This window comes from Noviherbaspirillum phoenicis (assembly GCF_047237965.1).
In the GTDB taxonomy this organism is placed as follows: domain Bacteria; phylum Pseudomonadota; class Gammaproteobacteria; order Burkholderiales; family Burkholderiaceae_D; genus Noviherbaspirillum_A.
Map to the genome: position 1 here is coordinate 2791805 of NZ_JBDFLX010000001.1, position 461373 is coordinate 3253177.

General features: G+C 62.9%; 393 protein-coding genes, 5 tRNA genes, 3 rRNA genes and 1 pseudogene (2 of these 402 only partly in view). 175 read left to right on the top strand and 227 right to left on the bottom strand.

From position 1 onward, the window contains the following. A protein-coding gene (locus tag ABC383_RS12605; protein WP_413014404.1) for a host attachment protein crosses the window boundary here: on the bottom strand, positions 1-74 show its 5' portion. 397 nt of this gene lie to the left of the window's left edge; the window shows 74 of its 471 coding nt (coding positions 1-74); it begins with the start codon at positions 72-74; the stop codon falls past the left edge of the window. 39 nt (positions 75-113) lie between these two features. On the opposite strand from ABC383_RS12605, the gene ABC383_RS12610 reads away from it, so the two are divergent. Then, a complete protein-coding gene (locus ABC383_RS12610; protein WP_413014406.1) occupies positions 114-1349 on the top strand; it encodes a DUF418 domain-containing protein in 1236 nt (411 codons plus the stop codon). Positions 1350-1362: 13 nt separating this feature from the next. Here the strand turns inward: ABC383_RS12610 and ABC383_RS12615 are convergent, their stop codons facing one another. Then, positions 1363-1965 carry a DedA family protein gene (locus ABC383_RS12615; protein ID WP_413014408.1) on the bottom strand — a complete coding sequence of 201 codons (603 nt, stop codon included), beginning with the start codon at positions 1963-1965 and terminating at the stop codon, positions 1363-1365. Positions 1966-2060: 95 nt separating this feature from the next. Continuing rightward, a complete protein-coding gene (locus tag ABC383_RS12620) occupies positions 2061-2354 on the bottom strand; it encodes a DUF378 domain-containing protein (RefSeq protein WP_413014409.1) in 294 nt (97 codons plus the stop codon). Between the two features lie 327 nt (positions 2355-2681). Between ABC383_RS12620 and ABC383_RS12625 the strand changes: the two genes are divergently transcribed. Next, entirely contained in the window at positions 2682-5375 is a 2694-nt protein-coding gene (locus ABC383_RS12625; RefSeq protein ID WP_413014411.1) for an ATP-binding protein, read from the top strand. 100 nt (positions 5376-5475) lie between these two features. Here the strand turns inward: ABC383_RS12625 and ABC383_RS12630 are convergent, their stop codons facing one another. After that, positions 5476-6225 (bottom strand): Crp/Fnr family transcriptional regulator, encoded by a 750-nt coding sequence (locus tag ABC383_RS12630; RefSeq protein WP_413014413.1) that lies wholly within the window; start codon positions 6223-6225, stop codon positions 5476-5478. A gap of 170 nt (positions 6226-6395) precedes the next feature. On the opposite strand from ABC383_RS12630, the gene gshA (ABC383_RS12635) reads away from it, so the two are divergent. From gshA (ABC383_RS12635) to ABC383_RS12645, 3 genes are all read left to right on the top strand, one after another. Continuing rightward, on the top strand, positions 6396-7994 hold the full coding sequence (gshA, locus tag ABC383_RS12635) for a glutamate--cysteine ligase (protein WP_413014415.1): 1599 nt from the start codon (positions 6396-6398) through the stop codon (positions 7992-7994). Positions 7995-8159: 165 nt separating this feature from the next. Beyond that, entirely contained in the window at positions 8160-9224 is a 1065-nt protein-coding gene (locus tag ABC383_RS12640) for an AI-2E family transporter (RefSeq protein ID WP_413014417.1), read from the top strand. A 115-nt stretch (positions 9225-9339) separates the two neighbouring features. Further along, positions 9340-9972 carry a CDP-alcohol phosphatidyltransferase family protein gene (locus ABC383_RS12645; RefSeq protein WP_413014419.1) on the top strand — a complete coding sequence of 211 codons (633 nt, stop codon included), beginning with the start codon at positions 9340-9342 and terminating at the stop codon, positions 9970-9972. Positions 9973-10027: 55 nt separating this feature from the next. Here the strand turns inward: ABC383_RS12645 and ABC383_RS12650 are convergent, their stop codons facing one another. The 10 genes from ABC383_RS12650 to ABC383_RS12695 all read right to left on the bottom strand — a co-directional run bounded on the left by ABC383_RS12650 (position 10028) and on the right by ABC383_RS12695 (position 39411). After that, positions 10028-18745, bottom strand: coding sequence for a hemagglutinin repeat-containing protein (locus ABC383_RS12650; protein WP_413014421.1), 8718 nt, complete (start codon positions 18743-18745; stop codon positions 10028-10030). 150 nt (positions 18746-18895) lie between these two features. After that, positions 18896-20587, bottom strand: coding sequence for a ShlB/FhaC/HecB family hemolysin secretion/activation protein (locus tag ABC383_RS12655; RefSeq protein WP_413014422.1), 1692 nt, complete (start codon positions 20585-20587; stop codon positions 18896-18898). 291 nt (positions 20588-20878) lie between these two features. Next, entirely contained in the window at positions 20879-29254 is an 8376-nt protein-coding gene (locus ABC383_RS12660) for a two-partner secretion domain-containing protein (RefSeq protein ID WP_413014423.1), read from the bottom strand. A 20-nt stretch (positions 29255-29274) separates the two neighbouring features. Further along, positions 29275-31008 carry a ShlB/FhaC/HecB family hemolysin secretion/activation protein gene (locus ABC383_RS12665; RefSeq protein WP_413014425.1) on the bottom strand — a complete coding sequence of 578 codons (1734 nt, stop codon included), beginning with the start codon at positions 31006-31008 and terminating at the stop codon, positions 29275-29277. A 235-nt stretch (positions 31009-31243) separates the two neighbouring features. Beyond that, positions 31244-34219, bottom strand: a complete 2976-nt coding sequence (locus ABC383_RS12670) for a putative bifunctional diguanylate cyclase/phosphodiesterase (RefSeq protein WP_413014427.1) — start codon at positions 34217-34219, stop codon at positions 31244-31246. Positions 34220-34315: 96 nt separating this feature from the next. Then, positions 34316-35086 (bottom strand): hypothetical protein, encoded by a 771-nt coding sequence (locus tag ABC383_RS12675; protein WP_413014429.1) that lies wholly within the window; start codon positions 35084-35086, stop codon positions 34316-34318. Positions 35087-35273: 187 nt separating this feature from the next. Continuing rightward, a complete protein-coding gene (locus ABC383_RS12680; RefSeq protein WP_413014430.1) occupies positions 35274-35513 on the bottom strand; it encodes a hypothetical protein in 240 nt (79 codons plus the stop codon). Positions 35514-35593: 80 nt separating this feature from the next. Further along, a complete protein-coding gene (locus ABC383_RS12685; protein WP_413014432.1) occupies positions 35594-36925 on the bottom strand; it encodes a dicarboxylate/amino acid:cation symporter in 1332 nt (443 codons plus the stop codon). Between the two features lie 182 nt (positions 36926-37107). Continuing rightward, complete coding sequence (locus ABC383_RS12690; RefSeq protein WP_413014434.1) at positions 37108-38442, bottom strand: Nramp family divalent metal transporter; 1335 nt, start codon at positions 38440-38442, stop codon at positions 37108-37110. A 42-nt stretch (positions 38443-38484) separates the two neighbouring features. After that, positions 38485-39411, bottom strand: a complete 927-nt coding sequence (locus ABC383_RS12695; RefSeq protein WP_413014436.1) for a manganese catalase family protein — start codon at positions 39409-39411, stop codon at positions 38485-38487. A gap of 384 nt (positions 39412-39795) precedes the next feature. On the opposite strand from ABC383_RS12695, the gene ABC383_RS12700 reads away from it, so the two are divergent. The 3 genes from ABC383_RS12700 (at position 39796) to ABC383_RS12710 (ending at position 42664) form a co-directional block, all read left to right on the top strand. Beyond that, positions 39796-41028 (top strand): hypothetical protein, encoded by a 1233-nt coding sequence (locus ABC383_RS12700; RefSeq protein WP_413014438.1) that lies wholly within the window; start codon positions 39796-39798, stop codon positions 41026-41028. Between the two features lie 172 nt (positions 41029-41200). Continuing rightward, positions 41201-42154 carry a GGDEF domain-containing response regulator gene (locus ABC383_RS12705; RefSeq protein WP_413014440.1) on the top strand — a complete coding sequence of 318 codons (954 nt, stop codon included), beginning with the start codon at positions 41201-41203 and terminating at the stop codon, positions 42152-42154. Between the two features lie 201 nt (positions 42155-42355). Then, positions 42356-42664 carry a hypothetical protein gene (locus ABC383_RS12710; protein WP_413014442.1) on the top strand — a complete coding sequence of 103 codons (309 nt, stop codon included), beginning with the start codon at positions 42356-42358 and terminating at the stop codon, positions 42662-42664. Between the two features lie 30 nt (positions 42665-42694). Here the strand turns inward: ABC383_RS12710 and ABC383_RS12715 are convergent, their stop codons facing one another. Beyond that, a complete protein-coding gene (locus tag ABC383_RS12715; protein ID WP_413014444.1) occupies positions 42695-43270 on the bottom strand; it encodes a hypothetical protein in 576 nt (191 codons plus the stop codon). A 178-nt stretch (positions 43271-43448) separates the two neighbouring features. Here ABC383_RS12715 and ABC383_RS12720 point away from each other — a divergent pair, with 178 nt between their 5' ends. Together ABC383_RS12720 and ABC383_RS12725 are read left to right on the top strand one after the other, a co-directional pair. Beyond that, on the top strand, positions 43449-44285 hold the full coding sequence (locus tag ABC383_RS12720; RefSeq protein WP_413014445.1) for an alpha/beta fold hydrolase: 837 nt from the start codon (positions 43449-43451) through the stop codon (positions 44283-44285). A gap of 11 nt (positions 44286-44296) precedes the next feature. Continuing rightward, the gene (locus ABC383_RS12725; protein WP_413014447.1) at positions 44297-44935 is read left to right on the top strand and encodes a YbhB/YbcL family Raf kinase inhibitor-like protein; all 639 of its coding nucleotides are present in this window, start codon (positions 44297-44299) and stop codon (positions 44933-44935) included. A gap of 19 nt (positions 44936-44954) precedes the next feature. Here the strand turns inward: ABC383_RS12725 and ABC383_RS12730 are convergent, their stop codons facing one another. Beyond that, positions 44955-45611, bottom strand: a complete 657-nt coding sequence (locus ABC383_RS12730; protein ID WP_413014449.1) for a DsbA family oxidoreductase — start codon at positions 45609-45611, stop codon at positions 44955-44957. A gap of 144 nt (positions 45612-45755) precedes the next feature. Here ABC383_RS12730 and ABC383_RS12735 point away from each other — a divergent pair, with 144 nt between their 5' ends. The 4 genes from ABC383_RS12735 (at position 45756) to ABC383_RS12750 (ending at position 49774) form a co-directional block, all read left to right on the top strand. Next, entirely contained in the window at positions 45756-47492 is a 1737-nt protein-coding gene (locus ABC383_RS12735) for a RecQ family ATP-dependent DNA helicase (protein WP_413014451.1), read from the top strand. Continuing rightward, positions 47489-47728 (top strand): hypothetical protein, encoded by a 240-nt coding sequence (locus ABC383_RS12740; protein ID WP_194712432.1) that lies wholly within the window; start codon positions 47489-47491, stop codon positions 47726-47728. Before ABC383_RS12735 ends, ABC383_RS12740 begins: the two co-directional genes overlap by 4 nt. Positions 47729-48703: 975 nt before the next feature. Continuing rightward, positions 48704-49234 carry a DUF6328 family protein gene (locus tag ABC383_RS12745; protein ID WP_413014453.1) on the top strand — a complete coding sequence of 177 codons (531 nt, stop codon included), beginning with the start codon at positions 48704-48706 and terminating at the stop codon, positions 49232-49234. An 18-nt stretch (positions 49235-49252) separates the two neighbouring features. After that, positions 49253-49774: a CinA family protein gene (locus tag ABC383_RS12750; RefSeq protein WP_413014455.1), complete on the top strand. Its 522-nt coding sequence runs from the start codon at positions 49253-49255 to the stop codon at positions 49772-49774. 6 nt (positions 49775-49780) lie between these two features. On the opposite strand, the gene ABC383_RS12755 is transcribed toward ABC383_RS12750, so the two are convergent. Then, positions 49781-49969 carry a hypothetical protein gene (locus ABC383_RS12755; protein ID WP_413014457.1) on the bottom strand — a complete coding sequence of 63 codons (189 nt, stop codon included), beginning with the start codon at positions 49967-49969 and terminating at the stop codon, positions 49781-49783. A 226-nt stretch (positions 49970-50195) separates the two neighbouring features. Between ABC383_RS12755 and ABC383_RS12760 the strand changes: the two genes are divergently transcribed. Then, positions 50196-50588 (top strand): PAS domain-containing protein, encoded by a 393-nt coding sequence (locus ABC383_RS12760; protein ID WP_413014458.1) that lies wholly within the window; start codon positions 50196-50198, stop codon positions 50586-50588. A 12-nt stretch (positions 50589-50600) separates the two neighbouring features. Then, positions 50601-51920, top strand: coding sequence for a sensor domain-containing diguanylate cyclase (locus tag ABC383_RS12765; RefSeq protein ID WP_413014460.1), 1320 nt, complete (start codon positions 50601-50603; stop codon positions 51918-51920). A gap of 126 nt (positions 51921-52046) precedes the next feature. Here the strand turns inward: ABC383_RS12765 and ABC383_RS12770 are convergent, their stop codons facing one another. After that, positions 52047-52475 carry a pilin gene (locus ABC383_RS12770; protein WP_413014461.1) on the bottom strand — a complete coding sequence of 143 codons (429 nt, stop codon included), beginning with the start codon at positions 52473-52475 and terminating at the stop codon, positions 52047-52049. A gap of 315 nt (positions 52476-52790) precedes the next feature. Here ABC383_RS12770 and ABC383_RS12775 point away from each other — a divergent pair, with 315 nt between their 5' ends. Beyond that, a complete protein-coding gene (locus tag ABC383_RS12775; protein ID WP_413014463.1) occupies positions 52791-53330 on the top strand; it encodes a tetratricopeptide repeat protein in 540 nt (179 codons plus the stop codon). Between the two features lie 45 nt (positions 53331-53375). On the opposite strand, the gene ABC383_RS12780 is transcribed toward ABC383_RS12775, so the two are convergent. The 14 genes from ABC383_RS12780 to gspG form a co-directional block, all read right to left on the bottom strand. Continuing rightward, a complete protein-coding gene (locus tag ABC383_RS12780; RefSeq protein ID WP_413014465.1) occupies positions 53376-53648 on the bottom strand; it encodes a hypothetical protein in 273 nt (90 codons plus the stop codon). A gap of 132 nt (positions 53649-53780) precedes the next feature. Then, positions 53781-54098 (bottom strand): hypothetical protein, encoded by a 318-nt coding sequence (locus tag ABC383_RS12785; RefSeq protein WP_413014467.1) that lies wholly within the window; start codon positions 54096-54098, stop codon positions 53781-53783. 158 nt (positions 54099-54256) lie between these two features. Further along, positions 54257-56776, bottom strand: a complete 2520-nt coding sequence (locus ABC383_RS12790) for a penicillin-binding protein 1A (RefSeq protein ID WP_413014468.1) — start codon at positions 56774-56776, stop codon at positions 54257-54259. A 327-nt stretch (positions 56777-57103) separates the two neighbouring features. Further along, entirely contained in the window at positions 57104-57745 is a 642-nt protein-coding gene (locus tag ABC383_RS12795) for a type II secretion system protein N (protein ID WP_413014469.1), read from the bottom strand. 31 nt (positions 57746-57776) lie between these two features. Then, positions 57777-58997: a type II secretion system inner membrane protein GspF gene (gene gspF, locus ABC383_RS12800; RefSeq protein WP_413014470.1), complete on the bottom strand. Its 1221-nt coding sequence runs from the start codon at positions 58995-58997 to the stop codon at positions 57777-57779. Between the two features lie 12 nt (positions 58998-59009). Then, positions 59010-60434, bottom strand: a complete 1425-nt coding sequence (gene gspE, locus ABC383_RS12805) for a type II secretion system ATPase GspE (protein WP_413014472.1) — start codon at positions 60432-60434, stop codon at positions 59010-59012. A gap of 22 nt (positions 60435-60456) precedes the next feature. Further along, a complete protein-coding gene (gspD, locus tag ABC383_RS12810) occupies positions 60457-62826 on the bottom strand; it encodes a type II secretion system secretin GspD (RefSeq protein WP_413014474.1) in 2370 nt (789 codons plus the stop codon). Next, entirely contained in the window at positions 62823-63542 is a 720-nt protein-coding gene (locus ABC383_RS12815) for a type II secretion system protein N (RefSeq protein ID WP_413016338.1), read from the bottom strand. The genes gspD and ABC383_RS12815 overlap by 4 nt, the downstream gene beginning before the upstream one ends. 117 nt (positions 63543-63659) lie before the next feature. Then, the gene (gspM, locus tag ABC383_RS12820) at positions 63660-64181 is read right to left on the bottom strand and encodes a type II secretion system protein M (RefSeq protein WP_413014476.1); all 522 of its coding nucleotides are present in this window, start codon (positions 64179-64181) and stop codon (positions 63660-63662) included. A 10-nt stretch (positions 64182-64191) separates the two neighbouring features. After that, positions 64192-65466, bottom strand: coding sequence for a type II secretion system protein GspL (gspL, locus tag ABC383_RS12825; RefSeq protein WP_413014478.1), 1275 nt, complete (start codon positions 65464-65466; stop codon positions 64192-64194). A 10-nt stretch (positions 65467-65476) separates the two neighbouring features. Further along, positions 65477-66565: a type II secretion system minor pseudopilin GspK gene (gene gspK / locus ABC383_RS12830; RefSeq protein ID WP_413014479.1), complete on the bottom strand. Its 1089-nt coding sequence runs from the start codon at positions 66563-66565 to the stop codon at positions 65477-65479. Beyond that, a complete protein-coding gene (gspI, locus tag ABC383_RS12835) occupies positions 66555-66944 on the bottom strand; it encodes a type II secretion system minor pseudopilin GspI (protein ID WP_413014481.1) in 390 nt (129 codons plus the stop codon). The genes gspK and gspI overlap by 11 nt, the downstream gene beginning before the upstream one ends. 1 nt (position 66945) lies before the next feature. Beyond that, a complete protein-coding gene (gene gspH, locus ABC383_RS12840; RefSeq protein ID WP_413014483.1) occupies positions 66946-67434 on the bottom strand; it encodes a type II secretion system minor pseudopilin GspH in 489 nt (162 codons plus the stop codon). After that, the gene (gspG, locus tag ABC383_RS12845; protein WP_413014485.1) at positions 67422-67874 is read right to left on the bottom strand and encodes a type II secretion system major pseudopilin GspG; all 453 of its coding nucleotides are present in this window, start codon (positions 67872-67874) and stop codon (positions 67422-67424) included. Before gspG ends, gspH begins: the two co-directional genes overlap by 13 nt. 261 nt (positions 67875-68135) lie before the next feature. Between gspG and ABC383_RS12850 the strand changes: the two genes are divergently transcribed. Further along, positions 68136-68501, top strand: a complete 366-nt coding sequence (locus tag ABC383_RS12850; RefSeq protein ID WP_413014487.1) for a cupin domain-containing protein — start codon at positions 68136-68138, stop codon at positions 68499-68501. 30 nt (positions 68502-68531) lie between these two features. Here ABC383_RS12850 and ABC383_RS12855 read toward each other — a convergent pair whose 3' ends face one another. Genes ABC383_RS12855 through ABC383_RS12875 form a run of 5 tightly spaced genes read right to left on the bottom strand, consistent with a single transcriptional unit; the run spans position 68532 to position 71212 of the window. Next, a complete protein-coding gene (locus ABC383_RS12855; RefSeq protein ID WP_413014489.1) occupies positions 68532-69530 on the bottom strand; it encodes an NAD(P)H-dependent glycerol-3-phosphate dehydrogenase in 999 nt (332 codons plus the stop codon). A 6-nt stretch (positions 69531-69536) separates the two neighbouring features. Beyond that, positions 69537-69992: an SH3 domain-containing protein gene (locus ABC383_RS12860; protein WP_413014491.1), complete on the bottom strand. Its 456-nt coding sequence runs from the start codon at positions 69990-69992 to the stop codon at positions 69537-69539. Positions 69993-70000: 8 nt separating this feature from the next. Then, entirely contained in the window at positions 70001-70501 is a 501-nt protein-coding gene (gene secB / locus ABC383_RS12865; protein ID WP_217346045.1) for a protein-export chaperone SecB, read from the bottom strand. Between the two features lie 30 nt (positions 70502-70531). Next, positions 70532-70795 (bottom strand): glutaredoxin 3, encoded by a 264-nt coding sequence (grxC, locus tag ABC383_RS12870; protein ID WP_194712408.1) that lies wholly within the window; start codon positions 70793-70795, stop codon positions 70532-70534. 15 nt (positions 70796-70810) lie between these two features. Next, positions 70811-71212, bottom strand: a complete 402-nt coding sequence (locus ABC383_RS12875; RefSeq protein ID WP_413014494.1) for a rhodanese-like domain-containing protein — start codon at positions 71210-71212, stop codon at positions 70811-70813. Positions 71213-71369: 157 nt separating this feature from the next. Between ABC383_RS12875 and gpmA the strand changes: the two genes are divergently transcribed. The 11 genes from gpmA (at position 71370) to ABC383_RS12930 (ending at position 82738) form a co-directional block, all read left to right on the top strand. Next, positions 71370-72116 carry a 2,3-diphosphoglycerate-dependent phosphoglycerate mutase gene (gene gpmA, locus ABC383_RS12880; protein WP_413014496.1) on the top strand — a complete coding sequence of 249 codons (747 nt, stop codon included), beginning with the start codon at positions 71370-71372 and terminating at the stop codon, positions 72114-72116. A gap of 18 nt (positions 72117-72134) precedes the next feature. After that, positions 72135-73562, top strand: a complete 1428-nt coding sequence (locus ABC383_RS12885; protein WP_413014498.1) for a murein hydrolase activator EnvC family protein — start codon at positions 72135-72137, stop codon at positions 73560-73562. 3 nt (positions 73563-73565) lie between these two features. Next, positions 73566-75029, top strand: coding sequence for a S41 family peptidase (locus ABC383_RS12890; protein ID WP_413014500.1), 1464 nt, complete (start codon positions 73566-73568; stop codon positions 75027-75029). A 62-nt stretch (positions 75030-75091) separates the two neighbouring features. Continuing rightward, a complete protein-coding gene (locus ABC383_RS12895; protein ID WP_413014502.1) occupies positions 75092-75859 on the top strand; it encodes a HesA/MoeB/ThiF family protein in 768 nt (255 codons plus the stop codon). Positions 75860-76054: 195 nt separating this feature from the next. Beyond that, positions 76055-76912 (top strand): STAS domain-containing protein, encoded by an 858-nt coding sequence (locus tag ABC383_RS12900; protein ID WP_413014504.1) that lies wholly within the window; start codon positions 76055-76057, stop codon positions 76910-76912. Positions 76913-76919: 7 nt separating this feature from the next. Beyond that, complete coding sequence (locus ABC383_RS12905) at positions 76920-77279, top strand: STAS domain-containing protein (protein WP_413014506.1); 360 nt, start codon at positions 76920-76922, stop codon at positions 77277-77279. A 114-nt stretch (positions 77280-77393) separates the two neighbouring features. Beyond that, positions 77394-77747 carry an anti-sigma regulatory factor gene (locus ABC383_RS12910; protein WP_413016340.1) on the top strand — a complete coding sequence of 118 codons (354 nt, stop codon included), beginning with the start codon at positions 77394-77396 and terminating at the stop codon, positions 77745-77747. Then, positions 77744-78751, top strand: coding sequence for a SpoIIE family protein phosphatase (locus tag ABC383_RS12915; protein WP_413014508.1), 1008 nt, complete (start codon positions 77744-77746; stop codon positions 78749-78751). Before ABC383_RS12910 ends, ABC383_RS12915 begins: the two co-directional genes overlap by 4 nt. Positions 78752-78757: 6 nt before the next feature. Further along, on the top strand, positions 78758-80548 hold the full coding sequence (locus ABC383_RS12920; protein ID WP_413014510.1) for an ATP-binding protein: 1791 nt from the start codon (positions 78758-78760) through the stop codon (positions 80546-80548). Between the two features lie 25 nt (positions 80549-80573). Then, positions 80574-82082, top strand: a complete 1509-nt coding sequence (locus tag ABC383_RS12925; RefSeq protein WP_413014512.1) for an ATP-binding response regulator — start codon at positions 80574-80576, stop codon at positions 82080-82082. 89 nt (positions 82083-82171) lie between these two features. Continuing rightward, positions 82172-82738 (top strand): M23 family metallopeptidase, encoded by a 567-nt coding sequence (locus tag ABC383_RS12930; RefSeq protein ID WP_413014514.1) that lies wholly within the window; start codon positions 82172-82174, stop codon positions 82736-82738. Here ABC383_RS12930 and ABC383_RS12935 read toward each other — a convergent pair. After that, the gene (locus ABC383_RS12935; protein ID WP_413014515.1) at positions 82727-84154 is read right to left on the bottom strand and encodes a diguanylate cyclase; all 1428 of its coding nucleotides are present in this window, start codon (positions 84152-84154) and stop codon (positions 82727-82729) included. The two genes, ABC383_RS12930 and ABC383_RS12935, sit on opposite strands and share 12 nt — an antisense overlap. A gap of 85 nt (positions 84155-84239) precedes the next feature. On the opposite strand from ABC383_RS12935, the gene ABC383_RS12940 reads away from it, so the two are divergent. Further along, positions 84240-86027, top strand: a complete 1788-nt coding sequence (locus tag ABC383_RS12940; protein WP_413014517.1) for a putative bifunctional diguanylate cyclase/phosphodiesterase — start codon at positions 84240-84242, stop codon at positions 86025-86027. 40 nt (positions 86028-86067) lie between these two features. On the opposite strand, the gene ABC383_RS12945 is transcribed toward ABC383_RS12940, so the two are convergent. Continuing rightward, the gene (locus ABC383_RS12945; RefSeq protein WP_413014518.1) at positions 86068-87219 is read right to left on the bottom strand and encodes a GGDEF domain-containing protein; all 1152 of its coding nucleotides are present in this window, start codon (positions 87217-87219) and stop codon (positions 86068-86070) included. A 397-nt stretch (positions 87220-87616) separates the two neighbouring features. Here ABC383_RS12945 and ABC383_RS12950 point away from each other — a divergent pair, with 397 nt between their 5' ends. The 3 genes from ABC383_RS12950 to ABC383_RS12960 are packed head-to-tail and all read left to right on the top strand — an operon-like array spanning position 87617 to position 90069. Beyond that, positions 87617-87889: a FeoA family protein gene (locus ABC383_RS12950; protein WP_413014519.1), complete on the top strand. Its 273-nt coding sequence runs from the start codon at positions 87617-87619 to the stop codon at positions 87887-87889. Between the two features lie 9 nt (positions 87890-87898). Continuing rightward, the gene (gene feoB / locus ABC383_RS12955) at positions 87899-89779 is read left to right on the top strand and encodes a ferrous iron transporter B (RefSeq protein WP_413014521.1); all 1881 of its coding nucleotides are present in this window, start codon (positions 87899-87901) and stop codon (positions 89777-89779) included. Positions 89780-89781: 2 nt separating this feature from the next. Continuing rightward, positions 89782-90069: a DUF6587 family protein gene (locus ABC383_RS12960; RefSeq protein ID WP_413014523.1), complete on the top strand. Its 288-nt coding sequence runs from the start codon at positions 89782-89784 to the stop codon at positions 90067-90069. Positions 90070-90285: 216 nt separating this feature from the next. Here the strand turns inward: ABC383_RS12960 and ABC383_RS12965 are convergent, their stop codons facing one another. Both ABC383_RS12965 and ABC383_RS12970 read right to left on the bottom strand, forming a co-directional pair. Then, positions 90286-92973: an ankyrin repeat domain-containing protein gene (locus ABC383_RS12965; RefSeq protein ID WP_413014525.1), complete on the bottom strand. Its 2688-nt coding sequence runs from the start codon at positions 92971-92973 to the stop codon at positions 90286-90288. A 557-nt stretch (positions 92974-93530) separates the two neighbouring features. Further along, complete coding sequence (locus ABC383_RS12970; RefSeq protein ID WP_413014527.1) at positions 93531-95462, bottom strand: leucine-rich repeat domain-containing protein; 1932 nt, start codon at positions 95460-95462, stop codon at positions 93531-93533. Between the two features lie 19 nt (positions 95463-95481). Here ABC383_RS12970 and ABC383_RS12975 point away from each other — a divergent pair, with 19 nt between their 5' ends. Then, a complete protein-coding gene (locus tag ABC383_RS12975) occupies positions 95482-95721 on the top strand; it encodes a hypothetical protein (protein WP_413014529.1) in 240 nt (79 codons plus the stop codon). A 456-nt stretch (positions 95722-96177) separates the two neighbouring features. On the opposite strand, the gene ABC383_RS12980 is transcribed toward ABC383_RS12975, so the two are convergent. The 4 genes from ABC383_RS12980 to ABC383_RS12995 form a co-directional block, all read right to left on the bottom strand. Continuing rightward, positions 96178-98895: an ankyrin repeat domain-containing protein gene (locus tag ABC383_RS12980; protein ID WP_413014531.1), complete on the bottom strand. Its 2718-nt coding sequence runs from the start codon at positions 98893-98895 to the stop codon at positions 96178-96180. Between the two features lie 215 nt (positions 98896-99110). Further along, positions 99111-101702 carry an ankyrin repeat domain-containing protein gene (locus ABC383_RS12985; protein ID WP_413014533.1) on the bottom strand — a complete coding sequence of 864 codons (2592 nt, stop codon included), beginning with the start codon at positions 101700-101702 and terminating at the stop codon, positions 99111-99113. A 161-nt stretch (positions 101703-101863) separates the two neighbouring features. Beyond that, on the bottom strand, positions 101864-104527 hold the full coding sequence (locus ABC383_RS12990; RefSeq protein WP_413014535.1) for an ankyrin repeat domain-containing protein: 2664 nt from the start codon (positions 104525-104527) through the stop codon (positions 101864-101866). Positions 104528-104775: 248 nt separating this feature from the next. Continuing rightward, positions 104776-106623: a potassium transporter Kup gene (locus ABC383_RS12995; RefSeq protein WP_413016342.1), complete on the bottom strand. Its 1848-nt coding sequence runs from the start codon at positions 106621-106623 to the stop codon at positions 104776-104778. 326 nt (positions 106624-106949) lie between these two features. Here ABC383_RS12995 and rarD point away from each other — a divergent pair, with 326 nt between their 5' ends. Both rarD and ettA read left to right on the top strand, forming a co-directional pair. After that, on the top strand, positions 106950-107834 hold the full coding sequence (gene rarD / locus ABC383_RS13000; RefSeq protein ID WP_413014537.1) for an EamA family transporter RarD: 885 nt from the start codon (positions 106950-106952) through the stop codon (positions 107832-107834). 115 nt (positions 107835-107949) lie between these two features. Further along, a complete protein-coding gene (gene ettA, locus ABC383_RS13005) occupies positions 107950-109617 on the top strand; it encodes an energy-dependent translational throttle protein EttA (RefSeq protein ID WP_413014539.1) in 1668 nt (555 codons plus the stop codon). Positions 109618-109701: 84 nt separating this feature from the next. On the opposite strand, the gene ABC383_RS13010 is transcribed toward ettA, so the two are convergent. Next, entirely contained in the window at positions 109702-113388 is a 3687-nt protein-coding gene (locus ABC383_RS13010; protein WP_413014541.1) for an ankyrin repeat domain-containing protein, read from the bottom strand. A gap of 447 nt (positions 113389-113835) precedes the next feature. Between ABC383_RS13010 and ABC383_RS13015 the strand changes: the two genes are divergently transcribed. From ABC383_RS13015 to ABC383_RS13025, 3 genes are all read left to right on the top strand, one after another. Beyond that, positions 113836-114198 (top strand): CidA/LrgA family protein, encoded by a 363-nt coding sequence (locus tag ABC383_RS13015; protein WP_413014542.1) that lies wholly within the window; start codon positions 113836-113838, stop codon positions 114196-114198. Continuing rightward, positions 114191-114916: an LrgB family protein gene (locus ABC383_RS13020; protein ID WP_413014544.1), complete on the top strand. Its 726-nt coding sequence runs from the start codon at positions 114191-114193 to the stop codon at positions 114914-114916. Before ABC383_RS13015 ends, ABC383_RS13020 begins: the two co-directional genes overlap by 8 nt. A 71-nt stretch (positions 114917-114987) precedes the next feature. Then, entirely contained in the window at positions 114988-115590 is a 603-nt protein-coding gene (locus tag ABC383_RS13025) for a tRNA-uridine aminocarboxypropyltransferase (protein ID WP_413014546.1), read from the top strand. Here the strand turns inward: ABC383_RS13025 and ABC383_RS13030 are convergent. After that, positions 115587-116246 carry an HD domain-containing protein gene (locus tag ABC383_RS13030; RefSeq protein ID WP_413014548.1) on the bottom strand — a complete coding sequence of 220 codons (660 nt, stop codon included), beginning with the start codon at positions 116244-116246 and terminating at the stop codon, positions 115587-115589. The genes ABC383_RS13025 and ABC383_RS13030 overlap by 4 nt on opposite strands. 195 nt (positions 116247-116441) lie before the next feature. Between ABC383_RS13030 and ABC383_RS13035 the strand changes: the two genes are divergently transcribed. Next, a complete protein-coding gene (locus ABC383_RS13035) occupies positions 116442-117596 on the top strand; it encodes a hypothetical protein (RefSeq protein WP_413014550.1) in 1155 nt (384 codons plus the stop codon). 134 nt (positions 117597-117730) lie between these two features. Here the strand turns inward: ABC383_RS13035 and ABC383_RS13040 are convergent, their stop codons facing one another. The 3 genes from ABC383_RS13040 to argB all read right to left on the bottom strand — a co-directional run bounded on the left by ABC383_RS13040 (position 117731) and on the right by argB (position 122120). Continuing rightward, positions 117731-119317, bottom strand: coding sequence for an OpgD/OpgG family glucan biosynthesis protein (locus ABC383_RS13040; protein ID WP_413014552.1), 1587 nt, complete (start codon positions 119315-119317; stop codon positions 117731-117733). A 237-nt stretch (positions 119318-119554) separates the two neighbouring features. Next, on the bottom strand, positions 119555-120286 hold the full coding sequence (locus tag ABC383_RS13045) for a pyrimidine 5'-nucleotidase (protein WP_413014553.1): 732 nt from the start codon (positions 120284-120286) through the stop codon (positions 119555-119557). 934 nt (positions 120287-121220) lie between these two features. Next, positions 121221-122120, bottom strand: a complete 900-nt coding sequence (gene argB, locus ABC383_RS13050) for an acetylglutamate kinase (RefSeq protein ID WP_194715605.1) — start codon at positions 122118-122120, stop codon at positions 121221-121223. A gap of 157 nt (positions 122121-122277) precedes the next feature. Between argB and ABC383_RS13055 the strand changes: the two genes are divergently transcribed. The 3 genes from ABC383_RS13055 to ABC383_RS13065 all read left to right on the top strand — a co-directional run bounded on the left by ABC383_RS13055 (position 122278) and on the right by ABC383_RS13065 (position 131480). After that, positions 122278-122499, top strand: a complete 222-nt coding sequence (locus tag ABC383_RS13055; RefSeq protein WP_413014555.1) for a cysteine-rich CWC family protein — start codon at positions 122278-122280, stop codon at positions 122497-122499. 353 nt (positions 122500-122852) lie between these two features. Beyond that, complete coding sequence (locus ABC383_RS13060; protein WP_413014557.1) at positions 122853-124355, top strand: ankyrin repeat domain-containing protein; 1503 nt, start codon at positions 122853-122855, stop codon at positions 124353-124355. 564 nt (positions 124356-124919) lie between these two features. Then, the gene (locus tag ABC383_RS13065; protein WP_413014559.1) at positions 124920-131480 is read left to right on the top strand and encodes a tetratricopeptide repeat protein; all 6561 of its coding nucleotides are present in this window, start codon (positions 124920-124922) and stop codon (positions 131478-131480) included. Positions 131481-131713: 233 nt separating this feature from the next. Here the strand turns inward: ABC383_RS13065 and ABC383_RS13070 are convergent, their stop codons facing one another. From ABC383_RS13070 to ABC383_RS13080, 3 genes are read right to left on the bottom strand one after another with little or no spacing between them, the layout of a single operon-like run. Further along, the gene (locus ABC383_RS13070; RefSeq protein WP_413014560.1) at positions 131714-132415 is read right to left on the bottom strand and encodes an SPOR domain-containing protein; all 702 of its coding nucleotides are present in this window, start codon (positions 132413-132415) and stop codon (positions 131714-131716) included. Next, a complete protein-coding gene (locus tag ABC383_RS13075; protein WP_413014562.1) occupies positions 132409-133203 on the bottom strand; it encodes a type III pantothenate kinase in 795 nt (264 codons plus the stop codon). Before ABC383_RS13075 ends, ABC383_RS13070 begins: the two co-directional genes overlap by 7 nt. Then, complete coding sequence (locus ABC383_RS13080; RefSeq protein ID WP_413014564.1) at positions 133204-133992, bottom strand: biotin--[acetyl-CoA-carboxylase] ligase; 789 nt, start codon at positions 133990-133992, stop codon at positions 133204-133206. A gap of 207 nt (positions 133993-134199) precedes the next feature. On the opposite strand from ABC383_RS13080, the gene ABC383_RS13085 reads away from it, so the two are divergent. Genes ABC383_RS13085 through ABC383_RS13105 form a run of 5 tightly spaced genes read left to right on the top strand, consistent with a single transcriptional unit; the run spans position 134200 to position 138839 of the window. Then, a complete protein-coding gene (locus ABC383_RS13085; RefSeq protein WP_413014566.1) occupies positions 134200-135312 on the top strand; it encodes an MlaE family ABC transporter permease in 1113 nt (370 codons plus the stop codon). Continuing rightward, on the top strand, positions 135312-136133 hold the full coding sequence (locus ABC383_RS13090; RefSeq protein WP_413014568.1) for an ABC transporter ATP-binding protein: 822 nt from the start codon (positions 135312-135314) through the stop codon (positions 136131-136133). The genes ABC383_RS13085 and ABC383_RS13090 overlap by 1 nt, the downstream gene beginning before the upstream one ends. After that, positions 136123-137037, top strand: coding sequence for an MlaD family protein (locus ABC383_RS13095; protein WP_413014570.1), 915 nt, complete (start codon positions 136123-136125; stop codon positions 137035-137037). The genes ABC383_RS13090 and ABC383_RS13095 overlap by 11 nt, the downstream gene beginning before the upstream one ends. Positions 137038-137042: 5 nt before the next feature. Continuing rightward, a complete protein-coding gene (locus ABC383_RS13100) occupies positions 137043-137666 on the top strand; it encodes an ABC-type transport auxiliary lipoprotein family protein (protein ID WP_413014572.1) in 624 nt (207 codons plus the stop codon). Positions 137667-137678: 12 nt separating this feature from the next. After that, the gene (locus tag ABC383_RS13105; protein ID WP_413014574.1) at positions 137679-138839 is read left to right on the top strand and encodes a VanZ family protein; all 1161 of its coding nucleotides are present in this window, start codon (positions 137679-137681) and stop codon (positions 138837-138839) included. On the opposite strand, the gene ABC383_RS13110 is transcribed toward ABC383_RS13105, so the two are convergent. After that, complete coding sequence (locus tag ABC383_RS13110) at positions 138836-139063, bottom strand: glycine zipper 2TM domain-containing protein (RefSeq protein ID WP_413014576.1); 228 nt, start codon at positions 139061-139063, stop codon at positions 138836-138838. The two genes, ABC383_RS13105 and ABC383_RS13110, sit on opposite strands and share 4 nt — an antisense overlap. 250 nt (positions 139064-139313) lie before the next feature. Continuing rightward, positions 139314-140984: an AMP-binding protein gene (locus ABC383_RS13115; RefSeq protein WP_413014578.1), complete on the bottom strand. Its 1671-nt coding sequence runs from the start codon at positions 140982-140984 to the stop codon at positions 139314-139316. Between the two features lie 205 nt (positions 140985-141189). Here ABC383_RS13115 and ABC383_RS13120 point away from each other — a divergent pair, with 205 nt between their 5' ends. From ABC383_RS13120 to ABC383_RS13130, 3 genes are all read left to right on the top strand, one after another. Next, entirely contained in the window at positions 141190-141516 is a 327-nt protein-coding gene (locus ABC383_RS13120) for a (2Fe-2S) ferredoxin domain-containing protein (protein ID WP_413014580.1), read from the top strand. A gap of 7 nt (positions 141517-141523) precedes the next feature. Then, positions 141524-142159: an alpha/beta hydrolase gene (locus tag ABC383_RS13125; RefSeq protein ID WP_413014581.1), complete on the top strand. Its 636-nt coding sequence runs from the start codon at positions 141524-141526 to the stop codon at positions 142157-142159. Positions 142160-142312: 153 nt separating this feature from the next. Further along, positions 142313-143461, top strand: a complete 1149-nt coding sequence (locus tag ABC383_RS13130; protein ID WP_413014582.1) for a D-alanyl-D-alanine carboxypeptidase family protein — start codon at positions 142313-142315, stop codon at positions 143459-143461. A 212-nt stretch (positions 143462-143673) separates the two neighbouring features. On the opposite strand, the gene ABC383_RS13135 is transcribed toward ABC383_RS13130, so the two are convergent. Further along, the gene (locus tag ABC383_RS13135; protein ID WP_413014584.1) at positions 143674-144453 is read right to left on the bottom strand and encodes a hypothetical protein; all 780 of its coding nucleotides are present in this window, start codon (positions 144451-144453) and stop codon (positions 143674-143676) included. 60 nt (positions 144454-144513) lie between these two features. Then, positions 144514-145551, bottom strand: coding sequence for a hypothetical protein (locus ABC383_RS13140; RefSeq protein WP_413014586.1), 1038 nt, complete (start codon positions 145549-145551; stop codon positions 144514-144516). A gap of 354 nt (positions 145552-145905) precedes the next feature. On the opposite strand from ABC383_RS13140, the gene ABC383_RS13145 reads away from it, so the two are divergent. Genes ABC383_RS13145 through lipA form a run of 4 tightly spaced genes read left to right on the top strand, consistent with a single transcriptional unit; the run spans position 145906 to position 148737 of the window. Then, positions 145906-146754 (top strand): D-amino acid aminotransferase, encoded by an 849-nt coding sequence (locus tag ABC383_RS13145; RefSeq protein ID WP_413014588.1) that lies wholly within the window; start codon positions 145906-145908, stop codon positions 146752-146754. 15 nt (positions 146755-146769) lie between these two features. Further along, positions 146770-147084, top strand: coding sequence for an HP0495 family protein (locus tag ABC383_RS13150; RefSeq protein ID WP_413014590.1), 315 nt, complete (start codon positions 146770-146772; stop codon positions 147082-147084). A gap of 7 nt (positions 147085-147091) precedes the next feature. Then, entirely contained in the window at positions 147092-147736 is a 645-nt protein-coding gene (gene lipB, locus ABC383_RS13155) for a lipoyl(octanoyl) transferase LipB (protein ID WP_413014592.1), read from the top strand. Positions 147737-147762: 26 nt separating this feature from the next. Beyond that, positions 147763-148737: a lipoyl synthase gene (gene lipA, locus ABC383_RS13160; protein WP_413014594.1), complete on the top strand. Its 975-nt coding sequence runs from the start codon at positions 147763-147765 to the stop codon at positions 148735-148737. Here lipA and ABC383_RS13165 read toward each other — a convergent pair whose 3' ends face one another. From ABC383_RS13165 to ABC383_RS13200, 8 genes are all read right to left on the bottom strand, one after another. Next, the gene (locus tag ABC383_RS13165) at positions 148738-149964 is read right to left on the bottom strand and encodes a sensor histidine kinase (RefSeq protein ID WP_413014596.1); all 1227 of its coding nucleotides are present in this window, start codon (positions 149962-149964) and stop codon (positions 148738-148740) included. Further along, positions 149961-151532 carry an ATPase domain-containing protein gene (locus tag ABC383_RS13170; protein WP_413014598.1) on the bottom strand — a complete coding sequence of 524 codons (1572 nt, stop codon included), beginning with the start codon at positions 151530-151532 and terminating at the stop codon, positions 149961-149963. Before ABC383_RS13170 ends, ABC383_RS13165 begins: the two co-directional genes overlap by 4 nt. A gap of 230 nt (positions 151533-151762) precedes the next feature. Further along, a complete protein-coding gene (locus tag ABC383_RS13175; protein WP_413014600.1) occupies positions 151763-152272 on the bottom strand; it encodes a TlpA disulfide reductase family protein in 510 nt (169 codons plus the stop codon). A gap of 91 nt (positions 152273-152363) precedes the next feature. Then, positions 152364-152792: a DsrE family protein gene (locus tag ABC383_RS13180; RefSeq protein ID WP_413014602.1), complete on the bottom strand. Its 429-nt coding sequence runs from the start codon at positions 152790-152792 to the stop codon at positions 152364-152366. A 16-nt stretch (positions 152793-152808) separates the two neighbouring features. Then, the gene (locus tag ABC383_RS13185; protein ID WP_413014604.1) at positions 152809-153468 is read right to left on the bottom strand and encodes a BON domain-containing protein; all 660 of its coding nucleotides are present in this window, start codon (positions 153466-153468) and stop codon (positions 152809-152811) included. Next, the gene (locus ABC383_RS13190) at positions 153461-154057 is read right to left on the bottom strand and encodes a phosphoheptose isomerase (protein WP_413014606.1); all 597 of its coding nucleotides are present in this window, start codon (positions 154055-154057) and stop codon (positions 153461-153463) included. The genes ABC383_RS13185 and ABC383_RS13190 overlap by 8 nt, the downstream gene beginning before the upstream one ends. Positions 154058-154097: 40 nt before the next feature. Next, on the bottom strand, positions 154098-154460 hold the full coding sequence (locus ABC383_RS13195) for a YraN family protein (RefSeq protein ID WP_413014608.1): 363 nt from the start codon (positions 154458-154460) through the stop codon (positions 154098-154100). Then, on the bottom strand, positions 154457-155695 hold the full coding sequence (locus tag ABC383_RS13200) for a penicillin-binding protein activator (RefSeq protein WP_413014610.1): 1239 nt from the start codon (positions 155693-155695) through the stop codon (positions 154457-154459). Before ABC383_RS13200 ends, ABC383_RS13195 begins: the two co-directional genes overlap by 4 nt. Positions 155696-155706: 11 nt before the next feature. Here ABC383_RS13200 and rsmI point away from each other — a divergent pair, with 11 nt between their 5' ends. Next, positions 155707-156633: a 16S rRNA (cytidine(1402)-2'-O)-methyltransferase gene (rsmI, locus tag ABC383_RS13205; protein ID WP_413014612.1), complete on the top strand. Its 927-nt coding sequence runs from the start codon at positions 155707-155709 to the stop codon at positions 156631-156633. On the opposite strand, the gene ABC383_RS13210 is transcribed toward rsmI, so the two are convergent. The 6 genes from ABC383_RS13210 to ABC383_RS13235 all read right to left on the bottom strand — a co-directional run bounded on the left by ABC383_RS13210 (position 156624) and on the right by ABC383_RS13235 (position 163642). Beyond that, complete coding sequence (locus ABC383_RS13210) at positions 156624-157745, bottom strand: septal ring lytic transglycosylase RlpA family protein (protein WP_413014614.1); 1122 nt, start codon at positions 157743-157745, stop codon at positions 156624-156626. The genes rsmI and ABC383_RS13210 overlap by 10 nt on opposite strands. A 60-nt stretch (positions 157746-157805) precedes the next feature. Continuing rightward, a complete protein-coding gene (gene rodA, locus ABC383_RS13215; protein WP_413014616.1) occupies positions 157806-158918 on the bottom strand; it encodes a rod shape-determining protein RodA in 1113 nt (370 codons plus the stop codon). A 6-nt stretch (positions 158919-158924) separates the two neighbouring features. Beyond that, complete coding sequence (mrdA, locus tag ABC383_RS13220; protein WP_413014618.1) at positions 158925-160910, bottom strand: penicillin-binding protein 2; 1986 nt, start codon at positions 160908-160910, stop codon at positions 158925-158927. A gap of 27 nt (positions 160911-160937) precedes the next feature. Beyond that, positions 160938-161450, bottom strand: a complete 513-nt coding sequence (mreD, locus tag ABC383_RS13225) for a rod shape-determining protein MreD (RefSeq protein WP_413014620.1) — start codon at positions 161448-161450, stop codon at positions 160938-160940. Continuing rightward, positions 161447-162484: a rod shape-determining protein MreC gene (mreC, locus tag ABC383_RS13230; protein WP_413014622.1), complete on the bottom strand. Its 1038-nt coding sequence runs from the start codon at positions 162482-162484 to the stop codon at positions 161447-161449. Before mreC ends, mreD begins: the two co-directional genes overlap by 4 nt. A gap of 114 nt (positions 162485-162598) precedes the next feature. Then, positions 162599-163642 carry a rod shape-determining protein gene (locus ABC383_RS13235; protein ID WP_194713925.1) on the bottom strand — a complete coding sequence of 348 codons (1044 nt, stop codon included), beginning with the start codon at positions 163640-163642 and terminating at the stop codon, positions 162599-162601. A gap of 246 nt (positions 163643-163888) precedes the next feature. Between ABC383_RS13235 and gatC the strand changes: the two genes are divergently transcribed. The 3 genes from gatC to gatB are packed head-to-tail and all read left to right on the top strand — an operon-like array spanning position 163889 to position 167162. Further along, positions 163889-164191 carry an Asp-tRNA(Asn)/Glu-tRNA(Gln) amidotransferase subunit GatC gene (gene gatC, locus ABC383_RS13240; RefSeq protein WP_217346108.1) on the top strand — a complete coding sequence of 101 codons (303 nt, stop codon included), beginning with the start codon at positions 163889-163891 and terminating at the stop codon, positions 164189-164191. Positions 164192-164225: 34 nt separating this feature from the next. Beyond that, the gene (gatA, locus tag ABC383_RS13245; protein WP_413014624.1) at positions 164226-165686 is read left to right on the top strand and encodes an Asp-tRNA(Asn)/Glu-tRNA(Gln) amidotransferase subunit GatA; all 1461 of its coding nucleotides are present in this window, start codon (positions 164226-164228) and stop codon (positions 165684-165686) included. A 15-nt stretch (positions 165687-165701) separates the two neighbouring features. Beyond that, on the top strand, positions 165702-167162 hold the full coding sequence (gene gatB / locus ABC383_RS13250) for an Asp-tRNA(Asn)/Glu-tRNA(Gln) amidotransferase subunit GatB (protein WP_413014626.1): 1461 nt from the start codon (positions 165702-165704) through the stop codon (positions 167160-167162). Positions 167163-167220: 58 nt separating this feature from the next. On the opposite strand, the gene ABC383_RS13255 is transcribed toward gatB, so the two are convergent. Continuing rightward, positions 167221-167847, bottom strand: a complete 627-nt coding sequence (locus ABC383_RS13255; RefSeq protein ID WP_413014628.1) for a DUF4124 domain-containing protein — start codon at positions 167845-167847, stop codon at positions 167221-167223. Between the two features lie 7 nt (positions 167848-167854). Continuing rightward, positions 167855-168523 (bottom strand): orotate phosphoribosyltransferase, encoded by a 669-nt coding sequence (gene pyrE, locus ABC383_RS13260; protein ID WP_413014629.1) that lies wholly within the window; start codon positions 168521-168523, stop codon positions 167855-167857. Positions 168524-168706: 183 nt separating this feature from the next. Between pyrE and ABC383_RS13265 the strand changes: the two genes are divergently transcribed. Beyond that, positions 168707-169498, top strand: a complete 792-nt coding sequence (locus tag ABC383_RS13265; protein WP_413014630.1) for an exodeoxyribonuclease III — start codon at positions 168707-168709, stop codon at positions 169496-169498. Between the two features lie 76 nt (positions 169499-169574). Here the strand turns inward: ABC383_RS13265 and ABC383_RS13270 are convergent, their stop codons facing one another. The 14 genes from ABC383_RS13270 to ABC383_RS13335 all read right to left on the bottom strand — a co-directional run bounded on the left by ABC383_RS13270 (position 169575) and on the right by ABC383_RS13335 (position 185124). After that, the gene (locus tag ABC383_RS13270; protein WP_413014632.1) at positions 169575-170369 is read right to left on the bottom strand and encodes an ankyrin repeat domain-containing protein; all 795 of its coding nucleotides are present in this window, start codon (positions 170367-170369) and stop codon (positions 169575-169577) included. A gap of 4 nt (positions 170370-170373) precedes the next feature. Beyond that, positions 170374-173160: an ankyrin repeat domain-containing protein gene (locus ABC383_RS13275; protein WP_413014634.1), complete on the bottom strand. Its 2787-nt coding sequence runs from the start codon at positions 173158-173160 to the stop codon at positions 170374-170376. A gap of 198 nt (positions 173161-173358) precedes the next feature. After that, positions 173359-174231 (bottom strand): M48 family metallopeptidase, encoded by an 873-nt coding sequence (locus ABC383_RS13280; RefSeq protein WP_413014635.1) that lies wholly within the window; start codon positions 174229-174231, stop codon positions 173359-173361. Then, positions 174231-175463 carry an AmpG family muropeptide MFS transporter gene (locus ABC383_RS13285; RefSeq protein ID WP_413014637.1) on the bottom strand — a complete coding sequence of 411 codons (1233 nt, stop codon included), beginning with the start codon at positions 175461-175463 and terminating at the stop codon, positions 174231-174233. The genes ABC383_RS13280 and ABC383_RS13285 overlap by 1 nt, the downstream gene beginning before the upstream one ends. Further along, positions 175460-176074 (bottom strand): methionine biosynthesis protein MetW, encoded by a 615-nt coding sequence (metW, locus tag ABC383_RS13290; protein WP_413014639.1) that lies wholly within the window; start codon positions 176072-176074, stop codon positions 175460-175462. The genes ABC383_RS13285 and metW overlap by 4 nt, the downstream gene beginning before the upstream one ends. Further along, the gene (gene metX, locus ABC383_RS13295) at positions 176071-177243 is read right to left on the bottom strand and encodes a homoserine O-succinyltransferase MetX (RefSeq protein ID WP_413014641.1); all 1173 of its coding nucleotides are present in this window, start codon (positions 177241-177243) and stop codon (positions 176071-176073) included. The genes metW and metX overlap by 4 nt, the downstream gene beginning before the upstream one ends. Before the next feature lie 245 nt (positions 177244-177488). Further along, a complete protein-coding gene (ptsP, locus tag ABC383_RS13300) occupies positions 177489-179240 on the bottom strand; it encodes a phosphoenolpyruvate--protein phosphotransferase (RefSeq protein ID WP_413014643.1) in 1752 nt (583 codons plus the stop codon). A gap of 37 nt (positions 179241-179277) precedes the next feature. After that, positions 179278-179547 (bottom strand): HPr family phosphocarrier protein, encoded by a 270-nt coding sequence (locus tag ABC383_RS13305; protein ID WP_194713937.1) that lies wholly within the window; start codon positions 179545-179547, stop codon positions 179278-179280. A gap of 22 nt (positions 179548-179569) precedes the next feature. Then, positions 179570-179977: a PTS sugar transporter subunit IIA gene (locus tag ABC383_RS13310; protein ID WP_413014645.1), complete on the bottom strand. Its 408-nt coding sequence runs from the start codon at positions 179975-179977 to the stop codon at positions 179570-179572. 30 nt (positions 179978-180007) lie between these two features. Further along, positions 180008-180955 (bottom strand): glutathione synthase, encoded by a 948-nt coding sequence (gene gshB, locus ABC383_RS13315; protein ID WP_413014647.1) that lies wholly within the window; start codon positions 180953-180955, stop codon positions 180008-180010. Between the two features lie 4 nt (positions 180956-180959). Then, a complete protein-coding gene (gene gshA / locus ABC383_RS13320) occupies positions 180960-182258 on the bottom strand; it encodes a glutamate--cysteine ligase (protein ID WP_194713940.1) in 1299 nt (432 codons plus the stop codon). A 200-nt stretch (positions 182259-182458) separates the two neighbouring features. Then, on the bottom strand, positions 182459-183982 hold the full coding sequence (locus ABC383_RS13325) for an ammonium transporter (protein ID WP_413014650.1): 1524 nt from the start codon (positions 183980-183982) through the stop codon (positions 182459-182461). A 10-nt stretch (positions 183983-183992) separates the two neighbouring features. After that, entirely contained in the window at positions 183993-184331 is a 339-nt protein-coding gene (locus ABC383_RS13330) for a P-II family nitrogen regulator (RefSeq protein ID WP_413014652.1), read from the bottom strand. A gap of 16 nt (positions 184332-184347) precedes the next feature. Continuing rightward, entirely contained in the window at positions 184348-185124 is a 777-nt protein-coding gene (locus ABC383_RS13335; protein ID WP_413014654.1) for a TorF family putative porin, read from the bottom strand. 233 nt (positions 185125-185357) lie between these two features. On the opposite strand from ABC383_RS13335, the gene ABC383_RS13340 reads away from it, so the two are divergent. Beyond that, positions 185358-185612: an accessory factor UbiK family protein gene (locus tag ABC383_RS13340; protein WP_217346123.1), complete on the top strand. Its 255-nt coding sequence runs from the start codon at positions 185358-185360 to the stop codon at positions 185610-185612. 23 nt (positions 185613-185635) lie between these two features. Here ABC383_RS13340 and ABC383_RS13345 read toward each other — a convergent pair whose 3' ends face one another. After that, positions 185636-186775, bottom strand: coding sequence for a GGDEF domain-containing protein (locus ABC383_RS13345; protein ID WP_413014656.1), 1140 nt, complete (start codon positions 186773-186775; stop codon positions 185636-185638). A gap of 218 nt (positions 186776-186993) precedes the next feature. Here ABC383_RS13345 and ABC383_RS13350 point away from each other — a divergent pair, with 218 nt between their 5' ends. From ABC383_RS13350 to ABC383_RS13410, 13 genes are all read left to right on the top strand, one after another. Next, positions 186994-188508 carry a YifB family Mg chelatase-like AAA ATPase gene (locus ABC383_RS13350; protein WP_413014657.1) on the top strand — a complete coding sequence of 505 codons (1515 nt, stop codon included), beginning with the start codon at positions 186994-186996 and terminating at the stop codon, positions 188506-188508. A 158-nt stretch (positions 188509-188666) separates the two neighbouring features. Further along, positions 188667-189458, top strand: coding sequence for a fumarylacetoacetate hydrolase family protein (locus ABC383_RS13355; protein ID WP_413014658.1), 792 nt, complete (start codon positions 188667-188669; stop codon positions 189456-189458). A gap of 178 nt (positions 189459-189636) precedes the next feature. Then, positions 189637-190152 (top strand): hypothetical protein, encoded by a 516-nt coding sequence (locus tag ABC383_RS13360; protein ID WP_413014660.1) that lies wholly within the window; start codon positions 189637-189639, stop codon positions 190150-190152. Between the two features lie 94 nt (positions 190153-190246). Beyond that, positions 190247-190591, top strand: a complete 345-nt coding sequence (locus ABC383_RS13365) for a DUF1840 domain-containing protein (RefSeq protein ID WP_413014662.1) — start codon at positions 190247-190249, stop codon at positions 190589-190591. 94 nt (positions 190592-190685) lie between these two features. After that, positions 190686-191996 (top strand): 16S rRNA (cytosine(967)-C(5))-methyltransferase RsmB, encoded by a 1311-nt coding sequence (gene rsmB / locus ABC383_RS13370; RefSeq protein WP_413014664.1) that lies wholly within the window; start codon positions 190686-190688, stop codon positions 191994-191996. A 46-nt stretch (positions 191997-192042) separates the two neighbouring features. Beyond that, on the top strand, positions 192043-192624 hold the full coding sequence (locus ABC383_RS13375) for a DUF4390 domain-containing protein (protein ID WP_413014666.1): 582 nt from the start codon (positions 192043-192045) through the stop codon (positions 192622-192624). Beyond that, the gene (locus ABC383_RS13380; RefSeq protein ID WP_413014668.1) at positions 192621-194921 is read left to right on the top strand and encodes a sensor histidine kinase; all 2301 of its coding nucleotides are present in this window, start codon (positions 192621-192623) and stop codon (positions 194919-194921) included. Before ABC383_RS13375 ends, ABC383_RS13380 begins: the two co-directional genes overlap by 4 nt. Positions 194922-195001: 80 nt before the next feature. Further along, complete coding sequence (locus tag ABC383_RS13385) at positions 195002-195721, top strand: response regulator (RefSeq protein ID WP_413014670.1); 720 nt, start codon at positions 195002-195004, stop codon at positions 195719-195721. Next, complete coding sequence (locus tag ABC383_RS13390) at positions 195718-196083, top strand: GTPase (protein WP_413014672.1); 366 nt, start codon at positions 195718-195720, stop codon at positions 196081-196083. The genes ABC383_RS13385 and ABC383_RS13390 overlap by 4 nt, the downstream gene beginning before the upstream one ends. Positions 196084-196163: 80 nt before the next feature. Then, positions 196164-196421 carry a BTH_I0359 family protein gene (locus ABC383_RS13395; protein WP_413014673.1) on the top strand — a complete coding sequence of 86 codons (258 nt, stop codon included), beginning with the start codon at positions 196164-196166 and terminating at the stop codon, positions 196419-196421. A 119-nt stretch (positions 196422-196540) separates the two neighbouring features. Continuing rightward, positions 196541-197185, top strand: a complete 645-nt coding sequence (gene trmB, locus ABC383_RS13400) for a tRNA (guanine(46)-N(7))-methyltransferase TrmB (protein WP_413014675.1) — start codon at positions 196541-196543, stop codon at positions 197183-197185. A gap of 11 nt (positions 197186-197196) precedes the next feature. After that, positions 197197-198114, top strand: a complete 918-nt coding sequence (locus ABC383_RS13405; RefSeq protein ID WP_413014677.1) for a LysR family transcriptional regulator — start codon at positions 197197-197199, stop codon at positions 198112-198114. A 66-nt stretch (positions 198115-198180) separates the two neighbouring features. Continuing rightward, entirely contained in the window at positions 198181-198954 is a 774-nt protein-coding gene (locus ABC383_RS13410; protein WP_413014679.1) for a class II glutamine amidotransferase, read from the top strand. Positions 198955-198972: 18 nt separating this feature from the next. Here the strand turns inward: ABC383_RS13410 and ABC383_RS13415 are convergent, their stop codons facing one another. From ABC383_RS13415 to rocD, 4 genes are all read right to left on the bottom strand, one after another. Further along, positions 198973-200268 (bottom strand): phospholipase D-like domain-containing protein, encoded by a 1296-nt coding sequence (locus ABC383_RS13415; protein WP_413014680.1) that lies wholly within the window; start codon positions 200266-200268, stop codon positions 198973-198975. Between the two features lie 163 nt (positions 200269-200431). Beyond that, a complete protein-coding gene (metH, locus tag ABC383_RS13420) occupies positions 200432-204175 on the bottom strand; it encodes a methionine synthase (RefSeq protein ID WP_413014681.1) in 3744 nt (1247 codons plus the stop codon). Positions 204176-204394: 219 nt separating this feature from the next. Then, positions 204395-205231, bottom strand: a complete 837-nt coding sequence (locus tag ABC383_RS13425; protein WP_413014682.1) for a dimethylarginine dimethylaminohydrolase family protein — start codon at positions 205229-205231, stop codon at positions 204395-204397. A 50-nt stretch (positions 205232-205281) separates the two neighbouring features. Then, on the bottom strand, positions 205282-206490 hold the full coding sequence (gene rocD, locus ABC383_RS13430) for an ornithine--oxo-acid transaminase (RefSeq protein ID WP_413014683.1): 1209 nt from the start codon (positions 206488-206490) through the stop codon (positions 205282-205284). Between the two features lie 140 nt (positions 206491-206630). Here rocD and ABC383_RS13435 point away from each other — a divergent pair, with 140 nt between their 5' ends. Further along, positions 206631-207107, top strand: a complete 477-nt coding sequence (locus ABC383_RS13435) for an Lrp/AsnC family transcriptional regulator (protein WP_217346140.1) — start codon at positions 206631-206633, stop codon at positions 207105-207107. Between the two features lie 11 nt (positions 207108-207118). On the opposite strand, the gene fmt is transcribed toward ABC383_RS13435, so the two are convergent. Together fmt and def are read right to left on the bottom strand one after the other, a co-directional pair. Further along, positions 207119-208093, bottom strand: coding sequence for a methionyl-tRNA formyltransferase (gene fmt, locus ABC383_RS13440; protein ID WP_413014684.1), 975 nt, complete (start codon positions 208091-208093; stop codon positions 207119-207121). 25 nt (positions 208094-208118) lie between these two features. Continuing rightward, positions 208119-208655: a peptide deformylase gene (gene def, locus ABC383_RS13445; protein ID WP_413014685.1), complete on the bottom strand. Its 537-nt coding sequence runs from the start codon at positions 208653-208655 to the stop codon at positions 208119-208121. 176 nt (positions 208656-208831) lie between these two features. Between def and ABC383_RS13450 the strand changes: the two genes are divergently transcribed. The 7 genes from ABC383_RS13450 to ABC383_RS13480 all read left to right on the top strand — a co-directional run bounded on the left by ABC383_RS13450 (position 208832) and on the right by ABC383_RS13480 (position 217708). Further along, complete coding sequence (locus ABC383_RS13450; protein WP_413014686.1) at positions 208832-209911, top strand: LysM peptidoglycan-binding domain-containing protein; 1080 nt, start codon at positions 208832-208834, stop codon at positions 209909-209911. Positions 209912-209919: 8 nt separating this feature from the next. Next, positions 209920-211020, top strand: coding sequence for a DNA-processing protein DprA (gene dprA, locus ABC383_RS13455; RefSeq protein WP_413014687.1), 1101 nt, complete (start codon positions 209920-209922; stop codon positions 211018-211020). A gap of 199 nt (positions 211021-211219) precedes the next feature. Continuing rightward, entirely contained in the window at positions 211220-211696 is a 477-nt protein-coding gene (locus ABC383_RS13460; RefSeq protein ID WP_413014688.1) for a Smg family protein, read from the top strand. A gap of 257 nt (positions 211697-211953) precedes the next feature. Continuing rightward, the gene (locus ABC383_RS13465; protein WP_413014689.1) at positions 211954-214596 is read left to right on the top strand and encodes a DNA topoisomerase III; all 2643 of its coding nucleotides are present in this window, start codon (positions 211954-211956) and stop codon (positions 214594-214596) included. A gap of 286 nt (positions 214597-214882) precedes the next feature. Further along, positions 214883-215848, top strand: a complete 966-nt coding sequence (locus tag ABC383_RS13470) for a TRAP transporter substrate-binding protein (RefSeq protein ID WP_413016344.1) — start codon at positions 214883-214885, stop codon at positions 215846-215848. 65 nt (positions 215849-215913) lie between these two features. Continuing rightward, the gene (locus tag ABC383_RS13475) at positions 215914-216408 is read left to right on the top strand and encodes a TRAP transporter small permease (RefSeq protein ID WP_413014690.1); all 495 of its coding nucleotides are present in this window, start codon (positions 215914-215916) and stop codon (positions 216406-216408) included. Between the two features lie 22 nt (positions 216409-216430). Next, positions 216431-217708: a TRAP transporter large permease gene (locus ABC383_RS13480; RefSeq protein WP_413014691.1), complete on the top strand. Its 1278-nt coding sequence runs from the start codon at positions 216431-216433 to the stop codon at positions 217706-217708. A gap of 69 nt (positions 217709-217777) precedes the next feature. Here the strand turns inward: ABC383_RS13480 and ABC383_RS13485 are convergent, their stop codons facing one another. Both ABC383_RS13485 and ABC383_RS13490 read right to left on the bottom strand, forming a co-directional pair. Continuing rightward, a complete protein-coding gene (locus tag ABC383_RS13485) occupies positions 217778-218539 on the bottom strand; it encodes an SDR family oxidoreductase (RefSeq protein WP_413014692.1) in 762 nt (253 codons plus the stop codon). Between the two features lie 40 nt (positions 218540-218579). Continuing rightward, positions 218580-220016 (bottom strand): aldehyde dehydrogenase family protein, encoded by a 1437-nt coding sequence (locus tag ABC383_RS13490; RefSeq protein ID WP_413014693.1) that lies wholly within the window; start codon positions 220014-220016, stop codon positions 218580-218582. 248 nt (positions 220017-220264) lie between these two features. On the opposite strand from ABC383_RS13490, the gene ABC383_RS13495 reads away from it, so the two are divergent. The 3 genes from ABC383_RS13495 to ABC383_RS13505 all read left to right on the top strand — a co-directional run bounded on the left by ABC383_RS13495 (position 220265) and on the right by ABC383_RS13505 (position 223899). After that, positions 220265-221005, top strand: coding sequence for a FadR/GntR family transcriptional regulator (locus ABC383_RS13495; protein WP_413014694.1), 741 nt, complete (start codon positions 220265-220267; stop codon positions 221003-221005). Between the two features lie 87 nt (positions 221006-221092). Beyond that, on the top strand, positions 221093-222304 hold the full coding sequence (locus tag ABC383_RS13500; protein WP_413014695.1) for a serine hydrolase domain-containing protein: 1212 nt from the start codon (positions 221093-221095) through the stop codon (positions 222302-222304). Between the two features lie 35 nt (positions 222305-222339). After that, a complete protein-coding gene (locus tag ABC383_RS13505) occupies positions 222340-223899 on the top strand; it encodes a class I adenylate-forming enzyme family protein (protein ID WP_413016346.1) in 1560 nt (519 codons plus the stop codon). 237 nt (positions 223900-224136) lie between these two features. Here the strand turns inward: ABC383_RS13505 and ABC383_RS13510 are convergent, their stop codons facing one another. The 8 genes from ABC383_RS13510 to ABC383_RS13545 all read right to left on the bottom strand — a co-directional run bounded on the left by ABC383_RS13510 (position 224137) and on the right by ABC383_RS13545 (position 230466). Next, complete coding sequence (locus ABC383_RS13510) at positions 224137-225684, bottom strand: tripartite tricarboxylate transporter permease (RefSeq protein WP_413014696.1); 1548 nt, start codon at positions 225682-225684, stop codon at positions 224137-224139. 9 nt (positions 225685-225693) lie between these two features. Next, positions 225694-226155, bottom strand: a complete 462-nt coding sequence (locus tag ABC383_RS13515; RefSeq protein ID WP_413014697.1) for a tripartite tricarboxylate transporter TctB family protein — start codon at positions 226153-226155, stop codon at positions 225694-225696. 104 nt (positions 226156-226259) lie between these two features. Beyond that, a complete protein-coding gene (locus tag ABC383_RS13520) occupies positions 226260-226748 on the bottom strand; it encodes a DUF2846 domain-containing protein (protein ID WP_413014698.1) in 489 nt (162 codons plus the stop codon). A 109-nt stretch (positions 226749-226857) separates the two neighbouring features. Continuing rightward, positions 226858-227397 carry a hypothetical protein gene (locus ABC383_RS13525; protein WP_413014699.1) on the bottom strand — a complete coding sequence of 180 codons (540 nt, stop codon included), beginning with the start codon at positions 227395-227397 and terminating at the stop codon, positions 226858-226860. 26 nt (positions 227398-227423) lie between these two features. Beyond that, positions 227424-228605 carry a zinc-dependent alcohol dehydrogenase gene (locus tag ABC383_RS13530; RefSeq protein WP_413014700.1) on the bottom strand — a complete coding sequence of 394 codons (1182 nt, stop codon included), beginning with the start codon at positions 228603-228605 and terminating at the stop codon, positions 227424-227426. A 209-nt stretch (positions 228606-228814) separates the two neighbouring features. After that, positions 228815-229777, bottom strand: a complete 963-nt coding sequence (locus ABC383_RS13535) for a TerC family protein (protein ID WP_413014701.1) — start codon at positions 229775-229777, stop codon at positions 228815-228817. A gap of 99 nt (positions 229778-229876) precedes the next feature. After that, positions 229877-230128, bottom strand: a complete 252-nt coding sequence (locus ABC383_RS13540) for a TFIIB-type zinc ribbon-containing protein (RefSeq protein ID WP_413014702.1) — start codon at positions 230126-230128, stop codon at positions 229877-229879. Further along, on the bottom strand, positions 230125-230466 hold the full coding sequence (locus ABC383_RS13545; RefSeq protein ID WP_413014703.1) for an HPF/RaiA family ribosome-associated protein: 342 nt from the start codon (positions 230464-230466) through the stop codon (positions 230125-230127). Before ABC383_RS13545 ends, ABC383_RS13540 begins: the two co-directional genes overlap by 4 nt. Before the next feature lie 106 nt (positions 230467-230572). Between ABC383_RS13545 and nhaR the strand changes: the two genes are divergently transcribed. Then, the gene (gene nhaR, locus ABC383_RS13550) at positions 230573-231490 is read left to right on the top strand and encodes a transcriptional activator NhaR (RefSeq protein ID WP_413016348.1); all 918 of its coding nucleotides are present in this window, start codon (positions 230573-230575) and stop codon (positions 231488-231490) included. A 25-nt stretch (positions 231491-231515) separates the two neighbouring features. On the opposite strand, the gene ABC383_RS13555 is transcribed toward nhaR, so the two are convergent. The 10 genes from ABC383_RS13555 to mltA form a co-directional block, all read right to left on the bottom strand. Further along, positions 231516-232673 (bottom strand): SEL1-like repeat protein, encoded by a 1158-nt coding sequence (locus ABC383_RS13555; protein ID WP_413014704.1) that lies wholly within the window; start codon positions 232671-232673, stop codon positions 231516-231518. A gap of 22 nt (positions 232674-232695) precedes the next feature. Beyond that, positions 232696-234855 (bottom strand): putative bifunctional diguanylate cyclase/phosphodiesterase, encoded by a 2160-nt coding sequence (locus ABC383_RS13560; protein ID WP_413016350.1) that lies wholly within the window; start codon positions 234853-234855, stop codon positions 232696-232698. 53 nt (positions 234856-234908) lie between these two features. Continuing rightward, positions 234909-237080, bottom strand: a complete 2172-nt coding sequence (locus tag ABC383_RS13565) for an HDOD domain-containing protein (RefSeq protein ID WP_413014705.1) — start codon at positions 237078-237080, stop codon at positions 234909-234911. A 1204-nt stretch (positions 237081-238284) separates the two neighbouring features. Beyond that, positions 238285-238397: ribosomal RNA gene (gene rrf, locus ABC383_RS13570) — 5S ribosomal RNA — on the bottom strand. Positions 238398-238589: 192 nt separating this feature from the next. Further along, a 23S ribosomal RNA gene (locus ABC383_RS13575) occupies positions 238590-241476 on the bottom strand. A 287-nt stretch (positions 241477-241763) separates the two neighbouring features. Then, positions 241764-241839: transfer RNA gene (locus tag ABC383_RS13580), tRNA-Ala, on the bottom strand. Between the two features lie 35 nt (positions 241840-241874). Continuing rightward, positions 241875-241951, bottom strand: a tRNA-Ile gene (locus ABC383_RS13585). A 123-nt stretch (positions 241952-242074) separates the two neighbouring features. After that, positions 242075-243605, bottom strand: a 16S ribosomal RNA gene (locus tag ABC383_RS13590). The 16S, 23S and 5S rRNA genes sit together here with 2 tRNA genes alongside, the layout of an rRNA operon. 398 nt (positions 243606-244003) lie before the next feature. Continuing rightward, on the bottom strand, positions 244004-244780 hold the full coding sequence (locus tag ABC383_RS13595; protein WP_413016352.1) for an enoyl-CoA hydratase: 777 nt from the start codon (positions 244778-244780) through the stop codon (positions 244004-244006). 109 nt (positions 244781-244889) lie between these two features. Then, positions 244890-246083 (bottom strand): murein transglycosylase A, encoded by a 1194-nt coding sequence (gene mltA, locus ABC383_RS13600; RefSeq protein WP_413014706.1) that lies wholly within the window; start codon positions 246081-246083, stop codon positions 244890-244892. A gap of 14 nt (positions 246084-246097) precedes the next feature. Between mltA and ABC383_RS13605 the strand changes: the two genes are divergently transcribed. Beyond that, positions 246098-246232: a hypothetical protein gene (locus tag ABC383_RS13605; protein WP_413014707.1), complete on the top strand. Its 135-nt coding sequence runs from the start codon at positions 246098-246100 to the stop codon at positions 246230-246232. A gap of 11 nt (positions 246233-246243) precedes the next feature. On the opposite strand, the gene apaG is transcribed toward ABC383_RS13605, so the two are convergent. Further along, complete coding sequence (gene apaG, locus ABC383_RS13610) at positions 246244-246618, bottom strand: Co2+/Mg2+ efflux protein ApaG (protein WP_194715032.1); 375 nt, start codon at positions 246616-246618, stop codon at positions 246244-246246. Between the two features lie 121 nt (positions 246619-246739). Here apaG and rpe point away from each other — a divergent pair, with 121 nt between their 5' ends. From rpe to trpC, 6 genes are all read left to right on the top strand, one after another. After that, positions 246740-247405 (top strand): ribulose-phosphate 3-epimerase, encoded by a 666-nt coding sequence (gene rpe / locus ABC383_RS13615; protein WP_413014708.1) that lies wholly within the window; start codon positions 246740-246742, stop codon positions 247403-247405. Continuing rightward, complete coding sequence (locus ABC383_RS13620; protein ID WP_413014709.1) at positions 247402-248118, top strand: phosphoglycolate phosphatase; 717 nt, start codon at positions 247402-247404, stop codon at positions 248116-248118. The genes rpe and ABC383_RS13620 overlap by 4 nt, the downstream gene beginning before the upstream one ends. Before the next feature lie 169 nt (positions 248119-248287). After that, entirely contained in the window at positions 248288-249784 is a 1497-nt protein-coding gene (trpE, locus tag ABC383_RS13625) for an anthranilate synthase component I (RefSeq protein WP_413014710.1), read from the top strand. A 1-nt stretch (position 249785) separates the two neighbouring features. Beyond that, positions 249786-250349: an aminodeoxychorismate/anthranilate synthase component II gene (locus tag ABC383_RS13630; protein WP_413014711.1), complete on the top strand. Its 564-nt coding sequence runs from the start codon at positions 249786-249788 to the stop codon at positions 250347-250349. Between the two features lie 11 nt (positions 250350-250360). Then, complete coding sequence (gene trpD, locus ABC383_RS13635) at positions 250361-251395, top strand: anthranilate phosphoribosyltransferase (RefSeq protein ID WP_413014712.1); 1035 nt, start codon at positions 250361-250363, stop codon at positions 251393-251395. A gap of 38 nt (positions 251396-251433) precedes the next feature. Continuing rightward, complete coding sequence (gene trpC, locus ABC383_RS13640) at positions 251434-252234, top strand: indole-3-glycerol phosphate synthase TrpC (protein WP_413014713.1); 801 nt, start codon at positions 251434-251436, stop codon at positions 252232-252234. Positions 252235-252294: 60 nt separating this feature from the next. Here trpC and ABC383_RS13645 read toward each other — a convergent pair whose 3' ends face one another. Beyond that, a complete protein-coding gene (locus ABC383_RS13645) occupies positions 252295-254091 on the bottom strand; it encodes a M61 family metallopeptidase (RefSeq protein ID WP_413014714.1) in 1797 nt (598 codons plus the stop codon). A 12-nt stretch (positions 254092-254103) separates the two neighbouring features. Continuing rightward, complete coding sequence (acuI, locus tag ABC383_RS13650) at positions 254104-255093, bottom strand: acrylyl-CoA reductase (NADPH) (protein WP_413014715.1); 990 nt, start codon at positions 255091-255093, stop codon at positions 254104-254106. A 104-nt stretch (positions 255094-255197) separates the two neighbouring features. On the opposite strand from acuI, the gene ABC383_RS13655 reads away from it, so the two are divergent. Beyond that, positions 255198-255866: a carbonic anhydrase gene (locus tag ABC383_RS13655; protein ID WP_413014716.1), complete on the top strand. Its 669-nt coding sequence runs from the start codon at positions 255198-255200 to the stop codon at positions 255864-255866. A gap of 18 nt (positions 255867-255884) precedes the next feature. On the opposite strand, the gene ABC383_RS13660 is transcribed toward ABC383_RS13655, so the two are convergent. Both ABC383_RS13660 and ABC383_RS13665 read right to left on the bottom strand, forming a co-directional pair. Beyond that, positions 255885-256604, bottom strand: coding sequence for a DsbC family protein (locus ABC383_RS13660; RefSeq protein WP_413016354.1), 720 nt, complete (start codon positions 256602-256604; stop codon positions 255885-255887). A 7-nt stretch (positions 256605-256611) separates the two neighbouring features. Further along, positions 256612-257823 (bottom strand): FAD-dependent monooxygenase, encoded by a 1212-nt coding sequence (locus ABC383_RS13665; RefSeq protein WP_413014717.1) that lies wholly within the window; start codon positions 257821-257823, stop codon positions 256612-256614. 115 nt (positions 257824-257938) lie between these two features. On the opposite strand from ABC383_RS13665, the gene ABC383_RS13670 reads away from it, so the two are divergent. Beyond that, positions 257939-258014: transfer RNA gene (locus ABC383_RS13670), tRNA-Phe, on the top strand. Positions 258015-258323: 309 nt separating this feature from the next. After that, positions 258324-260528 (top strand): OsmC domain/YcaO domain-containing protein, encoded by a 2205-nt coding sequence (locus tag ABC383_RS13675; RefSeq protein ID WP_413014718.1) that lies wholly within the window; start codon positions 258324-258326, stop codon positions 260526-260528. Positions 260529-260603: 75 nt separating this feature from the next. Here ABC383_RS13675 and erpA read toward each other — a convergent pair whose 3' ends face one another. From erpA to rplM, 6 genes are all read right to left on the bottom strand, one after another. Beyond that, positions 260604-260954 carry an iron-sulfur cluster insertion protein ErpA gene (erpA, locus tag ABC383_RS13680; protein ID WP_194715044.1) on the bottom strand — a complete coding sequence of 117 codons (351 nt, stop codon included), beginning with the start codon at positions 260952-260954 and terminating at the stop codon, positions 260604-260606. Positions 260955-261009: 55 nt separating this feature from the next. Then, a complete protein-coding gene (locus ABC383_RS13685) occupies positions 261010-261411 on the bottom strand; it encodes a bactofilin family protein (RefSeq protein WP_413016356.1) in 402 nt (133 codons plus the stop codon). A gap of 12 nt (positions 261412-261423) precedes the next feature. Next, a complete protein-coding gene (locus tag ABC383_RS13690) occupies positions 261424-262065 on the bottom strand; it encodes a DUF6776 family protein (protein WP_413014719.1) in 642 nt (213 codons plus the stop codon). A gap of 107 nt (positions 262066-262172) precedes the next feature. Next, the gene (gene argC, locus ABC383_RS13695; protein WP_413014720.1) at positions 262173-263216 is read right to left on the bottom strand and encodes an N-acetyl-gamma-glutamyl-phosphate reductase; all 1044 of its coding nucleotides are present in this window, start codon (positions 263214-263216) and stop codon (positions 262173-262175) included. A 135-nt stretch (positions 263217-263351) separates the two neighbouring features. Continuing rightward, the gene (rpsI, locus tag ABC383_RS13700; protein ID WP_194715047.1) at positions 263352-263744 is read right to left on the bottom strand and encodes a 30S ribosomal protein S9; all 393 of its coding nucleotides are present in this window, start codon (positions 263742-263744) and stop codon (positions 263352-263354) included. Between the two features lie 9 nt (positions 263745-263753). Then, a complete protein-coding gene (rplM, locus tag ABC383_RS13705; protein WP_194715048.1) occupies positions 263754-264182 on the bottom strand; it encodes a 50S ribosomal protein L13 in 429 nt (142 codons plus the stop codon). Between the two features lie 203 nt (positions 264183-264385). Here rplM and ABC383_RS13710 point away from each other — a divergent pair, with 203 nt between their 5' ends. Continuing rightward, positions 264386-264829, top strand: a complete 444-nt coding sequence (locus ABC383_RS13710) for an OsmC family protein (protein ID WP_413014721.1) — start codon at positions 264386-264388, stop codon at positions 264827-264829. A gap of 32 nt (positions 264830-264861) precedes the next feature. Here the strand turns inward: ABC383_RS13710 and coq7 are convergent, their stop codons facing one another. Next, positions 264862-265479, bottom strand: a complete 618-nt coding sequence (gene coq7 / locus ABC383_RS13715; RefSeq protein ID WP_413016358.1) for a 2-polyprenyl-3-methyl-6-methoxy-1,4-benzoquinone monooxygenase — start codon at positions 265477-265479, stop codon at positions 264862-264864. 243 nt (positions 265480-265722) lie between these two features. On the opposite strand from coq7, the gene ABC383_RS13720 reads away from it, so the two are divergent. Beyond that, complete coding sequence (locus tag ABC383_RS13720) at positions 265723-266817, top strand: porin (RefSeq protein WP_413014722.1); 1095 nt, start codon at positions 265723-265725, stop codon at positions 266815-266817. A 232-nt stretch (positions 266818-267049) separates the two neighbouring features. Here ABC383_RS13720 and ABC383_RS13725 read toward each other — a convergent pair whose 3' ends face one another. The 8 genes from ABC383_RS13725 to ABC383_RS13760 form a co-directional block, all read right to left on the bottom strand. Next, the gene (locus tag ABC383_RS13725) at positions 267050-267856 is read right to left on the bottom strand and encodes a DUF3025 domain-containing protein (protein WP_413014723.1); all 807 of its coding nucleotides are present in this window, start codon (positions 267854-267856) and stop codon (positions 267050-267052) included. A 49-nt stretch (positions 267857-267905) separates the two neighbouring features. Further along, positions 267906-268949 carry a dihydroorotase gene (gene pyrC, locus ABC383_RS13730; RefSeq protein ID WP_413014724.1) on the bottom strand — a complete coding sequence of 348 codons (1044 nt, stop codon included), beginning with the start codon at positions 268947-268949 and terminating at the stop codon, positions 267906-267908. Between the two features lie 28 nt (positions 268950-268977). Then, positions 268978-270249 carry a glycerate kinase type-2 family protein gene (locus ABC383_RS13735; RefSeq protein ID WP_413014725.1) on the bottom strand — a complete coding sequence of 424 codons (1272 nt, stop codon included), beginning with the start codon at positions 270247-270249 and terminating at the stop codon, positions 268978-268980. A 90-nt stretch (positions 270250-270339) separates the two neighbouring features. Beyond that, entirely contained in the window at positions 270340-271065 is a 726-nt protein-coding gene (locus ABC383_RS13740; protein ID WP_194715054.1) for an amino acid ABC transporter ATP-binding protein, read from the bottom strand. A gap of 29 nt (positions 271066-271094) precedes the next feature. Further along, entirely contained in the window at positions 271095-271787 is a 693-nt protein-coding gene (locus ABC383_RS13745; RefSeq protein ID WP_194715055.1) for an amino acid ABC transporter permease, read from the bottom strand. 1 nt (position 271788) lies between these two features. Further along, positions 271789-272538 carry an amino acid ABC transporter permease gene (locus tag ABC383_RS13750; protein WP_413014726.1) on the bottom strand — a complete coding sequence of 250 codons (750 nt, stop codon included), beginning with the start codon at positions 272536-272538 and terminating at the stop codon, positions 271789-271791. Between the two features lie 176 nt (positions 272539-272714). After that, positions 272715-273662, bottom strand: a complete 948-nt coding sequence (locus ABC383_RS13755) for an amino acid ABC transporter substrate-binding protein (protein WP_413014727.1) — start codon at positions 273660-273662, stop codon at positions 272715-272717. A 608-nt stretch (positions 273663-274270) separates the two neighbouring features. Further along, complete coding sequence (locus ABC383_RS13760) at positions 274271-274573, bottom strand: DUF4148 domain-containing protein (RefSeq protein WP_413014728.1); 303 nt, start codon at positions 274571-274573, stop codon at positions 274271-274273. A gap of 289 nt (positions 274574-274862) precedes the next feature. Between ABC383_RS13760 and ABC383_RS13765 the strand changes: the two genes are divergently transcribed. Continuing rightward, positions 274863-275195, top strand: coding sequence for an ArsR/SmtB family transcription factor (locus tag ABC383_RS13765; RefSeq protein ID WP_413014729.1), 333 nt, complete (start codon positions 274863-274865; stop codon positions 275193-275195). Positions 275196-275283: 88 nt separating this feature from the next. Then, on the top strand, positions 275284-276339 hold the full coding sequence (locus tag ABC383_RS13770) for an alkene reductase (RefSeq protein WP_413014730.1): 1056 nt from the start codon (positions 275284-275286) through the stop codon (positions 276337-276339). A gap of 10 nt (positions 276340-276349) precedes the next feature. Here the strand turns inward: ABC383_RS13770 and ABC383_RS13775 are convergent, their stop codons facing one another. Next, complete coding sequence (locus ABC383_RS13775; protein ID WP_413014731.1) at positions 276350-276946, bottom strand: IMPACT family protein; 597 nt, start codon at positions 276944-276946, stop codon at positions 276350-276352. Positions 276947-277028: 82 nt separating this feature from the next. Here ABC383_RS13775 and ABC383_RS13780 point away from each other — a divergent pair, with 82 nt between their 5' ends. The 3 genes from ABC383_RS13780 to ABC383_RS13790 all read left to right on the top strand — a co-directional run bounded on the left by ABC383_RS13780 (position 277029) and on the right by ABC383_RS13790 (position 278485). Next, a complete protein-coding gene (locus tag ABC383_RS13780) occupies positions 277029-277256 on the top strand; it encodes a DUF3820 family protein (RefSeq protein WP_413014732.1) in 228 nt (75 codons plus the stop codon). After that, complete coding sequence (locus ABC383_RS13785) at positions 277253-277876, top strand: LysE family translocator (RefSeq protein ID WP_413014733.1); 624 nt, start codon at positions 277253-277255, stop codon at positions 277874-277876. The genes ABC383_RS13780 and ABC383_RS13785 overlap by 4 nt, the downstream gene beginning before the upstream one ends. Before the next feature lie 183 nt (positions 277877-278059). Next, positions 278060-278485: a DUF1810 domain-containing protein gene (locus tag ABC383_RS13790; RefSeq protein ID WP_413014734.1), complete on the top strand. Its 426-nt coding sequence runs from the start codon at positions 278060-278062 to the stop codon at positions 278483-278485. On the opposite strand, the gene ABC383_RS13795 is transcribed toward ABC383_RS13790, so the two are convergent. The 5 genes from ABC383_RS13795 to ABC383_RS13815 form a co-directional block, all read right to left on the bottom strand. Then, positions 278463-279011, bottom strand: a complete 549-nt coding sequence (locus tag ABC383_RS13795) for a GNAT family N-acetyltransferase (protein ID WP_413014735.1) — start codon at positions 279009-279011, stop codon at positions 278463-278465. The genes ABC383_RS13790 and ABC383_RS13795 overlap by 23 nt on opposite strands. A gap of 30 nt (positions 279012-279041) precedes the next feature. Next, a complete protein-coding gene (locus ABC383_RS13800; protein ID WP_413014736.1) occupies positions 279042-281819 on the bottom strand; it encodes a PAS domain S-box protein in 2778 nt (925 codons plus the stop codon). A 128-nt stretch (positions 281820-281947) separates the two neighbouring features. Then, complete coding sequence (locus ABC383_RS13805) at positions 281948-282391, bottom strand: thioesterase family protein (protein ID WP_413014737.1); 444 nt, start codon at positions 282389-282391, stop codon at positions 281948-281950. A gap of 66 nt (positions 282392-282457) precedes the next feature. Continuing rightward, positions 282458-283363 carry a DMT family transporter gene (locus ABC383_RS13810; RefSeq protein ID WP_413014738.1) on the bottom strand — a complete coding sequence of 302 codons (906 nt, stop codon included), beginning with the start codon at positions 283361-283363 and terminating at the stop codon, positions 282458-282460. A gap of 233 nt (positions 283364-283596) precedes the next feature. Further along, complete coding sequence (locus ABC383_RS13815) at positions 283597-284118, bottom strand: ankyrin repeat domain-containing protein (RefSeq protein WP_413014739.1); 522 nt, start codon at positions 284116-284118, stop codon at positions 283597-283599. Positions 284119-284208: 90 nt separating this feature from the next. Here ABC383_RS13815 and ABC383_RS13820 point away from each other — a divergent pair, with 90 nt between their 5' ends. From ABC383_RS13820 to ABC383_RS13830, 3 genes are read left to right on the top strand one after another with little or no spacing between them, the layout of a single operon-like run. Then, the gene (locus ABC383_RS13820; protein ID WP_413014740.1) at positions 284209-284709 is read left to right on the top strand and encodes a hypothetical protein; all 501 of its coding nucleotides are present in this window, start codon (positions 284209-284211) and stop codon (positions 284707-284709) included. A gap of 30 nt (positions 284710-284739) precedes the next feature. Continuing rightward, the gene (locus tag ABC383_RS13825) at positions 284740-287037 is read left to right on the top strand and encodes an ATP-dependent DNA helicase (RefSeq protein WP_413014741.1); all 2298 of its coding nucleotides are present in this window, start codon (positions 284740-284742) and stop codon (positions 287035-287037) included. A gap of 9 nt (positions 287038-287046) precedes the next feature. Continuing rightward, on the top strand, positions 287047-287982 hold the full coding sequence (locus ABC383_RS13830) for an EamA family transporter (RefSeq protein WP_413014742.1): 936 nt from the start codon (positions 287047-287049) through the stop codon (positions 287980-287982). Positions 287983-288013: 31 nt separating this feature from the next. Here ABC383_RS13830 and ABC383_RS13835 read toward each other — a convergent pair whose 3' ends face one another. Continuing rightward, positions 288014-288487 (bottom strand): tetratricopeptide repeat protein, encoded by a 474-nt coding sequence (locus ABC383_RS13835; protein ID WP_413014743.1) that lies wholly within the window; start codon positions 288485-288487, stop codon positions 288014-288016. A 1-nt stretch (position 288488) separates the two neighbouring features. On the opposite strand from ABC383_RS13835, the gene ABC383_RS13840 reads away from it, so the two are divergent. Beyond that, positions 288489-289250, top strand: coding sequence for a pilin (locus ABC383_RS13840; protein ID WP_413014744.1), 762 nt, complete (start codon positions 288489-288491; stop codon positions 289248-289250). A gap of 373 nt (positions 289251-289623) precedes the next feature. Here the strand turns inward: ABC383_RS13840 and ABC383_RS13845 are convergent, their stop codons facing one another. From ABC383_RS13845 to ABC383_RS13860, 4 genes are all read right to left on the bottom strand, one after another. Next, on the bottom strand, positions 289624-289926 hold the full coding sequence (locus tag ABC383_RS13845; protein ID WP_217346280.1) for an ElaB/YgaM/YqjD family protein: 303 nt from the start codon (positions 289924-289926) through the stop codon (positions 289624-289626). Positions 289927-290199: 273 nt separating this feature from the next. Further along, complete coding sequence (locus ABC383_RS13850) at positions 290200-291330, bottom strand: ABC transporter substrate-binding protein (RefSeq protein WP_413014745.1); 1131 nt, start codon at positions 291328-291330, stop codon at positions 290200-290202. Positions 291331-291416: 86 nt separating this feature from the next. Next, a complete protein-coding gene (locus tag ABC383_RS13855; RefSeq protein WP_413014746.1) occupies positions 291417-292208 on the bottom strand; it encodes a YdcF family protein in 792 nt (263 codons plus the stop codon). Continuing rightward, the gene (locus ABC383_RS13860) at positions 292205-292687 is read right to left on the bottom strand and encodes an energy transducer TonB (RefSeq protein WP_413014747.1); all 483 of its coding nucleotides are present in this window, start codon (positions 292685-292687) and stop codon (positions 292205-292207) included. The genes ABC383_RS13855 and ABC383_RS13860 overlap by 4 nt, the downstream gene beginning before the upstream one ends. 211 nt (positions 292688-292898) lie before the next feature. Here ABC383_RS13860 and ABC383_RS13865 point away from each other — a divergent pair. Together ABC383_RS13865 and ABC383_RS13870 are read left to right on the top strand one after the other, a co-directional pair. Further along, positions 292899-292974: transfer RNA gene (locus ABC383_RS13865), tRNA-Val, on the top strand. A 37-nt stretch (positions 292975-293011) separates the two neighbouring features. Further along, a tRNA-Asp gene (locus tag ABC383_RS13870) sits at positions 293012-293088 on the top strand. A gap of 244 nt (positions 293089-293332) precedes the next feature. Here ABC383_RS13870 and ABC383_RS13875 read toward each other — a convergent pair. After that, entirely contained in the window at positions 293333-298456 is a 5124-nt protein-coding gene (locus ABC383_RS13875; protein ID WP_413014748.1) for a YDG domain-containing protein, read from the bottom strand. Positions 298457-298622: 166 nt separating this feature from the next. Continuing rightward, a complete protein-coding gene (locus ABC383_RS13880; RefSeq protein ID WP_413014749.1) occupies positions 298623-299549 on the bottom strand; it encodes a recombination-associated protein RdgC in 927 nt (308 codons plus the stop codon). Between the two features lie 165 nt (positions 299550-299714). Between ABC383_RS13880 and ABC383_RS13885 the strand changes: the two genes are divergently transcribed. Next, complete coding sequence (locus tag ABC383_RS13885; RefSeq protein ID WP_413014750.1) at positions 299715-300722, top strand: aldo/keto reductase; 1008 nt, start codon at positions 299715-299717, stop codon at positions 300720-300722. Positions 300723-300753: 31 nt separating this feature from the next. Here ABC383_RS13885 and dinB read toward each other — a convergent pair whose 3' ends face one another. Genes dinB through ABC383_RS13920 form a run of 7 tightly spaced genes read right to left on the bottom strand, consistent with a single transcriptional unit; the run spans position 300754 to position 305402 of the window. Beyond that, positions 300754-301908 carry a DNA polymerase IV gene (dinB, locus tag ABC383_RS13890; RefSeq protein WP_413014751.1) on the bottom strand — a complete coding sequence of 385 codons (1155 nt, stop codon included), beginning with the start codon at positions 301906-301908 and terminating at the stop codon, positions 300754-300756. 9 nt (positions 301909-301917) lie between these two features. Beyond that, on the bottom strand, positions 301918-302400 hold the full coding sequence (locus tag ABC383_RS13895; protein WP_413014752.1) for a type II toxin-antitoxin system VapC family toxin: 483 nt from the start codon (positions 302398-302400) through the stop codon (positions 301918-301920). Then, positions 302345-302581, bottom strand: a complete 237-nt coding sequence (locus ABC383_RS13900; protein ID WP_413014753.1) for a FitA-like ribbon-helix-helix domain-containing protein — start codon at positions 302579-302581, stop codon at positions 302345-302347. Before ABC383_RS13900 ends, ABC383_RS13895 begins: the two co-directional genes overlap by 56 nt. A 56-nt stretch (positions 302582-302637) precedes the next feature. After that, positions 302638-302958, bottom strand: coding sequence for a DUF2288 domain-containing protein (locus tag ABC383_RS13905; protein ID WP_413014754.1), 321 nt, complete (start codon positions 302956-302958; stop codon positions 302638-302640). 17 nt (positions 302959-302975) lie between these two features. Beyond that, positions 302976-303188, bottom strand: coding sequence for a SlyX family protein (locus ABC383_RS13910; RefSeq protein ID WP_413014755.1), 213 nt, complete (start codon positions 303186-303188; stop codon positions 302976-302978). Further along, entirely contained in the window at positions 303178-303357 is a 180-nt protein-coding gene (locus tag ABC383_RS13915) for a DUF2256 domain-containing protein (protein ID WP_413014756.1), read from the bottom strand. Before ABC383_RS13915 ends, ABC383_RS13910 begins: the two co-directional genes overlap by 11 nt. After that, positions 303354-305402: a UvrD-helicase domain-containing protein gene (locus ABC383_RS13920; protein ID WP_413014757.1), complete on the bottom strand. Its 2049-nt coding sequence runs from the start codon at positions 305400-305402 to the stop codon at positions 303354-303356. The genes ABC383_RS13915 and ABC383_RS13920 overlap by 4 nt, the downstream gene beginning before the upstream one ends. 165 nt (positions 305403-305567) lie before the next feature. Here ABC383_RS13920 and vapB point away from each other — a divergent pair, with 165 nt between their 5' ends. The 3 genes from vapB (at position 305568) to ABC383_RS13935 (ending at position 307040) form a co-directional block, all read left to right on the top strand. Next, positions 305568-305804, top strand: a complete 237-nt coding sequence (vapB, locus tag ABC383_RS13925; protein WP_413016360.1) for a type II toxin-antitoxin system VapB family antitoxin — start codon at positions 305568-305570, stop codon at positions 305802-305804. Then, positions 305804-306205, top strand: a complete 402-nt coding sequence (locus tag ABC383_RS13930) for a type II toxin-antitoxin system VapC family toxin (protein WP_413014758.1) — start codon at positions 305804-305806, stop codon at positions 306203-306205. The genes vapB and ABC383_RS13930 overlap by 1 nt, the downstream gene beginning before the upstream one ends. Before the next feature lie 367 nt (positions 306206-306572). Further along, a complete protein-coding gene (locus ABC383_RS13935) occupies positions 306573-307040 on the top strand; it encodes an SRPBCC family protein (RefSeq protein ID WP_413014759.1) in 468 nt (155 codons plus the stop codon). 80 nt (positions 307041-307120) lie between these two features. Here the strand turns inward: ABC383_RS13935 and ABC383_RS13940 are convergent, their stop codons facing one another. The 6 genes from ABC383_RS13940 to ABC383_RS13965 all read right to left on the bottom strand — a co-directional run bounded on the left by ABC383_RS13940 (position 307121) and on the right by ABC383_RS13965 (position 314894). After that, entirely contained in the window at positions 307121-309391 is a 2271-nt protein-coding gene (locus ABC383_RS13940) for a DbpA RNA binding domain-containing protein (protein WP_413014760.1), read from the bottom strand. A 145-nt stretch (positions 309392-309536) separates the two neighbouring features. Further along, the gene (locus ABC383_RS13945; protein WP_413016362.1) at positions 309537-310463 is read right to left on the bottom strand and encodes an ATP-binding cassette domain-containing protein; all 927 of its coding nucleotides are present in this window, start codon (positions 310461-310463) and stop codon (positions 309537-309539) included. 8 nt (positions 310464-310471) lie between these two features. Then, positions 310472-311449, bottom strand: a complete 978-nt coding sequence (locus tag ABC383_RS13950; RefSeq protein ID WP_413014761.1) for an ABC transporter ATP-binding protein — start codon at positions 311447-311449, stop codon at positions 310472-310474. Positions 311450-311451: 2 nt separating this feature from the next. Next, on the bottom strand, positions 311452-312354 hold the full coding sequence (locus ABC383_RS13955; RefSeq protein WP_413014762.1) for an ABC transporter permease: 903 nt from the start codon (positions 312352-312354) through the stop codon (positions 311452-311454). Beyond that, positions 312351-313325: an ABC transporter permease gene (locus tag ABC383_RS13960; RefSeq protein ID WP_413014763.1), complete on the bottom strand. Its 975-nt coding sequence runs from the start codon at positions 313323-313325 to the stop codon at positions 312351-312353. The genes ABC383_RS13955 and ABC383_RS13960 overlap by 4 nt, the downstream gene beginning before the upstream one ends. 3 nt (positions 313326-313328) lie before the next feature. Next, entirely contained in the window at positions 313329-314894 is a 1566-nt protein-coding gene (locus ABC383_RS13965) for an ABC transporter substrate-binding protein (protein WP_413014764.1), read from the bottom strand. A 178-nt stretch (positions 314895-315072) separates the two neighbouring features. Between ABC383_RS13965 and ABC383_RS13970 the strand changes: the two genes are divergently transcribed. After that, positions 315073-315696, top strand: a complete 624-nt coding sequence (locus tag ABC383_RS13970) for a hypothetical protein (protein ID WP_413014765.1) — start codon at positions 315073-315075, stop codon at positions 315694-315696. Positions 315697-315760: 64 nt separating this feature from the next. On the opposite strand, the gene ABC383_RS13975 is transcribed toward ABC383_RS13970, so the two are convergent. The 3 genes from ABC383_RS13975 to hemE form a co-directional block, all read right to left on the bottom strand. Beyond that, positions 315761-317788, bottom strand: a complete 2028-nt coding sequence (locus ABC383_RS13975; RefSeq protein ID WP_413014766.1) for a primosomal protein N' — start codon at positions 317786-317788, stop codon at positions 315761-315763. Between the two features lie 180 nt (positions 317789-317968). After that, the gene (locus ABC383_RS13980; protein ID WP_413014767.1) at positions 317969-318175 is read right to left on the bottom strand and encodes a hypothetical protein; all 207 of its coding nucleotides are present in this window, start codon (positions 318173-318175) and stop codon (positions 317969-317971) included. Positions 318176-318572: 397 nt separating this feature from the next. Continuing rightward, the gene (hemE, locus tag ABC383_RS13985) at positions 318573-319661 is read right to left on the bottom strand and encodes a uroporphyrinogen decarboxylase (RefSeq protein WP_413014768.1); all 1089 of its coding nucleotides are present in this window, start codon (positions 319659-319661) and stop codon (positions 318573-318575) included. 247 nt (positions 319662-319908) lie between these two features. On the opposite strand from hemE, the gene ABC383_RS13990 reads away from it, so the two are divergent. Further along, the gene (locus tag ABC383_RS13990; RefSeq protein WP_413014769.1) at positions 319909-321459 is read left to right on the top strand and encodes a glycerol-3-phosphate dehydrogenase; all 1551 of its coding nucleotides are present in this window, start codon (positions 319909-319911) and stop codon (positions 321457-321459) included. Positions 321460-321469: 10 nt separating this feature from the next. On the opposite strand, the gene ABC383_RS13995 is transcribed toward ABC383_RS13990, so the two are convergent. The 3 genes from ABC383_RS13995 to ABC383_RS14005 are packed head-to-tail and all read right to left on the bottom strand — an operon-like array spanning position 321470 to position 323470. Continuing rightward, the gene (locus ABC383_RS13995; RefSeq protein ID WP_413014770.1) at positions 321470-322216 is read right to left on the bottom strand and encodes an SGNH/GDSL hydrolase family protein; all 747 of its coding nucleotides are present in this window, start codon (positions 322214-322216) and stop codon (positions 321470-321472) included. A gap of 10 nt (positions 322217-322226) precedes the next feature. After that, positions 322227-323033 carry a PPK2 family polyphosphate kinase gene (locus tag ABC383_RS14000; RefSeq protein ID WP_413016364.1) on the bottom strand — a complete coding sequence of 269 codons (807 nt, stop codon included), beginning with the start codon at positions 323031-323033 and terminating at the stop codon, positions 322227-322229. After that, a complete protein-coding gene (locus ABC383_RS14005; protein ID WP_413014771.1) occupies positions 323033-323470 on the bottom strand; it encodes a CoA-binding protein in 438 nt (145 codons plus the stop codon). The genes ABC383_RS14000 and ABC383_RS14005 overlap by 1 nt, the downstream gene beginning before the upstream one ends. 295 nt (positions 323471-323765) lie before the next feature. Here ABC383_RS14005 and ABC383_RS14010 point away from each other — a divergent pair, with 295 nt between their 5' ends. The 3 genes from ABC383_RS14010 to ABC383_RS14020 all read left to right on the top strand — a co-directional run bounded on the left by ABC383_RS14010 (position 323766) and on the right by ABC383_RS14020 (position 326843). Then, on the top strand, positions 323766-323888 hold the full coding sequence (locus ABC383_RS14010; RefSeq protein ID WP_413014772.1) for a hypothetical protein: 123 nt from the start codon (positions 323766-323768) through the stop codon (positions 323886-323888). A 1110-nt stretch (positions 323889-324998) separates the two neighbouring features. Beyond that, complete coding sequence (locus ABC383_RS14015) at positions 324999-325289, top strand: hypothetical protein (protein ID WP_413014773.1); 291 nt, start codon at positions 324999-325001, stop codon at positions 325287-325289. Between the two features lie 9 nt (positions 325290-325298). Beyond that, a complete protein-coding gene (locus tag ABC383_RS14020; RefSeq protein WP_413014774.1) occupies positions 325299-326843 on the top strand; it encodes a hypothetical protein in 1545 nt (514 codons plus the stop codon). Between the two features lie 248 nt (positions 326844-327091). On the opposite strand, the gene ABC383_RS14025 is transcribed toward ABC383_RS14020, so the two are convergent. The 16 genes from ABC383_RS14025 to ABC383_RS14100 form a co-directional block, all read right to left on the bottom strand. Next, positions 327092-327646, bottom strand: coding sequence for a hypothetical protein (locus ABC383_RS14025; protein WP_413014775.1), 555 nt, complete (start codon positions 327644-327646; stop codon positions 327092-327094). Between the two features lie 425 nt (positions 327647-328071). Further along, a complete protein-coding gene (locus ABC383_RS14030) occupies positions 328072-328494 on the bottom strand; it encodes a F0F1 ATP synthase subunit epsilon (protein ID WP_194714463.1) in 423 nt (140 codons plus the stop codon). An 86-nt stretch (positions 328495-328580) separates the two neighbouring features. Beyond that, positions 328581-329981 carry a F0F1 ATP synthase subunit beta gene (gene atpD / locus ABC383_RS14035; protein ID WP_413014776.1) on the bottom strand — a complete coding sequence of 467 codons (1401 nt, stop codon included), beginning with the start codon at positions 329979-329981 and terminating at the stop codon, positions 328581-328583. Positions 329982-330033: 52 nt separating this feature from the next. Beyond that, positions 330034-330903 (bottom strand): F0F1 ATP synthase subunit gamma, encoded by an 870-nt coding sequence (gene atpG, locus ABC383_RS14040; protein WP_194714461.1) that lies wholly within the window; start codon positions 330901-330903, stop codon positions 330034-330036. A gap of 30 nt (positions 330904-330933) precedes the next feature. After that, on the bottom strand, positions 330934-332475 hold the full coding sequence (gene atpA / locus ABC383_RS14045) for a F0F1 ATP synthase subunit alpha (protein ID WP_194714460.1): 1542 nt from the start codon (positions 332473-332475) through the stop codon (positions 330934-330936). 48 nt (positions 332476-332523) lie between these two features. Next, the gene (locus ABC383_RS14050) at positions 332524-333057 is read right to left on the bottom strand and encodes a F0F1 ATP synthase subunit delta (RefSeq protein WP_413014777.1); all 534 of its coding nucleotides are present in this window, start codon (positions 333055-333057) and stop codon (positions 332524-332526) included. A 2-nt stretch (positions 333058-333059) separates the two neighbouring features. Then, entirely contained in the window at positions 333060-333530 is a 471-nt protein-coding gene (locus ABC383_RS14055) for a F0F1 ATP synthase subunit B (protein WP_194714458.1), read from the bottom strand. Between the two features lie 72 nt (positions 333531-333602). Continuing rightward, positions 333603-333848, bottom strand: coding sequence for a F0F1 ATP synthase subunit C (gene atpE / locus ABC383_RS14060; protein ID WP_194714457.1), 246 nt, complete (start codon positions 333846-333848; stop codon positions 333603-333605). A gap of 81 nt (positions 333849-333929) precedes the next feature. Continuing rightward, positions 333930-334775, bottom strand: a complete 846-nt coding sequence (atpB, locus tag ABC383_RS14065; protein WP_413014778.1) for a F0F1 ATP synthase subunit A — start codon at positions 334773-334775, stop codon at positions 333930-333932. Between the two features lies 1 nt (position 334776). Next, positions 334777-335115, bottom strand: coding sequence for an ATP synthase subunit I (locus tag ABC383_RS14070; protein ID WP_217346249.1), 339 nt, complete (start codon positions 335113-335115; stop codon positions 334777-334779). Positions 335116-335420: 305 nt separating this feature from the next. After that, positions 335421-336299, bottom strand: a complete 879-nt coding sequence (locus ABC383_RS14075; RefSeq protein WP_413014779.1) for a ParB/RepB/Spo0J family partition protein — start codon at positions 336297-336299, stop codon at positions 335421-335423. Positions 336300-336339: 40 nt separating this feature from the next. Next, positions 336340-337110, bottom strand: coding sequence for a ParA family protein (locus tag ABC383_RS14080; protein WP_413014780.1), 771 nt, complete (start codon positions 337108-337110; stop codon positions 336340-336342). A 7-nt stretch (positions 337111-337117) separates the two neighbouring features. Continuing rightward, on the bottom strand, positions 337118-337747 hold the full coding sequence (gene leuE, locus ABC383_RS14085) for a leucine efflux protein LeuE (protein ID WP_413014781.1): 630 nt from the start codon (positions 337745-337747) through the stop codon (positions 337118-337120). A 7-nt stretch (positions 337748-337754) separates the two neighbouring features. Continuing rightward, positions 337755-338417, bottom strand: coding sequence for a 16S rRNA (guanine(527)-N(7))-methyltransferase RsmG (gene rsmG / locus ABC383_RS14090; RefSeq protein WP_413016366.1), 663 nt, complete (start codon positions 338415-338417; stop codon positions 337755-337757). A gap of 2 nt (positions 338418-338419) precedes the next feature. Next, a complete protein-coding gene (gene mnmG, locus ABC383_RS14095) occupies positions 338420-340354 on the bottom strand; it encodes a tRNA uridine-5-carboxymethylaminomethyl(34) synthesis enzyme MnmG (RefSeq protein ID WP_413014782.1) in 1935 nt (644 codons plus the stop codon). A 141-nt stretch (positions 340355-340495) separates the two neighbouring features. Next, positions 340496-341260: a TSUP family transporter gene (locus ABC383_RS14100; RefSeq protein WP_413014783.1), complete on the bottom strand. Its 765-nt coding sequence runs from the start codon at positions 341258-341260 to the stop codon at positions 340496-340498. Between the two features lie 112 nt (positions 341261-341372). Between ABC383_RS14100 and ABC383_RS14105 the strand changes: the two genes are divergently transcribed. Together ABC383_RS14105 and ABC383_RS14110 are read left to right on the top strand one after the other, a co-directional pair. Then, positions 341373-342539, top strand: coding sequence for an iron-containing alcohol dehydrogenase (locus ABC383_RS14105; protein ID WP_413014784.1), 1167 nt, complete (start codon positions 341373-341375; stop codon positions 342537-342539). A 527-nt stretch (positions 342540-343066) separates the two neighbouring features. After that, positions 343067-347296: an SEL1-like repeat protein gene (locus ABC383_RS14110; RefSeq protein ID WP_413014785.1), complete on the top strand. Its 4230-nt coding sequence runs from the start codon at positions 343067-343069 to the stop codon at positions 347294-347296. Positions 347297-347476: 180 nt separating this feature from the next. Here the strand turns inward: ABC383_RS14110 and ABC383_RS14115 are convergent, their stop codons facing one another. The 7 genes from ABC383_RS14115 to ABC383_RS14145 all read right to left on the bottom strand — a co-directional run bounded on the left by ABC383_RS14115 (position 347477) and on the right by ABC383_RS14145 (position 355616). Next, complete coding sequence (locus ABC383_RS14115; RefSeq protein ID WP_413014786.1) at positions 347477-348448, bottom strand: branched-chain amino acid ABC transporter permease; 972 nt, start codon at positions 348446-348448, stop codon at positions 347477-347479. 12 nt (positions 348449-348460) lie between these two features. Further along, complete coding sequence (locus ABC383_RS14120; RefSeq protein WP_194714446.1) at positions 348461-349345, bottom strand: branched-chain amino acid ABC transporter permease; 885 nt, start codon at positions 349343-349345, stop codon at positions 348461-348463. Between the two features lie 90 nt (positions 349346-349435). After that, positions 349436-350644 (bottom strand): ABC transporter substrate-binding protein, encoded by a 1209-nt coding sequence (locus tag ABC383_RS14125; RefSeq protein WP_413016368.1) that lies wholly within the window; start codon positions 350642-350644, stop codon positions 349436-349438. Between the two features lie 58 nt (positions 350645-350702). After that, positions 350703-351410, bottom strand: a complete 708-nt coding sequence (locus tag ABC383_RS14130) for an ABC transporter ATP-binding protein (protein ID WP_413014787.1) — start codon at positions 351408-351410, stop codon at positions 350703-350705. A 48-nt stretch (positions 351411-351458) separates the two neighbouring features. Beyond that, positions 351459-352229, bottom strand: coding sequence for an ABC transporter ATP-binding protein (locus ABC383_RS14135; protein WP_413014788.1), 771 nt, complete (start codon positions 352227-352229; stop codon positions 351459-351461). A gap of 222 nt (positions 352230-352451) precedes the next feature. Continuing rightward, positions 352452-354077: a GMC family oxidoreductase gene (locus ABC383_RS14140; protein WP_413014789.1), complete on the bottom strand. Its 1626-nt coding sequence runs from the start codon at positions 354075-354077 to the stop codon at positions 352452-352454. A 24-nt stretch (positions 354078-354101) separates the two neighbouring features. Then, the gene (locus ABC383_RS14145; RefSeq protein ID WP_413014790.1) at positions 354102-355616 is read right to left on the bottom strand and encodes a CoA-acylating methylmalonate-semialdehyde dehydrogenase; all 1515 of its coding nucleotides are present in this window, start codon (positions 355614-355616) and stop codon (positions 354102-354104) included. A gap of 116 nt (positions 355617-355732) precedes the next feature. Here ABC383_RS14145 and ABC383_RS14150 point away from each other — a divergent pair, with 116 nt between their 5' ends. The 3 genes from ABC383_RS14150 (at position 355733) to ABC383_RS14160 (ending at position 359134) form a co-directional block, all read left to right on the top strand. After that, positions 355733-356608 (top strand): LysR family transcriptional regulator, encoded by an 876-nt coding sequence (locus ABC383_RS14150; RefSeq protein ID WP_413014791.1) that lies wholly within the window; start codon positions 355733-355735, stop codon positions 356606-356608. A gap of 296 nt (positions 356609-356904) precedes the next feature. Continuing rightward, positions 356905-357675, top strand: a complete 771-nt coding sequence (locus tag ABC383_RS14155; protein ID WP_413014792.1) for a 5'-methylthioadenosine/adenosylhomocysteine nucleosidase — start codon at positions 356905-356907, stop codon at positions 357673-357675. 274 nt (positions 357676-357949) lie between these two features. Continuing rightward, the gene (locus tag ABC383_RS14160) at positions 357950-359134 is read left to right on the top strand and encodes an MFS transporter (RefSeq protein ID WP_413014793.1); all 1185 of its coding nucleotides are present in this window, start codon (positions 357950-357952) and stop codon (positions 359132-359134) included. Here the strand turns inward: ABC383_RS14160 and ABC383_RS14165 are convergent. Further along, a complete protein-coding gene (locus ABC383_RS14165; protein WP_413014794.1) occupies positions 359115-360056 on the bottom strand; it encodes a LysR family transcriptional regulator in 942 nt (313 codons plus the stop codon). The genes ABC383_RS14160 and ABC383_RS14165 overlap by 20 nt on opposite strands. Positions 360057-360215: 159 nt before the next feature. On the opposite strand from ABC383_RS14165, the gene ABC383_RS14170 reads away from it, so the two are divergent. Next, positions 360216-360521 carry a hypothetical protein gene (locus ABC383_RS14170; RefSeq protein WP_413014795.1) on the top strand — a complete coding sequence of 102 codons (306 nt, stop codon included), beginning with the start codon at positions 360216-360218 and terminating at the stop codon, positions 360519-360521. A 156-nt stretch (positions 360522-360677) separates the two neighbouring features. On the opposite strand, the gene ABC383_RS14175 is transcribed toward ABC383_RS14170, so the two are convergent. Genes ABC383_RS14175 through ABC383_RS14185 form a run of 3 tightly spaced genes read right to left on the bottom strand, consistent with a single transcriptional unit; the run spans position 360678 to position 363934 of the window. Next, positions 360678-361868, bottom strand: a complete 1191-nt coding sequence (locus tag ABC383_RS14175; protein WP_413014796.1) for an MFS transporter — start codon at positions 361866-361868, stop codon at positions 360678-360680. Positions 361869-361896: 28 nt separating this feature from the next. Beyond that, positions 361897-362775 carry a pseudouridine synthase gene (locus ABC383_RS14180; protein ID WP_413014797.1) on the bottom strand — a complete coding sequence of 293 codons (879 nt, stop codon included), beginning with the start codon at positions 362773-362775 and terminating at the stop codon, positions 361897-361899. 52 nt (positions 362776-362827) lie between these two features. Then, positions 362828-363934, bottom strand: a complete 1107-nt coding sequence (locus tag ABC383_RS14185) for an S-(hydroxymethyl)glutathione dehydrogenase/class III alcohol dehydrogenase (RefSeq protein WP_413014798.1) — start codon at positions 363932-363934, stop codon at positions 362828-362830. Positions 363935-364155: 221 nt separating this feature from the next. Between ABC383_RS14185 and ABC383_RS14190 the strand changes: the two genes are divergently transcribed. Continuing rightward, the gene (locus ABC383_RS14190; RefSeq protein WP_413014799.1) at positions 364156-367617 is read left to right on the top strand and encodes a two-partner secretion domain-containing protein; all 3462 of its coding nucleotides are present in this window, start codon (positions 364156-364158) and stop codon (positions 367615-367617) included. 51 nt (positions 367618-367668) lie between these two features. Here ABC383_RS14190 and ABC383_RS14195 read toward each other — a convergent pair whose 3' ends face one another. From ABC383_RS14195 to ABC383_RS14205, 3 genes are all read right to left on the bottom strand, one after another. Next, entirely contained in the window at positions 367669-367908 is a 240-nt protein-coding gene (locus ABC383_RS14195) for a hypothetical protein (RefSeq protein WP_413014800.1), read from the bottom strand. Between the two features lie 249 nt (positions 367909-368157). After that, positions 368158-368418, bottom strand: coding sequence for a hypothetical protein (locus tag ABC383_RS14200; RefSeq protein WP_413014801.1), 261 nt, complete (start codon positions 368416-368418; stop codon positions 368158-368160). Positions 368419-368602: 184 nt separating this feature from the next. Beyond that, positions 368603-370462: a phosphoenolpyruvate carboxykinase (GTP) gene (locus ABC383_RS14205; protein WP_413014802.1), complete on the bottom strand. Its 1860-nt coding sequence runs from the start codon at positions 370460-370462 to the stop codon at positions 368603-368605. Between the two features lie 428 nt (positions 370463-370890). On the opposite strand from ABC383_RS14205, the gene ABC383_RS14210 reads away from it, so the two are divergent. Next, positions 370891-371901, top strand: a complete 1011-nt coding sequence (locus ABC383_RS14210) for a D-2-hydroxyacid dehydrogenase family protein (RefSeq protein ID WP_413014803.1) — start codon at positions 370891-370893, stop codon at positions 371899-371901. Here ABC383_RS14210 and cynS read toward each other — a convergent pair. After that, a complete protein-coding gene (gene cynS, locus ABC383_RS14215) occupies positions 371895-372338 on the bottom strand; it encodes a cyanase (RefSeq protein WP_413014804.1) in 444 nt (147 codons plus the stop codon). The genes ABC383_RS14210 and cynS overlap by 7 nt on opposite strands. Positions 372339-372600: 262 nt before the next feature. Between cynS and ABC383_RS14220 the strand changes: the two genes are divergently transcribed. Then, positions 372601-373101: an MOSC domain-containing protein gene (locus ABC383_RS14220; protein ID WP_413014805.1), complete on the top strand. Its 501-nt coding sequence runs from the start codon at positions 372601-372603 to the stop codon at positions 373099-373101. Positions 373102-373147: 46 nt separating this feature from the next. Here ABC383_RS14220 and ABC383_RS14225 read toward each other — a convergent pair whose 3' ends face one another. Further along, positions 373148-373897 (bottom strand): L-asparaginase, encoded by a 750-nt coding sequence (locus ABC383_RS14225; protein WP_413016370.1) that lies wholly within the window; start codon positions 373895-373897, stop codon positions 373148-373150. A gap of 368 nt (positions 373898-374265) precedes the next feature. Between ABC383_RS14225 and ABC383_RS14230 the strand changes: the two genes are divergently transcribed. Beyond that, positions 374266-374757: an asparaginase domain-containing protein gene (locus ABC383_RS14230; protein WP_413014806.1), complete on the top strand. Its 492-nt coding sequence runs from the start codon at positions 374266-374268 to the stop codon at positions 374755-374757. Positions 374758-374874: 117 nt separating this feature from the next. On the opposite strand, the gene ABC383_RS14235 is transcribed toward ABC383_RS14230, so the two are convergent. Beyond that, a complete protein-coding gene (locus tag ABC383_RS14235) occupies positions 374875-375933 on the bottom strand; it encodes an AbrB family transcriptional regulator (RefSeq protein WP_413014807.1) in 1059 nt (352 codons plus the stop codon). 312 nt (positions 375934-376245) lie between these two features. Between ABC383_RS14235 and ABC383_RS14240 the strand changes: the two genes are divergently transcribed. After that, complete coding sequence (locus ABC383_RS14240; RefSeq protein WP_413014808.1) at positions 376246-377250, top strand: CAP domain-containing protein; 1005 nt, start codon at positions 376246-376248, stop codon at positions 377248-377250. Positions 377251-377262: 12 nt separating this feature from the next. Here ABC383_RS14240 and ABC383_RS14245 read toward each other — a convergent pair whose 3' ends face one another. Together ABC383_RS14245 and ABC383_RS14250 are read right to left on the bottom strand one after the other, a co-directional pair. After that, positions 377263-378831, bottom strand: coding sequence for a methyl-accepting chemotaxis protein (locus tag ABC383_RS14245; protein WP_413014809.1), 1569 nt, complete (start codon positions 378829-378831; stop codon positions 377263-377265). Positions 378832-378974: 143 nt separating this feature from the next. Further along, a complete protein-coding gene (locus ABC383_RS14250) occupies positions 378975-379562 on the bottom strand; it encodes a DNA-3-methyladenine glycosylase (protein WP_413014810.1) in 588 nt (195 codons plus the stop codon). Positions 379563-379707: 145 nt separating this feature from the next. Between ABC383_RS14250 and ABC383_RS14255 the strand changes: the two genes are divergently transcribed. The 3 genes from ABC383_RS14255 to ABC383_RS14265 are packed head-to-tail and all read left to right on the top strand — an operon-like array spanning position 379708 to position 384032. After that, positions 379708-381843: a TonB-dependent receptor family protein gene (locus tag ABC383_RS14255; RefSeq protein ID WP_413014811.1), complete on the top strand. Its 2136-nt coding sequence runs from the start codon at positions 379708-379710 to the stop codon at positions 381841-381843. After that, a complete protein-coding gene (locus ABC383_RS14260) occupies positions 381843-382637 on the top strand; it encodes a sulfite exporter TauE/SafE family protein (protein ID WP_413014812.1) in 795 nt (264 codons plus the stop codon). The genes ABC383_RS14255 and ABC383_RS14260 overlap by 1 nt, the downstream gene beginning before the upstream one ends. A gap of 45 nt (positions 382638-382682) precedes the next feature. Next, entirely contained in the window at positions 382683-384032 is a 1350-nt protein-coding gene (locus tag ABC383_RS14265; RefSeq protein WP_413016372.1) for an amidase, read from the top strand. Between the two features lie 156 nt (positions 384033-384188). Here the strand turns inward: ABC383_RS14265 and ABC383_RS14270 are convergent, their stop codons facing one another. The 9 genes from ABC383_RS14270 to rpmH all read right to left on the bottom strand — a co-directional run bounded on the left by ABC383_RS14270 (position 384189) and on the right by rpmH (position 391497). After that, a complete protein-coding gene (locus ABC383_RS14270; protein ID WP_413014813.1) occupies positions 384189-386072 on the bottom strand; it encodes an ankyrin repeat domain-containing protein in 1884 nt (627 codons plus the stop codon). A gap of 393 nt (positions 386073-386465) precedes the next feature. After that, a complete protein-coding gene (locus ABC383_RS14275) occupies positions 386466-386765 on the bottom strand; it encodes a hypothetical protein (RefSeq protein ID WP_413014814.1) in 300 nt (99 codons plus the stop codon). Positions 386766-386881: 116 nt separating this feature from the next. Beyond that, the gene (locus ABC383_RS14280; protein WP_194714416.1) at positions 386882-387049 is read right to left on the bottom strand and encodes a hypothetical protein; all 168 of its coding nucleotides are present in this window, start codon (positions 387047-387049) and stop codon (positions 386882-386884) included. A gap of 135 nt (positions 387050-387184) precedes the next feature. Continuing rightward, complete coding sequence (locus ABC383_RS14285; protein ID WP_413014815.1) at positions 387185-387361, bottom strand: DUF3606 domain-containing protein; 177 nt, start codon at positions 387359-387361, stop codon at positions 387185-387187. Between the two features lie 154 nt (positions 387362-387515). Then, positions 387516-388904, bottom strand: a complete 1389-nt coding sequence (gene mnmE / locus ABC383_RS14290) for a tRNA uridine-5-carboxymethylaminomethyl(34) synthesis GTPase MnmE (RefSeq protein WP_413014816.1) — start codon at positions 388902-388904, stop codon at positions 387516-387518. Between the two features lie 96 nt (positions 388905-389000). Beyond that, positions 389001-390692 (bottom strand): membrane protein insertase YidC, encoded by a 1692-nt coding sequence (gene yidC / locus ABC383_RS14295; RefSeq protein ID WP_413014817.1) that lies wholly within the window; start codon positions 390690-390692, stop codon positions 389001-389003. Positions 390693-390718: 26 nt separating this feature from the next. After that, positions 390719-390949 (bottom strand): membrane protein insertion efficiency factor YidD, encoded by a 231-nt coding sequence (gene yidD, locus ABC383_RS14300; RefSeq protein WP_413014818.1) that lies wholly within the window; start codon positions 390947-390949, stop codon positions 390719-390721. Then, the gene (rnpA, locus tag ABC383_RS14305; RefSeq protein ID WP_194714411.1) at positions 390946-391335 is read right to left on the bottom strand and encodes a ribonuclease P protein component; all 390 of its coding nucleotides are present in this window, start codon (positions 391333-391335) and stop codon (positions 390946-390948) included. Before rnpA ends, yidD begins: the two co-directional genes overlap by 4 nt. 27 nt (positions 391336-391362) lie before the next feature. Further along, a complete protein-coding gene (gene rpmH / locus ABC383_RS14310; RefSeq protein WP_011872825.1) occupies positions 391363-391497 on the bottom strand; it encodes a 50S ribosomal protein L34 in 135 nt (44 codons plus the stop codon). Between the two features lie 371 nt (positions 391498-391868). Between rpmH and dnaA the strand changes: the two genes are divergently transcribed. The 3 genes from dnaA (at position 391869) to gyrB (ending at position 397256) form a co-directional block, all read left to right on the top strand. Continuing rightward, entirely contained in the window at positions 391869-393269 is a 1401-nt protein-coding gene (gene dnaA, locus ABC383_RS14315) for a chromosomal replication initiator protein DnaA (RefSeq protein ID WP_413014819.1), read from the top strand. A 209-nt stretch (positions 393270-393478) separates the two neighbouring features. Continuing rightward, complete coding sequence (gene dnaN / locus ABC383_RS14320) at positions 393479-394585, top strand: DNA polymerase III subunit beta (RefSeq protein ID WP_413014820.1); 1107 nt, start codon at positions 393479-393481, stop codon at positions 394583-394585. Positions 394586-394757: 172 nt separating this feature from the next. Further along, positions 394758-397256 carry a DNA topoisomerase (ATP-hydrolyzing) subunit B gene (gyrB, locus tag ABC383_RS14325; RefSeq protein WP_413014821.1) on the top strand — a complete coding sequence of 833 codons (2499 nt, stop codon included), beginning with the start codon at positions 394758-394760 and terminating at the stop codon, positions 397254-397256. Positions 397257-397886: 630 nt separating this feature from the next. Here the strand turns inward: gyrB and ABC383_RS14330 are convergent. The 7 genes and pseudogenes from ABC383_RS14330 to qatA form a co-directional block, all read right to left on the bottom strand. Further along, on the bottom strand, positions 397887-398930 hold the full coding sequence (locus ABC383_RS14330; protein ID WP_163967546.1) for an HNH endonuclease: 1044 nt from the start codon (positions 398928-398930) through the stop codon (positions 397887-397889). 2 nt (positions 398931-398932) lie between these two features. Then, positions 398933-399313, bottom strand: a complete 381-nt coding sequence (locus ABC383_RS14335) for an HIT family protein (protein WP_205609866.1) — start codon at positions 399311-399313, stop codon at positions 398933-398935. A 432-nt stretch (positions 399314-399745) separates the two neighbouring features. Continuing rightward, positions 399746-399991, bottom strand: a pseudogene (locus ABC383_RS14340) (DNA/RNA non-specific endonuclease); the annotation flags it as partial. Between the two features lie 112 nt (positions 399992-400103). Further along, positions 400104-400868: a Qat anti-phage system TatD family nuclease QatD gene (gene qatD, locus ABC383_RS14345; RefSeq protein WP_163967549.1), complete on the bottom strand. Its 765-nt coding sequence runs from the start codon at positions 400866-400868 to the stop codon at positions 400104-400106. Continuing rightward, a complete protein-coding gene (qatC, locus tag ABC383_RS14350; protein WP_163967550.1) occupies positions 400865-402238 on the bottom strand; it encodes a Qat anti-phage system QueC-like protein QatC in 1374 nt (457 codons plus the stop codon). The genes qatD and qatC overlap by 4 nt, the downstream gene beginning before the upstream one ends. Then, the gene (gene qatB / locus ABC383_RS14355; RefSeq protein ID WP_205609867.1) at positions 402235-402954 is read right to left on the bottom strand and encodes a Qat anti-phage system associated protein QatB; all 720 of its coding nucleotides are present in this window, start codon (positions 402952-402954) and stop codon (positions 402235-402237) included. The genes qatC and qatB overlap by 4 nt, the downstream gene beginning before the upstream one ends. Before the next feature lie 160 nt (positions 402955-403114). After that, positions 403115-405085: a Qat anti-phage system ATPase QatA gene (qatA, locus tag ABC383_RS14360; protein ID WP_163967551.1), complete on the bottom strand. Its 1971-nt coding sequence runs from the start codon at positions 405083-405085 to the stop codon at positions 403115-403117. A 631-nt stretch (positions 405086-405716) separates the two neighbouring features. Between qatA and ABC383_RS14365 the strand changes: the two genes are divergently transcribed. The 12 genes from ABC383_RS14365 to ABC383_RS14420 all read left to right on the top strand — a co-directional run bounded on the left by ABC383_RS14365 (position 405717) and on the right by ABC383_RS14420 (position 419902). Then, the gene (locus ABC383_RS14365; protein WP_235953546.1) at positions 405717-406778 is read left to right on the top strand and encodes a toll/interleukin-1 receptor domain-containing protein; all 1062 of its coding nucleotides are present in this window, start codon (positions 405717-405719) and stop codon (positions 406776-406778) included. A 111-nt stretch (positions 406779-406889) separates the two neighbouring features. Beyond that, positions 406890-407231: a YciI family protein gene (locus ABC383_RS14370; RefSeq protein WP_163967553.1), complete on the top strand. Its 342-nt coding sequence runs from the start codon at positions 406890-406892 to the stop codon at positions 407229-407231. Positions 407232-407339: 108 nt separating this feature from the next. Beyond that, positions 407340-407708, top strand: a complete 369-nt coding sequence (locus ABC383_RS14375; protein WP_163967554.1) for a hypothetical protein — start codon at positions 407340-407342, stop codon at positions 407706-407708. Positions 407709-407804: 96 nt separating this feature from the next. Continuing rightward, positions 407805-408590 (top strand): DUF5677 domain-containing protein, encoded by a 786-nt coding sequence (locus ABC383_RS14380; RefSeq protein ID WP_163967555.1) that lies wholly within the window; start codon positions 407805-407807, stop codon positions 408588-408590. A gap of 101 nt (positions 408591-408691) precedes the next feature. Next, positions 408692-409330: a hypothetical protein gene (locus ABC383_RS14385; protein WP_163967556.1), complete on the top strand. Its 639-nt coding sequence runs from the start codon at positions 408692-408694 to the stop codon at positions 409328-409330. Positions 409331-409648: 318 nt separating this feature from the next. After that, a complete protein-coding gene (locus ABC383_RS14390; protein ID WP_163967557.1) occupies positions 409649-411733 on the top strand; it encodes a DUF262 domain-containing protein in 2085 nt (694 codons plus the stop codon). A 353-nt stretch (positions 411734-412086) separates the two neighbouring features. Then, a complete protein-coding gene (locus ABC383_RS14395; RefSeq protein WP_163967558.1) occupies positions 412087-412782 on the top strand; it encodes an SOS response-associated peptidase in 696 nt (231 codons plus the stop codon). A gap of 227 nt (positions 412783-413009) precedes the next feature. Beyond that, positions 413010-413798 carry a translesion DNA synthesis-associated protein ImuA gene (gene imuA, locus ABC383_RS14400; RefSeq protein ID WP_235953547.1) on the top strand — a complete coding sequence of 263 codons (789 nt, stop codon included), beginning with the start codon at positions 413010-413012 and terminating at the stop codon, positions 413796-413798. Beyond that, on the top strand, positions 413731-415197 hold the full coding sequence (locus ABC383_RS14405; RefSeq protein ID WP_163967559.1) for a Y-family DNA polymerase: 1467 nt from the start codon (positions 413731-413733) through the stop codon (positions 415195-415197). Before imuA ends, ABC383_RS14405 begins: the two co-directional genes overlap by 68 nt. Before the next feature lie 3 nt (positions 415198-415200). After that, the gene (locus ABC383_RS14410; protein ID WP_163967560.1) at positions 415201-418350 is read left to right on the top strand and encodes an error-prone DNA polymerase; all 3150 of its coding nucleotides are present in this window, start codon (positions 415201-415203) and stop codon (positions 418348-418350) included. A 110-nt stretch (positions 418351-418460) separates the two neighbouring features. After that, a complete protein-coding gene (locus ABC383_RS14415; protein ID WP_163967561.1) occupies positions 418461-418874 on the top strand; it encodes a DNA/RNA non-specific endonuclease in 414 nt (137 codons plus the stop codon). 413 nt (positions 418875-419287) lie between these two features. Next, positions 419288-419902 (top strand): ABC transporter ATP-binding protein, encoded by a 615-nt coding sequence (locus ABC383_RS14420; protein WP_163967562.1) that lies wholly within the window; start codon positions 419288-419290, stop codon positions 419900-419902. 93 nt (positions 419903-419995) lie between these two features. Here the strand turns inward: ABC383_RS14420 and ABC383_RS14425 are convergent, their stop codons facing one another. Then, a complete protein-coding gene (locus tag ABC383_RS14425; protein ID WP_163967563.1) occupies positions 419996-420754 on the bottom strand; it encodes a DNA/RNA non-specific endonuclease in 759 nt (252 codons plus the stop codon). Between the two features lie 240 nt (positions 420755-420994). On the opposite strand from ABC383_RS14425, the gene ABC383_RS14430 reads away from it, so the two are divergent. The 4 genes from ABC383_RS14430 to ABC383_RS14445 all read left to right on the top strand — a co-directional run bounded on the left by ABC383_RS14430 (position 420995) and on the right by ABC383_RS14445 (position 424145). Next, entirely contained in the window at positions 420995-421924 is a 930-nt protein-coding gene (locus ABC383_RS14430; protein WP_163967595.1) for a restriction endonuclease, read from the top strand. Positions 421925-422125: 201 nt separating this feature from the next. Next, on the top strand, positions 422126-422755 hold the full coding sequence (locus ABC383_RS14435) for a hypothetical protein (protein ID WP_163967565.1): 630 nt from the start codon (positions 422126-422128) through the stop codon (positions 422753-422755). 476 nt (positions 422756-423231) lie between these two features. Next, positions 423232-423723 (top strand): hypothetical protein, encoded by a 492-nt coding sequence (locus ABC383_RS14440; RefSeq protein ID WP_163967566.1) that lies wholly within the window; start codon positions 423232-423234, stop codon positions 423721-423723. 236 nt (positions 423724-423959) lie between these two features. After that, positions 423960-424145 (top strand): AbrB/MazE/SpoVT family DNA-binding domain-containing protein, encoded by a 186-nt coding sequence (locus tag ABC383_RS14445; RefSeq protein WP_407941692.1) that lies wholly within the window; start codon positions 423960-423962, stop codon positions 424143-424145. A 70-nt stretch (positions 424146-424215) separates the two neighbouring features. Here the strand turns inward: ABC383_RS14445 and ABC383_RS14450 are convergent, their stop codons facing one another. Both ABC383_RS14450 and ABC383_RS14455 read right to left on the bottom strand, forming a co-directional pair. Continuing rightward, entirely contained in the window at positions 424216-424611 is a 396-nt protein-coding gene (locus ABC383_RS14450) for a hypothetical protein (RefSeq protein ID WP_413014822.1), read from the bottom strand. 241 nt (positions 424612-424852) lie between these two features. Then, a complete protein-coding gene (locus ABC383_RS14455) occupies positions 424853-425110 on the bottom strand; it encodes a DUF6471 domain-containing protein (protein WP_163967568.1) in 258 nt (85 codons plus the stop codon). Positions 425111-425352: 242 nt separating this feature from the next. Here ABC383_RS14455 and ABC383_RS14460 point away from each other — a divergent pair, with 242 nt between their 5' ends. From ABC383_RS14460 to ABC383_RS14490, 7 genes are all read left to right on the top strand, one after another. Next, a complete protein-coding gene (locus ABC383_RS14460) occupies positions 425353-426123 on the top strand; it encodes a hypothetical protein (RefSeq protein ID WP_163967569.1) in 771 nt (256 codons plus the stop codon). Continuing rightward, complete coding sequence (locus tag ABC383_RS14465) at positions 426120-428147, top strand: transposase family protein (RefSeq protein ID WP_163967570.1); 2028 nt, start codon at positions 426120-426122, stop codon at positions 428145-428147. The genes ABC383_RS14460 and ABC383_RS14465 overlap by 4 nt, the downstream gene beginning before the upstream one ends. Further along, complete coding sequence (locus ABC383_RS14470) at positions 428144-429130, top strand: TniB family NTP-binding protein (protein WP_328804825.1); 987 nt, start codon at positions 428144-428146, stop codon at positions 429128-429130. Before ABC383_RS14465 ends, ABC383_RS14470 begins: the two co-directional genes overlap by 4 nt. Next, positions 429127-430971, top strand: coding sequence for a TniQ family protein (locus tag ABC383_RS14475; RefSeq protein ID WP_163967571.1), 1845 nt, complete (start codon positions 429127-429129; stop codon positions 430969-430971). Before ABC383_RS14470 ends, ABC383_RS14475 begins: the two co-directional genes overlap by 4 nt. Before the next feature lie 162 nt (positions 430972-431133). Then, positions 431134-431637, top strand: a complete 504-nt coding sequence (locus ABC383_RS14480) for a hypothetical protein (RefSeq protein WP_163967572.1) — start codon at positions 431134-431136, stop codon at positions 431635-431637. A 1192-nt stretch (positions 431638-432829) separates the two neighbouring features. Beyond that, entirely contained in the window at positions 432830-433975 is a 1146-nt protein-coding gene (locus ABC383_RS14485; protein ID WP_041863569.1) for an acyl-CoA dehydrogenase family protein, read from the top strand. A gap of 51 nt (positions 433976-434026) precedes the next feature. Further along, positions 434027-435094: an MBL fold metallo-hydrolase gene (locus tag ABC383_RS14490; protein ID WP_105793868.1), complete on the top strand. Its 1068-nt coding sequence runs from the start codon at positions 434027-434029 to the stop codon at positions 435092-435094. Positions 435095-435104: 10 nt separating this feature from the next. On the opposite strand, the gene ABC383_RS14495 is transcribed toward ABC383_RS14490, so the two are convergent. Together ABC383_RS14495 and ABC383_RS14500 are read right to left on the bottom strand one after the other, a co-directional pair. Further along, the gene (locus ABC383_RS14495; RefSeq protein ID WP_163967573.1) at positions 435105-436325 is read right to left on the bottom strand and encodes a phenylacetate--CoA ligase family protein; all 1221 of its coding nucleotides are present in this window, start codon (positions 436323-436325) and stop codon (positions 435105-435107) included. A gap of 27 nt (positions 436326-436352) precedes the next feature. Further along, complete coding sequence (locus ABC383_RS14500) at positions 436353-437141, bottom strand: enoyl-CoA hydratase/isomerase family protein (RefSeq protein WP_012248115.1); 789 nt, start codon at positions 437139-437141, stop codon at positions 436353-436355. A 185-nt stretch (positions 437142-437326) separates the two neighbouring features. On the opposite strand from ABC383_RS14500, the gene ABC383_RS14505 reads away from it, so the two are divergent. From ABC383_RS14505 to ABC383_RS14560, 12 genes are all read left to right on the top strand, one after another. After that, complete coding sequence (locus ABC383_RS14505) at positions 437327-438424, top strand: CaiB/BaiF CoA transferase family protein (protein ID WP_163967574.1); 1098 nt, start codon at positions 437327-437329, stop codon at positions 438422-438424. 123 nt (positions 438425-438547) lie between these two features. Next, the gene (locus ABC383_RS14510; RefSeq protein ID WP_163967575.1) at positions 438548-439786 is read left to right on the top strand and encodes a thiolase family protein; all 1239 of its coding nucleotides are present in this window, start codon (positions 438548-438550) and stop codon (positions 439784-439786) included. 64 nt (positions 439787-439850) lie between these two features. Beyond that, positions 439851-441404 (top strand): class I adenylate-forming enzyme family protein, encoded by a 1554-nt coding sequence (locus tag ABC383_RS14515; RefSeq protein WP_163967576.1) that lies wholly within the window; start codon positions 439851-439853, stop codon positions 441402-441404. Between the two features lie 90 nt (positions 441405-441494). Beyond that, positions 441495-442256: an SDR family NAD(P)-dependent oxidoreductase gene (locus ABC383_RS14520; RefSeq protein ID WP_163967577.1), complete on the top strand. Its 762-nt coding sequence runs from the start codon at positions 441495-441497 to the stop codon at positions 442254-442256. A 134-nt stretch (positions 442257-442390) separates the two neighbouring features. Continuing rightward, positions 442391-443191: an ABC transporter ATP-binding protein gene (locus tag ABC383_RS14525; protein WP_012248120.1), complete on the top strand. Its 801-nt coding sequence runs from the start codon at positions 442391-442393 to the stop codon at positions 443189-443191. Between the two features lie 8 nt (positions 443192-443199). Next, entirely contained in the window at positions 443200-445155 is a 1956-nt protein-coding gene (locus ABC383_RS14530; RefSeq protein WP_205609868.1) for an AMP-dependent synthetase/ligase, read from the top strand. After that, positions 445152-446036, top strand: coding sequence for a branched-chain amino acid ABC transporter permease (locus ABC383_RS14535; RefSeq protein ID WP_163967578.1), 885 nt, complete (start codon positions 445152-445154; stop codon positions 446034-446036). Before ABC383_RS14530 ends, ABC383_RS14535 begins: the two co-directional genes overlap by 4 nt. Before the next feature lie 3 nt (positions 446037-446039). Beyond that, positions 446040-447092: a branched-chain amino acid ABC transporter permease gene (locus ABC383_RS14540; RefSeq protein WP_163967579.1), complete on the top strand. Its 1053-nt coding sequence runs from the start codon at positions 446040-446042 to the stop codon at positions 447090-447092. A 74-nt stretch (positions 447093-447166) separates the two neighbouring features. Then, entirely contained in the window at positions 447167-448429 is a 1263-nt protein-coding gene (locus ABC383_RS14545; RefSeq protein WP_012248125.1) for an ABC transporter substrate-binding protein, read from the top strand. 57 nt (positions 448430-448486) lie between these two features. Then, a complete protein-coding gene (locus ABC383_RS14550) occupies positions 448487-449275 on the top strand; it encodes an ABC transporter ATP-binding protein (RefSeq protein ID WP_163967580.1) in 789 nt (262 codons plus the stop codon). An 11-nt stretch (positions 449276-449286) separates the two neighbouring features. Further along, positions 449287-450099 carry an enoyl-CoA hydratase gene (locus ABC383_RS14555; RefSeq protein WP_205609869.1) on the top strand — a complete coding sequence of 271 codons (813 nt, stop codon included), beginning with the start codon at positions 449287-449289 and terminating at the stop codon, positions 450097-450099. A gap of 56 nt (positions 450100-450155) precedes the next feature. Then, positions 450156-450917 (top strand): SDR family NAD(P)-dependent oxidoreductase, encoded by a 762-nt coding sequence (locus ABC383_RS14560; RefSeq protein WP_163967582.1) that lies wholly within the window; start codon positions 450156-450158, stop codon positions 450915-450917. 15 nt (positions 450918-450932) lie between these two features. Here ABC383_RS14560 and ABC383_RS14565 read toward each other — a convergent pair whose 3' ends face one another. Then, a complete protein-coding gene (locus ABC383_RS14565; RefSeq protein WP_413014823.1) occupies positions 450933-451991 on the bottom strand; it encodes an NAD(P)H-dependent flavin oxidoreductase in 1059 nt (352 codons plus the stop codon). A gap of 261 nt (positions 451992-452252) precedes the next feature. Between ABC383_RS14565 and ABC383_RS14570 the strand changes: the two genes are divergently transcribed. The 4 genes from ABC383_RS14570 to ABC383_RS14585 all read left to right on the top strand — a co-directional run bounded on the left by ABC383_RS14570 (position 452253) and on the right by ABC383_RS14585 (position 454745). Next, the gene (locus tag ABC383_RS14570) at positions 452253-452963 is read left to right on the top strand and encodes a TetR/AcrR family transcriptional regulator (RefSeq protein WP_163967584.1); all 711 of its coding nucleotides are present in this window, start codon (positions 452253-452255) and stop codon (positions 452961-452963) included. Between the two features lie 51 nt (positions 452964-453014). Continuing rightward, entirely contained in the window at positions 453015-453692 is a 678-nt protein-coding gene (locus tag ABC383_RS14575) for a hypothetical protein (RefSeq protein ID WP_235953549.1), read from the top strand. A gap of 41 nt (positions 453693-453733) precedes the next feature. Beyond that, a complete protein-coding gene (locus ABC383_RS14580; protein ID WP_163967585.1) occupies positions 453734-454108 on the top strand; it encodes a hypothetical protein in 375 nt (124 codons plus the stop codon). A gap of 430 nt (positions 454109-454538) precedes the next feature. Next, positions 454539-454745, top strand: coding sequence for a DUF6494 family protein (locus ABC383_RS14585; RefSeq protein WP_041862738.1), 207 nt, complete (start codon positions 454539-454541; stop codon positions 454743-454745). Positions 454746-455512: 767 nt separating this feature from the next. Here the strand turns inward: ABC383_RS14585 and ABC383_RS14590 are convergent. Together ABC383_RS14590 and ABC383_RS14595 are read right to left on the bottom strand one after the other, a co-directional pair. Next, positions 455513-456022 carry a universal stress protein gene (locus ABC383_RS14590; protein WP_413014824.1) on the bottom strand — a complete coding sequence of 170 codons (510 nt, stop codon included), beginning with the start codon at positions 456020-456022 and terminating at the stop codon, positions 455513-455515. 152 nt (positions 456023-456174) lie between these two features. After that, positions 456175-457128, bottom strand: coding sequence for a TerC family protein (locus ABC383_RS14595; RefSeq protein WP_413016375.1), 954 nt, complete (start codon positions 457126-457128; stop codon positions 456175-456177). Positions 457129-457472: 344 nt separating this feature from the next. Here ABC383_RS14595 and ABC383_RS14600 point away from each other — a divergent pair, with 344 nt between their 5' ends. After that, the gene (locus ABC383_RS14600) at positions 457473-457976 is read left to right on the top strand and encodes a C40 family peptidase (protein WP_413014825.1); all 504 of its coding nucleotides are present in this window, start codon (positions 457473-457475) and stop codon (positions 457974-457976) included. 18 nt (positions 457977-457994) lie between these two features. On the opposite strand, the gene ABC383_RS14605 is transcribed toward ABC383_RS14600, so the two are convergent. Together ABC383_RS14605 and ABC383_RS14610 are read right to left on the bottom strand one after the other, a co-directional pair. Beyond that, on the bottom strand, positions 457995-459278 hold the full coding sequence (locus ABC383_RS14605) for a phospholipase D-like domain-containing protein (protein WP_413014826.1): 1284 nt from the start codon (positions 459276-459278) through the stop codon (positions 457995-457997). Positions 459279-459485: 207 nt separating this feature from the next. Then, on the bottom strand, positions 459486-461373 hold the 3' portion of the coding sequence (locus ABC383_RS14610; RefSeq protein ID WP_413014827.1) for a bifunctional diguanylate cyclase/phosphodiesterase. The gene runs 899 nt beyond the window's last position; only the last 1888 of its 2787 coding nucleotides appear in the window; the start codon falls outside the window, past its right edge — the gene reads right to left on this strand; the stop codon is at positions 459486-459488.

Below are 461373 nucleotides of genomic sequence, written 5' to 3' on the forward strand. Positions count from 1 at the left end.
GGCGCGGCCGCGTTGGCCTGGGAAAAAAACCTTGCCCGGCTTGCATTTGCTGAGACGATCCACGTAGCGTTCATGTTGTCCTTGTCCTGGCTGTCTGTTGAGAGAAAAGTTCGATGCCTGTGCCAACCGAAATGTTCCGCGCCGGCGGCCCCGATGCCGCCGCCAGCCCGCGCCGGCTTGCGCATATCGATGTCCTGCGCGGCATGGCGGTGTTTGGCATTCTGCTGGTCAATGTCTGGTCGTTTGTCTGGGGCTTCGGCGCGCTGCGTTATGGCGCCATTGCCGAGCCGTCCTGGCCGGACCGCGTTGCGGTCTTTGCGGTGGCCCTGCTGGCGGAGCAGAAGTTCTATCCCATCTTCGCTTTCCTGTTCGGCGCCGGTTTCGCGCTGCAGGCCCGTTCGCTGCGGCGCCGCCTGCGGGACCCGAGCCAGGTACGTGCCGCGCTGCGCCATCGTTTCCGCTGGCTGCTGGGCTGCGGCATGCTGCACGGCATGCTGCTCTGGGCCGGCGATATCCTCACGGTCTATGGCGCGGCCGGCTTGCTGCTGCTGGGCCTTTTCGACGCCCGGCTGCGGGTGGTGCGCGCCAGGCTGCGCGGCTGGGGCCTGCTGTGGCTGGTCGTGGTGGCGGCCAGCGTGGCGCTGTCGCTGCCGTCGAGCGGCCCGGACGCCGACGATGCGCGGCAGGAACAGGCCATTGCCTATATCGAGGATGCGCAGGAAGCGCGCGCCATCTATACAGAAGGCACGGCCGGCGAGGTCGCCGCGCAGAGACTCTCGGACTATCTGGCGGTCACGTCCGGATCGCTGCTGCTCGTGCCGCATCTGATGGTGCTGTTCCTGCTGGGGATCTGTTCGGTGCGGCTGGGATGGCTGACCGCGCCGCAGCGTCATGCGCTGCTGTGGCGGCGGGTGCGCGCCATGGGCCTGCTGGTCGGGCTGCCGCTGAATCTGGCCTGGGCCGCTGCCGCGGCGACCGAAGCAGCCAACCCGCTGGCCGCAACGGGCCATGGCGAACTGGCCTATGCGCTGCTGCCTTTGAGCGGTTCCCTGCTGGCCGCCGCCTATGTCGCCACGCTGCTGCTGGCGCGCGGTTCGCTGGCGCGGCGGGCAAGCGCCTGGCTGGCGCCGGTGGGCCGCATGTCGCTGACCAATTACCTGATGCAATCCCTGCTGGGCGTATGCCTGCTGCAGGGCACGGCGCTGGGCGCGCAGGCATCGCCGGCGGCGCTGATGCTGGTCGCGCTGGCCATCATGCTGCTGCAGTCGCTGGCCTGCCGCTGGTGGCTGGCGCGCTATCCGCAGGGACCGATGGAATGGCTGGCGGCGCGCGGCAGGCTGCGAGCGTGAGGCGGGCGCCGCGTCAGGCGCTTTCCTTCTTGTAGGTTGCCAGGCGATAGAGATAGGTCGCGGTCAGGAAGCCGACGATGGCCTTGGATACCGGATCGAGATAGCGGGCGACGGTATCGTACTGCGCTTCCAGCAGGTAGCCGGCGCCTGCCAGCAGGCAGGACCAGATCAGCGAGCCGATCGCGGAATAGGCCAGGTAACGCGGCAGGCTCATCGCCGCGATGCCGGCCGGCACCGAGATCAGGGTGCGCACCGCCGGCACCAGCCGGCCGAACAGCACCGCCTTGCGGCCATGCCGTTCGAACGCCTGCAATGCCTTGTCGATGTCGTCAGGCCCGACCGTGAGCCAGCGGCCGTGCTTGCCTGCAAGCGCGCGCAATCTTTTCCGGCCATAGAGACGCCCGGCGTAGTACCAGGGCGCGCTGCCCGCCACCGAGCCGGCGGTGCCGGCAAGCAGCACCGCAAACAGGCTCAGCTTGCCGCTGGCGGCAGTAAAGCCGGCCAGCGGCATGATCAGTTCCGACGGAATCGGCGGGAAGATGTTCTCGGCGGCCATCAGCGCGAAGACGGCGAGATAGCCGTGTTCGGTGATGAACCGGACGATGAAATCAAACATGGCGCCTTGCCGGCAGTGTCATGTCGCGGGCGAACGGCGGCGCGGCGGCGGGCGCAGGCGCCGCGACAGCGGTGCGGCCCAGCCGGCGCGACGCGTCAATAGCGATGGGCCTCACCCGCCATCTTGCTCAGGGTATAGATGGAATACAGCGCCGACAGGCCCACCAGGCCATACACCGCGCGCGATGCGGTGGTCATGTCGCCGAAGATCGTGGCGACCAGGTCGATATTCATCAGGCCGACCAGTCCCCAGTTGATGCCGCCGATGATCATCAGCACCATGGCCAGCCAGTCGATGGCGCCCATGCGGCGCGCCATGCTGCTGCCGGCAGGCGAGCGGCGCTCGGGCGTGTGGCGCCTCTCGGTAAGATGCGGATTCATTGTTGCCATACGAAACTCCTTGCTTGTGGCGTTGGATAAAGGGCGGGGGCGTGGAAAGACGCGGCAATGCGCTGGTAGGGCATGGCCGCGATGTCAGGCGTTTAGAGAAGGCGGCTTTGGCCCAGTTCCGGGCGGCTACCCCCCATTGTTTGCGCTTGCACAATGCGGCGGAGGAAGAACGGCGCGACAGACTGGAAATGCGCAAACCGCCAGCGGCAAAACCAACGAATAATTCTTATGGGAAATAAATTTGTCACATATCTTGACCCACCTTGTAGATTCAGTGACGATACGGCTCCAGTTCCCCCGCCTCGTCGAAACCTCTGCCCGCCAATAATGATGTTCCGAAAACACATCAGCCTCCATGTCTGCCTGAGCGCTGCCTCCTGCGCGGTGATCCTCATCCTGGCCGTCGCGCTGGCCGGCGTGCTGGGCGAACTGGCCAAGCACGAGATCGCCCGCCTGGCCAGCGCCAATATCGAGGGCCTGTCCCAGCAGATGGCGCGCGAGCTGTCGGCCGGCATGGACGACTTCGCGCGCGACGTCGAAGTGCAGGCAAGCCGCGACGTCTTCCGCGGCGCAGGCACCGCACCGGCGGAGACGCGCGCCGCCCTGGAGCAGTTCGTCGCCACCCGTCCCGAATACGCCTACCTGGCGCTGATCGATGCCGCTTCCGGCAAGGTGCTGGCCGCCACCGGCGGCGTGTTCGAAGGCGGCAGCCTGACCGGCCGCCCGGTGTACGAGGAAGGCCGCAAGGGCGCCTTCGTCGGCGACGTGCATGAAGCGGTGCGGCTGGCCGAACTGCTGCCACGATCATCCAGCGGCGAACCTCTGCGCTTTCTCGATGCGGCCGCGCCGGTGCGCGACCACAGCGGGAAAATCGTTCGCGTGCTGGCCGCGCATATCAGCTGGCAATGGACCGAAGGCGTGCGTGCCAGCGTGCTGGGTCCGTTGAAGGAAAAGCGCGGCATCGAGATGCTGATACTCGACACCCGCGGCAAGGTCGTTCTGGGGCCCGACAAGAGCACGCCGGTCGGCAGCGCGCTGAGCCAGCTGACCAGGCGACTGCCCGACGCCAGCGCCAGCGTGATCGGCTGGTCCGGCGGCGCCGACTATCTGACGGTCATGACCCCCACCGAGCCGAGCGGCCAGTTCCCCGGTTTTGGCTGGAAGGTGGTGGCGCGCCAGCCGGTTTCCGTGGCATTCGCGCCGGTGGCCATGCTGCAGCGCGGATTTTTCGCCGGCGCGCTGGCGCTGGGCCTGCTCGCCGCCGGCATTGCCTGGTTCGTCACCGGCCGGCTTCTGAGGCCGGTGCGCAAGCTGGCCGATTCCGCACTGGCGCTGGCGCCCCCCTTTCCCGCGCCGCAGAAGGCGGGACGGCGCTTCGGCGAGATCGCCCAGGTCGAGGATGTGCTGCACCAGCTGGCCAATGACAGCCGCGCGATGTCGCACACGGCGCTGATGCGGGAACTGGAATTCGTCACACTGGCCGAGTCGCTGCCGCATATCGTCTGGCAGGCCGACCCGCAGGGCGCGCTGGAATACCGCAACGAGCAGTGGCATACGACCTTTGGCCCCGGCCCGGTCACGCGCCTGGAGCACCTGGCGGCGCTGACGCACCAGAGCGACGTGCCGGTCCTGAGGCATGCCTGGGACATCAGCCGCGCCAGCGGCGCCGACCTGCACTGCACGGTGCGCCTGCGCAGCCATGACGACAGCGGCCATGTCTGGTTCCGCATCCATGGCCGCGCGCTGCGCGCCGAGGACCAGCGCATCATACGGTGGGTGGGCACCATCACCAATGTGCATGACGCCATCCTGGCGACCGAGCGCACCGAGCAGGCGCTGGAGATGGAGCGCCATGCCCGCACGGAAGCGGAGCGCGTGGCCTTGATGGCCGACGAATTCCTGGCCACGCTGTCGCATGAACTGCGCACGCCGCTCAATGCCATTGCCGGCTGGGCCGAACTGCTGGCGCGGCGCGCATCCGGAGACGAGACCGTGACCCGCGCCGCCGAAGTCATCAACCGCAACGTGCACCTGCAGGCGGCGCTGATCAACGACCTGCTCGACACCAGCGCCATCATCGCCGGCAAGGTGGTCCTGGCGAAACGGCCGTTCGATGCCGCCGCGCTGGTCAACAGCGTGGCGCTGTCGCAAAAGCCCATGGCCGAGCAGAAAGGCATCGTGCTCGAATGCCGCGCGCCGGCGCCAGTGCTGATCGACGGCGACGAACATCGCATCAACCAGGTCGTCACCAACCTGGTGTCGAACGCGATCAAGTTCACCGACAGCGGCGGCCGCGTGACGCTGCAGGCGGGCTTCGACGGCGAATCGCTGCTGGTCTCGGTGACCGACACCGGCTGCGGCATCGCGCCCCAGTTCCTGCCGCATGCCTTCGAACGCTTCCGCCAGGAGGATGCCTCCGCCACCCGGCGCAAGGGCGGACTGGGCCTCGGGCTGGCCATTGCCGCCAGCCTGGTCAAGCTGCACGGCGGCACGATCGAGGCCGACAGCGCCGGACTGAATCAGGGATCGCGCTTCACAGTGCGGCTGCCGGCGCTGACCGAGGCGACGGAAAACATCGTCAGCGACCGCACCGAGCGGCTGCTGCAGCAGTTTCCGATGACGCCGCTGACGGGGCTGCGCATCCTGGTGACCGACGACGAGGAAGATGCGCGCCTGGCCACGCAGTCGCTGCTGGGCAGCTTCGGCGCCGAGGTCGCGGTGTCGGCGTCGGCCGCCGGCACCCTGCAACTGCTGGACCGGCAGGTCTTCGACCTGCTGATCTGCGATATCGGCATGCCGGGCATGGACGGCCACGAACTGATCCGCACCATCCGCAAGCGCAGCCGCGACAAGGGCGCGCTGGTCCCCGCGATCGCCCTGACCGCCTTCGCCATGACGCGCGACGAGCGCGCCGCCTCGTTCGCCGGCTTCGATGCCCATGTCGCCAAGCCGCTGTCGGCCCAGACCCTGATCGAAACCATCTGCAGCGTCTGCGAAGTAGGCAACACCCGCAGCGCCTGACAGCACCGTCAAATAATCAGGTGGAAAGGTAGCCTGGTAAGCGCAGCGCAACCCAGGTCCTGCCGGCGCGCTTGCTGCTGCCGTCGTTCGCCGGCACCGCCTACTGCCAGGACCGCACTTCCTTCCCAATGCACCGGCTGCCAGCCTGCGGCAGCAGGCGCGAGAATTCGGCCCGCACGGCGCGGTAGCAGTCGCAGGCCATGGACTCCAGCAGGCCGCGGTCAAGCATCCGCAGGTGGCCGCGCCGGCAGCCGATGGCGCCGGCCTGCTGCAGCCGCGCCGCCGCCTCCGACACCCCTTCCCGCCGCACGCCCAGGATGGCGGCCAACATGCTGTGGGTAATCGCCAGTTCGGCGCTGCCCACCCGGTCGAAATTCTGCAGCAGCCAGCGGCACAACTGCTGGTCGATCTTGTGATAACGGTTGCAGATGGTGTTCTGCGCCATCTGCACCATGAAGGCCTGGGTATAGCGCAGCAGCAGCGGCATTGCCGATCCGCCGCGCGGCAAGGCCTGGGGCATCAGGTCGGCGCGCAGCCTGTGGCTGTGGCCGGCCGCCTGCACCACGGTGCGCGCGCCGGTCGCTTCGCCGCCCATCAGGAGCGAAATGCCGACCATGCCCTCGTTGCCCACCGCCACCAGCTCCGAGGAAGCGCCGTTTTCCATCAGATGCAGGATGGAGAGCACCGCGCTGGTGGGGAAATACAGATGGGTTGGCACCGTGCCGGCTTCGCACAGGATGTCGCCGCTGCGCAGCACGACCGGTTCGAGATAGTGCGCCAGATGATCGCGCTCAAGGGCCGGCAGGGCCGACAGCAGGCGGTTCTGGTCCGCGGTGGCAAGCAGGAGCATGGGCGTCTGGCGGGCGGCCGGATGAAAACCGCCATCTGTGCGATGATGCGGCCCAATATACCGTGGTAAAAAATGCATTCAATGGTTGATGCATCTGCTTACATCTGACACATCCGTGGCCATGCTTGTAACAGAAAGCGAAAATCAATAACGACAGGAAGAGGAGCCTTATGACCAATCTGCTCAAGCGCCGTCTCGCGCTGCTTGCCAGCGAACAGGCGCGTCCCCTGCTGCTGCAGGGCCTGCGCGGCATCGAGCGCGAGACGCTGCGGGTGACGGCCGGCGGCCACCTGGCAACCACGCCGCATCCGCCGGCGCTGGGATCGGCCCTGACCCACCCTCAGATCACCACCGACTATTCCGAAGCCTTGCTGGAATTCATCACGCCGGCCGAGCACGACATCGCCACCGCGCTGACGCAGCTCGACGCCATCCACCGTTACGCCACCGACATGCTCGGGCAGGAACTGCTCTGGAGCCAGTCGATGCCGGTGCCGCTGCCGCCCGAGGAAGAGATACCGATCGCCTGGTACGGCACTTCCCATATCGGCATGATCAAGCATGTGTACCGTCGCGGCCTGGCGCTGCGCTATGGCCGCGCCATGCAGTGCATCGCCGGCATCCATTACAACTACTCGCTGGCCGAATCGCTCTGGCCGCTGCTGCAGCACGAGGAAGGCGCCTCGGGTTGCCTGCGCGACTACCAGTCCGAGAGCTATATCGCGCTGGTGCGCAATTTCTACCGGACCAACTGGCTGCTGATGCTGCTGTTCGGCGCTGCGCCGGCGCTGGACGCCGGTTTCATGCGCGGCCACGAGCATCAGCTTCAGCGCCTGTCCGACGACACCCTGTACCTGCCCCATGCCACCAGCCTGCGCATGAGCGACCTTGGCTACCAGAACAATGTGCAGGCCGGCCTGGTGCCGCCCTACAACACCCTGCCGGAATACATGCGCAGCCTGGCGCGCGCGGTGCGCCAGCCGCATGCGCCGTATGTGGCGATGGGCACCCGCCGCGACGGCGAATGGGTGCAGATCAACACCAACGTGCTGCAGATCGAGAACGAGTTCTACGCCAGCATACGGCCCAAGCGGGTGATCGCTTCCGGCGAACGTCCGCTGGAAGCATTGTGCGCGCGCGGCGTGCAGTACATCGAGGTGCGCTGCATGGACGTGGACCCGTTCTCGCCGGTCGGCATCAGCCTGCAGACGGCCCGCTTCCTGGATGTGTACCTGCTGTACTGCACGCTGCAGCAAAGCGCGCCGACCAGCCATGCGGAAGGCATCGAGAATGCCACGAACTTCTCGCTGGCTGTGAAGGAAGGCCGCCGTCCGGGGCTGGCGCTGCGGCGCCATGGCATCGCGGTCCCGGTGCAAGCCTGGGGCCGGGAACTGCTCGACGAGATGGAGGCCGTGGCCGCGCTGCTGGATGCGCAGCATGGCGGCACCGAGCATGCCGACGCGCTGCGCGCGCAGCGCGGCAAGCTGGCCGACCTCGACACCACGCCCTCGGCGCAGGCGCTGGAAGCCATCCGCCGGCACGGCTCGTTTGCCGCCTTCGGCCTGGCGCAGAGCCGGCTGCATGCCGAGAACTTCCGCTCGCGGCCGCTCACCCCGGCGCAGCGGCAGGCCTTCGCCGCCATGGCCGAGGCATCGCTGGCCGAGCAGGCCACGATGGAAGCCACCCAGTCGGGCAGTTTCGACGACTTCATCCTGCATTACCAGGCCAGGACGCCGGCCCAGCTTTGCGAGCAGCCCTGCACCCAGTAGGCGCCGCAGGCCGCCCCGATTGCTTGCGCACAAATCGGGGCCATTGCCGCGGGGGCGGAATCGGGCGTTAAGGTTAGCATTGCGGTAACTTCACGCTTGTAACCTCCATTACGCGATGCAGCGGAGGTTTCCTTTCCATTTGCCGATCTTTTGATTAAACCTCCGATGAACCATCCCGAACTTCAGCAAAAAACCTTTCTGATCCTGTTGATCCTCGTCTCCATCGCCTTTGGCTGGATATTGCTGCCCTTCTACGGCGCGGTATTCTGGGGCGCGGTGCTGGCGATCCTGTTTGCGCCGTTCTACCGGCGCCTGCTGGCGCGCATGCACCAGCGGCCCAACTGGGCGGCGCTGGCCACGCTGGCGATCTGCCTGGTCGGCGTGATCCTGCCGCTGACCCTGATCACGATGGCCATGCTGCAGGAAGGCATGCTGATCTTCGAAAAGATCCGTTCCGGGCAGATCAACTTCGGTGACTATTTCCAGCAGGTGGTCGCGGCCCTGCCGCAATGGCTGACCCGGCTGCTGGAGCGCCTGGACCTGCTGGACATCAACTCCATCCAGCAGCGGCTGTCATCCGGCGCGATGCAGGGCAGCCAGTACGTGGCTACCCAGGCCATCAGCATCACGCAGAACACCTTCGATTTCATGGTGAGCTTCTTCATCATGCTGTACCTGCTGTTCTTCCTGCTGCGCGACGGCTCGTCGCTGGCCGCCCGCATCCGCGACGCCATTCCGCTGAGCGCCAGCCACAAGCGCCATCTGTTCAAGAAATTCACCACCGTCATCCGCGCCACGGTGAAGGGCAATGTGGCGGTGGCGGCGGCACAGGGGGCGCTGGGGGGACTCATCTTCTGGTTTCTGGGCATCCAGGGCGCGCTGCTGTGGGCGGTGCTGATGGCGTTCCTGTCCCTGCTGCCCGCCATCGGCGCGGCCGTGGTATGGCTGCCGGTGGCGATCTATTTCCTGGTGACAGGCGCGATCTGGCAGGGCGTGACGCTGATTGCCTTCGGCGTTCTGGTGATCGGCCTGGTGGACAACCTGCTGCGCCCCATCCTGGTCGGCAAGGACACCCAGATGCCGGACTACGTGGTGCTGATCTCCACGCTGGGCGGCATGGCGCTGTTCGGCCTGAACGGCTTCGTGATCGGACCGGCGGTCGCGGCGCTGTTCATCGCCTGCTGGGACCTGTTCTCGTCGTCGCCGGAAGTGCATCCGTCGGTCAACTGATACACGGAGGTCATTGCGGCGCGGCTTGATGGCGTCGTCATTGGCCATGTGGCTGCGCTGATACACTCGGGTGACGGTTTTCCTGCAGTTTCTTCTTTTGAACAGGCCTGCATTCATGCGTACACCCGGCACTCCACCCAAGCACTTTTCCATGCTGCGCGGCTTTCACCTGGCGGATTTCTTCACGCTGGGCAATGCCGCCTGCGGCGTGGCGGCGGTGCTGCTGTCCATGCTCTACATGGGCAGCCAGTCCCTGGACCATTTCTATGCCGCCGCGGCCATGGCGCCGGCGGCGCTGATCTTCGACGTGCTGGACGGCCGCATCGCCCGCTGGCGGCGCCAGCATTCGCCGCTGGGACGCGAGCTCGACTCGCTGGCCGACGTGATCTCCTTCGGCGTGGCGCCCGCGGCCCTGGCCTTTGCCGCCGGCATGCGCGGCGGCTGGGATGCCGCGGCGCTGGCCTATTTCGTCTGCTGCGGCGTGAGCCGGCTGGCGCGTTATAACGTCACCGCCGAAAGCCTGGCCGAGGGCGCCGACAAGGTCGCCTATTTCGAAGGCACCCCGATCCCGACCAGCGTGCTGCTCTCCGCGGTGCTGGCCTTCGCCGCCTGGCAGGGCCGCATCGGCGACGCGCTGTACTGGGGGGAAATGGCGATTGGTCCCTGGCATTTCCATCCGCTGGCATTGCTGTTCGTGCTCTCCGGCACCCTGATGATCAGCAAGACGCTGCGCATACCCAAGCTATAGGGGCTTGCGGCGGCGCCTATCCAGAGCCAGGGCGCCGCTCAATGCGGCTTTTTACCTACTTGCCTGAAGCACCGTCCTGTTGCCGCGGCGCGGCCTGCGCGTCCGACCGTGGCCGGGTAGCTGCCGCATTCGCGGTGGCCGCCCCGGCGGGACTGGCCCGCCGCTCGCCTATTTTGGCGACGGATGGCTGCGCAGTCTTGGCCGGCGTCGCCTTTTGGAACACCTGCGCAGCCTTCGGGTCGGTCTTTTTCTTGCTGGCGCCGCTGCGCGCTCCGGAGGCCGAAGCACCCGCGTTGATCGTGGAGCTGCTGTTGCCGACAGTGCGCTTTTCCACTGCTTTCGCCCTGATGCCCGTGCCGGTATCGCCCTTGACCTGCGCATTGACCAGGCTGGCCTTGCCACCCGAACCGAGCGCTACGGCGCCTTTGGCGTCCAGCCTGGCGGCGCCATGGGTTTCCTTGTTGCTGGCATGCGCCGCCAGATCGACGGACTGGGTGCTGGCGTTCTTGTCGGTCCTGACCGTGTTGCTCTTGCCGCTGCCGGCCAGTCCGAGCGACGCGCCGGCCGACCTGGTCGTGCTGCGGGCGGTGCCTATGGTCAGATCGCCGCCGGCTGCCACGGCCAGGTCGCCGCCGGACTTGACCGCGGTGCCTTCCAGGCTGGCATTGCCGCCTGCGTCGAGCGCCACGCCAGCCGTGCCGGCGGCAATGCTGCCGGCACGGCTCGTGGTCTTGTCGACATGGTTGGCAGCCGCCTCCAGGCTGGCTTTTCCTCCCCGGCTCTGGTTGGTGACGGGCGTACTGGTCTTCTTGTCGGGCGCAGTCTGGCTGCCCGTGTCGCCGCCCAGCTTCAGGCTGCCGTCGATTGCGGTGGAGGTATGGCGGTCCCGCGCTGCATCGATTGCCAGATTGCCGCCTGCCTTCATCTCCGCCCTGCCGCCGGCTGCCAGTGCGGCTCCCTCGAATGTGCTGTCGCCACCGCTGCGGCTTGCAAGCGAACCACCCGCGGCAATCGAAGCCGTTTTCGCTGTTTCGGCATGGTTTTTTTCGTACGCGCCTGCAGCCGCAATGCCCATGCTGGAAGACTGCTCACTGGACTTCTTTTCCGGGTCTTCCGCCCGCTTGTTGCCGAGTTCAATTTCGCCGCTGATCACGCGCTTGACGGTGTCGGACACATCGCGTGCCGCGGCTACCGTGACCTTGCCCTGAGAAGCAATATCGACATCGCCTTTGGCGCTGAACTGGGTGCCTTCCAGCGTGGCGGCCTGCGTGCCTTCGACGCGGATGTTGCCGCCGGCATCGAGCTTGCCCACAACCGCCTTGCTTTCAGTGCTGGTTGTCCGATCGTCACCGCCCTTGAGCTTCACGCTTGCCTTGCTGTCGTTCTCATTGTTGCCAGTCGCCAGCGCAAGCTCTCCCACTGTCCTGGCAACGGTTGACGATGTGGTGTCCGTCGCGGCGCCATAGGTGAGCTTGCCGCCTGCTTTCAGTTCGGCGTCACCGCCCGCCTTCAGGCTGCTCCCTTCCAGGATGAGATCCCCGCCGGCGCGCACGCTGAGCCCCTCGCCGGCATTGATGCTGACCACCCTGGCCTTGGCGCTGTCGCTGATGCTTTCTTTCCTTTCCATCTTGCCTGCCAGTTCACCCTCGACCGCGCTGCTGGTGCCTACGCCGGCGCCGGCGGCAAGCTTGCCGCTGGCCGATGTTGTTTTGTCGGTGCTCGCCTTCGTATCGGCGGCGGCCTTCAGTTCCATGCGCCGTGCGGCAAGATCGACGCCCCGGGCGGCACTGATCTGCGTTCCTTCGAACACAGTGGCTTCAGCGCTGTCGCTCAACACCTTGCCGCCAGCCTTGATGGAACCGGCCACGGCCGTGCTGCTGGCAGACTGCTTGTCCGTGCCGGCAAATTCATAGCTCAGCTGCCCGCCGATGCCGGCGCCGGCGCGCGTGCCCTTGACCGTATCCGAGGTCGATTCGCCACCGAGCGTGTTGCCGCCAAGGTAGCCAGCGCCCGCGCCGCCTTTCGCAGTCGCGGTGGCCGCCACCGCCGCGCCGGCCCTGGCATAGGCAGTCAACCGACCCTGGTGATCGTCGCTGACGGTCTTTTCACTCGTCGTATTGCGCGCGGCCAGGCTGCTGATTGAACCGGCCCGCTGGGTGACATCATGGGCCGCCTCGATCGCGGTGCCGACGTCGCGGATCTCGCCGGTGGCTGTGCGCGTCACATCGCCGCCCCCGGACACGATGCGCGACACCTTCGCCGTCGTGCTCCTGGTCTCCTCGCTGGCATGCCGGTACTGCGCCTGCAGGCCCGCCTCGCCACGCGCATCGGCCGATACCGAAGCCGCCGCGGCCGCGGCGCCGGCAATGTTGGCCTGCGCCGAATCCCGGTCGAGCAGGCCGCGGTCGGCCAGTTTGCCGCCGGCCTCCACGCTCACGCTGGCCTTGCCACTAGCCTGCGCATTGCCGTCGGCCAGCAGCGCCAGGCCCGCGCCGATATCGGTGGACGATGTCGAGCGGGTGACGGAATCCTCCGCGGCGGCAAAGTTCATGCGCGCCGCATCCAGATCGACAGCCGCCCTGCCCTTCAAGGCGGAGCCTTCCACCAGCATGTCGTTTCCGGCCGCGACGGCCAACCGCCCGCCCGCTTCGATGTCGCTGCCGGCCTGACTGATCGTCGTCACAGCCTCTGTGGTTTCATTGCTGCGGAACAGGTCCACCTTGTTGTCGCTTTTCGCCGCCACCTTGACACTGGCTTCCACGCTGGCGCTCGCGTTGGCGTCGCCGTCATGGCCGTGCGGCCTGGCCAGATGACTGACCTTGGCATCCGCCTTCGCCGAACCACTGGCTTCTGCGCTGGCGGTATTGGTGGAATTGACCAGCACGCCGGCGGCTGTCACCTGCCTGGTCCTGCTGGCAACCGTTTTATCCTGTTTGCTTTCAATACGCACATTCCTGCCCTGCAGCGTCAGATCCCGTGCCGCACGCACCGTGGCCGCTTCCAGCAGCGCATCCTGTTTGGCGAGCAGGTTCACATCGCTGCCGGTGAGAGTTGACCGGGCCAGACGTTCGGAGGACTGCTCCTCCTTCTCGACAAAATTTTCAACGAACTTGACGCCCGCCCTTCCGGAAGCGCTTGCCGCAGCAGAGGCATTGCCGGATGCACTGGCCTGTGCAGTCGATCTGCTGCTGGCTTCGCCGCTGGCAATGACGGCGCCTGCCTTGCCGCTGCCGGCAGCGCCGCCTGTGGCCTTGGCTGGCCTGACCGAGACTGGTGGTCGCTCGCCTTCCTCACTCTTTTCCTTCGAGGCGACCTTCTCGTCCGTCCTTTCGCTCTTGCTTTCGGTCCCGGACTTTCCCTTTTCATCCATCGTGCGGCTGGTCGTGAGCGAGCGCTTCCCAGACAAGCTGTTTTCATTTTTGCTGCCGGCGCCGCCGCGTGCATCCTGCACGCGTTCGCCATCGACCATCTTCAGCGCTTCCACCCGCTGCTGATCGATGACGCTGGCCCGGCCGTCGGCGCTGGCAGACGCGCTGGCCTTGCCGGAGGCGTCGGCCTTGAGGAGGCTGACGGTGCTGACTGTGGTGCTGCTGCGATCACTATCCCGTGCCGCCGCCACTGTGACCGCATCGCCTGCAATGACGAGCTTGTCCCTGGCCGCAACAGAGGAACCCTTGATGATTACGTCCCTGTCTGCGACCACGACTGCCTTGCCGTCCGCACTGATGGTCGACGCCACATTGCGGCTGCGGTCTTTTTCCACGATGACTGTCCGCGTGCCGCTTAGCCCGCCGCCGATGCCGGCCCCCGATGTGGTGGCCGATCTCCTGATATTGGTCGTGTCATCGCGTCCGGTGACTGTCAGATCACCGCCCGCCTTGAGGGCCAGATCGCCACCGGCATGCACCTTCGAGCCGGCAATGTGCATGTCGCCGGCGGCCGAGGCGTCCAGCGCGCCGGCTGCCTTGATGCTGGCGCCCTGATGCATTGTGGTGGCGACGCTGCTGGACCAGCCCTGGCGGTCCAGCCCGGTGATCATGCCCATGCTGGCCGAAGTGGCATCCGCCCGCCGGTCTGCCACTGTATCCGCCTCCAGGCTGCCGCCGGCGCGCACGGTGGCATCGCCGCCCGACTGCACCTGCGCCCCCCTGACCGCGACATTCCTGCCGGCATCGAGGCGCATGTCGCCGGTGCTCTCGATACCGGCGGTCTTGCCGATCACGGTGCGGGTCTGGTATGGATCGCCGCTGGTCTCGGCCAGGGTGGCGTTGACGATGTCGCCAGCAGCCGACTGAAGATCCACCTTGCCGCCCTTGATGGTTCCACTGGTATTGCGCACATCATCCGTGGCGCGCACCGTCAGCCTGCCACTCCCGGCGATCACGCCGCCACGGTTATTCAGGGAAGAGACCTGCATCATGATGTCGTCGGCTGCAATCACGGTACCGCGCTCCACGCCTTCCCTGCTGGCGCGCGAGAGATAGACGACCGGCGCCAGCACCTTCTCGCCGCGCACCTCCTGCTCCACCATCCAGACGATGTCGCGATCAAGCGCATTGATCTGCTCCTCGCCAAGCGCAACGCCAAAGCGCAGGCCCAGCGCGCCGGCCTGGCCTGCCGCGCTTTCGAACAGCGCCTGCATTTGCGCCGCTTCTTCGCGTTTTCCCGCCAGCAAATGACGGCCGGTCTGCGCGATGAGTTGCTGCTGAATCAGCCGCTGCTCGTAGCCGGCGTCACCCAGGCGCTTTTGCATGCGCTCCGGATCGAAGCCAAGTTCCATGGCCAGATAATCGGAACCGCTGATGATGCCGCCAGCAACGCTGCCGCCCTCTCCGGTTCGGCTGTCAATACCGCCAGCCATCAGGAAGCGCGGATTCCTTTCCACCAGATAGCGTGTGCCAGGATCGCGGCTGATCACGAAATAGCCGTTGGGATTGCCAGGCAGGCTCAGGTCAAGCCCGGCAAAGGGCGCTGGCCTGGCAGCGCCCTGGCTAGCGGCCGGCAGCACCACGGCTGCCTGGCCTGCCCCCCGGGTCACATCCTCGGCGGCCGCGCCGCCGGCGGATATCGCTTGCGGCTGGGCTGGCAGGGGATTGCCCGCGTTGATGAGATTGCCGCCCTCGAAGGCCAGGGTTCTGGCGCGGATGGAAGCATCGTAGGACGGGCCCTGCGGGTTCTCGATGAAAGTTCTGGTGCTGTATTCCCTGGCAACGTTGAAGTCTGTGGCGTATCCGCTATAGGCACTCGGACCAGCGGCGATTTCGGCCGCGCTCTTGGGGTAATAATATTCAACCCTGCCCGTATTTATATGACCGACCGCCTTGATGGTGCTCACGGCATCAACCCTGCTCATCTGCAGGTTGCCGTTGTCGAAAGCTTGAGCGCCAGGTTCGGCAACAATGACCAGACTATCGGCCGACAATACCGATGCCCTGTTTTCGGCACGCCCGCCGTAATTGAGCCTGAGTTCCTTGCCCGCGACAATCTGGCCTGGCAGGACCGTCGTGCCGTCAGGCAGGCTGCTGGTGATGGTGTCGGTGTACTTGCTGATGCTGATCAGGGTCGGGTCCAGTAAAGACCCGCCGGTCGTCGGCGGCAACTGCTCCAACGAACTTGTCGTCCTGTAGACAAGGTGTGGCATGCCTCCCACCGGGAGATTGCGAAATTCCTGCGATGCCCGGATCGTGATGTTATTCGCCGCCACGATGCTGCGGGTATTGATGATGCTGGCCGCGGTGGCGGCGATATCGGTCGCGTCCATGGTGCCGCTGTTGTCGATTGACTGACGGGCGCCCAGCGTGAGCAGGCCGCCGCTGTAAAGCGCGCCGGCATTGGCAATGCCGTTATCGCTCGCGCTCAGCCACAGCGGCCCGGATGCCGAGATGCCACCAGTCTGGCCATTACGGATAGCGCCGGCGCGTACCATCACTTCGCCATTGCCATGCATCGCCCCACGGTTTTCCAGCAGACCGGCGACGATGAAGGCGGCGCCGCCCTTGCCCGTCACGATGCTCGCGCTCGCATTCCTGTTCAGCAGGCTTGCCACCCTGACCGTTGCCTTGTCGGCAGACATGGCGCCGGCGTTTTCCAGGCGCTCAGCCGCGATGACCAGTTCTTGCCCCAGCACGGTGCCGCTGATGGCATTATCGAGCTTGCCGGCCTGCTGCTGTCCATCGCCTATCGCAAGCATGCCAGCGGCTTGTATCCGGCCATGATTGATGACATTGGTCCTGCCGCTCCTGCTGCCGATGAGCACTTCGCCTTCACCCAGGATGCGGCTGTTGGCGCTACTGTTGTAGATTGCCACTGCGGAATCCAGTTCCAGATCACCCTGGGCCTGAATCAGGTTGCTGTTGGCAATGGCTGCATCCGGCCCGTCGCCGGTGGCTCGGATCAGCGCCTTGTTGGCAGCCTCCACCGTGCCCTGGTTGCTCACGGAGCGCCCTTCCAGCCGGAGCGTGCCGCCGCCATCCATCGTCTGCAGACGCCCCTTGTTGTCCAGATTGTCGACAACCACCGCATCGAGGTTGCGTGCCGCCTGCATTACGCCAGGGTTGTCGAGGAAATAGGCGCGCAGCATGAGGCTGCCGCGATCCGCAAGCATCCGGCCATCGGCATTGTTGACCATGCCGCCAAGCAGCTTTACGTCCAGGTCGTCGCCAGCCTGGATCAGGCCGTTGTTTTGCAGGGTGCTGCCATCGATGGACAGCTTGCCATTGGCGACGATCTGGCCGCCGGCGTGGTTCCTGATGTCCAGCTGTTTGCCCGGCCCTGCGTCGAGGTCGGCGCGCGAATACAGGGTGCCACGGTTATCGAGTTCAAATGCAGAAAGCGAGATGCCGCGGGCCCGGACCTCGCCGGCATTGGCCATGCTGTAGCCGGCATCGAAGCGGCCGACGCCTGCGGCATCGATGACGCCGCTGTTATCGATACGGTGCGCATTGATCGTGATATCGCCATCGGCGCCGCCATGGGCGCTGTCCGTGGCAATGATCTTGCCGGCATTTCTGGCCAGGGCCTGCGTGGCAATGTCGATCCTGCCGGCGGACTGCGCCACGCCGTCATTGTTCAGCGTGGCGCCAGACAGGCGCAGGGCATGCCCCTTGCCTGCGCCCAGCAGCACGCCGTCCCGCTCGTTGTCGATCGTGTCAGCCTGCACGCTCAGCATGTCGCTGTCGGACTGTATCCAGCCGCGATTGGCCAGCCGATCGCCGTACAGGCTGATGCCGCCGCCCAGCAGGCGAGCGCTGTTGTCGATGGCGAGGGCGCTTCCCGGCGCGCCGATGGCCAGCATGCCGGCGGAAGCCTGCAGCAAGCCGCTATTGACCAGCAACGGCGTGACGCCCCCGCCTTGCGCCTGGCCGACTGTGGCCGTCATGCCGCTGGCGGCGATGAGCGAGCCATGGTTGCTCAGTCTGCCTTGCGCGCTCAGGGCGATATCGCCGGCAGCCTGCACATTGGCGTCCTGCCCGAATTGCAGTTCGCCACCCGCGGCGAGTCCCATGGCGCCTTCACTGACCACCCTGGCATTGGCAAACGTCATGGCGCCGCCGGTGCGCAAGCGCATGGCGCGGCTGGCTGCGGCTGGATCGGTACCGCTGTAAAACTGTGCTCCGCCGACGGCGCTGAGCATGCCGGCCTCAATGCCAAGCATGCCGCCTGCCAGCCAGGAACCGCCGTCGAACGCGGCGCCGCCGACGGCATTGATGTCGATGTTGCGCCTTGCAAACCGGGTGGCCGGCTGCCCGGATCCTGCTTCCAGTTGTGCGGCCCGCACCACCAGGTCGCGCCCGGCTGACATGGCGCCGCGCAGCACCACTTGACCCGACGCGTCAACCCGAAGGTCGTCTGTCCTGGCGGCCGCCTCGCCCAGCATGCGCACGCCAACGCCGGCTTCGGTCGCAATCAGTTGAATGCGATTGGCATACATGCCGCCCAGCGCGGTGGTGTCAATCGCATATTCCTGCTTTCCTCCGGAAGGCGCCATGCTGCCAGTGATTTCCCGCGTTGCATAATTCCAGGCATGGGCGCCGGTGGCCAGGACAATGTCATTGCCATTGACCTGGCCGTCCACCTTTACTGTCCTGGTCACGATATCGAGCAGCGCCTGGCCGCTTGCATTGAGTCCGCCGCCATTGATCAGCACGTCGCCGCCGGCCACATTGAAGCCGGCGACACGGCCATCGGCTTTCCATACCGGCGTGCCGGTAGTCAGGGTAGCGCGATCAGTGTTGATGAAGCCGCAGCCGGTGCAGGTAATGCCATACGGATTGGCGACGATGACATCGGCTTTTTTCCCCAGCACTTCGGTGAAGCCGGCAAGGAGGCTGCGGTTGGGCGAGACCACCTCGTTGAGTATCACGCCGGCTTCCCTGCCCAGCCGGGTGTTGGTATAGACCTGGCCGGCAAGCTGCGACTCCATTGCGGCGACATTGGGATTGCCGTTGTTGTTCAGGACCAGCCCGCGCGCATCGACGTCATAGCGGTGAAACCTGTTATGCGACATGCCGGCGGCGTTGGCGGCGCCGATGTTGACCACGGTGACGCCGTTAGGCGCCACATAGGCTTCGGTGGCTGCGGACGCAGGTACCACGTTGGGCGCGGCGGGCGGCTGCTGCGCCTGCACAAGACCGTGCAAGACCAGGCCAAATAGCGCAGCCAGCGCGCCGGCCGTGACGGTCGCACCCGACTTGCCGCGGCCGCGCGCGGTTTCCGGCGCGATCAGATAGGCGCCGCGCGCGGCGCTCCAGACGAGTCGATAAGCATGGTTCATGGAAGTGCTCCTTACATGGGTATGGCCTGATGCCACTCACCGATGCATCACGTGCCAGATGGCGCCGATGGTTTTTCCTGCCTGGCAAGGCGGGAGGCGCCGGGCAGGGAACGGCGCGGTTTCGCGCCACGGTATGGCTTGTGACTGGCATCAGATTGCATAGCTGATTTGCAGCCAGGTCCGGGCCGGTTCTCGCCTGAAGCTGTCTGGCCGGGATAGGGGCCGGGCATGGGACAGGTCGACCGTCATGCCGTTCCAGCTGACGGAGACGCCCAGCGCGGCGCCCGCCAGCCGGCCTTGCGGCAGTCCGGAATGACGGTCGCTGACGCCGCCCGCATCAATGGCTGCGTACATCCGCAAGGGCAATGTCATCGTGCCGGGCGGCAGCGCCGGATAGACCGACATCTCGTTGCGGCTGACCCAGCCGTGGTCGCCAGAGAGCGTGTTGTCCGCAAAGCCGCGCACGCTGTAGATGCCGCCTATCAGGATCTGCTCGGAGCCATACAGCACATGCAGGGCGCGCTGTGCGGAAAACTGGGTCGAGAATTGCGCGTTGAGGCCATGTATCCGGAACGGCTTCAGATAGGAAAACCCGAGCTTGATCTTGCCGAACTGGGCATGCGGCGCCGCATCGGGCAGGTCCGCCGGGTCGTGCAGGGCGCCGCCCAGCTTCAGTCCACGGGCATAGCCCAGGCTGGCCGACAGCACGCCCCCGCGGACGGCGGCATTGACGCCCGCATCGATGTCCAGCACCGTCAGCTTGCGGCTGCTCACCGCAAGGAATTCATCGGCCAGGTAATTGTTCGTGTCCTTCGATGTGAGCGACCCGGCCAGCGTCCAGCGGCTGTCGCGGTCGCGGTAGAGCACCCGCTCGATGCGCAGGCTGTCGCTGCGGCCAGTGCCATTGAAGCGCAGCGTCGCGCCGCCGGGCGTTGTCACACCGGACACATAATGGGAACGGCTGGTCGAGAAGCTGGCGGTGGCATAGCCGAAGGGAACCACCATGGACAGGCTGTCGGCAACGCTGGCCCTGCGCGATTCATCGTTGGGCTGCGAGCGGCGATGGGTAATCAGCAGCAGTTCATTCAGGCCCAGCAGCCGGTCGGCGGTGAAGGCAAAGGCAAGCTGATTGCGGCCGGTGCTGCGGGCGCCGTGATTGTCGGCGGACAGCCATGCGTGATAGGGCCGCGAGGCCGTATTCCGTATCACCACCTCGGTATCGCCTGGCACGCTGCCTGGACGCAGCTCCAGACGCGCGTTGTTGGAAGCGAGCCGATTCACCTGGTCTATGCCCTGTTCAAAATCGCGCAGATTCAGCAACGCGCCTGCTGGCGGAAACACACCCGGCGCATGAATGCTCTGGCGTGCACCGTCATCCAGCACGATGCTTCCAACCCGCCCCTCGATCACCAGTACGTCAAGTCGTCCGGCCGTCAGATTCTGCGTGGGAAGATAGGCGCGTGTCGTGACATAACCGCGGTCAATATAGCTCTTCGTGATGTCGGCAAGGATCTGCTCCATCTCCCGCACACCGAGGCAACGACCGTTGTATGCCGCTGCGATGCCGTCCTGCACCGCCGGCGGCAGGTTGGGCGCATTGCGAATCACGACCTGTTCAATCGTGTGGCAGGCAAGGCCATCGGCAAACGCATTGACCGGCGTCGCCGGAACAGCCGTCTCGGCGCCACCGGGCGCAGGTTCGGCAGGCAATGCCGACTCGATATCGCGCTGTATCCGCTCCTGGCTCTGGCGCTGCAGGATATCGGCCTGTCGTGCCGCGGCGGCGCCAGGCGCCGTCTGGGCCTGGGCAATGGCCGCGACGCACAACATTGTGATGGGCACTATTTGCCGCCAAGGGACTGGTCGGTGTGGCATGAGAATGTTTCCAGACGAGAGAATGAAGGGCCGCGGGGATAAGGCGGCAACACGCATTACGCGGCCTTTTTGGCGTTGCTTCCCTGATCCGTAACCACGCGCAAAATTACAGTTCCGGGCAATGCCATCACCTTCAGGCCGCCTGGTTCTCTCAGGATGTCGCAGCTACGCCCTGTTGCGCACCAGGGGCCGTGATTCTTTGGCGATGCTGCAAATGGCTTGCCCTTGTACTGGCCAGGCACGCGCCGTTGCAGGCTTTCATCTGGCCACCGCTTCCTTGTTCTTTGCAGCCTCTGCCGCATCCGGCCTTGGGCCCGTGCTTCTTTTCACGCCACTGATGCCGGTATTGACCACGTTCTGCCTGTTCTTCTTCCTGCGCTGCTCCACGCTTTGCGCCCGGATCATCTGGCCCTGCGACTTGATCTCGGTGTTGACCAGCACTGCCTTGCCGCCGGCTTCCACCACCACGGCGCCGTCGGACTTCAGGATGCTGCCCTGAAAATTCTCGTTCTTCTCGGAACGCATTCCCGACTCGGCGCGACGGCTGTCGACGTTCTTGCTGCTGTCCGGCAGCTCGGCCTTTTTCCCCGCCAGCGAAGCGCTCACCTTCAGGGCCTCGTCGGTGCTGCGCGCGGCCTCCATCGTCACATTGCCGCCCGCAGCGACGGCGATGCCGCCACGGGCATCGATGGCCGTGCCTTCGAACAGCGTGTCGTCCCGGCTGCGCGTGCTCACGCTGCCGCCCGCGGTGATGGCAACCGCGGTGGCCTGGCTGGATTCCTGTTTTTCCACGGTGCCGGAAGCATTGACGGCATCCACTTTTGCTTTCATCACCTTGCCGTCATCGTCCGTGGCCTTGACGCGGGCGGTATTGATGCCGCCCTTGAATGCCTGTGCATTCGAGAACGCGTTGTCGCGGGCGGCCTGCAGGATCAATGCGCCGCCTGCCTCGATCGAAGCATCGCCTTTCGCCTCCAATGCCGCTCCCTCCAAGACAACTGCCTGTCCGCCCCTGATGGAGAGGTCGCCCCCGGCGCGGATAGCGCCGACGACAGCCTTGTTATCGGCGTCGTTTGACCGCTCGTAGCCGCCGCTGACGGCCAGGATGGCCTCTCGGTTGTCCTTGTCATTCCGGCCAGCTGCCAGATCCAGGCTACCGGTCACCTTGTCGGTGCCCGACTGGCTCCTGTCACGCGCCGCCCGGTAATCGATGTTGCCCGCGGCGCTGACGTCGGCATTGCCGCCCGCCGTCAGTTTCGTGCCTACCATCAGCAGGTCGCCCTGGCTGCGTATCGTCAGATCGCCGCCGGCGTCCAGGCCCGCCACCCGGGCGCTCGACCGGGTGGCATTGTCCGTGCTGTTTTTCAGTTGCCCTTTCAAGGCACCTTCCACAGCATAGTTGCTGCCCACGCCCGTGCCGGCGGAAAGCGTGCCGCTGGCGCTGGTGTCGGCGCTGCTGCTGGAAGCGCTGTTGCCCGCCGCCAGGATATCGATGCGGCGCCCGCTCAAGTCCAGCTTGCCGCCGCTTTTGATTTGCGTGCCCTCCATGCGCATTGCATCGGACGTGGATATGGCGATATTGCCTCCGGCCCTGATGCTCGACACGACAGCCGTCGCACTGCCGGCATCCTTCCGGGCCGACTTGTAGCTGTACTCGATCTGCGCGCCCACGCTGGCGCCGGCGCGCGTGTCGGTCTTGCTGTCCTGTTCCTTGTCGAGGGCATTGCCGCCCAGGTAGCCCAGGCCGGCGCTGGCGCTGGCGCTGGCATCGGCCGACGCGCCGGCGCCCGCCTTCGCGTACGACACCAGTCGTCCTGCATGGGCGCTGCTCTCGTCATGCCGGCTGGCGGTATTGCTGCCCGCCCTGCTTTCGAATGCGTCGGATTGCTGCACGACGTCGCCACCCGCCTCGATGGATGTGCCGACGTCGGTGATCCTGCCGGAAGCAATGCGGCTGACGTTGCCCTCCGCGGACACGATGCGGGTGGCTTTCGCCTGCGTGGACCCGGTGCTCTTGCCGGCGGTGCCATGCTTGAACTGCAAGCCCCCCTGCGCACCCGCATCGGCATTGGCGCTGGCCGACGCGGTGGCCGAAGCGCTGACGCTGGCACGTCCGGCATCGCGGTCGGCCAGCCCGTAAGCACCCGTATCATTGCCTTGCCTGGTCGCGGCGCTCATGCTGGTCTCGGCCTTCACGCTGGCCTTGGCCGATGCATCGGCCGAGGCCTCGGCCTTCAGCGCCAGGCCGAAACTGGTCTTGCTTTCGGTGCTGCCGGCTTCCCGGGAATCGGCGGCCACGCCAAACGCCATCTTGCGCGCCTTCAGGTCCACGCCCTCACGGCCGGAGAGCGTGCCGCCCTCGGTGCTCAAGCTGTCCACTGCGGTGATCTGCAGGTTGCCGCCGGCTGCGATGCTGGTTTCCAGGCTTTTCCCGGCGGCGCTGTTTTCCGTTGTCTGTTCGGTGCGAACCAGATCGACAATGTTGTCGCTCTTGGCCTTGACTGCGGCTTCTGCGCTGGCCTCCAGCGCGGCCTTTGCATCCAGCCCCTTGCCCCGGTCGCTTCCCATCGTTGTGGCCTTGGCCTCGGCACTGGCATTGGCCGAAGCACTGGCGCTGGCGGTATTGTTCGACTCGGCCAGCAAGCCGACATCGGTCACCTTCGACGTCTTGCTGCTGGCGCTGGTTTCCGCGGCCGACGTGATGCGCACGCTCCTGCCGGACATGCGGATGTCACGCTCGGCCCGCACGGCAGCGCTTTGAATGTCCAGTGCGTCCGCGGCCTTGATCTCCACTTCCCTGCCCGACAGACTGGACCGCGCCAGGCTGGCTTCTTCCTCGCGCTCGGTATCGACCTGGCTGCGCATCAGGTTCAGTTCGCCCTTGCCTGTTGCGCTGGCCTCCGCCTTTGCCCCGGCTTTTGCCGATGCGGCTTTGGTGGCGACCTGCGTGGCAGGCTTGTTGTCTGCCGTGACAGGCTTTTCCCTCGTCTGCGTGCCGGTCAGTGACTGGCTGGCAGCCTTGCCGCTGCGCTTGCTGGTTTCGTCGACCTTGCCCTTCTTGTCGACCGAACGGCTGGTGCTCACCGAGGTTTCGGCCATGGCGATGGCGCGATTGGACGTGGTGTCGCCCTTGCTGCCATCCACCGTGGACACGCCATCCACATCCTTGTAAGCCTGCTTCTGCAGCTTGTCGGATGCGCTGGCCTGGGCGGAAGCGCTTGCCGCTTTCTCCACCTTGCTGGAGGTCGACGTGGCCAGAAAGCTGGTGGTTTCGGTTACCTTCTCACTGGTGGCGGCGGTCTTCCCGGACTGCAGCGTGACCTGGTCACCAGTAAGCAGCAGCTTGTCCTTCGCCGAAATGTCGGAGCCGCTCACCACCAGGTCCTTGCCTGCCAGCAGACTGCCCTTTCCGCCCGCAGCCAGGGCGGATTGTCGATTCTGCTGCTCGGTCTTCTTCTCCGTCGTGGTCTGGATGCCATACAAGCCGCCGCCCACGCCGAAGCCGCTCTTGCCGGACTGCTTGCTGCTCGATTCCGTGTCGGTACGGGCGATGACGTCGAGATGTTCCCCGGCATCCAGGACCATGTCCTTGCCGCTGTCGAGCCGGGAGCCGGCGATCAGCATATCCGTGCCGGCGGATGCGTCCAGGTTTCCGCCCGCGCTCAGCACAGAGGCATGGCCCTTGACGCTGCCCACGCCCGAGCGCGCCTGATGCTCGTCTTGCGTATCGATCTGCACTGTCCGCCTCGCCTCAATGGCCAGATCTTTCTTTGCTGCTGCCTTTGCGCCCTTGAAATTGACGTTTTCGGCGGAGATCAACAGGTCGGCGCCACTGTCCACGGTGGCAGTCCTGCCCATGTCGGTATGGGCGAACAGATCCCCGCCGCCCTTGACCACTGCCACGGTTTCATTGATGAAGTCCCCCCCTGCCGCGATCACTGCGTCGCCGGCCTTCATGCTGCCGCTCAGATTGCGCACGTCGCCGGCGCTCCTGACCGCGAGCTTGCCGTCGGCCTTGATCGCGCCGCCATGGTTGGTCAGCGACGCCACATTGGCGTCGATACTGCCGGCGGCAATCACAGGGCCGCTGGCGTACCCCTTCCTGGTGGCTTGCGACAGATAAACGACGGGCATCAGCACCTTCCTGCCCTTGATTTCCACTTCCACCATCCACACCATGTCGCTTTCCACCGCCGCCGCCTGCTCGTCGGACAAGGCGCGGCCAAACACCAGGCCCAGCGCTTCGAGCTGGTCGACGCTGCTTTCCATCAGCGACTGCATTTGCGCAGCCTCGCCGACGCCGGTCTGCAGCAGGTTGCGACCGACCTGCGCGATCAGCTGCTGCCGCACGATCTGGTTCTCGTACGCGGCGTCGCCGAGCCGCCGCTGCACCTTGTCCGGGTCAAGCTGCAGCAGCTTGACCAGGTAATCCGAGCCGACCACGGCCGGCGCCTGGGATGGGGACTGCGGCTGGAAATTGACCGTGGCGGCAGGCGGCGAAACGAACAGGGGATTGGTTTCCACCAGGTAGCGGGCCTGCGGGTCCCTGGAAGGAACGAAATAGCCGTTGGGATTGGTGGGCAGGCGCAGGTTGGCAACGTCAAATGGCAGCGCGCCAACCTGGCTCCCGGAGTTACTGTCGGCAACGATCGCCATGGCGGCGTCGCCAGCCAGCCATGTATTGTCGTCCGGCACCGGCAGCCTGCTGGCCGATCGCGCCTGCACCGTCGGCGAAAAGGGCGACCCCAGGTTCAGCAGGCTGGCGCCCTGGACGTTCAGCTTTCCGGCATAAATACCCGCATCATAGGTCTTGATCGTCTTGCGGCCGACCTCGTTCACATAACTGGCCGCCCTGGCCGCCTCCGCGCTGGCGGCCTGGCTGGTAAAACACGTTCCCCCATTGCAGGAGAACCTGGCTGCACTTTCCGGATACCAGTAAGTGACTGTGTCCGGATGGAACAGGCTCTGCAGCTCGACCTTGGTCCAGCGCCGTTCGCGGTCATAGGCGTCAAGATGCAGGTCGGCATTGACGAAGCCCGCGCCGTCGGGCTTGCTGCTGTAGAGGTTGACAGTGGGAGCGGACAACAGCGACGCCCGGTTTTCTCCCTGCGCGCCGTAATCGATCGACAAGGTTCTGCCGGCAATGATGCGCCCCCGCACTTCCGGCAGCGGGCTGACCAGTTCCTGGGCGACGCTTTCCTTTTCCTCGTACAAGGTCGTGACATAGCGCGTGAAGAGGTCGATATCCTCGACGCGCGACGTGGCGCTGACGGGCGAGCTCGTCACCTTCTCGATCACGGCAGGCACGCCGCCCGCGGGCAGATTGCGAAAGGCATTGGTAACGGCAATGTCGATATCGCGGGTCGCACTGACGGCGTTGTAGTTATCGAAGACGCCTGCCCTGATCACGACATCCCCGCCGTCCATCGTGCCGCTGCTGCGGTTGACGATGGCCTGGTCGGGCGCGGACAGGGTCAGCAGGCCGGCTGCATACAGCGTGCCGCTGTTGTCCAGCCCATGGGCGTTGAGATGCAGCGACAGGTTGGCAAGGGAAGACATGCCGCCGGTATCGCCGTTCATCACGCTGCCCGCCTGGATGCGCATGCGGCCGCCGCTGTGGATGGCGCCGCGGTTTTGCAGGGCAGCATCGATCGACATGCTGCTGGCGCTGCCGTCCAGGCCGGCAAGGATCACGGCGGCGCCGTTGTCATTGTCGAGGCTGCCGGCACGCAGGTCGGCAGCGCCATCCGACTGGATGCGCGCGCTGTTGGTCAGCTCCCTTGCATTGATCGCCAGGCGCCCTGCCTGGAGCATGGCGCCTGGCGTGTTGTGCAGCAAATCGAGCATGGCGCCATCGGCGCCCAGCGCGAGCAGCCCGTCGGCGCGAATGGTCCCGAGGTTGGTCACGGCGAGCTGCATGTCGGGACCGGCGATGCGCACAAGGTTCTCGCCCAGGATGCGCCCGGCCTTCTCGTTGACCAGGTAGCCGCGCGAGAACAGATCGATATCGGCCGCGGCCTGGATCAGGCCGCGATTGAGCAGGATATTGTCCACGTTCAGCAAGGCTGCGCCTGCGCTCTGCAGCGTGCCGGCGTTCTCGATGGCGGTGGCGGTCAATGCCAGCGACCGGGCGCCGTCCTGGTTGAGCATGGCGCCGCTGTTGCGCAACTGGCCGCCGACGACGGCATCCAGGCCGGCATCCGCCTGCACCTTCCCGTCGTTATCCAGCCGGGCGGCAGACAGCTTGAGCGGTCCGCCCCGTGCATGGATCGTGCCGCCCGCTTCGTTCACAGCCTCCGCTGCAAGGCCAAGCGTCATCGCGGCGCCCGACTGCATGACACCGCTGTTGCGCAGCGTGCCGCCATTCAGGTTCATGTGCCCGTCGCTGGCGATCATGCCTTCGTCATGGTTATGCAGGCTGGAGCCGGCCGGCGCCTGCAGGACCAGGTCCTTTCCCGAAGCCAGCAGGCCGCGATTGTCGAACGTGAATCCGGCGCCGCCAAGCATCAGCACACCGTTGGCGCCGCGCAGGATGCTGCCGGCATCGCGATTGCGCAGCGCCGCCGCGCCCAGGACCAGGGTATCGCCGCGGATGCGTCCGCTATTGTCGATGGCGCCGTCGGCCATGACCCGGCTTGCGCCGGACGCGTCGATCCAGCCGCTGTTGTCGATGCTGCCGGCGCGCAGCAGCATGGCGCCGTCGGCGCCGCCGTCGATGCCGCGCAGCGTCAGCATCGTGCCCCGATTGACCAGGGCGCCGCCTGCAATGACATCCAGCGCGCCGGCCGATTGCACGGCGCCCTGGTTGTCCACTGTCGCCCCGGAAAGTGCGACCTGGCTGCCGGCCGCCGTATTGGCCAGGCTGGCGCCGGCGCGGTTGAGCATGCCGCCGCTGACGGACACGGCGAGACGCTCGCTGGCCTGGATGCGGCCTGCGTTGTCCAGGCTGTCGCCGGCGATATCGACCGATGCGCCGACCAGGCTGCCGCTGTTGCCCAACGCCAGTCGCTCACCGGCGGCGCCGATGGCAAGCGCGTTGCCCTGCATCCTGCCGCTGTTCTCCACGGCGAGCGTGGCGTCGGGTGCGGCGGCGCGCACGCTCAACGCCCGCGACGCCAGCAGTTCGCCGGCATTGCGCAATGTGCCCCGTGCAGTCAGCGCCATGTCGCGGCGGGCTTCGATATCGGTGCCGGCGCCCACGGCAAGCTGGCCGCCGGCGGCCAGCCGCACGTCGGTGCCGCTGACCAGTCGGGTGGCATCGAGCGCCATGCCGGCGCCGGTGGCGATGCGCAGCTCGCTTTCCGCGGCATTGGCATCGGCGCCGCTATAGAACAGCGCGCCATCACTGAGGAAGGTGCCGGCGGCCAGTCCGAAGCGGGAGCCGGCGCCCCAGCGTGCGCCCTGAATGCTTGCAGCGCCGCTGAAGATTGCATCGACCCGGCCATTGGCGGCGCGGCTGGCCTGGCTGACGGACCGGTCCGTCAGGTCGCGTGCGCGCAGCACCAGGTCGGCGCCGGCCTTGAGCTCCGCGCCCGACAGCATGAGCTCGCCCGGCGTGCTGGCATGCAGCGCGGCGCCGGCGGTGACCGATGCCCTGCTTGCCTGGCCAGCGTCGTCGAGGGTACCGGGATCGGCGATCTCGATGCCGGCCGCATCGCCGGTCTGCGCCAGCGCCACGTTGCGCGCTGCCGACAACCGGCCGTGCAGCTGGATGCGGCCAGCGGCATCGAGCGTGAAGTCGTCGGCCCTGGCGGCGGCTTCGCCCCGCATGCGCACACCCACGCCGGCTTCGGTCGCCACCAGCCTGATGCGGTCGGCATAGATGCCGCCCAGCCTGCTGCTGTCGATCGCATAGGCCGGCGCCGGGCCGACGCCGGTGGCGCCGCCGCTGACGGTACGGCCGGCGTAATCCCACTGCGCCAGGCCGGTGGTGACATGCAGGTCCCTGGCGTTGAGCGGGCCATCGAGCCTGAGCGAACGGGTCACGATGTCCAATAGCTGCTGATCGCTGGCATTCATGCCCTGGCCCTGCACCAGCACGTCGCCTGTCCTGACATGCAATGCGTTGAGGCTGCCATTGGCGCCGAATACCGGCGTACCGGTGCTGAGCGTCACGCGGTCGGCATTGATGAAGCCGCAGCCGCTGCAGGTGATGCCGTACGGGTTGGCCACGATCACATCGGCGCGTCCGCCGAGCACTTCGGTGAAGCCAGCCAGCACGCTGCGCTGCGGCGCCACGACCTCGTTGAGAATCAGCCTGGCTTCGGCGCCCAGCGCGGCATTGGCATCGACCTGCCCGGCCAGGACCGACTGGCGCCTGGCCATGCTGTTGTTGAGCACCAGGCCACGGCTGTCGACGTCATAGCGCTGATACTGGTTATAGGACAGGCCCGCGCCGTTGGCGGCATTGATGTTGACCACCGGGATGCCGTTGGCCGACACGGTGGCCCTGGTGGCGCTGCCCGGCGCCGATGCCGGGACGACGGTAGCGGCGGGCACTTGCGCATGCGCCAGGCCGGCAGCGGCCAGGCAGCAGGCGGCCAGAACGGCGCGCCCCCCGCGCCGCGCCGTTTCCGGCGCGACCAGATAGGCGCCGTGCGACGCACTCCATACAAGACAGTAAGCGTGGTTCATGAGGTTTTCCCATCGGGAGATCAGAGCGTCAACGACAGCCTGAGCCAGGTCTGGCTGGCTTCGCGCGGCAGGAAATCCGGCTGCGACAGCCGGCGGGCGTTGAACAGGTCGACCGAGATGCCGGCCCAGGTCGCCGACAGGCCGACCGCGATGCCGGCCAGCCGGCCGCCGGGCACGTCGGGAGCGCGGTTGCTCACGCCGCCGATGTCCACGCCGAGATAAAAGCGCACCGGCACGGCCACGCTGCCCAGCGCAAGCGCAGGCTGCACGGACACTTCGTTGCGGCTGGTCCAGCCATGGTCTCCGGACAGGGTGTTGTTGCGAAAGCCGCGAATGCTGTAGATGCCGCCGATTAGCACCTGCTCCGAGCCGTACAGCACCTGCTGCGCCCTCTGTGCATTGAACTGCGTGGAAAACTGCAGGTCGGCATTGGCGACGGAAAACGGCAACAGGTAGCCCAGTCCCAGCTTGAACTTGCCGAATTGCGCATGCGGCGCACTGTCGGGCAGACCGTCGGCGTCGCGCAGCGCGCCGCCCAGCTTGACGCCGCGCGCATAGCCCAGGCTGGCGGTGGCAACGCCGCCCAGCATCAGGCTGCTGCCAGTGGTGTCGAGATCCAGCACACTGAGCGAGCGGCTGCTCAGGCGCAGATACTGGTCCGCCAGGTAATTGCTGGACTCCTTGGCGGTGAGCATGGCGGCGACAGTCCAGCGGCTGACCCGGTCGCGGTGCAGTACCTGTTCCAGCCGGATGTTGCCGGCCTGGCTATGCCCGCGAAACTGCAACGCGGCGCCGGAAGGCGCCTCGACGGTGGAGACGAACTGGGAGCGCAGGGCCGACAGGCTGAGCGTGGCATAGCCGAACGGGACGATCAGGTTCAGGCTGCTGCTCTGGCTGGACTTGCTCCCGGCATCGCTTGGCTGGGAACGGCGATGGGTCAGCAGCAGCAGTTCATTCAGGCCGAGCAGCCGGTCCGCCGAAAGCGATACGCTCACCTGGTTTCTGCCGGTGCTGTCGGAGCCCTGGTTGTCCGCGCCCAGCGTCGCGCGGTAGCGGCTGGACGGCGCGTTCCGGATGAGCACGTCGCTGGCGCCCGGCCAGCTGCCGGGCAGGATGTCGAGCTGGGCCCGGTTCGATTCCAGGCGGTTGAGCTGGTCGATGCCCTGTTCGAAATCGCGCAGATTGAACAGCGTGCCGGGCGCCGGAAAGACATTCGCCGGATTGATGCTCCCGCGCGCGCCCTCGTCGAGCAAAATATTTTCCACCACGCCTTCGACCACCTGGATTTCCAGTACGCCGCCCGACAGGTCCTGGCTGGGCAAATAGGCGCGGGTCGTTATCAGGCCCTGCTCCAGGTAGTGCCTGGTGATCGCCGCCAGCATGCGCTCGATGTCGGCCACGCCCAGGCAACGTCCGGCATGGCCTTCCACGATCTGCCGCCGCGCGGACGCGCTCAAGCTGCTGGCGCCGCTGATGACGATGCGCCGGATGTCGCGGCAGGCGGCCTCCGCGGGGCCAGCCGCGGCGCCGGCGGCAGGCGCCATCGCGCCGGTATCGGCGCCGCCGGGCCCGGGCTCCGGCAACCTTGCGCCGTCGATGTCGCGCTGGATGCGCTGCTGGTTCTGGCGCTGCAGGATCTCGGCTTGCCGCGCAGCCGCCGCCTCGGCGGCGTTTTGCGCGTGGGACGGCACGCCGGTCAGCGCAAGCGACAGGACAAGACACAGCAGCAGCGGCGCGAAAGCAGCAGTCGGCATGGTTGGCTTCGACCGGGAAATGGGCGGCAGGCGCGATGATGACTGCCGGAGGCGGTATTGGCTTACATAGTCGGTTACTGCCTGAAACGCTTAGTTCCATCCGCAATCGACCGGCAAATGGAAGCAAGCTGCAGGCGGTGCGGGGCGATAAATGCTGGGTTTCGCACGGAAATACGCCAGCGGCGGAAAGGTGCAGCAAGGGCGGGCAGGCGCTTGCTGCCGGTGCCGCGCGCCGTTATTCGCCCTGGCGCGGACGCACCAGGGCGATCAGGTCGGGCGCGGCGGCGGCGCCCAGGGTCAGCACATAGGTGCGCATGGCTTCGTCCTCGATGAAGCCGGCGGCGGAGGTGAAGCGCAGCAGGGTATCCGGCGCCTGCGACCTGGCCACCGCATAGCCCTGCACATAATCCACGCCCAGTTCGGCCAGCGCCTGCACGGTGGCCTGGTCTTCCGCCCATTCCGCAATGGTGCGCATGCCCAGGCTGGCGGCCAGCGTGACGATGGCCTCGACGATGGTGATGTTGGCCGGATCGTCGTTCATGTCGACGATGAAGCTGCCGTCGATCTTCACCACGTCGGCCGGCAGGTCCCTGAGATAGGAGAAGGAGGTGTAGCCGGCGCCAAAGTCGTCCAGCGCGATCTTCACGCCATGGCTGCGCACCTGGTCGATGAAGCGGCGGGTGTTGTCGAGGTCGTGCAGCGCCACGCTTTCGGTGATTTCCATGCACAGGCAGCGGGCCGCGTCCGGGTTGGCGGCCAGCATCGCGAAGGTGTCCTGCACGAAGCGCTCGTCGTTGAGCGAGGCGCCGGACAGGTTCATGCAGACGAACTGGGTGCGGCCGAGGCGCTCCCTGCTGGCCGACAGCCAGTCCAGCGTGGTTTTCAGCACCCAGCGGTCAATCATGCCGATGCGGCCGCAGCTTTCCGCCGCCGGGATGATGCGCCCGGCGGTAATGACGTTGCCGTCGCGTTCGCGCATGCGCAGCAGCACCTCGAAATTGAGCGAGCCATGCGGCGCCGACAGCGACATGATGGGCTGCATTTCCAGGAACAGGAAATCGCCGATGTCCGGCGCCGACAATTGCTCGACCAGACGCAGTTCGGCCTGGCGCTCCCGGAACACCGCCGAGCCGCGCTCGTAGACCACCAGGCCGTCGCTGGCGGTGCTCTTGGCGGCGCGGCAGGCGCGGTCGGCGTTGGCCATCAGGTCGCGGATCGCGGCGCCGGGCTCGACTTCGATCAGGCCGATCGAGCCGCGCACCTGGAAAGCCTTGTCGCCCAGCCGGTAGGGCTCGGTGCCGATGCAGTCGATGATGCCGCGGCAGGTCCATGCGGCCGGGCCGATGGCGGTGTCGGGCATGACGATCACGAATTCATCGCCGCCCACCCGGCCGATCTGCTGCCCGCCCTGCAGCATGGAGCGGATGCGCTGGCACACCAGTTTCAGGATCTCGTCGCCGGCGGCATGGCCGTACAGGTCATTGATCAGCTTGAAGCGGTCCAGGTCGAGATAGGCCAGCGTCAGCGGCCTGCCCTGCGCCAGCTGGGCGATCGCCTCGGTCAGCACGGCTTCGATGCCGCGCCGGTTGCAGACCTTGGTCAGCGGATCGTTCAGCGCCAGGAAACGCAGTTCCTCGGTGGCCATGCGCTGCGCCGTCACATCCTGCAGCGAACCTTCGATCTTGCCGTTGGCCAGGGTGGCCTTGACCAGGAAATGGCGCTGCGGCGTCTCCGGCGCCAGCGCCGGGGCGCTGGAGAGTTCCAGTTCGACATGATGCTGGAGGCGCGCCATCTGCTGCAGGCTGCTCCAGGCATGGCCGCTGAAATGCCGGCTCCACTGGTTGCGGCCCGGCGCCAGCACATCGTCGCCCAGCATCCGCTTCAGCGCCGGATTGGCCGACAGCAGCTGGCCCTGCAGGTCCAGCGTGAACAGGCCGATCGGCATCGCATCGAAGGCATTGCGCAGCGCGGCCTGCGCCGCCAGCCGCTGCTGCTGCTCTTGGCGCATCTGCTCGGCAATCGCCAGCGCCGCCAGCAGGCTCGACGACAGCGCGGCGGTGACGCTGTTGACGGTGCCGATCAGCGCATGCATGCCGAGCGCCGCGGCGAATACTTCATAGAGGCTGGCCAGCAGCGTCACCGCGATCGAGGCGCTGTACCAGACCGCGCTGCGCGACGGCACGATGAACAGGATGCGGGCCAGGAAGAACACCAGCACGCCGGTGCAGATGCCGGTGGCGGCCCAGATGAAGGGCAGGAAGTCATGAAACGGCAGCAAGACCGACAGCAGCAGCAGCGGCAGGCAGGTCCATTGCGCCAGCCGCAGCAGCCAGCCATAGCCGACCCTGGCGAGGTCGCTGCGGAACAGGGTGCAGAACAGCATGATGGTCAGGGTGTAGTACAGCGCCGTGGTCAGCAGCCTGATCTTGGGCAGCCACTCGGTGGGCAGGTTGCGGCCCAGCCACTGGATGTCCCAGCCGCCCGACAGCGCCGCCATGCGCAGGTTGATCACCAGCCAGGCGGCGAACAGCACATAGGTGCCGGAGCGCAGGATCAGCGCCGTGATCAGCACGAAGGCGGCCAGCACCAGCAGGCCGCCGTCGAGCAGGCCGGCGTTGCGATGGAACTCGTAGGCGGAGAGCTGCAGGCGGTCGGCCGGCCACTGCATGACCGACAGCGCCGCCGGACCGATGAAGCGCATCCGGCACAGCACCTCGGTGGACGTGCCCGGCGCCAGCGCGAACCCGGCCTTGATGCGGGTGACGCCGCCCTCGGTGCCGGCGCGGCTGCCGCTGCCCAGCGGCGCCAGGCTGCGCGCATCCCAGCAGCGCAGGTCCAGCGTATGGCGCGACGGAAACTCCAGCATCACGGGCGCGCCCTGTGCCGGCGCTGCGGTGGAAAAGGCGATCCAGAAAGGGGTTTCGGCAAGCTTGGTATGAAAGCGCTCAAAGGCCGGCTGGCCGTTGAGCCGGGCCAGCGCCGCTGCCGGATCTTCCGCGCCCTGCCCGACCGGCGCCTCGGGCGCGACGCGGAACATCAGCGTCTCGCCCTTGCCTGAGGGGTAATGGCCGCTCCAGGCAGTCAGCGCCAGCAGGGTTGCCAGGCCGATCAGGGCCGGCGCCAGATACACCGACAGCAGGTACAGGGCATTCTCGAGACGCGTGCGTCCGTGGAAGGGATTGCTGTCAGGCTGCAGGAGAGTGCCGTGCATAGTGCGTCATTTCCGTGCGGCGCCCGCATCGGTCACGGGCTGCCGGCTAACGTAATGACGTTACGTTAGCTGAAATGGCGCTGCGCAATGGCCGGCTTACGCAGCCAGCTTGTCCATGCGCATGGAATTCACGTAATTCCCCGCTACCGGCAGGGCCAGGCGACCGGGTGCGTCGCCGGCCGCATCGAGCAGGATGTCCGGGTGGACGGTGCGGAAGATGAAGTCGTACAGCGGGTGGCCGGCCGCGGCCCAGCGCCGCTCGGCGCTGTCCACCTCGAACGACATCACCCGGTGCGGCAGGTTGCCGGCATGGCGCAGCGGGATGTAACCGGCGTCGGGATAGACATCGTCGAACAGCAGCCGCTCGTACTGGCGGTCGATCGGCGCGCGCCCGGCAATCACCATCCACTCGATGCCGGCCTGCTGGCAATACTGGAAGAATGCCTTGAACAGCACGGTCTTGACCATGCGCCCGACACGCTGCTCGGTGACGCCGAGCCGGGCCGCCTCGGCCAGCGGCCGGCCGGCAAGGCTGGCCGGCAGCGTGATCGACTGCTCCAGCGCCAGCGGCTGGAAGCGGTTGGTCTGAATGCGCATCGTGCCCAGCGCCGCGCCGTCGAGCTTGGATTCGGCCAGCAGAACGGCGACACCGGGCCGCAGGTCGAGCGCCTCGGGCGCGCCCAGTGTCTGCGCGAATTCCGGAAGATGACGGCCATAGGCGGCCTGGCGTATCTGCACCGCCTTCATCAGCGCGCTTCTGCCGCTGACCACGCGCACGGTAAAAGGCAGGGCCTGCTCGGCGCGGCCGGAAAGCGGCATGGCCGGGCGGCTGGAATGGGCGACGGCGTCGAGGTAGCTCTGGCTCATGGTGTCTCCTTTGTTATTGGAGACGTCATCTTATTTCTTTATGGAAATAATTCAATAGAGAAATTTTAACTTTCCGCTAAAAATTTTCTTTTTTTATCAAATACTTATGTCATTTCTGCAAGAGCATGACGGGATGACATCACCAGCAGGGCACCGCTTCAGCGTTTTCCCGACCGGCGCCGCGGCATCAGAACCCCAGGCACTGCAGATAAGTCGGCAGGCTGGCGGTACAGGCGGGCAATTGCTCGGGCAGATGGCGATACAGCAGCCATGCCAGCAGCACGCCGCTGGCCAGCACGGCCAGCGCCAGCGGCCCGCGCGGCGCGCCGCCGCGCCGTGCCGCATTCGACATCAGCCATGTCAGCAGCAGCTGCGCGCCCAGGGCAAGCAGCGCCATCAGCAGGAACCGGATGCTGTGATTGGCCATCGGGAGGGAAAAGGGAAAATTGCGGAGGGGAAGGAAAACCAAAAGGGGCGGCAGGCGCCGCCCCCGGGTGCGCCAGGCGGTCAATGCCTGGTGTCTGCGGCCATGTGGGCCTCGCTGCGGTCCAGCACCGCTTCCGGCTCCTCGGCCTCCTCATCGGTTTCATTGTTGAGCTGGCGCTGCATGCGCGCCGCATCGAGGTCGCCGGTCATGCGGCCGACCACCACGGTGGCCACGCCGTTGCCGATCAGGTTGGTCAGGGCGCGCGCTTCCGACATGAAGCGGTCGATGCCGAGGATCAGCGCCAGGCCGGCGACCGGCACGCCGCCCACCGCCGACAGCGTGGCCGCCAGCACGATGAAGCCGCTGCCGGTCACGCCGGCCGCGCCCTTGGAGGTCAGCAGCAGCACCGCCAGCAGCGTGATCTGCTGGGTCAGCGTCATCGGCGTGTTGGTGGCCTGGGCGATGAACACCGCCGCCATGGTCAGGTAGATCGAGGTGCCGTCCAGGTTGAAGGAATAGCCGGTCGGGATCACCAGGCCGACCACGGACTTCTTCACGCCCAGGTTTTCCATCTTGGCCATCATGCGCGGCAGCACCGACTCCGACGACGAGGTGCCCAGCACGATCAGCAGCTCTTCCTTGATGTACTTGATGAATTTCCAGATCGAGAAGCCATTGAGGCGGGCAATGGTGCCCAGCACCACGAAGATGAAGATCAGGCAGGTGGCGTAGAAGGTGCCCATCAGCTTGCCCAGCGACAGCAGCGAACCCACGCCGTACTTGCCGATGGTGAAGGCCATGGCGCCGAAGGCGCCGATCGGGGCCACCTTCATGATGTAGCCGACGATGACGAACAGCACATGCGACAGCTTTTCAATGAAGTCGAACACCAGCGTGCCGCGGCCGCCGAAGCGGTGCAGCGCGAAGCCGAACAGCACCGCAAACAGCAGCACCTGCAGGATCTCGCCCTTGGCGAAGGCGTCCACCACGGTGCTCGGGATCACGTTGAGCAGGAATTCGGTGGTGTTCTGCATCTTGCCCGGGCCGGTATAGGCGGCGATGCCCTTGGTGTCGAGCGAAGCAGGGTCGATGTTCATGCCCACGCCCGGCTGCACCAGGTTGACGATCACCAGGCCCACCACCAGCGCGATCGAGCTGACGATTTCAAAGTACAGCAGCGCCAGGCCGCCGGTCTTGCCGACCTTCTTCATGTCTTCCATGCCGGCGATGCCGACCACCACGGTGCAGAAGATGATGGGCGCGATGATCATCTTGATGAGCTTGATGAAGCCGTCGCCGAGCGGCTTCATCGCCGTGCCGGATTCCGGATAGAAGTGGCCAAGCAGCACGCCGATCACGATGGCAAAGAGCACTTGCACATACAGGGACCGGTAGAAAGGTTTTCGGGTCATGGATTGCCTACTAAAAAGAGTCTGGTACGGACAGTAAGGCGCGGATTTTGACCATCGGGCGTTTGCCTCACAACTGTGGATATCCACAAGCGGGCCGGACGAGTCGATGTTTTACCGCCGCCGCGCCGGGCTGAAGTTGCGCCGCGCCAAAGGATGCTGTGCTGCCCTTTTGCACTACCGGTTCAGGAGGCCAGAAGCTCGCGGCCCAGGTTGAACAGCATCGTCATGTTGAGCGCAATGATCAGCAGCGCTACCGCCGACGCCAGCAGGGTCAGCCAGCGCGGGTTGACGAATCCGCCCATCCGGCTGCTGCTGGTGAACCGGATCAGTGGCACGATGGCAAACGGAAGTTGCAAGCTGAGAATGACTTGCGACAGCACCAGCAGCCGCGCCACGCCCGACTCGCCATACCAGGCCGCCACCAGCAGGGCCGGGACGATGGCGGCGGAGCGGGTTACCAGGCGGCGCACCCAGGGCTTCAGGCGCCATTGCAGAAAGCCTTCCATCACGATCTGGCCCGCCATGGTGGCGGTGATGGTCGAACTCTGGCCGGACGCCAGCAGCGCCAGCGCGAACAGGGTGCTGGCGACGGCGCTGCCCAGCATCGGCGAAAGCAGCCGGTGCGCATCCTGGATCTCGGCGACCTGGGTCTGGCCGCGCGCATGGAACACTTCGCCCGACACGATCAGGATGGCGGCATTGACCAGGAAGGCGAGGAACAGCGCGATGACGATGTCGATGGTGGCGAATTTGATCGCCTCGCGCTTGCCGGCGTCTCCCGGCGCGTGGGCGCGATGCTGCACGATCGAGGAATGCAGGTAGAGGTTATGCGGCATCACGGTGGCGCCGATGATGCCGATGGCGAGATAAAGCATGTCCGGATTGGCCAGCGCCTGCGGCGCCGGCACCATGCCGCCGGCGACGTCGGCCCAGTCCGGCTGGGCCATGGCCAGCGTGATGGCGAAGCAGCAGAAGATCAGCGTCAGAAGCGCAATGATCATGGCCTCCAGGTAGCGCATGCCGCGCGCCTGCAGCCAGAACACCAGCAGCACGTCGAGCGCGGTCAGCGCCACGCCCCACGGCAGCGGAATATGGAACAGCAGATTGAGCGCAATGGCGCTGCCGATCACCTCGGCCAGGTCGCAGGCGCAGATGGCGATTTCACAGAGGATCCATTGCAGCAGGCCGGACAGGCGGGAAGAATTGGCGCGGCAGGCCTGGGCCAGGTCCAGCCCGGTCACCACGCCCAGCCGGATCGCCAGCACCTGCAGCAGGATGGCCATCAGGTTCGACAGCATGATCACCCACAGCAGCGCATAGCCGAAGCCGGAGCCGGCGGCCAGGTCGGTGGCCCAGTTGCCGGGGTCCATGTAGCCGACCGCGATCAGGTAGCCGGGTCCCATGAAGCCCAGCAGCCGACGCAGCCAGCGGCCGGGCGGCAACGGGTGCGGGCCTGCCGCACGGGGCGGCAGGCCCGCATCGACAGCGACGCTGTCGATGGGCGGCGGCGGCGTCACGCAGCCACCCGCGGCAACGAAGGCAAATGCATCAGCAGTCCGTCAGGACGCCGACGGCTTGGCCGGCGCGCCGTCGGCGACGGTGCCGCTGCCGCCTTCCTTGCCGGGCTTCAGTTCGGCGCCGGTGACCGGGTCGCTGTTCGGATCGGACGCGGTGCGCATCGCCATCTTCTCGACCACCGCCATTTCCGGTGTGGTCAACTGCACGCTGCCCTCGCCGCTGCCGCCGTCCACCGCCATCTGCTGCTCGCGGTCGGAGACGAACTGCCACTGCTCGCCCTGATTCCACGGACCGCGCTTCTCGGGTTCGCCATGCGACATGTTGAAGTAGACATTGGTGAAGCGCGCATCGCCCGGCAGCTTGCCCGGCGGGAAGTTGGTCTCCATCGAGTACAGCGCCTTCTCGAAGGATTTCTGGTGGGCGATCTCGCGCGTCATCAGAAAGCCCAGCGCTTCCTTCACGCCCGGATCGTCGGTCAGGTTGATCAGGCGTTCATAGACGATCTTGGCGCGCGCCTCGGCGGCGATATTGGAGCGCAGGTCGGCGCTGGGTTCGCCGATGGTGTCGATATAGGCCGCGGTCCAGGGGACGCCGGCCGAGTTCACCAGCGGCGGGCCGCCGCCGTACAGCACCTGGGTCAGATGGCTGTCATTGCCGGCGCCGGTGATGGAACGATAGATTTCCGCCTCCGACTCGACGCCCTCGGCCAGCCTGCCCTTGGCGCCCTTGTTGAGCATGGCGACGATGGTGCCGATCACTTCCAGGTGGCTCAGTTCCTCGGTCGCGATATCGAACAGCATATCCTTGCGGCCCGGATCGTCTTCGCCCAGCGCCTGGGTGAAATAACGGCATGCGGCCGCCAGTTCGCCCTGCGGACCACCGAACTGTTCCAGCATCAGATTCGCCAGGCCAGGATTGGACTCACTGACCCTTACCGTGTACTGCAAACGCTTGTTATGAGCAAACATCGGATTCTCCAGTCGTGATTCATGCATGGAATGACATGTCGGCAACGAGGTGCCAGGCACACTGCCGACAAGCGAAAAACCAGCTTAGGCAGCATTCACCGCAGCTTGTATAGGACACTTTCTCAAGCGCGTGTAGGAGAATGCTGATCACCGTGAGATATCGAGGCGATTGACGAACATCAGAGCAGAAGCCACTATCTGCGGCAAGGTGCTTAATTTTCAGAAATAATTGTTCTTTCTGAAAAAGTACTGCGTAGCAACAAATCCTTGCACAGCGTTCCTTCTACAATTCGTTGTCGTTTCGATATGCATCGTGCAGTCAGGCTTACATGACGCACCGGGACCGATTCCGGTGCGTGAACAGAATTTGAACAAAGGACAGTCATGGAGCATGCAGGCGCCAAGACACTGGATAACTGGTACGCCAATCGCGCATTACCCTTTCCGACCAGCTTGCGCAAACTGGCGGTCATCGCACCGGATACCTCGCCCGGACTGGCTGCGCTGCGCCAGCGCCTGGCGCAGCGCGCCAGCCATCCGCTGCGCTGCGACCACTATGCCGCCGGATTCAATCAGGCCGGCAGCGCTACTCTGGAGCAGGCTTTCGAACAGTTGCGCATTCAGCATGCCATCGAGCCTTATGACCTGGTACTGCTGGTCGACGGCAGCGCCGACGCGCTGGGCATTGCCGAGTCCAATGGCATCATCCCCGGCCAGGTCAGCCGCACGCCGGCGCCGGTCTGGACCGCCATCGGCGAGGACGATGCCAATACCGAGCTGGGCGACGTCGCCAACCGCGTGTTTGCCAGCGTATCGGCACTGATCGCGGCCATGCCGCTGGCCTTGACGGCACAGCCGGACATCGCCCGCCCTCCGAGAGCCGACAACGACACGGCCGCCCCTGCCAGGAGAAAGCCGGCAGCCGAAGCCGCCGTGCCGGCCGTGGCGCACCTGCCGGTACTGGCCCCTGCTGGCATGACCGAGCCGGCGGCAGCCGCGGGCACCCATCCGCTGGTGCTGTGCGCGGCCGGCGCGGTGATCCTGGCCAGCTTCACGGCCATGGCGGCCATGCTGGGATGGCTGCCAAATCAACAACAAGGTGCGGTTGCCGTACCGGCGCATGCCGTGGTGCGCACCGCGCCGACGCCAAGCGCAACCGCGGTGGCAACGCCGGTGGCAATGCCGGCACCGGCAAGCCCGTCGCCGGCACCGGTACCCGCCCTTGCCGTGCCATCCGATGCGGCGCCTGAACCGGCGGCCACCCCGGCCACCCCGGCCATCCCGCAAACCCGTGGCAACGAGGAACCGGACGGCGCGCCGCTGGGCACCGTGGCGGCGCTGGGCGCGGCCGGACTGGCCGCGGCGGCGCCGCGCAAGGCGGACAGTTCCCCGCCGGTCAGGGCAAAACGGCCGTTGCGGCGCACCGCGCGTCCGGCGCCGGTCCAGGAAGCGCCGCGCCAGGTTGGCAGCAACGAGGTGCCGGTCGTGGAATTTGTCGGCACCAAGACCCGGGAGCAGGTAATTGCGGAAATGATGCAGGCGCGGCGCGCAGCGGCCCGGCAGGCATCGCGCGGCGGGTCGCTGGCCGGACCGGACAGCCGGATATTGCCTAATTGATGACAATCAATGGTGACGTAAAGAAACCAAGAACTTTTTCTATGGAAACATGTCTGAGTTGTTCGCATGCATCGATGTGCGAGCCAGCGCACCGAGCAGAGTGCAAAACAGGAGGCAGAATTTCAGTTTTCCCGGCGCTTGCGCCCTTCACCCCTTTCTTAAAGAAAACAGCATGATTCCTGCAGACGAGATCCATCAGGCGAAAATTCTCGTAGTGGACGACTGCGAGGACAACCTCTTCATGCAGATCGAGATCCTCAAGATGGCGGGTTACAGCCAGATCTCGTCATGCAAGAATTCCAGCGACGTGCTGGCCATGCATGTGGCGCACGCCTACGACCTGATTTTGCTGGACATGCACATGCCGGGGATGAACGGCCTGGAAGTCATGGCGCGGCTGCGGGAAGTGGAAAAGGATTCCTACCTGCCGGTGCTGGCGATTACCGGCGACCGCGGCTTCAAGATCGCTGCGCTGGAAGCCGGCGCCCGCGACTTCCTGACCAAGCCGTATGACATGACCGAATTCCAGATGCGGGTGCGCAACATGCTCGAAGTGCGCCTGCTCTACAAGACCGTGGCGGAACAGGGCCGGATGCAGAAGGAAATGGCGCTGCATGATGCGCTGACCGCCCTGCCCAACCGCCGCCTGCTGGTGGACCGCATCGAAAAGGCCATGCAGCATGCCAGCCGCGGCCACAACATGATGGCCGTGATGTACATGGATCTCGACGGCTTCAAGGCAGTCAACGACACCCATGGCCACCAGACCGGCGACGAACTGCTGAAGATGGTGGCCGACCGCCTGCTGCGCGCCACCCGCAAGGAAGACACGGTGGCGCGCCTGGGCGGCGACGAGTTCGTGGTGGTGCTGTCCGACATCGCCCATGTCGACGACGTGGTGCGCCCGGCATCCAAGGTGCTGCGTTTCCTGTCGACGCCGTTCGAGATCGGCGGACTGACCGTCAAGGTCAGCGCCAGCATAGGCATCGCCTTCTATCCCGGCGACGGCAACGACGTCGAGGAACTGCTGGCGCGCGCCGACAAGGCGCTGTATGACGCCAAGCGGGCCGGCAAGAACCGCTATCATTTCAGCGACCTGCCGATGCTGCTGGGCGCGGTGATGTAAGCCTTGCCAGCTCCCGGCTGTTCCGCTTCACACCCGCCTCGACCCGCACGTAACTTTCATACTGTGACAAAAACAGTGGTTTTTTTGCACATCACAAGCACGTAAAACGCCTCTTTAATTTCCCAAAAGAAATATTGTGTCTTACAATCCGTTACCGGCCGCAATCAAATGCCGCGGCCCGCTTCAACGGAGTTCGACACCATGCATCGCCCCCTCCTGTTCCTTGCCCTGCTGATGCCGGCACTGTGCGCCCACGCCGGGTGCCGGGTTGCGCCATCGGCCGGCGACACCATTTCCCTGGTGGTGGGCGACGGCGGCTGCCTTGGCAACGCGGCGCAGCGGCAGGCTTTTGCGGCGGAGCTGAAGTCGGCGGTGCAGCAAATGGAAGGCGGCCGCAAGCCGGGCCTGCAACGCAGGTCCACGGCCGACCAGTTGAATGGGTTTGGCGACCTGCGGCGACAGGCCGAGCATCTCAGCCCGGCGGTGCCGGTGTACTACGGGCAGCGCTGAAGCATTGCGGCAGTGCGCGCAGCGCGCCGCTCACAAGCTCATGCTGAAGAAGACCAGCAGCACGTCGCCGTTGCCCTTGTGCTGCGACAGCCGCGGCACGTAGGAGGCGCGCAGCTTGATGTCGCGGCTGCCCAGGGACACGATGGGCAGCACCATCGGAAACGGGATGCCGTGAAAGTAGTCGGCACGGCTCATCAGCATGGCGGTGAAACCGCCCCCCGCCTCCAGCCCGGCGCCGAGCGGCTGTATCCATTCCCGGCCATAACCCGCCATGAGCTGGGGCTTGCGGTGCGAATCCGACAGGCCCAGCGCATACACCATTTCGTCATTGCCCCTGTCATCGCGCAGGCGTCGCCCGATGCCCACGCCCCAGGCCTGTTCATTGAGTTCGGCCAGCCGCTCCCGCGTATAGGTGCTGCGGCCATGGTGGGCATAGCCGGACAGGTAGAGATCGGTCGTGCCCCGGTCCGCGATCGCTTCCAGCCTGTCGCCAGCCCGATATAGCCAGTCAGGCGCGGCATGGGCCTGTGGCGCAAGCAGGATGGCGCCGGCCAGCATGGCGGCGCGCGAAAACCGTGGGCGCCATGCCTTCCATTGCAAGCGCATCGTCGCTCCAGTCGTTGATTGCGGCAAAGCATGCCACTCGAATGCGCCGGCGTGAAGCGGCAGCGGCCGCGATACGCGCCTTCGTTGTCTGCTGTCAAAGCGTTGCCAGAACTTCATCTCTACTCACCACTCTATTTGACGACAGAACGATGAGTAAGCTTCTTAGGGGAAAGGATCTATGAACACGATCGAAGTCGGCCAGGGCGCCGAAAATCAGAAGGTGGAACTGTTTTTCCAGGATATCGGCCATGGCCAGCCGGTAGTGCTGATCCATGGCTGGCCGGTCAGCCACGCGATGTGGGAACACCAGATGCTGACGTTGCCGGCGCACGGCCTGCGCGTGATCGCCTATGACCGGCGCGGCTTCGGCAATTCGTCCAAGCCGTGGGAAGGCTATGACTATGACACCTTCGCCGACGACCTGAAGGCCCTGCTGGACCAGCTCGACCTGCAGGACGTGGTGCTGGTGGGCTTTTCGATGGGCGGCGGCGAAGTGGCGCGCTACATGTCGCGCCATGGCGGCGCACGGGTCAAGAAAGTGGCCTTCATCAGCGCCGTTACCCCCTTCATGCGCAAGACCGCCGACAACCCCGACGGCGTCGACGACAGCGTGTTCCAGCAGATGATAGACGGACTGAAGAAGGACAGGCCGGACTTCCTGAACACCTTCGGCAAGCATTTCTTCAATGTCGGCATGCTGCGCCACCCGGTCAGCGACGCCACCCTGGAATGGACCCGCGGCCTGGCGCTGCCGGCGTCGCCCAAGGCCACGATCGACTGCGTGCGCGCCTTTTCCGGCACCGACTTCCGGGAAGACCTGAAGTCGATCAGCGTGCCGGTGCTGGTCGTGCACGGCGACGCCGACCAGACGGTGCCGATCAAGGCCAGCGGCGCGCTGACCGCGAAAGCCCTGCCCGGCGCCCAGTACAAGGTATATGACGGCGCGCCGCATGGCCTCTACATCACCCACAAGGACGACCTCAACCGCGACCTGGTGTCCTTCATCAAGGGTTAGTCAAAATCGCCATGCTTGAAAAACTGCCTCAGGCGCTGGGCCATGCCCTGCGCAACCAGCGCGCCGGACTCGACCAGATCGCCTTCAATGTCGTCAGCGTCGGCGGCGGCACCGCGGCGATCCAGGTGCGCAGCCTGGCTTTTGCCGACCATGCGCCTATCCCGGCGCTGTACACGGCTGACGGTACGGGCATCTCGCCGCCGGTCGAATGGACCGGGGTGCCGCCGGGCACGGCCTCGGTGCTGCTGATCGTGGAGGATGCCGACGCGCCGACGCCGCATCCGCTGGTGCATGCCATCGTGGTCGATTTGCCGCCGCAGGACGGCGCACTGCCAGAAGATGCATTGAAGAGCAGCCACAGCGAGGGCCTGAGCTATCACACCGGCCGCAATTCCTACCTGCAGGCCTCGTGGCTGCCGCCCGATCCGCCGCCGGGACACGGCGTGCACCGCTATGCCTTCCAGGTGTTTGCGCTGGAAGCCGCGCCCGACTTCGGCGGCACGCCCGGGCGCGAGGCGGTGCTGGAGGCGCTGCGCACCCACGGCATCGCCAGCGGCTGCCTGATCGGCACCTACCTGCGGCCGGACGGCACGATTCCAGTCGAGGAGGCGGCGCCGGCGGCGGTCAACGTCGACCAGCCGCTGGCCTGACCCGGCCCACCCGGCCTGCTCAGCCGCCGGCGGCGATCTGCCGCAGGGCCTGCGCAAACACCTGCGCCGGCTGACCGCCGGAAATCAGGTGGCGGTCGTTGATGATCACCGCCGGCACCGAGTGGATGCCGGCGTCCAGGTACATGCGTTCGCGTTCGCGCACTTCGGCGGCATATTCGTCCGAGCCGAGGATGGCCGCGGCGCGGTCGCGGTCCAGGCCGACCGCTTCCACCGCCGCCAGCAGCACCGCATGGTCGCCGGGATTCTCTCCGCGCGTGAAATAGGCTTCGAACAGCGCATGCTTGAGTGCGCGCTGCCTGCCCTCCCCTTCCTCTTCCTCGGCCCAGTGCAGCAGACGGTGCGCGTCAAAGGTGTTGTAGATGCGGCTGCGCTTGCCTTCGCCGAAGATGAAGCCCACCTCCTCGCCGCGGCGCCGGATCTGCTCGCGGTTGGCCGCCATCTGCTCCTTCGACGCGCCGTATTTCTGCGCGATGTGCTCATCGATATCCTGGCCTTCGGCCGGCATCTGCGGATTGAGCTCGAAGGGCTGGAAGTGCAGTTCGGCGCTGATCTCGCCCTGCACCTCGGCCAGCGCCTGCTCCAGCGCATTGAGCCCGATGGCGCACCATGGGCAGGAAATATCGGAAACGAAGTCGATCTTCATCGCGGCTGGCATGGCATTCCTCGCAGTTTTCATCAAAGCTGCCATATGCTTCCATGCGCAGGATATTCAAGTCGCCGGTGATTTCACGCAACGGCTCGCGCATCGGACCGGGACAGAATGAACGGGTCTTTCCATCGATAGCCCTTCAGCCACTTCATGAACGCTCCCACCAGTCCGGCCAAGCTGCGCCGCCGTGCCACCGACATGTTCACCCCCATCCTGCGCAAGACCTTCGGCATCGATCGCCTGCGCCCGGGCCAGCGCGACGTGCTCGACAGCGTATTGTCCGGCGCCGACACCTTCGCCCTGATGCCCACCGGCGCCGGCAAGTCGCTGTGCTACCAGTTGCCGGCCCTGCAGTTGCGCGGCCTGGTGCTGGTGGTCTCGCCGCTGATCTCGCTGATGCGCGACCAGCTCGCCAAGCTCGACGAGATGGGCATACCGGGAGTGCAGGTCAACAGTTCGCTGAACCGGGAAGAGGAAAGCGCGGCGCTGGAAGCGATTGCAGAGGGCCGCTGCCGCATCGTGTTCGCCACGCCCGAACGCCTGACCCAGCAGGAGTTCATCGCGCTGCTGCGGCAGCAGAAGATGGCGCTGTTCGTGGTCGACGAGGCGCATTGCGTGTCGCAGTGGGGCCATGATTTCAGGCCGGCCTATCTCGACCTCGCCGCCGCCATCCGCGCGCTCGGCAAGCCGCCGGTGCTGGCCCTGACCGCCACCGCCACCGAGGAAGCGATCGCCGACATCGTCAAGCAGCTTGGCCTGTCGCGGCCGCGCATCATCAACACCGGCATCTACCGCAAGAACCTGCGCTATACCGTGACCCAGGTCACCAGCGACACCGAGAAGCTGTCGCAGCTGCTGGAGACAGCCATGCGCCAGCCCGGACCGGGCATCATCTACACCGCCACCGTGGCCGCGGTCGAGGAGCTGCATGCGGCGCTGGCCGAGCGCGGCGAAAGCGTGACGCTCTACCACGGCCGGCTCGGCGCAAAGGAGCGGCAGGCCAACCAGGACCAGTTCATGCAGGGCGAGAAGCGGCTGATGGTGGCCACCAACGCCTTCGGCATGGGCATCGACAAGGCCGACATCCGCTTCATCATCCATTACCAGATGCCGGCCAACCTGGAAGCCTATTACCAGGAGTCCGGCCGCGCCGGGCGCGACGGCGAGCCTGCCGAATGCATCCTGCTGTTCCAGTTCAAGGACAAGCGGGTACAGCAGTTCTTCCTGGCGCGCGACTATCCCGACGGCGACGACGTACGGCATGTGTATGCCGCCGCCGCCACCCTGGCCGAGCAGGGGCCGACGCCCTTCGCCGACCTGTGCACTGCGCTGCCGTCGATGTCGGCGGCGCGGGTGCGGGTGGCGCTGAAGCTGCTGAAGGAAGCCGGCCTGCTGGCCCAGGACAAGCAGCTGCGCATCCGCGCCGGCCGGAAGGCCGCCGCCGCCGACAGCTTCGACATCCTTGCCGGCGCCTATGCCGACAAGGCCGAGCGCGACCGCGAGGCGCTGGAGCAGATGGTGTCGTATGCACAGAGCGGCACCTGCCGCTGGCAGCTGCTGCTGCACTATTTCGGCGAGGCAGAAGACACAGTCGCGTCCTGCAATACCTGCGACAATTGCCAGCGCACCCGGCAGCTCGAAGCCAGCATCCCGGCCCCGGTCGAGGCGGCCCCGCCGCCGGCGGCCGTCGCGCCGGCGCTGCTGTTTTCGGTCGGCAGCCGGGTCAGGGTGCCGCGCCACGAGGAAGGCGAAGTGATTGCCATTGCGGGCGACATGGTGACCATCGCGTTCGGCGACGGCGGTGAGAACAAGACCTTCCTGGCCAGCTACGTGCAACCCAGCGACGCCGTGCCCGGCCATCAGACTGAACAAAGGGGAATAGCATGAGCAAGGAACAATCCAGACGCCATGACGATGACGACACCTCGATGTGGATCGTCTATGAAGAGCCGCCCGCCTTTCCCAACCAATATGTGGCGCGGCGCTATCGCAGCTATGTGGAAACCGGCGAATACGTGGTGGGCGACACGCTCACCGATGTACGCGCCAAGCTGCCGCCCGGCCTGATGCGCCTGGAGCGCAGCAGCCAGGATGACCCGATGGTGCGCGAATCCTGGATCTGAGCGGGGAGCGTGTAGAACCAGGCCAGCGGCGCCGGATAGAAAACGGAAGCGGAAGCAGTTGCAGTTGCAGTTAAAGCACGCGCAGCGACAGTTGCCGTTGCCGTTGCCGTTGCCGTTGCCGTTGCCGTTGCCGTTGCCGTTGCCGTTGCCGTTGCAGTGGCTTTTGAAGTTGCAGTTGCCTTTAAGTCCCGTTGAGCGCGCCGTGACGTCGGTGCGTGGAGCGGGAAAAGGTGCGGCGTCTGTCTGAGTCAAGCGCAGCTTGGCGAGTTTAGCCGCGCCCCGCTCCATGCATCGACGTCACGGGGACCCTCGCGCAGCGAGGGCGCGATCACCGGGTCGCCTTTTCTTGCCTACTTCTTTTGGCGAAGCAAAAGAAGTAGGTCGCCTGCCGGGGCGAACTCCCGGCCTGGTCATGACGATAGTGCAGTCGGCTTGTTTCACCCGGCGTAAAGACGTCACTGCGAAGCAGCAGTTGCTTTAGACGTTAAAGGTTTCAGCTTCAAAACCCTTTGAACAACAACTACGACAGTGCTGCCCGTGCCTTGCCGGGTGACGCAATGCGACTGCACTGCCGTGGAGACAAGCCGGGAGTCCGTCCCGGCGGCCGGGTTACTTTTTTGCTTCGCCAAAAAAGTAACCAAAAAAGGCGACCCGATGATCGCGCCCCGCTGCGCGGGGTGCCCGTGCCAGCGGTACCCGGAGCGGGGCGCGGCTAAACTCGCCAAGCAAAGCTTGGCTCAGACAGACGCCGCACCTTTTCCCGCTCCGGGCACCGCTGACACGGCGCGCTCAACGGGACTTCACTGCAACTGCAACGACAGAGGCAACTGCAACTGCAACTGCAACTGTCGCTGTGCATCATCGTCACAACGAGTCGGCAGATCAACTCCACAGCGCCCGCCGGCTAATAGCCCCCAGCCACCGCCATTACGTCGCCGCAAACCCACCCCAAAAAATCGTATGTAGAATTTTTTCATGTACGATCTGACAAGCCGGCAGGACCACGTTTCACCCAGCGCAAGCGCCAGCGGCAAGCCCCGCAACGACAGCCAGGCCGAAACGCTGAAGGAAGAACTGAGCAATATCCTCGAGGAATGCCGGATACTGCTGCCCGGCATGCAGGCCCTGTTCGGCTTCCAGACCATCGCCGTCTTCAATGAGCGCTTCGAGCACCTGCGCGGGCTCTCCCCGGTTGCCCACCTGCTGTCGCTGTTCATGGTGGCCGTGGCGATCGCGCTGGGCATGGCGCCGGCCGCCTTTCATCGCATTGCCGAACCGGGCAGGGTGTCGCGCCGGCTCGTCGCCCTGTCTTCCCGCTGCATCTGCGCCGCGCTGTTCATGCTGATGCTGGCCTTCGCGCTTGAAATGTTCGTTGTCTTCAGACTCGCCACGGACAAGCAGCCCTTCAGCGTGGCGGTCGCCGCGCTGCTCCTTTTCATCATCGGCGCCGCCTGGTTCGTGCTGCCCTATCTGGTCCGCCGGCGCTGGCGGCGTCCCTCACCCTGAACAGAACGGAAACCATTTATGGATCAACAACTGCAGAGCGTCTTGCGCTATCTCGAAGACAACAAGCTCAAGCTGGTCACCGCCGAATCCTGCACCGCCGGCATGATCGCCTCCACCCTGGCCGACGCGCCGGGCAGCGGGAAATGGCTGGAATGCGCCTTTGTCACCTATTCCGAGGAAGCCAAGATGCGCTGCCTGGGCGTGAAGCAGGAAACCATCGAACGCTACAACCTGACCAGCGAGGAGGTGGCGCGCGAGATGGCCGAGGGCGCGCTGGCCTGCACCTGCGCCAACGTCGCCATTTCAGACACCGGCGTGGCCGGCCCCGGCCCCGGCGAAGGCGGCATCGCGCCCGGCACCATCTGCTTTGCCTGGTCGTTCGAGAACAAAGGCAAGGTTTCCACCTTTACCGAGACCCGTCGTTTCGACGGCGACCGCAATGAAGTCCGCAAGGCCGGCACCGACTATGCGTTGAAGCGCATCTGGCACTACCACAACGAAGCGCAGGGCGCGAACGCCGCCCAGGCCGGCGTTGCCTAGGAGCCGTCAGCGCTTCTGCTCGATGCGCCGGAATTCTCCGTCCGAATCCGGCACGCCCTCAATCATCTGCTGCAGGGCGCGGGCGTCGTTGAGCGCCTCGTCGCCCTCTTCGGCCGGCTGGTCGCGGTCGCGTTCCTCCCGGCTCCCTTCATTGCCGGCGTGCTGCGCGCCGGGCTTTCCGGTGTCGATTCCCATCTTGGTCTCCTTGCAAGCTGTCGTGCGGTCATGATTGGACCGCGCCGCGCTGCCGTCATTCAACGGCATGCGCACGAAGGCTTATGCCTCGTCAAATCTGTCGAATGCGTGATGGCCGACAAGCTGATGCCCCGATTATTGCAACAAGGAAATAATCTGTGGTATAAGCATATTTCTATTGAGAAATATCAGTAACTTACCGTCTCCCCGCCCAGCCCAATTTCCCATGACACTGCCAGCACATCACGCCTTCGCCCAGCCCGGACTGCTTCCCCTTCTGACATCGGCCTCGCCGGAGGCGCTAGACAGCCTGGACTTCGGGCTGATCGGTTTCGACGCCGACGGCACGGTCCGCCAGTACAACGCCTTCGAATCGCGCGCCGCCGGCCTGTCGCCGCAGCGGGTGCTCGGCCAATCCCTGTTCACCCATGTCGCCCCCTGCATGAACAATTTCATGGTGGCCCAGCGCTTCGAGGATGCGGCCGACGCCGGCAGCACGCTGGATGACACCATCGACTATGTGCTGACCCTGCGCATGCGGCCGGTGAAGGTGAAGCTGCGCCTGCTGTCGGACCCGGCGCAGGCCATGCGCTATGTGCTGATACAGCGCGCGCTGTAGGCAAGGCCCGGCGTGGACACCCTGGAAAGCGAATACGAGGCGCTGCTGCAGTTTCTGTATCTGGCGCCGGTGGGCATCGTCCAGACGGCACTGGACGGATCGATTGCGATGATCAATCCGCTGTCGGCGCAGCTGCTGATGCCGCTGTCGCGCGACGGCACGCTGGACAATCTGTTCGACGCGCTGGAACAGGTGGCGCCGGAACTGCGCAACCTGGTGAGCCAGTTCCCGCAGGCGCACGGCACGGTCTGCGACAGCCTGCGGGTGCAGCTTTCGGCCGGCATCCCCGGCAAGAAGGATGCGCGCATGCTGTCGCTGACGGTGCTGAAACTCGATGACAGCCGCCTGATGGCCGTCATCAGCGACATCACCCAGGCGGTGAAGCGGGAACGCCAGCTGAAGCAGAGCGAAGCCTGGTTCAGCGCGGTGCTGACCGGCATTACCGACTACGCGCTGATGTCGCTCGACCCGAGCGGCCGCATCGAATCCTGGAACCAGAGTATTGCGCGGGTCACGGGGTATAGCGAACGTTCCGTGATCGGCCGCCCGATCTCCCTGTTCCATCCGCCCGGCGCCATCACCAGCGACCGCATCGCCGACCGCCTGGTTGAAGCCGACGCCAACGGCTGGAGCCTGGACAATGGCTGGTGCATGCGCGCCGACGGCAGCCGTTTCTGGGCCAACACCATGATCGCGCCGCTGTCGCGCGATGACGACCTGCCTGAAGAAGAGCGCGGCTATGCGCTGATCATCCGCGACATCACCGACAAGCGCGAAGCCGGCGACAGCCTGCTGCGCGCCAGCGCCTGCGACTACCTGACCGGCATCGCCAACCGCCGCACCTTCTTCGAAGCGGCCGAACTGGAGCTGGAACGCTGGCGGCGCTTTCCGCGGCCGCTGTCGGTGGTGGTCATCGATGCCGACTTCTTCAAGCAGATCAACGACAGCTGGGGCCATCCGGCGGGCGACGAGGTGCTGCGCAACCTGGCGCAGACCCTGTCGGCCACGGTGCGGGAAATCGACGTGGTGGCGCGACTGGGCGGCGAGGAATTCGCCGCGCTCCTGCCATCGACCGACCTCGAAGGCGCCCTGAAGCTGGCCGAACGCTTCCGCACCGCGGTCGAAGGCCAGCAGGTGATGGTGGGCGGCCAGGAGATCCGCTACACCGTCAGCGTCGGCGTGGCCAGCATGGACAGCCAGGTCAGCGGCATGGACCAGCTGCTGAAGCTGGCCGACAGCGCGCTCTATGCGGCAAAGAAAGCCGGCCGCAACCGGGTCTGGCACAAGCGGGCAGACCATGTGCTGGCGGGATTGGAGGATGGGGCAGTTTGAAGGCTTAAGCAGGCCGGCGTGGTGCGTTGCAGGGCAACAGCAACGCACTACGCCGGTAAAAACGCTACTTTCGCGGGCGGTCGGCAGAAACCAGCCGCATACGCACGCGGCGTCGGGCAAAACAAACTATTTACAAAGATTAGCGGCGCGGCAGGTGCCACCGACAGTCCAGTTGACTTTGCCACTTGCATAGGCTGGTGTCAGAACATAGGTTTCTCCGGAAAGGCCGTTTCCATTGATGGCGGTTGCGGTAATCAAGCCGTTCAGAGTAGTCATGGTTCCCACATTCTGAGATGCCGTGGTGATGTCCGCTGGGATTTGATTGCTTCCCCCCGTACATCCCGTCAAGGTATCCAGATCCTGCGCACAGATTTCCACCGCGATCTTGGCTGCTGCTGTAGCCAGTACCACCTCGCTGAACTTGGCCCTTTTCGTGTAATCCCGATATGCCGGCAGCGCCACCGCGGCCAGAATCCCGATAATGGCCACGACGATCATCAGTTCGATCAGGGTGAAGCCGCTTGCGCGGCTGCGCGGGTAAGGAAGTTTGATCATGATTGCTCCATGCAGTTGGACGGTTCCGGCAGTAAAGGCAACATTGCCGGCGCAACGCAGTAGCAAGGCGGATGCCATCAGGAATCAAATTAAAAAACGGCCATGCGTTCTTTTGACGCTCGTTTTTGAACAACGACATCTGTTTATCGCCATTCATGACAGGCATGAACGAGCGCCACGACCAATCATCCTGGCAATTGAATGCCGTCCGGGGACCGCCGCATCCTCATCGGCCTTGCCCGGTGCGGGAACTGCCCGCGCATGAACGTGACCACAAGCCGGTTTGCGGCCATCCATCCATGAAAGGTCATCTCCATGCGCACCGTCAGCCTGTCGACCGCAATGACGCTCAGCGACCTCAGCGAAAGCACCTTCCGGCGCAAGATCAGGAGCGGCGACATCCAGCTGCTGCCGCCGGGCGATGCGGGCGGCCGGGAAGGCATTGCCATCGATCGGAATGCGGCCTATCTGAACGCCGACATCGCTGTCGGACACTGGGAACTGGTGAGGGAGGCCGACCGGGGCGACGCGCTGGCCCAGACCGAACTGGCGCTGGTGCTGCAGCGGCACCGCAAGTTCAGGGCCGCGGTCTACTGGCTGCAGCTTGCCGCGAAGAGGAATGACAGCCATGCGCTGCATTGGCTGGCGCGCTGCCATCTGGAAGGCCGGGGCGTGGCAAGAAACGAGGACAAGGGCATCATGCTGCTGGCGCGTTCCGCGCTGCTGGGCAACGTCATCTCGGCCCACCAGCTGGCCGCCCTGCGCCATGGATTCATTCAGCATTACTCCGCACAGCCGCCGGCCGAGCCACGCATGAGCGGGAACCGGCCTCGGGCCTTTGCGCCCGGCGGCTGAGCGTTCCTTCAGGCCGGCGATCCGGCCGGCCTGACGGTGGGTGGCTTATTGCGACGTTGCCGGCGTGCTGCTGGTGGTGGACTGGCGTGCCTGCGCCTGGGTTTGCGTCTGGGCCTGGGCCTTTTCCGCGTCCTTCTTGTTGGCGCGGTGACGGCCGACTGCACAGCCGGCCGCAGCGCCCAGCACGCCATGATTGCCAACGACATGGCCGGCCACGCCGCCGACGGCGGCGCCCTTGATACAGCCCTTGGCCGAGGCGGCGCCAGACAGGCTGGCAAGCGAGGCAAACAGGCAAACGGCGATCAGTTTGGCTTTCATCACATCTCCTTCAAAGCGGCATGGATACAAGACCAGGGCACATACCCTGACCGGTAGAAACCATCATGCCGGTTTGAAGTGATGCTGGCGGTGCGCTGCCCAACATAACCGCCGTACTACCTGAAAAATGCGTTATGCCTTTTCTGGCTTGGGCTTGCCCTGCGCATCGCTCAGGCGATACTTGGTGCGGCGATCGCCCATCAGTTCACGCAGTTCGCGGATGTCCATGTTGGACACTTCATGCATGCGAATCAGCATCGACGCGCCGACCGGCAGGCGGCGGTGGCGGATCTTGCTGATCACCGGCGGCGCCACTTCGAGCGCGCGCGACAGCGCCGCATCATTCTTCAGGTTGAGCCGCTCGATCAGGGAGTCCAGCAGGTTGTCGGGGTTATAGGTCACTTGCGAGGTCAGTTCATGCGCTTGCTGCGGGTCCTGGGGCTGGTCCATTTGGTCTCTCTCCAACACGGTTGACCGGGCGCCGTCTCGGCGCGCCGGATGATGCCAATTTGACATTAAGAAAACTGTCGCGAGAATATCACTTTGCCAACGAAATTTGAAAGAGCCTGCCTGCGCAAATTCACCAAGTTCTGACCAAATCGGTATTTTCAGCGAATCGAGTCGGTATCCGAACCAGAAGCCGTATCGCCGCCGCCCGATGCGCCAGCGCTGCCGACCGGCTGGCGCTCGCCGTAATCGACCGCGCTGCGCGCCGCCATCCGGGCGCCGCTGACCGGATCGCGGCCCATGCCGCTCATCACGCCGCTCAGTTCTTCCTCGGTTTTCGCCGGCGCCATGCTGTCGGCTTGGGCCGCTGCCTGGCTGTCGCCGATCCAGACGCCGCCGCCGGCATAACGGCGCACCACAATGCCGGCCATGGTGGTGGCGGGCGGCGGCGCCGCGCGCTGGCTGTCGGCGCTGATGATTTCACCCTGCGCATCCATGCCGTAGGGCAGCGGCGCCGACACCATCACCGGCGGGCGTTCCGGACGCGGGAAGGACGCCTTCGCGTCCAGCATCCCGGCCTGCATCGCTTCCCGGAAGAAGTCGCCCACCAGCAGCAGCGCATTGTGGCCGCCCTGCCCCCAGTAGTCGCTGCGCATGGTGACGCGGGCATCGTTGAAGCCGACCCAGGCGCCCATCACCAGCGTCGGATGCATCAGCATGAACCAGCCATCGGTATTGTTTTGCGTGGTGCCGGTCTTGCCAGCGATATCGGCGCTGACCTTGAACTGCGTCTTCATCGCGGTGCCGGTGCCGCGGCTGATCACGCCGCGCATCATGTCGATCAGTTCGACGGCGGTATGCTCGCTCATCACCCGCGCCGGCGCGCGGCTGAATTCGGCCAGCACCCGGCCGTTGCGGTCGCTGATGCGGCGGATGAAGATCGGCTCCTGGTACAGGCCGCCGCGGGCGATGGTGCCGTAGGACGCCGCCATTTCCAGCAGCGTCACCGGGCTGGTGCCCAGCGCCAGCGACGGCACCGCGTCGAGCTTGCTGCGGCGCACGCCGGCGGCCTGGGCCAGGTCGACGATCTCCTTGACGCCGACATCCTGCATCACCTGGGCGGTGATCGTGTTCTTGGAATACACCAGGCCGTCGCGCAGGCTCATCATGCGGCCGCTGGCGCCGCCCATGTCGCCAGGGCGCCAGACGCGGCCGTCGCCGAGCCGGATCTCCACCGGGCCGTCGGCATACATGCGCTCCGGCGCCAGGCCGGCTTCCAGCGCCGCGCCATAGACGAAGGGCTTGAAGGTGGAGCCGGGCTGGCGTTCCGCCTGCGCCACATGGTCATACTGGTCGCGCTGGAAATCGCGGCTGCCGACCCAGGCCCGCACTTCGCCGCTGTCCGGGTCCAGCGCGACGAAGCCGGCTTCGAGCCGGGTCTTGGCCTGCTGCAGCCGATTGATGAAGTCCGGATCGCGCTTGAGCCTCTTCAGCACCGCGGCCTCGCCCTCGGCAGCCACGGCGCGCCGGAATTCCGGCGTCTCGCGCAGGAAGGCATCCAGCAGGTCAGTGCGCTCGGTCCAGAAATGCCGGAACGGCACTACCTTGCCCTGCATTTTTTCATAGGCGCCCGGCGTCTTCGACAGCAGCTTGCCGGACGGCTGGCTCCATTCCACGTCGGCCACCGCTTGCAGCACCTGCGCCTGGCGTTCCACCGCCTGCGCCGCCACTGCCTGCAGCTTCGGGTCCAGCGTGGTCTGGATCACCAGGCCGTCGGCGCCGAGGTCGTGGTGGTTGCGGTCGGCCCAGTCCACCAGCCACTTGCGCACGTATTCGGTGAAATGGGTGGCGCTGCCGGTCGGCTCGGCCTGGCGTTGGAAGCGCAGCTGCAGCGGCTCGGCGCCGAGCCGGTCGACGTCGGCCTGCGCCAGATGGCCGCCGCGCGCCATCTGCGCCAGCACCACGTTGCGGCGCGCCCTGGCGCGTTCCGGGTTCACCACCGGGTTGTAGTAATGGGTGCCCTTGAGCATGCCCACCAGGGTCGCCGCCTCGGCCGGGCCGAGTTCGGCGGCGGGCTTGGCGAAGTAGGTGCGCGCCGCCATCTCGATGCCGTAGACGTTGTACAGGAAGGGCACGCTGTTGAGATAGGTTTCAAGGATCTGGTCCTTGCTGTAGCGCTGCTCGATGCGCACCGCGGTGGTGATTTCGCGCAGCTTGCGGCTGACGGTGCGGGCGCGGCCGATTTCTTCCGGATGCAGGTTGCGCACCAGCTGCTGGGTGATGGTGGAGCCGCCCTGGGTTTCGCCATTGGCGGTATGCAGCGCCGCCGACAGCGTGCGCTTGATATCAAAGCCGCGATGCTCGTAGAAACGCCGGTCCTCGGTGTCGATCAGGGCATGGATCACATGCGGCGATATCTTTTCCAGCGGCAGCCATTCCCGCTGCACATTGCGCAGGGTGGTCAGCTCGCTGCCATCGGCCGCCAGGATCACGCTCGGCTGCACCGCGCGCACCGTCTGCAGGCGGTCCACCTCGGGCGTCTCCTGGACGGTCACGTACACCAGCCCGGCCAGCAGCAGCGCCACGGCAATGCCGGCGACGGTGATGACCTTGATGGCATGCCAGCCCATGCCGGCAATAGACCGTAACCAGCCCCGACGCTGGCTCGCGCGCTTGTCCACGGGAATTCCTCAACACTTGACCAGATGCAAGTTTGACAAGGTTCAAGGAAGGGAGTTTTGCGTCGGTCGTGGCTTCGAAGGCCCTGGCCCGGCTGTTTTGACGCTTGTTTGCGCGAAGTCGTATCGGCTTGATACCGGGAAATCCCGGCTGGGAAACCCGGCTGGAGGAGCAAGGCAATGCACCGCAATGCGGGCGTTCCTGCAGTCAATACTGTTCAGATCCGCAGCCGACCACTGCGATGGCACGCATGACCGGATTGACTGCCAGCCCCTGAAGCGACGATGGCGGCAAGGAAAGCGGCCGAGGCAGAGGCCGCCAATGCCGGATCAACGCTGCAGGCCGCCGCCCATGGGGCTGCCAAACCCCTGCACGGGCGCTGCGCCCCCCGGCACTGCCTGGACCTGGGGCGGCGGCATGGGCGCGGATTGCGGCTGCATCTGGGGTTGCATTTGGGGCTGCATCTGCGGTTGCATCTGGGGCTGCATCTGCGGCTGCTGCATGCCGGGCATAGGCGGCACGGCTCTGGTGACGGGCGGGCGATTGCTGGTATCGGCCATCATGCCGCCCTTGTCTTCGTCGAGCAGCTCGACCCGCTTCATCACGCCGTTCTCCTGCAGCAGCACATAGCGCGGATGCACTTCCTTGATCACCACGCCGGGCTGGAATTCGCGGTTGGCGCGCACCGCCTCGGGCGGCTTGCCGTCGGCCGACAGGATGGCCACGCTCTCGCCGCTGGTGCCGGACGACACCACGCCGCGCAGCTGGTAATTGGTGGCGACCGCCACCGGGCCCTGGCGGCCGCCGAACAGCACGGCGGCGGCGCGCGGGTCGGGCGGCGCCTGCACCGCCGGCGGCGGCGCCGCGACCGGGCGCGCCGGCGGCTTCAGCAACTGCATGCCCCAATAGGTGGCGGACACGCAGAGCGCAATGAACAGCACGAAACTGGTAAGCAGCGGCCAGCGTTTCATTCGACTTCCCTTATCTGTGCGGCTTCCGACATCAGCGCACCAGCTGGTTGATTTCAATAATCGGCATCAGCACCGCCAGCACGATCAGCAGCACCACCACGCCCATGGCGAGAATCAGCGCCGGCTCCAGCAGGCCGGCAATGGTCAGCGCGCGCCGCTCCAGGTCCTGCTCCTGGGCATTGGCGGCGCGGTCCAGCATGGCCGGCAGCTCGCCGGTGACTTCGCCGGCGCGGATCATGTGGATCAGCATCGGCGGAAAATGCTTGTGCGCCGACAGCGCCCGCGCCAGGCCGACGCCTTCGCGCACGCTGGTGGCCGCTTCCTCGACCTGCGCCCGCATCGCCACGTTGGACAGGGTGTCGCGGCTGGTCTGCAGCGCGCGCAGGATGGGCACGCCGGAACCGGTGGTGATGGCCAGCGTGCTGGCAAAGCGCGCGGTGTTCAGGCTGCGCTCGAACTTGCCGTACATCGGCGCAGTCAGCAGCCAGCGATGCCAGCGCATCTTGATCACCGGGTTTTTCAGCGCCCGGCGCCAGGTCCAGAACAGTGCGATGACCACGCCCGCCACGATCAGGCCGTAATGCCGCACGAAGTCGGAGATGGCCAGCATCACCACCGTCAGCAGCGGCAGCTTCTGCTTGGTGTTGGCGAATACCGAGACGATCTGCGGCACCACGTAGGTCAGCAGGAAGATCACGATGGCGAACGCCACCACGGTGACGATGGCCGGATAGGTAAAGGCCAGCCGCACCTTCTGCACCAGCGAGTTGCGGCGCTCGATGTAATCGGCCAGGCGCGACAGCACCTTGGCCAGCTGGCCGATCTGCTCGCCGGAGGCCACCAGCGCGCGGTAGATGTCGGCGAAGTCGCGCGGATGCTGGCCCAGCGCGTCGGAGAGCGACGCGCCGCCCATGATCTCGGAACGGATCGAGGCAATCAGGTCGCGCACATAGGTGCGCTCGGCCTGTTCCAGCAGGGCGGTGAAGGCCTGCTCCAGCGGCAGGCTGGCTTCCAGCAGGCTGGCCAGCTGGCGCGTGAACAATGACAGCTCGACCGTCGAGAGCCGGTCGCCGAGGCCGCGCCGGCGCCCCTGGCCGCTCTCGTCGACCTGCGAGGCGATGGCGTCGACCATGATCGGCACCAGGCCCTGCGTGCGCAGGTCGGAGCGGGCGGCGCGGGCGCTGTCGGCGTTGAGCACGCCCTTGCGGGTGGCGCCCAGCGTGTCGACGGCTTCATAGCGGAATGCGGGCACGGGCTTTCCTCTTTAATCCTTGGTCACGCGCAGCAGCTCGGCCTGCGTCGTGGTGCCGTCGGCCAGCCAGCGTTCGCCATCCTCGCGCATGGTGCGCATGCCGTCGCGCTGGGCGGTGATGCGGATGTCGGCCTCCGAAGCGCGGTCATGGATCTGGGAACGGATCTGGTCGGTGGTCTGCAGCAGTTCATAGACGCCGACCCGGCCGTGGTAGCCGGTCATGCCGCACTTGTCGCAGCCGACCGCATGCCACATCGTGCCGTCATGGCGCCGGCAGTGCGGGCACAGCTTCCTGACCAGGCGCTGCGCCACCACGCCCAGCAGCGAGGACGACAGCAGGAAGGGCTCGATGCCCATGTCCAGCAGGCGGGTGACGGCGGCGGCGGAATCGTTGGTGTGCAGGGTCGCCAGCACCAGGTGGCCGGTGAGGGAAGCCTGCACCGCGATCTGCGCGGTTTCCAGGTCGCGGATCTCGCCGATCATGATCACGTCCGGGTCCTGGCGCAGGATGGCGCGCAGGGCCTTGGCGAAGGTCATGTCGATGCGGGCATTGACCTGGGTCTGGCCGACGCCGGCCAACTCGTACTCGATCGGGTCTTCCACCGTCAGGATGTTGGTGCTGGCGGCATTCAGGCGCGACAGCGCAGCATACAGCGTGGTGGTCTTGCCGGAACCGGTTGGGCCGGTCACCAGCACGATGCCGTGCGGCTGGGCGATCAGGTGGTCGAACTCCTTCAGGGTATGGTCGTCCATGCCCAGGCTCTGCAGATCGAGCCGGCCGGCTTCCTTGTCCAGAAGACGCAGCACGGCGCGCTCGCCGTGGCCGGTGGGCAGGGTGGAAACGCGCACGTCGACCGGCTTGCCGCCCACCCGCAGCGTGATGCGGCCGTCCTGCGGCAGCCGTTTCTCGGCGATGTCGAGCTGGGCCATGATCTTGATGCGGGAAATCATCGAGGCATGGATCGCCTTCTTGGGCCGCACGATGTCGCGCAGCGCGCCGTCGATGCGAAAGCGCACCACCGAGATCTGCTCGAAGGGCTCGATATGGATGTCGGAAGCGCCTTCCCGCAGCGACTGCGTCAGCAGCGCGTTGATCATGCGGATCACCGGCGCGTCGTCGGCCGATTCCAGCAGGTCTTCCACCGCCGGCATGTCCTGCATCATCTTGGCCAGGTCGAGGTCGGACTCGTATTCGTCGATCACCTGGGCGGCGTCGTTGCCGGCGCCGGCATAGGCGCGGGCGATGGCGGCATCGAGCGCCTCGCGGTCCATGCGCTTCAGGCGGATGCGGCCGAAACGGCGGCTGACCTCGGCGATGGCGCGCGGCGCGGTGGCATCCGACACCCAGACCTCGACGCCGGTATCGGGCGTGGCGCCGCGCTGCGCGAGCACGGCATGGTCGCGGGCGAAGGCATACGGTAACAGTCGGGCTTCCATGATTTCTCTCTTCGCCGGCCGCTTACTGGGTGAACTGCGGCAGGCCTGGTTGCGGCGCCGCCGGTTGTGGCGGCAGCGCGGGTTGAACGGGCATGGGCTGCGGCTCGGGCGGCAGGCCCGGCTGCAGCGGATTGCGCGGCATGATGCCATTGGCGCCCGGCGGCAGGTTCAGCAGGTCGCCGTTCTGCAGGCGGCCGTTTTCCATCACCGGCACGATGGGCTTGCCGACGTTGGGCAGCACCGGCGAATCCGGCTGCTTGGTCTGCAGCTGCTGGCCGCGAATGTACTCGTAGCGGTCGCTTGCCACGTTCAGGTTCTGGTCGGCGCTGCGGATCAGGGTCGGGCGCAGGAACACCATCAGGTTGGTCTTTTCGCGGCTGGTGTTCTGGTACTTGAACAGGTTGCCCACCACGGGGATGTCGCCCAGTCCCGGCACCTTCTCCGTGCCATTACTGTTGCGGTCGTCGATCAGGCCGCCCAGCACGATGATTTCGCCATTGTCGACCAGCACATTGGTCTGGATCGCGCGCTTGGTGGTGATCAGACCCGAGACGTTGTTCTTGGTTTCGTCGATGGCCGAGGTTTCCTGGTAGATCGCCATCTTCACGGTGCCGCCTTCCGACACCTGCGGCTTGACCACCAGCGACAGGCCGATGTCCTTGCGCTCCACCGTCTGGAACGGGTTCACGCCGGCCGCGCCGCCGGACGCGGCGGTGGTGTACTGGCCGGTGACGAAGGGCACGTTCTGGCCGACGATGATGCGGGCTTCCTCGTTGTCCAGCGTGATCAGGTTGGGCATGGACAGGATGTTGGCATTGCCCTCGGTCTCCAGCGCGCGGGCGATCAGGCCCAGCGTGAGCTGGCCGGCCACCTGCCGGAACACGCCGAGGTTCAGGCCGTTGCCCGGGGCCTGAAGCTGCTGACTCGTGCCGGTGGTCGTGCCGGCCAGGCGCGCCGCGGCCTGGGTGATCAGGTTGTTGCCGCCGCTGGAAAAGCCGGTGATGGTGCCGACCCGGTAGGCACTGTCGCCGTTGCCGGACAGGCCGGCCCACTGGATGCCGAATTCGGCGGCGCGCTTGGCGCTGACCTCGACGATCAGCGACTCGATGTAGACCTGGGCGCGACGGGCGTCGAGCTGGTCGACCACGCTGCGCAGGTTGCGGTACACCGCCTCGCTGGCGGTGATGATCAGGGAATTGGTGGCCGGGTCGGCCTGGATGAAGCCGCCGGGTCCGCCGGTGGGCAGCGGGCCGCTGCCCTGGCCCTGGCCCTGGCCGGACTGGCCAAAGCCCATGCCGCCCTGGCCCAGTCCGCCCTGTCCCAGGCCGCCGCCGGTCTGGCCGAGGCCGGCGCCGCTGGTGTTGGTGAGGGCCGGGTTGCTCGGCGTGGATGCGCCGCCGGTGTTGCCGGTCTGCAGGCCGGACGCCGACGGGTCCGAGGCCACCACCGCGCGCAGCGTCAGCGCCAGCTTGGTGGCTTCGGCGTTTTTCAGGTAGATCACGTGCACGTTGCCGGGCATCGCGGTGGGCTGGTCGAGCTTGTCGACCAGCGAGCGCGCCAGCCGGGCGCGGGCTTCGGACGGCGCCCGGATGATGACCGAGTTGGTGCGGCTGTCCGCCAGCAGGCTGGTGCGGTCGCTGCCGCCGGCGACGCCCTGCCCGCCCGGCTGGCCGCCGGCGCTGCCGCCATCGAGCAGCCGGTTGACCATGGTGGCGATGTCGGTCGCCACCGCATGCCGGATCGGCAGCACGTCCAGGTCGGCCGCGGCCGGCATGTCCAGCGAGGCGATGATGCGGCCCAGCCGGCGCAGGTTGTCGGCATAGTCGGTGATGACCAGGCTGTTGGTGCCGGGATTGGCATTGATGGTGTTGTTGGGCGAGATCAGCGGCCGCAGCACCGGCACCATGTTCACCGCCGATTCATAGTTGAGCTTGAAGACCTGGGTGGCGATCTGGTCGCCGCGCACCGCGCCGCCGTCGCCGCCGCGGCCGGGCGTGGTCTGGATCGGGCCGGCCTGCAGCTTGGCGTCGGCTTCCGGCACCACCTTGGTGAAGGGGCCGCTGGCCACCACCGTATAGCCCTGCAGGCGCAGCGCCGAACTGAGCAGCTGCATCGCCTGCGCCTTGGTCACCGGCTTTTCGGAGATCAGGCTGATCGTGCCCTTGACCCGCGGATCGATCAGGAAATTGGTGCCGGTGTAATGCCCGACCGCCTTGACCACGGACTCGATGTCGGCGCCGACGAAATTGAGCACTGCCTCGTTGCGTGACGGATCCTGCGCCCGCGCCGGCGCCATGCCGGCCAGCAGGCTCATCACGAGAGTGGCGGCGCCAGCGCGGCGCCAGGTTGCCTTGGTCGGCAGGCATTTTGCCAGTGGGAAGAGTTTTTTCATTTGAATTCGAGTGAGATGTAATCCTTGCCGCCTTCGGTACGACGTTGTCCGAGCAGATTCAACAGATTCGCCAGTCTTTGCTCCTGCCCCGGCTCCGCCTCGGCCTTGCCGGAAAACTGCATCCTGCCGCGGTCAAGCCGGCCGGCGCCGCTCAGCAGCAGCGGACCGTGCAGCGAACCGAGCTGCAATTGCGCCTGCTGGCCGCGCCATTCCAGTGTCATTCGGTAAGCGCCCAGCGGCTTGATCGGCGACAGCCGGGATGCAATATCGTCGAGCGTCAGGCGCATTGTGCCGGTCATTGCCACCTGCTGCCCCTGCCGCGCAATCTGCAGCTGCTGCCAGTCCAGCGTCATGCGACCGGACGGCTGCAGCGTGTTGAGCGGCGCGCCCAGCGCCGTCAGGCGTTCGGCCGGCAGGGTGATGGCCGCCGCACTGATGGTCCAGGCGCTCCAGCCGCCGGTAATCTTCACCGGTGTCGACAGCGCCGCCGGATTGCTCAGTTCCGCATCCAGCGTTCCCAGCACGACCAGCGGCGAGAGCCGCCACGCGAACCGGCCCGGCAGCAGCGGCGTCACCGCAGAATCCGCGCCAGGCGCGCCGCCCAGAAAGGCCGAGCCCTGCCACAAGGTCCCCTGCGCATCGCCCAGCGAAAACCTGCCGCCGGTTTGCCGCTCCAGCAACACCGACATCCAGGCCGCGGGCAAAAAAGCCAGCATAGTCAAGAGGATAGCGAATGTTGCCGAAAGCAACCATATCACGGCCCTCAGCAATTTCCCGCCTTTTTGTGCGGTTTCCGGCTTTCATTTTCCGACAACATGGTCACTGCCTTTCGCTTATTGCGCCTTTTGCTGGCGCAAGGTCACGTTGGCATTGACGATGTCCGGCGTCGGCTGGGCGGTGATGCTGGCTTCGGTCACCGTCAGCTGGAACGCGGCGCGCGCCTCGTTGAGCCATTCGTTGAGCGCGCTGAACGAGGCGCCCGGAAGCTGCAGGCGCACGATCTCGCCGGCAACCGAGGTGTTTTCGGCTTTCAGCCCGCGCCGCTGCAGCGCTGCCTCCAGCGTTTCGCGGCTCAGCGGCACGGCGGCCGGCGCCGCGGCGGCGTCGCCCTGCGGCAGCATCACCGCCTCCTGGGTCAGGGCCTGCAGTTGCGCCACCTGCTGGCGCATTTCCGGCAGGCTGCGCTGGTAGCGCGCAATGCCTTCCTGCGCCGGGGACACCAGCAGCAGGTAGACCAGTGCGGCCACGATTGCCGCCATGCCGGCCAGCAGGATGCGCTGCTCGCGCAGGTTGCGTTCGGCCCAGAAACGGGAAGCGGCCTGGCTTGCTTCGGTCATGCTTGTCTTCAGACTCATCTGCCCTGCCTCATTTTCCGGTCTTGACTTGCCACATCACCACGCCGGCCTGCTCCGGCGCGGCGGTCAGGGACAGATTGCGCCGCGCCAGCGCCGCGCTGACCGCATCGAACGGCACCTGCGCCTCGGGTTTCAGGCGGACGAACAGGCTGCGCTCGCGGTATTCCAGCCCGGCCAGCGTCGGCGGCGCGCCGCCCGGCGTGCGCGCCGCGGCGCTCTGCCATGCTTCGCCGAAGGCGGCGGCCAGCGCGCCGAAATCGTCCGGCGCGCCCTGGCCGGCGTTGCGGCGGCCGGCGGCCACCTTCTGCCGGGTCTGGGCCAGCGGATCGACGATCACGGTCTCGTTCGGAAACGCTGCCTTGTAGATCTGCGTCATCGAGGCGCGCAGGCCGTCGTATTCCCGTTTCAGCCGTATCCATTCCAGGTTCAGCGGCACCAGGTTCACCGCCAGCAGCAGCACCGCCAGCGCCAGCGGCAGCCGCCACGGCTTCCAGTTCAGCTTGGGCCGGGCCGAGGCGCCCAGGCCGATCGCCAGGTCGATGTCGGCGCCGCCGGCGCCGGCGATCCACTGCTGCCAGCTGTCGGCCTGCACGGTGACCAGTTCGGCCGCGCCCAGCTCCGCCGCCGCCTGCTGGTAGGCCGGCGCCCGCTCGCGCGGCACCCGCAGCAGCAGCGGCTGGCCGTGCGCCATCGCCAATGCCGCGTCGACCGCCTCGCGCGCCGCGCTGGCCGGATGCTCGGGCAGGATCGCCACGCCCATGCCATCCTGGGCCGACAGGCGCAGCGTCAGTTCGATGTCGGCGTCCTGCTCCAGCACGACGCCCTGCACGGCGTCGGCCGCATGCGGCACGCACAACTGGGCCGGCAGCGCCGAAATGCGCGCCATGCCGGAACCGAGCACGGTGCGCGTCATCAGTTCCAGCCAGGCGCGCTGCACCACCGCCACCGTGCGCAGGCCGTCGGCCAGCGCGCCGCCGATGACGATGCATTCGGCAGGATCGGTGATCAGCTGGTCTTCCACCAGGTTGGGCAGCGCGGCCCGCTGGCGCGCCGCCGACATCGGCGGCATCTGCACCCGCAGCATGGTGACGTCGCTGGCGGCCACCAGCAGCACCACGCGCTGCGCGCGCGCCACCAGCGCCGACACCTGTGACAGGGCGGCGACGCCCTCCTGCTCCAGCAAGCCGCTTGGCGCCGCCAGCGCGTAGGGGCAGTCCAGCACTTCCCATTGGGTGGTGCTGTCGAAAGCTGCCTTGGACGGCAGGCGTAGGTACAGTGTGCTCAAGGACTTCCTTCTAGTTTTCGCGTATCCATACCAGCTCGGTCTTTGCAGGGCCAGCGGCACAATCGCCACCAGTAGTGCGCGTGCCCGTGCGCTTTAGCAGCGCTTGCGTCTGCAGCGCTGCGCGGTTTAGCCTTACCCGCCCATTAACCAGGAAAAAACTCGAACATACAGTGACATTCCTTGGGGTTCCCTGCGTTACCGATTTCAAATCGTTGACAAGGGTCGTGGAGGAACGGAAGCTGGCAGTGTTCCTGATCGCCACGATCTGGGCCGCCTGCGACGGGGAAATATCGTCAATTACCGCAGCCATGACTTCGGGCGGCGCGGTATTGATGTTCAGCTTGGTTCCCCCGTCCGGCAGGAAGATTACCAGATTGCGCAGCTTCTCCACCGCTTCGGGCGTGAAGCCGGGCACGACCAGCAGGTCCTCCACCTGGGTCATTGGCATCAGGCGCTGGCTGCTCACGGTGACCGGCGTCTTGCCCTGGCTATTTTCGGCGTTGCTGCTGGTGTTGGTGCCGGCATTGACCCGCGGCAACCCGGTTTGGGGATCGATCTCCTGCCCGGCCCCGGCCTCGCTGGCCGCAGGCAGCGCTTGCCTGGGCACACTGGCCGCCACCATCGACGCCGTATCCACCGCCAGCGACGGGTTGAGCCGCTGGCTGGCCAGCAGGCGGGCGAAGATCTCGACCTGCTTTTTGTCTGGCGTGCCTTTCGGCGCCAGGTTGGTCAGGTTGTACAGCCCCTGCGCATCGACCATCTGGCCCGACAGCGTGGCGTCGCTGCTCTCGGTGTCGGCGCGGTTGTTTTCCACGTACTGGTCCAGCCGGGTGTCGAGCAGCGGCACCGCCCACGGCTGGTCGAGCGAATCATAGTTGGAAAGCCGGGCATTCTCCCGCAGGATCAGGCGCGCCCAGTCGAGCGCGCCGCGCATTATCCATTGCTTCTGCAGCTGCAGCCGCTGGTTCTCGATCGAGCGCACCTGCACCTGCTGCTGCCAGAACAGGCTGGCCACGATGGTCACGGCCAGCGTGGTCAGCAGCAGCGCCGTCACCACCGCAACGCCGCGCTGTCGGTATTGATGTCTTCTAGAGGCCATTGGGCACCACCTGGGTCAGCTTGATGATGCGCCGCTCGGGGCTGGCGGCATCGACCACGCTCACTTCCACCCTGCGGAACGCCGGATTGGGCGTGGCGAACACGCTTTCCTGGCAGACCAGCGCCAGCTCGCCCTGCGGGCACTCGAAGCTGCGGTTGCCCAGCGGCGGCCACTCCTTGGCCATGCGGATCTGCGACAGCCGGTTTTCCGCCGACCAGGTCGCCATCAGCGACGCCCGCAGGTCGTTGCTGTTCTGGGTCAGGCTGCCGACCGCGCGCAGGCTCGCACCCAGCGCGGTGCCGACGATGGCCAGCGCCACCAGCACTTCCAGCAGGGTGAAGCCGGCATGGCGCGCAAGTGCTGTGGTCGGGGCGGGCATCTCAGTCAACGGTAAAGTGGCCGATGCCATCGGCGCGGATGGCCACGCTGGTATCGGCCAGCGCCAGGGTCAGCACGAAGGGCTGCTGCACCGGCTCGCGGCCGAACACGATGCGCAGCGGACCGGCATTGCCATCCGGCGGCGGGAACACCAGCAGGGTCACCGGCGCGCGCTTGAACTGGCGCGGGCGCAGCATGTCGTCCGCGCGCAGCGGCTGCCAGGCTTTTTCCTCGCGCTGCAGGAAGCGGTAGCCTTCGCTGTCGGCCTCGAAGGCGATCGGGCGGTCGCGCACGATGGCTTCGTCGCGCGCCAGTTGCAGCAGCAGCGCGATGCGCTGTGCGTCGTCTTTCAGGTTTTGCTGCGGGCCGGGCATGGCATTGAAGGACACGATGCCCAGCGTAATGCCGGCAATGACCAGCACCACCAGCAATTCAAGCAGTGTGAAGCCGCGCTGCGCGCGGCTGGCCCGGTGGCAGGTCAGAGATCCCACGACCCGATGTCGGCATCGTTGCCGGTGCCGCCTGGCTGGCCGTCCGCGCCCAGCGAGAACACGTCGACTTCGCCGCGCAGGCCGGGGGAAAGGTACTGGTAGGGATTGCCCCATGGGTCCTTGGGCAGCTTGTCGATGTAGCCGCCCTGCTTCCAGCCGTTGGCGGCCGGGCCGTTGGTGGGCTTGGTGACCAGCGCCTGCAACCCCTGTTCGGTGGTCGGATAACGCTGGTTGTCGAGCCGGTACAGCTTGAGCGATTGCATCAGCGTGGAAATGTCCTGGCGCGCCGCCATGATGCGGGCATCGTCGGTGCGGCCCATCAGCTTGGGCACCACCAGCGCGGCCAGGATGCCCATGATGACGACCACCACCATGATTTCGATCAGGGTAAAGCCACGCGCCAGTGCGCGCCGGGAAACAGAAGCAGAAGACTTGAGCATGGAATTGGTTACAGGTGAGGAGAAGTGAAAGTATAAGGGCAGTACCGGGGCGGCATGCAGGGAAAACAAGAAAATGACATAAAGAAATAGAGCCGTAACAATTGCCGCGACCGCAGGCTCAGGCAATCATTCTTTCTTGCATCTTCTCTGACAGCAATAGTAGTAGCAAAGTGCCGCGGCTAGTTCAAAACGACTCGATCATGCGCAATGCCATCCTCGGGCAGCAATGTAGGCTAAGGTTTTTGCTTTGGGAGAACGTTTATGTCCCTGCCCCATGCCGCCTCTGGCGATTTGATCAATATCGCGCCCCTGGGCGATCAACTGGAAAGCGCGGTCTCCACGGCCTTCCTGAAAACCGAGCATCTGGAGCTGATGCGCCTGGTGCTGCAGGCGGGCAAATCGATGCCTGAACACTGGGTGGAAGGCGATGTGACGCTGCAATGCCTGGAAGGCAGCATTGAACTGGAAGCCCACGGCAAGCGGCAAACGCTGGGTCCGGGCCAGATGGTCTATCTCGCGCCCAAGGTGCCGCATGCGCTGCATGCCAGGGACAACGCCTCGGTGCTGATGACAGTGCTGCTGAACCGGCCGGTCAATACCGGCGGTCCGGCCGGCAGCAAGCCCTAAAGCGCTTTCGGCATGCCGGGGCAGCGCCGTTCAGCCCTGCTCCGGCTGCGGGTCGCGCGCCATCAGGCGTGCCACCATCGCATCCGGCGCATCGCCGTCGAACAGCACGCCGGCCACCGCGCTGGCGATCGGCATCCTTACCCCGTATTGCGCCGCCAGTTCCCGCACCGCCCGGGCGCAGCGCACCCCTTCGGCCACATGGCCCAGTTCGGCCACGACGACGTCCAGCGGCTTGCCCTGCGCCAGGCCGAGACCGACACGGCGGTTGCGCGACAGGTCGCCGGTGCAGGTGAGGATCAGGTCACCCATGCCGGTCAGGCCCATGAAGGTTTCGGGACGGCCGCCGAGCGCCACGCCCAGCCTTGAGATTTCCACCAGCCCGCGGGTGATCAGCGCGGCGCGCGCATTCAGGCCCAGGCCCAGGCCGTCGACCACGCCGGTGGCGATCGCCAGGATGTTCTTGACCGCGCCGCCGACTTCCACGCCGACCATGTCGTCGGTGGAATAGACCCGGATGGCGCCGCCGTGCAGCGCCGCCACCACCCGCTCGCAGAGGTCGGCGTCGGCCGAAGCCACCGTCAGCGCGCACGGCAGGCCTTGCGCCACTTCCTGGGCAAAGGAAGGCCCGGACAGCGCCGCGGCCGGCAGGTCCGCGCCCAGCACGTCGCGCACCACCTGGTGCGGCAGCAGCCGGGTTTCTTCTTCAAAACCCTTGCACAGCCAGACGATGTTCGGGATGGCGTAAGCCTTGAGCTGGATGGCCAGCGGCCGCAGGCCGGCCACCGAAGTGGCGACGACCAGCAGCGCATCGGGCGCGGCCACATGGGCCAGCGCTTCGGGCAGGTCGCTGGAAAGCCGCAGCTGCGGCGGCAGTCCGAAACCGGGAAGATAATCGTGGTTCTCGCGCGCGGCGGCCATGCGGCCGATGGCTTCCCGGTTGCGTCCCCACAGCAGCACGTCATGGCGGGCAGCCAGCGACAATGCCAGCGCGGTGCCCCAGGCGCCAGCGCCCAATACCGTGATCTTCACGCTGACTCAGTCGCCCCAGATGTCGGCGGCGCGGATATAGCCGCCCTGGCCGTCACGATGGCGCACCTTGACCCAGCCCGATGAAATCGGCTCGGCCAGTTCCAGCAGCACGCCCTTGTCGGCGGTGAATACCACGGCGCCGGCCTCATCGGCGCTGGCGCGCACCTTGGCGCCGGCCGCGCTGACGACCACATGGCGCCGGCTGTCCAGCGCCTTGGCCTCGATCCAGGACAGGTCGCCGGCGACATCGCGCACCTTGGTCCATTCGCCATAGCTCAGCACCACTTCCACCGGCATGCCGCGCGGCGCGACGAACATCTTGCGGCCGCGTTCGGACGGCGCGTCGTACAGGATGGCGGGCGCGGCGCCCACCGACTTGAACTCGGCAGCGCGCGCCGCCGGCGCCGCCAGCGTGGCGGCCAGGGCGGCCAGGGCCGCGGCGCAGGCTATACGGCGATTCATTGCAGTGCTCAGTGCTTGGCCTGCGAACCGTCCGGCATCACGATGCCGGCGCCGCCCGCCTGCTGACCCTGCTGCTCGGCCAGCGCCTGCAGGCGCTGCTGGTAGAACAGCTCGAAATTGATTTCCGACAGGTGCACCGGCGGGAAGCCGGCGCGGGTGATCAGGTCGGCGATGTTGGCGCGCAGGTACGGGTACACGATGTTCGGGCAACCGATGCCCAGGAGCGGGTCGAGCTGCTCGGCCGGGATGTTGCGGGCCTCGAAGATGCCGGCCTGCTTGCATTCGACCAGGAAGGCAACCTTGTCCTTGATCTTGGCGGTCACGGTGATGGTGACGGTGGATTCGAAGATGCCATCGGCCAGCGGCTCGGCGCCGACATCGACCGCCACTTCCATGTTGGGCGCTTCCTGCTCGAGGAAGATGGTCGGGGAATTCGGCTGCTCGAGCGAGACATCCTTCAGGTAGACGCGCTGGATCTGGAATACGGGTTGCAGGTTTTCGTCGGACATGGACTTCTTTCTGTGTATGAAGGTGGTTGCTTATTCGCCGCGCAGGAGCGGTTCGAGCTTGCCGGCGCGGTCGAGCGCGGACAGGTCGTCGAAGCCGCCGACATGGGTGTCGCCGATGTAGATCTGCGGCACGGTGCGGCGGCCGGTTTTCTGCATCATGTGGTTACGTTGTTCGGGATCGAGGTCGATGCGGACCTTTTCGATCTCGTCGACGCCCTTGGCTTTCAGGAGGCGTTCCGCCATCACGCAATAAGGGCAGACGCCGGTGCTGTACATGAGAACATGCGCGGTCATGATGTTGTTCCTTGATTATTTCGCGGTCGGCAGGCCCTGTGCCCGCCACGCGGCCAGGCCGCCATCGAGACTGTAGACTTCGGAAAAGCCGGCGCTCTTCAACTGGCTGGCCGCGCGGGCCGACTGCGCACCGGAGGAGCATACAACGATTACGGATTTCGATTTGAACTTGTCCAGTTCGCTGATGCGCGCCTTCAGGTCCTTCAGCGGGATGTGGCGGGCGTCGCGGATATGGCCGGCGGCGAATTCATCCTGGTCGCGGATGTCCAGGATCACGCCCTTGCCCTGGTTCAGCATTTGAGTGGCCTGCAGCAGGGAGAGACGCGCGCCGCCGCGCTGCAGGGTGGGCAGAAAGAGCGCGCCGCCGGATAACAGGGCCAGTGCGATCAGCCAGATATTGTCAATGAAGAATTTCACAAGCTTGCCGTCAGTAGGTGGAATCGGGAGGAAACCGGTTGGATTGGGATGGAACAGCCAAAAGAGCGCGACATTATAAAATAGAAGTCGGTTTACAATTCAAAACCTGCATTTGTCCGCATTTGCCCCCCATTTCCCCATAGACCATAGAAGCCCCATGTACAAAATCGTATTGATGCGCCACGGCGAATCCACCTGGAATCTGGAAAACCGCTTCACCGGCTGGACCGATGTCGACCTGACCGAGAAAGGCATGGCCGAAGCGCGCCACGCCGGCAAGCTGCTGAAGGAGGCCGGCCTGTCCTTCGACGTCGCCTACACCTCGGTTCTCAAGCGCGCCATCCGCACCCTGTGGATCACGCTCGACGAAATGGACCTGATGTGGCTGCCGGTGAAGAACGACTGGCGCCTGAACGAGCGCCACTATGGCGCGCTGCAGGGGCTGGACAAGGCCGAGACCGCCGCCAAGTACGGCGACCAGCAGGTGCTGGTATGGCGCCGCAGCTACGACACGCCGCCCAATCCGCTCGACGCCAGCGATCCGCGCGCTTCCTACAACGACCCGCGCTACGCCGGCCTGCAGCGCGACCAGATCCCGCTGACCGAATGCCTGAAGGACACCGTGGCGCGCGTGATGCCGGCCTGGGACGAGGAAATCGCGCCGGCCATCAAGGCCGGCAAGCGCATCATCATCTCGGCCCACGGCAACAGCCTGCGCGCGCTGATCAAGATGCTCGACGGCATCAGCGACGCCGACATCGTCGGCCTGAACGTGCCGAACGGCCAGCCGCTGGTGTATGAACTCGATGCCGACCTGAAACCGATCCGCAGCTACTACCTCGGCGACGCCGACGCGATTGCCGCGGCGATGCAGGCGGTCGCCAGCCAGGGCAAGGCCAAGTAATCCTTCCCGAGACAATAAGTGACTGTTCAACGATGGCGCGGCGCCGCGCTGGGCCTGGCGCTGCTGTTGGCGGCCGGCCCGGGCGGCGCCGCCAAGCTGACCGAGCGCACCCGGCAGAAACAGGCCGCCGAGGCCGAACGCGCCGTGCTGCAGCAGAAGCTGACGGCCTTGAAGCGCGACATCACCCGCACCGAGAGCGCCAAGGAGGACGCGGCCGATGCGCTGTCCGAATCCGAAGCGGCGATCTCCGACGCCAACCGCGCGCTGTACGACCTCGCCCGCGAGCAGAAGGACACGGCCGCCCGCATCGCCCGCCTGCAGAAGGAACTGGCGCAGCTGACGAAGGAGGTCGACGCCCAGAAGGCGCGGCTGTCGCGGCTCCTGCGCCAGCAGCACATGGCCGGCGGCGAGGACCGCATCAAGCTGCTGCTGTCGGGCGACAATCCGAACCGCATCAACCGCGACCTGCAATACCTGGGCTATGTGTCGCAGGCACAGGCCAGGCTGATCGAATCGCTGCGCGCCGACGTGGCTGCGGTGGAAAAGAACAAGGCCGACACCCAAGACGCCAAGGACGAGCTGGATGAAATCGCGCTCGAGCAGCGCGACCAGAAAGCCCTGCTGGAGCGGGAAAAGGCCAAGCGCGCCACGCTGGTGGCGCAGCTGTCGAACAAGCTGGGCGAGCAGCGCAAGGAAGTCGGCAACATCCAGCGCGACGAGCAGCGCCTGGGCGGCCTGGTCGACAAGCTGGCCAGGATGATCGAGGAACAGCGGCGCGCTGAAATCGCCGCCGAAAAACGGCGCCAGCAGCAGCTGGCGGCCGCCGCCGCCGAACGCGCACGCCAGGAAAAGCTGCGCGAGCAGCAAGCGGCCGCAAAGCGGCAGCGGGAACAGCAGGCGCACAATGCGGGGAAGGGCAAACCGCTGCCGGCGAATAATCCGGATGCGATCGACGCCGACGAGAACCCCAACCTGGCTGCCAACAAGCGGGAACGGGAGCGGGCACTGCCGCCGCCGCCACCGGCGCCGCCGGCCGGCATCTTCCCGGCCTCCTTCCCGGCGCTGCGCGGCCAGATGGCGATGCCTGTGCATGGCGAGATCGCGGCCCGTTTCGGCGGCGGCCGCGGCGACGGCCCGAGCTGGAAGGGGCTGTTCATCAAGGCCGCCGAAGGCGCCGAGGTCAAGGTAGTGGCCGGCGGCCGGGTGGTATTCGCCGAATGGCTGCGCGGTTTCGGCAACCTGATCATCGTCGATCACGGCGGCCAGTACATGAGCATCTATGGCAATAACCAGTCGCTTCTGAAGCGGCCGGGCGATGCGGTCAGGGCCGGCGAGGTCATTGCCAGTGCAGGCAATAGCGGCGGCAACGAACAATCGGGTTTATACTTTGAAATGCGGCATCAGGGCCGCGCCTTCGATCCTCTCGGTTGGGTAACTTCCAGGTGACACATGAGCAGCAAATTCAAGAACTTCGGTCTTATTGGTCTGGGCATGCTTGCCGGCGTCGTCGGCTCGATGCAATTCGACGCGCTGGCGCAGAAGAATGCCGGCGCCCCGCTGCCGGTCGATGAACTGCGCCAGCTGGCCGACGTGTTCGGCCTGATCAAGTCCGATTATGTCGAGAATGTCGAAGACAAGAAGCTTTTGACCGAGGCCATTTCCGGCATGGTGGCGTCGCTCGACCCGCATTCGGCCTATCTGGACAAGAAAGCCTTCAAGGAACTGCGCGAAGGCACCCAGGGCAAGTTCGTCGGCCTCGGCATCGAGGTCGGCATGGAAGACGGCTATGTGAAGGTCATCTCGCCGATCGAGGATTCGCCCGCCTACAAGGCCGGACTGAAAGCCGGCGACCTGATCACCCGGCTTGACAGCACGCCGGTCAAGGGCATGACGCTGGACGAGGCCGTCAAGCGCATGCGCGGCGAGCCCAACACCAAGATCACGCTGACGGTGGCGCGCAAGGAAGAAGACAAGCCGGTGCTGATCACCATCGTGCGCCAGGAAATCCGGGTGCAGAGCGTCAAGTCCAAGCTGATCGAACCCGGTTACGCCTGGGTGCGGGTATCGCAGTTCCAGGAACCGACGGTGGAGGACATGGCCAAGAAGATCAGCGCCCTGTACGCCCAGGACCCGAACATCAAGGGCCTGGTGCTGGACCTGCGCAACGATCCGGGCGGCGTGCTGCCGGGCGCGATCGGCGTCTCCGCCGCCTTCCTGCCCAAGGACGTGGCGATCGTCTCGACCAATGGCCAGCTGCCGGACTCCAAGGCCACCTTCTATGCCCGGCGCGAGTTCTACGGCACCCGCTCGCTGAGCGATCCGCTGTCGAAACTGCCGGATGCGGTGAAGAACGTGAAGATGGTGGTGCTGGTCAACTCCGGTTCGGCATCGGCGTCCGAGATCGTGGCCGGCGCACTGCAGGACTACAAGCGCGCCACCATCATGGGCAGCCAGACCTTTGGCAAGGGCTCGGTGCAGACCATCCGCCAGCTCTCCGCCGACACCGCGGTCAAGCTCACCACCGCCCGCTACTACACCCCCAACGGCCGCTCGATCCAGGCCCGCGGCATCGTGCCCGACCTGATGGTCGACGAAACCCCGGAAGGCGATGGCTTAAACAGCCTGCGCCTGCGCGAAGCCGACCTGACCAAGCATCTGCTGAACGACAAGGACAAGGAAGCCGAGGTGCGCAACAAGGTCGATGAGCTGGAGGAGGAACAGCGCCTGGCAGCGCTGGACAAGAAGCGCAAGCCGCTGGAGTTCGGCAGCAAGGACGACTTCCAGCTGGCGCAGGCGCTCAACCACCTGAAGGGCCTGCCGGTGCAGGTCGCCAAGGCAAAGGTCGTGGAGAACAAGAAGGAACCCAGCATCAACGACCCGGACGAGCCGAAGAAGAACGACGGCAAGAAGTAATCTCCGCAGCAATCCCACAGGCCGCAGCGATGCGGCCTTGTTTTTTCAGGCCTGCCCCATCCATGAACGACCAACAACTGCTGCGCTATTCCCGCCATATCCTGCTCGACCCGATCGGCATCGAGGGCCAGGAAAAACTGCTGGCCGGGCACGCGCTGGTGATCGGCGCCGGCGGGCTGGGCTCGCCCGCCGCTTTCTATCTCGCCTCGGCCGGCGTCGGCCGCATCACGCTGGTCGACAACGACACGGTGGACCTGACCAATCTGCAGCGGCAGATTTTGCATACCACCGACCGGGTTGGCCAGCCGAAGGCGCAGTCCGGCAGGCTGACCCTGGCGGGCATCAATCCCGAAGTGGAAGTGCTTGCCCTGACCGAGCGGCTGGAAGGCGAGCGCCTGCGCGCGCTGACGGCCGAAGCCGACGTGGTGCTGGACTGCAGCGACAATTTCGCCACCCGCCATGCGGTCAATGCCGCCTGTGTCGCGGCCGGCGTGCCGCTGGTGTCGGGTGCGGCGATCCGCTTCGACGGCCAGATCTCGGTCTTCGACAGCAGCCGCCCGGACGCGCCCTGCTATGCCTGCCTGTTCCCGCCCGACCAGGAATTCGAGGAAGTCCAGTGCGCCACCATGGGCGTGTTCGCGCCGCTGGTGGGCATCATCGGCACCATGCAGGCCGCCGAGGCGCTGAAGCTCCTGGCCGGCCTGGGCGAGCCCCTGGCCGGTCGCCTGCTGCTGCTCGACGCGATGGCCATGGAATGGACCAGCATACGGATATCACGCAATCCGGCCTGCCCGGTGTGCGGCGAACGTCATTCCTGCGCCCCCGCATAGAATCAGACCCATCAAATACTGCAAGAATTTAACGCGCCGCCCTATTGCGCGAACTAAAGGAATGTCCATTTTTACAATAACGTTCCTCTGAAACCTTGCTGCATCTTTTATAATGCCCATGACTATTGCCTTATGGCATGCATGTCATGCCTCCCTCCCTGGCCTCAATGGCACATGCACTTACAAGGAACCGCTATGCGAAATGAAACCAGCCGTCTGGGCGACATCATCATTGAACACCAGGAAAAACTGCTGGAAGGCTGGCTGGCTTCACTGATTTCCCGCATCGGCCGCCGCGATGCGCATGCCGAAACCGAACTTCGCCAGCAGGCCAGCCGCTTCCTCAGCCTGGTCGGCACGACGCTGAGGAACGCCGGCAGCGCCGACATCGACTCCAGCGCGTGGCAGGAGGCGCGTCAACTGCTGGGCGACATCTCGGCCAACCGGGTGCGCCAGGGCTACAGCTCGATCGAAACCGCCAACTTCGTGTTTTCGCTGAAGGAGCCGCTGACCTCCTACCTGCAGACCGAAATGTCGGGCGACCCGGCCACGCTGGTGACTGAAATCATGGCGACCAATTCGCTGTTCGACAAGCTGGGCCTGTTTACTGTCGAGTCGTACCAGAAATCCCGCGAGCAGGTCATCATGCGCCAGCAGCAGGAGCTGCTGGAACTGTCGACGCCGGTCGTGCAGTTGTGGAAAGACGTGCTGGCGCTGCCGCTGATCGGCACCCTGGACAGCGCCCGCACCCAGGTGGTGATGGAAAGCCTGCTGCAAAAAATCGTCGACACCGGCGCCTCGATCGCCATCATCGACATCACCGGCGTGCCGACCGTCGACACCCTGGTGGCGCAGCACCTGCTGAAAACCGTGGCGGCAGCGCGGCTCATGGGTGCGGACTGCATCATCAGCGGCATCCGCCCGCAAATTGCCCAGACCATCGTCCACCTGGGCGTGAACCTGGAAGACGTGATCACCAAGGCCACCCTGGCCGATGCTTTCCTGGTGGCGCTGCAGCGCGCCGGTTCCGTCATTGTCCAGAAAGACCGCTGAGGTTCGCATGGAGCGTATCCCAATATTGAAAATGGGCCAGTTGCTGCTGGTCACCATCCAGGTCGACATGCATGACCGTCTGGCAATGACGCTGCAGGACGACCTGACCACCCGTATTGTGAAAGATCGTGCCAAGGGCGTGCTGATCGATATCTCCGCGCTCGATCTGGTAGATTCTTTTATCGGCCGGATGATCAACAACATTGCTGCAATGGCGAAAATTCTGGATGCGGACACGGTACTGGTCGGCATGCAGCCCGCAGTGGCCATCACCCTGGTCGAACTGGGCCTGACACTGGAAGGCGTGAAGACCGCCCTGAATGTCGAACGCGGCATGACCATGTTGAAACTGGGCAGTTTTTCATGAGGCTGACTGCATGCCGGATTCGGGCCTGCAGCCTGCACGAAAGGTAACGTCTTGATTGGCAACGACATCGATGTGAAGGTGGTTCCGCTGCGCGCGGACGAAGACGTGGTGCGCATGCGCCAGACCTTGCGCGAGTGCCTGGTGTCCATCGGTTTTTCCCTGATCGAGCAGACCAAGATGATCACCGCGGCCAGCGAACTCGGGCGCAACACGCTGCGCTACGGCGGCGGCGGCGAGGCGCATATCGAGAAAGTGACCGACGGCGGCCGGCGCGGCGTCATCCTCAGCTTCATCGACCAGGGGCCCGGCATCGCGGACGTGAACCTGGCGCTGACGGATGGCTACACCACCGGCAACGGCATGGGCCTGGGACTGGGCGGCGCGCGCCGCCTGGCCGACGATTTCGAACTGATTACAGCGCCCGGCCAGGGCACGACGGTACGCATCGCGAAGTGGAAGCTGTTTTGAACTCCCTGGCACCCCAGACCATCCACCCGGTCACCGAGAGCAGCGGCATCGCCGCCGTGCGGCGCGCCGGCAATACCCTGGCCGGCACGCTCGGCTTCAATGAAACCGTGGCCGGAAAGGCAGCCCTGGTGATCACCGAGGCCGCCACCAACATTCTGAAGCATGCCGGCAGCGGCGACATCCTGCTGCGGCCTTTGGCGCGCGACGGCACGCTGGGCATGGAGATCCTGGCCATCGACAAGGGGCCGGGCTTCGCCAACCTGGACCTGGCCATGCGCGACGGCATGTCCACCGCCGGCAGTTATGGCGTGGGCCTGGGCGCCATGCAGCGGGTGGCGGATGAATTCGACCTCTACACCGACCGCAATCACGGCACCGTGCTGCGCATGGCGGTCTGGGCTGCTGCTCCGCCGTCGACGCCATGGACGGTGGGCGCCGTCTGCCTGCCCCTGCCCAGCGAGCATGTCTGCGGCGACGCCTGGGGCGCTGCCTGCAAGAATACCGAGCTGTTGCTGATGGTGGCCGACGGCCTCGGCCACGGCCCGGAGGCGGCCCGCGCTTCCCAGGCGGCGGTGGCCCTGGTGGATGCGCAGGCGACGTTCGTGCCGGAAGCACTGCTGCAGCGCGCTCACGCCGCCCTGCACGGCACGCGCGGCGCCGCGCTGGCGGTGGCCTGCCTGAATCCGGCCGAAGGCAGCCTGCGCTTCGCCGGCATCGGCAACATCAGCGTCTCGCTGCATGCGGCAGGGACCTCCCGGCACCTGGTGTCGCACAATGGCATCGTGGGCAGCAATATGCGCAAGGTGCAGGAATTCCGGATGGACTTCGGCGACGACGACATCCTGATCATGCACAGCGACGGCCTGGCCACCCGCTGGGACCTGGAACGCTATCCCGGCCTCCTGCGGCATCATCCTTCCCTGATCGCCGCGGTGCTGTACCGCGACCATGCCCGCCATCGCGACGATGTCAGCGTGGTGGTGGCGCACAGGAACCGGGAGTAGCCGCAGATGACCAAGCGCATCCTCACCGTGGGCATCCAGGCCGAGTTCGATGTGGTGGCCTGCCGGCAGCGCGCCCGCCAGATCGCGGCGCTGTGCGGCTTTGGCATGCAGGACCAGGCGCGCATTGCCACCGCGGTGTCGGAAATCGCGCGCAATGTATTCAACTATGCCGCGCCGGGCCGCGTGGAATTCCTGATCGAGGGCGAAACCGCGCCGCAGGTGCTGAACATCCGCATCGAAGACCATGGCCGCGGCATCGCCGATCTCGACGCCATCCTGGCGGGACAGTACAAGTCGCCGACCGGCATGGGCATGGGCCTGTTGGGCGCGCAGCGGCTGATGGACCGCTTCACGGTCGACACCGGCCCCGGCGGGACGCTGGTGGAATTGAAGAAGCTCTTTCCGGCGCAGGCGCGGCTGCTCACGCCGGCGCTGATCGGCGACATCGGCGCGCGCCTGGCGGCATTGCCGGCTGAAGCCACGCTGACCGAGGTGCAGCAGCAGAACCGCGAACTGCTGTCCACGCTGGCCGAACTCAAGGCGAGACAGGAAGAACTGCTGCAGCTCACGCGCGAACTGGAAGACACCAATCGCGGCGTGGTGGCGCTGTATGCCGAACTGGATGAAAAGGCCGGCCACCTGCGCCGCGCAGACGAAATGAAGTCGCGCTTCTTGTCCAACATGAGCCATGAATTCCGCACGCCGCTCAGTTCGATCCGGGCGCTGTCCAAGCTGCTGCTGGACCGGGTGGACGGCGAACTCACGACCGAGCAGGAAAAGCAGGTCACCTTCATCCTGCGCGGCGCGGAAGACCTGTCGGAACTGGTCAATGACCTGCTCGACCTGGCCAAGATCGAAGCCGGCAAGATCGACATCCGTCCCGGCAAATTCGAGGTGGCCGAGTTGTTTTCGGCGCTGCGCGGCATGCTGCGCCCGCTGCTGGTCAGCGAGTCCGTGCGGCTGGAATTCGACGAGCCGGTCGGCGTGCCGGCCCTGTACACCGACGAGGCCAAGCTGTCGCAGATCCTGCGCAATTTCATTTCCAACGCGCTGAAGTTCACCGACGCCGGCGAAGTCCGGATTAGCGCCGTTGCCATGCCGTCGGAGCAGTCGGTACGGCTGTCGGTCCGCGATACGGGCGTGGGCATCCCCAAGGAAAGCCAGCAGCTGGTGTTCGAGGAATTCATCCAGGTCGAGAACCGCCTGCAGAAGCGGGTCAAGGGCACCGGCCTGGGGCTGCCGCTATGCCGCAAACTGGCCGCGCTGCTGGGCGGGCGGGTCGAACTGCAAAGCACGCTGGGCGAAGGGTCGACCTTTTCGGTGGTGCTGCCGCTGCATTATGCGGCGCTGCCGGAGCCGGCCGCGTCGCCGGTGGACGCCGCCGGCAGCCAGGCTGGAATGACCGACGGGCGGCGCCCGGTGCTGGTGGTGGAAGATGACGAATCCACCCGCCTGCTGTACGAGCGCTTCCTGCATGGCTCGGCATTCCGGCCGGTGCATGCGGCAAGCGTCCGGGAAGCCGAGGAGCAGTGGCTGGCGCAGGAGCCGGCGGCGGTGCTGCTGGATGTGAGCCTGAAGGGCGAAGAAACCTGGCGCTGGCTGGCCGATATCAAGAGCGACCAGCGCCGCGCGCGGGTGCCGGTGGTGCTGGCCACCGAGACCGACGACAAGCGCAAGGGCCTGGCGCTGGGCGCCGACGCCTATTACATCAAGCCATTGTCACGACTGGAACTGCTGTCCACGCTGGACTACCTGACCGGCGCTGGCACGCAGACAAACAAGGAGAGTCCGTTGTGAGGCGGCCGGCTTTATGAGTGCAAGCATGCATGAACCCCTGGTGCTGAATGTCGACGACAACGACGGCGCCCGCTATGCCAAGACGCGCATCCTGACGCGCGCCGGGCTGAAGGTGATCGAGGCCGCCAGCGGCGGCGAAGCCCTGCAGATGGCCAACGAGCATCATCCCGACCTGGTGCTGCTGGACATGAAGCTGCCCGACATCCATGGCATGGAGGTATGCCGCATGCTCAAGCAGGATGGGTCCACCAGCTCGATCCTGGTGCTGCAGACCTCGGCGTCCTACCTGTCCAGCGCCGACAAGATCCGCGCCCTGGACGGCGGCGCCGACAACTACCTGTTCGAGCCGATCGAGCCGGAGGAACTGGTGGCCAATGTGCGGGCGCTGCTGCGCCTGGGCCGGGTGGAACGGCAGCTGCGCGACGCCGACCGCCAGAAGGACGAATTCCTGGCCACGCTCGCGCACGAGCTGCGCAATCCGCTGGGCCCGATCCGCAATGCGGTGGAGCTGCTGCGCCAGCTCGGCAACGACGCGCCGCAGCAGCAGGAGCAGGCGCGCCAGACCATCATCCGCCAGACCAACCACCTGGTGCGCCTGGTCGACGACCTGCTGGATGTCTCGCGCATCAACCAGGGCAAGATCACCCTGCGGCGCGAACCGACCGAACTGGCCGCCTTCATCGGCACCGCGCTGGAAACCGTGCAGCCGATCATGGCGTCGCGCCAGCATGCGCTGTCGGTCACCCTGCCGCCGCAGAGCGTGACGCTGCATGGCGACAATGTGCGGCTGGCGCAGATCATCGGCAACCTGCTGCACAATGCCGCCAAATTCACGCCGGTGGGCGGCCAGGTCACGCTGAGCGCCGCGCTCGAAGGCGACATGCTGGTGATACGCATCACCGACAACGGCATCGGCATTGCGCCGGACAATGCGGCGCGCATCTTCGACCTGTTCGCCCAGGCCCAGCATGTGGCCGACCGGGTCCAGGACGGCCTGGGCATCGGCCTGTCGCTGGTACGCAAGCTGGTCGAGCTGCACGGCGGCACGGTGACCGTCAGCAGCCGGGGCGAAGGACAGGGCAGCACCTTCGAGGTCAGGTTGCCGGTGATGGCAAGCGCCCCGCTGCCGGCGCCGGCAGCGGCGGCCGCCGTTGCCGGCGCCCTGCATGGCTACCGCATCCTGGTGGTGGACGACAGCGCCGACTCCGCCGCCATGCTGTGCGCGCTGCTGGAGATCAATGGCCACACGGTTGCCACCAGCAATACCGGCAGCGACGCCATCGCCACCGCGGCCAGCTTCCGGCCCGACATCGTTTTCCTGGACATCGGCCTGCCCGACATGACCGGCTATGAAGTGGCGGCGACGCTGCGCGGCATGCCCGAAACAGCCAAAGCAACACTGGTGGCGCTGACCGGTTACGGCCAGCAGAAGGACAAGAAGGATGCGATGGCAGCCGGCTTCGACCATCACCTGGTCAAGCCGATCAATTTCGATGCGCTGATGGCGCTGACCTCGCGCAAGCCCTCGGCCTGAGTCGGGCCTGGCCGGACCGCTGGCGCAGGGGTTGAACCTGCGCCGGCGCTGGCACTCCAAACGGCAAGCCCGTTTCCCTTTCCGAATGTATGCCCACGCTGTCCCGTCTCGCCGGCCGCCTCGCGCTCGCCTTGCTGCTGCTGTTGCTGCTGTTCCTGGCGGAGGCGCCGCTGAAGATGGCCTGGTACGCCGCCCGGCTGGCCGCGATGCCGGCGCCGCAGTCGCTGGCCATGCCGGTCGATGGCGTGCACCGCACCGCGCTGCGCGACAACTGGCATGCGCCGCGCGACGGCGGCGCCCGGCGCCATGAGGGCCTGGACATCTTCGCGCCGCGCGGCCGCCCGGTACGGGCCACGACCGAAGGCATCGTGCTGGATGTGGGCAACAACCGTCTCGGCGGACAGGTGGTATGGGTGCTGGGGCCAGGCGGGCAGCGGCATTACTATGCCCATCTCGACCGCTTCTCCGACGTGCGCCGCGGACAGCGGGTGGCCAGCGGCAATGTGCTGGGTTATGTCGGCACCACCGGCAACGCGCGCGGCACGCCGCCGCATCTGCATTACGGGATCTATACCAATGCCGGCGCCATCAACCCCTATCCCCTGCTGGCACGGGATGCACGGGCAAGATTGTCGGCCCATGCTTCAGCCGGCTGAAGCATGGGTCAGCGCGGCGGGGCTGGCGGCATGAAATGCATATCGGCCCTTGCCGCTGCTCTTGGCCGTATACATTGCCAGGTCAGCATTGCGCAGCAGGGAAGCGGCACAGGTGCCGTCCTGCGGATACAGGCTGATGCCGATCGAGGCCCGGGTCTGGCAGCATCCGCAGTCGTTCAGCATGAAGTCTTCCGCCAGGGCGATGATAATGCGGCGGGCAATCTGGACGATCTCGGCATGATCGGCCTGGGCCAGGACGATGACGAATTCATCGCCGCCAAGGCGTGCCAGCCTGTCTTTCGTCCGAACCGCCGCGGCCAGACGGCCGGCAGCTGCCACCAGCAGCGCGTCCCCGGCATCATGGCCGAAGGTGTCGTTGACCGATTTGAAGTTGTCGAGGTCGATGAACAGTACAGCCAGACCGGAAGCGGTGGCAGCGGCCGACTCAATTGCACGGGGCAAAAAACTCGTGAGCCAGAGGCGGTTGGGCAAACCAGTCAGCGCATCCACATGGGCCATTTTCATCAGGTTGTCGTGATCCGCCCTGGTTTGCGAAATATCGCGCAGCAGGATGACCAGGCCGGCGTCGGCACGCAGCAGGCGCCTATGCAGGCAGACGCGCTTGCCGTCACGCAGGGTTTCCAGTTCTTCCTCATGCGATCCGGCGGCCATCGCCTGATGGCATGCCAGGATCAGGCCGGCAATCCATTCGCTGCCGCGCAGGTCGCTCAGCCGCCTGCCCAGCAGGTCCCGACTGGCCAGACCGGCGTGCCCGGCGCCGCGCTCATTGCAGTCCTGAATGATGAAATCGGTGACATGGCTGTCGTGGTCCTGCAGCGGACGCAGAATAAGCAAACCTTCCTGGTCGGCGTCCATGGCTTTCAGGCAGGCCCCACATACTTGCTCGGCATGCCGCCTGCGTTTGTCCAGACCCATCGCCAGCACCATGCCGGCCAGTCCCAGACCGAACAGCAGCATGTTGGCAATGAACAGATGCTGATGCACCAGTTTCCGGTAGCTTGCCAGCGTCGCCGACGCAGGCGGGCCTGTCATGCCAGGCAGATTGCTGCTTTCCAGTCCTGCCCTGATCGTCGCATTGGCGTCGCCTAGTGCTGCGTGGTCGATATCCCACCACTGCAGACTGAGCCAGAGGGCCAGCGCAGCCAGGGCGCATGCCAGCGGCCAACCCAGGGTCGCCATGACCAAGCCCGGTGAGTGTCGGGAGCTGACGCGTTGACCGCTGGCGTGATAACCGGCAGGGCGGATAAAAGAAACAAAGGAACGTTTCTGGGGAAAAGGCATGGTTAGTCCTTGATCACACTTCAGGCATCCACAGTTTGGGAACGGGACACATCCTTTAATCGCACGAAAAATCGACTTCCAGAAAAATATTTCCCTACACGACTTATTGTTCATAAGCAATAAACGGTGATATAGAGAATGGCAATTTTGATAGCCATGCTATATATTTCTGAAGAGAAATTATCTTTCGATAGCGTCGATGAGTCAGCATCCCTCTCCTGAAAACAGCCGTGAGCATGCCAGCCAGAGCCAGCGTTCGCGCATTGGCGCCCCGCCGGCAAAGAGAGAAGGGACAGCGCATCAGGACCGTGGAAATGCTGACGAACAGGCCAATGGGGCGCTGCTTCAGGCGGCGCAGCGCGTGCGCGAGTCGCGGCAGCAATTGCATGACCTGATTGCACTTGCACCTTCGGCTTACTTCCTGGCCAATCGTGATGGGGTACTGCTGGAGGCCAACCCGGCGTTGTGCGCCATCAGCGGTTATGCCCCGGCCGATCTGACCGGCCGCAACCTGACCTGGCTGCTTCCCGAAGGCCCGCGCACGCCAGGCGACTTCGTTGCCATGCTGCCCGGCATCCGTACCTTGCGCCACCGCGATGGTCATGCAATTCCGGTGCGCCTTTATGCCAGCGTGAGTCGCGATGCCAGCGGCGCGCCAGACAGGATGAACTGTTTTTTGAGCCAGACCGACACTGGTCTGCAGCAGAACCGCGCGCAGGAACTGGCCTTGCATGATGCGCTGACCGGCCTGCCCGACCGCACACTGCTCAATCAACGGCTGCAGCAACTGCTGGAACAGGCCCACGGCGAGCCGGTCGCGCTGATGTTCCTCGACCTCGACCAGTTCCGCAAGGTCAACGAGGCGCTGGGACATGAAGCGGGCGACCAGCTGCTGCGCCAGGTGGCGCTGCGTCTACGGGCCATGCTGCCGGCAGATGGCATCGTCGCCCGTCTGGGGGGCGATGAATTTGTCGTGGCGGCGCGCTGCCCCGCGGGCGCCTCCGACGCCGCGGCCATCGCCGGCCGCCTGCTGGCGGCGCTGGCGGCGCCTTTCAGCGTGGGCGAAGGGGAAGCCAACATCAGTGCGTCGATCGGCGTGGCGATGCATCCGGCCGATGCCGCCACCCGCGAAACGCTGTTCCGGCATGCCGACGCCGCGCTGCACCGCGCCAAGGCAGGCGGCCGCAACAACTGGCGCTTTTTCGAAGCCGAGGTCAATGCCAGGGCGCGCGCCAGGATGCTGATGGAACAGGCGCTGCACCGGGCGCTGGAGCGCGGCGAGTTCGAACTGCACTACCAGCCGCGCCTCGACCTGCGCAGCATGGCGGTGACCGGCATGGAAGCCCTGCTGCGCTGGAATCATCCCCACCTGGGCCGGATTGCGCCGCAGGACTTCATCCCGGTGGCGCAGCAGCTCGACCTGATGGACGACATCGGCCACTGGGCGCTGCGGGAAGCCTGCCTGCAGGGCGGCCGCCTGCAACGCCAGTTCGGCCGCGCGCTGCGGGTGTCGGTGAACCTGTCGGCACGGGAGCTGGGTCATCCGGCGCTGGGCGAACGGCTGGGCGCGGCGCTGGAAGCTGCCGGACTGGCCCCGCAGCTGCTGGAACTGGAACTGGCCGAAACCGCGCTGACCGACGACCTCGGCGCGGCGGCACGGCGCCTCGGCGCATTGAAGGCCCATGGCGTGCGGATCGCCGTCGACCACTTCGGCGCGGGCGGCGGCGCCCTCGCCTGCATCCAGCACCTGCCGGTCGATACTGTCAAGCTCGACCCGACACAGGACAGCGCGAGGCCGGGTTTCCTGAAAGCGCTGGTCACGCTGGCGCATGCGCTGGACATCCGCGTCACCGCCACGGCCATCGAAACCGCGGCATTGCGCGACCGGATGCGCGACGCCGGCTGTGACGACGGCCAGGGCTATCTGCTGGCGGGGCCGCTGTCCCTGGCGGAATTCCAGCTGTTTCTGGCCCGCCTGCCGGCGTAGGGCGGCGTACCCGATCCGGCGCGTGCTAGAGCGTGCCGGATCAGGCGGTTTCAGCCAGCCGGACCAGGTTGCGCCCGGCATGCTTGGCCTCGTACAGCGCGGCATCGGCACGCCCGAGCAGCGTGGAGAACGGCTCTTCCGGCGCCAGGGTGGCCACGCCGATGCTCACGGTATAGGCCGTCAGCGGCAAGGCGCCCGGCGCCGGCTGTTCCAGCAATTGCCGCAGGCGCTGCGCCACCTGCATCGCCGCCGCCGCGCCGGAATACGGCAGCAGCAGCGCGAATTCCTCGCCGCCCAGGCGGGCGAAGCAGTCGATGTCGCGCACCATCGACCCGGTGCGCCGCACCAGATCGACCAGCACCCGGTCGCCTTCGGCATGGCCCTGGCTGTCGTTGATCTGCTTGAAGCGGTCCACGTCCAGCACCAGCAGCGAGACCGGATGAGAATGACGCCGGGCCCGCCGCAGCTCATGGTCGGCCATCTGGAACAGGGCGCGCCGGGTCCAGGCGCCGGTCAGGTAATCGCGGTTGGCGCGGTCATCCGCCTCGGCCAGCAAGCGGTCATGCACCATCATCACCGCTCCCATGGTCAGCAGCGGCAGCACCAGGGTGCCGACCGACAGGAATACCAGATTCCAGGTCGTAGCCTGGTAGAAGGCGGTCTGCATGTCGGGCTGCAGCGCATACATCAGGCCCCGGCCCAGGTGCGCCACCGCCAGCAGCAATGCCACCCCGGCAGTGAAATAAAAGGGATAGCGCGCCCGCGCCTGCGCCAGCGAGCGCAGCACGGTGACGCCGATGGCAGCGCACACCAGGCCGTGGAACAGGGAAACCACCACGGTGCGCATCGCAATCGCGTCAAACACGTAATGAAAGAAAGCGACGCCGGCGACCGTGGCCAGCCAGCCGGCGGCCAGCAGGCGATACGGCGCCGTCTGGCCAAAGAACTTCCTGAAGCCGACATGGATTGCCGCAATCGACAGCGCCAGCAGGCCATTCGCGCCTTCGATCGTCAGCAAACCGGGCAGCACGCCGCGCCCGGCATACAGCAGCAGCGCCACGAATGCCAGCACGTTGGCCGCGCGCCATGCGTGCAGGCCGGGCATGCTGCTGCGCGCCAGCGATCCCAGCACAAAGAGCATCACTACGCATAGCGCAGCCGTGATCAGCAGAAGCGTAACTGGACTCAGCATGGAATCAATTCAGGGTGAAACGCCAAAGACGGCAGGACCAGGAACAATCTTAAGAGTGAGAAATATTGCATTCAGACAATTATATGGGTAGAACGCCATAATTCTCACCGCACGTTATTTTTTCTTGTAGACGGCCCTACGTCCGGGAAGAAAACGTCATTGCTTGAACAGACGCAAGAGAAGTGCAAATTGACAACTTAAGTTGTTAAAAAAGAAATGGCGGAGTCCGCAGGAAGACAAACAGTGATGGCAAGCCTGTCGATCCGGCTCTCTACGCACGAGCCATTGTGTCCATTACCGCACTTCTCAATTAAGAATAATTATCATTACGGTGCTACACTTCTATCTCCGCGACGCCCCTTCCTTTCAGCCGATGTCAGCCATTCAACAAGCCGCCATGCCCTCTTTCCTTCCACAGGCTGCCAGCCAGCCCCTGTCGCTGCTGCGCAAGGGCGCGCGCGCCGTGGTCGCCGGCATGGCCGAAGCTGCCGGCGACGAGGAACGCGCGGTCCAGCTGCGCTTGCGCGAACTGGGCTTCGTGCCCGGCGAGACCGTGCGCGTCGTGGCGGTGTCGTTTCCCGGCGCCGATCCGATCGCGGTGCGCGTGGGCGCCACCACGTTCGCGCTGCGCCGCTTCGAGGCGGCAATGGTCCACGTTATTCCTTCGTAATTACCGTCCATGAATGCCATCCGGCCCCTGCGCCTTGCCCTGGTGGGCAATCCCAACTGCGGCAAGACCGCACTGTTCAACCGCTTGACCGGCGCGCGCCAGAAAGTGGCCAACTATGCGGGCGTGACCGTCGAGCGCAAGGAAGGCCAGTTCGTCTCCGCCGCCGGACGGGCCTACCAGGTCACCGACCTGCCCGGCGCCTACAGCCTCAAACCAATGACGCCCGACGAGGCCATCACCCGCGAGGTGCTGCTGGGCGCGCGCGCCGACGAGGCCGCGCCCGACCTGGTGGTGCTGGTGGTGGACGCCACCCGGCTGCGGCTGAACCTGCGCCTGGTGCTGGAAGTGCTGCGCCTGAAGCGACCCACCGTGCTGGCGGTCAACATGATGGACGTGGCCAGGAAGCGCGGCATGCAGATCGATATCGCCGCGCTGCAGCGCGAACTGGGCATACCAGTCATCGAAACCGTGGCCGTGCAGCCGGGCGGCGCCAGCGCGCTGCTGGCGCAGCTCGACCAGATCGCCGCCGACCATGCCGGCCTGCCGCCGCCCCAGGCCGGCGCGGCTGGTCCGGACGGCGACGCCGCCACGGTGGAAGACACCCAGGCCCGCGTCAGGCGCATCCTGGAAGCGGCGATCGCCAACCCCGGCCGCGAGAACGTGCCCGGCGAGCGCATCGATGCGGTGGTGCTGCATCCGGTGGCGGGCTACGTGATCCTGGCCGTCGTGCTGTTCCTGATCTTCCAGGCGGTGTTTTCCTGGTCGCAGTGGCCGATGGAGGTGATCAAGGATGGCGTCGACGGCCTGGGCGCGCTGGTGCGCGACGCGATGCCCGAGGGCCTGCTGCGCAGCCTGCTGGTGGACGGCATCCTGTCCGGCGTGGGCAGCGTGCTGGTGTTCCTGCCGCAGATCCTGATCCTGTTCCTGTTCATCCTGGCGCTGGAGGATTCCGGCTACCTGCCGCGCGCGGCCTTCCTGCTCGACCGCCTGATGGGCAGCGTCGGCCTTTCGGGCCGCGCCTTCATTCCGCTGCTGTCGAGCTTTGCCTGCGCGGTGCCGGGCATCATGGCCACCCGCACCATACAGAACCCGCGCGACCGCCTGGCCACCATCATGATCGCGCCGCTGATGACCTGCTCGGCGCGGCTGCCGGTGTATGCGCTGATCATCGGCGCCTTCATTCCCGAGCGCTCGGTCGGCATCTTCAACCTGCAGGGCCTGGTGCTGTTCGGCCTGTACGTGCTGGGCATCGTCTCGGCGATGGCGGTGGCCTGGGTCTTCAAGCGCACCCTGGGCAACAAGGGTGCGCATGCGCTGATGCTGGAGCTGCCCGACTATCACTGGCCCAACCTGCGCAACCTGGCCATCGGCCTGTGGGAGCGGGCCCGCATCTTCGTCAGCCGGGTCGGCACCATCATCCTGGCGCTGATGGTGCTGCTGTGGTTCCTCTCCAGCTTTCCGGCGCCGCCGGCCGGCGCCACCGGTCCGGCCATCCAGTACAGCCTGGCCGGGCAGCTGGGCCAGTGGCTGCAGCTTGTCTTTGCGCCCGTCGGCTTCAACTGGCAGATTGCGATTGCGCTGATTCCTGGCCTGGCCGCGCGTGAAGTGGCGGTCGGCGCGCTGGGCACCGTGTATGCGCTGTCGGCCACCGGCGACGCCCTGGCCACCACGCTGACGCCGATGATCTCGGCAACCTGGACCCTGCCGACCGCGCTGTCGCTGCTGGCCTGGTACGTGTTTGCGCCGCAATGCATTTCCACCCTGTCCATCGTGCGCCGCGAGACCAACTCCTGGAAGCCGGTGCTGGCGATGGCAGGCTACATGTTTGCGCTGGCCTATCTGGCGGCATTCGCCACTTTCCAGATCAGCCGCGCCCTGCTGGGAGGATGACCATGCTGCAGAACCTGATCGTCGCACTGATCGTGATCTGGGCCGTGTGGGTGGCGGCAAGCCGCCTGCTGCCGCGGCCGCTGCGCGCCGCGCTGCGCAGGCACGCCGCGCGCCTGGCCGGCGCCGTTGGCCTGGCACGGCTGGCGCAAAGGCTGGCCACGCCAGCCAGCAACGCCGGCGCCTGCGGCGGCTGCGACAGTTGCGGCGACAAGCCAGCGGCCGCGCCGGCGAAGGATGGCGTGGTCGGGGGTATCGGCGTGGAGGCCTTGCGCAGGACCATACGGCGTTGAAGCGAGGGCTGGTCGGAAATCAGCCGGCAGTAGTGCCGGTCAGCCGCAGGGTTCATCCGTCACAAGTCGCTGCATCACCAACAGGCGGGAGGCTGCGCGAGGCTGCGGCAGCGACAAGAGAAGCAAGCTGCGTGAAGCCACAGGCAAGCGCATGAATAGCCTTGTACCGAGGGGTGAAACGCGGCGCCATCCCTTCCGAGGATGGCGCCTGCAAGCTCAGTTTTTCTTGACGGGTGGCCGGACAGCCGCGCTCAGTGCCCCGATCGCGGCACGCCCTTCCTCTCGCTTGCCAGGCGGCAGGAAAGCCAGTTCCTGAGTGCGGCGTTTTTTGTTCTGCATAAGGATTGGATGGATTGACAAGGATAAGTGAGAGTGATCGGGGTAACCGGAATTATGATCCTGTTGAAGATCCAGATCACTCAGCGTGCCGTTGACCTTCAACGTTTCCATCAGGAGCTCTTTGTCAATATTCTCAACCTCGATTGCATAAAGATTAAGCGTTTCAAGCGTCCGGTTCGCATGGAGCGCTTTCAACAGCGCGTCAAAGGCGACGTTACCAATCGAGTTCTTGTGAAGATCAAGGTGGCGCAATGTGTCATTAACCTTTAGCGCCTCTGCCAACGATACTCCGCCGACATTACCTATCTCGTTCGATCCGAGGCTTAGCTTGGCAAGCTTCCCATTGACCCGCAACGCTTCCGATATCTCGGCCCCACCAGCATCATCAATATGATTCTGTTCAAGAACAAGCTTCGTCAGGGATTTGTTTGTCTTCAGTGCATTTGACAGCCTTTTCACTCCAGCCAGACTGATTTGGTTTCGCGAAAGATCAAGCATGGTGAGTGCGCCATTGATCTCGAGCGCCTCTGACAGGGCGACGATGCCAGTATTACCAATGGCGTTCGAGCACAGATTGAGCTTTGAAAGGGCGGTGTTGACCTTGAGCGCAGTTGCCAGCGATTTCATGCCGCCGTCGTCAATTTTATTGCTTGAAAGGTTGAGCTTGATTAGTCCCCTGTTGAACGTCAGCGCCGCCGCCAGGACGTGAATGTTATCAATCCCGTTATCTGCCAGATCAAGCGTCGCAAGCATGCTGTTGACCTTGAGGGCTTTCGATAGAAAGACGACGCCACCGCTACCGATCATGTTTTTTGAAAGATCAAGTTTAGTCAGTGTCTTGTTGACCAGTAGCGCAGTTGACAGCGATCTTGCGCCATTGCCACTAATTTTGTTCGATGAAAGATCGAGCTCGATTAACCCTTTGTTGTGCGCCAGAGCCGCCGACAGAGAGCGAACGCCATGGTCACTCAGGTTGTTGTTGTCGAGATAAAGCGTGGCAAGCACGTGATTGGCCTTGAGTACCTCCGAAAGAAGGACGATACCTTCATCATTGATGCGGTTATTCTTGAGACAAAGCGTGGAAATCGTGCGGTTGGTTTTGAGATACTCAGACAACCAGGACATGCCAGCAATACCAATGCCGGCATTTCCAACATCAAGTGTGGAAATCGTGTTGTTGAACTTCAGCGCCTCCGCGAGCCAAGCCATGTCCGAATGCGGCGTGAAGTGAAAGGAGTAAAAACGCAGCGTGACGATCCCTCTGTTGACCTTCAGCGCCTCCGCCAGCGCGAGCTTGCTGATGTCATCGACCTCGGTATGTGTGACGGACAATTGGGAAATCGTGTTGTTGACCTTGAGTGCCCCTGACAGCGAGGTCATAACAGCAGCACTGATTTTGTAAATTGCAAGGTCAAGATCGGTAATCGTGGTGTTGACCTGCAGCGCCTCCGACAGCGTGGCCATGGCAGCATCACTCATTTTTTCACCCTCGATTTTCAGCCTGGCAACCGAGCGATTGACCTTCAGCGCATTCCACAGCAAGGCTATACTGGCGTCACTGATGCCGGAAGGACCTGAATTAACTTTGACAATCATCGGATCAGGCATTACTGACAACTCGTATTCGCTGGCATCAGCATCGTCATGAGAATTAAAGAAAACACTGAGCGCGGCAATCGTGCAATTCGGGCTTGCCAGCACCACGGCAAGCTCCTCAATCCTTACGTCATCCGGACTGCACCACAGCTCCAATTCGCCATTCAGGAAACTCCCCGCAAGCGGCAATAGTGGTGAATCGTTTGCCTTCAAGCTCGTCGCAGACGAAGTGCTTTGCGAACTTTCAGGCAAGGACAAGACTTCCCTGTCAATAGCACCCGGGTTTCCGCTGAACGCCGCCCCACGCATACTCGATGAGCCCGCCGCGACATAGCTTGGCATGGTGCCGGATATCGTTGTAGCGGCCGTTGGAATGCTGCTTGTTGTAGTCGTTGTGTTAGCTAACATCGTGGGCGCAGTCATCCAGCAACCTGGAACGGGTGGCTGCGCCTGCACCGGCAATCTGCACAGCCCCTGCAAGCGCCTCGCCAGTTCCTCATGCCGCCGGCTTGATGCATGGTCGTATGCGCTCATGCCACGCCGGTCGATTATTTGTGGATTGGCTCCGTTTTGCAGTAGCAGGTCCACCAGGGCACTGTCGCCGCACCGCGCGGCAATGGTTAGAGGCAGTTTGCCGTCGGCCGTAATGCCATTCACATGCACACCGTAAAAAATAAGCAGCTCAACTGTCGTACGGTGACCGCCGCGCGTAGCTGCAGCCAGCGGTGTGCTCGCGCTGTAATCCGGCTGCTGGCTATCGCTCGCATTCACGTCGACGGTGCCGGAAGTGAGCAGTTGAATGATCGTGTCATTGTCGCCGTTGCGGGCGGCCCGCAACAGTTGCTGCTGCGGCGTTTCAGTACGCAGCCAAGGCATGCCGGGCATATTGCCTGCACTTGCAACATTAAGCTGTGAATGCGGCGGCGTAGCGCCGGCTGCGCTGCTGCCAGTGAAAGCGAAGGGTTGCATAGGATTTGGCTCCGGGGTGGAAAGCGAGCCGCATGCTTGCTGCCCGACTTGATTGATAAAGCAACTTGGTAACAGGAGTAAGAGCGAGGTGCCGGCGGCACGCTGACTTGCGCCAGCGTGGGTGCGCAATCCGCCAGGCAAGCGGAATGATGTGTCAATGCCGGCAACGTACGGCGCCTGCTACGGCTGCGAAAGTTACGGCGGCAAGACCGCGACTGCGCCGGCAAGGGATGGCGTGGTTGGTGGCATTGGCGTGGAAGCGTTACGCAGAACGGTATGGCGCCAAGCGGGATCCCTGTCAGGAACAAGCCGGCAGGCAGTGCCGGCTTGCTGGCGTGCTTCTTCAACTGCAAGCAGCCGCTACGCCGACAGCCATGGGCGCTGTGCAGGCTTGCCGCGGCGATGAGGAAAGCAGGCGGGGCCAGTCACAGGCAGGCGCGCTGCGCAGCTTTCCTAGCCGACGGCATTGCTTGCGGGTGCCAGTTCGCAGGCGCATGAACATGCTTGTACCAAGCGCTGAAACGCAGGCGCGACCGCGCCGATGATGCTGCCTGCGCTCAGTTATTCTTTCCGGGTGGCTGTATCGCCGCCTGCAACGCCCTGATCGTGGCGCGGCCCTCCTCTCGCCTGCCGGGCGGCAGGAAAGCCAGTTCCTGCGTGATGGCATGCATGACCTGCCTGGGATAAGCGAGGCCGCTGGCCAACTCCAGGGACAGGCCGGCATCAGGCAATGCGCTGCGGACTTTCGTGTTTTCCAGAAGGATTTGACGGATCGATCTGCCCAGAGGGGAGTCATCGAAACGATGATCCTGCCGGAGATCAAATCGATCGAGCGTGCGATTGACCGTCAAGGCATTCAGCACCGCATCTTCATCGATCAGCCTGATCTTGTTATAGGCAATATCAAGATTTTCAAGCCTACGGTTGACCTTGAGCGTTTCCAGCAGAGCGACAAGCGCGGCGTCGTCAAGCTCGTTGCCGAAAAGGTGAAGGCTGGCCAGTGCGGCATTGGCCTGCAGCGCTTCCGACAGCAATATCCCGCCTACGCTGCCAATGCGGTTGCTCTTGAGCGAGAGCGTGGCAAGGGTGCTGTTGACCTGCAGCGCCTGCGACAGCGCGGCCGCGCCATGATCCCCGATTGCATTCGCTCCAAGGTCAAGCGCCACCAGCGTGCTGTTGACCTTGAGCGCTTCCGCCAGCGCGGCTGCGCCTTCATCCTCGATGCCATTCATTGCAAGATTCAGTGTGACCAGGGTGCGATTGGCCTTGAGCGCCTCCGACAACGCAACCACGCTATCGTCATCGAGCTTGTTGTACGCAAGATTAAGCGTGGCGAGCGTGCGATTGGTCGCCAGTGCTTTCCACAGCGGGGCCAGGGCAACGCTACCAATCGCGCAAAGTCCGAGGTCAAGCGTGACGAGCGCACGATTGGTCATCAGCGCCTCCGACAGCGCGACCATGCCGGCGGCGTCGATCCGGTTATCTTCAACGTAAAGCCTGGAGAGCGCGCGGTTGACCTTCAACGCTTCCGCCACCCTGGTCATGCCATCATGACGAATGTTGTTATTTCCAAGATAAAGCGTGGCAAGGCTGCGATTGACCTTCAGCGCCTCCGACAGCGAGGCCGCGCCATCGTCCTCGATCTCGCAATAATCAAGATCGAGGGTCGTCAGCCCCTTATTGGCCTTCAGCGCCGCCGACAGCAAGGCCGCACCATGATCGCCGATCGCGTTGCGCTTGAGATGAAGCGTGGCAAGCGTGTCGTTCACTGTCAGCGCTTCCGACAGGGACATCATGTCAGAGGAACAAATCGCCCTGAGATCGAGGGTGGCGAGCGTGCGGTTGACCTTCAGCGCCGCCGACAGCGCGGCCATGCCATCATCGCTGATCTCGTTTTCGCCAAGATTGAGCGCGACAAGCGCGCGGTTGACCTTCAGTGCCTCGGACAGCGCGGCCATGCTCCTGGCGCCGATGGCGTTGCGCGCCAGGTTGAGCCTGGCCAGCGTGGCATTGACCTTCAGCGCTTCCGACAGCGAGCCCACGCCGACGGCATCGATCCGGTTACCTTCAAGATTGAGTGCGACAAGCGTGCGGTTGACCTTCAACGCCGCCGACAACGCGGCCAGGCCGGTTGAAGCGAGTTTTGGGCAACGGATCTCCAGGTCGACAACCGAGGCGTTACGCCTGAGCCCTTCCGACAAGCAGGCCAGGCCGGCATCACCCTCCCTGTTTGTACTGATGCAAATGCGGGTGACCGTGCAATGCGGGCTGGCAAGGAGCACGGCAAGCGGCTCGGCCATTTCGTCGATGGCGCTTCCATTCAACTGCAACACGCCGTTTTCGGCCATCGCATCCAGCCGCCGCACGCGCGGATCGTCCAGCGTCATGCTTGCCGCGAATGGCCCGACCTGCCCGTTTCCAGCCCGGGGCAGCTTGTTATTCGCGCCGGCGGCGGGCGCTTCGCTCGGCAGGAGGTTCAGGACGTTCAACGAGGCATACGCGGGCATTGTGCTGGTTGTTGTTGTCGTGATGGACGATGGCGCCACCGTCGCCGTGGTCGTCACGACGGACGCGGTCGTCGTCGACTGCTGGCCTGGCGCAGGCGGCGCGAGGGGTGGCCTGGCGGCCGTGTTCCCGCCACCGGCAACGCTGGCTGGCGGCGCGACAGCGCCGTGGTGCGGCTGCTGGCTGCCTTGTGCATTGCCCGCCATGCCGCCGGCGCCAGGCAGGGTGGCGGCCGCACTCTGAAGCAGCTGCTGTTGCTGCGTGCCGGCATGCACCGATGGCATGCCGGGATGGCTGCCGGCAATGCCCGCATCTGGCTGGGACTTGGGCGGCTGTGCGTCGGCGGAATGTTTGATCGTGGAAGCAAGAGGCTGCATGGCTATAGGCTCCAGGTGGCAAGCGGGCTGCGCCGCAGGCGCCCGCCGTGATTGATGGGAGCGACTTGGTAACGGATGAAAAGGCAAGGTGCTGGCGTCGCCCGGATTTGGCCGAACATTGCGGGACGTCAACCGGACTAGCGGAATGCGCCGGCCATGCCGGCAGCGCAGAGCCGCCGGCCAAACGCAACGCTCCTCCGGCGGCCACCGTCGCGGTGGCAAGCCCACATCCGGGCCGCAAAACCATGACACGGCTGACGGCATGGGTATGCCGGCGTTGCGCATGCGGCGCTTCAAAGGCCTGGCCAGTGCGGGCCTGGTCTTACGCCGTTTTCGGGCCGCCGTTGCGCAGCAGCGCCTCGATCTCCCTGTACTCGTTTTTGACCGCATGCTGCAACGCCGTCCTGCCGTCCCTGTCCTTCAGGTCGGTTTTAGCGCCAGCTTCCAGCAGTACGCGCACGATCGCAGTCTTGCCCGTCCATACGGCGGCAAACAGCGGGCTGGGGTAAGCGGACTCCTTGCCGGGATCATGGTTGACGTCGGCCTTGTGCTTCAACAGAAGCTGCACGACCGCGGCCCGGCCGCGCGGGACGCTGGCATCCTCGCTGGCGCCTTCGAGCAGTTGATCAGCATGGTAATCCTGCACGATCTCATCCAGCAGCTGCTGGATGTCGTCGCCGTCGTAGCCCTTGAATTCGGCGCCAGCATCCAGCAGCATCTGCGCTATTTCGGTCCGTTCCCCTTTACGGCTGACGCCTTTGCAAGCATCCCAGAGCGCGATATCGAGGAGTTTCCTGGCGTCGGACGCCTTGAGCGCCAGCTTGAGGAACAATTTGACGACATCGGCACTGTTGTCCCTGGCTGCGACAGAGAGCGGTGAATACCCGCTGCTTTGGCAGGCTTCGTCGAACGAAGCGCCGGCATCGAGCAGCATGGCCACCACTTCCACACCGGCCGAATACGCTGCACTCAGCAGCGGGAGCTGTTGATTATCCTTTTGCCTGGTGAGGCTGGCGCCGGCATCCAGCAGCATCCTGACCATATCGGGCTGGTCATTGTGGATAGCCTGTTCCAGCAGCCAGGGGATGTTCCATGCCGCCGCCTTGCCTGCGCGGCTGCCCAGCAGATCACGCAGCAGCGCAGGGTGTTTGTTGCGTATCGCCCATGACATTAGCTCCCCCAACTCGGGCGGCGCGCTGTCGTGATCGCGCCACTGGGAACTGTAACGGGCTGCCAGCAGGATAAGAATGGTCTCGATATCTCCTTTCGTTATCACTTGCGAGATCAGGGCGGGGATGGTGTAGGGGCCATCGACCTTGGCGCCAGCGTCAACAAGGGCCTGCACCACGGCCGCATGGCCATTGCGCGCCGCGCGGAACAGGGCCAGGGAATCTGCCCATTCCTTTTCAACGAACGGATTCCAGGCGCCCTTGTGGTCGTAGTAGCGGCGCGCCGCCTGGCAGCGCTGCTGGTAGTAGAAATCGCCCCGGACATGGGCGTTCTGTATATCGTCATAGCTAGGGATACCTTTCTTCTTGCCCTCCACATCGTCGAAGCCATTCACATCCGCGCCAGCCTTGAGCAGGAGCCGCACGGTGTTGACATGGCCGCTGGCCGCGGCCTGGCGCAGGCAACTACCGATGTCGCCGGCATCGCGCACGCCTTGCAGCAGCACGCTGACCGCCACCGGATCGCGCCGCGCCAGCGCCAGCATTACCGCGGTGCTGCCGTCGGCTGCCTGCGCATCGACTTCGGCGCCGGCCTTGAGCAGCGTCTCCGCCACGTCCAGCCGCCTGTTGTCCACCGCCAGCATCAACGCGGTCCTGTCCGCGCTGCCGCGAGCATTCACATCCACACCCAGGGCCAGCAGCGCTTCCACCATGGCCACGTGCCCATGGACCGCGGCCAGCATCAGCAAGGTGTAGGAGCCGGCCGGCAGCGGGCCGCGCTGGCGCGTGAAGGCAATCGGCTGGTTCAGCGTGGCGCGCTGGCCGGGATGGGCTGCGACGATCTGATGCAAGGCTTCGACGTCGTTTCTTTCGACCGCCTTGCGCAGCGCGGTGGGGCTCTCCATGGCCGGGCCGACAGGCATGGCCGGCATCGCCGGCGCGGCAGGTGCGACGTATGCCGGCTGCGTGGCGACGATGCTGGTGACGGTGGTTGCGGTTGAAGTGGCGGTGGTGGTGGCGACGGTGATCGCCGTAGCCGTGGTGCTTGCGGTAGTCACATTGGCCACAGTGGCCGTGGTGGTCACGCTGCTTGCGCCGCCCGGCACGACGCCCTGCTCGGACTGCTTGCCGCTTTCCTTTCCAGCCGCGGACTGCCCGTCCGCCTCCGGACGCTGGGCGGCCGGCAAGGGCAGTTGCGCGGCGCCCTTGCCGCGCAGCCGCTCGGCCAGCGCCACATGGCCCATGGCCGCCGCATGGTGGAACGCGGTCCAGCCATGGCGGTCTGCCAGGTCCAGGCTGGCCTTGTTCTCCAGCAGCAGGGCCGCCAGCGCGCTGTCGCCGCGCTGCGCCGCAATCGCCAGTGGCGGCTTGCCACCCTTCCCGCTGCCATTGACCTGCGCGCCTGTGGCAAGCAGCAAGGTGGCTGTGTGCAGATGCCCGCCCGCGGCGGCGTAGGCCAGCGGCGTGCGGCCGCCATGACTGGCTTGGTCGGGCTGCGCCTTCTTCAACAGCAGCAGCTCGACGACCTCATCCCTGCCGGCGCCTGCCGCCAGCGACAGCGCACTGTCGCCGCGACTGTTCAGAAGGTTCACATCGGCGCCCTGCGCGCCTTTGATCAGCACCAATGTGACATCGTCGTGGCCATGCCGTGCCGCCAGCATCAGCGGCGTGAGCCGGGTGTCGGGATCGACCGCATTGACCTGGACGCCGCCGGCGGCGAGCAAGCGCTTGGCTGCGGTGGCATCGCCGTCGCGGCAGGCCTGGTACAGCAGGGGCTGCGATGGGCTGGCGTCGCCCGTGGCGGATGGCGTAGCTTGCTGCCGGCGGGAGGAAACGGCTGCGGGGGGCGTGACGGCGTTGGAGGCTTGCATGGTTCTGTTCTCCTGTTCGTTGGACAAGCGGCCTTGCGGCCGCAGTCGGGGAAGCGAGGGCACCTGGATGATGCAATGAAAGGCGACGCGCCGGCTGTGGGCTGGATAAGTCAAGCGCAGGCATGCCGCGCTGGCGCGGGCCTTCGTGTGGCTTTACGGCTGACTGGATCGGGCTGGCCCCGGAAGGCGGCGCGGGTGCCCGGGTATGCGCATGCTCAGGATGATGCGTTGGGCTTCCAGTTGCGCAGCAGGTCCACCACTTCCTTGTTGTTGCTCTCTATTGCCCGATGCACCGCGGTCTTGCCTTCGCTGTCCTTCAGGGTGCGGTCGGCGCCGGATTCGAGAAGCAGGCGCACGATGCCGGTGTGGCCGCGGTATGCGGCATCCGCCAGCGGCGTCAATTCAATGCTCCCGCTTGCGAAGGCAAGATCGACTTGCGCCTTGTGCCTGAGCAGCAGTTCAACGACGGCTTTATTGCCACCACTTACTGCCTGAGACAAGGCCGTCCTGCCGTTTTTACCTTTCCAGTTTGGGTCCGCGCCGGCATCCAGCAGCAATTGCGCACAACTCATGGCGCCATTCAAAGCCAATGCCTCACTGACATCGGCCTTGTCGCAATGCGCTCCGGCATCGAGCGACAATATGATCTGCACTATTTCGCGATGGCCCCGTCGCACGGCGTGCTGTAACAGCGTTGCCTTGTCGTTGCCGTGTTGAAGCGCCAGTTCCGGTATGGCATCGGCCTTGATCAGCATTTCCAGCATTTTCCTGTTTCCACTCTCCACTGCAAGGACTACAGGGTATTGGTTATATGCCGGCTTGTTGGGATCGGCGCCGGCATCGAGCAGCTTTCTGGCAATCTCAAGGTTGCTTCGCTGGACAGCAGCATTTAGCGCTGCGGGAGTACGCGGCACAGCTGCTTTACCTTCAGGCATGTCCAGCAGCGCTTGTAATATGCCCAGCTTGTTGCCATTGATGGCGTAGGTGAATACCTTCTCCATATCTGTTTTGACAAAATCATTATCGTTACCGCCTCTGCTGTAAGGGAAGGACGCTCTGCTTCTGCCTTCCAGCAGCATGCGCATGATGTCGATATGCCCGTTTTGTAAGGCATCCAGCATCAGTTCTTGCGAATCATATCCACGGTCAAGCCTGGCGCCGGCATCGAGCAGCATCCGTACGATACCGGTATGGCCATTGCGCGCCGCGCGGAACAGGGCCAGGGATTCGGCCCAGCCCGGCCTGGCAAAGGGAGACAGCGCGCCCTGGCTGTCGTAATAGTGCCCATATTGGTCACGCGCGTGCCAATCCTGCCGAACACACTCATAACTGGGAATGTGCTTTTTCTCACCCTTTACATCCTCAAACCCATTCACCTCCGCACCAGCCCTGATCAGCAGCCGCACGGTGTTCACATAGCCGCTGGCCGCGGCCTGGCGCAGGCAGGCGCTGATGTCTTCCGGATTACTTACGCCGGCCAGCAAGGCCCGGACCGCGGCCGCATCCCGCCGTGCCCGCGCCAGCATCACCGCCGTGTCGCCGTCGGCCGTCTGCGCATCCACCTCGGCGCCGGCCTTGAGCAGGATCTCGACCACGTCCAGCTGCCTGTGCCTGACCGCAAGCAGCAGGGCGGTCATTTCGCCGCTGCCGCGGGCGTTCGCCTCCGCACCCAGCGCCAGCAGTGCTTCCACCATGGCCACGTGCCCATGGACCGTGGCCAGCATCAGCAAGGTGTAGGAGCCGGCCGGCAGCGGGCCGCGCTGGCGCGTGAAGGCAATCGGCTGGTTCAGCACGGCGCGCTCATCCGGATGCCTTGTCACGATCTGGTTCAGCGCCTCGCAATCATTGCGCTCCACCGCCTTGCGCAGCGACGCCAGCACGGTGTCGACTTCCCCCGAGGCCGCGGTGGACAGCGATGGCGCGGCATAGGCCGGGCTGGTGAGCACCATGGTCGTGGTGGTGGTGTCCGTGATCGCGGTGGTGCGTATGCTGGCCTGGGGCGCCGCATTGCCGCCTTCGACCTTGGCTGTGCTACTTGCCTGCGGTGCCGGGGGCAAGACCGCCGCCGGCCCGGGCGGCGCCGATGCTGCCGGCGCTTCCTGCGCTGTGCTTGATGCATGCCCGGCTGCTGCGCCATGGCCCCGCAGTTGCCGCATGACCGCCTCATGTCCCCTGCCCGCCGCATGGTTGAACGCGGTCCAGCCATGGCGGTCCGTCACATCGGCGCTGGCCTTCTTTTCCAGCAGCAGCCCGACCAGCGCGTCGTCGCCACGCTGCGCGGCCAACGCCAGCGCCGGCTCGCCGGTGCCGGCGCCGGCATTCACCTGCGCGCCATTGGCAATGAGCAGCCCGGCCGTTTTCAAGTGCCCGCCGGCGGCGGCCTCGGCCAGCGGCGTGCGGCCGCCGTGATTGGCCTGGTCGGGCTGCGCCTTCTTGAACAGCAGCAGCTCGACGACCTCATCCTTGCCCGCGCCGGCGGCCAGCGACAGCGCGCTGTCGCCACGGCTGTTCAGCAGCTGCACGTCGGCGCTACCGGCAGCCTTGGTCAGCATGAACACCACGTCGTCATGGCCATGCCATGCCGCCAGCATCAGCGGCGTGAGCCGGGTGTCGGGATCGATGGCGTTGACCGCGATGCTGCCAGCGGCCAGCAGGCGCTTGACGATGGCCACGTCGCCTTCGCGGCAGGCCTGGTACAGCAGGGGCTGGAAGGGGCTGGCGTTATTGCCCGGAGAGGGTGCGATAGGCTGGGGCTGCAAGGAATGCGCGACGGCGGATGCGCCAGGAACGGCTTTGGCGGGTTGCATGGTTCTGATCTCCTCTATGGTTGGTGAACGGCCTGCTTTTTCGCCATGGTGGATGCCGGCCCGGGTCTGCGATGGCGCACCCGAACGGCTTGATGATGTGGCGTTGCCCGCTGGCTTGCGGACTGCCCCTGTCAGCCTTGCTTCAAAAGGCAGCGGGCAGTTCAGGACGAGGCAGTGGGCGTCCAGGAGCGCAGCAGGTCCGCGGTGTCCTTCTTCTGACCATCCATCGCCAGCTGCAGCGCGGTCTTGCCATTCCTGTCTTTCAGGTTGCGGTCGGCGCCGGCCTGCAGCAGCAGGCGTGCCCTGTCGACGTGGCCCTCTTTTGCAGCAAGCATCAACGGGGTCTGGCCCGCAGAATCCGCGCAGTCGACTTGCGCCTTGCGCTTGATCAGCAGTTGGATGCCAGCTTCATCACCGTAGCCCGATGCCGCCATATGCAAGGCAATCCTTCCGTTGCGGTTTTTCCAGTTCGGATCGGCGCCGGCGTCGAACAGCATTTGCGCCTTGTTGGCCGTGTCATAGGAGTAGTAACAGACGTCACCCAGCGCGGCGTTGATATCGTTCTTGTCGCCGCAGGCGGCCACGCCGAGCGACAGCAGGTAGCGGAACAGCGCAATATCGCCGTACTGCGCCGCGTGCTGCAGCAGCGTTTTGTCCCCGCCTCGCTCGCGGGGCAGCTCCGGCCGGGCGCCCGCCTTGATCAGCATTTCCAGCAAGTCCTTTTTCTTCCCATAGCCCACCACCGCCAGGCAGATGGGGTATTCGCGTTCATTTGGCGTGTTGGGATCGACACCGGCATCGAGCAAAGCCTTGACCTTTGCGCAGCTCCCGGATCTGACAGCCGATACCAGCACGGAGGGGTCCTTGCATGCGGCCTCCTTGCCTCCTGGCAGGTTCAGCAGCGCCTGGATCACAGCCGGATCGTCTCCCTTGAGGTAGTCGATCGCCACCTTGAAGAGGCCAGGCATGTCGGATGCAACACAGTCATCTCTGTCCTTGGGATAGGACGCACGCTGCCGCGCCTCCAGCAGCATGCGCACGATGTCGGTATGCTCGCCCTTCAATGCATCCACCATCAGCTGCTGGCTGTAGCAGCCACGGTCTAGCCTGGCGCCGGCGTCCAGCAGCGCCTGCACGGTGGACGCATGGCCATTGCGGGCCGCGCGGAACACAGCCAGGGAATTGGCCCATTCCATACGCGCGCATGGATTCAACTTGCCCTGATCGTCGTAGAAGCGAAGTTGATCCTTGGCTTCGTACCTGTCGGACTCCCCGGAAGATTTGTCGAGCGCGCGTTGTATCCGGTCATATGCCCAGATTTTTTCACCGTCGCCCTTCACTTCCTCGAAGCCGTTCACCGCCGCGCCGGCCTTGAGCAGCAGCCGCGCGGTGTTCAGATAACCGCTGGATGCGGCTTCCCGCAGGCAGGCGCTGCTGTCTTCGGGATTGCTCACGCCAGGCAGCAAGGCGCTGACCGCGGCCTTGTCCCGCTGCGTGAATGCCAGCATCACCGCGGTGCTGCCATCCGCCGCCTGTGCATCCACCCTGGCTCCCGCCTTCAGCAGCGCCTGGACCGTTTCGACCTGGCCGTGCCTGGTCGCCAGCAGCAGGGCCGTCATCCCGTCGCTGCCGTGCGCATTGGCATCGGCGCCCAGCGCCAGCAGCGCTTGCACCACCGGCATGTGTCCACGCGCAGCGGCCAGCATCAACAGGGTGTAGGAACCCGCGGGCAAGGGGCTGCGCTGGTAGGCGAACTTGATGGGCTCGTTGATCGCGGCGCGCTCGCCGGGATGGGCCGCCATGATGCGGCTCAGCGTTTCGGGGTCGTTTCTTTCGGCGGCCTTGCGCAGGATGGTACTGCTGTCGACCGTCATTCCGGTTGGCGGAGGGAATGATGAGACTGTCGCGCTTGCCGGGGGCGTGGCGGCTGCAGCGGTGGTGGTGGTCGTGGTGACCGTGGCGGCCTTGATCGTGGCGGCGGGCGCGGTCGGGAGCCTGGCATCCTGCGCGGCCTGCGCGGCTGGAACGCTGGCGCCGGCAGGAGCGGCGTCCGGCTTCACCGGGCTGCGGTAGACCGGCGCGGTGGCGGCTTCGGGGCGCGGCGGAGCCGGTACCGACGGCATTGGCGGCTGCGGCTGCGGAGGTTGGCCGCCATCGCCGCCGCGCAGGCGTTGCGCCAGCGCCGCGTGGCCCATGCTTGCCGCATGGTTGAACGCGGTCCAGCCATAACGGTCCGTCACATCGGCGCTGGCCTTCTTTTCCAGCAGCAGCCCGACCAGCGCGCCATCGCCACGCTGCGCGGCCACCACCAGCGCCGGCTCGCCGGTGCCGGCGCCCGCGTTCACCTGCGCGCCGCTGGCAATGAGCAGCCCGGCCGTTTTCAAATGCCCGCCGGCGGCGGCCTCGGCCAGCGGCGTGCGGCCGCCGTGATTGGCCTGGTCGGGCTGCGCCTTTTTCAGCAGCAGCAACTCGACGGCATCGTCCTTGCCCGCGCCTGCGGCCAGCGACAGTGCGCTGTCGCCGCGGCTGTTCTGCAGGTTCACGCTTGCGCCCTGCTGTCCCTTCATCAGCACCAGGGCCACGTCGTCATGGCCGTGCCGCGTCGCCAGCATCAGCGGCGTGAGCCGGGTGTCGGGATCGATGGCGTCGACCGCGATGCCGCCGGCGGCCAGCAGGCGCTTGACGGCGGCCACGTCGCCTTCGCGGCAGGCCTGGTACAGCAGGGGCTGGGAGGGGCTCGCGTTATTGCCGGGAGAGGGTGCGACAGGCTGGGGCAAGGGATGCGCGGCGGCGGACGTGCCGGGAACGGCATTGGCGGGTTGCATGGTGGCTGGCCTCCTGTTGGCGAGGCGGGGAGCCTCGCCGCCCGCCTGTCGTTGATGGGGCCGCTTGGTAACAGGGAAGACAACGATGTGCCAGCGTCAGGCCGGGTTGCCGACGGGCGGCATGATGCCACGCGCCGGAAGGCGGCTATCCGGCGACGGCGCGGCAAGCAGCCGGATGGCTGCTGCCGGGCTCGCCGTTAGCTGCTAGCCGCTGGGCGTTCCTGGATTGCCGCCCGGCTGCTTCCCGCTCAGATCTCGACCTGCGTGCCCAGCTCGATCACCCGGTTGGTGGGCACCCGGAAGTAGTCCGCCGCATCCCGCGCATTGCGCGACATGGTGGCGAACAGCGCCTCGCGCCAGCGCGCCATGCCGCCGCCAACGGCGGAAATCACGGTCTGGCGGGCGATGAAGAAGGAGGTCTCCATCATCTCGAATTCCAGGCCATGCCTGGCGCACATGGCCAGCGCCAGCGGAATGTCGCGCTCGTCCTTGAAGCCGTAATACACATTGACCTGGTAGCACTCATGGCCCAGCGGCTCGACCTTGACCCGGTCTTCCATCGGCACGGTGGGGATGTCCTCGTTGAACACGGTCAGGAACACGATGCGCTGGTGCAGCACCTTGTTGTGCAGCAGATTGTGCAGCATCGCATGCGGCACGCCGTCGCCTTCGGCGCGGAAGAACACGCCGGTGCCGTCGACCCGGTGCGGCGGGCCGTAGAACAGCGACTGCAGGAAGTCGTTCAGCGGGATGGCGTGCTTCTTCAGGTTGTTGAACACCAGTTCGCGGCCGGTCTTCCAGGTCAGCATGATGGTCACCATCAGCGCCGACAGCGCCAGCGGGAACCAGCCGCCGCTGACGATCTTCAGCGAGGTCGAGGCCAGCAGCGTGAGGTCCAGCGTCAGGAAGAAACCCGTGGCCAGCGTGGCCAGCAGCAGATTGTATTTCCACTGGTAGCGCACCACGAAGAAGGTGAGGATGGTGGTGGTGGTCATGGTGGCGGTGGCGGCGATGCCGTAAGCCGAGGCCAGGTTGCCGGAAGAGCCGAAGCCGATCACGGCCATCAGCACGATGGTCAGCTGCACCCAGTTCACCAGCGGGATGTAGATCTGGCCCATTTCGCGGTCGGAGGTGTAGACCACCCGCATGCGCGGCAAAAAGCCCAGCGAGATCGCCTGCTGCGTCACCGAGAAGGCGCCGGAGATGGTGGCCTGCGAGGCGATCACGGTGGCCATGGTCGACAGCACCACCAGCGGGTAGATGCTCCACGGGCCGAGCTGCTGGAAGAAGGGATTGGTCACCGCCGCCGGCGTGGACATGAGCAGCGCGCCCTGGCCAAGATAGTTCAGCGCCAGCGCCGGGAGCACCACCGAGAACCAGGCCAGCCGCACCGACTTCTTGCCGAAGTGGCCCATGTCGGCATAGAGCGCCTCGGCGCCGGTCAGGGCCAGCACCACCGCGCCCAGCGCGATGAAGGCAAACCAGCCGTTGTGCAGCATGAAGTTCAGTCCATGCAGCGGATTGAAGGCGGCCAGCACCGCCGGGTAATGGATGATGTTGATCACGCCCATGGTCGCCAGGGTGGCGAACCAGACCAGCACGATGGGGCCGAAGAACTTGCCGATGCCGGCCGTGCCCTTGCGCTGCAGCGAGTACAGCGCCACCAGCACCGTCACCGTCAGCGGCAGCACATAGGGCTTCAATGCGGGCGTGGCCACTTCCAGGCCTTCGATGGCGGAGAGCACCGAGATCGCGGGAGTGATCACGCCGTCGCCATAGAACAGGCCCGCGCCCATCATGCCCAGCAGCATCACCGGATAATGCCAGCGCGAGCCGGTGCCGACCGAGGACATCGCCAGCGCGCTCAGGGCCATGATGCCGCCCTCGCCACGGTTATTGGCGCGCAGCACCAGGGTCACGTACTTGAGCGAGATGATCAGGATCAGGCCCCACAGGATCAGCGACACCACGCCCAGGATGTTGGTATGCGTCAGCGCAATGCCGTGTTCCTCGGCGAACACTTCCTTCATCGTGTACAGCGGGCTGGTGCCGATATCCCCGTAGACGATGCCGATGGCGGCGATGGTCAGCGTCAGAAGCCGGCTGCCATGCCCTGGGCCCGCGTGGCTGTGAGCGCTGTGCTCGCTGCCGTCTTCGGCGTGGCTGTCGTTGCTGGTGGAAGAGGCCAATGGACACCTGTGATTTCTGGAAAAACCCGCATATTAACCGAGAGCATGCCCGCCTGGCGCGTTCGCCGGCACCCATGATGTTGTCGCTGGAGTATGCCTGCAGACCGTTGTTCATGACTTGACATGAACGAGCAGCGCGGCGGATTGCCGGCACGGGGCCGGCAGCGGGCGTGCAGGCGCCATCGGGCGCATAATGCCGCCTTTCCTTTCTTCAAGAACCGCCGTTCCCTTCCATGAACCCTGGCATGCTGTCCGCCGCTCTGGCCTTTCTGGCCTGGGGCCTGTTTCCGCTGTATTTCAAACTTTTCCAGGGCATTGCGGCGCAGGAAATCCTGGCGCACCGCATGGTCTGGTCGCTGCTGTTCCTGGCCGTGGTGCTGCTGTGGCGGCGTCAGTGGTCGTGGCTGCTCGCGGCGGCCGGCAAGCCGCGCCTTTTGGCCGGTTTCGCCGCCAGCGCCTTTCTTCTGGCGGCCAACTGGGGCATCTATATCTGGTCGGTCAACCATGACCGGGTGGTGGATGCCAGCCTGGGCTACTTCATCAATCCGCTGGTCAACGTGGTGCTGGGCTTTTTCGTGCTCGGGGAGCGCATGCGCCCGGTGCAATGGGCGGCGGTGGCGCTGGCCGCGGCCGGCGTGGGCTGGCTGACCTGGCAGGCCGGGCATCCGCCCTGGATCTCGCTGGCGCTGGGCCTGACCTTCGGCATCTACAGCCTGCTGCGCAAGACCGCCTCGCTCGGCGCGCTGGAAGGACTGTCGCTGGAAACCGTTCTGCTGTCTCCGTTCGCCGTCCTGTACCTGGCCTGGCTGGCGCTGCATGGCCAGAGCGGCTTTGCCGCCGCCACGCCGCCGACCCAGGCGCTGCTGGCGCTGTCGGGCCCGATCACCGCGGTTCCGCTGCTGCTGTTCGCCGCCGCCGCGCGCCAGCTGTCGCTGTCGCTCTTGGGCCTGATGCAGTACATGGTGCCGACCATGCAGCTGCTGCTGGGCGTGTGGCTCTACCACGAGCCGTTCGGCATCGGCCGGCTGGTCGGCTTTGCGCTAATCTGGGGCGGCCTGGCGCTGTATTCGGCCGACGGCATGCTGCGCGCCTGGCGCCGGCCGGAGGCTGCGGGCTGATCCGCGCCGGCACGGCAAGGGGCGGCGGCGAACGCGGCTGTACCCTGCCGCGCCCTTGCGTTATCCTTCTCCTCCTTTATCCCTCCCCTGCCCCTCAAGCAAACCAGACCCCAACATGGCCAATTACGTATACACGATGAACCGCGTGGGCAAGATCGTCCCGCCCAAGCGCCACATCCTGAAAGATATTTCCCTGTCGTTCTTCCCCGGCGCCAAGATCGGCGTGCTGGGCCTGAACGGCTCCGGCAAGTCCACGCTGCTGAAAATCATGGCCGGCGTCGACAAGGACATCGAAGGCGAAGCCATTCCGATGCCCAACCTCAATATCGGCTACCTGCCGCAGGAGCCGCAGCTGGACCCGGAACAGACCGTGCGCGAGGCGGTCGAGGCCGGCCTGGGCGAGGCCTTCGCCGCCCGCGCCAAGCTCGACGCGGTGTATGCCGCCTATGCCGAGCCCGACGCCGACTTCGATGCGCTGGCCACCGAGCAGGCGCGGCTGGAAGCCATCATCGCGGCAAGCGACGGCGGCAACCTGGAACTGCAACTGGAAATGGCGGCCGATGCGCTGCGCCTGCCGCCGTGGGACGCAAAGATCGGCGTGCTGTCGGGCGGCGAGAAGCGCCGGGTGGCGCTGTGCCGGCTGCTGCTGTCCAAGCCCGACATGCTGCTGCTGGACGAGCCGACCAACCACCTCGACGCCGAATCGGTCGACTGGCTGGAGCAGTTCCTGCACCGCTTCCCCGGCACCGTGGTCGGCATCACCCATGACCGCTACTTCCTCGACAACGCGGCCGAATGGATCCTGGAGCTGGACCGCGGCCACGGCATTCCCTGGAAGGGCAATTACAGTTCCTGGCTGGAGCAGAAGGAAAACCGCCTGAAGCAGGAAGAGTCCTCGGAAAGCGCACGCCAGAAGGCGCTGCAGAAGGAACTGGAATGGGTGCGCCAGAATCCCAAGGGCCGCCAGGCCAAGAGCAAGGCGCGCCTGGCCCGCTTCAACGAGTTGTCCGAGCATGAATACCAGAAGCGCAACGAGACCCAGGAAATCTTCATCCCGGTGGCCGAGCGGCTGGGCAATGAAGTCATCGAGTTCAAGAACGTCAGCAAGGGCTACGGCGACCGGCTGCTGATCGACGACCTGTCGTTCAAGGTGCCGCCCGGCGCCATCGTCGGCATCATCGGCCCCAACGGCGCCGGCAAATCGACCCTGTTCCGCATGCTGGCCGGACGCGAACAGCCCGACAGCGGCGAAGTCGTAATCGGCTCAACGGTCAGGCTGTCGCTGGTGGACCAGTCGCGCGATGACCTCAACAACAAGAAGACCGTGTTCGAGGATGTCTCCAACGGCGCCGACCTGCTCACCGTGGGCCGTTTCGAGATGCCGTCGCGGGCTTATCTGGGCCGTTTCAACTTCAAGGGCAGCGACCAGCAGAAGGTGGTGGGCAACCTCTCCGGCGGCGAGCGCGGCCGGCTGCACCTGGCCAAGACGCTGCTCATGGGCGGCAACGTGCTGCTGCTGGACGAACCGTCCAACGACCTCGACGTGGAAACCCTGCGCGCGCTGGAAGACGCCCTGCTGGAATTCGCCGGCAGCGTGATGGTGATCTCGCATGACCGCTGGTTCCTGGACCGCATCGCCACCCATATCCTGGCCTTCGAAGGCAATTCGCAGGTGACCTTCTTCGACGGGAATTACCAGGAGTACGAGGCCGACAAGAAGAAGCGGCTGGGCGAGGAAGGCGCCAAGCCCAAGCGCATCCGGTACAAGCCCTTGCGCGGGTAAGGCAGTGCGTAGGGCGGAATACCCCGAAGGGGCATTCCGCCGCACCGTTGCTTACGGCAGGCGCCTGCGCCGGGCCCTGCCGGGTCAGTCCGTGCGGGGGTTCAGCACGGCGTCGGCCATGGCAAGCAACCTTTCCCGCTCTTCCCCAACGAGATGCTCCCGTAGGTAGTCGATCGCGTTGCGGCCCTTGTTGTCCACGGCCTGGAGTTGCGCTTTCCCGCTGGGCAGCTCGAGCAGCCATTCGAGCACGGTCACTCCGCCATCCATTATGGCCAGCATCATGGCGTTTCTGCCCTCGTTGTTGCGTACCCCTGCCTGTTCATCCGCCGACGGCAGCCGCAGCAAGTGACGCACGTTTAGCAAGCAACGTGAGGTTATCGCATGCATCAGCGCATTGTTGCCGTCATGGTCGATCGCCCGGGCCTGAACCTGCGCCGACGGCAGGGCGAGCAGCTGAATGGTGAACTTGAACTCCAGGAGTTCACGCCGGGGCCTGGGCGGCTTGCTGCCTGGCGTCGCTGCCGCTTCAGGCCGTCTGTCCGGCGGCAAGCATTGATCCGGGCCGTAGAAGGATAAAGCGTGCAACATCGGACTGCATGTAGATGCGTACATCAGCGCGTTCATGCCGGAGGCATCCTGTTCCACAGCCATGGCTTGTCCCGCAGTCGTGGAAAGGAGGTCGCTGACCTGGGAGGACAGGCCCAGCATCACGCTGGATATCAGGATGTTCGATTTCTTGTCCAGCGAAAAGGGGTTGGCAAAATCGTCCAGCCCCGGCGACGGCGTCGCTTTTTGATGACGCTTGTTTTTCCTTACCGGACGCGCGGTCTTTTCCACCACCCCGGGAAGCGTAAGGCCGCGCTCCTTCATCACTTGCTGGAAGCCTTGCGGAATAACAGTCAACCCCGATGTGAAATGTGCCATGACCCTGTCCCGACGCTGCCGGGGCAGGCTGTCGAGGTATACACCCAACGCTTTCTTGTGATTGCCGCCGATCAGCACATCAAGGTCGCCAAACAGTTGTTCCAGCACTGCCTCCGGTTCGGTTTGCGTGTCAGCCGGAATTTCCCTGGTCAGCCAGTACACCGTTTGTGGCCTGCCGGTAGCGAGGGCACGATACAACGCTCCACCTGTCCCCGTTCCCTCTCCCATGCTTGCCTGCAGCAACGTGCGGTTCGCCGTTGCCAGTTTCTTGAGCCTGGCCAGGTTTTCCTCCGTTTCCTTGCCGGGCTGCGCCAAAAGGGCAAACCATTCCTCCACATCCGATTTCCATTTCATGTTGCCGGGCAAGGGCTTGACGGTTGTATTGGAAGACGGCCTGGGTCGCGCCACGCCCCTGCCCGGCTTTCCCGGTTGCCTGCTCGACGGTGGCGATGCGTTTGTCGCTGCATTTGTTTTCGTGCCCCACGCCGGCACGATCGTCGGCGCGACTGCCGTGCTGGCAGGGTCGTCCGGCTGCGCCACGTCGTTCTGGGTCAACTGCTGATGGTGGCGGTGATCCGCAGGCGGTGCTGTCGCGGTGATTGTCGGGCTGGCGATGCTGGTGGCAGTCATCGTCGTGGTGGTCGTGGTGGTGGTCGGGCTGCAAAAGCCCGTGGTCGTGGTCGTGGTGGTGGTGGTCGTGGTGGTCGTCACGGGCATTGGTGCCCGGTACGTCGGACCTGGGCGCCACTGTGTCTTTTGAATTTCAGAGGCCGAGTTAGGCGGGAACAGCTCGGGCGCCGGATCATCCGGCGCCACCTGCATCTGGGTGTCAGACGCCTCTTGCAGCCGCCCTATTGCCTCTTCCAGTTCCGGCAAGCCGATGCTATCGCCCGCCTGCCTGCCCAGCAGCAGCCGCAGTACCGGCTGCAGCCGCTGCGCCTGCGACTCCCCCGTTCCCAGCAGATGACGCGCAGCCTTCAGATAAGGCAGACGTTCCTCGCCCTGACGGTATAAGCGCAGCAGCGTATCGAGCAGGGTGGCGCAATGCTGATGGGCCTGGCTTTTTTGCGAGATGGCCAGGCACAGCAATGCACCGTCGACCAGGTGCATGCGCGCCTCCGGCGTACAGTTCCCGATGTTCAAGGCATGTGCATGCCGGATCAACGTTTCAAGCAGGCCCGTCATTTGCCCGCTTCCGGCCAGCTTGCTTCGAAGCAGGTATGCCAGCCCGGCCAGCAGGCCGGTGATGCTGTCGATATGATGAATGGCACCGGCCAGCCTGTTGAACGCCTGCAGCAGGCTGCCCGCCAGCCGGGCCAGCTGCGAGCGACTCTGCTCGCCCAGCTTGTCCATGGCCTTGATGAAGCTGACCAGGTTCACTAGCGATTGATCCATGCTGACCAGATGAGGCTTGCCGACAAACTGCTCGGCCAGCGCCAGCATGCGCGCGCAGGCGCGGCTGAACCGCTTACGCTCCTGCACCGGCAGGGTCATGCCCAGGAACAGGGCCTCGCTCATGCCGCGCAGGAAGTTGCAACAGTTGCCGAGGCCCTGAGCCCGGTGGCCGGCATCGACCAGCTCGCGCGCCGGGAGGTGCTGCATCCATTCCGATAACTGCCCGACAATGGCCGGCAGTTGCGGCGCGCAAGTGTTGATCAGGCCGGCGGCGATGAAGTCCTTGATGGTGTTGCCGATATTGGTGACAGGCACTCTTTCCGCAGCGGCCGGCATCAACCGCCAATGCGTGCCTCTGATGCTGCTACTGCTGTCGTCATTGCCAGCCTGGCGCCATGTCGTGAAACCGCCCGACAGGCCGCCGCACAGGCACAGCGCCACCTCGCCCAGCAGCCTGCGATTGTCCCGGCCGTCCGGCGTGGCGGCGTCGAGATCGACCAGGCCGTACTTGTACATGGTTTTGAGCTGCACCATGCACTTGCCCAGTTGGCGGGTATCGAGCGGCCCGACCAGCGTCATCGGCGCGCCATCGCCATGCGGCGCGAGCCACTCGAACATGACCTTCAGGCTGGCTCGAAACAGAGCGGTGATCTTTTCGTCCTTAAAGGCAAACAATTCCTGCCTGAGACCGCGCGTCTGACAGTTCAGTATGTCCATCAGCATGCCGTTGGACTTGATCTGGCGCGGCAGGCCACATTGCATGGCCCGCGCTATCAGCGCCTGATTCAGCGCCGTCAGCGGTTCACGCAGCCTTTCAAGCTGCTCGGGCATAAGCAGGCAATCATCCTGGCTGGCGCCAAAACAGGCCGACAGGCCGTTGCATGCATGATGAACATCGGCAATATGCAAACTTTCCAGGCCGATGCGCCCTTCCTGAACCGCGCAGCAAAAGCGGCGCAGAAAAACCGTCAGTTGGCTGATCATGCCTGCCAGGGCCTTTTCATGGCATTGCAATGTCAGATAGCCCGCACCGCACGTCTCCTTGATCTGCGTGAACAGGCCGATCGCTTCGCCCAGGTCGGTCTCGCCACTCCTGTTCCAATCGGACAGGCCATCGCCAAGGGCGCAGATTGCGCGTCGCACCGCCTCCTGGTCGTCCTGCCCGGGCTGTTCGTCCAGATTGATCCGGCTGGTTGCAGTGCCGTCGAGCAGCCGTTGTGGCGCTTGCTCCCGGGTAAGGAGATGCGCGGTGTCCCGGTTTGCGTTGGGGGGAGCCTCGGGCGCTGGCGCATGCCAGCCCTGCCGTACAGGCGAGTTGCCGCGCTGCGCGGATGATGACGCGGAAGTGGAATCGGCCATGGTGATGTCGATGAAATGAAGTGGGGGAACGAGGCAGGAGCGAGAATTGCCATGCCAGCCGGCCTCGGTAACGCTTTCCTCCAAACTGTTCATCCCCTGCTTGCAGGCTCTCGCGCATTCCGCGCCCGAACCAGGCGCGCCTGAGGCGACAGGCATCACCGCATCTCGATCGAGCGCTTGCTGGATGGGCTGTTTGCATTCCGGCATGTGGGCCGGGGCGGGTGCATCCCCAAAAGGGCACTGCATTCCTGGCGTCGGTTGAACAAGACAAGGCTGGACAGTCGACTGTCGTTTCATTGCCCTCGATGCCATGCCCTTCGGGGATGGCATCGAGGGCACGCCTGTGGTTGCGCGGCAGTGCCGCCCTCGGTTGAAAAGCAGCAGCCACGGTTCCGGCAGCGCAGCCGCGTCCTCATCGGCAACCGCTCTAGACCACGCCGGCCCCGGTCAGCGTGCCATGGACCTTCCAGGTCGCCAGGCAAGGCGCAATGCCTTTCAAGCCCGCACCCTATAATTCCCCATTTGACGCCACCCCATGCCATGAATGCCCTGCGCGGATTTGCCCTGCTGCTGTTGCTGCAAGCCTGCGGCGAAGGATTGAGCCGCCTGCTTTCCCTGCCCATACCCGGCCCCGTGATCGGCCTCTTGCTGCTGTGGCCGGTGGTGCAATGGACGCCGCTGCGCGAGGCCGTGGCGGCCGCGGCGCAGCTGCTGCTCAATCACCTGTCGCTGTTCTTCGTGCCGGCCGGCGTCGGCGTGATTGCCCATCTGGACCTGGTGTCGGCGTATGGCATGCGCCTGCTGGCCGTGGTGGTGCTGTCGACCTGGATCGGCCTGGCGGTCACGGCGCTGACGCTGCGCGCGCTGCTGCGGCGCGCCGACCGGGAGCCCGGCCATGAGTGAGTTCGTGCAGCTGTGGGTGTACCTGTCTTCCGCGCCGCTGTTCGGGCTGACCTCGACGCTGGTGGTGTATGTGCTGGTGCAATGGGCCTACGAAAGGCTGGACCATGCGCCGTGGGCCAACCCGGTGCTGTGGTCGGTGCTGGCGCTGGGCTCGGTGCTGGTGGCTACCCGCACGCCTTACCAGACCTATTTCGCCGGCGCACAGTTCGTGCATGTGCTGCTGGGCCCGGCCGTGGTGGCGCTGGGCTGGCCGCTGTGGCAGCGCCGCGGCGAACTCAGGAGCCGCGGCATGGCGCTGGTGCTGGCCGCCACTCTGGGCGGCGCGGCAGCCGCCGGCAGCGCGGTGCTGCTGGCCTGGGCATTCGACCTGCCGGCCGATGTGATCCGCTCGCTCGCGCCCAAGTCCACCACCGCGCCGGTGGCGATGGGCATCGCCGAGCGGCTGGGCGGCATACCGGCGCTGGCGGCGGTGTTTGCGGTGCTGACCGGCATGGTCGGCGCGCTGTCGGGCAAATACCTGTTCGACCTGCTGGGCGTGCGCGACTGGGCGGTGCGCGGTTTTGCATTGGGCACCGCTTCCCATGGCATCGGCGCGGCGCGGGCGCTGCAGGTGCATGCCGACGCCGGCGCCTATGCCGGCATTGCGCTGGGCCTGCAGGTGCTGATCGCCTCGCTGCTGCTGCCGCTGGCGGCGCGCGCCCTTGCGTGGCTGGGGTGAGTGCCGCGTCAACAGAAACGATCCTGTCCTTCCCTTTCACGACTGCCCCACGCCACGGGGATCCATCATCCATGTCATCCGCGCCTTCCCGCCCCGTCTGCCCCACTTGCCTGCGCCCGGCCCGTGCCTGCATCTGCGCCTGGGCGATGCCCACCGCGAACCAGGTCGACCTGCTTCTGCTGCAGCATCCGCTGGAAACCGGCCATGCCAAGAACAGTCTGACCCTGCTGCGGCTGTCCCTTGCGCGCTATGCGGTGGCGGTGGGCGAAGCCTTCGCGCCTGCTCAACTGCAGCAACTGCTCGATGGCCCCGAACCGGGCAAGACGCAGCCGGTGCTGCTGTATCCCGGGGCGCCGGACACACCGTCCTTTCTCCCCGATCCCGACGGCCCGCCGCCGCGCCTGGTGGTACTGGATGCGACCTGGCGCAAGAGTCGGAAGATGCTGGCGCTGAACCCGGCCCTGCAGGCGCTGCCCCGGCTGTCGCTGTCGGCGCCGCCGCCGTCGCAATACCGGATCAGGAAGGCGCACAAGCCGGGGCAGCTCTCGACGCTGGAAGCGGTCTGCCATGCGCTGGCCCAACTGGAAGGCGACGCAGCGCGCTATCGGCCGCTGCTGCAGGCCTTCGACGGTTTCGTCGCGCAGCAGCTGGCTTTTCGCGACACGGCGGATTAAGCCCCTGCCGCGGCGCCGCCCCACTCCGCGATAAACCGGTCCCGGAACCCGCGCAGCCAGTCCAGGCGCTCGTTGGCCAGCGCCTGGCCAGCCTCGGTCTGCATGGTGGCCGGCAGGGTCGCCAGCTTGCATTCGATATGGTCGAGCGCATAGGCGCGGTCGTCCGGTACGCGATGAAGGGCGCCCGGATCGTCGCCATGCGCCAGCGCCGAGCCCATGCGGCCGGCGGTATAGAACAACCGCGCCAGGCCGATGGCGCCCAGCGCGTCGAGCCGGTCGGCATCCTGGACGATGCGCGCTTCCAGGGTGCGCGGCGCGATCGCCGCGGAAAAGCTGTGGGCCTCGATCGCATGCGCCACCGCCGCCAGCCGGTCCGCGGGAAAACCGGCCTCCGCCAGCCTTGCCGATGCCAGCGCGGCCGCCTGGCGCGAGGCGGTACTGCGCTGCGGGTGGTTCTTCGGCAGGTTCACCAGGTCATGCAGGTAGCAGGCGGCCAATACCACCAGCGCATCGGCTTCGGAGGAATGGGCCAGCAGTTCGGTGGCGCTGTGCCAGACGCGGTGCAGGTGCTGCAGGTCATGGGCGCCGTCGTCGCCTGCCGCGGCCTGGGCGATGTCGGCCAGACGTGGCTGCCAATGGCTTATCAAGAGGTTCATCAACACTGCTTTCTGAGCAAAAGCCGGCATGGTAAAGCCGGGCACCACATTGGCCACTTGTTTCTCTGTCGTTTTTTCACCAAAAGTTTCTTTATTGCATTGCTGCCATAAAGCAATTCCCCTAGCCTATCGACTTTCCAGAATGCATTTTCTCAAGGCGCATGGTGCTGCCTGGGGTTTCTCTTTTCCTTTTCCATGACAATCTCAAGGCAAGAACGCAGCCTGCTGCCCTTCGTCACGCTGCAGGGCGCGGTCGGCACCCTGTCCGGCTTCATCGGCTATTTCCTGATGGGCGGCAGCCGCCATGAAGCGATGTTCGAATTCACTGCGCTGCTGCTGACCGTGGCCATGATCGCCGCGGTGCTGGCCTACGGCCTTGGCCCGCGACTGGGGCTGACCGGCAAGACGCTGATGAAACTGGGCTTTTTCCTGCCGGGCGTGGTGCTGTTGTCCGGTAACCAGACGGTGTGGGCGATGTCGATTGCCTTCGGCGGCTTCCTGGGCCTGACCTGGAGCGCCCGCCACTGGCTGGAAATGCAGCTGCTGACGGATGGCCAGCGCGACGGCTACGCCTCGCATGCCGGCGCAGTGGGCGTGGCCGGCGGCATCGTCGCCACGCTGCTGGCGACCATGCTGCTGGCCAGGACCGGCAACAGCGCCCGCCTGCTGTATGCGCTGTATGGCGCGGCCTGCCTGCTGGCCGCCTGGCGGCTCGGACGCGGCATGGCGGATGCGCCGCTGCAGCCGCTGAAAGCGCCGTTTGCGCTGGTGCGGCAGCCGCAATTCCTGGCCTGCCTGCCGCTGTTCTTCCTGGAGTCCGGCCTGTTTGGCCTGGGCCAGGCGGTGACCTCGATCGGCGCTTCCCGCGCGATGGGCTCGGCCACCGCGCTGGGCTGGGTCGCCACCGTCGCCGGCCTGGCAGGCGGCGTCGGCCTCTACCTGTCGGCCAGGAAGCGCGACGTCGGCAACCGCGGCTCCTGGCTGGGCGGCTCCTGCCTTGCCATGGCGGTGGCCTTCCTGTTCCTGGCCGGCAGCGCCTGGCTGCCGGGACTGTTCGTGGTCCACCTGATCGCCAAGGCCGCCGCCGGCCCCTTCCTGGGCGCCAGCGAGCTTGTGCTGAACCAGCGCGCGCTGGACATCCAGGGCGACCTCGGCGACCGCATCGTGGTGCGCGAAGTCACGCTCTGGGTATTGCGCATGGCTTCGCTGCTGGGCTTCTGGGCGTTGTCGGCGACGATGGCGCCGGCCATGATGCTGGCGGTCGGCGCTGCGTTCATGGCGCTGGCGGTGGGGCTGGAATACCTGGTGGCGCAGGCCTGGTTCGGGGAAGGCGCGCGGCAGGCGGCGTGAGGCGGGGCAGCCGCAGGACAGTACGCTCGCCTACCAGCCCGAGCGCATTGCTTCCTGATAGGCGACGCCGTTTCGCCTGAGCCAGTCAGGCCGAAAGCGCTCTAGTCTTTGCGGGCCGGTACTGGCCAGCCAGGTCATGCAAAACTCCGGTCCGTCGGCGGCGTCCACTGGTACAGCCAGGTCTCGCTCAGCGGCTGGCCATCCACTTCCAGATACAGGCGCAGGTTGACCGGCTCCTTGTCGGTGTCGGGCAGCTTCAAATCGAACATGGCCCGGTATCCCTTGACCGAGTCCAGCGGCCGCGCCGAGGTGATTTCCACCGTGCCGTGGCTGGCGGTGATCACCGGCTTGACCACGGCCTTGCTGCTCAAGAGCGCCAGGTCGCCGCCGGCGAAATCGATGGCGAAACGCCAGGAGAAATACTTGCGCTTCTGGCCGATCACGCCGCCGACGCCGGTGCGGGTGGCCACCACGGTGGCGAGATTGGGCACGGCCGGCATCTTCGTGCCCCAGTGCAGGCGATAGCCAAACAGCAGTTCCTGGCCCGGCTGCGGTTTTTCTTCCGGGTTCCAGAAGGCGACGATGTTGTCGAAGGTTTCATCCACTGTCGGGATTTCGACCAGCTGCACCGAACCCTTGCCCCAGCCCGCCTTGGGTTCCACCCACAGGCTGGGCCGGCGGTCGTAGAACACGCCGTCATCCTGATAATGCTCGAAATTGCGGTCGCGCTGCAGAAGGCCGAAACCGCGCGGATTGTTGTCGGCATAGGCGTTGAAGCGCAGCTGCGGCGGATTGGCCAGCGGCCGCCAGATCCATTCGCCGCTGCCGGTCCACATCGCCAGGCCGTCGCTGTCATGGATTTCCGGGCGCCAGTCGTTGGCCATGCGGCGGTCGTTCTCGCCGTACTGGTACATGCTGGTCAGCGGGCCGATGCCGAGCCGCTCGATCGGCTTTCTCGGATAGAGCGCGGCGTCGACATCCATCGCGGTGGTGGCGCCGGGCACGATCTCGAAGCGGTAGGCGCCGGCGACGCTGGGCGAATCCAGCAGCGCATACACCACCAGCTTGCTGGAATCCTTGCCCGGCCTCTCCAGCCAGAAGTCGCGGAACATCGGGAATTCCTCCGGCCGCTCCATGCCGGTGTCGATCGCCAGGCCGCGCGCCGACAGGCCATACTGCCATTCGCCGCCAACGGCGCGGAAATAGCTGGCGCCGAGGAAGGCGGTGATGTCGCGGGTCAGGTCAGTATGGAAGTTGACGCGAAAGCCGGCAAAGCCCAGGTCCTTGGGCAGTTCGCCGCCCTTCAGGCCGCTCTTGCCGTAATTAAACATTTCCGGATCATAGGCCAGCTCGCGCGCCATGCCGTCGACGACTTCATGGATCTGCACCGGCTGCTTGAAGAACAGGCCGAGGTGGAAGAATTTCACCTGGAAGCGCAGCTTGTCATTGGCCCACAGCGCATGGTCGTCGCGGTAGCCGATGGCCTGGTACTGGTCCCAGTCCAGCGCCGACACCCGCGGCGGCAGCTGGTCGGTCACGGGCTTGTAGGCCTGCTGCGCCATCTCGCGGGCGCGGCCCTTGAGCCAGGCGTAGTCGAAGGCCTGGGCCTTGCCCAGGGTTTTCAGTCGGGTCGGGGTGTCGCTGGCGGCAGCGGGCCGGGGCAGATAAATGCCGGCCAGGGCCAGCGCGGCGGATGCCTTGAGCAGGTCACGACGATGCATGGGGCTCCTTTTCTGAAGAGGAATGGGGCGCAATGGCTGAAACCGGATGCGGCGGCGCCTCGTCAAAATGCTGCGCCGCAACGGCGAAGCCGACACTATACAAGAGGCTGCGGATACGGTTGAGCTTGCCGGCACGCCGGGCGGGAGTTGGTCAATTCCCGCACGCCGTCATCAGGGGCGGAAACTGCCCCGCCCGCAGGATCGTTACCTTTATGCAATCTCCGGCCGCAGCCGGCGTCACCGCAGCCGCCGCAGATGCCGCGGCAATTGCGTTACCGACCTGAGCTTTACATCGACGTAGGCCGGCTTGCGCGTATTGGCCAGCGCCCTATGCGCGCTGCTGTGCTGGCGCTGTGCCGCATGCGCCGGCAGAGGCAGATACTGGGTAATCCACACGGTGCGCATGCCAAGCTGGCGCGCGCCCTTCAGGTGATTGACGGTATCTTCCACCAGCACGCAGCGGCCCGGCGCCAGGCGGTTACGCGCCATCAGCCTCTTGAGCATCAGCCGCGACGGCTTGGGCCGCAGTTGCCGGTGCACCGTCATCGCCTCGATCGGCACATGCTGGGCGAAATGCCGGTGCAGGCCGAGGTGGCGCAGCACGTCCTGCGAATAGCGGCGCGGCGCATTGGTCAGCAGGATCTTCCTGCCCGGCAGCCGCGCCAGCAGCCGTCCCAGGCCGCGCTCGGCGCGGATCATGGTGGCAAGGTCGTCGAACTGATGGGCCTCATGCAGGAAATCGTCGGCCCGCACCTGATGGTGGCGCACCATGCCCAGCAGCGTTGCGCCATAGCGCTGCCAGTAAGCCAGCCGCGCCGCATTCACCGCCTCCGCCGTGGCCGCCATGCCGTTCTGCTCCAGCACCCTGGCGATGTAGACATTCATGTTCGCCGTGATCGCCGGGAAGATCGCGTGCGATGCGTTGTGCAGGGTATTGTCGAGGTCGAACAGCCAGGTCAGCTTGGGCATGAAATGAGAAAGTTTATTCAGAAGGTGCCGCTAGCGGCAGGCAGGACCAGACTTTCGGGGATACAGCCAGGTTGGTCAAGTCCATGGGAGCCGGCGGGGCCATTGCACCTGTCGCCGATCAAGGCGTTGAGGGTGGCCTGGGCTAATGCGTTTGCCGTTAAAGCACGCGCAGCGGCAGCGACAGTTGCAGTTGCAGTTGTTTTTGAAGTTGCCGTTGCTTTTAAGTCCCGTTGAGCGCGCCGTGACGTCGGTGCGTGGAGCGGGAAAAGGTGCGGCGTCTGTCTGAGCCAAGCGCAGCTTGGCGAGTTTAGCCGCGCCCCGCTCCATGCATCGACGGCACGGGGACCCTCGCGCAGCGAGGGCGCGATCACCGGGTCGCCTTTTCTTGCCTACTTCTTTTGGCGAAGCAAAAGAAGTAGGTCGCCTGCCGGGGCGAACTCCCGGCCTGGTCATGACGACAGTGCAGTCGGCTTGCTTCACCCGGCGTAAAGACGTCACTGCGAAGCAGCAGTTGCAGTTGCCTTCGGCAGTACGCTGCGATCACTGCTAAAGGCAACAGCGACAGTGCTGCCCGTGCCTTGCCGGGTGACGCAAGGCGGCTGCACTGCCGTGGAGACAAGCCGGGAGTCCGTCCCGGCGGCCGGGTTACTTTTTTGCTTCGCCAAAAAAGTAACCAAAAAAGGCGACCCGATGATCGCGCCCCGCTGCGCGGGGTGCCCGTGCCAGCGGTACCCGGAGCGGGGCGCGGCTAAACTCGCCAAGCTGCGCTTGACTCAGACAGACGCCGCACCTTTTCCCGCTCCGGGCACCGCTGACACGGCGCGCTCAACGGGATTTCACTGCAACGGCAACGGCAACGGCAACTGCAAACCCCAACCCCAACCCCAACAAAAAAGCGCGGCAATGCCGCGCTTTTCCGCATCACACCACGCTATCAGTGCGAGCGGATCATGGTCCCAAAGGCCTGCTCCGTCAGCACTTCCAGCAGCAGCGAATGCTCGATGCGGCCATCGACGATATGCACCGTGTTCACGCCCGACTTGGCCGCGTCCAGCGCCGACGAGATCTTGGGCAGCATGCCGCCGGAGATGGTGCCGTCGTTGAACATCTCGTCGATCTCACGCGCCGACAGGTCGGTCAGCAGGTTGCCCTGCTTGTCCATCACGCCCGGGATGTTGGTCATCATGATCAGCTTTTCCGCATGCAGGATTTCCGCGATCTTGCCGGCCACGAGGTCGGCATTGATGTTGTAGGCCTGGCCATCGGCGCCGAAGCCGATCGGGGAAATGATGGGAATGAAGGCATCGTCCTGCAGCGCCTTGACCACCGCCGGGTTGATCGCCTCGATCTCGCCGACATAGCCGATGTCGAGGAACTGGCCGGGGTTCTCGCGGTCCGGCATCTTCATCTTGCGGGCGCGGATCAGGCCGCCGTCCTTGCCGGTCAGGCCCACCGCCTGTCCGCCGTAGTGATTGATCAGCATCACGATGTCCTGCTGCACCTCGCCGCCCAGCACCCACTCCACCACTTCCATGGTTTCCTCGTCGGTGATGCGCATGCCCTGCACGAAGGTTCCCTGCTTGCCGATCTTCTTCAGCGCATTGTCGATCTGCGGGCCGCCGCCATGCACCACCACCGGGTTCATGCCGACCAGCTTCAACAGGATCACGTCGCGCGCGAAGCCGTGCTTCAGGCGCTCTTCCGTCATCGCGTTGCCGCCGTACTTGACGACGATGGTCTTGCCGTGGAATTTGCGGATGTAGGGCAAGGCTTGCGCAAGAATCTCGGCCTTGATGCCGGATGACACCTGCGACAGATCGGCGAAATCGGTCATGACTGTTCCAAATTGAGAGATGGGCGCGATTTTACAACGAAAGCCTGCAGCGTCCCGGCGGATTTTTCCGTAAAAAATGGCCGGATATCGGATAAATTGCAACAAGCCGTTTCAAGACTGACAAGCGGCTTTCCCGACCATTTTCAAAAGGATATCGATGAGCACATGCAGCCGTTGCGGCGCCGACTTTGCCTGCGGCATGGTGGAGGCGCTGGAGTCTCCATGCTGGTGCACCACGCTCCCGGCGCTCCCCGCCGACAGCCTGCCCGACGCCGATGACGGCCGCTGCCTGTGCCCGGCCTGCCTGAAGGCGTGGATAGAGCGGCTGGAGGGCGCTGATCGCTTGGATGGCGAAACGCGCCGCGCTCGGGGCCTGTGAAGCGCCCCGGGACGGGCTGCGAACGCCGTCGCCGCGCTCACGCCTGGCCGCCTCTGGCAGCGCCCAACCTTTCGGGACGCCATGAAAGGCGAGAACTGGATGAACCGTCCCCATGGTTGCCGGCGCAACCCGACAGGGCCGTCTGTTACTCAGGCCTGCCGTTTCGATAGGCAGTACGCCCTCCAGGTGTATTCCCGCATTCTTCACTCGCGAAATGGCAACACGAGGCAAGCAGGCCGTTATCCAGCTAGTCAACAAGACACGGAGCGCAGGCAAGGCACCTCGCCGCATGCCTCGACAACAAACGGCCCGATGCTTTTCCTTCATGCAGCCTGTCTCTTCAAGGAGCCTCCATGTCCTGCAGCCAAACCACCACAAGCCGTCACACGATCTCCTCCAACGCCGGCGCCATGGCCGCCGGTTATGCCATGGAAAGCACCCACGCTTTCGCCGCCGACGCCATCTGCCGCCGCCCATTGCTGCGCCCGGCCAGCCAGGAGGACGGCCGGCGCGCCGCCATCCGCCACTTCCTCAGTACGCATGGTCGGCTGCTACCGGCAACGCCTGTCGCAGGCGCGTTTCCGGGGCTGGTGGAGCAGGCCAAACAGACGTGCACAGCCGTCGCCGCGGAAGGCATGCGCCAGGCCGGCATGCTCGCGAGTCGGCTGGCAAAGCTGGCGATGGCAATTGACGCCGGCTTGCGCTTTCCCGCCGCAACGGCGGCAGAGCCATCCTGCACGGTGCGCCCTGACGGTTCCCAGGCATGCGCATCCGACGAGGCCAGTCGGCCCGGCACGCGGAAAGGCACAGCAACCGGCGGGGTTTCGTTCAGTTTCAGCGTCGGCGCCAGTCAGGCCAACGTCCCTGCTTCCCCCGAATTGCGCACGGAACCAGGCAGCAAGCAGGCAGATGCCCCACCGAATGCGGCCCAAGGCATGCGCCAGACCGTCGTCAGGTCCGAACTGGTGGTGCGCGCCTATCAAGGCGATTTACGCCAGGTCGACTTGCTATTGAAAGCCGGCACGGATGTCAATGAGGTCGATGGGCAGGGAAACACGGCGCTCATCGCCGCCGTAATGCGCATGCAGGAACCTATCGTGCGCCGTTTGCTGGAAGCTGGCGCAGGCGTGGATTACGTCAATCGAGCAGGCTTGAACGGGGCAGGCTTGAGCGCACTGGACGTCGCAGTCTCGACCGGCAACACGGAGATCACCCGAATGCTACTGGAGAGAAACCCGCAGCTCGACCGGATCAACGCTGCTGGCTATACACCGCTCTACATTGCGGTCGAGACGGACTACCCCGAGCTCGTGCGCGCGCTCCTCGCTGCCGGCGCCGATCCGGATATTGCGCTGTCGGACATCCACCCGCTGCGCGGAATGACGCCCCTGATGTGCTCCGTGCTGCATAAGAATCACTGTATTGCCAGAATGCTGCTGCAGGCCGGCGCCGACGTGCATCAGGTCATTGCCAACGGCAGGGATGCGCTTCTGTTTGCCGTACGGAGGGACGACCCGGAGATGGTCGACCTGTTGTCGCGCGCAGATGCCAAACCCTGTTCCATGCCGCCCGGGGAGCGATCGGCCTTTCAGGAGGCGGTTGAAGCCGGACAGCATGCCATGGTGGAATCCATGCTGCGGCACCCGAAAAACCATCCCTGCCCCACGCTGCTGCTGATGGATGCGCTGCAGCGGGCTGTCTACCGTGGCGACCTCAGGATGACCTCGCTGCTGCTGGAACACGGCGCGCCTGCAGACCAGGAAGCGCAGACGGGTGCGCTGGGCCTTGCCATCCAGCTTGGACACCACGGCATCGCCGACCTGCTGCGTAGGCATGGAGCACGCCAGCCGACGTAAGCACCTGTTCGAGCCTGACCAAGGCCGGCATGGCCGCTTGAGCCCGTGCAACGCCCGGCAGTGGCTGCAAAGCGCAAGGAGGGTGAAGCAAAAAAACTGAGCAAACCATTCCAGTGCCGTCACACTCACTCCTGGAGTGACGGAGCCCGTCACGTTGGCCTGAGACAGAAGTTGTATGCCGCCAGGTGCGATCGCGCCCCATCGTCGCTGCAGAACGTGCCCGGCGCGAACCCGTTTTCGTACACGCCGTCAAGGTTCGCGGGCAGGTTTGGCGCCAGGGCCGCCCGGTTCGGCAACCCGCATGCATGCAGCGCTGGTGCTGGCCGCGCGACCAAAAACTGTTCCACGCAAACAGCTTGCCTGCTATCCGTGCTCATAGCGCACGCTCATATCTGCTCTCCATCCCGTGCGCCTGCAACCGCCAGCCGCTTGCCACCACTCAGGCGGCCTGCGGCCGAGCTTGTTCGAGCCTGCTCATAGGCGTCGTTCCAGTCTGGCGGGAGCAGCCTCCAGGGCTCTCGCGATTCCCTTCGAAGCACTGCTTCAACATGGAGATTCCATTCAATGGCTACTTCCTTCCTCGTCCCAGACGCATCCGCCACCCGCCCCTTCACCGTACCGGCCGACTCCTCCGTCCATCCCCTTCCGACCACGACGACCCCGGTGCTGTCTTCCCTGCCGTCACAAACGCCGGCCATGCTGCAGCAGGCGCAGCCGCCAGGTACATCCCACGGCCAGCAACCCGTGGCTGGCAAGCCGATGCTGGCTTCCCATAGCGCCACCGCCATGGCATTGGGTGGGCAAGGCCAGGCCAGGCAGCTCGCCAGCGCCTTGCCGATGTCCGGGAAAGCCAGCAGCGACGACGCCGGCGAGCCAGACAGCGATAGCGAGGAGGAACAAAAAAACACCTACCCAAGCTCCGGTGGAAAAGCCAGCGCTGGCAGTGAAGCAAGTACCGACAGCAATGACAACGAAGTCCCCAATTGCGACTCCGATAGCGATGCTTACGAAACCGCCGCTGACGACTCCGGCAGCGATGCCAACGAAGCACTCGTTGGCGACTCCGACAGCGACGCCAACGAAGCACACGCTGGCGACTCCGACAGCGATGCCAGCGAAGCACTCGTTGGCGACCCCGACAGCGACGCCAGCGAAGCACTCGTTGGCGACCCCGACAGCGATGCCAGCGAAGCACTCGTTGGCGACCCCGACAGCGATGCCGATATCGAGAAACCTCTCGACAACCTGCAATCCGCTTTCCGCACCGACACAGCCGCTCCAGGTCAGTTCAAGCGCACTGTTTCCTTACTCAGCGGCGTTACCCAAATTTCTGCCAACGTAGTCAGCATTGGACCATACATCGCCGACGGTACCTTTGGCATCGTCTATCGCGGCACTTGGGCCGGTACCGAGGTGGCACTAAAAAAAATCGACTTCGCCCATGCCCGCCAGCGCCTTGAACTCTCTGAAGACGAAATCAATGAAGCCCTGGAGTGGGAAGTCGCCCGCCTGAGCACCACCCACCATCCAAACATTGTGCAGTTCCATGGAATTTGCCATAAGGACAGAGCGTCATATCTGGTGCTGGAATTCTGCCACCAAGGCAGCTTACAGGCCGCGCTGCTCAAGGGCAGCGCCAGCGGCAGTCCAGTTCCAGCATCCCGACTGTGGCAATGGATGCTGGAGATCAGCCAGGCGCTGGCCTACCTGCATGATCAGGGAATGCTGCACCGCGACTTGAAAGCCGAAAACATTTTGGTCGACCGCCATGGCCGCGCCAAGCTGGCTGACCTCGGCATGGCCCAAGTCGACGCGCTGCTGGCTGCTTCGGAGGCCAGCGCGGTCAATCAGGGCCTGCAGGACACTCGCTTCGTTGCCCCTGAGAACATCGGGGGCGATCGCAACCGCCACAGTAGCAAAGCCACCGACCTCTATGCGCTGGGCATCGTGTTCTGGCAGATGGTCAGCTACGGCGCCCTGCCAACTCCGTGGGACGATGTGTTTGCCCAAGATCCAAATTACACCGCCATCAAGGCCGGCGAGCGCATGCCCATCCCAGCCAGCTGCCCGGCTCCCTTGCGCAGGCTCATCCAGGCCTGCTGGTGCGCCCGCCCCGCCGAACGGGCCGACATTGCAGAAGTAATACGGCAGTTGCAAGAAATGGCTTCAATCATGCATCCTGAGCATGCGCTGCTGTCCTTGACCATGCACCTCGAACAATCGCTGCATGGCCGGCGCGAAGACGCTCGGCATTATGTGCCCAGCCAGGTCACCCTGAAGCCCATCGAAGGCTCGGTTGAGCAATACTGGGAACGACTCAAGCAACATGCCGGCCCGAACGAAGTATTCAACGCGCCGCAGCAGTTGCAAGGCGAACTTGCTGGCTTCCTGATAGCACCAGGCGGCGGTACGCTGCTGTTGCTGGGCGAGGGCGGCTTGGGCAAGAGTCTCAGCATCTACGTTCTGGCTGACCGCTTGCAGCAGCAGTGGTGGCAACACTTCGCCGATCCGGCCAAATATCCTAAACCACGCTACCTGCCTGTCTTCCTCCGCAATCATGTGGCCAACTGGACCGATGCCGGGTTGAAGAACGTTTGCGCCAACGTCCTGACCCGCTATGGCCTGCAGCCTGGCCAGGTCACACCGCTGGTATTTGTCGATGGATACGACGAATGCCGCTCCGACGAGGAAAAGCCACGCAACCTGGCCAGGCACCTGAGCCTGCCAGCCGATGCCAAGCTAATCGTCACCTGCCGGCCCGGCACGATCCCAAAAGACCAGGTTCAGGAACACTTCGCTTTCCAGGGTGCGCTGCAAAGCCGCCACTATCTGCCTTTCAACACGGGTCAACTACTAACCTACCTGAAGCAGCACCTCGACTGGGACGAAACGACTTATCGCAGCTTCCAATCCAGGCTGGAACATTCAGCCGAGCTGCGTGCCGTCCTGCGCAATCCGTTCGTGCTGTACCTGCTGTGGCAAAGCTGGGAAACAGTCAGCAGGAAGCCGATGGAAGGACTGACCCGCGCGGACATCTATGACGGCTTCATCGCGCACATGGTCACAAGCCAGCAGGTTCTGCTGGAAGACAATGTACTGCAGCAACTGAAGACGGGGCATGCCAGTCTAGCGGCGAGCTTCCAAGCCTATACCAACGAAACAGCCCTGCTGACTGCAGCAGGGCGAAGTATGGTGCTTCCCCTTTCAAGAGTGGGCAGCATTGACTCGCCCTGGGCCGGCCTGGAGGCACTCGTGCGGCAGGAAGCAGAGCGGCGTTACCGGGAGCGCCAGACTTGGCTGGATAGCCTGAACGCGGTCGAGAAGAAGGAAGCCGCCCGGCGCATGGTGCTCACGGAAGAAAACTTTGTCCGGCTGCGCCGGCAGAAGGCGGCGCAGATGTCATCCGTGTTGCCGCTGCGGCTACGCGCCGGTGCGCTGGAATTCGTCCACAAGTCAGTATTCGAGCACTGCCTGGCACAACGGCTGGTGGACTTGATGACGGAAGAAAAGGAGCACATGACGGAGGTAGCGCTACAAGCTTTACTAAACTGGGCAACAACCTCTGCGTCGGAAGCGATCATGATGGCGAAAGCACAGCTAACGGCCAGGGAGCCGGAAATGCGGGTGATCGAGAAAAATGTGACCGCAAGGCTGGAGCGTGTCGAAGCCATGCTGATGACAGCGATTGGGAGAGTGCTTGAGGATAGGCAAATATTTGCAGAAGCACTGACATACCAACGCAAGGCGCTGGCGATTCGGGAGCGAGTACTCGGCACTGACCATCCTTCTACTGCCATGTCCTGCAACAGCATCGGCTCCCTACTCAAGGCACAAGGCAAGCTTGACGAGGCACTGGAGTCCTATCGCAAAGCCCTGTCGACCCAGGAGAAAGTGCTCGGCGCCGACCATAGCTCCACCGCCACATCCTACAACAACATCGCCTTGCTGCTCCAGGAACAAGGACAGCATGACCAGGCACTGCAGCACTATCAAAAAGCGCTTGCGGTCCGGGAAAAAGTCCAAGGCAGCGACCATCCGTCTACCGCCACGTCCTACAACAACATCGCTTCGCTGCTACAAGTGCAAGGCAAGCTTAACCAGGCGCTGGAGTACTATGGCAAGGCCCTGGCAATTCAGGAGAAAACACTCGGCACAGAGCATTCCTCTACCGCCACGTCCTACAACAACATCGCCTCGTTGCTACAGGCACAAGGCAAGCTTGATCAGGCCCTGGAGCACTATCGCAAGGCCTTGGCGATTTACGAGAAAGTGCTCGGCGCCGACCATACATACACTGCTACCTCCTACCACAACATCGCATCATTGCTACAGGCGCAAACCAAGCCTGAGCAGGCGATGGAGTACTATCTCAAGGCCCTCGCGATTAAGGAGAAGGTTCTCGGCACAGATCACCCCTCCACCGCCACGTCCTGTAACAGCATCGCCTCGCTGTTACAAGCGCAAGGCAAGCCTGATCAGGCGCTGGAGTACTATCACAAGGTGCTGGCAGTCCAGAAGAAACCCATGGGTGCCAACCATCTCTCCACCGCCAGTTCCCACTACAAAGTCGCCTCGCTGCTGCAGGCGCAAGGCAAGCTTGATCAGGCTCTGGATTACTTCCAAGAAGCGCTGGCAATCCGGGAAAAAATTCTTGGCGCGGATCATGCCGATACCGCCGCGATCTACCACAACATCGGCGCACTGCTACAAGCGCAAGGCAAGGATGCCCAGGCCCTTGAGTATTATCGCAAGGAGGTGGCGACCAAAGAGAAAATCCTCGGGCCCGGGCATGATGATATCGCCAAGCTCTACCAAGACGTTGCTTCCCTACTAAAGACTCAAGGCAAGCTCGACCAGGCACTGGAATATTTTCAAAAAGCGCTACCAATCCAGGAAAAAGTACTTGGCACCGACCATGCCGATATTGCAACGTGCCACAACAATATCGGCATGTTGCTACGCGTTCAAGGCAAGCTTGATCAAGCTCTAGAGCATTTTCACAAGGCACTGGCGATCAAGGAAAAAGTCCTTGGCGTCAATCATGCCGATACGGCCACGTCCTACAGCAGCATCGGCTCGCTGCTACATGCCCAGGGCAAGCTTGATCAGGCCTTGGAGTACTATCGCAAGGAGGTGGCAATCAAGGAAAGGGTTTTCGGTGTCGACCATACCTCTACCGCCGTGTCCTATAACAACATTGGCTTGCTGCTGCAGGACCAGGGCAAGCCCGACCAGGCACTGAAGCACTACCGCGGGTCGTTGGCAATCAAAGAAAAAATCCTTGGTCCCGACCATCCCTCTACCGCCGCCTCCTGCAACAACATCGGCACACTGCTACAGGGACAAGGCAAGCTTCGCGAGGCTCTGGAGCATTATCGCAAGGCGACCGCAGTTTACGAAAAAGTTCTCGGTACAGGCCATCTCTCCACTGCCACGTCCTACCAAAACATCGGCACGCTGCTACAGGCACAAGGCAAGCTTCGCGAGGCTCTGGAGTATTATCGCAAGGCGACCGCAGTTTACGAAAAAGTTCTCGGTACAGGCCATCTCTCCACTGCCACGTCCTACCAAAACATCGGCACGCTGCTACAGACACAAGGCAAGCTTCGCGAGGCTCTGGAGTATTTTCACAAGGCACTCGCGGTTAAGGAAAAACGCTTTATCACTGACCATATCTCCACCGCCACGTCCTGCAGCAGCATCGCCTCGCTGCTACAGGATCAAGCCAAGCTTGATGAGGCTCTGGAGTACTATCGAAAGGCGTTGGTAATTCAGGAAAAAATCCTGGGCACCAATCATCTGTCGACCGCAATCTCCTACAACAACATTGCCTCGGTACTAAAGGCGCAAGGCAAGCTTGACCAGGCAATCGAGTACTTTCAAAAGGCGCTGACAATTCGGGAAAAGATCTTCGGCACTGACCATATCGATACTGCCGCGTTATACCGCACCATCGGCTCGCTGCTACGAGAGCAAGGCAGGTTTGAACAAGCGCTGGACCACTACCGCAAGGAAGTAGCAGTCAAGGAAAAAGTCTTCCGCGCCGACGATTTGTCTACCGCCTGGTCTTACTACGACATCGTCATGCTGTTACGTAAGCAAGGCAGTCCTGATCAGACGCTAGATCAATGCCGCAAGGCGCTGGCAATTCGGGAAAAAGTGCTTGGCGTCAACGATCCCGCTTCAAGCCGTTTTTACCGTGACATTGGCATGATATTAAAGAATCAAGGCAAACTTGATCAGGCGCTGGAATGTTTGCACAAGGACCTGGCCATCCGGGAAACCGTTTTTGGTGCCGACGATTCCGCTACCGGTCGATCCTATCTCGACATCGGCGTGCTGCTGCGCGAGCAAGGCAAGCTTAATCAGGCACTGGAATATTTTCAAAGGAACCTGGCCATCCAGGAAAGAGTCCTTGGCACCGACCATCCCACTACCACCACCTCCCGCAGCAACATCAGCTTGCTGCTAAAGGAGCAAGGCAAGCCTGATCAGGCACTTGAACACTTTCACAAGGCCCTGGCTACCCGGGAAAAGGTCCTCGACACCGACAATGTCGATACCGCTCAGCTCTACAACAACATCGGCTCGCTGCTACACGACCAAGGCAACCTTGACCTGGCACTGGAGCACTATCGCAAGGCCCTGGCGATCCGGGAGAAAGTCTTTGGTACCAACCATACCTGTATCGCCAGCTCCTATAACAACATCGGCGTGGTGCTACATAAACAAGGCAAGCCTGATCAGGCACTGGACTACTGTCGAAAGGCCCTGGCAATCGATGAGAAAGTCCTCGGCACCAACCATATTGCTACCGCCGCGTCCTACAGCAACATCGGCGTTTTGCTACACGACCAAGGCAAGTTTGATCAGGCACTGAACTACTATCGCAAGGCCCTGGCGATCCGGGAGGAAGTCCTCGGCGCCGACCATACCGATGCCGCAATCTCCTACAACAACATGGGCTCGCTGCTAAAGGACCAAGGCAAGCTTGACCAGGCGCTGGAGCACTATCGCAAGGCCCTGGCGATACGGGAAAAAGTCCTCGGCGCAGACAATGCCGGTACCGTGGAGACGCGTCACGCCGTACACGAATTACTACGCGCATTGCGCAAGGACCAGTAAGCCTGACACTCCAGCAACGCCAGACCGGCCGGGACGTCGGTCCTGCGCCGGTTCATGCTCAGCGTCAGCAGCGGCAGGCGGTTGCCGGCCAGTTGCGTGGCTGGTGCGCTTGCCAGTGCAATGCAGGCGCTGCATGCGCGGCGACGAGCCACTCAGCGGTCACGGCGAGGCGCCGCAACACCGTGCCGATGCTCGCAAACTTTCAGGCCCCGCCCCGAGTTTCGCTGCAGGCGCTAGCCGCAGCCCTGCGCCTCCTGACGCGGAAACTCCGCCCGCGCCCGGGTCACTTGCGCCTCGGCCGCCGCGTCCAGCCCGCGCAGCTGGATCGCGATGCGGGCCGGGCCGGTGCCGAACTGCTCCACCCGCGCGGTGCGCACGCCGCGCCGGCTCATTGCCGCCAGGTGCGACTGCGCCGCCTCGTCGGTTCGGAAGGTGCCCAGCGCAATGCCCCAGCGCCGCGGCGAATTGTCCTGGATGATGAAGGTGTCGCTAATGCCCAGCCGGCGCAGTTCCTCGGTCTTGGCGTCGGCCGCCTCGCGGCTGCCCTGCGGCGGAATCATCACCATGTAGCTAGACGGCGTCGGCACCTCGCGCCGCGAGACCCGGTCGGCCAGGCCCAGCTCCGCCATGCGCGCTTCGAAGCGGCCGGCTTCGGCGGCGGTGAAGCTGGCCAGTTCGATGCAGGCGCCGGCCGGGCCGGTCGCACCCGCTGCGCCGGCCGTGGCGGCAGCCGGCGCAGCGGCCGGCGAGACGCCGGCGGCAGGCGCGTCGGCAGCGGGAGCCGGCGGGCTGGCGGTTGCCGGCAGCAGCCGGATACGGTCGGGATGAAGCTGGTTCTTCATGCGCGCCGGTTCATGCCCGGCGGGCTCGCCGCGCTCGATCACGAACATCGCCAGATTGGCCACCAGCAGCGCACCGCAGACGAATTTCAGCATGATGAATTCTGCTTCATCACCATGGTCTGCAGGCCGATCAGCACCAGGTTGTCGATCTGCACGCTGGGATGGTCCAGGTGCGGCGCCAGCATGCTGCCCGCGCCGCCGGACAGGATGCAGCGCACCTCGCGGTATTGCGCGGCGTGCGCGGCGAGCGCCTGGCCGATGGCGCCGGTCTGGGCCGCCACGCAGCCGCTGATGATGGCGTCGGTGGTGTTGTCGGCAAAGGGCGTGACGATCTCCACCTTGGCGCCCACTTGCGGCAGCTGCGCCGTGTTCTTCGCCAGCGAGCTGGCCATCAGCCCCAGGCCCGGCAGGATCATGCCGCCCAGGAAAACTCCGTCCGGCGTGATGGCGTCCACCGTGGTGGCGGTGCCGCAGGTGGCGACGATGATCGCCTCGCCCGGATACAGCGCATGCGCGCCGATGGCCGAGGCGAAGCGGTCGGCGCCGAGCTGCAGCGGATTGCGGTAGCCATTGCGCACGCCCGCCAGCAGCGGCGCGGGCCGGAACCATTCGATGGCGATCGGCCGCGCGCCGAAGGCGCGCAGCAGCAGCTGGTCGAGCTTGTCGCGCATGCCTTCGCCGGCCACGTTGGACAGCACCACCCGCGCCACCTGGCGGCCGCGCCAGACTTCCACCAGCTGGCCCAGCGCGTCGTGCTCGACCACGCCGGAGCAGATCCACTGGCCCAGTTCCTCGCGCGCAAAGCCGGTGCCGGCATAGGTGGCGACGGTGGCAAGCGCCCATTTGACGCGGGTATTGCCGGCATCGATTAACAGCAGCATTCAGGCCCCCGGATCCAGACGGCGCAGCGAGACGTCGCCGGACAGCACGGCGATCTGGCCGTCAGTGGTGTCGATCAGCAGGCGGCCGGCGTCGTCGATCCCCAGCGCGGTGCCCTGCTGGCGCACCTGGCCCTGGTCCAGCACCGCCACCGCCTCGCCGCGCCAGGCATGCAGCGCATTCCAGCGCGCAGCAAACGGCGCCAGGCCGGCGGCGTCGAAGTCGGTCAGCACCTGCGCCAGCGCATTGAGCAGCGACGCCAAGAGCGCCTCGCGGTCGATGGCCTGCGACGGCAGCGCGGCGGCGGGCCGGTCGATGCGCGCCGCCAGCGCCGGCGGCAGCGCCAGGTTGATGCCGATGCCCACCACCGCCCAGACGCCGTCCGGCGCGGCGCTGGTCTCGATCAGCACGCCGGCCAGCTTCTGGCCGCCCTGCAGCACGTCATTGGGCCATTTCAGCTGCGCCTGCACGCCGCTTTCGCGCAGCGCGTCGGCAATCGCCACGCCGACCGCGAGCGGCAGGCCGACCAGCTGCGGCAGCGCGCGCTGGAATTTCCAGGCCAGCGAAAAGGTCAGGCTGGCGTCGGCGGCCGATTGCCAGGTCCTGCCGGAACGGCCGCGGCCCGCGGTCTGGTGCCCTGCCAGCAGCAGCACCGGGCCGGAGAGGCGCGGCGCGCGCGCCAGCAGGTCGGCATTGGTCGATCCGGTTTCGGCGACGCATTCGAGCGCCACCTGGCGCGCCGGGCCGGTTGCGCGGGAAGCGAGTTGCTGCGGGGAGGGCAGGAAAGTCATGCAGCGCATTGTAACGGCAGGCGGGCGGCGGCGGAACCGGGAAGCGCGGGGCGGCGCGGGGCGGCACCGGACGCGCCGGGCGGGAAACCGGGAAGCGCCGGACGGCGCAGGCATGACGAAACCGGCCCGGTAACTTACACTGCGCTCATGCCAGCTTCGCAACCCCCGCTTTCCTCCCCTGTCCTGCCCGCCCCGCCTGCCGCGCCGATGCTGCGGCTCGATGGCCAGTTGCCGCTGGCGGCCACGGTGGCTGCCAGCGGCAACTGGCAGGTGCAGGCGCTGGCGCAGCCGGCCGCCATGGGCGCGCTGCGCGCGGCACTGCGGCAGTTGCCGCAGCCGGCGGCGCTGCCCTGGGATTTGTCCGGCATCAGCGCGCTGGACCATATCGGCGCCCAGATGCTGTGGAACGCCTGGGGGCGGCGGCGTCCGGGCCAGCTGCGGCTGGCGCCGGGCCAGGAGGAATTCTTTCGGCGGCTGGAGCAGGCCGGCGCGCTGGCGCTGCCGGCGGGCGATGGCCACCCGTGGTTCTCCATCGTCTCGCTGGCCGGCACGGCGCGCCGCTTCGGCAGCCACCTGGCCGGCATGCTGGCCCTGGTCGGCCAACTGGTGCTGGACCTGGGCCGCTTCGCGCGCCGGCCGCGGCAGGGGCCATGGAAAGAGATATCGGCCAGCGTCTACCATATCGGCTTCCAGGCGCTGGGCATCACCGCGCTGGTCGGCGTGCTGATCGGCGTGGTGCTGTCCTACCTGTCGGCGCAGCAGCTGCACACCTTCGGCGGCGACATCTACCTGGTCAACATCCTGGGCATGAGCATCGTCCGCGAACTGGGGCCGATGCTGGCGGCGATCCTGGTGGCCGGCCGTTCCGGCTCGGCCATCACCGCGCAGCTGGGGGTGATGCGGGTCACCGAGGAACTGGACGCGATGCTGGTGATGGGACTGCCGCATGGCTTCCGGCTGGTCATGCCGCGGGTGCTGGCGCTGGCGCTGGTGATGCCGCTGCTGGTGGTCTGGACCGACGCGATGGCGCTGATCGGCGGCATGGCCGCGGCAAATATCCAGCTCGACATGGCGCCGGCCTATTTCCTCCAGAAGCTGCCAAGCGCGGTGCCGATCGCCAATTACTGGATCGGCCTGGGCAAGGGCGTGGTGTTCGGCAGCCTGATCGCGCTGGTGGCCTGCCATTTCGGCCTGCGCATCCAGCCCAATACCGAAAGCCTGGGCCAGGGCACCACCACCTCGGTGGTGACCGCCATCACCGTGGTGATCCTGGCCGACGCGGTGTTTGCCATCGTGTTCAACCAGGTGGGCTATTACTGATGGCGGCGTTCGACCAGGCTCAGGCCCGTGGCCAGACCGTGATCGACATCGCCGGGCTGTCGACCCGTTTCGGCGACGTGACCGTGCATGACAATCTTTCCATGGACGTGCGCGCCGGCGAGGTGGTGTCGCTGGTGGGCGGCTCCGGCTCCGGCAAGACCACGCTGCTGCGCCAGATCCTGGGCCTGGAACGGCCCAGCGCCGGCAGCGTGCGCGTCTTCGGCGTCGACATCCACCGCGCCGACGCCGCCACCCTGCAGACGCTGCGCAACCGCTGGGGCATGCTGTTCCAGCACGGCGCGCTGTTCTCGGCGATGTCGGCCTTCGACAACGTGGCCCAGCCGATGCGCGAGCTGCGGGCGCTGCCGGAAGACCTGGTCCGTGACGCCGCGCTGCTCAAGCTGCAGATGGTCGGCATTGCGCCTTCCCAGGCGGCGCGCATGCCGGCCGACCTGTCCGGCGGCATGGTCAAGCGGGTAGCGCTGGCGCGGGCGCTGGCGCTGGAGCCGGAACTGCTGTTCCTGGACGAGCCGACCGCCGGCCTCGACCCGGCGCTGTCGGAAGCCTTCGTCGACCTGATCGCGATGCTGCGCCGGGAAATGCGCCTGACCGTGGTGATGGTCACCCATGACCTCGATACGCTGCTGGCGCTGTCTTCCCGGATCGCGGTGCTGGCCGACCGGCGCCTGGTGGCCTTTGGCAGCGCCGAAGAGGTGGTGCGGGTGGACCATCCCTTCATCCATGATTATTTCCTTGGTCAGCGCGGCCTGCGCGCGCTGCAGGGCATGCGCGACATGAAAGAGCATCACTATGGAAAATAAGTCGCACGCGATGATCGCGGGCCTGTTCACCATCGCCATGCTGGCGGCCGTCATCCTGGGCGCGATCTGGCTCAACCGCGACCGCGAGGTGCGGGTGCCCTACCAGATCGCCACCCGGCTGTCGGTGCCGGGACTGAATCCGCAGGCAACCGTGCGCTACCGCGGCCTGGATGTGGGCCGCGTCAGCCGCATCGGCTTCGACCCGCAGGTGCCGGGACAGATCCTGATCGACCTCGGTGTGCGGCCCGACACCCCGGTTACCCGTTCCACCTTCGCCACGCTCGGCTACCAGGGCGTGACCGGCCTGGCCTACGTGCAGCTCGACGACGACGGCAGCGACCCGGCCAGGGTGGCAAGCAGCGCAGCCCATGTGGCGCGCATCGAACTGCGGCCCAGCCTGCTCGACAGCCTGCAAAAGCGCGGCCTGGCGATCCTGCTGCAGACCGAGGAACTGACCAAGCGCATGAGCGTGCTGCTGAACCCGGAAAACCAGCAAACCATCCTGTCCACCTTCAACAAGGTCGGCAAGGCCGCGGTGGCCATCGAGGCGCTGCCGGGCCAGCTGGCGCCGACGCTGGAAGCGATGCCGGCGCTGATAGGCGAAGCGCAGCGCTCGCTGGCCGCCCTGGGCAAGCTCTCGCGCACCGCCGATACGCTGGCCGCCGGCCTGCAGGCGCCCGGCAGCCCGGTGGCGCGGATAGGCGGCGCCGCCGACGATGTCAGCGCGCTGGCCAAGCGCTTCGAGCGCGAGGTGCTGCCGCTGACATCCGACATCCGCGGCTCGCTGCGGGTGCTCAACCGCACCCTGAACAACTTGAACGAGCGGCCGCAGAGCATCCTGTTTGGCGCCGGCGTGCCGCCGGGACCGGGCGAAGCCGGCTTCATCGCGCCGCCGGGGAACTGACGCCCATGAACACGGAACGACACGCCATGACGCTGACACCCTCCCGCCTGATTGCCTTGCTGCTGGCCTGCCTGCTGTTTTCCGGCTGCACCAGCATGAAGAAGCCGCAGCCCGGCCTGTTCGACCTCGGGCTGGCGCCGCCGGCGGCAACCATCCCCGCGCTGCCGGCGCTGGCCCTGGCCGACGTCGACACGCCGGAATGGCTGGACTCGCCGGCCATCTTCTATCGCCTCAACTATGCCAGCCAGCACCAGCCGCGGCCCTATGCCAACAGCCGCTGGAGCATGCCGCCGGCGCAGCTGTTCGCGCAGCGCCTGAAGTCGCGCATCGTGCAGGGCGGCGGCACCCTGCTGTCGGCCTCGGACGGCGCCGCCGGCGTGCCGGTGCTGCGCCTGGAAGCGGAGGAATTCAGCCAGGTCTTCACCAGCGCCGGCCAGAGCGACGGCCTGGTGGCGATGCGGCTGTCGGTGCTGGACGGCCGTCGCCTGCTGGGCCAGAAAAGCTTCCTGCGCCGCGCGCCGGCGCCCAGCGCCGATGTCGAAGGCGGCGTGGCCGCGCTGGCCGCCGCCAGCGACGCGGTGATTGCCGACATGCTGCAGTGGCTGGCCGGCCTCGGCCTGGCGCATTGAACAGGCCGCTGCATGGCTGAGACAGACAAACAGGAACAATCGCCCGCCAGCGGCGCCTCCGCCTCGGTGTTTGCCCGCGGCGGCCTGGTGTTCTATGTGTTCCTGATCGTCTATGCCAGCTGGTATCCGTTCTCGGGCTGGCGCAGCAATGGCCTGCCGGTGCTGGGCTTTCTGTCGGCGCCGCTGCCGTATTACTGGACCCGGTTCGACCTGCTGACCAACATCATCGGCTACATGCCGCTGGGCGCGCTGCTGGTGTTTTCCATGTATCCGCGGCTGCGCGGCATCTGGGCGGTGCTGCCGGCCTGCCTGCTTGGCGCGTTGCTGTCGGCCGGACTGGAAGCCGGCCAAAACTTCCTGCCGAGCCGGGTGCCGTCCAATCTCGACCTCCTCACCAACGCCGGCGGCGTCGCGCTCGGCGCGCTGCTGGGCGCGCTACTGGCGCCCGCCTTCCTGGAGCAGAGCCGCCTGCTGGCCTTGCGCAGCCGCTGGTTTTTGGCCGAGGCCAGCCGCGGCCTGATCGTGCTGGGACTATGGCCGATGGCGCAGATCTATCCGCAGGCCTATCTGTTCGGCCATGGGCAGCTGCTGCCGATACTTTCGGAATGGCTGTCGGAATTATGGTTGGTCGACATCGATCTGGGCGCGCTGCTGCGGCGCGACGCCGAGCTCAGCGCCGAGCAGTACTGGTTGTCGGAAACCATCATCACCGCCTGTGGCCTGACCGGCGCGCTGCTGACGCTCTTGTGCCTGACGCGCCGGCGCGCGCCGCGGCTGGCGCTGGCGGCGGCCCTGCTGCTGGCCGCGCTGGCCACCAAGACCCTGGCCAGCGCGCTGCTGTTCTCGCCGGACAATGCCTTCGCCTGGATCACGCCCGGCGCCCAGGGCGGCCTGCTGATCGGCCTGATCATGCTGTCCGGCCTGGCGATGGCGCCGCCGGTGGCGCAGCGCCGGGTGGCGGCGCTGGCGCTGATCGTGAGCCTGGTAGTGGCCAACATGGCGCCGGACAATCCCTACTTCCTGTCCACGCTGCAGACCTGGGTACAGGGCAAGTTCTTGAACTTCAACGGCGCCGCGCAATTCCTGACGCTGGCCTGGCCCTTTATTACGCTGTGGTTCCTGTATCACCCGGTGCACCGGCGGAAAAAGCCGGCGCCCGATGCGGCGTCTTAACGCCGCCGTCCGGTATTGACCTGGTTGCCGATAAAGCCGCCCACCGCCGCGCCGCCCACGGTGCCGATCGCCGAGCCGCCGGTCAGCACCGAGCCGGCCACGCCGCCGACGCCGGCGCCGATCACGGTGTTCTTGTCACGATGGGACATGTTGGCGCAGCCGGTGGCGGCCAGCGTGGCGGCGAGCAGGACGGCGGCGGAAAGCGGGCGAATGGTGATGCGCATGGAAAAACCTTTGGCTTGGAGGGTTGCATGAACCGCCGGCGCCCGGTGGCGCGCGGCGACAGTTATTGTTGCCAAAGGATAATTGCAAGGCCGATTAACGGCCAGGACAGTTGTAATTTGTTACACCCTGGCGGCAGGTGGCTGGCCTCTGCTATTGCCCGCGCCGCAGTGTGCGGGCGGCGGCGTCGGGCCAGCCCTGCCACCATCGACGCCATTGACGCCACAAACGCCAGTCCGTAGCGATCCAGGCCTACGCGCAGTCCTCTTCCCTGAACTCGCCCTCGCGCCGCTGCGAACGCCCTTCTTCCTGCCGCCGCAGATCCACCCGGCGGATCTTGCCCGAAATGGTCTTGGGCAGTTCGGCGAACTCGATCAGGCGGATGCGCTTGTAGGCCGCCAGCTTTTCCCGGGCATAGCGGAAGATCGACGCCGCGGTGGCCTGGTCGGGCGCATGGCCGGCGCGCAGCGTGATATAGGCCTTGGGCACGGACAGGCGCAGCGCATCCGGGCTGGGCACCACCGCCGCCTCCAGCACCGCTTCATGCTCGATCATCACGCTTTCCAGTTCGAACGGGCTGATGCGGTAGTCCGAGGCCTTGAACACATCGTCATTGCGGCCGACGTAGAAGTAGTAGCCGTCGGCGTCGCGCTGGGCGATGTCGCCGGTATGGTAGAAGCCGCCGCGCATCACGTCGGCAGTCTTGGCCGCATCGCCCTCGTAGCCCAGCATCAGCCCCTGCGGCCGCTCTGAAAGGTCGATGCAGATCTCGCCTTCGCCGGCCGGCTGTTCATCCGCATCCAGCAGCACGATGCGGTAGCCCGGCAGCGGCCGCCCCATCGAGCCGGGCTTGATCGGCTGGCCCGGCGGATTGCCGATCTGCGCCGTGGTTTCCGACTGGCCGAAGCCGTCGCGTATTTTCAGGCCCCAGGCGCGCTCCACCTGCTCGATCACTTCCGGATTGAGCGGCTCGCCGGCGCCGACCAGTTCGCGCAGCGGCACCTTGAAGGCGGCCAGGTCTTCCTGGATCAGCATGCGCCAGACGGTCGGCGGCGCGCACAGCGAGGTCACGCCGCAGCGGCAGATCACGTCGAGCACATCCTTCGCATTGAAGCGGGCGTAGTTGTAGACGAACACGGTGGCGCCCGCATTCCACGGGGCGAAGAAGCAGCTCCAGGCATGCTTGGCCCAGCCGGGCGAGCTGATATTCCAGTGCAGGCCGCCGCGCTCCAGGCCGATCCAGTACATCGTCGACAGATGGCCGACCGGATAGCTCTGGTGGCTGTGCAGCACCAGCTTGGGCCGCGAGGTGGTGCCCGAGGTGAAGTAGAGCAGCAGCGGATCGCTGGCGAGAGTCTCGCCGTCCGGCATGAAGGCGGCCGGCGCGCCGGCGGCATCGGCAAGGTCATGCCAGCCGGGCACCTTGCCGCCCACGGCAATGCGGGTATGGCTGCCGGCCATGCCCTCGAACTTCGGCGCCTCGGACGACTGCGCCACCACATGCCGGATCGCGCCGCGCTGCAGCCGGTCGGCCAGGTCGTCGCCCGACACCAGCATCGTGGTCGGCACCATCACCGCGCCCAGCTTGATGCAGGCCAGCATCAGCTCCCAGAGTTCGACCCGGTTGGGCAGCATCAGCAGCACCCGGTCGCCGCGCGCCACGCCCAGGCCGCGCAGGTAATTGGCCGTGCGGCTGGAGCGCGCGGCCATCTCGGCGTAGGAGATCTTCTGCTGCGCGCCGTCTTCCTCCACCACCCACAGCGCCGGCGCATGGTTGCCCTCTGCCTGGCGGTCGAAGAAGTCCAGCGCCCAGTTGAAGCGGTCCAGCGCCGGGGCGCGGAAATCGCGCCAGGCGGTGTCGTAGTCGGTGCGATGGCGCTGCAGGAAGTCGCGCGCGGCGAGGAATGCGTCGGAGGAATGCATGGATTCACCTTGTCCCGGAGATGAAGGAATGGAAGGCGCGGCCTGCCAGGTCTTGTCGCCTTCCCATGCCGCGCGCCGAGCACCGATTCTGCCACGACATGGCCGCGCCGCATTGCGCAGGCAGGCATCGGCGCCCTGCCTGCAAGCCCCTGCCCCGCGGTGTATCATCCCCCTTCCGCAGAGCAGCCCACCGAATCGAATCCCCATGAGCGACCAAGCCGAAAAACCCTATTACGAAAAGCATGTCTTCTTCTGCATGAATGCCCGCGAGGACGGCCGTCCCTGCTGCGCCGATCGCGGCGCGCAGTCGGCGCAGGAGCATGCCAAGCGCCGCATCAAGAAGCTGGGCATGAATGGCCAGGGCAAGATCCGCATCAACAAGGCCGGCTGCCTGGACCGCTGCGAGGAAGGCCCGGTGCTGGTGGTCTATCCGCAGGGCACCTGGTACACCTTCGTCGACAACAGCGACATCGACGAGATCATCGACTCCGACCTGGTCGGCGGCAAGGTGGTCGAACGCCTGAAGATCTGAGCCCGCCATGAATGCCCACACCCAGCCCTTCACCATCGCCGGCAGCGTCGGCACGATCGAATGCGCGCTCGACCTTCCCGACAGCGCGCAGTTCCCGTCGCCGCGCGGCATTGCGCTGGTGGCGCATCCGCATCCGCTGTATGGCGGCACCATGGACAACAAGGTCGCGCAGACCCTGGCCCGCGCCTTCGTCGCGCTGGGCTATGCCACGGCCCGCATGAACTTCCGCGGCGTCGGCGCGTCCGCCGGCGTGCATGACGCCGGCGCCGGCGAGACCGACGACATGGCGCTGCTCTTGGCCCATATGCGCCAGCGCTATCCCGGCCTGCCGGCGGCGCTGTCGGGCTTTTCCTTCGGCACCTTCGTCCAGGCGCAGCTGCAGAAGCGCCTTCAGGAACAGGGCGAGCCGGCCGAGCGCCTGGTGCTGGTGGGCGCGGCCGCCGGCAAGTGGGCCATGCCCGACATCCCGGCCGACACCATCCTGATCCACGGCGAGCAGGACGACACCATTCCGCTGTCGGCGGTGCTGGACTGGGCCCGTCCGCAGGACATCCCGGTGATCGTGATTCCCGGCGCCGACCACTTCTTCCATCGCAGGCTGCAGCACATCAAGAACCTGGTGACGGCGATGTGGCACAGATAGGCGCCATGCCCATATGGCCGCGCCGCGACGCGGCCATATGGGTTTTTGCATGGCCCGGGCGGATTTCGCGGACGCAATCCGCCTTATAATGCGAACCTTCGTTTTCAACCGCTCGCGCCGCCAGTCCGGTGCGTTGTCATTCTGTCCAACTCCATGAAAAAGATTCTTGCGGCGCTTGCCGCTTCCGTCCTGACCCTTTCCGCCGCGGTCGCCCAGACCATGCCCGCGCCCACCGTGGCCGCCCGTTCCTATCTGCTGCTCGACGCCACCAGCGGCCAGGTGCTGGCCGCGCAGGAGCCCGACCTGCGCATCGAGCCGGCTTCGCTGACCAAGATCATGACCGCCTACCTGGTGTTCAAGGCGATCGAGGACAAGAAGCTCACGCTGGACCAGATGGTCAATGTGTCGGTCAAGGCCTGGAAGGTCTCAGGCGACAGCTCCAAGATGTTCATCGAGCCGGCCACGCCGGTGTCGGTCAAGGACCTGCTTTACGGCCTGATCGTCCAGTCCGGCAATGACGCCGCGGTGGCGCTGGCCGAAACGGTGGCCGGCACCGAGGATGCCTTCGCGGTGCTGATGAACCGCGAAGCCGAGCGCATGGGCATGAAGTCCACCCGCTTCGCCAATGCGGCCGGCATGCCCAGCCCGGAAAACTATTCCACCGCGGCCGACCTGTCGCTGCTGGCCTCGCGCCTGATCCGGGACTATCCGGAGATGTACAAGATCTACTCCACCAAGAGTTTCACCTACAACAAGATCACCCAGCCCAACCGCAACCGCCTGCTGTGGCTGGACCCGACTGTCGACGGCATGAAGACCGGCCACACCCAGGCCGCCGGCTACTGCCTGATCGCGTCTTCGCACCGTCCCAACGGCACCAGCGGCGAGCGCCGCCTGGTGTCGGTGGTACTGGGCACCAAGTCCGACTCGGTGCGGGCGCAGGAAAGCCAGAAGCTTTTGAACTGGGGCTTTCTGAACTTCGACACGGTCAAGCTGTACGCCAAGGGCCAGGCAGTGGCCACGCCGGAAGTCTGGAAAGGCTCGCAGAAGGAAGTCAAGCTGGGCTTCGACCGCGACATGTACGTGACCGTGCCCAAGGGCACCGCCGAGAAGATGAAGCCGGTGGTGGAGCGCAAGGACCCGCTGGTGGCCCCGATTGCGCAGAACAGCCGGGTCGGTACGCTGAAGATGGTCGCCGACGGCAAGACCATCACCGAGGCGCCGCTCCTGGCGCTGGACCAGGTCAATGAAGCCAGCATATTCGGCCGGGCCTGGGATTCGGTGCGGCTGATGATGAAGTGATGCGGCAACGGCTTGGGCGGCTCGCCCAAGTCCCTTCAAGTCATGCAAGGCCCTGGCGACAGAGGATGTCGCCAGGGCTTTTTTCATAAGGAGCGTCAAACCCTCAGCCTGCGCCTGCGAACAGGGAGAATCAGAACGCCGTCATGGCGCAACCCATCATGTGCGATGAAACCGGTCGTTTTTATCCGGCCGAATTGGAATTGCCACTGGAATCAGAACCGGTAGAGCACAGCCAGCCGCATGCTGGCCACGGCATGCTCCGGCTGCGCGACCGTTCCGGCATGGCGGCCGTTCCTGTTCAGCGCAGCGTCTCCACTGCGAGCTACCTTCCACCAGTCCAGGCCGGCATGCAATTCCAGATTCGGCCACGCGGCCGGCTGCCAGCCCAGGCCCAGCCGCATGCCGTGGGCAGGGCGGGTGTCGAACGAGACATCGTCGAACTGGCCTGAAAACCCGACCCGGAGCTTTTCCGGGGCTGCGAACAGCAACGCGGCGCCAGCCATTACTTCGCCATAAGTGGTCGCAAACTTTGCGTCCAGCCCGAGTAGCGCGCGACGCGACAACGTGCGCTCCTGCAGCCCCCGCACCCGTCCCACGTCCTGAATGTCACGTCGCCAGCGCTCGAGTTCGATAGCCAGCGAGGCGCTCAGCACTGTATTGACTGCATAGGCTATGCCGGCGCCCGATTGCGTCAATGCGGTGCCGGTGCGGCTATCCACTGGCACGCCGGACTGAGTCTGCCCGTGATAAGCGATGTCATGCTGATAATGCGACGCCTGCGCCGACAGCGTCCACTCGCCCGTCCGGTAAGCCAGGCGGCCTTCCAGACCAGGTAGCCAGCCCTGTTCTCTCACGATGCGGCGGCCGGCGGCATCATATTCGTTCAGGGTGAACTGCCTGGCTGCGATGCCCAGCGCAGAGGTCCACTGGGCATGGACCGGCGAGGCCAGGGCACTGGCGGCCAGCATTGCCAGAAAGGTTTTGAAAAGCATGTCGATTGCCGAAAAAAGGCAGGCTGCCAATTTGGCAGCCTGCCGGATGGGTTTCAGGTCTCAGAGTGATTTCTGGAATTCGGACCAGGAAATCGTCTTGGTTTCGGTGATCGCACCATCGCCCTTGCTGCTGAAGTCGAGCCGCACGTTGCCGGCATCGACTGCCGTGACGGCCACGCTTGACGCTGCCCCCGTTACCAGCATCGAACCGGACACAGGGTTATTCGCGGCCTGAGAAACAAAGGGGGTGACGGTTTTCACCACAACCTGCAAGTCCTTGACCGAGGATGAGCTGGCAGTGAGCGTGTAGTTCACGCTGGAAGTCTGGTCTCCGGGCGTAGTGATGATGGTGGACTCGAATCCGGCGATGGTGCGGTCTGTCACGACTGTGCTGCCCTTTTTCAGCGTCTTCCTTAGAGAGGCACCTGACAGTACGAGAGTGCTGCCCCCTGCTCCGGTCTGGTCGGTTTTTGCTGTCAGGTCGCCATCGATCAGCGACGTCTCGGTCCCGCTTGCCATCGACAGGCCGCTGAATTGAAACTGCACCACGCCACGTGATGTGCCAGCCTGCAAGGAAACGGCACTGCCTTCCTTCACGGTCATCGTCAAACCGCCATTGATCTTCAAACTGGACACGCCGCAGTCGTTCGTTTCCAAAGCGATAACGTCGCCCGGTTTCAGGGTGGTGAGGGAATCACCGGCGCTACTCACTTTTACCCAGCCGCCCTTGGGACAGGAGTTCAACTGGGCAACCGCCGTCACCATGGGGCCCCGGTTGTCGACAAGCTGCCGCAGCACATCCGTTGCCAGTTCGACGAGCCCGGGGTCTCTCGTCTCCACACTAACGCCCGAGGCGAGAATGTCATTGATTCGGGTGAGGCCTGTCAGCGATTGCGGCGCCAGATAGGCATGCGCCGCTGTCTGCACGTAATTGCCCTGGTCAATCACGCTCTGCGCAGTTGACGCGTCCTTCGGTGCGCTTGCGCTGTTGTCAGAACTGGCATTGGAACTGGAACCGGAGCCGCCGCCGCAAGCGGCAACAGAGGAGGCCAGGAGAAAAACTGCGCTGTACAGCATGGAACGACGATGATTTTTCATGTCAGGGTCCGAAATGAAGGGAGAGGAAGGTGAGAAGGTGTGCACCGTCGGGCGACCTGTGGAGCTTGAACCTGGCAACCATGCAGCCATGCATTCAAGCTGCAGTAACTTCGATTGATTTCAGCTTTCGGGCCAGGACTATTAAGCGCTCAAAATTATTCTTGTAACAATGTTGTCGTCTTTCTTGCAGTCAGGCACTATTAGCCACGCCCCAGGTTCGTTCTTGCTGCTCCGATATAATTCGCTCCTTTGCAAATTGCTCCATCGGATCTGCGGCGGGTCATGCCGAATCCGCATCACCCGCTCTGCCCGCGCATGCAAGAATCCGTATTCCCACATCCCCTGGAAAAAAACATGAACGATCCCCTGGTCTATCTCAACGGCGAAATGACGCCCCTGTCCGAAGCCAAGATTCCCGTGCTGGACCGCGGCTTCATCTTTGGCGATGGCGTCTATGAAGTCATTCCCATCTATGGCCGCCGCATGTTCCGCTCCGGGCAGCACATGGCGCGGCTGTTTCGCAGCCTCGACAAGATCGGCATACCGAATCCGCATGACCTTGACGGCTGGATGGCGCTGATCCAGCAGGTGGTGGATGCCAGCCCGGACGACGACCAGATGGTCTACCTGCAGGTGACCCGCGGCGTGGCGCGCCGGGCGCATGCCTTCCCGGCCGAAGTCATACCCACCGTCTTCATCATGACCAATCCGCTGGTGCTGCCCTCGGCCGAAGTGCGCGGCAAGGGCGTGTCGTGCGTGACGATGGACGACAAGCGCTGGCTGCACTGCGAGATCAAGTCGGTCTCGCTGCTGGGCAACGTGCTGGCAGCGCAGCATGCTGCGGAAAACCAGGTGACGGAAGCGATCCAGTTCCGCGATGGCATGCTGACCGAGGGCTCGTCGTCGAATGTGTGGATCGTCAAGGATGGCGTGCTGTCCGGGCCGCCGAAGGACAACCTGATCCTGGAAGGCATACGCTACGGCCTGATCCAGGAACTGTGCGAGGGTCTGGGCATCCCGATGCAGGTGCGCCGCATCAGCCGCGAGGAAGTGTTCGCCGCCGACGAGGTGATGCTTTCCTCGGCCACCAAGGAAGTGCTGCCGGTCACCCGCATCGACGGCCAGCCGGTTGGAAACGGCGCGCCAGGCCCCATATACGCTAAGTTGTATGAAGCCTACCAGGCAGCGAAAGCCGCAGCCTGAATCAACCAGGAGCGCATGATGGACAAGCTGAACAATACCGGCAACCTGACGAATCTGAGCGATCTGCAAACATCGGAAAGCCTGATCGAGTACCCGAGCGATTTCCCGATCAAGATCATGGGTGCGATGCAGGAAACGTTTGCCGAGGTGATCGTCGAAGTGGTCACGCAGCATGACCCGGAATTCCACGCCGGGCGCATGGAGATGCGGCCGTCGTCCAAGGGCAACTACCTGTCCCTGACCGCCACCGTGCGCGCCACCAGCCGTGAACAGCTTGACAACCTGTACCGCGCGCTGAGCTCGCATCCGATGGTCAAGGTCGTGCTGTAACAGCGCCATGGAAGGCTCGCCCGTTCTCGTTCACCGCGGCCGCGAGCCTTACCAGGCCAGTTTCGACGCGATGCGCGCCTATACCGACGCGCGCACCGCGGCCACGCCCGACCAGCTGTGGATCGTCGAGCATCCGCCGGTCTACACGCTGGGCCTGGCGGCCGATCCCTCCCATGTGCTGGACCCGCACGGCATCCCGGTGATACAGACCGACCGCGGCGGCGAAGTCACCTACCACGGCCCGGGCCAGGTGGTGATCTACCTGCTGATGGACCTGAAGCGGCGCCAGCGCGACGCCCGCCTGTTCGCCCGCGAATTCGTCTGGAATATCGAGCAGTCTGTGGTCGAAACGCTGGCGGCGTATAATCTGGCCGGCGAGCGCCGGGCCGGCGCGCCCGGCATCTACATCGCCGACGGCGACTGGCGCGGCGCCAAGATTGCCGCGCTGGGCCTGAAGATCCGCGGCAACGGCTGCACCTACCACGGCGTTTCCCTCAATGTTTCCATGGACCTCGCGCCCTTCGGCTGGATCAACCCATGCGGTTACGCCGGCCTGGCGACAGTGGACATGCAAACCCTGGGTGTTACCGCACCGCTGGACGGCGTGCAGCAGGCGCTGGCCCGCCAACTCATTGACCGACTGAAAGGATAGTGGCGCCGCCAGGCGCACTGCATACCATGGCATCCAACCCGACCGAGATTGCTTCCTCCGCCTACAACCCGAGCGAGAAGCAGAAAGGCGCCGGCAAAACCGCGCGCATCCCGATCAAGATCGTGCCCGCCGAGCGCATCCCGAAACCCGACTGGATCCGCGTCAAGGCCGGTTCGCCCACCACCCGCTTCTACGAGATCAAGGACATCCTGCGCGCCAACAACCTGGTGACGGTGTGCGAGGAAGCGTCCTGCCCCAACATCGGCGAATGCTTCGGCAAGGGCACCGCGACCTTCATGATCATGGGCGACAAGTGCACCCGCCGCTGCCCGTTCTGCGACGTCGGCCACGGCCGGCCTGATCCGCTGGATGCGAACGAGCCGGAAAACCTGGCCAAGACCATCGCCGCGCTGAAGCTGAACTATGTGGTCATCACCTCGGTCGACCGCGACGATTTGCGCGACGGCGGCGCCGCCCATTTCGTGGCCTGCATCGAGCGCGTGCGCGCACTGTCGCCGGCTACCCGCATCGAGATCCTGACGCCGGACTTCCGCGGCCGCATGGACCGCGCGCTGGAAATCCTGAAGGCCGCGCCGCCGGACGTGATGAACCACAACCTGGAAACCGCGCCGCGGCTGTACAAGGAAGCCCGTCCGGGTTCGGACTACCAGTATTCGCTGAGCCTCCTGAAGCGCTTCAAGGAGATGCATCCGCATACGCCGACCAAGTCCGGCATCATGGTGGGCCTGGGCGAGACCGACGAGGAAGTGCTGCAGGTCATGCGCGACATGCGCGCCCATGACGTCGACATGCTCACCATCGGCCAGTACCTGATGCCGTCGGGCGACCACCTGCCGGTGCGCCGCTACGTGCATCCGGACACGTTCAAGATGTACGAGGAAGAAGCCTACAAGATGGGTTTCGTGCATGCCGCCGTGGGCGCGATGGTGCGCAGCTCCTACCATGCCGACCTGCAGGCGCACGGCGCCGGCCTGGCCTGATCAGGCGCTCGCGCCGGCCAGCGCCGGCAGACTGACCGTGAAGGTGGCGCCCTGGCCGGCGCCACCGCTTGTGACCTCGATCACGCCGCCGTGCAGCTCGACGATATGGCGCGCGATGAACAGGCCCAGCCCCAGGCCGCCGGCATTCTGCGACTGCTGCTTGTTGAAGGCGCCGAACACCTCGGGCAGGAACTGTTCGGCAATGCCCTGCCCGGTGTCGGTGACTTCGATCAAATGCCGCTCTGCGCCGGGCAGCACTTGCAGCCGCACCGTGCCGCCGGCGGGCGTGAACTTCACCGCGTTCGACAGCAGGTTCCAGAACAGCTGCTGCAGGCGCTGCGCATCGCCCCACACCATCAGCTCTTCCTGAGCCGGCAGGGCGGCGCTCAGCGTCACCTGCTTGGCCTGCGCGCCCGGCTCCACGGTGGACAATGCATCCTTCAGGATGCGGATCAGGGAGACATGCTCGGGTCGGATCGCCAGTTGCCCGTTGCGGGTCTGGGCGGCGTCGATCAGGTCTTCCACCATGCGGGTTTCCTGCCCCACGTGCCGCGTCATCGTGCTCAGTTCCCGGCGCAAGCGCTCGGGATCATTCAACTGGCTGCGCAGCAGCATGTCCAGCCGCATCGAGATCGCCGACAGCGGCGTGCGCATTTCATGCGACACGGTAGCCAGGAACACGTCGCGCATCCGGTTCAGTTCATTCAAACGGGCAATCGCCTCCTTCTGCCGGGTGGTGGAGTCGATCAGGGTGCGCAGCAGTTCGGTGTAGACCGTCATCCGGCTCCGCGGCACCGGCGACTCCAGCCGCGCCTGGGTCCACAGCCGCGCGCCGGAAATGCCCAGCTGGCGGGCGATGCGCTCGCAGGCCATGCCGGAAGTGAAGCGGTTGAAGGCCCAGCCATAGACCACCGCGCCATAGACCTTGCCAAACAGGCTCAGGGGCACGGCCTGCACGCACAGCTCCTCGCAGAACAGCCCGCTTGCCTGGCCCTCGGCCGCGGCCTGCATCGCCAGCGCCTGCTCGAAGCGGGTGCCGTCGCCATCCGCGTCCCACAGCGTGGAGCCGGCCAGCAGGGTCGACAGGCGGGATTGCAGGAAAGGGCCGAGGCGGCGCTGGCCAGTGGCGTCATAGGCTGACACCACCAGGCCGCTGGCGGCGGAGAACTGGGCCAGCGCCTGTTCCCAGGCGCCCCAACCGGCGTCGACGTTTTCCTGCTCGGTCATTGACCCTTGTCCATTTCGCGCACCGCCGGCGCGCTCGACTCCGGCAGGCCCCTGCCCTGCGACAGCGCTTCGTCGATCACCGGGCTGCGCCTGGACGGCGAGCGCGCCAGCAGACCGTAATAGGACGAGAACGGCAGTTGCGGCACCGCGCCGCCATCGGCCACTGCCTCATCGTCCTCGATCACCGTGATGCCGCCGTGGCCGATCACGTACTCCTTGGTCAGCTGCTGGTTGTCGGCGCCGCGCACCTTGGGTATCGCAATGGCGCGCCGCAGCCGGGTCGAGATTTCCACATAGTTCAGCAGGATGATGTTGTCCACCAGGTGCGAGCCCTTCAGCTCCTCGCTGATCTGCGACAGGCCCAGCAGTTCCGGGCTTTCATAGTTGAAGAACACGGTGGCCAGGCGGTCCTTGAAGAAGCTGGCCAGCGCATACAGGAAGTCGGCCGCCTCATGGGCGCTGCTCAGTTCATAGACCGCCACCGAGTCCAGCACGACGCAGTCGATCTGGTGTTCCTGCACCAGCCTGGCCACCTTGTCGAAATGCACATCCAGCTCCAGCTCCAGCGGCGACTCGTACAGCATGAACAGCGAGCCGTCGGCCAGCAGCGGCTCTAGGTCGAAGCCGAGCGAGGCGGCGTTGCGCATCAGCTGGCGCGGGTGCTCGTCCAGCGTCACCAGCAGCGCGCGCTTGCCGGCGGCGATCGCGGCGGTCAGGAACTGCACCCCGAGCACGGTCTTGCCGGTGCCCGAAATGCCGCAGACCATGGTGATCGAGCCTTCATAGACGCCGCCTCCCATGATGCGGTCCACCGCCTCGGCGCCGGTAGACAGGCGCTTGCTGGAAGTGGGCTGCTCTTCCGCCACCAGCGGCCGCGACTGCGCGCGCCGATAGACATGGATGCCCACGCCCGGTTCGATGCGCATCGTGTGGCTGCCGCCGATGAAGTCCTGGCCGCGCGACTTGGCCACCGACAGGCTGCGCTGCAGGCGCCTGCGCTGCTCGTTGCGGCTCAGCGAGATGATGGTGTCGAACACGAAGCGCTCATGCGCGAAACCGTCCTTGCCGCCTTCGTCGCGCTCAGCGGTCACCATGGTGGTCACGCCCAGCCTGGTCAGCCCCTCGACCAGCAGGTGCAGGTCTTCCCGGAACGGCATGTCATTGTTTTCCGCATATAGCCGCAGCGGCGTCAGGCCGTCGATCAGCAGCCGGCGCGCGCCGATGGCGGCCAGTTCCGCCGAGAAGGCGCCGTCATTGCTGCGGAACTCGCTGAGCAGCGCGGCCGGGCTGGTCTGGATGATCCGGACCTTGCCGGCGTCGATCAGGCGCTGCAGGTCCCATTCGAAGCCGATGGCGTCGCGCAGCAGCTTTTCCGGCTCCAGTTCGAAGGAGACGATGACGCCCGGCTCGTCATACAGCGCGGCGCCCGCATGGATGAAGCCCAGGCCCAGCGTGGTCTTGCCCGAGCCGGGCTGGCCTTCGATCAGCACATTGTTGTTGCGCGGCAGGCCGCCCAGCAGGATTTCATCCAGTCCGGGAATGCCCATTTTTACCAAGGATACGGCCATGATCTGTTTCCAACTTTTGATGTGAACGGCGCTATGACGGCTGCCGGGAGGCGACGGGCATCGCGCAGCAGGACTGACCCGGCCGCGCGATTTGCCCCTTTAAATTGCAGTCAAATACTACTTCATACAACTAGGCACTGGTCTTAATGCCGAACAATCTTGGGTTTGGGCAAGCAGCAAAAACCCCGGTCAGGCCGGGGTTTTGAAAAGAAGCGCCTGAGGCCCGGACCTCAGGCGGCGAGCGCCTTCTCCAGCAGCTTGTGCAGCTGGGAGAATTCCGGCTCGCCGACATAGCGCTTGATGATGTTGCCTTCCTTGTCGATCACATAGGTGGTGGGCGTCAGCTTGACGTCGCCGAACGACTTCGCCAGTTCGCCTTGGGTGTCGAGCGCCACCTTGAACGGCAGCTGGCGGGTCTGCGCATAGTTGAGCACGTAGTTGGGCGGATCGTAGCTCATCGCCACCGCGATGTATTCCAGGCCCTGGTCCTTGTACTTGTTATAGGTCTGCACCATCTGCGGCATTTCCTTGATGCAGGTCACGCAGGAGGTCGCCCAGAAATTGACCATCACCACCTTGCCCTTCAGGCTCTCGGGCGTGATCTTCTGGCCGTTCAGGTCGGTATAGGTGACCTGCGGCGCCGGCTGCCGCGACGACACGGAAAAATAGGCGACGGCGGCAATGACGACGACAGCGATGCCGGCCAGCAGTTTGATCCAGTTGCGGTTTGCAGTAGCCATGATGAGGACGGGATGAGAGCGGTGAAGAAAGGAAAGGCTGGAATGCGGACATTATAGTCAACACAGCGCCCCTCTGCCGGCGCCGGCGGCCTCAGGGGCGGATGTAGGCGTAGCCTTCCTGCGCCTGCAGCCTGGCGATCTCGACCACGCCGGCCTGCACCAGGCTGATCTCCGGCACCAGTTCGGCCTTGTCGATGTTGTGCGCCGTCAGCGTGTTGTTGCAGACCCGGAATTCCACGCCCTGCCGCGCCAGCGCGGCCACCGCCGCGTCGAACGGCCGGCCGTTGCGCTCGGTCGCGCCCTTCAACAGAAAGCGGATGCCATCGCCCAGCGCCACCACCACGATCCTGGTATCGGGCGCGGCGCGCAGGTGGTTGCGGATGCTGGCCAGCCCGCGCGATGCCTGGTCGATGCCGTCGGCCATGTGATAGACCACCTTCACCGGCTCGGCCGCGCGCGCGGCGCCGGTGACGGCCAGCGGGCCGCCAAGGCACAGGAGCAGGAACAGGCGCCGCTTCATCGCTCGTTATCGCAGGCTATTGCCGGGCGGGCGTGTTCGACATCTGCCGCACGTCGTCCTCGGTGATGTACTCGAACACCTTCACCACCTTCTGCACGCCGGCCACGCCGCGCGCCACTTCGGCTGCGCGGGTGCCTTCCCGCTGGGTCACGCGGCCCATCAGGTAGACCACGGCGCGCTCGGTCACTACCTTGAAGCTGTTGGCCGAGATGTCTTTCGCGTCCACCAGCGAGGCCTTGACCTTGCCGGTGATGAGGGTGTCGTTGGAACGGGAGGTGTAGCTGGCCGGGGGCGCGATCACCAGGTCGTTGACGATGGACTGCACGCCCGAGATGTCGGCGATTTCCCGCTCCACGGAAGTCCGGGTGGCCTCGTCCGGCACTTCGCCGGTCAGCAGCACCTTGCGGTTGAAGCTGTTGATGTTCACATGACCGGCGTTGCCGACCATGTTGGCGACCCGGCTCTCGCCCTTCAGCGCGATGGCCTTGTCCTCGGTCTGGGCGCCGAAGGTGCGGCGGTCGGTGGCGGCGATGGTGCCTACCACCGCGGTGCCGACCGCCATTTCGATGCAGCCCTGCAGGCTGATGGCGATCATGCCGCAGAGCGCAAGCCGCGCCAGCGGACGGCGCCAGGCGGCGGCGTTGGATTGTTGGTTCGCGGCCGCGCCTTCAGTCATTTGCATCCCCTCCGAATAGGGCGACGTCGATGCCGTCGCACAGTATGTGTATGGTCAGTCCGTGTACTTCCTGGATGCGCGCGGTGCGCTCATGCGGCACGCAGATATGCACGTCGCCTTCCGACATCAGCTCGCCGATCACGCCGCCGCCCTTGCCGGTGAGCGCGATGACGCGCATGTCGCGCTCGACCGCCGCCTTGATGGCCGCCACCACATTGGCCGAGTTGCCCGAGGTGGACAGCGCCAGCAGCACGTCGCCGGACTGGCCGAAGGCCTGCACCTGCTTGGCATAGACCTCGTTGTAGCTGTAGTCGTTGGCCACCGCGGTCAGGATCGAGGTGTCGGTGGTCAGCGCCAGCGCCGGCAGCGGCAGCCGCTCGCGCTCGAAGCGCCCGACCAGCTCGGCGGCGAAATGCTGGCAGTCGGCGGCCGAACCGCCGTTGCCGCACGCGAGGATCTTGTTGCCGTTCGATAGCGCGGTGAACATGATTTCCACCGCTTGCGCGATGGGCCCGGAGAGCTGCTCGGCAGCCTGCAGCATGAGCTGCGCACTTTCCTGGAAGTGCTGGAGGATACGTTGGTTTGTCATGATGCGCGATTATAAGGGTAAGTTGAAACGGGCCGCCGGTTCAGGCCTGGATCGCATTCTTGAGCCAGTCCAGCGCGGCGCCTTCGATGGCGACCACGTCGAAGCGGCATGGCGGCGGCATGCGGTAGCGCTGCAGGTAGGTCTGGGCGGCGTTCCACAGGCGCGCCTGCTTGGCGCTGCCGATGCTGGCGGCGGCGCCGCCGAAGGCGCGGCCGGCGCGCCGCCGCACTTCCACGAACACCAGCGTGGCGCCGTCGCGCATGATCAGGTCCAGTTCGCCGCCACGGCAGTGGAAGTTGCGCTCGACCAGCACCAGGCCATGCCCTTGCAGGTGCGCCAGCGCCGCTTCCTCGCCGGCGTCGCCGGCCAGCTGCCGCTGCGTGCGCCGCGGCCCGAGCGTCATTGCGGGCCAGTCAGCGGCGCGGCAGCGCCGTCCTGGTAGACCGCCGGCGATGCGCTGCGCTCGAAGCGGGCGCGGCCGCCGCCGATGCTGGCCTTCAACTTGCCGGTGGCGCCATCGAGCTCGAACACGCCGCGGCGGGCGGCGACTTCGCGCGCCACCTGGTAGGCATCGATGCCCAGCGCATAGAGGCGCTCCATGTCGGCGCTCTTCTGCGCCGCCGGCGGCGGGGCGAACACGGCGCCGGCATCCGGGCGCAGCAGGTAAGGCAGGTCGATGAAGCGCACGCCGTCCATGTCGGGCCGGCGCTCGGCCGCGGACCAGCCCTGGCGGGAGTAAGGATTGAGCTGGGACGTGCCATACATCGGCAGTTCAGCCCCGATGGATTCGCGCAGTTGCCGCGCCTGGGCCGAATCCAGCGCCACGAACACCAGGCCGGGGCGGCCGTTGCGCAGTCGTTCCTGCAGCTGGCCCAGCGCGCTGGCGCTCAGGTTGCCGCCGGCGGCGCTCAGTTCCACCAGGTCGGCCGGCAGGCCGCGGCGCTGCCAGGCGGCCTGGAAGGCGCGCGCGGCGCGGCGCTGCCATGCGGTGGCGGTGGAGACGATCAGCGCCTCTTCGCCCGGCAGGTCGACGGCGGCGAGATCGGCGGCCTGGCGTGCCTCGTCCTCCAGCGACAAGCCCATCAGCAGCAGCTGCGGCTGGGCGCCGGCCTGCGCGCCAACCGCGTCGGCCGGGGTCAGCGCGATGGTGGGCTTGCCGACCGCGCCGCGCGAGGCGATGGCGGCGGCGCCGCTGCGCGACAGCGGGCCGACCATGATGTCCTGGTCGGCCAGCACGCCGTTGTAGGCATCCAGCACGTCCTGGGCGGCATCGCCGGTTTCCACCACGGTCAGGATGATGTTGGGTTCGCGCCGCTTTTCATAGGCGGCGATGAAGCCGTCGCGCACCATGGCGGCGGCGGCGCCCAGGCTGTCCGAGCGCAGCGGCAGCAGCAGGCCGATGCGCACCGGGCCAGCCAGGGCCGCCTGCTCCTGCGGCTGCAGGCTGACATCGGGCATCGGCACCGCCTCGGTCTCGACCGGGCCGGTGTCGGCCGGCCCGCCCGGCATCAGGCTGATGTCGTTCTGGGCCAGCAACGGCAGGGCCGGCATGGCCACGGTTGTATTTGCCTGCGCCAGCGCGCACAATCCGGCCAGCGCCGCCGCCACCAATCCGGTCTTCACTTTTCGGAACGACATTTCGACTCCCAATGACACAACCCGCGTTCAGCTTTTCCGGCGCCCTGCCGCTGCTGCAGGAGATTGTTGCCCAGAATTATCCGGCCTCCGCATTATATGTGCTTGCCACACCCATCGGGAATGTAGCCGACATCACCTTGCGCGCACTGCAGGTGCTGGCCCAGTGCGATGCCATCGCCTGCGAAGATACCCGCAACACCGCGCAACTGCTGTCGCGCTACGGCCTGCAGCGCCCCCTGATCGCGGCCCACCAGCACAATGAGCGCGAAGTCGCGGAAAAACTGGTCGCCCGGCTGCAGGCCGGCGAGCGCATTGCGCTGGTGTCGGACGCCGGCACGCCGGCGGTGTCGGACCCGGGCGCGCGCATCGTCGACGCGGTGCGCTCGGCGGGGCTGCGGGTGGTGCCGGTGCCGGGCGCGTCGGCCGGCATCGCGGCACTGTCGGCCGCTGGCATGGTGAACGACCGCTTCCATTTCCATGGCTTCCTGCCGGCCAAGGCGCGCCAGCGCGAGACCGAGCTGGCGCAGTTGCGCGGGCTGGCCGCGACGCTGGTGTTCTACGAAGCGCCGCACCGCATCGTCGACACCGTGGCCGCGCTGGCGGCGGCATTCGAGCCGCAGCGCCAGGTGGTGTTCGCGCGCGAACTGACCAAGCTGTTCGAGGAGATCCATCGCTGCCCGCTATCGGAAGCCGCGGCCTGGCTGGCGGCCGACGGCAACCGCCAGCGCGGCGAATTCGTGCTGCTGGTGGAGGGCGCACCGCAGCAGGAGGATGCCGGCACGGCGGAGTCGGACCGGGTGCTGTCGATCCTGCTGGAGGAATGCACGGTCAGGCAGGCCGCCGGGCTGGCGGCCCGCATCACCGGGCAGAAGAAGAATGCGCTGTACGAGCGCGCGCTTGCGCTGAAGGCGCAGGACGAAAGCGACGATCAGCGCTGAACGATGATGGGCATGGCGCCGCCGCTGGCCTGCATCTGGCGCGCCACGGCCTCGGCGTCGGCGCGGCTGGCGAACGGGCCGCCATAGAGCCGGAACAGCGTGTTGTTCTGCACGATGTCGACCTGGCGCAGGCTGCCGTTCCAGCGCTGGGCATGCAGCGCCTGCGCGGCCTGCGCATTGGCGGCCTGGGAGAAGGCGCCGAGCTGCAGGTAGAAGCCGCCGGCCGCGGCGGACGTGGTGGACACGGCGGACACGGCGGACATGGCGGGCACATTGGCTACGTTGGCCGCGGCCGGGGCTGCGGCAGCCGGCACGGCCGCTGGTGGCGCCAGCAGTTCGGCCGGCGCGCTGACCATGGCCACCGGCATCGGCACCGCCTCGGTGCTCACGCCCGGCGTTGATGGCGCGGTTGATGGCGCGGCCGACGCCACCGGCGGCGCGGCGCCGTTGCTGCGCGCCAGTTCCATGCGCCGGATCTCGTCGGGCAGGATGCGCTCGACTTCCAGCTGCGCGCTGCCATGGCCGATATAGCCCAGCTTCAGCGCCGCGGTATAGGACAGGTCGATGATGCGGTCGGAGTGGAACGGGCCGCGGTCGTTGACGCGCACGATCACCGTGTTGCCGTTGGACAGATTGGTGACGCGGGCATAGGACGGAATCGGGAAGGTCGGATGGGCGGCCGTCATCTTGTACATGTCGTACGGCTCGCCGGAAGAGGTGCGCTGGCCGTGGAATTTCCGGCCGTACCAGCTGCCGCGGCCGCGCTGCTTGATGGGCTCCTCATTCATCTGCGGCACGTATTCCTTGCCGAACACCACGTAGGGCTTGTTGCCGCGGTTGGCATAGGGCTCGATGCGCGGCTCGGCGTCGGGCACATCCCAGAGATTGTCGGGGATGTTCTCGCCGGGACCGTCGTCCTGGTAATAGCCGCCGCGGCCGGAACCGGCGGGCGGCAGCGAAGGCAGGCCGCGCCGCGCCGGCTTGGCGGAGGCGGTAACGGCGCCGGCATCGGCGCTCTGCTGCTGCGGCACGCTGCCGCAGCCGGCGGCGATGAACGCGACCGCGGCGCACACGAGGGCCGTGCCGGGCCATGGGCGGGATGGCAAGTGCATTGCTTTTCCTTTTTTGTTCTCGGCGCGCCACCCGCGGGCGCGCCTGGTCTGATCGGTGGATCAGGTTTGTACCAGTTTCCGGTGGCGCTGGATGCTCATCAGGATGCCGGCCCCGAGGCCCAGCGTCACCAGGGCGGTGCCGCCATAGCTCATGAAAGGCAGGGGCACCCCGACCACCGGGAGTATGCCGCTGACCATGCCCATGTTGACGAAGGCATAGGTGAAGAAGATCAGCGTGATCGCGCCGGCCAAAAGACGCGCAAAGAACGTGGGCGCATTGGCGGCGATGATCAGTCCCCGGGCGATCAGCATCAGATACAGGAACAGCAGCACGCCGTTGCCGATCAGCCCGAATTCCTCGGAGAATACCGCAAAAATAAAGTCGGTTGTGCGCTCGGGAATGAACTCCAGGTGGGCCTGGGTGCCGTTGAGCCAGCCCTTGCCGGCGATGCCGCCGGAGCCGATGGCGATGGTGGACTGGATGATGTGGAAGCCCTTGCCGAGCGGGTCGGCGGTGGGGTCGATCAGCATCATCACGCGGGCGCGCTGGTAGTCGTGCAGCATGGTCCAGGCGATCGGCAGGCTGGCGCCGCCGGCAATGGCCAGGCCCAGCAGCACCTTCCACGACAGGCCGGCCAGGAAGATCACGTAGAAGCCGGCAGCCGCCACCAGCAGCGAGGTGCCGAGGTCGGGCTGCTTCATGATCAGCACCACCGGAATCAGCAGCAGCAGCGCCGCCACCATGAAGTGGTTCCAGCGCAGCATGCCTTCGCGTTTCTGGAAATACCAGGCCAGCATCAGCGGCATGGCGATCTTCATGATCTCGGACGGCTGGATCACGATGCCGACATTGATCCAGCGCCGCGCGCCCTTCTTGATCATGCCGAACATGGCCACCGCCACCAAGAGCGCCACGCCCACGGTATAGATCGGCACCGCGAAGCGCATCAGGGTCTGCGGCGGCACATTGGCCGCGATGAACATGACCACGAAGGAGACGATGATGTTGCGCAGCTGGTCTTCGACCCGGCCCGGGAAGTCGATGCCGGCCGAGTACAGCGTGACCATGCCGGTGGACATGATCAGGAAGATGATCAGCGCCAGGGTGCCGTCGAAGACGGTCAGGTGGGGTTTGACGATCTGCCAGACCGAACGTTTTTCAGTGAGTTGCATGGTTGCTCAGTCCCGGTTGCCCTGGGTTTCGGCGCCGTCGCGCGGGCCTCCCTCGGAGTCCTGGTCGGCGCGCACCTCGGCCAGCGGCCGGGTGTCGGACAGGTCGATTCTCTCCACTGGCGCTTCATCCTGCGGCCGGCCGCTGCGCTTGCCCAGCAGGTAAAAGTCGAGCGCCTCGCGCACGATGGGCGCGGCGGCGGTGGCGCCGAAGCCGCCGTTCTCGACGATGATGGCGATCGCGATGCGCGGATTGTCGGCCGGCGCGAACGCGGTAAACAGCGAGTGGTCGCGATGCCGCTCGTCGATCTTGTTGGCGTTGTACTTCTCGTTCTTCTTGATCGCGATCACCTGCGCGGTGCCGGTCTTGCCGCCGGCCGCATAGCCGAGGTTGGAGAACACTTTGGCCGCCGTTCCCTCGCGGATCACGCCGACCATGGCCTGCTTGACGATGTCGATGTTCTGCTGCTTCAGCGGGATGCGGTAGCTTTCCTTGGGCACGGTCGGGGTGCGCACCCGGGTGCCGCCGTCCTCCATGGTCTTGACCAGGTGCGGCTTCATCACCACGCCGTTATTGGCCAGGATGGCAGTGGCATGGGCCAGCTGCAGCGGCGTGAAGGAGTTGTAGCCCTGGCCGATGCCCAGCGAGATGGTTTCGCCGGCATACCATTTCTGCTGCTGCGGCCGGCGGTAAGCGGCGCGCTTCCAGGCGGTGGACGGCAGGATGCCCTTCTTCTCATGCTCGAGGTCGATGCCGGTCAGCTGGCCGAAGCCGAACGGCTTCATGAAGTCGTGCATCATGTCCACGCCCATGTCGGCCGACAGCTGGTAGTAGTAGGTGTCGCAGGAATGAACGATGGACTTGTACATGTCCACCGTGCCATGGCCGCCTTCCTTGTCGTCGCGGAACCGATGGTTGCCGAACATGAAATAGCCGGGGTCGCTGATGGCCGACATCGGCGTGCGCTTGCCCAGTTCCAGCGCGGCCAGCGCCATGAAGGGCTTGTAGGTCGAGCCGGGCGGATAGCTGCCCGACAGCGGCCGGTTCACCAGCGGCTTGTCGGGCGAATTGTTGAGCTCGTCCCAGCTCTGCTGGTCGATGCCTTCGACGAACAGGTTGGGGTCGAAGGTCGGCATCGACACATAGGCCAGGATGTCGCCGGTGGACGGCTCGATGGCGATCAGCGCGCCGCGCCGGTTGCCGAAGGCCTGTTCCACCACCTTCTGCAGCTCGATGTCGATCGACAGGATCAGGTTGGAGCCGGGCGTGGCCGGCGTGCGCGACAGCGTGCGCACCGCGCGGCCGCCGGCCGACACTTCCACTTCCTCGTAGCCGGTCTGGCCATGCAGCTGCTTCTCGTAGCTCTTCTCGACGCCTTCCTTGCCGATGTAGCTGGTGCCGTTGTAGTTGGCGGCGTCCTCGGACTCTTCGATCCTTGCGGACTCGCGCTGGTTGATGCGGCCGATGAAGCCGATCACATGCGACGCCACCGAGCCCAGCGGATATTGCCGGAACAGCCGGGCCTGGATGTCGACGCCCGGAAAGCGGTAGCGCTGCGCGGTGAAGCGCGCCACTTCCTCGTCGGTCAGGCGGGTGCGGATCGGCAGGCTCTCGAAGCGCTTGGACTCTTCCAGCTGGCGCCGGAAGCGTCGCCTGTCCTTGGGCTGGATCTCGACGATGCCGGCCAGCAGGTCGATCAGGTCGTCGAGGTCGCGGTCGATCTTCGACGGCGTGATCTCCAGCGTGTAGGCGGCGAAATTGCGCGCCAGCACGACGCCATTGCGGTCCACGATCAGGCCGCGGTTGGGCACCACCGGCACCACCGAGATCCGGTTATCCTCGGCCTGGGCGGCGTAATGGTCGTGCTGGTAGCCCTGCAGCCAGACGAAACGGGCGGCCAGCAGGGAAAAGAAGACGAGCACGAACAGGCCCGCGACCGACAGGCGCAGCCGGAAGTAATGCAGTTCCCGTTCGGTGTTCTTGAATTCAGTCATGCTTGGCGGACTCGGCGGTGAGCAGGATCAGATGGGCCGGGTTTCATCGCGGTCCACGGCGCGCCGCTGCGGCGCCAGCAGCATCCAGGTGACCAGCGGCCACAGCGCGGCGCTGACCAGGCTGGAAGCGAAGTAGTACCAGCCGGGAAACTTGCCGCTGACCAGCGCCTGGATCAGCATCTGCACCACCTGCATCAAGAGCAGCAGCGGCAGCACATGCAGCGCTTGGGTGATGGGACGAAACCACAGCATGCGGCGGTGGATCATGATCGCGAAATAGGACAGCAGCGTATAGGCCAGCGCATTCTCGCCCAGCAGCGACGCATTGTGCACATCCATCAGGAGGCCCATCAGAAAGGCCAGGCCGATGCCGACCTTGCGCGGCTGGTGCACGCTCCAGAAGATCAGCGTCAGCGCGACGAAGTCGGGCACGCCGTACAGGTCGCCCCAGGGCAGCAGGTTGAGCAGGAAGGCGCTGACCAGCGTGATGGCGATGAACAGCGGACTGACCGGGAGCAGGATGTATTGCGGACGGTTCATTTCTTTGCCTCGGCGGCGGACGGCGTGACGACCCGGGTGATGTTCTTCGAGGAGGCGCTGATCACGTTGGCGCCTTCCGTTTTGGCAACGGGCGCGGTTGCCGCCGGCGCTGCCTGCGCGGCGTCCTTGCCGGCATCCTTCGTCTTTTTCTTCGGCAGCTTTTCTTTCTTGTTTTCTTCCGGCGCCGGGCGCGGCAGTTCCTTCTGCTCATTGAGCAGGATCAGGAACTGCTGGTTGCGGTCGATGCCGGCGGTGGGCTGGCAGATGATGCGGGCGAAGGCGTCCGAGGACTTGTGCTCGACCGACACCACGGACGCCACCGCCAGGCCGGCCGGATAGACGCCGTCGATGCCGGAGGTCACCAGCACGTCGCCCTTCTTGATGTCGGCGTTGGCGGCGATGAAGCGCAGCTCCAGCACGCCGGACTGGCCGCGGCCGTAGGCCACGCTGCGCACGCCGCTGCGCACTACCTGCACCGAGATCGCCTGGTCCTTGTCGGTCAGCAGCGTGACCTCGGTGGTGAAGGGATAGAGCCGCGTCACCTGGCCGACCACGCCGGTGTCGTCGATCACGGGCTGGCCCAGCGCCACGCCGTGCTGGGAGCCGCGGTTGAGCACGATCTTGCGGGTGAAGGGGTCGCGGGTGTCGTACAGCATCTCGCTCAGCACCGACTTCACCGGCAGGCGTTCATTGGCGGCCAGCAGGCGGCGCAGCTGGGCGTTTTCAGCCGCCAGGAACTGTCCCTGCTGCAATGCCTGGGCATTGCGCACCTGCTCGGTCTTCAGGGTCGCGTTTTCCTGCTTCAGCGCCGTCATCGTGTTGAGGTAGCCGCCGACCGCATAGGCAGCGTCGCGCGGCGCCAGCGCCGCCACCTGCAGCGGGTAGAGCACGGTGCCGGCCAGCTGTCGCAATACCGCCAGCGTGTTGGTGCGGCCGTCCACCACCAGCAGCACGATGGCGATCAGCGCGAAGATGACGACTTTGGCGCGGGCGGAAGCGCCCTGCTTGAAGAGTGGCGGAGGATAGTATTCCATCGGTGAGGATTATCCTGCCCCGGTCGGGCAGGCCGGGCTGACATGACAAGAAGCGTGCATGCATGACCCGGCATGCCAGGCGCGGCACGCGTAGCGGCCGCGCCCTGCCGGCTTTTATTCGTAAGAGAAAATGGAACCGAGCTTGTCCATGCGCTCGAGCGCCATGCCGGAGCCGCGCACCACGCAGGTCAGCGGATCTTCGGCGACGATCACGGGCAGGCCGGTTTCTTCCATCAGCAGGCGGTCGAGGTCGCGCAGCAGCGCGCCGCCGCCGGTCAGCATCATGCCCTTTTCGGCAATGTCGGCGCCCAGTTCCGGCGGCGTCTGCTCCAGCGCATTCTTGACGGCCGAGACGATGTTGTTCAGCGGATCGGTCAGCGCTTCCAGGATTTCATTGCTGGAAATGGTGAAGGAACGCGGAATGCCCTCGGACAGGTTGCGGCCCTTGACTTCGAGTTCGCGCACTTCCGAACCCGGGAAGGCCGAGCCGATTTCCTTCTTGATGGTTTCGGCGGTCTGCTCGCCGATCAGCATGCCGTAGTTGCGGCGGATGTAGTTGACGATGGCTTCGTCGAACTTGTCGCCGCCGACCCGCACCGAGCCCTTGTAGACCATGCCGCCCAGGGAGATGATGCCCACCTCGGTGGTGCCGCCGCCGATGTCGACCACCATCGAGCCGGTGGCTTCGGAGACCGGCAGGCCGGCGCCGATCGCGGCCGCCATCGGTTCCTCGATCAGGAACACCTGGGAGGCGCCGGCGCCGAGCGCCGATTCGCGGATCGCGCGGCGCTCGACCTGGGTCGAACCGCACGGCACGCAGATGATGATGCGGGGCGAAGGCTTGAACAGCTTGGTGTCGTGCACCATGCGGATGAACTGCTTGAGCATCTGCTCGGTGACGGTGAAGTCGGCGATCACGCCGTCCTTCATCGGGCGGATCGCCTCGATGTTGCCCGGCACCTTGCCCAGCATCTGCTTGGCTTCCTTGCCTACTGCCTGTATGGTCTTCTTGCCGTTGGGTCCGCCCTGCTGGCGGATCGCGACGACCGATGGCTCGTCCAGCACGATGCCGAGTCCGCGTACATAGATCAGGGTGTTGGCAGTGCCGAGATCGATGGCGAGATCATTGGAAAAGTAACTGCGGAGAAATCCAAACATTGAATGGTCCTGAGCGCAACCGGTGCGCGTCGCTTGAGGGGTTATTTGTCGCCCGCGGCAGCCGCTTTGCTGGCGCCTTCAGGCAGTAACCCGACATTCTACCTTATAATTTGTCTCCTACCAGACGATGAAAACAGCCGAATTGCACGCCTAATGCGATGTTTTGCCAAGTTTTTATCGACTATTAGCTTATCTTTAATATTTCCAAAAACCTTTTCCGACAAGCGTCTCGCGCGCATACAAACCATGTCCCTTGCCCTTTCCGATGTCAAAAGATTAGCGATTCTGGCGCAGCTGGACCTGAGCGAGGAGCAGGCCGCCTCCACGCTGACCAAGCTCAACGGCATCTTCGATCTGGTGGAACAGATGAAGGCGGTCGACACCAGCGGCGTGGAACCGCTGGCCCAGCCCATCACTGCCTACGACCAGGCGTTCTCGTTGCGTCTGCGCGACGATATTGCCAATGAGCCAAACCGCCGCGAGGACTATCAGCAACCCGCGCCCGCCACCCAGGACGGCCTGTACCTGGTGCCCAAGGTCATCGAATAAGCCCAGGCCCAGCCACTGCCAAAAGAACCGATCCATGCATACAAAAACCATCAAAGAACTGTCCGCGCTGCTGCAGGGCAAACAGGTGTCGGCCACCGAGCTGGCACGCCACTTCCTGGCGCGCTCGCAGGCCAGCGCCCTCAATGCCTATACCGACATCAACGAGGAGCTGACGCTGGCGCAGGCGCGCGAGGCCGATGCCCGGCTGGCGCGCGGCGACGCCACTGTGCTCACCGGCATCCCGATTGCCCACAAGGACATCTTCGTCACCCGTGGCTGGCGCTCGACCGCCGGCTCGCGCATGCTGGAAAACTATGTCAGCCCGTTCGACGCCACCGTGGTCGAGCAATTCAACGCCGCCGGCGCAGTCACCCTGGGCAAGCTCAACTGCGACGAGTTCGCGATGGGCTCCTCGAATGAGAACAGCCATTTCGGCGCGGTGAAGAACCCGTGGGACCCAAGCGCGGTGCCGGGCGGCTCCTCGGGCGGCTCGGCCGCCGCGGTGGCGGCCGGTCTCGCGCCCGGCGCCACCGCCACCGACACCGGCGGCTCGATCCGCCAGCCGGCGGCCTTCTGCGGCGTGACCGGCATCAAGCCGACCTACGGCCGGGTGTCGCGCTTCGGCATGATCGCCTACGCCTCCTCGCTCGATCAGGGCGGCCCGATCGCCCGCACCGCCGAGGACTGCGCGCTGCTGTTGAACACCATGGCCGGCTTCGATCCGCGCGACTCCACCAGCGTCGAGCGCGACCGCGAGGACTACACCCTGGGCCTGAACGACAGCCTGGAAGGCCTGCGCATCGGCGTGCCCAAGGAATTCTTCGGCCCCGGCCTGGCCGCGGACGTGGAGCAGGCGGTGCGCGCGGCGCTGCAGGAATTCGTGAAGCTGGGCGCGACCCTGGTGGAGATTTCCCTGCCCAAGACCGAGCTGTCGATTCCCGTGTACTACGTGATCGCGCCGGCCGAAGCCTCGTCCAACCTGTCGCGTTTCGACGGCGTGCGCTACGGCCACCGCGCCGCAAACTACACCGACCTGTCCGACATGTACCGCAAGACTCGCTCGGAAGGCTTCGGCGAAGAGGTCAAGCGCCGCATCCTGGTGGGCGCCTATGTGCTGTCGCATGGCTATTACGACGCCTACTACCTGCAGGCGCAGAAGATCCGACGCCTGATCGCCGAGGATTTCCGCCGCGCATTCGAGCAATGCGACGTGATCATGGGGCCGGTGGCGCCAACCGTGGCCTGGGACCTGGGCGCGAAGGCCGACGACCCGGTGGCCAACTACCTGGCCGACATCTTCACCCTGTCGACCAACCTGGCCGGCCTGCCCGGCATGTCGGTGCCGTGCGGCTTCGGCCAGGGCGAAAAGAATGGCAAGCGGCCGGTGGGCCTGCAGCTGACCGGCAATTATTTCAGCGAAGCCAAACTGCTTAACATCGCGCACCGCTATCAGGGCGCAACCGACTGGCACCTGCGCCAGCCGACCGAACAATAAAACAGCGAGGTAAGTATGCAGTGGGAAGTTGTTATCGGTCTGGAGACGCATGCGCAGCTCACGACCCAATCCAAGATCTTCAGCGGCGCGCCGATCCGTTTCGGCGCGGAACCGAACACCCAGGCCTGTCCGGTGGACCTGGCCTTGCCCGGCGTGCTGCCGGTGATGAACCGCGGCGCGGTCGAGCGGGCGATCCAGTTCGGCCTGGCGATCGGCGCCACCATTGCGCCGCGCTCGATCTTTGCGCGCAAGAACTACTTTTATCCCGATCTGCCCAAGGGCTACCAGATCAGCCAGTATGAAATCCCCGTGGTGCAGGGCGGCACCATTTCCTTCATCGTGGAAAAGGACGGCAAGCCGGAGATGCGCACCGTGCAGCTGACCCGCGCCCACCTTGAGGAAGACGCCGGCAAGTCGCTGCACGAGGACTACCACGGCATGACCGGCATCGACCTGAACCGCGCCGGCACGCCGCTTTTGGAAATCGTCACCGAGCCCGACATGCGCAGCGCCGCCGAGGCGGTGGCCTATGCCAAGGCGCTGCATGCGCTGGTGACGTGGCTGGGCGTATGCGACGGCAACATGCAGGAAGGCTCGTTCCGCTGCGACGCCAACGTGTCGGTGCGGCCGGTCGGCCAGCAGGAATACGGCACCCGCTGCGAGATCAAGAACCTGAACTCCTTCCGCTTCCTGGAAGAGGCGATCAACTACGAAGTGCGGCGCCAGGTCGAGCTGATCGAGGACGGCGGCCGGGTGGTGCAGGAAACCCGCCTGTACGACCCCGACCACCGCGAAACCCGCTCGATGCGCAGCAAGGAAGATGCGCAGGATTACCGCTACTTCCCCGATCCCGACCTGCCGCCGCTGGCGATTTCGCAGGACTGGATAGACCGGGTGCGGGAAGCGATGCCGGAACTGCCGGGCGCGATGCGCGAGCGCTTCGTCGCCGACTACGGCCTGCCCGAATACGACGCGGTGGTGCTGACCCAGTCCAAGGCGATGGCCGCCTACTTCGAGGCCGTGGTGGCCGCCGCCGGGCGCGAGCAGGCCAAGCCGGCCGCCAACTGGCTCATGGGCGACGTGTCCTCGACACTGAACCGCGAGGGCGTGGACATTGCCGACGCGCCGGTCGGCGGCGCGCAGCTGGCGCTGCTGTTGAAGCGCATTGCCGACGGCACGATTTCCAACAAGATCGCCAAGGAAGTGTTTGGCGCGATGTGGGAAGCGAAGTCGGATGCGGCGGACCTGGCCGACCAGATCATCGAGTCCAAGGGCTTGAAGCAGATTTCCGACAGCGGCGCGCTGGAAAAGATCGTCGACGAAGTGCTGGCGGCGAACGAGAAGTCGGTGGCGGAATTCCGTTCCGGCAAGGAAAAGGCGTTCAACGCGCTGATCGGCCAGGCGATGAAGGCCTCGCGCGGCAAGGCCAATCCGGCGCAACTGACCGAGCTGCTCAAGCAAAAGCTGGGCGCATGAGCCAGCTGCCGGCCAGCGCTCGACAGGGCCTGGCCGGCGCGGCAGGCGTGTGACGGCCCTATTGCTGCGCCGCTTTCTCCTGCTGCAGTTCGCGGAACCGCTTCAGCATGGCGTCGGTTCGGCTGTTGATCATCAACATTTCCGCTTCATAGTCCCCCAGCCGGCGGCGGCTGGCGGCCACCGCGTGGTCGGCATCCTGCAGCCGCTGGCGCAGGTCGTGGGAAGTCTGCTGCTTGCGTACTGACAGCGCCAGTTCGTCCTCCGCTGCCTGCTGGCGCTTTTCGGCAGCGGCCAGCAGCAGGGTTTCGCGTTTGACGTTTTCCTGCACCAGGAGGATGTTGCGCTGGCCGGACGCGATGATCTCTTCCTCGCTGCGAAAGCGCGCCAGCAGCGCGCGGTCATGATGGCGGCGCTCTTCCGCCGCCAGTTGCTCGGCGCGGCGCGCCGCTTCCTCCCGCGCCTGCCGCTGCTTTTCCTCGGGCGTCGGCGGCGCCGGAATTTCACGGCGGGTAATGCCGCTCCTGTCGACTTCGCGCACCGGGCGGTTGCTGCATTCCGCGATCGGCCGGTCCGAGGTCAGGGTGCGGCCGGCCGCATCCTTGCAGATGTAGATCTTGGCCTGCGCATGCGCCAGCGCCGGCGCCAGCATCAGCAGCCATAGCAGGGCGGGACGCAGGCCGGCCATGTCCGTTTCAGGCGCCGCTGACGCCGTAGCGCTGGCGGTAGGCGGCAACGGCATCGCGGTGCTGCGTCAGGTCGGCATTGCCGCCGGCGGAAATGAAGTTCAGCAGGTCGTTCAGGTTGGCGATCGACACCACCGGCATGCCATAGGCGGCGCCGACTTCCTGCACCGCCGAGTTGGCCGACAGCGCGCTGTCGGCGCCGGAGCGTTCCATGCGGTCGAGCGCGATCAGCACCGCGGCCGGCGTGGCGCCGGCGGCGCGGATCAGGTCCACCGATTCGCGCACCGAAGTGCCGGCGGAAATCACGTCATCGATGATCACTACCCTGCCCTGGAGCGGCGCGCCGACGATGGTGCCGCCCTCGCCGTGGTCCTTGGCTTCCTTGCGGTTATAGGCGAACGGCACATTGCGGCCTTTTGCCGCCAGCGCCACCGCGGTGGCGGACGCCAGCGTGATGCCCTTGTAGGCCGGGCCGAACAGCATGTCGAACTCGACGCCCGAATCGATCAGCGTCTGCGCATAGAAGTCGGCCAGGCGGCCCAGCGTGGCGCCGTCGTTGAACAGGCCGGCGTTAAAGAAATAGGGCGAGGTGCGGCCGGCCTTGGTGATGAATTCACCAAAACGCAGGACGCCTGCATCGACCGAAAAGGCGATGAACTGCTGACGTAGATTTTCCAAGATGGGACCGTGTTGACTGGACTTGCGGGATCGCCATTTTAACGCGAAGTCGTTGCGGCTCCGGGCCAAAAATTCCGGAAGGCAATTGAAAATGCCTGCACGCCAGCGCATGGCCCGCCGCGCCAATTACAATACCGGCTGCCAACCGCCGGCCCCCGGCCTCTTTTCACCACGACTGTTTCCATGCTCAAGATCATTTCCGCCAATCTCAACGGCATCCGCTCCGCCACGTCCAAGGGCTTTCTCGACTGGCTGCCGGCGCAGGACGCCGACTTCGTCTGCATGCAGGAACTCAAGGCCCAGGCGCCCGACATGACGGCCGCCATGCTCAACCCGGAAGGCTATTACGGCTATTTCCACTATGCCGAGAAAAAAGGCTACAGCGGCGTCGGCATCTATGCCCGGCAGCAGCCGCTGCAGGTGATCCAGGGCCTGGGCGTGCCGGAAATCGATGCCGAGGGCCGCTATATCGAACTGGTCTATGAAGGCCTGTCGGTGGTGTCGGTCTACCTGCCTTCCGGCTCCAGCGGCGAGCACAGGCAGGTTGCCAAGTTCGCCTTCATGGAGCATTTCTACAAACACCTGGCCGACCTCGCGCAATGCGGGCGCAAGGTGGTGATCTGCGGCGACTGGAATATCGCGCATCAGGAAATCGACCTGAAGAACTGGAAGGGCAACCTGAAGAATTCGGGCTTCCTGCCAGAAGAGCGGGCCTGGATGAGCGCGGTGCTGGAGGAGCTGCGCTGGGTGGACGTGTACCGCCGCCTGCATCCCGAAACCACCGGCGATGCCTACACCTGGTGGAGCAACCGCGGCCAGGCCTGGGCCAAGAACGTCGGCTGGCGCATCGACTACCATGTCGCCACGCCCTGCATCGCCGAATATGCGCGCACGGCGGCCATCTACAAGGAAGCGCGGTTCTCGGACCATGCGCCGCTGACCATTGCCTATGACTGGGCATTGCAGACGGCATAGACCCGTTATGGGCTTGAAAAATTGCCTGCATAGCTGCGCGACGTGTCAGTCTGCCACGGCGCTGCGTGGCAGCGTATCACTGCAATTCCATGACGCACCGGAAGCGAGCAACCGATGTCAGAAAATCGGCAAGCTCACCATGTCCTGATTCCCGCGCAAGTTCGGCAGCGGTCTTGTTTGCGCCATCAGTGCGGTTAATTTCGTTTGCAGGCAACTTCCCCAGCAGCAACTGCACGACGTCATGCTGCCCGCGGTGCGCTGCATGATGTAGCGCAGTCTTACCTCCGCTATCGGCAATGCAAGCGATCTTTGCAATGATCGGGTGCTGCAGCAACGCTTTCAACGACCCTGCCATGCTGTGCACAATCAACAATAGCAGAATATGTTGTGCATAGTTGCTTTGGGTGTTGATGGCATCGATTACCTGCTGGACCTGGAGCAGGGCGCCAACCATGACGGATTGTCCTTTCCTGATCGCGAGTTCAAGAACGTCGCTGAACGCCAATTTTTCCTGTTGAAAATTGACGGGCCACCTTACTGTCAGGGGACGTTCCGCTTCCGGGCCACGCATTACCGTGGCACGCACCTCCGGCATCTGCAGGAGTTGGGCAAACAGGCCAGCGTCGTCAGCCTGCACGGCGAGCATTAATGGCGTGAAACCTGTTACGGTGCGAAGTCCCAACAAGCGATGCAGCTCCGGAAACGTGCAAAGATAATGGAACAGTGCCCTGTCCCCCGAATGCAGTGCCACGGCAGCCAGGTTATAGGGGCTATTCGATGCTGCCTCAAACTGGCGAACTGAAGCAATTTCAGTCAGCGCGGTAACGGTAGTCACGTCGTCCAGCTTGGCTGCCCACCTGGCGAGCGACATGGTTTCATGTATTCTGACCCAGACCCGTAATGCCGAACCTTGCGGGCGAAGCAGCCTGCCGGGCCAACTCGGGATGCGTCAACAATACCTTCAATGCAGCCGCGCTACGGGAAGCGACAGCCGCTTCCAGCATGGTCTTTCCCCTTCCATCGAGCCGACCCGGAAGCTGCTTGTAAACCGCATCGATCCGCATCAGCCGCTGGAGAACTGCGGGGTGATTTTCATCAATTGCTACAGCAACGGCATCATGGCCCGTTACTGTCCTCTGATACACGCCCTGCACCACTTCATCTACTGCAAGCAGGCTTTCCAACGTTGCCATATCGCCGTTGGCGGCAGCGTGATACAAAGGCGTCAGGCCATATTGGTCAGGGTACGCCGCAAGCTTTCTGCCTTCCGGACATGCCAGCAAGGCCTGCATGACAGAAGGCATTTGCGCGCTTGCTGCTCCATGCAACAAGGAAGCTTTATCGTCACCCAAATAGCCGGCTACTTGTTCCCCGCCCGGGCCTGCCAGTAGCGCCAATGCCCTGGACTCATCCTTGCTCTTGATGGCGGCAAAAAGCTCCTTTGCAATTCCCCGACGCTGGCGTGGCGTCGTGGCCGGTAATACGCGTTTTGCAGGCAAAGCGGACGCTTCGGGCAGCATTGGCGGGATGTCATCGTTTCGATCCCGGGTGGGTGCTGCCAAATGCCGGTTTTTTTTCCTGCTGCCTTTGTTCTTGCCTTGAGCAGGCTGTTTCGATGAAGGCTTTTTCGCGTTGTGCTGCGCGGTCATTCCTTTATCTGGCCCGGATTCCACCAATGGCTGCTCTTCCTCTTCCTGTTTCATTTCCTTGTTCGATTCAAGCAGCGCTCGAGCACGCGCTACGACCTCCTGGCTGACAAACTTCTTCTTTGCGACGCGTGAAGTACTGACAAATCCTTCAGTGTCACTCCTGGCATAAGTTGGCCTGCTAATCGAGTTACGGCCGGAAATTGTCGATGAGGAAAGGCTTGTTTCGCTAACCGTGGTAACTACAGGCTGCGTCTTCAAAGGACGATCGCCCACTACATGGGTCCTCACCGGCTTTGCCCCGGCGCCGGAAACGGGCTTCAGATAGCGGCCCAGCTGCAGCGACAAGGATTGCTGGCCTTCGTTTTCCTCAAGCTCTGATGCGTTCACATCGCCTTCGCTCACGGGTACGGCCGCGCGCGCCAGAGCAGTCAGCAAGGAGGCAGCCAACTCAGGTGTGATCAGATGCTGATTGCGCAGATAAAACAGACCCTTGCGCAAGCCACCGACCGTTTCAGGCTTATTCAATTTCGCCAGCCTGAATTGCATCAGGGTCATCGATGCCTGTTTCGCAGCCAGTTCTATCCGGCTCAGCATCTCCGCGGGTAAAGCGGCTTGTTCATCCTGCTTCTCGACGACCTGCGCGTCAGCGGGTGCAGGCGTTGCAATCCGCTGCAGCTCGTGCTTGTGCCAGGCTTTGATGAAGCTGACGAGATTGGTCAGCGTCTGCAGGGAGAGGCCGAGCAGCTGGTCTGGATCTGCATTGGCCACCATGTCGAGCAGGCGCCTGCCGGCATTGGCATAGCCCAGGCGCTGGTCGGTATTCCAACCGGCTGGCAAACCACTCTCGTGCATTGCCCGCAACAAGTTGACGCACGCAGCCAGTAAGCGGCCCTCGTTTTCCAGCAGGCGTCCCGGTTGCAGGAAGGCGACGCTGGCGATCATCTGCTTCCAGAGTGCGGCAAGCAGGTCTGATTCGGCTTGCGATGGTTCTTGCACAACACCGGCCCTGGCGGATGCTGCTGCGTCTCGTGCCCCGATATCGAGCAGGCGCTTGAAGAGATTGAACAGGCTGGACAGGCCAACGCCACGCTCGGCCAGCAACAACTTGAATGCTGGCTCCGAACTCAGCCAGGCAACCACTTGCGCCAGGGAGTCTTCCTTGCCAACAAACGACACCAGGCCGTATTGAAGCATTGTTGCCAGTTCAGCTGCGGTCTTGCCGAGATTATGTTCGTCCAGTTCCCTGGATAGGCGGCCACTCGTTTTCCAAACCAGCGCCCCGCGCAGAAATTCGCCAAAGACTTCCTTCGAGAACATCTTTACTTCCGGCGCGCAGGCACTGTCGGCCCCAAGCAATCCCGCCTTGTAGGCCCGGCTTATCCAGTTATGCACAGTCAGCATCTGTCCATAACACATGCTTTCAATACCTCGCTGCTGGTCGACGCTGGCAAGCAGGCTGGCAGTAATACCGTCCAACGCATGAAGAGCGTCATCCATCAGCCTGGTGTTGGCGGGATAGGCCGAGAAGCCCTTGACGTTGGCAAAGGCACTCAGGCCGAGGCAGATGGCTTCAACATCAGACGGCTGTTGTAGAACCAAAGCAGGCTGCTTTCCTTGCAGCGCGACCTGCAGACGCTGCGTAAAGGCCAGTACCGCATAACGAAAGCCGGGAACCGGCGCGACGTCCAATTTAGCGCCGATGGCATCATCGATGGCCGCTTGGCTTGTATGCAATTGCGTGCACAACTCATGCAGGCGCTGCAGGGTCCGGGTATCGATCGGATCCATCCCATTCAACACCTCCGTCAACCGACGAAGCGTGGTGCTTGTCTCGGCATGGATGGTTCGCCTTTGGAAAATCGTTGGGCCGGCTCCGCCAGTTCGTTGGCTGACAACGGGCAATGACGACTCGCCGTCTTGATGGGTTTTGTCGGCGGCGGTCTGCCTGGATGACGGTGCGGATACATTGGTGCAACGAGACAACGTCCCGTCGGCGAAAGGAAGGAAGGACATGAAAAAAGCTCATCAGGTTACGCTTCGCCACCGGGAAGCTACGCCCGTGAGTTCACATGCTGGAAAAGCGCGTTCCGCTTTTCCGCACAATGAATCAGAAAATTTCATTAAAGAACTATTTCATTCCGGCTGCGTATCACGTCAGCCGCCATACAACATGGCCGGCTGCAAGGCTGGCCATGTTGCCTTTTGTTCCTCTCACTGCACCGGCGGCACGCCCTTCACATTGCTGCGATAAGGCGGCAATGCGCCCGGTTGCGCATTCACGGCGCGGGCATAGACCGGCATCACCTGCGGCAGGGTTTTCTGGATCTGGGAAATCCGGTTGTTGCCCGACGGATGGCTGGACAGCCACTGCGGCGGCGCGCTCTTTTCCAGCATGGCCATCTTGCGCCACAGCGCCACGCCGGCGCGCGGGTCATAGCCGGCGCGGGCGACCAGGTCCAGGCCCACGGTGTCGGCTTCGGTTTCGTCTTCCCGCGAAAAGCGCAGCAGCGCCAGTTGCGCGCCCTGCCCCACCACCGTCTGGCCGAGCTGGCCCAGGCCGAAGATGGCCGAGCCGAGGTTGGCGCCGAGCTGCAGCAGGCTGCCCTTGGCCACCCGCTCGCGGCCGTGTTCGCGTAGCGCGTGGGCGATTTCGTGGCCGGCGACGATGGCGATTTCATCGTCGGTCAGCTTCAACTGGTCGACCAGGCCGCTAAAAAAAGCGATCTTGCCGCCCGGCATGCAGAAGGCGTTGACGTTGTCCGCCTTGATCAGGTTGACTTCCCACTGCCAGTCGGCCGCACCCTGGTTCCAGCGTGTCGCCTGGGAAATGATGCGGCGGGAAATGGCGCGCACCCGCTGCAGCTGCGGGTCGGTGTCCGGCGCCAGCACGCCTTTCTGGGCAGCCTGCTGCTTCAGTTCCTGGTACTGCATGGTGGCCTGCTCTTCCAGTTGCTTTTCCGGAATCAGGCCGCGCAGCCGGGACATGCGTTCCACGGCGACGCCTTCGTCCTGCTGCGCCAGCGCCGGCACAGCAGGCAGGACCAGGCAAAACAGCAGGGCGGACAGTCGGGGCAGTTTTTTCATCATTTATTCCATGGTGCAATTTTCGGGAGCATCAGCATGCCGGGCAGCGCCAGCACAAAGCACAGAATAAAGAACAGAAACCATCCTGTCTCGGCGACGATATAGCCGACAGCGGAATTGACAAAGGTTCGGGGCACCGCCGCCAGGCTGGTGAAGAGCGCGTACTGGGTGGCGGTGTAGCGCGGATCTGTCGTGGTGGCAATATAGGACACGAACGCGGCCGTTCCCAGCCCCACGCCAAAGGCCTCGAAACCGATCACCAGCGCCAGCAGCACCAGGTCGGCGCCGGCATAGGCAAGCCAGGCAAAACCCAGGATGGCCACCGCCTGCACCACGCCGAAAATCCACAGCGCGCGGTTGATGCCGAGCTTCACCATCCAGACGCCGCCGATGATGCCGCCGGCGATGCTGGCCCAGAAACCGGTGGTCTTGGCGACCGCACCGATCTGCGTCATCGAAAAGCCGAGGTCGATGTAGAACTTGGTGGCCAGCGCCGTGGCCATGCTGTCGCCGAGCTTGTAGAGAAAGATGAAGCCGAGGATGGCCAGCGCGTTGCCCCAGCCGCCGCGCGCGATGAATTCGCGGAATGGCAGCACTACCGCTTCCCGCATGTTCTTCGGCGGCGCGCCGTAGACGCGCGGCTCGGCAATGACGAAGGTGCAGAGCAGCCCGGGCAGCATGAAGGCAGCGGTGATCCAGAACACCGGCTGCCAGGCCATCAGGTCGGCCAGGATCAGCGACAGCGCGCCCGGCACCATGCCGGCCACCTTGTAGGCATTGACATGGATCGCGCCGCCCAGGCCCTGCTCGTTGTCGGGCAGGATCTCGCGCCGGTAGGCGTCGATCACGATGTCCTGACTGGCCGAGAGGAAGGCGATCGCGCTGGCGGCGGCGGCGATCAGCGGCACCTGGGTCAGCGGGTCCAGCATGCCCAACAGGCCAATGCCGAGAAACAGCAGGCCCTGCGTCAGCGCCATCCAGCCGCGCCGGCGGCCGAGCCAGCCGAAGCTGAAGCGGTCCATCAGCGGCGACCAGAGGAATTTCCAGGTATAGGGAAACATCACCAGCGCGAACAGGCCCAGCGCCTTGACGTTCAGGCCGGACTTGGCCAGCCAGGCCTGCATCAGGGACAGCAGGATGAACAGCGGCAGGCCGGAGCTGAAGCCCAGGAACACGCAGATCAGCATGCGCCGGTTCAGGTAGCTGTGCCAGGTCAGCACGTCCTGCTTCATGCAGCCGCCCGCTTGCGCAGTCGGAACACGGCCAGGCTGCCGCGCCAGTTGGGCAGGAAATTCACCGGCTTGCCGGCCTCGTCGAGCGCAACGAACTCCAGCACTTCCAGGCCGACCTCGTTGGCCAAATCCTGGAAATCGTGAATGGTGGCGCAGCGCAGGTTGGGTGTGTCGTACCACTCGTAGGGCAGGCTGCGCGAGACCGGCATGCGGCCGCGCAGCAGCGCGAAGCGGTGCGGCCAGTAGGCGAAGTTGGGAAAGGACACGATGGCCTCGGCGCCGACGCGGGCGATGTCGCGCAATACGCCCTCGACATTCTTCATCATCTGCAGGGCCGACAGGCACAGCACGCTGTCGAAGGCATTGTCGGCGAAGATCGCCAGCCCTGCTTCCAGGTCCTGCTGGATCACCGGCACGCTGCGGCCTATGCAGGCCGGTATCTTGGCGTCGTCGATTTCCACGCCGTAGCCGGCGCACTGCTTGGCGCTTTGCAGGTAGTCCAGCATCACGCCGTCGCCGCAGCCCAGGTCGAGCACGCGCGAGCCCGGCGCGACCCAGTGCGCAATGAAGGCCAGGTCGGCGCGCAATGCGGTCAGTTCATTGAAGTTCATGCAGCCACCATGCTTTCGCCGCTGATTGAAACGCCAGTTTCCAGCTCGCGCCAGACCCGGTTGTAATAGGCCCGCACGGTGGCCATGTAGCGCTCGTCTTCGAGCAGGAAGGCGTCATGGCCGTGCGGCGCGTCGATCTCGGCATACGTTACATGGCGGCGGTTGTTGACCAGCGCCTGCACGATTTCCCGGCTGCGCGCCGGCGCGAAGCGCCAGTCGGTGGAAAACGACACCAGCAGGAACTGGGCGCGGGCCGCGGCCAGCGCCTCGGTCAGGTTGCCGCCGAACGCGGCGGCCGGATCGAAGTAATCGAGCGCCTTGGTGATCAGCAGATAGGTGTTGGCATCGAAGTATTCCGAGAACTTGTCGCCCTGATAGCGCAGGTAGGACTCGATCTCGAAGTCGATGCCGTAGCCGAACTGGTATTCGCCGGAGCGCAGCTCGCGGCCGAATTTCTCGGCCATGTCGTCGTCGGACAGGTAAGTGATGTGGCCGATCATGCGCGCCACGCGCAGGCCGTTCCTGGGCACCACGCCGTGGGCGTAATAATCGCCGCCATGGAAATCGGGGTCGGTCAGGATCGACTGGCGCGCCACGTCGTTGAAGGCGATGTTCTGCGCCGACAGCTTGGGCGTGGAGGCGATCACCATGCAGTGGCGCAGCCGGTCCGGGTACAGCAGGCTCCAGGCCAGCGCCTGCATGCCGCCCAGCGAGCCGCCCATCACGGCGGCGAACTGGCGTATGCCCAGCGCGTCGGCCAGGCGCGCCTGGGCATGCACCCAGTCTTCCACCGTCACCACCGGAAAGGCCGCGCCGTAGGGCTTGCCCGTGGCCGGATTGACATGCATCGGGCCGGTCGAGCCGAAGCAGGAGCCGAGGTTGTTGACGCCGATGACGAAGAAGCGGTCGGTGTCGAGCGGCTTGCCGGGGCCGACCATGTTGTCCCACCAGCCCACGCTCTTGCTGCCGTCTTCCTTCAGGTAGATGCCTGCCACATGATGCGACGCATTGAGCGCATGGCAGACCAGCACGGCGTTGGAGCGGTCGGCATTGAGTTCGCCGTAGGTTTCATAGACCAGCTGGTAGCCGGCAATGGATGCGCCGCTCTGCAGCGGCAGGGGCGCATCGAAGTGCATGGACTGCGGGGAGACGACGCCAAGAGATTTCATGATGGTCCGGTCTGCGGAACCGGGGCAAGCACGCCCGCGATCCCAAATAAAAAAGCCCGAGAGCGCATGCTGTCGGGCTAAGTTCGGGGCTTTTCCAAGCTCGCTTTAGCCGTATTTATGCGGGGAGTCCCCTGGCGCCCGCAAGCTGGGCTGCCGCGCGGTGCGCTGGCAGCCGGTCAAATCGGCGCAGTCACGGAAGAATAGCGAAGTCATGGGGCGGCGTCAAACGGGCGCGCCCGTGGCTCCTATGCGCTGCGCAGCTGCTCCATCGCCTCGTTGATCGCATTGGCTTCCATCAGCCGCAGGATCTTGCGGGTCCTGGGCACGAGCACCGTCAGGTCGCTGTTGAGGATTTCCTGCTTCACCGACAGCAGCTGGGCCGGATGCATCGAGAACTCGCGCAGGCCCATGCCCAGCAGCAGCCGGGTCAGCTTGGTGTCGCCTGCCATCTCGCCGCAGACAGAGACCGGGATGCCGGCCTTGGCGCCGGCCGCGATCGTGGTCGACAGCAGGAACAGCACCGCCGGATGCAGCGGGTTGTACAGGTGCGCCACCTCGTGGTCGACCCGGTCCACCGCCAGCGTGTACTGGATCAGGTCATTGGTGCCGATCGACAGGAAATCCAGCCGCTGCGCAAACAGCGGCAGCGCCAGCGCGGCGGCCGGTATCTCGATCATGGCGCCGACCTGGATCAGCGGATCGAACTTCCTGTTGGCCTCGCGCAGCTGCGCCTTGGCCTGCTCGATCATGTTCAGCGTCTGGTCGATCTCGAAGGCATGCGCCAGCATCGGGATCAGGAGCTTGATCGGTCCGAAGGCCGAGGCGCGCAGGATCGCCCGCAGCTGGGCCATGAACATCTGCGGCTCTGCCAGGCAGTAGCGGATCGCGCGCAGGCCCAGCGCCGGGTTGAGCGCGGTTTCCTCGGCATTGTCCATCGGCTTGTCGGCGCCGATGTCGAGCGTGCGTATCGTCACCGGCCGGCCCTTCATCGCGGTGACCGCCATCTTGTAGGACTCGAACTGCTCGTCCTCGGTCGGCAGGCGGTTGGCATAGCCGGCGCGCCCCATGAACAGGAACTCGGAGCGGAACAGGCCGATGCCGGTGGCGCCCGCCTCCAGCGCCGCCGCGCAGTCCTGCGGCAGCTCGATGTTGGCCAGCAGCGTGATCTCGGTGCCATCCTTGGTGATTGCCGGCGTCTTCTTCAGCTTGGACAGCTTCTTGCGCTCGCGCAGCATGCGCGCCTGGCGCTCGCGGTACTGCTCCAGCACCACCGGCGGCGGATCGACGATCACCACGCCGGCGTCGCCGTCGATGATGACCCAGTCGTCCTGCGCGATCAGGGCCGAGGCGTTGTACATGCCGACCGCGGCCGGGATGTCGAGACTGCGGGCGACGATGGCGGTATGCGAGTTCTGGCCGCCCAGGTCGGTGATGAAGCCGGCGAAGGCGCGGTCGCGGAACTGCAGCATGTCGGCCGGCGAGATGTCGTGCGCCACCACGATCATGTGGGCGGTCGAGTCGGGCGAACTGGCCAGGCCGGCCAGCGTGGAGGCGGTGCCGGTCAGCACCTTCAGCACCCGCTCGCCGACCTGCTGGATGTCGTTCTTGCGCTCGCGCAGGTAGGTGTCCTCGATCTCGTCGAACTGCGCCGACAGCTCGTCGATCTGGGTCAGGAGCGCCCATTCGGCGTTGTAGTGGCGGCTGCGGATGATATCGAGGGGCATCTCGGAGATCATCGGGTCCGACAGGATCAGCGCATGCACATCGATGAAGGCGCCCAGCTCCGCCGGCGCATCCGGCGGCAGCTCGCGCCATACGGCCTGCAGTTCCTGGTGCACGGCCGCGATCGCGTTCTGCAGGCGCTGCACCTCCGCTTCCACCTGCTCCTCGCTGATCAGGTAATGCTTGACGTCGAGCGCGGCCGAGGCCAGCAGGTGCGCGCGCCCTATCGCGATGCCGCGCGATACCGGTATGCCATGAAGCGTGAAGGATGCCATTGATGTGTGCTTGTTCTGGTGGATCTGCGGGCCGCGCCTACTCACTTTCGCCGAATTTTGCCTGGATCAGCTGCGACAGCGCGTCGAAGCATGCCTGCTCGTCGGGCCCGTCGACTTCCAGACTCACCACGGCGCCCTTGCCGGCCGCCAGCATCATCACGCCCATGATGGATTTCGCATTGACGCGGCGCTTGTTGCGCGTCATCCAGACTTCGCTCTTGTACTTGGCCGCCAGCTGGGTCAGCTTCGCCGATGCGCGCGCATGCAGACCGAGCTTGTTGATGATTTCTATGTCTTGCTGAATCATTATTGGTCTGTTCTTGTTGGTTTCAGGTAGGGGAAAGTCGGACCCGGTTGTCGACCCGCACGGCGCCGTTCTGGCCGCCGGCCAGCGCCATCTCGACCACCACATCGATGGTGTCATTGCGATACGTCAGCGCCCGCAGCAGCATCGGCAGGCTGATGCCGGCCACCACTTCCACGTGGCCCGGCTCGCACAGCGGCAGCGTGCAGTTCGACGGCGTGCCGCCCATCACGTCGGTCATTACCAGCACGCCGCTGCCGTCGTCGATGCGCCGGATCGATTCCGACGCCAGCCGCCGGACTTCGCCGGTGTCCTGGTCGGCATTGACGTCGATCGCCTCCAGGCGCTCGGGCCGGTTGCGAAAGACATGGGTTGCCGCGTCGATGAATGCCTGCCCAAGCGGCGCATGGGTCAGGAGCAGAATGCCAACCATAGGAGGGTGATCAGAAACGGAAAGCCTGCATTAAACCACGCCCGCCGCGCGTTCCAGCGCATCGATGAACTTCTCGGCGACGGAAAAGCCGGTCTGCTGCTCGATTTCCTGGAAACAGGTCGGGCTGGTGACATTGATCTCGGTGAGGTAGTTGCCGATCACGTCCAGGCCCACCAGCAGCAGGCCGCGCTGCCACAAGGTGGGCGCCACGGTCTCGCCGATCTCGCGCTCGCGCGGCGTCAGCGCCCGCGCCACGCCCAGGCCGCCGGCGGCCAGGTTGCCGCGCACTTCGCCGCCCTGCGGTATGCGCGACAGGCCGAAGGGCATCACCTCTCCGCCGATCAAAAGCACCCGCTTGTCGCCGTCGACGATCTCCGGAATGTAGCGCTGGACCATGATGGTGCGGCGGCCGTTGTCGGACAGCGACTCGATGATGGAACCCAGGTTCATGCCGTCTTCCCGCACCCGGAAGATGCCGGCGCCGCCCATGCCGTCCAGCGGCTTCAAGATGATGTCCTGGTGCTCGCGGTGGAAGGCGCGGATGCGGGCATTGTCGGTGGTGACGAGCGTCGGCGCGGTCAGCTGCGGAAACTGGGCAATGGCCAGCTTTTCATTGTGGTTGCGGATCGCTTCCGGCCGGTTGAACACCTTCGCGCCATGGTTCTGCGCGACTTCCAGCAGGTAGGTCGCGTAGATGTATTCCATGTCGAACGGCGGATCGGTGCGCTCCAGCACCGCGTCGAAGTCGGTCAGTGCGCGCGCCACCGCCGGCTCGGCCTGGTACCAGTCGTCGGCATTGCCGGTCAGGTGGATGCGGGCGATGTTGGCGACCACGCGGCCGCCCTCGATGGCCATGTCGCGATGGCGGAAGGCATACAGCTCGTGGCCGCGGCGCGCCGCCTCGACCATCATGGCGTAGGTGGTGTCCTTGTAGATCTTGAAGGTGGAAAGCGGGTCGGCGAGGAAGGCGATCTTCATGTTGTTAATACACTTCCGGATTCGGGTCGGTTTTTTCGAGTTCGATCGAGGCGGCCAGCAGCGCCAGGCGGGCTACCACGCCGTACATGTAGAAACGGTTCGGCGCGGTGGTGCCGGGCCGCGCATGCGGGTCGGGCAGCGCATGCTGCTGGGCGAAGGCCAGCGGCACGAAATGCGCGCCGGGCGCGTTCAGGTTCTCGTCGGCGCCGCGCTCGGCATGCACCCGATAGAAGCCGCCGACCACGTAGCGGTCTATCATGTAGACCACCGGCTCGGCCACCGCGTCGTTGATGTGCTCGAAGCTGTAGACGCCTTCCTGCACGATCACATTGCTCACTTCCAGCCCGTCCTTCACCACCGCCATCTTGTTGCGCTGCTTGCGGTTCAGGTCGCGCACCTCGCTGGCGTCGCGCACCGTCATGATGCCCATGCCGTAGGTGCCGGAATCGGCCTTGACGATGACGAACGGGGTTTCCTTGATGCCGTATTCCTTGTACTTCTTGCGGATCTTGGCCAGCACCGCGTCGACCGCCGTCGCCAGCGCATCCTCGCCCACCCGCTCCTGGAAGTCGACCGGGCCGACCTTGGCGAAATACGGGTTGAGCATCCACGGATCGACATCGATTAGCTTGGAAAACTTCTTGACCACCTCGTCGTAGGCGGAAAAGTGATTGGTCTTGCGCCGCACCGCCCAGCCGGCATGCAGCGGCGGCAGCACGTTCTGCTCGTGCAGGTCTTCCAGTATCGGCGGCAGGCCGGACGACAGGTCGTTGTTCAACAGGATGGTGCAGGGATCGAAGTTCTTCAGGCCGACGCGGCGGCCATTGGCCAGGATCTCCAGCGGTTCGAGCGTAAGCGTGCCGCCGTCAGGCAGGTTGATCGGCGTCGGCTCCTTGATGGTTTCGTCCAGCGTGCCGAGGCGGATGTTCAGGCCAGTCTGGCGGAAGATCTGCATCAGCCGCGCCACGTTCTGCAGGTAGAAGGTGTTGCGGGTATGGCGCTCCGGAATCATCAGCAGGTTCTTGGCGTCCGGACAATATTTCTCGATCGCCGCCATCGCCGCCTGCACCGCCAGCGGCAGCATCTCGGGCGAGAGGTTGTTGAAGCCGCCGGGGAACAGGTTGGTGTCGACCGGGGCGAGCTTGAAGCCGGCATTGCGCAAGTCCACCGAGCAGTAGAACGGTGGCGTGTGCTCCTGCCATTCCAGCCGGAACCAGCGCTCGATGGCAGGCGTGGCGGCGAGGATTTTCTTTTCGAGATCGAGCAGGGGGCCGTTCAGGGCGGTGACGAGATGCGGAACCATGATGAACTTTCTTTACATTACGTCTACAGTGACGCAGATTCTAGCGGGATTCCCGGCCTAGCGCCGGGTGGCAGGACAAGAGATGTGCAGCCAACTGCGAGCAGAATGGGGGCATACCGCCGGTTTTAAACCGCTGGCCCAAAAAAAAGCGCCCCGTGGGGCGCTTGAGGGGCCGCTGGCGGCCAGGAGGTATGACAGGGTCAGGCGTGGTAGGCGGATTCGCCGTGGCTGGTGATGTCCAGGCCTTCGCGCTCTTCCTCTTCCGGCACGCGCAGACCGACGATCAGGTCGACCAGCTTGTAGGCGATGAAGGACACGACGGCGGACCAGACCACGGTGGTCAGCACGGCCTGCAGCTGGATCCAGACCTGGCCGGAGATCGAGTACTCCGGCGACACGGCATTGGCCACATAGTCATAGATGCCGCTGCCGCCCAGCGAGGGCGAGGCGAACACGCCGGTCAGCAGGGCGCCCAGGATGCCGCCCACGCCATGCACGCCGAACACGTCCAGCGAGTCGTCGGCGCCGAGCATGCGCTTCAGGCCATTGACGCCCCACAGGCAGATGATGCCGGCCAGCAGGCCAATCACCAGCGAACCCATCGGGCCGACGAAGCCGGCGGCCGGGGTGACGGCAACCAGGCCAGCGACGGCGCCGGACGCAGCGCCCAGCATCGAGGGCTTGCCCTTGGCCATCCACTCGCCCATGGTCCAGGTCACGACCGCGGCGGCGGTTGCCAGCATGGTGTTCAAGGTTGCCATGGCGGCCAGGCCGTTGGCTTCCAGGCCGGAGCCGGCGTTGAAGCCGAACCAGCCCACCCACAGCAGCGATGCGCCGATCATGGTCATGGTCAGCGAGTGCGGCGCCATGGCTTCGCGGCCGTAGCCGATGCGCTTGCCGATCACGAAGGCGCCCACCAGGCCGGCGATGGCGGCATTGATGTGCACCACGGTGCCGCCGGCGAAGTCGAGCGCGCCCTTCTGGAACAGCCAGCCCGAAGCGGCGGTGGCGGCTTCAGCGGCGGCGGCGTCGGTATAGGCGTCCGGACCAGGCCAGAACCAGACCATGTGGGCGATCGGCAGGTAGGAGAAGGTGAACCACAGCACGGTAAACAGCAGCACCGCGGAGAAGCGCACCCGCTCGGCAAAGGCGCCGATGATCAGGCCGCAGGTGATGGCGGCGAAGGTGGCCTGGAAGGTCACGAAGGTGAATTCCGGCAGGACCACGCCCTTGCTGAAGGTGCCGGTCACGGTCTCGACCGTGATGCCCTTCAGGAACAGCCTGTCGAACGAGCCGATGAAGCTGCCTCCCGGCGTGAACGCCAGCGAGTAGCCGTAGATTGCCCACAGCACCATCACCAGCGAGAACACCGTGAAGACCTGCATCAGCACCGACAGCATGTTCTTGGAGCGGACCAGGCCGCCGTAGAACAGCGCAAGGCCGGGGATGGACATCATCGCCACCAGGATGGTGGCAACCGTCATCCAGGCGACGTCGCCCTTGTTGGGCGTGGGTGCGGCGGCGGCCGGCGCTGCAGCAGCGGCAGGCGCCGCCGCGGCGGGAGCAGCCGCGGCCGGCGCGGCGGCTGCCGGTTCGGTGGCGGCCTGGGCCACCACGGTGGCGGGCGCCTTGGCGGCGTCATCGGCGGCGAAAGCCGAGTGACCAAAGCCGATGGCGCACATCAACATGCCAGCGGCGAGCAGTTTTGCAAATGGTTTTTTCATGTTGTCATCCTTACAGCGCTTCTTTGCCGGTTTCACCGGTACGGATACGCACTACCTGCTGGAGGTCATAAACGAAAATCTTGCCGTCGCCGATCTTGCCGGTGCGGGCCGCGGTCTCGATGGCCTCGATCGCCTGCTCGACGATGGCCTCGTCCACCGCGGCCTCGATCTTGGTCTTGGGCAGGAAGTCGACCACATACTCGGCGCCGCGGTACAGCTCGGTATGGCCTTTCTGCCGTCCGAATCCCTTGACTTCCGTGACCGTGATTCCCTGCACGCCTATGGCGGACAGGGCTTCGCGCACTTCGTCAAGCTTGAAGGGTTTGATGATGGCGGTGATGAGTTTCATGGGAAGCTCCCGGGTGTCAGAAGGTTTTCGAGATCGACAGCACCGCGCCGGTGTTGCCTACCCGCTTGGTGCGGCCATTGCTGTCGACAGCGGTATAGAGGTTCTTGTCGGCATCGGTGCCGACGATGGCCAGGCCCACCGTGGCAAAGCCGAAGTCGCGCGCCACGCCGACCTTGTAGTCGTTGTAGTTGAAGTCGCCATAATGACGCACCCACTGGCGGCCGGCATGCAGCGTCAGCGTGGTCTTTTCGGCAACCTCGAAGGTGGCGTTGAGGTCGAGGTAGCCGGAACCCTTGGAATTGCCGTTCGGTACGGCGGCAGTGGCGTTGTTCAGGCCAAAGAAATCGGTCAGGCCGTAGCTGTACTTGGCCGAGAACCACTTGTAGGCGCCAGCGAAGTAGACTTCGCCGTTGTTGTATTTCTCGCCCGTGTTGCCAACCTTGGCAGCCGGGTAATAGTAGTAGAGCAGGCCGATGTCGGCTGTGAAGTCCGGCATCACCTCGAACTTGTAGCCGCCGTAGAAATCCATTTCCAGGCCGGCGCCATTGTTGTACTGGTTACCGCTGACGTTGGAGTTCCAGTTGCCCAGGTAGAAGCCGCTGCTGTGGGAATAGTCAAAGCCGCCCTGCACTGCCGGCTGCTTGAATGTCTGCGAAATGCCGCGGAAGCGATAGTCCGACACCACCGCCACATTGCCGGTGAAGGTATGCTCGGGCGTCGGCGCGGCGGTCTGCGCATGGACGGAAACGGACAGGGCACTCAGCACTGCGGCGGACAGGATCAGCTTTTTCATGAAATTCCCTTAAAGTTATTGGCGCGTTACGTTCTTTTGCTTTGTTCAGGTACTCTGTCCTAGCATTAGCATGAGGCGTGCCAGCCGATGGAGTAGTGGCAGTTGCGCTATGTAATGCATCACCGATCGACCTGTATGATTCAAAACAAGCGATCTCCGAACGCACCGTCGTGGAGCGCACCGCGAACGTGCGCACCAAATAAGAGCAAAACTTCCATTCATCGAGGAAAATCATGAACAGATCCAATTTTTTCAACGACTTGCAGAGCAAAATCGGCCAGGTCATCGACAATTCGCCCGCGAAGGACCTGGAGAAGAATGTCAAGGCGATGCTGAGCCAGGGGTTTTCCCGGCTGGATCTGGTGACGCGTGAGGAATTCGACGTGCAGATGCAGGTGCTGGCCAAGACCCGCGCCAAGGTGGATGCGCTGGAAGCGCGCCTGGCCGAACTGGAAGCCCTGCTCAGGGACAAGCAGGGCGGCGCCTGAGGCAGCCGCGCCGGCCGGGACGTTCAGATGCAATAACGGTTGCGGCCAGCTGACTTGGCCTGATACAGCAGGCCGTCCGCGCGCTGCATCAGCGCCGTCCAGTTGCGCTCGTCGTCCTGCGGCTGCAGCACGGCAAAGCCCATGCTGACCGTCACCGGAAGATTGTCGCGGAAGCGGTAGCGCCTTACTTCGCCCAGCAGCCGTTCCGCCAGCATGGTGACGCCTTCCCGGTCCATGCCGGGAAAGATGATGCAGAACTCCTCCCCGCCGTAACGCCCGACGATATCGATATTGCGGCAGGTGTCCTTCAGGATGTGGCCGATGTCGGTGATCACATGGTCGCCCGCGTCATGGCCCAGCTGGTCGTTGATCTTCTTGAAATGGTCGATGTCGATATAGGCGACTGCCAGCGGCCGGCCCAGCCGCTGCGCCACGTCGATCTCGCGCTTGCCGGCCGCCACGATGGCGCGCCGGTTGTAAAGGCTGGTCAGTTCGTCATGCGTGGCCATCTGGTGCTTCTCCGCCACCATGCGCTCGAAGTACAGCAGCAGCAGGGCCATGGCGAACAGCAGCGTGCTGACCATCGGGATCATGTAGACCACCACGACCCCGGCCCCGGCCGCGGTATCGGGCAGGAAATGCGGATGTTCGCGATAAATGCCGATGGCGCGCGCGCTGAACGTGACGAAGGACACCAGCGCGGCGACAAAGGCGAGCATGCCGGCAAAGGACGGAACCGGGTGCCGCCGCTTCCAGAGTTCCAGCAGATTCAGCAAGGCCAGCAGCGCCATGGCAAGCGAGGACAGCAGCGCGCGCTGCCGCAGCGGTTGGTCCAGCAGCATGGACAGCGCAAACAGCGCGGCGAATCCGGCCAGGATGACCCAGCCCAGAATAGTGCGCCGGCGGCGGTAGAACGCCCGCACGCCCCACCATTGCGTGACCATGCCGGCGATGATCGCGGTGTTGCCTATCACGGACAGGACAAACTTCGGCGCGCCGGCATTGATGATGACAATTAGCACGCCCACGGCGGAAAGCAGGCCGGAAAGCGCCCAGTAACGCGTGCAGCGTTCCGCCGGCGATGCGTAGAACGTGCCCGCCATGATGATGGCCACAGCCAGTTGCACCGCCATGGTTGCCGTAGCGGCAGTAATCGGGTCCATCTGCATCGAAAGAGTTAACTCCAGGAAATTTTTCGGGACGGAAAAACTGGTCGGTACATCATAGCCGATCAACCGTTCCGTACCGCTGACGACGCCAGCCTGCTTTGTTAGCGCCGCCCGGTTGAAGTTACCGACTGCCTTGCGTATCTTGCGCTCTCGGTCTGAATACCTGCGTCGACGACGCGCAACCCGGTTTGCCCTTCGATGACGGAGCGAGCATGACATTGGCAGTGTTGAAAAGTCGTTCGTTGACAGGCATGGCCGCACCGGAAGTCACGGTGGAAGTGCATCTGGCCAACGGTTTGCCGGCTTTCACCATCGTCGGGCTGCCGGACACCGAGGTCAAGGAATCGCGCGACCGGGTACGGGCCGCGCTGCAGAATGCCTGCTTCGAGTTCCCGGCGCGCCGCATCACCGTCAATCTGGCGCCGGCCGACCTGCCCAAGGAATCCGGCCGCTTCGACCTGCCGATTGCGCTGGGCATCCTGGCGGCATCCGGCCAGATGCCCGCAGACCGCCTGGACGACTATGAATATGCCGGCGAACTCTCGCTGTCCGGCCAGTTGCGGCCGATCCGCGGCGCATTGGCCATGACGTTTGCCATGCAGCGGGCCGGCAGCACCCGCCGCGCCTTCATCCTGCCGCGCGCCAATGCCGACGAAGCGGCGCTGGTGACCGGCGCCACCGTGCTGCCGGCCGATTCCCTGCTGCAGGTGTGCGCCCATTTCGCCACGACGGATCCGCAGCAGCGGCTGCAGCGCCACCAGGCCTGCCTGTCGCCGCAGCCGTATCCCTATCCCGATCTGTCCGACGTGAAAGGGCAGGCCCATGCCCGCCGCGCACTGGAAATCGCCGCGGCCGGCGGCCACAGCCTCTTATTGATCGGGCCGCCGGGCACCGGCAAGTCCATGCTGGCATCGCGCCTGCCCGGCATTCTCCCGCCGATGACGGAAGAGGAAGCGCTGGAATCGGCCGCGCTGCAGTCCCTGACCGGCAGCTTCGACCCATTGCGCTGGAAATCCCGCCCCTATCGCGCGCCGCACCACACCGCCTCCGCGGTCGCGCTGGTGGGCGGCAGCAGCAGCGTGCGGCCAGGCGAGGTGTCCCTGGCCCACCGCGGCGTGCTGTTTCTCGATGAACTGCCCGAGTTCGAGCGGCGGGTGCTGGAGGTATTGCGCGAACCCCTGGAGTCGGGATGCATCACCATTTCCCGCGCGGCCAGGCAGGCGCAATTCCCGGCCCGGTTCCAGCTGGTGGCCGCGATGAACCCCTGCCCTTGCGGCTACTTCGGCCACCAGGCAGGCCGCTGTCGCTGCACGCCCGACATGGTGAACCGCTATCAGGGCCGGATTTCCGGCCCGCTGCTCGACCGCATCGACCTGCAGGTCCAGGTCGGGCCGATCGCCCAGGAGGAGCTGCTGGCCGGCGGCAGCGGCGAAACCTCGGACGCGGTGCGCGTCCGGGTCGAGCAGTGCGCCCGGCGCCAGATCGGGCGCCAGGGCGAACTGAATGCGGCGCTGGCGGGTGCCGGCCTGGAAAGCGCCTGTCATACGAGCCCGGAGGGCGAACTGCTGCTGCGCAATGCCATGTCGCGCCTGGGATGGTCGGCGCGCGCCTACCACCGCGTGCTGCGGGTGGCACGGACCATTGCCGACCTGGCCGGCAGTGAGGAGATCGGCCAGGCCCACATTGCCGAAGCCATCCAGTACCGGCGCGCGCTCCGGCATGACTGAAGGCTGAAGGCGCCAGGCCGGATCTCCTACGGGAACGCGCAGGCTTGCCAATTCCTGCTGCGTTGCATCAGTGAAACCTGGCTTCTTCTGCTGCATAATGCGTCGACGGTCCGGCACATCCGTGCGAACAAGGGCCGAATGATAATCAGGAGACCATCTTGGATCAGTCCAAACGAACCCTATTGAAAACCGCGGCAACCGCGGGCATTGGTGGCCTGGCCGGCTGCGCCATTCCGGGCAGAGCCAGCCATGACACGAAAACGCCCTTTGCGGTGGCCCAGCCCATGCTTCCCATCGTGGGCAGCAGCGAGATGTTCCCGGTGCGCCGGATTTACTGCATCGGCCGCAACTATGCCGCCCATGCCCGCGAGATGGGCTCCGACCCCAACCGCGAACCGCCGTTCTTCTTCCAGAAGCCGTCCGATGCGATTCAGCTGGTGCCGCCGGGCCAGACCATCGACCATCCCTATCCAACGCTGACCAAGAACTATCACTACGAGATCGAACTCGTCGCCGCGCTCGGCAAGGGCGGCCGCAATGTGCCGCTGGACCGGGCGCTGGACCTGGTGTACGGCTATGCGATCGGTCTGGACATGACCCGCCGCGACCTGCAGCGCGGCATGGGCGACCAGAAAAAGCCCTGGGAGATCGGTAAGAGCTTCGACCATTCAGCGCCGATCGGCCCCATCCATCCGGTGAGCTCGACCGGCCATTTCAGGAATGGCGCCATCTGGCTCAAGGTCAACGACGCAGTCAAGCAGCAGGCTAACCTGGACCAGATGATCTGGTCCGTGGCCGAGCAGATCAGCAAGTTGTCCGAGGCATTCGAGCTGATGCCGGGCGATATCATTTACTCCGGCACGCCTGAAAACGTCGGGCCGGTGGTGCGCGGCGACATCATGGAAGGGCATATCGACGGCCTGCCGAACATCCGCGTGAAGGTGGTATAGCCGGGCGTGGAAACTGGCGACAGATTGTGTTCGCGCAAAGAATAAATACTTGGATGGCAATACCATGAATTCGGTTCTTCGCTGAAGCACCACTCCCTGGAAGTTTTTAGCCCGTGCTGCAAGCGCGGGCTTTTTCTTGGGCGGCGCTGTGCCGTGCTCCGCTGTTATGATTGCGCGCATGCCGAATTTCCGCCGTGTCCTCTCTGCCCTGCTCCTCTGTGCCACGCTTGCCGCCTGCTCGCCCGACTACAACTGGCGCCAGGTGCAGCCGGCCGACGCCACCTTCGTCGCCCTGTTCCCCGCCAAGACATCCAGCCATACCCAGCAGGTCAACCTGGACGGCATACGCACCGACATGGCGATGACGGCGGCGGAAGTCAACGGCGTGATGTTTGCCATCGGCAGCGCCAGCCTGCCCAGCGCAGCGCTGGTGCAGCCGGCGCTGGCGGCAATGAAGACGGCGATGGTGAAGAACATCGGCGGCGCCATCGCCAGCGACAAGGCAGTGGCCGGACCGCTGCCCTTGAATGAAGTGGTGGCCGATGGCAGCCGCAACGGCCGGCCGCTGCGGCTAACCGCCCGCTTCGGCGCGCGCGGCCAGCGGGTCTATCAGGTGGTCATCATCGGCGCGCCGCAGGACGTGCCGGCGGAAGCGGTGACAACTTTCTTCGACTCCTTCAAGCCGGGAAGCTAGCGGTATTGCAGCGAGCAGCCTTGCGCTCGCGCCAGCGTCGGTTTTGCGAGCGTGCTATCGTTTTGCCCATCTTGTTCAATACGAAAGGGTCTTTATGCTGATCACATTCAAATCAAAGGCCGCCGCCGAAATCCTGATGTACAAGGAGCATGCCAAGCGCATCCTCGACCTGCTGGGCAAGAACCCTGACCAGGGCGTCATCACCCCGCCGGAAATGCCGAACGCGATCACCGTGCTGGAGAAGCAGATCGCCGAGAGCCGGGCCCACTCCGCCGCGGAAGAACTGCAGCGCGACGTAGCGGCGCATCATGGCGATGACCATGACGACCACGACCATGAACCGGCGCAGGTGGTGAGCTTTGCCAGCCGTGCCTATCCGCTGCTGGAAATGCTGCGCGCCGCAGACCGCGAGCAGCAGCCGGTGGTCTGGGGCGTCTAGGCCGTAGCACGAGTAGCGCAGGCCGGGCGGCGGGTCCGTTACAATCCCGCCTTTGCAGCGGATTCCCGCCTGTCTTTCTGCCTTCAGCCGACCCGTGACCTCTCCTTACCCCAAACATGATTCCCTCGCCTACAGCCTGCTCGGCGCCGCCCGTGCGGTAGCCCTGGTGCGCACCGGCACCGCACTGCCGCAGGCGCTGGCACGCGTCAACCAGACGCTGTCGGCCAGCCCGCAGGCACGCGGAGCGATCCAGGACATCGCCTATCGCGCCATGCGCGCACGCGGGCGCGCCGACGCGCTGGTGCAGGCGATGACCAGCAAGCCGCCGCAGCCGCCGCTGCTGCTGGCGCTGCTGGAATGCGCGCTGGCGCTGCTCGATACCGATGCCGGCGCCGATGCCGCCTATGAGGCCTATACGGTGGTCGACCAGACGGTCAGCGCCGCCGGCGCCGACGCCGAGCTGGCGCATGCGCGCGGCATGGTCAATGCGGTGCTGCGCCGCTTCCTGCGCGAACGCAATGCGCTGGCCGCGCAGCTGGCCGGCAACCGCGAGGCGCAATGGAATTATCCGCAATGGTGGATAGACGCCGCCCGCACCGCCTACCCCGCTGCATGGGAGCAGCTGCTCGCAGCCGGCAACAGCCTGCCGCCGCTGACGCTGCGCGTAAACCGGCGCAAGACCGACATGGCGGCCTACCTGGCGCTGCTGGAGCAGCACGGCATGGCGGCGCAACAACTGGGGCCTGACGCGGTGCGGCTGGCGCAGCCGGTGCCGGTGCAGCGCATTCCCGGCTTCGGGCAGGGCTTAGCGTCGGTCCAGGACGCAGCCGCCCAGCTGGCCGCGCCGCTGCTGGACGCGCAGGACGGCATGCGGGTGCTCGACGCCTGCGCCGCGCCCGGCGGCAAGACCGGCCATCTGCTGGAATGCGCCGCGCTGGACCTGGTGGCGCTGGACCAGGACGGGCAGCGGCTGCAGCGCGTGGCCGACAACCTGCAGCGCCTGCAGCTGCAGGCCAGCCTGCAACAGGGCGACGCCGCGCGCCAGGACTGGTGGGACGGCAAGCCGTTCGACCGGATACTCGCCGACGTGCCCTGCACCGCCTCGGGCATCGTGCGTCGCCACCCCGACATCCGCTGGCTGCGCCGCAAGGGCGACGCCACGCAGCTGGCGACGCTGTCGGCACGCATTCTCGACAACCTGTGGCAGATGCTCGCGCCGGGCGGCAAGATGCTGTTCGTCACCTGTTCTGTCTGGCCGCAGGAATCGGAAGGACAGGCCGCCGCCTTCGCGGTGCGCCATCAGGCCCTGCGCCTGCCCGCGCCTGGCCAATTGTTGCCCGTTTCACAAGCCGGACAGGATCACGACGGCTTGTTCTACGCGCTATTCCAAAAGCCGGGCGTTTGATACCATGGCCCAAACAATTTCCCGGGCTGCAAGCCTGCGATAGCGCGTGATTCGACGATTTTTCCTCTGGTTCTGGCTGGCAGCGGCACTGGCGTCCATGCTGACACTGGCCATGCCAGCGGCGCATGCCGGCGATGTCGAGATCGCGGAAGCCAATCTTGAATACACCGACGAAGGCTACAAGCTGGCCGCCGTCTACCAGTTCGATCTCAACCGCAGCCTGGAAAGCGCCATCGCCCGCGGCATACCGCTGTACTTCACCACCGAAGTCGTGATCCGCCGCCCGCGCTGGTACTGGCTCGACGAGCGCACCGCCAGCGCCACCCAGACCATACGGATTTCCTATAACGTGCTGACCCGGCAATACCGCGCCGCCATCAATGGCAGCAATCTGCAGCAGAGCTTCGCTTCGCTGGACGAAGCCATGTCGCTGGTGCGGCGGCCCGGGCGCTGGCTGGTGGCCGGGCCGGATGCGCTCAAGCCGGGCGAGTTCTATTCCGTGGCGCTGCGCATGGAGCTTGACGTCGCCCAGCTTCCCAAGCCCTTCCAGATCCATTCCATCAACAGCAGCGACTGGCGGCTTTCCTCCGACTGGCGCTACTTCACTTTCAGGGCGGACGGCAAGTGACGCGGGTGCTGCGGTATGTGCTGGTCTTTGGCGGGGCGATCACCGGCATCCTGTTATTCCTGCTCGCCTCCGCATCCGAAAATTCGGTGTTCTTCGACCAGAACTATTCCTGGCTGCTGGGTTTGAACGCATTGTTCGCCGCGCTGCTGCTGGGCCTGGTCACGACCCTGCTGCTGCGGCTGTACCAGCGTTACAAGCAGCGCCGCTTTGGCTCGCGGCTGATGACCAGGCTGGTGATGCTGTTTGCGCTGATCGGCATCCTGCCCGGCACCGTGATCTATGTGGTGTCGGTGCAGTTCGTGTCGCGGTCGATCGAATCGTGGTTCGACGTGCGGGTCGAGTCGGCGCTGGAAGCGGGCCTGAACCTAGGCCGCACCGCGCTGGACTCTTCGCTGGCCGACCTCAACGCCAAGGCGCGGGCCATGGCGCTTGAACTGGCCGACTATTCCGACGCCAGCCAGATCACCCAGCTTTCCAGGCTGCGCGACCAGAGCCAGCTGCAGGAAGCGCTGATCGTCACGTCCAGCAACCGGGTGGTGGCCAGCGCCGGCGGCAACATCGGCTCGCTGGTGCCCGAACTGCCGACGGCGAACATGCTGAGCCAGGCCCGCCTGACGCGCGGTTTCGCCGCCATCGAAGGCAGCAGCGAAGGGCTGGACCGGCTGCGCGACGGCAAGCCGAAGGCAGCCGACCCCGGCGCCGGCCTGAGGCTGCGCGTGGTGGTCGCCATCCCCGGCAAGAGCAGCGACCTGTCGCTGCAGAACGAGGCCCGCTTCCTGCAGCTGATGCAGCCGGTATCGCAGCAGCTCGCGGCTGACGCCGAGGCCCTGCGCGCCGCCTACAGCGAATATCAGGCGCGCTCGGTGGGCCGCACCGGCCTGCGCAAGATCTACATCGTGACGCTTACCCTGACCCTGCTGCTGGCCATCTTCGGCGCCGTCACCAGCGCCTTCCTGATCGCCAATGACCTGGCGCAGCCGCTGCTGCTGCTCGCCGAAGGCACCAAGGCGGTGGCCGAGGGCAACCTGTCGCCGCGGCCCATCGTCGCCACCAGCGACGAGCTGGGCACCCTGACGCAGTCGTTCAACACGATGACCCGCCAGCTGTTCGACGCCCGTGCCGCCGTGGAGAGGAACCGCACCGAACTCGAAAACGCCAAGGCCTATCTGGAATCGGTGCTGGCCAACATGTCGGCCGGCGTGATGGTGCTGGACGGGCAGTTCCGCCTGATGAGCTGCAATGAATCGGTGGACCGCATCCTGCAGCATGACTTCGAGCCGCACCTTGGCCAGCCACTGTCGGAGATCGAGGGCCTGTCCGCCTTTGCCGACGTCATCATCCGCGCCTTCACCGAGCAGAGCGCCAAGTCGGCCGGCGAGCATGGCAACGACTTCCACTGGCAGCAGCAGATCGAGATACCGCGCAGCGTCGGCGATGCCGAGGTCGAAAACAACATCACCCTGCTGGCGCGCGGCTCGCGGCTGCCGGTCGACAGCGCAACCGGCTACGTGGTGGTGTTCGACGACATCTCCGACGTCATCTCCGGCCAGCGTTCGATCGCCTGGGGCGAGGTGGCACGCCGGCTGGCGCACGAGATCAAGAATCCGCTGACGCCGATCCAGCTGTCGGCCGAGCGGCTGCAGATGAAGCTGGAAGAAAAGCTGGCCCCTTCCGACGCCGCCATGCTGGGTCGCGCCACCAGCACCATCGTCAGCCAGGTGACGGCGATGAAGCGCATGGTCGACGACTTCCGTGACTATGCCAAGACGCCGCCGGCGGTGCTGTCGCCATTGAACCTGAACGGGCTGATCGAGGAAATCCTGGCGCTCTACATGAGCGGCGACGAGCGCGACATCATCCATGCCGAACTGGCGCCGGACCTGCCGCGGGTGATGGGCGACGCCACCCAGTTGCGCCAGCTGATCCATAACCTGCTGCAGAATGCCCAGGACGCGGTGGCCGAACGCGCGGATGCCGAGGCTGAACCGGCCCGCATCGATCTGGTTACCGAGACGGTGCACTTTCCCGGCTCGGACGGCATAGCCCAGACGGCGGTGCGGCTGACCATCACGGACAACGGCCCCGGTTTCGCGGCCAAGATCCTGGCCCGCGCCTTCGAGCCCTATGTCACGTCCAAGACCCGCGGCACCGGCCTGGGCCTGGCGATGGTGAAAAAAATCGTGGAAGAGCACGGCGGCCGCGTCGATATCCAGAATCGGCGCAATGTCAGCGGCGCTAAAATAGTCATACTGCTTCTGAAGCTGGCGTCCAATGCCGAAGAACTAACGAAAAGCTAACAAGATCAGGCAGCGCCACACAGACAAGTAGAATGCACGGTCCGGGAGTGATCCAAATCTGAATTAACCAAGGCAAGGAAATGGCAAATATTCTGGTAGTTGATGATGAGATGGGCATACGTGAATTGCTCTCGGAAATACTGGGCGACGAAGGCCATGTGGTGACCATGGCCGAAAACGCCCAGCAGGCGCGCCAGATTCGCGCCAGCACCACTCCGGACCTGGTGCTACTCGATATCTGGATGCCGGACACCGACGGCGTCACCCTGCTCAAGGAATGGCAGCGCGACCGCATGCTGACCATGCCCGTCATCATGATGTCGGGCCATGCGACGATCGACACCGCCGTCGAGGCGACCCGCATCGGCGCGCTGAATTTCCTTGAAAAGCCGATCTCCCTGCAAAAGCTGCTCAAGGCGGTGCAGCAGGGATTGTCGCGCGGCCAGGACGTGGCGCGCGCCAGCACGCTTTCGGCGGTGGCAAGGCCGATCCCGGCGCCAGTCAGCGAGCCGCTGCCGGCAGCCGCGCCGGCCGTCCAGGGTGCGCCGGGCGGTGTGCAGCCGCAAGCGCCCGAAGCGCCCAAGGCGCCCGAGGAAAAAGGCTTTACGGTATCCTTTGAACTGCCGCTGAGGGAAGCGCGCGACGCCTTCGAGCGCGCCTACTTCGAGCATCACCTGCAGCGCGAGGGCGGCAGCATGACTAGGGTGGCCGAGCGCACCGGCCTCGAACGCACCCACCTGTACCGCAAGCTCAAGCAGCTTGGCGTCGAGCCCGGCAAGCTGGGCCGACGCAGCGGATGACGGCAGTCACGCTGGTCACGGGCAGTTCCTACGCCGCGCGCGAAGCGGCCATCGCGGCGGCGCTGCAGCCCGGCATCTCCGCGTCTGCCATCCTGGAAGGATTGCCGGACGGGAAACCGGACTCTCCCCTGCAACAGGCGCTGCCGGCGCAGCAGATCGTGCGCATTGCGCCTGGCTGCCCCTGCTGCACCGGCAGCCTGACCATGCGTGTGACGCTCAACCGCGTGCTGCGCCAGGCGCCGCAGCATCTCTTCATTGCGCTGGCCGACACCAGCCACCTGGCGCAATTTCGCGCCTTCCTCCGAACCGATTCCTATAGCCGGTTATTGACCTTGACAGAAGACCTGCATATTGCGTCTTGAAATGCGGCGCGCGGGCGCCATGTTCTGTGTCAGCAGCGGGAAATTTCTTCCGGCAATCAGCAATCGCACGAGGAGCATACATGAACCTGATCTACAACAGCGACCAGTACAGCGTAGTGGAGTTCGGCGCCGACCAGGCGCGTGAGGCCTTGCGTTTCGGCGGTTATGAAATCATGGACAAATCCGGACGCCGCGAAATCTTCATCAATGGCGCGCTGGCCGAATCCTTCCGCCAGCATGTCCAGGACCTGATCGCGCAAGAGCCCAGCATGGAGGAAATCGACGACTTCCTCGGCAACTTCGACGAAATGATGCATCAGCCGGTGCGCCTACACTGATCACCGTAGCGCGCGCGGCGCCGTAATTGCCGATGGCGCCGCCCTGAAAGATCGCGGCATCCGGGTATACTGCCGCGATGCATGCCAATTCAAGTCCCATCCACAGTACCCAGCCAGGAATGCATGACGACCTGGCGCAGCAGGTGGCCAAGCACGCGGCCACGGTGTTTCGCAAGCCTGTCACCGATTACAACCGCAGCGCCTTCGAGGCCAGCATCTCGGCCTGGGAAGCGCATGGCAGGCCGCCACTGATACTCGACGCCGGCTGCGGCGTGGGCCTGTCCACCCTGCACCTCGCAACGCGTCATCCCGACCATTTCGTGATCGGCATCGACCAGTCGGCCGATCGCCTGGCGCGCCAGGTGCACTGGCCCGATGCGCTCCCCGCAAACTGCCTGCGCCTGCGTGCCGACCTGGTGGATTACTGGCGCCTGATGCTGGAATCCGGCGTGCGGCCGGCGCGGCAGTATCTGCTTTATCCCAATCCCTGGCCCAAGAAGCAGCACCTCGGCCGGCGCTGGCATGGTCATCCGGTGTTTCCCGCCGTGGTGGCCTTGGGCGGGCAGTTTGAATGCCGCAGCAACTGGCGCATCTATATCGACGAATGCGCGGCGGCGCTGACCCAGCTGACCGGCATGCCGGTGCAGGCCGAATCGTTCGATGCGGTTGCGCCGATCACGCCGTTTGAGGAGAAGTACCGCGCATCGGGCCATGCCCTCTGGCGCTGCCGCCTCGCCCTGCCCTCCTCCGTTGAACAACAATAAAAGGCTGCAGCATGGACCGCCTGCAATCAATGCGCGTATTTTCGAAAGTGGTTGAACAGGGCAGCTTCGCCCGCGCCGCCCAGGTGATGGAATTATCGAATGCGGTTGTCACCCGCCACGTAGCCGACCTGGAAAACCATCTGGGCACCCGGCTGCTCAACCGCACGACGCGCAAGCTGTCGCTGACCGAGACCGGCCAGGCCTACCTGGAACGGGTCAACCGCATCCTGGCCGACATCGACGATGCCGACGCCATCGTCACCTCCCAGTCGAAAAAGCCGACCGGCACCCTGCGCATCTATTCGCAGCTGGGCTTTGGCAAGCAGCGCCTGGCCGAGCTTCTGCCGCTTTACGCCGCCGCCAATCCCGAGGTGACGCTGGATGTGACGCTGTCGGACCGCACCATCGACCTGGTGGAGGAAGGCTACGACATCGGCATCTTCACCGGGCTGCAGAAGTTCGACGCCAGCATGATCTCGCGCCAGCTCGGCATGGCCGAAGTGCTGCTGTGTGCCTCGCCCGGCTATATCAGGCAGCGCGGCGAGCCGCGCGTGCCCGAGGACGTGACAGCCCATGACTGCCTGAATTTCTCCAACGTGGACCTGCTGCGCAATCACTGGCCGATCGCCACCGACACCGAAGCCGTCAACATTCCGATCCGCAGCCGCATGCTGAGCAACAACAGCGAGCTGCTGCGCAACTGCGCCGCCGCCGACATGGGCCTGGTGGTCGGACCATCCTATGCCATGATCGACGACATCAAGAGCCACCGGCTGGTGCGGCTGCTGGATCAATACCGCCTGGGGCAGATGGCCGTGATGCTGGTCTATCCCAGCCGGCGCCAGATGTCGGCCAAGGTGCGCAGCTTCATCGACTTCATCACCGAGCGTTTCCCGCACCCCGAAACCGATCCGTGGTGCGGCAAGTAACGCAGGCAATGCCGCATCCGTGGTAGTGTATTTTCCTTTTTGACGAAGCTTCTTCCCGATTCCGCCATGTGCCAGCTTCTTGGAATGAACTGCAATGTTCCGACCGATATCGTGTTCAGCTTCACCGGCTTCGCCACTCGCGGCGGCCGCACCGACAACCACAATGACGGCTGGGGCATCGCCTTTTTCGAAGGCGCCGGCGTGCGCCATTTCGTTGACTACCAGGCCGCCGTCGCCTCGCCCATCGCCGCGCTGATCAAGCAATGCCCGATCAAGTCCAAGAACGTGATCGCGCACATACGCAAGGCCACGCAGGGACGGGTGGCGCTGGAAAATTGCCATCCTTTCGTGCGCGAGATGTGGGGCCGCTACTGGGTGTTCGCCCATAACGGCGACCTCAAGGAATTCCGCCCGGTGCTCGATGGCGCCTTCCGTCCGGTCGGCACCACCGACAGCGAACTGGCCTTCTGCTACCTGCTGCAGCGGCTGCGCAGCCGCTTCGGCGACAGCATGCCGGCGCTGCCGGAGCTGACGATCGCCTTGCGCGAACTGACCTCCGAAATCGCCTCGCATGGCGTCTTCAACATGATGCTGTCCGACGGCTCGGCCCTGTTCGCGCACTGCTCGACGCATCTGCATTACCTGGTACGGCAATATCCGTTCGCCGAGGCCCGCCTGTCCGACGAGGACGTGATCGTGGACTTTTCCCAGGTCACCACACCCCGCGACAAGGTGGCCATCATCGTCACCGCGCCATTGACCACCAATGAGACCTGGCTGCCCTTCGAAGCCGGCGAAATGAAGGTCTTCATCGACGGCGAGCCGATCGCGCCAGCCTGAGCCGAGTAGCTGGAACAACTACAGCAGCGGACCCAGCCAGGAAGCGACCTTTTCCCAGGCCTTTTCCTTCAGGGGCCGGTCCAGCCACTGCTCGTAGGTGATGCGGCGGGCTTTCTTCAGGTCCTGCTCGAAGATGGCGATCTGCTGGCGCGCGAAGCCGGCGTCGTAGATGTTCAGGTTGGCTTCATCGTTCATCTGGAACGAGCGGTCGTCGAAATTGGTCGAGCCCACCGAGACCAGCAGGCCATCGACGATCATGACCTTGCAGTGATACATGGTGGGCTGGTATTCGCTGATCTCCGCGCCCGCCTGCAGCAGTTCGCCCCACATGCCGCGCGATGAACTGCGCACCGCCTCGGCATCGATGTTCTTGCCCGGCAGGATGATCTGCAGCCGCACGCCGCGCTTCATCGCATCGATCAGCGCGTTACGGGTCATTTCATCCGGCACGAAGTAAGAAGCGGAAATCTGGATGTTGTGCTCGGCCGCCGTGATGGCCAGGAGGTACATCAGGTGCATGCTCTCGCTGCCGCCGGAGGGCGAACTGCTGAAGACCTGCGCCCGCGCCGTACCCGCCTGCACCTGCGGCGGAAAGTAGTCGTCGCCATGCAGCACCTTGCCGGTGGTCTTGGTCCAGTTGTCGATCAGCACCGCCTGCATCTGCGCCACCACCGGGCCCTCGGCGCGGAAGTGGGAGTCGCGCCAGTGGTCCGGGTCTTGCGCATTGCCGGTCCATTGGCCGGCGATGCCGACGCCGCCGGTGAAGCCGATGCGGCCATCCACCACCAGCAGCTTGCGGTGCGTACGGTTGTTGATGCGGCCCAGGTTATACCAGCGCAGCGGATGATACTGCCGCACTTCCACGCCGGCCTGGCGCATCTGCTCCAGGTCCTTGTCATCCATCTTGGCGCTGCCGACCCAGTCGATCAGCAGATGCACCTTGACGCCGGCGCGGGCGCGCTCGGAGAGGGCCTCGGCGAACTCGCGGCCGATTTCCTCGGACCAGTAGATATAGGTTTCGAAATTGATGGTCTTCTTCGCGCCGCGTATGGCTTTCAGCATCGACGGGAAGATCTGGTCGCCGTTGAGCAGCGCCTCGACCTTGTTGCCGTCGACGATCTGCGGCCCGAGCATAATGCCCATCGAGCGCTGGAACTGCGGGTCCGACACCGCGTAGAGCCGCGGTATCTCCTGCTTGATCTGCTTTTCGCCGGACGAGAAATTGACGACCAGCAGGGTGACGAACAGCGTGGCCAGAATGCTGACGATGGCCACTATCACTTTGCTGCGGGTGGTTTGCGGTCTCCAGATCATTTCTCGTTGGCTGCAGTATGGATGAGCCAGCTTAGCAGCAATGATCGGGGCCAGGCTTGCGCCGGATCGATTGCAGGAACGACAACGAAAATGAAAAACGCCCGCGGTATCGCGGGCGTCGGTTGCGGCAATCGATCCGGTCCTTGAGGCCGGATGCAGGTGATCACAGGTTGGGCGCCAGCCAGCGCTCGACCTCCTCTTTCGCCACGCCACGCCGCGCCGCCATGTCTTCGACCTGGTCCATGCCGATCTTGCCGACGCTGAAGTACTTCGAGTCCGGATGCGCCAGGTAGAAGCCCGACACCGCCGCGCCCGGGTACATCGCGTAGGACTCGGTGAGCTGCATGCCGATTTCCTCGGCCTGCAGCACGCGGAACATGTCGGCCTTGACCGTGTGTTCCGGGCAGGCCGGATAGCCCGGCGCCGGGCGGATGCCCTGGTATTCCTCGCGGATCAGCGCCGCATTATCCAATGTCTCGTCCGCCGCATAACCCCACAGGTCGCGCCGCACCCGCTCGTGCATCTGCTCGGCGAAGGCTTCGGCCAGGCGGTCGGCCAGCGACTTCAACATGATGGAGGAATAGTCGTCATGCGCGTCCTCGAAGCGCTTCTCGTGTTTCTCGATGCCGATGCCGGCGGTCACCGCGAACATGCCGATGTAGTCGGCGATGCCTGAAGCCTTGGGCGCGATGAAGTCGGCCAGGCACTGGTTGGGCCGCGCCACGCCGTCGATCACGGGCTTGACCGTCTGCTGGCGCGCGCCATACCAGGTGAAGGCCACTTCACTGCGGGTTTCATCGGTATAGATCTCGATGTCGTCATCATTGACGCTGTTGGCCGGCAGCAGCGCAATCACGCCATTGGCGGTCAGCCAGCGACCATCGATCACCTTCTTCAGCAGCGCCTGGCCTTCCTCGAATACCTTGCTTGCCGAGGCGCCCACCACTTCATCGGTCAGGATCGCGGGATAAGGCCCGGCCAGGTCCCAGGTCTGGAAGAACGGACCCCAGTCGATGTACTGGGCCAGCTGGGCCAGGTCGACATTCTTGAACACCCGGCGGCCGATGAACTTCGGCTTGACCGGCGCGAACTGCAGCTGCGCGCGGTTCTTGCGGGCGTCGGCCAGCGACAGCATCGGCACCGCCTTGCGGTTGGCATGCTGCTCGCGGATGCGTTCATAGTCGGTGGCGATGTCCTGCACATACTGGTCGCGCTGCTCGGGCGTGAGCAGCGACTGCGCCACCGACACCGAGCGCGACGCGTCCGGCACATAGACCACCGGGCCTTCATAGTTCTGCGCGATCTTCACCGCAGTATGGGCGCGACTGGTGGTGGCGCCGCCGATCAGCAGCGGGATCTTCAGCATGCGGAAATGCGGGTCGCGCTGCATCTCCTTGGCGACATAAGCCATTTCTTCGAGCGACGGCGTGATCAGGCCGGACAAGCCGATGATGTCGGCATTCTCGGCCTTTGCGCGCGCCAGGATCTCCGAGCAGGGCACCATCACGCCCATGTTGACGACCTCGAAGTTATTGCATTGCAGGACCACCGACACGATGTTCTTGCCGATGTCATGCACGTCACCCTTGACGGTGGCGATCACGATCTTGCCCTTGGGCTTGGCGGCCACGCCGGTCCTGCGTTCCTCTTCCAGCTTTTCCTGCTCGATGTAGGGAATCAGGTGCGCCACCGCCTGCTTCATCACCCGCGCCGACTTCACCACCTGGGGCAGGAACATCTTGCCTTGGCCGAACAGGTCGCCGACGATGTTCATGCCATCCATCAGCGGCCCTTCGATCACCTGGATCGGCCGGCCGCCGCTGGCCAGCAGCTCCTGCCGCGCTTCCTCGGTATCCTCGACGATCCACTGGGTGATGCCATGCACCAGCGCATGCGCCAGGCGCTGCTGCACCGTGCCGGCGCGCCATTCCAGGCTTTGCTCCTCCTTCTTGCCGCCCGCCTTCAGGGTGCCGGCGAATTCGATCATGCGCTCGGTCGCATCCGGCCGGCGGTTCAGCACCACGTCTTCCACCCGCTCGCGCAGTTCGGGAGCGAGCTCGCTGTAGACGCCCACCATGCCGGCATTGACGATGCCCATGGTGAGGCCAGCCTGGATCGCGTGATACAGGAATACCGTATGGATGGCTTCGCGTGCCGGGTCGTTGCCGCGGAAGCTGAAGCTCACATTGGACACGCCGCCGCTGATCTTGGCATGCGGCAGGTTCTCGCGTATCCAGCGGGTCGCGTTGATGAAGTCGACCGCGTAGTTGTTGTGTTCCTCGATGCCGGTGGCAATGGCGAAGATGTTGGGGTCGAAGATGATGTCTTCCGGCGGGAAGGCGACCTTCTCGATCAGCAGGTCATAGGCGCGCTTGCAGATCTCGATCTTGCGCTCGAAGGTGTCGGCCTGGCCGGTTTCATCGAAGGCCATCACGATCACCGCCGCGCCATAGCGCCGGCACAGCTTGGCCTGGCGCAGGAATTCCTCTTCGCCTTCCTTCATCGAGATCGAATTCACCACCGCCTTGCCCTGCACGCATTTCAGGCCGGCCTCGATCACGGACCACTTCGACGAGTCGATCATGATGGGCACGCGGGCGATGTCGGGCTCGGACGCGATCAGGTTCAGGAAGCGCGTCATGGCCGCCTGCGAATCCAGCATCGCCTCGTCCATGTTGATGTCAATGATCTGCGCGCCGTTTTCCACCTGCTGGCGCGCCACCGCCAGCGCCTCGTCGTACTGCTCATTCAGAATCAGCCGGGCAAAGGCCTTGGAGCCGGTCACGTTGGTGCGCTCGCCAACGTTGACGAACAGCGAGTCTTCATTGATGGTGAACGGCTCCAGGCCGGACAGCCGCATCGCGGGCGGCACTTCCGGCAGCTTGCGCGGGGCGATCGTCTTCACCGTGTCGGCAATGGCGCGGATATGGTCGGGCGTGGTGCCGCAGCAGCCGCCGGCGATATTGACGAACCCGCTTTCGGCGAAGTCCTTCAGCAGCGACGAAGTCACGTCCGGCGTCTCGTCGAAGCCGGTATCGGACATCGGGTTGGGCAGGCCTGCATTGGGGTAGATGCAGACAAAGGTGTCGGCAATCTTGGACAGCTCTTCTGCATAGGGCCGCATCAGCGCCGCGCCGAGCGCGCAGTTCAGGCCCACGGTCAGCGGCCTTGCATGGCGCACCGAATTCCAGAACGCCGGCACGGTCTGGCCGGACAGGATGCGTCCCGAGGCGTCGGTCACGGTGCCGGAAATCATGATAGGCAGGCGCTGGCCGGACTCCTCGAAGAACTGGTCGATCGCAAACAGCGCGGCCTTGCAGTTGAGCGTGTCGAAAATGGTTTCGACCAGCAGCACGTCGGCGCCGCCTTCCACCAGGCCGCGGGTCTGCTCGAGATAGGCCGCCACCAGTTCGTCGAAGGTGATGTTGCGCGCGGCCGGGTCGTTCACGTCGGGCGAGATCGACGCGGTCTTGGGCGTCGGTCCGAGCGCGCCGGCGACAAAGCGCGGCTTGTCGGGCGTGGAATACTTGTCGCACGCCGCGCGCGCCAGGCGCGCCGCGGTCACGTTCATTTCGTAGGCCAGATCGGCCATTTTGTAATCTTCCTGCGCCACCGTGGTGGCGCCGAAGGTGTTGGTCTCGATCAGGTCGGCGCCGGCGGCCAGGTACTTCTCGTGGATCTCGCTGATGATCTGCGGCTGGGTCAGGGTCAGCAGTTCATTGTTGCCCTTGACGAACATTTCCTTGCCCGGCACCTGGAAGTCGGCAAACCGCGTGCCGCGGTAATCCTCCTCGGTCAGATGGTATTGCTGGATCATGGTGCCCATGGCGCCGTCCAGGATCAGGATGCGCTGGGACAGCAGATCGCGCAGCAGCGCCTCGGTGGAAGAAATGGAATCGCGTTTCATGTGGTCTGGTCCAAGAGAACAAAAATGAAAAACCCGGCCGGTAAAGCGGGGCCGGGTTTGTTCAGGTCCGCTTTAGCTGCATTTGTTGGAAGACTGCCTGGGGAGGACTGTTCCGCGCCCGCAAGCTGGGTTTGACTTTGCAATCAAATCGGCGCGGGAAAAATTATACGTGAATTCGGTTTGCGCCGAGCGGACCGGGCGCACCAGTGCAGCCGCGCGTCACGGCAAGGCCAGCGCCGGCGCGCGCGCCTCGGTCAGCTTCAGGGTCAGGCACTTTGCCGATCCGCCGGCTTTCATGAATTCCGACAGCCGGGTCTGGTGCACCGTGTAGCCGTGCGCGGCCAGCGCCGCGCAGAGACTGTCGGAGGCCTGGTTCAGGATCACATGGCGGCCGCAGTTGACCGCGTTACAGGCAAATGCGTCCGCGTCCGCGGCGCCAACGGCAATGCGCAGTTCGGGCGGCACCAGCGTGGCGATGCGTTCCTGAGACGCCGCGTCGAAGGCGGCCGGAAAGTACAGCAGCGCGCCGCCTTCCAGCGGGCACAGGCAGGTATCGAGATGATAGAAGTGCGGATTGACCAGGCGCAGCGGCTCCACTTCGACATCGAACCGGCTGGCGATCATCGCAGCGGCCGCCGAATCGGAGCGGTGGCCATGCCCCATCCACAGCAGGGGCAGGCGGCGGTCGAACAGCGCGTCGCCGGCGCCTTCGAAGTAGACATCCGGCGGCAGCGTCAGCACCTCGAAACCATGCTCGGCGAACCATTGCGCGAAATAGGCCTCCTCCGGCCGCCGCTCGGCATGCCGGAAATTCGACAGCAACACCCTGTTTTCCAGCACCAGCCCGGCATTGGCGGTAAATACCAGGTCCGGCACGCCTTCCCGGGCGCTGATGCAGTCGACCTGCGCATAGCGTCGCAGCAATGCCAGCAGCGCGCTCCATTGCTGCATCGCCACTGGATTGCTGCCGCGCGCGATGTTGCCTTCCATCCACGGATTGATCACATAAGCCACTTCGAAGTGCTGCGGCGCGCACATCAGGAAACGCGATGTCATTGCCAGCCCTCTCTGCTGATGATGGTTTGTCGGCTGTGGCCAGCCGCCAGTCAGGCTGCCATGTCGAATTCGTCCAGCACCGCCGCCACCGCCGCCACGGCGATATCGATTTCCTGTTCGCTGATCACCAGCGGTGGCGCCAGTCTGACCACGGTACCGTGGGTGTCCTTGCTTAGAACGCCGAAATACATCAGGCGTTCGCAAAACTCCCGCGCGGAAATGTGCGTTGAATCAAGTTCCATGCCGATCAGCAATCCCTTGCCGCGCACTTCCCGGATGGCCGGATAGCGCAGCATGCGCAACCGGCCCAGCAGCAGCGCGCCCATGCGCTCGGCGCGCGCCGCCAGGTTTTCCTCTTCAAGCAGGTCCAACGCCGCATGGCCAACCGCGCAGGCCAGCGGATTGCCGCCGAAGGTGCTGCCATGGTCGCCCGGCCGGAAGACGCCCATCACATCCGGGCGCGCCAGGAAGGCCGACACCGGCAGCAGGCCGCCGCCGAGCGCCTTGCCGAGAATCAGGCCGTCGGGTTGCACGTTTTCGTGCTGGCAAGCCAGCAGCCGTCCGGTGCGGCACAGGCCGGTCTGCACCTCATCGCAGATCAGCAGCACATTGTGGCGACTGCAGATCTCGCGGCACTGCGCCAGGTAGCCGTCGGGCGGCACGATGATGCCGGCTTCGCCCTGCACCGGCTCGACTAGGAAAGCGGCGGTGTCCGGCGTGATCGCCGCTTCCAGCGCGGCGGCGTCGCCGAACGGCACCGACACGAAGCCCGGCGCAAACGGCCCGAAGCCCTGCCGGTATTGCGCTTCGGAAGAAAAGCCGACGATGGTGGTGGTGCGTCCGGCGAAATTACCGGCGCAAACGATGATCTGCGCCCGCTCCGGCGCCACGCCCTTGACCTGGTACGCCCATTTGCGCGCCGCCTTCAGCGCCGTTTCCACGGCTTCCGCGCCGGTATTCATCGGCAGCGCGCGCGCCATGCCAGTCATGTCGCACAACCGCTGCAGGAACGGCCCTAACCGGTCGGTGTAATAGGCGCGCGACGTGACCGCCAGGGTTTGCGCCTGCGCCGTCAGCGCCGCCACCAGCCGCGGATGGCTGTGGCCGAAACTGGTGGCCGAATAGGCTGACATCATGTCCAGGTAGCGTTTGCCGTGGATGTCGGTCAGCCAGACGCCGGCGCCGCTGTGCAGCACGACCGGCAGGGGCGCATAGTTTTCCGCGCAGTACCTTTTTTCAAGAGCAATCAGGTTTTCCATGAACGTTTCCCCCTCAGGATCAACCAAGCGTTTGCCTACACATGTTAGCCCCGAATGCGGAAAAGATTTGTGCTTTATCAGGCATGGAACAGATGGGTTATGAAAGGATCGTTTGTGTATCAATCCTCCGGAGAGAAAACATGGAAAAGCTCGACCGATACGACCGCATACTCCTGACGACCTTGCAGAAAAACGGGCGCGCTTCCAATGTCGAATTGTCGGAGCAGGCCAGCCTTTCAGCGCCCCAGTGCTACCGCCGCGTGCGCCGACTGGAAATGGACGGCATCATCCGGGGCTACACCGCGCAGGTAGTTCCTTCCAGCCTGGGCCTGGATGTGGTGGCCTTCGTCAGCCTGACGATCGATCGCGAACAGTTCAAGAATGTGCGCGACCTGGAAAAGGTGATACGCGATTTCCCGGAAATCCTGGAGTGCTACACGATTTCGGGCGACTTCGATTATCTGCTCAAGGTGGTCTCCACCGACCTGCGCTCGTTCTCCGCCTTCCTGACCGACAGGCTGATGCAGGTGCCAGGCGTAGCCCGCATGCGCTCCATGATCTGCCTGGAAGAGATCAAGCCGGCCAGTCCGCTGCCGCTGCCGCCTGCCTTGAGCTAGCAGCCACAGCTTCAGGAAGCCGCTTTGGCACCCGTGTCGAAACGGCCGCCTTCCATCGAAAAGCCCTTCAGGAAATCGGCTGCGGCCAGCCGTTTGCCGCCCGGTTTCTGCAACTGCTTCAGGCGCAGCGCGCCTTCTCTGCATGCCACCACAACGCCTTGCGCCGCATCGGCTGCGAGGATGGTGCCCGGCGCTTTGCCGCCGCCGGCATCGACGGCGTCGGCCTGCCAGATCTTCACCGGCACGCCGTTGAACTGCCCGCTTGCGCCGGGAAAGGGATTGAATGCGCGGATCTTCCTGGCCAGCACGGCGGCCGGCTGCGTGAAATCGAGCGCGGCTTCTTCCTTGGCGATCTTGGCGGCATAGGTCACGCCTTCCTCCGGCTGCGGCTGGGCGGCCAGCGCGCCCGCCTCCAGCCGGCGCAAGGCATCGACGATCATGATTGCGCCCAGTGCGGCCAGCTTGTCATGCAGGCTGGCAGTGCTGTCGTCCGGCGCGATCGGCAAGGCCTGCCGCAGCAGCATCGGCCCGGTGTCCAGGCCTTCGTCCATCTGCATGATGGTCACGCCGGTCTCAATGTCGCCCGCCTCGATGGCGCGATGGATGGGTGCGGCGCCGCGCCAGCGCGGCAGCAGCGATGCATGGATGTTGATGCAGCCACGCGGCGGAATGACCAGGACCGACGCCGGCAGGATCAGGCCATAGGCGGCCACCACCATCGCATCATGCGGCGTGCCCTGCAGCAGCGCATGGGCCTGGCGCGCTTCATCGGGATATTTGCCGTCAAGGCGCAGCGACACCGGCTGTGCCACCGGGATGCCATGCTGCTGCGCATACTGCTTCACGGCCGATGCCTGCAGCTGCATGCCGCGTCCGGCCGGACGGTCGGGCTGGGTCAGTACCAGGGGGATCTCGAAGCCTGCCTCATGCAGGGATTTCAGGGCAGACGCCGCGAATTCGGGCGTGCCGGCATAGATGATTTTCATGGGCGCGATTGTAGCGCCCCGACGCTTATCTCGCGCCCACGACCTTCTGCTGTTCCCGCTTCAGTTCGCGCTCTTCCTTGATCATGCGGGTCTTGATCCGGTTGCGCTTCAGCGGCGACAGGTATTCGACAAATACCTTGCCCTGCAAATGGTCCATCTCGTGCTGTATGCAAACGGCAAGCAGGCCATCGGCCTCGACCTCGAACGGCTTGCCATTAAGGTCGAGCGCGCGCACCTTCACCCGCGCCGGGCGCTCCACGCCGTCATACACGCCGGGCACCGACAGGCAGCCTTCGTCGTAGATCTGCTTTTCCGGACTGGCCCAGGTGATCTCGGGATTGATGAACACCTTCAGATCGTCATGGGTTTCGGATGTGTCGATCACGATCAGCTGCTCGTGCACGTCGACCTGGGTCGCCGCCAGGCCCACGCCCGGCGCTTCATACATGGTCTCGGCCATATCGGCGACAAGCTTTTTTAACCTGTCATCGAACACTTTGACCGGTTGTGCGACCTTGTGTAGACGCGGGTCGGGATAACGGAGAATATTCAGTTGGGACATACGACTTTTGCGCAACAATGGGAGAGGAATAGATGGTGGTTCTTCTTGCCAGTTCAAGTAATTGAAGGCAGAATTTGATTCACTACGGCAACATTTTTCAACGATTGCCTGACAAGCATCACGCTGTGCCCAGCCTGTAGTCGTTCCTTCGCTTCGCCGTCACTACCGGAAAAACCATGAAAAAGTTTAGCACAGCCGGCCTGCTGTTCGCGCTTGCCTGCACTGCGGCATCCGCTGCCACCTCCACCGAAACACCGTCCACCGCAGCCAAATGCCAGTTCCTGGACAACGCGCCAGACCAGCATCAGGTGGTGCGCGGCGACACCTTGTGGAGCATTTCCGGGCGTTTCCTGCAGCATCCCTGGTGCTGGCCGCAGGTGTGGGGCATCAACCGCGAGCAGATCAGCAATCCGCACTGGATCTACCCCGGCCAGACGGTGTATTTCGACCGCGCCAGCGGCCAGCTGCGCCTGGCCCGCTCGGTCGGAAGCGAGGGCGGCCTGCCCACGGTGCGCATGTCGCCGCAGATCCGCATGGAAAACATGGCGGCCGATGCCATTCCGGCCATTCCGGCCAGTGTCATCGAGCCCTTCCTGACGCAGCCGCTGCTGATCGAGGAAGGCAGGCTGGCCGACGCGCCGCGCGTGCTGCAGGGCGGCGACGGCCATGTCTACATGGGCAAGGGCGATGTCGCCTATGTGCGCGGCAGGATAGACGGCGATACCGTGTTCCAGGTCTATCGTCCCACACAGCCGCTGCGCGACCCGGACACCGGCGCCATCCTCGGCTACGAAGCCGCCTATCTTGGCACGATGAAGCTCACGCGCGCCGCGCGTGCCGACGACGAAGCGCATCGCTTCGTGGTGACCAGCTCGGTGCGGGAAATCGGCGTCGGCGCGCAACTGGTGCCGATGCCGCCCACGCCCATCGTCAACTATGTGCCGCACCGGCCGCAAGTGGAAACCAGCGCCCGCGTGATGTCGGTCTATGGCGGCGTGGCCTACGCCGGCCAGAACAACGTGGTCACGATCAACCGCGGCAGCAGGCAGGGCCTGGATGCCGGCAGCGTGCTGGAGCTGTATCGCCGTGCCGGCGTGGTGGCGGACCGGGCGGCCGGCAACCAGCCGGTCCGGCTGCCTGACGAACGCTATGGTTCGGTCTTCGTTTTCCGGACTTTCGACAATGTCTCCTACGGCCTGGTCATGCAGGTCACCGCGCCAGTCCGGGTCGGTGACGTCGCCAGGTCACCGGAGTAAGCGCGGCCATGACCGGCGGAAATCTGGCGGCATGGCTTCAACTTCAACAGACGCCCAGCCTGGGCATCGTGGCCGCGCACAAGCTGCTCAGCGCATTCGCGGGGCCTGACGCGATCCTGGCGGCCGATGCCGCCCGCCTGAGTGCGCTGGTCGGCGGCAAGCTGGCCACGGCCCTGCTGGCGCCGCCCACGGCAACGCTGCAGGCACTGATCGACAAGACCCTCTCCTGGGCCGCCCTCCCCGGCAATCATGTGCTGACGCTGGCGGACGAACGCTATCCTTCCCTGCTGCTGGAAATCGCCGATCCGCCGCTGCTGCTGTATGCGAAAGGCCGGCCGGAACTGATCCAGCGCGAATCGCTGGCCGTCGTCGGCAGCCGCAATGCCAGCATGCAGGGCGCGATGCATGCGCGCCAGTTCGCGCAAGCCCTGTCGGAAGCCGGCCTGACCATCGTTTCGGGCATGGCGCTCGGCATCGACACGGCGGCACATGAAGGCGCCCTGGCCGGTGCGGGCAGCACGATCGCCGTGATCGGCACCGGCGCCGACATCGTCTACCCGGCCCGCAATCATGCGCTTGCCCACAGGATCGCCGCGGAAGGCTGCATTCTGTCCGAATATGCATTGGGAACGCCGGCGCTGCCGGCCAATTTCCCGCGTCGCAACCGCATCATCAGCGGCCTGGCCGGCGGCACGCTGGTGGTGGAAGCCGCGGCCCAGTCGGGCTCGCTGATCACGGCGCGCCTGGCGGCCGAGCAGGGCCGGGATGTGTATGCCATTCCGGGCTCGATACAGTCTCCGCTGGCACGAGGATGCCATGAACTGATCCGCCAGGGCGCCAAGCTGGTGGAAACGGCGTCAGACATTCTGGAAGACCGGAAATCTTTGCATTTGGCCAGCAATCCGCAAGAAAAGCCGCTTTTTGCCGCAGCCTCTGGCAGTTGCGACAACGATCTTTTGAAGATAATCGGCTATGATCCGGTCAGCCTGAACGTGCTGGCCGCTCGGGCCGGCGTGGATGCCGCTACAATGAATGCGCAGGTGCTGCTGCTGGAGATGGATGGGCAGGTGGAACTGCTGCCGGGCGGATTGATCAGGCGATTGGCCTGAAGCTTGAGCAGGCTCCACCAGTCTAGGGCACACCCTTTTATAATGAATGCAGCGCCTTGGCGCTGCGGCAGGTCCTGATTGGCAAACGGGTTTTTTACATCGATCTTGAAAAAACAAGCTGTCACAAATTTGCAACTGCGATGATGTTAATCGCACAGATTGTTTGTGATGCTCAACTTCTTACCTTTACAGTAAAACCATGTTTGATGTCCTAGTCTATCTTTACGAAACCTATTACCGGCCGGATGCCTGCCCGGACTCCGAGGCGCTCGTGAAGAAGCTGTCAGCCGTTGGCTTCGAGGAGGAAGAAATCTCCAAGGCGCTTGGCTGGCTGACCGACCTTGCGGAAACCACCAATGAGTTTTCGATGCTGCATCCGCAGCAGACCAGCTTTTCGGCGGGCTTCCGCATCTATGTGGAACGGGAATTCGACGTGCTGGGCACGGCTGCGATCGGTTTCATCCAGTTCCTGGAGTCGGCCAAGGTGATCAACCCGCTGCAGCGCGAGATCGTGGTGGAACGGGCACTTGCCGCCAGCGAATCGCAGATCTCGCTGGACAAGCTCAAGGTCATCGTGCTGATGGTGCTGTGGAGCCAGGGCAAGGAACCGGACGGGCTGATGTTCGACGAATTGTTTCTGGATGACGACGAAGTGCAAACCCGGCAATTGCATTAACAACCATTACGGGTTTGTCCGCGCCGCAGGGCGCGCGAACGATTTCAGGCCGCGTTATCGCGGCTTTTTCATTCGGCGGCTTGCTTGCGATTTCGGACGCAACCCGCTTATCATTGGCCGCAAACAGGCAGGCGGTGCGGTCTGAGTCACCTCTTCCAGGCCTGATGCATTCAGGCAAGCGTCTGAATGCAATGTGAATTTTTCCTTACCATGCAGTCCTTCACGCGAATCACGCGTCCATTGCGAGACCCATTTCTATGACCAAAACCCTCATCATCGCCGAGAAGCCTTCTGTCGCGAACGACATCGCGAAGACGCTCGGCGGCTTCACGAGGCACGATGAGTACTTCGAGTCCGACCAGTACGTGCTGTCATCCGCGGTCGGCCACCTGGTGGAAATCACCGTGCCTGAGGAATACGACGTCAAGCGCGGCAAATGGTCATTCGCGCATCTGCCCATGATCCCGCCGCATTTCGATCTCAATCCGATCGCCAAGACCGAGTCGCGCCTGAAGGTGCTGAACCGGCTGATCAAGCGCAAGGACGTCGGCATGCTGATCAATGCGTGCGACGCCGGACGCGAAGGTGAACTGATCTTCCGCCTGATAGCGCAGTATGCGAAGGCCAAGCAGCCGATCAAGCGGCTGTGGCTGCAGTCGATGACGCCGGGCGCGATCCGCGAAGCCTTCAGCCACCTGCGCGAAGACCGCGAGATGATGCCGCTGGCCGATGCCGCGCGCTGCCGCAGCGAGGCCGACTGGCTGATCGGCATCAACGGCACCCGCGCCATGACTGCCTTCAATTCCAAGGAAGGCGGCTTCTATCTCACCACCGTGGGCCGGGTGCAGACGCCGACGCTGTCCATCGTGGTGGAGCGCGAAGAGAAGATCAAGAAGTTCGTGCCGCGCGACTACTGGGAAGTGCGCGCCGAGTTCGGCTGCGCCGCCGGCACCTATGAAGGCCGCTGGCTCGACACGAAGCACAAGCGCGACGAGACCGACCCCGAGAAGCGCGCCGAGCGGCTGTGGAACCGGGCCGACGCCGATGCCATCGTTGCCGCCTGCCGCGGCAAGCCCGGCCGCGTCACCGAGGAATCCAAGCCCACCACCTCGATGGCGCCGGCGCTGTTCGACCTGACCAGCCTGCAGCGCGAGGCCAATGCCCGCTTCGGCTTTTCGGCCAAGAACACGCTGGGCCTGGCGCAGGCGCTGTATGAAAAGCACAAGGTGCTGACTTATCCGCGTACCGATTCGCGCCATCTGCCGGAAGACTATATGAACACGGTCCGGCAGACATTGGACACGATCTCGGAGAACCACAACTACCACCAGTTCGCCAAGCAGATCCTGAACAACAACTGGGTCAAGCCGAACAAGCGCATCTTCGACAACACCAAGATCAGCGATCACTTCGCGATCATCCCGACCACGCTGGCGCCGAAGAACCTGTCGGAGCCGGAGCAGAAGCTGTACGACCTGGTGACGCGCCGCTTCATGGCGATCTTCTTCCCCGCCGCCGAATTCCAGGTCACCACCCGCTTCACCGAGGTGGAAGGCCATCAGTTCAAGAGCGAGGGCAAGGTGATGACCAACCCCGGCTGGCTGGCGGTGTACGGCCGCGAAGTCGCCGAGGAAAAGTCCGAGAAGTCGGAAAAGTCGGAGAAAGCCGGCAGCGACCGCATCCTGGTGCCGGTGGCCAAGGGCGAACAGGTGAAGACCGAGAAGGTCGACACCGTGGCGCTGGTCACCAAGCCGCCCGCGCGCTATACCGAAGCCACGCTGTTGTCGGCGATGGAAGGCGCCGGCAAGCTGGTCGACTCCGAAGAGCTGCGCGAAGCGATGGCGGGCAAGGGGCTGGGCACGCCGGCCACGCGCGCGGCCATCATCGAAGGCCTGCTCAATGAAAAGTACCTGCTGCGCGAAGGCCGCGAAATCATCCCGACCGCCAAGGCCTTCCAGCTGATGACGCTGTTGCGCGGACTGGGCGTGAATGAACTGACCGCGCCGGAACTGACCGGCGAATGGGAATACAAGCTCTCGCAGATGGAGCGTGGCCGCATCAGCCGCGAGGAATTCATGCGCGAGATCGCCGGGATGACCGAGGTCATCGTCAAGCGCGCCAAGGAATACAACAACGACACTATTCCGGGCGAGTATGCGACGCTCAACACGCCCTGCCCGAACTGCGGCGGCGTGGTGAAGGAAAACTATCGCCGCTTTGCCTGCACCAAGTGCGACTTCTCGATGAGCAAGACGCCGGGCAGCAGGCAGTTCGAAATCCCCGAGGTCGAGGAACTGCTGGCGCGCCGCACCATCGGTCCGCTGCAGGGCTTCCGTTCCAAGATGGGCCGGCCGTTTGCCGCGATCCTCAATATCGTGCGCGACGAGGACATCAAGAACTTCAAGCTGGAATTCGACTTTGGCCAGAACGACGGTGAGTCCGAGGAAGGCGAAGGCGTCGACTTCAGCGAACAGAAGCCCTTGGGACCGTGCCCGAAATGCCAGGCTGGCGTTTATGAAATGGGCCTGGCCTATGTCTGCGAGCACAGCGTGGCCAAGCCCAAGACCTGCGACTTCCGCAGCGGCCGCATCATCCTGCAGCAGGAGATTTTGCCCGAGCAGATGGCCAAGCTGCTCAATGAAGGCAAGACCGATCTGCTGCCGGGCTTCGTCTCGCAGCGCACCCGGCGGCCGTTCAAGGCCTTCCTGGTGCGCGGCAAGGATGGCAAGGTGAGCTTCGAGTTCGAGGAGCGCAAGGCCAAGCCGCCCGCCAAGGGCAAGGCCGAAGCAGCCGGTTCGGACCAGGCGCCGGCGCCGGCCGCGGTGAAGAAGGCGGTTGCCAAGAAGGCGGTGGCGAAGAAGGCCGCGGCCAAGCGGCCGGCGGTGAAGAAAGCCGCCTGACGCCAGCCAGGCGACAGCAAAAACCGCGTCATGACGCACCATGACGCACCACGGGGCCGTGATCATCACGGCCCTTTTTTATCGACGACAGGCGGCAAAGTGTGTCGCCTTGCCAGATTTCTCCGCACATCCTCGCCGGTCTTCTTGCTGCATGCTGTTGCGCGCCGTCTAGCTTGACTATATAGTTGTAATACAAGTTACAGGCAGCGTGCGGTTCAGTTCCCCTGACCGCTCATCCCACCGTAATCACAACAACACCCAGGAGACTTGCATGATTTCTTTCCGCATGGGCGCATCCGCGCTCGCATTGGCACTGGCTGCGGGCTTTTCCGCAAACGCGATGGCCGTCACCACGATGCGCATCAGCGTCTCGATTCCGCAGAACTCGCACCAGGGCGTGGCTATCGACACTTTCGCCAAGGAAGTGGAGAAGCGCACCGAGGGCCGCTACAAGATCCAGACCTTTTATTCCAGTTCGCTGGGCGCCGAGCGCGAGGCGACCGAGGCAGTCCAGCTGGGCACCCAGGAACTGACCTTCACCTCCACCGGCCCGATACCCAACTTCGTGCCCGAAGTGAAGATCCTCGATGTGCCCTTCCTGTTCCGCGACTACGCCCATGCGCGCGCAGTGCTGGACGGCCCGATCGGCCAGGAACTGCTGCAGAAATTCGATGCCCGCGGCATCAAGGCGCTGGCATGGGGCGAAAACGGTTTCCGCCACATGACCAACAGCAAGCGCTCGGTCAACGCGCCGGAAGACCTCAAGGGTCTGAAGATGCGCACCATGGAAAATCCGGTGCACGTGCAGGCCTACAAGGGCTTCGGCATCATCCCGACGCCGATGGCATTCAGCGAAGTGTTTACCGCGCTCCAGCAGGGCACGGTCGACGGCCAGGAAAACCCGCTGTCGGTGATCACCTCGGCCAAGTTCGACCAGGTGCAGAAGTACCTGACCCTGACCGGCCATGTGTACTCGCCCTGCGTCTTCCTGATGAACAAGGGCGCCTTCGACAAGCTGTCCGCGGCCGACAAGACCGCATTCCTCGAAGCGGCGAAGGAAGGCGTGAAGGCCAACCGCATGCGCGTCGATTCGGATGAAAAAATGGCCGTGGCCGACCTGCGCGCCAAGGGCATGACGGTGGTCGACCAGGTCGACAAGACGCGCTTCCAGAGCGCGCTGACGCCGGTCTACGCCGACTTCGAGAAGCAGTTCGGCAAGGCCAACCTGGACCGCATCCGCAACTACAAGTAATCCTTCGGCCCGCCCCCATGCGGGGCGGCGCCCGTCGCGAGCGACTTCCCCTCAAGGACCGCAACATGAAATCTGCCTTCCTCAAATTTGAGCATGGCCTGAACCTCGTATCGCTCAGCATCGCCGGCATCATGCTGTTGCTTGCCGCCGTGCTGGGCATGGTCCAGGTCGTGATGCGCTTCGTGCTGGAACAGCCTTCGGAGTGGAGCGAGGTGCTGGTGCGCTTTTCCCTGATCTGGATGGTGTTTCTCGGCATACCGGCCGCGTTCCGTCTCGGCTCCATGGTGTCGGTGGACCTGATGCACCGGAAGTCGTCGCCCGGCTTCCGCCGCGTGCTGGACTTCATCATCATGGCGGCGTCGCTGGTGCTGCTGGGCTTCATTGCCTGGTTCGGCTGGGACTATGCGGTGCGCGGCCAGGTGCAGACCATCATCGGCCTGGAGTCGTTCTCGATGTTCTGGGCCTATCTCTCCATGCCGGTCGGCGCGCTGTGCGCCATGGCGGGCGTGATCGGCAACTTCCTCGATCCGCGCCACGAAGAACTCGAAACCGCAACCTGAACCGACATCAAGAGAGCCATTCATGTCCACCACCATGCTCATCACGATGATAGTGTGCTTTGCCTTTTCGGTATCGATTGCGGTATCGATCGGCCTGGCCAGCATCGTCGGGATTTCCGTCGCCAATGCCAACATGCTGCTGGTGGCAAAGGAGATCTTCAACTCGATCAACAAGTTTCCGCTTGCCGCGATTCCCTTCTTCATCCTGGCCGGCAACCTGATGGAAACCGGCGGCATCTCGCGCCGGCTGGTGGAGTTCGCCAAGTCGCTGGTCGGCGGCATCCAGGGCGGCCTGGCCGCCAGCTGCGTGCTGACCTGCATGATCTTCGCCGCCGTGTCCGGCTCGTCCGTGGCCACCACCTTCGCCATCGGCGCGATCCTGATCCCGGCCCTGGTCAAGCATGGCTACCCGGTCGGCTATGCGGCCGCGCTGCAGGCAACGTCGGCGGAACTGGGCGTGATCATTCCGCCATCCATTCCAATGATCCTGTACGGCGTGTCGGCCGAGGTCTCGATCGGCGAGCTGTTCATCGCCGGCATCGGGCCGGGCCTGTTCATCGGCATTGCGCTGATGATCTTCGCGGTGATGTACGCGCGCTTCAAGGGCTATGGCAAGGACGACCATGTCGGCAAGATGGACGTGCTGCCGGCCACCCGCCAGGCGGGGCTGGCGCTGCTGATGCCGGTGATTATCCTGGGCGGCATCTACGGCGGCATCTTCACGCCGACCGAAGCGTCGGCGGTGGCGGTGTTCTATGCGCTGCTGGTAGGCGTTTTCATCTACCGCGAAATCAAGCTGCCGGACCTGGTCGCCATCTTCAGGAAGTCGGTGTTGTCGTCGGCGGTGGTGATGTTCATCATCGCCAACGCCGGCCTGTTCTCCTTCATGATCACCCGCGCCGGCGTGCCCGACATGATCGGCGCCTGGCTGGCCGAGGTGCTCAAGAGTCCGACCTACTTCCTGCTGGGCGTGAATGCCGCGCTGTTCTTCATCGGCATGTTCATCGAGACCTCGGCCTCGATCATCGTGCTCGCGCCCATCCTGGTGCCGGTGGCGATGCGCTTCGGCATCGATCCGGTGCATTTCGGCATGATCATGGTGGTGAACCTGGCGCTGGGCATGATCACGCCGCCGTTCGGCGTGAACCTGTTTGCGGCCTGCACGGTGGCGAAGATTCCGCTGGACCGCATCATTCCCAAGTTGCTGCCCTTCGTGCTGACGGTGATTGTCTGCCTGATGGTGGTGACCTACTTCCCCGGACTGTCGCTTTACCTGCGCGACATCGTCTACCACCGCTGATGTAAAAAAGCCGCGGCGGGTGTCCCTGCCGCGGCTTTCGCCACAATCGCCGGCTGCGTCGCTGATTGACTAGACGCAGCGCGCGCCATCCACTTCAATGCACACGCCGCTGATGAACGCCGCCTCGTCCGAGGCCAGGTACAGCGCCGCATTGGCCACGTCCAGCGCGGTGGAAAACCGTCCCAGCGGAATCGACGACAGGAATTTCGCGCGCCGCTCCTCGGTGATCTCGCCGCCGATGAAGGAGGTCGACAGCGCCGTATCCGGATTGAACACCGGGTTGATGCAGTTGACCCGGATATTGTCCGGCCCGAGTTCCACCGCCATCGACTTGCTGGTGCCGATCACGGCCGACTTGCTGCCGTTGTACCAGGTGAGGCCAGGCCGCGGCCGCACGCCGGCGGTGGAGGCGATGTTGATGAACGCGCCGCCGCCCTGGCGCCGGAACACCGGCGTGGCATGCACGGCCGACAGGTAGATGCTCTTCACGTTCACCGCATAGCAGCGGTCGAAGTCTTCCTCCGACACGTCCAGCATGGGCTGGTTGCGATGGGTCCAGCCGGCGTTGTTGACCATCACGTCCAGGCGGCCGAACTGCTGCACGGTCTGCTCGACCAGCGCCGCCATGCTGGCGCCGGACGTCACGTCGGCCTGGATGAAGCGGGCCATGCCGCCGCCGGCCAGTATCTCTTCCGTCACCCGCTGGCCGCCGGCCGGCAGCAAATCGTTGACGACCACTTTCGCGCCCTCTTCCGCCAGGCGTTTTGCAATGCCTTCGCCGATGCCCGATCCGGCGCCGGTAACGATCACGACCTTGTCTTTTAACCGCATGCTGTCTCCTGTTGTTATCGAATTGAATGCTGCCGCGCCTTTAGCCATGCCGGATGGCGATGGTCTTCAGCGCGGTGAAGCCGTACAGCGCCTCGAATCCTTTTTCGCGGCCATGGCCGCTGGCCTTGACGCCGCCGAAGGGCAGCTCAACCCCGCCGCCGGCGCCGTAATTGTTGATGAAGACCTGGCCGGCGCGCACCGCGCGCGCCATGCGCATCTGGCGCGCGCCGTTCTCGGTCCAGACGCCGGCGACGAGGCCGAAGGCAGTGCTGTTGGCCAGACGCAGCGCGTCCTGCTCGCTGTCGAAGGGCATGGCCGCCAGCACCGGGCCGAACACTTCCTCCTGCGCCAGGCGATGGGTATGCGGCACGTCGCGCAGCAGGGTCGGCGCCTGGTAGAAGCCGCTTTCCGGCGCCTGCGGCACGATGCTGCCCTGGGCCATCACCGAAATGCCGTCGGTGTGGGCATCGGACAGGAAGTCCCAGACCCGCTGCTGCTGCTGGCGGCGGATCAGCGGGCCGCAGTCGAGGTCCATCTGGGCCGGGCCCACCTGCAGACGTTCGAACACGCTGGCCAAGAGGTCCAGCACCTTTTCATAGGCCGGCCGCTCGATCAGCAGGCGGCTGCCGGCGGAGCAGGTCTGGCCGGCGTTCTGCACGATGGCGCTGGTCACGGCCGGCAGCAGCAGGTCCAGGTCGGCGTCGGCAAACACGATCTGCGGCGACTTGCCGCCCAGCTCCAGCGTGACCGGCACATGGTTGACGGCGGCCGCCTGCGACACCAGCGTGCCCACCGAAGGCGAGCCGGTGAAGGACACATGATCGATGCCCGGATGCGACACCAGCGCCGCTCCCGCCTCGTGGCCGTAGCCGGTAACGATGTTGATCACGCCGGCCGGAAAGCCGATGTCCGCCGCAAGCTGCGCCAGGCGCAGGATGGACATGCAGGCATCCTCGGCCGGCTTGACCACGCAGGTATTGCCGGCCGCCAGCGCGCCGCCGACCGAGCGCCCGAAGATCTGCAGCGGGTAATTCCAGGGAATGATGTGGCCGGTCACGCCCAGCGGCTCGCGCAGCGTCAGCACCGTGTAGCCGGCCTGGTAGGGTATGGTCTCGCCATGCAGCTTGTCGCAGGCGCCGGCATAGAACTCGAAATAGCGCGCCACTGCGGCGGCGTCGGCCCGTGCCTGGCGCAGCGGCTTGCCGCAGTCGCGCGCCTCGAGCTGCGCGAATTCCTCGCCATGCTCGATCAAGGCCTGCGACAGCCGGTAAAGCAGGCGGCCGCGCTCGGCGGCCGACAGCAGGCTCCATTCGCCTTCGAACGCCGTGCGCGCCGTCTGTATGGCGAACTGGATATCGTCGGCATTGCCGCGGGCGATTTCGTCATATTGCTGGCCATCGGAGGGGTCGATGACGGGAATCGCCTGGCGCGATGCCGAAGCGACCCAGCGGTTACCGATGAAGTGCTGGTCAGGCATGGTGATCCTTCAAGGTTGGGTGATCATGCGTGGCGGCCCATTGCCCGTCGCGTGCTTCGCTGCGTTGCTGCAATGCAAGGAGTAATGTCTGCCTTGAACAATCAGGAAGACGCCATGACGCATGGCAAGTTCCGTTGCCGGCCACATCGCGCTGCTTGCCGGCATGGTTTATGGCTCGCCGGGTGGTCTGGAAGCATAGCCGAGCCAGTTGTATGATTACAATACATTTTCCCCTCCAGGACTGCTTCATGACCAAGCTGCACGATCTTCCGATAGCAACCCTGAGCGCCACCGCCAAGATGCCCGACCGTGTCACAGCCGCGTTGCTGTCCCTGATCCGCACCGGCGAATACCCGCCCGGCGCCAGGCTGCCGTCGGAAATGCGCATGGCCACGAGCTTCGGCGTGAGCCGCACGGTAATACGCGAGGCAGTGTCGCGGCTCAAGTCCGAGGGGCTGGTCGAATCGCGCCAGGGCAGCGGCGTCTATGTGCGCACCGGCAGCATGGACACGCCCTTCCGCATCGACCCGACCGTTGCCGACTCGGTGCAGTCGCTGCTGCAGGTCGTGGAATTGCGGCGCGGCCTGGAATCGGAAATCGCCGCGCTGGCGGCCGAGCGGCGAACGCCTGCGCAACTGGCGGAAATCTGCGCCGCGCTGGCGGCGATCGAGGCCGATGTCGCCGCCGGCGGCGATGGCGTGGATGCCGACATGGCGTTCCACCGCGCGATTGCGCGCGCCACCGGCAATCCGCATTTCCTTGCGCTGTGGGATTTCCTGGGGCAATTCCTGCGCGGCGCCATGACGGTGACCCGAGCGCTGGAAGCCGAGCGGCAGGACATGGGCCGGCAGGTGCTGGATGAACACCATGCCCTGCTGGAAGCCATCGCCGCCGGCGACCCGGCAACCGCCAGCGCCGCCGCCCGCCACCACATGGTGATGGCCGCGCAGCGCATCGGCACCCTGGAAGCGGGCGCGCTCGGCGCATAGATGGCCGGGGCTGGCACAAAGCCGGCGCGGGCGCTTCTCGTTACAATGGCTGCGCCAATCAAATCCATAACCAGCGAGACAGCTCACATGACAGCAAACAGCCTGACGGCGCCGCCCGCGCGCGCCGATTCCCGCCTCGATCCGGCCCGCCTGGAACACCTTACCCGCACGATACAGGCCGACATCGACAATGGCCGCATCCCCGGCGCCGTGATGCTGGTGTCCCATCGCGACGAAGTGGTCTATGAAAAGGCGCTGGGCATGCAGAATGCCGCCGCCGGCGTGCCGATGTCCATCGACAGCATTTTTCGCATCTATTCGATGACCAAGCCCATCGTCTCGGTCGCGGTGATGATGCTGGTCGAGGAAGGCCGGCTGCTGATCAGCCAGCCGGTGTCGGCCTTCCTGCCGGAGCTGGGCCAGCCCAAGGTCGGCATCGCAGCCACCGACGAGAACGGGCGGCCGGTGCTCAACACCGTGGCGGCCCAGCGCGAAATGACGGTGCATGACCTGTTGCGCCATACCTCGGGCCTGACGTACGGCATCTTCGGCGAATCGCTCGTCAAGAGCGCTTACGGCGACGCCGGCGTGGAGCGCAAGGATGTGACCAATGCCGAGATGATCCGCCGCCTGGCCAAGGTGCCGCTGGCCTACCAGCCCGGCACGGTCTGGGAATACAGCCGCTCTACCGACGTGCTGGGCGCGCTGGTGGAACGCATTTCCGGCATGGACCTGGAGGCGTTCCTGCAGCAGCGCATCCTGGGCCCGCTGGGCATGAAGGACAGCGGCTTCTGGGTGCCGGAAGACCAGCAGCACCGCCTGGCCGAGGCCTTCGATACCGATCCGCAGACCGGCGTGGCGGTCAAGCTGCTCAATGTGCGCAGCAAGCCTGCCTTCCTGTCCGGCGGCGGCGGCATGGTGTCCACCGTGCATGACTACCTGCGCTTCGTGCGCATGCTGGCCGGGCACGGCACCCTGGACGGCGTGCGCATCCTGTCGCGCAAGACCGTCGAAACCATGACCAGCGACCACCTGGGCGACCTGCCCGGCGCGCGCGCCACGCCGGACTTCCTGCCCGGTCCGGGCTACGGCTTCGGCCTCGGCTTCGCTGTGCGCATTGCCGCCGGCGACGCCATCGTGCCGGGCTCGGTAGGCGACTACAACTGGAGCGGCCTGGCCGGCACCTATTTCTGGATCGATCCGACGGAAAAACTGGCGGCGATCTTCCTGATGCAGGCGCCGGAACAGCGTGCGCATTACCGCCAGCTGTTTCGCAACCTGGTGTACGCGGCGCTGTAAGCCGCCGTTTTTTGCCTGAACCAACCATGACGACCATGACGATAGAAACCTTGCTCGAACGGGATTTCGGCACCATCCCGGAACTGATTCATCTGCACGCACAGCAGCAGCCCAGCCATCCGGCGCTGGTGCAGGACAAGCGCAGCGTCAGCTACGCCGAACTGGATGCCCTGATGGACCGGGTTGCAGCCTCGCTGCAGCGCGACGGCGTGCAGCCACGCGAGGCGATCGCGATTTGCGCCAGCACGTCCATCGAATATGCCGCGCTGTTCCTCGGCGCCTTGCGCGCCGGCGTGGCGGTGGCGCCGCTGGCGCCCTCGTCCACGGCGGAAAGCCTGGCGATCATGATCCGCGATTGCGGCGCGAAGCGTCTTTTCCTCGACGCCACCACCGCGCCTGCGCTGGACTCGGTGCGCGACCGCATCGATGTGACGCAGGTGCGTCTCGATAACAGCGCCGAGCCGGGCTGGGACAGCTGGCTGGCCGCGCCCGGGTCGACGCCGCAGCCAGTGCAGCTGCAGCCGGACTGGATCTTCAACATCATCTATTCCTCCGGCACCACCGGCGCGCCCAAGGGCATCACCCAGCCGCACGGCATGCGCTGGCAGCATGTCAAGCGCGGTCACCTGAACGGCTACGGCACCGAGGCGGTGACGCTGATCTCCACCCCGCTGTATTCCAACACCACGCTGGTCAGCTTTTTCCCGACCATCGCGCTGGGCGGCACCGTGGTGCTGATGGCCAAGTTCGATGCCGGCGCCTATCTCGAACTGGCGCAGCAATACCGGGTCACCCATACCATGCTGGTGCCGGTGCAGTATCAGCGGCTGATGGCGCATCCCGACTTCGACCGCTACGACCTGTCGTCCTTCCGCATGAAGTTCTGCACCAGCGCGCCCTTCTCGGCCGCACTGAAAGCCGACATCCTGAAGCGCTGGCCCGGCGGCCTGGTCGAGTACTACGGCATGACCGAAGGCGGCGGCACCTGCATCCTGGCAGCGCACGAGCACCCGGACAAGCTGCACACAGTGGGCCAGCCGGCCCCGGAACACGACATCCGCCTGATCGACGAGCAGGGCCGGGAGGTCGGGCCGGGCGAGACCGGCGAGGTGGTCGGCCACTCCGGCGCGATGATGCAGGGCTATTTCAACCAGCCGGAGAAAACCGCCGAAGCCGAGTGGTATGCGCCCGATGGCAAGCGCTTCATCCGCACCGGCGACCTCGGGCGCTTCGACGCCGAAGGCTTCCTGACGCTGCTGGACCGCAAGAAGGACATGATCATCTCGGGCGGCTTCAACATTTACCCGAGCGACCTGGAAAGCGTGCTGCGCGAGCATCCGGACGTGGCCGACGCGGCGGTGGTGGGCGTGCCGTCCACAGCCTGGGGCGAGACGCCGGTTGCCTACGTGGTGCCGCGGGCCGGCGCGGGCATTACGCCGGAGACGCTGATGGCCTGGGTCAATGAGCGGGTCGGCAAGACGCAGCGGCTGTCGGCGCTGGAGTTTGCCGAGTCGCTGCCGCGCAGCGCCATCGGCAAGGTGCTGAAACGCGAATTGCGCGACCAGTATCAGGCAGGAAAGCCGCAAGACAAGTAAACGCTCCGCCGGGGGAAGCCTTTCACACCCTCGTAGGTGCAATACCCGAAGGGCATTGCACCGCTGTCCGGGCGTCACGCTGCGCCGGGTTGTCATGAACGACGGTCCGGTGCAATGCCCCTGCGGGTAGTGCGCCCCACGATCGCTACGATGGCTAACCTCCAATAAAAAACCGGCGCCGCAGCGCCGGTTTTTTCTTTTGCCCCGTATGCCGCCTTGCGGCGGCATGGCAATGGTTCAGGGCTCTTCCTGGAACGCTTCCTCGCGCTTGGACTTGATCGACGGCAGCGCCACGATCACCACCAGCGCGGCAGCCGCCAGCAGCAGGCCCAGCGAGATCGGCCGCGTGAAGAACACGCTGAAATCACCGCGCGACAGCAGTAGCGAACGGCGGAAGTTCTCTTCCATCATCGGCCCCAGCACGAAGCCCAAGAGCAGCGGCGCACCTTCGCAGCCCAGCTTGATGAACACATAGCCCAGCACACCGAAGCCCGCCGTCATGAACACGTCGAACACGCTGTTGTTGACCGTGTAGACGCCAATGCAGCAGAACACCAGGATCGCCGGGTACAGGTAGCGGTACGGCACGGTCAGCAGCTTGATCCAGATGCCGATCAGCGGCAGGTTCAAGATCACCAGCATCGCATTGCCCAGCCACATCGACACGATCAGGCCCCAGAACAGGGTCGGGTTGCTGGTCATGACCTGCGGGCCCGGCTGGATGTTGTGGATCGTCATCGCGCCTACCATCAGCGCCATCACCGCATTGGGCGGAATGCCCAGCGTCAGCAGCGGAATGAACGAAGTCTGTGCCGCGGCGTTGTTGGCCGACTCGGGACCGGCCAGGCCTTCGATGGCGCCCTTGCCGAACTCGGCGCTGTTCTTGCTGACCTTCTTTTCCATCGTGTAGGCGCCAAACGAGGCCAGCGCCGCGCCGCCGCCCGGCAGAATGCCCAGCATCGAGCCCAGCGCGGTGCCGCGCAGGATAGGCGCCGCCATGCGCTTGAAGTCGTCCTTGGACGGGAACAGGGTGGTGATCTTGTTGGTGAAGACTTCGCGGTGCTCCTTCTGCTCGAGGTTGGTCATCACCTCGGCAAAGCCGAACACGCCCATGGCCACCGCGGCAAAGCTCACGCCGTCGGACAGTTCGGGAATGTCGAAGGCATAGCGCGACACGCCAGTGTTGACGTCGGTGCCGATCACGCCGCCCAAGAGGCCCAGCACGATCATGGCGATGGCCTTGATCAGCGAGCCCGAAGCCAGGACGACGGCGCCGATCATGCCCAGCACCATCAGCGAGAAGTACTCGGCCGGGCCGAACTTGAAGGCCACTTCGGCCAGCGGCACCGCGAAGGCGGCCAGCAGCAGCGTGCCGACGCAGCCGGCAAAGAACGAACCGATGGCGGCGGTCGACAGCGCCACGCCGGCGCGGCCGCGACGGGCCATCTGGTAGCCGTCGATACAGGTCACAACCGACGAGGTTTCACCCGGCAGGTTGACGAGAATGGCGGTGGTGGAGCCGCCGTACTGGGCGCCATAGTAAATGCCGGCCAGCATGATCAGGCCGCCCAGCGGGGGCAGCGCATAGGTTGCCGGCAGCAGCATGGCGATGGTGGCGATCGGGCCCAGGCCCGGTAGCACGCCGATCAGGGTGCCGATCAAAGCGCCGATGAAGCAGTAGGCCAGGTTCATCGGCAGGCTCATGGTCAGGCCGAAGACCGAGAACGGCTCCAGGGCCAGCACCGCGCCGAAGCCGGTGGAGAGGTTGGCAATCAGGGTTTCCATGTGTGCTCCTTAGGCGCCGAGGAAAGTGGGCCAGAGCGGAAACTGCAGACTCAGGGCATAGACGAAGACGAACAGGCACAGCAGGACCAGCACGACGGTGTTGATCAGTGCGGCGCGCCAGCCGAACTCATGGCTGGCATAGCTCGATACCAGCACCACGGTGACGAGGGAAATGATCAGTCCCAGGCGCGGCAGGAACAGGCCGAAGAGCACGACCGAGCCGAGGATGAGGACGATGGTAGACCAGGAAAAGCGGTCGACCTTTTGCGTTTCAGCCTTGGAGGAAAGCGCCATCAGGGCGATGACGGCGCCCATGATGACGAGAATGACGCCGAGTACGGTGGGAAAGTAGCCGGGGCCCATGCGGGCGGCCGAGCCGAAGGTGTAACGGGTACCAAACCCGGCGAAGAAAAGGCCGAAGGCGGCAAACATCACCCCCGACCAGAAGTCCTTCTGGTTCCTGATTAACATGCTGCAAAGTCTCCTTATTGTCGCTTTTTGAGCGGACCATGATTTTTGCCGATCATGGCAAAGGATGCAATGCCGAATATTGATTCCATGACATAAAGCCCGGTTTATTTGGCCTCTTGCACCAAAAAAGACGCCTTTTCACGCAATTTGGGCAGGGCAAGCATGGCTTCGCGCTCGTCCCGATGGGCGATGAGGGCATCGTCGAACAGCGGCTGCATGTCCAGACCGGTCGGAAAAACAAACTCGAAAAACATGTTCTTTCCCGGCTGGACGTCAACTTCCACATTGATCACGGCAGCCCGGGGGCCGGGCGCTACTTGCAGGCGATGCCGGCCTGGTGTCAGGGATAGGCGCAGATAGGACGCATTTGACAGTTCTCCGTGCATTTTGCCATCGACAATGACCTCAAAGCCCTGCGCATAGGCAGCCAGGGCCCCGCGACGGTAGAGATAGACATCTGCTGACCCGGCTGCAACGGCGGACAGGCCGGCGAATACCGGCCCTTCGGTGCGGTCGCAACTGGAGACGGCCAGCCCGGCAGCCAAAGTCAGGATAAAGCCGTAATGAGCGAGTTTGGAATGAAGAAATACCATGTGGATTGCAATAAGGGACGAGGCGCGCCCGGTGGCGCGCCCGCCGTAAGTTGCAATCCGGCGTGAAACGTTGCCCGCTTTGGCCAGGCGGGCTACTGGCAGCGCTTTCTCAGCGCCAGGACCGGCGCTTGCGGTGCTGCCTCAGGCTGTATATCAGGCCAATGGCGCCGCCGATCACCAGGGCCTTGCCAGCCAGGCCGATCGGATTGTGCTTGACCTCAGCCATGATGCCCATTTCGCCGAGGATGTTGGGTACATGGCCGGACTTGAGATCATCGGCCAGGCCTTCGACCATATTCACGCGGTCCGCGAACAGCAGCAGCAGCCAGTGCCGGATGTCGTTTTCGCTCAGGGTAAAGGCGAAATCACGGATTTTTCCGGACAAGCCGGTGGGCGGCACGCTGGTGCCGAATACCGGCGTGATGTTCGGCCTCTCGGTGGAGTGGAAAACCTTGACGTTCACCGGCTGCTGCTCGGGCACGTCCCAGTGCACGTTGTCCAGACGGGGCGGCGTGCGCTCCATCGGATAGGCGGGACGGTTCTTGTGGTCCAGGTCGGCGCCCCAGCCGGGAATGTGCGACATGTCGCGCTTGGGTTTTTCGTGATGATGATGCCCGGTTTCAGGCGTGGTGTTGTGCTGGATGTCCATGATGCTGCGCTCCTTGGTCCGATGGTTCAGGCTTCTTCCTTGCTGACGACGCTGTTGCTGTAAGCGCCCGGCGGTATCAGGACGGTCTTGATGCAATTGTCGAGCTTGCTGGAGAACAGGTGATAGGCATCAGCCACCTCTTCCAGCGGAATCCGGTGCGTGATGATCTGGCGCGGAATGATACGTCCGGCCTGGATATGCTCGATCAGCCGCGGCAGATGACGCTTGACGCTGGCCTGGTTCATGCGCATGGTCAGACCCTTGTTGATCGCATTGCCGATCGGGATCGCATTGAAGGTAGGACCGTACACGCCGACGATCGACACCGTGCCGCCTTTGCGCACCGAGTTGATGGCCCAGTGCAGCACGGTCGCGGCGCCGGCCTGCAGCTTCAGGTAGCGGCCAGTCAAGGTCTGGGCGGCATTGCCCGCCGCCTCGCAGCCGACGCAGTCGATGCAGACGTCGGCGCCCAGCCCATCCGTCATCTTCTTGATGTGGATGGCCATGTCGCTCACTTCCTTGAAGTTGACGATTTCGCAGTGCGCATAATTCTTGATGAATTCAAGGCGGTATTCGACATGATCGACGACGATGACCCGACCGGCGCCCATCAGCCAGGCTGACTTGGCGGCAAAGATGCCCACCGGGCCAGCGCCGAACACCACCACGGTATCGCCCTCCTCGATATCGCCCATCTCGGCCGCCTGATAGCCGGTCGGAAATGCATCGGTCAACAGCACCGCGTCTTCCACGTGCAGGTCCTTGGGGATCACCGTCGGTCCGACATCGGCCATCGGGATGCGCACCAGTTCGGCCTGGCCGCCATCGTAGCCGCCGGCGGTGTGGGAATAACCATAAATGGCGCCCACCGCGGTTGCTTCGGGATTGACGTTATGGCAATTGCTGTACAACTCCTTCTGGCAGAAATAGCAGGAACCGCAAAAGATGTTGAATGGCACCAGCACATGGTCGCCCACTTTCAGGTTCTGCACCGAGGAACCGACCTCCTCGACCACGCCGGTGAATTCATGGCCGAACGTGCTGCCGATCCGGGTGTCAGGCACCAGGCCGTGATACAGGTGAAGGTCGGAGCCGCAGATGCATGACCGGGTAACGCGGACGATGGCGTCGCCCGGATGTTCGATCGCCGGGTCGGGCTTGTGCTTCGCTCGTACGCGGTAGGGACCTCTGTAATCCATTGCCAGCATGATTTTTCTCCTTTTTACCGGTGTCGCCGCGCATATCGCCGCGCGTCACGCGCACAGCCCGGTCCGGGCTGCTGTCTGTTTGTTAAGACATCGCGTGGGTAAAAGGTTCGTGGACCAAGGCTAAGGCTTGATCGTTGTCCACTGGATGGATGACCGGCGTTGTCGCCCGCGCCGGCTTGGACTTGCCGGCGCGGGGCCAACGGTTGAGGTCAGGCTGTATGGCGAGCCGGCCGTACCAGGCTGGCCGCGATCGACACCAGCAGGATCAGCCCGACAATACCCAGCGACACCTGGACCGGCAGGTGGTACCACTGCGCCGCCAGCATCTTGCCGCCGATGAACACCAGCACCACGGCCAGGCCGTATTTCAGGTAATGGAAGCGGTCAGCCATGCCAGCCAGCAGGAAGTACAACGCACGCAATCCCATGATGGCAAACATGTTGGAGGTGAAGACGATGAAGGGATCGCTGGTAATGGCAAAGATCGCCGGAATGCTGTCGACCGCGAATACCAGGTCGGTGAACTCGATCAGCACCAGCACCAGGAACAGCGGCGTTGCATGGCGCAGGCCATCGCGCATGATGAAAAACCGCTCGCCGTGGTATTCGTTGGTGACCCGCATATGGCCGCGCATCCAGCGCAGCAGCGGATTGGCTTCCAGATTCGGCTCATGATTGGCGAAGACCAGCATTTTCACGCCGGTGAACAGCAGGAAGGCGCCGAAGACATACAGTATCCAGCTGAACTGGCTGATCAGCCAGGCGCCCAGCAGAATCATCACGGCGCGCATCACGATGGCGCCGATCACGCCATACAGCAGCACGCGTCGCTGGAATTCGGCAGGCACCGCGAAATAACTGAACAGCATCAGGAAGACAAAGATATTGTCGACCGACAGCGCCTTTTCGATCAGGTAGCCCGACAGGAACTCCAGGCCCTTGACGTTGGCCACTTCCCGGCCGACCGTATTGTCCAGGTGCCACCAGAGCAGCAGGTTGAACAGCAGCGCCAGCGCGAACCAGGCAATGGACCAGCCCAGCGCTTCACGGAAGGACACCTTGTGCGCATTCCGGCCGCCCAGCACCACCATGTCGATGACGAGCATGCCGACGACGAACAGGATGAAGCCGGCCCACATCGGCGCGGTCGCAAAGGTTTCTATATCAGCCATGACAACCCTTAACCCTTATCAATGGAAAGGCCGGCATCGCAATACCAATGCCGGCCCTGAAAATTCCCGATACGCTTCGTAGCGATTCCCGCCGACAGTTCAATCAAAGTCGAACAGTTCGGCGAGAAAACTGCGCCGGCGGCGCACGGCCGGGCTGCCATACCGGTTCCGGTGCATGGCCGGCCCGCCGTGCCCGGTGGCATTGCCCCGATAGGCGCTCAGGCGATCGAGCAGCTTGTCGAGTTCGCCACGGTCCAGCCATACACCGCGGCACCGGGCGCACCAGTCGATCTCAACGCCTTCCCGGTACTGTGGCGTGAGCATGGCCATGTCGCATGCAGGGCATCTCATGACGGAACTGCGGCATGCAGTGGCGATGGCTTGGCGTTACGTTGCTGGCGCAAGCGCCGGGCCACGCCCCGTCCGACGCGCCGTGCCGCCTGGGAGATGGCTGCATACAGGTCGCGGTCGGTGCTGGCGGTAACGACCTGCCCGACGCCATCCACGACCACATGGATGCCGCAGCGCTTGTCGGTGCCGCCGCGCGGTCCGTTCAGGTCGCCCAGCCGCACCGTCACATGTCGCACCTTGGCGCGGGTGTGCGACAGGGCACTACGCAACTGCTGCAGGGTATATTCCTGCAGCGCAGCAGTCAGTCCGAAACGTCGGCAGTGAATGGCGATCTTCATGGGCTTCTCCTTTTCGGTGTTGGTGAAGCACACTATAGGACGGCGCAATTGGCTTGAATATTCGAATATCACGTTTGTGAAGTTCGAAAAAACCGATGAGGAAATCATGGGCGCGTTGAACTACAAGCACCTGCATTATTTCTGGGTGGTGGCCAAGACCGGCAGCATCGGACGCGCCAGCGCGCGCCTGCATGTGACGGCACAGACCATCAGCGGCCAGCTGACGCTGTTCGAGGAAATACTCGGCCATCAGCTGTTTGATCGCGTAGGCCGGCGCCTGCAGCTCAATGACATGGGCCGCATGGTGCTGCGCTATGCCGACGACATCTTCACGCTGGGCGGAGAGCTCGAGGAAGCCGTGCGGCGCGGGCCGGGCGACCGCATGCTGCAGTTGCGGGTGGGCGTGACCGATGCGGTGCCCAAGACCATGGCCTACCTGCTGCTGGAGCCTGCAATGCAGTTGCCGCAGGGGCTGCGCATCATCTGCCGCGAGGGCAAGCCGCGCCAGCTGCTGGCTGAACTGGCAACCCACCAGCTCGATATCGTGATTGCAGACAGCCCCCTGCCTGCCAATGTCGAGGTACGCGGATTCAATCACCTGCTGGGTGAGTGCGGACTGGATTTCTTTGCCGCGCCAACCCTGGCACGGCAGTACCGCAAGGGTTTTCCGCACAGCCTCGACGGCGCGCCCTTCCTGCTGCCGGGCGACGATGCCGCGATGCGCCCGAGGCTGTTGCGCTGGTTCGACCGGATCGGCATACGTCCGCAAATCGTCGGTGAATTCGATGACGGCGCCCTGATGAAAGCCTTTGGCGAAGCCGGCGCCGGCATTTTCTGCGCGCCGCAGGCGGTCACGGCACGGCTGAAGAAGCAGCTCGCGGTACAGTTTCTTGGAACGACCAACGAGGTCAATGAGCAGTTTTATGCGGTGTCGATGGAACGCCGGCTGACGCATCCGGCGGTAGTGGCCATTCGTTCCACGGCGCGCGACAAGCTGTTCGGCACCGCGCACGCATCTGCTTGAATTTCAGGCGACGCAGCCGTTGACGCTAGCCCTGCGCCGCAGCGCCGTCTGCACCCGTTTTCCGCTGCAATGCCTGACCTGTTTCGGCGGCAGCGGCCATCTGGGTGGGGGTCATTCCAGGAGTCAGCTGGGCGAGAGCCCGGCTTGCCTGCCAGATGCCCTGCCCGGCTGCCAGGTTCAGCCAGGCCCACGCCTGCGCTTCATCGACGGCAACGCCATGGCCCTGTGCATACATGGTCCCCAGATTGAACTGTGCCCTGGCATGCCCCTGCTCGGCAGCACGGCGATACCAGGACAGCGCCTTGGTCGCGTCCTGCTGCACGCCGTTGCCGGCGTCGTAACGCAAGCCCAGGCTGAATTGCGCATGCGCATTGCCGCGCTCGGCCGCCTTGCAGTACCAGGCCATGGCCTGTTGCGCATCGCGCGGCAGGCCATGGCCCCGGTCGTACATGACGGCCAGGCTGTACTGCGCCTTGGCGAGGCCCTGTTCGGCGGCGGCACGATATAGCGCCTGCGCCTGTGGCAGGTCGACCGGCACGCCCTGCCCGGCTTCCAGCATCGCCGCCAGGTTGTATTGCGCCAACGCATACCCCTGGGCGGCCGCCCTGCCATACCATTGCGCAGCCTGCTGCAAATCCTGCGGCAGTGACTTGCCGCTGGCGTACATCAATCCGAGATTGTTTTGCGCTGCCGCGTCGTTCTGGTCCGCGGCGCGCTGGAACCAGTGCAGCGCACGCATGCCATCGGCGGCTACGCCCAAGCCGTTCACATACATCAGTCCAAGGTTGTTCTGCGCGCCGGCATGGCCAAGTTCAGCGGCCTCGGTGTACCAGGCCAGCGCCTGTGCCTGGTCTTGCGGCACGCCCTGGCCATTGGCATACATCAGGCCCAGGTTGAACTGGGCCTTGGCATGCCCCTGGTGCGCCGCCTTGCGATACCACAGCAGCGCATGCGCATAGTCCTGCGCACGCCTGCCGTTGCTGTAGATGACGGCCAGATTGAATTGCGCATTTGCATGGCCGCGGTCGGCCGCCTTGCGAAACCAGGTGCGCGCCTGCTCCCAATCCTGGGGAACGCCGTCGCCACTGCTGTACATCATCCCCAACCGGTTGGCTTCGTCCATCTCGGACTGCGCAGCGTCGTGCGGGGCAGCGGGGGACAGGGGATAAACGTTTTGCTGCATGCTGTTCATAGGTGGATCTGGCTCAGGCCATGCGGGCAACAGCGCGCGGCAGCAGTTGCAGGAAGCGCGCAGCCGATATCGGCCGGTGGTACAGATATCCCTGCATCACCGTGCAGCCTATGCGCTGCAGATAGGCGGCCTGGATGCCGCTTTCCACGCCTTCGGCAACCACGTTCAGCGACAGGCCGCTGGCAATCGACATGATCGCCAGGACCACCGGATAATGGCCGTCGAGCCGATGGATTTCCCTGACGAAGGATTGATCGATCTTGATGGTATGGACCGGAAAGCGATGCAGGTAGGCCAGCGAGGAATAGCCGGTGCCGAAATCATCGATGGCAACGCTGACGCCAATCGCCTCGAGCTTGTTGAGCTGCTCGATCGCATACTGCGGATTGCGGATACAGATGTTCTCGGTGATCTCCACCTCGATCTGCGAGGCTGACAACCTGTGCCGGGACAGCACGGCTGCCATCTTCGCCACGAAGTCGCCGCTATCGAGATATTGCGGCGACACGTTCAGGGACAGCCGGATCCGGGATGACGACTGGCTGTTCCACCAGGCCAGGTCGCGGCATACGGCTTCCAGCATCCAGTCGCTGATCGGCAGCATCAGGCCGTTCTCTTCCGCGAACGGCAGGAACTCGCCGGCCGACAGCAGGCCGCGCTCCGGATGGTGCCAGCGCATCAGCCCTTCCACGCCTACGATCTGGCCTGTCGAGGCGTCCACCTGCGGCTGGTAATACATCTCGAATTCATTGCGTTCGAGCGCACGCCGCAGGCTCTTTTCCAGCGTGATCTTCTGATAGGACGCCTCATGCATCGACGGCTCATAGAAGCTGTAGCTGTTCTTGCCACGCGCCTTGACCTGATACATCGCCATGTCCGCATGGCAGAGCAGTTCATCGATGGTCGTGCCGTCATGCGGATAGACGGCGATGCCGATGCTGGCGGAAATATGGTTGTCACTGTCGGCCAGCTTGAAAGGCAGCTGCAGGCACTCGAGCGCCTTCTGCGCCACCACGTCGGCATCTTCGCGGCTTTGCAGTTCCGGCAGGACAATCGTGAATTCATCGCCACCCAGCCTTGCCAGCGTATCGCCCTGACGCAGCGCCGCCTTCAGCCGCGCCGCCACCTGCTGCAGCAATTCATCGCCATGAATATGGCCCAGCGTATCGTTGACCAGCTTGAACCGGTCGAGATCGATGAACATCACCGCCAGCTCGGCATCCTTGCGCTTGGCTTGCGTGATCGCCAGCCCGAGCCGGTCCTTGAACAGCATCCGGTTCGGCAGGTCGGTCAGGATGTCGTGATACGCATGGTAGGAGATCATGGCCTCCGCCCGCTTGCGCTCGGTGATGTCGCGCGCCACGCCATAGGTGCCGTAGAATTCGGCGCCGTGCTTGTCCGCGGGGCTGCCGTACATGCCCATGGAATTGAATGACAGCGTGAGCAGCGTCGTCTCAAAAGCCGGCCCCTTGTCGCGGCCTCCGGCGGACTTCAGCCTCAGCTCGATATTGCGGCTGGCCCGCTCGCCGACACGGCGCTCGTTGAAGACGTAATAGGCCCGGTCCATATCTTCGGCATGCACCAGCATCGAGTAATGATTGCCTATCAGCTCGCTGCGGCTAAAACCCAGCAGCTGCAGGGCCCTGTCGTTGACGAAGGAAAAGCGTCCCTCTTCGTTCAGCGTATAAATGATGTCAGGCGAGCTGTCGACCAGGTAGCGATACAGCTTTTCGGAACGTGCCAGTTGCTGCGCGATGCGCTTGTTTTCGGTCTCAAGCCGGCGCTGCCGCAAGGCGTTGTCCACCGTGTTGAGCAGCTCTTCCCGGCTGTATGGCTTGCGCAGGTAGTCATAGGCGCCCCGCTTCAATGCGCCGATCGCGCCCTCGATGCCGGTCTCGCCACTAAGCACGATGACACGGGTCTCGAGCTTCTTGCGGTTGATGACGTCCATGATCTGGTGGCCGCCGAAGTCCGGAAGCCGCAGGTCAAGCAGGGCCAGGTCAAAGGACATCTGTTCCAGCAGCGCCACCGCCTCGCTGCCGCAGGTGGCGGTGTGGAGTTCATGCCCGCTGTCTTCCAGGATCGCACACAGGCTGGCAAGCAGACGCGGCTCATCGTCCACCAGCAGCAGACGATGCGCCGTCGGCGTGGTCGACGCGATTGTCTCGTTCATCGGCGCATCGGCATGAAGCAATGGCATGAACGGCGCCACGTTGCGCTGATTGATCATGATGAATGATGTCCTGACTGTTTGGACTGGGCGGCATCGGCCGCTAAAGGCTGCGCACGCAGCGGCAACTGCACATCAAACGTCGTGCCACGCCGGCTGCTGCGGCAACTGATCGTGCCGCCCATCTTCTGCACGAGGCCATGGACGATGCTCAGGCCAAGCCCGCGCCCGACGCCGGCCTTGGTGCTTTGCACAGGAGAGAAAAGCCTCGCCATCACCTCCGCGGGAATGCCGCCGCCGGTGTCGCGCACGCTCAGCTCCGCGTACAGCCGGCCGTCGCGGTTGACGTGGCCGTTATCGACGACCTCGATTTCGCCGCCGCCTGGCATGGCCTCCACGGCGTTCTTCAGCAGATTGACCAGCACCTGCTTGAGCAGGTCGGCGCTGCCCTCCAGCACGCTTTCGCTGTCGTCCACGTCGGCGCGCAGTGAAACCGACGCCGGCATGTACTCGGTGTCCTGGAACAGGCGCACCACATCCCTTACCACGCGCCCGACGTCGGCCTGTGCGCTGGCAGCCTCCGGTTCCATCTCGGCCAGCCCATGCACGATCTGCCCGACCCGGTCGATTTCCTCATTGAGGATGGCGACCTCTCCCACCACGATATCCTGCTTGCGCAAGCGGCTGTCCAGTATGCCGAGATAATTCTTGATGATGGAAAGCGGATTATTGACTTCATGCGCCACACGACGCGTGGCTGCCTGGTACTGGTCGGCGACGCTGGCGACACGTTGATCGAGTTCGGCCTGGCTGCTGATGGCAGCATGGAGCGCGTTGGCCGCCTGGGAAGCGTAAGCCAGCAGGAACCGTTCACGTCGCTGCAGATCGTCGACCTGGTGTTCGCCGATGCTGCCCACCAGCATGCCAATGCAGCGACCGGTCACCGTCATCGGCAGGCATAGCAGGCAGTCGGCGCGCATCAGGCTGAGCAGTTGCTCCTCCGCCAGGCTCAGAAGCTCCCTGCCGCGCCGGACAAAGGCGATGCGCCGCATCAGGGCAGCGTCGGCAATCACGCCGCCGGCTGTCAATGGCAAGGAAAACTCGGCCAATCGTTCAACCTGGCCGTTGCCGGGCTTACCCAGCAGTGACTGGCTGGCCTTGTCGGTAAGGAGCAGGAACACGTCGCCAAAACTGAACAGGATGCGGGCGGAACCGGACACGGTTTCCATCAGGCCCGCCATGTCGGTCTGGCGCGAGAAGAAGCGGCTGGCCTGTGATGCGAGCACCATGTTGCGCATTTCCTCATCCATCTTTTCCTGGGTGGGATTGCGCGGTGCCGCCGGCTGGGGCGGCACGTAAGCCGCCTGGGCAACGATATCGTCTGCGCCTGCCAGGTCTATGCCCAGTGCGCTCGCCGCACGCACGACTTGCGCTTCGGCCTTGTCGCGGATTTCCTGGATGGTGTCGGCATCCAGGCTGCAAAGCGCCGCAACCTCGGTCAATGTCACCTCGTCGGTATCATGGCTGGCCATCATATGCGCCAGCATAACGATACGGATCAAGGGATGCGCATTGGCGACCCGGGCAGCCGGCTCATGGTGATACTGGACACTGTCGCACAGGAAGGAGTCGAGCTGCCAACGCTCGATAATGGCCGCTCCCGCTTCGGCGTGGGTGATCTGCATGGTCCGCTGTTCCACCCAGCACAGCTTGGCGTCGTCCTTCGCATGAAAATTCACCGCGTATTCCTGCGGTGCGACGGAGAGCAGGCCAAGGCGGCCGACGTCATGCAGCAGACCTGCAAGATAAGCCTCTTCGACATGCGGATGCTTCATCTTGATCGCAATGTCGCGCGCCATTACCGCTGCTGTCAGCGAATGCTTCCAGAAACCCCGCAAGTCGATCGTGCCGGGCTTGGAAAAATCATTGAACATCTGGAGCACCGATTCACTGATCACCAGTGTTTTGATCATGTCGGTGCCGATCGCCATCAGCGCCTGGTCCAGATTCGCCTTGCGTCCCCCACTACGATGGTAGGCCGGGCTATTGGCAACGGCGAGAATGCTGCTGGCCATGCCAGGGTCCTGCGATATCAACACAGCGAGCTCCGCCATGCCAGCGTCTTCGTCCTGGCATTGTTCGATGAGCTTGAGGAGAATCTGCGGCATCGTAGGAAGATGCGCTTGCTCCAACCGCTTTCGTATATCTATTTCGGATCGCTGCATCATTTATCGAACGTTGTCGCTTTTTCTTGCACACTTTGTTTGGACGCCAACCGGAACAGAACCACTATCTCCTACCAACTGAATGGCAGACCGTGGAAATCTGCAAGCATCGTATTATTCCTTAACATGAACCAGGAGAAACAATTTCTTGCAAATAATACCATTTAAAACTTGCAATGAATCAACTTTACCGAGTAATGCGTATGGTCGAAACAACTTAGTTACTAAAAGCAACATCATTAAGGGAGCCTTTGAAGCTTTTTCACAATTTTGACATGACAGGAATATTGAAAGGGCGGAGAAGAAGAGGCAGGGTCCGGATTCCGGTTACGGCTTGAACAAGCAGGCGGGGCTAAACTGATTCGGCGTGGAATACTGCTATAGATTTTCCACGCTCAGCATCGTGGGAGCGGGCAGTAATCAGCGTTCATCTCGCCCATCGATCAGCGGAAGGAGCGCTACTGCGCTGCATGCGAGTTGCAAATGGATAGCACTGTCGCTCTGGCCGCGGTTGAAAACAAGGTTATTGCGGAGAGAGCATTCATCCGGATGCAATTGCGTTGCATGCCCCTGGTGAACGCCCGTTAAAGCGCCATTTATTGAGGTGCCGATTAAGTCAGAACGGCAAACTTACAAAGCAACATTTATATTGTTTTTTAAAATGATGCCAATCGGAAAGTACAGCAATTTCAATTCGCTGGAGCGAACGTACGAAGTACTTTAACTGCAGCTTCTTTCCAGGCACGTGCCAGCTTTTGTATGGCTGCTGCGGTGGTTCCCTCGACGCCTCATGGTTGAGGAAGTTGTCTATTTTCTGCTCAGGCGACAGGAATTTATGGGCATTTCTGGCCGCAGCCTGTCACAGGACGCGACACGTTGTCGCCGGCCCTTAAGTGGTACACCTGCAAGGCGAATAGGACGATGAATGCAGTTCGAGAGTCCAAGACAGAAAAGATGGTATTGATGGCAAAAATGATAGAGATGACGACGCTGAAAATAGGACAAGGTAATTACGCACTATGAGGATGTGATACGCAGGTCGACTTCGCCGGATATTCCTTCGCTCGACCTATCCGGTGCCGATGTGTTTGGCCACCCAAGGCAATCTACCGCCGCAACGCCTTACGCATTAAAAGCAAGATTCAAATCCCATGCCCCAAAGCAAAAACCCCCGGCGCCTATTGGCGTCGGGGGTTTTCTAATAACAGCCTGACGATGACCTACTTTCACACTGGTTGCAGCACTATCATCGGCGCAAAGTCGTTTCACGGTCCTGTTCGGGATGGGAAGGGGTGGTACCAACTCGCTATGGTCATCAGGCATGACTTGTCGGCTGTCTGTCGCGCTGCCGGCTTCTCGCCTGGCACACGCCACATCCAACCCAAAGGGAAGAAGCAGCCGCATCGCTCCCGCACTTGGCAGGGGCAATGCAACGATCAATGTCTTGTCTTGCAGGTTGTGAGTATCGAACGTCACGCACCACACAGCGCCGCTATGCACCATCAAGGTTATAGGGACAAGCCGCACGGGCAATTAGTACTGGTTAGCTTAACGCATTACTGCGCTTCCACACCCAGCCTATCAACGTCCTGGTCTCGAACGACCCTTTAGGGGAGTCAAGCTCCCGGGAAGTCTCATCTCAAGGCGAGTTTCCCGCTTAGATGCTTTCAGCGGTTATCTCTTCCGAACTTAGCTACCCGGCAATGCCACTGGCGTGACAACCGGTACACCAGAGGTTCGTCCACTCCGGTCCTCTCGTACTAGGAGCAGCCCCCTTCAAACTTCCAACGCCCACGGCAGATAGGGACCAAACTGTCTCACGACGTTTTAAACCCAGCTCACGTACCACTTTAAATGGCGAACAGCCATACCCTTGGGACCGGCTACAGCCCCAGGATGTGATGAGCCGACATCGAGGTGCCAAACTCCCCCGTCGATATGAACTCTTGGGAGGAATCAGCCTGTTATCCCCAGAGTACCTTTTATCCGTTGAGCGATGGCCCTTCCATACAGAACCACCGGATCACTATGTCCTACTTTCGTACCTGCTCGACTTGTCAGTCTCGCAGTTAAGCACGCTTATGCCATTGCACTATGAGCACGATGTCCGACCGTACCTAGCGTACCTTCGAACTCCTCCGTTACACTTTGGGAGGAGACCGCCCCAGTCAAACTGCCTACCATGCACTGTCCCCGATCCGGATAACGGACCAAGGTTAGAACCTCAAACAAACCAGGGTGGTATTTCAAGGTTGGCTCCACCGCAACTGGCGTCACGGTTTCAATGCCTCCCACCTATCCTACACAGATTGGTTCAAAGTCCAATGCAAAGCTACAGTAAAGGTTCATGGGGTCTTTCCGTCTAGCCGCGGGTAGATTGCATCATCACAAACATTTCAACTTCGCTGAGTCTCGGGAGGAGACAGTGTGGCCATCGTTACGCCATTCGTGCAGGTCGGAACTTACCCGACAAGGAATTTCGCTACCTTAGGACCGTTATAGTTACGGCCGCCGTTTACTGGGACTTCAATCAAGAGCTTGCACCCCATCATTTAATCTTCCAGCACCGGGCAGGCGTCACACCCTATACGTCCACTTTCGTGTTTGCAGAGTGCTGTGTTTTTATTAAACAGTCGCAGCCACCAGTTTATTGCAACCCCGTCGCCCTTCTGGCGCAGGCCAGTCAAGCTACCAGGGCGTACCTTATCCCGAAGTTACGGTACCAATTTGCCGAGTTCCTTCTCCCGAGTTCTCTCAAGCGCCTTAGAATACTCATCTCGCCCACCTGTGTCGGTTTGCGGTACGGTCTCGTGTGACTGAAGCTTAGAGGCTTTTCTTGGAACCACTTCCGATTGCTTCGCAGCATAAAGCCGCTGGTCTCGACCCCTTGAATTACGTCCCCGGATTTGCCTAAGGACCTTCTACAAGTCAAGAACCGGGACATCCAACACCCGGACAACCATTCGCGATCCGTCCCCCCATCGCATCACACGACGGTGCAGGAATATTAACCTGCTTCCCATCAGCTACGCATCTCTGCCTCGCCTTAGGGGCCGACTCACCCTGCTCCGATGAACGTTGAACAGGAAACCTTGGGCTTACGGCGTGGGGGCTTTTCACCCCCATTATCGCTACTCATGTCAGCATTCGCACTTCTGATACCTCCAGCATCCTTTACAAGACACCTTCGCAGGCTTACAGAACGCTCTCCTACCATATGCACAGTAATAAATTACGTACATATCCGCAGCTTCGGTGACTGGCTTAGCCCCGTTACATCTTCCGCGCAGGACGACTCGATCAGTGAGCTATTACGCTTTCTTTAAAGGGTGGCTGCTTCTAAGCCAACCTCCTGACTGTTTTAGCCTTCCCACTTCGTTTTCCACTTAGCCAATCTTTGGGACCTTAGCTGGCGGTCTGGGTTGTTTCCCTCTTGACGCCGGACGTTAGCACCCGACGTCTGTCTCCCAAGCTCGCACTCATCGGTATTCGGAGTTTGCAATGGGTTGGTAAGTCGCGATGACCCCCTAGCCATAACAGTGCTCTACCCCCGATGGTGATACTTGAGGCACTACCTAAATAGTTTTCGGAGAGAACCAGCTATTTCCAAGTTTGTTTAGCCTTTCACCCCTACCCACAGCTCATCCCCTAATTTTTCAACATTAGTGGGTTCGGACCTCCAGTACCTGTTACGGCACCTTCATCCTGGCCATGAGTAGATCACTTGGTTTCGGGTCTACACCCAGCGACTGTCGCCCTGTTCGGACTCGATTTCTCTACGGCTTCCCTATGCGGTTAACCTCGCCACTGAATGTAAGTCGCTGACCCATTATACAAAAGGTACGCCGTCACGGAACAAGTCCGCTCCGACTGTTTGTATGCACACGGTTTCAGGATCTATTTCACTCCCCTTCCGGGGTTCTTTTCGCCTTTCCCTCACGGTACTGGTTCACTATCGGTCGATTACGAGTATTTAGCCTTGGAGGATGGTCCCCCCATGTTCAGACAGGATTTCACGTGTCCCGCCCTACTTGTCGCAAGCCTAGTTCCACAACCATGATTTCGTGTACGGGGCTATCACCCGCTACGGCCGCACTTTCCAGAGCATTCCACTATCACGACTGCTAAATCTTGCAGGCTGATCCCATTTCGCTCGCCACTACTTTGGGAATCTCGGTTGATTTCTTTTCCTGCAGCTACTTAGATGTTTCAGTTCGCCGCGTTCGCTTCGCATACCTATGTATTCAGTATGCGATGACCTAAAAGGCCGGGTTTCCCCATTCGGACATCTGCGGATCAAAGCTTGTTTGCCAGCTCCCCGCAGCTTATCGCAAGCTACTGCGTCCTTCATCGCCTGTAATCGCCAAGGCATCCACCATGTGCACTTAGTCACTTGTCCCTATAACGTTGACCTCTGGAGTTGCCTCCAAAGACGTCATAGGCAAGCGCTGTGTTTCATTTGATGCATGTTTGTTTCGATACAATCACAACCCAGCAATGTTTGCTAATCTGCTTACCGCCAGATTAACGCGCATTGCGAATTACATTGATCTTTACTACTTCTTCCACTTTGTTAAAGAACGAATACAGCCTTCTTGATCGCAATGATCAAACCTAAATCGCATGCCTAGCTCTTTGGCCCGCACTGACTTACGTTTGTACCTTGCTGCCGTCATGGTCAGAGAATGGTGGAGGTTGACGGGATCGAACCGACGACCCCCTGCTTGCAAAGCAGGTGCTCTCCCAGCTGAGCTAAACCCCCATGGGACTTGCCATGACTTCTTCACTGCTGCCAACTGGTGGGTCTGGTTGGGCTCGAACCAACGACCCCCGCGTTATCAACACGGTGCTCTAACCAGCTGAGCTACAGACCCTCGCACACGCTGCACGACTGCTGCATGTACCGATCACTTCATGACCTGACGGTGTGTTTTGACTGTTCTTCGTTTTGCCTACAACCGATAAGTGTGGACACCCAACTGCGTGCATATCTCTAGAAAGGAGGTGATCCAGCCGCACCTTCCGATACGGCTACCTTGTTACGACTTCACCCCAGTCACGAATCCTACCGTGGTAAGCGCCCTCCTTGCGGTTAAGCTACCTACTTCTGGTAAAACCCGCTCCCATGGTGTGACGGGCGGTGTGTACAAGACCCGGGAACGTATTCACCGCGACATGCTGATCCGCGATTACTAGCGATTCCAACTTCATGGAGTCGAGTTGCAGACTCCAATCCGGACTACGATACACTTTCTGGGATTAGCTCCCCCTCGCGGGTTGGCGGCCCTCTGTATGTACCATTGTATGACGTGTGAAGCCCTACCCATAAGGGCCATGAGGACTTGACGTCATCCCCACCTTCCTCCGGTTTGTCACCGGCAGTCTCATTAGAGTGCCCTTTCGTAGCAACTAATGACAAGGGTTGCGCTCGTTGCGGGACTTAACCCAACATCTCACGACACGAGCTGACGACAGCCATGCAGCACCTGTGTGCAGGTTCTCTTTCGAGCACTCCCTGATCTCTCAAGGATTCCTGCCATGTCAAGGGTAGGTAAGGTTTTTCGCGTTGCATCGAATTAATCCACATCATCCACCGCTTGTGCGGGTCCCCGTCAATTCCTTTGAGTTTTAATCTTGCGACCGTACTCCCCAGGCGGTCAACTTCACGCGTTAGCTGCGTTACCAAGTCAATTAAGACCCGACAACTAGTTGACATCGTTTAGGGCGTGGACTACCAGGGTATCTAATCCTGTTTGCTCCCCACGCTTTCGTGCATGAGCGTCAGTGTTATCCCAGGGGGCTGCCTTCGCCATCGGTATTCCTCCACATCTCTACGCATTTCACTGCTACACGTGGAATTCTACCCCCCTCTGACACACTCTAGCCGTACAGTCACAAATGCAATTCCCAGGTTGAGCCCGGGGATTTCACATCTGTCTTGCACAACCGCCTGCGCACGCTTTACGCCCAGTAATTCCGATTAACGCTCGCACCCTACGTATTACCGCGGCTGCTGGCACGTAGTTAGCCGGTGCTTATTCTTCAGGTACCGTCATTAGCTCCGGATATTAGCCAGAACCGTTTCTTCCCTGACAAAAGAGCTTTACAACCCGAAGGCCTTCTTCACTCACGCGGCATTGCTGGATCAGGGTTGCCCCCATTGTCCAAAATTCCCCACTGCTGCCTCCCGTAGGAGTCTGGGCCGTGTCTCAGTCCCAGTGTGGCTGGTCGTCCTCTCAGACCAGCTACTGATCGATGCCTTGGTAGGCTTTTACCCCACCAACTAGCTAATCAGATATCGGCCGCTCCACGAGCATGAGGTCTTGCGATCCCCCACTTTCATCCATAGATCGTATGCGGTATTAGCTAATCTTTCGACTAGTTATCCCCCACTCCAGGGCACGTTCCGATATATTACTCACCCGTTCGCCACTCGCCACCAGACCGAAGTCCGTGCTGCCGTTCGACTTGCATGTGTAAGGCATGCCGCCAGCGTTCAATCTGAGCCAGGATCAAACTCTTCAGTTCAATCTCTGTTTTGTGCCATTGCTGGCAGGTTCCGAAGAACCGTCGCTCACTCAAAATACTGACAGATCGATTCTTGCGAATCGTTCTACTTCTTTGTTGTGAGCACTTGCTTAATAATTTGAGCATCCGGCGTTGCCACCGGCGCACTTCATCAAGTGCCCACACTTATCGGTTGTTGGTTGTTAAAGAACCGGACAATTCAGTCTGCTGCCAGCCGCCCCGAGGGACTTGCCGGCTGCTGCGAAGCGTTGTGTTCGTCAGCAGCAAAGAGGCGAGATTATGGGGCATTTGCTGTTTCGCGTCAACAGTTTTTTTTCGCTTCGCTTCAAAAAAACCGGACCAGCATGCTGCCTTTTTCCGCCCCCGCCGCGCTGTTCTGCAGCGGGAGGCGAACTATATCAAAGGTTGCGAAAATTCGGCAAGCGCTTTTCGACGAAAGCTTTCATGCCCTCTTTCTGGTCTTCCGTGGCGAATGTGCTGTGGAACAGACGACGCTCGTATTGCACGCCTTCGGCGAGGGTGGACTCGTAAGCACGGTTGATGGATTCCTTGATCATCATGACTACCGGGAGGGACATCGAGGCGATAGTGCTGGCGGCGGCCAGCGCTTCGTCGAGAAGCTTGTCGGCGGCGACCACGCGCGAAACCAGTCCTGCGCGCTCGGCTTCGGCGGCGTCCATCATGCGGGCAGTCAGGCACATGTCCATGGCCTTGGCTTTCGACACGGCGCGCGGCAGGCGCTGGGTGCCGCCGGCGCCGGGGATGGTACCGAGCTTGACTTCCGGCTGACCAAATTTGGCCGTGTCGGCAGCGATGATGAAGTCGCACATCATCGCCAGTTCACAGCCGCCGCCCAGGGCATAGCCAGCCACTGCCGCAATGACAGGCTTGCGCACCCGGCGCACCGTTTCCCAGTTTCTGGTGATGTACTCGCCCTTGAATACATCCATATAGGTATAGCTTGCCATGGCACCGATGTCGGCGCCGGCGGCGAAAGCCTTTTCGCTACCGGTGATGACGATGCATCCGATATTGTCTTCGCCGTCGAATGACGTTAAGGCATGCCCAAGCTCATCCATCAACTGGTCGTTCAGCGCGTTGAGCGCCTTGGGTCGATTCAGGCGAATCAGCCCGACCTTGCCCTGCGTTTCCACAATGATATTTTCATATTGCATGGAGACCTCCACTGAAATGTGCCCGGATGGCCGGCGCATTGTATCTGCTTGCAGGTTGCACAAGGATGCCAGCCTGCGCCTGAAGCCATGCGCGCTGGCATCCCGGCATTCAGACGGTGCCTGGCTTGGGCAACAGCACCCAGAGCATGCCGCGCTGCTTCATTTTCCCGGCCTTCTCGCCCGCTTCGGCGCCAAAGCCCCAGAAATAGTCCGCCCTGACTGCATTCTTGATCGCGCCGCCGGTGTCCTGCGCCAGCATCATGCGCTGCAGCGGGGCATTGCTGCCGGGCTGCGTGGTTGACAGAAATACCGGCGCGCCCAGCGGGATGAAGTTCGGATCGACTGCGACGGAACGCTGCGGCGTCAGCGGCACACCCAGCGCGCCTTTCGGCCCCTTGCGCGGATCCGTCAGTTTTTCTTCCTTGAAGAAGACATAGCCCGGATTGGCATTGAGCAGTTCCTGCTGGCGCTTGGGATTGGCTGCCAGCCAGGCCTTGATGCCCTGGGCGGATGCCTGGTCCATGGTCAGCTCGCCCTTGTCGACCAGATAACGGCCAATCGAGCGATAAGGATGGCCGTTCTGATCCGCATAGGCGACGCGCACTACTTCCTTGGTGTCGGCAAACTGGACACGTCCCGAGCCCTGCACCTGGAGAAAGAAGGCGTCGATCGGATTGTCCACCCACACCAGTTCATTGCCGGTCATTGCCGCCGACTGCGTCAATTCCGCTCGCGCCGGATAAGGAACAACCTTGTTGCCGACCAGCTTGCCGCGCAGGCGCATGTTCTTCAATTCCGGGTAAACGCTGCCGAGGTCGATCGTCAGCAGGTCTTCCGGCGCGCGGTGCAGCGGAGTCTGGTACGGTCCGCCACGCTTGCGGGCGCCGTTGAGCAAGGGCTCGTAGTAGCCGGTGACCAGGCCATTGTCCGTGCCGTCGGGGTTGAAGACCTGGTGCGGCACAAAGAAGGCCTCGAAGAACGTGCGGATCGCGCCGGCGCTATTGGCGTCGACCGTGCGCGCCACGGTGCAAGGCTCTTTCCAGGCGGCACGCTTGACCAGCACATCGCAGGAAGTGAGGAAGGCGGGCCATGCCTCGCGAACGTCGTCGCGGTCCCAGCCGGGCATGGCATTGAAGGCGACGGGACGCAATACCGGGCCGGCCACCGGCGCCGGACCTGTCGCCGGCGCCGGGGACGGCGTCCGCGCAGTCTCAATGGGCTTGGGCGGCGTGGTGCTGCAGGCGGAAAGAAGTGCTGTGATGACGATGGGGAGTGCGAGTAAACTGGAGCGCTTGGATAACATCGGAAGTCAATGGCATGTGGTTACTGATAATAGAAGCCTGCGTCGCATTTTTCCTGCTGGTATTCATCGTCTGGTGGACGATGTTTGCGGGCCGCAAACCGGACCAGCAAGTGCGCCGGCCGCCACCTGACGATGACAAACCGGCGTGAACTGCGCGGCGTCAGTGTAGCGTGCGCGGCAAGGACAGCACAAACTCGGCAATCGGTGCTTCAAACCGGGTGCCGTCCTCGGCAACGCAGAAATAGCTGCCCGACATGGTGCCGTGCGGCGTCTTCAGCGAGGTGCCGCTGGTGTATTCGAACTGCTGTCCGGGCTGCAGCAGCGGCTGGTGGCCGACCACGCCGAGTCCCTTCACCTCTTCCACCTTGTCATTGGCGTCCTTGATGACCCAGTGGCGGGAAATCAGCTGCGCTGCAACCTGTCCCGTATTGCGGATCGTGATGGAATAGGCGAACACGAAACTGCCGTGTTCGGGGTCGGACTGTTTCTCCAGATACTGGGTTCTGACCGAAACGGTGAATTCATAAGCTGCCATTTGATTCCTTTGCCGGATTGATTTCTGCGCGACGATGACGGTGCCGCGATGCCATTTTGTCAGCCGGACCCGGCCGTGCGCGCCAAGGTAGAATAACGGATTGTTCCAACTGACGAATTCCATGGCTACTTATCGCATCGCTCCCAGCATACTCTCCGCTGATTTTGCCCGTCTTGGCGAAGAGGTCCGCAACGTGGTCGCCGCCGGCGCCGACATCATTCACTTCGACGTGATGGACAACCACTACGTCCCCAATCTGACGATAGGCCCGCTGGTATGCGAGGCGATCCGGCCGCATGTGCAGGTGCCGATCGATGTGCATCTGATGGTCAAGCCCGTGGACCGCATCATTCCGGATTTTGCCAAGGCTGGCGCCAATATCATCACCTTTCATCCGGAAGCGTCCGAGCATATCGACCGCACGCTGCAACTGATCCGCGACAATGGCTGCAAGGCCGGCCTGGTGTTCAACCCTGCCACGCCGCTGCATTATCTCGACCATGTGATGGACAAGCTCGACATCATTCTGCTGATGTCGGTCAATCCCGGCTTTGGCGGCCAGTCCTTCATTCCCGAAGCGCTGAAGAAGATCGCGGATGTGCGCCAGCGCATCGACGCATCGGGGCGCGACATCATGCTGGAAGTCGATGGCGGCATCAAGGTCGACAACATTGCCGCCGCGGCGAAGGCAGGCGCCGACACCTTTGTTGCCGGTTCGGCCATCTTCGGCAAGCCCGATTACAAGGCAGTGATCGACGCGATGCGCGGCCAGCTGGCTGGCCTATGAGCGCGCCTGACAGCCTGTTTGCCGGCATCCGCGCGGCCATCATCGACCTCGACGGCACGATGATGGATACCGCGCCCGATTTCCTGGTGGCGGTCAATGCGATGCGCTCCGAGCTGGAGCTTGCGCCGGTCGGCATTGATGTGATCACGCGCTTCGTCGGCAAGGGCACCGAGAACCTGGTGCGCAGCATCCTCGGCCTGGACTATGCGCCAGACCAGGCGGCCGCGCGCTACGAGCAGGCGCTGGATGCCTACATGCGCTCCTACAGCGCCATCAACGGCCGGCACGCGACGGTCTATCCGGGCGTGGCCGACGGCTTGCGCGACATGCAGCAACAGGGGCTGCGCCTGGCCTGCGTGACCAACAAGCCGGTTGGCTTTGCGCTGCCGCTGCTGGAAACCGCCGGCCTGCTGGATGCGTTCGAAGTGGTGTATGGCGGCGACTCGCTGCCGCGCAAGAAGCCCGATCCGATGCCGCTCTTGCAGGTGTGCGCCGATTTCAGCCTGGCGCCGCGGCACGTGGTGGCCATCGGCGACTCGTCCAACGATGCCCAGGCGGCGCGCGCGGCCAGCTGCAGGGTGCTGACCGTGCCTTATGGCTACAATCATGGCCAGCCTATACAAGACGTTGATTCGGATGGTATAGTCGACACGCTTTTAGATGCAGCCCGACTGATCTCAGCAGCAAATCCCAACCAACATGTCTCTCAATAAAAAACGCAGCTTATCTGCGCCGGCCGTTCCTGAGGCCTGGCCCTGGCGACGCTGGCAATCCTGGACCTGGTAGTCCCCGATTGGCTGTCGAGTGCGTTCGCATGCGCGCTCGATCACGTTTTTAACTCAATGACCGCGCACCCATCCCTCACGCGGTCGGGAGAGAATCATGACCGAACTCGAATTCAAGTCGCTGGCCGCGCAAGGCTACAACCGCATCCCGCTGATCGCTGAAGCCTTTGCCGATCTCGAAACCCCGCTGTCCCTTTATCTCAAGCTGGCGCAGCAGCAGAACGGCGGCAAGAATACTTTCCTGCTCGAATCCGTCGTCGGCGGCGAGCGCTTCGGCCGCTATTCCTTCATCGGGCTGCCCGCTACCACTTTGCTGCGCAGCTATGGCCGCCGGACCGAAGTTGTCACGAATGGCTCGGTGGTGGAAAGCGTGGAAGGCAATCCGCTCGACTTCATCGCCGACTACCAGTCGCGCTTCAAGGTTGCGGTGCTGCCCGGCATGCCGCGTTTCTGCGGCGGCCTGGCGGGCTATTTTGGTTACGACACGGTGCGCCATATCGAGAAGCGCCTGGCTGAGACGGCGCCCAAGGATGACCTTGGCCTGCCCGACATCCAGCTGCTGCTGACCGAGGAACTGGCCGTCATCGACAACCTGTCAGGCAAGCTTTACCTGATCGTCTATGCCGATCCGACCCAGGCCGAGGCTTTCCCGCGCGCCCGGCGCCGCCTGCATGACCTGCGCGCGATGCTGCGCCGCGCGGTCGATGCGCCGGTGACGTCGGCTTCGGTGCGAACCGAGGCGGTGCGCGACTTCGACAAGGCGGCCTATCTGGACGCGGTTGCCAGGGCCAAGGAATACATCATGGCGGGCGACCTGATGCAGGTGCAGATAGGCCAGCGCATCAAGAAGCCGTATGTCGATTCGCCGCTGTCGCTGTACCGGGCGCTGCGCTCGCTCAATCCCTCGCCCTACATGTACTTCTACAACTTCGGCGACATGCATATCGTCGGGGCGTCGCCGGAAATCCTGGTGCGCAATGAAGGCACGCCGGATGGCGGCAAGAAGGTGACGATACGCCCGCTAGCCGGCACCCGGCCGCGCGGCAATACGCCCGAGCGGGATGCGGCACTGGCAACCGAGCTCTTGGCCGACCCGAAGGAAATCGCCGAGCATGTGATGCTGATCGACCTGGCGCGCAACGACATCGGCCGCATCGCGCAGACCGGCAGCGTCAAGGTCACCGACAAGTTCGTGATCGAAAAGTATTCCCATGTGCAGCACATCGTCTCTAATGTGGAAGGCGCATTGAAGCCCGGCATGTCCAATCTCGACGTGCTGCGCGCCACCTTCCCGGCCGGCACCCTGTCCGGCGCGCCCAAGGTGCGGGCGATGGAAATCATCGACGAGCTGGAGCCGACCAAGCGCGGCATCTACGGCGGCGCCTGCGGCTATCTGTCCTTTGGCGGCGAGATGGACCTGGCGATTGCGATCCGCACCGGCGTGATCAAGGACGGCATGCTGTATGTGCAGGCCGCGGCCGGCATCGTGGCCGACTCGGTGCCCGAGATGGAATGGCAGGAAACGGAAAACAAGGCGCGCGCGGTATTGCGCGCGGCCGAGCAGGTGCAAGACGGCCTGGATGGAGGAATCTGACATGCTGCTGATGATCGACAACTACGATTCGTTCACCTACAACCTGGTGCAATACTTCGGCGAGCTGGGTGAGGACGTGCGCACGGTGCGCAATGACGAAGTCACGCTGGAAGAGATCGTTGCGATGCAGCCGGAACGCATCTGCATCTCGCCCGGCCCCTGCACGCCGCACGAGGCCGGCGTCTCGGTGCCGGTGCTGCAGGACCTGGCCGGCAAACTGCCCATCCTCGGCGTGTGCCTTGGCCACCAGGCCATCGGCGCGGCCTTCGGCGGCAAGGTGGTGCGGGCAAAGCAGGTCATGCATGGCAAGACCGACCTGCTGCACCATACCGGCGTGGGCGTGTTCAAGGGCCTGCCCGATCCGTACACCATTACCCGCTACCACTCGCTGGCCATCGAGCGCGACTCGCTGCCCGACTGCCTGGAAGTGACGGCCTGGACCTCGGATGGCGAGATCATGGGCGTGCGCCACAAGGCGTTCGACATCGAGGGCGTGCAGTTTCATCCCGAGTCCATCCTGACCGAGCATGGCCACGAACTGCTGCAGAACTTCCTGAAACGTTAAGCGAAACCATCATGCCGATCACACCACAGGAAGCGCTGCTGCGCTGCATTGAACACCGCGAGATCTTCCACGACGAAATGCTGTCGCTGTTTCGCAGCATCATGTCGGGCGAGATGTCGCCGGTGATGGTTGCCGCCCTGACCATGGGCTTGCGGGTGAAGAAGGAAACCATAGGCGAGATCACGGCGGCGGCGCAGGTGATGCGCGAATTCGCCACCAAGGTGCCGCTGGAAGACACCAGCGGCCTGCTCGACATCGTCGGCACCGGCGGCGACGGCGCCAACACCTTCAACATTTCCACCGCATCGATGTTCGTTGCGGCGGCTGCCGGCGCCAGGGTGGCCAAGCATGGCGGACGCAGCGTGTCGTCCTCGTCGGGCAGCGCCGATGCATTGGAAGCGCTGGGCGCCAACATCAACCTGCAGCCGCAGCAGGTGGCCGAGTGCATCGCCGAGACTGGCATCGGCTTCATGTACGCGCCCAACCACCATGCGGCGATGAAGCATGCGGCGCCGGTGCGGCGTGAGCTGGGCGTGCGCACCATCTTCAACATCCTCGGACCGCTGACCAACCCGGCTGGCGCACCCAACATCCTGATGGGCGTGTTCCATTCCGACCTGGTCGGCATTCAGGTGCGGGTGTTGCAGCGCCTCGGCGCGCAGCGCGCGATGGTGGTCTGGGGCCGCGACAACATGGACGAAGTCTCGCTCGGTGCGGCCACCATGGTGGGCGAGCTGGTGGACGGCCAGATCCGTGAATATGAGATCCATCCTGAAGACTATGGCCTGCAGATGATCGCCAGCCGCAACCTGAAGGTGGCGAATGCGGCGGAGTCCAGGGAAAAGATTCTGGAAGCGATCGACAACGTGCCGGGCGCGCCGCGCGACATCGTGGCGCTTAATGCAGGCACCGCGTTGTATGCAAACGGCATGGCAGCCGACATCGGCGCCGGCATGAAGTTGGCCATTGACACCATGGCCTCGGGCGCGGCGCGCGCGAAGATGGAGCAGTTCGTCGCCGCCACCCGGAGAATCGGCGGCGCCTGACGCGGCGCCTGGTCCAGCACAGAGAAAGCAGCAACATCATGTCCGACATACTCAACAAGATCCTGGCAGTGAAAGCCGAGGAAGTGGCCGCGGCAATCCAGCGGCAAAGCCTGGCCAGCCTGCGCAGTGAAGTCGAGAACGACCAGCAGTTGCGCGACGGCCTGCGCGGCTTCGAGGGCAGCCTGCGCGGCAAGATCGCCGCCGGCCGCGCAGGCGTGATCGCCGAAGTGAAGAAGGCCTCGCCATCCAAGGGCGTGCTGCGCGCCGACTTCGATCCGGCCGCGATTGCGCTGAGCTATGAAGAACACGGCGCGGCCTGCCTGTCGGTGCTGACCGATGTGCAATTCTTCCAGGGCGCGCCGGAATACCTGCAGCAGGCGCGCGCCGCCTGCGAACTGCCGGTGCTGCGCAAGGATTTCATGGTCGACCCTTACCAGGTGTACCAGGCACGTTCCTGGGGTGCGGATGCGATATTGCTGATCGTGGCCGCGCTGGACCATGGCCTGATGGCGGAGCTGGAAGCCTGCGCGCACGACCTTGGCATGGATGTGCTGGTGGAAGTGCACGATGGCGCCGAACTCGACGCCGCGCTGCGCCTCAATACCCGGCTGCTGGGCATCAACAACCGCAACCTGCGTACCTTCGAGACTTCGCTGCAGAACACGCTCGACCTGCTGCCGCGCATTCCGAAGGACAAGCTGGTGGTCACCGAGTCGGGCATCCTGAACGCGGATGACGTCAGGCGCATGCGGGCGGCCGACGTGCATGCCTTCCTGGTGGGCGAGGCGTTCATGCGGGCCGCCGATCCCGGCGAGGAACTGCAGCGCCTGTTTGGTTGAGGCTGGATAAGGCCGCGAGCTGGCACGGCCTGACGCGCGCCAGGCTAGACCGCCGTCTGCCTACTCCGCCAGCCAGGCCGCCCGCATGCGGGTTGCAGCCACAGGCTTGGTTTCTGCCGTCAGGGTGAGCTGCGGCGCTTCATCGGCCATCAGCCTCACCGAAAACACCATCAGCTCGTCGCGCCGGAAGGCATGCACCGTCACCGTGTCGCCGACGCCATAACGTGACATCAGCGCATCGAGATTTGCTGCGCTAACCCGCAGGCCATCAATGGCCACCAGCAGATCCAGCGCGGACAGGCCGGCCCGATGCGCCGCGCCGCCTTCATACACATTGGCTAGCTTGCACTCATTGCCTTCCTTGACGGTGCGTGCGCCCAGCGACGGCTTGCCGCCATTGCGCTTGTCGGCAAGCGTGACGCCGAAAGGCGCGAGCAGCTTGTCCAGCGCGACGTCGTCCGTGCCATGGATATGACGGTCGAAGAAGCGTTTCAGGCTGACGCCGCTGACTTCCTCGAACAGCGCCAGCGCATCACCCTCCTCCAGGCCGCGGCCACCGTTTTCGCCGTCGCTGTAAAAGTCCCTGCCGTAGCGTTCCCACAGGGCGCGCATCACGTCGTCCAGCGATTTCTTGCCATTGGTGGCGGCGCGTATGGTGAGGTCCAGGCCCAGGCCGACCAGCGAGCCTTTGGTGTAGTAACTGACGATGGCGTTAGGCGCATTTTCATCCTGGCGGTAATACTTGACCCAGGCATCGAAGCTCGATTCGGCCACGCTCTGACGGGTGCGTCCGCTGCCGCGCAATACGCCGCTGGCGGTCTTGGCCAGCAGCTTGAAATAGTCCGCCTCGCTGATCAGCCCGGCGCGCACCAGCATCAGGTCGTCGTAGTAGCTGGTGAAGCCTTCGAACAGCCATAGCAGCGAGGTATAGCCTTCGCTTTGCAGATCGTAGGGTGCAAAGGCGGCAGGCTTGATGCGCTTGACGTTCCAGGTGTGGAAGTACTCGTGGCTGCACAACCCCAGGTAGGTGCGGTAGCCATCGGTCATTTCCTTCTTGCCCTGCACCGGCAGGTCGGCGCGCGAGCAGATCAGGGCCGTCGATGCTCGATGCTCCAGGCCGCCATAACCGTCGCCAACCGCCAGCGTCATGAAGACATAGCGCCGCATCGGTGCGCGCCGGTTGCCGGGCTCGAACAGCCGGATCTGCGCTTCGCAGACCTTCTTCAGGTCGGCGCACAGCCGGGTCAGGTCCAGGTTCGGCACTTGCCCGGTGATGACCACGTCATGCGGCACGCCATGCGCCTTGAAGGTCGCCAGCGCAAACGTGCCCAACTCCACGGGATGGTCGATCAGATCGTCATAATTGGCAGCCTGGTACAGGCCGAAGCCGTAGCGCTCGGCATCGAGCTCCGGCAAGGCGGTGGCCACGCGCCAGTCGGCAAACGCCGGACCCTCGGGACGGCGGATGTCGACTTCATGCGGCGCCTGTTCCTGCCCGATCACCTGCAGGAACACGCTGGTGCCGTTGAAGAAGGCATGGGTCTGGTCGAGGTGGGCGGTGCGCACCGACAGGTCCCATGCATAGACTTCATAGGTCAGCACCAGCGGGCCGTCGCAGCGGCCGGCCTGCCAGCTGTGCTTGTCGGTCTTTTTCAGCGCGACTTTCCTGCCATTGGCCCTGGCGGCGATGCGCACGATATTGCGCGCGAATTCGCGGATCATGTAGCTGCCCGGAATCCAGGCCGGCAGCATGAAGCGCTGGCCGGCGGGGTCGGGCGTGTCGACCGTGAGAACCACCTCAAACAGGTGGGCGGCAGGGTCCTTGGGGAGGATGCTGTAGCGTACGGGCTGGATCATGCGGGACAGCCCTCAGGCATTGACGTTGACGACGAGACGGCCGCGCACCTTGCCAGCCAGGATCTCGGGCGCGCGGGACAGCGCGTCAGCCAGAGTGATCTCGCTGGTGATGGCGTCGAGCTTGGCGGGATCGAGATCGCTTGCCAGCCGCTGCCAGGCAGCGATGCGTTTTTCCGTAGGCGCCATCACGCTGTCGATGCCTATCAGCCGCACGCCGCGCAGAATGAAGGGCGCGACCGACGCCGGGAAGTCCAGTCCCTGGGCCAGGCCGCAGGCTGTGGCCACGCCGCCATAACGCACCTGCGCGATTGCATTGACCAGAGTATGCGAGCCGACCGAATCGACCACGCCGGCCCAGCGTTCCTTCTGCAGCGGCTTGCCGGGCGCCGACAGCGCGGCCCGGTCGATCACTTCGGCCGCGCCCAGCGATTTGAGGTAACCGGCTTCATCGAGCTTGCCGGTGGATGCCACCACTTGGTAGCCCCAGCCCGACAGGATGGCGATGGCCACGCTGCCCACGCCGCCCGATGCGCCGGTCACCAGGATTTCACCATCGCCTGGTTCCACGCCCTGCTCCCGCAGCGCCAGCGCCGACAGCATCGCGGTGTAGCCGGCGGTGCCGATCGCCATCGCGGTGCGCGACGACATGCCCTGCGGCCGGCGGATCAGCCAGTCGCCTTTCAGGCGGGCGCGCTGCGCCAGGCAGCCCATATGGGTTTCACCGACGCCCCAGCCGTTCAAGATGAAGGCATCGCCCGGCTTCCAGTCTGGATGGCTCGATTCCAGCACCTGGCCGGCGCCGTCGATGCCGGGCACCATCGGCCACTTCCTGACTACCGGCGCCTTGCCGGTGATGGCCAGGCCGTCCTTGTAATTGATGGTGGAATAGTCGATGGCGACAGTGACGTCGCCGTCCGCCGGCAGTTGGGCTTCATCAAGCTGGGTCAATTGGGCGGCGGTGCTGCCGTCTTCTTTCTTGTTAAGCAGGATCGCATTGAACATGGGTTGCCTCCGTGTCGGGAGCACCGATTATAGTGCGCGGCCGCAGATGGCGTGCGGTACGGGAACGCTACAATCGCCCATTTGAACGATGTAAGGAGGATGCGATGAGCTCCAATGCCAAGGCCGCCCAGGGCATGATCTCGGCGCGTGAAGCGCTGCAGTGCCTGAAGGAAGGCAACCGCCGCTTTGTCGCCGACGAACGCGGCAACGACAGTTATTCGACCCAGGCCCACCGGGCCGACCTGGTGGCGGGCCAGGCGCCGTTTGCCGTGATACTCGGCTGTTCGGATTCCAGGGTGCCGGTGGAAATCATTTTCGATCAGGGACTAGGCGACCTGTTCGTGATACGGGTGGCAGGCAATATCGTTGCGCCATCGCAGGTCAGCAGCGTGGAATTCGCGGCCGAGCGTTTCGGCACGCGGCTGGTGGTCGTGCTGGGCCACAGCCGCTGCGGCGCGATCGAGGCCACGCTGGACACCTTGCGGCTGCCGCCGCAGCAGCGCTCGCGCGACCCGCATTCCATCGTCGACCGGGTGCGGCCCAGCATCGAAGGCTTGCTGGAGACCGAGCTGCGGCATGACCATGACGCGCTGGTGCATCATGCGGTGCGCGCCAACATCCGCGCTTCCGCCAATCATCTGCGGCACGGCTCGCAGGTCATCGAGCAGCTGGCGCAGAGCAGCGGCCTGATGGTGGTGGGCGCCGAGTATTCGCTGGAAACCGGCGTGGTCGACTTCTTCGATCATGCCGACCAGGACGGCCAGCAAGGCTGAAACCGCGCCGCCCTTGCCTTATTTGACGGAAGCCAGCTTGGCTTCCAGTCCCTTGGCGTCGATTGCGCCGGGGATACGGGAACCGTCAGTGAAGAAAATGGTGGGCGTGCCGGTCACGCGCAGCTTTTGTCCCAGCGCCTTGATCCTGTCATTCGGCGTGCTGCAAGATTCCGGCGCCACGGCTGCTGCCTTGCCGTTGAGCATCCACTCGTCCCAGGCCTTGTTGCGGTCGGCCGAGCACCAGACATTCTTGGACTTCACCGCCGAATCAGGCGACAGGATGTTGTAGAGGAAGGTATAGACCGTCACATTGTCGACGTCCTGCAGCGTCTGGCGGAAACGCTTGCAATAGCCGCAGTTGGGATCTTCGAATACCGCGATCACCCGCTTGCCATTGCCCTTGACCGTCTTCAGCGCCGATTCCAGCGGCAGGTCCGAAAACTTGATCTTGCTGATCTCGTCGACCCTGGCCTTGGTGTAGTCCTCGGTGGTGTTGGCATCCAGGATGCGGCCCACGAACAGGTACTTGGCCTGCGCATCGGTATAGAAGATGTCGCTGCCGACCCTGACTTCATACAGGCCGCTGTAGGGCGTCTTGGTCACCGACTCGATGACGGCGCCCTCGCCCAGCTTGGGCTGGATCTGCTTCTTGATGGCTGCTTCCTGCGTACTTTCCGCATGAGCGCAGGCGAAGGTCAGCATCAGGCCTGCAACCACGGAAAACTTCAACGATTTCATCATTTCATCAACCTTTTTTTACGGAAGGCGCCAGCGGCTTGCCCATTGCATGGGACATCAGGCGCCGTTTTAAGACAGGCAATTGGTCCAGCAGGTTCAGCCCGACATTGCGCAGCACGCGCACCGGCTCCAAGTCGGTGGCAAACAGCCGCTCCAGGCCGTCGGTGGCGATCTGCATCAGCAGGATATCTTCCTTGCGCTCGCGGGCATAACGACGCAGCACGCGGGCATCGCCGCAATCGCGTTCGCCGCGTTCGGCCAGCACCTGCAGCAAGGCAGTTACGTCAGCGAAGCCCAGGTTCATGCCATGGCCTGCCAGGGGATGCACCACATGGGCGGCGTCGCCCACCAGAGCCACGCGCTGGGCAACGATCTGGTGCGGGCGCATCAGCGCAAGCGGGAATGCCTTGACGCTTTCCGGCTGCAGCGGCACCAGTTCGCCAAAGGGTTGCCTGGGCAGGTTTGTCAGCCTTGCCGCCAACTGGGACAAGGGTTCCTGCAACAGCGTATCGGCCAGCGCGTCGGGTGCGGACCAGACCAGCGACACCTGGTTTCCCGGCAATGGCAGGAGTGCAATGATGCCTTCTTCCGAAGTGAACCACTGATGCGCGGCGCCATGGTGCGGCAGCGCCGTGCTGAAGTTGGCCACCACCGCGCGCTGGCCATACGGCCGGTAATCCAGGCCGATATCGCATTGCGCGCGCACCCATGACTGCGCCCCGTCGGCGCCCACCACCAGCGCCGCATGCAATGCCGTGCCATTGTCCAGATGGATGACGGCTTCCTCGGCCTGCTGCTCCAGCCGTATTGCCCGCGCCGCCACCCGGTTCAGATTGGGCGCGAAGCGCAGCGCGGCGTCGAGCGCGGCATTGAGATTGCTGTCCTCAACAATCCAGGCCAGCACGCCGGCGCGCGCGCCATAGGCATCGAACGAAAGCCGTCCGCCCGCCTGCGGCCCGTCGCCATTGACCACCATCGCATCCACCGGCGCGATGCGCGCGGCATCCAGCGCATCCCATACCCGCAGCGAGGACAGCAGCGCATGCGCGACCTGGTTGAGCGCGTAGACACGCACATCCCAGCTGCCGGAGGACGCAGCCGGCTGGCTCGCGGGCGGCGTCAGCAGGGTCACCGAAAACCCGGCCTGCGCCAGCCCCAGCGCGGCCACCTTGCCTATGATGCCGTTGCCAACAACGCAGATCGTGCTTGCGGTATTCATGGATGCGGATTTTCAGACGAGTGGAAAAGAGTGCAGCCATTATAGCGGGTGCGATTGGCGAATATTGCCGGCGGCACTTGCATATCGCGCGAAGTTTGTTATACTGCACCGCCTTGGCCTGGTAGCTCAGTCGGTAGAGCAGAGGATTGAAAATCCTTGTGTCGGTGGTTCGATTCCGCCCCGGGCCACCAAGATTGAAGGGCTCAGTTTCGACTGAGCCCTTTTGCATTTCCGGATGCATTGGTGCGCATAAAGCCACTCAGGCTTTTCATGGGCGGCGTCACGCAGGTTTCTGCGCCGGTGCATCTCGAGGCTTACTCCCGCTTCACCCCAACCGCCGGATTGAGCGATTGCTCAATTGGCCATCCGGAAGAAGTGAACGCCGCCCTTCCCTGGCCACTCTCAATCAGTTTGGATCGCTGCCAACCGCTTACGCTCGATGCATTACAAGGCCGGCATAGCGGCGGATAATCACGGCCACATTATTTTGGAAATCTCCCATGGAAATCAAAGTCAACTTTCTCGACAAGCTTCGTCTTGAGGCCAAGTTCGATGACTTCACGGTGGTGGCCGACCAGCCCATCCGCTATAAGGGCGACGGCTCGGCGCCTGGTCCCTTCGATTACTTCCTGGCCTCGTCGGCCTTGTGCGCAGCTTACTTCGTCAAGCTGTACTGCAACACGCGCAACATCCCGACTGAGAACATTCGCCTGTCGCAGAATAATATTGTCGACCCGGAAAACCGTTACCAGCAGATTTTCAAGATCCAGGTCGAACTGCCTGCGAATATTTCCGACTACGACCGCCAGGGCATCCTGCGTTCCATCGAGCGCTGCACGGTAAAGAAAGTGGTGCAGGCCGGACCCGAATTCGTGATCGAAGAGGTGGAGAACCTGGATGCCGATGCCCAGTCCCTGCTGACGCTCAAGCCGGCGCCTGATGCCAGCACCTACATCACGGGCAAGGATCTGCCGCTGGAGCAGACCATCGCCAATATGTCGGGCGTTCTGGCGGACCTGGGCATCAAGATTGAAATCGCCTCGTGGCGCAATATCATTCCCAACGTATGGTCGCTGCATATCCGCGATGCGCACTCGCCGATGTGTTTCACCAATGGCAAGGGAGCGACCAAGGAAAGCGCACTGGCATCGGCATTGGGCGAGTATATCGAGCGCCTGAATGCCAACCATTTCTACGCCGGCAGCTTTTGGGGCGAAGACATCGCCAATGCGCCGTTCGTCCATTACCCCAATGAGCGCTGGTTCAAGCCGGGCCCTGGCGATGCGCTGCCGGCTGGCATTCTTGATCCCTACTGCCTGTCCATCTACGATCCCGATGGCGAGCTGCGCGGTTCTCACCTCTACGACACCAACTCGGGCAATGTCGAGCGCGGCATCTGCTCCTTGCCGTATGTGCGTCAATCAGACGGCGAAGTGGCGTATTTCCCGTCCAACCTGGTTGAAAACCTTTTCGTCAGCAACGGCATGAGCGCCGGCAATACGCTGGCGGAAGCGCAGGTGCAATGCCTGTCCGAGATTTTCGAGCGGGCCGTGAAGCGTGAAATCCTGGCAGGCGAAATAACGCTGCCGGATGTGCCGCAGGAAGTGCTGGCGAAGTACCCGGGCATTCTGGCCGGCATCGAAGGCCTGGAAGCGCAGGGCTTTCCGGTGCTGGTGAAGGATGCGTCACTGGGCGGCCTCTATCCGGTCATGTGCGTCACGTTGATGAACCCGCGCACCGGCGGCGTCTTTGCTTCCTTCGGCGCCCATCCAAGCTTCGAGGTGGCGCTGGAACGGAGCCTGACTGAACTGCTGCAGGGACGCAGCTTTGAAGGCCTGAACGACCTGCCTCAGCCCAGCTTTGTCAGCAACGCCGTGACCGAGCCCAACAACTTCGTTGAACACTTCATTGATTCCAGCGGCGTGGTGTCCTGGCGCTTTTTCAGCGCCAAGGCCCATTTCGACTTTGTCGAATGGGATTTTTCCGGCCAGGGCGAGCACGCCAATACCGAGGAAGCCGCCACCCTGCTCGGCATACTTGAAGACATGGGCAAGGAAGTCTACATGGCGGTCTATGACCAGTTGGGCGCAATCGCCTGCCGGATTCTGGTGCCCGGCTACTCGGAAATCTATCCCGTGGAAGACCTGATCTGGGATAACACCAACAAGGCGCTGTCGTTCCGCGCGGATATCCTGAACTTGCACCGCCTGGACGACGCAAGCCTGGAAGCGCTGCTGGATCGTCTGGAAAACAGTGAACTCGATGAATACTCCGATATCGCCACCCTGATCGGCGTCGAGTTTGACGAGAATACGGAATGGGGACAGCTGACCGTGCTGGAACTCAAGCTGCTCATTCACCTCGCCCTGCAGGATTTCGAAGCGGCGCACGAGCTGGTGGGCGCCTTCCTGCAGTACAACGACAACACGGTCGAGCGCGGCCTGTTTTACCAGGCTTTGAACGTGGTGCTGGAAGTGGTGCTCGACGAGGACATGGAACTGGACGATTACGTCGTCAATTTCCGCCGGATGTTCGGCAACGTACGGATGGACGCAGTGCTGGGCTCACTGGACGGCAGCGTGCGCTTCTTTGGCCTGACGCCAACCAGCATGCAGCTGGAAGGCCTGGACAGGCATCATCGCCTGATCGACAGCTACAGGAAACTCCATGCGGCGCGAGCCGGTGCGGTAGCCACCGCGCGTTAGCGTGAAGCCCAGGACTCCAGCCAAGCATTGAAAACGGGGCGCCAGTGACCGCTGGCCAAGGCGCCCCGATGAGGCTTACGCCGAGAAGGACGAACCGCAGCCGCAGGTCGTGGTGGCGTTCGGATTCTTGATCACGAACTGGGCACCTTCCAGGTCGTCCTTGTAGTCGATCTCCGCGCCCACCAGGTACTGGTAGCTCATCGAATCGATCAGCAACTGCACGCCGTTCTTGGACATGGTGGTGTCGTCTTCATTGACGATTTCATCGAAGGTGAAACCGTACTGGAAACCGGAGCAACCGCCGCCCTGCACGAAGACGCGCAGCTTCAGGTCGGGATTTCCTTCTTCTTCAATCAACTGGGCAACCTTGGAGGCTGCACTGTCGGTAAAAACAATCGGTGCTGGCATTTCTGCAATGGCGTTCATTTTGACTCCTGCTTATTAAAGCGAATAATGTTCGATTATAGAACTAATAGCGCACTCACACATTGGAGGCCAATTTTGGCGATGCCAGCTTGAGCACCTGCTCGCTGTCTTGCGGGTGACTGAGCTTGCCTGAAACCAACGCCCCGCCATGCATTTCCAGCGCCTTGTAATGTACATCCCCGGTTATGCGGGCCTTGGGCTGCAATTCAAGGAGCTCGGAACAAAAAACCGGGCCAGTGATCACCCCGTCCACGACGATATGTTCCGCCTTGACTTCGCCCTCCACGCTGGCCTGTTCTGAAATGACCAGCATGCTGCCGTCGATCGGATCTGCGATCAGGCTGCCCTTCACGTGTCCATCCACCCGCAAGCCGCCACGGAAACGAATGTTTCCCTCGATTGTCGTCGACATGCCGATCAGGCTGTCTATCGTGTTCTTTGCCTTTTGCCCGAACATCAAGCCTCTCCTTTATCTTTCCATATTGGCCGACTGTTGTGCACGCACCTTGCCATTTTCCAGCACCCGGGCCTGCACATTCCTAATCTGCACGCCTTCTGGCAGGGGAAGTATGCCTTCGATACGCTGATAGCGCTGGAATTCCAGTTGAAACGGTTCGGTTTTGTCTTCCTTGCCGGGAAAATTCAGCACCGAAGCCTTGCCGGCCTGAATAACAGCCAGCGACAGCGCAAGGCTACCCCTGAAATCCTGGGGGTTATTGCCGCGCCGCATTACGAGCAAACGATAGCGCAACTGGTTGGGCGGCACAAGTTCCAGCTTCAGGCGGCGAATCGAGATGCCCTCCGACACGGGCCCGGCGGGCACCAGGCTGTCAAAAAAAGCCAGATCTTCCTGCAGACGCGCATTTTCGGCGGTCAGCGACTGGACCTGTGCAGCCAGCTGCGTGTGCGCAGCGCGCTCCATCGCAAGCTGATTTTCCAGTGTACCAAGCGCGCCGCTTGTCTGATCCCGCTCGGCAAGCGCCTTGGCTGCCTGCGCCTTGAGCAACTGCGCCTGCTCGGCGCTGACGCCAGCACCGAGCACATTCATGCCACGTCCAAGCTCATAGGTCCACAGCGCCAGAGCGCCGATGATGAAAAACAGCAGCGCCATGCGCGACAGGCGCACCCGCCAGGAGACCTGTTTGCTGACAGTGAGCTTGGGCGCCGCCAGAGGCCGGCGACGCCGCGGCCAACGACCTATCCTCATCGCCAGAACAATCAGGGAAGGACAGGCACCTGCTTCAGGCCGGTGGTTTCATCAAGCCCGAACATGATGTTCATGCACTGCACCCCCTGTCCGGCCGCGCCTTTGACCAGGTTGTCTTCCACCACCAGGATAACGAGCTGATCGCCGTTGTCAGGGCGGTGTACGGCAATCCTGAGCATATTGGAAGCGCGTACGGACCGGGTTTCCGGATGGCTGCCAGCCGGCATCACGTCGATAAACGGCTCGTTCCGGTAATGATTTTCATAAAGCGCCTGGTAATCCACATCGCGCGCCTCGGGCAGGATGGTGGCGTACAGGGTGGAATGAATGCCCCGGATCATCGGTACGAGATGCGGCACGAAAGTGAGCGCTGCCGGACGACCGGAGATCGCTTCCAGCCCCTGCCGGGTTTCCGGCAAATGCCGATGCCCCTTCACGCCGTATGCCTTGAAGTTGTCCGACGCCTCCGCCAGCAGCGTTCCTACCTCGGCCTTGCGGCCGGCGCCGGAAACGCCGGACTTGCAATCGGCGATCAACGCTGCTTCATTGACCAGGGGCTTGCCCTGCGACAGCAAAGGCGCAAAGCCGAGCTGCATCGAGGTGGGATAGCAGCCCGCCAGGCCCACGACACGGGCTTTCCTGATCGCCTCACGGTTGACCTCGGCCAGACCATACACCGCCTCCTCCAGGATTTCCGGGCAGGAATGCGGCATGCCGTACCATTTCTCGAAAACCGCCGTGTCCTTCAGGCGGAAATCTGCCGCCAGATCGATCACTTTCACGCCGGCAGCCAGCAATTCCGGCGTCTGGGCCATGGCCACGCCATGCGGCGTGGCAAAGAAAACCACATCGCAGTCGGTCAGCCTGGCTTTTTCAGGTGCAGAAAAGGCGAGGGACACAAAGCCACGCAGCGACGGAAACATGTCGGCAACCGGCATGCCGTCTTCCTTGCGCGATGTAATGGCGGTCAGTTCAACCTGCGGATGCGTTGCCAACAAACGCAACAACTCGACGCCGGTATAGCCGGTGCCGCCTACGATGCCTACTTTGATCATGATTTTTCCAAGCCGGATTGAAATAATGTCCCGAAATTCTAACAGTGTCGGCAGACGACCGTTTTGCTCCAGCCTGCCCACAATGACAAAAGCCGCCCGGCGAACCGGGCGGCTTTTGCAGTGCCAAAAACGTGATTAACGCTTCGAGAACTGTTTTGCGCGACGTGCTTTACGCAGGCCGACTTTCTTACGCTCGACTTCACGTGCATCGCGGGTAACGAAGCCTGCCTTGGACAGTTCCGGCTTCAGCGTTGCATCGTAGTCGATCAGTGCACGGGTGATGCCGTGACGCACTGCGCCTGCCTGGCCGGACTCGCCGCCGCCGTTGACGTTGACCATGATGTCGAAGCGCTCGACGTTGTTGGTCAGTTCCAGCGGCTGACGGATCACCATCAGGCCGGTTTCACGGGAAAAGTACTCATTGGCCGGCTTGCCGTTGACCACGATCTGGCCGGAGCCAGACTTGATGAACACGCGCGCCACTGCACTCTTGCGACGGCCGGTGCCGTAATTGTAGTTACCGATCATGACTGTTCCTTACAGTTCGAGGGGCTGCGGCTGCTGCGCGGCGTGCGGGTGGCTGCCTTCCGCATAGACCTTCAGCTTCTTGATCATGGCGTAGCCGAGAGGACCTTTGGGCAGCATGCCCTTGACTGCCTTCTCCAGCGCGCGGCCCGGAAAACGCTGTTGCATTTTCAGGAAATTGGTTTCGTAGATGCCGCCCGGGTAACCGCTGTGGCGGTAGTACTTCTTCTCGGTGGACTTGGTGCCCGTCACGCGCAGCTTGTCTGCATTGACGACGATGATGAAATCGCCGGTATCAACGTGAGGGGTGAATTCTGGCTTGTGCTTGCCGCGCAACCGGAGTGCCACTTCGCTGGCAACACGTCCGAGGACTTTGTCCGTCGCGTCAATCACGAACCAGTCGCGCTGGACTTCGTGTCCTTTAGCGGAAAAGGTTTTCATGATGACTTCCTGATGAATTGAATCGCTCAAAATGGTGGTTCTGCGCCGCCTTGCTTCGGCTTTTGCCGCAGACTCTGCCTTGTATCTTTCCCTTGAGCAAACAGGGAATCGGAAAGTATAGCCTTTTCAAGCACTTGCCGTCAAACAGAAAAGTGGATATTCAACAGCTACAATAGCGCACGTTCAATTTTTGCGAGGATGAGATGGAATGCACCGTACGCTGGACTGGCTTGTCCGGCATGACATTTATGGCAGAAACCGGCTCCGGCCATCTTGTAACCATGGATGGCGCACCGGAAGGCGGCGGCCGCAATCTGGCGCCGCGCCCGATGGAAGTCGTACTTGCCGGCACCGGCGGCTGCACCGCCTATGACGTCGTGCTGATCCTGCGGAAAAGCGGCCAGGACATCCGCGGCTGCGACGTCACGTTGAAATCGGAGCGGGCCGAGAAAGATCCCAAGGTCTTTACCAGCATCCACTTTCATTTCACGGTTCGCGGCCGCAACCTGAAGCCGAATCTGGTTGAACGCGCCATCAAGTTGTCGCATGAAAAATACTGCTCGGCTTCCATCATGCTGGAAAAGACAGCGGCAATGACGCATACCTTCGAAATCATCGACGACCTGGCCGAAACGCCGGCCAGCTGAAGCGGGCACTTCCTCCGCCCTCCTTCGACGCGCTATAAATAATAGGCAATGCCCGTCATCACCTTGGACATGGCGCGCATTGCCTGACGCACCGGCTGTGGCATCTCCGCAGCGCCCAGCGCCTGGGCCGATGCGCCGTGCGCAATCTCATCCTGTCTCATTTGTTCCACTATTGCCCGGGACTGGTGGTCGCCTTGCGGCAGCCTGTCCATATGACTGGCCAGATGCGCTTCCACCTGACGTTCGGTTTCCACAACAAACCCGAGACTACGGGCATCGCCCAGACGCGCCGCCACCATGCCCATTGCATAAGCGCCCGCATACCAGAGCGGATTCAGCACGCTGGTATGGGAATTCAGCTCCTGAAGCCTCTGCGCCGTCCATGCGAGATGATCTTCCTCTTCGCGGGCCGCATCGCCGAACTGCGCACGAATATCAGGGCTACGCGAAAAGCGGCCCTGAGCCTCATACAGGGCCTGGGCACAAACCTCACCAACGTGGTTTACCCGCATCAGGCCTGCGCTATGCCGGCGCTCGCTTTCAGTCAGTTCGGTATCGGCCGTCGCAGCAGTTGGCGTGGCGCGAGATGCGGTAGCCACCCCGGCAATTACCTTTAATGCCCGGTCGAATCCGATAATCAAGCCATCCATTAGTTTCCTTTTTACATTGGCAGTGTTGCCAAAATAGCAAATAATCGTTGTTTCAAAGCCACATAAAGAATGATGATTGCACAGAAAAGCCAAAATTTCTTTGCCCTGCCATCGGTATTTTGATGAAATGACTACTAGCTTCTTGATCAACTGGTTTGGAAGTCTCGGCAGGGGGGCTCCCTACTGGTAGCCTTGCTGAATGCAGCGAAAAATTTTAGCACTACAACTTCTGGAGATTACTCAATGAAAAAATCGCTTCTCGCACTGGCAGTCCTGGGTGCATTTGCAGGCGTTGCACAAGCACAAACCAGCGTGACGATTTATGGTTCGTTTGACGCAGGCGTTCGCAATCAGCGCGACATCGACGCAGCTGGTCACAGCCGCACCACCATGAGCTCCACCGGCACCTACAATTCCAACCGTCTGGGTTTCAAAGGCGTTGAAGATCTGGGCGGCGGTCTGAATGCTCACTTCACCCTGGAATCCGGCTTCAACTCCGGCACCGGCGAACTGAACAACACCCAGAACCGTCTGTTCCAGCGTTCCGCATTCGTTGGTCTGGGTGGTCAGTGGGGCTCCCTGGATCTGGGCCGTCAGTACACGGTTGCATTTAAGACCGTTGGCGCCTATGACCCGTTCAACTACAAGTTCACCGGCATCATCCCTCTGACCGGCGCGAGCGTTTCCGCTGGTACCCGTGTTGATAACGACATCCAGTACACCGGCACCTTTGGCCCGATCACCGCACGTGCTGAATATGCACTGGGCGAGCAAGTTGGCGGCGGCGGCAACAACAGCCACGCAGCAGTCGGCGGTACCTACGCTAACGGCCCGCTGTCGTTCGGCGCTGCTTACACCGTTCGCAAGCCGAACGTTGGCACCACCGCTGCTCCTAACTACCAAGACAACAAGAACTGGACCGTTGGCGGCGCCTTCACCTTTGGTCCGGCTCGTATCGCTGCTGGTTACCAGAACGAAAAGCAAGACCGTGCTACCGGCGGCGACGCTGGCCAGAAGAACGCCTGGGTTGGCGGCAGCTACGACATCACCCCAGCTCTGGGTCTGACCGCAGCTTACTACCACACCAAAGTTGACGCGAATGCAGTCGGCGTTGGCAACACCACTGCTGGCAAGCGCGGCCTGTTCATCGTTGGCGCTACCTATGCTCTGTCGAAGCGTACCAACTTCTACGCAGACATCGACTACGCTAAGTACAAAGATGGCCTGGAAACCGCATCCACCGGTACCAACACCATCCTGACCCAATCGTCGCTGCGTTCGGCTCCTGGCCAAGACAGCATGCTGGGCTTCTCGGTTGGTATCAACCACCTGTTCTAATAAAACAGACTTGATTGAAACTAGCGCCATGGCGCTAGTTTCAATATAGGCGGATTGCTGGATAGATCTGCTGAACGTAAAAATTTCAGGCCCACTTCGGTGGGCCTGTTTTTTTTGCCTGAGCGGATTGCCATCCTATGTTTTTAGACCTTGATCCCGGCTTTTGCCCTTCATCCCGGCACGCGATTGCGCATGCACAGTTTATGGATTCAGGCTACGCAACTACCAGAAACTATTTTTTCTTGGCTGGACGGAATACGCCGCTGTCGGCATAAAACGCCTCGTCTTGCGCTGGCCACCAGCCAGGAACACCAAGCACAGGGAGATGGGAGAAATCCGACGTGCTCAGTCCATCTTTCAGTTGGCCGGCTACTGTCCGGTCCAGCCATTCACGTCTGGCAAGCTCTGGGGAGGCCAGAACGTCTTCAGAGATGTCAATGATCCAGGTGTGCCCCGTGATTGCCTTGTAAGGATCGACCAGCTTTTCCAGCAAGGCGTGGCCGAACAAATACACTGTGCATTTTTCATTGAATTCCTTTCGGTGTTCAATGAACAGCTCTTGCCACTGATGGCCGCGCAGCAAGGAAGAGAAAGACGGCTCTGAAGTCAGAAACAGCACGGCGTTTTCGTCGAAGATCGTTGCCGCATCCCTGACCCGGCCTCGCGTCTGTTGTGCCTGTTGTGTATGCCTGGCTTGCTCGGCTACCGCCAACGCGCGGCGTGTGATTTCGGCGGCCTGCAGTTCATTCAGCGCCACCTTGATCCGCGGGAAAGTCAGCCAAACCAGCGCATTGAAGAAATCATGCAGGTTATCCCGCGTTGGTACGCAGCCCGTTGCGCTGATAAAGCTTTCATAGGCCATGCCTTCGGGCAGGACAGACTGCGGCACGAATTGGATCGGCAGGGACAGGTGATTGTTGAGATGGCGGATTGCTGCCTGCTGATTCAGCCCATCACGCCAGGTTGGCGCCTGCAGGACCAGTTCCGCCGCCGGCTGCAGGGGCGCAAGCCAGGGACGATGCCAGTCGATCCGCTTCAAAAAATCTTCCGGCATCGCTTCATTGTTTCATTGCCTGGTACCTTGCCGCTCAGACCATTGCCCAATCCATGGTTTCGCCTCCGTTCAGCGGAACGACCGTGGATTCTCCCATCGGCAGTTCGCCGGGCAGTGTCCATGACTGACGCACCAGTGTGATCGTGCCGCTATTGCGCGGCAGGCCATAGAAATCAGGGCCGTGCAGACTGGCGAAACCTTCGAGCTTGTCGAGCGCATTGGCCCGGTCGAATGCCTGCGCATACAACTCCATCGCATGCAGCGCGGTGTAACAGCCGGCGCAGCCGCAGGCATGCTCCTTGGTATTGCGCGCGTGGGGCGCAGAGTCCGTGCCAAGGAAAAATTTGCCGCTGCCGGAGATGGCTGCCTGTACCAGCGCCTTGCGATGGATTTCGCGCTTCAATACAGGGAGGCAATAGTAGTGCGGCCGAATACCGCCCTTGAAGATCTCGTTCCGGTTGTAGAGCAGATGGTGGGCGGTAATGGTTGCTGCGGTATGTTGTCCGGCTTCCTGGACATACTGTGCCGCGTCCTGCGTGGTGATGTGTTCGAACACCACTTTCAATTCCGGCATATCGCTACGCAAGGGCATCATCACGCGGTCGATGAATACGGCTTCCCGGTCGAAGATATCGATTTCCTGATCGGTGACCTCGCCATGCACCAGCAGGGGCATGCCAACCTGCTGCATTGCCTCCAGCGCGCGATAGCATTTGCGCAGGTCGGTGACGCCGGCGTCCGAGTTGGTGGTGGCGCCGGCGGGATAGAGTTTGACGGCGTGGATCAGGCCGCTTTCCTTGGCGCGCATGATCTCTTCCGGCGCCGTGTTATCGGTCAGGTACAAGGTCATCAACGGCTCGAAAGCCATGCCCGGCGGCAGCGCCGCCAGGATACGGTCACGATAAGCCAAAGCCTGGGCGGTGGTCGTAACTGGCGGCTTCAGATTGGGCATCACAATGGCGCGAGCGAACTGCCGCGCGGTATGCGGCAGTACGCTGGCCATGGTGGCGCCGTCGCGCAGGTGAAGATGCCAGTCGTCGGGACGAGTGATGGTGATGCTGTCGGGTGATGTTTGCATGATGGGCGCCAGATAAAGTGCGCCAATTTTACAGCACGAGAATCACCCGGTAATCGTTCACGTTGGTCAGCGTCGGCCCCGTAATGACCAGGTCGCCCAGCGCCGAAAAGTAGCTGTAGCCGTCGTTATTGGCCAGCATCTTGTGCGCGCTGATGCCCAGTTGCTCGGCGCGCGCCTTGCTGTCCGGGAGCAGTACCGCGCCGGCGTTGTCCTCGGTGCCATCGATGCCATCCGTATCGGCGGCGATCGCGTAGACGTCGGGCATGCCGTCCATTTCAGCCGCCAGTGACGCCAGGAATTCGGCGCAGCGCCCTCCCCGTCCATTGCCGCGCACGGTGACCGTACATTCGCCACCCGAAATCAGCGCGACGGGCGGCTTGAACGGCTGCTGGTAAGCGCGGATCTCGCGTACGACGGCGGCATACACCTTGGCGACTTCGGATGCTTCACCCGTCACGGTGTCGCCCAGGATGACCGGCGTGATGTTTTGTGCGGCAAAGAACTCGGCGCCCGCCTGCAGGCTCTGGCGCGCGGTTGCGATGACCCTGTTGTCCACCCGCCCGAATAAGGCGTCGCCCGGCTTGGGCGTCTCGCCGATCTGGCCGGAGGCGCCGCGCTCCAGGTGCGCCATCACGCTGTCCGGCGCCTCGACGCCGTAGCGCTTCAGGATCGCAATGGCGTCGGCATAGGTGCTCGGATCCGGACAGGTCGGGCCGGATGCGATTGCGCTGGGATCGTCGCCGGTGACGTCGCTGATGATCAATGTGGTGACCGGAGCGCGGCAGGCGGCCGCCAGGCGGCCGCCCTGTATCCGGGACAAATGCTTGCGCACGATGTTCATGTCGGTGATCGGTGCGCCCGATTTCAGCAGGGACTTGGTGACCGACTTCAGGTCGGCCATCGGCACGCTGTCCACCGGCAGCGACAGCAGGCTGGAACCGCCCCCGGATACCAGTGCGATCAGGCGGTCATCCGGTCCGAGTGCGGCTACGCGCGCCAGAATATCGGCAGCAGCCTTTTCACCTTCATCGTCCGGCACCGGGTGGCTGGCTTCCACCACGGTGATGCGCTCGGTCGGAATCGCATGCGCGTAGCGGGTAACCACGATGCCTTCCAGCGCCGCGTCCTGCGGCCAGGCCAGGTCCACCGCGCGCGCCATGCTCGCCGCGGCCTTGCCGGCGCCGACCACCAGGGTGCGCCCCTTAGGCGGCGGGGGAAGATGGGCGGCAATGATTTTCAAGGGATCGGCGGCAGCGACGGCCGCTTGAAAGCTGTCTATCAAGAGTGTTCGATAATCCATGAAATTCCTTATTGGCAGACCGGGCGATGTGCGAAAAAAAACCGCCTCAGTTTGTCGCTGAAGCGGCTTGCGGTCAATCGCACAAAAGGCTTAATGGATAATTTTTGCCAGAAAATCACGTGCGCGGTCGGAACGCGGGGTGCCGAAGAACTCGTCCTTGGTGCAATCCTCGACGATGAGACCCTTGTCCATGAAGATCACGCGATTGGCGACCTTGCGGGCAAACCCCATTTCATGGGTCACGACCATCATCGTCATGCCTTCCTGCGCCAGGCCGACCATCACGTCCAGCACTTCATTGATCATTTCCGGGTCCAGCGCGGAGGTCGGCTCATCGAACAGCATCGCGATCGGGTCCATCGACAGGGCGCGGGCGATTGCCACGCGCTGCTGCTGGCCACCTGACAACTGGCCGGGAAATTTGTCCTTCTGGGCGATCAGGCCGACCCGGTCCAGGTATTTCAGGCCGCGCTCGGTGGCATCGGCGACGCTGCGGCCCAGCACCTTGACCTGGCCGATGGTCAGGTTTTCGCGGATGGACAGATGCGGAAACAGTTCGAAGTTCTGGAACACCATGCCGATGCGCGCCCGCAGCTTGGACAGGTTGGTCTTCGGGTCGCCGACGGAGACGCCGTCGACCGTGATCTCGCCCTTCTGGAAAGGCTCGAGTCCGTTCACGGTCTTGATCAGGGTCGACTTGCCGGAGCCGGACGGGCCGCAGACCACGACCACGTCGCCCTTGGCCACGCTGGTGGTGCAGTCAGTCAGTACCTGGAACTGGCCATACCACTTGCTGACGTTTTTCAGTTCTATCATGTTTTCTCCTGGATTCTGAATTCACAAGGTCAGCGTATGATCGCCACCCGTTGCTGCAGTCGCTTGACCAGCAGGGACAAGCCGTAGCAAAGCACGAAATAGACAAGCGCGACAAACAGATACATTTCCACCAGACGGCCATCGCGCTGCGCCACTTTGGATGCGGCACCGACGAAATCGGTGATCGACAGCACATAGACCAGCGACACGTCCTGGAACAGCACGATCGTCTGTGTCAGCAGCACCGGAATCATGTTGCGGAACGCCTGCGGCAGCACCACGTTGCCCATGGTCTGCCAGTAGTTCATGCCCAGCGCATAGCCGGCAGAGACCTGGCCGCGCGGTATCGACTGGATGCCGGCGCGCATGATCTCGCAATAGTAAGCCGCTTCAAACAGGATGAAGGTGATCAGCGAGGAGGAAAAGGCGCCGACCATGATCGGTTCCTTCGCACCGATGATCCATGCGCCGATATAGGGCACGAGGAAGTAGAACCAGAAGATCACCAGCACCAGGGGGATCGAGCGGATCAGGTTCACGTAGCCGGTGGCCACCATGGACAGGGAGCGGAACTTGGACAGCCGCATCATGGCCAGCAGCGTGCCCAGGACGATGCCGCCCACCATTGCCAGGCCGGTCAGTTCCAGCGTGAAGACCATGCCGGTCTTGAACAGGTAGACCCAGGAACGCTCGATGACGTCGAAGTCGAAATTGGAAAACATGTCAGTGACCTCCGCCGCCAGTGGAACTGCTGATGAAGCCAGGTACGGCAACCCGGCGCTCTATCCAGCGCATCAGGAAAACCACTACCACGTTGACCACGATGTAGATCAGCGTGGCGGCGGTGAATGCCTCGAATACCTGAAATGAAAACTCCTGCATGGAGCGGGCGCGTGCAGTGAGTTCCATCAGGCCGATGGTCAGCGCCACGGCGCTGTTCTTGATGATGTTGAGGAATTCGCTGGTCAGCGGCGGCACGATGATGCGAAAGGCCATCGGCAGCAGGATGTATCGGTAGGTCTGCGGCAGGGTCAGGCCCAGCGCGGTGCCGGCCAGCTTCTGGCCGCGCGGCAGGGAATTGATGCCGGCGGAGACCTGGACTGCCACGCGTGACGAAGTGAAGAAACCGAGGCAGAGCACAGCGGTGATGAAAGGCGCGTTGGGCAGGGCTTTCAACCAGTTGCCCAGGCCCTGCGGCACCAGTTCGGGCATGACGAAGTACCAGAGGAACATTTGCACCAGCAAGGGCACATTCCGGAACAGTTCGACATAGGCATTGGCCAGACGAACCGCAAGCTTGTTCGGCGTGGTGCGGATGGTGCCGATGATTGCGCCAATGACGAGCGCCATGACCCAGGCGGTCAGCGCGGTGGCCAGTGTCCAGACCAGGCCGGACAACAGCGTATCCATGTAGGTGCCGGCACCGTCCGGGGATGGCTCCCAGAAGATGCGCCAGTTCCAGTTGTAGTTCATAGGGGTTTCCTCATCCGGGTCGAGAAGCCGATTTTATAGTTGGGTCTGCAGGTGCAGGTTGGCGGCGACGGAAAACCGCGCAGCTTACAACAAAATAGTTGATTCAAGCGAGCAATTTTCATGCCCCAAATAAAAACGGGAGGCCAAAGCCTCCCGTCCTGTTCAGCGGTGCTGAATTACTTCTTTTTCGCGCCGCCTTTTTGCGCGTCAGGCACATCGGCATAGGCTGCCGGATCGCCGGAATCGGTCGGCTTGGCGATGACCATCTTCAACTGGTCGCTCATCGGAACGTTGAGGTTGATGTTCTTTGGCGGGATCGGCGACATGAACCATTTCGCATAGATCTTGTTGATTTCGCCCGACTTCATCACGTTTTCGATAGCGGTGTCGACAGCCTTCTTGAACTGCGGATCTTCGCGGCGCAGCATGATGCCGTACGGCTCCACCGACAGCGCTTCCTTGGTGATTGCATAGTCGTTGGGCGCCTTCGAGCTGGCGGCCAGGGAGGCCAGCAGGATGTCATCCATGGCAAAAGCGGCGGCGCGGCCGGTTTCCACCATCAGGAAGGCTTCCGCGTGGTCCTTGGCAGCCATGATGTTCATGCCGAGATTGCGCTCGCCATTCAGGGCCGTTACCTGCTTCAGGTTCGAGGTGCCGGAAGTCGACACCAGGTTCTTGCCTTTCATGTCGTCCAGGCTGTTGATGTTGGACGATTTCTTGGCGAGCAGGCGGTTTGCGGTCACGAAGGTCGTCGGCGCAAAGGCAACCTGCTTCTGGCGCTCGAGATTGTTCGTGGTCGAGCCGCATTCCAGGTCCACCGTGCCGTTCGCCATCAGCGGAATCCGGGTGGCCGACGTCACCGGGTTCATCTTGACGTTCAGGGAAGTCAGTCCGAGCTGCTTCTGGACCGCCGTCACGATCTTCATGCACAGGTCGATCGAATAGCCCTGGTAGGACTGCTTGTCGTCCAGGTAGGAGAAAGGGATGGAGGAGTCGCGTACACCGAGGGTAATGGTGCCGGTGTCTTTAATTTTCTTCAGCGTGCCGTTCAGCTCTTGCGCGTGTACGGCACTCGTGATCAGGCTGGCACCGATCATCACGGTAAGTAGGGCATGCAGTTTCATGGATTCTCCTGAACACAAAATGGATAGGCAGCACGACAGTCGATATGTTGTCGTTATCAAAAAGCTTCTCTAGTGTATCAAACAGTATATTTGTGCGAAAAATGTTTGTTGATTATTTTATTTTCCACAAAACACTAACATTCATTAACGTCTTTTAATTGAAAGTAGCTTCGCCAAAACGCCGGCTGCAGCCGGATGCCTGCATTCCGACCCATCGAGAAGGTCATCAGGAGGCTGCACGCGATGAAGATCGTTATTCACACCGTTATAGGGGAACCGGAAAGGCGTGGCCGGTTCAGTCGCGTCGGGGATCCCAGCGCATGAATGTGCATGCATGCGTTGCCTGGATAGGCGCTGGCGCTGGCGCTGGCGTTGGAGGGTGACAGCGGCCTCGGCATGGTGCGTTTGCCCGCGGCATGATCGCCTGGACTCCTGTACTGCATCGCCGGCGCCCGGCATCAGAGCGGGCCTTGGATGCAAAACGGCCCGGCCGACAATGAAGTCGACCGGGCCGTTCAGGGGATTTGCGCTGCGCAAAATGCAGCGCTTATTGTGTTACATCGCGCAAAATCCTTCTATCTGCTGCTTCCTGCAATAAGCGTGTTTGCTTACGCGCCGAAATACAGGTCGTTGACGTCGCCTGCGTGGCGGGTCTGGGCAGCGCGGGCTGCTTCCTTCCTTACTTGTTCGCGGGTCTGGGTGCTGCCTGCGAACTGGGTGTCCTGGCCGTCGTGCTGGCGCTGAACGACGTCGCCCTGGGCATAGGCTTGTGCCAGTTCCTGGCGCACCTGGGCGCGGGTCAGGGTGGACTTGAAGCCGGCGTCCGGCGCAACGAATTCGGTTTGCTGGGCAAAGGACGAACCTGCGGCGGCGAGGATGGCGGTAGCGACGATGATGTTCTTGATGTTCATGGTTTTTCTCCAATAAGTAGGGGCTGCTGACCAGGCGCTTCAGCTAGTTGCCTGGGTCGCCAGCGGTAGGCCTGGCTGGATCGCGCTAACGGCGCTGATCGATGACAGGCATGTTACAGATCGCTGCCCCGGCAATAAATGGCATACCAGGCAATGAACTATTGCCAAAATCGGTTCAATCCTTGCCTGGCGGCACGCGGTAAAAAAAGCACTTGAAATCGGATCGTGTATCGCCATATCACGATACATAGTTTCAAATATCTCGATAAATACATTGGGCAAAAGCGAAATGAACGACGCAGGCGGCACCGACCTTACTCCTGAAATCGATGTGGACGCCATCCACAAGGCGCTGGCCAACCCTATCCGCCGCCAGATCCTGGCCTGGCTGAAGGACCCGTCGGCGCATTTTTCGATGCAGGAATATCCGCTGGAACTTGGCGTATGCGCCGGCCTGATCGATCAGCGTGCAGGACTTTCCCAGTCCACCGTGTCCGCGCACCTGGCCACGCTGCAGCGCGCCGGCCTGATCACGTCCCGCAAGGTGGGCCAGTGGATCTTCTTCAAGCGCAATGAAGACCTGATCGGCCGCTTCATTGCACAGCTTGATGAGGCGCTCTGAGCCCTGCTGCCTTGCCGACATCGCTTCCCTGCCCGGCCCCTGCTTTCCAATCCCGGCTTGAAATGCCGTTTTACAAAAGGAATCTCTCATGAGCAAACTCTTCGATCCCATCCGCGTCGGCGACCTTGAACTGCCCAACCGGGTCATCATGGCGCCGCTGACACGCTCCCGCGCCATAGGCGGCGGCCGCGTGCCGAACGCGCTGATGGCCCAATACTATGTGCAGCGCGCCTCGGCCGGCCTGATCCTGTCGGAAGCCACGGCGGTCACGCCGCAGGGCGTGGGCTATGCCGATACGCCGGGCATCTGGTCCGACGAGCAGGTAGCGGGCTGGAAGATGGTGACGGATGCGGTGCACGCGGCGGGTGGGCGGATCTTCCTGCAGCTCTGGCACGTGGGCCGGATTTCCGACCCGGTCTTCCTCGATGGCGAACTGCCGGTGGCGCCGAGCGCGATCGCGGCGCAAGGCCATGTCAGCCTGGTGCGCCCGAAGCGCGCCTATGTCACGCCACGCGCGCTGGACACGGAGGAAATTCCGGGCATCGTCGCGGCTTACCGCAAGGGCGCGGAAAACGCCAAGCTGGCTGGTTTCGACGGCGTGGAAATCCATGGTGCGAACGGCTACCTGCTCGACCAGTTCCTGCAGGACAAGACCAACAAGCGCACCGACGCCTACGGCGGTTCGGTGGAAAACCGGGCGCGCCTGCTGCTGGAAGTGACCGACGCCTGCATCGAGGTGTGGGGCGCGTCGCGCGTGGGCATGCACCTGGCGCCGCGCGGCGATGCGCATGACATGGGCGACGCCAATCCGGCCGAGACCTTCGGCTATGTGGCGACCGAACTGGGCAAGCGCGGCATCGCCTTCATCTGCGCACGCGAGGCGCTCGGCCCGAACCGGCTGGGTCCGCAGCTGAAGAAGGCGTTCGGCGGCGTGTATATCGCCAATGAAAAGATGACCCGCGACAGCGCCGAACAGGTGATCGCCTCGGGCGAGGCGGATGCGGTGGCCTTTGGCCAGCTGTTCATCGCCAACCCGGATCTGCCAGAGCGCCTGAAGATCAACGCGCCGCTGAACCAGCCGCAGCCGGAGACCTTCTACCATCCGGGCGCGGAAGGCTATACCGACTATCCGGCGCTGGCCTGAGTAGAGGTGTTCAGCCTTCCGGCGCGGTGATGCGCGCCTGGCCCTGGGTAAGGTCGCACAGGGCCAGGCGCGCTGCCGGCAGTTCTGCCGCCGGCAGGCGTATCGACAGTTCCACCAGCGCGCCGTGGCTGCCGCGCTCCAGCAGGTAGCCGTGCTGGGCAATCCAGCGCCGGATCCTGGCTTCGTCGGGATACGCGACTTCCAAGGTCAGCGTGGCCTGGGCCACGTACTCGATGCGCTGCGCGTCCTTCAGCGCGCTGGCAATCGCATCGGTATAGGCGCGCACCAGGCCGCCGGCACCGAGCTTGACGCCGCCGAAATAGCGCACCACCGCGCCCAGCACATTGTCCAGCTCGTGATGACGCAGCACTTCCATGATGGGGCGGCCGGCCGTGCCCGACGGCTCGCCGTCGTCGGACATGCCGGATTGGCCGCCGGCCAGCAGAGCCCAGCAGACATGGGTGGCGGCCGGATGCACGGCCCGCAGCCGTGAAATTTCCAATTGGGCGGCATCGCGGCCTTCGACCGGCATGGCGATCGCGATGAAACGGCTCTTGCGGATGTCGATGTCGGCGTGCACCGCCTGCGCCAGGGTGTAGACAGCCATGTTTTTCCTTTGATGGCCGCCAGCGCTGGGCAGGCCGAACAGCGCTTATTATATCGGCCACCGCTTTTTTTCCTCTTCCCCCATGACGCCCGAAACCCTGCAATTGCTGGTCCGCCGTGAAATGCCCTTTGGCAAATACAAGGGACGCGTGCTGGCGGACCTGCCCGGCCACTATCTGGCCTGGTTCGCCCGCGAGGGTTTCCCCAAGGGCGAGCTGGGCAGCCTGCTGGCGCTGATGTACGAACTCGACCACAATGCGCTGCGCCATCTGCTGGCGCCCCTGCGCGACCGCGCCGGAGCCCTGTCATGACCCTGCACACCTGGTGGCTGTTCGTGATGATGAGCTTCGTGATTTGCGGCACGCCCGGCCCCAACATGCTGGTGGTCATGAGCAGCAGCGCCCGCCACGGCGCCAGGCCAGCCCTGGCGGTCATGGCCGGCTGCATGACGGCGCTGATGCTGATGATGGGCCTGTCCGCGGCCGGCCTGGGCGCATTGCTGCAAGCCTCGCCCGCCGTGTTCGATGTGCTGCGCTGGGTTGGCGCCGCCTACCTGGTTTACCTGGGCGTGAAAAGCTGGCGCGCGCCCACGGCAGGCAGCGCAGGCGATGCGCCCGCCGTGCCATCCGAACGCGGCGCGGCGCTGTTCCGGCGCGGTTTCCTGGTGGCGGCCAGCAATCCCAAGGCCATCCTGTTTGCAGCCGCCTTCCTGCCGCAGTTCATCACGCTGTCGGCGCCGAGGCTGCCGCAGTTCGCGATCCTGCTGGTGACGTTTGCACTGATCGAAGGCGGCTGGTACATGGCCTATGCGGCCGGCGGCCAGCGCATCGCGGTCTACCTGCGCCGCGCCACGGTGCTGCGCCTGTTCAACCGGGTGACCGGCGGGGTTTTCGTCGGCTTCGGGGCACTGATGGCGGCGCTGCGGCACTAATGCCGGTCCCAACCCATCACGTCCAATGAAACCGCGTCTTTTTCCGCCTGGCTGCGTTGGGATCGTCGTCAATAGCCAGGCTATTGACTCCTCGCCCACCTTGCCAGACGAAAAAATCCATCGGTTTCATTCGGGACGCGACGGATTGGAACTGGCATGAGCGGTCCCTTCACTGGAGAGCCTATGGAACATGACCCGTTTGAACTGCAGCGCTTCGTCGACGCCCAGGAACCGCTGCGGCAGCGCGTCAAGGCCGAAATGCGCGCCGGCCGCAAGTCCAGCCACTGGATGTGGTTTTTCTTCCCGCAGCTGCGCGGACTGGGCAAGAGCGAAATGGCGCATCGCTATGGCATTGCGTCGCTCGACGAAGCCCGCGCCTATCTGGCCCATCCGGTGCTGGGCCCGCGGCTGCGCGAAGCCTGCCAGATCATTCATGAGGTCAGGGGCCGCAGCGCCCATCAGATATTCGGCAACCCCGACGATGTGAAATTCCGCTCCTGCCTGACGCTGTTTGGCCGCGCCGCGCCGGATGAACCGGTCTTCGCGGCCTGCCTGCGCAAGTATTTCGCCGGCGTGGAAGACCAGGCTACGCTGGCGCTGATGCGCTGATGCGGTAGAGGCAGTGGCGGCGCAGCGGATGCCCTTCTGGCAGCGCCGGATGGTCAAACCCGCTTCCATCCTCGCGCATGCCCAGGCGTCTCATCACCGCCCGTGAACGCACATTGCCGACGGCGGTGAAGGCGACGATCTCTTGCAGTTGCAGCCTGTCGAATCCAAAACGCAGCGCCCCGGTCGCGGCCTCGATGGCATAGCCGCGACCCCAGTATTGGTGGGCCAGGCGCCAGCCAATTTCAACACAGGGGGAAAACGGCAGCGCGTCCGGTTGCGCGTGCAGGCCGACAAAACCGAGGAATACCTGCGTTGCCTTGCACTCCACTGCCCAGAAGCCCCAGCCCTGCACCTCGATGAACGTCTGGCAGCGCTCGGCCAGTGCGTCGCTCTGGCTGGGAGACAAGAGAGAAGGAAAAAAGGCCATCACCCGCGGATCGGCATTCAGCGCGCGGAAAGGCGCCTTGTCTTCCTCGCACCAGGGTCGCAGGCGCAGACGCGCCGTCTGTATGACGGTCTGCGTCATGTCCGTGCCTTTGCGTGCCATCTTCCGGACTCAGTGCGCAAGCTTCAGCATCGCCGCCACCCGCTGGGCGAAGGTATCCAGGCTGAACGGCTTGGTCAGCACATCCATCGCCGGCTCCAGCATGCCGTTGCGGGTCGGCGCGTCTTCCGCATAGCCGGTGATGAACAGCACCTTCAGGCCGGGACGGCGCAGCCGCGCCGCTTCGGCCAGCTGGCGGCCGTTCATGCCGCCGGGCAGGCCGACGTCGGTGATGAGCAGGTCGGCAGGCTGGCCGGCGTCGATCAGGCCGAGCGCGGCGGCGGCGTCGCCGCTCTGCACGACCCGGTAGTTCAGCATTTCCAGCATCTCGGCCAGCAGCTCCCGCAGATGGCCCTCGTCGTCCACCAGCAGCAGGGTGGCCTGGCTGACCGCCTGCATCGCATTGCCGTTCCCGGCATTGTGCTTGTCTGGCAGCGCGTCGCCGCGATAGCGCGGCAGCTTCAGCCGGATCACGGTGCCCTCGCCCGGCGCGGTATCGATCGCGATATGTCCGCCGGACTGCTTGGCGAAGCCGTAGATCATGGACAGCCCGAGGCCGGTGCCCTGCCCTTGCGGCTTGGTGGTGAAAAAGGGATCGAAGGCGCGCGCGGCGACCTCGGGCGTCATGCCGGTGCCGTTGTCGGCCACCCGGATCGACACATAGTCGCCGGGCTGCACTTCGGCATGCCGGGCGGCGTAATCCGCGTCGAGCACGGTATTGGCGGTTTCGATGGTCAGCAGGCCGCCGCCGGGCATGGCGTCGCGCGCATTGATGGCGAGATTGAGCAGCGCGCTTTCAAGCTGGTTGGGGTCGCATTCGATCGGCCAGACATCGGCCGCCAGCCTGGCTTCCACCTGCACCGAGGGACCGACGGTGCGCCCGATCAAATCCGTCATCGTCGCCACCAGCCGGTTCGGGTCCAGCGGCTTGGGCATCAGGGTCTGGCGGCGGGAAAAGGCCAGCAGCCTGTGCGTGAGCGCGGCGGCGCGGTTGGCCACCGCCATGGCGTCGTCGATATGGCGCGCCAGGCCGACGCCGCCGCTGCGCATCTTCACCTTCAGCAGTTCCAGGTTGCCCACCATGCCGGCCAGCAGGTTGTTGAAATCATGCGCAATGCCGCCGGTGAGCTGGCCCACCGCTTCCATTTTCTGGGCCTGGCGCAGCGCTTCCTCGGTCTGGTGCAGGAGCTCGGCCTGGCGCCGTTCCGCGGTGATGTCGCGCGCCACGCCGTAGAGCACGTCGCCCTCGGGCACGATGGTCCAGGACAGCCAGCGAAAACCGCCGTCGCGGTGCAGATTGCGCACCTCGTAGCGCACCACCGCCTGGCCGCGCGCCAGCAGTTCCACCTTGCTGCTCAGGTCCGTGCGATGGTCCGGATGGGTCATGTCGAGGAAGGGCATCGATACCGCTTCCTCCAGGCTCCAGCCGAGGATGGTGCTAAACGCCGGATTCACATTCAGGAAGTAGCCGTTCAGCGAGGCAATCGCCATGATGTCCTGCGACATGCCCCAGAGCCGGTCGCGCTCCAGCGTGCTCTGGCGGATGCCGATCTCGAGGCCGGCATTGAGCTGGCGCAGCGCGTCCTCGGTGCGGCGCAGTTCGGTGATGTCGGTATGTACGCCCACCCATTCGATGATGTCGCCGCGGGCATCCATGGTGGGAACGGCGCGCACCGAATAATGGCGCCACTGGCCGTCGCGGCGGCGCAGCCGGTGCTCGGCCAGGTAGGCGCGCCGTTCGGCCACGGCCTGGTGCCAGACGTCGATGCTGTGGCGCACGTCGTCCGGATGCACCGCGTCGGTCCAGCCGAAGTCCTGGTACTGCTCGTAGCTCTGGCCGGTGAGCATGGTCCATCCCGGCTGCTCGCCGCGCATGCGGCCGCTGGCGTCATTGGTCCAGAGCACGCCCTCGACCGCCTTGATCGCGGCCTGGAAGCGGGCATTGCTGGCCACCACGGCGGCTTCGGCCAGCTTGCGGTCATGGATGTCGAGCACGGCGCCGACATAGCCGAGGTAGCGGCCGTCCTCGCCGAAGCGGGGCGCGGCGGCGTCGATGACCCAGCGGTAGACGCCGTCATGCCGGCGCAGCCGGTACTCGGCGCGAAAATGGGACTGGGCCTCGTTGGCCGCCAGGAAGGCGGCTTCCGCGGCGGGCCGGTCTTCGGGATGGGTAACGTCCAGCCATCCCAGGCCCAGGCCGTCGTCACGGGACTGGCCGGTAAACTGGTACCAAGCCGGATTGAGGTAGGTGCAGCAGCCGCTCGCCTCGGTGGTCCACATGATGATTTCGGTGTGGTCGGCAATGCTGCGGTAGGCCGGCGTGTCGTCACGCGGCACGCTGGCGGTGACGTCGATCCAGGTGCAGCAAACGCCGGCCGGCGCGCCCAGCGCATCGCGCACCGGCGCCAGGGAGTAGTCGAGCCAGGCCAGTTCGCGCACGCCGCCGCACAGGCGGCTCAGCGGCTGGCGCCGGCGATGCACCGGGTCGCCCGCCATGGCTTGGGCAAACTGCGGCTGCAACTGCTGCCAGTCCCACGGCCAGGCCTCGGCCACCGGCCTGCCCAGCGCCGCCGGATGGCGGTCGCCCAGCAGTTGGGCGCAGGCGTCGTTGTACAGCAGCAGGCCTTCCGGCCCCCATGCGATGCAGGTGGCGAAGCCCGAATCGAGCGCCAGCGACAGCGCGGCGGCAAGCGCCTGCGGCCATTCATGGGGCTGGCCCAGGCCGCGCAGGCGGTCCGGCTGGCGCAACAGGCCACGGACTTCGCCGGGACCCTGCAGAAAATGAGGCATGGGGTTCTGCATCAGGGGGCCTATGGAAAGAGCGATGTGTGTATCGGAAACTGCCGGCAACATGGTATTGCACAGCGCAAGCGAGGGGCAATGTATTTCATGCCGGCCAGACTGCGGCCGGCGTGCGCTCAGGATACCCAGTTCACCCGCTGGAACTTGCCCGAAAACGCGTCGGGCATCGGCACCACCTTGCGGGTCTTGTAATTGAAGAACACGAAACCGGACTTCGCCATGGCCACCAGCGCCTGGTCGTGCGGCCGGGTGATGCGGAAGGTGATGTCGCCGCCATAGGTGTTGAAGTCCATCACGCCGACTTCGAACAGCAGCTGGTCGCGCGCATGGGCTTCATTGCGGTAGGTGGTGGCGAGGTCGGTGACGATGGTGCCGACGTCCTGGCCCAGGGTGCCTTCCAGGCCGAAGTCGAACAGGAAGCGTGCCCGGGCTTCGGAGATCATCGAGATCATCGAATCGTTGCCGAGGTGGTTGGCGCCATTGATGTCGGTCACGCGCACGGTGAGCTGGGTGGCGTAGTAGTACTGGTCTTCAGGGAAATCGAGCTTCAGGCGTGCCATGGTTTGCTGGTGAATGTTGCGGCGCAACGCGCGCCAGCCGGGATTGTACCGGCATCGGGGCCGGCACTAGCGCCGCGAGGACAGGACGATGCCGCCGACGATGAGCAGGAAGGCCACCGCATGATAGAGATGCGGCAGTTCCCCCAGGAAGGCCGAGGACAGGATCGCCGCGAACAGCGGCGTGAGGTTGCTGAAAAAAGCGGCAATGCTGGGGCCGACCCGCTGCACGCCGGTGCCCCAGCAGCGCAAGGCGATCACCGCCGGGCCGATGCCGACATAGACCAGCGCCGCCGCCAGCGGCCAGCTCCAGTGAATGCGGGCGTCCGACACCAGCCACTCGCCGCCGGCGAAGAGCCCGGACCAGGCCAGGCCGAACACCACCTGCGCCATCAGGAAGGCAGACCAGTCCGGCCGCAGCTTCTGGGCCGCGCCAGGCAGCGGCAGCGTCAGCAGCCAGCTGTAGAAGGACCAGACGATGGTGGCGACGATCATCAGCAGGTCGCCCGCCACCAGCCGCAGGCCCAGCAGCTGGCGCCATTCGCCGCGCGACAGCACCACCAGCACGCCGACGATGGACAGCACCGCGCCCACCATCTGGCGCGGCGACACCCGCACCTTGAAGAACAGCCAGCCGATGGCCAGCATCCAGACCGGCATGCTGGCGCCGACCAGGGTGACATTGATCGGCGTGGAGCTTTTCAGCGCCAGGTACTGCATCGCGTTGTACAGGCCCACGCCCAGGAGGCCCAGCAGCGCGAAGCGGCGCCATGCCGGCCACAGCACGCTGCCGCGCCGCAGCACCCAGCCGGCCAGCGGCAGCAGCACCATGAAGGCCACCAGCCAGCGTACGAAATTCATCGTCACCGGCGGCACCATGCCCTGCACCATGCGGCCCACCACGGCATTGCTGGCCCAGAGCAGCGGCGGAAGCAGCAGCATCACGATGGTGGACGGGGTGAGTCTGGCGGACATGAAGTAGGGAAATGGTTGCCGGTTCGGGAGCCGGGATTGTAACGGTTAACCAGGCGGGAGATGAATATGTGCCGCTGGGGCGGCGCGATGCCGCCGGCAGGGCGCGATCGTTGACCCCGCCGCGCCGGTCCGGCGCTGCCAGCGGCCTTGGGCGTGCGCGTTCGGCCGGCCGGGCCGGCAGGCCGTCGCCCGTGCCAGCGCGTCGCCGCCGGGCGTGCCGGCCCGGCGCCGGTTCAGGCGCCCAGGGCCTCGAGCTGCCTGGCCGTTTCCGGCGCACCCATCGTCAGCGCCAGGTCCCTTGCGCTCAAGCCCTTGGCATTGCGCGCATGCGGATCGCCGCCGTGGGCCAGCATCAGTTCCAGCATCGCGGTGCGGTTGAACATGGCCGCCATCATCAGCGCTGTGCGGCCGTCCGGCGCGGCGCCGTCCACCTTCGCGCCGCTGGCCAGCAGCAGTTCGGCGATCTCGCGGTAATCCTTGAAGACCGCCGCGGCCAGCGGCAGCTGGCCGTTGTCGTTGTAGATCTCGGTGTCGGCGCCATGCTGCAGCAGCACGCGGGCGGCCTCGAGATGGCCGTGATAGCAGGCCAGCATCAGCAGCGTGTCGCCCTTCTCGTTGCGCAGGTTGACCGGCACGCCCAGTGCCAGCAGGCGCGCCAGCGTGGCGGCGTCGCCGGTGCGGGCGTAGTCGAACATTTCCTTCAGGTGTTGGCGCAATTGGGCCTGGCGCTCGGCGTCGGGTTGCTGGTCTGACATGGGAATCCCGTGAGGTGGATGGCGCGCTGTGAGCGCGGCGGATCTGGATTAATATACCGTCTTGAAATTTCCCCTCCATGCATTTCCGCAATGACTGACACTTCCCCCGATTTGCCCGCGTCCGACGACGACGCCAAGATTGAAGAGCCGCGCCTGTGGCGCGACAACGGCTGGACCGCGCGCGTGATCAAGAACGAGGACGACGACGGCTGGGCGGTGGCCATGATCAAGGATGGCGAAGCCGAGCCGGCGCTGGTCGGCCCCTGGACCATGGGCCGCGACAAGAAAAACCCCAAGCCGCTCGACGCTTCCGCCTTCAGCACGCTGGTCAAGACCGCGTCCGAGGTGCTGCGCCGGCACGAGCAGCAGCTGCACGCGATGCTGCACAAAAGCCTGTTCGTCAATGTCGAGGCTGGCCGCATCGAGGTCATCCTCGATATCGTGCCGGACGAGGACGACCCGTATGCGCTGCTGTCGGCGCGCGACGAATACGGCGAGCAACTGGCCGAAGTGCGGGTGGCGCCCAACTTCAAGCTCAGCCCGTCGAGCGCCGCCGCCTGGATCGAAGGCGGCTTCCGCCGGCCGAACTAGGTTCCGCCGCCATCCCTTTCCCCGCCTGCCTTGAACGACCCGTCCACACCGCGCCGCTACACGGTGGCCGTGCGCGCGCTGTGCGAGTTCACCGCCAAGGCGGGCGACCTCGACCTGCGCTTCACGCCCTCGCCCACCGCGCTGGAAGGCATCGCCGGCCATGCGGTGGTGGCGTCGCGCCGGCCGGCGCCCTATGAAGCCGAGGTCAGCCTGTCGGGCCAGTTCGGCCAGCTGCTGGTGCGCGGCCGCGCCGACGGCTACGACCCGGCGGCGAACCGGGTGGACGAGGTCAAGACCTATCGCGGCGAACTGGCGGCGATGCCGGACAACCACCGGCATCTGCACTGGGCGCAGGTGCGCATCTATGGCTGGCTGCTGTGCCAGGAACGCTCACTGGAGAGCATCGAACTGGCGCTGGTGTATTTCGACATCGGCAGCCAGCGCGAGACCGTGCTGACCGAAACCCGCGACGCCGCCTGGCTGCAGGCGCATTTCGAAGACCACTGCCGGCGCTTCGAGGCCTGGGCCGAGCAGGAACTGGCGCACCGCGCCGCCCGCGACGCGGCGCTGTCGACGCTCGCTTTCCCGCATGCCGAATTCCGCCCCGGCCAGCGCCACCTGGCGACCTCGGTCTACCGCACCGCCCGCGACGGCGGCTGCCTGATGGCGCAGGCGCCGACCGGCATCGGCAAGACGGTGGGCACGCTGTTCCCGCTGCTCAAGGCTTGTCCCGGCCAGGCGCTGGACAAGGTGTTCTTCCTGGCCGCCAAGACCTCGGGGCGGGCGCTGGCGCTGGACGCGCTGGAACAGATCGGCGGCGCCGCGCCTGCGGAGCGGCCGCTGCGCACGCTGGAACTGGTGGCGCGCGACAAGGCCTGCGTGCATCCGGACAAGGCCTGCCATGGCGCGTCCTGTCCGCTGGCGCAGGGCTTCTACGACCGCCTGCCGGCGGCCCGCAGCGCCGCGCTCGAGGCCGGCACGCTGGACCAGGAACGCCTGCGCGCCGCGGCGCTGGCGCACCAGGTCTGCCCCTATTACCTCGGCATGGAGCTGGCGCGCTGGGCCGACGTGGTGATCGGCGACTACAACTACTACTTCGACCTGTCGGCGATGCTGCACGGCCTGACGCTGGCCAACCAGTGGCGGGTGGCGGTGCTGGTGGACGAGGCGCACAACATGGTCGAGCGCTCGCGCAAGATGTATAGCGCCGAGCTGGACCAGCATGGCTTCGCCGCCCTGCGCCGCGACGCGCCGGCGCTGTTGAAGAAGCCGCTCGACAAGCTCAACCGCCAGTGGAATGCGTTGTGGCGCGACCAGGAGGACAGCTACGCCGTGCACGAGACGCTGCCGGACGGCTTCGTCAATGCGCTCCAGCAGGCCACCAGCGCCATGACCGACTACCTAGCCGAGCATCCGGCCGAAGTCCACGGCGCGCTGCAGGACTTCTATTTCGACGCGCTGCACTTCGGCCGCATTGCCGAGCTGTTCGGGCCGCACTCGCTGTTCGACGTGACGCTTGATTCTGGCCGCGGACAAAAAACCGGCGCCCGCCTCTGCCTGCGCAACATCGTGCCGGCGCCGTTCGTGCGGCCGCGCCTGAAGCTGGCGCGCGCCACGGTGATGTTTTCCGCCACCCTCAATCCGCGGCCCTTCTATGCGGACATGCTGGGCCTGCCGGAAGAGACTGCCTGGATCGATGTCGAATCGCCGTTCGAGGCCAGCCAGCTGGCGGTGCGGGTGGCGAGCCACATCTCCACCCGCTACCGGCAGCGGGAACAGTCGCTGGCGCCGATCGCCGACCTGATCGCGGCCCAGTATGCGCGCCAGCCGGGCAACTACCTGGCCTTCTTCAGCAGCTTCGATTACCTGCGCCAGGTGGCGGCCCTGATGGCCGAACGGCATCCCGGCATCCCGTTCTGGGAGCAGTCGCGCGGCATGGAGGAAAGCGCGCGCACCGCCTTCCTGGGCCGCTTCACCGCCGACAGCGCGGGCGTCGGTTTCGCGGTGCTGGGCGGCGCCTTCGGCGAAGGCATCGACCTGCCGGGCCGGCGGCTGATCGGCGCCTTCATCGCCACCCTGGGCCTGCCGCAGATCAACCCGGTCAACGAGCAGATGCGCGAGCGCATGCAGCAGACCTTCGGCGCCGGCTACGACTACACCTACCTGTATCCCGGCCTGCAGAAGGTGGTGCAGGCGGCCGGCCGGGTGATACGCACCCGCGCCGATTCCGGCGTGGTGTACCTGATCGACGACCGTTATGCCAGGAACGAGGTGCGGCGCCTGCTGCCCGACTGGTGGGACGTGCGCCGCGCCACGCCGACCCCATAGAAAGACATCATGCAAAACACCTCACTCACCGGCCGCGAGCTGCTGGCCGCCCTGGGCATCGTCATCATCTGGGGCACCAACTTCATCGCGATGAAGGTCGGCCTGCGCAGCTTCACGCCGTTCCAGCTTGGCGCGGCGCGCTACCTGCTGGCGATGCTGCCGCTGATCTTCCTGGTGCCGGCGCCGCGGCTGCACTGGAAATGGCTGCTGCTGTATGGCCTGTGCCAGGGCGTGGGCCAGTTCGGCCTGGTGTTCCTGTCGCTGAAGATCGGCATGACGGCGGCGCTGGCCTCGGTGCTGCTGCAGACCCAGCTGTTCTTCACCGCCCTGCTGAGCTTTTTCGTACTGGCCGAAAAACCCGGCCGGCCGCTGCTGGCTGGCCTGGCGCTGGCGGCGCTCGGCCTGTGCTGCTTCGCGATGAATTACCTGCTGCCGGCAGCCGGCGCGGCGGCGGCCACCACGGCGCTGGGCTTTGCGCTGTGCCTGGGCGGCGCGTCGATGTGGGCCGCCTCCAATATCGTGGTGCGCCTGGCGCAGCAGGCTGCGCCCGGTTTTGCGCCACTGAGTTTCCTGGTCTGGTGCAGCGCGGTGCCGGTGCTGCCCTTCGTCGCGCTGTCACTGCTGTTCGACGCGCCCGGCAGCCGCTGGCAGTGGACGAACGCGCCCTGGCAGGGCTGGGTGGCGGTGGCCTACCTCGGCTGGGTGGCGACGATTTTCGCCTACAGCATGTGGACCGGCCTGATCCAGCGCCACGGCGCCAACCGGATCGCGCCATTCAGCCTGGGCGTGCCGGTGGTGGGCATTGCCAGCGGCATGCTGGTGCTGGGGGAAAGCGTGACGGCCTGGCAGTGGGCCGGGATTGCGCTGATCGTCGCGGCGCTGGCCTGCGTGCTGCTGGGCGGCCGGCCGCGCGCCGTGGCGGTTGCCAGGGCGGATTCGGCCTGACCTGCCTCGCCGATGCCGGGGCGAATCCGCTCTAGGAGCCCGAGGCAATGAAGCGCTGACGCATGAGCTGCACCTGGTTTTCCGAAATCAGGTGGCCGTGGGCGGCTGCCTTGGACAGCCACATCATGCCGAGATTGTCGTCGCGCACCACGCCGTTGCCTTCCAGGTAGCAGCGGGCCAGCCAGTGCATCGCGTCGGCATGGTCCTGCCGCGCCGCCAGTTCCAGCCAGGCGATCGCGCCGCGCGGCTTGCCATTGGCCAGGAAGATCAGGGCCAGGTCGTTCTGGGCGGCGGCATCGCCGCGGTCGGCCAGCCTGAGCAGCGCGAAATCGTCGGCGTCCAGCGGCATGGCGATATACGGCTTGATGGAATCCAGGTGCACCATGGACTTGCCATTGCCGCCCTCCACTTCCTTCTTCACCGAGCCATCGGCAAAGCGCCGCCAGAACGTACGTTCGCTCCATTCGGTCAGGGTGATGGCTGCGGCAAGGCTGATCAGTTCCACGATGCTTCTTTCTCTCTGGCGCCAGGTCCTGGCGGGTACACGCCCGGTGCCAGCAGCAGCTGGCAGGGCTCGCAGCGGTGCCAAACCAGTTGGCACAGCGTTTCTGCCCGCCATTTTTTCATGCGGCGGAGCCAAAAACCAAGATTTTCCTCAGTTTCTGTGCAGAAACGTTGCTGGCACGCATGTTGCTGTACAGAAAGAAGCTTCAACAGATTTCGGTAGTGTGTCGTTTTACTTCTTATTTATTTCTTTTTTCGGGACGGACAACATGAAATTCGCTCAATACAAAAAGCAGGCTCAGCAAGGTTTTACCCTGATCGAACTGATGATCGTGGTTGCGATTATTGGTATTCTGGCGGCTGTGGCTATTCCGGCGTATCAGGATTACACGGTCAAGGCCAAGATCAGTGAAGGTCCCAGCCTGTCCAGCCCGGCCAGAACGGCAATGGGACTTGCATGCAGCGAAGGCACTCTGAATGCGACGAGTGCAGATGCGAATACCGCCCTTGGTTTGGCTGCAAGCACCTCAATCACCGGTAAATATGTTGCTTCCGTTCTGACTGCTATTACCACGGCAGCCGCAAGCGGCACTAACGGTGTCGGCACTGTCACTATTGCATTTAAGGCAGCTACGGACGGCGCTCCGGCTGATGTTGCTGGCATGTCTTATACCTACACGGGCACTTGCAATCCTAACTCTGGCATGTCTTGGACCGTTGCAGCAGTCGGTTCTTTCCCGACGAAATATCTGCCAAAACTGTAATAACCTGATTTGAACAAAAGCTTGTTAGATTTGCCCGTGAAAGCGAACATCGCTTTCACGGGCAAATGCATTTTATTTCGTTGTATTTCCCTATATACAAATTAGAAAAGTTGCCTGTCTCTTTGCGCATTAACCAAGTGTGCTCACTTGCGATCTATAAGCAAATCTCGTGAGTGCAATTCTGCGAAGGTGCTTTGCACCAATCGCCGAGCAACGCAAGACTCGACTCGTGACTGGCTTTCCACCGCCCGCCTTGCAAATGCCCTTCGGGTATTCCATCCTGCCAATGCATGCCGGGCTACACGCTTCCCCAAAGACCAAATAAAAAGCGCCCTCAACCGAGGGCGCTTCGCATGTCCGGCTGGCTGACTAACTACCGCCGACCGATCATCATCCCCAGCAACACGCCAACCCCTGCCGAGATCGCCACTGCGCGCCATGGATTGTCCTTGACGTAGCTGTCGGCGGTGTCGACTACTTCCTTGCTGGTGTCCAGCGCGACCGATTGCAGGTCCTGCGCCTTGACCAGCGCGGTGTCCAGCAGCTCCAGGCCGCGTTCGCGCAGGTCGTCGGCCTTCATGCCGGTGGACGAGGTCGCCTCGCGGAACAGGTCCTGGGCGTCGCGCAGCAGCGAGCGCAGATCTGTCCTGACTGTCTTCAGATTGTTTTCCAACATGGTGGTACCCCCAAGGCTAGGTGAAGTATGCGCAGGCGGCTCTGACGGCGGTTTGACGCGGGCCGGCGGCCGCTGCGTAAGGCGTGCTGCAGGTTACAAAAAAGTGGCAATTTTTGCAAGTCTGCAAGGCCTTGCGGATGCACCGGTGCATGGCGCATCCAGTGCTTCCGGAACCAGAATAAGGCGGCTTGCGGAAAAAAGCGGTGCGCTAACGAACACTATGTCCGAAGCGCAAGCCGGACAAGCACATCAGCGCATCAGCGCATCAGCGCATCAGCGCATCAGCGAACCGGTGCGGCTGACCACGGTCAGGTCCACGAAGCGGGAGCCGACATGGTTGGTCGGCGAGAAGCTGAGCGGATAGCCGCCCAGATTGATCTGTCCCAGGCCTTCCAGCGCCTGCCGGACCGAGGCGCGGGTGGGCGCATTGCCGGCCTTCTTCAGCGCCATCACCAGCACCCGGGCATTCATATAGCCTTCCATCGTCGAATACGAGTACGGCGTGCCCTTGGCATAGGTCTTCATCGCGGCCTGGTAGTCGGCCACCAGGGGCAGCGTGGCGCTGTACGGAAACGGCATCACCTGGGAAATGCCCAGGCCCTGCAGCGCGGTCGGGCTGACCACCTTCGATAGGCCTTCCACGTTCGCCGTGGACAGGCCGAACAGGTAGGCGCGGCCGCCGGCGGCGTGGAACTGCTTGATGAATTCCGCGGCCGGCGGCGTGATCGCCACCAGGATCACGGTGTCGGGCTGGCTTTCCACCACGTCCTTCACCGCGTCGCGCACGTCGGTGGTGTGCTGCTGGTACGTCGCGCGCGCCACCAGCGCCAGGCTGCGTTTCTTGACCGCGTCCTCGGCGGCGCGCAGGCCGGCTTCGCCGAAGGGATTGTCTTCGTACACCACGGCGATGCGCTTGCTGCCGAGTCCGGCGACATGGCGCACGATGGCGTCGACTTCCTCGATATAGCTGGCGCGCAGGTGGAAGATGCTGGGGTTCAGCGGCTCGCGCAGCAGCTTGGCGCCGGTCGACACGCCGACGATGGACAGCGGCGTATTGTCGAACAGGCCCTGCTTGAACAATTCGGTGACATTATCGGTGCCGTAAAAGCCGGTCAGCGCCACCACCTGCGGGTTGGCGATGAATTCCTTGGCGTTGCGCACCGTGCCTTCGATCTGGTAACCGTCGTCCTTCACCACATGCACGATCTTGTGGCCATTGACGCCGCCCTCGGTGGCATTGACATGGTCGAAATAGATCTTGGCGCCCAGCGCCAGACCGCGCCCGGCGCCGCCGGCTTCGCCGGTCAGCGGCGCCGACTGCGCCACCACGACGTCGGCATGCGCCTGTGACGCCAGCGCAAAGGCAAGACCCAGCAACAGGGACGAACAGGCTTTCAATCGCACGGCGGCTCTCCTAGAACGCAACGGTGCGACTATTTAACCAGAGAGATTTATATTTATCCAGAGAAATTGTTTCTTTAGAGAACCACTTACAACGCCGATGGCGACATCGCCTGCGCGCGATAGGCGATCCGGTACCACAAGAGGCCTATCCATTCATGCAGCGCATAGTGGCTGTCCCTCAGCGCGCCGGCATTCGGAATGAAATCGGCCGGATGCAGCGCACCCTGCCCGATGTAATTGGTGGGCGCGGCGGTCACATCCAGCCCCGCCTGTTCGAAGATTTGCCGGGAACGGGGCATATGCAGCGCATCGGTCACCAGCAGCACGCGGGACATTCCTGCCTGATGCAGCAGCGCGGCGGAGAAACGCGCGTTCTGGGCGGTGTTATCCGATTCCTCTTCCATCCACCGCACGCTGGCCTGGAAATCCTCGCGCAGAACCCGCGCCATCAATGCCGCCTCGGACTCCGCCGCGCCTTCCGGCCTGCCGCCGCTGAGCAGCAGCGGCAGGCCGGTCTGGCGCTGCAGGCGGGCCGCATAGCGCAGGCGCACCAGCACATTGGGGCGCGGCACGTCCTGGCCGCCATATTCGGGCGCATTGCGGCGGCGTCCGCCGCCCAGCACGACGATGGCCTGGGCGTCGGCGGCCTGCGCCAGGTCCAGCGCCGGAATGCGGTTTTCCAGCGGCCGCGCCAGCAGGCGCGCGCCTGCATGGGTCGACAGCCCGACCAGCACCGCCAGCGACAGCAGCGCAATGCTCCCTCCCAGCCGCGGCCAGCGCCGGCGCAGCAGCACGCCCACTGCGCACAGCAGCAGCAGGTTCAGGGGCGGCAGCAGCAATGCGCTGACCGCGTTGACCAGCAGCCAGGCGCTGCTCATTCGTTCATCTGGACCAGTGCGATCGAGCGCAACTGGAAGCGGCCATCGTTGTTGAACAGCCAGGACTCGTGCATTTCCACCCGGCCGTTGCGCAGCAGGTGCGGCGCCGGCTTGGGGAATGGCGCACTGTTGCGCAGCGACGCCAGCGCAGTGGCTTCGGTGGCCCGGTCATGGTTGCTGCGGGCGATCTCGCTGCGCACCAGGTTGCCGCCGCCGTCCACCGCATATTTCAGCACCACCACCGAGCGCAGCAGCGCCTGTGGCCGCGTGGTATAGACGCGGGTGGAATTGACCTGATAGATCCGCTGCGCCAGGTCGGCCTTGTAGCTGTCGATGGTGGCGGCAGTGGACATGCCGTCGCGGGTGGTATCCACCGGCTCGATGCCATAGCGCCGCGTGCCGGCGGTTTCCGCGGGCGGACTATGGGCGCAGCCGGCCAGCATGGCGGCGGCCAGCAGGAAGGGAAATCGGATAGCCATGATGAAAGTCTCCACACAGGCCTGTGTTGATGATCGGCCAACGACCATTCTGGCTGAATCGCCTGGGCGATGCAGCAGCAGACTGAGCGATCAGCGATTTTTTTCAAAAATTTTTGCCTGGCACTGGTTTTTCAAAAAGACTTCCTGTAGACTTCGCCCCGCTTCAGACACAAGGCAACACGTCTGAATTCGATGCAGGATGCAAGCACCGGGGTGCTTAGCTCAGTTGGTAGAGCGGCGCCCTTACAAGGCGTAGGTCGGGAGTTCGAGCCTCTCAGCACCCACCAGGTTCAGCAGACGGCATGCGAAGATTTCAGCAGTTTAGGAGTGGTAGTTCAGTTGGTTAGAATACCGGCCTGTCACGCCGGGGGTCGCGGGTTCGAGCCCCGTCCACTCCGCCAGTAGTACCAAACGCCCGCGCAAGCGGGCGTTTGCATTTGTGCCTTTCGGAGTGGAGAAAGCCGCCTGCGCGGCTTTCCGCGGGCGCGAAGGGCTGCGCCTGCAGGCGCAGCAGGACGGACGCCAATGCATGTTTCCCGTGAAACAATTTTGTGGGGGCAACTTTCAGCGGTGTCTGTGCCTGGCCTGGGCATTTCTCACAGCGCAGACCCGGGCGCGCAATCCAGCGCACCAGCAAGCACCTTGTCAGAAGCCGGACATCGACCGTGCGCTGCCGGACGCCCTTCCCTCGCTGCAGTCAACCGCCACTGCCAGCGGCCGCTCCGGAAGCCGGGCGCCGCATCCGGCGACCTGCAATGTCGCCTGCTGCGACAGCAGGCGCATGCTGTCCAGGTTGCTTGCGGCGCCGCTCACCGCAGCAGCAGTGGCAGCGACTTCGGTGCCAGCTGCCTGGTACACCGGTTCCAGCGGAGGCTGTTGTATCGTCAGCTTGCCGTCCACATAGACGATGGCGTAGTTCCGGCTGGCATAGCCACCAGGCGCAATGCGGTAGGTCCCTACATTGACCGCGCCCTGCGCATCCCCGCCATAGCTCGGCTGGCCACTGAGCACCGCCGCATTTTCGCCAGCGACGAAGCCGGCATAGGCGACGCCATTGCCGCCACGGTAGGCTTTGCCGTCGAATGCCTTGCCGTCGGGATTGGCGGTGATGACGAGCGGTGCCTTGCTGATGCTGGCGGTCGTGACGGCGCTGGCGTCGGCCACGTAATTGCCGGCATCGGCGCCGGCAGCCGCGATGCCCGCCACGGTGACGGTCTTGCCGCTGCCGGCGTTGCTGTCGGCGAAGCTGGCCCTGGCATAGCGGAGATCGAGCTTGTCGCCTCCGAGGCGGTTGTCGCCGAGGGTGACGTTGGCATTGGTATTGCCGTCATAGACCTTGTCCACGCCCTGCGCGCGCACCGCGAGGGCGCGCGGGCGGATGGTGGCGGTGGCAGTCTGGGTGCTGTCCAGCACATAGTTGGCGGCGTCGGCGCCGGTGAGGGCCAGGTTGCTGACGGTGACGGTCTTGCCCTGGCCCGCATTCCTGTCAGCGAAAGCGGCTGTAACGCTTGCCGTCGTCGTCTTCACGTCATCATTGGCCACTACCTCCTTGAGCGTGCCGGCATTCGTCAGCGTGGCCACCGTGCTGCCGTCATACACCTTGTCGGCAACCTCCGTTTGAGACAGGGACAGGGCGCGCGCAGCAATGCTGGCCTTGGCCGAAGGATTATCGATACGGTAGTTGCCGGCATCAGCCCCCTGCAAGGCCAGGCCGCTGACCGTCACCGCCTTGTCCTTGCCGACATTCTTGTCGGCGAATGCGGCCGAGGCGCCAGTTGCATCCAGGGTGACGACGTCATTGCCAATGCCTTTTGCCAGCGTGCCGGCGTTCGTCAGCGTGGTCGCGGTCTTGCCATCATAGATTTTGCTGGCAACCGCTGTGCCCGACAGCGCCAGCGTCAGCGGCGTGATGTCGGCAACGGTTGCGGCCGTCGTTCTGTCGAGTAGGTAGTTGCCGGCATCCTTGCCTGCGAGCTTCAGGCCGCTGACCGTCACGGTCTTCCTCTGGGCCACATTCTTGTCATTGAATTCCGCACTGTCCGCGGTCACGCCGACGTCATCCCCCTTTACCGCCTTGTCCAGCGTGCCCGCATTCGAGATACTGGCAACCTTGCCGCCGTCATACACCTTGCTGGCAACCGCCGTGCCCGATAAGGACAGTGTCAGCGGCGTGATGTCGGCAACGGTGGTAGCCGTCTTGCTGTCAAGGAGGTAGTTGCCCGCGTCCTTGCCTGAAAGCGTCAGGCCGCTTACCGTCACGGTCTTTTTCTGGCCCACATTCTTGTCACTGAACTCGGCAGCGCCCACATTCACGATGACGGTATCACCTGCCACCACCTTGTCCAGCGTGCCTTGATTCAGGACGTCAGCAAACTTGTTGCCGTCATACACCTTGCTGGCAGCCGTCGTGCCCGACAGGGACAGCGTCAGCGGCGTGATGTCGGCATTGGCCGTCACCGTCGTGCTGTCAAGGAGGTAGTTGCCGGCATCTGCACCGGCAAGCGTCAGGCCTCTTACCGTCACGACCTTCTTCTGGGCTACGTTCTTGTCACTGAACTCGGCACTGCCCGCACTCACGCTGATGTCATCGCCCTGTATCGCCTTTTCCAGCGTGCCGACTTTTGAGACCTTGGCAGCCGTGCTGCCGTCATACACCTTGTTGTCAATCGCCGTGCCCAACAAGGACAGCGTCAACGGCGTGATTCTCCCGTTGTTAAAACCGATCGTGTCTGGAATCTCATAATTGCCGGCGTTGCCGCCGCCAAGCGCAATGCCGAAGAAGGTAACCGTCTTGTTATCGCCCACATTCTTGTTGTCATATCGCGCTGCCGCATAGGTGACGGTGACGTCGTCGTTGTCTAGGGTGGGCAGGTAGAGTGGCAACTGCTGCGACACATTCGCCGTTCTGTCATATACCTTTTCAGGCGCGTTCGTCGTCGGCGTCAGCAAAAGCGGCGTGATGGTCAGCCTGCCACCCCGGATGTCGTAGCCCTGCTGCAAGTCGTAAGGCGTATAGGTGCCGGCCGTCTTCCCGGAAGCCGCCGAGAAGGTCGGACTGCCTGAGTCGCCGTCGCAGGGCGTGCCGGTGCAGCCGATCTGGAGCTTGTTGTTGTAGGTGACGGACTTGTCCTCGACGTTTTTCGTTACCAGAAAGCTGCGCAGCAGCGGCGCGGTCTGCCTATCGTAGATGCGCCAGATCTTGCCCGTGCCGCCTTCGGCATCGATGCCCCACCCCGCGGCCACGAAGGTGGACAGGTTTCTCATCTCGGCAGTCGTGATCCCCTTCGCGGAGGTACCGCCACGGCTTGCAGCCTGGCCTGTTGTTTCCGTGTTCCAGAAACTGTTTAAAGCCGTGGGAATAGTAGGCCTATCCTTAGTCACAACATTACCAATCAAACCGCCCACGGTACTCTTGTCTGCGTTTTTGGACGTCACGGGACCACTGGCATACGCTCTTTCCACCGATCCACCCAATAAGCCGACCAGGCCTCCGATGGCAGCGCTGCTCGCGGCCGTGCCGGTCACTGGTACCGTAGCGTAGCTTTCCTTGATACCGCCAAGTTCAAGGTATCCGACCAATCCGCCGACATTCTCCTTGCCCTGGACGGATCCTTTGCTTCCATCTGCACTTACGCCAGCGTAGCTGCCAGTCACCGTAGGGTTTTCTATGTCGGTCGCACTTTTCTCCATCAGCCCGACCAAGCCGCCGACAGAGCGATTGCCGATTACGTTAACCATTGCATAGCTGTCAATGATAGTGCCGCCGACCTTTGATGTGCCGCCAGTCTTTGCCTGGCCTACTTGTCTGCCTACGAGTCCACCGGTTGCTTCGGCGTCGTTGCTCCCTTGAAACGTCACCGTCCCTACTGCGGAACTGTTCCTGATTTCGCCGTTATTGATGCCCACCAGCCCGCCAGCATTGTTGTACGTGGTAACCACGTTCGTCGTTGCATGCACGTTGAAAAGGGTTCCATCATTCTTGCCGACCACCGTGCCAACTGCGGTCGTGGGAGACGTCCCTTTATTGCTTACATTTGCACGTTCCAGTGTCAGGTTCTGGATACGTCCGGTTGATGTCAGGTCCCTTATCAAGCCGACCCATAGGCTTTGGGTGCTGTTGATAAACAGGTTGCTGACCGTGTGGCCCAAGCCATCCAGGATGCCTGCAAAACCCCCGATCGGAACGAAACCAGCGCCTTTGTTCCAATCTTTGGTGACCGAGGCATCGATGTCGGCGCCGAGAACGTAGCGGCCAGAGTTGACACCATTGGAAAGGCTTTGCAGAGAGTTTCCTCGAATGTCTTGTGGTACACCCACATCGGTAATGACCGTGTATTTGATTGGATCGGGAAATATTTCGCTAGCGTACAGTGTGAAATTTTCACCAGCGGGCAAAGAGATTGTTACGCCTTTACCCAGGTAATAAGAATTTTTACTATTTATATTTGACTGGTTGTATCTCAGTTCTAATTTACCTTTAGTGGCCTTGATATTGGCATTAAAAAAAATGCTCTGGGATGCTTGCAAAGAAAGACTGTTAGCCGCATCCCATACCACAGGGGCATTCACATAAAAGCTACCTTTGCCATTATTAACGTTAGGAGTAGCAAGGATTTGTGCCTTTTCTCTCAACTTCTCGGAAAGCGTATCTGCGCCGATTGACGACGACGTCTGTAGGCCCTTTCCTTCTGCGATCACGAAGTCACGGGAATTGTTGGTCCAGATACCATCGAGCTTTGTATCGTCGGGCGTTTTACCGTTGATCAAAGCCTTTTCACCGATATTCACCCTCGCCGCGTTGGTTTCTACGAACCCGTCTTGGCCTGCAGACGCGGAAGCATCCAATTTGCCGTTTACCAGCAGGTCAGACTCACCCGTCCCCAGCAGCCGGATCTTGCCAGGCGTACCTTGCAAACTTTTGGCTTCGATGACGCCCGTGTGATTGATGACCGCGCGGCCAATGTCGTTGACTGCGCGGGCATCGAGCGTGACCTCGCCCGCGCTGGCGCTAATGGAGCCGCTGTTCTGCACCAACGCATTCAGGCTGTTGCGGTCGATGGTATAGCTTGCCAGGCTGGCGTTGTTCAGCGTGACGGTAACCTTGTCGCCGGCTGCCATCAGCACCTTGCCCTGCACCGCGCTGATGGCGCCCTCGTTGGTCAAGCGCGGCCCGGCCAGCACGACGTATCCGCCCGGATTGGCCGTCAGCGTGCCCTTGTTGACCACGGCACCGACATCCCCGCCTTCCATCACCTGGCTGCCGTTGAGAAAGCTGTCGCTCTTCATGTCCAGGCTGGAAGCCAGCAGGCCGCCAACATTGACCGATGCCTTCGCCCCGAACAGCACCCCGTTCGGATTGATCACGAATACCTGGCCATTGGCCGTCAGATTGCCCAGCAGTTCACTGGGGATGCGGCTGGTGACGCGGTTGAGCGCGATCGCGGAAGCGTTCGGCTGCACGAACTGGATCTTTTCCCCTTCGGCGGAGGAAAAGCTGGTCCAGTTGATGGCCAGGCGCGGACTGGCCTGGTTGATGACGGTCGTTGTCGGGTTCGGACGCGTGATGCTGTCCCCGGCAATGCCATTGATGATGGCGCCGCCGGTAGGCCCGGCGCTGACGGGAGAAGCCGGAAGGATCGCGGCCGTCAGTGCGGCTGCAATGACCAGGGCGGCGCCCCGGGCTGATTTGCCGCAGCCCTGGGCATGCTCGCCAACGGCGACAAAGCAATGGCTGCGGCGGCTCCAGATCAGGCGGTAGGTATGGTTCATGCGCGTCTTTCCTCGTTCTTCGAGGAAAGACCGCCCCGATGGCGGTCAGAGGTTTCCCCGAACGACTACGCTAAGTGCGCGCTGGGTGAACCTTGTTCCGATCTGTAATGCATTAACTCATTCGAAAACCGCCCAACCATCACAGTCAGGCGGCGCGCGCGCCCAATCAGGCCGCTTTGGCCACCGGCGTCATCAGCTCGGTCATTTCGCCGCCCAGCGCGGCGACCAGGTCGGCGATCATTTTCGCCAGTTCGCCGGTCATCAGCGCCATGTCGGTGTCGAAGCGCTCGTCGTCGTTCTGCGAGCTGCCTTCGTTGTTTTCCTTCAGCACGTCCAGTGGCGCGATGCGCTTGATGGCCAGCGACTCGGTCAGCACGAAGGACACCCGGTCGGCCCAAGTCAGCGCCAGGCGGGTGCACTGCTTGCCCGACTCGATGTGGCGGCGCACGTCGGCCGCTTCCAGCGTGTGGCGCACGTAGCGCACCGTGGCCTTGCCTTCGCCGGTGGCGCGCAGCTCGGTGTCCTGGTCGACCGTGAAGCCGCCCGGCGCTTCGTCGGCCAGCAGCCAGTCGGTCATCGCCGTCACCGGCGACTGCGCCACGCGCAGGGTGTCCATCGGGAACTTGTCGACCGCCTTGAGCAGCAGGCGGATCACGTCTTCGGCCTTGGCGGCGCTGGCGCTGTCGATCACCAGCCAGCCGTTGACCGGGTCGATCCAGACCCAGGTGCTGCTTTGAATGGAAAACGCGCGCGGCAGCAGGTCGTCGGCAACCTGTTCCTTCAGTTCCTTCATCTGCTTGCGGCCGGGCTTGAAGCCCTGCTGCTCTTCCAGCTCGGCAGCCTTGGCCTTGGCGACCTGGTTGATGACCGAGGACGGCAGCAGCTTTTTCTCGGTGGACAGTTGCAGCAGCATCTGGCGATTTACGCTGTGGACCAGGCCGCCATTGGGGCGCGGCGGCAGCCAGCCCTGGGTCTGCAATTCAAGGCTGGTGCAGGGCGTGAACGCCTGCGGCGCCAGCTTGTCTTCCAGTTGTTCGGGAGTCATTGCCCACGGCGCGGGCAGACGGTAGATCTGGAGGTTTTTGAACCACATGGCAATCGTCGCAAAAAGCGGCCATTCTACACGGCGGATCGGGGATTTCCGGCAAGCTTGCCAGCCTTGCAATGCGTCGCGGCGACACAGGGGCCGGGAGTGTTGTGCTATGGTCAATCCGCGCTTTTGAGCCGCAATCCAATCAGAAAATACCAGGAGAACACCATGCGATATCGACGTCTCGGCAACAGCAATCTGCAAGTCTCGGCCCTGTGCCTGGGCACCATGATGTTCGGCGATCAGACCGACGAGGCCGAGGCCGGCCGCATCGTCGCCTCGGCGCGGGAACATGGCGTCAACTTCATCGACACCGCCGACGTCTACACCAGGGGCGCGTCGGAGCTGATGGTGGGGCGGCTGCTGGCCGGCCAGCGCGACGACTGGGTGCTGGCCACCAAGCTGGGCAACACGATGGGCACCCAGCCCAACCAGTCAAACTATTCGCGCAAGTGGATCATGAAGGAGACTGAGAACAGCCTGCGCCGGCTCGGCACCGACTATATCGACATCCTCTACCTGCACCGCGACTTCCACGAGGAAAACCTGGACGAGGCGGTGCGCGCCATGGGCGACCTGATGCGCGAGGGGAAGATCCGCTACTTCGGCCTGTCGAACTTCCGCGGCTGGCGCATCGCCGAGACGGTGCGCGCCTGCGAGCGCGCCAATGTGGCGCCGCCGGCGGTCTGCCAGCCCTACTACAACCTGCTGAACCGGATGCCGGAAGTCGAGATCCTGCCGGCCTGCGGCCATTACGGCCTGGGCGTGGTGCCCTACAGCCCGATCGCGCGCGGCGTACTGAGCGGCAAATACCGGCCGGGCCAGCAGCCGCCAGAAGGCAGCCGGGCCGGCCGCGCCGACAAGCGCATGATGGAAACCGAGTTCCGCGAAGAGTCGCTGGCGATTGCCCAGCATTTGAAGGAGCATTGCGACCGGCGCTGCATTAAGCTCGGGCATTTCGCCACCGCCTGGGTGCTGGCCAACCGCCACATCACGTCCGTGATCGCCGGACCGCGCACCCTAGAGCAGATGGAGGATTACTACGCCGCGCTGGACGTGACGCTGGACGCGGCCGAGGAAGCGATGGTCGACACCCTGGTGCGGCCGGGCCATGCGTCCACGCCCGGCTACAACGATCCGAGCTATCCCTTCTTCGGGCGGCTGACGGCGGGCTGATTATCCACAGCGCGCGGAAAAACGCGCCGGCTCAGGCCAGCAGCAGTTCGCCCTGGCTCGGTCCGGCGTCGCCGCCCGCCTGGCCGCGCGGCGACAGCGTGCCGACCCGCACGCCCAGGAGCCGCAGCCGCTTTTCCAGCGGCACCCGGCGCAGGCATTCGCCGGCGGCGCGCCGTATCACGGCGGGGTCGTCGGTCGGCGCCGGCAGGGTCACGTCGCGCGTCACGGTCTGGAAGTCGTCGTAGCGCAGCTTCAGGCCGATGGTGCGCCCGAGGTAGCCCTTGCGCCGCAGGTCCTCGGACACCCGCACGCACAGGCCGGTGAAGATCGCCGACAGCGTCTCGCGGTCATGCCGCGCATGCAGGTCGCGCTCGAAGGTGGTTTCGCGGCTCAGCGACTTGGGCTCGGAACGGGTCACCACCGGACGGTCGTCCTCGCCCCGCGCCACGCTGCGCAGCCAGGCCGCGGTGCTGCGGCCGAAATGGGTCTGCAGCAGGCCGGCGTCGGCCTGCGCCAGTTCGGCAATGGTGTGGATATGCAGCCCGGCCAGCTTTTCCACCGCCCTCGGGCCGATGCCGTTGACCTTCTTCACATGCAGCGGCCAGATCCGGGTTTCGATGTCGGCCGGCGTCAGGATGGTGATGCCGTCGGGCTTGTCGAGGTCGGAACAGATCTTGGCCAGCAGCTTGTTGGGCGCCACGCCGATCGAGCAGGATAGCCCGGTGGCGTCGCGCACCGCCTGCTTCAGGCGTTTGGCCAGCGTGTCGGTCGGCTCGTCGTGGCCGCTCAGGTCAAGGTAGATTTCATCGATGCCGCGGTCTTCCATCTCGGGCGCGATCTCCAGCACCGCCGCCTTGAACAGCTGCGAATAATGGCGATAGGCCTTGAAGTCGGTCGGCAGCAGCACCGCGTCCGGCGCCAGCCTGGCCGCCTTCATCATGCCCATCGCGGAAAATACGCCCAGCGCGCGGGCCTCGTAGGTGGAGGTAGTGACCACGCCGCGGCCGACATAGTTGCGCAGCGTGGTGAAGCGCCGGCTGCCGTCCGGCAGGGTCTGCGGCTGGTGGTCGGAACCGCCGCCTATCACCACAGCCTGGCCGCGCAGTTCTGGATAGCGCAGCAGCTCCACCGATGCATAGAAGGCATCCATGTCGAGGTGGGCGATGCGGCGGGATGAGGCGGACATGCTTGGCTGTCAGATGGCGTCCCAGGGATTGATCAGCGCCAGCCCGATGCCGCTGAAATCCTTGACATTTCTGGTGGCGAGGCTGGCGCCGTCCACGCTGCGGCAGATTGCCGCAATCTGTGCGTCAGCCATGCCGATAGGACGACCCTGTTGCTGGCGCTGGCAGACCAGGTCGGCGTAATGCATTGCAACAGCCGCATCGAAAGGCAGTATGCGTTGTGCAAATTCTTCTTCGAACAAGGCGTTGGCAAGCTTTAGCAGCGTGGTCTGACGGCTGCCGTCCGGGAGACGGCGGATGCCATACAGGATCTCGGCAACCGTGACGGCGGTAAGCAGCAAGTCCCCGGGATCCTGCCTGTTCATCCATGCGATCACATTGGCATTTGGAACCGGACGCATTACTTCGGAAAGGACGTTCGTATCCAGAAAAATCATGTCAGATATCCGCCGGACGGGCCGCTTCCTGACGTTCCGGCAGTTCCAGTTCCACACCGCCCACGCTGGCAAATCGCTGTGCGATGCGGCTTCCCAATCCTTTTTCCGGCTGCCGGATCAAGGCCCGGCGTAGAATGGAGCGCACTTCTTCTTCCATGGAATGGCCATGTTGCGCGGCTTCAATACGCAGCCGGGCCTTAAGATCCTCATCCAGATTCCTGATTGTCAGACTCGCCATGCTGCCTCCCTTGCCATCAATGCATGCAATGATGGCGATGATAGCATCTTGCGGTGTTAATGCAGTCCGCTGACCTGCTCCACCCGCTGCACCAGCACCCAGGGCTTGACCACCACCGCCCACAGTTCCACATCGGCTTGTAGCCATGCCGCGGCCTGTATTTCGCCCAGCTTGGCCAGGCGGCCGTCGGCCATCCACTTCTTCACCGATTCGGTGTCGTCCTGCGCGATGCCGACCGCGACTTCGATCAGGTCCAGGCTGTTGTCCACCGCGATGACGTTGCCGCCGGCGTAGTGGCGCTGCAGCTCAGTCCAGCGCAGCTTCGAGGTTTCGCTATTGAGCCGGCGGCGCAGCTCGTCGTCCTTTTCATGGTTCATTGCGTCTCCCGGATCGTTCAGTAATGGGGCGGAATCTCATGCGCGGCCTGCTGGCCGCCGTTGTCCGCCCGCTGCGCCTCGGCCACGCGCTTGGCCAGCGCGGCGCACAGCGCTTCCAGTTCGTCGATGCGGCGCTGCTGCCGGTAGACCGTGCTGTTGAGCACGTCCAGCAAGTCTTCCTGCCGCGCCAGTTTGATCTCGATATCGACCAGGCGTTCTTCATCCATCATGTTGTCCTTTCGGTTTCTTCGGCGCGGCGCGGCAGGCGTCGGAACAGTAGCGCACCTCGTCCCAGTTCAGTGCCCATTTGCGGCGCCAGGTATAGGGCCGGCCGCAGGCCTCGCAGGTTTTCACCGGCAAATTATGCGGATTACGCAGCGGGTTCTTCTGCGGCTTCACGTCGGTCTCGGCTTTTGCAGCAGGGCCTTCAGGTTGGCCAGCCGGTTCTGCGGCGTGATCACTTCCTCTTCCTTCGGCACCGCGTCGCCTTCGTCGAGCTTCATTTCCTTGATGAAGCGCGACATGTCGCAATTGATGCTTTCACGCGCCCGCTTGCGCTTCTTGCACCAGGTGATGTGCAGCGTGCGCTGGGCGCGGGTGATGCCGACATACATCAGCCGCCGCTCTTCCTCGATGCGCGCGCCCAGCGTGTCCATCGGCGCGTCCGGATCGCCCTTGTGCGGCAGGATGCCCTCCTCCACGCCGACCAGGAACACGTGCGGAAATTCCAACCCCTTGGAGGCATGCAGCGTGGACAGGCGCACCGCGTCCGGCTCCTCGTCCTTGCCTTCCAGCATGGTCATCAGCGCCACCATCTGGGTCAGGTCGAGCAGGCTCTTTTCCTCACCGGCGCCGTCACGTCCGCCGCTGCCCTTTTCCTTCAACCAGCTGGTGAAGTCGATCACGTTCTGCCACTTGCCCTGGGCCCCGCGATCATCAAACGCGTCGTACAGATAGGCTTCGTAATTGATGGCCTTCATCATGTCGTCCAGCACTTCGCCGGCGGTCTCTCCAGGCCGGTGGGCGCGGGCTTCCAGCTGGTTGATGAAGGTGCAGAACTCGCGCAGCGGGCTTAGCTGCCGCTCGGTCAGCTTGGCCTCGATGCCGCCCTTGAACACCGCCTCGAACAGCGAGCACTGCCACTGGCCGGCGAAGCTGCCCAGCACTTCCAGCGTGGCCTTGCCGACGCCGCGCTTGGGCGTGGTGACGGCGCGGATGAAGGCCGGATCATCGTCGGCATTGGCCACCAGCCGCAGGTAGCTCATGATGTCCTTGATCTCGGCGCGGTCGAAGAAGCTCTGGCCGCCCGACATCACATAGGGAATGCGCTCGCGCCGCAGCGCCTGTTCAAAGATGCGGGCCTGGTGGTTGCCGCGGTACAGGATGGCGTAATCGGAGAACTTGCCGCGCCGCTCGAAGCGGTGGGCCGACAGCATGATAGCGACCTGGTCGGCCTCGTGCTCGTCGTCCTGCATGGCCAGCACCTTGACCGGATCGCCCAGGCCATGCTCGGACCAGAGCGCCTTCTCGAACAGCTTGGGATTGTTGGCAATGACCGAGTTGGCCGCCTGCAGGATGCGGGTGCTGGAGCGGTAGTTCTGTTCCAGCTTGATCACCTTCAGATCAGGGAAATCGACCTGCAGCGTGCGCAGGTTTTCGATGGTGGCGCCGCGCCAGGCATAGATCGCCTGGTCGTCGTCGCCCACCGCGGTAAACATCGGCTTCTTGCCCACGCCGGTGACTAGCAGCTTGACCAGTTCGTACTGGCAGGTGTTGGTGTCCTGGTATTCATCCACCAGCAGGTAGCGCAGCTTGCGCTGCCACTTGTCGCGCACGGTCTCGTTGGACTGGAACAGCTGCACCGGCAGGCGGATCAGGTCGTCGAAGTCCACCGCCTGGTAGGAAGCGAGCGTGGCCACATAGTCGCGGTAGATGCGCGCGGCCTGGGCCTCGTCTTCCGTCACGGCCTGCTTGATGGCGTTCTCCGGATCGACCAGGCCGTTCTTCCACAGCGAGATGGTGTTCTGGATGCGCCGTATCACCTGCTTGTCGGTGGTCATGGCCATGTCCTGCACCAGCGAGAAGCAGTCATCGCTGTCCATGATGGAAAAGCGGTCCTTCAGCCCCAGCTCGCGCGCCTCGCGGCGCAGGATCTGCACGCCCAGCGAGTGGAAGGTCGACACGGTCAGCTGCTTGGCGCCGCGCGGGTCCTTGAGCAGCTTGGCGATGCGCTCCTGCATCTCCAGCGCGGCCTTGTTGGTGAAGGTCAGCGCGGCGATGTGGCGCGGATCGTAGCCGCACTCCTCGATCAGGTGCGCGATCTTCTGGGTAATGACCCGGGTCTTGCCCGAGCCGGCGCCGGCCAGCACCAGGCAGGGGCCATCCATGTACTTCACGGCCTCGCGCTGCGGGGCATTCAGGCCGAACTGGGGGGTGGTGGTCATGCGGGGAATGGTTATGCGAAGGAAGCGGGGTATTGTAGCGGAGCGGGGGGATGGGTGTTGGGTGGCGTGGCTGCGGGGGCAGGCCGGCATTGTACACACATGTATTTACATCGTGCGCGTTCATGCTTATATTGCATCCACGTACTTACACGGGGGAGTGACATGATGCAAACGACAAAGGCATTTCGGAATGGCAATTCCCAAGCGGTGCGCATCCCTGCCGAACTTGCGTACGATCGCACGGATATTGAGTTGGAAATTGAACGTGTCGGCGATGAGCTTCGCATTCGCCCCGCACGCCGCCCTCTCGGCGGCGTGCTGAAAAAATTCGCCAGGTTTGCCCCCGACTTCATGGCGGAGGGCCGGAGTGAGCAGGAGCAGGCAGAACGCGAGGCATTGTAATGGCGTTGTTCATGCTTGACACCAACATGTGCATCTACCTGATGAAAAATCAGCCTGAGTCGGTGGCTAAACGATTTGCCGAATGCTATGTCGGCGACGTGGTCATGTCGGCCATTACCTATGCGGAGCTCGAATACGGCGTTAGTGTCTCTGTCAACAGCGCGCGGGAGAGGCGCAACCTGGCAGGACTGATCGAAGATATTCCGGTCGCTCCGTTTGGTGTCGACGCAGCGAAAGCGTATGGCCCTATCAGGGAAGCCACGCGGGAGCGCAAGAGGGACCAGCTTGACAAGCTGATTGCCGCGCATGCGGTGTCCCTGAAGGTAACGCTGGTTACGAATAACGAGCGTGACTTTGAAATCTACCCCGGGTTGAAGATCGAAAACTGGCTGAATGGGTAGCATGCCCTTGGTGCAGGATGTGGAGGCTTGCCAGGCGCTGCTGTCGCGCAAGAGCGGGTCTTCAAGGTGTGCATAGACCAGGGATAGGGTGGAAAAATTACCCGGCCGCGAGGACGGCGTTCCAGCTTGTCTCCACGGCGGTGTTCGCCCCGGCAGGCGATCTCCTTTTTGCTTCGCCAAAAAATAAGGCAAAAACGACCGAGACGATCACGCCACGCTGCGCAAGATTGCCGTGCCGTCGACGGGGAATTGAAATGCAACGGCAACTGCTACCGCCCTGCCCCTCCACAGCCTCTACCTCACTCATGATAAAGTCGCCCCTTCCCCATTTTTCCCTTGCGCCGCCACCCCACGCGGCGTATCCGCCATGAAATTTTCCCATCTCGTCGAAATCAACGATCCGCTCAATCCGCTGATTGAACCGCTGTCGCGGGCGCAACTCTGGCGTGGGCTGGTGTTGCGGGCCGAGCAGCCGAAAATGTTCGTGCCGCATCTCGATGCCTGCGACATCCTGGAAAAATCCGCCGCGCAGGTGGAGCGCGAACTGCGCTACGGCGACACCGTGATCCGCGACCGCGTCAGCTACCTGCCGCAGATGCAGGTGCATTACCACGTGCCGCAACAGAAGGACATCCCGATGTCGGACCTGACGATGACCATCGAGGAGCCGCAGCCGGGCGCGCTCTACGTGCGCTTCATCTATGACGACCATCAGGGCGAGGAAAACCAGGCGGAGGCGTTCTACAACGAATTCCGCCGCTCGGCCTATGAAGAGGCCGACATCGATACCATCCGCATGGTCAGGGAACTGGCCGAGAACGGCGCGCTGGGGTAAGACGAATTCCCGGATCCATCATGTGGACCGGGATGGGCATGAGGCAGGTTGCCCGGCGCGGACGCGCCGGGCGGTAAGAATTACTTCGGCTTGCCGCCCTTGCGGTGGGTCTTCTTCTCGTCCACGCGGCGTTCCGCGCCGCGCTTGGGCACGGTCAGCGGCGGACGCTTGCCGGGCGCCTTGGGCGCTGCCGGCGGACCGTCGGCATGGGAGATGCGCAGCTGCTGGCCAGCCACCCAGACGGTCTTGAGATGATGCAGCAGTTCCTTGGGCATGCCTTCGGGCAGGTCCACCACGCTGTGGTCGTCGAAGATGTCGATGTGGCCGATGTACTTCGCCTCCAGCCCGGCTTCATTGGCGATGGCGCCGACGATGTTGGCGGGCTTGACGCCATGGCTGCTGCCGACTTCGATGCGGTAGCGCTCCATGCCGATGTCGCCCTTGCGTTCCTTTTTCGGCGCGCGCTCGGTCATCCGCTCGGCGCCTGCATCGCGCGCTGGCCGCTCGCGCGGTGCGCGTTCTTCCGCCGGTTCACGCGGGGCACGCTCGGCTGGGACACGATCAACCGGTGCACGCTCGGCGCGCGGCGCCGGCGCAGCCTCGCGGCCGGCCGGGCGCGGCGCGGGCGCCGGGGCGAAGGTCTTTTCCACCTGCTCGCCGACGCGGCTGATGTGCAACTGGCGGCCGGAAATGCGCACGCCCTTCAGCTTGTTGATCACGTCGTCCGGCAGGGCGTCGGGCAGGTCGAGCAGGCTGTGGTCATCCTCGATATCGATGCGGCCGATGTTCTTCGCATCCATGCCGGCCTCGTTGGCGATCGCGCCGACGATGTTGCCGGGCTTGACGCCGTGCATATGCCCGACCTCGATCCGGAAACGCGCCATGCCGGCCTCGGCCGGCCGCTCGCCGCGTTCGCTGCGCTCCCTGCGCGGCGGCGCCTCGCGCTCGTCACGGCCAAACCGCTCGGGACGTTCGGCGCGTTCGAAACGCTCGGCGCGCTCGGGCCGCTCCGCCGCCGGCTCGCGCCGCGGCTTTTCCAGCAGCAGCGGCACATCGCCGCGCGCCATCTTGGCCAGTGCGGCCGCGATCTCGATCGCCGGCACATTCTTCTCGCTCTCGTACTGCTCGATCAGGTCGCGGTAGATGTCAAGGCCGTCGCTGGCCAGCGCCTCGGCGATCTGGTCCTTGAAGCGGGCGATGCGCACATCGTTGACCGCTTCCACCGTCGGCAGCGTCAGCGGCGACACCGGCTGGCGCGTGGCGCGCTCGATCACCCGCAGCAGGCCCTTCTCGCGCGGCGTGATGAACAGGATCGCTTCACCGCTGCGCCCGGCGCGGCCGGTGCGGCCGATGCGGTGGGTATAGCTTTCCGGGTCGTGCGGCACGTCATAGTTGACCACATGGCTGATGCGCTCCACGTCCAGGCCGCGGGCGGCAACGTCGGTGGCGACCAGGATGTCGATCTTGCCGTCTTTCAGCATCTGGATGGTGCGCTCGCGCTGCTGCTGGTTGATGTCGCCGTTGATGGCGGCGGCCGAGAAGCCGCGGGCGGACAGCTTGCCGGCCAGTTCCTCGGTGCCCAGCTTGGTGCGGGCGAAGATGATCATGCCGTCGAAGGTCTCGGCTTCCAGGATGCGGGTCAGCGCGTCGAGCTTCTGCATGCCGCTGACCAGCCAGTAGCGCTGGCGGATGTTTTCCGCGGTGCCGGTCTTGGCGGCGATGGTGACTTCGGCCGGCTCGCGCAGATAGGTCTGGGCGATGCGCCGGATGGCCGACGGCATGGTGGCCGAGAACAGCGCGGTCTGGCGCGCCTGCGGCGTTTTCTGCAGGATGGTCTCGACATCGTCGATGAAGCCCATGCGCAGCATTTCGTCGGCCTCGTCCAGCACCAGGGTCTTCAGCTGCGACAGGTCCAGCGAACCCTTTTCCAGGTGATCGATGACCCGGCCCGGCGTTCCCACCACCACATGCACGCCGCGGCGCAGCGCCGACAGCTGCGGGCCGTAGGCCTGGCCGCCGTAGATCGGCATCACATGAAAACCCGGAATATGGGTCGCATAGCGCTGGAAGGCCTCGGCGACCTGGATCGCCAGTTCCCGCGTCGGCGCCAGCACCAGCGCCTGCGGCGCGCTCTGGCGCACGTCGAGGCGGCCGAGGATGGGCAGGGCGAAGGCGGCGGTCTTGCCGGTGCCGGTCTGGGCCTGGCCCAGCACGTCGCGGTTGGACATCAAGAGCGGAATGGTGGCGGCCTGGATCGGCGACGGCGATTCATAGCCGAGTTCGTTGAGTACGCGCAGCAGGGGTTCGCCCAGGTTCAGATCGGCAAACAGCGGGAAGGAGGTGTCGGACATGGCGGAACTCACGGATTTCTTTGACGCGGTGAAAAAACAAGGGGCGTAGTCTACTCTGTTGCGGCGGCGGGCAAGCGTTTTATCGGCGGCGCAGCGCGCCGCCGGGCCATTGCAGCGCCGGGGAAGCCGGACCGCCCGGCGCCATTCAGGGCAGACCGGCGCAGTAGTGCCCCGGTTCCACTTCCCGCAACACAGTGTCGGCCTGGTCAAACCGCGCCGGCTCCAGCGCCGGCACGTAGGTGATCTTGCCCACTTCCATCTTGGGCGCCGCCGCCAGCAGCGCCTGGGTGTAGGGATGGCGCGGATCGCCGTACACCGCCTCGGTCGGCCCGAGTTCGACGATGCGCCCGCGCAGCATGATGGCAACCCGGTCGGCCACGTGGCGCACCACGGTCAGGTCGTGGCTGATGAAGATCGATGTCAGCCGCAGTTCCTGGCGCAGCCGCATGAACAGGTTCAGCACCTGGGCCTGGATCGACACGTCCAGCGCCGCCACCGCCTCGTCGCAGATCAGCATGTCCGGCTGCACCGCCAGCGCCCGCGCAATGCCGATGCGGGCCCGCTGCCCGCCCGAGAACTGGTGCGGGAAGCGCTGCATCAGGGTTGCATCCAGCCCGACCTGGCGCATCAGGGCGCCCACGTGCTCGCGCTGCAGCTGGCGTTCCACCAGGCCGTGCGCCACCGGTGCCTCGCCGATGATGTCCACTACCCGCATGCGCGGATTGAGCGAGGCATACGGATCCTGGAAAATCATCTGGATCGCCAGCCGGGCGCGCCGCTTGTCGGCGGCGTTCATCGCATCCATGTCGGCGCCCTTCCACCAGCGCGAGCCGGCGGAGGGCGCGTGCAGGCCGGCGGCGATGCGTCCCAGCGTGGACTTGCCGGAGCCGGACTCGCCCACCAGCCCCAGCACCTCGCCCGGCGCCACCGACAGGCTGACCTGGTCCACCGCCTGGGTCACATGGCCGTGCGCCGGCGCGCCCAGCAGGCGGGCAAGGCGCTCGGCCAGGTCGGGCGCGCGCTCGAAGCGCTTGCTGACCTCGCGCAGCTCCAGCAGCGGCGCGGCATGCATGGGCGGCGTCATCGTCCCTGCTCCTCGAACACGGGATGAAAGCAGCGCCAGCCATGGCTGCCGTCTTCATACATGGGCGGTGGCGTGGCGCAGATGTCGGTGGCGCGTGGACAGCGGTCGCGGAAGCGGCAGCCGGACGGCGCCGTCAGCGGCGACGGCGCCATGCCATTGATCTGGGCCAGCGGCCGGCCGCGCGGATTGCGCGACGGCGCCGAGGCAATCAGGGCCCGCGTATAGGGATGGCGCGGCGTCTCCAGCACTTCCCGTACCGTGCCCTGCTCCACCAGCTGGCCGGCATACATCACGGCCACGGTGTCGGCCAGGCCGGCCACCACCGCCAGGTCGTGGGTAATCCAGACCAGCGCGCTGCCGGACTCGCGGCACAACGTCTGCATCTCGTACAGGATCTGGTTCTGGGTGGTGACGTCGAGCGCGGTGGTGGGCTCGTCGCAGATGATCAGGTCGGGCTTGTTCAGGAGCGCGATGGCGATCGCCACCCGCTGCCGCATGCCGCCGGAAAACTGGTGCGGATAGGCCAAGAGCCGCTCGTCGGGCGCGGCGATGCCGACCCGCGCCAGGCCGTCGCGCGCCATCTCGCGCGCCCGCTGCTTGCCCACCGGATGATGCGCCAGCACCGCTTCCATCATCTGGGTATCGATGCGCAGCACCGGATTCAGGGTCATCATCGGGTCCTGGAAGATCATCGCGATGCGCTCGCCGCGCAGTTTGCGCATGTCCTGCGCCGGCAGCCCGGCCAGTTCGCGGCCGTTGAGACGGATGCTGTCTGCCATCACGCGGCCGGGCGGATCGACCAGGGCCATGATGGAATAGCCCGTCATCGACTTGCCGGAGCCGGATTCGCCGACCAGCCCCATGATCTGGCCGCGCGCCACCGTGAAGGACACGTCGTCGACCGCCCTGACCACGCCAGCCGCGGTGGCGAATTCGGTGCGCAGGTGTTCCACTGCCAGCACGGGTTCTTCCATCGTCATACTCCCTGCAGCCTTGGATTGAGCACGTCGCGCAACTGGTCCGCCACCAGGTTGATGGCAGCCACCGTCAAGAGCAGCGCGAGGCCGGGATAGAAGCTGATCCAGTAGGTGCCCGAGAGCAGGTACTGGAAGCCGTTGGAAATCAAAAGGCCCAGCGACGGCTCGGTGACGGGCAGGCCCAGGCCGAGGAAGGACAGCGTGGCTTCCAGCGAAATCGCGGAAGCCACCTGCAGCGCGGCGATCACGATCAGCGGCGGCAGGCAGTTGGGCAGCAGGTGGCGCAGCACGATGCGCGCCGGCGACAGCCCGAGGCCGGCCGCGGCTTCCATGTATTCCTTGCCGCGCTCGACCAGCGCGGCGCTGCGCGCGGTGCGGGCATAGTAGGCCCACTGCACCGCGATCAGCGCGACGATGATCTTGCCCACGCCGGGCCCGGACACGGCCAGGAGCACCAGCGCGATCAGGATGGGCGGAAAGGACAGCTGGATGTCGGCCACCCGCATGATCAGGCTGTCGACGCGGCCGCCGGCGTAACCCGCCAGCAGGCCCAGCGCCAGGCCGATCACCAGCGCCACCGCGGTGCTGGCGAAACCCACGGCAATCGAAATGCGCAGGCCGTACAGGATGGCCGACAGCATGTCGCGACCCTGCTCGTCGGTGCCCATCAGGTAATGCATGCGGCCATCGCCGGAGCGGGTGCCGGGCGCCAGGCGCGAATCCATGATGTCCAGCGCCATCAGGTCGTAGGGGTTCTGCGGCGCCAGCAGCGGCGCGCACAGCGCGGCCAGGATCAGCAGCAGCAGCACCGCGCTGGCCGCGGCGGCGATGCGGCTGGCGAAATAGGCGCGGGCGAATCGCACCAGCGGCGTGTCGGGCTGGCGCACCATGCGGGTCATCATCGGGCGTCCCCCAGCCGCACGCGCGGATCGAGCAGCGAGTACAGCACGTCCACCACCAGGTTGATGACGATGAACAGCGTCACGATCAGCATCAGGTAGGCCACGATCACCGGCCGGTCCAGCACGCGGATCGAATCGATGATCAGCTTGCCCATGCCGGGCCAGGCGAACACGGTCTCCGTGACGATGGCGAACGCGATCAGCGAGCCGAACTGCAGGGCCAGCACGGTGACGATCGGGATCAGGATGTTCTTCAGCACATGCACGCCAATGATGCGGCCATTCGACAGACCCTTGGCGCGGGCGAAGCGCACATAGTCCTGCTGCAGCGCCTCCTGCGCGCCGGCGCGGGTCAGGCGGATCACCAGCGCGATGTTGAACAGCGACAGGTTCAGCGCCGGCAGCAGCAGGTGCCGCAGGCCGTCCCAGGTCAGGAAGCTCAGCGGCACGCCCAGCACGTCGACCGTCTCGCCGCGGCCGCTGGACGGCAGCCAGCCCAGCTTCACCGCGAACACCATGATCAGCATCAGCCCGACCCAGAAGGTTGGCAGGGAAAAGCCCAGCACCGAGACCGTCATGATGGTCTTGCCGGCCAGGCTGCGCGGCTTCAGGCCGGCCAGGAGGCCCAGCGGTATGCCCAGCCCCACCGACAGCAGCATGGCCGACACCGCCAGCTCCATCGTGGCTGGAAAGCGTTCCAGGATCAGCGCCAGCGCCGGCGTGGAAAAGGCAAACGAGCGGCCCAGGTTGCCGCCGGCGGCGTTCTGCAGGAACAGCAGGTACTGGCGCCACAGCGGCTGGTCGAGGCCGAAGGCGGCGACGATGCGGGCGCGTTCGGCCTGGTTGGCGTCGGGGCTGATCAGGATATCGACCGGGTTGCCGATGGCATAGACGCCGGCGAATACCAGGAGCGACATCACCAGCAGCACCAGCACGCTCTGCAGCAGGCGGCGTATCAGGAAAATCAGCATGGATTACAGCGGCCGGACCTGGTGCGCGAAGGTGAATTCATCGACCCGGCCCGGATACACCAGGCCGCGCCGCATGGCCCAGCTGGCGTACTGGTGATGCAGCGGAATCACCGCCTTCTCATCCAGCGCCAGCGCCGCCGCGTCCTTCGCAAAGGCTTCGCGCTTGCTCTCGTCGACCGAGGACAGCGCCGAGCGCACCAGCTCATCCACCTTGGGATTGCTGTAATGGCCCCAGTTCCAGGTGCCCCAGCCGGTGTCGGGATTGCGGGTGCCGACGAGGGTGCGCAGGCCGAAGTCGCCGGCCAGCGTGCCCCAGCCCAAGAGCGCCATGCTGAATTCGCCGGCGCGCGCCTTGCTGAAGTACACCGACAGCGGCAGCGTCTGCACCTTGGCCTGGATGCCGATGCGGGTCAGGAACTGGGCCACGGTCTGCACCACCCGCTCGTCGTTGATGTAGCGGTTGTTGGGGCCGTGCAGCGTCAGGCCGAAGCCCTGCGGATAGCCGGCCTCGGCCAGCAGCTTCTTCGCGCCTTCCGGGTCGTAGGTTTCCACCGGCAGCGCGGCGTTGTAGCCGAAGATGCCGGGCGCGACGATGTTCGAGGCTGGCACCGCCAGGCCTTCCATGGTGCGCGCCGCCATCGCCCGGCGGTCGATCGCCTTCGAGATCGCCTGGCGCACCCGCACGTCTGCTAGCGGATTCTTCTCCAGCGGCTTGCCGGCGCGGTCGGTGACGAAGGGCGAGGCATGCTGCTGCTGGTCGAGGTGCCAGAAGATGGTGCGCCACGAGGTTTTCTGCTCCAGCGTGAATTTTGGATTGGTCTTCAGCTTGGCAAGGTCGGCGGTGGGCACGGTCTCGATCAGGTCGACGTCGCCGGCCAAGAGCGCCGCCAGCCGCGGCGCGCTGGCGCTGATGATGCGGAAGGTGACCTTGTCCCAGGCCGGCTTGGTGCCCCAGTACTGGTCGTTGCGCGCCAGTTCGACCCGGTCGCCGCGGGCGAAACTGACGAACTTGAACGGGCCGGTGCCGACCAGCGCGCGGCCGCTGTTGAAGTCTTCGGTGCCGGCATTCTGCGCCGCCTTCTTCGACACGATGAAGACCGAGCTCATGTCCAGCGGTAGCGGCCCGTAGGGCGTGGCGGTCTTGAGCTGCACGGTGTAGGGGTCGAGCGCCTTCTTGGCCACGATCTGGCGGGTATAGCTGGTAAATGGCCCGGGGCTGGCGGTCAGCGTGGCTGGCCGGTCCAGCGAGAACAGCACATCGTCGGCCGTCATCTCGCTGCCGTCATGGAATTTCACGCCGCGACGAAGCTTGAATTCCCAGGTGGTGTCGTCCACCGCGCGCCAGGACGTGGCCAGGCCGGCGATCAGCTTGCCGTTGGCGTCGACCAGCACCAGCGTGTCGAACAGGTGGCTGGACAGGCTGATGTTGGGCGCGATGTTCAGGTAATGCGGGTCGAGCGAGGAGACGTCGGCCGCCAGGCCGATCTTCAGGTCGGCGGCAAGGGCGCTGGCTGCCATCAGGCTGGCCGCAAGCAGGGCGATGCGCAGTTTCCGTGCTGTTTTCTGCATGGTTTCTCTGGAATGACGGCGCAGGGCGCCGAGGTTGCTCATGGGTTGGCAATGATATACGGCGCACCGGATTCGGGTTTGCGCATACTTTGGGGCAGAACTTATTGCCTGCTGCCTGGCTCTGACTTGACTGAGCGACATCACTCATCACTCAGCACCCAGCCTAAGGAGAGGCATTATGACAACGATTATCGCAGGCAGGTTCGAATTGCAGGACGATGCGCAGCGCGCCGCCGCTGAACTGGCGCGCGCCGGCTTTCCGGCCGACCGCATCAGCGTGTTTTATGTCAGCCCGGCCGGCCAGCATGACCAGACGCCGATCGGCGGCGACCGCGACCAGTCGCCCGGCGCCGAAGGCACCGGCCGCGGCAACGCGGCCGGCATCGCCGCCGGCGGCGCGATCGGCGCCGCGGTGGGCGCGGTCACCGCGCCCCTGACCGGACCGATCGGCGCCATCACCGGCGCCTTTGTCGGCGGTCACGTGGGCCAGCTGGTCGGCGCGATGGGCGCCACCAAGGACGACGGCAACGACGCCGACGAAAACCGCATCCCGGTGCGCCAGGCAGGCATGCTGGTGGCGGTGGAAGCCGCGGGCGCCCAGGACCGGGCGGCGGACGCCCTGCGCGCGCTGGGCGCGGCCGACCTGGAAATCGGCGAGGGCAATATCGTTGCCGGCGACTGGCAGGATTTCGACCCGGTGGCACCGCCGCGCTTCTTCGACCAGCAGACCCGCACGGCCGACCGGCCGCATGCGGAAGGCGCCGGACCGGCGCCGGGCACGGGTCCGGACATCAACCGCTAGAAGCCTGCACGACAGCAGGCGCAGCGAGGGACGGCCGCACTGGCCGCCTCCCTTGCCGTTGCGTTCAGATATCCACGGGGTCGACTTCCAGCGACCATCTGGCCCGCGTCTTTATCTCCCTCAGGGCCTCCATCCATACCTTCAGAAACGCCTGCAGCGCCGGCCGCGAGGCCGATTCCAGCAGCAGCTGCGCACGGTCGACATTGGCCACCCGGGTCATGGTCATCGGGATCGGGTCGTTGATCACGATGCCCGGATGCTCGACGCAGGTCGCCGCCTGCTGCAGGAAGTTCAGCGCAATCTCCAGTTCCCTCGCTTCGGCCCGCAGCAGCGCCTGGAACAGGAAAGGCGGCAGGCCGGCCATCTGTCGTTCTTCCAGCAGCGCGTCGGCGAAGCGGTCATAGTCATGCGCCATCAGCGCCGCATACAGCGGGTGCTGCGGATAACGGGTCTGGATCAGCACCTCGCTGGCGCTGCCGCCCTCCTTCTGCGCGGCACGGCCGGCGCGTCCCGACACCTGCATCAACTGCGCGAACAGCCGCTCGCTGGCCCGGTAGTCATGCGAGAACAGCGCCGTGTCCGGGTTCAGGATGCCCACCAGCGTCAGGTTTTTGAAATCATGGCCCTTGGCCACCATCTGGGTGCCGACCAGGATATCCACCTCGCCGTTATGCACGCTGTCGAATGCGGCCTGGGCGCTGCCTTTCCTGCGGGTGGAGTCGGCGTCGATGCGCAGAATGCGGGCCGTCGGGAACACTATCTGCAGGTTTTCCTCCACGCGCTGGGTGCCACGCCCCAGCGGCTGCAGGTCGACATTGCCGCAGGTCGGGCAGGAACGCGGTATGCGCAGCTCCAGGCTGCAGTGGTGGCAGCGCAGCCGGTGCTCCGGCCGGTGCAGCACCATGAAGGCGGTGCAGCGGATGCAATTGCTGACCCAGCCGCAGGCATCGCAATTGAGCACCGGCGCATAGCCGCGCCGGTTCAGGAACAGCAGCGACTGCTCGCCGCGTTCCAGGCGCCGCTTCACTGCCGACACCAGCGTGGAGGTCAGCCCCTCGGCCGGCTTGTCGCGCTCCATGTCGATTAACCGTATCGCCGGCAGCACCGCGTCCTGCACCGCCCGCTCGCGCAGTTCCAGCCGGCGATAGCGGCCGGACTGGGCATGGTGCCAGCTCTCCAGCGACGGCGTGGCCGAGCCCAGCACCACCGGGATGCCGAGCTGGCGGGCGCGCCACACCGCCAGGTCTCGCGCCGAATAGCGCAGGCCTTCCTGCTGCTTGTAGGAAGGATCGTGCTCCTCGTCGATGATGATGAGCTTCAGACGCGGCAGCGACGCCAGCACCGCCAGCCGCGTGCCGAGCACGATGCTGGCCCGGCCCAGATGCGCCGTCAGCCAGTTGAGCATGCGCTCGCCCTCCGCCAGGCCGCTGTGCAGCGTCGCCACCACCAGGCCCGGAAAACGCGCCCGGATATTGGATTCGAGCTGGGGCGTCAGATTGATCTCGGGAATCATGATCAGCACCTGCGCATCCGGCTCCCGGGCCAGGATACGCGCCGTGGCCTGCAGGTACACCTCGGTCTTGCCGCTGCCGGTGACGCCATACAGCAGTGCGGGCGCAAAACCGCTGGCTTGTGCAATGCTGTCGGCCGCCTCGCGCTGGGACGCATTCAGGGTCGGCACGCCAGCCGGCGTCGCATCGGCCACCGGGGTGTGCTGCGCAAGTTTCTTCAGCGCCCGGTCCAGCGAGACCGGGTTTTCCGCGCGCAGGTTCTTGGGCACGCCAGGCACCGCCACTTCCCCCAGTGGACGCTGGTAATACGCCGCCGCAAAGCGGCACAGATCCATCCACTGCGCCGACAGCGGCGCAAGCTGGCTGCGCACGGCCAGGGCCGACTTCAGCTTTTCCGGCGGCAGTTCGGTGCTGTCGGCAATATCGACGATCAGCCCCATCACCTCGCGGCGGCCGAAAGGCACGAGCGCGAACTGGCCTGGCAGGGGCTCCGGCATCGCCTCTTCCACTGTCCAGCCATAGTCGAAGAGGAAGTCAAGAGGGGTATCGAGCGCTACTTTGAGTATCCTGAAACGAGCCACTTGAGACCAATCCTGAAAAAATGAGCTAACTCACGGTTTACTAAGCAGTTTTTCAACGATGCACCGCGCCTGTGGATAACTTTGTGAACAAAACCCTCTTGACACGCCAAAAGCTAGATCCCATGCGGCTTTCCGGGCGCCGCACCGAACTGAACCAAAAAAAGACCCTAGCAAAATCAATCACTTAGGATTTGCGTAAACGCGACAAAAAATATTTTCTTTTTGCGGCGCACGATACGGTTTTTGTGAATAACTGGGCTTTCCCATCGTTATTTTTTGTGCGCTGATCAAGCAATTCTCTTGCGCCGGCGCAGCTTTTCCGCATTTGGCCGCTGCGGATGCCGGCAATGAAATTTCCACTGTTAAATCGGTGAACAGAAAGATCATGCATGATGAAAAGGAATTGCCCTTGGCACAAGAAACGCAGACGACGGAGATTTTGTCATGTTTCCTGGTCTCAACGAAACTCGGTATTAACAAACACGCATAAGCCCCGGTTTACAAAGGAGATTCAGGCAGTGGGCAGGCTGTGGATAACTTTGTGCACAAATGTGCGCAACTTGCAGAAGCAGCCATAACGGCTTTAGTCAATCCTGTGGATAAAAACAGCCATTATTTTAAAAATCTCTTTTAAATCAATCGCTTGCCAATTCATGTCGGCGCTTGTCCATTCAAATCCAGGGGCAACGGCGGAAAATGAATGGTGGATGATTTTGTGCATAAGTCGCATAAGCACAGGCAAAAAAATGTTTTTAACAATTCTTGCCCGTGCAGCAGCGCTGTTTTATTTCTGCGCCCGCTGTGCGCGGCTGATACGGTGCACTGCATCAACCATTGCAGTGACTGCTTCTGGCGGCGTGAACTGGGATATTCCATGTCCCAGATTGAATACATGTCCATGGCCATCTGCCGGGGCGCCATAGGAAGCCAGCAGCTTGGCCACTTCGGCCTCGATCTGCTCCGGCTTGGCGAACAGCACCGACGGATCGAGATTGCCCTGCAGCGCCACCTTGTGCCCCACCCTTGCCCGCGCCGATCCCAGGTTCACGGTCCAGTCCAGGCCAACCGCGTCCGTGCCGATGTCGGCAATCTGCTCCAGCCACAAGCCACCGCCCTTGGTGAACACGATGCTCGGAATGCGCACGCCATCCTTCTCGGTCTGCAGCTGGCTGACCACCTCGCGCATATAGGCCAGGGAAAATTCCTGGTAGACGCCATCGGCCAGTGCGCCGCCCCAGGTGTCGAAAATCATCACGGCCTGGGCGCCGGCGTCGATCTGCGCATTCAGATAGGCAGCCACGGCAGCGGCATTGGTGCGCAGGATGTGGTGCATCAGGTCCGGGCGGTCGTACAGCATGGTCTTGACGCGCCGGAAGTCGTCCGAACCGCCGCCTTCGACCATATAGCAGGCCAGGGTCCATGGGCTGCCCGAAAAGCCGATCAGCGGCACTCTGCCCTGCAATTCGGTGCGGATCTGGGTAACGGCGTCGAACACATAGCGCAACTCGTTCAGGTCGGGTGCGCGCAGCGCCTGCACCGCCGCTTCGTCCCGTAACGGCCGTTCGAACTTCGGACCCTCGCCATCGGCGAAATACAGACCCAGGCCCATCGCGTCCGGCACGGTCAGGATGTCGGAAAACAGGATGGCGGCATCCAGCGGGTAACGGTCCAGGGGCTGCAGCGTGACTTCCGTCGCATAGGCCGGATTCTTCGCCAGGCCAAGAAAGGAGCCGGCGCGGGCGCGGGTGGCGCGGTACTCCGGCAGGTAACGCCCGGCCTGACGCATCAGCCACAACGGGGTGTAGTCGGTTGGCTGGCGCAGCAGCGCGCGCAGGAAAGTGTCGTTCTTGAGTGCGGCGAAGGTAGTGGACATCGGCGTGGGGGGCTATTTCGGGAAGCCGGTATTATCGCCCAAAGATACAGCCCGCGGCCGCGCCATGCGTCCCCCATGCGCGCCACGATGGCGCCAGGTCCTGATTTGACTTCGTTTGCATCAAAGGTGATGTCTTTTTGATACGAGTTGAAACATCTTTTACTGCCCTGCGCTACTTTGACTTGCAGGACAGAAAGTAGCCTTGCCCAAAGCTTGTTCACTTCGGGCAGGCAAAGGATGCTTATTGATGAACTCAACGATAGATTGCGACCTGCTGGTGGTCGGCGGCGGCCTGAACGGCACCGCAATTGCCCGCGACGCTGCCGGGCGCGGCATGTCGGTGGTGCTGTGCGAACGCGACGATCTCGGCGCCCACGCGGTCGCTTCCGCTTGCGGCCCGCTGCACCCGGCCGTGCCTTCGCTGAAAAGGCAGGCATTGTCCACACTCAGAAAGGCGTTGGCCGAACGGGAAAACCTGATGCGCATCGCGCCGCATGCCGTCACGCCGCTGCGGCTTGCCGTGCCGCGTGACGCCGCCCCGCCGCCATGGCGGGAACGCGCCAGCCGCATGCTGGCCGACCGGCTGGCGCCGCGCCAACTGCTGCCGGCTTCGCGTCATCTGGACCTGCTGCATCACGTGGCTGGCCTGCCGCTCAAGCCCGAGTTCAGCCAGGGAGAACTGGTATCCGGCTGCAGGGTCGATGGCCCGCGCCTGGCGGTGCTCAATGCGATGGACGCTGCCGAGGCCGGCGCCACGATCCTGACCCGCACCATCTGCGACGCCGCGCAGCGCAGCGGCGAAGGCTGGCAGGCGACGCTGCGCGGCCCCAGCGGCGCCGGCACTTTGGTCCGTGCGCGCGCCATGGTCAACGCCACCGGGCAGTGGGCAACCCGTTTCCTGCGCTCGGCCAGCAACATCGACCTGCCGCTTCCGCTGGTCAAATGCATCCGCCTGATGGTGCGCAAGAAGCTGGGGCATCCGTGCAGCTACCTGCTGCGGGATGCCGACGGCCGCAGCGTGCTGGTGATGCCATGCGAGGACGATGCCACACTGGTCATTGGGGACGGCTTGCCGCACGGCGGCGAACCGGGTGCGCCGCAGGTCGGCGATGCTGACGTCGATCGCCTGTGCAGCCTGCTCAACCGCCACTTCACCGCCCGCACCAGCGTCGCTGACGTGGTGCAGGCGAGCGCTGGCCTGCGCCTGGCCGTGGACGGCGGCGACGGCAGCGCGCACGAGCTGCCGCACCCGTATGCGCTGCGGCTGGACCGGGACGGGCCGCCGCTGCTATCGGTGCTCGGCGGCGACGCCGAGAGTTTCCGGCGCGTGGCGGAGGAAGCGGTGGACCAGCTGGCGCCGCTGCTGGGCCAGGGCGGCGGCGCCTGGACCGCGCAGGCCTGCCTGCCGGGTGGCGATCTCTTCGGCATTGCGCCCACCGCGCAAGGCGTCCTCGGCTTTGGCGACTATTTGCGCATGAAGAAGCAGGCCTTTGCCTGGGCGCCGCCGGAACTGGTCGAGCGCTATGTCCACCGCTACGGCAGCCGGATCGACCGGCTGCTGGCCGGTTGCGCCGGCATGCATGACCTGGGCCGTGAAGTATTGCCGGGACTGTTCGAGGCCGAACTGCATTACCTGATCCGGCACGAGTGGGCGCAGACCGCCGATGACATCCTGCGGCGCCGTTCACGGCTGGGCTATCTGCCGCCGAACGGGGCGGCGGCGACACTGGAGCGCTGGCTGGCCGCCATGCCGGCGGCGCAGGCAGAACAGGCCAGGCAGGCGGTAAGGCACGCCTGAAGCTGCGGGCTTAAGCGCCCGCCCGCCTTTGCAGTAGCGACAGGTCCAGCACGACCGCCTGCGCCAGGTCGCGCGCCCATGCGGCGCAGCCCAGGGTCGAGGGGTGATAGTTGTCGATCGCCATCATGCCGGCCAGGTCGGCCTGGCTTTGCATCGGTACATGGCGCACGCCAGCCATGCCGGCGGCCACCCTGTCGAGTTGCGCCGCCTTCAGGCCCAATACCCAGCGCAATGGCTGCGGCAGGGCCGGAAACCGTGCCAGCGGCGGCACGCCGGCCAGCAACACGATGGCCGGATCGCATTTCTCGCGCAGGCTGGCCAACAGCAGCGACAGGTCGCTCAGCCAGCGGGCGCTAGAGCGAAACGCGGTGCTGTCATTGACGCCGAACGCCACCAGCAGCACATCGACCCGCTGCGCCGGCACCAGCGGCAGCAATGCCTGCCGCGCCTGGCCCACCGTCACGCCATTCAGGCCGCAGGCGCGCCATTGCACCGGCCTATGCAGTTTACCCGCCAGTTCGCGCGCCAGCGCCGCGGTGATTGCCTGCTCGTGGTGATCGACGCCGACGCCGGCCACCGGCGATTCGCCAACCGCCAGCAGGCGCACCGGCGCGCCGGCAAGCGTGTCGCCGCACAGGCCGTTATCCGCACCGGCCGCGGGCGGCAACCGTGGCGTACGCCGGCGCACGCCACGGCCCTGTGCGGCCAGCAGCGGCAGCAGGGGTAGCGCCACCAGTTCCGGCAGCCAGCGTCGCATGCCCGGTCCTTTATTCCACCTTGAGCTTGCTGTAATCGGCATGCGGCTCGGGATAGGCCAGCTTCATCCCTTCCAGCGTTTCCTTAAAAATCGCCGCTACCGCCAGGTTGCGATGGGTCTTGGAATCGGAAGGAATCACATACCAGGGCGCATGGTCGGCGTCGGTCTCGGCCAGCAGTTCAGTATAGGCGGCCTGGTAATCGGACCAGAACTTGCGCTCCTCCAGGTCTTGCGGATCGAATTTCCAGTGCTTCTGCGGATCGTCCAGCCGCGCCTGCAGCCTGGCCTTCTGCTCATCCTTCGAAATATGCAGGAAGAACTTGACGATCACGGTGCCGGTTTCGGCCAGCATGCGCTCGAAGTCGCGGATATGCGCATAACGCTGCCTGCAGGTCTTTTCATCGATCCAGCCATGCACCCGCGGCACCAGCACATCCTCGTAATGGCTGCGGTTGAAGATCACGATTTCCCCCTGCCCTGGCGCTTCGCGATGGATGCGCCACAGGAAGTCGTGCTCCTTTTCCACCACGCTGGGCGCCTTGAAGGCGATGGTGCGTATGCCCAGCGGATCGGTGGCGTCGAATACGCCGCGTATCGTGCCATCCTTGCCGGCCGTATCCATGCCCTGCAGGATCACCATCAGCTTGCGGCCATGCTCGGCATAGAAGATGTCCTGCATCTCGGCGATTTCCCGCGCCAGGATCTCCACCGCGCCCTTGTCCACCGCCTTGTCGCCGGAAGACAGGGGCTTGGCCGCCGCGTCCTCGTCGCGCACCTTGAACTTTTTGGGCAGGCGGAACTGCTGTTGCGTCTTCATCACCGGCCCGCCGCGCCGGATGTCAGAGCCATGTGCTCGATCTTCATGCAGCGGTCCATCACCACCATCATGCCGGCCTTGCGCGCCAGCTGCGCCGCCTCCTCGTTGACCACGCCAAGCTGCATCCACAGGCAGCGCGCGCCGATGGCCACCGCTTCCTCGGCAACCGGCACGATCTCCTCGGACTTGCGAAAGCACTGCACCACGTCGATCACGCCATGCTCCCGGGTTGCCTGCGTCAGCGTCGCATAGCAGTGCTCGCCGAGGATGGACTGCCCGGCATAGGTCGGATTGACCGGGATGATGCGGTGGCCATGCTGCTGCAGGTAATGCGCCACCTCATGGCTGGCGCGTTCCGGCTTGATGGACAGGCCGACCACGGCAATCGTTCGCGCGGTGGACAGCAGTTGCGGAATGGACTCGAAGGCTTTGGACATCGGACAACCTCGGAAAGGGGGATTTGTTGCGTTTATTGTAAGCGGGTCGCTGCATGCGGACTTGCGTGAAGTCCGGTGCGCTGCATGTGGACCTGAGCGCAGGTGGGTGCGGACAAAATGGGAAGAGGCGGGAGCCGCCCTACAAGGAACCGGCATGAAAAGATAGGTACTCATGCAGCCCCGATTACTGGCCACATCGTTTTCGGGGTTTCACATCGTGTGGACTACCCGGCACGCCAGCAATCAGGTGTCGCGTCAATCTGAAAGTCCCTTCTCCCTTAATGAAAGGAATCAAATGAAAGCACGTCTCGCATTATTGATTGCCATCGCGTTTTCGCTATCGGCTTGCACCGACTGGTCCGCGTATTCACACCCCAGCACCATGATGCAGAGCTCAACCCTGCAGACCAATGCCTGACAGCCTCTTTAGTCAGCTTTAACGTTGCAAAGCGGCGAATCCGGTGTACAAATGCTGGATACGCCGCCTTCCTTCAGATGCACAGTAAAGCGCGCTAACGACACTGCCATATACAAAGCTCATTTCGCAAGTTGAACAATCCATCAAGGAAACAGAACCTCGTCAACAATAATGCGGCAAGCGAGCAGCAAACAAAGAAGTCTGGCTGATCGAGTCACTGCTGAAAAATTAACCAGTGACATCCGAACCAGAAGTGGCTTGCATTAGATTATTTTTCATTAACATGTCTGTGTGAAATTATTTTCGAAAACAAAGAATTAAATAATTCTCAACAACAGACTGTGTTTATGTCATGTCTCCTTGGACATCAATACCTCTCATTCCACGGGCCAGTCACGAGAATTATTGAGCTTATTGGCATGAGCCTAAATCAATAAGCCCATAGGCTTATTGAATCTCTATTCGCGTGCGAATTCAATAAGTACGTCGTCTGGCACCATTAGAAAATCTAAATCCCGGCCCCATTCGCTTTGCCTCTTGTTTTATCGTCACACGATTCCGGCAATAAAAAGCAAGTAAGAACTTACTTTGGGAAGCAGGAAAAGCAACGCTTTCTGACTGACGGGAAAATTCTTTCCTAAATCGCGCTTTATTCTCTGTACACATTGCCAGCTTCCCAAAAGCGATTCGTGCAATACGATTATTTTTCGATCAACTCCTTCAAAACATGTCCGTTCTTCGGCAACGGTACTCCGGCGTGACGTTTCTATTCCTTGTCTGATCGCACAATCAAGACCAGTCCAAGTAACCGAACCCGACATCAATTCCTCATCACATCCTTATTTCTTTGGATATTGAAAGTCATTCGGTGAAAAAAACCGACTTTTTCTTTTAGCGTCCCTTTTTCTGTTAGTCACTGCTTGCTCCGGCGAAGGCGGGAGCGGTATTGCTCCTGCTGCAAAAGGCAACTCGCCTGCCACCGCTGTTGATGACGCGCCTCAGGTTGATAACGAAGATCTCACACCGGGATTGAAAGAAATCGATGGCGATGCAAACGGAATCAGGGATGACGTAGACAGGTTCATTGCGAGGCACTATTCGGCGACTTCGATGATGAAGAAAACGGCGGAGCAGGAAGCGCGTGCCTTCCAGAAAAAAGTGGATGCCGCAACGCCAGAACAAGCACTTGCAGCAGCAAATACTGTTTCAAGAGCCGCTGACTGTACTTTCAAAACCCTACCGCACGCCACCGAGAAGGATTTGAAATTTGCAGAAGACATGTCAATAGAAATAAAGGCATTAACTGCGAATACCACAGATCGGTTCGAGGCTTATTGGAGAGCTCAGGAACTGGTGAGTGGTGCAGTCTTTAGAGATGCAAAAGAGCCAGTCTGCGACTAGGGAGAAAAAATGAGAAATGCCATATGTACTATCATTCTCTGGGGTCTAACACAGCTATCGTTCGCTGAAGTAAGCTGTGTTAGACCGTCGTTATCTGCGACGATATATTTTAGCAACGGAATAAAAACAGACGTTAGGTCGGCAAAAGCATCAAGGGCGGCATTAGAAGCCGCATTGGGAACAGACTACAACGGTCATGCTCTGGATTATGCTATTGCATATAATGAAACTAGTGGAATGGCAATTGATCTAGCCCAAGCAACAGCACAATCGGGCTTTCAAAATAACAAAAATATTCTTCGCTGGTTAAATGGTAAAAATCTGGCGCCTGAGTGGTTTTTGAATTGGTTTGATAAATACTTATTTAACCGAAGCATGGACGTAGCAAAAGAAACCGCAAGCCATGCCAATTTTTATTTGAATGACATCCTGCACGGCAAAAAAGTCATCGTTGTTTCGCACTCACAAGGCAATTTTTACGTCAACGGAGCAAAACAGCTATTAGCCCAGCAGTTACGCGACGGGAAAATGAGCAGTTTTGCGATTTTTGGAGTAGCGGTTCCGGCTGATAACATCGGCGGTGGTTCAGGTCCCTACCTGACTAATCACCGTGACTTTATCCAGAAAGTGCCGCGATCGCTTCCGCCAAACTGGAAGCTGCATCATAGTGACAAGACAGTGGCTGACGACCTTGGTCCGATCCAGGCGCACCTGTTCAATGCCACTTACATGTCGGATGACTTTGACATCAAGACAGCGCTTCTCGCGGGCATAAGAAGTCAAATTGATGCGGCAGCCCGCCCAGCACATAGCTGCGAAACGTTTAACGCATCGATTTTGTCCATGGTCACAGGCACTTATCTGTCGACCTGTGGAATTGAACTCACGAAAACTATCAAGGAAACCCGGATAACTGGAACAGGCATGGTGTTTCAAGACAAGACTTCGGTCGACCTCACCAAAATGGAAGCGATATTGAGCCTGTCTTACAGCCCTCGGGGAACAAGTGCGGGCACCAGCTTCTTGTATAACGGACCATTAAATCCGCCGTTTGGCGCAGGCATTTGGGATATGAATGGTGTATTTAAAAACCCTGTGTCTGTCGGACCTACCCCTCCCTGGTTTTGCAGCGTCGACGACGATACGCCGCCGACAAAACTGGAAAAGGCCGTCAACATAAGCAAGACTATGATGGCGCCAGTTCAAGGGCTGTATCGAATGCTTCCGGTCAATTCCTGTACCTACAACAGAACAATAAAAAATGACAAGCCCATCGAATTTTCAGTCGACGGATCGACCGTTCGCCTTGGTGACAGGAAATGGAACCTCAACATGGAAACCGAAGTAGTGATGCTACTCGGAATTGACCCCAGGCTTCCGCAAGGAGAAGTCTTCAAAAATGACGAACCAGGATTTCATTTTGATGGTTCGGATGAAAACAACAGTTACTCTTTCTATTACTCCAGAAACAAGGAAATCCTTTGGTTTTCCGCTGTTGAAAAAAACGAGTCCATCACTTTTTGCGATTTCGATATGCGTGGGCAAGAACTTTGAAAGAAGGCGACGCCGAGTGACAATAAAAGGCTGGCTCGACTAGAACCTCTATTCAACTCAGTGCTGAACGACCTCTTTTTGGAGCGTTGCCATCAAGCCTTAGCTACAGCATCATCCATTCGCGTATTGACGAAAAATCTTGGCTAGCCGGCATACATGCCCGAGCAAAGATTTGCATCGAACCCCTGATGTTGATGGTCAGCAGCTACAGCTGTTCCGGCTGTAGCAATTTTCGTGAGCAGGTCTCGCTAAGAATACCTCACCGCCTCCATTATCTGGGCGGCAAGATTCTTATAACCTTTTGACAGGATTTGCGATATCTCATGAATAAGGGCGCAGGATCTTTGAAATGCAATAAACTGTTCGACGGATCTTTCTTCCAACTGAGGAGAAAGGAAACCGAGCTGAATTCCCTTGTGAAGTTCTTGAATAGAAGCTAGACAACTGGCTTCGTTCAATATCAACACCTTCAAACGCTCCCAAAGCGCTTCAGAACCCATTACCGGCAATCCGCTCGTATTCTCCATGAGCTTTCGGTGAACCAGCAAAATAGCCGTGACCTTCTCTGCCGACGTCTTCATGGTTTTTATTTTATTTTCGACATGCCCAATATAGGCGTCCACCAGTAATGGCGTGGCAAGCACATTGATCTGGCGATTCGTACTGGCGATGCTCGATAATGTTGGTTTGTCACAGGGGGAAATCCGTTGTATGACAGCCAGTTGGTCTTGTGGTGGCAGGCTGGAAAAACTTGATATTGGCATACTGGCGTGCACGCTGGAACTGCTGCTGGAACTATCCATTTTTACTCCACTGAGGGCTGTTGAACGAAACGTCTCAGTAACAACCTCTTGAGAAGAGTTCATGCATGAGCCGCAGTCTCAATTTGGCCAATGACTGCCGTGGATCATTGAAGAGCTGGCAACTGGTCACAGCAATAAAAGGTCGCAAAGGTCGCAACGCCGTTTGGCGGACAATTTCTCTGAGAATCGAACGGTGTAACTTTGGGACAGCTTAAATCGAAGGGCGGACAACTTTTAATGTGCCAAGGAATTGGGTTGGCGTGTACCCGCTCAATCGGCTGCATGAACCTGTAACTGCATGCCCAATGCGGCACATGCGCTTTGCCACCAATTGCTGACTCAAACAACGCGCACGCGGCAACGGACTACCACAATAAAAAAAGGCAGCCAAGGCTGCCTTCATTTTTACCGCCGCTACAACCAGATCAGCGCTTCTGGCGCAGTCTCTGAATCGCCGCCAGCTGGGCAATCGCCACAGCCAGTTCCGCTTGCGCGGTTGCGTAATCGATCTTCGATTCGCGATTGACCAGGCTTTCCTCTGCCAGGCGCTTGGCTTCCGCTGCCTTGGCTTCGTCAAGGTCGCCACCGCGGATGGCGGTGTCGGCCAGCACGGTCACGGCATTGGGCTGCACTTCCAGGATGCCGCCGGCGACGAAGACGAACTCGTCTTCGGACTGGCCCGGCACCTTGATGCGCACCGCGCCCGGGCGGATGCGGGTGATCAGCGGCGTGTGCTTGGGATAGATGCCCAGCTCGCCCGCTTCACCCGGCAACGCGACGAATTCCGCTTCGCCGGAGAAGATCTGCTCTTCGGCGGAAACGACGTCCACGTGTATTGTATTTGCCATATCAAAACCTTCTCAAGCTGAGCTATTCGGTGCAGTGCAGACAACAAAAGACGGCCGGCGCGACGCCGGCCGTCCCATGTTGGCCATTACTGCATCTTCTTCGCTTTTTCGATCGCTTCGTCGATGGTGCCGACCATGTAGAACGCCTGCTCCGGCAGGTGGTCCAGTTCGCCCGACGCAATCATCTTGAAGCCGCGGATGGTTTCCTTCAGCGGCACGTACTTGCCTGGCGAGCCGGTGAACACTTCAGCGACGTGGAACGGCTGGGACAGGAAACGCTGCATCTTGCGAGCGCGTGCCACCAGCAGCTTGTCTTCCGGCGCCAGTTCGTCCATGCCCAGAATCGCGATGATGTCGCGCAGTTCCTTGTAGCGCTGCAGGGTGCCCTGAACGGCACGGGCGGTCTCGTAGTGCTCCTGGCCAACCACCAGCGGGTCCAGCTGGCGCGAGGTCGAGTCCAGCGGATCCACTGCGGGGTAGATACCCAGCGAGGCGATGTCACGCGACAGAACGACGGTCGAGTCCAGGTGGGCGAAGGTGGTTGCCGGCGACGGGTCGGTCAAGTCATCCGCAGGGACGTACACGGCCTGGATCGAGGTGATCGAACCGGTCTTGGTCGAGGTGATGCGCTCCTGCAGGCGGCCCATCTCTTCGGCCAGCGTCGGCTGGTAACCCACTGCGGAAGGCATACGGCCCAGCAGTGCGGACACTTCGGTACCGGCCAGCGTGTAACGGTAGATGTTATCGACGAAGAACAGCACGTCACGACCTTCATCGCGGAAGCCTTCCGCAATCGTCAGGCCAGTCAGCGCCACGCGCAGACGGTTGCCCGGCGGCTCGTTCATCTGACCATAAACCATCGCAACCTTGGAGTTGGTCGGGTTTTCCAGGTCAACGACCTTGGCATCGGCCATCTCGTGGTAGAAGTCGTTGCCCTCACGGGTACGCTCGCCCACGCCGGCGAACACGGACAGACCCGAGTGCGCCTTGGCGATGTTGTTGATCAGTTCCATCATGTTCACGGTCTTGCCGACGCCGGCGCCGCCGAACAGGCCGACCTTACCGCCTTTTGCAAACGGGCAGACCAGGTCGATCACCTTGATGCCGGTTTCCAGCAGGTCCTGCGAAGGCGACAGTTCGTCGTACTTCGGTGCTTCGCGGTGGATGGAAGCCATTTGCTCGTGGCTCACCGGACCGCATTCGTCGATCGGATTGCCCAGCACGTCCATGATGCGGCCCAGGGTTGCAGGTCCGATAGGCACCTGGATCGCCTTGCCGGTGTTCTGGATGATCATGCCGCGACGCAGGCCGTCGGAGCTGCCCAGCGCAATGGTACGCACCACGCCGTCGCCCAGCTGCTGCTGCACTTCCAGCGTCAGTTCGGAGCCTTCCATTTTCAAGGCGTCGAACACCTTGGGCATCGCGTTGCGCGGGAACTCAACGTCCACCACGGCGCCGATACACTGAACGATTTTGCCATCAGCCATTTTCGTTCCTTCAATATGTAGTATTTAAATTCTGTTTCACGCGTTTGCGTGTTTACACCGCTGCCGCACCGGCAACGATTTCGGAGAGTTCCTTGGTAATCGCGGCCTGCCGGGTCTTGTTATAGACCAGGCGCAGTTCACCGATGACGTTGCCGGCGTTGTCGGACGCCGCCTTCATCGCCACCATGCGCGCCGACTGCTCGGACGCCAGGTTCTCGGCAACCGCCTGGTAAATCAGCGCTTCCACATAGCGCACCAGCAGTTCGTCGATCACGGTCTGGGCATCCGGCTCGTAGATGTAGTCCCAGTCCATGCCATGCTTGTCGGCAGTCATGCGCTCGGACGACAGCGGCAGCAGCTGCTCCAGCATCGGCTCCTGCTTCATCGTGTTGATGAACTTGGTGTAGACGATGTAGACCGCGTCCAGCCGGCCTTCCTGGTAAGCGTCCAGCAGCACCTTGACCGGGCCGATCAGCTTTTCCAGATGCGGCGTGTCGCCGATCTGGACTGCATGCGACACGACCTTCGCGCCAACGCGGTTCAAAAAGCCGAAGCCCTTGTTGCCAATGGCGACCGCTTCGACCTTGTTACCCTTGCCTTCGAGCTCGCGCAGCTTGGTGGTCAGAACACGCAATGCATTGGTGTTCATGCCGCCGCACAGGCCCTTGTCAGTGGTGACCACGATGATGCCCACCGTCTTCGAGGCATCCTGCTTGACCAGGAACGGATGGGTGTACTCCGGATTGGCCTCGGCAAGATTGGAGGCGATATTACGAATCTTGTCACTATAGGGACGGGCCGACCGCATCCGCTCCTGCGCCTTGCGCATCTTGGAAGCGGCGACCATTTCCATCGCCTTGGTGATCTTCTTCGTATTCTCTACGCTCTTGATCTTGCCACGTATCTCTTTGCCTACAGCCATGAGTCCTTGCTCCTTCTAGCCGCGTTCAACTCAGAACGATACAGATTTCTTGAAGTCGCCAATCGCGGCGGCCAGTGCGGCTTCGCCATCCTTGTCGAGTTGCTTGGTATCTTCAATCTTCTGCAGCAGCGCTGCGTGGCTGGTCTTCATGAAATTGTGAAGGCCAGATTCAAACGCGAGTACATTCTTGACCTCGACACCGTCGAAGTAGCCCTTGTTGACCGCGAACAGCGACACCGCCATCAGCGAGATCGGCAGCGGCGAGTACTGGGGCTGCTTCAGCAGTTCAGTCACGCGGGCGCCACGCTCGAGCTGCTTGCGGGTCGATTCGTCGAGGTCGGATGCAAACTGCGCGAACGCTGCCAGTTCACGATACTGCGCCAGGTCGGTACGGATACCGCCGGACAGGTTCTTGATGACCTTGGTCTGGGCGGCGCCACCAACGCGCGACACCGAGATACCGGCGTTGATCGCGGGGCGGATACCGGCGTTGAACAGCGAGGTTTCCAGGAAGATCTGGCCGTCGGTGATCGAGATCACGTTGGTCGGAACGAAGGCGGAAACGTCGCCTGCCTGGGTTTCAATGATGGGCAGTGCGGTCAGCGAGCCAGTCTTGCCGGTCACGGCGCCGTTGGTGAACTTCTCGACGTAGTCGGGGTTCACGCGGGCTGCGCGCTCGAGCAGGCGGCTGTGCAGGTAGAACACGTCGCCGGGATAGGCTTCGCGGCCTGGCGGACGGCGCAGCAGCAGCGACACCTGGCGATAGGCAACAGCCTGCTTGGACAGGTCGTCGTACACGATCAGCGCGTCTTCGCCGCGGTCGCGGAAGTATTCGCCCATCGCGCAGCCGGAGTAGGCCGACACGTATTGCATCGCGGCGGACTCGGAAGCGGATGCAGCCACGACGATGGTGTATTCCATGGCGCCGTGCTGTTCCAGGGCGCGCACGATGTTCTTGATCGTCGATGCCTTCTGGCCGATGGCGACGTAGATACACGTCATGCCCTGGCCCTTCTGGTTGATGATCGCGTCGATTGCCACGGCCGACTTGCCGGTCTGGCGATCGCCAATGATCAGTTCACGCTGGCCACGGCCAATGGGCACCATCGCGTCGATCGATTTCAGGCCGGTCTGCATCGGCTGGGAAACGGATTGACGGGCGATCACGCCCGGTGCGATCTTCTCGATCGGGGCGGTCAGGGTGGTGTTGATCGGGCCCTTGCCATCGATCGGCTGACCCAGCGCGTTGACCACGCGGCCACGCAGTTCAGGGCCGATAGGCACTTCCAGAATGCGGCCGGTGCACTTGACCGTGTCGCCTTCGGAGATATGTTCGTAGCTGCCCAGGATCACCGAGCCGACCGAGTCGCGCTCGAGGTTCAGCGCCAGGCCGAAGGTATTGCCCGGGAATTCCAGCATTTCGCCCTGCATCACGTCCGACAGACCGTGGATGCGGCAAATGCCGTCGGACACGGAAATGACCGTGCCCTGATTGCGAATCTCGGCGTTGTCGCCGAGGCCCTGGATCCGGCTCTTGATCAGTTCGCTGATTTCAGACGGGTTGAGTTGCATGTTAACTCCTAATTTAGATATCTTGCGTGCTTGCCGAGGCGGGCCGGATCAGCTGGTCAGTGCGGTCTGCATCTGCTGCAGCTTGGCGCGCACCGACGTGTCGAGCACTTCATCGCCAACCACGACGCGCACGCCACCGATCAGCGAGTTATCCACGGTTACCGACGGGTTCAGGTTGCGGCCGAAGCGCTTTTGCAGCGTCGCAACCAGGTCGTTTATCTGCGCCGGCGTCAGCTCGAACGCGCTCACGATTTCCGCATCCGCAGCGCCTTCCTGCGCATTTTTCAATGCCTGGAATTGCAGTGCGATTTCCGGCAGCAGCGCCAGGCGACCGTTTTCGACCAGCATGCCGACGAAGTTTTGGAGTTCGGCATTGGCGGGCGAGTTCAGCGCGGCGAGAAAAGTAGAGACGACCTGCTCATCGGAAGCCTTCGGGTTGCGCGCCAGTTCCTGCATGTCAGGATTGGCGGCCACCGACGACATGGCTGAAACGACTTCAGACCAGGCCGCCATGTTTCCGGACTGGGCTACGCGAAACAGCGCCTCGGCGTAGGGGCGGGCAATCGTTGCGAGTTCGGCCATGATTACAGCTCGGTCTTCAGTTGGTTCAACAGATCGGCGTGAGCGGCGGGGTTGATTTCCCGCTTCAGGATCTGCTCGGCGCCCTGAACTGCCAGCGTTGCCACCTGGGCGCGCAGTGCGTCGCGTGCCTGGCTGACTTGCTGTTCTGCATCCGAACGGGCAGAAGCCAGAATACGGGCCGCTTCTTCCGAGGCAGTCCGCTTTGCTTCTTCGATGATCGCCTGGGCACGCTTCTCAGCGTCGCCGATGCGCTTCTGGCCGGCGTCGTGCGCCGAAGCCAGTTCGGCCTGCACGCGCTTTTCAGCGGCAGCCATTTCCAGCTTGCCGCGCTCGGCAGCAGCCAGACCGTCCGCGATCTTCTTGGCGCGCTCGTCGAGCGCGTTCATCAGCGGCGGCCACACGAATTTCATCGTGAAGACAGCCAGGATGAAGAAGACCACGAACTGAGCAAACAGGGTTGCATTCAGGTTCATGGTAGTTTCCTTCTCAGAATGGCGAGTGCTGGAATCCTATTCCAGCATGAGAATCAGGACGGTCGAACCGTATTAGCCACGAACGAACGGGTTTGCGAAGGCGAACAGCATGGCGATACCAACACCGATCAGGAACGCAGCGTCGATCAGACCAGCCAGCAGGAACATCTTGGTTTGCAGGGTATTCATCAGTTCAGGCTGGCGAGCCGAAGCTTCCAGGTACTTGCCGCCCATGATGGCGATACCGATACAAGCGCCGATAGCGCCCAGACCAATGATCAAACCGCAAGCCAGTGCTACGAACGAGATGTCAGTCATGACAATTCCTTTAAGTAAAGTTAAAAATTAAAAACGAAGGTTGAATCAGAAAGTTTTACCGCTTGCCATCCATCCTGGGGATCAATGGCCTTCATGTGCCTGGCCGAGATACACCAGCGTCAGCATCATGAAGATGAACGCCTGCAACAGCACGATCAGAATGTGGAAGATGGCCCACATCGAACCGGCAATTACATGCCCAACGAAACCGAACACGGTTGCAGTCGAACCAAGCAAAGCGATCAGCAGGAACAGCAGCTCGCCGGCGTACATGTTGCCGAACAGTCGCATCGCGAGCGATACGGTTTTTGCGGCGAATTCGATGATATTGAGAAGCAGATTGAACGGTGCCAGCCAGATGCCGAACGGTGCGGCGAACAGTTCATGGACAAAACCGCCAGCGCCCTTGATCTTCACGTTGTAGTACAGCATCAGGACCAGCACGCCCAGGGCGATGCCCATGGTGCCGTTCAGGTCGGCGGTCGGCACGACGCGGTGATGCGGGAACACATGCTCGATGCCCAGTACGCTGAAGAGGCTGGAAAACAGGTCAACCGGCAGGAAATCCAGCGAATTCATCAGCGCAACCCAGACAAACACGGTCAGCGCCAGCGGAGCGATGAAGCTGCGGTCGCCATGCACGATGGATTTGGCCTGGTCGTCGACCATTTCGACGACCATTTCAACGAATGCCTGCAGACGGCCGGGAACGCCGGCGGTGGCGCGGCGTGCCGCCATGTACATCACGAAGCAGCCGACGATGCCCATTGCCACGGACCAGAACAGCGTGTCCATGTTAATAATGGAAAAATCGACGATCTTTTCCTGGTGATGCGTGGAGAAGTGTCCAAGATGGTGGACGATGTATTCGGAAGCGGTGGGAGCAGCATGCCCCGCAGCCGCCCCAGCAGCAGTTTCAGTCGCCATGTCAGTGCCTAAATAATAAGATGATGTAACTTTTCAGTGCCACGATGAAAGCGGCGATCAGCGCCAGCCAGTTCAAATCGCGGTACAGCCAGACCACCGCAGCCAACAATGCGATGGTGAGTGCAATCTTTATAAATTCACCGATGAAAAACGACATCGGATTGACAGTCTGTGATCGGCGCGCATTCGAGTACAAGCGCAGCGCGAGCAAACCGTTCGGCACCACACAACACAAACCACCCAGCAATGCGGAAATCAGTGCGTGGATTCCGCCCAGCATTCCAGCCACGGCGCCAGCCAGGACCGTAGTCAACAGTTGCAGAAGGACCAGGCGAAGCATACTTGTCCAGACTCATGCAACCCGTTGGGCTCTTGCGAGTCGCGGTACGGGCCGTGTGGTTCGTGTGAAATGCAAAGGCTTGCGGATGGAGTGCGATTTCTGAAGCCACGGGATTATAAGATTATTCTTTCCGTGACGTCAAACGTTTACTTGCACTGAAATCGCGCACAACGCGCGTTAAAAGCACGGGATCATCGGTTATGCATCACACATCGTTAAACATGTAAACACTTACCGTAGTTTTACGTGACTGATACACAACAGCATGAAGACGCCTATTTTTGCTGACATGCCAGCCGGCACGATTAACGACGCAGCCGCGCAATCACGCCATCCAGTGCATCGAGGTTGGCGAAGTCGATGACCAGCTGTCCCTTGTTGCGTGCGCTGACCTTGATAGCGACTTGGGTAGCAAGCGCGTCCGACAACTCTTCCTCCAGACGCACGATGTCACGCGGCTTTTCGCGTGGCGCCGGTTTTTGCTGCTGATCCTCGGCCAACGCCAGGGCGACCAGTTTTTCCGCCTCCCGCACCGACAGCCGGCGGGCGATGATCATGTTGGCCAGGTTGATCTGCGTGGCGGCATCGACCGACAGCAAGGCCCGCGCATGTCCCATGTCGATGTCGCCGGCCATCAGCATGGTCTGCACCGGCTGCGCCAGGTTGAGCAGGCGCAGCAGGTTCGAGACGGCGCTGCGGGACCGGCCGACCGCGCCGGCCGCCTGTTCATGGGTAAATCCGAAATCGGAAATCAGCCGCTGTATGCCCTGCGCTTCTTCCAGCGGATTCAAATCCTCGCGCTGGATGTTTTCGATCAGCGCCATGGCCGCCGCGGCATGGTCGTCCACGCTCTTGACCAGCACCGGGACTTCCGCCAGGCCAGCGAGTTGCGCCGCCCGAAAGCGACGTTCGCCGGCGATGATTTCATAGCGGCCGGCGGCCTCGGGTACCGGCCTGACCAGGATGGCCTGCAGCAGTCCCTGTGCGCGGATCGAATCGGCCAGTTCTGCCAACGCACCTTCGTCCATGCGAGTCCGCGGCTGGTATTTTCCCGGCTGCAGCTTGTCGATCGCCAGCGACGATGGCGTGCTGGCTGCCAGGGTTTCCGTCTCGGCGGCATCGGAGGAGCCGCCAAGCAGCGCGTCTAGGCCGCGTCCCAGGCCCTTGGTTTTTTTAGTCGCCATGTCAAATCGTCATTTCATTGATGAGTGCATACGTATCGGCTTACCAGCCCTTGATCCGCTCGACCATTTCGGCGCCGAACGCGACGTAAGCCTGGGCGCCCTTGGAAGAGGGATCGAAACTCACGCCGGGCATGCCGTAGGAAGGCGCTTCGGCCAGGCGCACGTTACGCGGAATGATGGTCTTGAACACCTTGTCGCCAAAGTGCTGTTCAAGCTGGGCGGATACCTGTTGCGAAAGCGTCATTCGTGGATCGAACATCACCCGGAGCAGGCCGATGATGCGCAGATCCGGATTGAGCTTGGCATGGACTTTCTTGATGGTATTGACCAGATCCGACAAGCCTTCCAGCGCATAGTATTCGCACTGCATCGGAATGATGACGCCATGGGCGGCGCACAGGCCGTTCAGGGTCAGCATCGATAGTGCCGGCGGGCAATCAATCAGCATGAAGTCATAGTCGGCATCGACAGCGGCCAGCGCCAGCTTCAGCCGCTTTTCCCGGTTGTCCAGCTCGACCATTTCCACTTCGGCGCCGGCCAGTTCGCGGTTGGCGGGCAGCACGTCGAAGCGGCCGGTTTCCGACTGCTTGCGGCAGGCGGCAACCTCCGCCAGGCCGACAAGCACTTCATAGATGGAACCATCCAGCTCAGCCTTGTTGATGCCGGCGCCCATGGTCGCATTGCCCTGCGGGTCGAGATCGACCAGCAGCACGCGTTGACCGAGCTTGGCCAGTCCGGCTGCCAGATTCACCGCGGTGGTGGTCTTCCCCACTCCGCCCTTTTGATTTGCGACACAAAATATTCTGGCCATGGATTTGTCAGTTGGTTGTGAGTTTGATGCCGAAGCCAATCAGGAACAGGCCAGCCGCCCGATTGGCCAGGCGGGCAATTCCGCGATGCTGTCTAAGGCGCGACGCTGCGGCATTGCCGACAAGGACCAGCAGGCTGCAATAGAACAGCGTGCAGCTTGCAATGATGGCAGCCATGACGGCAAAGGTCAGGCCGCCGCGGTGTGTGGCCGGATCGATGAACAGCGGAAAAAACGCCATATAGAACACAATGGCCTTGGGGTTGATGCTGGTGACCAGGAAGCCACGCCGGAAGTCGGCGGCGCTCGAAAACGGCACCACGCCGCTCGCCGCTTCGCTGGCAAACAGTAGCCGGACGCCCAGCCAGGCCAGGTAAGCCGCACCCAGATATTGCAGTGCCTGGAATGCCAGCGGGTTGGCTTTGAGCAGCGCCGCCACGCCGAGGGCAGCCAGCAGCATCAGCATGGCGTCGGCCAGCATCAGGCCGGCGACCGAGGCGAAGCCACCGCGCACGCCGTTGCGCGCAGTGCATGTGAGCACGCAGAAGGTTCCCGGACCGGGCAGCATCAGAAACACCATGGCGGCAAGGATGAGTTGCCACACATCGGAGATGCCCATGAACGGTAACGGCGCAAGCATGCTGGCCTTACTCCCCTGCCCTGGCGATGAAGACCAGGTGCCGTTCGGCGTCCAGGTCCGGCACATGCAGCGGCTGCTTTTTCTCGACCCGCCATGCAGTCGGCAGCCGGTCGGTTTCTTCGCTGGCGGCCACGCCCTTCATCGCGATGAAGCGGCCGCCGGGCGCCAGCAGATGGCCGGCCCAGTTGACGAAATCGGACAGGTCGGCAAAAGCGCGTGAGGTGATCACGTCATAAGGCTGGGCCACCTGCAACGCCTCTACCCTGCCCGTGTGCACGGTCACGTTGCCCAGGCCAAGTTCGGCCTTCACCTGGGTGAGGAATGCGGTCTTCTTGTGTACCGTGTCTATCATGTCGACCCGCATGGCAGGCGCAGCTTCCTGCGCCCAGATCGCCAGCACCATGCCCGGCAGCCCGCCGCCTGAACCGACGTCGAGCACCCGGGTCGCGCCAGTGAATGCCGGCATCGCGGCAAGGGAATCGAGCAGATGCTGCACCACCATCTGCGCCGGATCGCGTACCGCGGTCAGGTTGTAGACTGCGTTCCATTTCGCCAGCAAGGCAAGATAGTCGAGCAGCTTTTCCACCTGTGCCTGGGCCAGGGTCAGCGACAGCGCCGCGATGCCTTTTTCCAGCTGGGCGGACAGTGCGGGACGGTCGAATGCCGGCACCCTCATGACGCGCTGGTTCCGGCCGCCGCCGCCGAAAACTCCCGGAATCCGCCTTTCTTGAGATGCACCAGAAGCAGCGAAATTGCCGCGGGCGTCACGCCTGCGATGCGGGATGCCTGGCCCAGTGTCTCCGGTCTGTGCTTGTTCAGCTTCTGCCGCACTTCCATCGACAGCGCCTTGACCTGCATGTAGTCCAGTTCCGCCGGCAGCTTCAGGTTTTCGAAGTGTTCGTGGCGCTCCACTTCCTTGGCCTGGCGATCAATATAGCCAGCGTATTTCAACTGGATTTCGATCTGCTCGCGCACGGCGTCAGCCAGGGGCTGTTCCGTAGAGAACTTCCTTCCGTCAACTGACTGCATAGACATCAATGACGCGTAGTTCACATTAGGCCGGCGCAACAGGTCGGCAAGGTTGTACTCGCGCTCCATGGCCTTGCCAAGAACCCGCTCGGCTTCCAGGGCAGCAACCAGCTTGGGGCTGACCCAGGTCGATTTCAGGCGCTCGATTTCACGTGAAACAGCTTCGCGCTTTTCTTCGAATGCCTGCCATTGCGCATCGCCGACGCAGCCCAGCTTGCGGCCGATTTCGGTCAGGCGCATGTCGGCATTGTCCTCGCGCAGGCTGAGACGGAACTCGGCGCGGCTGGTGAACATGCGATACGGCTCCATCACGCCCTGGGTAATCAGGTCGTCAACCAGCACGCCGAGATAGGCTTCATCGCGTCTTGGCGTCCATGCTTCCCTGCCCTGGGTCTGCAGCGCGGCGTTGAGGCCGGCCAGCATGCCCTGCGCGGCAGCCTCTTCGTATCCGGTTGTGCCGTTGATCTGGCCGGCGAAGAACAGGCCCTGGATCACGCGGGTTTCGAGCGACGCTTTCAAGCCCCTGGGGTCGAAGTAGTCGTATTCGATCGCGTAACCCGGCCGCAGGATGTGCGCATTTTCCAGGCCGATCATGGACCGCACCAGTTCAAGCTGCACGTCGAACGGCAGGCTGGTCGAGATGCCGTTGGGGTAAAACTCGTTGGTCGTCAGGCCTTCCGGTTCCAGGAAAATCTGGTGCGATTCCTTGTCTGCGAAGCGATGGATCTTGTCTTCGATCGACGGGCAATAACGCGGACCAACACCTTCGATGACGCCGGTGTACATCGGGCTGCGGTCGAGGCCGCCGCGAATGACGTCATGGGTGCGGGCATTGGTATGAGTCACCCAGCACGGCACTTGGCGCGGATGCATGGCGGCGTTTCCCATGACCGAGAATACCGGCACGGGATCGACTTCGCCCGGCTGTTCCGTCAGACGGGCGAAGTCGATGCTGCGGCCATCGATGCGCGGCGGCGTGCCGGTTTTCAGCCGGCCCTGCGGCAACTTCAATTCCTTCAACCTGGCCGAGAGCGACACGGCAGGCGGATCGCCGGCACGGCCAGCGGAATAGTTATTCAGGCCGACGTGGATTTTCCCGTCGAGGAACGTACCGGCTGTGAGCACCACTGCCCGGCTGCGGAAGCGGATGCCAACCTGGGTCACGGCGCCGACGACGCGGTCGCCTTCCACCATCAGGTCATCCACAGCCTGCTGAAAGAGCCAGAGGTTGGGCTGGTTTTCCAGGCGTGAGCGGATGGCCTGCTTGTACAGGATGCGGTCGGCCTGCGCGCGGGTGGCACGAACGGCCGGGCCTTTCGAGGAATTCAGGATGCGAAACTGGATGCCGGCTTCGTCGGTCGCAATTGCCATTGCACCACCCATGGCGTCGACTTCCTTCACCAGGTGGCCCTTGCCGATACCACCGATCGACGGGTTGCAGGACATCTGGCCCAGGGTTTCAATATTGTGCGTCAGCAGCAAGGTTTTCTGGCCCATGCGTGCCGCGGCCAGTGCGGCTTCGGTTCCAGCATGACCGCCGCCGACAACGATGACATCAAATTCAGTAGGAAATAGCATTGTGCGCCTCGGGGAGACGATGAACAGAGGCGAGATTATAGAGTCTTTTCTTTGGGCGTCGCTTCGATGGCACAGATGTTTGGCCTTTGTTTCACGTGAAACAGACAGATGCGGGCTGCCTTTTGTTTCACGTGAAACCTTTCAACGGATCAGGAAGGCGTCATATCCTGTCTTCAGAATCAGCGCGCTGACGACAAACAGAAAGATTTTTCTGACGAATCCGCTCCCGTGCCGCAATGCCAGCCTGCTCCCGATCAGCGAGCCTGCAACATTCAGTACCGCCATCATGATCCCGACCTTCCACAGCAAGTGACCGCTGTAGCCGAACCAGAGCAGCGCAGCAAGGTTACACGCCACGTTGACAATCTTGGACACCGCGGCCGCGCTCAGGAAGTTGTATCCAAAGACACGCACAAAAAGGAAGACAAGGAAACTGCCCGTGCCAGGACCGAAGAAGCCGTCGTAAAACCCGATGCTTCCTCCAATAAGCACAGCCAGCGATTTTTCCTGCCAGCCTGTATGGATAGGAGCGTGGTGCGTGCCCAGGTCTTTTTTCTTCAGCGTGTAGATTGCCACCGCCACCAGAATAAAGGGCAGCAACTTCCGGATGAAGTCGGGCGGAATTTTCGTGACCGTATAAGCGCCCAGAAAGGACAGCACAAAAGCTGCAGCCGCCGCAGGTGCAGCGGTCGACCACCGGATCGTGATGCGGCGAGCGAAGTTGATCGCCGCAGCGCCCGTACCCCAGATGCCGGCCAGCTTGCTCGTCCCCAGCAGCGTTGCTGGCACCACCGATGGCAGTGTAGAAAACAGGGCAGGTATCTGTATCAGCCCTCCCCCGCCAACCACCGCATCGATCAATCCGGCAAGAAAGGCAGCCGCCGCCAGCACCAGGTAATCCGTCATGTCTTGTTGCTCTTCTTGTTGAAACGCCCGGCTTGCCGGGTAAAAAGACAGGCACCTTAGCAGTTCGCCCGGTGCATGTCATCTTGCTACAATCGCCGGACAAGGAGACGACATGAACACTTACAACACATTTACCTTCAGCACGGTGCCCAACATTGTCTGCGAGACAGGCGCTGCGCAGAAGCTTGGGACACTGCTCAGACAACAATTCCCGGATGTCAAAAAAGCGCTACTCGTGACAGACCGGGGCTTTCTCGGGACAGGCCTGATCGACGCGCCTAGAGCCAGCCTGACGGCGGCCGGCATACAGGTGCAGACGTATTCCGATGTCCTTGCCGATCCGCCGGAACACATCGTGCTGCAGGCCGCAGACAGCGCCAGACAGTACGGCGCAGACATTGTCATCGGCTTTGGCGGCGGCAGTTCGATGGATGTCGCCAAACTGATTTCCATCCTGGCTGGCGGCGACCAGCCGCTGTCCAGCATGTATGGCATAGGCAATGTCCAGGGACAGCGGCTGCCCCTGGTGCAGATCCCCACCACTGCCGGCACCGGTTCCGAGGTGACGCCGATTTCCATCGTAACGACAGGCGAAACAACCAAGATGGGCGTGGTGTCGCCCAAGCTGTATGCCGACCTGGCGATACTGGACGCTTCATTGACAGTCGGCCTGCCGCCCAAGGTCACCGCCGCCACCGGCATCGACGCGATGGTGCATGCGATCGAAGCCTATACCACCCGGCACAAGAAAAATGCGCTGTCCGACATGCTTGCACGGGAGGCACTGAGGTTGCTTTCCAGAAATCTCGTTGTCGCCTGTGAGGATGGCAGCAACCTGGAGGCGCGGCAGGCCATGCTGCTCGGCGCCATGCTGGCCGGCCAGGCATTCTCCAACGCGCCCGTGGCCGCGGTGCATGCGCTTGCCTATCCAATCGGCGGCATATTCCATGTACCGCATGGCTTGTCCAATGCGCTCGTGTTGCCCCATGTGCTGCGCTTCAATGCCGGCCATGCCGCAGCCAGCTATGCCGAACTGGCCGATATCGTCGCGCCCGGCGCCCAGGGCAGCGACGAGGCGCGCAGCCAGTCGCTGATCAATGCGGTGGAAGAGCTCGCCAAGCGGGTCGGCATTGAAACCACGCTGCGAGAAGTCGGCATTACCGAAGCCGACCTCGACCGCCTGGCCGACGACGCAATGCTGCAGACCCGGCTGCTCGTCAACAATCCGCGCGAACTGCAACGCGCCGACGCGCGGGCGATCTACGCTGCAGCCCTCTAGACTACAGCCCGCGAGACAGGGCGGACAACGCAGCCCTGTCTCTCCCACCCCTCCCCTTTCACCACCGAAGAGACAGACGGCACCAGCACTGGATTGCCGTAGCGGATGACGCCACCAGTATCCGCACTTACCTCCTGAACGACGAATCCGGACCGAGCGAGCGTCCGGACATGACGCATACCTGGAGTCTGCATAAGCATCGGCCAGTGGCGCAATAACGCTTCGCCTGAAAGAACCAACCCCAGATGCTGCGCGCGGGACGCGGGACGGCAAGGGAACCGGCTTGCCTTGCTCTGCCCCGCGCTGCAAGGAACCTGTGATCCCGATTCGTCCCACACGCTCTTCCATGCACCCTGAAACGCGGCCCAGCATTCGCCACGACTGCCCGGAGCCATGGACGGGCACTGCGGCAGCGCTTGCCGTCGCAGCCATTCGAACGCCGCAGGCACGTCATGGCAGCTTTTTGGACCGCCCCCATGGTCCACGACAGTCCCGCAGGCTGCGCTTCATTTTTATAGGTCTCCTACATGCAATCCAACAATCCAGCTCATGGCGCCAGCGGTTCAGGCCATTCCCTCTCCCTGTTCATTTCGGATGGCGTACCCGTCGGCGATGACAGCCGCAATGAGCAGGCCGCGTCCGGCCAGGATGGCGCAACGCGCCAGCCCCGCCTGCATGCCGGCGGCCGTTCAGGCACGTCGCTGATCTCCGACGACGCCCGACTGCCGGATGACGATGTCCTGGCAATCAGCGCGCTCAATGACCAGCTTCGGTCCTTGCGCTCCACCAATCCACTCCATCTGGGACAGGCGCTGCAGTTTTTTGACGCCGTCAAGGCGTCGGAACAGACACTCAAGGCCTTATTACGCGACGATCCGCATAACGCGGCGCTTTGCAGGATGGCCGACGGCCTGTATCTGGTCCTTCCCCGTCTGCGCCTGCTGCTTTGCGCTGATGGCAGCGCCAGCCTTGGCATCGACAACCTCCACACCCTGTGCCTGGGCCTGTCCACCTGCGTCGCGCCAGCACTGGGCGCGATGTTCGACAAGAAGCGCCAGCAAGAGCTGAAGCCGCACCTGCAGGCAATCACAGATGCGCTCATGGAACGTGCATGCAAAGCCGGCATGCCGAGAGCGACCGCCTCCATCGGCGTTGTGCTCGGTATCCTGAACTGGGCCAGCCGCGCCCTCAAGGCTGATTGCATCAATGTGAGCCAGCCTGTCAGGACAGTGTTCGATCATGCACTGACCGTGTTCGAGCAATCGCTGCCCGGCAAGCTGAGCACCTGTGAACTGACCGCGCATCAACTCGGCAAATGCGCCGTGCAGATCAACACCATCTTCAAATTCAATTTGATAAGGCTTGATGACAGCGAGGAAGGCCTGGCCGGGCGCCGCCGTCTGGCCACTTGCGGCGAGTGGCTGTGCTCCACCGACATGGCGGCCCGGCTGGGGGACGGAAGGATGGACGTCGTGGCCTGTACGAATGTATGCAATCTGGTCAAGGACATGATGGAGCATGGCCTGCTGTCGGCGGCTACGGACGACCGGCTCTCGCAAGGGCTGGTGGGTCTGGTGCAATTAATCCTCCGGATTCCTGCAAATCAGATGTTTGCAGACGACTGCCGCACATTATCCAATTGCGCCAATTTCCTGCGGGTGCTCGGCGGCCACGGCGCGGGCCTAGCGAAGCAGGCGCTGGCGACTAACTGGGTCGCTGCCAGCCACGCGCTGCTTGGCATGATGAATGAAGATACATTCATGGCCTGCCTGCCGAGCAGCCAGGCTGTGGCGAACCTGATCAGTTTTGTGAAGCGCTGCGACCGACACCTGCGGCAACGCCTTCCCGCTGGCCGCAACACAACGGCCACGACGCCGGCCGGACTAATCACCACGACCATGTCGCCGCTCACCACAACGGCATGGCCGGCTGCCACTGCCGCTGTTTCAACCACTGCCGGCACCGGCGCCGACTTCACGCAAGATCTGCTGCGCAGCGCTGCCAGCCATTTGATCGAGCATGCGCTGCTCTGCGGGCCTGACGCATTTACCGCCCCCGAAACGCTCAGTGGTCTCTTGTCGGGCCTGGACTACATCGTGCGACGCAATCTGGTGCCAGCCACGCCGGACATGAAGATTTTCACGGCGGTCCTGATGGAGAACATGGCCTGGTGCTCCTCCACGTGGAAGGAGAAGTCGCGCACGGTGGCATTGCCGGCGCTACGCGGCTTGCTGACCGAAAAGCTGGTGACCCTGGCGCAAGCGCAGCCTGGCCTGACTGCGCTGCTGGGTCCGTGCAACAACGCCAGCGGCTACAGCATGGGAGACCTGGCAGCCGCAATCCGGGACAAAGGCGTGATCGAAGAAGAGGTTCCTGCATTGCCCCCGGCCGAAGCCGTACCGCTGGTGCTGACGTCGCCATTGCGCAAGACGCTTAGGCCGGCACTGCCGCCAGGCTATACACGGGTCATCCCGCAGTCCACCACAAGCGGCGGCCACGGCGACAGGGGCAAGAATGCCGCGTCCAGTTCCCAGGCAGCCACGTCCGCCCGGACTACCACGCAGGGCGCCAAGGATGAGCCGGAAAGCCGGCCGTGGCACGTTCCGCGCAAGGTAGCCAGGGCACACCCCGAGGCCGGCGTCTCCAGCGCCATGGCGGCGCTTCTGCCACGAACGCAGCAGCCGGCGCCACCGGCGGCCGCCATGCCGCCAGAGCAGAAGGCAAAGCCAAAACCAAAACCCAAGCAGGCGGCACAGCAAAAGCGTACCCAAAAGCAGAACCAGCAGGCGAGCCGCGCCGCGAACGCCAGCGCCAAACCGGAAGACGAATGGTTCGCATTGCTCGGCTCTAAGGACCCGAACGCACTGAAACGCCTCAGGGAACTGGCCAGCCAGTCGGGCCTGCTCAACCGGAAGATAGGAAAGGGGCAGGAAAGCCAAAGTGCGCTGGCATGCGCGCTCGCTTCCGGCCACCTGGCAGCCGTGAAGTGGCTGCTGGCTCCTGAGACCGGATACCGTTTCGATGAACCGGTTGGCCCATTCCTGGGCGCGGTGGAACAGCGCATTGCGCTGCTGGACAACGAGGTAATCGCATCGCTCGATTACTTTCTCGCCATGCAGGCTGACACAGCCCGGACGGCGCTCCAACGCCACTTCGCCGCGCATCAGCCGGCCAGCGTGGGCATGCAAAACCTGCTGCAGTGCCACAACTTGGTCGGCGCGGGCGTGGCGGCGACAATCCCGACGTTCCGAACGCCCACGACGGACATCAGCACGACAACCACGACGACCACAGCCGTGAATCCCAAGACCTTTGACCAGGAGGACGCTCGGGCGCTGTTTACCCTGGGCGATCGCTATTGGAATGGCACAGGCGTAAAGGAAGACAAGGCCCAGGCTGTCGCCTGGTATGGCGCGGCGGCGAACCAGGGGCTCGCCGAGGCGCAACTCAAGCTGGGCAATTGCTATTGGAACGGCACAGGCGTGAGCGTGGACAAGGCCCAGGCCTTCGCGTGGTACAGCGCGGCTGCGCATCAGGGGCTGGCTGAGGCGCAGAGCAGCGTGGGCTATTGCTATCAGAAGGGCATCGGCGTGAAGCAGCACAAGGCCCAGGCCGCCGGGTGGTATCGCACGGCTGCAAGGAATGGGGACGCCCACGCGCAATACAACCTGGGCATGTGCTACAAGTTTGGCATAGGCGTGAACGTGGACATGGCCACTGCCCTCGAGTGGTTTAGCAAGGCCGCGGATCAGGATATCGCCGAAGCGCAATTCGCCTTGGGTAATTGCTATGAGAACGGAACAGGCGTGAAGGAAGACATGGCCGCGGCCTTCGCGTGGTTTGACAAGGCCGCGCACCAAGGGCTCGCTGATGGCTATTTAAACCTGGGCATGTGCTATGAGAAAGGCACCGGCGTGACACGTAACTACGGGAAGGCCGCAGAGTGCTATGAAAAGGCTGCGAAACTGGGGCTCGCCCGAGCGCAGGTCAACCTGGCCAATTGCTATCTGGATGGCACAGGAATATCCAGGGACTACGCCAAGGCCGCCAAGTGGCTTGAAAAAGCGGCGAACCAGGGCTTCGCCGATGCGCAAGTGAATCTGGGTAATTGCTATTGGTATGGCAGAGGCGTATCCAGGGACTACGCCAAGGCGGCCGAATGGTACGAGAAGGCGGCGAACCAGGGGCTCGCTAATGCGCAACTCAATCTGGGTAATTTCTACCGGTATGGCATGGGTATCACCAATGACTACGCCAAGGCCTTCGCCTGGTATGAGAAGGCGGCGAACCAGGGCTTCGCTGAGGCGCAAGCCAACCTGGGAAATTGCTATTGGCATGGCGTGGGTGTGATCAAAGACTATGTCAAGGCCATCGAATGGTACGAGAAGGCGGCCAACCAGGGCCTCGCCGAAGCGCAATTAACCATGGTCAACTTCTATTGGAATGGCACGGTTGTAGAGGAAGACCAGGCCCAAGCCTTGACCTGGCTTCGCAAGGCTGCGAACCAGGGCTTCGCCAAGGCGCAATTCGACCTGGGCACATTTCTATTGACGGGCAAAAGCGTTGAAATGGACCAGGATCAGGCTCTCGAGTGGTACCGGAAGGCTGCAAACCAGGGGCTCGTCGAGGCGCAATTTTCCCTGGGCCGTTGCTACTGGGACGGGATAGGCGTGAGCAAGGACATAAACCAGGCCATCCAGTGGTTTCGCAAAGCTGCGGACCAGGGATGCGCCAAGTCGAAAAAATTTTTGAATTGAAGTTCTTCGCTACCAATCCAAGGTATTGAAAGATGAAAGAATTTTAGTAAGGGAACAGGGACTTCTGGAATAGAGAGTCCCACAAGCGCCGCCCTCCCCTGCCCGAATACACCGTCCATGCCCGCCCATAAAAAAACCCCGCTGTTCATCACAGCGGGGTTGTTCATGGCATCACTACCGTCAGTGCCGAGAAGCCGGCCTGATGCGCGCCGCGATCTCACCCACGATGCCGCGCCGGAATGCCAGCACGCAGATGATGAAGATCAGGCCGGTGACGATGGTGACCGAATCGCCCAGCGTGTTGAACCACTCGATGCTGGTGATGCGCGCCAGCCCGTTGCCGAGGTCGCCCAGCTTGTTTTCCAGCGCGATGATCACGATGGCGCCGACCACCGGGCCGACGATGGTGCCCAGGCCGCCCACCAGCGTCATCAGCACCACCAGGCCCGACATGGTCCAGTGGGCATCGGTCAGCGTCTCGAAGCCCAGCACGATCGTCTTGGTGGCACCGGCAAGACCCGACAGCGCGGCCGAGAGCACGAAGGCCAGCAGCTTGTACCTGTCGACGTCATAGCCCAGCGAAATCGCGCGCGGCTCGTTTTCCTTCACCGCCTTCAGCACTTGTCCGAACGGCGAGTGAATGATGCGAACGATCAGTGCAAAGGCCGCAATCACGATGGCCAGCACCACGAAATACATGGTGGTGTCATTCGACAGGTCCAGCATGCCCAGCAGGCGTCCGCGCGGCACACCCTGCAGGCCATCCTCGCCGCCGGTGAACGGCGCCTGCAGGAACACGAAGAACAGCATCTGGGCCAGTGCCAGCGTGATCATCGTGAAATAGATGCCCTGCCGGCGTATCGCCAGGCCGCCCATCACCAGCCCCACCAGCGCTGCGAAGGCCATGCCGGCCAGAATGCCGATTTCGGTCGGCAGGCCCATGCCCTTCAATGCATAGCCGGTGATGTAGCCGGCGCCGCCGAAGAAGGCCGCATGGCCAAAGGAGAGCAGGCCGGTGTAGCCGATCAGCAGGTTGAAGGCGCAGGCAAACAGCGCAAAGCACAGCACCTTCATCAGGAACACCGGGTACAGGAAGAACGGCGCGGCCAGCGCCAGCAGCAGCGCGATGCCGTACAGCAGTTTCTTATTCATTGCCATCTCCGATTACTTTTCTTTGCCGAACAGGCCGGCGGGACGGACCATCAGCACGATCGCCATGATGATGAACACCACGGTGGCCGACAGCTCCGGATAGAACACCCGCGTCAGGCCTTCGATGATGCCCAGGCCCAGGCCGGTCAGGATCGAGCCCATGATGGAGCCCATGCCGCCGATCACGACCACCGCGAACACGGTGATGATCAGGTTGGAGCCCATCAGCGGCGACACCTGGATCACCGGCGCGGCCAGCACGCCGGCGAAGGCGGCCAGCGCCACGCCGAAGCCGTAGGTCAGCGTGACCATCAGCGGCACGTTGATGCCGAAGGCTTCCACCATTTTCGGGTTCTCGGTGCCGGCGCGCAGGTAGGCGCCAAGCTTGGTCTTCTCGATCACGAACCAGGTCACGAAGCAGACGATCAGCGACGCCACCACCACCCAGGCGCGGTAGTTGGGCAGCACCATGAAGCCCAGGTTGGTCGCGCCGCCCAGGGCGCTGGGCACCGAGTAAGGCTGGCCGGAAACGCCATAGATCGAGCGGAACACGCCTTCCACCAGCAGCGTGATGCCGAAGGTCAGCAGCAGGCCATACAGGTGGTCCAGCTTGTAGAGCCAGCGCAGCATGGTCTTTTCAATGATGATGCCGAACAGGCCCACGATCAGCGGCGCGGCGACCAGCATCACCCAGTAATTGATGCCGAAATAACTCAGGCCCATCCAGGCGATGAATGCGCCCATCATGTACAGGGCGCCATGGGCGAAGTTGATCACGTTGAGCAGGCCGAAGATCACGGCAAGCCCAAGCGACAACATCGCGTAGAACGAGCCATTGACCAGGCCCAGCAGCAGCTGGCTCAACATCGCCTGCAGGGGTATGCCGAAAATTTCCATCGCGCTTATCTCAAATCATCCGGCCGGAGCCGGACGGGCACAGAAAAAAACGGCGCGCGAACCAGCCGCGCGCCGCACACAGGCTGCTGATTATTTCCAGGCAGCGCACTTGGTTTCGGCTTTGGTCGTGAAAGCCTGGTCACCCGGAATCGTCGCCACGATCTTGAAGTAATCCCATGGCGTCTTGGACTCGTTGGGCGCCTTCACCTGCATCAGGTACATGTCATGGATCATGCTGCCGTCGGCGCGGATGGTGCCGTTCTTGGCGTACATGTCATTGATCTTGGTGGACTTGAACTTGTCCCAGGCCTTTTCGGTGTCATCGGTGCCAGCCGCCTTGACTGCATTCAGGTACTGCAGCGCCGCCGAGTAGTCCGCCGCCTGCAGGCTGGACGGCATCTTCTTCATCTTGCTGAAGTAGCGCTTGGCGAAGGCACGGGTGTCGTCGTTCTGGTCCCAGTACCAGCTGTCGGTCAGGTACATGCCCTGGGTCAGCGCCGGGGTCAGCGAATGGATGTCGTTGATGAACATCAGCAGGCCAGCCAGCTTCATGGTCTTGGTCACGCCGAATTCATTGGCCGCCTTGATCGCATTGATGGTGTCGCCGCCGGCGTTGGCCAGGCCCAGGATCTGCGCCTTGGAAGCCTGCGCCTGCAGCAGGAAGGACGAGAAGTCCGATGCCGACAGCGGATGCTTGACCGAGCCCAGCACCTGGCCGCCCGACGCCTTGACCACGGCGGAAGTGTCGTTTTCCAGCGATGCGCCGAAGGCATAGTCAGCGGTCAGGAAGTACCAGGACTTGCCGCCCTGCTTCACCACTGCGCCGCCGGTGCCCTTGGCCAGCGCCACGGTGTCATAGGCATAGTGCACGGTATAGGGCGAGCATTCCTCGTTGGTCAGGCGCGCGGTGCCGGCGCCGATCGAGATGAAGGGCTTCTTCTTTTCGGCCGCGACCTTGGCCATGGCCAGGCCGGTGGCCGAGTTGGTGCCGCCGATCAGCATGTCCACGCCTTCACGGTCGAACCATTCGCGCGCCTTGCTGGCGGCGATGTCGGCCTTGTTCTGGTGGTCGGCGGTGACGAGCTCGATCTTCTTGCCGTTGACCGTGCCGCCGAAGTCGGCGATCGCCATCTTGATGGCTTCCGCGCCGCCCTGGCCGTCGATGTCCGAGTACAGGCCCGAGATGTCGGTGATGAAGCCGATCTTGACCACGTCGCCGGAAATTTGCGCATTCGCGCTTGCGCCGAAACCCATGGCGGCAATCGATGCCACTGCCATCGCAATTACTTTAGCCTTCAACTTCATTGTCTTCTCCTTGGTGAATGGGGTGATGCCTTTATGCTGTCCCGGGCCCGGATCAGACCCCGAGCAGTTCGTTTAACACCGGCATCTTGGCGCTTAGTTCGGATGCAGCGAAGGTCTCCACGATCTGACCGTGCTCCACCACATAAAACCGGTCCGCGAGCGGCGCCGCGAAACGGAAATTCTGTTCCACCATCACGATGGTGTAGCCCTTGGCCTTGAGGGTGGTGATCATGCGCGCCAGCGCCTGCACGATGACTGGCGCCAGGCCTTCGGAAATCTCGTCGAGCAGCAGGAGGCGCGCGCCGGTGCGCAGGATGCGCGCCACCGCCAGCATCTGCTGCTCGCCGCCGGACAGGCGGGTGCCCTGGCTGTTGCGGCGCTCCGCCAGGTTGGGAAACATGTCGTAGATCTCTTCGATCGACATGCCGCGGTCAGTCTTGGACACCGACGGCGGCAGCATCAGGTTTTCCTCGGCCGACAGCGATGAGAAGATGCCGCGCTCTTCCGGGCAATAGCCCACGCCCAGGTGCGCCACCCGGTAAGTCGGCAGCTGTATCGCTTCGACGCCGTTGATCCTGATGGAGCCGCGGCGCGCGCCGGTCAGGCCCATGATGGCGCGCAGCGTGGTGGTGCGCCCGGCGCCGTTGCGGCCGAGGAGCGTGACGACCTCGCCCTTGTCCACTGAAAAACTGAGGTCGTGCAGAATGTGCGATTCGCCATACCACGCGTGCAGGTTGGCGACTTCAAGCGCTTTTTCCATGTGTGCTTTCCAGACCGGCGGCAGCAGAGCGTGCAGCCGCCGTGTTGATCAATGTGCGCCTTCGAGCGCGCCGCTGGTGGTGCCCATATAGGCTTCCATCACCTGAGGATTCGACGACACTTCCTGGTAGTTGCCCTCGGCCAGCATGGCGCCGCGCTGCAATACCGAAATGCGGTCGCAGATGCCCGACACCACGCTCATGTTGTGCTCCACCATCAGGATGGTGCGGCCGGCCGATACCTTCTTGATCAGCTCGGTGACGCGGTGAACGTCTTCATGGCCCATGCCCTGGGTGGGCTCGTCGAGCAGCATGAGTTCGGGCTCCATGCCCAGGGTGGTGGCGATCTCCAGCGCGCGCTTGCGGCCGTACGGCAGGTCCACCGTGACGGTGTCGGCGAACTCGGTCAGGTCGACTTCGGCCAGCAAAGCCATCGCACGGTCATTCAGGCGCGACAGCGTGCGTTCGCTGGTCCAGAAATGGAAGGAGTTGCCCAGCGCGCGCTGCAGGCCGATGCGCACGTTTTCCATCACCGTGAGATGCGGAAAGACAGCCGAGATCTGGAACGAGCGGATGATGCCCTGGCGCGCGATCTGCGCCGGCGCTGCCGAGGTGATGTCGCGGTTATTGAAAAGGATCTGGCCTGCCGTTGGCACCAGGAACTTGGTCAGCAGGTTGAAGCAGGTGGTCTTGCCGGCGCCGTTAGGGCCGATCAGAGCGTGGATATGGCCCCGCTGGACCTGAAGATTCACGTCGTCCACCGCGGTGAATCCCTTGAACTCCTTGGTCAGGTGCCTGGTCTCCAGAATGACATCGGCCATGGGGTCTCCTGTGTGGCTCTTGCTTATTCGTCTAGAATTTTTCGCATCCTACACAGCGCCTGATCTTCTTAGCAATACGGTATAACTACCGTGCGTCAAGCTTTGTTACTGTATTTTGCGCTAGCGCATCATACATGCGCCTGCTGCGCTTGTTCAACAAATAAGGAGCATGCTGTCTAGGCAGCTTTGCAAGGTCATTTCAGTGCAGCTTTGCGAGGTCATTCAGCGGTAGCCTGCCCGTATCAGCGCAGCCGCCTTTTCGGCAATCATGATGGTGGGCGAATTCGGATTGCCGGAGGTGATGACCGGCATGATGGACGCATCCACCACACGCAGCCCGGCCACGCCGCGCACCCGCAGTTGGCTGTCGAGCACGGCGCCGGCATCGTCGTCGCGACCCATCCTGCAGGTGCCCACCGGATGGAAGATGGTGGTGCTGATGTCGCCTGCCGCACGGGCCAGTTCCTCGTCGGTGGTCAGGTGCGCGCCGGGCTTGAACTCCTCGGGCGCATACTTCTTCATCGCCGGCGCATGGACGATGGTGCGGGTCAGCTTCAGCGATTCAGCAGCAATCTTGCGGTCTTCCGGCGTGCTCAGATAATTGGCAGTGATCTTCGGCGCCGCCGATGCATCGCCGGATGCAATGCGCACATGGCCGCGCGCCGTCGGCCGCAGATTGCAGACGCTGGCGGTAAAGGCCGGGAATGGATGCAGCGGCTCGCCGAAGCGTTCCAGCGACAGCGGCTGCACATGGTATTGCAGGTTGGGCGTGGCCTGATTGGCGTCGGAGCGGGTGAAGGCGCCGAGCTGCGATGGCGCCATCGACATCGGGCCGCTCTGGTTCAACATGTACTCCATGCCGATCTTCATCTTGCCGAACCAGTTGCTGGCCATGGTATTCAAGGTCTTGGCGCCGCGCACCTTGAAGGCCATGCGGATCTGCAGGTGGTCCTGCAGGTTATCGCCCACGCCGGGCGCATCGAGCTCGACCTTGATGCCGTGCTGCTGCAGCAGCGCGCCCGGTCCGATGCCCGACAGCTGCAGGATCTGCGGCGAGCCGATGGCGCCGGCAGACAGCAGGGTTTCGCGTGTGGCGTCCGCAGTCCATGCACGGCCGCCGCCGGTGAATTCCACGCCGGTGCAGACCTTGCCACGTTCAGTCGACGCAATCTTGAGCCGCTGCACATGGCAGCCGGTCATGATGGTGAGGTTGCTGCGCTTACTGGCCGGCTTCAGGAAGGCCTTGGCGGTGTTCCAGCGTATGCCGCGGTGCTGGTTGACATCGAAGTAGCCGCAGCCATTGTTGTCGCCGCGGTTGAAGTCGGCGGTCTTTGGAATACCCACCTGCTCCGCCGCGTCGCGGAAGGCTTCCAGGATTTCCCATTTAAGGCGCTGCCTTTCCACCCGCCACTCGCCGCCGCTGCCATGGAATTCATCGGCGCCGTTGTAGTAGTCCTCGGTCTTCTTGAACAGCGGCAGCACCGCGTCCCAGCGCCAGCTGTCGTCGCCGGTCAGCGCGGCCCACTGGTCGTAGTCATGCGACTGGCCGCGCATGTAGATCATGCCATTGATGGACGAGGAGCCGCCCAGCACCTTGCCGCGCGGGTAGACCAGGCTGCGTCCGTTGAGGCCAGCATCGACCTCGGTGCGGTACAGCCAGTCGGTGCGCGGATTGTCGATGCAATACAGGTAGCCGACAGGGATATGGATCCACAGATAGTCATCCTTGCGGCCCGCTTCCAGCAGCAGCACGGACACATTGGGGTCCTGCGTCAGGCGGTTGGCCAGTACGCAGCCGGCCGAGCCGGCGCCGATGATGATGTAATCAAATTTGCCTGCCGATTCCACTGTCGTCTCCCCTGTCTTTCAGCCTTACTTCGCCACCGGCATCGTGAATTCCGCGCCCTTGTCGATCGACTGCGGCCAGCGCTGCATGATGGACTTGTAGCGGGTGTAAAAGCGCACGCCTTCCTCGCCATAGATATGGGCGTCGCCAAACAGCGAGCGCTTCCAGCCGCCGAAGGAATGCCAGGCCATCGGCACCGGGATCGGCACGTTCACGCCCACCATGCCCACCTCGATGCGGCGCGAGAATTCGCGGGCGGTATTGCCGTCCGACGTGAACAGCGACACGCCGTTGCCATATTCATGGGCATTGATCAGTTCCACCGCCGACTTCAGGTCGGGCACGCGCACCACGCACAGCACCGGCCCGAAAATTTCTTCCTGGTAGATCTTCATGTCCGGCGTGACCTGGTCGAACAGGGTGCCGCCCAGGAAGAAGCCGTTTTCATGGCCAGGCACCTTCAGGCCGCGGCCATCGACCAGCAGCCGGGCGCCGGCGCGCACGCCTTCCTCGATATAGCCTTCGATCTTGGCCTTGTGCTGTGCGCTGACCACCGGCCCCATCTCGGCCGCGTCCTCCATGCCGTTCATCACCTTGAGCGACTTCACGCGCGGTATCAGCGCATCGATCAGCTTGTCGGCCACCTGCCCCACCGCCACTGCCACCGAAATGGCCATGCAGCGCTCGCCAGCCGAGCCGTAGGCCGCGCCGATCAGCGCGTCCACCGCCTGGTCGAGATCCGCGTCCGGCATCACCACCAGGTGGTTCTTTGCGCCGCCCAGCGCCTGCACCCGCAACGGCCAGGCGCCCTTGCGGCGCGCCCCTTCGGTATAGATGTATTCGGCGATCGGGGTCGAGCCGACGAAGGACACCGCCTTCACGTCCGGATGCTGGATCAGCGCATCCACCGCCACCTTGTCGCCCTGCACCACGTTGAAGACGCCGTCCGGCAGCCCGGCCTGTTTCAGCAGATCGGCCATCATCAGCGATGGCGACGGATCGCGCTCGGAGGGCTTCAGGACAAAGGTATTGCCGGTTGCCAGCGCCACCGGCGCCATCCACAGCGGCACCATCACCGGGAAGTTGAATGGCGTGATGCCGGCGGTGACGCCCAGCGGCTGGCGCAGCTGCCAGTTGTCGATGCCGCCGCCGATATTGTCGGTGAACTGGGTTTTCAGGAGCTGCGGCACGCCGCAGGCGAATTCAACGATTTCCAGACCGCGGATCACCTCCCCTTTCGCATCCGAAAACACCTTGCCGTGCTCGCGGGTAATCGCCCTGGCCAGGTCGTCATGATGACGTTCTATCAGTTCCTTGAACTTCGACAGGATACGTCCGCGCTTCAGCGGCGCCGTCTCGGCCCAGGCCGGCGCCGCAGCGCTTGCCGCCGCCACTGCCGCATTCACATCGGCCACGCTGGCCAGCGCCACCTGGGCACTGACTTCACCAGTTGCGGGATTGGTTACATCCTGGCTGCGGTCGCCGGTGGATGCCGTGACGGCGCCATTGATGAAGTGCTCGATGCGTGCGGGCTGGCTCATGGAAATCCTCATAAATGATTGATGTTCGGTGGCGCACAGGATAACGATGCCCAACCGGCAAATCCAATGAGTTATGCTGGCGACCAATATAAGGAATTTTTATAAAGCTAAAACTGATGGATTTCAACCAGTTACGTGCCTTCGTCACCATCGCCCATGAAGGAAATCTGACACGCGCTGCCGAGCGTTTGCACCTGACGCAGCCCGCCGTCAGCCTGCAATTAAAGGCCTTGCAAAGCACGCTGGGCCTGCAGCTTTTTCAGCGCACCGCAGCCGGCATGGTGCTGACAGACGATGGCGCCAAGCTTCTTCCCTTTGCCGAGCGGGTGCTGGCCAGCCTGATGGAATTTCGCCAGGGCGCCGATGCATTGCATTCCACCCTGTCCGGCACACTGTCGATAGGAACCATACTCGACCCGGAATTCATCCGGCTTGGCGCATTTTTAAAGCGACTTGTTGAATCTTACCCGCAGTTGTCTACACAACTTCAGCAAGGCATGTCTGGCTCCGTGCTTCAGCAGATCAGGAATGGCGGACTCGACGTTGGTTTTTACCTTGGGATTCCAGGCAAGGAATTCAGTTATCAGGCCCTGACGTCATTTAATTACTACGTTCTGGCCCCACAGGGATGGAAAAACCGGGTCGCCGGCCGTGACTGGAAAGCGCTGGCCAACCTTCCCTGGATCTGGACGCCTCCCGAATCGGCCCATAACCGCCTGCTCACCAGGGTATTTGCCCAGCACAAGGTGTCGCCACACAAGGTGGCGATGGTGGACCAGGAACCATCGATGCTCGATCTCGTGAAATCCGGTGTTGGCCTGGCGCTGACCAGGGATTCCGTTGCATTGCGGGAAGCCCAGGCGCGCGGCCTGGTAATTGCCGACCAGGTCAGCCTGGCAATGGATTTGAGCTTTGTTTGCCTGGCCAGGCGTGCCCAGGAACCCATCATCCAGGCAGTCTTTTCCCTGTTGAAAACCGTTTGGGAACGGTGAAATTCCTTACTTTTCAACAGCTTGGGGTGTGGACAACTCTATGGATATCCGGTTGCCCGCTTGTGCATAAGCGTGGATATTCAAAACTTCCGATTTTTGTTCAGAAGCTATCACGTTAACATACAAGGCTTATCCAGCCCTTATCCCCGACCCAAGTGATTGATTCGAAAGACGTTAACTGACTTACTCACAGAAAAAATCACCGGTTAACACTATTACTAGATTTGTATACAGCTATTTAAGATAAAACCAGATTCGCGGTTTTACGCGTCTTCCGGGCCTTTGAAAGAGATGAAATGGAAAAAAAACCGCACCGATTCGGCATCATCAGCGCCCTGCATGAAGAACAGGCGGGTCTCATTACGCAAATGCGTGACGCCAAAACCATTACGCTAGGCAAGAGAGACTACGTTCAGGGAAATTTATGGGGAATCGACTGCGTCTGCGTGTTGTCCAGGCTTGGAAAAGTTGCTTCATCTGCAACGGCAGCGATGTTGATCGAGCGTTTCGCGGTATCGCATCTTCTATTTACCGGTGTTGCCGGATCCGCCGATCCGGAAGTGAGGGTCGGAGACATCGTTATTGCAAGTGAGCTCGTCCAGCACGACATGGACACGCGCCCGCTTTTTCCGCGATTTGAAATTCCGTTGACTGGACTTTCCCGATTTCCCAGCGATGCAAAAATCAATCGTTATTTATTGGAAGCGGCCAGCCACTTCCTGCAGCAGGACTTGGTGACCGAAATCTCGGAAGAAAACCGGTTTAACTTTAACCTGCAGCAACCCCGCATACACCAGGGATTAATCGCCAGCGGCGATGAGTTCATTGCCGGCGTTGCAAGACTGCAAGAATTAAAGGTGGATTTTCCCGATCTGCTGGCAGTCGAGATGGAAGGCGCGGCGGTTGCCCAGGTATGTCATGAATTTGACGTGCCGTTTTCCGTGATCCGGACAATTTCAGACAACGCCAACGAAGACTCCGCGGTCGATTTTCTTTCCTTCATTCGCCACGTTGCTTCCGTCTATGCATTTCATACGATGCGCAGGCTATGTGCGCTTCTGTCGTGACTGCGTTTGTTAACACCCCTGCGCCAGGTTTACGCCGTTTATTTAATCAAAGCTTTTGTATACGGATAATAGTAGTTGTTAACGCATGCGCAAAATTGTGGATAACAATAAAAATGCATATGAAATCAAACGCTTGGAAATTTCATAAAGCCTGCATAAGCCCTGTATTCAACAGTGGGCGATTCTGTCCAAGAATCCCGTTCCGCTTTCAGCGCGTTTTATCCCCACACCCTGCACAGCTTATCCAAAGCCTTATCCACATCGCGGAGCCTGAATGAACAGGCCATTAACGGTCGTCGTGAGCGGCCTGGGCATCGCGCAGATCATTACCTGGGGCAGCCTTTATTATCCGATTGCGGTGCTGGGCGAGCGCATGCAGCAGGATTTGCAAGTCAGTTCGAACATCCTCTTTGCCGCCTTTACATTAAGTCTCTCCATTTCCGGCCTGGCCGCGCCGGCAGTGGGCAGGCTGATGGAAGCGCATGGCGCCCGCGTGGTGCTGTGCGCGGGTTCGGTGATGGCCATGCTTGCCCTGTGCCTGCTTGCAGCCGCCAGCGGGCCTTTAAGCCTGTTTGCTGCGGCCTTGCTGGCTGGATGTGCGATGTCGGCCTGCTTATATGACGCCGGTTTCATGGCGCTGAACCAGATTGCGGGTGACGCCTATCGCCGTTCCGTTACCGGATTAACCTTGTTCGGCGGTTTTGCCAGCACGGTTTCCTGGCCGGTATCGCAATGGCTGATGGCCATGGCCGGATGGCGCCAGGCCCTGCTCTTCTATGCACTGCTGCAGCTGCTGGTCTGCCTGCCGCTGCACGCCTGCCTGCTGCCCGGGAATGGACGCAAGCCCGGCAGCCTTCCCGACCGTCCCGCGGCCACGGGCCAGGCCCCCCGGATTGCGTGGCTGGCGCTTGCCTTTGCGTCGGGCAGCTTCGTCCTGTCGGTATTGTCAGTCCACCTGATCGGCATGTTCCGCACGTCCGGCCTGAGCGAAGCGCAGGCGGTCATGATTGCCGCGCTGGTTGGGCCGACCCAGGTGCTCGGACGCCTGCTGGAACTGGGCATGGGTCGCAATACGCGCGCGGTCCACGTCGGCACCCTGACATTCGCGGCAATGATATTGGGCATGACAGCGCTTTTCCTGCTGGATGGCTCGACGCGGCTGGCCTATCTGGTTGCCGCGCTGTACGGCATCAGCAATGGATTGATGACCATCGTCAGAGGCATCGTCCCGGCCGAACTGTATGGCCGCCAGGATTACACCACCTTGCTGGGCCGGCTGGCCCGCCCCGCCTTCGTCGCCCGCGCCCTGGCGCCCTTTGGCTTTACCCTGGCGCTGGCAAGCCTCGGGCAGGTCTCCACGATGCGGCTGCTGTTGGCAATCAGCCTGGTGGCCACCGTGGCTTACTGGCTGGCTGTGCGTGATGCCGGGCGCAGGTATATCAAACGGGCGGCGGACTAGCGGTCGCGGCGATGGTCGTCAGGTGTTCGCGCATCCACTTGTGCGCGAGGTTGCGCGCATCGCGCTCGTGCCACAGCATGTCCACATGGACATCAGGCATGTCAAACGGCAGTTCAAGGTCCACCATTTGATCGCCGATGCCAGTCGAAGCGATCAAATGGCGAGGCAGCACCGTAATCAGGTCGGAATTGGCCACCACCTTGCCCGCCGTGAAAAACTGGTTCACGGTGAGCAGGATGCGGCGTTCCCGCCCTATGCGCGCCAGCGCATCATCCACCAGCCCCCGGGCCCGCCCCGAAAAACTGACAAGCAGATGCTTGGCATTGCAATACGCATCCAGCGTCAGCGGCCCCTTGGCCAGCGGATGATCCCGCCGCATGACACAGACATATCTGCCGGAATACAGGCGCTCGTGTCTGATCGGTGTTGCCAGTTCACCGGAAAGCTGCGCCACCACGCCCGGGAAGAAGCCGATGGCCAGGTCGATGTCGGCGCGCAGCAGCATCGGGCGCGGCTCGCGGGTGGTGAGCGGCATCATCCTGATGTTCAGGCCCGGCGCCTCCTTTTCAATCGACCGCATCAGCGGGGGCAACGCCAGCGCGGCGGTTGCGTCGGCCATCGCCAGCCGGAAGGTCGCTGTTGCCTGCGAGACGTCAAACGTATGAGGCGCCACGGCTTCCTGCAATTGGGCGAGCGCCCTGCGCACTGCCGGCCACAGGCTTTCCGCTCTCGGGGTCGGCTTCACGCCATGTGCGGTCCGCACCACGATGTCATCCTTCAGCGCATCGCGAAGGCGACGGATCGCATTGGATACCGCGGGCTGGGTCATCGCCAGGCGACTCGCCGCGCGGGTCAGGTTCTGCTCGCTCATGACCGCATCGAAGACGCGCAAAAGGTTCAGATCGAGGCTCAGGAAGCTCACCTGCCCACCTCTTTTTCGGTCCAAACCTTATTCATGAGAAACATAACGGGTATCCAAACAGAAAATTGGCTTTCGATCTTATGCCTACTTATACTGCATCGCAACAAAAGAGTGTTTTGAAGATTTTTTTTTACAGAATAATTGGTTGGGAGTTGCGTTATGTCGTTCTTGTCTATTGCCTTTCCGCTTGAAGCCGCCGCCTCGTTCGCAGGCGTCGCCGTTGGCGCTGCGCGACCGCTGATCGGCGTAAGCCTGTTTGCCACTTTGCTGCTGGTGTTCAAACCCCTGCTCAAAGGCCTGCTCCAGGCCGTCGTCCTGATGATGGCGCCGCGCAAGTCGCTGGAAGAGCGGCGCATCGCTGCAAAACTGCGCGGCGTTACGATGCTCAACAGCATGGCGTGCAAGTATGACCGCAGCCAGCCTAACCTGGCCGCTGAACTGAGGCAAATTGCATCGCGCGGTTAAGCGATCTGGTTAAGCAATCTTCTCTTCTATTAATAAATCTGGTTGAGTTGGAAACAATCGAAGAAACTTTTGTTTGCGTCAGATGTTTTTTCAGGTTGTCTCCTCCTCCCACTCGGGAAGGTTCGCCCCTCAGGCAGTTGTCTCGAGGGGCATTTTTTATAGCTTTTTTCTTTGCAGTCGACTGAAATTCAGCGACAGCGTCAGCAATCCTACTGCGCCAAGAATGAGAACAGTGGTTGTGCTGCTGTAATCGGCCAGCAGGCCAGCCAATCCGACGCCGACGGACTGCCCGATAAAGAAGCACGATGCAAACGCCGACACCGCGGCGCCACGCCGTTCCGGCGCCATCTGCGTGGCATTGATCTGCAGGGTATTGTGCAGCATGTAAAAGCCCACGCCAGCAAAGAAGCAGCCCGGAAGCGCCCATATCCAGTGCGGTCCCACGCCGATGCCCAGCAGCGACAAGGCGGCGATCATGCCGCCCCAGAGCGTCAGCCCGGCCTCGCCAAGCCGGCGCACCAGCAGTCTTGCCGCCGTGGCAAACAGCACGCCGCCAAACCCGAAGAGCATGACCAGCAGGCCCGCCCTGGACAAGGGCAGGCCGTGGACCACGTGGACATGGGTGGCGATGAACGCAAATGCGCCGTACAGGAAAAGACCTTCGAGGAACACGGTCGCCAGCACGACTCTGGCCCATCTGCCCGACAACACTTGAGAAAACTCGCGCATCATGCGTCGCACGGCAGCGCCTTCTCCCTGTACTGTCTGTCTGGCATGTTCCGGCAACCGTTTGTTCAGGGAAAACAGCTTCAGGCTGATCAGCACAAAGCCGATGGCAATGCCAAGAAACGGAATGCGCCAGTTTAGGTAATCCGCAGCCATTCCACCCACGAATACGCCGGCTGAAACGCCGAGAATCTGTCCGATCAGAAATCTCGCCAGCACCGGTTGCCGTTCCTCATAGGCGATCACATCGCCTATCCATGCCATGGAAAGCGGAATCAATGCAGCCGCTGTGGCGCCGGCCAAAAAACGTGCCGCCAGCAGCGAAGGAAAATTCGGTGCGATTGAGCACAGCAATGCTGTGATCGCACAGCAAGCGCTTGCCCAGGCGATCACGAGATATTTTCCGAACCGGTCACCCAGAGGACCGAAAAATAGTTGCGAGACGCCGTATGCCACTGAAAAACAGGTAATCACATAGGAGGCGCTGGCCAGGGACACGCCAAAATCCGCTGCCAGGCGGGGCAGCTGTGCATCCGTCAGGCGCAGCGACATGCCGCTGCCGAAAGCGGCCAGCGACAGCGCAAGCACAGCGGTGGAAGGAATACTGGTTGCATGTTTCATAAAGTCAGACGGTGGAATTCCTGTAGTCCTATAGCGCCAGGCGGCTGGCGAAATGCCGTGCCTCGCCGCTCAGCGGATCAATGAAGCGCACCGAGCGGGACAACAGCTTCAACGGTGAAGACACATCGTCTGCCTTGCATGGCAAGGCCTGCGGATAAAACGCATCATTGACGATGGGGATGCCCAGGCTGGCCATATGCAGCCGTAGCTGGTGTTTGCGGCCGGTCAGCGGCTCCAGGCGATACAGCACGTGGGCGCCACGGGTTTCGATCGGCGTGATCACGGTTTCCGAATTCGGCTCGCCGGGCACTTCCTGCATCCGGAAAAAAGGCGTGCCGTCCACCATGCGGCTGCGATAGGTCAATGGAAAGCCAACGCCAGGCAGCGGGCCGGCAAGGGCTTCGTACACCTTTCTGACAGCCCTTTGCTGAAACAGCGACTGGTAGTTCCCGCGGCTGGCCGGATCGACTGAAAACAGCATCACGCCAGCGGTTTCCCGGTCCAGTCGGTGGATGGGCGACAGATGTGCGAGCCCGGTCTTGCGCCTCAACCGCACCAGCAAGGTCTCCTGTAGAAATCGTCCGGTGGGCGTCACCGGCAGGAAGTGCGGCTTGTCAACCACAAGCAGGTGCGCATCCACGTGCAATATGGTTTCTTCGAACGGAATCGGGGTTTCTGGCGGCAGCTCCCGATAGTAAAAGATCTTGGCATTCTGCCGGCAGGCCGTGTCGGCCTGCATGGCCCTGCCGCGGTCGTCCACCACCTCGCCACGCGCCAGCCGGCTTTGCCAGACCGCGCGGGAAATGGCCGGAAACTGCTGCGTCAGGAAGTCAAGCAGGGTGCCATTGCATCCTGCCGGCAAAATGACAAAGCTGGGCGCCACGCCATCGCGCATCGGTAGCGTCATGGCACGTCTGCCCTGATTGCCGCCGGCCGATGACGCCTGCAATGGGCCATGTTCAGTAAAGAACCACGGAACGGATCGATTCACCCCGTTTCATCAGATCGAAGCCTTCGTTGATCCGATCCAGCGGCAAGGTATGGGTGATCAGGTCGTCAATGTTGAGCTTGCCTTCCATATACCAGTCGACGATCTTCGGCACATCGGTACGCCCACGCGCGCCGCCAAAGGCGGAGCCCTTCCACACCCTGCCCGTCACCAGCTGGAATGGCCGGGTGCTGATTTCCTCGCCCGCCGCCGCCACGCCGATGATAATGGACTGGCCCCAGCCCTTGTGACAGCACTCCAGCGACTGCCGCATGGTGGTCGTATTGCCTATGCATTCGAAGGAATAGTCGGCACCGCCGTCGGTGAGCTGGATGATGTGATCAACGACGTTCCCGACCTCCTTGGGATTGACGAAATGCGTCATGCCGAATTTGCGCGCCATGGCTTCCCGGTCCGGGTTGATGTCGACACCGATGATCTTGTTGGCGCCAACCATTTTCGCCGCCTGAATCACGTTCAGGCCGATGCCGCCCAGGCCGAACACCACCACGTTCGCGCCCGCCTCCACCTTGGCCGTAAAAAGCACTGCGCCCACGCCGGTAGTCACGCCGCAGCCGATGTAGCAAACCTTGTCGAATGGCGCATCCGACCTGATTTTTGCAACGGCAATTTCCGGCACGACGATATGGTTGGCAAAGGTCGAGGTGCCCATGTAGTGGAAAACCGGTTTGCCGTCGATGGAAAACCGTGAGGTCGCATCCGGCATCAGTCCTTGTCCCTGCGTGGCGCGTATCGCCTGGCAAAGATTGGTTTTCTGCGATAGGCAGAATTTGCACTGGCGGCATTCCGGCGTGTACAGCGGAATCACGTGGTCACCCGGCCGCAGCGATTTCACGTCCGGCCCCACGTCGACCACGATCCCGGCGCCTTCATGCCCGAGAATCGACGGAAAAATTCCTTCAGGATCGGCGCCGGACAAGGTGTAGTAGTCGGTATGGCAGATACCGGTGGCCTTCACCTCGATCAGCACTTCGCCCGCTCTTGGCCCTTGAAGATCAACGTCCTCGATGGTCAATGGCGCACCGGCTTTCCATGCAATTGCTGCTCTTGTCTTCATTCATGATTCCTTTTAATGACGATATTTTTCTTATCGTGTGCTGATGATGTGCTGATAAACGGAAAGTATAAACGATTAACGAAAAATCCGTAGTCGGTGTTCAACCTTAAGTTCTACAAAAGAAAACTATGTTTTTCTCTATTAATCATTTTTCTCCAAATGGATCGAAATGCATAGATTGGACGAATAACGGTTTTCCGTACACATTTTGTGAGGCGACGATGATGAACAAAAAATGCACTGCATTTCATCCTGAAAAAAAATTGCAGAAAAACCACTCTCATGTATTTCGGTTTAGAAAATTGCCCATCTGCATGACCCTAAGCTGCATCTTCTCATCGAACGCCTATGCATTACCCCAGAACCCCACGGTCGCATTTGGCGACGTGGGGATCACTTCTTCGAATAATTCGCTTGCAATCAATCAGTCCGGTAATAAGGCAGTGATCAACTGGCAGCAATTTAATATCGCACCGGGAGAGACTGTCCGCTTTAATCAGCCGTCGAGTACCGCCATTACCTTGAATCGCGTAACAGGAGTGGACAGTAGTACGATTAACGGTGCATTAATGGCGAATGGCCGAATCTTTATCGTTAATCCGAATGGTGTTTTATTTGGGGAGAATGCCCAAATAAATGTTGGCGGCATCGTGGCCAGTACCCTGGACATCAGCGACGCCGATTTTTTATCCAGCAATTATACATTCCGTAAAAATGGCAATACGCCGCGTTCCGTCGCCAACTCGGGTTCGTTTACGGCTGTCGAAGGTGGTTATGTGGTGATGTTGTCGGATACGGTGAGAAACGATGGGACCATCGATTCTCCGACAGGATCTGTACTCATGGGAGCCGGTGCAGAAGCCACGCTCTATTTCAGCAATCATGCCCTGGTCGGTTATTCGATCTCCAAAGAAACGGCTGCCGCCCTGGTGGAAAATGCAAAAAAAATCAGGGCGCAGGGAGGTACGGTTTCTTTGGTTGCCAGAGGCGCAAACAGCCTGGACCAGGCTCAAAGCGCTGTCGTCAACAACACAGGCATCATTGAAGCCCAGGCATTGAAAAACAAGGCAGGAAAAATAGAATTATCGGCAGACATGCATAGCGGACGTGTCTCCGTCAACGGCACGCTGGACGTATCAGGTGTGGATTACCAGGGTGGAGAGATAAGCACTTCGGCCGCCACTGTGAATGTCGATCCAGATGCCGTCATTAATGCCAATGGCGCAGCGGGAAAGAACGGCGCCTGGACAGTCAATGCCGGAAATGCAACGATTGGCGAAGGTTGGGGCAATATCCACCAGAATGCACTGGATCGGGCTCTGCAAAAAGGCAAGGTCATTATCAACGCACTTGGGACCGGAGCAGATGGCACAGGGAACCTCGTCGTCGATAAACCGATATTCTCTTCAGCTGCAAACAAGCTTTCCCTTAAGGCAGTAGGCGATATTTCCATTAATGAGGCGGTATCTGTCGGAGCAGGCGGCTTGCTGGCCTATGCCGATATTGCTGGCTCCGGAAAGGGAAGCGTGAAATTCTCAGGGCCAGGGAAATTAAGCGCGGAAAACAATGGCGCAATTGACTTGTACACCAATGTTGCCAGCTATACAGACACCACGATGTACAACGGGTTCATCACGACGCCATACAATTTATGGATGCTGGTGAATAACGTCGATCAACTTCAGAAAATCAGTACGAATCTTTCCGGTCAATATGCGCTGGGCCGTGATATCGATGCGAGCGAAACCAGGAACTGGAATGGAGGCGCCGGCTTTACGCCTATAGGAGCGTCATATTTAAATCCATTTGTCGGGAAGCTGGACGGCATGAATCGCACAATATCCAATCTCTACATCAACAGGCCGACCACGGATTATGTCGGCCTTATCGGTAAATCTGAAGGTGAAATCAGGAACCTGGGCTTGATCAATGCATACGTCCGTGGAAGCGACACGGTCGGTACATTCATTGGAGATAACGATGGTGGCGTTCTCGCCAATGTGTATGCAACCGGCTATGTGCGCGCGGAAGGCGATCCAAACATCATGACCTCCGGTAGAACGCTTTTCACGGGTGGACTGGTCGGCTCAAATAGTATGGGGACGAAAGACGGTGGTCTTGTTAGGGGCCAGATTATCGACGCTTATAGCGACGTCACTGTCTCCGGAAACAGCGGCTTGGGCGGGATTGTCGGCTTCAATATGGGATCTGTGGAACGGGTTTTTGCGACAGGAAAAATTGAGTTGACTGGTGATACCAGCGCATCAGTATCAGGCGGCATAGCTGGAACAAATTTCTACGGCGGAAGGATCAGTAACGCTTACTGGTCCAATGACACCACTGGACAGTCAACTGTCACTGGATTGAATTTCGGCGATATCGACACTGCGAGTATCAACAGGAAACTGACGTATAGCGATTTGAAAACAGCCACTCTCGAACCTGAATTCGCGGATAAATGGTATCGATACGATGGTTATTCCCTGCCGCTTCTGAAATCGTTTCTGAAACCGATTACCGTTTATTCACTGGATCAGGATATAAGCAAGGTTTACGATGGGCAATCGGTTTCTCCTGCCGGAAAATATTACTTTTCCGATCAAAACATCAATGCCGCAGCGGTGCAATTTTCGCCTGCCCCCATATCTGAATCATGGGGAGATGCTGGATCCTATTCAAAAATTGCATACAGAGACGTCTGGTCGAACCAGCAGGGTTATCTGATCGAAAAGCCGATGGTAAAGGATTCAGTAACAGTCGAAATAAATCAGCGGCCTATCGTTGTAAAGGCTGTTGCCGATGATCGCATTTTCGATGGATCAAGCAGTTCCGGTTTGCTTCCTGAATTGCCGGGATCCGCTTCGACCAGCAATTATGGCTTGGCGATTGATGAAAGGCTGGTTGCCAATCAGGTATTTGATTCGAGTGAAGTAGGAAATCGAACGCTGCAGGTAAAAGACGTCAATATATTTGACAAAAATGGCAGGGATGTGACGGCGAATTACAAAATTGCCAAACTGGATACGAAAGGTGTTATTCGGGAAAAATCCAATCCGGAAAACCCGGACAATAATAGCGGCAGTGGGGGAAGCCAGGGTGGAAATATCGGTAACGGTGGAGATCAAACAGGCAACAGCGGCAACAACGGCAACAACGGCAATAGCGGCAACAACGGCAACAACGGCAATAGCGGCAATAGCGGCAATAGCGGCAATAGCGGCAATAGCGGCAATAGCGGCAATAGCGGCAATAGCGGCAATAGCGGCAATAGCGGCAATAGCGGCAATAGCGGCAGTGATGGCGGTAATTCCGGAAATCGGGGTGGTAATGCCAACAATGGCGGCAATCAGGGAAATAACTTGGGAAATTCTTCCGGCCAGACTCCACAGACTCCAGCCGGCCCTGATCAGGCCAATAGCGGCGGCAATCGAGATGTGCCGTCATCCAATGATTCGAGCAATGGCGGCACCATCGTTGACAATAGTGGTAATGGCAGTAATCAAGGCCGCGATAATGCTCTCAATACCAACCCGTTGGATCAATTTGTCAGATCGAGTAATTCTCTTGTCTGGCAAAATGTGGACGACGAGCAAACACAGAAGTCGCGTCAAATCCGAAAGATGGGCCGCAATAACGTGGTGCTGACGTTGAAGGACCAAGGCATTAATATTCCTGCTGAGTAAAATGAATTTTTTTTAAATGAGCAGCGCTGATATGGTTTTGTCAGCGCAGACTCATTGTTTTCGCCGTTTGAGCCATTTATAGTCCGGATGCGGATCGGCCGCTCCAGCATGGCCGACTGAATCCGGATTTTCCGAAGACATCACCACGAAGCAAATTCCGTCTCCTGCACGCTGCCTTTGCCGCAATTTTTCCATAAACGCAAGTGCAGCGCGCAAATCAGATTGCGGAAATAGCTCCTGGAAAGGGATACGGGCTTCGTCGCTTATTTCAGTCCAGTAGACCATGTACATTGCAGCTCCGGAGGTAAGTGAGCTTGGCTTCAGGCAGGACAGACTGTTTGTGAACTGGCAAGTTGCACAGATTCTCTAGTCCCTGCATCGAAAGTGGAAGACCAGATGATCGCTTAATTACACCAAAAATTTCCGAGGGAGTATTTTTCTGCTGCTGTTCCTATGAGCGCATTGATGACCTTTTGTCAGCCTTTACATCATCGTCGGATATAGGCTCAAGCATGGACTGCTGACGGATACTGGCTGCAGTCACATTTGCTGCAGCCATTTATTGACAGCTTCCGGGCCGTAGCCAGTAAATGGCTTATGCCCGGTTATGACGTATAGATTGCTTGCGCTATCCACCAGGGGACGCAACTGATTGAATACGGTTTGAGGAGTGAGATTGGTGGTGATTGCGTAGCTACTTGCCGACAGCCTCGCCCATGGAAATTTTTTGATTGCAATGACCAGGTCAGAGTAGGGAGCACCAACCGGGCTGAGGTCATAGACAATGATGAGAACGGCCATGCGGATTCCTGACAGGAGAAAATAAAAAGCGCGGCCAGGTTTCCCCTGCCGCGCTTGTGTGTCTCCTCTACCCGCCTTTTGTTCGCCAGGATTACTCATGGCGTATAGCTTGCCGCTGGAAATGTTTAGCAGGCGCTTAACCAACCGCCTGCTGAACAACTGCGCTACGCCCTTACCTAGTTCCTCAGGCCTTCAGACGCTGTTCCAGCTTGCCCTTGGCAGCTTCCAGTGCCGGCGGCAGCTTGTGCTTGAGCTTGTCAAACAGTTCAGCGTGCAACTTGAGTTCGTCTTCCCAGGCACTGTTATCGATCGAGGTGATCTTTTCGTACTTGTCACGACCGAATTCCAGGCCGTCCCAGTGCATGTCTTCATAGCGTGGCGTGACGCCAAACAGGTGTTCGACGCCGTCCGAAGCCTTGCCCTCGATGCGTTCCAGCATCCACTTCAGCACGCGCATGTTGTCGCCGAAACCCGGCCAGACGAAGCGGCCATTCTCGTCGGTACGGAACCAGTTGACGCAGTAGATACGCGGCAGGGTCGCGCCGGTAGCGCTCAGCTTTTCGCCGATTTCCAGCCAGTGCTGGAAATACTCGCTCATGTTGTAGCCGGCGAATGGCAGCATCGCGAACGGATCGCGGCGCACCACGCCTTGCTGGCCCGTTGCGGCGGCGGTGGTTTCGGATCCCATGGTGGCAGCCATGTAGACGCCTTCAACCCAGTCGCGCGCTTCGGTGACCAGCGGGACCGTGGTCGAACGGCGGCCACCGAAAATGAAGGCCGAGATCGGCACGCCGGCTGGGTTGTCCCAGGACGGGTCGAGCACCGGGTTGCTGGTGGCCGAAACGGTGAAGCGCGCGTTCGGGTGGGCTGCCTTGCGGCCGGTTTCCTTGGCGATTGCAGGCGTCCAGTCCTTGCCCTGCCAGTCGATCAGGTGCGCCGGCGGCTCTTTGGTCATGCCTTCCCACCAGACGTCGCCGTCATCGGTCAGCGCGACATTGGTGAAGATTGTGTTGTCCTTCAGCGATGCCATGCAGTTGTAGTTGGTGTCGCTGTTGGTGCCCGGTGCAACGCCGAAATAACCGGCTTCCGGATTGATCGCATACAGGCGGCCGTCGGCGCCCGGCTTGATCCAGGCGATGTCGTCGCCGATGGTGGTGACTTTCCAGCCTTCGAAACCGGCCGGTGGAATCAGCATGGCGAAGTTGGTCTTGCCGCAGGCCGACGGGAAAGCCGCCGCGACATAGTGCTTCTTGCCTTCCGGGTTTTCAACGCCCAGGATCAGCATGTGCTCGGCCAGCCAGCCTTCTTCGCGGCCCATGTTGGAAGCGATCCGCAGCGCGAAGCACTTCTTGCCCAGAAGCGCGTTGCCGCCGTAGCCCGATCCATAGGACCAGATTTCGCGGGTCTGCGGATAATGGACGATGTACTTGGTGGGGTTGCATGGCCACGCCACGTCCTTCTGGCCCGGCTCCAGCGGCGCGCCCACGCTGTGCACGCAAGGCACGAATTCGCCGTCGCTGCCCAGCACCTCGTACACCGCGCGGCCCATGCGGGTCATGATGCGCATGTTGACGGCCACATAGGGCGAATCGGACAGTTCCACGCCGATGTGAGCGATCGGCGAACCGAGCGGGCCCATGGAAAACGGCACCACGTACATGGTGCGACCGCGCATGGCGCCATCGAACAGGCCGTTCATGGTGGCGCGCATTTCGGCCGGGGCCATCCAGTTGTTGGTTGGGCCGGCATCTTCCTTGTTGTCGGTGCAGATGAAGGTGCGGTCTTCAACCCGTGCGACGTCCGACGGGTCGGAGCAGGCCAGGTAGCTGTTCGGACGTTTTTCCGGGTTCAGCTTCTGCATGGTGCCGCCTTCGACCATCAGGGCGCACAGGCGGTTATATTCTTCCTCGGAGCCATCGCACCAATAGATGCTGTCGGGCTTGGTCAGTGCGGCGACTTCCGCGACCCAGCTGATCAGTTTCTGGTGTTTGACGTAAGACGGGGCCTCGACGGCGGTGACGCCGTTCATTACAGGCTGATTCATGAGTACTACCTCCAATGCCAATAAAAAAAATCTGTCCCGGCACGGCAGGATCGTCGCTGTTGCTGGCACAGCAAGGTGCGCCACGGCGGTCTTGTCGAAACGCTAGCAATCTGCCGCGCCGCCCGCGCTGGAAAACAGCGTCAGGCTCAAGGGTGAAAAGCGGACTCTTGCTCAAAATGGTGGGTGATTGTACACCTGTCTTTTTTGCAAATCCAATGACCAAACACAAGTTTGGAGGAAATAGTAGCCGACTGAAATAGTAGGCTATTAATGGATAACATATTGTTTTATTGAAGAATTTTATTCTGGAAATTGCTGCAATGCGCCATTTTTGGTCGTCTTCTGCATTTTCGGTAAAGGCGGGCTATCATTTCCCGCGAAACAATTCTTTTCCTCCCAACGCACTCCCCCGATTCCAGGAATTCTTGATGAAAATTGCAATTCTCGACGATTACCAGGACGCCGTCCGACAGCTCGATTGTTTCCGTCTGCTGGACGGGCATGAGGTCAAGGTGTTCAACAACAGCGCGCGCGGCGTCGGGCAGCTGGCGGTACGGCTGGCGCCGTATGAGGCGCTGGTGCTGATCCGGGAGCGCACGGCGATTTCCAGGGCCTTGCTCGAGAAACTGCCCAATCTGAAGCTCATTTCCCAGACCGGCAAGGTCAGCGGCCATGTGGACGTGGATGCCGCGACGTCGCTCGGCGTGACCATCGTCGAAGGCAGCGGCGATCCCACCGCGCCGGCCGAGCTGACGTGGGCGCTGGTGATGGCAGCCAGCCGCCGCATCACCCAATACAGCGCCAACCTGAAACAGGGACTCTGGCAGACCGCCTCGCTGGCGCCGCAGCATAACCGGCTCGGCGCGGCGTTGAAAGGCAGGACGCTGGGCATCTGGGGTTACGGCAAGATCGGCCGCAAGATGGCGTCCTATGCGAAGGCATTCGGCATGAAGGTGCTGGTCTGGGGGCGCGCGCCCAGCCTGGAGGCGGCGCGCCAGGACGGCCACGGCGCAGCGGCCAGCAAGGAGGAATTCTTTGCGCAGTCGGACGTGCTGACATTGCATCTGCGCCTGAACGACGCCACCCGCGGCATCGTGCAGGCAGCCGACTTGGCCGCAATGAAGCCGACGGCCATCCTGGTCAATACCAGCCGGGCCGAGCTGATTGCGCCCGGCGCGCTGGAAGCGGCGCTGACGCAGGGCCGCCCGGGCCAGGCCGCGATCGATGTGTTCGAGCAGGAGCCGCTGCCGCCCGATTCCCCGCTGCTGCGCATGGAGAACGTGCTGGCCACGCCGCACCTGGGCTATGTGGAAAAGGATGGCTACGAACTGTATTTCGGCGCGGCTTTCCAGAATGTCGTCGATTTCGCCAGGGGCGAGCCGAAAAATGTGCTCAATCCCGAAGCGCTCGAAGGCAAGGCTTCCGGGCCGGCTCAGTAGGTCTTGTAGGGCAGGAACTTGCCGGACAGGACCACATTAACGCGGTCGCCCTTGGGATCTTCCTGCCGCTGGATGTCCATGGAAAAGTCGATGGCGCTCATGATGCCGTCGCCGAATTCCTCGTGGATCAGTTCCTTGATGGTGCTGCCGTAGACATTCACGATTTCATACCAGCGGTAGATCAGCGGATCGGTCGGCACCGCGGTGGCCAGCGATCCCTTGTACGGCACGATCTGCAGCCAGGCGGCTTCCTCGTCGCTCAGTTCGAACAGGTCCTGGGCCGCCGTGGCCTGGGCTTTGGTGAAGGTCATCTGACCCAGGCAGGCTGCCGTGGTCCACTCCTTGCTCTGGCCTATGCGGGTGGCGATGTCGCGCCATTGCAGGCCTTTCCTGACTTTGGCGGCGAGTATCTTGCTGGTGACTTGCATGCGGTCCATGGCTGCTCCTGTGTGGTTGACCGCCCGTTTCAGCAAGAGCCATGCCATAAAATTGCGGGCTGGAAGCGCCAGTGTGGTGCATAGCGGAGCGCCCTGCACAGGGCCAGGGCGCTCTGCGCCCGAACGGCTCAGGCGGCACCAGGATGGATGGCCCCATGACGAGGTGCGGCGCGGTGTCGCAAGCCGGTGCACGGATCGATGTGGCCGGTGTCGTCAAGCCGGGCAGGCGCAAATCGCCTGAAAAGATGAAGGAGAAGCAAGGATGGTGATCGTCAGCGTCAATACCGCCCCTGTGGGCAGCCTGTTCGGCGCGCAGGCGGCGGCGCAACGCCATGTGGCGACCGGTATCCACAAGGCGGCCCGCACCGGGCCGGTGGTGGTGGGACGGCTGGGACTGGACGGCGATGCGCAGGCCGACCGCAGGCTGCATGGCGGTCCGAACAAGGCGGTGTATGCCTATCCGGTCGAGCATTACGCCTTCTGGGAAGCGCAGCGGCGGCGCGCCGGCAAGGGCGACGCGGCGCTGGACTATGGCGCGCTGGGCGAGAACCTGACCATTGAGGGCCTGCTGGAACACGATGTCTGGCTGGGCGACCGGCTGGCGCTGGGGCGGCTGCTGATGGAGGTCAGCGAAGTGCGCACGCCCTGCTTCAAGCTGAATGTGAAGATGGGCCTGGCCAATGCGGCAAGGCTGATGGACCAGAGCGGCGCCACCGGCTTTTATCTCAAGGTGCTGCAGCCGGGCTTGGTCAATGCCGGCTAGACGGCGCGGCTTCTGCCCGGTCCGCGCCAGTTGTCCATTGCGCAGATCAACGAACGTCGTCGGACGGGACGCCAGCCGGATTTATTCTGAGTAGCCGGATCGCCGGCACGCTGGTCCAGAGGCCGGCCCAGCCGGGCGGCCACGGCAGCGCCGGGCCGGCATAGTCCGGCACGCCGCGCCGCACCGCGATCACCGGCAGGCCTTCCGGTTGCGCCTGGCGCTGGTCCCATCCCAGGCTGAAGGCGTAGTCCGGCAGCAGCGCTTCGCATACCATCTCGAACCAGGCCGTATGGTCCTGGTCGCGGCCCAGGGCCTGGGCCATGCCCTGCGGATCGAACCTGGCCAGCGCGCTGCCCAGTTCCTGGGCGTCGGCGCCCGGCGCGTCGCCCCAGCCCATAATGGGATTGAGGTTGTACTCGGCGCCCGACCCATACCAGCCCTCGCGCCACGGCCGCTGCATCCAGTTGCGCGGCCCGGTGAACAGATGCCAGCGCCAGTGCAGGCCGGACGCCTTGGGCCAGCTGTACAAATAGAGCCGCTGGTAGCCGGCGCGGTGCAGTTCACGCACCATTTCCATCAGGCGCGCATGCGGCATCCGCGCCGGCGGCTGGCGCCGGAACAGGATCGGCTCGCCATCCGCGTGCTGCACCTGGTCGGACGACAGGTTCAGGTCCAGCGTACGCCCTTCCGCACCGAAACGCGCCGAGATCCACCCGGTCAACAGGTTGACCGAGGTGATCACGCCATAGCCGCGATAGCGATGGAAAATAACGGTTCCGGGAGCAACGGGTTTCATGTTCGAAAGGGAAAGGAGGGCTTGCAGGATGCCAGTGTAGCGGTATTCGCCGCGTGCCTGACAGGCGAATTTCGCCGGGCGGGAAAAGGCGGATGCCATGCTTTGATTCATGATTCATGCCGGAAATTCCCGACCCGGCAAAATTTTCGCGTGGCCGCGGGTGGGAGCCTGCACGGCAACAGGCTTCGATGCGAAACCTGCGAAAAACGAGGGAGGTGTGGTCGCAGCGACAAGCCAGGGTGGTTCCCCGGACGCAGGCGGCAATACCGAATCGAACCGCTTTCTCGCGCGTTGCAGCCGCCGGTCCTTCTGCCGCGCAGGCTCCTGGACTATGATAGCCGCGGTCTGCCACTTCCTTCTGCCCTGTCATGAGCGTTTGCATCCTTGCCGCCGGCGGCACCTTTGAAAAACACTACGATGAAATCGCCGGCAAGCTGGGCTTTGGCGCCAGCGTGCTGCCGACGGTCATTGCCCGCAGCCGCATCAGCCAGCCGGTGAGGCTGGAGCAACTGCCCCTGCTGGACTCGCTGGACATGCAGGACGCCGACCGCGAGCGCATCCTGCAGGCCTGCAGCCGGGCGCCGGAACAGCGGCTGGTGATCGTTCACGGCACCGATACCATGCCGGAGACCGCGCGCCTGCTGGGGCCGGCGGGGATGGACAAGACCATCGTGATCACCGGCGCAATGATCCCCTATGACATCGCCAATTCGGATGCGCTGTTCAATTTCGGCATGGCCTTCGGCCTGGTGCAAACCCTGCCGGCGGGCGTTTATATTGCGATGAGCGGCCAGGTGTTCAGTTGGGACAATGTGCGCAAGAACCGGGCGCAGGGCGTGTTCGAGACGCTGCAGCCCTGACAGCCAACTTTCAACCCTGACGTTTGATGCTTGCCGCATGGCGTTCACCCGCCAGGCGGCGCGGCAGCCGCATCGGCTGCCTGGTTCCCCGCTCCCTCGCTCCCGCTCCGCCTTGCATCAGGCGTCTGCCCGCTCCTGGAAGTAGCGTAGCGAACGAAACAGCGGCCCGATGGTGAGCACGATCACCGACATCCTGATCACGTGAAAGGCAGTGACGATGGGCACGCCCAGCTGCAGGGTGCGCGCGGTCAGGCTCATTTCGGCGATGCCGCCCGGCGACGTGGCCAGGATGGCAGTGGCCGGGTTGATGCCGCTGACCCAGGCCAGCAGCAGGCCGAATCCGCCCGCCACCAGGATGGCCAGCAATGCGCACAGCGCCACGCTGGCCAGATAGCGCGGCGCGGTGTGCAGGAATTCCGGCGTAAAACGGGTACCCAGGGAAATGCCGATGAACAGCTGGCCGAAATGCGTCATCCATTCCGGCAGCGCAGACAGGTTCACGCCGAAGGCGGTGAGCAGAATCGATACCGCGAGCGGGCCGATCACCCAGTTGTTCGGCCAGCGCAGGCGCCCCAGCAGCAGTGCGCCGCTGGCGGTCAGCAGCACCAGAAGCGCCAGGCCGTCATAGTGCACATCACGGGCGCCGGGAACGAAGGGATCGGCGCCATGCACATCGAGAAACTTGAAGGCGAACGGCACGATGGCCACCACCATCATGATGCGCAGGCTGTGGGCGGCGGCGATGCGGTCGACCGCGGCGCCGTGGTGCTCACCCTGCGCCGCCATTTCCGACGCTCCGCCTACCGCCATGGCGAAGAAGGCGGTGACGCGGTCCACGTCAGACAGCCGGGACAGCAGCCAGGCGCCGGCCAGACCGAGCAGCATCGCAAATGCCAGGCCAGCCACGATCCACACCGCATACGAGGCCAGCACGCCAAGCACCAGCGGCGTGAAATACAGGCCCAGCGCCGTGCCGATTGCCCACTGGCCGCCCTGCCTGACCTGGGCCGGACAGAACAGCGCAATGCCGGCCATGCGGGCAGCGGCGCTTGCGAACAGCGGCCCTATCATCCACGGCAAGGGCGTATGGAGGAGATTGCACAGGCCGGCCGCAGCCAGGCCCAGCAGCAAAGTCAGCAGGAAAGAACGAAGATCGGACGATGAGGCGAACGGCATGGGTCGGGATGAGGTGATCGGGCGTGCGAAATGCGGCCAGCCGGTATTGTAGAGGGCAACAGGGTTTGCGTCCGGACCAGCATTGCAGCCAGGTCAAGATCCGGCGCTGCGCCTGCCGGCTGCGAGCGCGCTGCATGATAATGTTGTGCAATAGCGTGGCGGATTGCTACTCATCGTCGAAGTGTCTGGCATGGGGATGCCGACCAGGTTGCCGAGATGCGCCTTTTCCTCCACGCTGCGCCGCCATGTACCGCAGACATTGATTGCCATAACAGGCACAACGCGACTGTCCCACTTCGTTCAAGGAATGCCATGAATACGCCACGCCAATTCAACCGCAAAGCCAGCGCCTGGCTGATCTCTCTTCTGGTCGCTGCGCTGGCAACGGGTTGCGGCGGCGGAGGCGGCAGCGATGGCGGCGGCGCGGATCGAACGGGCAATTTGCAGCCGGATGGCGTGGTCAGCAACGGCGGCGCGCCGTTCAGCGTTCTCAATGAAGCCGGGGCACCGCGGCAGACCGGCGACATGGCAGCCGATGGCTTCAACTGGTTCAACTTCCGGCGCCAGCAGATGGGCCTGGCGCCCGTTGCGCGCAATGCGCAGGTGGACAAGGCGGCGCTGGCGCATTCGAACTACCAGGCCATCAACGATTTCATTACGCACGATGAAGTGTCCACGCGGCGCGGCTTCACCGGGGCCACCGTATTCCAGCGCCTGCAGTCGGCCGGCTATACCCTTCCTACCAGCAATTACGCCTTTGGCGAAGTCATCTCCGCCACCGGCGACAGGAGCGGCGTCAACGCCGCCGAGGAACTGATCACCGCCATCTATCATCGCTTCGTGATCATGGAACCCAAATTCCTGGAAGCCGGCGCGGGCATTGCCACCGGCAGCAGCGGCTACACCTATTTCACCACCAATTTCGCGACCCGCACCCTGAACCAGGGCGGGCTGGGCAATGGCGGCCTGGTGACCTACCCGTTCAGCGGCCAGCAAAACCTGCCTACCGTGTTCTATTCGAACCAGGAGCAGCCCGACCCGGTGCCGGACCGCAACGAAGTCGGCTATCCGGTCAGCGTCCATGCCGACATCACTTCCACGCTCAAGGTCAGCAGCTTCACCATCAATCCGCGTGGCCGTGCGCCCTTGTCCACCCTGCTGCTGACCTACGACAACGACAAGGAAATCGCCGAACCGTCGGTCGCCGCGATCATCCCCATCGACGTGCTGCAGCCGCAGACCGACTACGACGTGCGCTTCACCGGCACGGTCGACAACGTCGCCGTGGACCGTTCATGGTCGTTCCGCACCCGCTAGTCACGCACCGTCCTACCTTGCCCGGCCGCTGTCCTTGAATACCGACAGCGCTTCCGTCACCCGCCGCGCCTGATCCTGGAGGCTGGCGGCTGCGGCAGCGGCTTCTTCCACCAGCGCGGCATTCTGCTGGGTGACCTGGTCCATGTCGTTGACCGCCTGGTTGACCTGGTCGATGCCCTGGCTCTGCTCCTTGCTGGCCACGGTGATCTCGGCCATCAGCGTGCTGACATGGGTAATGGCCGTGGTCATTTCCTCCATGGTGCGCCGGGCCTGGGTAACCTTGGTCGTACCGCTGTCCACCTTGCTGACCGAGTCGTCGATCAGCGCCTTGATTTCCTGGGCGGCGGCGGCCGAGCGCTGCGCAAGTGCCCGCACCTCGGAGGCCACCACGGCAAAGCCGCGGCCCTGTTCGCCGGCGCGGGCCGCTTCCACCGCCGCGTTCAGCGCCAGGATATTGGTCTGGAAGGCAATGCCGTCGATGACGGAAATGATGTCGACGATGCGGTGCGCCGCCTGGCTGATCTCCTGCATGGTGGCGCCTGCCTCGCCGACCGCCGCGCCGCCGCGCTCGGCAATGCTGCAGGCCTTGCCGGCGAGTTCGCTGGCATTGACCGCATGGCCGGCGTTCTGCTTCACGGTGGAAGCGAACTGCTCCATGCTGGACGCGGTTTCTTCCAGACTGGAAGCCTGCGCCTCGGTGCGGCCGGACAGGTCCATGTTGCCGGCGGCGATTTCGCGGGCGCCCACCAGCATCGTATCCATGCCGGCACGCACGTCGCCGATGATGGAACGCAGATTCACGTTCATTTGCTGCAGGCCCTGCATCAGCTGGCCCATCTCGTCGTCATTGCTGCTGTTGAAGCTGGTCGCCAGGTCGCCGCCGGCAATGGCGCGCGCCGCCTGCACCGCGTCGCGCAGCGGCGCAAGGACGCGGCCATGCAGGCTGGCCCACAAGCCCAGGCAGATCGCCATGCCGGCGATTTCAGCACCAATGCGCCAGCCTGCGTTGCCCTCCATCCAGCCGGATATCGCCAGGCCGGCCAGAAGCAGGTTGAGCGCACCCATGGCCAGGCCGATGCGGGTTGAAAGCCGCAGGCGTGCGAGGGCGGCAAGCCGGCCGCGCCAGCCGCTGCGGACGATGCGGCCATTGCGCACCATCAGTGCGCAGCCCGGGTTTTCACGCAGCGCGCGGTAGGCCGTCTCGGCTTCCCGGACCGCGGCCCGGTCGGGGCGTCCGCGCACCGACATGTAGCCGACGGTCAAGCCGTTTTCGCGCACTGGCGTGACATTGGCCAGTACCCAGTAGTGGTCGCCATTCTTGCGCCGGTTTTTTACCAGGCCGGTCCAGGGACGGTCGTCCTTGAGGGTCGCCCACATGTCGGCGAAGGCTTCGACCGGCATGTCCGGGTGGCGCACCAGGTTTTGCGGGGCGCCCAGCAATTCCTCTTCGGCAAAGCCGCTGACTTCGATGAAGTAGTGATTGACGTAAGTGATGTTGCCGTGGGTATCGGTCTTGGAGACGATCGCCTGGCCATCCTGTAATTCATATTCGCGCTGGGTGACTGGCAGGTTCATCCGCATGGCGTGCTCCCTAATTATTTCTGGTGAGCAATTATCGTATCCACGACGAATGTTAAAAATTGATCTGTATCAATATTTATTGACCATGGGTAACAATTTGCGTGGTGTTGTTGGTAAAAGACAGTTACAGCCCGGTCGCCGTCTTATTTGCGTGACACGTAGTTATTGCCTTCCAGGTAGAACCGCAGCGGTCGTGCCGCCCACTCGCCGGCATAGTCGACGCCGATCCTGGGCCGCTTCACCACCGCAACCGCCTCGCCTGCCGGCCGCGGCAGCACATGCAGCGTCGGGCTGCAGAAGTCGTGGCTGTTCAGGCGCCGGTCTATGCCCATGGCCTTGCACAGCAGACCCGGCCCGCTGGTCTTGCCGTGCAGGTTGCGCACCGGCTCCAGCGCCCGCAGCAGCACCGCGGTGCCCTGCCCTTCGGCCTCGGTGACGATGTTGAGGCAGTGATGCATGCCGTAGATCAGGTAGACATAGGCATGGCCCGGCGGGCCGAACATTACCTGTGTGCGCGGCGTGACGCCCTTGCTGGAATGCGCGGCCAGGTCGCCCACGCCCAGGTAGGCTTCGGTTTCGACGATCCTGCCGACGCGTTCGACGCCGTCGACCCGGTGCACCAGCAGGCAGCCCAGCAGGTCGCGGGCCACCAGCTCGGTGTCGCGATCGAAAAAAGCCCGTGGCAGCCACGGCGTTCCGGCTGGCGAAGCAGCGCTTGCGTGTTCAGACATCCGGTGATGCTGCCATAGAATGCGCAGCCCGGATTTGCACGCACGCATCCAGTGTTGTTAGTTCATGCACCAAAAGTTTGCGTGCCCGCCCTGCGCAGTTAGAATGTCTGACCGCAAAAAATTGCCCACCTGCCAATCTCGAGCCATGCCTATCAGTCCGCGTCCCACCACCATTTTCCTGGCCATCCTGTCGTTGTGCGCAGCAGCGGCCGGCGTGCCGGCACAGGCGCAGACCAGCACGGCGACATCTTCCGATCCCACCCTGGGCGAGATCGTGGTCAGCGGCAGCCGCAGCGAGCAGCGGCGCTTCGATGTGCCCGGCGCGATCGATGCGGTGGAGGTCGATCCCATGCGGCTCGGTTCGCCGCTGGTCAATCTGTCAGAACTGATGTCGGCCGTGCCGGGCACGCAGGTGCGCAACCGGGAAAACTATGCGCAGGACCTGCAGCTGTCGGTGCGCGGCTTCGGAACCCGTTCCACCTTTGGCGTGCGCGGCGTGCGCATCCTGATCGACGGCATCCCGGCCACCATGCCGGATGGCCAGGGCCAGGCTTCGTCCATCAGCCTGACCTCGGCCAAGCGCATCGAACTGCTGCGCGGACCGCTGGCCCAGCTCTACGGCAATGCCGCCGGCGGCGTGCTGCAGGTGTTCACCCAGGATCCGCCGGTGTCGTCCACGCCGAAATTCGGCGTCGCCGCCGGCATCGGCTCGGACAACCAGCGCCATCTCGACCTGTCGGTCGGCGGCGGCAGCGAGACGCTGGGCGCGCTGCTCGACGTGTCGCGCTTCACCACCGATGGCTACCGCGACCATAGCGCCGCGGAGCGGACCCAGGTCAATGCCAAGGTGGTGGCGCGGCCGTCTTCCTCCACCCGCATCACCGGCGTGTTCAACAGCTTCGACCAGCCGCTGTCGCAGGACCCGCTGGGGCTGACCCGGTCCGCCTTCGGCAGCAATCCGCGCCAGGTGATTCCGGCTGCGATCCAGTTCAATACCCGCAAGACGATAGACCAGCAGCAGGCCGGCATCGTGGTCGAGCATGACCTGTCGCCGAGCGACCGCATCAATGCGCGCGTCTACGCCGGCCGGCGCGACGTGTTCCAGACCCTGTCGATGGCCGGCAATCAAAGCAACGCGCAGACCGGCTTCACCACTTCGGCCGGCGGCGTGGTCGACCTCGACCGCAGCTTTGGCGGCGTCGGCCTGAACTGGGTGCACAAGACCCGCCTCAACGACATGCCCCTGCAATGGACGCTGGGCGTGGAAGCCGACCGGTTGAAGGAAACCCGCAAGGGCTTCGTCAACAATGCCGGCACGCCTGGCGCACTGCGCCGCAACGAGGACGACACCGCGCGCAACCTGGACTACTTCGGCCAGATCGAATGGGCGTTTTCGCCGCAATGGCAGGCGCAGGCCGGCGTGCGGGTCAGCGAAGTGAAATTCTCGGTCAGCGACAAGTACACCGGCGATGGCCGCAATGACAGCGGCGACGTCACCTATCGCAACACCAGCCCTGTGCTGGGCCTGGTGTGGCATGCCAATGACAATGTCAATTTTTACGGCAACCTCGGCACCGGCTTCGAGACGCCGACCCTGGCCGAAAGCGCCTACCGCGCAGGCACCGCCACCGGCCCCAACTTCCAGTTGAAGCCTTCCAAGAGCAACCAGGCCGAGATCGGCATGAAGTCGCGCAGCGGCCGTCACACCCTGGACCTGGCGCTGTTCGCCACCCGCAGCCGCGATGAAATCGTGCCCGAGTCGGTGTCGGGCGGCCGCACCGTGTTCCAGAATGCAGACCGGGTCGAGAGGCGCGGCATCGAAGTCGGCTGGAAGGCCGACTGGGAGCAAGTCACCACCCGCCTGGCCTATACCCTGCTGGACGCCCGCTTCGACAGCGACTTCACCAGCACCACCGCCGCCGGCGCCAGGCAGAACGTGGCCTCCGGCAACCGCCTGCCCGGCGTGCCGCGCCATGCGCTGTATGCGCAGGCCGAAACCCGCGTCGCCGAAGCCACCACCCTGGCGGTTGAAATGCGCGCCGAGAGCAAGACCTGGGTCAATGACATCAACTCGGAAGCCGCGCCCGGCTATACCGCCTTCAACCTGCGCCTGGGCAAGGAGTTCCGCACCGCCGCCGCCCGTTTCTACCTGTTCGGCCGCGTCGACAACCTGTTCGATCGACAGTATGCCGGCTCGGTCATCGTCAATGACGGCAACGGTCGCTTCTACGAGCCGGCGCCCGGCCGCCGCCTGTTCGTCGGCCTGCGCAGCCAGTTCTGATGGCCTGGTTCGCGGTTTACCTGGGTGCCGGCGCGCTGGTGGGCGTGCTGGCAGGCCTCCTCGGCATCGGCGGCGGCATGACGCTGGTGCCGGTGCTGGCGGCCATCTTCACCCTGCAGGGCTATGCGCCCGACCATATCGTGCATCTGGCGCTGGGTACGGCGATGGCGTCCATCGTCTTCACCTCCGCTTCCAGCGTGCGCGAGCACTGGCGTCTTGGCGGCATCGACACCTCGATCTTCAAGCGCATGGCGCCCGGCATGGTCACCGGCAGCCTGCTGTCGACGCTCGCCGCCGGCTGGATTTCCCAGCGCCACCTGGCGCTGGCCTTCGCCGTGATCGTCTATGCCGGCGCCACCCAGATGCTGCTCAACCGCAAGCCGGCCGCGCACCGGCCGCTGCCGGGACCGCTGCCGCTGTTCCTCGCCGGCCTGGCCATCGGCACCATCTGCGGCCTGGTATCGGCCGGCGGCGCCTTCCTCAACGTGCCTTTCATGCTCTGGTGCGGCGTGCCGCTGCGCACCGCGATCGGCACCGCAGCGCTGCTGGGCATCCCGGTGGCCATGGTGGGCACGCTGGGCTACCTGGCATCGGGCTGGGGCATCGCCCAGCTGCCGCCGTGGTCGATGGGCTTCATCTTCCTGCCGGCGCTGGCCGGGCTGGTCAGCGGCAGCGTGCTGACCGCGCCGTTCGGCGCCCGCATGACGCACCGGCTGCCGGTGCTGGCCCTGAAACGAATTTTCGCCCTGCTGCTCTATGTGCTGGCAACCAAGATGCTGCTGACCTACTGGTAACCACGGCAGGCCGCGGCCGACTCCAACCACTGACATGGAACGATGATGATTCCCACCCTGGCTGAACTGCGCACCGCGCTCGATGAAGGACGCGCCACCTCGCTGCAACTGACCGATGCCGCGCTGGCGCACATCGCCGACCCGGCCGGCGAAGGCGTGCGGGTGTTTACCAAGGTGTATTCGGCGCAGGCGCGCGCCGCGGCCCAGGCTTCGGACCTGCTGCGCGGCGCCGGACTGGCCCACTCGCCGATCGACGGCCTGCCGATCTCGGTCAAGGACCTGTTCGACGTCACCGGCGACACCACGCTGGCCGGCTCGGTGGCGCTGCAGGGCGCGCCGGCCGCGACGGAACACGCGGTCATCGTGCAGCGCCTGCTGGCGGCTGGCGCAGTGATCGTCGGCCGCACCAACATGACCGAATTCGCCTATTCTGGCCTGGGTCTGAACCCGCATTACGGCACGCCGCGCAACCCGTGGGACCGGGCCACCGGCCGCATTCCCGGCGGCTCCTCGTCCGGCGCGGCGGTGTCGGTGACGGACCAGATGGCCGTGGCCGCCATCGGCACCGACACCGGCGGCTCGGTGCGCATCCCGGCCGCGCTGTGCGGCCTGACCGGCTTCAAGCCAACCGCGCGCCGGGTGCCGCTGACCGGCGCATTGCCGCTGGCAACCCGGCTCGACTCGATTGGCCCGATCGCCGCCAGCGTCGCCTGCTGCGCGCAGCTCGATGCGATCCTGGCCGGCCACGCCCAGCCCTTGCCCAAGCCGGCGCGGCTGGCCGGCATGCGCCTGGCCGTGCCCACCAACATCGTCCAGGACGGCATGGACAGCCATGTCGCAGCCTCGTTCCGGGCCACGCTGTCGCGCCTGTCGGCGGCCGGCGCCGTGCTGGAAGAAATCGTCGTGCCGGAGTTCGATGAACTGGCATCGATCAATGCCACCGGCGGCCTGAGCTCGGCCGAAGCCTGGACCTGGCATCGCGCACTGATCGAACGCGCTGGCGACCACTACGATCCGCGGGTGTTGTCGCGTATCCGCCGCGGCCAGAGCATGACGGCGTCCGACCTGCTGGAACTGCTGGATGCGCGCCTGCGCTGGATCGCTTCGCTGGAAGAGCGTATTGCCGGCTACGACGCGCTGCTGATGCCGACTGTGCCGATCATCGCACCTACGCTTGCCGAATTGACCGAGGATGAGGCCTATTACCGGACCAATGCGCTCATCCTGCGCAATCCGACCTTCATCAACTTCCTGGACGGCTGCGCGCTGTCGTTGCCCTGCCAGGAAGCCGCGACGGCGCCGGTGGGCTTGATGCTGGCGGCTGCGGGGGGACGCGACCGGGATGTGCTGGCGCTGGGGATGGCAATCGAGAATTGCCTGCGGGGCGGCTTTTAACGCCTGTCGTGTATCTCCGAAGGGGTACTGGCAACTCACGGGCTCCCTGCGCGCGGAGGCCATGGCAGGCGTCGGGTGACTCCCGTCTCTGGAAAACACCGCGGCGGCCTTGTTTCTTGCTCGAAAGCAAGCCAGGCAATGACAAGCGCTCTTTCCTCAGGAAGTGAGATTCCCGCCCGCTGACGATAAAACCCGGCCCAGGGTGGAAACCAGACTGGCAGCAGATTCCCTGCGCGCGACGAAATTGTCCACCGCTTTCAAATACCTGGCGAATTCAGGATCGTTTTGCGCATCCAGTTCTTCGTCCAAATCGCTCGTCGGGTCATCGGAAAACTGTTTGTAATTTTCCCTGATGTACCTGGCAAGCTCCAGGGCGATCGTCTCGTTTCGCTCGTTTCCTTTTCCGGACTGTTCCAAGACGAATTGAAAGAGAACGAACACGTCCCTGAGACTGGGCTTTCCTGCTTTTAATGCTTCGGCAACGAAGTCTGAAACAGTAACAGGGTCTTTTTTGGGGCGACGTTCCAGAGGGTGAACCCAAGGCGTGTTTGTCGGCTCGTCAGCAGGAAGGTCTTGCGGGAGGCGTTCAAGAAGCTTCTTTGTGATATCAAGGCTATTTTGGATTGCTTTCGTCAATACATACAAGGCATATTTTCTATTTGGTGTGCTCAATTTGATTGGATTGCTCTTTTCAATTAATAATTCAGCAATTTCCGGATTCCGTTTTTTTATTGCAACCAGCAACGCCGTTTTTCCAAAATCATCCTCGTGAGACAAGTCAACTCCGGCGTTGATCAGCAACCGTGCGGCTTCGATGTGACCATTATTAATGGCATACATGAGTGGCGAAGTCTTCTTTTTATCCACAGAGAGCACGCCTGGTGGATTATTCACAGGCAATAAAAAACTTTCAAATAATGTATAGATAATGTCAGATTTTTCGTTTTTCGCCACTCGAGAGAGAAGAAATTGCCATTCTCTTTGCATTTCTATTTTTTTAAACTTGTCTCCCAAGCAGGAATAGATAAGCGCGGAAGCAATTGCAGAGTTTTCTTCTCCCATCGTTTTCTTAAGAATCTTGACGATTTGTCCATATTTATTTTTTAAAACATTTTTAATCTTGTCTGAAAATTCTCCCTGAATTTTTGCCTTTTCGAGAATGTAATTTATTACTAAATCTTGTTGATAATCAATGGCATGTGACAGTGTCTCCCAGTCTATGGCCATCGTTTTTTCATGCTTTTGAATGGAATTATCGATCAAAAGACAAGCGATTTCCTGCTGCCCTGTTGCGATGGCGTGCCATAGAGGCGTGTGGCATTGTTCATTTCTTTGAGAGAGGCTGGCGCCAGCCTCGATAAGACAACGGCTTATAGCTGGTTTATTCTCGCTCAGGGAAAGGAAAAGTAATTTATTTTTGGTGAATTCATCCAAATTCTCTAATAGAGCCTTGTCGCTCAACCTTGGTAAAGTCAAGAACCTCGAGATCAAAACAGTATTTCCTTCGTTTACGGCTTTTTTTAAAGCGCTGGAAAATATGTTGTTTATCCCATAAAGAACTGGCGAGGCGAGCGCCTGTTCAATTGTATTTCTGTAGCTGGAATTTTCCAGGATTTTATCGAAAGCTTTTTGAAACCCAGTTTTGTCGGTGTGTTGAAAAATACCGTCAATCAATTCGATATTTTTCGTTTTGAAGGCAATTGCCAATGGGGTCGCTCTTTTTCCGTTACCCGAAACAATTGCGGATGCGCCATGTTCAAGCAGGAAAAGTGCACATTGGTTCGCCTTGAAATAAGCCGCTAATTCAAGCAGAGCCTGCATGAACGTCTCGATGAGTTTCGGTCTGGATGCTGCCGTCGGTGAAATAAAGAGGGATGATGTCGGTTTCGTGCCGCACTGATCGAGAAGGCTATTCGTCTGGTCTGCAGGTCTTTCCGATAAGGCAGGTCTGCTCTTTCCTGCCAATTTACTTGGACCATGATCATGGGTTGCCGGCGTGGCGCTTCCCCGTTTTATAGACTCACACGATTGGACGGACATGTTTTTTGGAAAGATAGGATGTAGCCGCTTGGAAGGAAAACTTCAATTGTTTGCCCCGATGGACTGGTCGCTTGTCGAAGACTGCTATTTGCAGGGAACAAATTCGCCGTAGCGTCAGATGGGTAATGAACAGGGCGACAGGGTTCCAGCCAGCGGCGCAGTAGGGGCCGAGACTAATGGGACTATCGTGCGATGCTGTTGTGATGCATCGCCATGATGCCGAGTGCCATCAGGAGGATCCATGCCGGCATTGTTGCCGTCTTCCATGGCAATCATCGCTTTGCTGCATGGTCTTCGCGCCAATGGCGTGCCACGGATGCTGGGGCGAATGTGAGCGTCAATGAAAAAAGCCGCCGTGTGAACGGCGGCTTTTCCGCAATGCGAATCGGGTGCTTACTTCATTGCCTTGGCATCGGCCTTGGCGTGGTCATATTGCGCCTTGGCGTCGGCCTTGGCTTTTTTCGCCGCGGCATCCGCGTCCTTCTTGCAAGCGCGCTCATCGGCGCCGCTCAGCTTCTTGCAGGCTTCCTTGGCAGCCTTCTCATCGCCCTCGGCTTTTTCCTTGGCGGCCTTGTAGTCGCCCTCTGCCATTTCCTTGTGCGCTTTCGCATCCTGCTTGGCGGCGTCGGCGGCAAAGGCCGGTGCAGTTGCAGCAAAAAGGCAGGCGGTCAGCAGGGTCAGTAACTTGTTCATGGGGCTCTCCTTGGGTTTTGATAATGGGAACAGACAGCTTAACTGTCGAGCGACAATCCATCGGTACGCTGAGTCACACAGTTATACCGATTGCCTGTCCGTTCCCGTCAAGCCAATCAGCCGCCGTGGTAAATGTTGAGCTGACCATTGGGATCGATCACCGAATTACGGTTGTCGACGCCACTGGCGCCCATGCCTGCGCCCGATCGGCCGGAGGAGTTCATGCCCATGCTGGAGCAGCCGGTCATTACCATGACGAGTAGAACCGCAGCAATTTTTTTCATCTTCTTTCTCCAAGTAATGCGTTGAATAACGCGGTAGTGGATGGACAAGAAGTCAAACGCGCGGTTCCGGGTGTCGCAGCGCAGCATGCGTGCCGTCAAACGCTTGCAGGGTGTCTGTCAGACACCCTGAAACGTTCACTTCCCGAGATGCTTACCGACCGCGTCGGCCGACGTGCCGACCGCCTTGACGGCGTCTCTCAACTGCTCTGCGCTGACGCCGAATTTCTTGCTCCAGTATTGCAGCTCCCATTCCTCGTTGACGTTGACGCGTGAGCGATCCTGTGGGCCGCGGTCATTCAGATTGTCTGCCATGATGCCTCCATGTCGTGATTAAAAAGACAAGTTCATGGTAGCAATGCGCCTGCACGATACCAAGGAAAGGCCGCCTCTTAATGCACCCTTCTTGAGCATGATCACCGGAAGAAGCGCATGGACGCTGCCGGCAGGCCCTCGGCGGCCTGGCCTCCTACTTTCCGATGCAGAACCTGCTGAAGATCACCCCCAGCAAATCGTCCGACGTGAACGCGCCCGTGATGCTGTTCAACCTGTCCTGCGCCAGCCGCAGCTCTTCCGCGAACAGGTCCAGCGCCTGGTCGTTCTGCGCCGCCAGCTCGGCTGCGATGTCGAGGTGCTCGCGCGCTGCCTTCAATGCGATCAGGTGGCGTTCGCGGGCCAGGTAGAGGGATTCGCCGGTCTGCTGCCAGCCGGCGATGCGCAGCAGTTCGGCGCGCAGCAGGTTCAGGCCGGTGCGGTCCGTGGCCGACAGGTAGATGTGGGTGGCGTCCGGCATCTGGTCCACCGTGGCGCGATGGCCGGACAGGTCGATCTTGTTCCACAGCCGGATCACCGGCACGCTGGCCGGGAACCGGGCCATGATCTGCTCGTCGGCCAGGGTCGGGCCGCGGCCGGCGTCCAGCATGTGCAGGATCACGTCGGCGTCGCGCACCGCGCCCCAGGTGCGTTCGATGCCGATGCGCTCTACCTCGTCGCTGGCGTCGGCGGCGTCGCGGATGCCGGCGGTGTCGATGATGTTGATCGGGATGCCTTCGATCTGGATGGTCTCGGTCACGCGGTCGCGGGTGGTGCCGGCGATAGCGGTCACGATGGCCACGTCAGACCCCGCCAGCGCATTGAGCAGCGACGACTTGCCGACGTTCGGCTGCCCGGCCAGCACCACGTTCAGGCCGTCACGCAGCAGCGCGCCCTGCGCGGCCTGTTCGAATACCTGCTGCAATGCCTCGCGTATCCTTGCCAGCTGGCCGCGGGCGTCGGACTTTTCCAGGAAATCGATTTCCTCTTCCGGAAAGTCGAGCGTGGCTTCCACCAGCATGCGCAGGTGTATCACCTGGTCGACCAGGCCGCGGATGACTTTCGAGAAGGCGCCGGACAGCGACTGCGAGGCCGACTTCGCCGCCGCCTCGGTCGATGCCTCGATCAGGTCGGCTACCGCCTCGGCCTGCGCCAGGTCCAGCTTGTCGTTGAGGAAGGCACGCTGGGTGAATTCGCCCGGCTGGGCCAGCCGCAGGCCGATCTCCTGCCCGGCTTCCAGGCAGCGCTGCAGCAGCATCTGCAACACCACCGGGCCGCCGTGGCCCTGCAGTTCCAGCACATCCTCGCCGGTATAGGAATGCGGCGCCTTGAACCAGATCGCCAGGCCCTGGTCGATCACGCTGCCATCGGCGTGGGTGAAGTCGAGATAGGTCGCATGGCGTGGCGTGAGCGCGCGGCCTTCCGGCAGGCGGCAGACGGCGCGCGCCACGGTGTCGATATGTTTGCCGGAGAGCCGCACCACGCCGATGCCGCCGCGTCCGGGCGCGGTGGCGATGGCGGCGATCGGGGTCGAGTCGGGATTCATGCGTTCCATAGTGCGTTATCGAAGGTTTACTCGGTTTCCATGAAAAAAGGCCCGGCGAAGCGCACGGGCCTTTGCTGCTACGACATGGCGCTCAGGTCAGGCCGCCTTCGGTGTCCCGATATTGCGCGTGATGACCCACTGCTGCGCGATCGACAGGATGTTGTTGACTACCCAGTACAGCACCAGGCCGGCCGGGAAGAAGAAGAACATCACCGAGAACACGATGGGCATGAACATCATTACCTTGGCCTGGACCGGGTCCGGCGGCGTCGGGTTCAGCTTGGTCTGGACGAACATCGAAACGGCCATCAGCACCGGCAGGATGAACCATGGGTCAGGCGCGGCCAGATCGTGGATCCAGCCCAGCCACGGCGCATGGCGCATTTCCACACTGGCCAGCAGCACCCAGTAGAGGGCGATGAAGACCGGGATCTGGACCACGATGGGCAGGCAGCCGCCCAGCGGATTGATTTTCTCGGTCTTGTACAGTTCCATCATCGCCTGGTTCATCTTCTGCGGATCGCCCTTGTGGCGCTCGCGGATCGCGGTCATGCGCGGCGTGACCAGCTTCATCTTGGCCATGCTGCGATAGCTCGCCGCCGACAGCGGGAAGAAGGCCAGCTTGATCAGGATGGTCAGCACGATGATGGTCCAGCCCCAGTTGCCCAGGATGTTGTGGATATGGGTCATCAGCCAGAAGATCGGCTTGGCGATGATAGTCAGCCAGCCATAGTCCTTCACCAGTTCCAGGCCGGGAGCGACCTTTTCCAGGGTTTCCGATTCCTGCGGGCCGGAATACAGCTTGGTGTCCATGCTGACCGTCGCGCCCGGCGCGATGGCGCCCAGAGGCAGGATGTTGCCGACGGCATACAGGTTGTTGTCCACTTTCTTGGTGAAGATCTCGCGCGGCGCCTTTTCCGGCGGCACGAAGGCCGAGACGAAGTAGTGCTGCACCATCGCGATCCAGCCATTGTCGGACTTGGTGGCATGGTTGTCCTTGCCGCTGCCGATCTTGTCGAAGGCCAGCTTCTGGAACTTGTCGGCTTCGGTGTAGACAGCCGGGCCTGTAAAGGTGCTGTAAAACTTGGAATCGCCCGGCAATGCGCCGCCATCGCGCAGCAATTGCTCATACAGCGACGGCGACACCGGCGCGCCGGAAACGTTGGTCACGTCATGCTTCAGGTCGATGGTGTAGTCGCCGCGATGGAAGGTGTAGGTCTTGGTCAGCTTTACGCCGCCCTGCTCGGACGTCAGCACCAGCTTGACTTCGTTGCCGCTGTCGAGCGTGCGCGGACCGGGCTGCACGGTGAATGGCGTGCGGTGGTTGGGGAAAGCGCCGCCGATCAGGCCGGTCTGGCCGAGGTAGGTACGTTCCGCGCTGGAATCGAACAGCACCACGTTCTTGGTCGGGTCCTGGGTGTCCTTGTGCTTCAGCAGTTCCAGGCGACGCAGTTCGCCGCCGATGCTGTCGATTTCCGCTTTCATCACGTCGGTGGTGATGGTGATGCGCTCGCCGGCAACCGCGGCTGGCGCGGCATTCGGCACGGCGGCCGGTGCGGCGCCAGGCACTGCTGCGGCGCCCGGCGCGGCGGCTGCGCCCGTGGCCTGCGGTACGGTGTTGGCTGCCGGTGGCGTGCCGGTGGTGCCGGTGGCGGTGGCCGGCTTGGCCTGCTGGGTCGCCGTCGGGAAGAACATCGATGGCTTGCCGGTGTAACGCAACCAGTTGTCCCAAAGCAACAGCATCGACATCGAGAATACAACCCACAGGACGGTGCGTTTGATATCCATATGTTTATTCATCAGTAATCAGCAATTCAGGAGTGAGCGGACGATTTCGCGGGAACCGGATCGAGCCCGCCCGGGTGCCAGGGATGGCATTTGCACAGGCGCCGCGCGGCCAGCAGGCTGCCATGGGCGGGGCCGTGCAGGCGGATGGCTTCCGCGGCGTAGTCGGAACAACTGGGATAAAAGCGGCAGTTCTGGCCCATGAACGGGCTGATGCCCAGCTTGTAGGCCCGCAGCAACATCAGCAGCAAGGGCTTCATGGCTGCGCTCCGCCCTGCTGGCGCAGCGGATGGAACAGGCGGGAGACTTCCAGGCGCAGCGCGGTCTTCAGCGCCGATGTGGTGGCCGGCCCGGCCTTGGTGTTGACCGGCTTGGAAAGCCGGACCACGCAGTCGACCGGGGGCAGCTTGCTCTGGCGGAACAGCTCCCGGGTGATGCGCTTGATCGCATTGCGGGTGACCGCGCGCGGCGCGAAGCGTTTGGCGACGACGACACCCAGGCGCGCATGCGCCAGTTCATTGGAACGCGTATACAGCACGAAATGCGCTGTACGCTGCACGGGCCGCAAACGAAAAACGGATGAGAACTCATCCGTTTTAATGATGCGCTTGTCGCGTGCGTAATCCTGAGGGCGTTCGCCGGTCACGCCAGCAGCGAGCAGTCAGGTGCCGACTTAGGCGGCGAGGCGCTTGCGGCCCTTGGCGCGACGTGCGTTGAGCACAGCGCGGCCACCGCGGGTTGCCATGCGTACGCGAAAGCCATGGGTGCGCTTGCGGCGGACAACGGAAGGTTGGTAAGTACGTTTCATGTTGGTTCTCGCTATTGAGCAGAAATACGGAAAAAGAAAATAGGGCGGAAAGTTCGCAAGCTGCAACCCCGGCGCCGCTGGCGTCGACTTCAGCCACAGCAGGCGCTTGCGGAGCCTGCAGCCGCCACAACATCGACGCTGCTGGCAGTGAACCCGTGATTAAACAGCAGTTTGCGCTTGTTTGTCAATCACTTAGCCTCATATAGATAAGCATGGTGAAATGCGCAAGGCAGTCGCTCAGATCGCCTGCCTGTGGATAACTTTGGCGGTCGCGGGTAGAATACACCAATTCGAAGTCCGCATTCCCGCGATAAACAAACGCAGCCTGGGCCATCGCATCACCGGTCCCGCGCTACTCAATCAGACGATTCATGGAAAATTTCTGGCAGACCTGCTCCGCGCAGCTGGAGCAGGAACTGACGCCTCAGCAGTTCAGTGCCTGGATCAAGCCGCTCGCCCCGCTCGATTTCGAGGAAGGCCGCCTGCGCATTGCCGCGCCGAACCGTTTCAAGCTGGACTGGGTGAAAACCCAGTTTGCCAGCCGGATCAGCACGCTGGCGGCGCAGTTCTGGGAAGAACCGATCGAGGTGCAATTCGTGCTGGACCCGCGCGTGGGCAATGCCCGCCGGGCGGCCGAACAGGCCGGGCCGACCACCACCTCGCAGGTAGCGCCGCGCGAGCGCGACGGCATGCAGTCCGATGCCGAAGTGCGCGAGCCGGCGGCCGACCTGGCCGACTCCCCGCGCCGCGAGCAGAGCAAGATCAACACCGCGCTGACCTTCGAGAGCTTCGTTACCGGTAAGGCCAACCAGCTGGCGCGGGCGGCGGCGATCCAGGTCGCCAACAATCCGGGCATTTCCTACAACCCGCTGTTCCTGTATGGCGGCGTGGGCCTGGGCAAGACCCACCTGATCCATGCGATAGGCAACCAGGTGCTGGCCGAGAATGCCAATGTGCGCATCCGCTACATCCATGCGGAACAGTACGTGCGCGACGTGGTGACGGCCTACCAGCGCAAGGGCTTCGACGATTTCAAGCGCTATTACCACTCGCTGGACCTGCTGCTGATCGACGATATTCAATTCTTCGGCGGCAAGAGCCGCACCCAGGAAGAATTCTTCTATGCATTCGAGGCGCTGATCGCGGCGAAGAAGCAGATCATCATCACCAGCGATACCTATCCCAAGGAAATCACCGGCATGGATGACCGGCTGATCTCCCGCTTCGACTCGGGTCTCACCGTGGCGGTGGAGCCGCCGGAGCTGGAAATGCGGGTCGCCATCCTGCTGAAAAAGGCGGCATCGGAGGGCGCCAACCTGTCCGACGACGTGGCCTTCTTCGTGGCCAAGCACCTGCGTTCCAACGTGCGCGAGCTCGAAGGCGCGCTGCGCAAGATCCTGGCCTACTCGCGCTTCCACGGCAAGGAAATCACGATCGACGTGGTCAAGGATGCGTTGAAGGATCTGCTGTCGGTGCAAAACCGCCAGATCTCGGTGGAAAACATCCAGAAGACGGTGGCCGACTTCTTCAACATCAAGGTCGCCGACATGTATTCGAAGAAGCGGCCGGCCAACATCGCGCGGCCGCGCCAGATCGCGATGTACCTAGCCAAGGAGCTGACGCAGAAGAGCCTGCCGGAAATCGGCGAGCTGTTTGGCGGACGCGACCACACCACGGTATTGCATGCGGTGCGCAAGATTGCCGCGGACCGCAGCAAGAGCCCGGAATGCAACCATGAGCTGCATGTGCTGGAGCAGACATTGAAGGGCTGACGCGCTGCCTGCGCGGCTGTGGATAAGCCGGCGCAGGCAGTGCAGCTTGCAGACAACACGCAGCATGCAACACTTAACACGCAACACAAACCGGCAATCGGAAATACGCAGCAAGCAGTGCATGCAGACGACGCCTGCATGAGATGAGATAGGCAGCATCAACAAAACCGAACCAGAACCAGGATTCTGATCAACCATAAGGAAAAGCCATGCAATTGGTCAAAACTCACAGGGACACGCTACTTCGGCCACTGCAAGTCGTGAGTGGTATTGTCGAGCGTCGGCATACGCTGCCGATTCTGGCCAATATCCTCATCCGCAAGGACGGCGAGCGGGTGTCCTTCCTGTCGACCGATATCGAAGTGCAGATCACCACCCATGCCAACGTGGGCAGCGGCAGCGACATTGCCGCCACCACGGTGGCCGCGCGCAAGCTGCTCGACATCCTGCGCGCGCTGCCGGACGGCGACGATGTCGCGCTGTCGCTGGCCAACAAGCGCATGACGGTACAGTCGGGCAAGTCGCGCTTCGCGCTGCAGACCCTGGCCGCCGAGGAGTTCCCGACGGTGGCCCAGGCCGAGCAGTACAGCGCCACCGTGACCCTGCCGCAGAAAACCCTGAAGCACCTGTTCAACATGGTCCATTTCGCGATGGCCCAGCAGGACATCCGCTACTACCTCAACGGCCTGCTGCTGGTGGTCGACGGCAAGAACGTGATCGCGGTCGCCACCGACGGCCACCGGCTGGCGTTCTGCCAGGTCGAGGTCGACCAGGAATTCCCGCGCCAGGAAGTAATCATCCCGCGCAAGACCATCATCGAACTGCAGCGCCTGCTCGAAGAGAGCGACGAGCCGGTGCAGCTCGACATCGCCGGCAACCAGGTCAGGCTGACCTTTGCCGACATCGAGCTGGTGTCCAAGCTGGTGGAAGGCAAGTTCCCCGACTACACCCGGGTCATTCCCAAGGGCTACAAGAACGACTTCACGATCGACCGCGACCGCCTGCTGCGCTCGCTGCAGCGCGCCGCCATCATGACCTCCGACAAGTTCAAGGGCGTGCGCTGCGTGATCAGCCCGGGCAGCATGAAGATCAGCTCCACCAACGCCGACCAGGAAGAAGCGGTCGACGAACTCGAGATCGATTACGGCGGCGACAGCATCGACATCGGCTTCAATGTCAGCTACCTGCTGGACGTCCTCAACAACCTTAAATGCGACAACGTCAACATCGCGCTCGGCGACGCCAATTCATCGGCCCTGATCACGATTCCGGACAATGCCGATTTCAAGTATGTCGTAATGCCGATGCGTATCTGATGACCGCCGCGAAGCGGCGGCCGGGGGCCCTGCGCGATTGCCGCGGGGCGCAGTACCTCATGTTGTCCAGCACGATGGCAGTCGCGGGACATGCAAGCCTTGCCTGCATGTCCCCTGCCCCATTTGAACTCCGTTTCGATTTTTAGCAGCATCCGTTTTTTAGAAGGCAGCCATGTCCGCGATTCCAACTGAACCGACCAAAGAGCCACAAGCCAACCAGTACGGCGCATCCTCCATCCAGATCCTGGAAGGCCTGGAAGCCGTGCGCAAGCGCCCGGGTATGTACATCGGCGACACCTCCGACGGTACCGGCCTGCATCATCTGGTGTTCGAGGTGCTGGACAATTCCATCGACGAATCGCTGGCCGGCCACTGCACCGAGATTCACGTCACCATCCACGCCGACAATTCGATCTCGATCACCGACAACGGCCGCGGCATCCCCACCGGCATCAAGTGGGACGACAAGCACGAGCCCAAGCGCAGCGCGGCCGAGATCGTGATGACCGAGCTGCATGCCGGCGGCAAGTTCGACCAGAACTCGTACAAGGTCTCGGGCGGCCTGCATGGCGTGGGCGTGTCCTGCGTCAACGGCCTGTCCAAGCTGCTGAAGCTGACCGTGCGGCGCGATGGCAAGCAGCACTACATGGAGTTCGTGCGCGGCGTGCCGCAGAACCGCGAACTCGAAACCATCGACGGCGTGCTGGTGTCGCCGATCAGGGTCACCGGCGAGACCGACAAGCGCGGCACCGAGGTGCACTTCTGGGCCGACGAGGAAATCTTCACCCATGTCGAATTCCATTACGACATCCTGGCCAAGCGCATCCGCGAGCTGTCCTTCCTGAACAACGGCGTGCACATCAGGCTGTCGGACCAGCGCACCGGCAAGGAGGAAGTGTTTGCCTTCGAAGGCGGCACCCGCGGCTTCGTCGAGTACATCAACAAGGCCAAGAACGTGCTGCATCCGACCATCTTCCAGGCCACCGGCGAAAGGCTGTCGGACCAGAACACCAACATCAGCGTGGACGTGTCGATGCAGTGGAACGACGCCTTCAACGAGCAGGTGCTGTGCTTCACCAACAACATCCCGCAGCGCGACGGCGGTACCCACCTGACCGGCCTGCGCGCGGCGATGACCCGCGTGATCAACAAGTACATCGATGAAAACGACTTTGCCAAGAAGGCCAAGGTCGAGATCGCCGGCGACGACATGCGCGAGGGCCTGACCTGCGTGCTGTCGGTGAAGGTGCCGGAGCCGAAGTTCAGCTCGCAGACCAAGGACAAGCTGGTGTCGTCCGAGGTGCGCGGCCCGGTCGAGGAAATCGTGGCCAAGACCCTGGCCGACTACCTGCAGGAAAAGCCGGCCGACGCCAAGATCATCTGCGGCAAGATCGTCGAAGCCGCGCGTGCCCGCGAGGCGGCGCGCAAGGCGCGCGACCTGACCCGCAGGAAAGGCGTGATGGACGGCCTGGGCCTGTCGGCCAAGCTGGCCGACTGCCAGGAAAAGGACCCGGCGCTGTGCGAACTCTACGTGGTCGAGGGCGACTCGGCGGGCGGCTCGGCCAAGCAGGGCCGCGACCGCAAGTTCCAGGCCATCCTGCCGCTGCGCGGCAAGGTGCTGAACGTGGAAAAGGCGCGCTTCGAGAAAATGCTGTCGTCCGAGCAGATCACGACGCTCATCGCCACGCTGGGCACCTCGATCGGCGCCGATGAATTCAACATCGACAAGCTGCGCTACCACCGCATCATCATCATGACCGATGCCGACGTCGACGGCGCCCACATCCGCACCCTGCTGCTGACGCTCTTGTACCGGCAGATGCCCCTGCTGGTCGAGCGCGGCCATGTGTATATCGCGCAGCCGCCGCTGTACAAGGTCAAGCATGGACGCGACGAGCGCTACCTGAAGGACGATGTCGAGGAAGCCGGCTACATGATGCAGATCGCGCTGCATGACGCGGCGCTGGTGCCGGCCGAACATGCCGAGCCCATCACCGGCGACGCGCTGGCCGAACTGGTACGCCAGTACAACACCGCCAATGCCATCATCATGCGCCTGACCCGCGCCATCGACAGCGCGGCGCTGTCGGCCATCATGACCGGCGTCACCCTGAAGCTAGACAGCGTGGCCGATGCCGAAGCCTCGGCGCAGGCGATGCGCGACGCGATCAAGGACCCGAGCGTGGAAGTGGTGGTGCGCTCCGATGAACTGTCGGACAAGCACATGCTGCGCATCCAGCGCATGCACCATGGCAATGTGCGCGTGTCCGTGATCGATGCCGACTTCATCGACAGCCCCGACTACGCGGTGCTGTCGGCGGCGGCGGCCACCTTCCGCGGCCTGATCGGTCCGGGCGCGCTGGTGCGCCGGGGCAGCGGCGAGAAGGTCAGGGAATCGGCCATCACCGACTTCCATCAGGCCATGGCCTGGCTGCGCGACGAGGCCGAGCGCGGCGTGTCCAAGCAGCGCTACAAGGGCCTGGGCGAGATGAACCCCGAGCAGCTGTGGGAAACCACGATGGACCCGAAGGTGCGGCGCCTGCTGAAGGTGCAGATCGAGGACGCCATCGCGGCCGACCAGATCTTCACCACCCTGATGGGCGACGATGTCGAGCCGCGCCGCGCATTCATCGAAATGAATGCGCTGCAGGCTGGCAATATCGACGTTTGATGGGTTCTGTAGCGGGAACCATAATGTGAGATTTTGGGAAGCATCCATTGAGACATTTATCGGCGGATGTGCCTCGATAGCTCAGATTGATGGCGTCTAGCCCACCGTGACTCCGTAAATAATGACGGCCGCCTCATTGAGGTGGCCGTCGTTCTTTCAAGCCACGAAACAATCCTGACCGCACACGTCACAATATAGTCTGGACTGCATTGGGAGGCTCGTTCACAAGCTTCGGAGTGCGTGTTTCTCTAAGCACTCTTCAGAATCGATGGTCTCGGTACAGGTCCGAAATGACTTGCTGTATCGGCCATAACCAAAAATATTTAATTTCCATAAGCGGCAGAAATGCGCCTCTTCGTACGGAATTTGGGGCCAAGGGGCGGAAATGTGCCGCTTACGGTGATTAGAAGCTTCGCCGACTGTTTGACCGCCAAGCTTAGGTGAGAACAGATATTAGGGCTGAACGCCAAGGTCAAAGACGTCATCGCGAAGTTATATAGGCCGGCACAAGGCACGCAGGCTATCGCGATTTCTCGAGCAGGCGCCGAACGCATTACCTAGATGCAGCAACACCGAATAAGATTGCCGAAAACCTACAGACCGTGGCTTGTAATCCTTCCCCGGCGTAGGTTATTGAGCTGGCAGAATGCGTTGATAATCGGCCGTAAGCGGAATTACCTGTGCTCGCCCGACCCAGGATTGGGATGCCGTCATGAAGCTATGGTGATATGCCCAATGGGCTACGCGAGTCATCGTAGAACTGTCACATACGAAATGACTACCCAGCTCGTTCGCCAACACCGTTCCTTGACGCTCGTTCCTGTCGCACCATTTTTCCAAATGCACGGTGGCCGCCAGCAAATCTCGCTTATCGCTATTGCAAGTCTTATGGGCCAGAACGAAGTTATGTGCCAAGTCTCTCGGATAACGAGCCCAAGGGATGAAATGGTCTACCTCGCCCGTATTGCGCAGTGCGCCTTGGCAGTAGAAGCAGGTATCCGACTGAATCTCCCTTAGCACCGGCCGAGCAGTCGCCAAATTGGCGCGACTCGTCCCGAACAGCGCCTGCTCCAGGTCTGAAGCCTCGCCGATGACTGTGGCGTTGTTCGGATTGGCTCGAATATGGTTAATCCACGCGCTGCGCGCCAACTGCTGGACCAGTCCCTGAAAACGCCGCAAGTTGTACATCACACCCGGCAACAGGCGGATACTCGCGCTTGGTCCAGGGACATACAGAAAATTCACTTCTTGCCGCCGCAAGATTTGTAGGCGCCATAGCGGCATCTCCTTTAGCAGAGCCACCGTTTTCCGGAGAGCGTTGGGCCATTCCGTTGAGGCGCGCGCTTTGGGGAGCGTGCCATGGCGGCTACGGATGTCGTTCAGGAGCAAAACCGTGGCCGCCTGACGGCCATTGTTTTGCATGAGTACGCCAACCTGACCACCGGCGGTGTACGGTATCACTTGAGGCCAATACAACTCCAGAAATTTATCGGCAATGGCCGCATACGACAGGTCAAGTGTGTCACCGGAATCAGTGCCATGTTCCACAGCCAACTCAGTCAGTGCCAGCAATAGCGCAAACTTGTAGGTGGCAACGAATTCGCCTTCTTCGAACAGGCGCTGGATATGGTCAAGGAAGGAGAGTTGTTCCTCCGAAGACGGGATTGCCATCATGGTTAGCGATTGCTCCAATAATCGGCTTTTTCCGCAATTACCCAGCGGACCCCGCCTTGTGGGTCGGGTAAGTCGCCTGCGTACCGGGGAATCAGATGCATGTGGAGGTGCATTACAGTTTGGCCCGCGGCTTGGCCATCATTGATGCCAATGTTGTAGCCCGCAGGGGCAAATTCTTTATCCAAATCGATTTTTGTTTTATCGAGTAGCGCAAGGAGCGCGCTTCGCTCATCCAAAGTCGTGTCAAAAAAAGACCCGATATGTCGGCGCGGAATAATCAGTGTATGTCCAGGGCTGACAGGAAATCCGTCCCGGATTGCAATTGCGAATTCATTCTCAGCGATGATTCTTGCCGTAGGCAGGGTGCAAAAGACGCAAGGCATGGCATGCAATTTGGTTGAAGAGGGTGAATAAGTTACTGACGTAAAAACTGCATTTTCTCATTGTCGAGTACGGAATCCATTTCCCATGCCACAACTTCTATAAAGCGCAATTCCTCTTACGAGCAAGTATAGCTACGGCAATGCTTTCACAGATTCCTTGACTCGTTCCACATTGCCCGGTACTACGTTGATTTGGAACGCGCCCACCTGAGCTATCGAACGAGCTGCGGAATGGCACTCCATGATTTATGCCAAGGAATAGCGCTATGTGATGGGGGACATGACCTGCGCTTTAGCGAGCTTGTCGCAGCGGGCCCTGTCCACCACGGCATAACGTTCGAGCAGAAATCATTTTCTTGAGTGACGGTTTACGAGCACTGAATTTCATGGTTCCTCTCCTGGGCACGGCGGTTGCCGATAAAGCGTCCAGCGCTAATTTTTAACATTAACGCCCGGAAGGAACTCAATTTCAGTGCGGGGAACCAGCTCGCCATATGGAATGGGACGTCCAGCACGTGCCTCGTTCGTGTTTTCAATCCAATGGGCCCAGGCTCGACCTGTCGTCGCGTCATAAACAAGCTTATATAAATATTTCGGTACCCAGGCCTTTCCCGGAGCAATCGTCTTCGGCGTCCCATCAAATACCGGGCCGGTAATGACGTACACATCACCCTTCGCAACGGGTCGGAAACGGCCCTTGCCAAACTTACGGTATCGGCCATAAGCGGTCGTTCAACTCATCGCTTCTATATCTGCTTCAGGGCGGGAGTTGTCGTCCAGTCCGTGTTCCTCAGCGACTCAATAGTCCAGAAAGATTGCGCAAAATCAGGGGCGCCATTACTGATGGATTGAGTCCTTTGATCAAAGCCAAATTGATCACCGTGTCAGCGACTGCTTGAGGACGCACGGCTACTCCATTGCTCTGCACAAAGGGGCCATCAGTCTCGGTCAGAATGCGTTCAACGGGCAATTGCTCGACCAACGCACGGTGACGAGGTCCCTTAAGCATTTCCGAGTTAACTGAAAAATAGCAGCCGAGGTCGATCGCACGCCTCGCCTCGGACAGGGAACCTGTAAACCAATGCAGCACTACCCGGCCTCGTCCGAGCGGTAGACTTTTCTCGACATGTCCCAGCACCTTCGACGCTGATCGAACGCTGTGTACGGTCAAAACCTTGTCACCGTGTTCGGCACACGCCCTCAGCACACGCTCAAATACGCGCTCCTGTGCCGCAAAACTCTTGTAGAACCGCGGACTCGCATCTAGGCCGACTTCTCCGACGTACCTGGTCTCGCTCAAGAGGCTCTCAAAAAGTGCGATCTCCGATTCTCGCTCGCCAACGAGTTGTGGGTGCAGCCCCAAGGCAACGCGAACGTGCTTGGCGTGCGCGGCCATGTCCCGATTCCGAGCCCACGCCTTCGGCGTGGTCGTAACGGTCAACGTCGCGACGCCCTCTCGATCGCATTCCTCGATCAGTGCGGCGTGGTCTGGGTAAAGGTCAAGGTGACAGTGGAAATCGACCCAATTGGGCTTTACAGGGGCCGTCGCGTTCACAGAGGCTCTGCCCTCACGCCTTCGAGGAGCCGGGCAACCTCCTCGAGACCCGCGGCATAGACATTCATATAGGCGGGAAGCTCGTTGGGGTGATCGGAAAGCGGCCCCGGCCTATGAATGTCGAAGCGCGCACGTTCCGGCCGTGAGCGCAACCGCGAGATTGCGAGTTGGAACGACCGGACATGGTTGCCCTCGGCCCGCTCGGAATCGAGGACCTGCGCATGTAGATCCGGAACTTGATATGGCGTGTCATCGTCGATTCTGCCTTCTAGGAGCGAAGCTCGACGGATCAGGCACGGCACGCAGTATCCACAATGCTTGGGCTGGCGTTGACTCTCTTCTTTTGCGAACCGTGTCTTCCCCGGCGACGAGCAGGACATGGTGTTCTTCGCCTGCGTTGCCAGAAATTCGCGCTCAGCGCATCCGAGCGCCATTTGGCCCTTGGTCATCAGACCGTACCGGTTGTGCAAACGTGAGCGAAGACCAAGCCTACTTATAAGTTCGTTCACGCGCGCCATGTAGAAGGGATGCGTGGTCCGGGTACTCAGCGCCCCGAGCCGAAGAGGGTCGAGTGGAACGTTCAATGAAATCAGGCCGTTCTCCGGCACGTGGATCGTCACGTCGTCACCCACTGCATCGGCGGCAAGGGCAGCCAGCGCAAAGAACATGAAGGAGCGGCCGCGGAGCGTGTCCTCGACCGGAGACTCGTCGACGGTATCCTTGGGGAAGCCGACTCGGGCCCGAATGTGGCTGAATTCGGCTTCGGCATATTTGGCCTTGAGAGCCTCGGCGCAGATCGTCTGGTGCTGACTGGTAATGCCATCCCAGTAGTGACTCACTAGCAAAGGCGTTTCGGCAGCTGCGAACAAGTCGACCGCGCCGATGAAGCTGTCGAGCCCACCCGAAAAAAGACACACGCAAGTGGGATTCGCTGTTCGAAGGCTTTCGGTTGGCGGCACAAGAATTCCTCGTGAGCTTGGTCGCGCTCGGAATCGAAGGGTCCATTTGTCTCCGGTCAAAAAATCAAGCGTCGTATGCAGGAGAGGCGTGACGGCCTCCCAGAGTGTCGGCTCCACCACCGGCACGCTGATTTCGATTTCTCGCGTCCAGCCGTCCTGTGCTTCTGTCTCGCGAGAAATTCGCGTGTCCGCCGCGGTGACGGTCGCTGCGAGCAAGGCGAAATCAACAGCTCGCTCGCTCGGTGACAGGCCAAGCGCATCGAGCTGCTCAAGCGCTTGCCCAAGGCCGAAGCCCAACCGCTCATAGCTATCGAGGAAGTCGATCTCTGTGACGTGAGCCTCAGGGCGAGCGGGTGTAACGGGTGCATCGTCGGACGCCCCCAGTCTGCTCACCAAGGTATGTTGCCTCATTGCGCATCCTCTCCTGCGTCGGCGATCAATTGAAAAGCAGCCTCATAGATCTCATTGGATCTCTGCTCGACCTCCCGGTCCGTCAACTGATCGACACCTGTCAACAACCCGGAAAGATGGGCCCTGCAACAACCGTTGATGAAGTCCCGAAGTTGTTCGTGGGTTCGCTCAACCGACTCCACGTCAGCGGCGAGCGTGATGCCGCGAGATCCGATGTCGGCAATCACTCGCCCTTCGATCGATAGCGAGACGAAATCAAGGAAAAATTCGCGCAACTGCTCGGGCGTGAGCTGACCAAATTCAGCCGGGCCTGCACCGTCGAGATTGCCAATCGCCTCGAGCATCGCTTGCCTCGAAATGGCTTCATCGATGGCTCCGCCCGGTGGGCAAAGGAACTCCAGCATGAAGAGGAAGACTTCGGTGGCCGGCCGGTCAACCATGCGATCAAGATCGAGACGACGCAGAGTGTCCAATGCGCCGATCCGCTGGAAGTCCCTGACGACGCCCAGAAGTCTCGACCCGGTCGCTCGGGACGCCCCCATTCGTTGCGCCGCCCTGCCCGCACCACCGCTACCGCCTCCACTCACGCGACCGTTGCCGCCCCGTACATACCCGGCCAGTGCAGCGCCGAGCGTGCTGCTACTGCCATTCTTCGAGAAGCGGGTGAAGGCCGTCCTTGCCCCGGTGAGAGCGCCGCTGCCGGGCGCCTGGGACACCGAAACTCCATCGGAACCGTCTGCGCCGTCTCCACCTGCGTCACCGCTGTCCTCGGCATCTCCATTGCCGCCTCCCGATCCGCCCGCAGGCGATTCAAGCCATGAAGGAACTAGCCCATTGGGTGGACCGCCATATCCCTTTGATGTACCCATCGATTCCTCAGATCTTCTTGCCCAACGACTCCATCAGAGTCGCGGCCTTCTTCAGTTTCGGGTTTTCGTCTTGCTCGCCCCAACTCTTCCGCAGGGCGTTGACGTTGTTCACAAGGGCAGCATCCTTGATGCCCGACACGAGGTTCAGTGGCCATATCCCTACCTTGGAGAGGTCCAACGACTTCGCAAATTCCAGAACGCGCCGTCCCGTCTCTGGCCCGCGCTCGGAAAGAACGAGAAGCCCATGCATCCCCCTCGGCTCGGAACGCATGTCATCGGCTTGCAGGATCTGGTCACTGACCGCGTTGAAGACTTCATCAACTTCCTGGGGCGAGAGATTCGCGACGTCGGTCACGCAACCTCGTGCCGCCATTTTGCCGCCCATGAGTCTGGCGACCAAGCTTTCGAGATGCGCTGACGCGGTGATCCCGCCGAGCGATCCCCGCTTGTCCCGAGTGACAAACACGTAGGGAAGGAGATCGACACCCGCGAGCGGAGGATCGATCGCAGCCCAGCCCTTGATCCATTCGTTCTTCGACCAGTCGGCAACTTCTGGTGCCTGGGCTTTCGGTGCGGCCGCCTTCGTTGCCGACTTCTTGCCGACGGATTCAGGCGTTGCTTCCGAACTTTGGGCCTCTACAGCAGGCTCCCCTCTGCTGTTCTTAATGCTTTGCTCGAACTGCGCAAGGGCCTCGGGCTTGCCGCCTTCCACCGTCGCCAACTGGGCGAGTTGCTTGTAGAAGTCAGGATAAAAACGCTCTGCGAGCATGATCTTTCCGAGGATGATGAGCTTGACGTCACCACCGAAGCCGCGCTCCTCGGCGATGGCCTGGCGGAGCATCATCGAATTCAGGAATCTCTTGATCTGTCGTGGATTGCCATGCGTTCCTTCCGTCAGCAATCTCGTCAGATGCGTGCTGATCAACTGAGCTTGCCTCACCTCCGTCGGCACCGGCTCGCCCACAGCTTCCGTCACCGCCCGGGCATCCAGCCCGCGGCTTTGCCATGGTCGCTTCATATCCTCGCGAGCGACTGCCAGCAGCTTTTTGAAGCGCGGGTCCTCGGACGTGAGCGCGAGCTCGGCAAGTAGGAGCGTGATGTACACTCGTGTCTCGGCCACGCCCAGCGCGGGGACCCGAAATGGAACCTGGATCAGTTTTTCGAGGTAGTTCCTTGGGTAACTGACTGGGCCGGTGCTGGGCGGGAGATCTGGGAAATGTTCCTTCACCGCGTACTCGATCATGAGTTCGTCGGCGCCGATCACAAAGGCCGTGCGATCCACCATCAGGAAAAGGCGGATCGTCTCGAGAGTCGCGATGGCCGTCTTTGGGAGGCACCGGTCGAGGTCGTCGACGATCACGACCAGTCGATCCAGTTCGGCTGCCTTGAGCAACTCCTCGAATTCGTTACGGAACTCGTGCATATGGGCAGGAAGGCGATCGGCGTCTTTCGGAGAATCCTTGACGAACTCCTTGGCTTGGGCCGCCACGCCCTTCAAATCCTCGACAGAGATGTGGTCCTCGGGCTTTGCCAGAAAGGCCGTGACCGTGTCGACAACACCCCGTACCTGATCTAGGGTTGGGATACCTGTGGCGGCAGTGAATACAAGACCACCGGCCCTGTGCGCCATCTTGAGCCAGTCCACGCGCCGTAGGACTTTCTTGGCTGCGTCGGCCACCTTCGTCGAGGCTGGCCGGGCGCGACGAAGCTCTTCTACGATTGTCTCGATGACGACCGTCTTGGCATCTTCGAAACCTTCGAATGTCCAGCCGTTGAACCACAGGCAGAGAACACGCTCCTCATCGTTGAACGCGGCCTCCGTCATCTTCAGGACGCTAGATTTTCCGGCGCCCCAGTCTCCATGGACTCCGATGGTGATCGGGGCGACTGGGGTCTCGCGAATGAAACGGACTACCGTTCTCGCGATGGCTTCGTAGTACAAGAGATCTGTCGCTGTCTCGCGGTCGTTGAGAAACATTGGCGTATCTGTGTTTGGGAAGCTATGTGGTCGATAGGGGTTTAGCCGCCCCCGATCAAGCGAGGGAGGAAACTGGCCGGGTGCGACAGTTCTCAAGGAATGGATCACCACGTTACATTAATACACGTCGAGATTCAATGGAATCTGAGGCAGTGAAGCACGCCCCCAACTGGGACCCCTACAACGTCGACTATCGCGCGGGATGTTTGCTCGCCTAAGGGGCCTTAGTCGGTTGCGTAGCAGTCGGATTTGGCGCATCGAAGGCTATCGGCTACCGATGCAAAGCAGTCATTGAGAACGAATTTGCGAAGGACTGTTTCCGTGGGATGGTGCACACCATGCCAGCAGATGAACCAACGCGCCCAATACCCGTAATTCTGCTCTATACGCAGGCTGTATTGCATGTACCGCAGGCGCGCTCGCAGTCGGTCCAACAGGCGCGTGGCGTTCAGACCCGGCCTGTGTGGTTTGTCGGTTGTGTTAATACTGTACCTAAATACAGCATATGGACGGCAGCACCTGTTCTCAAGCGGCTTGCAGCCGTCTCCAGACTTGGTGTTAAATCGCAACGTTCCATGTTAAGTTGCCATTTTGCGATTTATAACAAGTTATACAACATCAGGCCGCTACTATGAAATCTAAACGAATTTTTGTAAGCCATGCGGTGAAAGACAAGACCCTGGCTGACGCTCTAGTCGATCTTCTTGAGACGGGCACAGAAATATCTTCGGATGATATTTTTTGCTCTTCTCTGGAAGGCTTAGGGATTCCCAGCGGCCAGGACTTTATCACTTACATAAAGAGCCAAATCCAGCACCCTGAAGCTGTAATTCTCCTACTTAGTGAAAATTATTTTGCAAGCCAATTTTGCCTTTGCGAGCTTGGTGCTGCATGGGCCATGAGTCACAAAGCATATCCGTTGTTAGTCCCGCCACTAAAATATGCCGATGTAAAGGGAGTTCTTCTTTCAACGCAAGTAGACAAGATTGATAACGACAGCGACCTAGATCGTTTTTACGAAAATCTTAATGGAGAACTAGCCCTCACATCCACAAACATAGCCCGCTGGGGAGCAAAGAAGAGGCAATTTCTGAAGAAACTGCCAGATATCCTGTCGTCATTGGAGAAGCCAACTACCGTCAACCTAAAAGACTACGAAAGTTTAAAGACGGAGCACGACTCAAGTATTGCGCTCCAAGATGAATACGAAGACGAAATTTCAAAGCTTAGAGCCTTGATCAAGGAACTTGAAGGCTGCAAAGACGCATCCGAAGTTAAGAAAATCAAGCGCGAACATTTGAGCGGCATGAGTGCACTCTCAGAAGAGTTGGAGGCGTTTAAGCAGGCGGTACGAAGCCTCCCACCAATCGTAGTCTACATAATGTTCAGGCACTATACGGGCGTTCCATCTAAGTTCAATCCGTGGACAGAAAAGCAAGCAAACCAAGATGCTGGAAGTGCAACAGAAGATGGCTACCTTAAGTTCGATGATGGATTCGAACTCAATCTGGATGATCCAAAGGTTAAGAGAGCTTCATCCGCTCTTTGTAAGCTTGACAGATATATCGACGGCAAAGTATCAGACGAGGTTCTCTTGGAATTTGAGGAGGAATCCCAGTATCAACTATCCCTTTCGAACAGGCGGCTATGGAAAGACCATTTTTGCGATCAAATATCGAGGTACTTTGCATAACATGGCGGTCCGCACGGACGCTCCGCCGATAAAGCTGGCTCCGCGGCGGTTACCTCTACGTTAGGCCGCACACACGCTTCACGGCCACCATCAATTTCCACGAGGAGCAGCATGGCCAAATACCTGATCTCTTTTCCAAGCGCGGCAATGGTTGTGCCCGATGGCGAATGGAGAGCGGTAGGCCGCGACGCGCACGCTGTGATTGAGGAGGCGAAGACCGCCGGCGTCTATGTCTTTGGGGGCGGCATAGACGAGAGCGTATCTCCCGTACTCGTCTCGGCCAATGGGACGTTTAAAGAGGGAGGCTATCCGTGGGCGCCCCCACTCAACGGAGGTTTCACTGTGTTGGAACTGCCTTCGCGCGACGAGGCCATCGCGTGGGCGGCGCGTATCGCCAAGGCCTGTCGGTGCGACCAAGAACTTCGCGTCTTTGGGTTCGACCCTCATTCCTGAGGGGACAAAGAAATGACGCAGAAAGTGCGGCTTGACAATTCATTCAAGCCGACGCCGCTTCGCGGCGTGGCTTAATTCAGGCGTTCGTTATATGTAAAGGGAGCGATAGTGACTGGAGTGCTGCGCTCGGTAATTCGATGGCTTGTGCCGGCCGGTTGCATCGTTATGGGGTTGCTTTATTTAAACAGCGCAGCATTTAGTTTTTGGGTCGCTGGCGGCCCGCCGAATGATTTTCCTGAGTCGTGGATTCAGCGTGGAATTTGGCATCTTTGTATTGCGTTTGCGCTGTTCTCTGTTGGCGCCGCAGTTTTTTTTGCAATGCCTAAGTTTCCGAAGTTAAGTAAGATCGGTATTTGTTTTCTTGGCATGGCAGTTGTACTTCTTATCGTTCCGGTTGCGCGCGAGTTCTTGATCTCGGACGCTTGCCTGGATAGTGGTGGTAGTTGGAACAAAGGGGAGTTCAGATGCCAAAGATGAGAACGTATAACTCGTCACTCAACCCAGACACGCAGCAAAGGGCTTGCCGCTCGGCGGCATCTGCTGCGTGCTGGTTAGTTCGGCGTTAGGTTTTATATGCACTATCGCGATGCCGATGACGAATACTTTGAAGTGTTCAAGGAATACGGATCTTCCTTGGCCGAAGTAATTGGCCGTACCGACTTTCCAAAAACTTACAGAGCAATGTTTGGATTCTGTGCAAAGGCAAACAGCCTTAAGACTGCGATGTTTGAGTGTGTCGACACGAAAAATCCTTATGCCTTCAAAGTCCTCTTTCGCTGCTTCTGCGAGCACTATCTCAAATTCACCTACCTCTGGGCTTGCTTCGTAAAGGAGAAATCGGACCGTGTTGGAAGCGATTATTTTTCATTCTGTGGTGCAGTTGAGGCCCAAGACTATGTTGCCGCGATCGCTATGGCGGAAAGGCTACTGGGGAATGAGGTAGTTGCAAACACGAGAAACGCAATCGCTGAGTTTTACCCTGATGCTGCGAAACTCAGTGCCCGCGAGCTAAAACAGCTCTCCGGCCAATTTAAGTACCGCACAATATTGCGGTTTCTAGCTGATGAGAGGTTTGCGTTTGTTGCAAAGGAACGACCATTCCTTGCGCAAATCGTCCCGACTTATGCCTTATTGTCCTCATTTGTACATGGCGGACCCTATACTGATCTTGAGATGGCGAACTTTTCACAACCGTCTGTTATTGCTGAATGTGAAAGCAATGCTGAAGTTGTAATGTTAATGTCCGCTACTGTGTTCATGTTTACCGCAGCAGCAATATCGCGAGAATATCCGGAGTTCAACGGAATTGCCCCAAAAGTGAATTCAATAATTAAACGCTTTGTCGCCGATGAAACCTAACTCGTTGCTGAATCCGGGCACGCGACAAGATCTTGCCACTTCCCGGCAACTGTCGCGCGCCTGTTAGAGCGGCGTTGGGCGTCATAACTCAAAGGCGACGTGTGCACCTTTCACGGATCAAAGCACTTGGCTCGCGGCTTGCCGACCACAAATACGTCTGGCTATGTTTGGGCCCAATCTTCATTGCGCTGGTCGTCGTGCTTATATTCGGTGCAACAGAGCGATTGATCCGCCTCACTGGTCTTGCTCTCCAAGTACTCGGCATCGGGACCGTCATTTGGGGGATCTCGGAAACGCGCGCCTTATTTGGACATGCTTCGCTCAGATCGATGGCTAAGGCGGGGCTTCAACGAATTTTCTCACGAAGCCATGATGTTACTGTTGGGGTTACTACCAACTCCGCGTCTACGTCCGCAGGAAAGTTAAGTGCGTTTACTAAGTTTGATCCAGGCCCGAACCCCTCGTTAGATTCGCGTCTCGACGCGTTGGAAAAGAACATCTCGGCTATACACGATCGCATCACCGAAACACAGCGGGAGTTGGACGGGGAGCGCATGAGGGCTATGGACGCGCTTAAGCGTGAGGCCGAAACACGACAGTGCGGGGATGCAGAGATTCAAAAGAAACTTGAAGCAACAGGTACTGGTGGCGTTCATATTTCAGCCATTGGTGCGGCCTGGCTATTTGTGGGCGTTGTTCTCAGTACGGCGGCCCCGGAAATCGCCTGCTTGCTGAAATGACGTCCAGCCGGTCATTTCAGCGATCGGACTTTAACTGCTAACACCTACCGCTGCATTTTAACGTTGAGCGTCCCCTTTTCGAAGCATGGCAGGCTGGTTTGGGTCGGAGGCAGCCCTTGCCAAACTTCCGGTATCGGCCAGAAGCGGGCATTCACGTATGGCTGCTTTCAAGTAGCAACTTTTTGGTCGCTACCGGCCCGCGGTGATGGACCGCAGCCGAACCCATGACCCCTGACGTTACGCTGCAAGACATCAAGCTGTTTCGCGCAGTAACTGTATTAAGATGCTGACAACAAGATCAGGACAGAGGAGAAGGCGATGCAGCCACAGAAGGCACCGATCACACAACTGTTTAGCGCACCGTATCAGTATCAGATTCCGGTATTCCAGCGGGGGTACGTCTGGACGTTGGAGAAGCAGGTAATTCCTCTCTGGGCAGATGTGGCCGACCGAGCGAATGCACTCCTGGACCGTCGAATGCTGCCGTCCGGCTCGGGAACACATGCCCTGCGACCGCTCGCAAAGCATTTTCTTGGGTCGATTGTGCTGGCCCCGTTGCAGAACAACTTCGGTCGGGTTGGTGCATATGAAGTGATTGACGGACAACAGCGAACCACAACTCTGCACCTATTGATATTGGCACTTCGTCACGCGACGCAGCAGCTAAGGGACTCGCCATTGCCACAGATGCTGGACGTGCTGGTCCGCAACCCGGGCCCGTATCCGAATCATTCCGACGACCATCACAAGGTTTGGCCCACACAAGCCGGTCGCCAGGAAATGAGGGCATTAGACGAGGCGATGAGTGCCGATGCTGTGTGCGAGGCCTATCCGGCCAAGATCGAGAGGAAGGTGGACGGCAAGAGGAAGGTCGAGAAAGTCGAGCGGCCGCTCATGATTCAAGCCTACCTATATCTGTACCACGCATGTCTAGCGTACTTGAGAGGTGTCGATCTCGGGGATGCCGTCGATGCCGCAAGTGAGCGCACCTTTAGCGATGCGCTGGTCAGCGCCATTCGGGGCTCGAACGTGGTGGAGCCATTGCAGGCAAAACTCGACATCCAAACCGACAGGGCAGAGATCCTATACACGACTCTCAACGAGAACATCCAGTTGATGACTCTGTCGCTGGATGCCGAAGATGATCCACAGGTCATTTTCGAGACGCTCAACGCTCGCGGTGAGCCGCTTCTCGCCTCGGATCTGATCCGAAACCTCATATTTCTCGAAGCAGCTCGCGACGGCAAGCCGGTGGCGACCTTATACGACGCGTACTGGAAGCATTTCGACGAGCAAAGTGACGATAAGAAGGTCGTCAGCGCGAATCGGTACTGGCGCGAGAAAGAACGCCAAGGCCGATTGACCTATCCGCGCATCGACCTGTTCTTTTTTCATTACACGATCTTACGAAGCCAGCATGAAACACTGGCCACGCACGTGTTTCAAGGGTTCAAGGAGTGGTGGCAGAAGGAACGGCGCGACCTGGATGGTGAGCTACGCCGCATTATCAAGGCGAGCGAAATCTTCCACGAGTTAGTCTCTCCCGAGGGAACGACGTATGTGGCGGAGTTTGGCCGACTCATCAAGACGTTGGACGTCAGCTCCATAACACCGGTCTACATGGCGCTACGTGAGCGACTCGAGGCCGATAGCGATTCGCTTCGGTTTGCTTTGAGCGATCTTGCTTCCTACCTGACCCGGAGGGCGGTTTGCGGCTTCACGACAAAGGGCTACAACCGCGTGTTCATGCGGCTGCTGGAGGTCGTCACGGGTGCCCAGGAGAAGCCGGAAGAAGCACTTCGCGAAGCGTTGCTGAAGCTGGGAGGCGACAGCCAGAAGTGGCCGACTGACGAAGAGTTTTCTGAGCGTTGGTCTAATCGTGCTGTCTATCGGGAACTCCGACCAGCCAAGGTTTGCGCCATGCTGCGAGCCCTGGAATATGCATCGCGTGGATCGTTCCAAGGCTCGCAGGAGGTTCCCGAGCAGTCCAAACTAACGGTGGAGCACGTCTTGCCGCAGACCTGGGAAGGCGACAGGCACTATCCCATTGAGGAAATGAAGGATGAGCACCGATTGGTTCGGAACCACATGGTTCAGACGTTTGGCAATCTGACGCTGCTGACGGGGCCACTCAACAGCTCCGTCAGCAACGGTCCTTTCCTCGACTATGAGGGGGAGGGAAAAACGATCGAGGGCAAGAAGGCCGGTCTAGGCAAGAGCGCGCTGGTGATGAATACGTATTTCAGCAGGCCGGCACTTCAGACGTGGGACGATGCCGCTATCCGGATAAGGGCAAAGGCGACCTTGGCCGCTGCGTTGCTGGTGTGGCCCCGTCCTGTTAAGCAGCTGGTAGAGCCTAGGAAGGTTTCGGATGCCTTGGGCGGCCAAGGACTGACACTATGATTTGGTAAGAGGTTAGTCATTCGTCCGGTCACAAGGTGCGGATCGGTCACTCTTGAGGTCGTAACTACGCTGAGGGAGCGGTCCTCAATGACCTTATCGTGCCGGATACCGTATGGCCGATACTTAGCGGTCAATCACCCCAAACGTAGCATTTTAGTCATCTGACGCGCCGAAGCCGTGTCGCTAGCGAATGTCCGCTTTTGGGCTCCAAATTCGATCTTGCGGATTTCTGCAATGGGTCGATTCCGGAAGCTCAGAGCTGTTGCGAGAAGAGTTGATCGGATGCTGTCGGGATTCGAACCACACGACTGGAATTCCCGCAAATTGACGAAGGACCTTTTAAAATCATCCCCATGTGCGCCAACTATCTCCCTGCCACGCCGGACCAACTGCAACGCTACTTCGGCGTCGCGGCGCCCGACTCACGCTACAAGGCGGAAGCCTATCCAGGTTACATGGCGCCGATGATTCGTCCGCCGCGCGCCGATTCATTACCTGGCGACCGCGCCTGTGCGTTGGCAATGTTCGGCATGGTCCCGCACTGGGCGAAACTGGATCTCGCGCGCCAGACATACAACGCCCGGACCGAGACTGTGGCCACCAAGCCCAGCTTCCGGAATGCCTACAAGAAGCGGCAATTCTGCATCATTCCCGTCCACAGCTTCTTCGAGCCGAATTACGAAACCGGCAAAGCTGTGCGCTGGGAAATCAGCCAAGCCGAGCGTGACCCCCTGGGGCTGGCCGGCATCTGGGAATACCGTGCCGACGGGCCCCATGGCTTGCCGCTGCTGTCGTTCTCGATGCTGACGATCAATGCCGACGGCGACCCATTGATGCAGCGGTTTCACAAGCCGGATGATGAGAAGCGCATGGTCGTGATTTTGCACCCCGACCAATACGATGCATGGCTGCATTGTCCGATTGAAGACGCTCCCGACTTTTTCACGCGCTTTCCGGCCAACCAGTTGACCGCCATCGCCGCGCCTCGAACCAGCGCCAAATCCGCCCAAGCAAACACCCCTCGCCCAGAGAACGGGTCATTGCTGTAACGCCATCGAAACCCTGTTCGCGCGGCACCGTCTCGCCGCGCGTGGTAAATCGCCATCGCCAAAGTGGGAACATGCATTGATTTTGAGCATGAACACCCACCCCCGCGCCCCTATTGGGTTTGGCGGCGCCATGCCCGGCTTTTCCACAAGCTATCTACTGCTTATCCACAACTGTCGTGGATAACTTTTGAAGCCCGGTACAACGCGGCACTTGCGCATTTTACTGTATGTTTATACAGTATAAAATCCACGCCTTCTTCAAAGGAATTTCTGTCATGCGCACTGTTTCTGCCGCCGCGGTGCGCGACGCCGCCGGCGTGGCGGCCGCGTTCCCGCACGTCTGGCGCGCCAATCAACTGGGGTCGTATCGCACCGCCACCGTCCCGACCGGACATGCGACGCTGGACCGCGAGCTGCCCGATGGCGGCTGGCCAGCCAGCGTCTTGATTGAGCTGCTGACCCAGCAGCCGGGTATCGGCGAAATGCGCTTGTTGCAGCCGGCGCTGCGCCAGGCCGGCAGCCGTGCGATTGCCTTGGTCCAACCGCCATACCCACCGCAAGCGGCGGCCTGGGCCGCCGAGGGCTTTCCAGTGCAGCGGCTGGTGTGGGTCAAGAGCCGGCGGACCGTCGATGCCTTGTGGGCGGCCGAGCAAAGCCTGCGCAATCGCTCCTGTGTGGCCCTCGTGCTGTGGCAACCCCAAGTGCGTCATGAGGCGTTGCGCCGCCTGCATCTGGCGGCCCAGGGCGGCGATGCCACGGTGTGGCTGGTGCGCCCGCTGGCCGCCGCCCAGGAGGCGTCACCGGCGCCGCTGCGCTTGGCGCTGCGACCCGCCGCCGCCGGTATCCGCATTGACATCGTCAAGCGCCGCGGTCCGCGCCGTGACGCCCCCCTCATTGTGCCGCTGGAGAACATGCCGGCGGCGGATTTCCACTCTTTCGAACCCCACCATGCGTCTGTGGCTCAGCGTCCATCTGCCGTTGTTACCGCTCGAAACGCTGCGGCCGTGCTGGTCTGAACCGGGGGCGCACGTCGTCCTCGAGCACGAGCGCGTGCTGGTCGCCAGCCAAGCGGCGCGGGAGGCGGGCGTGCGGGTCGGCATGAAGCGCAACGGCGTGCTGACGCTCTGTCCGGAGGCGGCCGTGCATGCGCGCGACGAGCAGCGCGAGCGCATGGCGTTGGACAGCGTCGCGCTATGCCTGTTGCAGTACACGCCCGACGTCGCGTACGCCGAGCAACACAGCCTGATGCTGGAGGTCGGCGCCAGCCTGCGCGCATTTGGCGGCGTGCGCCGGCTGTTTCGCCGGGCCCAGGCCGACGTGCTGGCGCTGGGGTTGACCGGCCATTGGGGCATGGCACCGACCGCGCAAGGCGCCTGGCTGTTGGCGCACGCCGCCGGCGTGGCAGGCTGCCGCCGCCGCGTGTTACGCATGGAAACACTGGTGCCGGTGCTCAATCGGATTCCGTGCCGCATTTTGCCGCCGCTGGCGCCCTATCTGGACTGGCTCACCGCCATTGGCTGCCGCACCCTGGGCGAGTTGCGGCGCTTGCCGCGTGCTGGGCTCAAGCGGCGCTGTGACGAGGCGGTGCTCGAGGCCCTGGACCGCGCCTATGGTCAGGCGCCGGAGTTGTTTCGCTGGATAGAAACGCCGGAAGTGTTTGCGGCCAGACTGGAACTACCGGACCGTATCGACCAGGCAGAAGGCGTGCTGTTCGGCGCGCGCCGGCTGCTGTTGCAAATGACGGGCTGGCTCATCGCGCGGCAGCGGGCGGTCGAGCGCTTCACCTTGACCATGGAGCATGAGCGCGGGCGCCAAGCCGTACCGCCCACCGTGCTAGAGGTGGCGCTCGCCGCAGCAGCTTGGCAAGAGCCGCATCTGACCCGCTTGCTCAAGGAACGGCTGGGCCGCTTGACGCTGGCCGGTTCCGTCATCGTCTTGCGGCTAGAGGCGACGCAGACCGTAGCGATGGCACCGCCGTCCGCCTCGCTGTTCCCGGAACCGGGCGGCACGCCGGCGGATTTTCAGCGCTTGATCGAGTTGCTGAGCGCGCGTCTGGGCGACGACCACGTTCTGGTGCCGGCATTAGTTGCAGACCATCGGCCTGAGCTGTGCAATCGCTGGTTGCCGGCGGCGACCGCCAAACGGACCGCCACGCCGTCCCTACCCGACATTGAGCGTCCATTTTGGCTGCTCGAATCGCCCATCGAACTGATGCTGCGCGAAGAGCGTCCATTTTATGGCTCCCCGCTGCGCCTGTTGGGCAGTGCCGAGCGCATCGAATGCGGCTGGTGGGATGGCCAACTGGTCGTGCGTGACTATTTCGTCGCCCAGGGCGCGGAATCGGCCTGTTACTGGGTCTACCGCGAACGGTTGGGCGACGATATCCGCTGGTATTTGCATGGCTTGTTCGGCTGAGCCATGGCGACCAACTCGTCCGAGGCGCTGCCCGCGTATGCCGAATTGCAGTGCGTATCGAACTTCACCTTCTTGCGCGGCGCCTCGCACCCGGAAGAACTGGTGGCACGCGCCAGCCAGCTCGGCTACCAGGCGCTGGCGCTGACCGACGAGTGTTCCGTGGCCGGCGTCGTGCGTGCGCATACCGAAGCCAAGAAATGGGGACTCCATCTCGTCATCGGCAGCCAGTTTCAGGTCAGCGACGAGAGCGGGCGGCCGGCTTTTACGCTCATCGCGCTCGCGCAAAACCGCAACGGCTACGGCAACCTGTGTGAATTGATTACCCTGGGCCGCACCCGGGCTGCCAAGGGCAGCTACTGTCTGCGCCTGGCGGATTTCACGCAGCCCGAGCCGGCGTATGCCCACTTGCGCGGCTTGCCCGATTGCTTGGTTCTGTTGGCGCCCAAACACCATATCGCCAAACCCGACCTGCTCCAACAGGCGCAGTGGCTGTGCGCCGCCTTCCCGGACCGCGCCTGGCTGGCCCTGACCTTGCTGCACAAGTCGCGCGATGCGCAACATCGGTCGGTGGTCGAGCACGTGGCACACAGCCTGGGCTTGCCAGTGGTGGCCACGGGCGACGTCTGCATGCACGTGCGTTCGCGCAAACCCATGCAAGACACCCTGACCGCGATTCGCTTGCGCAAATCGATTGCCGACTGCGGCTTCGAGCTGGCGCCGAATGCCGAACAGCATTTGCGCGCGCGCCTACGGCTCGGCAACCTGTATCCGCCGGCGGCGCTGGCCGAGACGCTCAAGATTGCCGCACGCTGCACGTTTTCTCTCGACGAGCTGCGCTACGAATACCCAGACGAACTGGTGCCGGCCGGTGAGACGGCGGCCAGCTACTTGCGCGGCGAAACCTATCTCGGCGCCCATCGCCGCTTCCCGCTCGGGATTCCAGCCCAGGTGCAGCAGCAACTCGAACACGAGCTGGCGCTCATCGCGGAGATGGCGTACGAGCCGTATTTCTTGACCGTGTATGACATCGTCCGTTTCGCGCGTGGGCGCCAAATCCTGTGCCAGGGGCGCGGCTCGGCCGCCAACAGCGCGGTCTGCTATTGCCTCGGCATCACCGAGGTCGACCCAGCGCGCGGCAACCTGCTGTTCGAGCGCTTCATTTCCAAGGAGCGCAATGAACCGCCCGACATCGACGTGGATTTTGAGCACCAGCGCCGCGAAGAAGTCATCCAGTACATCTATGCCAAGTATGGCCGCCAGCGCGCGGCCTTGACCGGCGTCGTCATCAGTTATCGGCCCAAGAGCGTGTTGCGCGACGTCGGCAAGGCACTGGGGGTGGACCTCGGCCTCGTCGACCAAGTCGCCAAGTCGCATCGCTGGTGGGATGGCAGTGCGGCGCTGGCCGAGCGCTTCGCCGAATGCGGCCTGGACCCAAGCTCACCCGTCGCCCAGCATTGGGCCGACATCGCGCAAAAACTGCTGTCGTTCCCGCGCCATCTGTCGCAGCACCCGGGCGGCTTCATCATCGCGCGCGGCAAGTTGTTGCGGCTGGTGCCGATTGAAAATGCGGCGATGCCAGAGCGCAGCGTCGTCCAGTGGGACAAGGATGACCTGGATGCCTTGGGCTTGCTGAAGGTCGACATCCTGGCGCTCGGCATGCTGAGCATGATTCGCCGGGCGCTCGAGCTGATTTCGCAGCAGCGCGGCGAGCGCTTCGAGTTGCAAGACATTCCGGCCGAAGACCCGGCGACGTACGCCATGATTGGCCGCGCCGACACGGTCGGCGTATTCCAAATTGAAAGCCGGGCACAAATGTCGATGCTGCCGCGCCTGTTGCCGCGCACCTTCTACGACCTGGTGATTGAAGTGGCGATTATTCGCCCCGGGCCGATTCAGGGCGGCATGATTCATCCATATCTGCGCCGGCGCCAAGGACTCGAGCCGGTCACCTATCCGAGCCCGGCCATCGAACAGGCATTGGCGCGTACGCTCGGGGTGCCGATATTCCAGGAACAAGTGATGCAAATCGCGATGCTGGCCGGCGGCTTCACGCCCGGCGAAGCCGACCAGCTGCGGCGGGCAATGGCGGCCTGGAAGCGCAAGGGGCAACTCGATAAGTTCCAGGACAAGCTGACCCAGGGCATGCGCGCCAACGGCTATTCGGAAGAATTCGCGCAACAGATTTGTCAGCAAGTGCAGGGCTTTGCCGAATACGGCTTCCCGGAAAGCCATGCGGCGAGCTTTGCCTTGCTGGCGTATGCCAGCAGCTGGCTCAAGTGTCATGAGCCGGAAGCGTTCCTGGCGGCGCTGCTGAATAGCCAGCCGATGGGCTTTTATGCGCCGGCGCAGCTGGTGCAAGACAGCCGCCGCCACGGCGTTACCGTCTTGCCGGTCGATGTCCAGGCGAGCACATGGGAAGCGGCGCTGGAAGACATGGGACGCGCGCGGCCGGCGGTGCGGCTGGGACTGAACATGGTGTCGGGCTTGGCACAGGAAGCAGGGTTCAGAATCGAGGAGGCGCGCGCCATCGAGCCGTTTGCCGATATCCACGACTTGGCGCTGCGCGCGCAGTTGCAGCGCCTGGACTTGGAACAGCTGGCCGACGCCAATGCATTGGCGTCCTTGGCTGGGCACCGCCGCCAAGCGCTGTGGCAAGCCGTCGCCGGCGCGCCCGACAAGGGCTTGTTGCAGCGGGCGGCAATTGCGGAGGACGAGATTCAGTTGCCCGCACCGTCGGAAGCCGACGACATCGTCGGCGACTACCGGTCGCTCGGCTTGACGCTGGGCCGCCACCCGCTGGCGCTGCTGCGGCCGGTGCTCGCCAAGATGCGCTTCTTGCCGGCGGACGTCCTCAACACGTTTGCCGACCGCCAGGTAGCGCGCGCTTGCGGCATCGTGACCGTGCGCCAGCGCCCGGAAACCGCAAAGGGTGTCGTCTTCTTGACGATGGAAGACGAAACCGGGGCGGTCAATGTGATTGTCTGGCGTGACCTGGTCGACCGCCAGCGCAAGGAATTGCTGGGGGCGTCGCTGCTGGGCGTGTATGGCATTTGGCAGCGCGAAGGGGACGTGCGCAATCTGGTGGCGAAACGCCTGGTCGATTTGTCGCACCTGCTGGGCAGGCTGACGGCGAACAGTCGGGATTTTTGCTAGCAGCTGCCAAAAGCTATCGCCTCGCCAGGTTTTTTCACGCTGCGATTAGTGCTCTGCACAGGGGACGCGCACAATACCGCCGAATCTCACATTAAACAAAGCAGAGAGCGATGCGAAAAATTAGCCACTTCATCACGACGGTGCTGTTTACCGTTGCTGTTGCTGGTCCAGCCGTTGCGAAGGAAATGCGAACATCGGCAGACTTCGAAGTATGCCCGCAATTTTTCGTCGCCAGTGCAGCCCCGCGCGTCCCCGCATCGGTCCTATCGGAGTCTCGGTCGCTGTGTTACGACGCGTTCGCGGTCTTGCATTCAGGACGAAGCAAGACGCCGGTGTTTGTGGCACAACGGCTCAATCGCTCTTTACTACAAGCGGCGGTTGGCGAGAAACGCACGAACAAGTTCTTTGCCGATGCCCGGCTGCCCTACTCTGAACGGGCCCAGCTCGACGACTACAAGGGCAGTGGCTTTGACCGCGGTCACATGGCCCCGATAACGGTGAAGCAACTGGCATCAGTCCAGTAGTTTTTTGTGTTCAATTAACAAGTGTGCTACCTTGGGGGGACCAGTGAAGGAAAAGAATATGGATACGCCAGCGCGCGGCGTCCCTGCCAACCAGGGCGCAGCTTCGAATAATGGCCCGACCAATGCCGGTCTAGTCCGTACTCCGTCCATGGATAAGCTCATTCGGCACGTGAACAGAAGTGAACGGTACTCCTTTGAATCCGTTTGCAAGTCGATTAGCGAGGCAGTTAGCAAGGCTAAGCACAAAGCTTAATTAGGCTTACAGCCAATCAAAAACCCGCACCCGTGCGGGTTTTTCTTTCCCCAGAGTTACCATCATTCAAGATGCGCGACCTTGTCACCTGAAGGCAGTAACTAGCGTCATCTGGTACGAGATCCGGCCGCGTGCCGCATTCATGCGTATACTTCCCCGCATGCTACGCATCGACAATCTCAGCAAGCGCTATGGCGACCACCGTCTATTCCAGGAGTTGACTCATACGTTCCCGCCTGGATGTGTGGCGCTATGTGAAGAAGACAGCACCGGCAAATCCAGCTTGCTGGGCATCATCGCGGGCGTGATCGCACCGGATGCGGGCGACGTTTGGATCGACGGGCATTCGCTCATCCAAACGCCGCTGCAAGCCAAAGTCCGCATGGCCTATGTGCCCGACAATTGCTTGGCGTTTCCCATGCAGACGGGGCGTGGATTGCTCGAGCAAGTCGCTTCCGAAAAGAACACAACGCTCGACGATGCCGTGCTTGATCTGGCATACAAACTGGGGCTGGAACCGCATCTGGATAAGCGCTTCGAACAGATGTCGACGGGTACGCGCCGCAAGGTCTTCCTGACGGCCGCCGCCTTGGGTGAGCCGGCCGTCGTCATCGCGGACGGCCCCAGCAACGGGCTAGACGCGCAGGCTCGCGCCGTGCTGGCCGAACAATTCAAGATCTGGTCCCGAGATCGCGTCGTGCTGTTCGCCAGTCACGACCCCGCACTGGTGCAGGCCTGCGGAGCAAGGGCAATCAATGTTGCCACACTGCGCTAAGCGCGGTGCTGCTTTAGTGCGACCCTAAGTCTGGGCCCTTCCAGCGGAGATGCCGAGGGTGCAACTTAGGGTATCCAGTATGTCGTGCTACGGCTAGTCTCGCACCGGCATCCCTGGCAGGAATTCGATCCCTGTCCTGTTAACCAATTCGCGGTAGGTAATCGGACGGCCGGCACGCGCTTCGTCCGTGTTTTCCATCCAATGCGCCCAGGCGCGGCCGGTCGTCGCATCGTAGACAAGCTTGTAGAGATATTTCGGAACCCAGACTTTGCCGGGACCGATCACGCGCGGGTTGTCGGCGAACACCGGCCCCGTGATGACGTACACGTCGCCGTGAGCGCGCAGGACGTATTTCCGGGTTGCTTGTTCAATACCGTTCCAAGACCGTTGGTTATTGAGCGGCGCTTGCGGCACCATGTTGGCCAACGAAAAGCTCTGCGCCATCGCTTGCGCTGCCGGCATATCGCCTGCCGGTGCCATGTGACCGCGGTCAAAGCCACTGCCCTTGTAGTCGTCGAGCTGGGCCCGTTCCGCGTAGGGCAGGCGCGCATCGGCAAAGAACTTGTTCGTGCGTTTTTCGCCAGCCGCCGCTTGCAGTGAGGCGCGGTTCAACCGCTGAGCCACAAACACCGGCGTCTTGCTGCGACCGGAATGCAGCACCGCGAACGCGTCGTAACACAGGGATCGAAACCGCAGGTGGTCCGAAGCGGGGATGTGCGGAGCTGCACCGGTGACAAAAAATTGCGGGCATGCCTTGAAGTCGACCGATGCCGGGGTTTCTTTCGCAATAGCTGGGCCGGCGACGGCAACGGCCAGCAGCACCGTCGTGATGAAGTGGCGGATTATTCGCATTACTCTCCACACCGTTTAATACAAGCGTCGGCGGTATTGTGCCCGTCCAAGGTGCGGAGCACTCGTCGCAGCGTGAAAAAATATGGCGAGACGAGTGTTGCTGGCAGGGGCGAGCCAAAATCCCGACGACTTGCCGTCAGATGGACGCCGCGGCCCCCGATGTTGAGAGTGATAGACTGACAATGTTGTCACGCAGGAATCACTGTGCGGGTAACCGCGGACCGGAGCGAAGGGAATGGCATGGCACGCCGCAGAAAAAAGGAGGGATGGGCAACCATATTGGTGATGCTGCCCTGGTGGGTCAGCGCCGCCGCCGGGTGCCTTGCCTTTGCCGGCATGCGCTGGATCATCCCTTCGGTATTTGCCCGCCACCCTTTCCTGGTCGCGCTCGGGGCACTGTCCCATGCGCTGGCTTGGCTGGCTTTGCTGCTGTTCGGCTTGCTGGCAGCCATCGCTTTCGTCCGCTCCCAAACGAGTGGAGGCAGTAAGCCGACCGCCAGGCGCACCGGCATGGTTTTGGGCGCACGCCGAGAACCGGTAGTAAGCAGCCCACCAGCAAAAATTGATCCGGGCTGGGGGCATTCCAACCAAAATGCGGGCCCCCTCCCGGTCTTCGGCAAAGCCTTCGATAGTTGGACGCTGGAAGCGCTGCGGGCGCTCGAATGGAAGCGATTCGAGCTCCTTTGCGCCAAGTATTATGAAGCCGTCGGCTTCCAGTCCGAAACCCTCCGCTGCGGTGCCGATGGCGGCATCGATATCAAGCTGTTCAAGATCGATCCCACCAAGCCGATCGCGATCGTCCAGTGCAAGGCCTGGAATGCGTACTCAGTCGGCGTCAAGGAAGTGCGGGAATTGTTGGGAGTGATGGCCCATGAAAAGGTGGGGCGAGGGATTTTCATTACGACCAGTACCTACACCAATGACGCGCTCACGTTTGGCGGCGCCAATCCGATGCAATTGTTGGATGGTCCAGGCTTCCTGAATAAAATCCTGGGCCTGCCCCAAGGTCAACAAGACGCGCTTCGAAAGGCTGCCTTTGACGGCGATTACCGCACACCGACTTGCGCCTCCTGCGGCATCAAGATGACGCGGCGCGAGAGTCAGCGCGGGGCATTTTGGGGATGTGTGCACTACCCGCGATGCAAGAGCCGCTTTCCTTTTTCAGTTTAGGGTGACCGGCTCTTTTCGGCCAAGAGCAGCCATTTGCCGTACGGCCTTTTAGCCACAAGGCTAAGTGATTTTGATGGGTTTTTAAAATTAAAGCCAGAGGACACAGCATCGGTGAGAACAAACAAGAAAAGTCTCAGAAGGCCCAGAGGGCCGGTAGGGAGGAGTGAGCCAAACATCCCCCGTGTTTCGTGGGTTGTTCGCATGAAAGAAGGTTTTACAGCACTGACCGCCTTAGTCAGCTTCATCGCGGGTGTATTCGGCATCCTCGTCCTATATGCAAATAATAAGGGAGCTTTTGCCGACCTCAAGAATGATTTTTACTCCTGGCTCTATCAGGAAAAAGCGTGGACAGGGCTATTCAACAATTTTCCTGAAGGCTACGTAGACATGGCATCAATGAACTTGTCAGACACAAGCCTTCAACTGGTCATTATCGTGAAAGATGGCAACGTAGAGGGAGTTATTGCGGATAAGAAGCTTTGTAAGGTGGGTTTCCCCAACGGTTACAAGCTGCTGAAAGGCGACATTGGTGTGTTTGGGAATACGGCCAACGTTCAGGCCTTTGACTTCGAGGCTGGTTTTCTTCGTGAGTATGCCGAGTTGAAGATTAAGCGAGAAGGCATCGTGCTTGAAGTGGAAGCGAGTGAAGGCTCTAAGTGGCTTCTTCCTCGCCCTGTACGAATTGCAATGCATCCAGAAACTGATGCAGACACCGGGATGAAATCGCTACTTGATTTCTGTGCGACAGAGCGTGCCGAACTTATGAAGCATCTGGGCCAACCACAAAAGAGTCATGGCATTGAATCAAAGCTCGACACAGAAACCCCTTGACGCTAGGCACTCCAGCCTCCAGTGAGGCTGCTGAGACATCTGGGCCCAACGATGACTGAGAGTAACCAGAGAGAAGCAGAATGTGCTGAGGTGTAATGGATCTCATTAGACATGAGGCTGAGGCTCAAATCGAAAAAAATGAGCAGGGCTACAAGCTTTGCATTCCAGACATGTGAGCACAACACTGTTGTGCGATGACTAACATCTCCTTTGGGTCGAGGCTGTGTGAAAACAAAAAACGCCTATAAATTTGTGCAGGAATGAACCATTAAATCGCACAACGACGCCATTTCTTTGCGCCGGCAAGCGTCCAAGCGAATGGAAATTTCAAGCTCCTCACGTTTTCACACAGCCTAGACCCGAAGCGGACGTTTGGTGTTTCCATCTTCAATAGCATGCAAACTTAGCGCATGCCGCGAATTTCAGGATTTCTATATTATTACTTCCCGGTTAGCTTATTAATTCTTTGACGGCCAATGAGCAAATACGAAACCATATCCCTAGGAATGTCCGCCCTCGCTCTTGTTATTTCCGCTGCGACTGGTTATTTCCAGTACCAAACGAGACAAGATTCCGTTGAGGAAAGAATAAAAGTTGAATTAAAAATGATGCTCGATAAAAGTCCGTTGAACCCACTGGACTTAAGAATGATAAGTGGCGTAGAAGAGAGGGAAAATCTTCAACCCGCTGTTTTAATTACAAATATTGGAAGCGCCACCGTTCGAATTCTGGAAGCCGGTTATCAAGATTTTGATTTGCCAAATCATGCGTTCTACGCAGGCACAGAGCAGCCGCGGACGTTATCTCCTGGAGAGCAAGCGATATTCCCTATTTCAGATATCGTCAAAGTTAATAGACAACTGGTTGATGACATTAAATTAGGCGAGGAGAAAAACGCAAAAATATTTGCCGTCTCCACAAAGGGAAATCGGTTCGAAGCGCCCGCGGTTATCGAAGTTGCCAAGTAACAGCCACATCATTCAGAGAAGCCTAACCTAACTTACATTTATAGTTCACGTTCGGTTTTACACGACCGCGAGCGGAAAAATACGGACACTGCTGTCACCGGACAATTACCGGTTAATTCCGGAACGCTTGCGTTTTCGGCAATGAAGGGGGCGACGCGGATGGCCGTCGGCGGCGAGGTTAGGCTGCATAAACGTTGGCGAATACCACCCTGAAATGTCCTTATAGACCAACGTTTTTGCAGGTCGAGCGACCCGAGCGCACCCATCAGCCGTGTCCCCTGACTGCCTCCGGGAAAATCATCATTCCTCGTGAGATCCGGGAGCGGCTTGGCCTAAAGCCTAGCGACCAGGTTCGATTTTTCCTAGGCGAAGATGGCACCCTGGTGTTGCGCCCGCAACCTCCTCCCTCTGGTAAGCAATAGGATAGGCCGCTCACCAGGGCTTGATGCACTCCGCAGCGATAGGATTGGCGCGCGCCGGTGCTGCCTGATTTTAGAAGTCCAATGCCTCGCGTTCAGTGGCAGTCAGGGCGCGCACGCGCTGGGTCGCTTCGCGCCGCTGAAGGGCGCTGAGGGCCGGATCCGATTCCGCCAGCAAGTCAGCGAGTGTGGCGCCGGGCGCGATCGCGTCCAAGTACCGGAGCACCTGCGGGTGAAGTTTGCCGGGCGGTTCTATCAACCCGGATGCATCCCACCAGAAGTCGTGCAAGCTTATGAGATTTGTCTGGACTTGGCGCAGCAGCTTGCTCCGGCAGTTGGATTGAAACGGGAAAACGTAGCCCCCTGTCAGAACAAGCCGTTCTTGACCAGTACCTGCCGCGTTGAGTCGCGACTCGATGGGTTGCGGGGAATATGCGCTGTCTGGCAGGGGTTTATTGCTGTAGCTCACAATTCGGTACCGTCGAGCTTGAAAATCCCACCAATGATGTCTATTTTGCAAATTTACGCCGGTGCAACGCCGGCACGTAGTAACGCCACGATGAGCCAGTATTCGCCTTGCTGACCGCCTGTCCGGTCGTGCCCCCTATTTATGAGAGGGTACGACGCGGGAGCGGGCGATGAAACGGGTCTGGCTGGGGGCGAATCGGGCGCAAGGGCTGGCATGCGGCTCAGGTCGCGCGACTCTGTCCCTATTTAAGCGGGAGGGTTTCCACCCCCATGGCGCGCAGACAGGCGACCAGAAATGCCGCGCTGAACCGCTTGCGATTGACCTTGCGGTTGATCTGGTCGGGCGACTCGTCGATTCCCAGCTCCGCGAGCAGGCGCGAAAGCTGTTTGTAGCGAATACCGCGCCGCAGCATCTCGATTTCTATCAACTCTTTCGCGGTCTGCTCCCAAGCCTCGTAAGGCTGAACCGGCTGGCCACCATGGCGTGGCAGTCTCTCCATCACTCTCCCTCGGCCTTCAAGAGGCGTTTGCTCATTTCCTGCCAGTATTCTCTCACGGCTATTTTCAGTCGTATACGACTGATGTCCACCCGCCAGCATTACATGTTCTCAGGCAGTCATTTTTTTGAGGACCAATTGTTGGCAAAAAGTTTACCTATCACCCCGCCGCTCCGGCAGGGAGCCGTTGTGTTCTTGGCAACCGACCGAGCCACCCTCCAATTGCCGAGCCTCGGAGGTGCGCAATGAGAAGCGCGCCATCCTATGGCGTGCGCAGCCGCCGGACTGCGGCGAACGCCGGCGTCCGGTTCACGGCCCGGACGTACGGCAAAGCCCGCATCGGCACCTATGCCGAAAAGGCCGGCGGCCACATCACCGTCGACTCCGACGCGGAACGCCTGGTGGCGCACCTGCTGAGCGTCGACCCGCGCGTGCGCTCCTTCAAGCCACAACCGTTCACCGTCGACCTGGTCGGCGAACGGCTGCTGTTGACGCGCGAAGAAGTCTCCGAGGCACGCCGGATGCGGGGCGGCCGCGCCGGAGAGGTGGAATACACACCCGACTTCGCCACGGTTCAGCTCGATGGCCTGCAATGCGCGTACGAAGTCAAACTCGAGGGTTACGAGGGCGACGACCGCTACTGGGCGAAAATCGAGCGCGCCCGCGAAATCATGCTGGCGTACTGCTATCCGCTCTCCACGCTGGTCGTGCCGGCGGACGAACGGCACCCGGTCGTCGTCAATGCCCAACTGCTGAAGCCAGCGCTCGTGCGCGCCCAGGAATACCTGACGCCGGACATCATCGACCGGGTCCAGCGCTATTGTGAATCCGGCCCGGTGCTGCAACGCGACCTGTGTGCCGACCTCCAGATTCCGACGGGCCTGCTTCCGCCGCTGCTGGCCACCGGTGTGCTGCAAGCAGACGTGGCGCATCACCGCATCTGCGCCACGCTGGAACTGTCGGCCGCCTATGGCGACCTGGGCCACCTCTGCCTGATTGAGGAGCTGCGGTCATGATGTCCGACCTGCGCGTCGAAGACAAATTGGCGCCACCTGGCGAGCCGGACCGCTACTTCGAGGTGCTGGACGCTCGTATCCATGCCGGCACTATCCAAATTTTCGATGCCGCAAAACGCGAGGCTCGTTTTGTCGATGAAGCCGCCATCCGGGCCGGAATTGCGGCCGGCAGTCTGATACTGCATCGCAAGGGAATGCCGCGCGTCGGCCTCGTCGCCCAGTACGACAACCCGGCACTGCACGCCAGGGACCGTTTTCTGCACGACGCCCTGCGGCGCATCGATGCCCTCCGGGCGCAACGGGGTCTGTCGTTTGACGCCGCGATACCCCTGGCCCGTGAGGCCTACGTGAGCGAGCACGCAGACGGATTGGTGGTCTGCGCGTTTCCATCTCGTCCGACCCTGTTCCGGGCTCACAAGAAGCAACTGCTCGGCTTGCCGGTGCTCAAAGGCGACAAAAACAAAGGCAACGCGACGCCCAGGTATGCGAGGGACCTGATGGAATTCGCCGAGGGGGTCATCCAGGACCGGTACTTGGTCACGGAATCCAAGTGGACGGTCCTGGACCTGACGGGATATATCAACCGAGAAGCCCGCCGCCGCGGCCTGCATGTTGCCAAGCACGCTATCAGCCGCAAATTCGTCGTCGCCACGATTCATCGCCTGACCGTCGATGCCGAATACGACCGGATGGACCCGCTCAACCGGGTCGCCGGCAAGTCGTTCGCAACAAAGCGTATCCGGGCGGCATTTCCTTTCGCCCGCATCGAGCAGGATGCCCTGCATTTGCCATTCGTGGTGCGCACCCCCCATGGCGTCGCCCGGACCGTCTATCTGGTGCTGGCGATTGATGTCTGCACCGGGTATCCGGTGGGATGGCATCTGGTCATTGGTTCGCCGCGCGAGATGGATTCGCTGCGGTGCATCGAAATGTATCTGACGCCAGCCAAGGCGGCCCGCTTCAAGGCGCTGGGCATCGCCCATGCACGGAATCTCTATGGCACGCCTGCCCAGGTCATTTTTGATAATGGTCCGGAGACCAAGGGGGGCCGCATCGTTCGCCTGGAACTGCTAGGGATGGACGTCAAGCACTGCAAGGCGAAGGAAGCGCAAGGCAAGCCCTTCATCGAGCGCCTGAACCGGGCGCTCAAGGAGGCGTTGCAGCGCCTCCCGGGCTGCACGCGTTTCGAAGGTAAGGATGGCAAGCGTGACCCGGAGGCGCTGGGCGATGCGCTGATGACAGTCGACGCGCTCGAGAAGTGGATCGTCCGGTGGCTGTACGAGGACTGGGTCAACACGCCACTCGAGCGTCTGCGCTGGGACGAATTATTGGTCGATGCGGTCAAGGGCAAGACGCCGCTTGCGCGTCTGAATTACCTGACCGAAGAGAGGGGACATCCGATCACCATGCCACCACCGCGTCAGCAATGGATGGCCGCGCTCTTCGAGCACAAGCGGTGCACGCTGAGCGCCAAGACCGGCATCACGCTTGAGCATGGCTTCCGTTACAAGGGCGAAGCCATGTCCTATCTGCTGGCCAAGTACGGCGACCACGCCCAGCTCCATGTGGTCTACAACCCCGACGATTTCCGCCAGGCGTACGTGTACGAGGACGATGCCCTTCCGCTCGTCACGCTGACGCACGAACACGTCCGCCCGCAAACACCGGCCTGGACGTTTGCGGAAGCCAAAGCCCGTTTCGATGCGGGCATGGAGGACTGGACGGTCCCGGACGACAAGGTGCAATTCCTGCGCGACCTGGACGCTGCGGTGACTGGACATGGCAAGGCACGGAAACCGCGCGGCAAGCGCGCAGAAAACCAGGAAACCGTACGCCGGGCCAAAGACCACTCGGCCCTCCAGCGCAGCATCGACCGGCCGCTGTTGTCGACTGGGCCGTTTGGGCCTGCCCCTTCGACCAATCCCTCATTGCCCACGGAAGACCTTCAGCCGGTTGCCATCTCGTACGACGATGCGCCGCTGATGTCCATCGTAAACAGAACCACTGGAGAAAAACTGCTGTGACACCAGCCCAACAATTGCGCCGAGATATCGAGACCTGCGAACTGCCGCATCCCATGTTCGTGGAGCACCTCGCTACGCTCAAACGGCGCATCGATGACGCCCTCGCTGGCTTTGCACCCAAAATCGTTCGCGTCCCCGGTCCGAGCGGCGTGGGCAAATCTTCGCTCATTGCCACCCTGTCGCGCGACTACCCGGAAACCCGTATCGACGGACGGCGCCATGTGCCCGTACTGGTGGTGGCGGTGCCCCAATCTGCAACGGCCAAGCTGCTTCCCCAAAGTGTCCTGCGCGCGTTGGGCATCGGGGTCCCTGCCCGCCTGACGGCGGGAGCGCTGTTCGATTTCATGGTGACGCAGCTGCGCCTGGCCGGCACGCGGGTGATTATTTTTGACGAGATATCGCACCTCGTGGATGAAGGGTCGCGCGTGCCCCCGCGCGCCTCCAGCGACTGGCTCAAGGCTCTGGCCGACACCCTCGACATGACGCTGATTCTGTTCGGTATTCCGCGCCTCGAACGCCTTTTTTCAGCGAATGAACAACTGCGTCGCCGGGCTTATCCTGCGCGCCATTTTTTGCCGTATGACGCCAGCGATGCCAAGCAGATGGCGGCATACATTTCATGCGTCACCAATTATGCCCGCCTGTTCGCTGCGGCGGCCTATCCGATTGACGTGCGCCCCCGCGTGCTGACGCAGCAAAGCTATCTGCTCACCGGTGGCCTGATTGGGGTACTCGCCGACTTCATGCGTGAGTTGGCCAAGTTAATGGCGAACCAAGCACCGCGCGCCATCACCTACGCAGACTGCCAGAAGGCACTGGCAGACGTCAACCACGCCGGGTCACCGCACAGATTGGCCTTCCGGGATTCGGGCATCGAAGACGTGGACGTCGAGCCGGCAGCCCTCAAGCAGGCCTACGTCCATGTTTTGACCAGCAACCTGGCGTCCGTCCCGGTCCGTAAAAAATCAGGAGATAAACAATGAGCCTCATGCGGACCTCTGCGCCTCGGGACGATGAGTCCGGCATGGGGTACTACCGTCGACTTTCCGGCGACAATGCGCTGTTCAGCTGGCGTGACCTGACGGATACGGCGGGTGTCGAACGGAGTCGCCGCGCCTTGCTGATGCGCACGGACGAGGTAGCCCGGAATCTGGGTCTGGAGCCGGCATGGACCGAATCCGCCAGGCAGAAAGAAGACCTCTGCCGCGACTGGGGCCGACTGCATCGTGCGCAATCGGATGCAGTGTGTCCAGCGTGCCTGGCGGAATCGGCGTACCTGCGACACCCGTGGGAACACGCATATGTCACCGCATGTCCGCAGCACCGCCTGCGCCTGGTCGACCAGTGCAACGCCTGTGGCAAACACCTGTCGCCGGAGCGACTCTATATCGGATTGTGCGCGTGTGGCCATGACTTGGGCAGCCTGCCGCGGGTGCCGGCGACCCAGGCACAGCAGTGGCTGTCGACGCTCATGGCGAGCCATGGCCGGCAGTCGGGCAGCACGAAGCCGGTGCTGCATGACGTCGACACCAACGTGCTGGTGAAGGTCATTCGGACGCTCTGCCTGCATGCAGGCCCGAAGCCGCCCGGGTTGTCGCGTGGCGCAGCCGTGCCAAAATCGGTCGCGGAAGCGGTCGAATTCCTCGCACCGCTCGAAGCCTTATTGACTGATTGGCCAATGGGCTTTCGGGCGCATGTTGCGCAACGCATTGCCGCCGGCCGCAAGGATGCGCGCACGCTGAACACATTGCTGGGCGATTGGTATATCAGCCTGCGCAAGCTGTGCCAGGGCACGACGCTCGAGCCGCTCCTGCACATCATCCTCGACGTCGCCGCCGAAAAAACCGATTGCGTACTGGGCTTGGATTCGGCCAAGGCCATGGCCGAGGAGGCGACCGGATACCTGCGGGCGCCGGATGCCGCCAAAGCCATCGGTGTCAGCGTTTCCCGTCTGCATGACGCGATTCAGGCGGGCGAATGCGCGCACCGCACGCGGCGTACGGGCACGCGTGGGCAGGTGTATGAAATTCCCTGCGCCGAGGTCGAGCGCATCCAGCAGCAACGTGCCGGGTGGATTTCCGACAGCACGGCCTGCGAGCTGGCCAGTGTTCCCCCCGTCGTGCTCGAACGCATGAAAGCGGCCGGTGTCATCCGGTCCGACATCCGCTGGCGCGAAGACCTCCTGAAAGGCGGCCCGGTCGAACGCCCATCCCTGCTGGATTTATATGCGCGTGTGGACCGGTGGGCCGCACCCACTGCGGTGGCCGATGATGCAACCCTCACCTGGGCGGAACTGACCAGCCGGCGCATGGGGGAGAAGCAGGCCATCGAGTCGCTGATGCAGGCCGTTGCAAATGGCGACGTGAAAGCCGTCGCCCATGCGCGAACGCTGGGCGAACTGTCTTTCCTGAGGGCGGACGTGTCACGGTATTTCGGCACGCCCCTGCTCGAGGCGGGTATGTCGATTCAGCAGCTGGCCAAAGCGACCGGCTGGAAATGGGAGTCCATCGCGCACTGGGTGGACGAAGGGTTGCTGGCGTCCGAGTCGATTCAACGCCGCGGCCAGCACTGCCGCGTCGTGTTGCCGCATCAGCTGTTGGCATTCCGACAAACCTACGTGCCTCTTGCCGACTTGGCGCGTGGCATGGGTACCAAATCGTCTGCCCTATCGAAGCTGTTGTCTGGCATTGAGCTGGTCGGTGCTCGGCATCTCCGAGACGGAGCCATTCGCGGCGGGCTGATTCGCATGGCAGAGCTGGGGCGCCTGGCAGTTCTCGGAGCAAGGGCAGGGCAAGACCTGTTTGTTCCATTAGCGCAGGAGTGATGATGGTTACCCAGCTCTTCCGGTATCGCGCGGTGCCATTACTTTTGAAACTTCTCAAGTGTCGTGAAACCGCTGCTACGGGTAAAGAGAGGACGATAGTCATTTGGGCACTGCGCGGTAGCAAGCAACACTTTACAAAACCAGGCTTTTGAGAGACATGAAATGGCACAACGCTTGCAAGACATTCTCCATAAACTTTACAGGCCGCCGACTGACAGGACGCGCCAAGTTTTTGCATTGTCGCGGCCTGATGCGGAAAAGCTGCCGCTATTGCCATCGATTGCCGTCATCTCAATCACTGCACCGGAGCGCCCACCAGCTGCCATTGGCGACTTCGCTCACGTGCTGCGCCTGAGCTTTGCCGACGTCGATTTCCTCAATCCGGACCTATCCGAGCGCGCTCGGGGAAAGCTGGCTCACGCCTTCACCGAAGAGCAGGCAGAAGCCATTCGCTCCTTCGTCGAAGCACTGCCCGATGAGATATGCTCATTAGTTATCCACTGTGAAGGAGGCTATTCGCGCTCATGCGCCGTCGCCGTCGCTCTCCATCAGCTCTATGGTTACCAGGTGGAGCTCGCGCACCTCACGGAGGCTAACCGTTCAATCGTGCGCGTGCTGATGGGAGATTTTCGTAGCCACCGCAAGCGGAAGAAAACCACTCGCTAACATGCATCCATGCATCTGGCCTTGTCGTTGGGTACTCGAATGCGACTACATCCCAATACCCACCCGGTACCTCTATTGGCGCTTCTGAACACATCCTCCCAACTGAGAAATGGATTCGCCATTCTCATGCTTACCCAAATGGCTCAGCCTAAAAGCAGGTGAACACCTTCACAGCCTTGCTACGGGTGGTGAGGCTGAGCCCAGCCCTCCCTGGCAGATTTGCCCGGATGCGCCTTCACTCAGCCGTCACCCCCACTGCTACGGTATGGAGCCGGCCTCGCCCGGCAGACTTTCGTTCCACGCCTCTGCCTTCGCCAGCGCGCCGATTTCTCAGAACTTCCCCCCAGAATCGGTTTCCCCGGCGTGCTGGTGGTCGGCACCTCGTCCACGCCGGCGGCAATTACCACATCACCGAAGCCCACCAATGGGATGGGGCGGTTCTTCGACCCGGCGGCATGGCGCGCGGCGGGTGGCATGCAGGTTCTTGCATCACAGTATATGTGTCGCTGGAGGGCATGCCACGCGAATCGAAGAAGCTTGAAAAATTTTGCGCTCGAGATGGGCTGATTCGAATAGGCAGCGAGCCGTCAGAAGACGGGAAACCCATCCCTAATCCAGGGTGTCTGATTTATGCTTGATTGCATCAGGAAATTTGGAAAAATGTCTGAAAAATGCATGGCTCCCCGAGTCTTGTCTGAATTTTGTTTGATTCGCCAAAAGTGCTAACTTTGCGGCAGATACAACAACCGGCTCGCGCCGATAAACTGCGAGCAACAGTATTTCGAGAGACTCGTCAGTGTCTAGGACACAGGGAGCGATTCACTCATGACCTGTCTTGGCACCACGAGAGAGGAAACGCCGAGGAGTGGCGGCGGCCGTACGGCCCCTTCGCTGGCGCCGGCCAAGGGTACTGGCAGTGGTGAATCCAACCAAAAAACTTCGAGGGGTGGTATTACCCACCACCGCAATGTGCGCGCTCATCAAAAGACGAGTAGAGGGGCCGATGACATGATTGACAAGGGTAAGAGGCGGGAACATAATTGACCGAAGAGTAGAATTCATGTTCAATAGGTAAAACGATCTTCCAATAAGTCGAAAATTGGTGAGAAAAGTGCTCCGGAAAGCCCGGCAGCATATGGCACGCATTGATCACTACAACAAGGCGCCGCAAGGCTCCATTCAAGGAGATATGATGTCCGATACTTCCGCAGTCTTCCTGAGCGAACAGGAAGTCATGATCCGCGATTCCGCCAGAAAGGTGGCCAACGAAGTCGTCGCAACGACCGCGGCGGCGCGCGATCAGTCGCAAGCTTGGCCACATGACGAGCTGAAATCTGTGGGTGAACTCGGCTTTATGGGTATGTTGGTGCCAGACGAGTATGGCGGGTCGGGCGCAAGCTTTGTCGAATACTGTCTGGCCATTGAAGAGTTCGCGGCGGCGGATGCTGGATTTGCGACTATCGTTCATGTCCACAACAGTCTGGGTCTGACGCTGATGTGGTCGGCTAGCGAAGAACAGAAGCGTAAATACTTGCCAAAGCTTGCCAGCGGTGAGCACATTGGCGCCTTCTTGCTTACCGAGCCTCACGCCGGATCCGACACCGCGGCATTTCGCACCTCCGCGCGACGAGATGGCACTGAATACGTCCTGAACGGCAGCAAGCAATTCATTTCGAACGGCAGCGAGGCAGGCTTGGCGATCGTGCTTGCGGTCACCGATCCAACCGCCGGCAAGCGCGGAAAAAGCTTGTTCCTAGTCGACCCGAAGCAGCCCGGATACGAGGTCGCACGTGTCGAAAGTAAATATGGTCAACACACCGCACATCTCGCGCAGATCGAATTGAAGGATTGTCGCGTCCCAGCCGGAAATCTCATTGGTGCCGAAGGCGCAGGCTATCAGCAAACGATGGCATTACTGTCGCACGGCCGTGTCGCCATTGCGGCGCAGGCCGTTGGGGTCGCTCGTGCCGCCCTGGAGGCGGCCTTGCGGTACGCCAAGGACCGGGAAGCGTATGGCGCCCCGATCATCAACTTGCAAGCGGTCAGCTTCGACTTGGCAGACATGGCGATGCATGTAGAGATTGCCCATCAGTATGTGTTGCATGCCGCACGCTTGGTCGATGCGAACGTTCCATGCGCGAAGGAAGCGTCGATGGCGAAGCTGTTCGCTAGCGAGATGGCGGAGAAGGTGTGCTCTACCGCGCTACAACTCCATGGTGGGTACGGCTACCTCAAAGATTTCCCGGTCGAACGCTATTGCCGTGATGTCCGTGTCTGCAAGATCTATGAAGGCACGAGCCATATTCAGAAGCTCATCATTGCGCGTAGTCTGGCCTAGGAATAACGCCGGGCGGATGTAATAAGGCCGGCGTATCGTGAGGAGTCCGCCATGAACACTGAAGACGAAGGTAGCACAGCTGCCAAGCCTGGCCTGACATATCCGTGCGGAGAGGTTCCAGAGGCGGGAACCGCCAGGGAAATCGCGCAGGGGGTGCAGTGGATACGCATGCCCCTGCCGTTCCAACTCGACCATATCAACATGTGGGCAATCCGTGATGGGGCCGGCTGGTCGCTGGTGGATACCGGCATCTGGTCGCCCGATACGGCGGCGGCTTGGCGCCGGTTGTTTTCCGGTGTGCTCGGGGATCCTGTGACGCGCGTCTTCGTCACCCATATGCATCCCGACCATATCGGCATGGCGGGCTGGCTGACCCGGAAGTTTGGCTGCAAGCTATGGATCAGTCGCCTGGAGTACCTGAGCTGTCGCGTGCTAGGCGCCGATACCGGTCGTGAAGCGCCGGAGGACGCCGTGCAATTCTATCGTCGGGCCGGCTGGAATGACGAAGACATCGAAAACTACCGCACGCGGTTCGGCGCCTTCGGTAAGATGATCTATGCTTTGCCCGACAGTTATCGGCGCCTGCGGGATGGCGAAGAGCTTCATATCGGCGGACGGCTCTGGCGCGTCGTGGTGGGCACGGGGCATTCGCCAGAGCATGTTTGCCTGTACTGCCCTGAGCTAAAGCAGCTGATCTCGGGCGACCAGATATTGCCCCGCATATCATCCAACGTCTCGGTATTTCCCACTGAGCCGGAAGCTAACCCACTCTCAGACTGGCTGGATTCGCTTGAAAAACTGAGGCGCGAAGTCCCGGACGACGTACTGGTGCTTCCTTCACATAATGAGCCGTTTCATGGCTTGCATCATCGGATCGACTCTCTTTTGCAGAGCCAGCAGCGCGCGCTCGAGCGGCTGCGGAAAGCTCTGTGCGAACCGCGGCGTGTGATCGACGTATACGGGGCACTGTTCGCCCGGGCCATCACCTCGGACCACCATTTGATGAGCATGGCGACGGGAGAAAGTTTGGCCCATCTCAACTATCTCGTAGCTCGAGGTGAAGCTTCGGTGCGAATCGGAGACGACGGCTGCGCCTGGTATCAGATGGCCGCCGCCTAACAGCGATTCGCTAAGTACCGCTCTTGCGATCTACCACTAGTACGGTTTCCGCCGCCAGGGCATCGGCCGCTAGCCATTCGAAGTGATCGGGCTTGAGCCGGGACAGGGTCTGGAATTCCTGGGCCACCGTCTGCGCCAACGAATCCTGTCGTGCCGAGGGTTCGACCGCCAGGCGTAGTGTGACTTCCTCGCGGTTGCCGGGGCAGGTGATCACCGCCTGAGCGGCGCGCACTCCAGGAATGCGGATGGCCAACTCCTCCAGTTGCCGAGGATAAATGAAAATTTCCCTGGCCTTGACCGCCTGCCCGACCCGGCCCTGTATTTGGCCGATCCTGCTAACACATCCGTCATCACCGATTTCGAGGGCGCAAGCGACGTCGCCGGTGCCGAAGCGAATCAGCGGCCAACCGGGCGAAAGCGTGGTAACGACGATTTGGCCCGGCGTGCCCGCAGCGACTGGCAAGCCGGCGACTGGGTCGCAAATCTGCACCAGACGGTCTTCGTGGATTGCATAACCTTCTTGGCCCTTCTGTTCGTAGCCAATCAATCCAAAATCGCCGGTGGCGTAGGTGGAGAAGGTTCGAATGCCATAGCGCTCCTCGAGGCGGCGGCGCTTGCCCATCCAATCTCCCATCTCGCCGCCCAGTAGAGCAGAGCGCACTTTCCAAGCTCGCGGCAGCTCGTGACCGAGGCCCTCCAGTGTCTCGACCAAGGTCATGAAAAAAGCGGTGGAAGCGCAGATGCAGGTGACACCCAAGTCGAGCACAATCTTTGCCTGCAATTCGGCGCCGCCGGTCCCGGCAGGAATGACGGTGGCGCCGCAGGCGACAATGCCCTGGTCAAGCAGAAGGCCGGCGGGAACGAGGTGATAGGACCAGGTGTTCAGAACGCGGTCGCCCGGCCCTACACCGGCAGCCTGAAACACCCGTGCAAAACCATGTCCATCCCGGTCGGAGCGCAGGTGCGGTTCGTTCAGGGGGCCGGGCGAGACAAAGATGTGCGCGATATCCTCTTCCCGAGCGGCGAGGAACCCGCCGAACGGCGGATGTGATTGCTGAAGCGCTAGCAGTTCGTCCTTGCTGGTGACCGGCAGACGTGTCATATCCTGGGCGGTGCGCAGGTGGGCTGGCGTCATCCCGGCTCTTTCATAGATTGCCCGTATGGCCGGTGCCATCTGCCAAGCGGTTTCCTGCGTGGCACGCAGGCGGGCGAAGCGGTCGAGGGGTGTCATGGTCTCTCTCCTCACAAACAGGCGTTCCTAGCGACCGGTGAACACCGGCGCTCTTTTCTCGTTGAATGCGGCCAGGCCTTCCTTCATGTCCGCGCTATGGGCATGCACCTCGGAAGCCAGCAGTTCTAGCCGCAAGGCTGATTCGATCGGCTGGGCCAGTCCATCATCAACCAGTGCCTTCATTCGGCGCAAGCCAAGAGGGCTCTTCCGGGCTAACGTGGCGACCAGCTCGCCGGTAGCGGAAAGCAGCTCCGCATCTTCCACCACCTTGTTCACCAGGCCGGCGGCCAGCAATTCCTCGGCCGGCAGGAATTCTCCCGTATAGAGCAGATACTTCGCACGACTCGGTCCTATCTTTCGCGGCAGTCGTACCGATCCGCCGCCGCCCGGAAGCAAGCCGTAGTTGGCGTGCGCGTCGCCCAGCTTGGCCGAGCGGGCCGCGATGACCAAATCACAGCACAGTACCAGCTCGAGGCCGCCGGCTAGCGCCAAGCCGTTGATTGCGGCAATGACCGGCATCGGAAAGCTCTCCACGCGGTTCATGAGGGCCAGTACCTCGCTCAGGAAGTGCCGTGTTCCATTGTCGGTGTCGCCGACCTGGCTTTGCACGTACTTCAAATCGGCGCCGGCGCAAAAAGCGCGTCCATTGCCGGTCAGTACCACGGCACGTACGCCGTCAGTGTTCTGCGCCTGATCCAAGGCTCGGGAAATTCCGGCCAGCACCCGTGGCGTCAATGAGTTCATTGCTTCAGGACGGTTTAGGGTGATCCACATGGCGCCGTCGCGCACCTCGGAAATGATCTCTTCCTCATTCATGGGCTGTCTCCTCTGGGTTGGATTGAGTGTCTTATCTTGAACTATTTTCTTCCAATTGGAAAGTCAAATAATTATGTGGTAATTTATCTTACCAATCGGTAGAATAAAAACTCGAATTCTCTACCGTGCTGTGGAGTTCACGAGTTCGGATCGGTGGCTTTTTTGTTTCGCATGAGAGGAAAGCAATGATTCTCCCGCTTGAAGGCATACGTATTCTTACCCTGGCCGAACAGTATCCCGGACCGTTCGCCACTCTGGTGGCAGCCGATCTCGGCGCCGAGGTAATCATCGTTGAACGAAGCTCCGGAGACCCGGCGCGCCAATATCCTGGATTTCACGCGTCACTGAACCGGAACAAGAAGTCGGTGGTGCTGGATCTGAAGACGGAGCAGGGCAAGGAAAGTCTGCGTAGTCTGATACGTGACGCCGACGTCCTGATGGAGGGATATCGGCCCGGGACTATGGCTCGCCTCGGATTCGATTACGCCGCCACAGCCACAATCAATCCACGCATTGTCTATCTGTCGATCTCGGGATTCGGGCAAACCGGCCCTTACCGCGATCGGCCGGCACACGACTTGTCATATCAGGCGCTGGCCGGCCTCCTGTCTCGCCAGGCGAAAACCGGCCGAATCGAAGCACCGCCGGACCTTGCAATCGGCGACCTGTCATCCGCAATGTTCGCATTGACCGGCATGCTGTCGGCCCTGCTGCGCCGCGAGCGCACCGGCCAGGGTGCATATATTGACGTTTCCATGACGGACTGCTTGGTTTCATTGATGACCGCCATGCTGGCGCCGCGCATGAACGGCATGAATGAGGGTTTCGTCAACGATGAGCCAGGTTACGGCACGTTCGAATGCGCGGATGGAAAGCTACTGACGCTGTCAATCGCGCATGAGGACTGGTTCTGGCAACCGCTGTGCCCGCTGTTGGGTATGGACGACGTGGCCGCGTTGCGGCATCCAGAGCGCGTCGCCGAGCAGACCGTATTGCGAGCGCGAATCACAGCCGCTTTGAAGCACCGATCGCGAGAAGAATGGGGCGCCGAGCTAGACCGGGCCGGCATTCCGTGGGGGGCGGTCAATTCCCTGGAGGAAGTGGTCGCCGACGAGCATTTCCGGCATCGCGGCATGTTCAGGCAAGTGGCGCGTAACGACGGCGGTTCTTCTTGGCACGTGGCACAGCCGTTGGTATTCGGAGGCTTCCACCCGGGGCCGCTGACCGACGTTTCTCCTTTGGGAGCGGACACGGATGCCGTGCTGGCCAATCACAAAAGATAACTCATAAGTTAATACTAATTACCCGTTAGGTATGTTATTTACTCTGCGGTAAAAAATGTGTATGGTGTCTGCAAGGCCGTTGTGCAGACAAAGAAAACAATCTGGATGATGGAGGAGTGACACATGGAACAGATTTATGTGGTGGGCGTTGGCATGACGCCGTTTGGACGCCACCTGGATGTCAGCATGAAGGCCCTGACCCGACAGGCGGTCGAAGCGGCGTTGGCCGATGCGGGGCTTGGCAAGGTGGCGCTGGAAGCGGCTTTTTTCGCCAATGCGTCGCAGGGCCACATGGAAGGCCAACACATGATTCGTGGTCAGGTGGCACTGCGCGCGATGGGGTTGGGTGGCATCCCGGTTGTCAACGTAGAGAATGCTTGCGCCAGCGGAAGCAGCGCTTTCACTCTTGCGGTTAACCACCTGCGCGCCGGAGCCGCCGATGTGGCGCTGGCAGTCGGCACTGAAAAGATGTACTCAGCTGACCGCGACCGCATGTTCTCGGTGTTTGACAGCGCCTGGGACGTGCACGAGGCCGAGCAGATCCGCGAGCGCTTGCTGCAACTTGGTGCGGGTGTCGCGGTCCCAGAGGGAAGCGTCTCGTCCAAGCCGTACAGCGTTTTCATGGATGTGTATGCTGCGTTCTCCCGCGCGCACATGAAGCGCTTTGGCACAACGCAAAGACAGCTTGCCGCGGTGTCAGCTAAGAATCACGCTCACTCCGTTCACAACCCCCTCTCGCAATATCGCAATTCATATACGACCGACGAGGTTCTGGCGGCCCCTCCAATTACCTATCCGCTGACCTTGCCGATGTGCTCGCCGATTTCCGACGGATCTGCCGCCGCCGTCGTTTGCACCGCAGCGGGCCTCAAGCGCTGGAATATCGACCCGTCGCGCGCGATCCGTGTACTGGCCTCGATCGTCCATACCGGGTCAGACCGTGACGATGCCGAATACCGCAATCACTGCACCGCCCTGGCTGCGCGCCGCGCATACGATCTGGCCGGCGTGGGGCCGCGCGACATCTCGGTGGCCGAAGTTCATGACGCCACCGCGATGGGAGAAATCATTCAGATCGAGAATCTCGGTTTCTGCGAGTTCGGTGAAGGCGGCCCATTTTCGGAGCGCGGTGAAACCAGCATTGGCGGTCGGATTCCGGTCAATCCCTCCGGCGGCCTGGAGTCCAAGGGACACCCTGTAGGCGCCACCGGTATCGCCCAGGTGCATGAGTTGGTGACCCAGTTACGCAACGAGGCCGGTGTCCGGCAGGTGGCCGGCGCGCGACTGGCGCTGGCTGAAAACGGTGGTGGGCTTCAGGGCATCGAAGAGGCGGTCGCCTGCGTCACCATCCTGGGTCGCTAAAACATCAATCGCAAGCTGCAAGCTGGCGCAGACCGGCGACGCAGCTTAGACGAGGAGACGAAAATTGCGTTTAGCAGATTATTTCGACGCGGTCGCGGCGAACTTTCCGCGCCATGAAGCCTTCGTGGATGGGCGAACACGCCTAGTCTACAAAGAGGCACAGGCAATGGTGCACGCCACAGCGCACGCTCTGACCCGTGAGCCGGGGCTACGCGACGGTGCTCATATCGCGATCTATGCGCCCAACGATTACCGCATAAGTTTGCTACAGACTGCGGTCAACCGGGCGGACATGGTATGGGTCGCATTGCATACGCGAAATTCACCCGCCACCAATCTGGCGATGCTGGGATACGCCGACTGCGACCTGATTTTTTTCCATAGCAGCTTCGAGCATCTTGTGCCGTCCTGGAAGGCTGACCTGTCGCAAGTGCAGCGCTTCATCTGCATCGATCGGCCGTCCGAGCACGGGGAGTTCCTAGACACCTGGATTGCCGCACATCGCGAGCCGTACGTCGCTATGCCAGAAGACCCCCAGCGAGCGACGGTACTACAGCCGACCGGTGGCACGACTGGCCCGTCAAAGGGTGCGCTACATTCCCACCGCTCGCTGGAAATGACCCTGATTTCCATCTTCGATATGCTGAAGATTGACTCGGGCTCTCGTATTCTGGCCGTCGCGCCTCTGACGCATGCCGCCGCCATGATCACCTTGGCCGGCGCCGCCCGCGGCGCTTGCACGGTGGTGCTGCCCGGCTTCGACGCGCAAGCGGTTCTGGCCACGATCGAGCGCGAGCGCATCACCCATCTATTCATGCCGCCTACCGTCGTGTACGCCCTGCTCGCGACGCCGCAAGTCGCGATGACGGACCTAAGCCCGCTACGTTGCCTGGCTGTCGGCGCCGCCCCGATTGCGCCGGAAAAGCTGAAGGAAGCGGTGCGGGTGTTCGGGCCAGTGATTTATGAGGTGTACGGCCAGAGTGAATGTCTGTTTCCGGTAGTGGCCAAGCAGCCGGAGGACTACATCCGTGCAGACGGCAGCTTCGATGAGGAGGCGCTACGCTCAGCCGGGCGCGCCGTTCCCTATGCCCGCGTCGAAATCATGGACGACGACGGCAAGCTGCTCGCTCCCGGCGAAAAGGGCGAGATTGTGGTGCGATCTTCGATGGTGATGAAGGGCTATTACAAGAAGCCGGAGGAAACGGCAGAAGTGTCTGGATTCGGCTGGCATCACACCACTGACGTCGGCATCAAGGATGCGCGCGGGCTAATCACCATTGTCGACCGCAAGAAAGACATGATCGTCAGTGGAGGGTTCAACGTCTTTCCGAGCGAGATCGAAGCGGTGATCAACACTCATCCTGCTGTTTTGGACTGCGCCGTCGTCGGCGTGCCCGACGAGAAATGGGGTGAGGCGGTGAAGGCGGTAATCCAGCTGAAACCTGGCCATCAGGCTAGCGGCGATGAACTCATTTCTCTCTGCAAGCGCGAGCTCGGCAGCGTCAAAACACCGAAAAGCATTGAATTCTGGGACGAACTGCCACGCAGCGCTGTCGGCAAAGTGCTCAAGCGCGACATACGGGAAAAGTACTGGCAGGGCCAGTGGCGCTCAGTGTAACTGATCGAGCGCCACTTCAATAGGAAAGGCGCGCCCGACCCGAGAGGCCGTTTCATAGACATTTACTTCAGACAAAAAGGAAATTAGTACATGAACGTCAACAACAAAGTCGCCGTCGTCACGGGAGCCGCTTCTGGCCTAGGATTGGCCACCTGCAAGGCCTTGGCCGCAGCGGGCGCCAGGGTGGTGGGCTTCGACCTGGATGCCGAGACTGTGCAGGCCGCGCTGGCTCCGGATATCAAAGGACTGGCGGTCGATGTCGCCAACGAGGCCGATATAAAGACTGGTATCGACACCGTTCTGGAGCTGCACGGCGCCATCCATATCGTGGTCAATTGCGCCGGCATCCTCGGCCCTTGCAAGACATTGTCGAAAGGCCAGATGTTCCCGACCGAATTGTGGGAACGCGTTATCGCTGTGAACCTGAGCGGCACCTTCAACATGATCCGCCATGCGGCGCTTGCCATGTCGCGAAACGAACCGGATGAGAGCGGCGACCGCGGGGTCATCGTCAACACCGCGTCCGGCGCCGCCTGGCAGGGCCAAATGGGGCAGGCTGCATACAGCGCCAGCAAGGCCGGCGTCATTGGCATGACCCTGCCTATCGCACGCGACCTGGCCGAGCATGGCATCCGCATGGTGGCGATCGCGCCAGGCCTATTCGATACCGGCATGGCGGCGGGCATGCCGCCTAAGGTGGCGGACAAGCTCATCAATAACATGGTGCTGTATCCGGCGCGCATGGGGCAGCCGGAGGAGTTCGCTGGCCTGGTGCGCCATATCGTGGAAAACTCTTATATCAACGCCACTACCATCAGCATCGACGGCGGCGGTCGCGTCGGCACCCGTTAGCGGGATCGCCACGCCGGAGGCGCTGGGAGGAGCGCCGGCAGAGAAGGAACTGCGGCACGTGGGCTACGCGCCGGCGCTGCGAATAAAACGACAGGAGACGAGATGAGACAAGGTATCAACGCAGCGGGGGCGGCATGAGCGCGCCCCGGGCCGCGACGCAAGGTGCGCCCGTGGTGCTGGCCGCGGAGGGAATCCGCATGGCATTCGGTGGCATCGTTGCGCTCGACAATGTGTCGGTCGAAGTCCGCGCCGACGAGCTGTTCGCCATCATCGGCCCAAATGGTGCCGGCAAGACTTCCCTGATGAATTGCCTGAGCGGATTCTATCGCCCGCAGCAGGGGCGGATCCTGCTCAACCAGCAGGACATCAAAGGCAAGCCAGTCCACGAGATCGCGCGATCAGGGCTGGCCCGGACGTTCCAGGGTACACACATTTTTTCCGGCATGAGCGTGGTGGACAACATCATGGTAGGCCGCCACATCCACATGCGCGCCACATTGCCCGAAGCGTTTTTCTATTTCAACCGCACCCAGCGCGAAGAGTTCGCGCATCGCGAAATCGTCGAAGAAATCATCGAGCTGCTGGAAATTCAGTCGATCCGGCACCAGCCGGTTGGAAGCCTGGGTTACGGCTTGCGCAAGCGGGTCGATCTTGGTCGCGCCCTGGCGCAGGAACCGAAGATCTTGCTGATGGACGAGCCGATGGCGGGCATGAACTCGGAAGAGAAGGAGGACCTCGCCCGCTTCATCCTCGATGTGCGGGAGGCAAAGCGCATTCCAGTCGTGCTGGTCGAACACGACATGGGTGTCGTCATGGATCTGGCCGATCGCATCGCGGTGCTCGATTTCGGCCGCAAGATCGCGGATGGTACGCCCGCCGAGATCCAGGTCGATCCGGCGGTCTTGAAGGCCTATCTTGGCGACGGAGGAAAATGATGTTACCCATGTCAACGCTTCCGCAACTGCTCCAGCAGCATGCGGACCGGACGCCGGAGCGCCTGTCGCAGCGTCACAAATATCGCGGTATCTGGCGTGAGTTCAGCTTCGCCAAGGTCCAGGAAAACGTGCGCGAGCTGGCACTCGGCCTGCATCGACTCGGTATGCAGCGCGGTGAAACGATTGCCATCATCGGTGAAAACGAACCCGAGCACTTCTGGGCTGAATTCGCGGCTCAGGCACTGGGTTGCAAGGTCGTCTCACTTTACCCCGACCTGACAGCGGAGGAGGTTGCCTACGTTCTGGAAGACAGCGAAACGGTGTACCTATTCGCCCAGGACCAGGAGCAGGTCGACAAGGGCTTGGCTATCAGGGACCGTCTACCGCTCCTGCGAGGGATCGCCTATTGGGACGATACCGGCATGTGGTCCTATCGCGAGGATGTGCTGCGCACGGTGGCCGGATTGCAGGAGGAGGGCCGGCGCCTGCATCGCGAACAGCCTGAGCTGTACCGTGCCTTTTTGCAAGAGGGCAAGCCCGACGACATCGCGGTGCTTTCGTACACTTCAGGGACAACCGGCAAGCCCAAGGGCGTGATCCTGAGCCACAAGTACCTGATCGACAATGCGCAGCGCGTCATCGACGCCACCGGCGCCAAGCCGGGCATGGAATATCTCACTTATATCGCTCCAGCCTGGGCGACAGAGCAGATCATCGGCATCACGCTCGGCGTAGGCCTGCCCTTCGTGGTGAATTTTCCGGAGGGGCCGGAACAGGTGCTGAGCAATATCCGCGAACTGGCAGTGGAAGCGATGGTGTTCGCGCCGCGCCAGTGGGAAAGCCTGGCATCGACCATGCAGGCGCGCATGCTTGATGCCGGCAAGATCAGCCGCCGCGTCTACGAGTGGGGCCTAAGCGTGGGCCACGAAGTCAATGTCGCACGCCTGGAGGGGCGGCCGATCAGCACGCGAGCGCGGCTGGCATTCCCGCTGGCCGAGGCGCTAGTGCTGCGGCCGTTGCGCGATCAACTGGGTCTGACCCGCCTCCGGATTGCCGGCTGCGGTGGTTCGACCATGGCGCCGGACGTGTTTCGCATGTTCCATGCGATCGGCGTGCCTTTGCGTAACATCTACGGATCAACAGAAACCGGCCTGCTGACCATGCATCAGGGCGACTGCTACGACCTGGAAACGGTTGGGCACTGGCTGCGCGCTCATCCCGATGCCGATGCGCCGCTGGAATGGCAACTGACGAAGGAAGGCGAGTTGCAGCTCCGAGGTGGCACGCACTTCCGCGGGTACTACCGGCGTCCCGACGCCTCCGCCGAAAAGATCGTCGACGGCTGGTTCTGCACCGGCGACGCGGTCACGCGCAGCGGACGCGACGAATTGGTGTTCTTGGAGCGCATGAGCGATCTACGGCGCTTGGCGTCGGGGGAAAGCTTTCCACCGCAATTCGTCGAAACGCGGCTACGCTTCAGTCCGTTCATCAAGGACATCATGACGGTCGGCGACGCCACGCGCGAGTTCGTGGTGGCACTGATCAATATCGACATGAACGTGGTGTCGCGCTGGGCCGAGGAAAAGAATCTCAGCTTTTCCACCTTCACTGACTTGTCGCAAAAGCCCGAAGTGGCGGACTTGCTGCGCACCGAGATACAGCGTGTCAATTCCTTCCTGCCGGCCCATGCGCGGGTTCGCCGTTTCGCCAATTTCCCCAAGGAGCTAGACCCGGACGAGGGGGAGTTGACGCGTACGCGCAAACTGCGGCGCGAATTCCTGGAGCAGCGTTACGCCGCCGTGATTGACGGTTTGTACGCCGGGGCCGATGCGGTCGATATCAAGATCCCCGTCACTTATCAGGACGGGCGCCAAGGCAGCCTGGCCGCCCAGGTAGCCATTCACGACAGCGAGACACCCGCGCAGCGGCACGGGAAAGCTGTCGTTCAGCGGAGGGTAGCATGATTGAGTTTCTGAATTACCTGATCAACAGCGCACTGATCGGCTTGCTGTATGCACTGATCGCCATGGGTTTCGTGGTGATTTACCGCGCTTCCAAAGTGTTCAATTTTGCCCAGGGCGAGCTGGTCGTGTTCGGTGGCTTCCTGGTCTGGTGGATGGTCATGGAGCTCGGCCTGCCGATGTGGACCGGCCTGCCCTTGGCATTTGCCGCCGCCGCCGCATTCGGCCTTCTGATCGAGCGTCTGTTTTTCTCGCGCTTAGTCGGGGAATCGGTCTTCTCGATGGTGATGGTAACCATTGGCCTGCTGATCCTGATCCGCGGCGTCATCCTGGTTGCCTTTGGTCCCCAGGTGCGGCCGTTCCCCATCGTGTTTCCCCTGGCGCCAATCATGGTCGGCGACCTGCTGATTCCGCGCTCATTGTTCTATGGGGGACTTCTGACCATCGTCATCGGTTTCAGCCTGTCCTGGTTCTTCAACAAGACACGGGCCGGCCTGCGCATGACCGCAGTGGCGGAAGACCACCAGGTCGCGATGTCGATGGGAATCTCGGTGCGGCGCTCGGTGGCATTCGCCTGGGCCCTGGGTTCAGTGCTCTCGACCTTGGGTGCGATCGTTTACTTGAGCGGGAAATCGCTCAACCTGCTGACCTCGGAAATCGGCATGGCCGCTTTGCCGGTCGCACTATTGGCCGGCCTCGAATCGATCGGCGGTCTGTTGCTGGCGGGGCTGCTGGTCGGCATCGTCCAAGGGCTGGCCATGGCCTACCTCGATCCCTTGGTGGGCGGTGCGGTCGGTTCCGTGCTGCCGTTCGTCATCATGCTTTTAGTGCTGCTGATCAGGCCAACCGGCATGTTCGGCTGGAAGACTATCGAGAGGGTATAAATCATGGATCCAGCAGGCGTATTCGCAACCAGCTTTGCCGGGGATCAGGCGCTGATCCGCACTTCCAAGCAGCGCTGGACCCTGGTTTTGTTCGCGCTGTTCATGATGGCCATGCCGCTGCTGTTCGAGCCGCGCATCGTCGCCATCGTGACCACCATGCTCATCACCGTGGTGGTGGTGCTCGGCCTCCAGATTAACACCGGCCTGGCGGGACAGATCAACCTCGGGCAAGCCGCGTTCATGGGCGTCGGCGCCTACACCACAGCAATCCTGGCCAGCAAGGCCGGATGGCCGATCTGGGCAGCGTTGCCGGTGGGCGGCGTGGCGGCGGCCGTATTCGGCTTTATCTTCGGCATGTCGGCGGTCCGCATCAAGGGCTTCTACCTGGCCCTGACAACGATCGCGGCTCAGATTCTGTTCCATTTCCTGGTGCTCAACCTGCCCGCTTCCTGGCTCGGTGGTTCGGCCGGCATCACAGTACAGCCGGCGGAGATTCTAGGGTTCCGTTTCGATTCGGACCACTCGATCTACTACCTCTGCTTAGCGGTGGCGGCGCTTATGCTGTTCGGGGCCTACAGCGTGGCGCGAAGCCGGCACGGACGCGCCTTTCTGGCGGTACGCGACGACGATGTCGCTTCCGGGATGATGGGAATCAACGTGGTGCGAACCAAGGCCGTGGCATTTCTGCTGGGCGCCTTTTATGCCGGCATTGGCGGTGGCTTATGGGCGTATTACGTGCGCTTCGTCGCGGTCGATCAATTCACGCTGTTTCACTCAATCTGGCTAATCGCCATGATCATCGTCGGCGGCGTCGGATCAATCACCGGCGCCCTGATTGGTGTGCTGGTGATCAAGCTGTCGCAGGAAATCATCAGTTCGGCCGGTTCCACCATCGTGGAGCTTGTGCCGTTCCTGGGTGGTGACATCGTATTCGCCGCCATGAACATCTTCCTGGGGGCGATGATCGCCGGCTTCTTGATTTTCGAGCCGCGCGGCCTGATGCACAGATGGCAAACCATCAAGCGCTCCTACCGCTTGTGGCCATTTCCCTATTGAAGAAAATGGGAGCGGCAAGATACGCCGTCTCCCTTGTCGGTGCGTTTGTTCAATAACTATCAAGGAGATGAAAAATGGGTGCTTTCAATAAAAAATTTAACAAACGTCCGGTCCAGTCGCGTGCTTGGATGTTCGCCGCGGCTGGAGGGTTAAGCATGTTGTTTGCCGCCGCCGGAGCGCAGGCCCAGACCACCTACAACCTCGCCGGGCTGGCCGATTTCACCGGCCCCTACGCCGACATCATGAAGGACGTCACTGGCTGTCGCCGCGGGGTCGTCGACTGGTGGAACTCCGAAGTCGGGAAGGAACTGGGCGTGGCGCTGAAGATTAAGGATTACGACACCCGCTACGACGTGGCGCAGGTGGCGAGCCTGTGGCCAGGGGCCAAATCGGAATTGAATCCGATCCTGGTGTTCGGCATCGGCGGACCGGATGCCGCGGCGTTGCAGGAGCGCCTGCCTAATGACAAGGTGCCGATGATCATGGCCACCGCCGGCTACGGCTACGGCTGGAAGCCAAATCCCTGGGTTTTTAATGCGCGTCCCACCTATCCGCACGAAGCGACAGCCTTCATGGAGTGGTTCCGCAAGAAACGCGGCGGCGACGGTGCCCTGAAGCTGGGCATCATCTCCTCGGAAGCTTCGCCCGCCTACGTGGATATCCATAAGGGCATGGAGAAGTACGCCAAGGAAAACCCGAAGCTGTTGGAAGTGGTTGAAACTATCTACACCGAAGTGCAGCCGACGGACTTGACACCCCAGGTGGCACGCCTGGTGCGCAAAGGCGTGGAAGTCATCCAGATCCAGACCAACACGGCGGCGGTGGTAGCGACCCGGCGCGCACTGCAAAGCCTGGGCAAGACCAACATCCCCATCATGATGAGTGCCCATAACAGCCTGCTGGCGTCCGGCAAGGCCATCGGCGGTCTCGCGCAAATGGAAGGCAATTACGAAGCCTACGGCATGGCGATCCCGACCGAGGACAAGACCACGGCGCGCGGCTTTTATGAAAAGCTGCGCGACAAGTACAAGGTCACCGCCGGCTACAACGTTCCCTGCCTAATGGGCCTGAACCAGGCGATCGTGGCGGTGCGCACGATCGAAAACGCGGCAAAGGCGGTGGGTCCGACCAAGCTGACCGGCGAAGTCGTGCGCAAGACGCTGGTGACGACCCCGATCACAGCCGAGCAAAGCTTCGGCGTACTGCCGACGTTGACCTATTCCGAAGACGCGCCGTTTCCAACGCGCGGCCTGACGGTGAACATCGGCACGGTGCAAGGCGGCAAGTACACGATCGTGGACCAAAACGTGGCCGTTCCTGTCCTGAACAAATGGTAAGACCTGCGTGACGCGCCCCGCCCCTTGCGGGGCGCGTGAACTGCTTGGGAGAGACACTTGCTTGAATTGAATAACGTGGAAGCGCTGTACAGCGACGTCATCCTCGCCGTGAAAGGAATTTCGGCTAAGGTTCCGAAAGGGAAATGCGTAACCTTGCTAGGCGCCAACGGGGCTGGTAAAAGCACGACCCTGAAGGCCATTTCGAACCTGATCAGTTGCGAGGACGGCCGGGTTTCAGGTGGCGGCATTTCCTTCGATGGTGCGCCGCTGACCAATCAGGAGCCGGCGCACATCGTCCGGCACGGCATCGTGCATGTGGCCGAAGGTCGGCAGGTGCTGCGACACATGACGGTCGAGCAGAACCTTATCGTCGGCGGTCACATGGTGGGCGGCGCCGAGGCGCGCCGGCGCCTGGACCAGGTGTACCAGCGCATCGGCCGCCTCGCAGCTTTGCGCGGGCGTACCGCGGGCTATCTGTCGGGCGGCGAACAGCAGTTGCTGGTGATTGGCCGCGCCATGATGGCTGACCCCAAGCTGATGATGATTGACGAGCCTTCGCTAGGCCTGGCGCCGCTGATGATCGAAGAAGTGTATGCCTTGCTGGCGCAATTGAAGGCGAGCGGCCTCACGCTATTGATCGTGGAACAGAACACGCGCGTTGCGCTCGACTTGGCGGATTACGGCTACGTTATGGAAAACGGCCGCATCGTGCTTGAAGGCGCCGCCGCCGACCTAAAGGCGAACGAGGATGTGCGCGAGTTCTACCTCGGCCTCACCATGGATGGCGAACGCAAGAGTTATCGTGACATGAAGCATTACCGTCGTCGCAAGCGCTGGCTCGGCTGAGCTGGGAAACCATGGAGGAGGAAAGCATGACTGATTCGCAGGAGGAACTGGTTACCCGCTCGGACCGTGGCGCGGTGAGCTTTCTAGCCCTGAACCGGCCGCAGCGCGGCAACAGCCTGTCGGTGGCGATGATCGATGCGCTGCACCGGCGCCTGCTCGAACTGCGCTCGGAAACCGGCATCGGTGTGATCGTACTGAGCGGTGTCGGCCAAAGAATTTTTTGCGCCGGACACGATCTGAACGAGTTCAATGGTGAAACGGATCCTGAATTCTTCAAGGCTGTTTCTGTGCGCTGCTCGGCCATGATGCAAGCGATGCGCGAGCAGCCGCAGATCATAATCGCGCGTGTGGAAGGCGTCGCCACCGCCGCTGGCTGCCAATTGGTTGCCAGCGCCGACTTGGCAATTGCCGCCAGCGACGCCCAATTTGGCACGCCTGGTGTGAACATCGGCTTGTGGTGCCTGACGCCGATGGTGGCACTCGGGCGTGGCGTCCTACCCAAGCACGCGATGCAAATGCTTGCCACTGGCCGCTTACATGACGCCGAGTTCGCGTTGCGCGCCGGCCTGGTCAACCAGGTAGTGCCGACCGCCGAGCTGAATGCGGCGGTGGCGGCGCTGGCAAGCGAGATCGGCAGCAAGTCGACCTACACGTTGGCGCTCGGCAAGCAGGCGTTTTATCGCCAATTGCCCATGCCGCTGGCAGATGCTTACGAGTACTGTGGCGAAGTAGTGGCGCGCAACATGGCGCATGCCGACGCTAGGGAAGGCATTCGCGCCTTTGTCGAAAAGCGCCGTCCGCAATGGATCGGCCGCCAGCCCTGAGCCATTCTGCCGCGCTCGCCGTAGCCAGCGGCAGCGCGACATTCAAGGAAAATCCAATGGAAAATCTGTTCAGCCTGCGCGCCAAAACGGCACTCATCACCGGCGCCTCGAGCGGGATCGGCCAGCATGTCGCTACCGTTTTCGCGCGCGCGGGCGCCACCGTGGTGCTGGCGGCTCGGCGCATGGAACGCATTGAGGCCGCGGTCGCCGCCTTGCGCGAACAAGGTCACTCCGCCCATGGCGTCTATCTCGACGTCACCCGGACGGAGACGATCGCGGCGGCGTTCGATCGTGCTGAACAGCAGTGCGGCACGCCTATCGACATCCTCTACAACAACTCCGGCGTCATCCACGCCAGCCCTTTCGTCGAACAGAAGGAAGAGGAAATCGCGCGCATCTTCGATACCAACCTGAAGGGCGCCATGCTGGTCGCACAGGAGGCGGCCCGCCGCATGATATCTCGGCGCGCGGGAACGATCATCAATATCGCTTCGGTGGCCGGCATGCGCGCCGGCGGCTGGCTAGCGAGCTACGCCGCGTCGAAGGCGGGCTTGATCCACCTGACCAAAGTGATGGCGCTCGAACTGGCGGGCAAGGGAATCCGTGTCAACGCGATTTGCCCCGGCACGATCGAAAGCGACATGCACGACGCCTTGCACGATTTCCAGGAGGGCTTGCTCAAGCGCACGCCGCTGCGGCGCTTCGGCAAACAGGAAGACTTGGACGGCGTGTCCCTGCTACTGGCGTCCGACGCCGGCCGCTATATCGTAGGCGCGGCGATACCGGTCGACGGCGGACAGGCTCTGGCCTGGATGTGAGGAAAGGCAGGGCGCCTAGGCAGCGGACCGGTCGAATTCCTCGACCAGCGCCTGCACGATCGCGGCAGCCGGCTCGACGGTGCGCACGGCACCCACTCCATGGCCGGCACTCCAGATATCTCGCCAGCGCTTGCCTTCGCTTTCCCCATCCGGGATGCGGAAGGCTTGGATGCCGCCGTGCTCCGGATGCAGGCCATAGCGTTCCAGGCTGCTGCGCAGGAAGTTGCCGGGCAAGCCGCTGACCGCAGTGGTCAGCACGATGTCGTCGGCGCTACTGGTCGCGAGGGTGGCCTTATAGTCTGCTGAGGCGAGGCTTTCCTGGGCCGCAAGAAACCGTGTGCCTATGTAAACGCCATCGGCGCCGAGCAATTGCGCGGCCCGTATCGCCCGGCCGTCTGTGATGCCTCCGGCCAGGACGAGAGGGCCATCGAAGAAGTCACGCACTTCCCGAAGGAAGGCGAACGGGTTGATCCACCCCGAGTGGCCGCCGGCGCCGGCGCACAGCAGAATCAGGCCGTCCACGCCCGCCTCAATGGCGCGGCGCGCGTGCTTGACCGTCGCCACGTCGCAAAACACCTTGCCGCCATAGCCGTGTATCGCGCCGACCGCCGGTTCCGGGTTACCAACGCTGGCAATGACCAGCGGCACGCGATGCCGTGCGAGGATGGCGAGATCGGTATCACGCCGGCTGTTGCTGGAATGCATGATCAGATTGACCGCGTAGGGTGCCACGGGTTTTTCCGGCATCGCCGCGCGGCCGCCGGCGAGCGCGGCCTCGATGTCCAGCAGCCAATCCTCCAGCAGTTCCGGCGTGCGGGCATTGATCGACGGAAAAGAACCGATCACTCCCGCCTTGCAGCAGGCACTTACCAGCTCAGGGCCGGAAACAAGGAACATCGGTGCCACGATGGCGGGCAGAGCATGCGGGCCGGGAATGCGGCAGGAACGCTTGAAGGTCATGGTGCGGGCTGTGCCAATCAGTCTGTCGATGGAATTCGGCTGTCGCCAAGGCTTGCAGGATGCACGATAGTCATCCAACCTCCGCGCGGTATGCGCGCCGGCGCGCACCGGCATATAATTTACTCATTGTTCAATAATATTACTATTTGGTTGAATTCGCGTCCAGCGTAAGAATGTGGTGCGGGTGCCTCCGGGAGGGGTGTTTCACGCGGAAGCGAGGCGGCGCGCGTCAGAGTGATACGGAAACGCAACTACGGTGCAGCCAAAAGTGCCATCCTCGCTTTGGTGGCGAGAGCGCAAGTTTTATAATTGATTTATTAGTAGGACTTTTTAACGACAAGTAGACTGTGTTCGCACAGCGACGAGGGAAGCAAATTGAGCAAGGCAGAAAGCATCATCGAAAGCGCTGAAGCGAAGAAGGCAGGCGCCAAGAGCAAGCCGACCGCGCCCCGGCGCTGGAACAATCTGGTCAAGAGTCAGGATGAGCAATACCAGCTGAAACGGCAGGCGGTGATCGCGGAGGCGTCTCGCGCATTTGGGCATCGCGGCTACCAGAACGTCTCGCTGGACGAAATCGCGAAAAGCCTGAACGTGACCAAGCCAGCTCTGTACCACTACATCAAGAGTAAGCAGGAGCTGCTGTATGAGTGCCACAAGCTGTCGATGGAGATCGGCGATGAAGCACTTGAGAAGGCCCTGACAACAGGGAAAAACGGCCTCGAAAAACTTGAGAAGTTTGTGTCGATATACATTCGAGACTTTGCCAGCGAACTGGGAGCTTCCGCTGTCCTTCACGAATACAGCGGGATGACACCTAACGACCGCAAGCAGATCATGGCGCGCCGTCGGCAATTCGATCTTCGCCTGCGCGACTTAATACAGGAAGGTATAGACGACAAAACTATTGCCGAGTGCAACCCGAAACTCGCAGTATTCTGGTTCATGGGCGCGATCACCAGCATTCCACGCTGGTACAGACTCGACGGCGATCTCTCCGGCGCCGACATCGCTCAAGCTTTCGTTCACTTTCTCGTGAAGGGAATTCAAGGTCAGGGGTTATTTGACGGTGGTGAGTGCAGTACCTGAATTGAGCGGACATGGAAAGAGGTGGCCGATATATGAAGAAATGGTCGAGCCGTGTCCGATATCCGGTCCGACATCCGCTGGCGCGAAGACCTCATGAAAGGCGGCCCGGTCGAACGCCAATCGATGCTGGATTTATATGCGCGTGTGGACCAGTGGGCCGCACCCGTTGCGGTCGCCGACGATGCGACCCTCACCTGGGCGGAACTGACCAGCCGGCGCCTGGGCGAGAAGCAGGCCATCGAGTCGCTGATGCAGGCCGTTGCAAATGGCGCTGTGAAAGCCGTCGCCCATGCTCGAACACTGGACGAAATGTCTTTTCGGAGGGCGGACGTGTCGCGGTATTTCGGCACGCCATTGCTCGAGGCCGGTATGTCGATTCAGCAACTGGCCAAAGCGACCGGCTGGAAATGGGAATCCATCGCGCACTGGGTGGACGAAGGACTGCTGGCGTCCGAGTCGATTCAACGTCGTGGCCAGCCTTGCCGTGTCGTGTTGCCGCATCAGTTGCTGGCGTTCCGCCAGAGCTATATCCCGCTGGCCGACCTGGCTCGCTCCATGGGTACAAAGTCGTCGGCGCTGACGCGCTTGCTGCCCGGCGTCGAACTGGTCGGTGCGAAGCCGCTTCCTGATGGTGCCATGCGCGGCGGACTGATTCGAATCGCCGACCTCGGTCGGCTGGCCATGCTCGGGGCGCGGGCCGGACACGACCTGTTCGTGCCCGCGCCGTAGTTCCTTGGCCGGCAGGAGGCGGCCAGACGAATGAACATGCTATGCCGGAAGATTTTCCGCGGGAGACGCAGGCGGGCGCGCTTGCAGGCTCGGGTCCGAAGCTCCTGCTGCGCAAAGTCGACAACCGCTACTTTGCTGGTTTGACGCCCGATGCGCTGTACGAGCGGTATGCCGCGTGCGAAGACCTGGCGCAACAGCTTGCGCTCTACACCCAGCGAAAAATCGACACCAAAGGATGGGGCTTCGATGCGGCCTGGCGCCGGGTCGAGTTGGGCGTCGAGCACAAGGTTCGCTCCGGTACATGGGATTTCTCTGCCGCAGAGAGTTCGTGGCGCATGTCACGCACCCGGCAAATCCTGAAGGATGCAAACTCCCGCGCTGCCGACGAGCCAAGCGATAAGCGAATTCGGGATTGACTGACCGGAAACCGTTGCTCAAACTTCGACCATCAATCTCTGCACATGCTAACCTGAACTCGACTCGCGGGAGAAAGCGCTTACACTAAGCGAGACAAAGGCGCGGTCGTTTTGGGTTTCGAGTGGAGGATGGTGCGGACAAACCGGGGAGGAAAATGATGTCATCAGACAATCGCATCGACTTGGACGTCGCCCTTCGCAAGCTCCATGAACTCGCACTGGCAGACGGCGACCTAGGTTATGAATACTGGGACCAAGTCGGCCAGTTGCTTAGGCGGGCCGCTAGCATGCAGTCGCACATCGACGCGCTGTCCCGAGAGCTCGAGGTGTGTCGGGCGCAGCTGGACAAATGGCCAACCGCTGCAACCCATATGAATCACGTACGGTAGGGAAGGGGGAGCGGGCTAAGGGGCATTTGGAAGAGGGAATCATGAACGAAGAAACATTCAACCTGAGTCTGCGCAAATTTCTGAAGATGGTGGGCGTCAGCTCCCAGAACGAAATCGAGAAAGCGGTCGCCAGCGCGCTGGCCGAGAAGGCCATAACCGGGAATGAAAAGCTCCCTGCCACGATGACGCTTGAGATTGCCGGCGTCAAATTGAATGTGACATTCGAGGGCACTATCGCTCTGGAGTAGACAGGGAGTGTCCGTGACGGCGCGCCCAGTAGGTATCTGGACCAAGAATCCCTGTGCTTTAAGTGAAATGACCGAGCGGCCAGCCGGGTTTAGGGCTTTCGTTGGGACGTCGAGCGCAGTGTGAATTTCGAGGTCTTGCGCGCGTAATCAACTTACGGCAACAGTAGCGCGTCAGCGGCAACTGACGCGCTATATTGCATTTGCCCAAGGGCCACGCTCCATACCCGACTAGCAGCAGACGGTTGGCTATCTGTGGACTTCGGCCTTTTTTCATTTTTGGCGGGTGCGCTGGTTGTGGAACGTGATGCTCACGATGCGTCTGGCCGATTCGGTTCCGCCGTCGTTATCTTCTCCGCCTCGGCATCCGCCGAGTGCATCTCCACACAATGACGCTATGCCGGCCGGTCAGTGCTATTTCCCGTGATTTCAAATCTGAAAAAATAGGCATATTTGACGGACAGTTTTTGGGTGCTTCCGTTGATGGGCGATGGCGATGGGTGACGTTCGTCGAGATGGCAATCGGCGGCTAGGCGGCCGCTACTGTGAGAGGAAAAATCTCACGTTATGCTTCCCAAAATCTCACAGGATGCTTCCCACCGTCCGTAAAGCCTTGATTCGTAAGGAAGGAAAATCTCAGGTTATGGGGCCTGCTACAGGTTCCGGGTTCTTCAGGGAACCCTGATTTCCGCCGGCTCCGTGGCTGCAGGCCGGCGCCTCCCCTTTCTTCATGCGCAATGCGGCAGGCAACATGCCGGCCGCATTGCGCCCTATTCCGCGGCAGCCGCCACCAGCAGCGCCAGCCCGGCGCCGACGCCGGCGGGAATGCCGTAACGTTCCGCTTTCGATACCGGGTCGCCGGCGATCACCACGACCGGCACGGTCGTCAGTTCGAGCACCTTGTTGGTGACGGAGTCCTCGAAGGTCCGGATCAGCGAGCTCTTTCGCGTGGTGCCCATCACGATGTGATCGCAGCGCAGGTCCTGGGCGGCCTCGGCAATCAGGCTTGCCCTGTCGCCGACCGCGTAATGCACCGTGTACGGCGCGCCGGCTTCGTCGAGCATCCGTCTGCTTGCCTGCAGCGCTTCCCTCGACGCTTCCTGGTGGGCGGCGTTGACGGCCGCCCTGCCGGCGAAGCGGGTGACATTCCGGGAAAACGGCGGCTGCACGTTCAGCAGATGGATGTTCATCGCCGGGTTGCACCGGAACTGGCGCAGCACATGCCGCACGGCATGCCGGGCGTTGCTGGAGCCGTCAACTGGAATCAATATCTTCAACATGGCGTTTCTCCTGTAGTTGCATATCACCGCATACGACAAGCACCGGCCTTCCCGCGTGCGGACCACCTGCCGCGACGCGGCTGCCGGGTGGCCGCGCCGCGCCAATGACGATGCGCCCTGCATGGCTGCACCGGACAGGGTTCGACGACGCCCTATCGGGAAACCTCATGGGCGACGCGGTGCGCCTTGCGCGGCGACCGTTGCAGGCTCAATACCACCGACAGCGCGATGATGCCGCCGACGATGGCAAGCGACCATTGCACCGGCATGTGGAACCAGGGCATCGCCAGCATCTTGCCGCCGATGAACACCAGCACGATGGCCAGGCCATACTTCAGCAGGTGGAAGCGGTCGGCCATGTCCGCCAGCAGGAAGTACAGTGCGCGCAGGCCCATGATGGCGAAGATGTTGGACGTGAAAACGATGAAGGGGTCGGTGGTGACGGCGAAGATCGCCGGAATGCTGTCCACCGCGAACACCAGGTCGCTGGCTTCGATCATCACCAGCACCAGGAACATCGGCGTGGCATACAGCAGGCCTTCCCGGCGCACGAAGAATGCCTGGCCGTGGAAGCCTTCCGTGATGCGCATGTGGCCGCGCAGCCAGCGCAGCAATGGATTGCGCTCGAGGTCGGGCTTCTTGTCGGCGAACACCAGCATCTTGATGCCGGTGATGATCAGGAAGGCGCCAAACACATAGAGTATCCAGGCGAACTCCCGCACCACCCAGACGCCTGCCAGGATCATGCCGGCGCGCATCGCGATGGCGCCAAGCACGCCATACAGCAGCACGCGGCGCTGCAATTCGGGTGGGACTGCGAAGTAGGTGAAGATCATGACGAAGACGAACATGTTGTCGACCGACAGCGACTGTTCGATCAGGTAGCCGGTGACGAACTCGAGCGCCTTGCGGTTGGCGACTTCACGGCCGACGCTGCCATCGAGATGCCACCACAGCAGCGCGCCAAAGGTCAGCGCCAGCGTCACCCAGGCGATCACCCAGGCCGACGCCTCCCTGACCGACACACGGTGCGCCTTTTTGCCGCCCAGCACGAACAAATCGAGTGCCAGCATGGCAAGCACGAAAACGATGAAGGCGACCCACATCGGCGGCGTCGCGAAACTATCGATGTCCTGCACGATCGCTCCTTGAGGCAAGTGGGCCAGAGGAAGCCGGCGCATTGGCCAGCGTTGCGCCACTGGCAGCGTGGCAGCGTGGCGGCGTCTGCCGCCATTGCCACGACGACGGTTGATGCGTTTCAGTGTCAGCCAAACCGGCGCATCGGACAAGTCGAATAAATTTTCAATACAGATCGGTTTTTTCGATGTTGGGCGCAGGCGGAATACGCATGGCGGCCGCCCGCGTCCATCGCGGAACGGGAAGTTCAGGTAAGCTCGGCAACCAGACCCGCTCCCACCCAATCCCGTACTGTCACCCGGCACCGAAGCGCATGAAACGCATCCTTTATCCCGCCCTCTTCCTGCTTGCACTGATCCTCGCCGGCTGCGCCAGCCCGCCGCGCGCGCCGGCGAACCGCATCACCCCCGCCGTCTTCCGCGATGAGCCGATGGCGTCGCCCGCCGCGCGGGAAGTCGGCATGTATGCGCTGATGCTGCTCCAGACCGGCTATCAGTTCGGCGGCAAGAATCCGTCGGCCGGGCTGGACTGTTCGGGGCTGGTCACGCATGTGTATCGCGAGGCGGCCGACATGCCCCTGAAGGGCAATGCCGCCGCGCTGGCGCGCGAGGGCCGGCCGGTCGGGCCGGGGCAGCTGCGCACCGGCGACCTGGTGTTCTTCAACACGCTGGGCCATTCCTATTCCCATGTCGGGATCTATCTCGGCAACGGCGACTTCATCCATGCGCCCAGCGCGCGCGGCCGGGTGCGGGTGGAAAACCTGGCGACCCGCTACTGGTCCGAGCGTTTCGAAGCGGCCAGGACGCTGCTGGACTGACCGGCAGCGGGAGGGGCGTCACAGCAGCTCGTTGATGGTGTAGAAGGCATGGTCCTTGAGCTTGTGCCACAGGCTGCGCCGGGTCCATTGCTCCAGGTCGACCTCCCTCGCGCCGGCGGCGTATTTTTCGAAGATCGCATCGAAGCGCTGCGCGATGGCTTCGTCCTTGATGCCCAGCATGATCTCGTCGTTGGTCTCGAAGGAGCGGTCGTCGAAATTGGAGGAGCCGACCGCGCTCCAGACGCCATCGACCGTCATGATCTTCTGGTGCAGCAGCGTATCCGGGTACTCGAACAGGCGCACGCCGCAGCGCATCAGTTTTTCGAAATTGCGATGGCCGGCATGCTGCACCATGGGGTTGTCGCTGCCGCTGGTGGCGGGCATGAGCACCCGCACATCCACGCCGCGCGCCACCGCCTGGCCGAAGGCGTCGATCGCGTCGGGCTCGGGAATGAAGTACGGGTTCTGTATCCAGATGCGCTTCCTGGCCAGGCAGATCGCGGTGTGATGCAGGATCTTGACCGCCGGCGCCGAGTTCTCCGGCTTCGCGAAGGCGGCATGGATCAGCACGTCGCCCTCGGGTTTCAGCGCCGGAAACACATCCTCGCCGACGAACAGCTCGCCGGTCTCGCCGGTCCAGTTCTCGCTGAAGGCGCCCTGTATCGCATGCACGATGGGACCGCGCAACTGCACGCTGACGTCGCTGTAGTGATGCGCATCCTCGGCGTTGCCCAGCCATTCATCCTTGATGCAATGGCCGCCGACGAAAGCTTCGAGGCCGTCGACGATCACGATCTTGCGGTGGGTGCGGTCATTCAGCACGCCGATGTTGCGAAAGGAATTGTCATGGAAGAAGACGACCTTGCAGCCGGCCGCTTCCATCTGCCGGCGCGCCGCCTTGCCCATCTTTGCGGAGCCGTTCGCATCGAGCATCACGCGCACCTGCACGCCGGCGCGGGCCCGCTCCGTCAGTGCATCCGCGACCCGCTTCTCCAGCGCACCCTCGCTCCACAGGAAAGTCTCGAAATGCACCGACTTGCGCGCAGCGCCGATGCGCGCAACCAGCACGTCGAAGAAGGCGCCGTTCTCATGCACCGTCACCGCATTGCCCGGCACCGCCGTGCCCAGCGTCAGGCCGGCCAGCGACGGCACCAGCTCTCCGATCGATGCCTGGCATTCGATGCGCAGCTTGGGGTCGCGATGGCGCCGGTGCGACCAGATGATGGCGATCAGCAGCAGGATGATGGTCAGGCTGGCCAGGGCCAGATAGAGCAGGGTATGGCTGCCGGGGGAATCGTTCATCGGGCTTGGCGGTGTGATGGCTGGTTGGCCTGCCGGTCGCGGACCGGTCAGGGCGGCAGGGCTTGCACTGGATTGTGTAGTGCAGGAAAAACAAGGTATTGAAAAGTCGCAATGTTTCTCGTTCGATGCGCCGCGCTTGCGCAAGCCGGGCTCGCGCAAGCGCGGGCGGGCTTCTGCCAGGCTACATGGTCGCGCAGGCTGCCTGGCTTAGCCCACGTCGCACTGCGCGCACCAGTGCGCCAGTTCGGCGGCCGACAGCGGCTTGCTGAACCAGTATCCCTGGGCCTGATCACAGCGTTGCCGTTTCAGGTAATCAACCGTCTGCGCCGACTCCACGCCCTCGGCCACCACTTCCAGCTTCAGGCTGTGGCCAAGGGCAATGATGGCCTCGGTAACGGTGCGGCTGGCGTCGTCGCCCAATGCCATGCGACGCACGAATGACTGGTCGATCTTGAGCTTGTCGATCGGCAGGCTGGTCAGGTTGCTGAGACTGGAATAACCGGTGCCGAAGTCGTCCATCGACATCTTCACGCCCATCGCCCTGATCCTCCGCATCAGGGCGATGGCGTCGTCGATGCTCTCCATGATCGCGCTCTCCGTGATCTCCAGCTGGATTGCGCCGGGTTCAACGCCGGCGCCGGCGATGATGACGCCCAGCCTTTCCGCAAAGGCGCTCTGCCTGAACTGCAGGGGCGACACATTCACTGCAATCGTGATATCCAGCCCCTCCTGGCGCCACGCGAGCTGCTGCCTGCAGGCTTCGCCAAGCACCCATTCGCCGAGCTGCTCGATGAGGCCAACCGATTCCGCAATCGCGATGAAGCTCGTTGGCGGCACCTGGCTGCCGTTCGCATCCTGCAGGCGCACCAGGGCCTCAACACTGACCAGCTTGCCGGAATCGAGGTCGATCACGGGCTGGTAGCACAGGCGCAGCCCGCCGTCCCGCAGGGCCTGCTTGAGCGCGGCTTCCACCGACAGCACCAGCTCTGCCTGCCGTTCCAGCTCCGGCGTATAGATGCGGTAGTGGCCGCGCCCGGTCTGCTTGGCCCGGTACATGGCGAGGTCGGCGGTGTGAATCAGCGTGCTGACATCCCTGGCGTAGCGCGGGAAGTAGCTGATGCCCACCGACGGCGTGACCGTCAGTTCCAGGGCATTGATGCGGATCGGCCGCGCCACATGGTCGATGATGTGCTGCGCCACCAGCGCCGCATGCTGGCCGTCGGCGGGCAGGTAGGGCAGCACCACCACGAATTCATCGCCGCCCAGCCGGCCCGCGAGGTCTTCGTCGCGTACGCACTGGCGCAGCCGCCGCGCCACTTCCTGCAGCACCCGGTCGCCGGTTTCGTGGCCGTGCGCATCGTTGATGGGCTTGAAGCGGTCGAGGTCGATGAACAGCAGCGCGCCGCTGCCATGGCCGCGCGCGGCGGCCGCCAGCAGATGGGTGCAGTGCTCGAAGATCAGCGCGCGGTTGGGCAGGCCGGTCAGCGGGTCATGCAGGGCGGCGTCGCGCACCCGCTGCTCGGCCAGCTTGCGTTCGCTGATGTCCTGCAACGTGCCGCGCAGCGCGACGACCGCGCCGCTGTCGTCGCAGACCGCTTCGCAGCGCATGTTGAGCCACTTCCCGGGATGGTTCGTGTCCTCTGCCGCGATCTCGATGTCGAAGGGCCTCCCGTTATCCAGGGTGCGCTTTATTTCGTCTTCCACCTTGCCCCAGGCGCGTGCCGGTATCAGCGTTGCCTTCATGTCCTCGAATGCGTCGATGCGCCGCCCGGACAGCATGTGGATCGACTCGGAGACGGTGAGCTTGCCGCTGTCGAGTTGCCAGTGCCAGGTGCCGAAGCGGGCCAGCAGATGCGCTTCCTCGAGTTCCGCCTTGCTGGCGGCCAGGCGCGCGCCGCGCTCGTTGAGCAAGTCCATCGCGCGGCCCAGCGCCATGGCCAGTTCACGGCTTTCCCTGACGCCGGCGCGTGGCATGGACACCGATTTACCGGCGCCGATCGCCGCCGCCGGCGCAATCAGCGCCGTGACCGATCCGGCGATGTGGCGCCCGATCAGCCAGGCCAGGCCGACGCCGATCGCAAACAGCGCCGCCATG

Bases quoted from the DNA above. Each gene is read 5' to 3' on its own strand.
- ABC383_RS12610 (WP_413014406.1), top strand. From the start codon at position 114: ATGCCTGTGCCAACCGAAATGTTCCGCGCCGGCGGCCCCGATGCCGCC.
- ABC383_RS12615 (WP_413014408.1), bottom strand. From the start codon at position 1,965: ATGTTTGATTTCATCGTCCGGTTCATCACCGAACACGGCTATCTCGCC.
- ABC383_RS12620 (WP_413014409.1), bottom strand. From the start codon at position 2,354: ATGGCAACAATGAATCCGCATCTTACCGAGAGGCGCCACACGCCCGAG.
- ABC383_RS12625 (WP_413014411.1), top strand. From the start codon at position 2,682: ATGATGTTCCGAAAACACATCAGCCTCCATGTCTGCCTGAGCGCTGCC.
- ABC383_RS12630 (WP_413014413.1), bottom strand. From the start codon at position 6,225: ATGCTCCTGCTTGCCACCGCGGACCAGAACCGCCTGCTGTCGGCCCTG.
- gshA (WP_413014415.1), top strand. From the start codon at position 6,396: ATGACCAATCTGCTCAAGCGCCGTCTCGCGCTGCTTGCCAGCGAACAG.
- ABC383_RS12640 (WP_413014417.1), top strand. From the start codon at position 8,160: ATGAACCATCCCGAACTTCAGCAAAAAACCTTTCTGATCCTGTTGATC.
- ABC383_RS12645 (WP_413014419.1), top strand. From the start codon at position 9,340: ATGCGTACACCCGGCACTCCACCCAAGCACTTTTCCATGCTGCGCGGC.
- ABC383_RS12650 (WP_413014421.1), bottom strand. From the start codon at position 18,745: ATGAACCATGCTTATCGACTCGTCTGGAGCGCCGCGCGCGGCGCCTAT.
- ABC383_RS12660 (WP_413014423.1), bottom strand. From the start codon at position 29,254: ATGAACCACGCTTACTGTCTTGTATGGAGTGCGTCGCACGGCGCCTAT.
- ABC383_RS12665 (WP_413014425.1), bottom strand. From the start codon at position 31,008: ATGCCGACTGCTGCTTTCGCGCCGCTGCTGCTGTGTCTTGTCCTGTCG.
- ABC383_RS12670 (WP_413014427.1), bottom strand. From the start codon at position 34,219: ATGCACGGCACTCTCCTGCAGCCTGACAGCAATCCCTTCCACGGACGC.
- ABC383_RS12675 (WP_413014429.1), bottom strand. From the start codon at position 35,086: ATGAGCCAGAGCTACCTCGACGCCGTCGCCCATTCCAGCCGCCCGGCC.
- ABC383_RS12680 (WP_413014430.1), bottom strand. From the start codon at position 35,513: ATGGCCAATCACAGCATCCGGTTCCTGCTGATGGCGCTGCTTGCCCTG.
- ABC383_RS12685 (WP_413014432.1), bottom strand. From the start codon at position 36,925: ATGACCCGAAAACCTTTCTACCGGTCCCTGTATGTGCAAGTGCTCTTT.
- ABC383_RS12695 (WP_413014436.1), bottom strand. From the start codon at position 39,411: ATGTTTGCTCATAACAAGCGTTTGCAGTACACGGTAAGGGTCAGTGAG.
- ABC383_RS12700 (WP_413014438.1), top strand. From the start codon at position 39,796: ATGGAGCATGCAGGCGCCAAGACACTGGATAACTGGTACGCCAATCGC.
- ABC383_RS12705 (WP_413014440.1), top strand. From the start codon at position 41,201: ATGATTCCTGCAGACGAGATCCATCAGGCGAAAATTCTCGTAGTGGAC.
- ABC383_RS12710 (WP_413014442.1), top strand. From the start codon at position 42,356: ATGCATCGCCCCCTCCTGTTCCTTGCCCTGCTGATGCCGGCACTGTGC.
- ABC383_RS12715 (WP_413014444.1), bottom strand. From the start codon at position 43,270: ATGCGCTTGCAATGGAAGGCATGGCGCCCACGGTTTTCGCGCGCCGCC.
- ABC383_RS12720 (WP_413014445.1), top strand. From the start codon at position 43,449: ATGAACACGATCGAAGTCGGCCAGGGCGCCGAAAATCAGAAGGTGGAA.
- ABC383_RS12725 (WP_413014447.1), top strand. From the start codon at position 44,297: ATGCTTGAAAAACTGCCTCAGGCGCTGGGCCATGCCCTGCGCAACCAG.
- ABC383_RS12730 (WP_413014449.1), bottom strand. From the start codon at position 45,611: ATGCCAGCCGCGATGAAGATCGACTTCGTTTCCGATATTTCCTGCCCA.
- ABC383_RS12735 (WP_413014451.1), top strand. From the start codon at position 45,756: ATGAACGCTCCCACCAGTCCGGCCAAGCTGCGCCGCCGTGCCACCGAC.
- ABC383_RS12740 (WP_194712432.1), top strand. From the start codon at position 47,489: ATGAGCAAGGAACAATCCAGACGCCATGACGATGACGACACCTCGATG.
- ABC383_RS12745 (WP_413014453.1), top strand. From the start codon at position 48,704: ATGTACGATCTGACAAGCCGGCAGGACCACGTTTCACCCAGCGCAAGC.
- ABC383_RS12750 (WP_413014455.1), top strand. From the start codon at position 49,253: ATGGATCAACAACTGCAGAGCGTCTTGCGCTATCTCGAAGACAACAAG.
- ABC383_RS12755 (WP_413014457.1), bottom strand. From the start codon at position 49,969: ATGGGAATCGACACCGGAAAGCCCGGCGCGCAGCACGCCGGCAATGAA.
- ABC383_RS12760 (WP_413014458.1), top strand. From the start codon at position 50,196: ATGACACTGCCAGCACATCACGCCTTCGCCCAGCCCGGACTGCTTCCC.
- ABC383_RS12770 (WP_413014461.1), bottom strand. From the start codon at position 52,475: ATGATCAAACTTCCTTACCCGCGCAGCCGCGCAAGCGGCTTCACCCTG.
- ABC383_RS12775 (WP_413014463.1), top strand. From the start codon at position 52,791: ATGCGCACCGTCAGCCTGTCGACCGCAATGACGCTCAGCGACCTCAGC.
- ABC383_RS12780 (WP_413014465.1), bottom strand. From the start codon at position 53,648: ATGAAAGCCAAACTGATCGCCGTTTGCCTGTTTGCCTCGCTTGCCAGC.
- ABC383_RS12785 (WP_413014467.1), bottom strand. From the start codon at position 54,098: ATGGACCAGCCCCAGGACCCGCAGCAAGCGCATGAACTGACCTCGCAA.
- ABC383_RS12795 (WP_413014469.1), bottom strand. From the start codon at position 57,745: ATGAAACGCTGGCCGCTGCTTACCAGTTTCGTGCTGTTCATTGCGCTC.
- gspE (WP_413014472.1), bottom strand. From the start codon at position 60,434: ATGGAAGCCCGACTGTTACCGTATGCCTTCGCCCGCGACCATGCCGTG.
- gspD (WP_413014474.1), bottom strand. From the start codon at position 62,826: ATGAAAAAACTCTTCCCACTGGCAAAATGCCTGCCGACCAAGGCAACC.
- ABC383_RS12815 (WP_413016338.1), bottom strand. From the start codon at position 63,542: ATGCTGGCTTTTTTGCCCGCGGCCTGGATGTCGGTGTTGCTGGAGCGG.
- gspM (WP_413014476.1), bottom strand. From the start codon at position 64,181: ATGAGTCTGAAGACAAGCATGACCGAAGCAAGCCAGGCCGCTTCCCGT.
- gspK (WP_413014479.1), bottom strand. From the start codon at position 66,565: ATGGCCTCTAGAAGACATCAATACCGACAGCGCGGCGTTGCGGTGGTG.
- gspI (WP_413014481.1), bottom strand. From the start codon at position 66,944: ATGCCCGCCCCGACCACAGCACTTGCGCGCCATGCCGGCTTCACCCTG.
- gspG (WP_413014485.1), bottom strand. From the start codon at position 67,874: ATGCTCAAGTCTTCTGCTTCTGTTTCCCGGCGCGCACTGGCGCGTGGC.
- ABC383_RS12850 (WP_413014487.1), top strand. From the start codon at position 68,136: ATGTCCCTGCCCCATGCCGCCTCTGGCGATTTGATCAATATCGCGCCC.
- ABC383_RS12860 (WP_413014491.1), bottom strand. From the start codon at position 69,992: ATGAATCGCCGTATAGCCTGCGCCGCGGCCCTGGCCGCCCTGGCCGCC.
- secB (WP_217346045.1), bottom strand. From the start codon at position 70,501: ATGTCCGACGAAAACCTGCAACCCGTATTCCAGATCCAGCGCGTCTAC.
- grxC (WP_194712408.1), bottom strand. From the start codon at position 70,795: ATGACCGCGCATGTTCTCATGTACAGCACCGGCGTCTGCCCTTATTGC.
- gpmA (WP_413014496.1), top strand. From the start codon at position 71,370: ATGTACAAAATCGTATTGATGCGCCACGGCGAATCCACCTGGAATCTG.
- ABC383_RS12890 (WP_413014500.1), top strand. From the start codon at position 73,566: ATGAGCAGCAAATTCAAGAACTTCGGTCTTATTGGTCTGGGCATGCTT.
- ABC383_RS12895 (WP_413014502.1), top strand. From the start codon at position 75,092: ATGAACGACCAACAACTGCTGCGCTATTCCCGCCATATCCTGCTCGAC.
- ABC383_RS12900 (WP_413014504.1), top strand. From the start codon at position 76,055: ATGCGAAATGAAACCAGCCGTCTGGGCGACATCATCATTGAACACCAG.
- ABC383_RS12905 (WP_413014506.1), top strand. From the start codon at position 76,920: ATGGAGCGTATCCCAATATTGAAAATGGGCCAGTTGCTGCTGGTCACC.
- ABC383_RS12910 (WP_413016340.1), top strand. From the start codon at position 77,394: ATGCGCCAGACCTTGCGCGAGTGCCTGGTGTCCATCGGTTTTTCCCTG.
- ABC383_RS12920 (WP_413014510.1), top strand. From the start codon at position 78,758: ATGACCAAGCGCATCCTCACCGTGGGCATCCAGGCCGAGTTCGATGTG.
- ABC383_RS12925 (WP_413014512.1), top strand. From the start codon at position 80,574: ATGCATGAACCCCTGGTGCTGAATGTCGACGACAACGACGGCGCCCGC.
- ABC383_RS12930 (WP_413014514.1), top strand. From the start codon at position 82,172: ATGCCCACGCTGTCCCGTCTCGCCGGCCGCCTCGCGCTCGCCTTGCTG.
- ABC383_RS12935 (WP_413014515.1), bottom strand. From the start codon at position 84,154: ATGAACAATAAGTCGTGTAGGGAAATATTTTTCTGGAAGTCGATTTTT.
- ABC383_RS12940 (WP_413014517.1), top strand. From the start codon at position 84,240: ATGAGTCAGCATCCCTCTCCTGAAAACAGCCGTGAGCATGCCAGCCAG.
- ABC383_RS12945 (WP_413014518.1), bottom strand. From the start codon at position 87,219: ATGCTGAGTCCAGTTACGCTTCTGCTGATCACGGCTGCGCTATGCGTA.
- ABC383_RS12950 (WP_413014519.1), top strand. From the start codon at position 87,617: ATGCCCTCTTTCCTTCCACAGGCTGCCAGCCAGCCCCTGTCGCTGCTG.
- feoB (WP_413014521.1), top strand. From the start codon at position 87,899: ATGAATGCCATCCGGCCCCTGCGCCTTGCCCTGGTGGGCAATCCCAAC.
- ABC383_RS12960 (WP_413014523.1), top strand. From the start codon at position 89,782: ATGCTGCAGAACCTGATCGTCGCACTGATCGTGATCTGGGCCGTGTGG.
- ABC383_RS12965 (WP_413014525.1), bottom strand. From the start codon at position 92,973: ATGCAACCCTTCGCTTTCACTGGCAGCAGCGCAGCCGGCGCTACGCCG.
- ABC383_RS12980 (WP_413014531.1), bottom strand. From the start codon at position 98,895: ATGCAAGCCTCCAACGCCGTCACGCCCCCCGCAGCCGTTTCCTCCCGC.
- ABC383_RS12985 (WP_413014533.1), bottom strand. From the start codon at position 101,702: ATGCAACCCGCCAAAGCCGTTCCTGGCGCATCCGCCGTCGCGCATTCC.
- ABC383_RS12990 (WP_413014535.1), bottom strand. From the start codon at position 104,527: ATGCAACCCGCCAATGCCGTTCCCGGCACGTCCGCCGCCGCGCATCCC.
- rarD (WP_413014537.1), top strand. From the start codon at position 106,950: ATGAACCCTGGCATGCTGTCCGCCGCTCTGGCCTTTCTGGCCTGGGGC.
- ettA (WP_413014539.1), top strand. From the start codon at position 107,950: ATGGCCAATTACGTATACACGATGAACCGCGTGGGCAAGATCGTCCCG.
- ABC383_RS13010 (WP_413014541.1), bottom strand. From the start codon at position 113,388: ATGAACAGTTTGGAGGAAAGCGTTACCGAGGCCGGCTGGCATGGCAAT.
- ABC383_RS13015 (WP_413014542.1), top strand. From the start codon at position 113,836: ATGAATGCCCTGCGCGGATTTGCCCTGCTGCTGTTGCTGCAAGCCTGC.
- ABC383_RS13020 (WP_413014544.1), top strand. From the start codon at position 114,191: ATGAGTGAGTTCGTGCAGCTGTGGGTGTACCTGTCTTCCGCGCCGCTG.
- ABC383_RS13025 (WP_413014546.1), top strand. From the start codon at position 114,988: ATGTCATCCGCGCCTTCCCGCCCCGTCTGCCCCACTTGCCTGCGCCCG.
- ABC383_RS13030 (WP_413014548.1), bottom strand. From the start codon at position 116,246: ATGAACCTCTTGATAAGCCATTGGCAGCCACGTCTGGCCGACATCGCC.
- ABC383_RS13035 (WP_413014550.1), top strand. From the start codon at position 116,442: ATGACAATCTCAAGGCAAGAACGCAGCCTGCTGCCCTTCGTCACGCTG.
- ABC383_RS13040 (WP_413014552.1), bottom strand. From the start codon at position 119,317: ATGCATCGTCGTGACCTGCTCAAGGCATCCGCCGCGCTGGCCCTGGCC.
- ABC383_RS13045 (WP_413014553.1), bottom strand. From the start codon at position 120,286: ATGCCCAAGCTGACCTGGCTGTTCGACCTCGACAATACCCTGCACAAC.
- argB (WP_194715605.1), bottom strand. From the start codon at position 122,120: ATGACCGATTTCGCCGATCTGTCGCAGGTGTCATCCGGCATCAAGGCC.
- ABC383_RS13055 (WP_413014555.1), top strand. From the start codon at position 122,278: ATGAGCACATGCAGCCGTTGCGGCGCCGACTTTGCCTGCGGCATGGTG.
- ABC383_RS13060 (WP_413014557.1), top strand. From the start codon at position 122,853: ATGTCCTGCAGCCAAACCACCACAAGCCGTCACACGATCTCCTCCAAC.
- ABC383_RS13065 (WP_413014559.1), top strand. From the start codon at position 124,920: ATGGCTACTTCCTTCCTCGTCCCAGACGCATCCGCCACCCGCCCCTTC.
- ABC383_RS13070 (WP_413014560.1), bottom strand. From the start codon at position 132,415: ATGCTGAAATTCGTCTGCGGTGCGCTGCTGGTGGCCAATCTGGCGATG.
- ABC383_RS13075 (WP_413014562.1), bottom strand. From the start codon at position 133,203: ATGCTGCTGTTAATCGATGCCGGCAATACCCGCGTCAAATGGGCGCTT.
- ABC383_RS13080 (WP_413014564.1), bottom strand. From the start codon at position 133,992: ATGACTTTCCTGCCCTCCCCGCAGCAACTCGCTTCCCGCGCAACCGGC.
- ABC383_RS13085 (WP_413014566.1), top strand. From the start codon at position 134,200: ATGCTGCGGCTCGATGGCCAGTTGCCGCTGGCGGCCACGGTGGCTGCC.
- ABC383_RS13090 (WP_413014568.1), top strand. From the start codon at position 135,312: ATGGCGGCGTTCGACCAGGCTCAGGCCCGTGGCCAGACCGTGATCGAC.
- ABC383_RS13095 (WP_413014570.1), top strand. From the start codon at position 136,123: ATGGAAAATAAGTCGCACGCGATGATCGCGGGCCTGTTCACCATCGCC.
- ABC383_RS13100 (WP_413014572.1), top strand. From the start codon at position 137,043: ATGAACACGGAACGACACGCCATGACGCTGACACCCTCCCGCCTGATT.
- ABC383_RS13105 (WP_413014574.1), top strand. From the start codon at position 137,679: ATGGCTGAGACAGACAAACAGGAACAATCGCCCGCCAGCGGCGCCTCC.
- ABC383_RS13110 (WP_413014576.1), bottom strand. From the start codon at position 139,063: ATGCGCATCACCATTCGCCCGCTTTCCGCCGCCGTCCTGCTCGCCGCC.
- ABC383_RS13115 (WP_413014578.1), bottom strand. From the start codon at position 140,984: ATGCATTCCTCCGACGCATTCCTCGCCGCGCGCGACTTCCTGCAGCGC.
- ABC383_RS13120 (WP_413014580.1), top strand. From the start codon at position 141,190: ATGAGCGACCAAGCCGAAAAACCCTATTACGAAAAGCATGTCTTCTTC.
- ABC383_RS13125 (WP_413014581.1), top strand. From the start codon at position 141,524: ATGAATGCCCACACCCAGCCCTTCACCATCGCCGGCAGCGTCGGCACG.
- ABC383_RS13130 (WP_413014582.1), top strand. From the start codon at position 142,313: ATGAAAAAGATTCTTGCGGCGCTTGCCGCTTCCGTCCTGACCCTTTCC.
- ABC383_RS13135 (WP_413014584.1), bottom strand. From the start codon at position 144,453: ATGCTTTTCAAAACCTTTCTGGCAATGCTGGCCGCCAGTGCCCTGGCC.
- ABC383_RS13140 (WP_413014586.1), bottom strand. From the start codon at position 145,551: ATGAAAAATCATCGTCGTTCCATGCTGTACAGCGCAGTTTTTCTCCTG.
- ABC383_RS13145 (WP_413014588.1), top strand. From the start codon at position 145,906: ATGAACGATCCCCTGGTCTATCTCAACGGCGAAATGACGCCCCTGTCC.
- ABC383_RS13150 (WP_413014590.1), top strand. From the start codon at position 146,770: ATGATGGACAAGCTGAACAATACCGGCAACCTGACGAATCTGAGCGAT.
- lipB (WP_413014592.1), top strand. From the start codon at position 147,092: ATGGAAGGCTCGCCCGTTCTCGTTCACCGCGGCCGCGAGCCTTACCAG.
- lipA (WP_413014594.1), top strand. From the start codon at position 147,763: ATGGCATCCAACCCGACCGAGATTGCTTCCTCCGCCTACAACCCGAGC.
- ABC383_RS13165 (WP_413014596.1), bottom strand. From the start codon at position 149,964: ATGACCGAGCAGGAAAACGTCGACGCCGGTTGGGGCGCCTGGGAACAG.
- ABC383_RS13170 (WP_413014598.1), bottom strand. From the start codon at position 151,532: ATGGCCGTATCCTTGGTAAAAATGGGCATTCCCGGACTGGATGAAATC.
- ABC383_RS13175 (WP_413014600.1), bottom strand. From the start codon at position 152,272: ATGGCTACTGCAAACCGCAACTGGATCAAACTGCTGGCCGGCATCGCT.
- ABC383_RS13180 (WP_413014602.1), bottom strand. From the start codon at position 152,792: ATGAAGCGGCGCCTGTTCCTGCTCCTGTGCCTTGGCGGCCCGCTGGCC.
- ABC383_RS13185 (WP_413014604.1), bottom strand. From the start codon at position 153,468: ATGACTGAAGGCGCGGCCGCGAACCAACAATCCAACGCCGCCGCCTGG.
- ABC383_RS13190 (WP_413014606.1), bottom strand. From the start codon at position 154,057: ATGACAAACCAACGTATCCTCCAGCACTTCCAGGAAAGTGCGCAGCTC.
- ABC383_RS13195 (WP_413014608.1), bottom strand. From the start codon at position 154,460: ATGACGCTCGGGCCGCGGCGCACGCAGCGGCAGCTGGCCGGCGACGCC.
- ABC383_RS13200 (WP_413014610.1), bottom strand. From the start codon at position 155,695: ATGTCGTTCCGAAAAGTGAAGACCGGATTGGTGGCGGCGGCGCTGGCC.
- rsmI (WP_413014612.1), top strand. From the start codon at position 155,707: ATGACACAACCCGCGTTCAGCTTTTCCGGCGCCCTGCCGCTGCTGCAG.
- ABC383_RS13210 (WP_413014614.1), bottom strand. From the start codon at position 157,745: ATGCACTTGCCATCCCGCCCATGGCCCGGCACGGCCCTCGTGTGCGCC.
- rodA (WP_413014616.1), bottom strand. From the start codon at position 158,918: ATGCAACTCACTGAAAAACGTTCGGTCTGGCAGATCGTCAAACCCCAC.
- mrdA (WP_413014618.1), bottom strand. From the start codon at position 160,910: ATGACTGAATTCAAGAACACCGAACGGGAACTGCATTACTTCCGGCTG.
- mreD (WP_413014620.1), bottom strand. From the start codon at position 161,450: ATGAACCGTCCGCAATACATCCTGCTCCCGGTCAGTCCGCTGTTCATC.
- mreC (WP_413014622.1), bottom strand. From the start codon at position 162,484: ATGGAATACTATCCTCCGCCACTCTTCAAGCAGGGCGCTTCCGCCCGC.
- ABC383_RS13235 (WP_194713925.1), bottom strand. From the start codon at position 163,642: ATGTTTGGATTTCTCCGCAGTTACTTTTCCAATGATCTCGCCATCGAT.
- gatC (WP_217346108.1), top strand. From the start codon at position 163,889: ATGTCCCTTGCCCTTTCCGATGTCAAAAGATTAGCGATTCTGGCGCAG.
- gatA (WP_413014624.1), top strand. From the start codon at position 164,226: ATGCATACAAAAACCATCAAAGAACTGTCCGCGCTGCTGCAGGGCAAA.
- gatB (WP_413014626.1), top strand. From the start codon at position 165,702: ATGCAGTGGGAAGTTGTTATCGGTCTGGAGACGCATGCGCAGCTCACG.
- ABC383_RS13255 (WP_413014628.1), bottom strand. From the start codon at position 167,847: ATGGCCGGCCTGCGTCCCGCCCTGCTATGGCTGCTGATGCTGGCGCCG.
- ABC383_RS13265 (WP_413014630.1), top strand. From the start codon at position 168,707: ATGCTCAAGATCATTTCCGCCAATCTCAACGGCATCCGCTCCGCCACG.
- ABC383_RS13270 (WP_413014632.1), bottom strand. From the start codon at position 170,369: ATGTCGCTCGCCAGGTGGGCAGCCAAGCTGGACGACGTGACTACCGTT.
- ABC383_RS13275 (WP_413014634.1), bottom strand. From the start codon at position 173,160: ATGTCCTTCCTTCCTTTCGCCGACGGGACGTTGTCTCGTTGCACCAAT.
- ABC383_RS13280 (WP_413014635.1), bottom strand. From the start codon at position 174,231: ATGAAAAAACTGCCCCGACTGTCCGCCCTGCTGTTTTGCCTGGTCCTG.
- ABC383_RS13285 (WP_413014637.1), bottom strand. From the start codon at position 175,463: ATGAAGCAGGACGTGCTGACCTGGCACAGCTACCTGAACCGGCGCATG.
- metW (WP_413014639.1), bottom strand. From the start codon at position 176,074: ATGAACTTCAATGAACTGACCGCATTGCGCGCCGACCTGGCCTTCATT.
- metX (WP_413014641.1), bottom strand. From the start codon at position 177,243: ATGAAATCTCTTGGCGTCGTCTCCCCGCAGTCCATGCACTTCGATGCG.
- ptsP (WP_413014643.1), bottom strand. From the start codon at position 179,240: ATGGCATCCTTCACGCTTCATGGCATACCGGTATCGCGCGGCATCGCG.
- ABC383_RS13305 (WP_194713937.1), bottom strand. From the start codon at position 179,547: ATGATTCAGCAAGACATAGAAATCATCAACAAGCTCGGTCTGCATGCG.
- ABC383_RS13310 (WP_413014645.1), bottom strand. From the start codon at position 179,977: ATGGTTGGCATTCTGCTCCTGACCCATGCGCCGCTTGGGCAGGCATTC.
- gshB (WP_413014647.1), bottom strand. From the start codon at position 180,955: ATGAAGATCGCCTTCCTCGCCGACCCGCTTTCCACCTTCAAGATCTAC.
- gshA (WP_194713940.1), bottom strand. From the start codon at position 182,258: ATGGTTCCGCATCTCGTCACCGCCCTGAACGGCCCCCTGCTCGATCTC.
- ABC383_RS13325 (WP_413014650.1), bottom strand. From the start codon at position 183,982: ATGAAAAAACCATTTGCAAAACTGCTCGCCGCTGGCATGTTGATGTGC.
- ABC383_RS13330 (WP_413014652.1), bottom strand. From the start codon at position 184,331: ATGAAACTCATCACCGCCATCATCAAACCCTTCAAGCTTGACGAAGTG.
- ABC383_RS13335 (WP_413014654.1), bottom strand. From the start codon at position 185,124: ATGAAAAAGCTGATCCTGTCCGCCGCAGTGCTGAGTGCCCTGTCCGTT.
- ABC383_RS13340 (WP_217346123.1), top strand. From the start codon at position 185,358: ATGAACAGATCCAATTTTTTCAACGACTTGCAGAGCAAAATCGGCCAG.
- ABC383_RS13345 (WP_413014656.1), bottom strand. From the start codon at position 186,775: ATGGACCCGATTACTGCCGCTACGGCAACCATGGCGGTGCAACTGGCT.
- ABC383_RS13350 (WP_413014657.1), top strand. From the start codon at position 186,994: ATGACATTGGCAGTGTTGAAAAGTCGTTCGTTGACAGGCATGGCCGCA.
- ABC383_RS13360 (WP_413014660.1), top strand. From the start codon at position 189,637: ATGCCGAATTTCCGCCGTGTCCTCTCTGCCCTGCTCCTCTGTGCCACG.
- ABC383_RS13365 (WP_413014662.1), top strand. From the start codon at position 190,247: ATGCTGATCACATTCAAATCAAAGGCCGCCGCCGAAATCCTGATGTAC.
- ABC383_RS13385 (WP_413014670.1), top strand. From the start codon at position 195,002: ATGGCAAATATTCTGGTAGTTGATGATGAGATGGGCATACGTGAATTG.
- ABC383_RS13390 (WP_413014672.1), top strand. From the start codon at position 195,718: ATGACGGCAGTCACGCTGGTCACGGGCAGTTCCTACGCCGCGCGCGAA.
- ABC383_RS13395 (WP_413014673.1), top strand. From the start codon at position 196,164: ATGAACCTGATCTACAACAGCGACCAGTACAGCGTAGTGGAGTTCGGC.
- trmB (WP_413014675.1), top strand. From the start codon at position 196,541: ATGCATGACGACCTGGCGCAGCAGGTGGCCAAGCACGCGGCCACGGTG.
- ABC383_RS13405 (WP_413014677.1), top strand. From the start codon at position 197,197: ATGGACCGCCTGCAATCAATGCGCGTATTTTCGAAAGTGGTTGAACAG.
- ABC383_RS13410 (WP_413014679.1), top strand. From the start codon at position 198,181: ATGTGCCAGCTTCTTGGAATGAACTGCAATGTTCCGACCGATATCGTG.
- ABC383_RS13415 (WP_413014680.1), bottom strand. From the start codon at position 200,268: ATGATCTGGAGACCGCAAACCACCCGCAGCAAAGTGATAGTGGCCATC.
- metH (WP_413014681.1), bottom strand. From the start codon at position 204,175: ATGAAACGCGATTCCATTTCTTCCACCGAGGCGCTGCTGCGCGATCTG.
- ABC383_RS13425 (WP_413014682.1), bottom strand. From the start codon at position 205,231: ATGACATCGCGTTTCCTGATGTGCGCGCCGCAGCACTTCGAAGTGGCT.
- rocD (WP_413014683.1), bottom strand. From the start codon at position 206,490: ATGGAAAACCTGATTGCTCTTGAAAAAAGGTACTGCGCGGAAAACTAT.
- ABC383_RS13435 (WP_217346140.1), top strand. From the start codon at position 206,631: ATGGAAAAGCTCGACCGATACGACCGCATACTCCTGACGACCTTGCAG.
- fmt (WP_413014684.1), bottom strand. From the start codon at position 208,093: ATGAAAATCATCTATGCCGGCACGCCCGAATTCGCGGCGTCTGCCCTG.
- def (WP_413014685.1), bottom strand. From the start codon at position 208,655: ATGTCCCAACTGAATATTCTCCGTTATCCCGACCCGCGTCTACACAAG.
- ABC383_RS13450 (WP_413014686.1), top strand. From the start codon at position 208,832: ATGAAAAAGTTTAGCACAGCCGGCCTGCTGTTCGCGCTTGCCTGCACT.
- dprA (WP_413014687.1), top strand. From the start codon at position 209,920: ATGACCGGCGGAAATCTGGCGGCATGGCTTCAACTTCAACAGACGCCC.
- ABC383_RS13460 (WP_413014688.1), top strand. From the start codon at position 211,220: ATGTTTGATGTCCTAGTCTATCTTTACGAAACCTATTACCGGCCGGAT.
- ABC383_RS13465 (WP_413014689.1), top strand. From the start codon at position 211,954: ATGACCAAAACCCTCATCATCGCCGAGAAGCCTTCTGTCGCGAACGAC.
- ABC383_RS13470 (WP_413016344.1), top strand. From the start codon at position 214,883: ATGGGCGCATCCGCGCTCGCATTGGCACTGGCTGCGGGCTTTTCCGCA.
- ABC383_RS13475 (WP_413014690.1), top strand. From the start codon at position 215,914: ATGAAATCTGCCTTCCTCAAATTTGAGCATGGCCTGAACCTCGTATCG.
- ABC383_RS13480 (WP_413014691.1), top strand. From the start codon at position 216,431: ATGTCCACCACCATGCTCATCACGATGATAGTGTGCTTTGCCTTTTCG.
- ABC383_RS13485 (WP_413014692.1), bottom strand. From the start codon at position 218,539: ATGCGGTTAAAAGACAAGGTCGTGATCGTTACCGGCGCCGGATCGGGC.
- ABC383_RS13490 (WP_413014693.1), bottom strand. From the start codon at position 220,016: ATGCCTGACCAGCACTTCATCGGTAACCGCTGGGTCGCTTCGGCATCG.
- ABC383_RS13495 (WP_413014694.1), top strand. From the start codon at position 220,265: ATGACCAAGCTGCACGATCTTCCGATAGCAACCCTGAGCGCCACCGCC.
- ABC383_RS13500 (WP_413014695.1), top strand. From the start codon at position 221,093: ATGACAGCAAACAGCCTGACGGCGCCGCCCGCGCGCGCCGATTCCCGC.
- ABC383_RS13505 (WP_413016346.1), top strand. From the start codon at position 222,340: ATGACGATAGAAACCTTGCTCGAACGGGATTTCGGCACCATCCCGGAA.
- ABC383_RS13510 (WP_413014696.1), bottom strand. From the start codon at position 225,684: ATGGAAACCCTGATTGCCAACCTCTCCACCGGCTTCGGCGCGGTGCTG.
- ABC383_RS13515 (WP_413014697.1), bottom strand. From the start codon at position 226,155: ATGTTAATCAGGAACCAGAAGGACTTCTGGTCGGGGGTGATGTTTGCC.
- ABC383_RS13520 (WP_413014698.1), bottom strand. From the start codon at position 226,748: ATGGTATTTCTTCATTCCAAACTCGCTCATTACGGCTTTATCCTGACT.
- ABC383_RS13525 (WP_413014699.1), bottom strand. From the start codon at position 227,397: ATGGACATCCAGCACAACACCACGCCTGAAACCGGGCATCATCATCAC.
- ABC383_RS13530 (WP_413014700.1), bottom strand. From the start codon at position 228,605: ATGCTGGCAATGGATTACAGAGGTCCCTACCGCGTACGAGCGAAGCAC.
- ABC383_RS13535 (WP_413014701.1), bottom strand. From the start codon at position 229,777: ATGGCTGATATAGAAACCTTTGCGACCGCGCCGATGTGGGCCGGCTTC.
- ABC383_RS13540 (WP_413014702.1), bottom strand. From the start codon at position 230,128: ATGAGATGCCCTGCATGCGACATGGCCATGCTCACGCCACAGTACCGG.
- ABC383_RS13545 (WP_413014703.1), bottom strand. From the start codon at position 230,466: ATGAAGATCGCCATTCACTGCCGACGTTTCGGACTGACTGCTGCGCTG.
- nhaR (WP_413016348.1), top strand. From the start codon at position 230,573: ATGGGCGCGTTGAACTACAAGCACCTGCATTATTTCTGGGTGGTGGCC.
- ABC383_RS13555 (WP_413014704.1), bottom strand. From the start codon at position 232,673: ATGCAGCAAAACGTTTATCCCCTGTCCCCCGCTGCCCCGCACGACGCT.
- ABC383_RS13560 (WP_413016350.1), bottom strand. From the start codon at position 234,855: ATGAACGAGACAATCGCGTCGACCACGCCGACGGCGCATCGTCTGCTG.
- ABC383_RS13565 (WP_413014705.1), bottom strand. From the start codon at position 237,080: ATGATGCAGCGATCCGAAATAGATATACGAAAGCGGTTGGAGCAAGCG.
- ABC383_RS13595 (WP_413016352.1), bottom strand. From the start codon at position 244,780: ATGCAATATGAAAATATCATTGTGGAAACGCAGGGCAAGGTCGGGCTG.
- mltA (WP_413014706.1), bottom strand. From the start codon at position 246,083: ATGTTATCCAAGCGCTCCAGTTTACTCGCACTCCCCATCGTCATCACA.
- ABC383_RS13605 (WP_413014707.1), top strand. From the start codon at position 246,098: ATGTGGTTACTGATAATAGAAGCCTGCGTCGCATTTTTCCTGCTGGTA.
- apaG (WP_194715032.1), bottom strand. From the start codon at position 246,618: ATGGCAGCTTATGAATTCACCGTTTCGGTCAGAACCCAGTATCTGGAG.
- rpe (WP_413014708.1), top strand. From the start codon at position 246,740: ATGGCTACTTATCGCATCGCTCCCAGCATACTCTCCGCTGATTTTGCC.
- ABC383_RS13620 (WP_413014709.1), top strand. From the start codon at position 247,402: ATGAGCGCGCCTGACAGCCTGTTTGCCGGCATCCGCGCGGCCATCATC.
- trpE (WP_413014710.1), top strand. From the start codon at position 248,288: ATGACCGAACTCGAATTCAAGTCGCTGGCCGCGCAAGGCTACAACCGC.
- ABC383_RS13630 (WP_413014711.1), top strand. From the start codon at position 249,786: ATGCTGCTGATGATCGACAACTACGATTCGTTCACCTACAACCTGGTG.
- trpD (WP_413014712.1), top strand. From the start codon at position 250,361: ATGCCGATCACACCACAGGAAGCGCTGCTGCGCTGCATTGAACACCGC.
- trpC (WP_413014713.1), top strand. From the start codon at position 251,434: ATGTCCGACATACTCAACAAGATCCTGGCAGTGAAAGCCGAGGAAGTG.
- ABC383_RS13645 (WP_413014714.1), bottom strand. From the start codon at position 254,091: ATGATCCAGCCCGTACGCTACAGCATCCTCCCCAAGGACCCTGCCGCC.
- acuI (WP_413014715.1), bottom strand. From the start codon at position 255,093: ATGTTCAATGCGATCCTGCTTAACAAGAAAGAAGACGGCAGCACCGCC.
- ABC383_RS13655 (WP_413014716.1), top strand. From the start codon at position 255,198: ATGAGCTCCAATGCCAAGGCCGCCCAGGGCATGATCTCGGCGCGTGAA.
- ABC383_RS13660 (WP_413016354.1), bottom strand. From the start codon at position 256,604: ATGAAATCGTTGAAGTTTTCCGTGGTTGCAGGCCTGATGCTGACCTTC.
- ABC383_RS13665 (WP_413014717.1), bottom strand. From the start codon at position 257,823: ATGAATACCGCAAGCACGATCTGCGTTGTTGGCAACGGCATCATAGGC.
- ABC383_RS13675 (WP_413014718.1), top strand. From the start codon at position 258,324: ATGGAAATCAAAGTCAACTTTCTCGACAAGCTTCGTCTTGAGGCCAAG.
- erpA (WP_194715044.1), bottom strand. From the start codon at position 260,954: ATGAACGCCATTGCAGAAATGCCAGCACCGATTGTTTTTACCGACAGT.
- ABC383_RS13685 (WP_413016356.1), bottom strand. From the start codon at position 261,411: ATGTTCGGGCAAAAGGCAAAGAACACGATAGACAGCCTGATCGGCATG.
- ABC383_RS13690 (WP_413014719.1), bottom strand. From the start codon at position 262,065: ATGGCGCTGCTGTTTTTCATCATCGGCGCTCTGGCGCTGTGGACCTAT.
- argC (WP_413014720.1), bottom strand. From the start codon at position 263,216: ATGATCAAAGTAGGCATCGTAGGCGGCACCGGCTATACCGGCGTCGAG.
- rpsI (WP_194715047.1), bottom strand. From the start codon at position 263,744: ATGATCGGTAACTACAATTACGGCACCGGCCGTCGCAAGAGTGCAGTG.
- rplM (WP_194715048.1), bottom strand. From the start codon at position 264,182: ATGAAAACCTTTTCCGCTAAAGGACACGAAGTCCAGCGCGACTGGTTC.
- ABC383_RS13710 (WP_413014721.1), top strand. From the start codon at position 264,386: ATGGAATGCACCGTACGCTGGACTGGCTTGTCCGGCATGACATTTATG.
- coq7 (WP_413016358.1), bottom strand. From the start codon at position 265,479: ATGGATGGCTTGATTATCGGATTCGACCGGGCATTAAAGGTAATTGCC.
- ABC383_RS13720 (WP_413014722.1), top strand. From the start codon at position 265,723: ATGAAAAAATCGCTTCTCGCACTGGCAGTCCTGGGTGCATTTGCAGGC.
- pyrC (WP_413014724.1), bottom strand. From the start codon at position 268,949: ATGCAAACATCACCCGACAGCATCACCATCACTCGTCCCGACGACTGG.
- ABC383_RS13735 (WP_413014725.1), bottom strand. From the start codon at position 270,249: ATGGATTATCGAACACTCTTGATAGACAGCTTTCAAGCGGCCGTCGCT.
- ABC383_RS13740 (WP_194715054.1), bottom strand. From the start codon at position 271,065: ATGATAGAACTGAAAAACGTCAGCAAGTGGTATGGCCAGTTCCAGGTA.
- ABC383_RS13745 (WP_194715055.1), bottom strand. From the start codon at position 271,787: ATGTTTTCCAATTTCGACTTCGACGTCATCGAGCGTTCCTGGGTCTAC.
- ABC383_RS13750 (WP_413014726.1), bottom strand. From the start codon at position 272,538: ATGAACTACAACTGGAACTGGCGCATCTTCTGGGAGCCATCCCCGGAC.
- ABC383_RS13755 (WP_413014727.1), bottom strand. From the start codon at position 273,662: ATGAAACTGCATGCCCTACTTACCGTGATGATCGGTGCCAGCCTGATC.
- ABC383_RS13760 (WP_413014728.1), bottom strand. From the start codon at position 274,573: ATGAACATCAAGAACATCATCGTCGCTACCGCCATCCTCGCCGCCGCA.
- ABC383_RS13765 (WP_413014729.1), top strand. From the start codon at position 274,863: ATGAACGACGCAGGCGGCACCGACCTTACTCCTGAAATCGATGTGGAC.
- ABC383_RS13770 (WP_413014730.1), top strand. From the start codon at position 275,284: ATGAGCAAACTCTTCGATCCCATCCGCGTCGGCGACCTTGAACTGCCC.
- ABC383_RS13775 (WP_413014731.1), bottom strand. From the start codon at position 276,946: ATGGCTGTCTACACCCTGGCGCAGGCGGTGCACGCCGACATCGACATC.
- ABC383_RS13780 (WP_413014732.1), top strand. From the start codon at position 277,029: ATGACGCCCGAAACCCTGCAATTGCTGGTCCGCCGTGAAATGCCCTTT.
- ABC383_RS13785 (WP_413014733.1), top strand. From the start codon at position 277,253: ATGACCCTGCACACCTGGTGGCTGTTCGTGATGATGAGCTTCGTGATT.
- ABC383_RS13790 (WP_413014734.1), top strand. From the start codon at position 278,060: ATGGAACATGACCCGTTTGAACTGCAGCGCTTCGTCGACGCCCAGGAA.
- ABC383_RS13795 (WP_413014735.1), bottom strand. From the start codon at position 279,011: ATGACGCAGACCGTCATACAGACGGCGCGTCTGCGCCTGCGACCCTGG.
- ABC383_RS13800 (WP_413014736.1), bottom strand. From the start codon at position 281,819: ATGCCTCATTTTCTGCAGGGTCCCGGCGAAGTCCGTGGCCTGTTGCGC.
- ABC383_RS13805 (WP_413014737.1), bottom strand. From the start codon at position 282,391: ATGGCACGCCTGAAGCTCGATTTCCCTGAAGACCAGTACTACTACGCC.
- ABC383_RS13810 (WP_413014738.1), bottom strand. From the start codon at position 283,363: ATGTCCGCCAGACTCACCCCGTCCACCATCGTGATGCTGCTGCTTCCG.
- ABC383_RS13815 (WP_413014739.1), bottom strand. From the start codon at position 284,118: ATGTCAGACCAGCAACCCGACGCCGAGCGCCAGGCCCAATTGCGCCAA.
- ABC383_RS13820 (WP_413014740.1), top strand. From the start codon at position 284,209: ATGACTGACACTTCCCCCGATTTGCCCGCGTCCGACGACGACGCCAAG.
- ABC383_RS13830 (WP_413014742.1), top strand. From the start codon at position 287,047: ATGCAAAACACCTCACTCACCGGCCGCGAGCTGCTGGCCGCCCTGGGC.
- ABC383_RS13840 (WP_413014744.1), top strand. From the start codon at position 288,489: ATGCTTCTTTCTCTCTGGCGCCAGGTCCTGGCGGGTACACGCCCGGTG.
- ABC383_RS13845 (WP_217346280.1), bottom strand. From the start codon at position 289,926: ATGTTGGAAAACAATCTGAAGACAGTCAGGACAGATCTGCGCTCGCTG.
- ABC383_RS13855 (WP_413014746.1), bottom strand. From the start codon at position 292,208: ATGAGCAGCGCCTGGCTGCTGGTCAACGCGGTCAGCGCATTGCTGCTG.
- ABC383_RS13860 (WP_413014747.1), bottom strand. From the start codon at position 292,687: ATGGCTATCCGATTTCCCTTCCTGCTGGCCGCCGCCATGCTGGCCGGC.
- ABC383_RS13875 (WP_413014748.1), bottom strand. From the start codon at position 298,456: ATGAACCATACCTACCGCCTGATCTGGAGCCGCCGCAGCCATTGCTTT.
- ABC383_RS13880 (WP_413014749.1), bottom strand. From the start codon at position 299,549: ATGTGGTTCAAAAACCTCCAGATCTACCGTCTGCCCGCGCCGTGGGCA.
- ABC383_RS13885 (WP_413014750.1), top strand. From the start codon at position 299,715: ATGCGATATCGACGTCTCGGCAACAGCAATCTGCAAGTCTCGGCCCTG.
- dinB (WP_413014751.1), bottom strand. From the start codon at position 301,908: ATGTCCGCCTCATCCCGCCGCATCGCCCACCTCGACATGGATGCCTTC.
- ABC383_RS13900 (WP_413014753.1), bottom strand. From the start codon at position 302,581: ATGGCGAGTCTGACAATCAGGAATCTGGATGAGGATCTTAAGGCCCGG.
- ABC383_RS13905 (WP_413014754.1), bottom strand. From the start codon at position 302,958: ATGAACCATGAAAAGGACGACGAGCTGCGCCGCCGGCTCAATAGCGAA.
- ABC383_RS13910 (WP_413014755.1), bottom strand. From the start codon at position 303,188: ATGATGGATGAAGAACGCCTGGTCGATATCGAGATCAAACTGGCGCGG.
- ABC383_RS13920 (WP_413014757.1), bottom strand. From the start codon at position 305,402: ATGACCACCACCCCCCAGTTCGGCCTGAATGCCCCGCAGCGCGAGGCC.
- vapB (WP_413016360.1), top strand. From the start codon at position 305,568: ATGCAAACGACAAAGGCATTTCGGAATGGCAATTCCCAAGCGGTGCGC.
- ABC383_RS13930 (WP_413014758.1), top strand. From the start codon at position 305,804: ATGGCGTTGTTCATGCTTGACACCAACATGTGCATCTACCTGATGAAA.
- ABC383_RS13935 (WP_413014759.1), top strand. From the start codon at position 306,573: ATGAAATTTTCCCATCTCGTCGAAATCAACGATCCGCTCAATCCGCTG.
- ABC383_RS13940 (WP_413014760.1), bottom strand. From the start codon at position 309,391: ATGTCCGACACCTCCTTCCCGCTGTTTGCCGATCTGAACCTGGGCGAA.
- ABC383_RS13945 (WP_413016362.1), bottom strand. From the start codon at position 310,463: ATGCATGCCGCGCCGCTGCTGGAGCTGCGCGAGGTCAGCAAGCGCTTC.
- ABC383_RS13950 (WP_413014761.1), bottom strand. From the start codon at position 311,449: ATGGAAGAACCCGTGCTGGCAGTGGAACACCTGCGCACCGAATTCGCC.
- ABC383_RS13955 (WP_413014762.1), bottom strand. From the start codon at position 312,354: ATGATGACCCGCATGGTGCGCCAGCCCGACACGCCGCTGGTGCGATTC.
- ABC383_RS13960 (WP_413014763.1), bottom strand. From the start codon at position 313,325: ATGCTGATTTTCCTGATACGCCGCCTGCTGCAGAGCGTGCTGGTGCTG.
- ABC383_RS13965 (WP_413014764.1), bottom strand. From the start codon at position 314,894: ATGCAGAAAACAGCACGGAAACTGCGCATCGCCCTGCTTGCGGCCAGC.
- ABC383_RS13970 (WP_413014765.1), top strand. From the start codon at position 315,073: ATGACAACGATTATCGCAGGCAGGTTCGAATTGCAGGACGATGCGCAG.
- ABC383_RS13980 (WP_413014767.1), bottom strand. From the start codon at position 318,175: ATGATCTTTCTGTTCACCGATTTAACAGTGGAAATTTCATTGCCGGCA.
- hemE (WP_413014768.1), bottom strand. From the start codon at position 319,661: ATGTCCACTACCTTCGCCGCACTCAAGAACGACACTTTCCTGCGCGCG.
- ABC383_RS13990 (WP_413014769.1), top strand. From the start codon at position 319,909: ATGAACTCAACGATAGATTGCGACCTGCTGGTGGTCGGCGGCGGCCTG.
- ABC383_RS13995 (WP_413014770.1), bottom strand. From the start codon at position 322,216: ATGCGACGCTGGCTGCCGGAACTGGTGGCGCTACCCCTGCTGCCGCTG.
- ABC383_RS14000 (WP_413016364.1), bottom strand. From the start codon at position 323,033: ATGAAGACGCAACAGCAGTTCCGCCTGCCCAAAAAGTTCAAGGTGCGC.
- ABC383_RS14005 (WP_413014771.1), bottom strand. From the start codon at position 323,470: ATGTCCAAAGCCTTCGAGTCCATTCCGCAACTGCTGTCCACCGCGCGA.
- ABC383_RS14010 (WP_413014772.1), top strand. From the start codon at position 323,766: ATGAAAGCACGTCTCGCATTATTGATTGCCATCGCGTTTTCGCTATCG.
- ABC383_RS14015 (WP_413014773.1), top strand. From the start codon at position 324,999: ATGATGAAGAAAACGGCGGAGCAGGAAGCGCGTGCCTTCCAGAAAAAA.
- ABC383_RS14020 (WP_413014774.1), top strand. From the start codon at position 325,299: ATGAGAAATGCCATATGTACTATCATTCTCTGGGGTCTAACACAGCTA.
- ABC383_RS14025 (WP_413014775.1), bottom strand. From the start codon at position 327,646: ATGGATAGTTCCAGCAGCAGTTCCAGCGTGCACGCCAGTATGCCAATA.
- ABC383_RS14030 (WP_194714463.1), bottom strand. From the start codon at position 328,494: ATGGCAAATACAATACACGTGGACGTCGTTTCCGCCGAAGAGCAGATC.
- atpD (WP_413014776.1), bottom strand. From the start codon at position 329,981: ATGGCTGATGGCAAAATCGTTCAGTGTATCGGCGCCGTGGTGGACGTT.
- atpG (WP_194714461.1), bottom strand. From the start codon at position 330,903: ATGGCTGTAGGCAAAGAGATACGTGGCAAGATCAAGAGCGTAGAGAAT.
- atpA (WP_194714460.1), bottom strand. From the start codon at position 332,475: ATGCAACTCAACCCGTCTGAAATCAGCGAACTGATCAAGAGCCGGATC.
- ABC383_RS14050 (WP_413014777.1), bottom strand. From the start codon at position 333,057: ATGGCCGAACTCGCAACGATTGCCCGCCCCTACGCCGAGGCGCTGTTT.
- ABC383_RS14055 (WP_194714458.1), bottom strand. From the start codon at position 333,530: ATGAACCTGAATGCAACCCTGTTTGCTCAGTTCGTGGTCTTCTTCATC.
- atpE (WP_194714457.1), bottom strand. From the start codon at position 333,848: ATGACTGACATCTCGTTCGTAGCACTGGCTTGCGGTTTGATCATTGGT.
- atpB (WP_413014778.1), bottom strand. From the start codon at position 334,775: ATGGCGACTGAAACTGCTGCTGGGGCGGCTGCGGGGCATGCTGCTCCC.
- ABC383_RS14070 (WP_217346249.1), bottom strand. From the start codon at position 335,115: ATGCTTCGCCTGGTCCTTCTGCAACTGTTGACTACGGTCCTGGCTGGC.
- ABC383_RS14075 (WP_413014779.1), bottom strand. From the start codon at position 336,299: ATGGCGACTAAAAAAACCAAGGGCCTGGGACGCGGCCTAGACGCGCTG.
- ABC383_RS14080 (WP_413014780.1), bottom strand. From the start codon at position 337,110: ATGGCCAGAATATTTTGTGTCGCAAATCAAAAGGGCGGAGTGGGGAAG.
- leuE (WP_413014781.1), bottom strand. From the start codon at position 337,747: ATGCTTGCGCCGTTACCGTTCATGGGCATCTCCGATGTGTGGCAACTC.
- mnmG (WP_413014782.1), bottom strand. From the start codon at position 340,354: ATGCTATTTCCTACTGAATTTGATGTCATCGTTGTCGGCGGCGGTCAT.
- ABC383_RS14100 (WP_413014783.1), bottom strand. From the start codon at position 341,260: ATGACGGATTACCTGGTGCTGGCGGCGGCTGCCTTTCTTGCCGGATTG.
- ABC383_RS14105 (WP_413014784.1), top strand. From the start codon at position 341,373: ATGAACACTTACAACACATTTACCTTCAGCACGGTGCCCAACATTGTC.
- ABC383_RS14110 (WP_413014785.1), top strand. From the start codon at position 343,067: ATGCAATCCAACAATCCAGCTCATGGCGCCAGCGGTTCAGGCCATTCC.
- ABC383_RS14115 (WP_413014786.1), bottom strand. From the start codon at position 348,448: ATGAATAAGAAACTGCTGTACGGCATCGCGCTGCTGCTGGCGCTGGCC.
- ABC383_RS14120 (WP_194714446.1), bottom strand. From the start codon at position 349,345: ATGGAAATTTTCGGCATACCCCTGCAGGCGATGTTGAGCCAGCTGCTG.
- ABC383_RS14130 (WP_413014787.1), bottom strand. From the start codon at position 351,410: ATGGAAAAAGCGCTTGAAGTCGCCAACCTGCACGCGTGGTATGGCGAA.
- ABC383_RS14135 (WP_413014788.1), bottom strand. From the start codon at position 352,229: ATGGCCGATGTCATTCTGGAGACCAGGCACCTGACCAAGGAGTTCAAG.
- ABC383_RS14145 (WP_413014790.1), bottom strand. From the start codon at position 355,616: ATGAGCCAGCCCGCACGCATCGAGCACTTCATCAATGGCGCCGTCACG.
- ABC383_RS14150 (WP_413014791.1), top strand. From the start codon at position 355,733: ATGGATTTCAACCAGTTACGTGCCTTCGTCACCATCGCCCATGAAGGA.
- ABC383_RS14155 (WP_413014792.1), top strand. From the start codon at position 356,905: ATGGAAAAAAAACCGCACCGATTCGGCATCATCAGCGCCCTGCATGAA.
- ABC383_RS14160 (WP_413014793.1), top strand. From the start codon at position 357,950: ATGAACAGGCCATTAACGGTCGTCGTGAGCGGCCTGGGCATCGCGCAG.
- ABC383_RS14170 (WP_413014795.1), top strand. From the start codon at position 360,216: ATGTCGTTCTTGTCTATTGCCTTTCCGCTTGAAGCCGCCGCCTCGTTC.
- ABC383_RS14175 (WP_413014796.1), bottom strand. From the start codon at position 361,868: ATGAAACATGCAACCAGTATTCCTTCCACCGCTGTGCTTGCGCTGTCG.
- ABC383_RS14180 (WP_413014797.1), bottom strand. From the start codon at position 362,775: ATGACGCTACCGATGCGCGATGGCGTGGCGCCCAGCTTTGTCATTTTG.
- ABC383_RS14185 (WP_413014798.1), bottom strand. From the start codon at position 363,934: ATGAAGACAAGAGCAGCAATTGCATGGAAAGCCGGTGCGCCATTGACC.
- ABC383_RS14190 (WP_413014799.1), top strand. From the start codon at position 364,156: ATGATGAACAAAAAATGCACTGCATTTCATCCTGAAAAAAAATTGCAG.
- ABC383_RS14195 (WP_413014800.1), bottom strand. From the start codon at position 367,908: ATGTACATGGTCTACTGGACTGAAATAAGCGACGAAGCCCGTATCCCT.
- ABC383_RS14200 (WP_413014801.1), bottom strand. From the start codon at position 368,418: ATGGCCGTTCTCATCATTGTCTATGACCTCAGCCCGGTTGGTGCTCCC.
- ABC383_RS14205 (WP_413014802.1), bottom strand. From the start codon at position 370,462: ATGAATCAGCCTGTAATGAACGGCGTCACCGCCGTCGAGGCCCCGTCT.
- ABC383_RS14210 (WP_413014803.1), top strand. From the start codon at position 370,891: ATGAAAATTGCAATTCTCGACGATTACCAGGACGCCGTCCGACAGCTC.
- cynS (WP_413014804.1), bottom strand. From the start codon at position 372,338: ATGGACCGCATGCAAGTCACCAGCAAGATACTCGCCGCCAAAGTCAGG.
- ABC383_RS14220 (WP_413014805.1), top strand. From the start codon at position 372,601: ATGGTGATCGTCAGCGTCAATACCGCCCCTGTGGGCAGCCTGTTCGGC.
- ABC383_RS14225 (WP_413016370.1), bottom strand. From the start codon at position 373,897: ATGAAACCCGTTGCTCCCGGAACCGTTATTTTCCATCGCTATCGCGGC.
- ABC383_RS14230 (WP_413014806.1), top strand. From the start codon at position 374,266: ATGAGCGTTTGCATCCTTGCCGCCGGCGGCACCTTTGAAAAACACTAC.
- ABC383_RS14235 (WP_413014807.1), bottom strand. From the start codon at position 375,933: ATGCCGTTCGCCTCATCGTCCGATCTTCGTTCTTTCCTGCTGACTTTG.
- ABC383_RS14240 (WP_413014808.1), top strand. From the start codon at position 376,246: ATGAATACGCCACGCCAATTCAACCGCAAAGCCAGCGCCTGGCTGATC.
- ABC383_RS14245 (WP_413014809.1), bottom strand. From the start codon at position 378,831: ATGCGGATGAACCTGCCAGTCACCCAGCGCGAATATGAATTACAGGAT.
- ABC383_RS14250 (WP_413014810.1), bottom strand. From the start codon at position 379,562: ATGTCTGAACACGCAAGCGCTGCTTCGCCAGCCGGAACGCCGTGGCTG.
- ABC383_RS14255 (WP_413014811.1), top strand. From the start codon at position 379,708: ATGCCTATCAGTCCGCGTCCCACCACCATTTTCCTGGCCATCCTGTCG.
- ABC383_RS14260 (WP_413014812.1), top strand. From the start codon at position 381,843: ATGGCCTGGTTCGCGGTTTACCTGGGTGCCGGCGCGCTGGTGGGCGTG.
- ABC383_RS14265 (WP_413016372.1), top strand. From the start codon at position 382,683: ATGATTCCCACCCTGGCTGAACTGCGCACCGCGCTCGATGAAGGACGC.
- ABC383_RS14270 (WP_413014813.1), bottom strand. From the start codon at position 386,072: ATGTCCGTCCAATCGTGTGAGTCTATAAAACGGGGAAGCGCCACGCCG.
- ABC383_RS14275 (WP_413014814.1), bottom strand. From the start codon at position 386,765: ATGAACAAGTTACTGACCCTGCTGACCGCCTGCCTTTTTGCTGCAACT.
- ABC383_RS14280 (WP_194714416.1), bottom strand. From the start codon at position 387,049: ATGAAAAAAATTGCTGCGGTTCTACTCGTCATGGTAATGACCGGCTGC.
- ABC383_RS14285 (WP_413014815.1), bottom strand. From the start codon at position 387,361: ATGGCAGACAATCTGAATGACCGCGGCCCACAGGATCGCTCACGCGTC.
- mnmE (WP_413014816.1), bottom strand. From the start codon at position 388,904: ATGAATCCCGACTCGACCCCGATCGCCGCCATCGCCACCGCGCCCGGA.
- yidC (WP_413014817.1), bottom strand. From the start codon at position 390,692: ATGGATATCAAACGCACCGTCCTGTGGGTTGTATTCTCGATGTCGATG.
- yidD (WP_413014818.1), bottom strand. From the start codon at position 390,949: ATGAAGCCCTTGCTGCTGATGTTGCTGCGGGCCTACAAGCTGGGCATC.
- rpmH (WP_011872825.1), bottom strand. From the start codon at position 391,497: ATGAAACGTACTTACCAACCTTCCGTTGTCCGCCGCAAGCGCACCCAT.
- dnaA (WP_413014819.1), top strand. From the start codon at position 391,869: ATGGAAAATTTCTGGCAGACCTGCTCCGCGCAGCTGGAGCAGGAACTG.
- dnaN (WP_413014820.1), top strand. From the start codon at position 393,479: ATGCAATTGGTCAAAACTCACAGGGACACGCTACTTCGGCCACTGCAA.
- gyrB (WP_413014821.1), top strand. From the start codon at position 394,758: ATGTCCGCGATTCCAACTGAACCGACCAAAGAGCCACAAGCCAACCAG.
- ABC383_RS14330 (WP_163967546.1), bottom strand. From the start codon at position 398,930: ATGATGGCAATCCCGTCTTCGGAGGAACAACTCTCCTTCCTTGACCAT.
- ABC383_RS14335 (WP_205609866.1), bottom strand. From the start codon at position 399,313: ATGCCTTGCGTCTTTTGCACCCTGCCTACGGCAAGAATCATCGCTGAG.
- qatC (WP_163967550.1), bottom strand. From the start codon at position 402,238: ATGAGGCAACATACCTTGGTGAGCAGACTGGGGGCGTCCGACGATGCA.
- qatA (WP_163967551.1), bottom strand. From the start codon at position 405,085: ATGTTTCTCAACGACCGCGAGACAGCGACAGATCTCTTGTACTACGAA.
- ABC383_RS14365 (WP_235953546.1), top strand. From the start codon at position 405,717: ATGAAATCTAAACGAATTTTTGTAAGCCATGCGGTGAAAGACAAGACC.
- ABC383_RS14370 (WP_163967553.1), top strand. From the start codon at position 406,890: ATGGCCAAATACCTGATCTCTTTTCCAAGCGCGGCAATGGTTGTGCCC.
- ABC383_RS14380 (WP_163967555.1), top strand. From the start codon at position 407,805: ATGCACTATCGCGATGCCGATGACGAATACTTTGAAGTGTTCAAGGAA.
- ABC383_RS14390 (WP_163967557.1), top strand. From the start codon at position 409,649: ATGCAGCCACAGAAGGCACCGATCACACAACTGTTTAGCGCACCGTAT.
- ABC383_RS14395 (WP_163967558.1), top strand. From the start codon at position 412,087: ATGTGCGCCAACTATCTCCCTGCCACGCCGGACCAACTGCAACGCTAC.
- imuA (WP_235953547.1), top strand. From the start codon at position 413,010: ATGTTTATACAGTATAAAATCCACGCCTTCTTCAAAGGAATTTCTGTC.
- ABC383_RS14405 (WP_163967559.1), top strand. From the start codon at position 413,731: ATGCGTCTGTGGCTCAGCGTCCATCTGCCGTTGTTACCGCTCGAAACG.
- ABC383_RS14410 (WP_163967560.1), top strand. From the start codon at position 415,201: ATGGCGACCAACTCGTCCGAGGCGCTGCCCGCGTATGCCGAATTGCAG.
- ABC383_RS14415 (WP_163967561.1), top strand. From the start codon at position 418,461: ATGCGAAAAATTAGCCACTTCATCACGACGGTGCTGTTTACCGTTGCT.
- ABC383_RS14420 (WP_163967562.1), top strand. From the start codon at position 419,288: ATGCTACGCATCGACAATCTCAGCAAGCGCTATGGCGACCACCGTCTA.
- ABC383_RS14425 (WP_163967563.1), bottom strand. From the start codon at position 420,754: ATGCGAATAATCCGCCACTTCATCACGACGGTGCTGCTGGCCGTTGCC.
- ABC383_RS14430 (WP_163967595.1), top strand. From the start codon at position 420,995: ATGGCACGCCGCAGAAAAAAGGAGGGATGGGCAACCATATTGGTGATG.
- ABC383_RS14435 (WP_163967565.1), top strand. From the start codon at position 422,126: ATGAAAGAAGGTTTTACAGCACTGACCGCCTTAGTCAGCTTCATCGCG.
- ABC383_RS14440 (WP_163967566.1), top strand. From the start codon at position 423,232: ATGAGCAAATACGAAACCATATCCCTAGGAATGTCCGCCCTCGCTCTT.
- ABC383_RS14455 (WP_163967568.1), bottom strand. From the start codon at position 425,110: ATGGAGAGACTGCCACGCCATGGTGGCCAGCCGGTTCAGCCTTACGAG.
- ABC383_RS14460 (WP_163967569.1), top strand. From the start codon at position 425,353: ATGAGAAGCGCGCCATCCTATGGCGTGCGCAGCCGCCGGACTGCGGCG.
- ABC383_RS14465 (WP_163967570.1), top strand. From the start codon at position 426,120: ATGATGTCCGACCTGCGCGTCGAAGACAAATTGGCGCCACCTGGCGAG.
- ABC383_RS14475 (WP_163967571.1), top strand. From the start codon at position 429,127: ATGAGCCTCATGCGGACCTCTGCGCCTCGGGACGATGAGTCCGGCATG.
- ABC383_RS14480 (WP_163967572.1), top strand. From the start codon at position 431,134: ATGGCACAACGCTTGCAAGACATTCTCCATAAACTTTACAGGCCGCCG.
- ABC383_RS14485 (WP_041863569.1), top strand. From the start codon at position 432,830: ATGTCCGATACTTCCGCAGTCTTCCTGAGCGAACAGGAAGTCATGATC.
- ABC383_RS14490 (WP_105793868.1), top strand. From the start codon at position 434,027: ATGAACACTGAAGACGAAGGTAGCACAGCTGCCAAGCCTGGCCTGACA.
- ABC383_RS14495 (WP_163967573.1), bottom strand. From the start codon at position 436,325: ATGACACCCCTCGACCGCTTCGCCCGCCTGCGTGCCACGCAGGAAACC.
- ABC383_RS14500 (WP_012248115.1), bottom strand. From the start codon at position 437,141: ATGAATGAGGAAGAGATCATTTCCGAGGTGCGCGACGGCGCCATGTGG.
- ABC383_RS14505 (WP_163967574.1), top strand. From the start codon at position 437,327: ATGATTCTCCCGCTTGAAGGCATACGTATTCTTACCCTGGCCGAACAG.
- ABC383_RS14510 (WP_163967575.1), top strand. From the start codon at position 438,548: ATGGAACAGATTTATGTGGTGGGCGTTGGCATGACGCCGTTTGGACGC.
- ABC383_RS14520 (WP_163967577.1), top strand. From the start codon at position 441,495: ATGAACGTCAACAACAAAGTCGCCGTCGTCACGGGAGCCGCTTCTGGC.
- ABC383_RS14525 (WP_012248120.1), top strand. From the start codon at position 442,391: ATGAGCGCGCCCCGGGCCGCGACGCAAGGTGCGCCCGTGGTGCTGGCC.
- ABC383_RS14530 (WP_205609868.1), top strand. From the start codon at position 443,200: ATGTCAACGCTTCCGCAACTGCTCCAGCAGCATGCGGACCGGACGCCG.
- ABC383_RS14535 (WP_163967578.1), top strand. From the start codon at position 445,152: ATGATTGAGTTTCTGAATTACCTGATCAACAGCGCACTGATCGGCTTG.
- ABC383_RS14540 (WP_163967579.1), top strand. From the start codon at position 446,040: ATGGATCCAGCAGGCGTATTCGCAACCAGCTTTGCCGGGGATCAGGCG.
- ABC383_RS14545 (WP_012248125.1), top strand. From the start codon at position 447,167: ATGGGTGCTTTCAATAAAAAATTTAACAAACGTCCGGTCCAGTCGCGT.
- ABC383_RS14555 (WP_205609869.1), top strand. From the start codon at position 449,287: ATGGAGGAGGAAAGCATGACTGATTCGCAGGAGGAACTGGTTACCCGC.
- ABC383_RS14560 (WP_163967582.1), top strand. From the start codon at position 450,156: ATGGAAAATCTGTTCAGCCTGCGCGCCAAAACGGCACTCATCACCGGC.
- ABC383_RS14565 (WP_413014823.1), bottom strand. From the start codon at position 451,991: ATGCCGGTGCGCGCCGGCGCGCATACCGCGCGGAGGTTGGATGACTAT.
- ABC383_RS14580 (WP_163967585.1), top strand. From the start codon at position 453,734: ATGCCGGAAGATTTTCCGCGGGAGACGCAGGCGGGCGCGCTTGCAGGC.
- ABC383_RS14585 (WP_041862738.1), top strand. From the start codon at position 454,539: ATGAACGAAGAAACATTCAACCTGAGTCTGCGCAAATTTCTGAAGATG.
- ABC383_RS14590 (WP_413014824.1), bottom strand. From the start codon at position 456,022: ATGTTGAAGATATTGATTCCAGTTGACGGCTCCAGCAACGCCCGGCAT.
- ABC383_RS14595 (WP_413016375.1), bottom strand. From the start codon at position 457,128: ATGTGGGTCGCCTTCATCGTTTTCGTGCTTGCCATGCTGGCACTCGAT.
- ABC383_RS14600 (WP_413014825.1), top strand. From the start codon at position 457,473: ATGAAACGCATCCTTTATCCCGCCCTCTTCCTGCTTGCACTGATCCTC.
- ABC383_RS14605 (WP_413014826.1), bottom strand. From the start codon at position 459,278: ATGAACGATTCCCCCGGCAGCCATACCCTGCTCTATCTGGCCCTGGCC.